At 69.9% G+C, this 454137-nt stretch carries 453 protein-coding genes, 5 tRNA genes and 7 pseudogenes (2 of these 465 running past the window's edge); 222 read left to right on the top strand and 243 right to left on the bottom strand.

What is annotated here, in order from left to right; all coding sequences use genetic code 11:
- Positions 1-73, bottom strand: partial view of a hypothetical protein gene (locus ALI22I_RS40545; RefSeq protein WP_077010852.1) — the start only. The gene continues 809 nt to the left of window position 1, outside the view; only the first 73 of its 882 coding nucleotides appear in the window; its start codon is at positions 71-73; its stop codon lies off the left edge, out of view.
- Positions 74-235: 162 nt separating this feature from the next.
- On the opposite strand from ALI22I_RS40545, the gene ALI22I_RS40540 reads away from it, so the two are divergent.
- Complete coding sequence (locus ALI22I_RS40540) at positions 236-421, top strand: DUF3073 domain-containing protein (protein WP_053714276.1); 186 nt, start codon at positions 236-238, stop codon at positions 419-421.
- A gap of 72 nt (positions 422-493) precedes the next feature.
- On the opposite strand, the gene ALI22I_RS40535 is transcribed toward ALI22I_RS40540, so the two are convergent.
- On the bottom strand, positions 494-1558 hold the full coding sequence (locus tag ALI22I_RS40535) for an NADH:flavin oxidoreductase/NADH oxidase (RefSeq protein WP_077010851.1): 1065 nt from the start codon (positions 1556-1558) through the stop codon (positions 494-496).
- A gap of 346 nt (positions 1559-1904) precedes the next feature.
- Between ALI22I_RS40535 and ALI22I_RS40530 the strand changes: the two genes are divergently transcribed.
- The 3 genes from ALI22I_RS40530 (at position 1905) to ALI22I_RS40520 (ending at position 3885) form a co-directional block, all read left to right on the top strand.
- Entirely contained in the window at positions 1905-2591 is a 687-nt protein-coding gene (locus tag ALI22I_RS40530; RefSeq protein WP_238598796.1) for a Crp/Fnr family transcriptional regulator, read from the top strand.
- Positions 2592-2695: 104 nt separating this feature from the next.
- Positions 2696-3523 carry a hypothetical protein gene (locus tag ALI22I_RS40525; protein WP_077010849.1) on the top strand — a complete coding sequence of 276 codons (828 nt, stop codon included), beginning with the start codon at positions 2696-2698 and terminating at the stop codon, positions 3521-3523.
- Positions 3520-3885, top strand: a complete 366-nt coding sequence (locus ALI22I_RS40520; protein WP_077010848.1) for a hypothetical protein — start codon at positions 3520-3522, stop codon at positions 3883-3885. Before ALI22I_RS40525 ends, ALI22I_RS40520 begins: the two co-directional genes overlap by 4 nt.
- Positions 3886-3962: 77 nt before the next feature.
- Here the strand turns inward: ALI22I_RS40520 and iolD are convergent, their stop codons facing one another.
- A complete protein-coding gene (iolD, locus tag ALI22I_RS40515) occupies positions 3963-5810 on the bottom strand; it encodes a 3D-(3,5/4)-trihydroxycyclohexane-1,2-dione acylhydrolase (decyclizing) (protein WP_077010847.1) in 1848 nt (615 codons plus the stop codon).
- A gap of 110 nt (positions 5811-5920) precedes the next feature.
- On the opposite strand from iolD, the gene ALI22I_RS54145 reads away from it, so the two are divergent.
- A complete protein-coding gene (locus ALI22I_RS54145; protein WP_238598795.1) occupies positions 5921-6322 on the top strand; it encodes an RNA-guided endonuclease InsQ/TnpB family protein in 402 nt (133 codons plus the stop codon).
- Positions 6323-7000: pseudogene (locus ALI22I_RS54140) on the top strand (RNA-guided endonuclease InsQ/TnpB family protein); the annotation flags it as partial.
- A gap of 146 nt (positions 7001-7146) precedes the next feature.
- Here the strand turns inward: ALI22I_RS54140 and iolB are convergent.
- The 8 genes and pseudogenes from iolB to ALI22I_RS40470 form a co-directional block, all read right to left on the bottom strand.
- Positions 7147-8028, bottom strand: a complete 882-nt coding sequence (gene iolB, locus ALI22I_RS40505; protein WP_077010846.1) for a 5-deoxy-glucuronate isomerase — start codon at positions 8026-8028, stop codon at positions 7147-7149.
- Between the two features lie 239 nt (positions 8029-8267).
- Positions 8268-9140, bottom strand: a pseudogene (locus tag ALI22I_RS40500) (Cgl0159 family (beta/alpha)8-fold protein); the annotation flags it as partial.
- Between the two features lie 259 nt (positions 9141-9399).
- Positions 9400-10329, bottom strand: coding sequence for a 5-dehydro-2-deoxygluconokinase (iolC, locus tag ALI22I_RS40495; RefSeq protein ID WP_077010845.1), 930 nt, complete (start codon positions 10327-10329; stop codon positions 9400-9402).
- Positions 10326-11120 carry an ATP-binding cassette domain-containing protein gene (locus ALI22I_RS40490; RefSeq protein WP_077010844.1) on the bottom strand — a complete coding sequence of 265 codons (795 nt, stop codon included), beginning with the start codon at positions 11118-11120 and terminating at the stop codon, positions 10326-10328. Before ALI22I_RS40490 ends, iolC begins: the two co-directional genes overlap by 4 nt.
- Entirely contained in the window at positions 11117-12178 is a 1062-nt protein-coding gene (locus ALI22I_RS40485; RefSeq protein ID WP_077010843.1) for an ABC transporter permease, read from the bottom strand. The genes ALI22I_RS40490 and ALI22I_RS40485 overlap by 4 nt, the downstream gene beginning before the upstream one ends.
- 11 nt (positions 12179-12189) lie before the next feature.
- The gene (locus tag ALI22I_RS40480; RefSeq protein WP_077010842.1) at positions 12190-13179 is read right to left on the bottom strand and encodes a sugar ABC transporter substrate-binding protein; all 990 of its coding nucleotides are present in this window, start codon (positions 13177-13179) and stop codon (positions 12190-12192) included.
- A 38-nt stretch (positions 13180-13217) separates the two neighbouring features.
- Positions 13218-14078, bottom strand: coding sequence for a TIM barrel protein (locus ALI22I_RS40475; protein ID WP_077010841.1), 861 nt, complete (start codon positions 14076-14078; stop codon positions 13218-13220).
- Positions 14075-15088 (bottom strand): annotated as a pseudogene (locus ALI22I_RS40470) (Gfo/Idh/MocA family protein); the annotation flags it as partial. The gene ALI22I_RS40475 and the pseudogene ALI22I_RS40470, both read right to left, overlap by 4 nt.
- Positions 15089-15238: 150 nt before the next feature.
- Between ALI22I_RS40470 and ALI22I_RS40465 the strand changes: the two are divergent.
- Both ALI22I_RS40465 and ALI22I_RS40460 read left to right on the top strand, forming a co-directional pair.
- Complete coding sequence (locus tag ALI22I_RS40465) at positions 15239-16306, top strand: LacI family DNA-binding transcriptional regulator (protein WP_083752355.1); 1068 nt, start codon at positions 15239-15241, stop codon at positions 16304-16306.
- Entirely contained in the window at positions 16303-17793 is a 1491-nt protein-coding gene (locus ALI22I_RS40460) for a CoA-acylating methylmalonate-semialdehyde dehydrogenase (RefSeq protein ID WP_077010839.1), read from the top strand. The genes ALI22I_RS40465 and ALI22I_RS40460 overlap by 4 nt, the downstream gene beginning before the upstream one ends.
- Positions 17794-18105: 312 nt before the next feature.
- Here the strand turns inward: ALI22I_RS40460 and ALI22I_RS40455 are convergent, their stop codons facing one another.
- The 4 genes from ALI22I_RS40455 to ALI22I_RS40440 all read right to left on the bottom strand — a co-directional run bounded on the left by ALI22I_RS40455 (position 18106) and on the right by ALI22I_RS40440 (position 21682).
- Positions 18106-18444 carry a DUF6247 family protein gene (locus ALI22I_RS40455; protein WP_077010838.1) on the bottom strand — a complete coding sequence of 113 codons (339 nt, stop codon included), beginning with the start codon at positions 18442-18444 and terminating at the stop codon, positions 18106-18108.
- A gap of 163 nt (positions 18445-18607) precedes the next feature.
- Complete coding sequence (locus ALI22I_RS40450; protein ID WP_077010837.1) at positions 18608-20140, bottom strand: tripartite tricarboxylate transporter permease; 1533 nt, start codon at positions 20138-20140, stop codon at positions 18608-18610.
- A gap of 1 nt (position 20141) precedes the next feature.
- Positions 20142-20705 carry a tripartite tricarboxylate transporter TctB family protein gene (locus tag ALI22I_RS40445; protein ID WP_083752353.1) on the bottom strand — a complete coding sequence of 188 codons (564 nt, stop codon included), beginning with the start codon at positions 20703-20705 and terminating at the stop codon, positions 20142-20144.
- On the bottom strand, positions 20702-21682 hold the full coding sequence (locus ALI22I_RS40440) for a Bug family tripartite tricarboxylate transporter substrate binding protein (RefSeq protein ID WP_077010836.1): 981 nt from the start codon (positions 21680-21682) through the stop codon (positions 20702-20704). The genes ALI22I_RS40445 and ALI22I_RS40440 overlap by 4 nt, the downstream gene beginning before the upstream one ends.
- A 157-nt stretch (positions 21683-21839) precedes the next feature.
- Here ALI22I_RS40440 and ALI22I_RS40435 point away from each other — a divergent pair, with 157 nt between their 5' ends.
- Both ALI22I_RS40435 and ALI22I_RS40430 read left to right on the top strand, forming a co-directional pair.
- Positions 21840-23423, top strand: a complete 1584-nt coding sequence (locus tag ALI22I_RS40435) for a sensor histidine kinase (protein ID WP_077010835.1) — start codon at positions 21840-21842, stop codon at positions 23421-23423.
- A complete protein-coding gene (locus ALI22I_RS40430) occupies positions 23420-24088 on the top strand; it encodes a response regulator (protein WP_077010834.1) in 669 nt (222 codons plus the stop codon). Before ALI22I_RS40435 ends, ALI22I_RS40430 begins: the two co-directional genes overlap by 4 nt.
- A gap of 26 nt (positions 24089-24114) precedes the next feature.
- Here ALI22I_RS40430 and ALI22I_RS40425 read toward each other — a convergent pair whose 3' ends face one another.
- The 8 genes from ALI22I_RS40425 to ALI22I_RS40390 all read right to left on the bottom strand — a co-directional run bounded on the left by ALI22I_RS40425 (position 24115) and on the right by ALI22I_RS40390 (position 30841).
- Complete coding sequence (locus tag ALI22I_RS40425; RefSeq protein WP_077011194.1) at positions 24115-24726, bottom strand: class I SAM-dependent DNA methyltransferase; 612 nt, start codon at positions 24724-24726, stop codon at positions 24115-24117.
- Positions 24727-24764: 38 nt separating this feature from the next.
- On the bottom strand, positions 24765-25193 hold the full coding sequence (arfB, locus tag ALI22I_RS40420; protein WP_077010833.1) for an alternative ribosome rescue aminoacyl-tRNA hydrolase ArfB: 429 nt from the start codon (positions 25191-25193) through the stop codon (positions 24765-24767).
- Between the two features lie 9 nt (positions 25194-25202).
- Complete coding sequence (locus tag ALI22I_RS40415) at positions 25203-25982, bottom strand: hypothetical protein (RefSeq protein ID WP_077010832.1); 780 nt, start codon at positions 25980-25982, stop codon at positions 25203-25205.
- Positions 25979-26470 (bottom strand): SigE family RNA polymerase sigma factor, encoded by a 492-nt coding sequence (locus tag ALI22I_RS40410; protein ID WP_077010831.1) that lies wholly within the window; start codon positions 26468-26470, stop codon positions 25979-25981. Before ALI22I_RS40410 ends, ALI22I_RS40415 begins: the two co-directional genes overlap by 4 nt.
- Before the next feature lie 84 nt (positions 26471-26554).
- Positions 26555-27616 carry a phosphoribosylformylglycinamidine cyclo-ligase gene (gene purM / locus ALI22I_RS40405; RefSeq protein ID WP_077010830.1) on the bottom strand — a complete coding sequence of 354 codons (1062 nt, stop codon included), beginning with the start codon at positions 27614-27616 and terminating at the stop codon, positions 26555-26557.
- Between the two features lie 81 nt (positions 27617-27697).
- Positions 27698-29230: an amidophosphoribosyltransferase gene (gene purF, locus ALI22I_RS40400; protein ID WP_077010829.1), complete on the bottom strand. Its 1533-nt coding sequence runs from the start codon at positions 29228-29230 to the stop codon at positions 27698-27700.
- 104 nt (positions 29231-29334) lie between these two features.
- A complete protein-coding gene (locus ALI22I_RS40395) occupies positions 29335-30066 on the bottom strand; it encodes a maleylpyruvate isomerase N-terminal domain-containing protein (protein ID WP_077010828.1) in 732 nt (243 codons plus the stop codon).
- A gap of 115 nt (positions 30067-30181) precedes the next feature.
- Positions 30182-30841, bottom strand: a complete 660-nt coding sequence (locus ALI22I_RS40390; RefSeq protein ID WP_077010827.1) for a hypothetical protein — start codon at positions 30839-30841, stop codon at positions 30182-30184.
- Positions 30842-31169: 328 nt separating this feature from the next.
- Here ALI22I_RS40390 and ALI22I_RS40385 point away from each other — a divergent pair, with 328 nt between their 5' ends.
- Positions 31170-31484, top strand: a complete 315-nt coding sequence (locus tag ALI22I_RS40385; RefSeq protein ID WP_077010826.1) for a hypothetical protein — start codon at positions 31170-31172, stop codon at positions 31482-31484.
- Complete coding sequence (locus ALI22I_RS40380; RefSeq protein ID WP_077010825.1) at positions 31481-33463, top strand: alpha/beta hydrolase; 1983 nt, start codon at positions 31481-31483, stop codon at positions 33461-33463. The genes ALI22I_RS40385 and ALI22I_RS40380 overlap by 4 nt, the downstream gene beginning before the upstream one ends.
- On the opposite strand, the gene ALI22I_RS40375 is transcribed toward ALI22I_RS40380, so the two are convergent.
- The 9 genes and pseudogenes from ALI22I_RS40375 to ALI22I_RS40330 all read right to left on the bottom strand — a co-directional run bounded on the left by ALI22I_RS40375 (position 33460) and on the right by ALI22I_RS40330 (position 38866).
- Entirely contained in the window at positions 33460-33828 is a 369-nt protein-coding gene (locus tag ALI22I_RS40375) for a hypothetical protein (protein ID WP_238598793.1), read from the bottom strand. The two genes, ALI22I_RS40380 and ALI22I_RS40375, sit on opposite strands and share 4 nt — an antisense overlap.
- Complete coding sequence (locus ALI22I_RS40370; RefSeq protein ID WP_077010824.1) at positions 33825-34172, bottom strand: hypothetical protein; 348 nt, start codon at positions 34170-34172, stop codon at positions 33825-33827. The genes ALI22I_RS40375 and ALI22I_RS40370 overlap by 4 nt, the downstream gene beginning before the upstream one ends.
- A 14-nt stretch (positions 34173-34186) precedes the next feature.
- Positions 34187-34564 (bottom strand): sterol carrier family protein, encoded by a 378-nt coding sequence (locus tag ALI22I_RS40365; protein ID WP_077010823.1) that lies wholly within the window; start codon positions 34562-34564, stop codon positions 34187-34189.
- Positions 34565-34573: 9 nt separating this feature from the next.
- Positions 34574-34957 (bottom strand): hypothetical protein, encoded by a 384-nt coding sequence (locus ALI22I_RS52585; protein ID WP_202971163.1) that lies wholly within the window; start codon positions 34955-34957, stop codon positions 34574-34576.
- A 178-nt stretch (positions 34958-35135) separates the two neighbouring features.
- Positions 35136-35444: pseudogene (locus tag ALI22I_RS55755) on the bottom strand (glycosyl hydrolase family 28-related protein); the annotation flags it as partial.
- Between the two features lie 42 nt (positions 35445-35486).
- The gene (locus ALI22I_RS40345; RefSeq protein WP_077010819.1) at positions 35487-36293 is read right to left on the bottom strand and encodes an ESX secretion-associated protein EspG; all 807 of its coding nucleotides are present in this window, start codon (positions 36291-36293) and stop codon (positions 35487-35489) included.
- Positions 36294-36379: 86 nt separating this feature from the next.
- Complete coding sequence (locus ALI22I_RS54905) at positions 36380-37729, bottom strand: PPE domain-containing protein (RefSeq protein WP_083752352.1); 1350 nt, start codon at positions 37727-37729, stop codon at positions 36380-36382.
- 35 nt (positions 37730-37764) lie between these two features.
- Positions 37765-38154 carry a transcriptional regulator gene (locus tag ALI22I_RS40335; protein ID WP_143532679.1) on the bottom strand — a complete coding sequence of 130 codons (390 nt, stop codon included), beginning with the start codon at positions 38152-38154 and terminating at the stop codon, positions 37765-37767.
- A gap of 133 nt (positions 38155-38287) precedes the next feature.
- Positions 38288-38866, bottom strand: coding sequence for a DUF3558 domain-containing protein (locus ALI22I_RS40330; RefSeq protein WP_077010816.1), 579 nt, complete (start codon positions 38864-38866; stop codon positions 38288-38290).
- A gap of 156 nt (positions 38867-39022) precedes the next feature.
- Here ALI22I_RS40330 and ALI22I_RS40325 point away from each other — a divergent pair, with 156 nt between their 5' ends.
- Positions 39023-39223, top strand: a complete 201-nt coding sequence (locus tag ALI22I_RS40325; RefSeq protein WP_077010815.1) for a hypothetical protein — start codon at positions 39023-39025, stop codon at positions 39221-39223.
- Positions 39224-39228: 5 nt separating this feature from the next.
- Here ALI22I_RS40325 and ALI22I_RS40320 read toward each other — a convergent pair whose 3' ends face one another.
- Positions 39229-41145 (bottom strand): glycoside hydrolase family 15 protein, encoded by a 1917-nt coding sequence (locus ALI22I_RS40320; protein WP_238598792.1) that lies wholly within the window; start codon positions 41143-41145, stop codon positions 39229-39231.
- A gap of 72 nt (positions 41146-41217) precedes the next feature.
- On the opposite strand from ALI22I_RS40320, the gene ALI22I_RS40315 reads away from it, so the two are divergent.
- Positions 41218-43065 (top strand): glycoside hydrolase family 15 protein, encoded by a 1848-nt coding sequence (locus ALI22I_RS40315; protein WP_077010814.1) that lies wholly within the window; start codon positions 41218-41220, stop codon positions 43063-43065.
- 41 nt (positions 43066-43106) lie between these two features.
- Complete coding sequence (locus tag ALI22I_RS40310) at positions 43107-44084, top strand: alcohol dehydrogenase catalytic domain-containing protein (RefSeq protein ID WP_238598791.1); 978 nt, start codon at positions 43107-43109, stop codon at positions 44082-44084.
- Between the two features lie 53 nt (positions 44085-44137).
- On the opposite strand, the gene ALI22I_RS40305 is transcribed toward ALI22I_RS40310, so the two are convergent.
- Complete coding sequence (locus ALI22I_RS40305; protein ID WP_179118519.1) at positions 44138-46297, bottom strand: putative bifunctional diguanylate cyclase/phosphodiesterase; 2160 nt, start codon at positions 46295-46297, stop codon at positions 44138-44140.
- Positions 46298-46393: 96 nt separating this feature from the next.
- Positions 46394-47215, bottom strand: a complete 822-nt coding sequence (locus ALI22I_RS40300) for an SAM-dependent methyltransferase (RefSeq protein WP_143532677.1) — start codon at positions 47213-47215, stop codon at positions 46394-46396.
- Positions 47216-47359: 144 nt separating this feature from the next.
- On the opposite strand from ALI22I_RS40300, the gene ALI22I_RS40295 reads away from it, so the two are divergent.
- The 5 genes from ALI22I_RS40295 (at position 47360) to ALI22I_RS40275 (ending at position 52271) form a co-directional block, all read left to right on the top strand.
- Positions 47360-48511 (top strand): pentapeptide repeat-containing protein, encoded by a 1152-nt coding sequence (locus ALI22I_RS40295; protein ID WP_077010812.1) that lies wholly within the window; start codon positions 47360-47362, stop codon positions 48509-48511.
- Position 48512: 1 nt separating this feature from the next.
- A complete protein-coding gene (locus ALI22I_RS40290; protein WP_077010811.1) occupies positions 48513-49478 on the top strand; it encodes a pentapeptide repeat-containing protein in 966 nt (321 codons plus the stop codon).
- 243 nt (positions 49479-49721) lie between these two features.
- Positions 49722-50567, top strand: coding sequence for an aldo/keto reductase (locus ALI22I_RS40285; protein WP_077010810.1), 846 nt, complete (start codon positions 49722-49724; stop codon positions 50565-50567).
- Between the two features lie 87 nt (positions 50568-50654).
- Complete coding sequence (locus tag ALI22I_RS40280) at positions 50655-51476, top strand: lysozyme (RefSeq protein WP_077010809.1); 822 nt, start codon at positions 50655-50657, stop codon at positions 51474-51476.
- 36 nt (positions 51477-51512) lie between these two features.
- Complete coding sequence (locus ALI22I_RS40275) at positions 51513-52271, top strand: lysozyme (RefSeq protein WP_443217005.1); 759 nt, start codon at positions 51513-51515, stop codon at positions 52269-52271.
- A gap of 66 nt (positions 52272-52337) precedes the next feature.
- Here ALI22I_RS40275 and purL read toward each other — a convergent pair whose 3' ends face one another.
- The 3 genes from purL to purS are packed head-to-tail and all read right to left on the bottom strand — an operon-like array spanning position 52338 to position 55518.
- Positions 52338-54602 carry a phosphoribosylformylglycinamidine synthase subunit PurL gene (purL, locus tag ALI22I_RS40270; RefSeq protein ID WP_077011188.1) on the bottom strand — a complete coding sequence of 755 codons (2265 nt, stop codon included), beginning with the start codon at positions 54600-54602 and terminating at the stop codon, positions 52338-52340.
- Between the two features lie 8 nt (positions 54603-54610).
- A complete protein-coding gene (gene purQ, locus ALI22I_RS40265; protein ID WP_077010808.1) occupies positions 54611-55282 on the bottom strand; it encodes a phosphoribosylformylglycinamidine synthase subunit PurQ in 672 nt (223 codons plus the stop codon).
- Positions 55279-55518 (bottom strand): phosphoribosylformylglycinamidine synthase subunit PurS, encoded by a 240-nt coding sequence (gene purS, locus ALI22I_RS40260; RefSeq protein ID WP_033428368.1) that lies wholly within the window; start codon positions 55516-55518, stop codon positions 55279-55281. Before purS ends, purQ begins: the two co-directional genes overlap by 4 nt.
- A 300-nt stretch (positions 55519-55818) precedes the next feature.
- Between purS and ALI22I_RS40255 the strand changes: the two genes are divergently transcribed.
- Together ALI22I_RS40255 and ALI22I_RS40250 are read left to right on the top strand one after the other, a co-directional pair.
- Positions 55819-56790, top strand: a complete 972-nt coding sequence (locus ALI22I_RS40255) for an NAD-dependent epimerase/dehydratase family protein (RefSeq protein WP_077011187.1) — start codon at positions 55819-55821, stop codon at positions 56788-56790.
- A gap of 56 nt (positions 56791-56846) precedes the next feature.
- The gene (locus tag ALI22I_RS40250) at positions 56847-57458 is read left to right on the top strand and encodes an MBL fold metallo-hydrolase (protein ID WP_077010807.1); all 612 of its coding nucleotides are present in this window, start codon (positions 56847-56849) and stop codon (positions 57456-57458) included.
- Here ALI22I_RS40250 and ALI22I_RS40245 read toward each other — a convergent pair.
- Both ALI22I_RS40245 and ALI22I_RS40240 read right to left on the bottom strand, forming a co-directional pair.
- Positions 57380-58099 carry a DUF2334 domain-containing protein gene (locus ALI22I_RS40245; RefSeq protein ID WP_077010806.1) on the bottom strand — a complete coding sequence of 240 codons (720 nt, stop codon included), beginning with the start codon at positions 58097-58099 and terminating at the stop codon, positions 57380-57382. The two genes, ALI22I_RS40250 and ALI22I_RS40245, sit on opposite strands and share 79 nt — an antisense overlap.
- Positions 58100-58171: 72 nt before the next feature.
- Positions 58172-59062 carry a phosphoribosylaminoimidazolesuccinocarboxamide synthase gene (locus ALI22I_RS40240; RefSeq protein ID WP_077010805.1) on the bottom strand — a complete coding sequence of 297 codons (891 nt, stop codon included), beginning with the start codon at positions 59060-59062 and terminating at the stop codon, positions 58172-58174.
- 64 nt (positions 59063-59126) lie between these two features.
- Here ALI22I_RS40240 and ALI22I_RS40235 point away from each other — a divergent pair, with 64 nt between their 5' ends.
- From ALI22I_RS40235 to ALI22I_RS40220, 4 genes are read left to right on the top strand one after another with little or no spacing between them, the layout of a single operon-like run.
- A complete protein-coding gene (locus ALI22I_RS40235) occupies positions 59127-59978 on the top strand; it encodes an ABC transporter substrate-binding protein (RefSeq protein ID WP_077010804.1) in 852 nt (283 codons plus the stop codon).
- Positions 59975-60805, top strand: coding sequence for an amino acid ABC transporter permease (locus tag ALI22I_RS40230; RefSeq protein WP_238598790.1), 831 nt, complete (start codon positions 59975-59977; stop codon positions 60803-60805). The genes ALI22I_RS40235 and ALI22I_RS40230 overlap by 4 nt, the downstream gene beginning before the upstream one ends.
- On the top strand, positions 60802-61551 hold the full coding sequence (locus ALI22I_RS40225) for an amino acid ABC transporter ATP-binding protein (protein ID WP_077010802.1): 750 nt from the start codon (positions 60802-60804) through the stop codon (positions 61549-61551). Before ALI22I_RS40230 ends, ALI22I_RS40225 begins: the two co-directional genes overlap by 4 nt.
- A gap of 56 nt (positions 61552-61607) precedes the next feature.
- Positions 61608-62045, top strand: a complete 438-nt coding sequence (locus tag ALI22I_RS40220) for a hypothetical protein (RefSeq protein ID WP_179118518.1) — start codon at positions 61608-61610, stop codon at positions 62043-62045.
- Here the strand turns inward: ALI22I_RS40220 and purB are convergent.
- From purB to ALI22I_RS40190, 6 genes are read right to left on the bottom strand one after another with little or no spacing between them, the layout of a single operon-like run.
- Complete coding sequence (purB, locus tag ALI22I_RS40215; protein WP_077010800.1) at positions 62042-63475, bottom strand: adenylosuccinate lyase; 1434 nt, start codon at positions 63473-63475, stop codon at positions 62042-62044. The genes ALI22I_RS40220 and purB overlap by 4 nt on opposite strands.
- 47 nt (positions 63476-63522) lie before the next feature.
- Positions 63523-64305: a hypothetical protein gene (locus tag ALI22I_RS40210; protein WP_077010799.1), complete on the bottom strand. Its 783-nt coding sequence runs from the start codon at positions 64303-64305 to the stop codon at positions 63523-63525.
- Positions 64302-64832 (bottom strand): RNA polymerase sigma factor, encoded by a 531-nt coding sequence (locus ALI22I_RS40205; protein ID WP_077010798.1) that lies wholly within the window; start codon positions 64830-64832, stop codon positions 64302-64304. Before ALI22I_RS40205 ends, ALI22I_RS40210 begins: the two co-directional genes overlap by 4 nt.
- Before the next feature lie 46 nt (positions 64833-64878).
- Entirely contained in the window at positions 64879-65463 is a 585-nt protein-coding gene (locus ALI22I_RS40200) for a TetR/AcrR family transcriptional regulator (RefSeq protein ID WP_077010797.1), read from the bottom strand.
- 53 nt (positions 65464-65516) lie between these two features.
- A complete protein-coding gene (locus ALI22I_RS40195; protein ID WP_077010796.1) occupies positions 65517-66266 on the bottom strand; it encodes a hypothetical protein in 750 nt (249 codons plus the stop codon).
- A 17-nt stretch (positions 66267-66283) separates the two neighbouring features.
- On the bottom strand, positions 66284-66802 hold the full coding sequence (locus ALI22I_RS40190) for a SigE family RNA polymerase sigma factor (RefSeq protein WP_077010795.1): 519 nt from the start codon (positions 66800-66802) through the stop codon (positions 66284-66286).
- Positions 66803-66955: 153 nt separating this feature from the next.
- On the opposite strand from ALI22I_RS40190, the gene ALI22I_RS40185 reads away from it, so the two are divergent.
- On the top strand, positions 66956-67975 hold the full coding sequence (locus ALI22I_RS40185) for a threonine aldolase family protein (RefSeq protein ID WP_077010794.1): 1020 nt from the start codon (positions 66956-66958) through the stop codon (positions 67973-67975).
- Positions 67976-67991: 16 nt separating this feature from the next.
- Here the strand turns inward: ALI22I_RS40185 and ALI22I_RS40180 are convergent, their stop codons facing one another.
- The 3 genes from ALI22I_RS40180 to ALI22I_RS40175 all read right to left on the bottom strand — a co-directional run bounded on the left by ALI22I_RS40180 (position 67992) and on the right by ALI22I_RS40175 (position 70217).
- A complete protein-coding gene (locus tag ALI22I_RS40180) occupies positions 67992-68756 on the bottom strand; it encodes a potassium channel family protein (RefSeq protein ID WP_077011186.1) in 765 nt (254 codons plus the stop codon).
- 66 nt (positions 68757-68822) lie between these two features.
- Complete coding sequence (locus ALI22I_RS51575) at positions 68823-68996, bottom strand: hypothetical protein (protein ID WP_179118517.1); 174 nt, start codon at positions 68994-68996, stop codon at positions 68823-68825.
- A gap of 66 nt (positions 68997-69062) precedes the next feature.
- Entirely contained in the window at positions 69063-70217 is a 1155-nt protein-coding gene (locus ALI22I_RS40175; RefSeq protein WP_077010793.1) for a pyridoxal phosphate-dependent aminotransferase, read from the bottom strand.
- Positions 70218-70294: 77 nt separating this feature from the next.
- Here ALI22I_RS40175 and ALI22I_RS40170 point away from each other — a divergent pair, with 77 nt between their 5' ends.
- Positions 70295-70675: a VOC family protein gene (locus ALI22I_RS40170; protein ID WP_077010792.1), complete on the top strand. Its 381-nt coding sequence runs from the start codon at positions 70295-70297 to the stop codon at positions 70673-70675.
- A gap of 98 nt (positions 70676-70773) precedes the next feature.
- Here ALI22I_RS40170 and ALI22I_RS40165 read toward each other — a convergent pair whose 3' ends face one another.
- The 8 genes from ALI22I_RS40165 to ALI22I_RS54900 form a co-directional block, all read right to left on the bottom strand.
- Positions 70774-71304: an ESX secretion-associated protein EspG gene (locus ALI22I_RS40165; RefSeq protein ID WP_077010791.1), complete on the bottom strand. Its 531-nt coding sequence runs from the start codon at positions 71302-71304 to the stop codon at positions 70774-70776.
- A 103-nt stretch (positions 71305-71407) separates the two neighbouring features.
- Positions 71408-72175: an ESX secretion-associated protein EspG gene (locus ALI22I_RS40160; protein WP_077010790.1), complete on the bottom strand. Its 768-nt coding sequence runs from the start codon at positions 72173-72175 to the stop codon at positions 71408-71410.
- A 1-nt stretch (position 72176) separates the two neighbouring features.
- Positions 72177-73472 carry a PPE domain-containing protein gene (locus ALI22I_RS40155; RefSeq protein WP_077010789.1) on the bottom strand — a complete coding sequence of 432 codons (1296 nt, stop codon included), beginning with the start codon at positions 73470-73472 and terminating at the stop codon, positions 72177-72179.
- A 10-nt stretch (positions 73473-73482) separates the two neighbouring features.
- Positions 73483-74058, bottom strand: coding sequence for a DUF3558 domain-containing protein (locus tag ALI22I_RS40150; RefSeq protein ID WP_238598789.1), 576 nt, complete (start codon positions 74056-74058; stop codon positions 73483-73485).
- 16 nt (positions 74059-74074) lie between these two features.
- On the bottom strand, positions 74075-74521 hold the full coding sequence (locus ALI22I_RS51570; protein ID WP_077010787.1) for a hypothetical protein: 447 nt from the start codon (positions 74519-74521) through the stop codon (positions 74075-74077).
- 115 nt (positions 74522-74636) lie between these two features.
- Positions 74637-74831 (bottom strand): DUF397 domain-containing protein, encoded by a 195-nt coding sequence (locus ALI22I_RS40140; RefSeq protein ID WP_083752344.1) that lies wholly within the window; start codon positions 74829-74831, stop codon positions 74637-74639.
- Positions 74828-75040 (bottom strand): Scr1 family TA system antitoxin-like transcriptional regulator, encoded by a 213-nt coding sequence (locus ALI22I_RS54130; RefSeq protein WP_274523042.1) that lies wholly within the window; start codon positions 75038-75040, stop codon positions 74828-74830. Before ALI22I_RS54130 ends, ALI22I_RS40140 begins: the two co-directional genes overlap by 4 nt.
- Complete coding sequence (locus ALI22I_RS54900) at positions 74997-75188, bottom strand: Scr1 family TA system antitoxin-like transcriptional regulator (protein ID WP_274523041.1); 192 nt, start codon at positions 75186-75188, stop codon at positions 74997-74999. Before ALI22I_RS54900 ends, ALI22I_RS54130 begins: the two co-directional genes overlap by 44 nt.
- Before the next feature lie 14 nt (positions 75189-75202).
- Here ALI22I_RS54900 and ALI22I_RS52575 point away from each other — a divergent pair, with 14 nt between their 5' ends.
- Positions 75203-75424, top strand: a complete 222-nt coding sequence (locus tag ALI22I_RS52575; RefSeq protein ID WP_202971162.1) for an SEC-C metal-binding domain-containing protein — start codon at positions 75203-75205, stop codon at positions 75422-75424.
- Here the strand turns inward: ALI22I_RS52575 and purD are convergent.
- The 4 genes from purD to ALI22I_RS40110 form a co-directional block, all read right to left on the bottom strand.
- Positions 75421-76677 carry a phosphoribosylamine--glycine ligase gene (gene purD, locus ALI22I_RS40125; protein WP_077010785.1) on the bottom strand — a complete coding sequence of 419 codons (1257 nt, stop codon included), beginning with the start codon at positions 76675-76677 and terminating at the stop codon, positions 75421-75423. The genes ALI22I_RS52575 and purD overlap by 4 nt on opposite strands.
- 28 nt (positions 76678-76705) lie before the next feature.
- Complete coding sequence (locus ALI22I_RS40120) at positions 76706-77698, bottom strand: TAXI family TRAP transporter solute-binding subunit (protein WP_077010784.1); 993 nt, start codon at positions 77696-77698, stop codon at positions 76706-76708.
- Entirely contained in the window at positions 77691-79676 is a 1986-nt protein-coding gene (locus tag ALI22I_RS40115; protein ID WP_083752343.1) for a TRAP transporter permease, read from the bottom strand. The genes ALI22I_RS40120 and ALI22I_RS40115 overlap by 8 nt, the downstream gene beginning before the upstream one ends.
- Before the next feature lie 121 nt (positions 79677-79797).
- A complete protein-coding gene (locus ALI22I_RS40110; RefSeq protein WP_179118515.1) occupies positions 79798-80058 on the bottom strand; it encodes a UBP-type zinc finger domain-containing protein in 261 nt (86 codons plus the stop codon).
- 28 nt (positions 80059-80086) lie between these two features.
- Here ALI22I_RS40110 and ALI22I_RS40105 point away from each other — a divergent pair, with 28 nt between their 5' ends.
- Positions 80087-81640 (top strand): Na+/H+ antiporter, encoded by a 1554-nt coding sequence (locus ALI22I_RS40105; RefSeq protein WP_077011183.1) that lies wholly within the window; start codon positions 80087-80089, stop codon positions 81638-81640.
- A gap of 122 nt (positions 81641-81762) precedes the next feature.
- Positions 81763-82866 carry a glycerophosphodiester phosphodiesterase gene (locus tag ALI22I_RS40100; protein ID WP_143532676.1) on the top strand — a complete coding sequence of 368 codons (1104 nt, stop codon included), beginning with the start codon at positions 81763-81765 and terminating at the stop codon, positions 82864-82866.
- Between the two features lie 130 nt (positions 82867-82996).
- On the opposite strand, the pseudogene ALI22I_RS40095 reads toward ALI22I_RS40100, so the two are convergent.
- Positions 82997-83393, bottom strand: a pseudogene (locus ALI22I_RS40095) (LLM class flavin-dependent oxidoreductase); the annotation flags it as partial.
- 354 nt (positions 83394-83747) lie between these two features.
- Positions 83748-85037, bottom strand: a complete 1290-nt coding sequence (locus ALI22I_RS40090; protein ID WP_077010782.1) for an adenylosuccinate synthase — start codon at positions 85035-85037, stop codon at positions 83748-83750.
- An 89-nt stretch (positions 85038-85126) separates the two neighbouring features.
- Between ALI22I_RS40090 and ALI22I_RS40085 the strand changes: the two genes are divergently transcribed.
- The 3 genes from ALI22I_RS40085 (at position 85127) to ALI22I_RS40075 (ending at position 86811) form a co-directional block, all read left to right on the top strand.
- Positions 85127-85801, top strand: coding sequence for a hypothetical protein (locus tag ALI22I_RS40085; RefSeq protein ID WP_443217018.1), 675 nt, complete (start codon positions 85127-85129; stop codon positions 85799-85801).
- A gap of 113 nt (positions 85802-85914) precedes the next feature.
- Entirely contained in the window at positions 85915-86556 is a 642-nt protein-coding gene (locus ALI22I_RS40080; RefSeq protein WP_077010781.1) for an HNH endonuclease family protein, read from the top strand.
- Positions 86557-86562: 6 nt separating this feature from the next.
- Positions 86563-86811 (top strand): hypothetical protein, encoded by a 249-nt coding sequence (locus ALI22I_RS40075; protein WP_077010780.1) that lies wholly within the window; start codon positions 86563-86565, stop codon positions 86809-86811.
- Positions 86812-86943: 132 nt separating this feature from the next.
- On the opposite strand, the gene ALI22I_RS40070 is transcribed toward ALI22I_RS40075, so the two are convergent.
- Positions 86944-88017: an FUSC family protein gene (locus ALI22I_RS40070; RefSeq protein WP_077010779.1), complete on the bottom strand. Its 1074-nt coding sequence runs from the start codon at positions 88015-88017 to the stop codon at positions 86944-86946.
- Between the two features lie 13 nt (positions 88018-88030).
- Positions 88031-88438, bottom strand: a complete 408-nt coding sequence (locus ALI22I_RS40065; RefSeq protein ID WP_077010778.1) for a DUF3151 domain-containing protein — start codon at positions 88436-88438, stop codon at positions 88031-88033.
- A gap of 288 nt (positions 88439-88726) precedes the next feature.
- On the opposite strand from ALI22I_RS40065, the gene ALI22I_RS40060 reads away from it, so the two are divergent.
- Both ALI22I_RS40060 and ALI22I_RS40055 read left to right on the top strand, forming a co-directional pair.
- On the top strand, positions 88727-89845 hold the full coding sequence (locus ALI22I_RS40060) for a hypothetical protein (protein ID WP_083752341.1): 1119 nt from the start codon (positions 88727-88729) through the stop codon (positions 89843-89845).
- Positions 89846-89911: 66 nt separating this feature from the next.
- Positions 89912-91090 carry a serine hydrolase domain-containing protein gene (locus ALI22I_RS40055; protein ID WP_077010776.1) on the top strand — a complete coding sequence of 393 codons (1179 nt, stop codon included), beginning with the start codon at positions 89912-89914 and terminating at the stop codon, positions 91088-91090.
- 57 nt (positions 91091-91147) lie between these two features.
- Here the strand turns inward: ALI22I_RS40055 and fbaA are convergent, their stop codons facing one another.
- Positions 91148-92182, bottom strand: a complete 1035-nt coding sequence (gene fbaA / locus ALI22I_RS40050) for a class II fructose-bisphosphate aldolase (RefSeq protein ID WP_077010775.1) — start codon at positions 92180-92182, stop codon at positions 91148-91150.
- A 94-nt stretch (positions 92183-92276) separates the two neighbouring features.
- On the opposite strand from fbaA, the gene ALI22I_RS40045 reads away from it, so the two are divergent.
- Positions 92277-92561, top strand: a complete 285-nt coding sequence (locus tag ALI22I_RS40045; RefSeq protein ID WP_077010774.1) for a DUF427 domain-containing protein — start codon at positions 92277-92279, stop codon at positions 92559-92561.
- On the opposite strand, the gene ALI22I_RS40040 is transcribed toward ALI22I_RS40045, so the two are convergent.
- Positions 92562-93386: an LLM class F420-dependent oxidoreductase gene (locus tag ALI22I_RS40040; RefSeq protein ID WP_077010773.1), complete on the bottom strand. Its 825-nt coding sequence runs from the start codon at positions 93384-93386 to the stop codon at positions 92562-92564.
- Between the two features lie 107 nt (positions 93387-93493).
- On the opposite strand from ALI22I_RS40040, the gene ALI22I_RS40035 reads away from it, so the two are divergent.
- Both ALI22I_RS40035 and ALI22I_RS40030 read left to right on the top strand, forming a co-directional pair.
- Positions 93494-94426, top strand: a complete 933-nt coding sequence (locus tag ALI22I_RS40035) for an aldo/keto reductase (protein WP_077010772.1) — start codon at positions 93494-93496, stop codon at positions 94424-94426.
- Between the two features lie 70 nt (positions 94427-94496).
- Positions 94497-95351 (top strand): SDR family oxidoreductase, encoded by an 855-nt coding sequence (locus ALI22I_RS40030; RefSeq protein WP_077010771.1) that lies wholly within the window; start codon positions 94497-94499, stop codon positions 95349-95351.
- Here the strand turns inward: ALI22I_RS40030 and ALI22I_RS40025 are convergent.
- Positions 95348-95626 carry a YciI family protein gene (locus tag ALI22I_RS40025; protein WP_077010770.1) on the bottom strand — a complete coding sequence of 93 codons (279 nt, stop codon included), beginning with the start codon at positions 95624-95626 and terminating at the stop codon, positions 95348-95350. The two genes, ALI22I_RS40030 and ALI22I_RS40025, sit on opposite strands and share 4 nt — an antisense overlap.
- A 65-nt stretch (positions 95627-95691) precedes the next feature.
- On the opposite strand from ALI22I_RS40025, the gene ALI22I_RS40020 reads away from it, so the two are divergent.
- The 5 genes from ALI22I_RS40020 (at position 95692) to ALI22I_RS40000 (ending at position 99836) form a co-directional block, all read left to right on the top strand.
- Positions 95692-96270, top strand: coding sequence for a SigE family RNA polymerase sigma factor (locus ALI22I_RS40020; RefSeq protein ID WP_077010769.1), 579 nt, complete (start codon positions 95692-95694; stop codon positions 96268-96270).
- 479 nt (positions 96271-96749) lie between these two features.
- A complete protein-coding gene (locus tag ALI22I_RS40015; RefSeq protein ID WP_077010768.1) occupies positions 96750-97655 on the top strand; it encodes an ROK family protein in 906 nt (301 codons plus the stop codon).
- Positions 97652-98809: an N-acetylglucosamine-6-phosphate deacetylase gene (gene nagA, locus ALI22I_RS40010; protein ID WP_077010767.1), complete on the top strand. Its 1158-nt coding sequence runs from the start codon at positions 97652-97654 to the stop codon at positions 98807-98809. The genes ALI22I_RS40015 and nagA overlap by 4 nt, the downstream gene beginning before the upstream one ends.
- A gap of 93 nt (positions 98810-98902) precedes the next feature.
- A complete protein-coding gene (locus ALI22I_RS40005; RefSeq protein WP_077010766.1) occupies positions 98903-99088 on the top strand; it encodes a hypothetical protein in 186 nt (61 codons plus the stop codon).
- 19 nt (positions 99089-99107) lie between these two features.
- Positions 99108-99836, top strand: coding sequence for a DedA family protein (locus tag ALI22I_RS40000; RefSeq protein ID WP_077010765.1), 729 nt, complete (start codon positions 99108-99110; stop codon positions 99834-99836).
- Positions 99837-99926: 90 nt separating this feature from the next.
- Here the strand turns inward: ALI22I_RS40000 and ALI22I_RS39995 are convergent, their stop codons facing one another.
- Positions 99927-101303 carry an FAD-binding oxidoreductase gene (locus ALI22I_RS39995; protein ID WP_077010764.1) on the bottom strand — a complete coding sequence of 459 codons (1377 nt, stop codon included), beginning with the start codon at positions 101301-101303 and terminating at the stop codon, positions 99927-99929.
- 243 nt (positions 101304-101546) lie between these two features.
- On the opposite strand from ALI22I_RS39995, the gene ALI22I_RS39990 reads away from it, so the two are divergent.
- Positions 101547-102161: a DedA family protein gene (locus tag ALI22I_RS39990; protein ID WP_083752339.1), complete on the top strand. Its 615-nt coding sequence runs from the start codon at positions 101547-101549 to the stop codon at positions 102159-102161.
- A gap of 35 nt (positions 102162-102196) precedes the next feature.
- On the opposite strand, the gene ALI22I_RS39985 is transcribed toward ALI22I_RS39990, so the two are convergent.
- Positions 102197-102832, bottom strand: a complete 636-nt coding sequence (locus ALI22I_RS39985) for a nucleoside/nucleotide kinase family protein (protein ID WP_238598788.1) — start codon at positions 102830-102832, stop codon at positions 102197-102199.
- Entirely contained in the window at positions 102814-103653 is an 840-nt protein-coding gene (locus ALI22I_RS39980) for a PfkB family carbohydrate kinase (RefSeq protein WP_077010762.1), read from the bottom strand. Before ALI22I_RS39980 ends, ALI22I_RS39985 begins: the two co-directional genes overlap by 19 nt.
- Before the next feature lie 77 nt (positions 103654-103730).
- On the opposite strand from ALI22I_RS39980, the gene ALI22I_RS39975 reads away from it, so the two are divergent.
- Positions 103731-104687 (top strand): LacI family DNA-binding transcriptional regulator, encoded by a 957-nt coding sequence (locus ALI22I_RS39975; protein WP_077010761.1) that lies wholly within the window; start codon positions 103731-103733, stop codon positions 104685-104687.
- Positions 104688-104746: 59 nt separating this feature from the next.
- Complete coding sequence (locus tag ALI22I_RS39970) at positions 104747-105517, top strand: sugar phosphate isomerase/epimerase family protein (RefSeq protein ID WP_077010760.1); 771 nt, start codon at positions 104747-104749, stop codon at positions 105515-105517.
- On the opposite strand, the gene ALI22I_RS39965 is transcribed toward ALI22I_RS39970, so the two are convergent.
- From ALI22I_RS39965 to pyrE, 5 genes are all read right to left on the bottom strand, one after another.
- Complete coding sequence (locus ALI22I_RS39965) at positions 105498-106571, bottom strand: glycoside hydrolase family 76 protein (RefSeq protein WP_077010759.1); 1074 nt, start codon at positions 106569-106571, stop codon at positions 105498-105500. The two genes, ALI22I_RS39970 and ALI22I_RS39965, sit on opposite strands and share 20 nt — an antisense overlap.
- 25 nt (positions 106572-106596) lie before the next feature.
- The gene (locus tag ALI22I_RS39960) at positions 106597-107295 is read right to left on the bottom strand and encodes a TrmH family RNA methyltransferase (protein WP_143532673.1); all 699 of its coding nucleotides are present in this window, start codon (positions 107293-107295) and stop codon (positions 106597-106599) included.
- A 107-nt stretch (positions 107296-107402) separates the two neighbouring features.
- Positions 107403-107789 carry a DUF2784 domain-containing protein gene (locus ALI22I_RS39955; protein ID WP_077010758.1) on the bottom strand — a complete coding sequence of 129 codons (387 nt, stop codon included), beginning with the start codon at positions 107787-107789 and terminating at the stop codon, positions 107403-107405.
- An 89-nt stretch (positions 107790-107878) separates the two neighbouring features.
- A complete protein-coding gene (locus tag ALI22I_RS39950; RefSeq protein ID WP_077010757.1) occupies positions 107879-108568 on the bottom strand; it encodes a hypothetical protein in 690 nt (229 codons plus the stop codon).
- Between the two features lies 1 nt (position 108569).
- Complete coding sequence (pyrE, locus tag ALI22I_RS39945; RefSeq protein WP_077010756.1) at positions 108570-109124, bottom strand: orotate phosphoribosyltransferase; 555 nt, start codon at positions 109122-109124, stop codon at positions 108570-108572.
- A 53-nt stretch (positions 109125-109177) separates the two neighbouring features.
- On the opposite strand from pyrE, the gene ALI22I_RS39940 reads away from it, so the two are divergent.
- Complete coding sequence (locus ALI22I_RS39940) at positions 109178-109747, top strand: hypothetical protein (RefSeq protein WP_077010755.1); 570 nt, start codon at positions 109178-109180, stop codon at positions 109745-109747.
- A 3-nt stretch (positions 109748-109750) separates the two neighbouring features.
- Here the strand turns inward: ALI22I_RS39940 and ALI22I_RS39935 are convergent, their stop codons facing one another.
- The 7 genes from ALI22I_RS39935 to clpB form a co-directional block, all read right to left on the bottom strand.
- Positions 109751-110182 (bottom strand): hypothetical protein, encoded by a 432-nt coding sequence (locus ALI22I_RS39935; RefSeq protein WP_077010754.1) that lies wholly within the window; start codon positions 110180-110182, stop codon positions 109751-109753.
- Positions 110179-111093: a WXG100 family type VII secretion target gene (locus ALI22I_RS39930; protein WP_077010753.1), complete on the bottom strand. Its 915-nt coding sequence runs from the start codon at positions 111091-111093 to the stop codon at positions 110179-110181. Before ALI22I_RS39930 ends, ALI22I_RS39935 begins: the two co-directional genes overlap by 4 nt.
- Positions 111090-111446, bottom strand: a complete 357-nt coding sequence (locus tag ALI22I_RS39925) for a hypothetical protein (protein ID WP_077010752.1) — start codon at positions 111444-111446, stop codon at positions 111090-111092. The genes ALI22I_RS39930 and ALI22I_RS39925 overlap by 4 nt, the downstream gene beginning before the upstream one ends.
- A gap of 67 nt (positions 111447-111513) precedes the next feature.
- Complete coding sequence (locus ALI22I_RS51560) at positions 111514-112293, bottom strand: SDR family NAD(P)-dependent oxidoreductase (protein ID WP_077010751.1); 780 nt, start codon at positions 112291-112293, stop codon at positions 111514-111516.
- Positions 112290-112985 (bottom strand): hypothetical protein, encoded by a 696-nt coding sequence (locus ALI22I_RS51555; RefSeq protein WP_179118513.1) that lies wholly within the window; start codon positions 112983-112985, stop codon positions 112290-112292. Before ALI22I_RS51555 ends, ALI22I_RS51560 begins: the two co-directional genes overlap by 4 nt.
- Before the next feature lie 269 nt (positions 112986-113254).
- Positions 113255-113899 carry a class I SAM-dependent methyltransferase gene (locus ALI22I_RS39910; RefSeq protein ID WP_077011177.1) on the bottom strand — a complete coding sequence of 215 codons (645 nt, stop codon included), beginning with the start codon at positions 113897-113899 and terminating at the stop codon, positions 113255-113257.
- A 106-nt stretch (positions 113900-114005) separates the two neighbouring features.
- Positions 114006-116588, bottom strand: coding sequence for an ATP-dependent chaperone ClpB (clpB, locus tag ALI22I_RS39905; protein WP_077010750.1), 2583 nt, complete (start codon positions 116586-116588; stop codon positions 114006-114008).
- Between the two features lie 187 nt (positions 116589-116775).
- On the opposite strand from clpB, the gene ALI22I_RS39900 reads away from it, so the two are divergent.
- Positions 116776-117156: a VOC family protein gene (locus ALI22I_RS39900; RefSeq protein ID WP_077010749.1), complete on the top strand. Its 381-nt coding sequence runs from the start codon at positions 116776-116778 to the stop codon at positions 117154-117156.
- A 541-nt stretch (positions 117157-117697) separates the two neighbouring features.
- Complete coding sequence (locus tag ALI22I_RS39895) at positions 117698-118801, top strand: FAD-binding oxidoreductase (protein ID WP_077010748.1); 1104 nt, start codon at positions 117698-117700, stop codon at positions 118799-118801.
- Between the two features lie 177 nt (positions 118802-118978).
- Here ALI22I_RS39895 and ALI22I_RS39890 read toward each other — a convergent pair whose 3' ends face one another.
- The 5 genes from ALI22I_RS39890 to dnaK all read right to left on the bottom strand — a co-directional run bounded on the left by ALI22I_RS39890 (position 118979) and on the right by dnaK (position 124186).
- Positions 118979-119641 (bottom strand): alpha/beta fold hydrolase, encoded by a 663-nt coding sequence (locus ALI22I_RS39890; protein ID WP_077010747.1) that lies wholly within the window; start codon positions 119639-119641, stop codon positions 118979-118981.
- Positions 119642-119997: 356 nt separating this feature from the next.
- On the bottom strand, positions 119998-120426 hold the full coding sequence (locus tag ALI22I_RS39885; protein ID WP_077010746.1) for a heat shock protein transcriptional repressor HspR: 429 nt from the start codon (positions 120424-120426) through the stop codon (positions 119998-120000).
- Positions 120423-121598, bottom strand: coding sequence for a molecular chaperone DnaJ (gene dnaJ / locus ALI22I_RS39880; RefSeq protein ID WP_077010745.1), 1176 nt, complete (start codon positions 121596-121598; stop codon positions 120423-120425). The genes ALI22I_RS39885 and dnaJ overlap by 4 nt, the downstream gene beginning before the upstream one ends.
- A gap of 18 nt (positions 121599-121616) precedes the next feature.
- A complete protein-coding gene (gene grpE / locus ALI22I_RS39875; protein WP_077010744.1) occupies positions 121617-122342 on the bottom strand; it encodes a nucleotide exchange factor GrpE in 726 nt (241 codons plus the stop codon).
- Positions 122339-124186: a molecular chaperone DnaK gene (dnaK, locus tag ALI22I_RS39870; RefSeq protein WP_077010743.1), complete on the bottom strand. Its 1848-nt coding sequence runs from the start codon at positions 124184-124186 to the stop codon at positions 122339-122341. The genes grpE (ALI22I_RS39875) and dnaK overlap by 4 nt, the downstream gene beginning before the upstream one ends.
- A 168-nt stretch (positions 124187-124354) precedes the next feature.
- Between dnaK and ALI22I_RS51550 the strand changes: the two genes are divergently transcribed.
- Complete coding sequence (locus ALI22I_RS51550) at positions 124355-124498, top strand: hypothetical protein (protein WP_179118512.1); 144 nt, start codon at positions 124355-124357, stop codon at positions 124496-124498.
- On the opposite strand, the gene ALI22I_RS39865 is transcribed toward ALI22I_RS51550, so the two are convergent.
- The 4 genes from ALI22I_RS39865 to ALI22I_RS39850 all read right to left on the bottom strand — a co-directional run bounded on the left by ALI22I_RS39865 (position 124495) and on the right by ALI22I_RS39850 (position 127074).
- Positions 124495-125280, bottom strand: a complete 786-nt coding sequence (locus ALI22I_RS39865) for a DUF4097 family beta strand repeat-containing protein (protein ID WP_083752337.1) — start codon at positions 125278-125280, stop codon at positions 124495-124497. The genes ALI22I_RS51550 and ALI22I_RS39865 overlap by 4 nt on opposite strands.
- Before the next feature lie 354 nt (positions 125281-125634).
- Positions 125635-126204: a hypothetical protein gene (locus tag ALI22I_RS39860; RefSeq protein ID WP_077011175.1), complete on the bottom strand. Its 570-nt coding sequence runs from the start codon at positions 126202-126204 to the stop codon at positions 125635-125637.
- Positions 126205-126227: 23 nt separating this feature from the next.
- Positions 126228-126761, bottom strand: coding sequence for a TetR/AcrR family transcriptional regulator (locus ALI22I_RS39855; protein ID WP_077010742.1), 534 nt, complete (start codon positions 126759-126761; stop codon positions 126228-126230).
- Entirely contained in the window at positions 126748-127074 is a 327-nt protein-coding gene (locus ALI22I_RS39850) for a DMT family transporter (protein WP_077011174.1), read from the bottom strand. The genes ALI22I_RS39855 and ALI22I_RS39850 overlap by 14 nt, the downstream gene beginning before the upstream one ends.
- A 144-nt stretch (positions 127075-127218) precedes the next feature.
- On the opposite strand from ALI22I_RS39850, the gene ALI22I_RS39845 reads away from it, so the two are divergent.
- Positions 127219-129492, top strand: coding sequence for a (Fe-S)-binding protein (locus ALI22I_RS39845; protein WP_077010741.1), 2274 nt, complete (start codon positions 127219-127221; stop codon positions 129490-129492).
- A gap of 81 nt (positions 129493-129573) precedes the next feature.
- Here ALI22I_RS39845 and ALI22I_RS39840 read toward each other — a convergent pair whose 3' ends face one another.
- Positions 129574-129957, bottom strand: a complete 384-nt coding sequence (locus ALI22I_RS39840) for a phage holin family protein (protein ID WP_077010740.1) — start codon at positions 129955-129957, stop codon at positions 129574-129576.
- Between the two features lie 34 nt (positions 129958-129991).
- Positions 129992-131323 (bottom strand): hypothetical protein, encoded by a 1332-nt coding sequence (locus ALI22I_RS39835; protein WP_077010739.1) that lies wholly within the window; start codon positions 131321-131323, stop codon positions 129992-129994.
- A gap of 100 nt (positions 131324-131423) precedes the next feature.
- Between ALI22I_RS39835 and ALI22I_RS51545 the strand changes: the two genes are divergently transcribed.
- Positions 131424-131594, top strand: coding sequence for a hypothetical protein (locus ALI22I_RS51545; protein ID WP_179118487.1), 171 nt, complete (start codon positions 131424-131426; stop codon positions 131592-131594).
- Here ALI22I_RS51545 and dcd read toward each other — a convergent pair.
- A complete protein-coding gene (gene dcd, locus ALI22I_RS39830) occupies positions 131591-132172 on the bottom strand; it encodes a dCTP deaminase (protein WP_077010738.1) in 582 nt (193 codons plus the stop codon). The two genes, ALI22I_RS51545 and dcd, sit on opposite strands and share 4 nt — an antisense overlap.
- Before the next feature lie 36 nt (positions 132173-132208).
- Here dcd and ALI22I_RS39825 point away from each other — a divergent pair.
- Together ALI22I_RS39825 and ALI22I_RS39820 are read left to right on the top strand one after the other, a co-directional pair.
- Positions 132209-132279, top strand: a tRNA-Gly gene (locus tag ALI22I_RS39825).
- 69 nt (positions 132280-132348) lie between these two features.
- The gene (locus tag ALI22I_RS39820; protein WP_077010737.1) at positions 132349-132735 is read left to right on the top strand and encodes a hypothetical protein; all 387 of its coding nucleotides are present in this window, start codon (positions 132349-132351) and stop codon (positions 132733-132735) included.
- On the opposite strand, the gene ALI22I_RS39815 is transcribed toward ALI22I_RS39820, so the two are convergent.
- The 5 genes from ALI22I_RS39815 to ALI22I_RS39795 all read right to left on the bottom strand — a co-directional run bounded on the left by ALI22I_RS39815 (position 132732) and on the right by ALI22I_RS39795 (position 136812).
- Positions 132732-133682, bottom strand: coding sequence for a phosphotransferase family protein (locus tag ALI22I_RS39815; protein ID WP_077010736.1), 951 nt, complete (start codon positions 133680-133682; stop codon positions 132732-132734). The two genes, ALI22I_RS39820 and ALI22I_RS39815, sit on opposite strands and share 4 nt — an antisense overlap.
- Positions 133683-133714: 32 nt before the next feature.
- On the bottom strand, positions 133715-133960 hold the full coding sequence (locus ALI22I_RS39810; RefSeq protein ID WP_238598787.1) for a DUF5313 family protein: 246 nt from the start codon (positions 133958-133960) through the stop codon (positions 133715-133717).
- 7 nt (positions 133961-133967) lie between these two features.
- A complete protein-coding gene (locus ALI22I_RS39805) occupies positions 133968-134759 on the bottom strand; it encodes a class I SAM-dependent methyltransferase (RefSeq protein ID WP_077010735.1) in 792 nt (263 codons plus the stop codon).
- A gap of 42 nt (positions 134760-134801) precedes the next feature.
- Complete coding sequence (locus tag ALI22I_RS39800) at positions 134802-135188, bottom strand: hypothetical protein (protein WP_077010734.1); 387 nt, start codon at positions 135186-135188, stop codon at positions 134802-134804.
- 106 nt (positions 135189-135294) lie between these two features.
- On the bottom strand, positions 135295-136812 hold the full coding sequence (locus ALI22I_RS39795) for a sodium:solute symporter family protein (RefSeq protein ID WP_077010733.1): 1518 nt from the start codon (positions 136810-136812) through the stop codon (positions 135295-135297).
- A gap of 320 nt (positions 136813-137132) precedes the next feature.
- Between ALI22I_RS39795 and ALI22I_RS39790 the strand changes: the two genes are divergently transcribed.
- Entirely contained in the window at positions 137133-137762 is a 630-nt protein-coding gene (locus ALI22I_RS39790) for a response regulator transcription factor (RefSeq protein WP_238598786.1), read from the top strand.
- A 369-nt stretch (positions 137763-138131) separates the two neighbouring features.
- A complete protein-coding gene (locus ALI22I_RS39785) occupies positions 138132-139970 on the top strand; it encodes an acyl-CoA dehydrogenase (RefSeq protein ID WP_077010731.1) in 1839 nt (612 codons plus the stop codon).
- Between the two features lie 270 nt (positions 139971-140240).
- On the opposite strand, the gene ALI22I_RS39780 is transcribed toward ALI22I_RS39785, so the two are convergent.
- The 7 genes from ALI22I_RS39780 to ALI22I_RS39750 all read right to left on the bottom strand — a co-directional run bounded on the left by ALI22I_RS39780 (position 140241) and on the right by ALI22I_RS39750 (position 148091).
- Positions 140241-141050 carry a DUF1206 domain-containing protein gene (locus ALI22I_RS39780; protein ID WP_238598785.1) on the bottom strand — a complete coding sequence of 270 codons (810 nt, stop codon included), beginning with the start codon at positions 141048-141050 and terminating at the stop codon, positions 140241-140243.
- Positions 141051-141094: 44 nt separating this feature from the next.
- Positions 141095-143386, bottom strand: a complete 2292-nt coding sequence (locus ALI22I_RS39775; RefSeq protein WP_077010729.1) for a VanW family protein — start codon at positions 143384-143386, stop codon at positions 141095-141097.
- Between the two features lie 100 nt (positions 143387-143486).
- Positions 143487-143780, bottom strand: coding sequence for a GroES family chaperonin (locus ALI22I_RS39770; RefSeq protein WP_077011173.1), 294 nt, complete (start codon positions 143778-143780; stop codon positions 143487-143489).
- 36 nt (positions 143781-143816) lie between these two features.
- Positions 143817-145652 (bottom strand): NHL domain-containing thioredoxin family protein, encoded by a 1836-nt coding sequence (locus tag ALI22I_RS39765; RefSeq protein WP_077011172.1) that lies wholly within the window; start codon positions 145650-145652, stop codon positions 143817-143819.
- A gap of 58 nt (positions 145653-145710) precedes the next feature.
- A complete protein-coding gene (locus tag ALI22I_RS39760; protein ID WP_077010728.1) occupies positions 145711-146085 on the bottom strand; it encodes an NTP pyrophosphohydrolase in 375 nt (124 codons plus the stop codon).
- Between the two features lie 416 nt (positions 146086-146501).
- Positions 146502-146648 carry a hypothetical protein gene (locus ALI22I_RS51540; RefSeq protein ID WP_179118511.1) on the bottom strand — a complete coding sequence of 49 codons (147 nt, stop codon included), beginning with the start codon at positions 146646-146648 and terminating at the stop codon, positions 146502-146504.
- A gap of 249 nt (positions 146649-146897) precedes the next feature.
- The gene (locus tag ALI22I_RS39750; protein WP_077010726.1) at positions 146898-148091 is read right to left on the bottom strand and encodes an ATP-binding protein; all 1194 of its coding nucleotides are present in this window, start codon (positions 148089-148091) and stop codon (positions 146898-146900) included.
- 123 nt (positions 148092-148214) lie between these two features.
- On the opposite strand from ALI22I_RS39750, the gene ALI22I_RS39745 reads away from it, so the two are divergent.
- Positions 148215-148838 (top strand): SIMPL domain-containing protein, encoded by a 624-nt coding sequence (locus tag ALI22I_RS39745; protein ID WP_077011171.1) that lies wholly within the window; start codon positions 148215-148217, stop codon positions 148836-148838.
- A gap of 234 nt (positions 148839-149072) precedes the next feature.
- Here the strand turns inward: ALI22I_RS39745 and ALI22I_RS39740 are convergent, their stop codons facing one another.
- The gene (locus tag ALI22I_RS39740; protein ID WP_077011170.1) at positions 149073-150341 is read right to left on the bottom strand and encodes an acetyl-CoA C-acetyltransferase; all 1269 of its coding nucleotides are present in this window, start codon (positions 150339-150341) and stop codon (positions 149073-149075) included.
- An 87-nt stretch (positions 150342-150428) separates the two neighbouring features.
- Here ALI22I_RS39740 and ALI22I_RS39735 point away from each other — a divergent pair, with 87 nt between their 5' ends.
- Together ALI22I_RS39735 and ALI22I_RS39730 are read left to right on the top strand one after the other, a co-directional pair.
- Positions 150429-151736: a 3-oxoacyl-ACP reductase gene (locus tag ALI22I_RS39735; protein WP_077010725.1), complete on the top strand. Its 1308-nt coding sequence runs from the start codon at positions 150429-150431 to the stop codon at positions 151734-151736.
- Complete coding sequence (locus ALI22I_RS39730; protein ID WP_077010724.1) at positions 151736-152536, top strand: MaoC/PaaZ C-terminal domain-containing protein; 801 nt, start codon at positions 151736-151738, stop codon at positions 152534-152536. Before ALI22I_RS39735 ends, ALI22I_RS39730 begins: the two co-directional genes overlap by 1 nt.
- Here the strand turns inward: ALI22I_RS39730 and ALI22I_RS39725 are convergent.
- Positions 152526-152957, bottom strand: coding sequence for a MarR family winged helix-turn-helix transcriptional regulator (locus ALI22I_RS39725; protein ID WP_077010723.1), 432 nt, complete (start codon positions 152955-152957; stop codon positions 152526-152528). The genes ALI22I_RS39730 and ALI22I_RS39725 overlap by 11 nt on opposite strands.
- Positions 152958-153089: 132 nt before the next feature.
- On the opposite strand from ALI22I_RS39725, the gene ALI22I_RS39720 reads away from it, so the two are divergent.
- Positions 153090-154016, top strand: coding sequence for an alpha/beta hydrolase (locus ALI22I_RS39720; protein WP_077010722.1), 927 nt, complete (start codon positions 153090-153092; stop codon positions 154014-154016).
- On the opposite strand, the gene ALI22I_RS39715 is transcribed toward ALI22I_RS39720, so the two are convergent.
- Positions 154013-154696: a TetR/AcrR family transcriptional regulator gene (locus ALI22I_RS39715; protein ID WP_077010721.1), complete on the bottom strand. Its 684-nt coding sequence runs from the start codon at positions 154694-154696 to the stop codon at positions 154013-154015. The two genes, ALI22I_RS39720 and ALI22I_RS39715, sit on opposite strands and share 4 nt — an antisense overlap.
- A gap of 105 nt (positions 154697-154801) precedes the next feature.
- Here ALI22I_RS39715 and ALI22I_RS39710 point away from each other — a divergent pair, with 105 nt between their 5' ends.
- The 4 genes from ALI22I_RS39710 to ALI22I_RS39695 all read left to right on the top strand — a co-directional run bounded on the left by ALI22I_RS39710 (position 154802) and on the right by ALI22I_RS39695 (position 158311).
- Positions 154802-155458: an SCP2 sterol-binding domain-containing protein gene (locus tag ALI22I_RS39710; RefSeq protein WP_077010720.1), complete on the top strand. Its 657-nt coding sequence runs from the start codon at positions 154802-154804 to the stop codon at positions 155456-155458.
- A 7-nt stretch (positions 155459-155465) separates the two neighbouring features.
- Positions 155466-156680: an acyl-CoA dehydrogenase family protein gene (locus ALI22I_RS39705; protein WP_077010719.1), complete on the top strand. Its 1215-nt coding sequence runs from the start codon at positions 155466-155468 to the stop codon at positions 156678-156680.
- A 302-nt stretch (positions 156681-156982) separates the two neighbouring features.
- The gene (locus ALI22I_RS39700) at positions 156983-157777 is read left to right on the top strand and encodes a DUF2382 domain-containing protein (protein ID WP_077010718.1); all 795 of its coding nucleotides are present in this window, start codon (positions 156983-156985) and stop codon (positions 157775-157777) included.
- A 165-nt stretch (positions 157778-157942) separates the two neighbouring features.
- Positions 157943-158311: a VOC family protein gene (locus ALI22I_RS39695; RefSeq protein ID WP_077010717.1), complete on the top strand. Its 369-nt coding sequence runs from the start codon at positions 157943-157945 to the stop codon at positions 158309-158311.
- Between the two features lies 1 nt (position 158312).
- Here the strand turns inward: ALI22I_RS39695 and ALI22I_RS39690 are convergent, their stop codons facing one another.
- From ALI22I_RS39690 to pdhA, 4 genes are all read right to left on the bottom strand, one after another.
- Complete coding sequence (locus ALI22I_RS39690; protein ID WP_077010716.1) at positions 158313-159218, bottom strand: helix-turn-helix domain-containing protein; 906 nt, start codon at positions 159216-159218, stop codon at positions 158313-158315.
- Positions 159219-159360: 142 nt separating this feature from the next.
- Positions 159361-160725, bottom strand: coding sequence for a dihydrolipoamide acetyltransferase family protein (locus ALI22I_RS39685; RefSeq protein ID WP_077010715.1), 1365 nt, complete (start codon positions 160723-160725; stop codon positions 159361-159363).
- 10 nt (positions 160726-160735) lie between these two features.
- Positions 160736-161758 carry an alpha-ketoacid dehydrogenase subunit beta gene (locus ALI22I_RS39680; protein WP_077010714.1) on the bottom strand — a complete coding sequence of 341 codons (1023 nt, stop codon included), beginning with the start codon at positions 161756-161758 and terminating at the stop codon, positions 160736-160738.
- The gene (gene pdhA / locus ALI22I_RS39675) at positions 161758-162951 is read right to left on the bottom strand and encodes a pyruvate dehydrogenase (acetyl-transferring) E1 component subunit alpha (RefSeq protein ID WP_077010713.1); all 1194 of its coding nucleotides are present in this window, start codon (positions 162949-162951) and stop codon (positions 161758-161760) included. The genes ALI22I_RS39680 and pdhA overlap by 1 nt, the downstream gene beginning before the upstream one ends.
- A gap of 476 nt (positions 162952-163427) precedes the next feature.
- Here pdhA and ALI22I_RS39670 point away from each other — a divergent pair, with 476 nt between their 5' ends.
- Positions 163428-164840 (top strand): M20/M25/M40 family metallo-hydrolase, encoded by a 1413-nt coding sequence (locus tag ALI22I_RS39670; protein ID WP_077010712.1) that lies wholly within the window; start codon positions 163428-163430, stop codon positions 164838-164840.
- Here ALI22I_RS39670 and ALI22I_RS39665 read toward each other — a convergent pair.
- Both ALI22I_RS39665 and ALI22I_RS51535 read right to left on the bottom strand, forming a co-directional pair.
- Positions 164837-165313 (bottom strand): hypothetical protein, encoded by a 477-nt coding sequence (locus ALI22I_RS39665; RefSeq protein ID WP_202971161.1) that lies wholly within the window; start codon positions 165311-165313, stop codon positions 164837-164839. The two genes, ALI22I_RS39670 and ALI22I_RS39665, sit on opposite strands and share 4 nt — an antisense overlap.
- On the bottom strand, positions 165310-165450 hold the full coding sequence (locus tag ALI22I_RS51535; protein WP_179118510.1) for a hypothetical protein: 141 nt from the start codon (positions 165448-165450) through the stop codon (positions 165310-165312). Before ALI22I_RS51535 ends, ALI22I_RS39665 begins: the two co-directional genes overlap by 4 nt.
- Positions 165451-165546: 96 nt before the next feature.
- On the opposite strand from ALI22I_RS51535, the gene ALI22I_RS39660 reads away from it, so the two are divergent.
- The 7 genes from ALI22I_RS39660 to ALI22I_RS39630 all read left to right on the top strand — a co-directional run bounded on the left by ALI22I_RS39660 (position 165547) and on the right by ALI22I_RS39630 (position 174378).
- Complete coding sequence (locus ALI22I_RS39660; protein ID WP_238598784.1) at positions 165547-168228, top strand: MGH1-like glycoside hydrolase domain-containing protein; 2682 nt, start codon at positions 165547-165549, stop codon at positions 168226-168228.
- 155 nt (positions 168229-168383) lie between these two features.
- Positions 168384-169202, top strand: a complete 819-nt coding sequence (locus tag ALI22I_RS39655) for a transporter substrate-binding domain-containing protein (protein ID WP_077010709.1) — start codon at positions 168384-168386, stop codon at positions 169200-169202.
- Positions 169203-169276: 74 nt separating this feature from the next.
- The gene (locus tag ALI22I_RS39650; protein ID WP_077010708.1) at positions 169277-170101 is read left to right on the top strand and encodes an amino acid ABC transporter permease; all 825 of its coding nucleotides are present in this window, start codon (positions 169277-169279) and stop codon (positions 170099-170101) included.
- A complete protein-coding gene (locus tag ALI22I_RS39645) occupies positions 170098-170877 on the top strand; it encodes an amino acid ABC transporter ATP-binding protein (RefSeq protein ID WP_077010707.1) in 780 nt (259 codons plus the stop codon). The genes ALI22I_RS39650 and ALI22I_RS39645 overlap by 4 nt, the downstream gene beginning before the upstream one ends.
- A gap of 64 nt (positions 170878-170941) precedes the next feature.
- Positions 170942-173122 (top strand): hypothetical protein, encoded by a 2181-nt coding sequence (locus ALI22I_RS39640; RefSeq protein ID WP_077010706.1) that lies wholly within the window; start codon positions 170942-170944, stop codon positions 173120-173122.
- Between the two features lie 90 nt (positions 173123-173212).
- A complete protein-coding gene (locus ALI22I_RS39635) occupies positions 173213-173458 on the top strand; it encodes a hypothetical protein (RefSeq protein WP_077010705.1) in 246 nt (81 codons plus the stop codon).
- Between the two features lie 14 nt (positions 173459-173472).
- Complete coding sequence (locus tag ALI22I_RS39630) at positions 173473-174378, top strand: ROK family protein (protein WP_077010704.1); 906 nt, start codon at positions 173473-173475, stop codon at positions 174376-174378.
- Positions 174379-174400: 22 nt separating this feature from the next.
- On the opposite strand, the gene mctP is transcribed toward ALI22I_RS39630, so the two are convergent.
- The 3 genes from mctP to ALI22I_RS39615 form a co-directional block, all read right to left on the bottom strand.
- Entirely contained in the window at positions 174401-176035 is a 1635-nt protein-coding gene (gene mctP / locus ALI22I_RS39625) for a monocarboxylate uptake permease MctP (RefSeq protein WP_077010703.1), read from the bottom strand.
- Entirely contained in the window at positions 176035-176301 is a 267-nt protein-coding gene (locus ALI22I_RS39620; RefSeq protein ID WP_077010702.1) for a DUF3311 domain-containing protein, read from the bottom strand. Before ALI22I_RS39620 ends, mctP begins: the two co-directional genes overlap by 1 nt.
- Positions 176302-176430: 129 nt before the next feature.
- The gene (locus tag ALI22I_RS39615; RefSeq protein ID WP_077011169.1) at positions 176431-177129 is read right to left on the bottom strand and encodes a GntR family transcriptional regulator; all 699 of its coding nucleotides are present in this window, start codon (positions 177127-177129) and stop codon (positions 176431-176433) included.
- A gap of 92 nt (positions 177130-177221) precedes the next feature.
- On the opposite strand from ALI22I_RS39615, the gene ALI22I_RS39610 reads away from it, so the two are divergent.
- Positions 177222-177995 (top strand): LamB/YcsF family protein, encoded by a 774-nt coding sequence (locus tag ALI22I_RS39610; protein ID WP_077010701.1) that lies wholly within the window; start codon positions 177222-177224, stop codon positions 177993-177995.
- 2 nt (positions 177996-177997) lie between these two features.
- On the opposite strand, the gene ALI22I_RS39605 is transcribed toward ALI22I_RS39610, so the two are convergent.
- From ALI22I_RS39605 to ALI22I_RS55190, 4 genes are read right to left on the bottom strand one after another with little or no spacing between them, the layout of a single operon-like run.
- On the bottom strand, positions 177998-178813 hold the full coding sequence (locus tag ALI22I_RS39605; protein WP_077010700.1) for a hypothetical protein: 816 nt from the start codon (positions 178811-178813) through the stop codon (positions 177998-178000).
- 2 nt (positions 178814-178815) lie between these two features.
- Positions 178816-179946, bottom strand: coding sequence for a hypothetical protein (locus ALI22I_RS39600; RefSeq protein WP_077010699.1), 1131 nt, complete (start codon positions 179944-179946; stop codon positions 178816-178818).
- A 17-nt stretch (positions 179947-179963) separates the two neighbouring features.
- On the bottom strand, positions 179964-180287 hold the full coding sequence (locus ALI22I_RS39595) for a WXG100 family type VII secretion target (RefSeq protein WP_077010698.1): 324 nt from the start codon (positions 180285-180287) through the stop codon (positions 179964-179966).
- 34 nt (positions 180288-180321) lie between these two features.
- Complete coding sequence (locus ALI22I_RS55190) at positions 180322-181047, bottom strand: YbaB/EbfC family nucleoid-associated protein (RefSeq protein WP_077010697.1); 726 nt, start codon at positions 181045-181047, stop codon at positions 180322-180324.
- A 364-nt stretch (positions 181048-181411) separates the two neighbouring features.
- Between ALI22I_RS55190 and ALI22I_RS50005 the strand changes: the two genes are divergently transcribed.
- Genes ALI22I_RS50005 through ALI22I_RS39575 form a run of 3 tightly spaced genes read left to right on the top strand, consistent with a single transcriptional unit; the run spans position 181412 to position 183382 of the window.
- Positions 181412-182206 carry a hypothetical protein gene (locus ALI22I_RS50005; RefSeq protein WP_077010696.1) on the top strand — a complete coding sequence of 265 codons (795 nt, stop codon included), beginning with the start codon at positions 181412-181414 and terminating at the stop codon, positions 182204-182206.
- A gap of 25 nt (positions 182207-182231) precedes the next feature.
- Positions 182232-182546 carry a hypothetical protein gene (locus ALI22I_RS50000; protein WP_077010695.1) on the top strand — a complete coding sequence of 105 codons (315 nt, stop codon included), beginning with the start codon at positions 182232-182234 and terminating at the stop codon, positions 182544-182546.
- 5 nt (positions 182547-182551) lie between these two features.
- Complete coding sequence (locus ALI22I_RS39575) at positions 182552-183382, top strand: septum formation family protein (RefSeq protein WP_077010694.1); 831 nt, start codon at positions 182552-182554, stop codon at positions 183380-183382.
- A gap of 41 nt (positions 183383-183423) precedes the next feature.
- Here ALI22I_RS39575 and ALI22I_RS39570 read toward each other — a convergent pair whose 3' ends face one another.
- The 10 genes from ALI22I_RS39570 to ALI22I_RS39525 all read right to left on the bottom strand — a co-directional run bounded on the left by ALI22I_RS39570 (position 183424) and on the right by ALI22I_RS39525 (position 194612).
- Entirely contained in the window at positions 183424-184038 is a 615-nt protein-coding gene (locus ALI22I_RS39570; RefSeq protein ID WP_143532672.1) for a hypothetical protein, read from the bottom strand.
- A 52-nt stretch (positions 184039-184090) separates the two neighbouring features.
- The gene (locus tag ALI22I_RS39565) at positions 184091-185902 is read right to left on the bottom strand and encodes a phosphoenolpyruvate carboxykinase (GTP) (protein ID WP_077010692.1); all 1812 of its coding nucleotides are present in this window, start codon (positions 185900-185902) and stop codon (positions 184091-184093) included.
- 604 nt (positions 185903-186506) lie between these two features.
- Positions 186507-187181: a DUF6802 family protein gene (locus ALI22I_RS39560; protein ID WP_077010691.1), complete on the bottom strand. Its 675-nt coding sequence runs from the start codon at positions 187179-187181 to the stop codon at positions 186507-186509.
- A 77-nt stretch (positions 187182-187258) separates the two neighbouring features.
- Positions 187259-187885 carry a cupredoxin domain-containing protein gene (locus ALI22I_RS39555; protein WP_077010690.1) on the bottom strand — a complete coding sequence of 209 codons (627 nt, stop codon included), beginning with the start codon at positions 187883-187885 and terminating at the stop codon, positions 187259-187261.
- Between the two features lie 58 nt (positions 187886-187943).
- A complete protein-coding gene (locus ALI22I_RS39550) occupies positions 187944-188861 on the bottom strand; it encodes a cupredoxin domain-containing protein (protein WP_238598783.1) in 918 nt (305 codons plus the stop codon).
- A 24-nt stretch (positions 188862-188885) separates the two neighbouring features.
- Positions 188886-189776, bottom strand: a complete 891-nt coding sequence (locus tag ALI22I_RS39545) for a copper resistance D family protein (protein WP_077010688.1) — start codon at positions 189774-189776, stop codon at positions 188886-188888.
- Positions 189773-190591: a hypothetical protein gene (locus ALI22I_RS39540; protein WP_077010687.1), complete on the bottom strand. Its 819-nt coding sequence runs from the start codon at positions 190589-190591 to the stop codon at positions 189773-189775. Before ALI22I_RS39540 ends, ALI22I_RS39545 begins: the two co-directional genes overlap by 4 nt.
- A 265-nt stretch (positions 190592-190856) precedes the next feature.
- Positions 190857-192674, bottom strand: a complete 1818-nt coding sequence (locus ALI22I_RS39535; RefSeq protein WP_077010686.1) for a dynamin family protein — start codon at positions 192672-192674, stop codon at positions 190857-190859.
- A gap of 7 nt (positions 192675-192681) precedes the next feature.
- A complete protein-coding gene (gene grpE, locus ALI22I_RS39530) occupies positions 192682-193086 on the bottom strand; it encodes a nucleotide exchange factor GrpE (protein WP_077010685.1) in 405 nt (134 codons plus the stop codon).
- On the bottom strand, positions 193083-194612 hold the full coding sequence (locus tag ALI22I_RS39525) for a dynamin family protein (RefSeq protein ID WP_077010684.1): 1530 nt from the start codon (positions 194610-194612) through the stop codon (positions 193083-193085). Before ALI22I_RS39525 ends, grpE (ALI22I_RS39530) begins: the two co-directional genes overlap by 4 nt.
- 86 nt (positions 194613-194698) lie before the next feature.
- Here ALI22I_RS39525 and ALI22I_RS39520 point away from each other — a divergent pair, with 86 nt between their 5' ends.
- From ALI22I_RS39520 to ALI22I_RS39510, 3 genes are all read left to right on the top strand, one after another.
- Complete coding sequence (locus tag ALI22I_RS39520) at positions 194699-195175, top strand: hypothetical protein (RefSeq protein ID WP_143532671.1); 477 nt, start codon at positions 194699-194701, stop codon at positions 195173-195175.
- A gap of 112 nt (positions 195176-195287) precedes the next feature.
- Complete coding sequence (locus ALI22I_RS39515) at positions 195288-196472, top strand: sensor histidine kinase (RefSeq protein ID WP_443217003.1); 1185 nt, start codon at positions 195288-195290, stop codon at positions 196470-196472.
- Positions 196473-196497: 25 nt separating this feature from the next.
- The gene (locus ALI22I_RS39510) at positions 196498-197154 is read left to right on the top strand and encodes a response regulator (protein WP_077011167.1); all 657 of its coding nucleotides are present in this window, start codon (positions 196498-196500) and stop codon (positions 197152-197154) included.
- Between the two features lie 33 nt (positions 197155-197187).
- On the opposite strand, the gene ALI22I_RS54895 is transcribed toward ALI22I_RS39510, so the two are convergent.
- The 3 genes from ALI22I_RS54895 to ALI22I_RS39500 all read right to left on the bottom strand — a co-directional run bounded on the left by ALI22I_RS54895 (position 197188) and on the right by ALI22I_RS39500 (position 198966).
- Positions 197188-197322 (bottom strand): hypothetical protein, encoded by a 135-nt coding sequence (locus ALI22I_RS54895; protein WP_274523047.1) that lies wholly within the window; start codon positions 197320-197322, stop codon positions 197188-197190.
- Between the two features lie 118 nt (positions 197323-197440).
- On the bottom strand, positions 197441-198400 hold the full coding sequence (locus ALI22I_RS39505) for an SDR family oxidoreductase (protein ID WP_443217002.1): 960 nt from the start codon (positions 198398-198400) through the stop codon (positions 197441-197443).
- The gene (locus ALI22I_RS39500; protein ID WP_077010682.1) at positions 198397-198966 is read right to left on the bottom strand and encodes a TetR/AcrR family transcriptional regulator; all 570 of its coding nucleotides are present in this window, start codon (positions 198964-198966) and stop codon (positions 198397-198399) included. Before ALI22I_RS39500 ends, ALI22I_RS39505 begins: the two co-directional genes overlap by 4 nt.
- Before the next feature lie 50 nt (positions 198967-199016).
- Here ALI22I_RS39500 and ALI22I_RS39495 point away from each other — a divergent pair, with 50 nt between their 5' ends.
- Complete coding sequence (locus ALI22I_RS39495; protein ID WP_077010681.1) at positions 199017-199811, top strand: HAD family hydrolase; 795 nt, start codon at positions 199017-199019, stop codon at positions 199809-199811.
- Positions 199812-199856: 45 nt separating this feature from the next.
- On the opposite strand, the gene ALI22I_RS39490 is transcribed toward ALI22I_RS39495, so the two are convergent.
- The gene (locus tag ALI22I_RS39490) at positions 199857-200123 is read right to left on the bottom strand and encodes a multicopper oxidase domain-containing protein (RefSeq protein WP_238598782.1); all 267 of its coding nucleotides are present in this window, start codon (positions 200121-200123) and stop codon (positions 199857-199859) included.
- Position 200124: 1 nt separating this feature from the next.
- On the opposite strand from ALI22I_RS39490, the pseudogene ALI22I_RS49995 reads away from it, so the two are divergent.
- From ALI22I_RS49995 to ALI22I_RS39475, 4 genes and pseudogenes are all read left to right on the top strand, one after another.
- A pseudogene (locus ALI22I_RS49995) lies at positions 200125-200223 on the top strand (DNA-binding response regulator); the annotation flags it as partial.
- A gap of 214 nt (positions 200224-200437) precedes the next feature.
- Positions 200438-201358: an ABC transporter ATP-binding protein gene (locus ALI22I_RS39485; protein ID WP_077010680.1), complete on the top strand. Its 921-nt coding sequence runs from the start codon at positions 200438-200440 to the stop codon at positions 201356-201358.
- 6 nt (positions 201359-201364) lie between these two features.
- Positions 201365-202126, top strand: a complete 762-nt coding sequence (locus tag ALI22I_RS39480) for a hypothetical protein (RefSeq protein WP_077010679.1) — start codon at positions 201365-201367, stop codon at positions 202124-202126.
- 137 nt (positions 202127-202263) lie between these two features.
- Positions 202264-203223, top strand: coding sequence for an ABC transporter ATP-binding protein (locus tag ALI22I_RS39475; RefSeq protein ID WP_077010678.1), 960 nt, complete (start codon positions 202264-202266; stop codon positions 203221-203223).
- Here the strand turns inward: ALI22I_RS39475 and ALI22I_RS39470 are convergent, their stop codons facing one another.
- Positions 203224-204375, bottom strand: coding sequence for a S8 family serine peptidase (locus tag ALI22I_RS39470; RefSeq protein WP_083752335.1), 1152 nt, complete (start codon positions 204373-204375; stop codon positions 203224-203226). It abuts the gene before it with no gap.
- A 269-nt stretch (positions 204376-204644) separates the two neighbouring features.
- Here ALI22I_RS39470 and ALI22I_RS39465 point away from each other — a divergent pair, with 269 nt between their 5' ends.
- The 4 genes from ALI22I_RS39465 (at position 204645) to ALI22I_RS39450 (ending at position 208681) form a co-directional block, all read left to right on the top strand.
- Positions 204645-205226, top strand: a complete 582-nt coding sequence (locus ALI22I_RS39465; RefSeq protein WP_077010676.1) for a hypothetical protein — start codon at positions 204645-204647, stop codon at positions 205224-205226.
- A 92-nt stretch (positions 205227-205318) separates the two neighbouring features.
- Positions 205319-205960 (top strand): tRNA (guanosine(46)-N7)-methyltransferase TrmB, encoded by a 642-nt coding sequence (gene trmB, locus ALI22I_RS39460; protein ID WP_238598827.1) that lies wholly within the window; start codon positions 205319-205321, stop codon positions 205958-205960.
- 143 nt (positions 205961-206103) lie between these two features.
- The gene (locus tag ALI22I_RS39455) at positions 206104-207225 is read left to right on the top strand and encodes a nitric oxide synthase oxygenase (RefSeq protein ID WP_077010674.1); all 1122 of its coding nucleotides are present in this window, start codon (positions 206104-206106) and stop codon (positions 207223-207225) included.
- A 295-nt stretch (positions 207226-207520) separates the two neighbouring features.
- Positions 207521-208681 carry a sensor histidine kinase gene (locus tag ALI22I_RS39450; protein WP_077010673.1) on the top strand — a complete coding sequence of 387 codons (1161 nt, stop codon included), beginning with the start codon at positions 207521-207523 and terminating at the stop codon, positions 208679-208681.
- Position 208682: 1 nt separating this feature from the next.
- Here ALI22I_RS39450 and ALI22I_RS39445 read toward each other — a convergent pair whose 3' ends face one another.
- Together ALI22I_RS39445 and ALI22I_RS39440 are read right to left on the bottom strand one after the other, a co-directional pair.
- Positions 208683-209081, bottom strand: a complete 399-nt coding sequence (locus ALI22I_RS39445) for a hypothetical protein (protein ID WP_077010672.1) — start codon at positions 209079-209081, stop codon at positions 208683-208685.
- 23 nt (positions 209082-209104) lie between these two features.
- The gene (locus ALI22I_RS39440) at positions 209105-210058 is read right to left on the bottom strand and encodes a hypothetical protein (protein ID WP_143532669.1); all 954 of its coding nucleotides are present in this window, start codon (positions 210056-210058) and stop codon (positions 209105-209107) included.
- 174 nt (positions 210059-210232) lie between these two features.
- On the opposite strand from ALI22I_RS39440, the gene ALI22I_RS39435 reads away from it, so the two are divergent.
- Together ALI22I_RS39435 and ALI22I_RS39430 are read left to right on the top strand one after the other, a co-directional pair.
- Positions 210233-211534 carry an amidohydrolase family protein gene (locus ALI22I_RS39435; RefSeq protein WP_077010670.1) on the top strand — a complete coding sequence of 434 codons (1302 nt, stop codon included), beginning with the start codon at positions 210233-210235 and terminating at the stop codon, positions 211532-211534.
- An 84-nt stretch (positions 211535-211618) separates the two neighbouring features.
- Positions 211619-212206 (top strand): hypothetical protein, encoded by a 588-nt coding sequence (locus tag ALI22I_RS39430; RefSeq protein ID WP_143532668.1) that lies wholly within the window; start codon positions 211619-211621, stop codon positions 212204-212206.
- Here ALI22I_RS39430 and ALI22I_RS39425 read toward each other — a convergent pair.
- The 3 genes from ALI22I_RS39425 to ALI22I_RS39415 all read right to left on the bottom strand — a co-directional run bounded on the left by ALI22I_RS39425 (position 212203) and on the right by ALI22I_RS39415 (position 217363).
- Positions 212203-212892: an SDR family oxidoreductase gene (locus ALI22I_RS39425; RefSeq protein ID WP_077010668.1), complete on the bottom strand. Its 690-nt coding sequence runs from the start codon at positions 212890-212892 to the stop codon at positions 212203-212205. The genes ALI22I_RS39430 and ALI22I_RS39425 overlap by 4 nt on opposite strands.
- Positions 212893-213079: 187 nt before the next feature.
- Positions 213080-215182, bottom strand: coding sequence for a PhoX family protein (locus tag ALI22I_RS39420; protein ID WP_077010667.1), 2103 nt, complete (start codon positions 215180-215182; stop codon positions 213080-213082).
- 201 nt (positions 215183-215383) lie between these two features.
- Positions 215384-217363 (bottom strand): PhoX family protein, encoded by a 1980-nt coding sequence (locus tag ALI22I_RS39415; RefSeq protein WP_077011165.1) that lies wholly within the window; start codon positions 217361-217363, stop codon positions 215384-215386.
- Positions 217364-217514: 151 nt separating this feature from the next.
- Here ALI22I_RS39415 and ALI22I_RS39410 point away from each other — a divergent pair, with 151 nt between their 5' ends.
- Positions 217515-218153, top strand: coding sequence for an HAD family hydrolase (locus ALI22I_RS39410; RefSeq protein ID WP_077010666.1), 639 nt, complete (start codon positions 217515-217517; stop codon positions 218151-218153).
- Positions 218154-218329: 176 nt separating this feature from the next.
- Positions 218330-218479, top strand: coding sequence for a hypothetical protein (locus tag ALI22I_RS51530; protein WP_179118509.1), 150 nt, complete (start codon positions 218330-218332; stop codon positions 218477-218479).
- Between the two features lie 41 nt (positions 218480-218520).
- Here the strand turns inward: ALI22I_RS51530 and ALI22I_RS39405 are convergent, their stop codons facing one another.
- A complete protein-coding gene (locus ALI22I_RS39405) occupies positions 218521-219612 on the bottom strand; it encodes an inositol-3-phosphate synthase (RefSeq protein WP_077010665.1) in 1092 nt (363 codons plus the stop codon).
- A 29-nt stretch (positions 219613-219641) separates the two neighbouring features.
- Positions 219642-220187, bottom strand: a complete 546-nt coding sequence (locus ALI22I_RS39400) for a PadR family transcriptional regulator (protein ID WP_077010664.1) — start codon at positions 220185-220187, stop codon at positions 219642-219644.
- A gap of 168 nt (positions 220188-220355) precedes the next feature.
- On the opposite strand from ALI22I_RS39400, the gene ALI22I_RS39395 reads away from it, so the two are divergent.
- From ALI22I_RS39395 to ALI22I_RS39380, 4 genes are all read left to right on the top strand, one after another.
- A complete protein-coding gene (locus tag ALI22I_RS39395) occupies positions 220356-220760 on the top strand; it encodes a DUF5318 domain-containing protein (protein WP_179118508.1) in 405 nt (134 codons plus the stop codon).
- Between the two features lie 669 nt (positions 220761-221429).
- Positions 221430-223856, top strand: a complete 2427-nt coding sequence (locus tag ALI22I_RS39390) for a transglycosylase domain-containing protein (RefSeq protein WP_238598781.1) — start codon at positions 221430-221432, stop codon at positions 223854-223856.
- Positions 223857-224028: 172 nt separating this feature from the next.
- Complete coding sequence (locus tag ALI22I_RS39385; RefSeq protein WP_077010661.1) at positions 224029-225585, top strand: glycosyltransferase family 87 protein; 1557 nt, start codon at positions 224029-224031, stop codon at positions 225583-225585.
- A 29-nt stretch (positions 225586-225614) separates the two neighbouring features.
- Positions 225615-225950: a hypothetical protein gene (locus ALI22I_RS39380; protein ID WP_077010660.1), complete on the top strand. Its 336-nt coding sequence runs from the start codon at positions 225615-225617 to the stop codon at positions 225948-225950.
- Positions 225951-226164: 214 nt separating this feature from the next.
- On the opposite strand, the gene ALI22I_RS39375 is transcribed toward ALI22I_RS39380, so the two are convergent.
- Together ALI22I_RS39375 and ALI22I_RS39370 are read right to left on the bottom strand one after the other, a co-directional pair.
- On the bottom strand, positions 226165-227574 hold the full coding sequence (locus ALI22I_RS39375) for a glycosyltransferase family 87 protein (RefSeq protein WP_083752334.1): 1410 nt from the start codon (positions 227572-227574) through the stop codon (positions 226165-226167).
- Positions 227571-228341, bottom strand: a complete 771-nt coding sequence (locus ALI22I_RS39370) for a deoxyribonuclease IV (protein ID WP_077010659.1) — start codon at positions 228339-228341, stop codon at positions 227571-227573. The genes ALI22I_RS39375 and ALI22I_RS39370 overlap by 4 nt, the downstream gene beginning before the upstream one ends.
- A 174-nt stretch (positions 228342-228515) precedes the next feature.
- Between ALI22I_RS39370 and ALI22I_RS39365 the strand changes: the two genes are divergently transcribed.
- The 6 genes from ALI22I_RS39365 (at position 228516) to dnaB (ending at position 233117) form a co-directional block, all read left to right on the top strand.
- Positions 228516-229508, top strand: coding sequence for a hypothetical protein (locus tag ALI22I_RS39365; RefSeq protein ID WP_077010658.1), 993 nt, complete (start codon positions 228516-228518; stop codon positions 229506-229508).
- Between the two features lie 196 nt (positions 229509-229704).
- Positions 229705-230058 (top strand): 30S ribosomal protein S6, encoded by a 354-nt coding sequence (gene rpsF, locus ALI22I_RS39360; protein ID WP_077011163.1) that lies wholly within the window; start codon positions 229705-229707, stop codon positions 230056-230058.
- A gap of 13 nt (positions 230059-230071) precedes the next feature.
- The gene (locus tag ALI22I_RS39355; RefSeq protein ID WP_077010657.1) at positions 230072-230578 is read left to right on the top strand and encodes a single-stranded DNA-binding protein; all 507 of its coding nucleotides are present in this window, start codon (positions 230072-230074) and stop codon (positions 230576-230578) included.
- A 52-nt stretch (positions 230579-230630) separates the two neighbouring features.
- A complete protein-coding gene (rpsR, locus tag ALI22I_RS39350) occupies positions 230631-230870 on the top strand; it encodes a 30S ribosomal protein S18 (RefSeq protein ID WP_015805710.1) in 240 nt (79 codons plus the stop codon).
- Positions 230871-230883: 13 nt separating this feature from the next.
- Positions 230884-231342, top strand: coding sequence for a 50S ribosomal protein L9 (rplI, locus tag ALI22I_RS39345; protein WP_077011162.1), 459 nt, complete (start codon positions 230884-230886; stop codon positions 231340-231342).
- Positions 231343-231755: 413 nt separating this feature from the next.
- Positions 231756-233117, top strand: a complete 1362-nt coding sequence (gene dnaB / locus ALI22I_RS39340; protein ID WP_073897890.1) for a replicative DNA helicase — start codon at positions 231756-231758, stop codon at positions 233115-233117.
- 75 nt (positions 233118-233192) lie between these two features.
- On the opposite strand, the gene ALI22I_RS39335 is transcribed toward dnaB, so the two are convergent.
- Positions 233193-233732 (bottom strand): AAA family ATPase, encoded by a 540-nt coding sequence (locus ALI22I_RS39335; protein ID WP_179118507.1) that lies wholly within the window; start codon positions 233730-233732, stop codon positions 233193-233195.
- Positions 233733-233946: 214 nt separating this feature from the next.
- The gene (locus ALI22I_RS39330; RefSeq protein ID WP_077010655.1) at positions 233947-234921 is read right to left on the bottom strand and encodes a helix-turn-helix transcriptional regulator; all 975 of its coding nucleotides are present in this window, start codon (positions 234919-234921) and stop codon (positions 233947-233949) included.
- A 125-nt stretch (positions 234922-235046) separates the two neighbouring features.
- Between ALI22I_RS39330 and ALI22I_RS39325 the strand changes: the two genes are divergently transcribed.
- The 4 genes from ALI22I_RS39325 to ALI22I_RS39310 all read left to right on the top strand — a co-directional run bounded on the left by ALI22I_RS39325 (position 235047) and on the right by ALI22I_RS39310 (position 238065).
- The gene (locus tag ALI22I_RS39325; protein ID WP_077010654.1) at positions 235047-235457 is read left to right on the top strand and encodes a VOC family protein; all 411 of its coding nucleotides are present in this window, start codon (positions 235047-235049) and stop codon (positions 235455-235457) included.
- A gap of 287 nt (positions 235458-235744) precedes the next feature.
- Positions 235745-236302, top strand: coding sequence for a TetR/AcrR family transcriptional regulator (locus ALI22I_RS39320; protein ID WP_077010653.1), 558 nt, complete (start codon positions 235745-235747; stop codon positions 236300-236302).
- Positions 236303-236327: 25 nt separating this feature from the next.
- Complete coding sequence (locus ALI22I_RS39315; protein WP_077010652.1) at positions 236328-237215, top strand: exonuclease domain-containing protein; 888 nt, start codon at positions 236328-236330, stop codon at positions 237213-237215.
- Between the two features lie 67 nt (positions 237216-237282).
- Positions 237283-238065 (top strand): GGDEF domain-containing protein, encoded by a 783-nt coding sequence (locus ALI22I_RS39310; protein WP_077010651.1) that lies wholly within the window; start codon positions 237283-237285, stop codon positions 238063-238065.
- Between the two features lie 69 nt (positions 238066-238134).
- On the opposite strand, the gene ALI22I_RS51525 is transcribed toward ALI22I_RS39310, so the two are convergent.
- The 3 genes from ALI22I_RS51525 to ALI22I_RS39295 form a co-directional block, all read right to left on the bottom strand.
- A complete protein-coding gene (locus tag ALI22I_RS51525) occupies positions 238135-241170 on the bottom strand; it encodes a beta strand repeat-containing protein (RefSeq protein WP_077010650.1) in 3036 nt (1011 codons plus the stop codon).
- Between the two features lie 197 nt (positions 241171-241367).
- Entirely contained in the window at positions 241368-242168 is an 801-nt protein-coding gene (locus ALI22I_RS39300) for a hypothetical protein (RefSeq protein WP_143532665.1), read from the bottom strand.
- A gap of 169 nt (positions 242169-242337) precedes the next feature.
- On the bottom strand, positions 242338-244530 hold the full coding sequence (locus tag ALI22I_RS39295; RefSeq protein ID WP_238598780.1) for a hypothetical protein: 2193 nt from the start codon (positions 244528-244530) through the stop codon (positions 242338-242340).
- Between the two features lie 141 nt (positions 244531-244671).
- Between ALI22I_RS39295 and ALI22I_RS39290 the strand changes: the two genes are divergently transcribed.
- Positions 244672-245892 carry an AI-2E family transporter gene (locus ALI22I_RS39290; protein WP_083752403.1) on the top strand — a complete coding sequence of 407 codons (1221 nt, stop codon included), beginning with the start codon at positions 244672-244674 and terminating at the stop codon, positions 245890-245892.
- Between the two features lies 1 nt (position 245893).
- Here ALI22I_RS39290 and ALI22I_RS39285 read toward each other — a convergent pair whose 3' ends face one another.
- On the bottom strand, positions 245894-247090 hold the full coding sequence (locus tag ALI22I_RS39285) for a GGDEF domain-containing protein (RefSeq protein WP_077010647.1): 1197 nt from the start codon (positions 247088-247090) through the stop codon (positions 245894-245896).
- A gap of 204 nt (positions 247091-247294) precedes the next feature.
- Between ALI22I_RS39285 and macS the strand changes: the two genes are divergently transcribed.
- The 7 genes from macS to ALI22I_RS39250 all read left to right on the top strand — a co-directional run bounded on the left by macS (position 247295) and on the right by ALI22I_RS39250 (position 252863).
- Positions 247295-248401 carry a MacS family sensor histidine kinase gene (gene macS / locus ALI22I_RS39280; protein ID WP_077010646.1) on the top strand — a complete coding sequence of 369 codons (1107 nt, stop codon included), beginning with the start codon at positions 247295-247297 and terminating at the stop codon, positions 248399-248401.
- Positions 248398-249048, top strand: coding sequence for a response regulator (locus ALI22I_RS39275; RefSeq protein ID WP_077010645.1), 651 nt, complete (start codon positions 248398-248400; stop codon positions 249046-249048). The genes macS and ALI22I_RS39275 overlap by 4 nt, the downstream gene beginning before the upstream one ends.
- 3 nt (positions 249049-249051) lie before the next feature.
- Positions 249052-249621: a DUF1707 SHOCT-like domain-containing protein gene (locus ALI22I_RS39270; protein ID WP_077010644.1), complete on the top strand. Its 570-nt coding sequence runs from the start codon at positions 249052-249054 to the stop codon at positions 249619-249621.
- A 71-nt stretch (positions 249622-249692) separates the two neighbouring features.
- Positions 249693-249962, top strand: coding sequence for a type II toxin-antitoxin system TacA family antitoxin (locus ALI22I_RS39265; protein WP_077010643.1), 270 nt, complete (start codon positions 249693-249695; stop codon positions 249960-249962).
- A gap of 131 nt (positions 249963-250093) precedes the next feature.
- The gene (locus tag ALI22I_RS39260; protein WP_083752332.1) at positions 250094-250462 is read left to right on the top strand and encodes a GNAT family N-acetyltransferase; all 369 of its coding nucleotides are present in this window, start codon (positions 250094-250096) and stop codon (positions 250460-250462) included.
- Positions 250463-250650: 188 nt separating this feature from the next.
- Positions 250651-251685 carry an L-threonine 3-dehydrogenase gene (gene tdh, locus ALI22I_RS39255; RefSeq protein ID WP_077010642.1) on the top strand — a complete coding sequence of 345 codons (1035 nt, stop codon included), beginning with the start codon at positions 250651-250653 and terminating at the stop codon, positions 251683-251685.
- Positions 251685-252863 carry a glycine C-acetyltransferase gene (locus ALI22I_RS39250; RefSeq protein ID WP_077010641.1) on the top strand — a complete coding sequence of 393 codons (1179 nt, stop codon included), beginning with the start codon at positions 251685-251687 and terminating at the stop codon, positions 252861-252863. The genes tdh and ALI22I_RS39250 overlap by 1 nt, the downstream gene beginning before the upstream one ends.
- Position 252864: 1 nt before the next feature.
- On the opposite strand, the gene ALI22I_RS39245 is transcribed toward ALI22I_RS39250, so the two are convergent.
- Both ALI22I_RS39245 and ALI22I_RS39240 read right to left on the bottom strand, forming a co-directional pair.
- Positions 252865-253050 carry a hypothetical protein gene (locus tag ALI22I_RS39245; RefSeq protein WP_077010640.1) on the bottom strand — a complete coding sequence of 62 codons (186 nt, stop codon included), beginning with the start codon at positions 253048-253050 and terminating at the stop codon, positions 252865-252867.
- Positions 253051-253141: 91 nt separating this feature from the next.
- Complete coding sequence (locus tag ALI22I_RS39240) at positions 253142-253894, bottom strand: class I SAM-dependent methyltransferase (RefSeq protein ID WP_077010639.1); 753 nt, start codon at positions 253892-253894, stop codon at positions 253142-253144.
- 164 nt (positions 253895-254058) lie between these two features.
- On the opposite strand from ALI22I_RS39240, the gene ALI22I_RS39235 reads away from it, so the two are divergent.
- Positions 254059-254976, top strand: a complete 918-nt coding sequence (locus ALI22I_RS39235; protein ID WP_077011159.1) for a LysR family transcriptional regulator — start codon at positions 254059-254061, stop codon at positions 254974-254976.
- A 96-nt stretch (positions 254977-255072) separates the two neighbouring features.
- On the opposite strand, the gene ptsP is transcribed toward ALI22I_RS39235, so the two are convergent.
- The 3 genes from ptsP to ALI22I_RS39220 all read right to left on the bottom strand — a co-directional run bounded on the left by ptsP (position 255073) and on the right by ALI22I_RS39220 (position 258002).
- Positions 255073-256704: a phosphoenolpyruvate--protein phosphotransferase gene (gene ptsP, locus ALI22I_RS39230; protein WP_077010638.1), complete on the bottom strand. Its 1632-nt coding sequence runs from the start codon at positions 256702-256704 to the stop codon at positions 255073-255075.
- Between the two features lie 92 nt (positions 256705-256796).
- Positions 256797-257036, bottom strand: a complete 240-nt coding sequence (locus ALI22I_RS39225; RefSeq protein WP_077010637.1) for a hypothetical protein — start codon at positions 257034-257036, stop codon at positions 256797-256799.
- A 102-nt stretch (positions 257037-257138) separates the two neighbouring features.
- Entirely contained in the window at positions 257139-258002 is an 864-nt protein-coding gene (locus ALI22I_RS39220; protein WP_077010636.1) for a ribokinase, read from the bottom strand.
- 97 nt (positions 258003-258099) lie between these two features.
- On the opposite strand from ALI22I_RS39220, the gene ALI22I_RS39215 reads away from it, so the two are divergent.
- Together ALI22I_RS39215 and ALI22I_RS39210 are read left to right on the top strand one after the other, a co-directional pair.
- Positions 258100-260226 carry a DUF2339 domain-containing protein gene (locus tag ALI22I_RS39215; RefSeq protein WP_077010635.1) on the top strand — a complete coding sequence of 709 codons (2127 nt, stop codon included), beginning with the start codon at positions 258100-258102 and terminating at the stop codon, positions 260224-260226.
- Positions 260227-260492: 266 nt separating this feature from the next.
- The gene (locus ALI22I_RS39210; RefSeq protein ID WP_077010634.1) at positions 260493-261506 is read left to right on the top strand and encodes a YncE family protein; all 1014 of its coding nucleotides are present in this window, start codon (positions 260493-260495) and stop codon (positions 261504-261506) included.
- Here ALI22I_RS39210 and ALI22I_RS39205 read toward each other — a convergent pair.
- Positions 261503-263602, bottom strand: a complete 2100-nt coding sequence (locus ALI22I_RS39205) for an MMPL family transporter (RefSeq protein WP_077010633.1) — start codon at positions 263600-263602, stop codon at positions 261503-261505. The genes ALI22I_RS39210 and ALI22I_RS39205 overlap by 4 nt on opposite strands.
- 122 nt (positions 263603-263724) lie before the next feature.
- Between ALI22I_RS39205 and ALI22I_RS39200 the strand changes: the two genes are divergently transcribed.
- Together ALI22I_RS39200 and ALI22I_RS39195 are read left to right on the top strand one after the other, a co-directional pair.
- Positions 263725-264471 (top strand): TetR/AcrR family transcriptional regulator, encoded by a 747-nt coding sequence (locus ALI22I_RS39200; RefSeq protein ID WP_077010632.1) that lies wholly within the window; start codon positions 263725-263727, stop codon positions 264469-264471.
- A gap of 169 nt (positions 264472-264640) precedes the next feature.
- The gene (locus ALI22I_RS39195; protein WP_083752331.1) at positions 264641-265243 is read left to right on the top strand and encodes a hypothetical protein; all 603 of its coding nucleotides are present in this window, start codon (positions 264641-264643) and stop codon (positions 265241-265243) included.
- A 15-nt stretch (positions 265244-265258) separates the two neighbouring features.
- Here the strand turns inward: ALI22I_RS39195 and leuS are convergent, their stop codons facing one another.
- Positions 265259-268084, bottom strand: a complete 2826-nt coding sequence (gene leuS, locus ALI22I_RS39190) for a leucine--tRNA ligase (protein WP_077010630.1) — start codon at positions 268082-268084, stop codon at positions 265259-265261.
- 383 nt (positions 268085-268467) lie between these two features.
- Here leuS and ALI22I_RS39185 point away from each other — a divergent pair, with 383 nt between their 5' ends.
- The gene (locus ALI22I_RS39185; RefSeq protein WP_238598779.1) at positions 268468-268875 is read left to right on the top strand and encodes an SdpI family protein; all 408 of its coding nucleotides are present in this window, start codon (positions 268468-268470) and stop codon (positions 268873-268875) included.
- Between the two features lie 92 nt (positions 268876-268967).
- Here ALI22I_RS39185 and ALI22I_RS39180 read toward each other — a convergent pair whose 3' ends face one another.
- A complete protein-coding gene (locus tag ALI22I_RS39180; RefSeq protein WP_077010629.1) occupies positions 268968-269549 on the bottom strand; it encodes a YqgE/AlgH family protein in 582 nt (193 codons plus the stop codon).
- Between the two features lie 256 nt (positions 269550-269805).
- Here ALI22I_RS39180 and ALI22I_RS39175 point away from each other — a divergent pair, with 256 nt between their 5' ends.
- Positions 269806-271113, top strand: coding sequence for an MFS transporter (locus ALI22I_RS39175; protein WP_077010628.1), 1308 nt, complete (start codon positions 269806-269808; stop codon positions 271111-271113).
- Positions 271114-271177: 64 nt separating this feature from the next.
- On the opposite strand, the gene ALI22I_RS39170 is transcribed toward ALI22I_RS39175, so the two are convergent.
- A complete protein-coding gene (locus tag ALI22I_RS39170; protein ID WP_083752330.1) occupies positions 271178-271435 on the bottom strand; it encodes a response regulator transcription factor in 258 nt (85 codons plus the stop codon).
- Positions 271436-271532: 97 nt separating this feature from the next.
- Complete coding sequence (locus ALI22I_RS39165) at positions 271533-272984, bottom strand: CCA tRNA nucleotidyltransferase (RefSeq protein ID WP_077010626.1); 1452 nt, start codon at positions 272982-272984, stop codon at positions 271533-271535.
- A 283-nt stretch (positions 272985-273267) separates the two neighbouring features.
- On the opposite strand from ALI22I_RS39165, the gene ALI22I_RS39160 reads away from it, so the two are divergent.
- From ALI22I_RS39160 to ALI22I_RS39120, 9 genes are all read left to right on the top strand, one after another.
- Positions 273268-273786 (top strand): NUDIX hydrolase, encoded by a 519-nt coding sequence (locus ALI22I_RS39160; RefSeq protein WP_077010625.1) that lies wholly within the window; start codon positions 273268-273270, stop codon positions 273784-273786.
- Positions 273783-276050, top strand: a complete 2268-nt coding sequence (locus tag ALI22I_RS39155) for a DUF6049 family protein (RefSeq protein ID WP_077010624.1) — start codon at positions 273783-273785, stop codon at positions 276048-276050. The genes ALI22I_RS39160 and ALI22I_RS39155 overlap by 4 nt, the downstream gene beginning before the upstream one ends.
- The gene (gene murJ, locus ALI22I_RS39150) at positions 276047-277675 is read left to right on the top strand and encodes a murein biosynthesis integral membrane protein MurJ (RefSeq protein ID WP_077010623.1); all 1629 of its coding nucleotides are present in this window, start codon (positions 276047-276049) and stop codon (positions 277673-277675) included. Before ALI22I_RS39155 ends, murJ begins: the two co-directional genes overlap by 4 nt.
- Positions 277676-277712: 37 nt before the next feature.
- Positions 277713-279242 carry a protein kinase family protein gene (locus ALI22I_RS39145; protein WP_077010622.1) on the top strand — a complete coding sequence of 510 codons (1530 nt, stop codon included), beginning with the start codon at positions 277713-277715 and terminating at the stop codon, positions 279240-279242.
- 201 nt (positions 279243-279443) lie between these two features.
- Positions 279444-280061: an RNA polymerase sigma factor SigM gene (gene sigM, locus ALI22I_RS39140; protein ID WP_077010621.1), complete on the top strand. Its 618-nt coding sequence runs from the start codon at positions 279444-279446 to the stop codon at positions 280059-280061.
- The gene (locus tag ALI22I_RS39135; protein ID WP_077010620.1) at positions 280058-280810 is read left to right on the top strand and encodes a hypothetical protein; all 753 of its coding nucleotides are present in this window, start codon (positions 280058-280060) and stop codon (positions 280808-280810) included. Before sigM ends, ALI22I_RS39135 begins: the two co-directional genes overlap by 4 nt.
- 117 nt (positions 280811-280927) lie before the next feature.
- The gene (trxB, locus tag ALI22I_RS39130) at positions 280928-281920 is read left to right on the top strand and encodes a thioredoxin-disulfide reductase (protein WP_077010619.1); all 993 of its coding nucleotides are present in this window, start codon (positions 280928-280930) and stop codon (positions 281918-281920) included.
- Positions 281921-281953: 33 nt separating this feature from the next.
- On the top strand, positions 281954-282280 hold the full coding sequence (trxA, locus tag ALI22I_RS39125; RefSeq protein WP_077010618.1) for a thioredoxin: 327 nt from the start codon (positions 281954-281956) through the stop codon (positions 282278-282280).
- A 172-nt stretch (positions 282281-282452) separates the two neighbouring features.
- Positions 282453-283595: an N-acetylmuramoyl-L-alanine amidase gene (locus ALI22I_RS39120; RefSeq protein ID WP_077010617.1), complete on the top strand. Its 1143-nt coding sequence runs from the start codon at positions 282453-282455 to the stop codon at positions 283593-283595.
- 177 nt (positions 283596-283772) lie between these two features.
- Here ALI22I_RS39120 and ALI22I_RS39115 read toward each other — a convergent pair whose 3' ends face one another.
- Positions 283773-283997, bottom strand: coding sequence for a hypothetical protein (locus ALI22I_RS39115; protein WP_179118506.1), 225 nt, complete (start codon positions 283995-283997; stop codon positions 283773-283775).
- Positions 283998-284037: 40 nt separating this feature from the next.
- Here ALI22I_RS39115 and ALI22I_RS39110 point away from each other — a divergent pair, with 40 nt between their 5' ends.
- Entirely contained in the window at positions 284038-284457 is a 420-nt protein-coding gene (locus tag ALI22I_RS39110) for a hypothetical protein (protein ID WP_077010615.1), read from the top strand.
- Positions 284458-284461: 4 nt separating this feature from the next.
- Here ALI22I_RS39110 and ALI22I_RS39105 read toward each other — a convergent pair whose 3' ends face one another.
- Positions 284462-285214: an ArsR/SmtB family transcription factor gene (locus ALI22I_RS39105; protein ID WP_143532662.1), complete on the bottom strand. Its 753-nt coding sequence runs from the start codon at positions 285212-285214 to the stop codon at positions 284462-284464.
- Between the two features lie 69 nt (positions 285215-285283).
- Positions 285284-285916, bottom strand: a complete 633-nt coding sequence (locus tag ALI22I_RS39100) for a GNAT family N-acetyltransferase (RefSeq protein WP_143532661.1) — start codon at positions 285914-285916, stop codon at positions 285284-285286.
- 144 nt (positions 285917-286060) lie between these two features.
- Between ALI22I_RS39100 and ALI22I_RS39095 the strand changes: the two genes are divergently transcribed.
- Positions 286061-287377, top strand: coding sequence for an aminotransferase-like domain-containing protein (locus ALI22I_RS39095; RefSeq protein ID WP_179118505.1), 1317 nt, complete (start codon positions 286061-286063; stop codon positions 287375-287377).
- A gap of 14 nt (positions 287378-287391) precedes the next feature.
- A complete protein-coding gene (locus ALI22I_RS39090; protein ID WP_077010612.1) occupies positions 287392-288336 on the top strand; it encodes a D-alanine--D-alanine ligase family protein in 945 nt (314 codons plus the stop codon).
- A gap of 136 nt (positions 288337-288472) precedes the next feature.
- Here ALI22I_RS39090 and ALI22I_RS39085 read toward each other — a convergent pair whose 3' ends face one another.
- The 4 genes from ALI22I_RS39085 to ALI22I_RS39070 all read right to left on the bottom strand — a co-directional run bounded on the left by ALI22I_RS39085 (position 288473) and on the right by ALI22I_RS39070 (position 291786).
- Entirely contained in the window at positions 288473-289453 is a 981-nt protein-coding gene (locus ALI22I_RS39085; RefSeq protein WP_077010611.1) for a ParB/RepB/Spo0J family partition protein, read from the bottom strand.
- Positions 289450-290346: a ParA family protein gene (locus ALI22I_RS39080; protein WP_443217000.1), complete on the bottom strand. Its 897-nt coding sequence runs from the start codon at positions 290344-290346 to the stop codon at positions 289450-289452. Before ALI22I_RS39080 ends, ALI22I_RS39085 begins: the two co-directional genes overlap by 4 nt.
- 128 nt (positions 290347-290474) lie before the next feature.
- Positions 290475-291152 (bottom strand): 16S rRNA (guanine(527)-N(7))-methyltransferase RsmG, encoded by a 678-nt coding sequence (rsmG, locus tag ALI22I_RS39075; protein ID WP_077010610.1) that lies wholly within the window; start codon positions 291150-291152, stop codon positions 290475-290477.
- 175 nt (positions 291153-291327) lie between these two features.
- Positions 291328-291786 (bottom strand): NUDIX domain-containing protein, encoded by a 459-nt coding sequence (locus ALI22I_RS39070; RefSeq protein WP_077010609.1) that lies wholly within the window; start codon positions 291784-291786, stop codon positions 291328-291330.
- 45 nt (positions 291787-291831) lie between these two features.
- Between ALI22I_RS39070 and ALI22I_RS39060 the strand changes: the two genes are divergently transcribed.
- Positions 291832-292821: a methyltransferase domain-containing protein gene (locus ALI22I_RS39060; protein ID WP_179118504.1), complete on the top strand. Its 990-nt coding sequence runs from the start codon at positions 291832-291834 to the stop codon at positions 292819-292821.
- 164 nt (positions 292822-292985) lie between these two features.
- Complete coding sequence (locus tag ALI22I_RS39055; protein ID WP_179118503.1) at positions 292986-293372, top strand: DUF805 domain-containing protein; 387 nt, start codon at positions 292986-292988, stop codon at positions 293370-293372.
- Positions 293373-293431: 59 nt separating this feature from the next.
- Here ALI22I_RS39055 and ALI22I_RS39050 read toward each other — a convergent pair whose 3' ends face one another.
- From ALI22I_RS39050 to rpmH, 5 genes are read right to left on the bottom strand one after another with little or no spacing between them, the layout of a single operon-like run.
- Complete coding sequence (locus ALI22I_RS39050) at positions 293432-293974, bottom strand: Jag family protein (protein WP_077010608.1); 543 nt, start codon at positions 293972-293974, stop codon at positions 293432-293434.
- 18 nt (positions 293975-293992) lie between these two features.
- The gene (gene yidC, locus ALI22I_RS39045) at positions 293993-295036 is read right to left on the bottom strand and encodes a membrane protein insertase YidC (RefSeq protein WP_077010607.1); all 1044 of its coding nucleotides are present in this window, start codon (positions 295034-295036) and stop codon (positions 293993-293995) included.
- 3 nt (positions 295037-295039) lie between these two features.
- Complete coding sequence (gene yidD, locus ALI22I_RS39040) at positions 295040-295312, bottom strand: membrane protein insertion efficiency factor YidD (protein WP_077010606.1); 273 nt, start codon at positions 295310-295312, stop codon at positions 295040-295042.
- A complete protein-coding gene (gene rnpA / locus ALI22I_RS39035; protein WP_077010605.1) occupies positions 295309-295767 on the bottom strand; it encodes a ribonuclease P protein component in 459 nt (152 codons plus the stop codon). The genes yidD and rnpA overlap by 4 nt, the downstream gene beginning before the upstream one ends.
- Before the next feature lie 13 nt (positions 295768-295780).
- Entirely contained in the window at positions 295781-295924 is a 144-nt protein-coding gene (gene rpmH / locus ALI22I_RS39030; RefSeq protein ID WP_077010604.1) for a 50S ribosomal protein L34, read from the bottom strand.
- Between the two features lie 473 nt (positions 295925-296397).
- Between rpmH and dnaA the strand changes: the two genes are divergently transcribed.
- From dnaA to ALI22I_RS38980, 11 genes and pseudogenes are all read left to right on the top strand, one after another.
- On the top strand, positions 296398-297966 hold the full coding sequence (gene dnaA, locus ALI22I_RS39025) for a chromosomal replication initiator protein DnaA (protein WP_077010603.1): 1569 nt from the start codon (positions 296398-296400) through the stop codon (positions 297964-297966).
- A 1078-nt stretch (positions 297967-299044) separates the two neighbouring features.
- On the top strand, positions 299045-300181 hold the full coding sequence (gene dnaN, locus ALI22I_RS39020; RefSeq protein WP_077010602.1) for a DNA polymerase III subunit beta: 1137 nt from the start codon (positions 299045-299047) through the stop codon (positions 300179-300181).
- 45 nt (positions 300182-300226) lie between these two features.
- Positions 300227-301141, top strand: coding sequence for a phosphogluconate dehydrogenase (NAD(+)-dependent, decarboxylating) (gene gnd / locus ALI22I_RS39015; protein WP_077010601.1), 915 nt, complete (start codon positions 300227-300229; stop codon positions 301139-301141).
- Positions 301142-301145: 4 nt separating this feature from the next.
- On the top strand, positions 301146-302261 hold the full coding sequence (gene recF, locus ALI22I_RS39010) for a DNA replication/repair protein RecF (RefSeq protein WP_077010600.1): 1116 nt from the start codon (positions 301146-301148) through the stop codon (positions 302259-302261).
- A 118-nt stretch (positions 302262-302379) separates the two neighbouring features.
- Positions 302380-302880 (top strand): DUF721 domain-containing protein, encoded by a 501-nt coding sequence (locus ALI22I_RS39005; RefSeq protein ID WP_077010599.1) that lies wholly within the window; start codon positions 302380-302382, stop codon positions 302878-302880.
- A gap of 237 nt (positions 302881-303117) precedes the next feature.
- Positions 303118-305088, top strand: coding sequence for a DNA topoisomerase (ATP-hydrolyzing) subunit B (gyrB, locus tag ALI22I_RS39000; RefSeq protein WP_077010598.1), 1971 nt, complete (start codon positions 303118-303120; stop codon positions 305086-305088).
- A 32-nt stretch (positions 305089-305120) separates the two neighbouring features.
- Positions 305121-307682 (top strand): DNA gyrase subunit A, encoded by a 2562-nt coding sequence (gene gyrA, locus ALI22I_RS38995; RefSeq protein WP_077010597.1) that lies wholly within the window; start codon positions 305121-305123, stop codon positions 307680-307682.
- Between the two features lie 62 nt (positions 307683-307744).
- Positions 307745-308632, top strand: coding sequence for a DUF3566 domain-containing protein (locus ALI22I_RS38990; protein WP_238598778.1), 888 nt, complete (start codon positions 307745-307747; stop codon positions 308630-308632).
- Positions 308633-308695: 63 nt separating this feature from the next.
- Positions 308696-308769 (top strand) — tRNA-Ile (locus ALI22I_RS38985).
- A gap of 35 nt (positions 308770-308804) precedes the next feature.
- Positions 308805-308921, top strand: a pseudogene (locus tag ALI22I_RS54115) (DLW-39 family protein); the annotation flags it as partial.
- 36 nt (positions 308922-308957) lie between these two features.
- Positions 308958-309030, top strand: a tRNA-Ala gene (locus ALI22I_RS38980).
- Positions 309031-309294: 264 nt separating this feature from the next.
- On the opposite strand, the gene ALI22I_RS38975 is transcribed toward ALI22I_RS38980, so the two are convergent.
- Complete coding sequence (locus tag ALI22I_RS38975) at positions 309295-309714, bottom strand: DoxX family protein (protein ID WP_077010595.1); 420 nt, start codon at positions 309712-309714, stop codon at positions 309295-309297.
- 125 nt (positions 309715-309839) lie between these two features.
- On the opposite strand from ALI22I_RS38975, the gene ALI22I_RS38970 reads away from it, so the two are divergent.
- On the top strand, positions 309840-310394 hold the full coding sequence (locus ALI22I_RS38970) for a DUF2020 domain-containing protein (protein WP_077010594.1): 555 nt from the start codon (positions 309840-309842) through the stop codon (positions 310392-310394).
- A gap of 54 nt (positions 310395-310448) precedes the next feature.
- On the opposite strand, the gene ALI22I_RS38965 is transcribed toward ALI22I_RS38970, so the two are convergent.
- Positions 310449-311036, bottom strand: coding sequence for a hypothetical protein (locus tag ALI22I_RS38965; protein WP_143532660.1), 588 nt, complete (start codon positions 311034-311036; stop codon positions 310449-310451).
- An 87-nt stretch (positions 311037-311123) separates the two neighbouring features.
- Here ALI22I_RS38965 and ALI22I_RS38960 point away from each other — a divergent pair, with 87 nt between their 5' ends.
- From ALI22I_RS38960 to ALI22I_RS38950, 3 genes are read left to right on the top strand one after another with little or no spacing between them, the layout of a single operon-like run.
- Positions 311124-311681, top strand: coding sequence for a peptidylprolyl isomerase (locus tag ALI22I_RS38960; protein WP_077010592.1), 558 nt, complete (start codon positions 311124-311126; stop codon positions 311679-311681).
- Positions 311682-312566, top strand: a complete 885-nt coding sequence (locus ALI22I_RS38955) for a rhomboid family intramembrane serine protease (RefSeq protein WP_077010591.1) — start codon at positions 311682-311684, stop codon at positions 312564-312566.
- A 2-nt stretch (positions 312567-312568) separates the two neighbouring features.
- The gene (locus ALI22I_RS38950) at positions 312569-313294 is read left to right on the top strand and encodes an MBL fold metallo-hydrolase (protein ID WP_077010590.1); all 726 of its coding nucleotides are present in this window, start codon (positions 312569-312571) and stop codon (positions 313292-313294) included.
- Between the two features lie 18 nt (positions 313295-313312).
- On the opposite strand, the gene ALI22I_RS38945 is transcribed toward ALI22I_RS38950, so the two are convergent.
- Entirely contained in the window at positions 313313-313726 is a 414-nt protein-coding gene (locus ALI22I_RS38945; protein WP_238598777.1) for a PH domain-containing protein, read from the bottom strand.
- A gap of 215 nt (positions 313727-313941) precedes the next feature.
- Positions 313942-314208: a cell division protein CrgA gene (crgA, locus tag ALI22I_RS38940; RefSeq protein ID WP_033436273.1), complete on the bottom strand. Its 267-nt coding sequence runs from the start codon at positions 314206-314208 to the stop codon at positions 313942-313944.
- Between the two features lie 1027 nt (positions 314209-315235).
- Here crgA and ALI22I_RS49980 point away from each other — a divergent pair.
- Entirely contained in the window at positions 315236-316531 is a 1296-nt protein-coding gene (locus ALI22I_RS49980) for a class E sortase (RefSeq protein WP_238598776.1), read from the top strand.
- Positions 316531-316689, top strand: coding sequence for a hypothetical protein (locus tag ALI22I_RS51520; protein WP_179118501.1), 159 nt, complete (start codon positions 316531-316533; stop codon positions 316687-316689). The genes ALI22I_RS49980 and ALI22I_RS51520 overlap by 1 nt, the downstream gene beginning before the upstream one ends.
- Positions 316690-316721: 32 nt before the next feature.
- On the opposite strand, the gene ALI22I_RS38930 is transcribed toward ALI22I_RS51520, so the two are convergent.
- A complete protein-coding gene (locus ALI22I_RS38930) occupies positions 316722-318065 on the bottom strand; it encodes an FAD-dependent oxidoreductase (RefSeq protein ID WP_077010588.1) in 1344 nt (447 codons plus the stop codon).
- Between the two features lie 65 nt (positions 318066-318130).
- Here ALI22I_RS38930 and ALI22I_RS38925 point away from each other — a divergent pair, with 65 nt between their 5' ends.
- Positions 318131-318775 carry an aminodeoxychorismate/anthranilate synthase component II gene (locus tag ALI22I_RS38925; RefSeq protein WP_077010587.1) on the top strand — a complete coding sequence of 215 codons (645 nt, stop codon included), beginning with the start codon at positions 318131-318133 and terminating at the stop codon, positions 318773-318775.
- Positions 318776-318848: 73 nt separating this feature from the next.
- Here ALI22I_RS38925 and pknB read toward each other — a convergent pair whose 3' ends face one another.
- From pknB to ALI22I_RS38890, 7 genes are all read right to left on the bottom strand, one after another.
- The gene (gene pknB, locus ALI22I_RS38920; RefSeq protein ID WP_077010586.1) at positions 318849-320858 is read right to left on the bottom strand and encodes a Stk1 family PASTA domain-containing Ser/Thr kinase; all 2010 of its coding nucleotides are present in this window, start codon (positions 320856-320858) and stop codon (positions 318849-318851) included.
- 72 nt (positions 320859-320930) lie between these two features.
- Positions 320931-322394, bottom strand: a complete 1464-nt coding sequence (locus ALI22I_RS38915; protein ID WP_077010585.1) for a serine/threonine-protein kinase — start codon at positions 322392-322394, stop codon at positions 320931-320933.
- Positions 322394-323863 (bottom strand): peptidoglycan D,D-transpeptidase FtsI family protein, encoded by a 1470-nt coding sequence (locus ALI22I_RS38910; protein WP_077010584.1) that lies wholly within the window; start codon positions 323861-323863, stop codon positions 322394-322396. The genes ALI22I_RS38915 and ALI22I_RS38910 overlap by 1 nt, the downstream gene beginning before the upstream one ends.
- Positions 323860-325323 (bottom strand): FtsW/RodA/SpoVE family cell cycle protein, encoded by a 1464-nt coding sequence (locus tag ALI22I_RS38905; RefSeq protein ID WP_077010583.1) that lies wholly within the window; start codon positions 325321-325323, stop codon positions 323860-323862. The genes ALI22I_RS38910 and ALI22I_RS38905 overlap by 4 nt, the downstream gene beginning before the upstream one ends.
- A 4-nt stretch (positions 325324-325327) precedes the next feature.
- A complete protein-coding gene (locus tag ALI22I_RS38900) occupies positions 325328-326764 on the bottom strand; it encodes a PP2C family protein-serine/threonine phosphatase (RefSeq protein WP_077010582.1) in 1437 nt (478 codons plus the stop codon).
- A complete protein-coding gene (locus ALI22I_RS38895) occupies positions 326761-327222 on the bottom strand; it encodes an FHA domain-containing protein FhaB/FipA (RefSeq protein WP_077010581.1) in 462 nt (153 codons plus the stop codon). Before ALI22I_RS38895 ends, ALI22I_RS38900 begins: the two co-directional genes overlap by 4 nt.
- Before the next feature lie 55 nt (positions 327223-327277).
- On the bottom strand, positions 327278-328474 hold the full coding sequence (locus tag ALI22I_RS38890) for a DUF3662 and FHA domain-containing protein (RefSeq protein ID WP_077010580.1): 1197 nt from the start codon (positions 328472-328474) through the stop codon (positions 327278-327280).
- Positions 328475-328590: 116 nt separating this feature from the next.
- Here ALI22I_RS38890 and ALI22I_RS38885 point away from each other — a divergent pair.
- The 3 genes from ALI22I_RS38885 (at position 328591) to ALI22I_RS38875 (ending at position 330390) form a co-directional block, all read left to right on the top strand.
- A tRNA-Leu gene (locus tag ALI22I_RS38885) sits at positions 328591-328676 on the top strand.
- Between the two features lie 448 nt (positions 328677-329124).
- Entirely contained in the window at positions 329125-329742 is a 618-nt protein-coding gene (locus ALI22I_RS38880; protein ID WP_077010579.1) for a hypothetical protein, read from the top strand.
- Positions 329743-329757: 15 nt separating this feature from the next.
- Complete coding sequence (locus ALI22I_RS38875; protein WP_077010578.1) at positions 329758-330390, top strand: NAD(P)-binding oxidoreductase; 633 nt, start codon at positions 329758-329760, stop codon at positions 330388-330390.
- 79 nt (positions 330391-330469) lie between these two features.
- Here ALI22I_RS38875 and ALI22I_RS38870 read toward each other — a convergent pair whose 3' ends face one another.
- Entirely contained in the window at positions 330470-331747 is a 1278-nt protein-coding gene (locus tag ALI22I_RS38870) for a D-arabinono-1,4-lactone oxidase (protein WP_077011152.1), read from the bottom strand.
- A gap of 72 nt (positions 331748-331819) precedes the next feature.
- Between ALI22I_RS38870 and ALI22I_RS38865 the strand changes: the two genes are divergently transcribed.
- Entirely contained in the window at positions 331820-333007 is a 1188-nt protein-coding gene (locus ALI22I_RS38865) for an amino acid deaminase/aldolase (protein ID WP_077011150.1), read from the top strand.
- Positions 333008-333016: 9 nt separating this feature from the next.
- Here the strand turns inward: ALI22I_RS38865 and ALI22I_RS38860 are convergent, their stop codons facing one another.
- Positions 333017-333631 carry a TetR family transcriptional regulator gene (locus ALI22I_RS38860; protein WP_083752328.1) on the bottom strand — a complete coding sequence of 205 codons (615 nt, stop codon included), beginning with the start codon at positions 333629-333631 and terminating at the stop codon, positions 333017-333019.
- Between the two features lie 120 nt (positions 333632-333751).
- Here ALI22I_RS38860 and ALI22I_RS38855 point away from each other — a divergent pair, with 120 nt between their 5' ends.
- Genes ALI22I_RS38855 through ALI22I_RS38845 form a run of 3 tightly spaced genes read left to right on the top strand, consistent with a single transcriptional unit; the run spans position 333752 to position 337048 of the window.
- Positions 333752-334996, top strand: coding sequence for a glycoside hydrolase family 1 protein (locus tag ALI22I_RS38855; RefSeq protein WP_238598775.1), 1245 nt, complete (start codon positions 333752-333754; stop codon positions 334994-334996).
- A gap of 11 nt (positions 334997-335007) precedes the next feature.
- Positions 335008-336246, top strand: coding sequence for an MFS transporter (locus ALI22I_RS38850; protein ID WP_077010576.1), 1239 nt, complete (start codon positions 335008-335010; stop codon positions 336244-336246).
- Between the two features lie 37 nt (positions 336247-336283).
- Entirely contained in the window at positions 336284-337048 is a 765-nt protein-coding gene (locus ALI22I_RS38845; RefSeq protein WP_238598774.1) for an SDR family NAD(P)-dependent oxidoreductase, read from the top strand.
- Between the two features lie 255 nt (positions 337049-337303).
- On the opposite strand, the gene ALI22I_RS38840 is transcribed toward ALI22I_RS38845, so the two are convergent.
- Both ALI22I_RS38840 and ALI22I_RS38835 read right to left on the bottom strand, forming a co-directional pair.
- Positions 337304-337666 (bottom strand): hypothetical protein, encoded by a 363-nt coding sequence (locus ALI22I_RS38840; RefSeq protein WP_077010574.1) that lies wholly within the window; start codon positions 337664-337666, stop codon positions 337304-337306.
- Positions 337667-337679: 13 nt separating this feature from the next.
- The gene (locus ALI22I_RS38835) at positions 337680-338003 is read right to left on the bottom strand and encodes a hypothetical protein (RefSeq protein ID WP_077010573.1); all 324 of its coding nucleotides are present in this window, start codon (positions 338001-338003) and stop codon (positions 337680-337682) included.
- Positions 338004-338279: 276 nt separating this feature from the next.
- On the opposite strand from ALI22I_RS38835, the gene ALI22I_RS38830 reads away from it, so the two are divergent.
- From ALI22I_RS38830 to ALI22I_RS38820, 3 genes are all read left to right on the top strand, one after another.
- Positions 338280-339602: a helix-turn-helix domain-containing protein gene (locus ALI22I_RS38830; protein ID WP_238598773.1), complete on the top strand. Its 1323-nt coding sequence runs from the start codon at positions 338280-338282 to the stop codon at positions 339600-339602.
- Positions 339603-339621: 19 nt separating this feature from the next.
- A complete protein-coding gene (locus ALI22I_RS38825) occupies positions 339622-340512 on the top strand; it encodes an aminoglycoside phosphotransferase family protein (RefSeq protein WP_077011149.1) in 891 nt (296 codons plus the stop codon).
- A 96-nt stretch (positions 340513-340608) separates the two neighbouring features.
- Positions 340609-340902: a hypothetical protein gene (locus tag ALI22I_RS38820; protein ID WP_238598772.1), complete on the top strand. Its 294-nt coding sequence runs from the start codon at positions 340609-340611 to the stop codon at positions 340900-340902.
- Positions 340903-340996: 94 nt separating this feature from the next.
- Here ALI22I_RS38820 and ALI22I_RS38815 read toward each other — a convergent pair whose 3' ends face one another.
- From ALI22I_RS38815 to ALI22I_RS38795, 5 genes are all read right to left on the bottom strand, one after another.
- Entirely contained in the window at positions 340997-341224 is a 228-nt protein-coding gene (locus ALI22I_RS38815) for a hypothetical protein (protein WP_077010571.1), read from the bottom strand.
- Positions 341225-341428: 204 nt separating this feature from the next.
- A complete protein-coding gene (locus ALI22I_RS38810) occupies positions 341429-342451 on the bottom strand; it encodes a copper resistance D family protein (RefSeq protein ID WP_077010570.1) in 1023 nt (340 codons plus the stop codon).
- A complete protein-coding gene (locus ALI22I_RS38805; protein WP_077010569.1) occupies positions 342448-343002 on the bottom strand; it encodes a copper resistance CopC family protein in 555 nt (184 codons plus the stop codon). Before ALI22I_RS38805 ends, ALI22I_RS38810 begins: the two co-directional genes overlap by 4 nt.
- Positions 342999-343757: a YcnI family copper-binding membrane protein gene (locus ALI22I_RS38800; protein ID WP_077010568.1), complete on the bottom strand. Its 759-nt coding sequence runs from the start codon at positions 343755-343757 to the stop codon at positions 342999-343001. The genes ALI22I_RS38805 and ALI22I_RS38800 overlap by 4 nt, the downstream gene beginning before the upstream one ends.
- A gap of 48 nt (positions 343758-343805) precedes the next feature.
- The gene (locus tag ALI22I_RS38795) at positions 343806-344330 is read right to left on the bottom strand and encodes a hypothetical protein (RefSeq protein ID WP_083752327.1); all 525 of its coding nucleotides are present in this window, start codon (positions 344328-344330) and stop codon (positions 343806-343808) included.
- Between the two features lie 126 nt (positions 344331-344456).
- Between ALI22I_RS38795 and ALI22I_RS38790 the strand changes: the two genes are divergently transcribed.
- The gene (locus ALI22I_RS38790; RefSeq protein WP_443217017.1) at positions 344457-346091 is read left to right on the top strand and encodes a BCCT family transporter; all 1635 of its coding nucleotides are present in this window, start codon (positions 344457-344459) and stop codon (positions 346089-346091) included.
- Here the strand turns inward: ALI22I_RS38790 and ALI22I_RS38785 are convergent.
- Positions 346072-346506: a DUF6474 family protein gene (locus ALI22I_RS38785; RefSeq protein WP_077010566.1), complete on the bottom strand. Its 435-nt coding sequence runs from the start codon at positions 346504-346506 to the stop codon at positions 346072-346074. The genes ALI22I_RS38790 and ALI22I_RS38785 overlap by 20 nt on opposite strands.
- 134 nt (positions 346507-346640) lie before the next feature.
- On the opposite strand from ALI22I_RS38785, the gene ALI22I_RS38780 reads away from it, so the two are divergent.
- Positions 346641-348275: a TM0106 family RecB-like putative nuclease gene (locus tag ALI22I_RS38780; RefSeq protein WP_077010565.1), complete on the top strand. Its 1635-nt coding sequence runs from the start codon at positions 346641-346643 to the stop codon at positions 348273-348275.
- Between the two features lie 63 nt (positions 348276-348338).
- On the opposite strand, the gene ALI22I_RS38775 is transcribed toward ALI22I_RS38780, so the two are convergent.
- Positions 348339-349091, bottom strand: coding sequence for an SDR family NAD(P)-dependent oxidoreductase (locus ALI22I_RS38775; protein ID WP_077010564.1), 753 nt, complete (start codon positions 349089-349091; stop codon positions 348339-348341).
- 282 nt (positions 349092-349373) lie between these two features.
- Between ALI22I_RS38775 and ALI22I_RS38770 the strand changes: the two genes are divergently transcribed.
- Both ALI22I_RS38770 and ALI22I_RS38765 read left to right on the top strand, forming a co-directional pair.
- Positions 349374-350684, top strand: a complete 1311-nt coding sequence (locus ALI22I_RS38770; protein ID WP_077010563.1) for a UDP-glucose dehydrogenase family protein — start codon at positions 349374-349376, stop codon at positions 350682-350684.
- Positions 350685-350769: 85 nt separating this feature from the next.
- Positions 350770-352560 (top strand): gamma-glutamyltransferase family protein, encoded by a 1791-nt coding sequence (locus ALI22I_RS38765; RefSeq protein ID WP_077010562.1) that lies wholly within the window; start codon positions 350770-350772, stop codon positions 352558-352560.
- 96 nt (positions 352561-352656) lie between these two features.
- Here ALI22I_RS38765 and ALI22I_RS38760 read toward each other — a convergent pair whose 3' ends face one another.
- Positions 352657-352983: a hypothetical protein gene (locus ALI22I_RS38760; protein WP_077010561.1), complete on the bottom strand. Its 327-nt coding sequence runs from the start codon at positions 352981-352983 to the stop codon at positions 352657-352659.
- Positions 352984-353310: 327 nt separating this feature from the next.
- Here ALI22I_RS38760 and ALI22I_RS38755 point away from each other — a divergent pair, with 327 nt between their 5' ends.
- Both ALI22I_RS38755 and ALI22I_RS38750 read left to right on the top strand, forming a co-directional pair.
- Positions 353311-354213 (top strand): sensor histidine kinase, encoded by a 903-nt coding sequence (locus ALI22I_RS38755; protein ID WP_077010560.1) that lies wholly within the window; start codon positions 353311-353313, stop codon positions 354211-354213.
- Positions 354110-354769 carry a response regulator transcription factor gene (locus ALI22I_RS38750; protein WP_077010559.1) on the top strand — a complete coding sequence of 220 codons (660 nt, stop codon included), beginning with the start codon at positions 354110-354112 and terminating at the stop codon, positions 354767-354769. Before ALI22I_RS38755 ends, ALI22I_RS38750 begins: the two co-directional genes overlap by 104 nt.
- A 126-nt stretch (positions 354770-354895) precedes the next feature.
- Here ALI22I_RS38750 and ALI22I_RS38745 read toward each other — a convergent pair whose 3' ends face one another.
- The gene (locus ALI22I_RS38745; RefSeq protein ID WP_077010558.1) at positions 354896-355270 is read right to left on the bottom strand and encodes a hypothetical protein; all 375 of its coding nucleotides are present in this window, start codon (positions 355268-355270) and stop codon (positions 354896-354898) included.
- A gap of 365 nt (positions 355271-355635) precedes the next feature.
- On the opposite strand from ALI22I_RS38745, the gene ALI22I_RS38740 reads away from it, so the two are divergent.
- Positions 355636-356937 carry an alginate O-acetyltransferase AlgX-related protein gene (locus ALI22I_RS38740; RefSeq protein WP_083752325.1) on the top strand — a complete coding sequence of 434 codons (1302 nt, stop codon included), beginning with the start codon at positions 355636-355638 and terminating at the stop codon, positions 356935-356937.
- Positions 356938-356961: 24 nt separating this feature from the next.
- Here ALI22I_RS38740 and ALI22I_RS38735 read toward each other — a convergent pair whose 3' ends face one another.
- From ALI22I_RS38735 to ALI22I_RS51510, 3 genes are read right to left on the bottom strand one after another with little or no spacing between them, the layout of a single operon-like run.
- Entirely contained in the window at positions 356962-358689 is a 1728-nt protein-coding gene (locus ALI22I_RS38735) for a methyltransferase domain-containing protein (RefSeq protein ID WP_077010557.1), read from the bottom strand.
- An 11-nt stretch (positions 358690-358700) separates the two neighbouring features.
- A complete protein-coding gene (locus ALI22I_RS51515) occupies positions 358701-359594 on the bottom strand; it encodes a glycosyltransferase (RefSeq protein WP_077010556.1) in 894 nt (297 codons plus the stop codon).
- The gene (locus ALI22I_RS51510) at positions 359591-360757 is read right to left on the bottom strand and encodes an SHOCT domain-containing protein (protein ID WP_077010555.1); all 1167 of its coding nucleotides are present in this window, start codon (positions 360755-360757) and stop codon (positions 359591-359593) included. The genes ALI22I_RS51515 and ALI22I_RS51510 overlap by 4 nt, the downstream gene beginning before the upstream one ends.
- Before the next feature lie 113 nt (positions 360758-360870).
- On the opposite strand from ALI22I_RS51510, the gene ALI22I_RS38720 reads away from it, so the two are divergent.
- The gene (locus tag ALI22I_RS38720; RefSeq protein WP_077010554.1) at positions 360871-362019 is read left to right on the top strand and encodes an acyltransferase family protein; all 1149 of its coding nucleotides are present in this window, start codon (positions 360871-360873) and stop codon (positions 362017-362019) included.
- Here the strand turns inward: ALI22I_RS38720 and ALI22I_RS38715 are convergent.
- Positions 362016-362852 (bottom strand): hypothetical protein, encoded by an 837-nt coding sequence (locus ALI22I_RS38715; protein ID WP_077010553.1) that lies wholly within the window; start codon positions 362850-362852, stop codon positions 362016-362018. The two genes, ALI22I_RS38720 and ALI22I_RS38715, sit on opposite strands and share 4 nt — an antisense overlap.
- Positions 362853-363186: 334 nt before the next feature.
- Between ALI22I_RS38715 and ALI22I_RS38710 the strand changes: the two genes are divergently transcribed.
- The gene (locus ALI22I_RS38710) at positions 363187-363792 is read left to right on the top strand and encodes a sugar O-acetyltransferase (RefSeq protein ID WP_083752322.1); all 606 of its coding nucleotides are present in this window, start codon (positions 363187-363189) and stop codon (positions 363790-363792) included.
- Positions 363793-364058: 266 nt separating this feature from the next.
- Positions 364059-365000 (top strand): glycoside hydrolase family 6 protein, encoded by a 942-nt coding sequence (locus tag ALI22I_RS38705; protein WP_238598771.1) that lies wholly within the window; start codon positions 364059-364061, stop codon positions 364998-365000.
- Between the two features lie 130 nt (positions 365001-365130).
- Here the strand turns inward: ALI22I_RS38705 and ALI22I_RS49970 are convergent, their stop codons facing one another.
- From ALI22I_RS49970 to ALI22I_RS38685, 5 genes are all read right to left on the bottom strand, one after another.
- The gene (locus ALI22I_RS49970; RefSeq protein WP_143532658.1) at positions 365131-365838 is read right to left on the bottom strand and encodes a hypothetical protein; all 708 of its coding nucleotides are present in this window, start codon (positions 365836-365838) and stop codon (positions 365131-365133) included.
- A gap of 45 nt (positions 365839-365883) precedes the next feature.
- The gene (locus ALI22I_RS51505) at positions 365884-366291 is read right to left on the bottom strand and encodes a hypothetical protein (RefSeq protein ID WP_179118499.1); all 408 of its coding nucleotides are present in this window, start codon (positions 366289-366291) and stop codon (positions 365884-365886) included.
- A 109-nt stretch (positions 366292-366400) separates the two neighbouring features.
- Positions 366401-366826, bottom strand: a complete 426-nt coding sequence (locus ALI22I_RS38695; RefSeq protein WP_077010549.1) for an OsmC family peroxiredoxin — start codon at positions 366824-366826, stop codon at positions 366401-366403.
- Between the two features lie 128 nt (positions 366827-366954).
- Positions 366955-367027: transfer RNA gene (locus ALI22I_RS38690), tRNA-Gly, on the bottom strand.
- Between the two features lie 26 nt (positions 367028-367053).
- Positions 367054-367452 (bottom strand): DUF7674 family protein, encoded by a 399-nt coding sequence (locus tag ALI22I_RS38685; RefSeq protein ID WP_077010548.1) that lies wholly within the window; start codon positions 367450-367452, stop codon positions 367054-367056.
- 248 nt (positions 367453-367700) lie between these two features.
- Between ALI22I_RS38685 and ALI22I_RS38680 the strand changes: the two genes are divergently transcribed.
- The 5 genes from ALI22I_RS38680 (at position 367701) to ALI22I_RS38660 (ending at position 372335) form a co-directional block, all read left to right on the top strand.
- A complete protein-coding gene (locus tag ALI22I_RS38680; protein ID WP_077010547.1) occupies positions 367701-369044 on the top strand; it encodes a sigma-70 family RNA polymerase sigma factor in 1344 nt (447 codons plus the stop codon).
- Between the two features lie 85 nt (positions 369045-369129).
- Positions 369130-369564: a DUF983 domain-containing protein gene (locus tag ALI22I_RS38675; RefSeq protein ID WP_077010546.1), complete on the top strand. Its 435-nt coding sequence runs from the start codon at positions 369130-369132 to the stop codon at positions 369562-369564.
- Between the two features lie 27 nt (positions 369565-369591).
- On the top strand, positions 369592-370455 hold the full coding sequence (locus ALI22I_RS38670; RefSeq protein ID WP_077010545.1) for a DNA-formamidopyrimidine glycosylase family protein: 864 nt from the start codon (positions 369592-369594) through the stop codon (positions 370453-370455).
- A gap of 102 nt (positions 370456-370557) precedes the next feature.
- Entirely contained in the window at positions 370558-370875 is a 318-nt protein-coding gene (locus ALI22I_RS38665; protein WP_077010544.1) for a hypothetical protein, read from the top strand.
- A gap of 200 nt (positions 370876-371075) precedes the next feature.
- Complete coding sequence (locus tag ALI22I_RS38660) at positions 371076-372335, top strand: sensor histidine kinase (protein ID WP_077010543.1); 1260 nt, start codon at positions 371076-371078, stop codon at positions 372333-372335.
- Between the two features lie 23 nt (positions 372336-372358).
- Here the strand turns inward: ALI22I_RS38660 and ALI22I_RS51500 are convergent, their stop codons facing one another.
- The gene (locus ALI22I_RS51500) at positions 372359-372526 is read right to left on the bottom strand and encodes a hypothetical protein (RefSeq protein WP_179118498.1); all 168 of its coding nucleotides are present in this window, start codon (positions 372524-372526) and stop codon (positions 372359-372361) included.
- A 72-nt stretch (positions 372527-372598) separates the two neighbouring features.
- Between ALI22I_RS51500 and ALI22I_RS38655 the strand changes: the two genes are divergently transcribed.
- From ALI22I_RS38655 to ALI22I_RS38615, 9 genes are all read left to right on the top strand, one after another.
- On the top strand, positions 372599-373465 hold the full coding sequence (locus tag ALI22I_RS38655; protein ID WP_077010542.1) for a S49 family peptidase: 867 nt from the start codon (positions 372599-372601) through the stop codon (positions 373463-373465).
- Positions 373466-373526: 61 nt separating this feature from the next.
- Positions 373527-374387, top strand: coding sequence for a LytR/AlgR family response regulator transcription factor (locus ALI22I_RS38650; RefSeq protein WP_077010541.1), 861 nt, complete (start codon positions 373527-373529; stop codon positions 374385-374387).
- Entirely contained in the window at positions 374384-374824 is a 441-nt protein-coding gene (locus ALI22I_RS38645; protein WP_077010540.1) for a hypothetical protein, read from the top strand. The genes ALI22I_RS38650 and ALI22I_RS38645 overlap by 4 nt, the downstream gene beginning before the upstream one ends.
- 35 nt (positions 374825-374859) lie before the next feature.
- Positions 374860-376623: a sodium/solute symporter gene (locus ALI22I_RS38640; protein WP_077011145.1), complete on the top strand. Its 1764-nt coding sequence runs from the start codon at positions 374860-374862 to the stop codon at positions 376621-376623.
- Between the two features lie 437 nt (positions 376624-377060).
- The gene (locus tag ALI22I_RS38635) at positions 377061-377411 is read left to right on the top strand and encodes a DUF485 domain-containing protein (protein WP_077010539.1); all 351 of its coding nucleotides are present in this window, start codon (positions 377061-377063) and stop codon (positions 377409-377411) included.
- Entirely contained in the window at positions 377408-378994 is a 1587-nt protein-coding gene (locus ALI22I_RS38630; protein ID WP_077010538.1) for a solute symporter family protein, read from the top strand. Before ALI22I_RS38635 ends, ALI22I_RS38630 begins: the two co-directional genes overlap by 4 nt.
- Positions 378995-379103: 109 nt before the next feature.
- A complete protein-coding gene (locus tag ALI22I_RS38625; RefSeq protein WP_077010537.1) occupies positions 379104-379442 on the top strand; it encodes a rhodanese-like domain-containing protein in 339 nt (112 codons plus the stop codon).
- A gap of 1 nt (position 379443) precedes the next feature.
- The gene (locus ALI22I_RS38620) at positions 379444-380349 is read left to right on the top strand and encodes a DUF4328 domain-containing protein (protein WP_077010536.1); all 906 of its coding nucleotides are present in this window, start codon (positions 379444-379446) and stop codon (positions 380347-380349) included.
- A 236-nt stretch (positions 380350-380585) separates the two neighbouring features.
- Positions 380586-381602 (top strand): glycerophosphodiester phosphodiesterase, encoded by a 1017-nt coding sequence (locus tag ALI22I_RS38615; RefSeq protein WP_077010535.1) that lies wholly within the window; start codon positions 380586-380588, stop codon positions 381600-381602.
- A gap of 10 nt (positions 381603-381612) precedes the next feature.
- Here ALI22I_RS38615 and ALI22I_RS38610 read toward each other — a convergent pair whose 3' ends face one another.
- On the bottom strand, positions 381613-382845 hold the full coding sequence (locus ALI22I_RS38610) for a cytochrome P450 (RefSeq protein ID WP_077010534.1): 1233 nt from the start codon (positions 382843-382845) through the stop codon (positions 381613-381615).
- 92 nt (positions 382846-382937) lie between these two features.
- Between ALI22I_RS38610 and ALI22I_RS38605 the strand changes: the two genes are divergently transcribed.
- From ALI22I_RS38605 to ALI22I_RS38580, 6 genes are all read left to right on the top strand, one after another.
- Positions 382938-383645, top strand: a complete 708-nt coding sequence (locus ALI22I_RS38605; RefSeq protein WP_077010533.1) for a glycerophosphodiester phosphodiesterase family protein — start codon at positions 382938-382940, stop codon at positions 383643-383645.
- Positions 383646-383660: 15 nt separating this feature from the next.
- A complete protein-coding gene (locus tag ALI22I_RS38600) occupies positions 383661-384608 on the top strand; it encodes a DUF5926 family protein (RefSeq protein ID WP_077010532.1) in 948 nt (315 codons plus the stop codon).
- A gap of 74 nt (positions 384609-384682) precedes the next feature.
- On the top strand, positions 384683-385006 hold the full coding sequence (locus ALI22I_RS38595) for a DUF952 domain-containing protein (protein ID WP_077010531.1): 324 nt from the start codon (positions 384683-384685) through the stop codon (positions 385004-385006).
- Between the two features lie 179 nt (positions 385007-385185).
- A complete protein-coding gene (locus ALI22I_RS38590) occupies positions 385186-385629 on the top strand; it encodes a SigE family RNA polymerase sigma factor (RefSeq protein WP_083752398.1) in 444 nt (147 codons plus the stop codon).
- Complete coding sequence (locus tag ALI22I_RS38585) at positions 385626-386297, top strand: hypothetical protein (protein WP_077010530.1); 672 nt, start codon at positions 385626-385628, stop codon at positions 386295-386297. Before ALI22I_RS38590 ends, ALI22I_RS38585 begins: the two co-directional genes overlap by 4 nt.
- A complete protein-coding gene (locus ALI22I_RS38580; protein WP_077010529.1) occupies positions 386294-386797 on the top strand; it encodes a hypothetical protein in 504 nt (167 codons plus the stop codon). The genes ALI22I_RS38585 and ALI22I_RS38580 overlap by 4 nt, the downstream gene beginning before the upstream one ends.
- 77 nt (positions 386798-386874) lie before the next feature.
- On the opposite strand, the gene ALI22I_RS38575 is transcribed toward ALI22I_RS38580, so the two are convergent.
- Positions 386875-387438: a ferritin gene (locus ALI22I_RS38575; protein WP_077010528.1), complete on the bottom strand. Its 564-nt coding sequence runs from the start codon at positions 387436-387438 to the stop codon at positions 386875-386877.
- A gap of 108 nt (positions 387439-387546) precedes the next feature.
- Entirely contained in the window at positions 387547-388794 is a 1248-nt protein-coding gene (locus tag ALI22I_RS38570; protein ID WP_077010527.1) for an arginine deiminase, read from the bottom strand.
- Between the two features lie 199 nt (positions 388795-388993).
- Between ALI22I_RS38570 and ALI22I_RS38565 the strand changes: the two genes are divergently transcribed.
- A complete protein-coding gene (locus tag ALI22I_RS38565; protein WP_077010526.1) occupies positions 388994-389353 on the top strand; it encodes a hypothetical protein in 360 nt (119 codons plus the stop codon).
- 1 nt (position 389354) lies between these two features.
- Complete coding sequence (locus tag ALI22I_RS38560; RefSeq protein ID WP_077010525.1) at positions 389355-391415, top strand: caspase, EACC1-associated type; 2061 nt, start codon at positions 389355-389357, stop codon at positions 391413-391415.
- A gap of 30 nt (positions 391416-391445) precedes the next feature.
- Here the strand turns inward: ALI22I_RS38560 and ALI22I_RS51495 are convergent, their stop codons facing one another.
- The 3 genes from ALI22I_RS51495 to ALI22I_RS38550 form a co-directional block, all read right to left on the bottom strand.
- Positions 391446-391592, bottom strand: a complete 147-nt coding sequence (locus ALI22I_RS51495) for a hypothetical protein (protein ID WP_179118497.1) — start codon at positions 391590-391592, stop codon at positions 391446-391448.
- 382 nt (positions 391593-391974) lie between these two features.
- Entirely contained in the window at positions 391975-392673 is a 699-nt protein-coding gene (locus ALI22I_RS38555; RefSeq protein ID WP_238598822.1) for a CPBP family intramembrane glutamic endopeptidase, read from the bottom strand.
- 93 nt (positions 392674-392766) lie between these two features.
- Positions 392767-393525 carry a DUF2470 domain-containing protein gene (locus tag ALI22I_RS38550; protein ID WP_077010523.1) on the bottom strand — a complete coding sequence of 253 codons (759 nt, stop codon included), beginning with the start codon at positions 393523-393525 and terminating at the stop codon, positions 392767-392769.
- 275 nt (positions 393526-393800) lie between these two features.
- On the opposite strand from ALI22I_RS38550, the gene ALI22I_RS38545 reads away from it, so the two are divergent.
- The gene (locus tag ALI22I_RS38545) at positions 393801-394274 is read left to right on the top strand and encodes a hypothetical protein (protein ID WP_238598770.1); all 474 of its coding nucleotides are present in this window, start codon (positions 393801-393803) and stop codon (positions 394272-394274) included.
- Between the two features lie 60 nt (positions 394275-394334).
- Positions 394335-394799, top strand: coding sequence for a hypothetical protein (locus tag ALI22I_RS38540; RefSeq protein WP_143532655.1), 465 nt, complete (start codon positions 394335-394337; stop codon positions 394797-394799).
- A gap of 12 nt (positions 394800-394811) precedes the next feature.
- On the opposite strand, the gene ALI22I_RS38535 is transcribed toward ALI22I_RS38540, so the two are convergent.
- The 6 genes from ALI22I_RS38535 to ALI22I_RS38510 form a co-directional block, all read right to left on the bottom strand.
- On the bottom strand, positions 394812-395990 hold the full coding sequence (locus ALI22I_RS38535; protein ID WP_143532654.1) for a VWA domain-containing protein: 1179 nt from the start codon (positions 395988-395990) through the stop codon (positions 394812-394814).
- A 138-nt stretch (positions 395991-396128) separates the two neighbouring features.
- Complete coding sequence (locus ALI22I_RS38530) at positions 396129-398336, bottom strand: DUF5682 family protein (protein ID WP_077010520.1); 2208 nt, start codon at positions 398334-398336, stop codon at positions 396129-396131.
- On the bottom strand, positions 398336-399424 hold the full coding sequence (locus ALI22I_RS38525; RefSeq protein WP_077010519.1) for an ATP-binding protein: 1089 nt from the start codon (positions 399422-399424) through the stop codon (positions 398336-398338). The genes ALI22I_RS38530 and ALI22I_RS38525 overlap by 1 nt, the downstream gene beginning before the upstream one ends.
- On the bottom strand, positions 399421-400893 hold the full coding sequence (locus ALI22I_RS38520; protein ID WP_077010518.1) for a DUF5691 domain-containing protein: 1473 nt from the start codon (positions 400891-400893) through the stop codon (positions 399421-399423). The genes ALI22I_RS38525 and ALI22I_RS38520 overlap by 4 nt, the downstream gene beginning before the upstream one ends.
- Before the next feature lie 157 nt (positions 400894-401050).
- Positions 401051-402325 (bottom strand): SWIM zinc finger family protein, encoded by a 1275-nt coding sequence (locus tag ALI22I_RS38515; RefSeq protein WP_077010517.1) that lies wholly within the window; start codon positions 402323-402325, stop codon positions 401051-401053.
- A gap of 39 nt (positions 402326-402364) precedes the next feature.
- Positions 402365-403540 carry a homogentisate 1,2-dioxygenase gene (locus ALI22I_RS38510; protein ID WP_077010516.1) on the bottom strand — a complete coding sequence of 392 codons (1176 nt, stop codon included), beginning with the start codon at positions 403538-403540 and terminating at the stop codon, positions 402365-402367.
- A 68-nt stretch (positions 403541-403608) separates the two neighbouring features.
- Between ALI22I_RS38510 and ALI22I_RS38505 the strand changes: the two genes are divergently transcribed.
- Genes ALI22I_RS38505 through ALI22I_RS38495 form a run of 3 tightly spaced genes read left to right on the top strand, consistent with a single transcriptional unit; the run spans position 403609 to position 406317 of the window.
- On the top strand, positions 403609-404475 hold the full coding sequence (locus ALI22I_RS38505; RefSeq protein WP_274523033.1) for a hypothetical protein: 867 nt from the start codon (positions 403609-403611) through the stop codon (positions 404473-404475).
- Entirely contained in the window at positions 404472-405662 is a 1191-nt protein-coding gene (locus tag ALI22I_RS38500) for a fumarylacetoacetate hydrolase family protein (protein ID WP_077010514.1), read from the top strand. The genes ALI22I_RS38505 and ALI22I_RS38500 overlap by 4 nt, the downstream gene beginning before the upstream one ends.
- Positions 405649-406317, top strand: coding sequence for an IclR family transcriptional regulator (locus ALI22I_RS38495; protein ID WP_077010513.1), 669 nt, complete (start codon positions 405649-405651; stop codon positions 406315-406317). The genes ALI22I_RS38500 and ALI22I_RS38495 overlap by 14 nt, the downstream gene beginning before the upstream one ends.
- A 174-nt stretch (positions 406318-406491) precedes the next feature.
- Here the strand turns inward: ALI22I_RS38495 and ALI22I_RS38490 are convergent, their stop codons facing one another.
- Entirely contained in the window at positions 406492-407091 is a 600-nt protein-coding gene (locus ALI22I_RS38490; protein ID WP_077010512.1) for a TMEM165/GDT1 family protein, read from the bottom strand.
- Between the two features lie 328 nt (positions 407092-407419).
- On the opposite strand from ALI22I_RS38490, the gene ALI22I_RS38485 reads away from it, so the two are divergent.
- The 4 genes from ALI22I_RS38485 to ALI22I_RS38470 are packed head-to-tail and all read left to right on the top strand — an operon-like array spanning position 407420 to position 414130.
- Positions 407420-408907 (top strand): cytochrome ubiquinol oxidase subunit I, encoded by a 1488-nt coding sequence (locus tag ALI22I_RS38485; protein WP_077010511.1) that lies wholly within the window; start codon positions 407420-407422, stop codon positions 408905-408907.
- A gap of 11 nt (positions 408908-408918) precedes the next feature.
- Complete coding sequence (gene cydB / locus ALI22I_RS38480) at positions 408919-409920, top strand: cytochrome d ubiquinol oxidase subunit II (RefSeq protein WP_077010510.1); 1002 nt, start codon at positions 408919-408921, stop codon at positions 409918-409920.
- Positions 409917-413012 carry a thiol reductant ABC exporter subunit CydD gene (gene cydD / locus ALI22I_RS38475; protein ID WP_077010509.1) on the top strand — a complete coding sequence of 1032 codons (3096 nt, stop codon included), beginning with the start codon at positions 409917-409919 and terminating at the stop codon, positions 413010-413012. Before cydB ends, cydD begins: the two co-directional genes overlap by 4 nt.
- Positions 413009-414130: a GAF domain-containing sensor histidine kinase gene (locus tag ALI22I_RS38470; protein ID WP_077010508.1), complete on the top strand. Its 1122-nt coding sequence runs from the start codon at positions 413009-413011 to the stop codon at positions 414128-414130. The genes cydD and ALI22I_RS38470 overlap by 4 nt, the downstream gene beginning before the upstream one ends.
- A 198-nt stretch (positions 414131-414328) precedes the next feature.
- On the opposite strand, the gene ALI22I_RS38465 is transcribed toward ALI22I_RS38470, so the two are convergent.
- A complete protein-coding gene (locus ALI22I_RS38465; protein ID WP_179118496.1) occupies positions 414329-414961 on the bottom strand; it encodes a response regulator in 633 nt (210 codons plus the stop codon).
- A gap of 60 nt (positions 414962-415021) precedes the next feature.
- On the opposite strand from ALI22I_RS38465, the gene ALI22I_RS38460 reads away from it, so the two are divergent.
- The gene (locus tag ALI22I_RS38460) at positions 415022-415504 is read left to right on the top strand and encodes a GNAT family N-acetyltransferase (RefSeq protein WP_077010507.1); all 483 of its coding nucleotides are present in this window, start codon (positions 415022-415024) and stop codon (positions 415502-415504) included.
- Positions 415505-415566: 62 nt separating this feature from the next.
- Here the strand turns inward: ALI22I_RS38460 and ALI22I_RS38455 are convergent, their stop codons facing one another.
- Complete coding sequence (locus ALI22I_RS38455; RefSeq protein ID WP_077010506.1) at positions 415567-416181, bottom strand: macro domain-containing protein; 615 nt, start codon at positions 416179-416181, stop codon at positions 415567-415569.
- A gap of 103 nt (positions 416182-416284) precedes the next feature.
- Here ALI22I_RS38455 and pheA point away from each other — a divergent pair, with 103 nt between their 5' ends.
- A complete protein-coding gene (pheA, locus tag ALI22I_RS38450; protein ID WP_083752319.1) occupies positions 416285-417178 on the top strand; it encodes a prephenate dehydratase in 894 nt (297 codons plus the stop codon).
- Complete coding sequence (locus tag ALI22I_RS38445) at positions 417175-417789, top strand: histidine phosphatase family protein (protein WP_083752318.1); 615 nt, start codon at positions 417175-417177, stop codon at positions 417787-417789. Before pheA ends, ALI22I_RS38445 begins: the two co-directional genes overlap by 4 nt.
- A gap of 20 nt (positions 417790-417809) precedes the next feature.
- Here the strand turns inward: ALI22I_RS38445 and ALI22I_RS38440 are convergent, their stop codons facing one another.
- Together ALI22I_RS38440 and ALI22I_RS38435 are read right to left on the bottom strand one after the other, a co-directional pair.
- Positions 417810-418160 carry a metallopeptidase family protein gene (locus ALI22I_RS38440; protein WP_077010504.1) on the bottom strand — a complete coding sequence of 117 codons (351 nt, stop codon included), beginning with the start codon at positions 418158-418160 and terminating at the stop codon, positions 417810-417812.
- A gap of 4 nt (positions 418161-418164) precedes the next feature.
- Positions 418165-419238: a septum formation family protein gene (locus tag ALI22I_RS38435; protein ID WP_238598769.1), complete on the bottom strand. Its 1074-nt coding sequence runs from the start codon at positions 419236-419238 to the stop codon at positions 418165-418167.
- Positions 419239-419358: 120 nt separating this feature from the next.
- Here ALI22I_RS38435 and ALI22I_RS38430 point away from each other — a divergent pair, with 120 nt between their 5' ends.
- From ALI22I_RS38430 to ALI22I_RS38410, 5 genes are all read left to right on the top strand, one after another.
- On the top strand, positions 419359-420033 hold the full coding sequence (locus tag ALI22I_RS38430; protein WP_083752317.1) for a hypothetical protein: 675 nt from the start codon (positions 419359-419361) through the stop codon (positions 420031-420033).
- Positions 420034-421197, top strand: a complete 1164-nt coding sequence (locus ALI22I_RS38425) for a glutathionylspermidine synthase family protein (RefSeq protein ID WP_077010503.1) — start codon at positions 420034-420036, stop codon at positions 421195-421197. It abuts the gene before it with no gap.
- 76 nt (positions 421198-421273) lie between these two features.
- On the top strand, positions 421274-421726 hold the full coding sequence (locus ALI22I_RS38420) for a DUF350 domain-containing protein (protein WP_077010502.1): 453 nt from the start codon (positions 421274-421276) through the stop codon (positions 421724-421726).
- A 177-nt stretch (positions 421727-421903) separates the two neighbouring features.
- Positions 421904-424570 (top strand): HAD family hydrolase, encoded by a 2667-nt coding sequence (locus ALI22I_RS38415; RefSeq protein WP_238598768.1) that lies wholly within the window; start codon positions 421904-421906, stop codon positions 424568-424570.
- Complete coding sequence (locus ALI22I_RS38410; RefSeq protein WP_077010501.1) at positions 424567-425649, top strand: class I SAM-dependent methyltransferase; 1083 nt, start codon at positions 424567-424569, stop codon at positions 425647-425649. Before ALI22I_RS38415 ends, ALI22I_RS38410 begins: the two co-directional genes overlap by 4 nt.
- A 118-nt stretch (positions 425650-425767) precedes the next feature.
- On the opposite strand, the gene ALI22I_RS38405 is transcribed toward ALI22I_RS38410, so the two are convergent.
- Positions 425768-427303, bottom strand: a complete 1536-nt coding sequence (locus tag ALI22I_RS38405; protein WP_077010500.1) for a DUF2142 domain-containing protein — start codon at positions 427301-427303, stop codon at positions 425768-425770.
- Positions 427304-427592: 289 nt separating this feature from the next.
- Between ALI22I_RS38405 and ALI22I_RS38400 the strand changes: the two genes are divergently transcribed.
- Positions 427593-428189: a class I SAM-dependent methyltransferase gene (locus ALI22I_RS38400; protein ID WP_077010499.1), complete on the top strand. Its 597-nt coding sequence runs from the start codon at positions 427593-427595 to the stop codon at positions 428187-428189.
- Between the two features lie 119 nt (positions 428190-428308).
- On the opposite strand, the gene ALI22I_RS38395 is transcribed toward ALI22I_RS38400, so the two are convergent.
- A complete protein-coding gene (locus ALI22I_RS38395) occupies positions 428309-429565 on the bottom strand; it encodes a lipopolysaccharide biosynthesis protein (protein WP_077010498.1) in 1257 nt (418 codons plus the stop codon).
- Between the two features lie 120 nt (positions 429566-429685).
- Positions 429686-430837: a glycosyltransferase family 4 protein gene (locus ALI22I_RS38390; RefSeq protein ID WP_077010497.1), complete on the bottom strand. Its 1152-nt coding sequence runs from the start codon at positions 430835-430837 to the stop codon at positions 429686-429688.
- Positions 430838-431154: 317 nt separating this feature from the next.
- On the opposite strand from ALI22I_RS38390, the gene serS reads away from it, so the two are divergent.
- The gene (serS, locus tag ALI22I_RS38385; protein ID WP_077010496.1) at positions 431155-432405 is read left to right on the top strand and encodes a serine--tRNA ligase; all 1251 of its coding nucleotides are present in this window, start codon (positions 431155-431157) and stop codon (positions 432403-432405) included.
- A gap of 22 nt (positions 432406-432427) precedes the next feature.
- Here serS and lhgO read toward each other — a convergent pair whose 3' ends face one another.
- From lhgO to ALI22I_RS38360, 5 genes are all read right to left on the bottom strand, one after another.
- On the bottom strand, positions 432428-433615 hold the full coding sequence (gene lhgO, locus ALI22I_RS38380) for an L-2-hydroxyglutarate oxidase (RefSeq protein ID WP_077010495.1): 1188 nt from the start codon (positions 433613-433615) through the stop codon (positions 432428-432430).
- 22 nt (positions 433616-433637) lie between these two features.
- Positions 433638-434549, bottom strand: coding sequence for an NAD-dependent epimerase/dehydratase family protein (locus ALI22I_RS38375; protein WP_077010494.1), 912 nt, complete (start codon positions 434547-434549; stop codon positions 433638-433640).
- A complete protein-coding gene (gene gmd / locus ALI22I_RS38370) occupies positions 434533-435567 on the bottom strand; it encodes a GDP-mannose 4,6-dehydratase (protein ID WP_077010493.1) in 1035 nt (344 codons plus the stop codon). Before gmd ends, ALI22I_RS38375 begins: the two co-directional genes overlap by 17 nt.
- 119 nt (positions 435568-435686) lie before the next feature.
- The gene (locus ALI22I_RS38365) at positions 435687-436781 is read right to left on the bottom strand and encodes a glycosyltransferase family 4 protein (protein WP_077010492.1); all 1095 of its coding nucleotides are present in this window, start codon (positions 436779-436781) and stop codon (positions 435687-435689) included.
- Positions 436782-436863: 82 nt separating this feature from the next.
- A complete protein-coding gene (locus ALI22I_RS38360) occupies positions 436864-437748 on the bottom strand; it encodes an LLM class flavin-dependent oxidoreductase (RefSeq protein ID WP_077010491.1) in 885 nt (294 codons plus the stop codon).
- A gap of 34 nt (positions 437749-437782) precedes the next feature.
- Between ALI22I_RS38360 and ALI22I_RS38355 the strand changes: the two genes are divergently transcribed.
- Together ALI22I_RS38355 and ALI22I_RS38350 are read left to right on the top strand one after the other, a co-directional pair.
- A complete protein-coding gene (locus ALI22I_RS38355; RefSeq protein WP_077010490.1) occupies positions 437783-438607 on the top strand; it encodes an HAD family hydrolase in 825 nt (274 codons plus the stop codon).
- A gap of 101 nt (positions 438608-438708) precedes the next feature.
- The gene (locus tag ALI22I_RS38350; protein WP_077010489.1) at positions 438709-439650 is read left to right on the top strand and encodes an NAD-dependent epimerase/dehydratase family protein; all 942 of its coding nucleotides are present in this window, start codon (positions 438709-438711) and stop codon (positions 439648-439650) included.
- A 200-nt stretch (positions 439651-439850) separates the two neighbouring features.
- Here ALI22I_RS38350 and ALI22I_RS38345 read toward each other — a convergent pair whose 3' ends face one another.
- The 4 genes from ALI22I_RS38345 to ALI22I_RS38330 are packed head-to-tail and all read right to left on the bottom strand — an operon-like array spanning position 439851 to position 443364.
- Positions 439851-440228 (bottom strand): DUF2304 domain-containing protein, encoded by a 378-nt coding sequence (locus tag ALI22I_RS38345; protein ID WP_077010488.1) that lies wholly within the window; start codon positions 440226-440228, stop codon positions 439851-439853.
- 1 nt (position 440229) lies between these two features.
- The gene (locus tag ALI22I_RS38340) at positions 440230-440919 is read right to left on the bottom strand and encodes a glycosyltransferase family 2 protein (protein ID WP_077010487.1); all 690 of its coding nucleotides are present in this window, start codon (positions 440917-440919) and stop codon (positions 440230-440232) included.
- 53 nt (positions 440920-440972) lie between these two features.
- Entirely contained in the window at positions 440973-442109 is a 1137-nt protein-coding gene (locus ALI22I_RS38335; protein WP_143532653.1) for a glycosyltransferase family 4 protein, read from the bottom strand.
- Between the two features lie 10 nt (positions 442110-442119).
- Positions 442120-443364 (bottom strand): hypothetical protein, encoded by a 1245-nt coding sequence (locus tag ALI22I_RS38330; RefSeq protein WP_077010485.1) that lies wholly within the window; start codon positions 443362-443364, stop codon positions 442120-442122.
- A 107-nt stretch (positions 443365-443471) separates the two neighbouring features.
- On the opposite strand from ALI22I_RS38330, the gene ALI22I_RS38325 reads away from it, so the two are divergent.
- The 5 genes from ALI22I_RS38325 to ALI22I_RS38305 all read left to right on the top strand — a co-directional run bounded on the left by ALI22I_RS38325 (position 443472) and on the right by ALI22I_RS38305 (position 451338).
- On the top strand, positions 443472-444242 hold the full coding sequence (locus ALI22I_RS38325; RefSeq protein WP_077010484.1) for a glycosyltransferase family 2 protein: 771 nt from the start codon (positions 443472-443474) through the stop codon (positions 444240-444242).
- A gap of 72 nt (positions 444243-444314) precedes the next feature.
- Positions 444315-446255 carry a DUF6541 family protein gene (locus ALI22I_RS38320; protein ID WP_077010483.1) on the top strand — a complete coding sequence of 647 codons (1941 nt, stop codon included), beginning with the start codon at positions 444315-444317 and terminating at the stop codon, positions 446253-446255.
- 81 nt (positions 446256-446336) lie between these two features.
- Entirely contained in the window at positions 446337-447524 is a 1188-nt protein-coding gene (glf, locus tag ALI22I_RS38315; RefSeq protein WP_077010482.1) for a UDP-galactopyranose mutase, read from the top strand.
- A gap of 7 nt (positions 447525-447531) precedes the next feature.
- Positions 447532-449403 carry a glycosyltransferase gene (locus ALI22I_RS38310; RefSeq protein ID WP_077010481.1) on the top strand — a complete coding sequence of 624 codons (1872 nt, stop codon included), beginning with the start codon at positions 447532-447534 and terminating at the stop codon, positions 449401-449403.
- A gap of 78 nt (positions 449404-449481) precedes the next feature.
- A complete protein-coding gene (locus tag ALI22I_RS38305) occupies positions 449482-451338 on the top strand; it encodes a glycosyltransferase (protein ID WP_077010480.1) in 1857 nt (618 codons plus the stop codon).
- Positions 451339-451687: 349 nt separating this feature from the next.
- Here the strand turns inward: ALI22I_RS38305 and ALI22I_RS38300 are convergent, their stop codons facing one another.
- From ALI22I_RS38300 to wzm, 4 genes are all read right to left on the bottom strand, one after another.
- Positions 451688-451900 carry a hypothetical protein gene (locus ALI22I_RS38300; RefSeq protein WP_077010479.1) on the bottom strand — a complete coding sequence of 71 codons (213 nt, stop codon included), beginning with the start codon at positions 451898-451900 and terminating at the stop codon, positions 451688-451690.
- 86 nt (positions 451901-451986) lie between these two features.
- Positions 451987-452883: a galactofuranosyltransferase GlfT1 gene (gene glfT1 / locus ALI22I_RS38295; protein ID WP_179118495.1), complete on the bottom strand. Its 897-nt coding sequence runs from the start codon at positions 452881-452883 to the stop codon at positions 451987-451989.
- 9 nt (positions 452884-452892) lie between these two features.
- The gene (wzt, locus tag ALI22I_RS38290) at positions 452893-453708 is read right to left on the bottom strand and encodes a galactan export ABC transporter ATP-binding subunit Wzt/RfbE (protein WP_077010477.1); all 816 of its coding nucleotides are present in this window, start codon (positions 453706-453708) and stop codon (positions 452893-452895) included.
- A gap of 15 nt (positions 453709-453723) precedes the next feature.
- A protein-coding gene (gene wzm / locus ALI22I_RS38285) for a galactan export ABC transporter permease subunit Wzm/RfbD (RefSeq protein WP_077010476.1) crosses the window boundary here: on the bottom strand, positions 453724-454137 show its end. It continues 498 nt past the right edge of the window; 414 of the gene's 912 nt are visible here — the last part of the coding sequence; its start codon lies off the right edge, out of view; the stop codon is at positions 453724-453726.

Genomic DNA, 454137 nt, shown 5'->3' with positions numbered 1-454137 from the left:
GATCGGCCAACGGTGCGTCAAGAGCCGACAGCGGTTCGTACACCCTGAGGTAGGCGACGAACGGTTGAGGCACCCGCGCATCCTCCCATGGTGAGATTTGGCGGTACGTGTCACGCCTACCGCGTCGCGGGGAACCCCTTCGACACGGTACGGTAGTTACCAGGAACCAGTTGTCGAGACGAGTGGGGCCGCCGTTCCCCCGGCCGCCCCCGTCCCTGTGCGAGGGGGTCGAGCCATGGGGCGCGGCCGAGCGAAGGCCAAGCAGACCAAGGTGGCGCGGGAGCTCAAATACAGCTCCCACAACATCGACGTCGACGCCTTGCAACGCGAGCTGTCCGGCGGCGAGATCGCTGCTGGCCGACGGAGCGATGAACGCTCCGACGAGCCGTCGGACGATGAATACGACGACTACCGTCGCTGACGTATCCAACACCCGCTGCTGAGGTTGGGCTGCCGGTTCTCTCAACCGGCAGCCCAACCTTTGCGGCGGGCCCTAGAACGCCCTGGCGTACTGCCGTGGCGGGTTGACCTGCACCCCCAGCTGCTGTGCCGCGTGCAACGGCCAGTACGGGTCGCGCAGGAACTCCCGCCCCAGCAGCACCAGGTCGGCCGAGCCATCGGCGAGGACCTGCTCGGCCTGCCGGGCGTCGGTGATCATGCCGACCGCCCCGGTGGGCACGTCGGCCTTCCGTCGAACCGTCTCGGCGAACGGCACCTGGTAGCCGGGGCCGATCGGGATGTCCGCCGTGGGCACGTTGCCGCCGGTGGACACGTCGATCACGTCGGCACCCAGGGCCGCGAGGTCGCGCGCCAGTACGACGCTGTCCTCCGCGGTCCAGCCGCCCTCGACCCAGTCGGTGGCGGAGATGCGCGCGAACACCGGCACCTCCTCGCCCACGGCTTCCCGGACGGCGGCGGTGACCTCGCGCACCAACCGGGTGCGGTTCTCCAGGGAGCCGCCGTAGGCGTCGGTGCGGTGGTTGCTGAGCGGCGACAGGAACTCGTGCAGGAGGTAGCCGTGCGCGGCGTGCACCTCGACCACCCGGAAACCGGCTTCCAGCGCGCGGCGAGCCGCCGCGGCGAAGTCGGCGACGACCTGCGCGATGCCCTCGGCGTCCAGTTCGACGGGCACCCGGTAGCTCTCGTGGAACGGCTCGGCGCTGGGCGCGACGGGCGTCCAGCCGCCGTCGACGTCGGCGACACCGCCCCGTTGCGGCGCGAACGGCGCGTAGGTAGAGCCCTTGCGGCCGGCGTGGGCGAGTTGCACACCGGCGACGGCGCCGTGCGCGTGGATGAAGTCCACGACCGGCCGCCAGGAGGCGATGTGCGCGTCGTCCCAGATGCCGGCGTCCTCGGGCGAGATCCGGCCGATCGCCTGCACCGCGGTCGCCTCGGTGAACACCAGGCCGGCACCGCCGATCGCGCGCGAACCGAGGTGCACGAGGTGCCACTCGTTCGGGTGACCGTCCTGCGAAGAGTATTGACACATGGGGCTGACCGCGATGCGGTTGGGCAACGTGACGGCGCGGAGGGTCAGCGGGCTGAACAGCTGGCTCACATGCGGCTCCTCGGGACGTTCGGGTACGGCGACGAGCCCTTCGGCGCGTCATCGGGTCCAAGGTCCCGGATCGGGCGGCTTGTTCCCGGCGTGACGCCCGTCCCACCTCACGAGAGCTGCGGAATTCCATTCGAATCGGTATTGCGCGTGCATTCGCACGTGATCTTCGAGGAGAGGTCGGCGCGCAAAACGCCGAACAAGAGGACACCAGTTACGCCCATTCGGGTGTACTGTCCGCAGCACGTTCGGGGAGACCATCACTTGCAGCCCGACGCAGGTCGGCCCATTGGAAGTTCCCGCCGGTCACGACAGTAACAGGATCCACATGCTGCCCATGCCGACCACGATGACGCAGGATCCAGGGTGGCCCAGCAACAGCCTCCTGGGTCGACTCCGAGACAACACCCGACAAGAGCTGTTGAACATCGGCACGGTCGTGCGGTACACGGCCGACCGCGAGGTCATCGAACAGGATGCGAAGGATACTCATGTCCTGCTCCTGCTCGACGGCGTGGTCAAGGTGCAGACCACCGACGAAACGGGTGACACTGCGCTGCTCGCGATCCGAGTCGCGGGCGACCTGGTCGGCGAGATGGCGGCGCTGGACCAGAAACCCCGCTCGGCCACCGTCGTCACGTGCGGCGACGTGGTCGCGAAGCTGATCACCAGTGGTGAGCTGATGAGCTTCCTGCACCGGCGCAACGACGTGTTCGTGGAATTGATCGGGATGATCAACGACCGGCTGCGCTGGGCGAACCAGCGCCGGCGGGATTTCCTGTCCCACCCGGCCGCCGAACGGGTGGCGCGGGTACTGGCCGAATTGGTGCAGACCTACGGGCGCGAAGAGGCGCACGGGTGGACCTTGGGAATTCCGTTGACGAAGGTCGAACTCGCCTCGATCGCCGGGATGAAGCCCCGAACGGCCGAGAAGGCGTTCTCCGATCTGCGAAAAGCGGGGGTGGTGGTCAGTCACCTGAGACGTGACGTGCTGGTGCCGGATCTGACCGCACTGCGTAAATTCGCGGGGTTCTGACGCAAGACCGCAATTCTGCGGTATTCGCGCCGATGCGGTACTCCACAGTGACTCTGCGCAGCCGTGTCCGGGCCGTTGTCCGCACCCGTCGAAAGGCCGAACCCATGAGCTTCCAGCGCAGTCTGCTGGTGTGTTGTGACCTGAAGAGCTACGGGTCGGTCGACGACCTGCTCCAACGCGAGTTGCAGGAGCTGCTGGTGCGCAGCCTGGACCGGGCGGGCGAGGCGGCCGGGCTGGACCGCTCGTCGTGGCGGCGTCAGGCCAAGGGTGACGAGGAGTGGGCCGTGCTGCCGGTCTCGACGCCGGAGGGCGACGTCGTGGACCGGTACGTGCGTGCGCTGGACGCCGAACTGGCCACGACCAACCGGTACCGGGTGCCGCACGCCAGGCTGCGGATGCGGATGGCGATCCACTTCGGCACCACGGTCGAGGGCGCCAACGGCTACCCCGGCCAGGACGCGGTGCTGGTCAGCAGGCTGCTCGACAGCAAACCGGCGCACGCGGCGCTGGAGCAGACCGACGCCGACCTCGTCGTGGTGCTGTCCGATGTGATCTACACGTCGCTGGTCGTGCCCCGGCACACCACGCTGCGGCCGGAGATCTTCCGGCGCGTGGAGGTGCGGGTGAAGACCTTCAGCGGCCACGGGTGGATGTGGCTGCCGAGCGGGGACGCGCACGCGTTGGTCCTGGACGACACGCCCGAGGTCACGCCGGGCGACGCGGTCCCGGTCGTGCCGGTCCCGCCCGTCGCCGGTCCGTCCTCGGTCAACCAGAGCGCGGTCGCCACCGGCGGATCGACGGTCATCCAGGCCGGCCGCGACGCGCACGTGCCGACCCAGAAGGCGGACGTGATCCAGAACTTCGACCGCAACGATCAGCGGGGCTCGCACTTCGGCCCGATCTACCGCCGGGACACTGACGAGAGGGCATGATGGCGCGCGAGGAACCGCTGAGACTGCTCGCCGGCGCGGCAGCCGGGGCGCTGGCCACGGTCGTGGACACCGAGCAGTGGCCCGACCTGCGGGCCCGGGTGGCGGCGGTCCTCGCACCCGAACTGTTCGACCTGGTCAGCGCCCGGATGGAAGAGGCGCGGCGCAGGCTCGTCGCGGTGCCGCGGGTGCGGCTGGAACTGGCCCGGGCCGAGTTCACCACCGAGTGGCGCGGTTCGATCCACACCATGCTGTGGGAACGCCCCGAAGCCGCCGGCCCCCTGCGGGCAGTGCTCCACGACGTCAGCCCCGCCTTGCCGCGCACGGCCGAGGACTACGGCACCGGGACCGCCACCCGCCGGTGAGCGGGTCCGCGGCTTCGGCGATCCGGAGTTTGCGAGCCACCGGTTGAGCGGTGGCTCGCGGAACTCGGGCGTTCTCGTCAGAGGTAGCGAATTTGTTTCGCTTTTCCGGTGGCCACTTCCTGGTGGGCCGCGGTGATTTCCGGGCGGTGCGCCACTTCAGGGACGCCGACTTCCCACCACGCGCCCGCTTCCGTCCACGAGGACGGGTGGGTGCGAATCACGACCACGGCCGGGCGGTGTTCGGTCTTGGCCACTTCCCGCGCTTTGCGGTAAGCCTCGGCGAGGTCCTTGATGTCGTCCACCGGGAACGTCGCGCAGCCCATCGAGGCGGCGTGCGCGGCGAAATCGGTGCGCGGCGGTCGGGCGTGCGCGGTGCGGACGTCGTCGTAGAGGTTGTTGAACCCCGCGCCGCCCTGGCCGGTCTGGAGGCGGTGGATGACGGCGTAGCCGTCGTTGTCGCACACCACGGCCACGAAACCGTGCCCGGCGAACGCCGCCGAGAACAGCTCCGAGTTGAGCATCAGGTACGAGCCGTCGCCGAGCAGCGTGGTGACCACGCCGTCCGGTCGGGCGATCGCCGCACCCCACGCGCCGGCCAGCTCGTAGCCCATGCAGGAAAAGCCGTACTCGACGTCCATGCTCGCCTCGCCGATCGCGCGCCAGCCGCCGATCAGCTCGCCCGGCATCCCGCCGGACGCCGTCATCACGTAGTCCTCCGGCGTGGACAGGTCGTTGACCACGCCCACGACCTGCGCGTACGTCGGTGTTGTGGCGGGTGCGCGCAACCCCTCGATGTGCGCATCCCACTTCGCCCGTTCCTGTCCCGCCCGTGCGGCCCAGGTGGCGTCGGCCTGCCAGTCACCCAGTTCGTCGGTGAGCTCGCGCAGTCCTTCGTCCGCGTCGGCCACCAGCGACAGCGCGCCGTGCTTCACCGCGTCGTACCGGGCGGCGTTGAGCGAGACGATTCGGACATCGGGCGCGAAAACGGTCCACGAGGCGGTGGTGAAGTCCTGGAGGCGGGTGCCGACGGCCAGGACCACGTCGGCCTCGGCGGCCAGGACGTTCGCCGAGGTGGAGCCGGTGATGCCGAGCGGTCCGGCGTGCAGCGGGTGGTCGTGCGGGACGAGCGTGCGGCCGGCGGTCGTCTCGGCGATCGGGATGGCGTGTTGTTCGGCGAAACGGATCGCGCGACCGGCCGCGCGGGAGTACCGCACGCCGCCGCCCAGGACCAGCAGCGGCTTGCGGGCTCGGCGCAGTGTTTCGGCTGCTTCGGTGAGGGCTCGGATGTCCGGGCGGGGGCGGGTCGGGCGGTGGACGACCGGGGTGAACAGTGCGTCCGGGAAGTCGAACGACTCCGCCTGCACGTCCTGCGGCAGGGCGAGGGTGACGGGGCCGCAGTCGGCCGGATCGGTCAGGACGCGGGCCACCTGCGGGAGGGTGTTGAGCAGCTGTTCCGGGCGGGTGATCCGGTCGAAGTACCGGCTGACCGCCCGGAACGCGTCGTTGACCGTGGTCGTCGGGTCGCCGTAGTGCTCGACCTGCTGCAACACCGGGTCCGGCGCGCGGCTGGTGAACGTGTCGCCGGGGAGCAGGAGCAGCGGCAGGCGGTTGGCGTGGGCCACGCCGGCGGCGGTGACCATGTTCAGCGCGCCCGGTCCGATGGACGACGTGGCGACGCCGACCTGGCGGCGGTGGGTGGCCTTGCCGATGCCGACCGCGGCCAGGGCCATGCCCTGCTCGTTGTGGCCGCGCCAGACCGGGATCTCGGTCCGGAATTCTTCGAGGGCGTTGCCGAGGCCGAGGACGTTGCCGTGGCCGAAGATCGCGAACACGCCGGGGAACAGCGGGCCCTCGGTGTTGTCGGGGAGCTCGGTGCGTTGCGCCAGGAGCCAGCGGACCAGTGCTTGTGCGGTGGTGAGCCTCATCGAAACTCCAATCGGCGGAGACCCCCGGCTGTAGCCGTGGGGAGGAGCCGATCCCCGCTGGGATCAACCCTTTCCGGGTGTTCACATGCTGGCGCGTTAGTGTGTGAGACGTGTCGAAGACGTTGGTGAAGCGGGCCTACAAGTACCGCTTCGTGCCGACCACGCAGCAGGAGCAGGAGTTGCTGCGCACCTTCGGCTGTGTCCGGCTGGTGTACAACAAGGCACTCGAAGCGAGGACGGCCGCGTGGTGCACCGAGCAGCGGCGCGTGAACTACGCCGAGACTTCCGCGATGCTCACCGGCTGGAAGAAAACCGAGGAGCTCGCGTTCCTCGGTGGCGTCTCGTCGGTGCCGTTGCAGCAGTGCCTGCGGCACCTGCAAGGCGCGTTCGTCAATTTCTGGGAGAAACGCGCGAAGTATCCGCGGTTCAAGTCCCGCAAGCGCGGGAAGGCATCGGCGGAGTACACCCGATCGGCATTCCGCTGGCGCGACGGCCAACTCACCCTGGCGTAGATGGACCAGCCGTTGGCGATCGTGTGGTCGCGTCCGCTGCCTGAGGGCGCGGAGCCGTCCACGGTCACGGTGTCGTGTGATCATGCGGGCCGGTGGCACGTGTCCTTGCTGGTCGAAACCGCCGTTGCCCACCTGGCGTCCACGGATGCCACGGTCGGGGTGGACGCCGGGATCACGAGCCTGGTGACGCTGTCCACCGGGGAGAAGATCACCAACCCGCGGCACGGGAACCGCGACCGTGCCAGGCTCGCTCTCGCCCAGAAAGGCCTGGCACGCAAGCAGAAAGGCAGCAACAACCGGGCCAAGGCCCGACGGAAGGTCGCGCGGGTACACGCCCGGATCACCGATCGCAGGCGGGACTTCCTGCACAAACTGACCACTCGGCTCGTTCGTGAGAACCAAACGATCGTGATCGAGGACCTGAACGTGTCCGGCATGCTGCGCAGCGGCAGCCTGGCGCGTGCCATCTCCGACGCCGCGTGGTCGGAGTTCCGCTCCCAGTTGGAGTACAAAGCGGCCTGGTACGGCCGCGACGTGATCGCCATCGACCGGTGGTTCCCGTCGAGCAAGACCTGCTCGGATTGCGGGCGACTGCTCGACACGCTGCCCTTGGGCGTTCGGGAATGGACCTGCCCCGGTTGCGGGACAGCCCACGACCGGGACGTCAACGCGGCACGCAACATCCTGGCCGCCGGGCTGGCGGTCGCCGCCTGTGGAGGCGGTGTAAGACCAACCCGACAACAGTCGGTGAGGCGATCGCCCATGAAGCAGGAAACCCAACCCGAGAGGGTTGGAATCCCTCGTCTTCAGGCGTGGGGAGGAAGTCAATCCACCCGTCCTTCGGCAGTCGTGACGGGACAGCGCGGGTCGAGTTCCTGGCTCGCCCAGGTGTCCCGGATCCAGGTGTGCGCGGGGTCGTCGCAGAACGCCAGGGACCGCTCGGCGCCCGGTCCGGCCAACACGTTCAGGTAGTACATGGGGTAGCCGGGGGCGGCGACGCACGGACCGTGGTAGCCGCGTGGGATCAGGAAGACGTCGCCGTCGCGGACGACGACGTCCTCGTCGATGTCGCCGTCGTCGGTGTAGGTGCGGTGGAGACCGAAACCTTCACGCGATGGGGTGATCTTGTCCCGGCCGGCGATGCGGAAGTAGTAGATCTCTTCGTTGACGACGTCGCAGGTGTGGTCGTGCTTGTGCGGCGGGTAGGAGGACCAGTTGCCGTCGGGGGTGATCAGTTCGCAGGCGATGAGCTTGTCCGCGTGGTCCCAGACGCCGGGGATGCCGAAGTTCGTGACCTGACGGGTGGCGCTGCCCGCGCCCCGGACCTCCACCGGCACGTCGTCGGCCGGCCCGTACTTGGGCGTGAGCCTGCGCTCGCAACGCGCCATCGGCAGGGCCACTTCGACGCCGTCCGTTGTGGACAATCGCACCCGTGCGTCCCGTGGCACGTAGGCGAAGTCCGTCACCCGGGTGAAGACGGAATCCCGCCCCCGCAACTCGAACCGCTCCCCGTCGACCTCGACCACGCAGCCGCCGGAGAGCGGGAGCACGAACGCTTCGAAATCGCCGGTCTCGAACGTGGTCACCCCACCGGGGTGCAACAACAACACCCGCAACCCGGTGTGATCCCACCCTGCGGTCTCGGGCGTGAGCTCGACAGCGTTCTCGCCATCCGACAACGTGCCCAACGGCCGGTGCAGGCTCATCCGTCCACTCCCCTCGCCGTACCCGACACGTCCGCACCCTGCGCAATCTCGCCTTGCGCAATCTCGCCCTGCACCGCCTCGCCCTGCACCGCCTCGCCCTGTGCCGCCTCGCCCTGTGCCGTCCGGGTCTGCACTACGTCAGCGCCAGGCGCCGTCTCGGCCCGCGCCGTTTCGGCCGGCGCCACGTCAGCGCCCTCCGCCGCACCAGTCCGCACCAGGTCAGCGGCACGCGCCGTCCGCAACACCCCGGCCGCCGCCTCCACCGCACCGGCGACATCGCCGTCGGGCGGGTAGAGCAGCGCGCGCCCCACGACCAGCCCGCGCACGGTCGGGTGACGCAGGGACCGGCCCCACGACGCCAGGTCGTCCTCCGGCCGCGCGGACGGCACGCCGCCCAGCACGAGCGCGGGCAACGTCGTCGCGTCCAGCACCTCGTCCGGCGACGCGGGCAGCTTGAGCCACGTGTACGCCGAGGTCGCACCCAAGCCGGCCGCGACACTCCCGGCGCGCGCCAACGCGGCGGCGTCCTTCTGCAACACCAGATCCCCCGCCGCGTTCCGCGCGTACGGCAGCGGCTCGACCATCGCCATCAGGCCGCGTTCGGCCAGTGCCGACACGGCGGCGGCGCAGCTCTCCAGCGTCGGCACGGTGCCGGGGTCGGAGTCGACCAGGCGCAGCAGCATCTTGCCGCCGTCCAGGCCGTTGGCCGCGATGGCGCCGGGGTCGTAGGCGGTGAAGCGGTCGTCGATCTCCCAGTCCGCGCCGGCCAAGCCGCCGCGGTTCATGGAGCCGATGACCACCTTGTCGTGCAGGCCGTCGAGGAGCAGCAGCTCCTCGATCACGTCCGGCGTGCCGAGCACGCCGTCCACCGCCGGGTTGGTCAGGGCGGTGAGCAGGCGGTCCAGCAGCGAGCGGCGGTCGGCCATCGCCAGTGGGTCGGTGCCCACGCCCAGTGCGCCGCGGGCCGGGTGGTCGGCTGCCACCAGGAACAGGGTGCCCTGGTCGGACAGCAACCGGCGGCGTCGGCGGCGGGTCTGGTAGGCCCTGTGGACGGCGGCGGGGTCCGTCGCCCTTGTGTCCAGCAACCGCCACCACTGTTCGTCCGTGATCACCTGGCACCTCCGGCCGGCCGCTGTTCGTTCCTCATCACCTGGCGCCGCCGGCCGTGTGGGGGGATGGCGGTGAGAGTGAGGGTGGCGGCGGGGGGTGGGCAGGGGTGGTGGTTGTCGGGCGCTCGGTCCTCGTTTAACCGAGGACTGGTAACGCCGTTTCCGTACATTTTGGGGCCATGTTCATCCGATCGTGTGGCCGGGCCGGCGAGGTCGGATTGATCTTGCCACGGGTTCGTGGAGGGCGCCTGTCGAGCGGTTTTCACAGGTGTTCCTCGATCTCGCTCGGTGTCGGCATGGCGTCGGCGCAGGCCAGCCGGCCGGCTACCAGGGCACCGGCGATGTTGGCGTAGCGGGCGATGCGTGGCGGGGCCCAGCCGGACAGCAGGCCGTGGGCCAAGGCGCCGCCGAAGGCATCGCCGGCGCCCAGGCCGCAGACGACGTCCACCGGGTGCGGCGGCACGGTCCACGAGTCGGAGGCGGTGGCGAACAGGACGCCCTCGGCGCCCTTCTTCACCACCGCCAGTTCGACGCCTCGTTCCAAGAGGCGCGCGGCGGCTTTGTCGGGGTCGGCGGTACCGACCGCCACCTCGACCTCGGTCCGGTTGCCCACGGCCACCGTCACGTGGTCGAGCATCCAGTCGATCTCACGGCGTGCGGTCTCCACGTCCGGCCAGAACATCGGTCGGTAGTCGAGGTCCAGCACGGTGTGGGGACGGCGGGCTCGGCGTTCGAGGATCTGCCGTTGGGTCGCACGGGCGGGTGATGCGGACACACCCGTTCCGGTCACCCACAACAACGGCACGGACTCCACCAAGTCCCACGGCACGTCCTCGCCCGTCAGGGACAGGTCCGGCGCGAGAGGCGCGCGGTAGAACAGCAAGGGCGGGTCTTCGGGCGGGTCCAACGCGCAGAACACCACCGGTGTCTGGAGGTCGGCAGCGGTGCCGACGTACTGAGCGGACACACCGAAGGACTCCAGCGCCGAACGCACGTAAGGCCCGAACCCGTCCGGCCCCACCTTCGTCAACACCGCCGTCCGCCGCCCCAACCGCGCGGCCGCCACGGCCACGTTCGTCGCCGTCCCACCGAGGGACTTGGCGAACGTCCGCACCTCCGCCAACGGCACGCCGCTCTGCTCCGGGTAGAGGTCCACCCCGACCCGGCCGACAGTCAGCACCTCGACCGTCATTCGGCGACACCGCGCAGTTCGTGGGCCAGCGCCTCCAGCTCCGCACCGCCCGCCATCTGCCTGGTCAACTCCTCCAGGCTGATCTGCGTCTTCTCGTACGACCCCAGTGCCCGCCCCCGCTTGAGCAGCAGGAACCGGTCACCGACGGGATAGGCGTGGTGCGGGTTGTGCGTGATCAGCACGACCCCCAGCCCGCGATCCCGCGCCTGGGCCACGTACTTCAGCACCACCCCGGCCTGCTTCACCCCGAGCGCGGCCGTCGGCTCGTCCAGGATCAGCACCTTCGCCCCGAAGTGCACGGCCCGCGCGATGGCCACGCACTGCCGTTCACCACCGGACAGCGTGCCGACCGGCTGCTCCACGTCCCGCAGGTCGATGCCCATCTCGGCCAACGCGGTCCGCGTCACCGACCGCCCCTGCTTCCGGTCCAGGAACCGGAACGGCCCGAACCCGACGGTCGGCTCCGACCCGAGGAAGAAGTTCCGCCACACGCTCATCAGCGGCACCACGGCCAGGTCCTGGTAGACGGTGGCGATGCCCTGGTCGAGGGCATCCCGCGGCGAGGAGAACCGCACCGGGGACCCGCCGACCAGGAACTCGCCGGCGTCGTGCTGGTGCACCCCGGCCAGGATCTTGATCAACGTGGACTTGCCCGCGCCGTTGTCGCCGAGCACGCACGTCACCTCGCCCGCGTTGACCACGGTCGAGACGTCCCGCAGCGCGATCACGCTGCCGTAGGTCTTGCCGATCCCCCGGACCTCAAGCTGTGTTTGTTTCTTCGGGAAACTCATCGCCGCACCCTCTCCGCCCGCCGCCGCAGGGCGTTGTTGACCAGCACGGCGGCCAGCAGCATCACGCCGAGGAACAGCTGGAACCAGTCCGAGTTCCAGTTCGCGTAGACGATGCCCTGCCGGGCCATGCCGAAGATCAGGGCTCCGATGGCCGCGCCGACCGCCGAGCCGAACCCGCCGGTCAGCAGGCACCCGCCGATCACCGCGGCGATGATGAACTGGAACTCCAGCCCGATGCCCTGGTTGGCCTGCACGCTGGTGAACCGCAGGATGTTGATCGACCCGACCAGCCACGCCGCGCCCGCCGTGGTCATGAACAGCAGGATCTTGGTGCGCACCACGGGCACGCCGACGGCCCGGGACGACAGCGCGGACCCGCCGACCGCGAAGATCCAGTTACCGAACCGGGTGCGCACCAGCACGGCCCCCGCGATGGCGGTGAACAGGATCCACCAGAGGATCGACACGTAGAACGACGTGCCGCCGATGGTGAACGTCGACGCGAACAGGAGCCCGGCCGACGAGTAGCCGTCGGTGGACCGCATACCGGATACCTGCACCGATCCGGTCACCAGGCGGGTGATGCCGAGGTTGAGGCCCTGCAACGCCAGGAACGTCCCCAGCGTCACGATGAAGCTGGGCAGGCCGGTGCGCATCACCAGCCACCCGTTCAGCGCGCCCACCGCCAGCGCGAACACCAGCGACGCGAACAGCGCGAGCCACACGTTCCAGCCGAGGCGGGTGGCGAGGATCGCCGTGACCAGCGCGGTCGACGCGGTCATCACGCCGGCGGACAGGTCGAACTCGCCGCCGATCATGAGCAGCGCCACCGCGACCGCCATGATGCCGAGCGTGGACGCGTCGTCCAGCCAGGTCGCCACGCCGCCGGTGCTGAGGAACTGCTCGGTCACCACGGAGAAGAACGCGAAGACCAGCAGCGCGCCGAGCAGCGCGCCGATCTCGGGTCGGACGACCAGCCGGTCGAGCAGTCTCGACGAGCCGACGCGTTCGTCGGACGGCGAGGTCGCGGACGGTGAGGTCGCTGGCGCTGAAGTCACGGACGTCCTCCTCAGCGGGTGCCGCGCTCGGCGTATTCGGCCACCTTGTCCACGTTGGACTTGTCGACGAAGCCGGGTCCGGTGAGGACCGGCTTGCCGCCGCCGACGGTGTTGGCGTTGTCGCGGTAGAGCTTGAGCATCACGATCGGCAGGTAGCCCTGCTCGTACTGCTGCTGGTCGACGGCGAACAGCACGTCACCGGCCTTGATCGCGGCGGTGACGTCGGCGTTGAGGTCGAACGTGGCGACCACCGCCTTCGACGACGCGCCCTTGATCGCGCTCACCGAGGACACCGCGACCTGCGGGTTCAGCGCGAGCACCGCGTCGACCGACGGGTCGGTCTGCAGCGCGCCCTTGATCCGGGACTCCACGTCGGTGGGGTTGTTGATGTCGACCTGGAGGTTGGTGACGGTGCCGCCGAAGCCGGTGCGGGCGCCGTCGCAGCGCTGGTTGAGGCCGACGTTGCCGGCTTCGTGGATCACGCACAGCAGCTTGGTCTTGCCGGCTTCCTTGAGCTTGCGGCCCGCTTCCTCGCCGGCCACGCTCTCCTCCTGGCCGACGTGCGCGAGTGCGCCGAACGACGCGCTCTTGTCCGAGCCGGAGTTGATGGTGATGACCGGGATGCCGGCCTTGACCGCGTTCTCGATCGAGGTCTTCAACGCGTCGGGGTTGGCCATCGAGACCACGATGCCGCCGACTCTCTGCGATACCGCGTTGTCGATCAGGGTGGACTGGCGGCCGGGGTCGCCGTCGGAGTTGTAGTCGACCGTCACGCCGAGTTGCTTGCCCGCGTCGGTGGCGCCGTTCTTCACCACGTTCCAGAACGCGTCGCCCGCGGTGCCGTGGGTGACGACGGCGACGCGCAGGTCACCGGTGGGTGCCTGGGCGGCGGCTGTGGTGTTGCCGGCGGTGTTGTCCGCGCCGGGGCCGCTGCACGCGGCCAGCAGTGCGAGTCCGGTGAGGGCGAGGCCCGCACGCAGGGCCTTTCGAGTGGACGTCATCGTCTCTCCTCGCTGGGGGCGGTTCATTCGCCTGGAGGTCAGGCGGTGATGTGGGTGAGGTGCGCGAGGCTGCGCGCGGTGTCCCGCACCGGGGTGTCGAGCGGGCTGTCGTCGCCGAGCGCGGTGTCCTGCTCCAGGACGTACCAGCCGGTGTAGCCCGCGTCCCGGAGGAACGCCACCAGGGCCGCCACGTCCACGTCGCCGTCGCCGAGCGGGACGTACATCCGCTGCTGGACGGCGGCCATGTACCCGAGGTCCCCGTCGCGGACGGTGGCCGCGATGTCGGCCCGCACGTCCTTGAGGTGCACGTGCCCGATCCGCTCGGGGAAGCGGCGGGCCAGGTCGACCGGGTCCGTGCCGCCGATGAGCAGGTGGCCGGTGTCCAGGCAGAGCGGCAGGTCGGAGTCGGCGAGGAACCGCTCGACCTCGGCGGTGCGCTCCACGTGCGTGCCCACGTGCGGGTGCAGCACGGTGCGCAGGCCGTGACCTGCGGCTTTGTCGCTGATCAGGGCGGCGGTGTCGATCAGGGTGCGCCACTGGTCGTCGGTGAGCGCCGGGCGTTCGTCGTAGCCGTCGAGGCCGGTCGCGGCGGCCAGCACCAGGACTTCGGCGCCGCCGGCGGCGAGCAGTGCGGCCACCCGTTCGGCTTCGTCCACTGTGGACTGCTCGCCGGTGTGCAGTGGGACGGCGAGGAAACCGCCGACCAACGACAGGCCGTGCTCGTCCAGCAGTTCGCGCAGCTCGTCGGGATCGGCCGGCAGGTAGTCGGGCGGGCCGAGTTCGGTCGCCCGCAACCCCAGCGAGGCCATCTCTTCCAGCACCGTCTTGGGGTCGAGGACGTTGCCCCAACCGGGCACCTCGCAGACACCCCACGAGATGGGCGCACCGGCGATCTTCACGCGACAACCTCCGTCTGGATCTTCACCGGGGCGCCGGAACGCCGCGACTGCTCACACGCCTCGGCCAGCTGAAGACTGATCAAACTCTCCCGCGCGGGTGACGGATTCGCTACCGCACCCGCCACGACCTGCGTGAACACGGCCATCTCGTTGAGGTAGGCGCGGTGGAAGCGCTCCGCGAAGCCGGGGTACGCGTCGGCCGCGACCTTCGGCCCTTCGGGCTCCAACGACGTCAGCGGCGTGCGCGGGTCGAGGCCGACGGCCAGCGAGTCCCGGCTGCCCAGCACCTCGATGCGGTGGTCGTAGCCGAGCGGGTCGTGCCTGCCACCGGCCAGGGTGGCGTGCGCGCCGCCCGCGAACTTCAGCAGCACCACGGCGTTGTCCACGTCGTCGGCATCGGCGAACGCCTGGTCCACCAGCACCGAGCCAGACGCGTACACCTCCACCACCGGCTCGCCGACCAGCCACGGCACCGCGTCCAGGTCGTGGATGAGCAGGTCGCGGAAGATGCCACCGGAGTGCGGCAGGTAGGAGGAGTCGGGCGGCTGGGCGTCGTTGCCGACCGCGCGGACCAGGTAGACGTTGCCGACCTCGCCGGCCCGGATGCGCTGGTGCAGTTCGAACACGGCCGGGTCGAACCGGCGTTGGAACCCGACCAGCACCTCCACCCCGGACGCCTCGACGTCGGCCACCAACGCGCGCATCTCGTCGAGGTGGCTGGCGATCGGCTTCTCGCACAGCGTCGGCACGCCCGCCGCGATGGCGGCGCGCAGCAACGCGGGGTGCGTGGTCGTGGGCGTGGCCAGCAGGACGCCGTCACTGGCTGTGAGCAATGCGTCGAGGTCGTCGACGCTCTTGGTGCCGGGCAGTCCGGCCGACGCCTGCGCCGCGCGACCGGGCACCGGGTCGAACAGCAGCACCTCGTCGACCTCGTCGAGGGTGGCCAGGTTGGTGGCGTGCATGGTGCCGATCCGACCGACTCCGGCAACTCCGATCCGCATCCCGCTGGTCTCCGTCCTGGTAGAGGAGGTCTTTCATTGGAGCGCTCTATTTGTTGGAGCGCTCTAATGCTGTAGCGTCGGTCACACGGAAGTCAAGAGTGCGTTTCCCGCTCGTGACGTCCGGGACAGCCGCAGGAGGTCGCAGGAGGGGAGTTACCGGTGGCCAGGCCCACAATGGAGGACGTCGCGGCGCGCGCCGGGGTGTCCCGCGCGCTGGTGTCGCTGGTGATGCGGGGATCACCGAAAGTGAGCGATCAACGACGTGCCGCCGTGCTGAAGGCGGCCGAGGAGCTGGGGTACTCGCCGCACGCCATGGCGCGGTCGTTGGCCAGCCGCACGTCGCACGTGCTCGGCGTGATGGTGTCGGACCTGCACAACGCGTTCTTCGCGGAGGTCGTGGACGGGCTCGACGCGGTGGCGACCGAGCAGGGTTTCGACCTGATCATCAACACCGGTGGGCGCAGTCCGGCGCGGGAGCGGCGGGCGTTGCAGAGCCTGTTGTCGTTCCGGCCGGCGGGGTTGGTCCTGCTGTCGCCGGTGGTGCCGTCGGCGGACATCGGTCGGGCGGCGGACCAGACGTCGGTGGTGCTGGTGGCGCGGTCGTCCCGACTGGCCGCTGTGGACACCGTGAACGACGACGGTGAGCGCGGCATCACGTTAGCCGTCGATCACCTGGTTTCGTTGGGGCACAAGCGGATCGCGCACCTCGACGGCGGTGAGGGCACGCAGGCCGCGCCCCGCCGGCGGGGGTACCTGGCCGCGATGGCGTCCCACGGACTCGTGCCGCAGGTGGTGAGCAGCGAGTACACCGACGCGGCCGGTGCGCGTGCCGTGCAGGGGCTGCTGGGCGACATGCCCACCGCGATCATCTCGTGCAACGACTTCAACGCGGTCGGCGCGATCTCCGCCTTGGAGGACGCGGGTTACCGCGTTCCGGAGGACGTCTCGGTGGTCGGTTACGACAACACCTCGCTGGCCGCGTTACGACACATCTCGCTGACCACGATCGACCAGCCGCGCAACGAGTTCGGCCGACTCGCCGCCGAAGCGCTGCTGCAACGCGTGCGGGGTGAGCGCGAGGAGCCCGTGCGCCACCTGCTGCACCCGTCCTTGGTCGTCCGCTCGACCACAGCCTGCCCAGGGGGCCGCGTCGGTAGGTCGACCTCCCCGGCGGCCCCGCCCAACCTGCCGGAGGCAGGTCGATCCAACACAGGAGGAACGTCGTGAGCACCATCCCCCACTGGATCGACGGCGCCCGGACCACCGGGGTGTCCAGCCGCACGTCCGACGTGTTCAACCCCGCCATCGGCGCGGTCGCGTCGCAGGTCACGCTGGCCGAGGAGGCCGACGTGAACCTCGCGGTCGCGTCCGCGGTGAAGGCGGCGGAGGGGTGGGGCGAATCGTCGCTGGCCACCCGCGGCCGGGTGCTGTTCAAGTTCCGCGAGTTGGTCGACCGGCACCGCGACGAGCTGGCCGCGATCATCACCGCCGAGCACGGCAAGGTGCTGTCCGACGCGGCGGGCGAGGTGCAGCGCGGGCTGGAGGTGGTGGAGTTCGCGTGCGGTATCCCGCACCTGCTCAAGGGCGAGCACTCCGAGCAGGTGTCACGGGGTGTGGACGCGTACTCGGTGCGGCAGCCGCTGGGTGTGGTCGCCGGGATCACGCCGTTCAACTTCCCGGTGATGGTGCCGATGTGGATGTTCCCGGTGGCGATCGCGGCCGGGAACGCGTTCGTGCTCAAGCCGTCCGAGCGGGACCCGTCGGCGGCGGTGCGGTTGGCGGAGCTGTTCCAGGAAGCCGGGCTGCCGGACGGTGTGCTGAACGTCCTGCACGGTGACGCGGTCGCGGTGAACGCGCTGCTCGACCACCCGGACGTGGCCGCGGTGTCGTTCGTCGGCTCGACGCCCATCGCCCGGCACGTCTACGCGCGCGGCACGGCGGCGGGCAAGCGGGTGCAGGCGCTGGGCGGCGCGAAGAACCACATGGTGGTGCTGCCGGACGCCGACCTGGACGTGGCCGCGGACGCCGCCGTGTCCGCCGGGTACGGCAGCGCGGGCGAGCGGTGCATGGCGATCTCGGTGGTCGTCGCGGTCGGTGACGCCGGTGACGAACTGGTGGAGAAGATCGCCGAACGCACCCGCAAGCTGGTGACGTTGCCGGGCACCGACCCCGACGCGCAGATGGGCCCGCTGGTCACCGGCGCGCACCGGGACCGGGTGAAGTCCTATGTGGACGCCGGCGTCGGCGAGGGCGCCGCGCTGGTGGTGGACGGGCGTGGTTACGCGCCGCCGAGCGGGCACGAGGAGGGGTTCTGGCTCGCGCCGACCCTGTTCGACCACGTGACGCCGGAGATGTCGATCTACCGCGACGAGATCTTCGGCCCTGTGCTCGGCGTGGTGCGGGTGCCGACGTTCGACGACGCGGTGGCCCTGGTCAACGCCAACCAGTACGGCAACGGCACCGCCGTCTACACCGGCGACGGCTTGGCCGCGCGTGAGTACCAGCGGCGGGTGCGGGTCGGCATGGTCGGCATCAACGTGCCCATCCCGGTGCCGATGGCCTACTACTCGTTCGGCGGCTGGAAGGACTCCCTGTTCGGCGACACCCACGTCCACGGCGCCGAAGGCGTCCGCTTCTACACCCGAGCCAAGGCAATCACCGCCCGCTGGCCGCGCCAACACGGCATCGACCTGGGCTTTCCCACCCACGGCTGAGGTGACGGAGTCCGGCCGGCGGGGGCACGAGCCGCGCTGGGCGTCCGCCTTCGGCCGCTCCACCTGCGGAGACGGCTCGGTAGGGGGTGCGGGCTTGCGGATCGACTACTGCTCCGACCGGGACCTGCCGGTACCGTCGTGGGTGGGATCAGCCGATCCAGAGGACCAGCCGTTCCAGAGGACCAGCCGTTCCACGGCGCGACCTCCAGCATGACGCGAGCTTCTGCGAACAGCGCCAGTGCCTCGGGCGGGAGTGCGTCGATCTGTGGCTGCGAGTGGTCGTCGGTGGTGACGGTGTACAAGAGGCGCCGGTCAGGCCAGTCCCAGCCGGGCCTTGGTGGTGGCCAGCGGCTCGTCTGCTGGGACCTGGTCGCCGGTGAGTTTCGCCGCAGCACGGCGGTAGAGGGCGCGGTGAGCCTCGGCTCCCTGGGCGGCGGTGATCCGGGCGACGAACCGCCACGATTCCAGGGTCTCGAACAGCTCCGTCAGGTCCAGCGACTCGGTGGCGCGGGCCATGACCTCGCGCCACTCCCGGTCGAACTCGGCCGCCTCTTCGGGGATGAGCGCCGCGCGCACTTGGGCGGGCGAGGCGTCGGAGAACGACGGCCCGCCCCGGCCCTGCCGCGGTCCGGGTGTTGCTGCTGCGGTCACACAATCACGATAGCGGCCAGGACCGCGCGGACGGTATCGCCGAGACCCTCGGGGCGATCAGCGACGCGCGTGACCTCGTCGCCGGTGGACGCCGCGTTCACCACCGACGCCCTGCCGGCCGGACTGCGCATCCGGAGTCCGGCCGGCAGGGGCACGAGCCGCGCTAGGCGTCCACCTTCGGCCGCTCCACCTGCGGGGACGGCTCGGTGGGTGGGGCGGGCTTGCGGAACAGGCGGCGGATCAGTGGCCAGAACAGCAGGATTGCCACGATGGCGTAGACGACGAGTGCGAACGGGGTGTTGAACAGGCCGGTCAGTGAGCCGTCCGACAGTTGCAGCGCCCGGCGCATCTGCTGTTCGGCGGCTGGGCCGAGGATGACGGCGATGATCGCGGGCAGCACCGGCAGGCCGTAGCGGCGCATCACGAAGCCGAGCACGCCGATCACGAACATCACCAGCAGGTCGAACACGTCGGCGTTCACGGCGTAGGCACCGACGCTGGCGAAGAACAGGATGCCCGCGTACAGGTACGGCCGGGGGATGCGCAGCAGCTTCGCCCACACCGGCGCCAGCGGCAGGTTGAGCACCAGCAGCAGGCACAGGCCGATGAACAAGGACGCGATCAGGCCCCAGACCAGCGCGGACTCCCGTTCGAACAGCAGCGGCCCCGGCTGGATGCCGTACTGCTGGAACGCCGCCAGCATCACCGCGGCCACCGCCGTGGTCGGCAGGCCGAGGGTCAGCATCGACACCAACGTGCCCGCGGCGGACGCGCTGGCCGTCGCCTCCGGACCGGCGACACCCTCGATGGCACCCTTGCCGAACTCGTCGCGGTGCTTGGAGAGCCGCTTCTCGGTCACGTAGGACAGGAACGTCGGGATCTCCGCGCCACCGGCCGGCACCGCGCCGAACGGGAACCCGATCATCGGACCGCGCAGCCACGGCTTCCACGCCCGCTTGAGGTCCGCCTTGTGCAGCCACGGCCGGCCGACCGGGATCGGCGAAGCGGGCTTGCGCCGCAGGTGAGCGGCCACCCACAGGGACTCGCCCACCGCGAACAGGGCCACCGCGACCACGACCACGTCGATACCGTCGGCCAGGTGCAGCGAGCCGAACGTCAGGCGCTGCTGGCCGGTCATCTCGTCCAGCCCGACCAGGCCGATGGTGAGGCCGATGAGCAGCGAGGCGAACCCGCGCACCCGGGACGCGCCGAGCACGGACGTGACCGCGATGAACGCCAGCACCATGATCGCGAAGAAGTCCGGCGCGCCGATGTCCACGGCGAACTTCGCCACCGTCGGAGCGAGCAGAACCAGAAGAGTGGTGCCGATGATGCCACCGACGAAGTGCCCGATGGCCGCCGCCGCAAGCGCTTGCGCGCCGCGTCCCTTGCGCGCCATCGGATTGCCGTCGATCGCCGCGACCACCGCCGCGCTCTCACCCGGTGTGTTGAGCAGGATCGACGTGGTCGAGCCGCCGAACATGCCGCCGTAGTAGATGCCGGCGAACATGATGAACGCCCCGGTCGGCTCCAGGCCGTAGGTGACGGGCAGCAGCAACGCCACCGCCATGGCCGGGCCGATACCCGGCAGCACGCCGATCGCCGTGCCCAGCAGCACGCCCAACGCGGCCAACGCCAGGTGCGTCGGTGTCAGCGCGGTCGCGAATCCCTCGATGAGGTTGTTGAACGAGTCCACGTCAGAACATCCCAACCAGAGGCCCGCCGGGCAGCGGCACGCCCAGGAGGTTGTTGAACAACAGGAACGTCACCACCGACAGCCCGGCCGCGATCAGCGGATCGCGGACGAAGTTCCGGCTGCCCAGCGCGTAGGCCGCGCCCCAGAACAGGATCGCCCCGGAGATCGGGAAGCCGACCACGCCGATCAGCGCGGCGTTGGCCAGGAACGCCCCGCACAGCAGCAGCACGGTCCGCCAGTCGGCGGGCGCGGTGAGGTCGACGTCCTCGCCGCCCTCCGCCTCACCGCGTCCACCGCGCAGCACGTCCCGCGCGAGCAGCGCGGCGACCACGATCAACCCGACGCCGACCACGATCGGCACGGCCTTCGGTCCGACCGGTCCGCGCTGCGCGAAGTCGGTGTGGATCCGGATCGCGTCGACCAGGACCAGCACGCCCAACCCGACCAGGATCGCGGACACGCCCAGTTCCGAACGCTCCCGCAGCCACGCCCTGCTCAGGGGCTTGTTCCCGGGTTCGTCCACGGGCTCGTTCACGGCTTTGTGCACGCCCAACCCTCCACTCATGCCAACCCCAGGTCCTTGAGCACGGTCGCCACCCGGTCGTTCTCCTCGCGCAGGAACGCGCCGAACTCGTCACCCGGCGCGAACGCGTCCGTCCAGCCGTTGCGGGTCAGCGCCTCCTGCCACTGGGGGGTGCCGTGCAGGTCGGTGAACAGGTCCACCAGCCGGGCCCGGTCGGTGTCGCTGATCCCCGGCGGCGCGACCACACCGCGCCAGTTGTTGAACTCGACGTCCACACCGGCCTCGCGCAGGGTGGGCGCGTCCACACCGGACAGTCGCGCGCCGCTGGTCACCGCCAGCACCCGGATCTGCCCGGCCTCGATCTGGTCGCGGTACTCGCCGACGCCGGAGACGCCGAACGCGACCTTCCCGCCCAGCACCGACGCCAGCAGCTCGCCGCCGCCGTCGAACGGGATGTAGTTGACCGTCCGCGGCTCCAGACCGACCGCCTTGGCGATCAGCATCGGGGCCAGGTGGTCCGGCCCGCCGGGCGAGGAGCCGCCGCCGACCTGCACCGCGCCGGGGTTCGCCTTCCACGCCTGGACCAGCTCGTCCAGCGACCGGTACGGCGAGTCCTTGCCGACCACGACGATGTCGGGTTCCTCGATGAGCTTGGCGATCGGCGTGGTGTCGAGCAGCGATGACGGCGCCTTGTTGGTGTAGACGCTGCCGACCACGCCCAGGCCCATCGACATGACGAGCTTGCCGTTGCCGCGCTCGTTGACCGTCCGGCCGAGGCCGACCGTGCCGCCCGCGCCGGGCAGGTTGAACACCTCGGCGTTGCGGAGCAGGTCCGCGTCCTCCATCGCCTTCGCGGCGGTGCGCGCCGTGACGTCGTACCCGCCGCCCGGCGAGTTCGGCACCAGGACGCGCAGGCTGCGCAACGACGTCGTGTCGCCCGCGCCGGACGTCAGCAGCGGCGGCACGAGGACGACGGCCGCCAGGGCGCCGACGACCGCGAGCCAGTTCGTGATCCGCACTGTGATCCCCGCCTCTCTTCCGCGTGGTTGGACATGTTGCACTCGTGTAAACAGAGAAGTCCCGCTTGCGCGCCTAAGGGTTCTTTTGTTCTTTGTGGTCACAGGGTCACGGCGGTGCCGATCGGCCAGGAGGTCGAGATTGGCCAGGAGGTGGAGATTGGGCAGTCGTGGATCGCTGGCCCGTCAGCTGCTCGTGTGGCAACTCGTCGTGGTCGTGGCGCTGCTCGGCACGGTGGGCGTGCTCTCGGTTGTCCAGGCGGGGAACAACTTCCGCTCGACCGAGGGCAGCAAGATGCTCTCCGTGGCGGAGAACGTGGCCGCGACGGAGGGCATGCGGGTGTCGTTGGCCGACCCGCTGCGGCACTACGCGCTGGCGCCGTTCGCGGAGAGCGCGCGGAGCCTGGCCGGCGCGAGTTACGTGATCATCACCGACCCCGATCGCAAGGTCCTGACCTCGCCGGACCCGAGCCAGGTCGGCGAACCGCTCGACGTCGGCGACAGCACGGCGCTGCGCGGCCGGTCGTGGGTGGGCCAACTGGACGGCGGCACCGTGGCGCACGTACCGGTGATCGGCGACGACGGCACGGTGATCGGCCTGGTCGCCGCAGGGCAGCAGGCGCCGGGATTCTGGGAAGGTGTGCTGGACTCCCCGGACAACGCGCTGCGGTTGCTCGGCGTGGCCCTGGTCATCGGCGTCACCGGTTCGCTGCTGCTCGCGCGGCGGGTGAAGAACCAGACTCTGGGTCTGGAGCCGCACGAGATCACCGCGCTGGTCGAGTACCGGGAGGCACTGCTGCACGGCATCAAGGAAGGCGTGGTCGCCCTCGACCCGCAGCACCGGATCACGCTGGTCAACGACCACGCCCGGGAGCTGCTGGCGTTGCCCCCGGACGCCGTGGGCCGGTCGGTCGCCGACCTGGACCTGGACGAACGGCTGCGTGACGTGCTCACCGGGCGGGCGACCGGCGTGGACCAACTCGCGCTGACCGGCGGCCGGGTGCTGACGCTGAACTACATGCCGCTGGACGTGCACGGCGCCGTGGTCACGCTGCGGGACCGGACCGAACTGATGACGTTGCGCGACGAGCTGGACGCGAACCGGCACGCCACCGACACCCTGCGGGCGCAGGCGCACGAGTTCAGCAACCGCCTGCACACCATCGCCGGACTGGTCGAGCTGGGCGAGTACGACGAGGTGCGCGGGTTCATCAGCCGCATCAACACCGCGCAGGGCGCGTGGCGGGCCGAGGTCGGCTCGAAGATCGCCGACCCGGCGGTGGCGGCACTGCTGATCGCCAAGTCGAGCCTGGCCGCCGAACGCGGCATCGGGTTGCGGATGGCGCCGGACAGCTCGCTCGGCGTGGTGGACGAGGCGTTGTCCACGGACCTGGTCACGGTGATCGGGAACCTGGTGGACAACGCGCTGGACGCGCTGTCGGAACGGGGTTGGATCGAGGTGTCGGTCCGGTCTTCGGATTCGGCCCCGGACCCGGACGTCGACTCCGAGGACTTCGAGGACGTCCTGGTCGTGGTGCGGGATTCCGGACCGGGTGTCGCGGCCGAGCTGGCCGACGAGGTGTTCCGGCACGGGTTCACCACCAAGGCCGCCGAACAGGGCCAGCGCGGGCTCGGGTTGGCGTTGATCCGGCAGACTTGCCTGCGGCGCGGCGGATTCGTGCAGGTGCACAACGAGAACGGTGCGGTGTTCACCGCCCGGCTGCCCGTGGAGGTGCCGGTGTGATCAGGGTTCTGGTGGTGGACGACGACTTCATGGTCGCGAAAGTCCACAGTGGATATGTGGCGCGGACGCCCGGTTTCGAGGTGGTCGGCGTGGCGCACAACGGCGCGGACGCGGTGCGGTTGGTGCGGGAACTGCGGCCGGATCTGGTGCTGCTGGACGTCTACCTGCCCGACGTCGACGGGTTGGGCGTGCTGCGGGAGTTGCGCGGGTTGGCCGACGACGTGGACGTCATCGTGATCACGGCGGCGACGGACGTGGAGACGGTGCGCAGCGCCATGCGCGGCGGGGTGCTGCACTACCTGATCAAGCCGTTCGAGTACGCGGCGCTGCGTGATCAACTCGCTCACTTCGCCGCGTTGGACCGGCGGTTGGACCAACTCGCGTCGGCCGGTCAGGCGGACGTGGACCAGGTCTTCGGGGCACGGCCGCGCAGTGTCCCCGTGCTGCCGAAGGGGTTGAGCACGCAGACCGCCGACCTGGTGGAACGCGTGCTGCGGAACCGGCCGGCCGGGATGTCCGCCAGTGAGTGCGCCGAGGCCACCGAGCTCGCCCGGGTGTCCGCGCGGCGGTACCTGGAGCACTTCGTGAGCACCGGGAAGGCGGAGGTGCGACTCAAGTACGGCGGGACCGGCCGGCCCGAACGCCTCTACGTCTGGCTGAGCTGACCGTTCGGCGCGGCTCTAGCACGGCTCTAGCGCGGCTTGCGCACGATCAGCACGCCCTGCGGCGACTTCTCCTGGCCCTGCGGCTCCCTCTCCAGGCGGAGGTGTGGCTCGAACCCCGCCTCGACCAGCTGCTTGAGCACCTGTTCCGGGTTCATGCGGTAGGCGTCCAGCAAGATGTCGTGCCCGTAGGCGTGCTCCAGCCGCCGGACGATGTCGCCGACGTGGAAGCCCAACATCAACACGCCACCGGGTTTGATGACGCGGTAGAACTCGGCGAACACGGCCGGGTGCAGGTCCCACGGCACGTGGATCACCGAGTACCAGGCGAGCGCGCCGCCGAGTTCCCCGTCCGGCAGGTCGAGGTCGAGCATCGAGCCCTCCTCGAACCGCACGTCCGGGTTTTCACGGCGGGCGACGGCGAGCATCCCGGGCGACAGGTCGATGCCGAACACGTCCACGCCCAGGCCGTGCAGGTGACCGGTGACCAGGCCGGTGCCGCAGCCGATTTCCGCGACCGGGCCGTCCACGAGTTCGGCGAACAGGCCCAACACCGCCCGGTCCACCGGGCTGTTCGCGAAGTGGTCACGCACCAGTTCGGCGTAGTTCTCGGCAACGGTGTTGTAGGCGGTACGGGCCATGGTCAGGAATTCGGGCTCGACGGTCACGCCGCGTCACCCTAGTCCCAACCGCCCCCGCGCCGGCCCTGTTTCGTCTGGGCGCGGCGCTTCTTCTCCGCGATGCGGCGTTCCTGGGAGCCCTTGGTCGGCTTGGTCTTGCGCCGAACCGGTGGTGGGGCGGCTGCCGCGTCACGCAGGATGCCGGTCATCCGCTCCCGGGCCGCCATCCGGTTCTGGAGCTGGGCCCGGTGCTCGCTGGCGGTCACCGTGAGCACGCCGTCGACCAGGCGTTTCTCCAGGCGGGAGAGCATCCGGGTGCGCAGCCACTCGGGCACCGACGGCGAGGCAGCCAGGTCGAAGCTCAGTTCGACCCGGCTGTCCGCCGTGTTCACGCCCTGGCCACCGGGGCCGGAGGACCTGGAGAACCGTTCGCTCAACTCGGCCGCCGGCACCACCAGCGTCCGCGTCACGGTCAAGTCCTCAGCCACCCGTACAGACTAGAAGGTCAGCCCTGGAACGGTCGCGAGCTTTACCACCTCGTCAACGGTCAGCGGCTGCGGCCCTCCGCCCACCACGGGCGTCGTGTTGTAGGGGCCTTTGCTGCGGTCCTCGATGCCCTGGGTCGACACTTCGAGCTTCCGGCCGTCCGGGAGCTTCAAGGTGACCCTGATCAGGTTGCCCGGGACGTCCGGCCCGAGCTCGACCTTGTACTCACGGCCGTCCGCCGTGGTCCGCACCTCGCACGTGCGGTTGGCCGACTGGAAGGTGATCTCCTCACAGCCTTCGTAGGGACGCGCGACCAACGACATCGACACGATGGCACTGCCTCGGGCGTCGAACACCTCCGCGTGGGTGCGGTAGAAGGATCCCCACGCCTCGAACTCCCAGGGGCCGAACTCCGACCCGGGAGGGCTGTGCGTCTGCATGGCCGGGATCGCGCCGGAGTCGCGCAGGATGCCGGTCAACTGCACCGCGCGCTCATCCGACAAGCCCGGGTCCAGGGGCTTGGTCTCGGAGATGACGACCGTGGTGCGCGGGATCGACGTCTGCGACTCCGGCGCGCTCACCTGCCCCACGTCCGGACCGCCACCGCCACCCCCGAGGTTCACCATGGTCGGCACGGCCACCACGACCACCGCGACGAGCACCGCCGCGCCGATGGACGCGTACCGGGTCGCGACCTTGCGCTTGCCCGCCCTGCGGATGGCAGGCTTGTCGATGGTCAGCGGCGGTTCGTCGGTGAACGCCGTGGCCAGGGTCTGCTTGATGTCGGTCATCGCTGCTCCTCCAGGACGTCGTGACCGAGAAGGTCGCGCAGCGCGGCCAAGCCCTTGGCCGCCTGGCTCTTCACGGTGCCTTCCGTTCGACCGAGGAGGCGTGCGGTCTCCGTGACGCTCAGGTCCTCCCAGTAGCGCAGCACCACCACCGTCCGCTGCCCTGCCGGTAACGACGCCAGCGCGCGGCGGACGTCGAGGTCGGACGCGGCGCTGGGGACCGGTGTGTCCGGGACCGCGTCGACCACCGTCTCGCGACGCCGGAACGCGCGCCGCGAGTCGTCGATGGCCGCACGGACGAGCACTTTTCGGGCGTAGGCGTCGGGTGATGCGTCCCGTCTGACCCTGGGCCAGGCGACGTACAGCTTGGTCAGCGCCGTCTGCACCAGGTCTTCGGCGCGGTGCCAGTCGCCGCACAGCAGGTACGCGGTTCTCCGCATCACCAGCGCACGGGCGTCGACGTACTCGTCGAACTCACGATCGCGATCCACTCGGGCCCCTCCTCGGTCGCCGCTTAGTACGGATCGACGACCGGCGGAGGTTGCCGCGAGAGCGATTTCAGGTCTTGGAGGCGGCTAGAAACGCGGGTGGTCGCCGACCATGGCGGCGCCCGGCTGGTCCGAGCGGACCACGTCGCCCAGCACCCACGCGGGCACGTGGCGGGCCGTGAGCACGGCCAGGGCGCGGTCGACGTCCTCGGGGGCGACCACGGCCACCATGCCGACGCCCATGTTGAACGTCTTCTCCATCTCCTCGCGCTCCACCCGACCGCGCTGGGCGATCAGGGCGAACACCGGCGCGGGCGTCCAGGTGCCGCGGTTGAGCTCGGCGCGCAGGCCCTTGGGCAGCACGCGGGCCAGGTTCGCGGCCAGGCCACCGCCGGTGACGTGCGCGAACGTCCGCACCTCGGCCTCGGCGGCCAGCGCCAGGCAGTCCTTGGCGTAGATCCGGGTCGGCTCCAGCATCTCCTCGCCGAGGGTGCGGCCGAACTCCTCGACGTGACCCTCCAGCGGCATCCGGGCGATGTCCAGCAGCACGTGCCGCGCCAAGGAGTACCCGTTCGAGTGCAAGCCGGAGGAGCCCATGGCGATCACCACGTCACCCGCGCGCACCCGGTCCGGGCCGAGCATGGCGGACGCCTCGACCACGCCGACACCCGTGCCGGAGATGTCGTAGTCGTTCGCGCCCATCAGGCCGGGGTGCTCGGCGGTCTCGCCGCCCAGCAGCGCGCAACCCGCCAGCACACAGCCCTCGGAGATGCCCTTGACCAGCGCGGCGATCTTGTCCGGGACGACCTGGCCGATCGCGATGTAGTCCTGCATGAACAGCGGTTCCGCACCGCACACCACGAGGTCGTCCACGACCATCGCGACCAGGTCGATACCGACCGTGTCGTGCTTGTCCAACGCCTGCGCGACCGCGATCTTCGTGCCGACGCCGTCCGTCGAGGACGCCAGCACCGGCTCCTTCCAGCGGTCGAGCTTCAACTGGAACAGCCCCGCGAAACCGCCGATGCCGCCGAGCACTTCGGGACGCTGCGCCTTCGCCGCCCAGGGCTTGAGCTTCTCCACCGCCTCGTCACCGGCGTCGATGCTTACTCCAGCTGCGGCGTAGGTCGCCTTGGCGCTGTCCGTCACGTCTCTGTGCTCCACATTCAGGGCATCTGCTTTTCCGGCATCTGCTTCTCCGGGCAACCACGCGCCCGGCCTACCGGCCCGTCAGGGCCGTTGCAGGGCGTCTTCGGCACCGTACCCGTTCGTCAGGACGGGGGCGGCCGAGCCGGCAACGCCCCGGATTCCTTCGAGCAGGTGCTTGCCGATCAGCGCGTCGTCGGGCAGCGGGATCGGGTAGTCGCCGTCGAAGCAGGCCGTGCACAGCCGCGTCTTGGGCTGCTCGCTGGCCGCGATCAGCTCCTCCAGCGACACGTAACCCAACGAGTCCGCACCGACCGAGCGGCGGATGCCGTCGATGTCCAGACCGTTGGCGATCAACTCGGCCCGGGAGGCGAAGTCGATGCCGTAGAAGCACGGCCACTTGACCGGCGGCGACGCGATCCGCACGTGCACCTCAAGGGCGCCGGACTCGCGCAGCATCCGGACCAGGGCGCGCTGCGTGTTGCCGCGGACGATCGAGTCGTCCACCACGACCAGGCGCTTACCGCGGATCACATCGCGCAGCGGGTTCAGCTTCAGCCGGATGCCCAGCTGGCGGATGGTCTGCGACGGCTGGATGAACGTGCGGCCCACGTAGGCGTTCTTGACCAGGCCCGACCCGTACGGGATGCCGCTGGCCTGGGCGTAACCGATGGCGGCCGGCGTGCCGGACTCGGGCACCGGGATGACCAGGTCGGCCTCGACCGGGTGCTCCACCGCGAGGCGGCGGCCGATCTCCACCCGGGTGGCGTGCACCGAGCGGCCGGCGATCGTGGTGTCCGGGCGGGCCAGGTAGACGTACTCGAAGATGCAGCCCTTGGGCTCCGGGTTGGCGAACCGGCTGGACCGCAGGCCGTTCTCGTCGATCGCGATCAGCTCGCCCGGCTCGACCTCGCGGACGAACGACGCGCCGACGATGTCCAGCGCCGCCGTCTCGCTGGCGACGACCCAACCGCGCTCCAACCGGCCCAGCACCAGCGGGCGCACGCCCTGCGGGTCGCGTGCCGCGTAGAGGGTGGACTCGTCGGAGAACGTGAGGCAGAACGCGCCGCGCAGGGTCGGCAGCAGCTGCAAGGCCGCCTGCTCGATGCCGATGTCGGCGGCCTGGGCGGCGAGGAGCCCGCAGATCAGGTCGGAGTCGGTGGTCGCGCCGTGACTGGTGTCGACGCCGACCTCGCGGGCCCTGGCCATCAGCTCGGCGGTGTTCACCAGGTTGCCGTTGTGGCCCAGCGACAGGCCCGAGCCGGTGGCCGTGGTGCGGAACGTCGGCTGCGCGTTCTCCCACGTGGTGGAGCCGGTGGTGGAGTAGCGGCAGTGGCCGACCGCGACGTGACCGCGCAGGGACTGGAGCACCTGCTCGTCGAACACCTGGCTGACCAGGCCGAGGTCCTTGAAGACCACCACCTGGCTGCCGTCGCCGACGGAGATGCCCGCCGCCTCCTGGCCGCGGTGCTGGAGGGCGTAGAGGCCGAAGTAGGTGAGCTTGGAGACCTCTTCACCGGGTGCCCAGACGCCGAACACACCGCATTCCTCACGGGGTTCGCGTTCTTCTTGTACGTCGGGGTCAGTTCGGCCGGTTGCGGGCTGGTCGGTGACCACCGGGTGCTCCCTAGCGACGAGGGTCGGGCTGCACCACCGAGTGTAAGGCTGATGGGGGTGCAAACACCCCCATCAGCACCCCCGTCGCGTGACCAAACGCACCCTTAATCGAGCTTGAGCGCGTACCAGACCTGGTCGTCACCGGCGTGTTTGAGGGGGAGGCGGCCCCACAGGCCGTAGTAGACGAGCTGCGCCTCACCCGCGATCCGGAGGTCCGTCTCCTCGCCCGGCCACGCTGCCCGCACCTCCGGCACGACGCCGGGCGCGAAGGTGACCACCCACGCCTCGGGGACGTCGGTGAGCTGGATGAGGGCGGTGCCCTTGGTCGTCGGCGGCACGTCGGTGGCGTACTTGGCGGCGAGGAGGGTGGTCAGCGCCTCGTCGATACCGTCCACCGCGAAGTCCGCGTCGCCCACGACCAGCTCGCGGAGGGCGGCTTGGGCGTCCCAACGGCGCAGGTCCAGCTCGTGCGCGATGCGCCGGTGCCAGACCCAGGCCAGGTCGGGGGCGGACGGCGAGAACGTCCAGGCCGTCCGGTTGCCCGGGATGGCGGGGAGCAGTTCGGCCGCCTTGGCGAGCTGGGCGTCCAGGTACTCCAACGGCAGGACGTCGGCGGGCGGCCGGGGCAGGCGCAGCTGGACCGTGCTGCCGGTGCGGAGGTACTCCAGCGACGTCTCCAGGAACCGCCCGACGTGCAGGGTCAGTTCGGTGAACGTCCAGCCGGGGCAGCTGGGCACCTTGGCCGCGGGGTCGGCCTTCCCGACCGCCGCCCGGAACATCGCCGCCTGCGCGGTGAAGACCTCGGTCCACCGCTGCGTGGTCCAACCTCCTGGCACGTCCAGCCCTCCCGCTTGAGTAGATCGGTGCGGCCATCGTGCCGCACCGATCCACCTCACGACGCCGGAAGCCCGAGATTCCCACTCTCCTGCGCCGGCGCGGGCGCAGGCTCGGTCACCAAGGGCGACTGGCGAAGTTGGTGCCGATCTCCGCGTCCAGCCTCGCCGCGGCCTCGTCGTACCACCGGGCGAGATCACCGGGGGTGTACTCGCCGAGGGTGTATTCCCAGTCGGTGGTGTATTCGCCGGGGGTGGCGTCCTCGACAACGGCCTCCAGGACGACGGTCTGCTCGACAAGGGTCTCCAGGACGGCGGTCTCCTCAACGGCCTCCAGGACAGCGGTCTGCTCGACGACGGTGACCAGGACAGCGGATTCCGCGACGGCGGGCTCCGGAACAAGGGGCTCCAGAACAGCGGACTTCACGACGGTGGATTCCGCGAAGGCGGGCTTCACGACGGCGGGCTTCGCGAAGTAGCCGGCGAAACCGGTGTCGGTGTGGTCGGCCCGGAGCTCCGGCTCCGCCGTGGGCCAGTCGATGACAGGTGGCCAGTCGATGGCGAGGTCGGCGGTCGTGGTGCAGGCGGACGGTGGGATCGGCTGGTCGTGCCAGTGGTGGTCATTCGGGCGTACCTCCTCATGGGGTTGGGCCGTTCGGGTTGGTGACTGGAGGGGGCTCGAACCGGGTGTGTCGAGCGGCTCGCGACGGGGTGTCGCGAGTTGGTCCGGATGTCGGACCGGGCGGGTCTGGAGTGTCGTGGTCGCGCAGTAGCTCAAGGCTGATTTGCACCGCTGCCAAAGGATTTGCAGCGCTGACGGCGCGTAGTGACGGGAACGGGAGGGGGCGGGCGCCAGAAGGGTCGCCAGGAGTTCCCGGACTCGGTCCGCCGCGTGACGGACGGCTCCGAGGGCGACGGATTTCGGCGTCGGGATCAGTATTGTCATGCATCAATGGTCGAACTGCTGTTCGACGCCGGCAAGATCACCTTCGGGTGATCACGGCCGGGTGTGTTAATCGACCTTCTTGCCCCGTGGGGCGTGGGAACCGGAGCGGGTGACGGCGCGTCGGACTCCCAGCGGCTAGTGGCACGAAGGGTGGGCAATCGTGTTCGGTGTGCAACCAGAGACGTTGCGCGCGGCGTCCAAGCAGTTCCACGACGGCGCGGACGCGACGGGCGACGGTGCTGAGATGATCTCCATGCTCAGACTGGACGCCGACGCGTTGGGGCAGGTGCCGGCGGCGGCGGAGTTCGTCGACGCGCTGGCCAGGTGGTCCGGCGAGCAGTCCGACGACCTGCGCCGGGGCAGCGCCTGGTACCGCGACGCGGGTGACGGCCTCAACGAGAACGCCGACGCCTACCAGCGCGTGGACGACGACTCGCACGCCTCGTTCCGCGGCATCGAAGGGGGCATGGCGTGAGCTACACCGACCCCGAGGTCCTGTACGGCCAGTTGGCCACCGGTGACGCGGGCCGCGTCGCGGCCGCCGCCGACCCCATCACCGGTGCGATGAGCGCCCTCAGCCGCGCGGGCGGGTCCGTCTCCGCCGGCGGCACCACCGCGACCTCCGCTTGGCGGGGTGAGAGCGCAACCAAGTTCGGCGCCCGCGCCGAACTGTCCACGAAGTCCGCGACCGTGGCGGGTGAACGGCTGGGTGCCGGCGCCGACATCGTCCAGGCGGCATCCCGCGCCTACACCCAGATGCGCGGCAGCGCCGACCAGCTGATCGACTTCTGGCGCGGCCGTTCTCCCGCGTTGGACGAGGCCCAGACCCGTGACCTGGCCAACCGCGTCAACGAACAGCTGAACAACGTCAAGACCAGCTACGAAGGCGTCCTGCGCAACTACGCCGCCGCCCTCACCAAGGTCCGCCCGGGCTTCGAGGAGACGGCGAGCAAGGACGCCGGCTGGAGCACCGCCGTCGCCGCCATGCGCACCACCGCCACCGTGCCCGGCCCCGGCACCGACCCCAAGCAGGTCGCCGCCTGGTGGAAGTCGCTGACCAAGGAGCAGCAGGACGAGCTGCTGCGCACCAAGTTCCAGGAACTGGGCCAACTGCGCGGCCTCCCGTCCGGCGTCCTCGACCAGGCCAACCGCGCTCGGATCCAGGACGACATCCAGCGCTTCGGCACCCAGCGCGACCAGCTCGACGCGCAGATGGCCGAGCGGGCCAAGGAGTTGGGTCTAGACCCGAACAACTCCGACGACATGACCAAGCTCATGAACGACGAGCAGTACGCGTCGCTCAACGAGCAACGACAGGAAGCCGCCACCAAGGCCGAGAACGCGCAGAAGGCCCAGAGCAGCATCGACGACGCCACCGCGCTCTCCCGCAAGGAAGGCTGGCCCGACAGCGACGTCCGGGTGCTGGCCTACGACCCGTACGGCCCGCGTGGTGACGGCGGGATGGCCATCGCGTACGGCGATCCCGACACGGCGAAGAACCTCGCGGTCGCCGTTCCCGGCACCGGCTCGGAACTCGACAGCTTCAGCGTCAGTCAGGCGGGCAACCTGCGTGCGGAGATGGGCGCCGAGGGCAATGCCACCATCCAGTGGCTCGGCTACGACGCACCCGGCTGGGCGCCCGGTGAGGTCGACAACCCAGCGCAGGCCCGTGAGGGTGGCGCGAACCTGGTCGCCGACGTCAACGGCTACCGCGCCGCCGCCGAGGCCGCGGGCAACCGCCAGCACCTCACCGTGATCGGTCACTCGTACGGCTCCACCACGGTCGGCTACGCGGGCATGAACGGCTTGGCCGCCGACGACATCGCCTTCGTCGGCTCGCCGGGTGTCGGCGCGTCCAACGTCAACCAGCTCTCGGTCGGTCCCGGCCACGTCTACGTCGGCGCGACCGAGCACGACCCGGTCGTCCAGGGCACGAGTTCCAGCTGGTTCACCGAGGACGGCTCCTCGATCGGCCCGTACGACGACCGGTTCGGCGCCAAGACCTTCGGCACCTCGGACTCGCCCATGATCAAGGATGCGCACTCGGCCTACTACGACCGCGGCTCGGAGTCGGTGGACAACCTCGCCAAGATCGCGACCGGAAACGGCGCTTCGGTGACCGCGCAGGAGTGGGACGAAAACCCGCTCGGCCCCTCGTTGCCCGGCTCGCACATCCCCGGCGTCGGCCCGGTGATCGACGTCGTCGGCGGCACGGCCGTGGGCGCGGCGGACCTGGCGGCCGACGCCGGCACCGGGCTCTACAACGCCGGTCGCGAGGCCTGGAACGGCAATTGGTCCCAAGCCGGCACCGAACTGGCCAACACGGGCAAGGAAGTGGTGAGCGACACCCTCGACGTGGTGGTCGGCGGCGTCGGTGACGTCGTCGAAGTCGGCCGCGACGCGGTGGAAGGCGCGGGCAAGGTCTGGGACAAGACCGTCGGGTCCTGGTTCTAGGCCATCCGGCAGGGGCCGACGGTCGTCTCCGCTTCGAGGCCGTCGAGGTTGTTCCTCTCGACCTGTCGGATCTTGCAGATCACCACGTCATCGGCCTTGATCCCGTCCGGGAACTGGTCGATGTCGGCTCCTGCCGTGTTCAGCGACACGAGCCCATCGGGATCGTCCTGGTCGAGTGCGAGGACCACGTACGGCGGAGACGTGTGCCCAGGGGTGACCTGGCGTTCGGGAACGATCCGAGTGACCTTGAACTGGACATCTTCCTCCCAGTCGCTGCTGCAACCGACGAGGAGGATTCCGACCGCGAGAACGGCCACACACGCCTTGAGCGCCTTCACGCGGTCGAGCTTGGCCGGCAAGCTCATGACTTCTGGCACGGACCGATTTCCTGCACCGGTTCGGCATCGTCCAGCTTGCTGTCGTCACGCTCGTGCACGGTGCAGGTCAGCGCGTCTCCGACGGCGATGCCGGCCGGGACGTCGGTGAGCTTCGCCGATGCGTTGGTGATCGGTGCGGGTCCGTCGGGCTGCTCCTGGTCCAATTCCAGGAATACCGTGCCCGGCCAGGTAGCTCCGGAGACGAGCTTTTCGTCCGGCTTGATGTCGGTGACCTTGAACTTGACCTGTCCCGACCACTCGCTGCTGCCCCCGCAACCGACGAGGAGGGTTCCGACCGCGAGAACGGCCATACACGCCTTGAGCGCCTTCACGGGGTCGAGCTTAGCTAGAAGCGGAGGACAGGGAGCAGGGTTGAGAGATCGGCCCTGCTCCCGGATGCGGTGACCTTGGCGTTTTGCACCGCTTCCGCCCAGTCGAGTCTGCCCACGGCCAGTTCCAGCCACGTGCGTGGATCGGTTTCGACCACGTTGGGTGGTGTGCCGCGGGTGTGTCGGGGGCCGGCTACGCATTGCACCGCGGCGAACGGTGGGACCCGGACCTCGACGCTGCGACCGGGTGCGATCTGTGCCAGCGTGCGCAGGCTCAGGCGCACCGCCGCGGCCAGGAGCGGGCGTTCCGGCTGGTCCGATTCGCCCGACAGCCAGGGCAGCACGGCCTCGACCGCGGCGCGCAACTCGTGGGGGTCAACGGGCTTCGGCGGCATCCGCCCAGGTTAACGCCGCCCGCGCAGCCGGCGTTGCGCCTGGTGCAGGTTGCGCGGGTGCACGTCGGTCTTGCCGTAGGCCTCGGCGACCGAGTGCAGCGGGCCGGTGAAGTCGGGCTTGTCGATCTGCCCGAACTCGGTCACCTCGCTGATCCCGACCGTGGCGCTGCACGGCGCGACGTGGTCGATCTTCACGCATCCCGCGCGCCCGTTGGCCACCGTCACGTTCCAGTGCGTGAACCTCGCCCCGTACAGCGGCCCGGCGTCCGCCGAACCGCCGTGGGCGCCGTCGTTGAACACCGTCACCTCGGTGCGCACGTTGCCGAACGGCAGCCCGCGGTGGTGTCGAACGTGCCCGCGTCCATCCGCCCGCGCGACCAGACGTTCCCGCACGACAAGCCCTCCACGTTGATGCCGTGGTGACCGGAGCCGGGCGTCGGTGGCTCGGTGAACGCTCCGATGGCGAAGTCCTCCACCAGGTTGTCGTGCGACTGCTCACGGCACGCGTACGAGTGGTGTTGCCCGCGCCCGGAGACGCGAGTGCGTAACAGTGAAATACCCTTGCTGGACACTAAGAGGAAACCGTTGTCACTGTCCACAACAGACACATCATCCGCCCAGCAGTCCCAAGCGCACTGGAACGCCACCCGTTGTACCCCCAGGCCGAGTTCGTGCTGCCGTACCGACTGCGGTTGATGCCGACGATCTCCTCTAACGACCGCGGCGCGAATAACGTGGTCGAACCGCTGCCGGCCCCGCGCAGCACCACGTCGGAGTAGCCGATCCGGACGATGTCCTCGATCAGGTAAGTCCCGGCGGGCACCAGCACGGTGCCGCCGCCGCGCCGGCCGACGTCCTCGATCGCCCGGTTGACGGCCGAGGAGGCGTCCGCCGAAACCCCGAGTGGGTCACGAGCGCCAGATCAGATCTTCGCGGCGCGCACCGCTTCGGCGAGCAGTTCGTCCAGTTGGTGGGCCAGCCTGCGGGAGTCGGTCGGGGTGAACGTGCTCCACGGCACCGACCCGTTCGACGCACGGCGTTGTTGCAGGTAGCGGCCTTCTTCGGTATCGAAGAACGCGACCACCCGGTCCGGTCGGCAGCGCTTGCCGTACTTGTCGCGGGCCGCCGCGCCGAAGTTGCCGGTGTGCACGAGTCCGGTGAACATCTTCACCAGGGTGGCGGCGTCCTCTTGGCGTACGCCGTGTTCGCGCAGCGAGTTCTCCAGGCTCTTGGGCGAGCCGTCTGACTTCTTCACCGCGGCTTCCAGGTCGGTGCTGGGCATGGTCACCGAGTGCCCGGTCCCGGCGGGGTGCGCGGGCAGCGCGCCCAGCACGGCCGACGGCAGGCCGCTGCCCGCCGCGCGCCGGAAGGTCAACCGGTTGTCGGTCAACGTGGCCACCGCGCCGAAGTCACCGTTCGCCACGGCCAGCACCCGCACGCTCTTGCCGATCCACACCCGGCCGTCGACCTCGCGCTCGGGCCGGGAGAACAGCCGCAGCAGGTAGTCCAGCTCCGGGTGCAGCCCGGTCGGACCGCCGAGCCCACGCGCACCGATCCCGTCCCAGACGCGTCGTTCCAGCTCAGCGCGTTCCTGATGGGTCTTGCCCGGTGAGGGCACCTTGATGACCAGCGGCATCTGCCCCAGGTCGAGGCGCTCCCAGAGCACGTCGAACTCCTCGGCGGAGAGCTCGATCGGCTCCCGCTCCGCAGGCCCCCCGAAATACGTCACCGCTATCCCCGTCCCCTGAACAGTCCCGGAAGACCGGAGACGGGCCCGCGCCGAGATCGACGCGAGCCCGTGCACCGGAACATCTCCTACTGCGGTGATTCCCCGATCACCGGCGGCGCGACGAGCCGGTCGTCGCCGAACACGTCGTTCGTCTCGACCAGGTAGTCGGCTGCCTTGTGCTCGATGTCGTCCTCGCCGTCACCGCGCTGCGCGCCGGCCGCCCCACCGGCCATGCCCGCACCACCGGCACCCGGACGACCGCCGGCACCCGGACCACCCGCGCCGGGACCGCCCGCACCGGGACCGAAGCCACCGGGCGCGCCACCGCGACCGGCGATACCGGCCGGGTTACTCGCGCCGGGCATACCCCCGCCAGGCATACCGCCACCGGGCATACCGGGCATACCGCCACGCATGCCACCAGGACCACCCGGGCCACTGGTGCCCGGACCACCGGGCATACCCGGCATCCCGGGCATCCGGCCGGTCGGCACACCCGGACGCACGTTCTGGCTGCCGGGCCCGGTCGGGACCCTCGGCGGGACCTGCGTGCTGCCCGGGGGCTTCGGCGGGGTCCAGTTGGGAGGCGGCATCGGGGGAATGCCGATGGGCGGCCGCACCAGCGTGTTCACCGGCGGAGTGACCTGCGGCGGCGGAGGCGGAGGCGGCGTCGGGGTCGGGGGCGCCCACGAGGTGCGGGTGTCACCGCCCGTGGTGCCGTGCAACTGCGTGACCGGGGCGACCGGGGTGCCGGTAGTCGGCGGTGCCCACGACGTCCGCGTGGTGCCGCTCTCGCTCGGCGGCGTCCACGTCTGCGAGGTGTTGTAGTTCGCGTTCGTGTTGTTGTACTCGCCCGCGCCCGCCGGCGGCGGCGTGTCGATCACGACCTTCGGCGGCGGGACGAACTTGCCCAGCGTGTCGGCGTTCCACTCGCTGCTGGACTGGTAGTTGTTCATCACCTCGACGGCCTTGGCCTCGGCGTTGTCCTGCGCCGCTTCCTGCCGCTCGTGGTCTTCCTGCTGCTTGATGACGTGCATCATGCCGACCGGACCGGTCAGCCCGCCGACGATCTTGTCGCCCAGGGACGGCGCCTCGGTGGTCACCGGGAGCGGCTCGGGCATCTCCTTGCGCGCGTTGGCGATGTAGTCGGCCTGCAACTGGGCCGAGGTCTCCATCGTGGTCGAACCCTGCTGGGCGTCCGCCGCCCACGCCGCCAGCGGCGACAACACGGTCGTCGTCGTGTCGGCGGTCTCGCCCTCCCAGCTCGCGCCGAGCTTGGCCAGACCGTCCTGGATGGAGGTGTCGATCTCGCCCAGTGCCTCGGACAACGACTTCCAGGAGTCCTCCAGCGGACGGGACGCGGCAACGCCCGGTCCATCGTTGATCATGCGGTGCAGATCGGGGTGGGCATACCCGCGCCAGCGGTGGTCACCCATCGTGCTCGCCCCCCTCGGGTGCGTAGGTCAGCAGGTCAGCCGTTGTTGATGCGTCCCCAGGACGCGGTGTTGTCGCCTTCGACTCGCCGGTAGTCGGCCTCGATGGCGGTGAGCTGGTCGACCACGCCCTTGAGCTGGTCGCGGTATGCCTTGAGGGCCGTCAGACCCGCGGAGTCGCCCGCCTCGAAGGTGTCCTGGTTGAACCGGTCGGCGGTCTCCCTGCTCACCGGGTCGGCCGCCCACGGCCGCGCCTCCAGTTCGGCGACCGCCCGCCTCAACTTTTCGTCCAGCCTTTCCAGCGCATCGGAGAACACCTTGCGCGCGTCCGGGATCGCCGAGGGATCGACGCTCAGCTTCCGCTGCGACCCGGCGTAGTCGGGAAGCGTCGTCGGCGACATTCCCCCGCCACCATCCGCGATGAACACGGCACACCCCTCCTCAGTGCTGCACATACCCCAGCGTGTGCATCTGGGACGACTTTAGCTCTGATGTATGACGCGAGTGAGCGGTTCCCTGTGCAAAGGGAGTAGTTCTACTCGTTCTTCCCGACCACTGGGGCTACTTGCTCATGAGGTTGGCCACCACGGCGCCCGCGAGCGGCTGGGCGACCCGGCAGAGGGCTGGCACGTTCGTTTCACCGAGGCTGTGGGCCTGCACGTCGACCAACTGCCCGTCGGAGACGTCGATGATGACCGAACAGGCGAGGCCGAGGGCCGTGGTCGACTCGAGCAGCACCGCGGGGAAGCCGCCTACCTGCAACGTCGTGACGTTGGGCCGGGGCGGGTCGGTGTAGGTCTCGATGCCCTTGGTGCTGTCGAGGTAGATGCCGACGGAGTACGTGCGGTCCTCGCGGCTCATGCTGCACCCGGGCCTGCCCGGCTCGGGGTCCTGCTTCGGCGGGAGGTTCAGGCCGACCTCGGCGCGCTGGGCATCGGTCGCCAGCGTGCACGGGTCCATGCCCTCGATGTTGATCGTCTTCGGGCGCTTGGCCGGTTCCTTCGTGGCCGAGGTCGGCTTGGCCGATCCGGAGGTCTGCTCGGTGGACGTGGATCCGGACCCGCTGGCAGACCCGTTCATGGTCTGCGAGCAGCCCCCGAGCAGGGCCAGAGCGGCAATGAGCGGCACGACACGGCGCATGAGGACCAACGTATCGGATCAACGTCACCCGTAAGACGCATTGCCGAGGAACCGACTTAAAGGAAACCTTCTTTACGAAGGGTCGCCGCCCCGCACCCGTTCCCCGGGGAGGAGCAGGAATGCGCCCACGAGTCGTTCCGCTGGTGGCCGTGCTCGGTGGCGTTCTTCGTGCGGGTTTCCGTGCGGCGGGGCGTCGGTGGGTCGGAGGTGCTGCCGACCGACTGGAGCGACAACTACGTGACGCTGTGGCCTGGCGAAACCGTGACCTTGACGGCCCGGTACCGGGCGTCCGACCTGGGCGGGGTGACGCCGAGCGTGGAGGTGTTCGGGCACAACGCGGCCCGTGTGGTCAGGTGATCGAGTCAGCAGCCGGTGTAGCGGCACGCCACCACGGCGGGCCGCTCCACCGGCCGACCGGCGTCGATCGACCACGCCAACCGCACGTACTGGGCGTGCGTCCAGGCCAACGGCGTCGCCGACGTGGTGCCGCGACCGTTCCACACCTGCTCGGGCAGCATCCGGCCTTCGTTGGCGGTGGAGGCGATGTCCGCCAGCCGCCGGCGGGCGCTCCCGGTGTCACCCGCGAGCAGTTCGTACTCGCCGCGTTCACCGGCGAAGATCGGCCACAGCCTGCCGTAGGTCCGGCCCTGGCCGATGTTCCACGGGCCGCCGTCGGCGCGTTCGCCGTAGCCGTCACCGTTGTAGCGGTGCCAGAACCGGTCCTTGCCCAACTGCTCGTCCACGACCTCGACGGTGTTGCGGACGACCGGGTCGTCGTGCGGGCGGACGCCCAGCCGCACCAGCTCCAGGAAGCTCGGGTCCACGGCGGCGCGCTGGTCGATCTCGATCGGGTGATTGTCGCCCGGGTTGTAGGTGGTGCCCGCGTTCGGTCGGCCGTCCTTGGTGAGCCGCAGGTAGTAGGGATCGGATGAGAACGGGCCGGTGCTGGTGACGGTCCAGCCCTCCAGGCGGCGTTCCCAGTCGTCGGCGATGGCGAGGTACTTGGCGGCACGCGGGTCGCCCGAGCGTTGGAGCAGGTCGGCGAGGCACACCAGACCGGCGATCTCCGCGGCGATCGTGCCCGGTGAGTAGCCGCTCTGGTTCTCCCAGCGCTCCTGCTGGGTGAACGGCGCGTCCGGCTGGGTGATCAGGAACTCGGCGGCCGCGACCAGCGAGTCCACTGTGGATTTGTCGGTGCGGCCGAGCAGCCAGGCCAGCAGCATCGGCGCGGCCTGCTCGTCCTGCTGGATGTTCGTCCAGTACGGCTCGCCGTCCACCCTGGTGTTCTGCGGCAGGTGGCCGTCGGGCTGCTGTTGCACGTCGAGCATGAAGTCGAGTGCGCGGTCGGCCGCCGCCCGGTCGCCGGCCGCGAGCATCGCACTGGCCACCTGGTACAGGTCACGCGGCCACACCAGGGCGTACGAGCCGAACTCCGGGGCGATCGTGCGGTCGAAGCCGAACGCCCAGGGGAAGCTCGGCGAGGCGACGAACGCGCCGGGGTGGCGTTTGTCCTCGGTCGCGGCCATCACCATCAGGGACGTGTCGTAGAGGTCGCGGTCCGCGCTCTTCGGCCGCTCCAAGCCCTTCAGGTAGTCGTCCCAGCCCTGGTCGTAGCGGCGCGAGTGGCGGGGGAAACCCTCGATCAGCGAAGTCTTCGCGGTGGTCAACGCGTCTTCGGTGGTGGCGCCGAAGCCCATCGCCAACGTGGTGCTCCGGTCACGGACGCCGTCCACACCCAACGCGCCGGTCTGGATGACGTTGCCCTCGGTGGCACCCTGCGACGTGATGCCCTCGTCGGTGGTCAGGGCGCTGGCGGACTGATCGTCGTAGGCCAGCAACGCCTCGGGGTGATCGGCGGCCGAGTCGTCATCACCGTCGCGGGAGAGGTTCGGGTCGAAGACCACCTGGACGTCCACCGGCCGGTCGGCGTGTAACCGCAGGTCGGCCAGCACGGTCGGCCGCGACGGGTCGGTGGTGTAGGTGATCTCCGCGCCCCAACCGGCGCCCCGGAACTCCTGCCGGTAGCGCAACCTGCCGACGGGTTCGGTGCGCGCCTCGGCCGTGCGGCCGTCCACGACCAACCGCAGGTCACGTGTCGCCGGAGTGCTCAGATCGGGGTAGAAGACCTCCGTCAGGCCGGTGCGGCCGAGGGTGAACCAGACCGGGCTCGTCGCCTGGCGTGCCGTGCCGAACCCCTGTTTGTCGGCCGGGGCATAAGTGGCCGGAGGACCGGGGACGGTCAACGCGCTCGCCAACAGCACCGCGACTAACGGGGTCACACCCAATGGGGTCATGCCCTTGGGATGAACAACACCGCGCACGGTCAAACGTGGATCCGTAGCCTCGGCGGGGTGGGAGACACCGGACCAGGACGTATCGAGGATTACGCGCTGCTGTCGGATCTGCGGACGGCGGCACTGGTGGGGCGGGACGGGTCGATCGACTGGCTGTGCATGCCGCGGTTCGATTCGCCGTCCTGCTTCTCCCGGCTGCTGGGCACCGAGGACGACGGGCACTGGCGGATCGCGCCGACCGGCGAGGTGGTGTCGGTGCGCCGGTCCTACCGGGACGGCAGCCTGGTGCTGGAGACGGAGTTCGAGACCGTCGACGGCGTGGTGCGGTTGATCGACACCATGCCCCCGGAGCAGGACGACTGGGACGCCGACACGCGCGTGGTGCGGGTGTTGGAGGGCGTGTCCGGGCAGGTCGAGATGGAGTTGCGGTGGGTGTTGCGGTTCGCCTACGCCGACTCGGTGCCGTGGGTGCGACGCGGTGAGCGGGACGGGCAGGAGTGCGTGATCGCCCTGGCCGGGCCGTCCGCCGTCGCGCTGTACGGGGACCGGCTGCCGTACCGGGTGCCGGGCGTGCGCGCGCACGAGGCCGTGTTCACCATCTCCGCCGGTGAGCGGCTGTCGTGGGTGATGGAGTTCGCTTTCTCCCCCGACGAGCCGCCCGCGCCGGTGGACGCGTTGGCCGAGGTGGCGCGGTCCGAGGCGTTCTGGCTGGACTGGTCGTCCGGGATCGACTACGACGGGCCGCACGCGGCGGCCGTGCACCGGTCGCTGATCACGTTGAAGGGCCTGACGTACGCGCCGACCGGCGGGATCGTGGCCGCGCCGACCACGTCGCTGCCGGAGACGTTCGGCGGTGAGCGCAACTGGGACTACCGGTACTGCTGGCTGCGTGACGCGACGTTCACGTTGCTGGCGTTCGACAACTTCGGCTGCGGCGGTGAGGCGGCGGCGTGGCGGAAGTGGCTGCTGCGGGCCGTGGCGGGCGACCCGGCGGACCTGCAGATCATGTACGGGATCGGCGGCGAGCGTCACCTGGTCGAGTGGGAGGTCGATTGGCTGCCGGGGTACCGGGGTGCGCAGCCGGTGCGGATCGGGAACGCGGCCTACCGGCAGTTGCAGCTGGACGTGTACGGCGAGGTGATGGACGCGCTGCACCTGGCACGGGAACGCGGGCTGGGTGAGACGCCGGACTCGTGGTCCATGCAGCGCGGGATGATGCGGCACCTGGAGAAGGTGTGGGAGCAGCCCGACAAAGGGCTGTGGGAGGTGCGTGGGCCGGATCGGCACTTCACCCACTCTCGGGTGATGCTGTGGGTGGCGTTCGACCGGGCGGTGCGGGCGGTGGAGGAATTCGACTTGCCCGGTCCGGTGGAACGGTGGCGCGAGCTGCGCGCGGCCGTTCACGAAGAGGTGCTGGCGAAGGCGTGGAACTCGTCGTTGGGCGCGTTCACCCAGTACTACGGCGGCACGGAGTTGGACGCGGCCACGTTGCTGATCCCGGCGGTCGGCTTCCTGCCCGGCGACGACCCGCGGGTGCTCGGCACTCTGGATGCGATCTCCGCTGTGCTGAAGCGGGGCGACCTGGTGGACCGGTACGAGACGTCCCACGGCGAGTCCGAAGTGGACGGATTGGCCGGTGTCGAGGGAAGCTTTCTGGCGTGCTCGTTCTGGTACGTCGACGCGCTGGCGTTGGCCGGACGACGCGAGGAGGCGCTGGCGATGTACGACCGGCTCGTGGATCTGTGCAACGACGTGGGGTTGTTGGCCGAGGAGTACGACGCGGAGACCGGGCGGATGTGCGGCAACTTCCCGCAGGCGTTCAGCCACCTGGCGCTGGTGAACAGCGCCGCGGTGCTGTTCGGCGGCCACACCCGTGACGAGCGGCACCGGGGCGGTGCGGCGTGAGGGCGGCGGAGGTCGTTCCGGGTAAGCCTTCGGCGTCTCGCGTGGTTGATCGGGAGGATCCCGATCGTCCGGACGAACTGCTGGTCGAGGGCCTGCTGGTCGGCATGTGCGGCACGGACGTGGAGATCATCCGCGACGGTTTCGGCTGGTTGCCGCCGGGGCGGGACAGCATCGTGCCGTTCCACGAGTCCCTGGGCCGGGTCCTCCGCAGTCCCACACCGGATTTCGCGCCCGGTGACCTGGTTTCCGGGGTGGTGCGCCGACCTGATCCGGAGCCGTGCCCGGCGTGCGCCGTGGACGCGTGGGACTTCTGCCGCAACGGGAAGTACACCGAGCGCGGCATCAAGGAAATCGACGGCTACGGCATGCAGCGCTGGACCGTGCCGCCGAAGTTCGCCGTGAAGCTGGACCCGACGTTGGGTGACGCGGGGGTGCTGACGGAACCGGCGTCCGTGGTGGCGAAGGCGTGGGCGCAGGCAGAGGCGGTAGCTGCCCGATCCCACCTGCCGGTGCGCTCGGTGTTGATCACCGGTGCCGGTCCGATCGGTCTGTTGGCGGCGTTGCTGGGCGTGCAGCGGGGCTTGGAGGTGCACGTGGTCGACCGCGTTACCGACGGCCGCAAACCGGACCTGGTCACGACGTTGGGCGCCACCTACTACTCGGACCTCTCCAAGGTCACCGCCGATGTGGACGTGGCCATCGAGTGCACCGGTGTCGCCCAGCTGATCTGGGAGTGCGCACGTCGTGCGTCCGTCACGGTGCTGGCGGGCCTCACCGGCGACCACAACCCCGTACCCCTGGACCCGAGCGTCTTCGACGGGATGGTGCTGGGCAACAAGACGATCGTCGGCACGGTCAACGCGGGCCTACCCGACTACGTCGCGGCAGCCGAGGCCCTGTCCGAAGCCAGCCGCCCCTGGCTCAACGGCCTGATCACCCGGCGCGTGCCGTTGGACCGGTTCACGGACGCGTTGGAGAAGGAGAAGGACGACGTGAAGGTGGTCGTAGACCTGGTGTAGCGGCGCTGGGTCCGTGGCACTGGGGCCGTGGCGCTGAAGTCGGTGGCGCGACTTCAGCGGCGCAGCAGCTCGTCGATCGATTCCGGTTTCATCGGCTTGGCGAAGAACCAGCCCTGGCCGGTGTCGCAGCCGATTCGGTGCAGGCGCTTGGCCTGCGCCGGTGTCTCGACGCCTTCGGCGGTGACACCCAGCTGCAACGCGTGGGCCAGTTGCACCAAAGTCGACACGATCTGGACGTCCACCGCGTCCTCTTCGTCCGCCGCACGCAGCCCTTCCATGAACGAGCCCGCGATCTTCAGCTCGTGCACGGGCAGGTGCTTCAGGTACGCCAGGTTCGAGTAACCGGTGCCGAAGTCGTCGATCGCGATCCGCACGCCCATGTCCGACAACGCCCGCAACGCCTCCAGCGGCTCGTCGGCGGTGCCCATGATGGCGCTCTCGGTCAGCTCCAGCTGGAGGTGGTGCGGCGGCAGCGCGCACTCGTCCAGAATCCGCTTCACGTCCCGCACCAGCTCCGGGTCACGGGACTGGCGCACGGCCAGGTTGACGCTGACGAACGGCGCCGCGTCACCGAACTCCTCCAGCCACCGCCGCGCCTGCTCGCACGCCTTGCGCAGCACCCACCGGCCGAGCGGGACGATCAGGCCGGTCTCCTCGGCCAGCTCGATGAACCGGTCCGGCGCCAGCCGCCCGAACTCGGGGTGCTGCCAGCGCACCAGAGCCTCGACACCGACCACGGTGCTGTCCTCCAGCCGCACCAACGGCTGGTAGTCGACGTAGAACTCGTCGCGCTCCAACGCCGCCGGCATGGTCGCGGACAGCGTGAACCGGGCGACTTCCTTGGCGTTGCGCTCCGGGTTGTACAGCGCCCACCGCGACTTGCCGTCCGCCTTCGCCCAGTACAGCGTGATGTCCGCGTCGCGCATCAGGTCGGCGGCCGTGGTGCCGGACAGCGCCCGTTCCACGATGCCGATCGACGCCGACACGGTCAGCTCGTGCCCGCCGATCCGGATCGGCGACTCCAGCTCCCGCAGCACCCGGTCGGCGACATTGACGATGTCCTGTGTGTCCTGGGAACCCTCCACCAGGATCACGAACTCGTCGCCGCCCATCCGGGCCACCAGCTTGCCCTCGCCGGACACCGAGTGGTCCAGCCGCCGGCCGACCTCGACCAGCAGCTGATCGCCGATGTCGTGACCGAGGCTGTCGTTGATCACCTTGAACCCGTCCAGGTCCAGGTAGCACAGGCCGGCGCGGTGACGTGCCCGGTTGTTGAACACGCGGCCGAGGCGTTCCAGGAACAGCGCGCGGTTGGGCAGACCGGTCAGCGGGTCGTGCAACGCCTGGTAGCGCAGCCGGTTCTGCAACAGGTGGCGGTCGGTGACGTCCTCGATCATCGCCACCTGGTACTGCGGGTCGCCGTGGTCGTCGCGCACCAGCGACAGGGTCAGGTGCGTCCACACCTGCTCGCCGTCAGCGCGGCGGAACCGCTTCTCCGCCCGGTAGTGGTCGCACTCGCCCGCGGTGAGCTGGTCGTACAGCCGCCAGACGCTGCCGCCGTCCTCCGGGTGCATCAGGTCGCGGATGTTGTACTGCCGCATCTCCTCGACGCTGAACCCGAGCATGTCCTGCAACGCCTGGTTCACGTCCAGGATGCGGCCCTCGATATCGGCGATGCCGATACCGATCGCGGCCTCGGTGAACATCGCGCGAAACCGCGCCTCGGACGCGCGCAGCGCGGCTTCGGCCTGATCACGGGCGTCCAGCACGGCCGCGCGGATCGCCTCCTGCTCGGCCAGCGTCCGTTCACGCAGGGCCCGCGCGTACCCGGCGGCCAACGCGCCTTGCAACGCCGCCAGCCGTGACCGCATCAGCTCGTCGGGCTGGATGCCCAGCTCGCCGAGCAGGTCGTCGCCGAGCAGCTGCACGGTGCGGCCCAGCGTGTCGGTACCGGTGAAGTGCGCCTCCACCAGCCGCGCGCCGATCTCGTAGCCGGGCGCGGTGCGGAACGGGCTGGCGTGCAGCGCGTGCACCAGGACCTCGGTCAACGCCTGGAGGTGTGCGGCGACCTCGGCCCTGGTCATCGGGACGTAACTGCTGCCGATCACCGCGGTGGCCCAGGTCCGCGCGAAGGACTCCGCCCCGGCCAGTACGGCGGGGTCGAGGTTCGATCGGCCCGGTGCTGCCACCCGATGGTCAACCTGTTCCGTCATGTCCGCCGGCCTACCGCCACAACGCAGAGGATACGGGCGCTCGCCGGCCGCGGTCGACAATTAGGCCGACTGCGCGGCCCGCGATCCGGCCTGTCATCAGGGCTTCCGCCCGACCGCGCCGAACCCCAGGAAGCGCGCCGAGTTCTCGTCCAGGTCGTCGGGTGACTCGGGCTGCCACAGCGGCAGCCGCGCCACACCCGGCTCGACCAGCTCGAACCCGTCGAACAACGCTCCCACGTCCTGCTTCTTGCGGTACGTCATCTCGCTGACGCCGCGGTTGTAGGTCGTCTTCGCGTCGTCCCACGCCGGGTCCCACTCGCCTTCCTCGTACCCGGCGTGCGAGACGGCCAGGTAGCTGCCGCTCGGGATGGCGTCCCGGTAGTCGGCCACGATCCCGTGCGGGTCGTCGGAATCCGGGACGAAGTGCAGCAGCGCGACCATCAGCACGCCGATCGGCTGGTCGAAGTCCAGCAGGCCCTGCACCTCGGGCGACTTCAGCACCTGCTTGGCGTCCCGCACGTCGGTCTGCAGGACGTTGACCAGCTCGTTGCCGGTGAGGATCGCCCGGCTGTGCGCGACCGCGACGGCGTCGATGTCCACGTAGACCACCCGGGCGCCGGGGTCGGTGGCCTGGGCGATCTCGTGCACGTTGCCCACGGTGGGGATGCCCGAGCCCAGGTCCAGGAACTGCCGGATGCCCTGCGACAACATGAACCGCACCGCCCGCCGCAGGAACGCGCGGTGGTTGAGGATGACGTTCTTGAGGATCGGCACATCGGCCAGGACCTTGTCGCCCACGGCACGGTCGATGGCGAAGTTGTGCGCGCCACCGAGCCAGTAGTCGTAGACCCGCGCGATGCTCGGGCGCCCCAGGTCGATATCGCCCGGTGCCCAGTTCGGCCGCTCCACGGTGTCCACCCGTTCTCTCCTCGACGTGCCGGTGTCCCACTGTTGCGGTGACCCCCACATCATGGGCCAATCCGGTGAGTTAGCACACCGTCGCTTTGCCGCGAGTTCCGAATCACCCACCCCTGACCTGATCACCCGGAAGAATGCCGCCTCGTGGAGTACCTGTGGATCGCGGGCGCGGTCGTGGTGGTGGTCGCGGCCGTGCTGTTGATCGTCCAGCACCGGCGCAAGGGCAGTTTGCTGGCGCCGACGCTGGCCGGGTCCATCGGCGCGTTCCTGCTGGTCGCTGGCTGGTTGTTCGTGGTAGACCCCGGTGCGCCGAAGGGCGAGGCGATCAAGACCGGCGGCCTGGCGGGCGGTGCGCTGGTGGCGCTGTACGCGCTGTGGCTCAACGACCGGCGGCGGCGCACGGACGAGGATCGGCAGAAGATCGAGGTCGCCCGACAGGTATTGGAGGACGCCCGGGCCGAACACGATCGGTCGCGGGTCGCCGATGAGAGGTTCGCCCGATCGGTGGAACTGCTCGGGCACGAGGCCGAGCAGGTGCGGGTGGGCGCGATGCACGCCCTGGCGGGTCTGGCGCGGTCCCGCGTCGAGTACACCCAGACCGTGCTCGACGTGCTCTGCGCATACCTGCGACGGCCGTTCGAAGCGATGTCGAAGCCGGACGGCAACCGGCAGACCGAGAAGAAGCCGGAGATCAAGGACAAGCGTGAGCTGGAGGTCCGGCTCACCGCCCAGCGGTTGATCGCCGACCTGCTGCCCCACGACGACGCGAAGCCGGCGGAGGGCACCGGGATCCCGCACTACGACCTGGACCTGACCAGGGCGTACCTGGAGTACTTCGACATCTCGCACCGCCAGGTCGGCCGGCTGATCATGCGGGCGGCGTACCTCCAGGAGTCGAACTCCTTCCACCACGCGGTCGTACACGGCGGCGCGTGGTTCACCGACGCGACCAGCCCCGGGCGGCTGTACCTGCACGACGTGGTCTTCCAAGGCAAGGCGTGGTTCAGCCGGTTCAAGTGCCAGGGCAAGGCCGACTACACCGGCACGAGGTTCCTCGGCCCGAACAAGTTCGCCGGGGTGGAGTTCACCGGCTCGGTGACGTTCGAGGGCTGCGAGTTCGCCACCCCGATCGACTTCGAGCACGCCAGGTTCAACGGCGGCGTGAACCTGGCGCTGGGGAAACCCGCCGTCGCGCGCACGCACGCCATGTACGTGTCGCTGGAGCACGAGAACGTCCTGCCCGAGGGCTGGGTGGTGGAAAACCGCGAAGGCGGCATCGGACTGGTCAGGAGCTGACGTGCGCGGACGCGGATTTCTGGCGGTGAGCGTGCTCGCCGCGATCTTGGTGACGGTGGCGACGACGGCGATCCTGCTGCTGGTCGACCCCAAGCAACCCAAGGCCGAGGCGATCAAGACCGGTGGGCTGGCCGGTGGCGCGGTCGTCGCGCTGTACGCGCTGTGGCTCAACGACCGGCGGCGGCGCATCGAAGAGGCGCGGCACGAACTGGAGAGCGAGAAGGTCGCCGACGAGCGGTTCGCGCGGGCGGTCGAGCTGCTGGGCAACGAGGCCGACCAGGTCAGGGTGGGTGCGATGCACGTGCTGGCGGTGCTGGCCGGCACCACGCCGAGGTACAAGCAGACCGTGCTGAGCGTCCTGTGCGCCTACCTGCGGCGGCCGTTCGAGCACGCGTCGATCGGGGAAAAGCCGGAGGACCCGGACCAGGCCTTCTTCGACAAGCCCGAACGAGCGGTGACGCCCGAGGAAGACCGGGAAATGACCGTGCGGATGACCGCGCAGCGGCTCATCACGGACATGCTGCCCTGGGGCGACGACCCGGACGAGATCCAGTACCACCTGGACCTGACCGGGGCGAAACTCGTGCACTTCCGGCTGGAGGGCCGCCGGTTCGGCCGGCTCGTCGCCCGACGGACCCAGTTCTACGGGATCAGCGCGTTCCGCGAGATCGTGCTCAGCAAGCCCGCGCTGTTCTCCGGCGCCACGTTCCACGGCCGGGTGGATCTTCGGGGCGGGCGGCTCAACGGCGGCATCTCGTTCCAGGACACCACGTTCAAGCGTGAGCTCAACGTCACCGGCGCGGTCGTCGGCACGTTCCTGCACGTCGCCCCGAAACCACCGGAATCGCAGATCGGCGAGCTCGAAGTACTGGCCGGAACCGCCTTCCGGATCGACCCGACGGGCTGGCGGCTGACCGGCGACGGACAGGCCCCGGCCCGCCTCGACGACCACGTCCAGCAGGACTGAGCTGTGTTGGATTGCCGCTGCTCCGCAGACGGCGGGCGAGGTCGCCTGGAAGTCGCGACCTCGCGCGGTGGTTGCCACCTCGGCTGGTCACTTCCGGGCACGCCGCGCTGTTCATGCGCAGCGCCCACCAGGTTGGACAACCGGTTGGACAGCTCAATACCGACCGCCCAAGCTGGACACCACACCGCGACCTCGCCCGCGACGCCGGAGGCGGCGCAATCCAACACAGGAGGTATTTCAAAGATGCTGACTCGCCGAATCGGAGGGGTCGAGGTCAGCGCCATCGGCTTGGGCGCGATGCCGATGTCGTTGCAAGGCCGCCCAGACCGCGACCGGTCGATCGAGACGATCCGCGCTGCGCTCGACAAGGGCGTGACCCTGATCGACACGGCGGACGCGTACTCGGCCGACGACAGCGACTTCGGGCACAACGAGGAGCTGATCGCCGAGGCGCTGAAGGGCGTCGACGGCGTCATGGTCGCCACCAAGGGCGGCCACACCCGCACGCCCGGCGGTGGCTGGGCGGTCGACGGGCGGCCGGAGTACCTGAAGGCGGCGTGCGAGGCGTCGTTGCGACGGCTGGGCGTGGACGCGATCGACCTGTACCAGTTCCACCGGCCCGACCCGGCGGTGCCGACCGCCGAGTCGGTCGGCGCGCTGGCCGAGTTGCTGGACGCGGGCAAGATCAAGCTCGCGGGCGTGTCCAACTTCGACCCGGCGCAGATCCGGGAGGCCAACGAGGTCCTCGGCGGGCGGCTGGCGAGCGTGCAGAACCAGTTCTCGCCCGCGTTCCGCTCCAGTGAGCCGGAGCTGGACTTGTGCGCCGAGCTGGACATCGCGTTCCTGCCGTGGAGCCCGCTGGGCGGTATGAGCGCGGCCGGCGAGTTGGGCGAGCGGTTCACCGCGTTCGCCGAGGTCGGTCGGGCGCACGGGGTCAGCCCGCAGCAGGTGTGCCTGGCGTGGATGCTCGCCAAGGCGCCTCAGGTCGTGCCGATCCCCGGTTCGTCACGGCCGGCGAGCATCGCCGACTCGGCCGACGCGGTGCACGTCCAGCTGTCCGAGGAGGAGCTGAAGTGCCTGGATGGGTGACATCTCCCCGGATGCGGTGCGGGACGAACGGCCTGACGATCGATCTAGGCCAGAGGTACCAGCACCGCCGACCGAATGGGGGTGTCAATGGCGACGCACACCCGTCTGCGCACCTTGACCGCTCAACTGGGTGCCCTCACGATCACGATGGCGATCACCCAGGTACCCGTCGCCGAAGCGCTGCCCGAGGGTTCCGCGGACCACCACGCGGGCTCGCAGATCGCGAAGCACGAGGGCTGGGGCAACACCACGCGGCCCCCGCCGTTGTCCGCGCCGCGGTACGACGGGGTCCCAGGCATGGACGTCAGCAGCCATCAGGGTGACGTCGACTGGGGCAAGGCCTGGGCCGACGGCGCGCGGTTCGCCTACGTCAAGGCGACCGAGGGCACCGGGTACCGCAACCCGAAGTTCACCCAGCAGTACAACGGGTCGTATGACGTCGGCATGACCCGCGGCGCCTACCACTTCGCGCTGCCCGACCGTTCGGACGGCACGGCGCAGGCCGACTTCTTCGCGTCCAACGGCGGCGGCTGGTCCCGTGACGGCAAGACCCTGCCCGGCGCGTTGGACATGGAGTACAACCCGTACGGCGACACGTGCTACGGCCTGAGCCAGGCCGCGATGGGCGGGTGGGTGCGGGCGTTCAGCGACCGCCTCTTCACGCGGACCGGCCGGCACCCGACCATCTACACGTCCACGAGCTGGTGGAACCGGTGCGTCGGCGAGGCGGCGCGGTTCGGCGACACGAGCCCGCTGTGGGTGGCGCACTACGCCGACGTGCTCGGCCCCCTGCCGCACGGGTGGGACTACCAGACGATCTGGCAGTGGCGGGCGGCCGGGCTGTTCCCCGGTGACCAGAACCTGTTCAACGGCAACCACGAGCAACTGCTCCGGGTCGCACAGGGCTGATCGATGAACAACTTCACACGCTCCGCAGCAGCCCTCATGACCAGCGCCGGTCTGGCCCTGATCGGCTTGGCCGGCACCGCGCAGGCCGCGCCCGTCGTCGAAGACCACGCCATGGGCTCGCAGATGGCCAAGCACGAAGGCGGCGGGCAGCGCATCGTCATCGACACCGACCCCAGCGCCCAGGCCGTCGTGTACGGCATCGACGTCAGCAGTCACCAAGGCAACGTCGACTGGCCGTACTGGTGGGGTCAGGGCAAGCGGTTCGCCTACGTCAAGGCGACCGAGAGCACCACCTACCGCAACCCGTACTTCGCCCAGCAGTACAACGGGTCCTACAACGTCGGCATGATCCGCGGCGCCTACCACTTCGCGCTGCCCGACCGGTCCGCCGGCGCCACCCAGGCCGACTACTTCGTCAACAACGGCGGCGGCTGGTCGCGGGACGGCAAGACCCTGCCCGGCGCGCTGGACATGGAGTACAACCCGTACGGCTCCACCTGCTACGGCCTGTCCAAGGCGGGCATGAACACGTGGATCAAGGCGTTCAGCGACCGCTACCACGCCCGCACCACCCGCTGGCCGGTCATCTACACGTCCACGAGCTGGTGGAGCCAGTGCGTGAGCGGCGACTTCAGCGCCAACAACCCGGTGTGGGTCGCGCGCTACTCGTCCACCGTCGGCACCCTGCCGCACGCCTGGCCGTACTACACGTTCTGGCAGTACTCGTCGTCGCCCATCGACCAGAACCAGTTCAACGGCGCCTACGACCGACTCCAGGCACTGGCCAACGGCTGACACCCCGTCCGTTGGTAGAAGTGGCCGGCCGGGGCTGAAACACCCCGACCGGCCACCACCACGGACTCAGTCGAACAGCGCCGGGAGAGTGCCCTCCCAGGCCTCACGCAGCTCGGCCAGCGGCAGCTGACCCAGGTCCTGGATCTCCAGCGCGTCGGACTCCGGGTCCACCACGCCGACCTTGCGCCACGGCAGGCCGCGCGCGGTGCACATGTCGGTGAACCGCAGTTCCTCCGTGCGCGGCACGGCCACCAGCACGCGGGCCGTCGACTCGCTGAACAGCTCGGTGAACTTCTCGCCTTCGAGGAACACCCGCGCGCCGACCTCGCCGATCAGGCACGTCTCCACCAGCGCCTGGGCCAGACCGCCCTCGGACAGGTCGTGCGCGGCGGACAGCATGCCGTCGCGCGAACCCGCCACCAGCACCTCGCCCAGCAGCTTCTCGCGGGCCAGGTCCACCTTCGGCGGCAGACCGCCCAGGTGGCCGTGCACGACGTGCGCCCACTCCGAGCCGCCGAACTCCTCGCGCGTCTCGCCGAGCAGCAGCAGCGTCTCGCCGGCCTCCGCGCCGATCCCGGTCGGAACCCGGCGGCGGACGTCGTCGATCACGCCCAGCACGCCCACGACCGGCGTCGGCAGGATCGCGGTGGAACCGGTCTGGTTGTAGAAGCTGACGTTGCCGCCGGTCACCGGGATGCCCAGCTCGACGCAGCCGTCCGCGAGACCCTTCACGGCCTGCTCGAACTGCCACATCACCGCCGGGTCCTCCGGCGAGCCGAAGTTCAGGCAGTTGGTCACCGCGACCGGCGTCGCACCCGTCGTCGCCACGTTCCGGTACGCCTCGGCCAACGCCAACTGCGCGCCCGCGTACGGGTCCAGCTTCGTGTAGCGGCCGTTGCAGTCCGTGGACAGCGCCACGCCCCGGTTGGTCGACTCGTCGATGCGGATCATGCCCGAGTCGGCGGGCTGCGCGAGCACCGTGCCACCGCGCACGTACCGGTCGTACTGCTGGGTGACCCACCGCTTCGACGCCAGGTTCGGCGACGCGGCCATGGTCTTGATCAGCGGCAGCAGCTCGTCGTCCGCGGGCTTGGCCAGCGCGTCCGGGGTGTCGGCCTGGAGCGCGTCCTGGTCGGCCGGGCGCTCGATCGGCCGGTTGTACACCGGGCCCTCGTGCGCGACGGTGCGCGGCGGCACGTCCAGCACGACCTCGTCGTGCCAGGTGATGACCAGCCGGTCGCCCTCGGTGACCTCACCGATCTCGGTGGCGATGACGTCCCACTTCGCGCAGACCGCCATGAACGCGTCCAGGTCCTCCGGCCGCACGACCGCGCACATGCGCTCCTGCGACTCGCTGGACAGGATCTCCGCCGGCGTCATGCCCGACGCGCGCAGCGGCACCCGGTCCAGGTAGACGTGCATGCCGCCGTCACCGGCACTGGCCAGCTCCGACGTCGCGCACGCCAGGCCCGCGCCGCCGAGGTCCTGGATGCCGACCACGATGCGCTCGGCGAACAGCTCCAGGCAGCACTCGATCAGCACCTTCTCGGTGAACGGGTCGCCCACCTGCACGCTCGGCAGCTTCTTGCGCTTGCCCGCGGAGTCGTCGAACGTCTCGCTCGCCAGCACGGACACGCCGCCGATACCGTCCAGGCCGGTACGCGCGCCGAACAGGATGACCTTGTTACCGGTGCCCGAGGCGTGCGCCAAGTGCAGGTCCTCGACCCGCATCGCACCCACGCACAGGGCATTGACCAGCGGGTTTCCCGCGTAGGTCGCGTCGAACACAACCTCGCCGCCGATGTTGGGCAGGCCCAGGCAGTTGCCGTAGCCACCGACGCCGGCCACGATGCCCGGCAGCACGCGGCGGGTGTCCGGCGCGTCGGCCGGCCCGAACCGCAGCGGGTCCATCACGGCCAGCGGGCGTGCGCCCATCGCCAGGATGTCGCGCACGATGCCGCCCACACCCGTCGCCGCGCCCTGGTACGGCTCGACGTACGACGGGTGGTTGTGGCTCTCGGCCTTGAACGTGATCGCCCAGCCGTCACCGATGTCGACCACGCCCGCGTTCTCGCCGATGCCCGCGAGCATCTTCGAGCGCATCTCGTCGGTCGTGGTGTCGCTGAAGTACTTCAGGTGCACCTTGGACGACTTGTAGGAGCAGTGCTCGCTCCACATCACCGAGTACATGGCCAGCTCGGCGTCCGTGGGGCGGCGGCCCAGGATGTCCTTGATGCGGGCGTACTCGTCGTCCTTGAGGCCCAGCTCCTTGTAGGGCTGGTCCTGGTCGGGCGTGCTCTCCGCGTTCTTGACGGTGTCGGTTTTGACCATTTCGGCGTTCACGCCGTCACCACCGCGTCGACTAGGGACAGGAACATGCCGAGACCGTCATCGGTCGGTCCGGTGAGGGCGTCGATGGCGTGCTCGGGGTGCGGCATCAGGCCGACGATCCGGCCGTTGGCGCTGGTGATGCCCGCGATGTCGTTGCGCGAGCCGTTCGGGTTCTCGCCGACGTAGCGGAACACGACCCGACCCTCGCCTTCGAGCTCGTCCAAGGTGGACTGGTCGGCCTGGTAGCCACCCTCACCGGACTTGAGCGGGACGAGGATCTCCGCGCCCTGGTCGTACCGGCTGGTCCAGGCGGTCGCGTTGTTCTCGACCTTCAACCACTGGTCGCGGCACACGAAGTGCAGCTTGTGGTTGCGGATCAGCGCGCCGGGCAGCAGGTGGGCCTCGCACAGGATCTGGAAGCCGTTGCAGATGCCGAGGACCGGCATGCCCTTGCGCGCCGCGTCGATCACTTCCTGCATGACCGGGGCGAACCGGGCGATCGCGCCGCAGCGCAGGTAGTCGCCGTAGGAGAACCCACCGGGCACGATGACCGCGTCGACGTCCTTCAGGTCGTGGTCGGCGTGCCAGAGCTTGACCGCTTCCCCACCCGCGTACTGGACCGCGCGGGCCGCGTCGACGTCGTCCAGCGTGCCGGGGAACGTGATGACCCCGACCCTCATGCCTCTACCCGCCTCACGACCCAGTCCTCGATCACCGGGTTGGCGAGGAAGGTCTCGGCGATCTTCGCGAGCGTGGCGTCGTCGACATCGTCGGCGACCTCCAGCTCGAAGTGCTTGCCCTGGCGGACACTGGTGATTCCGTCGAACCCGAGACGGGGCAGCGCGTTGGCCACCGCCTGTCCCTGCGGGTCGAGGATTTCGGGCTTCGGCATGACGTCGACGACGACTCGGGCCACGACAGGCTGCTCCAAGCTAGGAGGACTGCGGTACTCAGAGAGCCTACCTGACCTGGGTGTTCATCAACTTCCCAGGTGGCGGGCAGCACACGTTCACCTAGTACCACCCGATCGAGACAAGGTCATTTCGACCGGTTCCTGATAACCTGAACTCGCCAAGGCCCCGTAGGCCGAGGAAGTGAGCGCGGCACCCGTCCGGACGGTCGGCGACCGTGCTCGCGCCACTTCTTGAGCAAGTCAGGCGTTCGCTGTGGGCGGACGCGGTGGCGGGCCGGTGCTTGGGCACGCAGTGTGGGGATCATGCGCATCCTGGTGCTTGGTGGCACGGTGTTCCTCAGCAAGGCGACGGCCGTTGAGGCAGTGCGGCGCGGGCACGAGGTGGTGTGCGCTGCACGTGGGGAGTCCGGTCAGGTTCCCGAGGGGGCACAGCACGTCGCGGTCGACCGGAACGTCGGGCTCGGGCCGTTGGAGGGCTCGCACTTCGACGCGGTCGTGGACGTGGCGAAGATGTCGGTGACCTGGGTCCGCCAGGCGCTGAGATCGGTGACCACCGACCACTGGACGTTCGTCTCCAGCTGCTCCGTCTACGCCGACCACTCCACGCCCGGCACCACGGCCACCCTCGACCCGCTGGAGGACGACCCCGACGCGCCGCCGTCGCCCGACCGGTACGGCGCGGTCAAGGTGGCCAGTGAGAACGCCGTCCTCGACGCCGTCGGCGACCGGGCCTTCATCCTCCGCGCCGGCCTCATCACCGGCCCCGGCGATCCGAGCGACCGGTTCGGTTACTGGCCCAACCGGCTGTCCCAGGGCGGCCGGGTCGCGGTCCCCGACGCGACCGACCAGCCCGCCCAGCACATCGACGTGCGCGATCTCGCCGCCTGGATCGTGGACGCCGCCGAGCAGCGCACCACCGGCACCTACGACGCCATCGGCCCGGCCAACCCGCTGTTCATGGTCCTCGGCGAGATCGCGGGCGCGGTGGCGCCGCAGGGCACCGAGTTGGTCCGCATCCCCGAGCCCGTCCTCCAGCAGCACGAGGTCGCGCCGTGGGTGGGGCCGCGTTCCCTGCCGCTGTGGCTGCCGTCGACCCACCGGTCGATGATGTTCCGCGACGCCGGCCCCGCGCTCGCCGCCGGGCTCCGGGTCCGCCCCACCTCCGACACGGCACTGGACTCGCTGGAGTACGAACGCGGTCTCGGTCTGGACCGCACCCGGCGCGCGGGCCTGCCGCCGGAGGTCGAGGACGCGCTGCTGAACGCCGTGGGCTGAGCAGCGGAAAGCGAACCGGAGTAGAACGGGTCGAAGCGGAGAGGAGGCCCCACCCCATGCTGATCGTCCACTTCGGACACTCGTGCCTGCTGGTCGACACCGGCGCCGCGCGCCTGCTGTTCGACCCCGGCACGTTCTCGTCGGACTTCGAGCAGGTAGACGGCCTGGACGCGATCCTGATCACGCACGAGCACCGCGACCACGTCGACCCCGGGAAACTGCCCGGCCTGCGCGCGACCAACCCCGGCGCACGCCTGATCGCCCCGTTCGACCTCGACGGCGCGGAGATCGTCAAGCCGGGCGACGCGCTGGAGTTCAACGACACCGTCGTCAACGTCATCGACGCGCCGCACGAGGTGATCCACTCGACGATCGAACTACCGGTGAACGTCGGCTACCTGGTCGACCACGGCGCGTTCTACCACCCCGGCGACTCGCTGACCGTGCCCGAACAACGCGTCGACATCCTCGGCCTGCCCACCGCCGCACCGTGGATGAAGGTCTCCGACGCGGCGGACTTCCTGGCCAAGGTCGGCCCGCGCAAGGCGGTGCCGATCCACGAGGCGATCCTGGCGCAGACCGAGATCTTCTACCGCGTCCTGGTCGGCACCGCGCCCGAAGGCGTGGAAGTCGTCGTGCTGCCCCGGGGTGAGGCGGTCGAGCTGTAGGTCATCGGCGACGCGCCGTGGTGCAAGGCCAGGTCAACGGCCTCCAGCAGCACTTCACGCGGCCCGAGTCGGTCCAGCGACGCGGCGTCCACCCCGATCCGCACCAACCCGCCGCGTCGAGCCGCACGTCCGGTGCCGAGCAGGTAGCTCCAGTGCTCGCTGAGCATCCGCACCCGCCCGGTCCGCACCTCGCCGGTGCGCAGGTCCCGCACGCCCGCCATGTCCGCGCACACCGCGAACCGGTGCCGCTTCAACGCGACCACCGTGCCCGGTGACGCCAGCCAACCGGGCGGCGCGAACAGGTCGGTGGTCAGCCCCAACCGTGCCAACGCGGTCCGTGCGGCGACCAGCCGCAGGCCGGCTTCGTGCGCGGGCAGCGCGGAGAACTCGGCCCGCCGGCGCAGCGACACCGCCCGGTGCGTCGGGTCCGGCTGGTGGTCGAAACCGTGCAGGACCAGCGCGTCACCGGCGGCCACGCGGGTGCGCACCCAGTTCAGCGCCTCACCGGGCACGGCTTTGCGCGGCGCGAGGAGCAGTGACAGCGGCACCCGCCGCCGGTCCAGTTCGTCGGCGAGGTCGGCGCACCGGGCGAGCGTGCTCGGCCCGATGCCGGACAGCGAAACCACGAGGTCGGCGACCATGCCACCCAGTGCGCACCACCGGCGTGTCGCCCGCTCTAAGACCAGGTGACGCCCGGATGGGGATCGCGCGAACTATTCCGGGCTCGGCCAGTCCGCGAACGACCGCCCGGTGATCCGCTCGTAGGCGTCCACGTACCGGGCCCGGGTGGCGGCCACCACGTCGTCCGGCAGCGGTGGGGGCGGGGTGTTGGACGCTCGGTCCCAACCGGAGGCCTCCGAGGTCAGCCAGTCGCGCACGTACTGCTTGTCGAACGACGGCTGCACGCGCCCCGGCTCGTACCCGTCCAGCGGCCAGTACCGCGACGAGTCCGGCGTCAGCACCTCGTCACCGAGCACCAGCGCCCCGGACCGGTCCAGCCCGAACTCGAACTTCGTGTCGGCCAGGATCACGCCACGCGATCGGGCGAATTCGCGCGCCGCCCCGTACACCTCCAGCGTGACGTCCCGCAGCCGACCGGCCAGCGTCGCGCCCACCTGCGCCTCGACGACGGCGAACGACACGTTCTCGTCGTGCGCGCCGATCTCGGCCTTCGTCGCCGGGGTGAAGATCGGCGGCGTCAGCTCGGAGGCCTCCACCAGCCCCGCCGGCAGCTCCACGCCGCACACCGACCCGGTCTGCCGGTACTCCGCCATGCCCGACCCGGTCAGGTAGCCGCGCGCCACGCACTCGACCTGGACCATCTCCAGCCGCCGCACCAGCAGCGCCCGGCCGCGCACCTCGGCGGGGATGCGCGGGTCGTCCCACGCCACCAGGTGGTTGGGCACCAGGTCCGCGAACTTCTCGAACCAGAACACGCTCATCGCGGTGAGCACCCGACCCTTGTCGGGAATCCCGGTGGCCAGCACGTGGTCGAAGGCGGAGATCCGGTCGGACGCCACGAACAGCAGCAGGTCGTCGTCCACCTCGTGGATCTGACGGACCTTGCCTGCGGCGACCTGCCGGTAGTCAGCGAGCTTGGGCACGGCCCGAAGCCTACTTGTCCGAACGTTGTGGGCCGTCCTTCCCACCTGCGGCAAGATTCGTGCCATGCGCGCACCCGGACTGATACTCGCCGTGACCGCCGTCCTCGCTGTCGCCTGCGCCCCCGCGGACCAGACCGCACAGCCGACCAACCAGGTGGACGGCGTGGCCTGCACGAAGGACCAGCTGGCCACGCTCACCCCGGGCAAGATCACGTTCGGTACGGACCAGCCGGTGTACGAGCCGTGGTTCGTGGACGACGACCCGACCAACGGCAAGGGGTTCGAGTCGGCCGTCGCCTACGCGCTCGCCGAGGAACTCGGCTACGCCAAGAGCGACGTGGTGTGGACGCGGGTGCCGTTCAACGCGGCCATCCAGCCCGGCCAGAAGACCTACGACATGGACCTGAACGAGTTCTCCATCACCGAGGAGCGCAAGCAGGCCGTCGACTTCTCCGCGCCGTACTACGACGTGGACCAGGCCGTGATCACGCTGAAGTCGTCCAAGGCCGCCTCGGTGAAGACGCTGGCGGAGCTGAAGGCGGTCAAGATCGGCGCCCAGGTCGGCACCACCAGCTTCGAGGCCGCCCAGCGCCTGCAGCCGGAGCAGGACGTCGCGGTCTACAACACCAACGACGACGCCAAGGCCGCGCTGCGCGCCGGCCAGATCGACGCGCTCGTGGTGGACCTGCCGACCGCGTTCTACATCACCTCCGCCGAACTGGAGGACGGCCTGATCGTCGGCCAGATCCCGTCGGGCGACGGCAAGCCCGAGCAGTTCGGCATCGTGCTCGACAAGGGCAGCGCGCTCACCGCGTGCGTCTCGACGGCGGTGGAGAACCTGCGCGCCGACGGCACGCTGGCCCGGATCGAGCAGGAATGGCTGTCGTCCGCGGGCACCGCACCCGAGCTGAAGTGACGAGCGAGCTGCAGCGGGAGCGCTTGGCCTACAAGCGTTCCCGTTCGCGGCGGTCCACCCTGGTCGCCCTGCTGTCGACCGCCGTGTTCGCCGTCGCCGTCGGGGTCACCATCGCCCGCGCGCCCGGTTGGCCGCGGGTGCGGCAGTCGTTCTTCAACGTGGAGATCGCGTGGCGCTCGCTGCCCGCGATCCTGGAAGGGCTCTGGCTGAACCTGCGCGTGCTGGTGGTGTGCGGCGCGCTGATCCTGGTGCTGGCGCTGGGTGTGGCGACGCTGCGCACCCTGCGCAGCCCGGTGTGGTTCCCGCTGCGCGCGCTGGCCACGGTGTACGTGGACCTGTTCCGCGGCCTGCCGTTGATCATCCTGCTGTACCTGGTCGGGTTCGGCCTGCCCGCGTTGCGGCTGACCGGCGTGCCCAACGACTTCGTCGTGCTCGGCGGCGTGGCGTTGGTTCTCGCGTACACCGCGTACGTGGCCGAGGTGTTCCGCGCCGGGATTGAATCGATTCACCCGTCACAGGTCGCGGCGGCCCGGTCGCTGGGCCTGGGCCCGCGCCAGACCATGCGGCTGGTGGTGCTGCCGCAGGCCGTGCGGCGGGTCATGCCCGCGCTGCTCAACGACTTCGTCGCGCTGCAGAAGGACTGCGGGCTGATCTCCGTGCTGGGCGCGGTGGACGCGGTGCGCGCGGCGCAGATCGAGCAGGCACGGTCGTTCAACTTCACCCCGTACGTGGTGGCGGGGTTGCTGTTCGTGCTGCTCGCGGTGCCCACGGCGCGGTTCGCCGACGCGTTGGGCCGACGGGTGGAACGCCGTCAGGGGGGACGATGACCGAACCGGTGCTCAGCGTGCGCGGTGTGGTGAAGCGCTACGGGGGCAACACGGTGCTGGACGGGGTCAGCCTCGACGTGCGTGAGCACGAGGTGGTCACCGTGATCGGGTCGTCGGGGTCGGGCAAGTCGACCCTGCTGCGGTGCGTGAACCTGCTGGAGGAGTTGGACGACGGCCAGGTGCTGCTCGACGGCGTGGACGTGTCCGACCCGCGGGTGAACGCCGACCTGGCCCGACGTGGCATGGGCATCGTGTTCCAGGCGTTCAACCTGTTCCCGCACATGAGCGTGCTGGACAACGTCACCCTCGCGCCCCGCGTGGTGCACGCCGTGCCGCGGGGCGAGGCCGAGCGGAACGCCCTCGACCTGCTCGAACGGGTCGGGCTCGCGGACCGGGCGGGCAGCTACCCCGAGCAGCTGTCCGGTGGGCAGCAGCAACGGGTGGCGATCGCCCGCGCGCTGGCCTACTCGCCGCGGTTGCTGCTGCTGGACGAGATCACCAGCGCGTTGGACCCGGAGCTCGTCGGCGAGGTGCTGGCGCTGGTCAGGGAGCTGGCGGAGGCGGGCCGGACGATCCTGATGGCGACCCACGAGATGGGGTTCGCACGGCAGGTGGCGGACCGGGTGGTGTTCCTCGACGGCGGTCGGCTGGTCGAGTCCGGACCACCCGATCAGGTGCTCGGCGAGCCGGTGCACCCGCGCACCCGGCAGTTCCTCCGGAGGATCATCGACGCAGGCCGCCTTTAGGCCGCTCGGGAGACGCCACTTGGGGTATCGGACGAGTGACCCCTAGTCTGCTGGGCGTGGGCCATCGGAAGGCATTTGTGGCACCTGTCGCGGCGAGCGGCGGGCTGTTCCTGCTGCTGCTCGTGGGTGCGTGTGGCAAGCCGTCGGCGAGCCCGGAGCCCGTGGTGCTCCCGACGACCTCCAGTTCAGCGCCGGTGACCTCGATCCCGGCGGTGGCCAACATCTCGGTACGGCCGGTGGCCACCACCCCGCCGCCGCCTCCGCCGCCCGTGGCGGAGACCACCGAGCCGCCTCCGCCGCCTCCGGTGCAGGCCCAGCCGCTGCCGGCACCCAAGCCGACGTTCGAGCCGCCGCCGCCCCAGCCCCGGTGGGACGAGGTGGCGCTGGAGGGCTTCCCGTGCGACCAGGAGGGCGACACGGCGGTCGACCCGACAGGTCGGGAGCTGGTGTGCACACCGACCCGCCGGGGCAGACTGGCCTGGGCCGGGGACTAGAGGATCGGTTCGGGCACGTAGCCGGCCGCGGCGGGGAACTTCGCCAGCACGTCCTCGACCTGCCGCACCACGTCCGCGACCTGGTGTTCGGCCACGCCGGTGAACGACAGCCGGTCGGCCAGCAGCCCGTCCAGCGCGGCGCGGTCCAACGGCAGCCGGCCGTCGACCGCGAGACGGTCGAGCAGGTCGTTCCCGGCCAGGCCCTGCTCGCGCATGGCCAGCGCGACCGCGACGGCGTTCTCCTTGATGGCCTCGTGCGCGGTCTCCCGGCCGACGCCCGCCCGGATCGCCGCCATCAGCACCTTCGTGGTGGCCAGGAACGGCAGGTAGCGGTCCAGCTCACGACCGACGACCGCCGGGTAGGCGCCGAACTCGTCCAGCACCGTGAGGAACGTCTCCAGCAGCCCGTCGAACGCGAAGAACGCGTCCGGCAGCGCGACCCGGCGCACCACCGAGCACGACACGTCACCCTCGTTCCACTGGTCGCCCGCCAGCTCGCCGACCATGGACAGGTAGCCGCGCAGGATGACCGCGAACCCGTTGACCCGCTCGCACGACCGGGTGTTCATCTTGTGCGGCATCGCGCTGGAGCCGACCTGACCGGCCTTGAAGCCCTCGGTGACCAGCTCGTGGCCCGCCATCAGCCGGATCGTCTTGGCCAGCGACGACGGTCCCGCGGCCAGCTGCACCAGGGTGGAGACGACGTCGAAGTCCAGCGACCGCGGGTAGACCTGGCCGACGCTGGTCAGCACCTTCTCGAAGCCGAGGTGGCCCGCGACGGTCCGTTCGAGCTCCACCAGCTTGTCCCGGTCGCCGCCGAGCAGGTCGAGCATGTCCTGGGCGGTGCCGACCGGGCCTTTGATGCCGCGCAGCGGGTAGCGGGTGATCAGCTCGTCCAGCCGCTGGAACGCGATCAGCACCTCGTCCGCGGCGGACGCGAAGCGCTTGCCCAGCGTGGTGGCCTGGGCGGCGACGTTGTGCGAGCGGCCCGCCATGACCAGGTCGGTGTGCTCGGCGGCGCGCTGCGCGAGGCGGCCGAGGACGGCGGCCGTCTTGCCCCGCACGTGCTCCAGGGAGCGCAGGATCTGCAACTGCTCGACGTTCTCGGTGAGGTCGCGCGAGGTCATGCCCTTGTGCACGTGCTCGTGGCCGGCGAGCGCGTTGAACTCCTCGATGCGCGCCTTCACGTCGTGCCGGGTGACCCGCTCGCGTTCGGCGATGGACGCCAGGTCGACCTGGTCGACCACCCGCTCGTAGTCCGCGACGGCCTCGGCGGGCACGTCGATGCCGAGGTCGGCCTGCGCCCGCAGCACGGCGAGCCACAGCTGCCGCTCCAGCACGATCTTGTGCTCGGCGGACCACAACGTGGCCAGCTCGGTGGAGGCGTAGCGACCGGCGAGGACATTGGCGATGCGGGGCTTGACCGTCACGTGACCAGCATATTTCGCTCGGGCGAAAGACCGGACGGCGGGGAGTGTCACCACATGGTCAGCTTCGGGTCCGTGGCCAGCCGCACCAACTGGTCGGTGGTCACGGCCACGTCGGCCCGCAGCACGCCCGTCATCGGGTCGTAGTTGTAGGCGCTGACCTCCACCACGGACCCGTCGGCGCGGAAGTGCGCCACCCGGTACGTCATCATCGCCACTCCCGGGTTGGTGACCGTGGCGAACTCCAGGTGGCTGCCGTCGTCCTGGCGCACGGGCTCGTCGCACTTCGCCACGGCGCAGAACTGGTCACGGGTCACCTGCTGCGCCGGCGCGTTGAGCTCCACCACCGCCTCGCTGGGGCCCACCCCGTCGACGAAGCGCACGATCGCGACGAGGTGCGCCGCCTGGTCCTGGCCGAGCACGTCGGCGAAATCGATCTCCACGACCTTCGCGCCCGGCACGACGTCGACGAACTGCTTGGTCAGGACCTCGGAGAGCACTGTCCTGACGCCGGCCGGGACCGTGGTGGGGCGCGTCTCCTTGAGCAAGGACGGCGGCTCCATCGTGGCCGGCTGCTGGGAGGGGGACGGGGACGCCGTGATCGTCAACACCGGCGCCTGCCCCACGTCGATCCCCGGCCGCTGGTCGAACACCCCCGGCAGGGACAGCACCGTCCCGGTGAGGGCGAGCGTCGCCACCGCCACCGCGACCAGGGCACGACGGCGTTTGCGCACGTGCTCGGCCCGCTGGATCAGCTCCTCGGCGTCGAAGTTCAGCGGCGGCTCGTCACCGATCGCGGCCCGCAACCCCTCCCGCAGGTCTGCCTCGCTCATGACGCCACCACCGCCCCTCGCTCCAGTTCTTCGACCGCCGCGCGCAACGCCACGAGCCCGCGTGCGGTCTGGCTCTTGACCGTGCCCTCGGTGCACCCCATGGCGACCGCGACCTCGCTCACCGGCAGGTCCTCGAAGTACCGCAGCACGAGCACGGCCCGCTGCCGCGGCGGCACGCGCAGCAGCCCCGCGTGCACCAGGTCGCGCGCCCACAGCCGCTCGCCCGAACGTTCCGGGTCGGCGGCCGAGTCCGCCACGTCGGGCACCTCGCCGTCGCGCTGCTCCACCCGCCGCCAGGGTCTGCGCTTCTCGTCCAGCCACGTGCGCAGCAGCACCTTGCGGGCGTACCCGGACGCGTTGTCCCGCCACTCGATCCGGTGCCACGCCTGGTACAGCTTGAGCAGGCTGGCCTGCATCAGGTCCTCGGCCATGTGCCAGTCGCCGCAGAACAGGTACGCCGTGCGCCGCAACGAAGCGGCATGGCTCACCGCGAACTCACGGAAGCCCTGCTCTTCGGCCTTGCGCATGTGCGATCCCCTTTCGCGCCCCCATTCCTTCCAACGCGATCAGGGGTCAGCGAGGTTGCATCGACTTCTGCAGCATCCGGCGTGCCGCCGCGCGCGGGTCGGGGCTGATCTCGATCAGCGCGTTGACCACGGCGCCGTCCACCAGGGCGATCAGCTCCTCGACGCGTTCCCGGGTGACCGGCTGACCGGCCCGGGTGAAGATGTCGAAGAGCAGGGAGTGCAGCTCGCCCGACATCCTCCGCATCAACGGCCGCAGGTAGGGCCGCCGGCCGGTCGCGACCAGGCGTTCGTAGCGCAGCAGCACGGCCTCCGCGTCACCGTCGCCGGGCGGGCCGAGCAGCAGGTCGAGCACGAGCTCGATGAACGCGTCGCCGCCGCACTCGCGCGGGTCCAGCTCGTCCAGCCGGGCCTTGCCGTAGGCCAGCTCGGCGTTGCCGTGGAACTCCAGGGCGGCGGTGACCAGCTCGTCCAGCGAGTCGAAGTAGTACGTGGTGGAGGCCAGCGGCAGGCCCGCGCGCTCGGCGACGGCACGGTGCCGGATCGCGTCGAACCCGCCGTCGGCCAACAGGCCCGCGGCGGCTTCGACCAGCGCCTGGCGCCGGCGTTCGCCCTTCGGCGTTGCGGCTGTCATTGCAGGAAAGGTACTAGTGCCCGCCACCGGTCACGTCGAGGCGGGCACCGCGTTCAGAGCCGCGCCGCGAGCCGTTGCGCCATCGACGCCAGCTCACCCGAGAACGGCGCCACCGACGAGCCCTCCTCCGGTCGGCTGAGCAAGTACAGCTCATCGCCGGCGGGGGTCTTCGCGGTCTGGTACTGCACGTTCGACTCCGGCACCAGCGTGCCGGGCGGCGCGATCACGGCCGACACCGTGCCGAAGATGGCGCCGTCACGCACCGGGTAACTCGCGCCACGTGAGCCGATCGGGCAGTCGGCCGCGGCGGGCGCGGCCTGGAAGGTGTTGGCGACCGAGAGCTCGTCGGCGAGGGCGACGGCGAGCTCCCGGTCCACCTCAACGCACCCGCGTTGGGCGCTGCCGACCGACGGGCGGTCGGCACTCCCCGATGGCTCGTCCCCCTGCGTAGACGGGTCGTCGGGGATGCTCTTGGGCGGTATTCCACCGCTGCGGTCCGGTGATGCGTCCTTCGGGATCAGCTCCGGCTGACCGGCGCTGAATGGGGTGACGTTAAGGGACGAACCGTCCTCAGCGGAACCCGCCACGGCGGTATCGCTGGTCGAGTTCTCCAGCAGGCCGCTCGTGACGGCCACTCCACCGAAGACGAGCACGAGGGCCAACGTGGAGCCGAGCGCGATCGCCGACCGCCGTCGCGCGGTCACCCGCGCCGACGCCGACCGCACGCCCGCCACGTCGAAGGACGGGGGCGGCGCGTCACGGGCCGCGTCGCGGAACAGCTCAGCGAGCTTCTGCTCGTCCACCTACCTCCTCCTCCCGCTCACGACGCCGGCCGCAAGTCTTCGATGGTGTCGCCCAACGCCTCGCGCAGGGCTTCCAGACCCCTGGAGGTCTGGCTCTTCACGGTTCCCTCGGAACACCCCAACGCCTCGGCGGTCGCCGCCACGTCCAGGCCCTCCAGGAACCTCAGCACGAGCACCGCCCGCTGCCGTGGGGGTACCCGCCGCAAGCCCGCGACCAGTGCCTCGCGCGTCGCCACCGAGTCCGCGATCTCACCGTCACCCGAGGGCGTCTCCGGGACCTCGTCCACGAAGCGCTCCCGCCGCCACGGCCGGCGCGACTCGTCGATCACCGCGCGCACCAGCGTCCGGCGGACGTAGGCGTCCAGGGCCTGCTTGTCCCGGACCTTGCGCCACCTGCGGTGCAACGCGACGAACGCGGTCTGCGCGAAATCGTCCGCCCGGTGCCAGTCACCACAGAGCAGGAACGCCGTTCGGCGCACGGCCTCCCGGCGAGCCACGAAGTACTCCGCGAACTCCTGCTCGTCGTGCTGATCCACGCGGACTCTCTCCGCTCGTCGTGCTTGCACCTACCGGACGGAATCGGTGGCGCACACGGTTGCACGCCGGTTGTCCGAGACTTGCGTCACCCCCCATCGTGGTACCGCCCGCACGACTGGGTCAGGGCTTGCCCGGTGTGATGTGATCCATTCGTGACCCTGCTCTCACCGCTCGACTTCCGCTCCGACACCGTCACCCGGCCGGACGAGGCCATGAGACTGGCGATGGCCGGCGCCGAGGTCGCCGACGACGTGCTCGACCACGACCCCACGATGCGGTTGCTCGAAGAGCGCGTCGCGGACCTGTTGGGCGTGGAGGCGGCGTTGTGGGTGCCGTCGGGGTCGATGGGCAACCTGATCGCGTTGACCGTGCACCTGCGGCCCGGTGACCAGTTCCTGGCGCCGCGCGGGGCGCACGTGCTGGACAACGAACTGGGGACGGCCGCGTGGATCGCGGGCGGGATGCCTCACCCGTTGGAGTGCGACGCGGGGCCCGGACGGGTGTCACCCGATGCGGTGCGTGCGGCGGCGGGTGCCGCCGGGCCGTACTACACGCTGCGCACGACGCTCTTGTGCCTCGAAAACACCCACAACGCGGCGGGTGGGGCGGTGACGCAGCCCGATGAGCACGCCTTGCTGGTGTCGGCGGCGCGGGAAACCGGGCTGCGGGTGCACCTGGACGGCGCGCGGTTGTGGAACGCGTCCGTGGCGTTGGGCCTGCCGCCCGCGGCTCTGACGGTCGGGGTGGACACCGTGCAGGTGTGCCTGTCCAAGGGGCTCGGCGCGCCGGTGGGGTCGATCGTGGCCGGGACTTCGTCGTTCGTGACCGAGGCGCGGCGGGTGCGCAAGATGCTCGGCGGCGGTGTCCGGCAGGGCGGCGTGCTGGCCGCCGCGGGGCTGGTCGGGCTGGGGCGCATCGACGACCTGGCGCAGGACCACGCGAACGCCCGCGCGTTGGCGCACGGCCTGGCGGAGCTGGACTGGCAGGTGGACGAGCCGGAGACGAACATCGTGCTGGCCGGCGTGCCGGACCTGGAGGTGACGTTGACCGGGCTGCGGCACCTGGGCGTGTTCGCCGGGCCGATGGCGGGCAAGATCCGGTTCGTGCTGCACCGCGACCTGGGCGCCGACGACGTGGCCGAGGCGCTGCGCCGGATCGGGTCGGCGAGCTGACCCGGTCCGGGGGTGCTCAGGTCTCGGTCGCGGTCTTGGTCGCGGTCTTGGTCGCGCGCAGCTCCTCACGCAGTTCGGCCAGCTCCGCCCGGACCAGGCGGAGTTCGGCCAGCGTGCTCTGCTCGGCCTCGGCCACCGATTCCTCGACCCCGCTGAGCCGGCTGACCAGCCAGGAGGCGATCGTGCCGGTGATGACACCGAGCAGGGCGATGCCGCCGATCATGAGCAGTGCGGCGACAAGGCGCCCCTCCCAGGTGACGGGGTAGCGGTCGCCGTAACCGACGGTGGAGATGGTGGTGAGCGTCCACCAGACGGCATCGCCGAATGTGGTGATGGTGGCGTCCGGGTGATGGCGTTCCGCGTCCAGCACGGCCAGCGAGGCGGACAGGCCGACCACGGCGGTGACCCCTGCGGCGTAGATGCCGACGCGTTCCCGGAACCTGTCCTCGAACCGGCGGTTGAGCAGTTTGAAGACGGTGATCAGCCGCAGCACGCGCAGTTGGCGGACCATCGGCAGCAGCACCGTGAGCAGGTCGAACAGGTGGCTGACGAAGAACTTCCGCTTGTCCACGGCGAGTTTGAGGCGGGCGGCGTAGTCCAGCGCGAAGACCAGCCAGGTCAGCCAGAGGACGATCTCCAGCACGACGTGCAGGCCGGGGGTGGAGCGGTCGTCGAGGACCTGCCAGGCGTAGGCCACCAGGAAGAGGATGGCGAGGCCGGTCAGCGGCCACTCGACGCGTCGCTCCCATTGGGCGAGGCGGCGTTCATCGGTCTCGAACACCGACCCATGGTGCGGCTCGGGTCGGTGTTTTGCCAGCTCCGGGTACAACTTCACCTGCCGGCGCTGTCAGGGGCCCTTGATGCCCTTCGGGCGCTTGCCGCTCTTGATCGCGCCGTACGCGGCGGTGCCGAGGAACAGCACGCCACCGATGATCGCGAGCCAGAAGACGCCTTCGATGACGGCGCCGAGCACGGTGATCACGAGCCAGGCCGCGAGCAGCCACAGGATTATTCGGACCATGCCACACGAACGAGTGGCATGGTCCATCAGTTCCCCACCAGCCCATGATCGGGAGTACAAATGTCATCATGATGACGACAACCAAGGACCGAGCCGCCGCAACGCCTCCTCGATGTCGTGGGCGGCCCCGGCGAAGGACATCCGGATGAACTCGTGCCCGCGCACGGGGTCGAAGTCGATGCCCGGCACGATCGCGACCCCCGTGTCGTCCAGGAGGCGGCGGCAGAAGTCCATCGAGTCGTCGGTGAGGTGCGAGACGTCGGCGTAGGTGTAGAAGGCGCCGTCGGCGGGGGCCACCTTGTCGATGCCGAGATCGGCCAGGCCCTTGAGCAGCACGTCCCGGTTGAGGCGGTACCCCTCGACCAGGCGCTCGGTCTGCGCGTACGACTCCGGCTCGAACGCCGCGACGGCCGCGTACTGGGCCAGGGCGGGCGGGCAGAGCGTGAAGTTGCCCGTCAACCGGTCCACCGCCCGGCGCAGGTCGGGCGGCAGCACCATCCACCCCAACCGCCAGCCGGTCATGGCGAACGCCTTGGAGAAGGAGTTGACCACGATGGATTCCCGGGAGGTCTGCCACGCGCAAGCGAGCGGCGTGCCGTAGCTGATGCCGTGGTAGATCTCGTCACTGACCAACCGGACGCCGTGCGCACCGCACCAGCCCGCCACCGCGGCCAACTCGTCCGGCTTGAGCACCGTTCCCGTCGGATTGGCCGGACTGGCCACCACCAGCCCGTCCAGCGGCCCGGCGTCGTCCAACATCGCCACCGTCGGCTGGAACCGCGTCTCCGGCCCGCACGGCAACTCGACCACCTCACACCCCAACGCCCGCAGGATGTTGCGGTAGGCGGGGTAGCCGGGCCGCGCCAACGCGACCCGGTCACCGGCCTCGAAGGAAGCGAGGAACGCCAACAGGAAGGCACCGGACGACCCGGTCGTCACCACCACGTCGTCGGCCGAGATCTCAAGCCCGTACTGCCGGAAGTAGTGCCCGGCCAGGGCCTCCCGCAGCTCCACAATCCCCAACTGCTCGGTGTAGCCCAGCGTCCGCTCGCGCAGGGCGCGTTGAGCGGCCTCCAGCACGGGCGTGGGCGCCGGACTGGACGGCTGCCCGGCCGCCAACGACACCACGTCCCCCACCGTCCGCTGCCGCCGCGCCGCGGCGGACAACACCTCCATCACGTGGAAAGGAGGCACATCCGCACGACTGGCGACACTGAGCATGCAGGTCAGGCTAATAGACCGGGCCCGGCCGACAACCACCGTGAACCGGCGCTGACCACCAACTACCGTTCGACCACATGCATCGAAGCCGTGTCTACGCACTGCTGATCGACACGCCCCGGGAGGAGGCGGCCCAGGCAGCGGCCTTCTGGTCCGCGGCCCTCGGCGCCCCCGCGCGTCCGGTGCCGTCGGAAGAGCAGTTCACCAACCTGCACGAGGCCCTGCCGGGTCTGGTCACCGCCGTCCAGGCGGTCGACGACACGCCTCGCTTCCACCTCGACATCGAGACCGACGATGTCGAAGCCGAAACCGCGAGACTGCTCGGCCTCGGCGCGACGCAGGTGGCGCGGTGGTTGGAGTGCCGGGTGCTCCGCGCCCCCGGAGGGCACCTGATGTGCGTCCTACCCGTGCACAGCGACCCGGACCTCTTCACCGCCCAGGCGAACACCTGGCCGTGACAAGACCTCGAAACCACTAGCACCCTTGGCAGCCGCCATCGCCTCCGGCAGCGGAATCCGTCTGCGAACCGCGTAATCACACCCCGGCTCCCAGCCGGCTATCCGAGGAATTCGTCCAGCAGTGCGGTGACCCTCGCCCGCAGCACGCCGGCATCGGTCAGGCCGTGGAAGTCGACCACGTCCGCCGCCCGCCTCCGGCGCCCGCTCTGGTCGATCGCGGCCGCGCCGAACTGGCCGCGCAACTCCGGCCCGCCGACCCGGCCGTCCGGCAGTTCCGGCAGCAGCCGCACCAACGCGGTGGCGAGGTCGACCTCCACCTCCCGCACGGTGAGCAGGTCCCGGGTCAGCACGGCCAACAACGAGCCCGTGCCGGTGGCAGCGGCCAATGCCCGCACCGCGGATCTGCCGATGCCCAGCCGCAGGTCCGCCGACCGCGGCGGGTAGGCGATGAGCTTGAACGCCGCACCCAGCCACGGGTCGAGTTCGCCGCCGCGGGCCACCCCCTGTGCGGTCAGGTGGCTCCACGGCGCCGGTTCGTCCTGGACGTGCAGGACGATCGGCATGGCGCCGAGGTCGAGGTGTTCCCAGGCGGTGCGGAACGCGGTCGCGGTGAGAGTCGCATTGGTCACCAGACGTCACTCCCGAATGACGGCGGGCATTACTCCGGCCCCCAGGCCCGCCACCGGAACTGACGCCGTGGCGGACGATCGGGTTCCGTTCGGCCCGGGGAACTCAGACCTCTTGCAACAACTCCCACACGCAGCCGGCGAGGCGGGCGTTGTCGATCGGCGTGATGGTGCTCCAGTTCCGACCGTCGGAACTGGGCCGGACCTGGTGCAGGTAACGGCCGGACGGCGTGTCGTGCCACGCGACCACGCGACCGGCCCGCACCGGCGGCCCACCGCGTTGGGCACGTTCGACCCCGAACTGGCCGCGAGTGCTCATCCCGTCGCACATGCCCGCCAGCTCCTGTGCCTCGTGCAACGGCAACCCGTGCCGCTCCAACGCGAGGACCAGCTTCTCCGCGTCCCGCCCGGCCTCGTCGGACGCCGCGCGCAGCAGGTCGTTCGGCAGGCTGATGGACCGCCCGTACCCGGCGGGCATCTCACCGGCGACCGACACAGCCGCCTCGGCCAGCGCACTGGCGCGCGACTCGATCAGCCACACCTCCTCGCCGTCCACCACGGCGAGGATGCCCTCGTCACCGGCCGCCGCCGCAAGACCCTTGATCTTGCGGCGGTCGACCCAGATCCAGAGGTCGATCGACACCTGCGGGTTGGCCAGCAGCGCGAACGCATCGGCCAACTCGGGCGTCAACCGCCGGTTCCCCGCCAACCCGCGCTCGGCCAACGACTGCCAAGCCTGCTCGACGAACACAGCCCGCTCGGTGTGCGTGATGCCCGGACTCGGCACGTCCAACGCGACGTTGCGCCTGGCGAGCCGCTCACCTTCCCACGCCACGTCGAACTCCAGCGTGGAAAGGACAACCGTGCCGCTCACTTCACTTCTTCTCGGGCTCGTCGCCGATGACCGACTGCACGACCATCCGCTCGTCACCGAAGACGTCATCGGAGTCCACGCCGTACTTGCGGACGTGCTCGCCGTCCTCCTCGCCAGGACCACCCTTGGCGGTCGCCGCAGGCTGCAACATCGAGTTACCCGCCCCACCTCGACCCGCAGCCGCACCCGCCGCACCACGACCGGCCACCCGCTCGTCGGGGTCAATGGCACCGATCGTCGCCGAGACACCGGGCTTCCCGGTCAGCGCACCCGGAACACCGGGCACACCACCCTTGCCGGCACCGCCGCCGCCACCACCCGTGCCCTTACCACCGGCCGCCCCCTCAGGCACCTTGCCACCGCCCGGCACAGCCGTAGACGGATTACGCACCACCCGAGCACCACGAGCAGCACCGGCCGCCAGCCCCAACGCCGCCCCGCCGGCCAACCCGAGCCCAAGCCCCAACCCCAGGTTCGACCCACCGGTCTTCCCCAACGCCGCGGGCGGCACCACCGGCGAGACACTCGGCGTCGGACCAGGCAACTGCCCCGTCGACCCACCCGGCAACTGGCCAGGCAACTGACCGGGCAACTGCGGCGGCAACCCAACCGACCCACCAGGCACCTGACCGGGCGAGCCACCGGGCAACCCACCAGGCACACCACCGGTGATCCCCGGCACGCCCCCACCGGGCTGCGCCACCTGCGCGACCGGCGTGCTGACACTGGAAGCCGTGGTCACCTCGAACTGCGGAGGCTTGTTCATACCCTGGTACTGGTTCAGCGCATCCCGACTGGCGTCCGTGTACTGATCCAACCCGCGAATGGCCTGATCGCGCGCAGCCTGGGTCTGTTTGACCTCTTTGGCGTGATCGGTCTCGTACCCGAAGAACCCAACGACGTCGTCCCCGAAATTGGTTTCCGTATCACCGCGCAACTTGTGCGGCTCCGGCATCCCGTTCCGGGTCTGGCTGTAGCTAGCGCCCTGCACCGCCGTGGCCTGGGAGTTCTGCTGGGCGGCTTCGGTCCCGGAGGTCGCCACGTCAGCCGACACGGTGACCGCCTGCCCCGCGTTGTCCCCCGCCGCGCCCTGCCAATCGATACCGAGCTTCTTCAGCTCGGTCCGCAGAGTCTCGTCCACATCGTCGAGAGTTGCCGCCAATTCACGCAGCGCATGTGAGGCGTCGCTGAACTTCTGAGCGGCATCGGATGTCGAGAACTGCTGAACAAGGTTGGCGAGCGCCTGGTTGTCGTAGCCCTCGAACCTGAAGTCGGGAATGTCTCGGTGCCCGGTCATGACGTCCCCCTCACACCAACGTTGGCAAAGTGACGAGCGCCAGCTCGGCCGCCCTCTTGGCGTTATCACACATCTGCTTTTGTGAAGACTCCTGCCCGACGGGGGAGAAGTCCACATAGAGCTGTTGACCATCGGACACATCGACCGCTACGGAACAGTCCAGCGTCGACGTTCCGGTCAGGGTGAGCTGAACAGCGGGATAGCCGCTCACCTCGATCTGCTGCACCTCGACGTTCCCGCCGCCCTGCCAGTACTCAATCCCCTTGGCGGTCACCACAGCAACGCCATAGGTGATGCGCGGCGAACGGTTGTTGGTGTAGTCGCAGGTTGGGACGTCACCAGTCTTCACGATGTCGCTGTCGTTCCGAGCCGACTCGACAACCGCGAGTTGGTTCATCTGATCGGCGGTCAGCACCTGGCAGGGATCAACGCCGTCGAGTTTGAGCTCTTGAGGGCGGGAGGTGTTCGCCGAGGTCGTCGATGTGGAAGTGGACGTAGCCGATGTCTGACCCGCGGGCCCAGGATCCCCGGGCTTCTCGGCTGTGCATCCGACAGTAGTCAGCGCGGCCAAGACAGCTACCGCCACGATTCGCGTAAAACTATTAGGCACTTTTAGCCCCGAACGCCGCGATGACTTCTTCCTCCGTGAACCCGTACTGCTCAGCGGTCTGACGCAACTGTTCGGCGAGGTTGTCGAGACTGGTGATGTATTCGCGGATTCGTTCCGCGTAAGAGTCCTCGTCCTCGACGAGCCGCGAGTTCCAGGCATCGGCCACACCGACGTTCACCGGGTCGGAACCATCGAGCACGACCTTGAGATCGCGCCTGCTCCTTTCCCACTTCCGGGCGAGCGCATCAGCCTGATCGCCGATGATCTTCCCCGCCTGCAGGACGGTCTCCTTGGTGACGTTGAACTGCTGCCCGCCACCCGGACCGGCGGCCATCGTCTCGTTCAGACGCTTCTCGGCCGCGAAGGCTTCGCCGATCGCCCGCCCGATGGTCCCCCCCGCGGCGGCGACGGCTCCTAGTAGGCCGTTCTCCTGTTCCACGACGTCCTACCCCCGTACGGTCGGTAACGGATCGATCCCGGTTCGAGGTTACCAACGACCACGTGAACCAGGTCTGAGGTTGGACGAAGTCCCACGCACTCCGGTTCCGTCCGGCTCAGAGGTCGTAGCGGCCAGCCTTCACGGCCGCGATGAGTCCTGCGAACGCGGCGGCCGAGACGACCACTGCCCCGTTGTGGGGTGCCTTGCTGTCGCGGATGGCTCGATCATCGGCAACGGCCGCGCACTCGACACACTGGTTGCTGCCGCCGCTACGACCGCTCTTCCTCCACCGTGCGAACGAGTCGATCATCGATCCCCCAGCTCTCGTCGGACAGCGCGCAACAGGTCTGCGGTGTCGTGCGGGCTCAGCGCGATCTCGACCAACGACGCGAAGACGACCTGGAACTTCGCCACGTCCGTCGGGTCGTCCATGATCGCCTCACCCCCTGCGTACTCCAGTCCGATGAACGGAGCGTCAAGCGGATCGCTGAAGCGAAGGATATTCACCGCTCCACCCATTGTGGGGGTACTCACCCGCTCCGAAGGAGAGCACTTGGATGGTGATGTTGTCCTGCTGGGCCAACGTCAGCAGGTGATCGATCTGCTCGATCATGACCTCCGCGCCGCCGACGAGTACATCCGGACCGTGAACTGGCCAACCGCGAATTGTCCGAGACGGGCATGACGAAGATCATCATGGTGCCCCTGACCACCGGCGAACTGGTCGAGTACGCCGAGCGGACCGGTGCTGACCCCACCGAGGAGGCCACTCGCATGGCCGTGATGCGGGAAACCGTCGCCGCCGGTGGTGCCATCGCGTGGCCGCCCGGCCGCAACGACCGGTGCTGGTGCGGCTCCGGTGCCAAGTACAAGAAGTGTTGCGGCCGGTCAGGTGGGTTCTAGGGGACGTCGATGTCGCCGTTCGCGGCCCGCAGGGCGATGTCGGTGCGGTGGTGGGAGCCGGTGAGGTGGACGGCTTCCAGGCGGTGGTAGGCGTCGGTTCGGGCTTCGGTGAGGGTGGGGCCTGTGCCTACTACCGACAGGACGCGGCCGCCGGTGGAGACGACGGCGCCGTCTTCGCGGCGGCGGGTGCCGGCGTGGAGGACGCCTTCGGCGTCGGCGCCGGTGATGACGTCGCCGGTGCGGGGGCGGCCGGGGTAGCCCTCGGCGGCGATCACGACGGTGACGGCGTAGCCCTCGGCCCAGTCCAGGGGCGGCGCGGAGGCCAAGGCGCCGGTGGCGGCGGCGTGGAAGAGGCCGGCCAGGGGGGTGCGGAGGAGGGCCACCACGGCCTGGGTCTCGGGGTCGCCGAACCGGCAGTTGAACTCGATGACCTGCGGTCCGGTGGAGGTCAGGGCCAGGCCCGCGTAGAGCAGGCCGGTGAACGGGGTCCCACGGCGGGCCAGTTCGTCGACGACGGGCTGGACGCAGGTGGACACGATCGTGTCCACCAGATCGGGGGACGCCCACGGCAGCGGGGCGTAGGCGCCCATGCCGCCGGTGTTCGGGCCGGAGTCGCCGTCGCCGACGCGCTTGAAGTCCTGCGCGGGCAGCAGCGGCACCACGGTGGAGCCGTCCACCAGGCAGAACAGCGACACCTCCGGCCCGTCCAGGAACGACTCCAGCAGCACCGGGTGGCCGTGGTCGAGCAACGTCATGGCGTGCGCGCGGGCCACGGCGCGGTCGGTGGTGACCACGACGCCCTTGCCGGCGGCCAGGCCGTCGTCCTTCACCACCCACCTCGGGCCGAAGTGGGTCAGCGCGGCGTCGAGCCGGGCCGGGTTGTCGACGATCTCCGACGCCGCGGTGGGCACGCCCGCGGCGGCCATGACGTCCTTCGCGAACGCCTTGGACCCCTCGATCCGGGCCGCCGCGGCCGACGGGCCGAAGCAGGGGATCCCGATGGCGCGCACGGCGTCCGCCGCACCCGCCACCAGGGGCTGCTCCGGCCCGACCACGACCAGGTCGGCGTTCCACTCCTTGGCCAGCGCCGCGACGGCCCCGGCGTCGGTGACGTCGACCCCGTAGGTCTCCGCGACGCCCGCGATACCGGCGTTACCCGGCGCGCAGGCAAGCGCGATCACCGAAGGGTCCCGCGACAACGCGAGGACAAGGGCATGTTCACGGGCGCCAGACCCGATGACCAGGACACGCACGGTGCGGAAGCCTAGATGACTCGGCCGGTCATCCGCCCAGTGCGTCCAGCGAGCCGGGGTGCAGGGGCACCGGATCGGTCATCGCGGCCTTCTCCTGGCGGATGTCCTTGGCCGCCGGGTGCACCGCCTCCAGCTCCGACTTCTTCTCGAAGATGAGCTTGGTCACGGCGCACGCGTCGCCCTCGGGGAAGTCCGACCGCACCAGCAGCACGTTGGGCACCACGACGGTCGGCACGTCGGCCGGCTGCCCGTAGGTGGCGGCCGGGATGACGCCCCGGTCGTACACCTCGTTGACCTTCTTCAACGCGTCCAGCTGCGGCGTGATGTCGATGAACTTGACCGCGTCCTTCAACGACGTGGTGATGTCGGTGATCTGCGCGGTGGGCAGGCCGCCGGACCACACGAGCCCGTCGATGCTGCCGTCTTTCATCCCGTCCGCGGTCTTGGCCAGGTCGAGCCGCTGCGCCTGGACGTCGGTCTCCGGGTTCAGCCCGGCCGCGGTGAGCAACCTCTGAGCGATCACCTCGGTGCCCGATTTGGGCGATCCGGTGGAGATCCGCTTCCCGCGCATGTCGGCCACCGAGTTGATCCCGGAGTCGGCCCGCACGAGCACCTGGGTGAAGTTCGAGTACAGCCTGGTCAGCGCCTGCACCTGCTGCGGCTTGCCGTCGAACGCGCCCTTGCCCGCGACCGCGTCCGCCGCCGTGTCGGCCAGCGAGAACGCCATGTCGTAGTCGCCGGCCACGAGCTGCTGGATGTTCTGCACCGACGCGCCGGTCTCCGCGGCGGTGGCCTTGAGCTTGGTGTTGTCGCTGATCAGCTTCGCCAACCCGCCCCCGACGACGTAGTACACGCCGCCGGAGTTGCCGGTCGCGATGGTGATCCGCCCGTCCGCCGCCTCACAGGCGGCTCCGCCGTTGTTGCCACTCGCGGCGTCGGGGGTTCGTTTGCCACCACATCCGGCGGCGACGAGACCGACCGAGAGCACGCCGACGGCGGCCTTGAGCGCCCAGCTACGCATGCTGTTCCTCTCCCCGTTTGACGATCTTGGGTAGGACGACGTGCACCGCCACCGCGGCCAACAGGAAACCCACGCCAACGGCGATGGTGACGGGTTGCAGGTAGAGCAGAGCCACAGCGGCGGGCGCGCAGAGCGCACGCTCGGGCCACCGCGCGGGACCGAACAGCCACCCGCCCGTGAGCACGGCCAACGCGGCCACGCCCAGCGCGGAGACGGCGAACACCCACAGGGCGTCGAGGAACGACGTGCGCAGCAACAGCCCGGCGCCGTTCTCGGTCAGCACGAACGCCAGCGGCACGAGGAACGCGGGCAGCGTGTACTTCCACGTCCGCCACATCGTCTTCATCACGTCGCCGCCGGTGATGGCGGCGGCGGCCACCGCGGCGAGCGCCGTCGGCGGCGTCACCTCGGACAGCACCGCGTAGTAGAAGATGAACATGGCCGCTTCCTCGGGGGCCACGTCCAAGGCGATCAACGCGGGCCCGATGACGACCCACGAGATGATGAAGGACGCGGTCACCGGCACGGCCAGGCCGAGCAGGCTCACCGCGACCGCCGCCAGCACCACCGTCACGAACAGCACCACGGTCGGGTTGGACGAGATCGACGCGGCGAGGTTCACCAGCGCCGACGCCAGCTTCTGGCCCAGCCCGGTCTTGGTGATGGTGGACGTGATCACGCCGGCCGCCGCGCACACCGCGATCACCGGCAACGCCGACCGCACGCCCGTCGACAGCGAGTCCGCCATCGCCCGCAGCCACTCCCGCACGTCACCGCGCTTGGCCACCAGCGCGAACAGCGCCGCGACACCGGTGGCGTAGACGACGGCGGAGAACACCGGGATGTTCAACGCCAGGAACACCACGATCACCGCGAGGGACAGGAAGTGGTACCCGCCGCGCTTGAGCAGCGCCCACGGGCTCGGCGAATCGATCTCCACCGGCTTGGCGCCGAACTTGCGCGCGTCGATCTCCACGGCCAGCGCGATGCCCAGGTAGTAGAGCAGCGTCGGCAGGATCGCCCAGATCAACACCTGCAGGTACGACGTCTCCAGGTACTCCGCGATGATGAACGCCGCCGCGCCCAGGGTCGGCGGCGAGAGGATCGCCCCGATACCGGAGGCGGCGAGCAGCCCGCCCGCGCTCTCCTTGGGGTAGCCCGCTTTCTTCAACATCGGCCACGTCACCGCGCCCAGCGACACGGTCGTCGCGGTGCCGGACCCGGACACGGTGCCGAGCAGGAACCCCGCCGTGGCCGCGGTGCGACCGGGTGCGGTCCGGGACTTGCGGAACGCGGAGAAGCTGATGTCCACGAAGAACGTCCCGGCGCCGGACGCGTTGAGCACCGAACCGTAGATCGTGAACAGCACGATGTAGGTGGCGGCGACGTCCAGCGGCGTCCCGTAGAACCCGGTGGCGTCGTTGTAGAAGCCGTTGATGATCTGCGGGAAGTCCACGCCCGCGTGCGAGATCTCCCAGGACGGTGGCAGGTAGCCGCCGTAGTAGGCGAACGCGATGAAGGCGACGCAGACGATCGGCAGCACCCAGCCGGTGGTCCGCCGGCACGCCTCCAGGATCAGCACCAGCAGCAGGGACCCGGCGATCACGTCCAGCGTGGTCAGCTGCCCCTGCCGGTCGAGGAAGGCGTCGAACCCGCCGAACAACGGGTACGCGCCCACCACGAACGCCGCGACCGCCGCCACCCAGTCGACGACACCGGGGTCGTCGCCGTCACCGCGCCTGCCGCGCGGCCGGTAGCAGAGGAAGACCAGCGGCAACGTGACCGCCAGGAAGATCACCAGGTAGTACTGGCCGCCCTTGCTGAACGGCCAGAACACCTGTTTGAGCACGAGCAGCGCGATGGCCAGACCGGCCACCCACACGCCCAGCTCCCAGCGCCGCGACAGGGTGCGCGACGGGCGCTCCTCGTCGTACTCGGCGATCAGTTCGTCGACTTCGACCTGTGGTTTGGTCGGCACGCGCACTCCTTCGTGTCGCGCTGCATCCAGCGCTCCCGAAGCTATCTGTGTGCGGTGTCACAGCCATAGACCGACCGTCTAAAGGGACTGTAAAGACGCCGAAACAAACCGAAACACCAAGTCAGACGATCCGGGAGTCCACGTAGCACCAGCGCCAGTCCTCGCCCGGTTCGAAAGACTGCATGACGGGGTGTTCCGAGGCGTGGAAGTGCGCGGTCGCGTGCCGGCGCGGGCTGGAGTCGCAACACGCGACGTGCCCGCAACTGAGGCAAATCCGCAGGTGAGCCCAGTTGTGCTCGCCGATGGCCAGGCAGTCCGCGCAACCCTTGGGCTGATCCGGGGTCACCGCGGGCGGGAGATCTGGGACGTGGGGACAGGTCATGCCGGCCATCATCACGCAAGATTGCGCCATGCACGGACCGGAACTGCTCCTGTTGCTCGTCGGCGCGCTGCTCGTCACAGCGGCGGCCAAACGCCTCAACTGGTCCGCCCCGCTGGTGCTGGTCGGCGTCGGACTCGCGGTGTCGTTCATCCCGGGCCTGCCCGAGTTCGCCCTGGAGCCGGAGCTGATCCTGGTTCTGGTGCTGCCGCCGCTGCTCTACTCGGCCGCGCTGGACAGCTCGTACCACAACATCCGGGCGAACCTGAGGCCGATCGGCCTGCTCGCGGTCGGTCTGGTGCTGGCCACCACGCTCGGCGTGGGCCTGGTCGCGTACCTCGTGCTGCCCGAGTTGTCGCTGCCGGCGGCCCTGGTGCTGGGCGCGGTGGTGGCCCCGCCGGACGCGGTCGCGGCGGTCGCGATCGGACGGCGGCTCAACCTGCCGCGCCGGACGATGACGCTGCTCACCGGCGAGAGCCTGATCAACGACGCGACCGCGTTGACGGTCTACAAGGTCGCCGTGGCCGCTGCCGCCGGCGCCACCGCCACCTGGGTGGACGGCACCCGCACGTTCGTGATCAGCGCGGGTGGCGGTGTGGTCATCGGGTTGGCCATCGGCTGGGGCGTGCGGTGGATCCGGGAGCGCCTCGACGACGGCGTGCTGGAGAGCGCGCTCGGCATGCTGGTGCCGTTCGGCGCGTACATCTTCGCCGAGGAACTCCACGCCTCCGGTGTGCTCGCGGTCGTGATCGCCGGGCTCTACATCGGGCACCACGCGCCGCGCAGCTCGTACTACACGCGCCTCCAGGACACCGCGGTGTGGCGGTCGGTGGACGTGTTGCTGGAGTCGTTCGTGTTCGCGTTGATCGGCTTGCAGCTGAAGAACGTGATCCGGGACGTGGACGTCACCTCCGGGCTGGTGTGGGCGGCGGTGGTCGTGCTGGTGGCGACGATCCTGGTGCGGTTCGTGTGGATGTACCCGGCCGCGTACCTGCCCCGGATGGTGTCGAAGCGGGTCCGGACCCGCGAGGGCGCGCCGGGGTGGCGTGGCGTGACCGTGCTGTCGTGGGCCGGGATGCGCGGCGTGGTGTCGCTGGCCGCGGCGAGCGCGCTGCCGCTGGACCTCCCCGGCCGCGAGGTGATCGTGTTCTGCGCGTTCGTGGTCACCGTCGGCACGCTGCTCCTCCAAGGCCTCACGCTGCCGTTCGTGATCCGCAAGCTCGGGTTCCGGGGCAACGAGGAGCGGACCGACGCGCTGGCCGAGGCGCAGGTGCAGCACGCGGCGGCGGAGGCGGCGGTGCGCAAGCTGGACGAGGTGGTCGGCGGTGACACCGGCGCGCCGGACCACATCGTGGACCGGTTGCGGATCATGGCCGAGCACCGGGGCAACGCGGCGTGGGAGCGGCTGGGCCGGCAGGAGGACGAGAGCCCGGCCGCGTCGTACCGCCGGCTGCGGCGGACGATGCTGGAGGCCGAGCGCCAGGTGTTCGTCCAGGCTCGGGACAGCGGGCAGATCGACGACGAGGTGTTGTTCCGGGTGCTCCGCGAATTGGACCTGGAGGAAGCGGCCATATCCAGGGAGTGACGACCAGCGCCTGATCACCACGCGTTCACCGTGACGTGGCCTGCCCTTCGCCCTACGGTGACCAGGACGTCGCGGTGCGCGACGAGGCTGCCGCGCGTCTGGATTCTCTGAGGAGGTCGGCGATGGTGCGGACGAAGATCATCGGGGTGGCGCTCGCGGCGCTCGCGGTGACGGGGGCGGTGATGCTCCCGGCGGCGTCGGCGAGCGGTGACGCCGAGGTGGCGTCATCCCGCAAGGGCCCGCTGGTGATCGGCCACCGCGGCGCGTCGGGGTACCGGCCCGAGCACACGCTGGCCGCGTACGAGTTGGCCGCGCGGATGGGCGCCGACTACGTCGAGCCCGACCTGGTGGTCACCAAGGACGGCAAGCTGGTCGCGCGGCACGAGAACGAGATCGGCGGCACCACCGACGTCGCCGCGCACCCGGAGTTCGCCGCGCGCAAGACCACCAAGGTCATCGACGGCACGCCGATCACCGGCTGGTTCACCGAGGACTTCACGCTCGCCGAGCTGAAGACCCTGCGGGCCAAGGAGCGCATCCCGGAGGTCCGGCCGCGCAACACGCTCTACGACGGCCGGTTCGAGGTGCCGACGCTGGAGGAGGTCATCGACCTGTCCCGGCGGCTGTCCCGTGAACTGGGGCGCGACATCGGCATCTACCCGGAGACCAAGCACCCGACGTACTTCCAGGAGATCGGCCTCCCGCTGGAGCCGCGCCTGGTCGACGTGCTGACCCGGACGGGCCTCAACCGGCACGGCGCGAAGGTGTACGTGCAGTCGTTCGAGGTGGCGAACCTCAAGCAGCTCAAGTCGAAGCTGCGGGTGCCGCTGGTGCAGCTGATCAACTCGTCGGGCGCGCCGTACGACTTCGTCAAGGCCGGTGACAAGCGCACCTACAGCGACCTGGTGACGCCCGACGGCCTGCGCGAGATCCGCACCTACGCGTCCGGCATCGGCGCGGCGAAGGACCGGATCATCCCGCGTGACGCGGCGGGTTTCCTGCGGGAGCCGACCACCCTGGTGCGTGACGCGCACACCCGCGGCCTGATCGTGCACGCCTGGACGTTCCGCAACGAGAACACGTTCCTCCCGGCCGACTTCCGCACCTCACCCGACCCTGCCGCGTACGGCAAGGCGTTCGGCGAGTACGCGAAGTTCTACGCGACCGGCCTGGACGGCGTCTTCGCCGACAACCCCGACACCGCCGTGGAAGCCCGCAACGGCTGACCTGTCACCGGACTTCGGGGGACGCCCACGCTGAGCCGGGCGTCCCCCGAAGATCAGGACCCCCCGATCGACAGACTGCCAAAGGGGTCCGACAGTTCCCGGCTGTCGGGCACCGAAACCCAGTGCCCGCGAGCAGGCCGCGCTGGGCCAGGATCGGGCGGACGCCCTCGCCGAACCAGCAGGCCTCCTCCAGGTGCGGGTAGCCGGAGAACACGAACTCCCCGATGCCGATGGCGTGGGTACTCCTCGATCAGGTCCGCCACCTCCGCGTGGCCGCCGACCAACGCCGTCCCGGCCCCGCCGCGCACCAGGCCGACGCCGGCCCACAGCCCGGGGTGGATCTCCAACCCCCGCACGCCACGACTCAGGTAACCACCGTGCAGGGCCACCATCCGCTGCTGCCCCACGGACTGCGACGTCCGCAGTTGCTCCTGCGCCCTGGCCACCTGCGCCGGGTCCAACGCCTCCAGCAGCTTCTCCGCCTCACGCCACGCCTCGGCCGACGTGTCCCGGCTCAAGGACACCAGGAACGCGTCCACCAACTGGCCGTCCACGACCAGCTCGTAGCCGGACCGGAACACGGTGACCGGTGAGGCGAGCTTGTCCGGCGGCAGCACGCCGGTGCTGCTCGCCGCCTGCCACAACAGGACCAGCCCGATCGGGCTCAACCACCGCCCGACATCAGGGAACCTTCGACGTTGTTTTACAGCGGGCGCTCGCGGCGGGTAGGCGGATTCCGCACCTACGGATTCAGGACGCGCGACAACACCCGCGGTGGGAATCGACACGGATTTCTCCCTGCGGGAGAAGTCAACGCGTCCCGAATGATGAAAAAACCTCCGACGCCGATTGCTTCGGCATCGGAGGTTTTCACAACGAACTCAGCCGAGCATGTCGTGGCGCACGATCGTCTGGTCGCGGCCCGGCCCGACGCCGATCGCGGACATCCGGGCGCCGGAGATCTGCTCCAAGTGCTCCACGTACGCGCGCGCGTTCGCGGGCAGTTCCTCGAACGTCCGGCAGTGGCTGATGTCCTCGAACCAGCCCGGCAGCTCCTCGTACACCGGCACGGCGTGGTGCACGTCGGTCTGCGACATCGGCATCTCGTCGACCCGCTCGCCGTCGATCGTGTAACCGACGCAGATCGGCACCTTCTCCAGACCCGACAGCACGTCCAGCTTGGTCAGGAAGAAGTCGGTGATGCCGTTGACCCGCGCCGCGTACCGGGCGATCACCGCGTCGAACCAGCCGGTGCGCCGGGAACGCCCGGTCGTCACGCCGAACTCGCCGCCGGTCTTGCGCAGGCGCTCGCCCATCTCGTCGTTCAGCTCGGTCGGGAACGGCCCCGAGCCCACCCGCGTCGTGTACGCCTTGAGGATGCCGATCACCGTGGTGATCCGGGTCGGCCCGATACCGGAACCGGCGCTCGCGCCGCCCGAGGTCGGGTTCGACGACGTGACGAACGGGTAGGTGCCGTGGTCCACGTCGAGCAGCGTGCCCTGCGAGCCCTCCAGCAGCACGGTCTCGCCGCGCTCCAGCGCCTGGTTGAGCAGCAGGCGGGTGTCGGCGATGCGGGAGGTGAACTTGGCGCCGTGCTCCAGCACGCTGTCCACCACCTGCTCGGGGTCCAGCGCCTTGCGGTTGTAGACCTTGACCAGCACCTGGTTCTTGAAGTCCAGCGCGGCTTCCACCTTCTGCCGCAGGATCTTCTCGTCCAGCAGGTCCTGCGCGCGCACGCCGACGCGGGCGATCTTGTCCTGGTAGCACGGGCCGATGCCGCGACCGGTGGTGCCGATCTTGGCCTTGCCCAGGTACCGCTCGGTGACCTTATCGATCGCCACGTGGTACGGCATGATCAAGTGGGCGTCCGCGGAGATGAGCAGCTTGCTGGTGTCGACGCCCTGCTCGTCGAGACCGGCCAGCTCCTCCAGCAGCACGCCGGGGTCGACCACGACACCGTTGCCGATGACGCTGGTCACGCCAGGGGAGAGGATTCCGGAGGGGATCAGGTGCAGGGCGAACTTCTGGCCGGTGGGCAGCACGACGGTGTGCCCGGCGTTGTTGCCGCCCTGGTACCGGACGACCCACTGCACCCGGTCACCGAGCAGGTCCGTTGCCTTGCCCTTACCCTCATCGCCCCACTGGGCACCGATCAGCACGACGGCCGGCATGTGAAACTCCAAGCGGTTGGACGGGTAGAGAGCCGAATGCCTGCGACGGCCGAGCCGTCAGTGGACGGCTGTTGAGGGTAGACCAGGAGATGATGGTGCGCGGAATCGTGCTGGCCTGCGGAAACTCGCAGTTGCCAATGATCACTGACGGTGACCGTTTCGAGGTGCGGCAAATGGCCGCACGCCCGGGAAAGGCCGAGGTAGACGCGATCCTGGCCGAATCGGGTGACAAACGTCTCGTTGTGCACGGTACGGACGCCGACCTCAACGCCGTCGTGCTGCGGCTGCTGCGCACCGAACGACTGGCCGACGTGCCGCTCGGGTACGTGCCGGCCGACCCGCGTTCCGACGTGGCCGGGCTGTGGGGCCTGCCGACCGACCCCGGTCGCGCGTTGGACCTCGCCCTGTCCGGTGACGCCGACCGGGTGCCGCTGGTCCGGGACGACGTCGGCGGCGTGCTCGTCGGCCTCGGCTCGCTCGGCCCCGTGCGCGGCGTCGGCTACGGCGACGACACCGTGGTGCTGCGCGGCCAGGCGAGCCGGCTGGAGGTCACCCCGGACCCGGAGGGCGGGCTGGGGCTTGTCGTGCACGTCATCCACAAGCGGCTGTTCGGCCGCAAGGTGGTCAGCACGTCGGCGCGCGCGTTCCAACTCGGCTGCCTGCCCGTGCAGGTCACCTCGGACGGCATCGCACACCCGAGGCCGATGGGCAAGTGGACCTGGTACCGCCACACGGAGGACCTGCGGTTGGTCCGAGGGTTGTAGTGACTGAGGAATTTTCTCTACCGCCATTCAGGCGTCACTCGAAAGCGTTGTAACCGCCGGGAAATTGACCCAAGGTAATTCCGACAGCTTCCAAACCAGGAAGGTCGGAATTAATGTCAACGGTCAACAAAACCGCGCGATTCTCGATCTTTTCCCTGCTCCTGGCCGGCGTGCTCGCAGTTGCCCTGGTCTCCCCTGCCCAGGCCACACCACCGAACATCCCCAGTCTCACCACCGCCCAGTCGGAATTGAACGCACTGACCGTGGCCGCCGAAGGTTCCACCACGGGCTACTCGCGGGACCTGTTCCCGCACTGGAGCACCGTCTCGGGCAGCTGCAACACCCGGGAGACGGTGCTCAAGCGCGACGGCACGAACGTGGTCACGGACTCCTCCTGCGCGGCCACGTCCGGCCGCTGGTTCAGCCCGTACGACGGCGCGACGTGGACGCTGGCGTCCGACGTCGACATCGACCACGTGGTGGCGCTGGCCGAGGCGTGGCGCTCCGGCGCGTCGTCGTGGACCACGGCCAGGCGGCAGTCGTTCGCCAACGACCTGACCAATCCGCAGCTCATCGCCGTCACCGACAACGTGAACCAGTCCAAGGGCGACCAGGACCCGGCCGAGTGGAAGCCGCCGCTGACCTCGTACTGGTGCACGTACGCCAAGATGTGGATCCACTCGAAGTACCAGTGGGGTTTGCGGGTGGACTCCGCGGAGAAGTCTGCTTTGCAAAGCATGCTCGGAAGGTGCTGATAACCAATGGCTGACCGCTCCTCCCCCTTCGTGGCCGGACCCGGCGGCGTCATGACCGACGAGGTCGGCGTGGTGACCGGAGACCTCGAACTCCGCACCACGCTGGTCGACGGCGTGCTGAAGGCGACGGTGCGCTACGAGGGCGCGGAGGAGTGGTACGCCATCACCGGCGCTTCGTGCCAACTGGCCGACCCCCGTGACCACGACGCCGTGCACGCCGTCCTGCTCGGCGTGCTCAACCGCCCACAGGGTTAACCACCCCGCGAGGTCGCGTCGGTCGTTCGTGACTCATTTTCCGATGATCGAAAAGCGTGATCATCGGAAAATGAGTCACGAACGACCGACTTCCCAGGCGACCGAGCCGCCGTCTGCGGAGCAGCGGCCATGTCACCGCCGCGTCAGGGGCGGCAACGACTCCACGGCTTCCGCCCGCGTCAACCCGGTGGCCTGCAACAGGTCCACCGCCACCGAACGCACCTGGGCCAGCACCACCTTCGTCGAGAAGCCCTCGCCGCCCAACTCGTGCGTCGTCGCCGAGGCCACCGCGTCACGGATCACCGCACGCGCCTTCTTCGGCTCGTCACCACGCCCCAGCTCGGTGCGCAGCACCTCCACCGCCTCCGCGTACTGCCGCAGCACGTCGGGCAGCACGTCCGGCATCCGCTCGCCGTCACGCAACGCCGCCAACGCCCGCCGGGCCAGCACCCTGGTGTTGCGCAGGGCGTAGTCCAGCGGCGCGGCGGCCGTCTCGTACCGGCCCAGGTCGTGCCGGCTGCGCCAGCGGACCGGCGCGATCGTGGCGATCTCACCGCCGGTCTTCAACGCCGACGTGAACTGGTCCACCGCGGCCTGGCTGCCGCGCAGCCGAGCCAGCACCCCGGCGGCCTGCACGGCGTCGTGATCGGCCACCGCCGTCGCCACACCGCGCAACGCCTCGGTCAGCTCGCCCAACACCACCTTCGCGTGCCGGTGCGCCACCGTCAGCGGGTTCGCCGGCAGCAGCGCCGTCACCGCGAGCCCCACCAGACCGCCGACCAGCGCGTCCACCATCCGGTCCAGCCCACCGCCCGTGCTCGGCGGCAACAGGGTCGCGACCAGCACGGCCGACGAGCCGGACTGCAGCGCGATCACCGCGCCACCGTCCAGCAGCACGGCCGCGGACATCGCCAACCCCACCACCAGCGCGATCTGCCACGGCCCCGAGCCGATCAGCGAGATCAGCACGTCGCCGACGCCCACACCCACGGACACGCCGACGACCAGTTCCACGACACGCCGGAACCGCTGCCCCAGCGACACACCGAGGCAGACGACGGCGGCGATCGGCGCGAAGAACGGGTGGGCGTGGCCGACCACCTCGGTGGCCACCAGCCAGGACAAACCGGCGGCGAGCGCGGTCTGCCCGATCGGCAGGGCCGCGCTCCGCCACCGCTTCAGCCTGCGCGCCACCTGGTCGCGCATGGCTCCCACGCGTTCAGCTCAAGCCGAGAGCGGCGGGTGCCGCCGGGTCGCTGTCACCGAGGAACTTCTTGCAGCGCTCGTACTCCTCGGTCTCGCCGATCTCGTCCGCGGCCCGCGCCAGCGCCGCCAGCGCGCGCAGGAAGCCCTGGTTGCCGCGGTGCGACCACGGCACCGGGCCGTGGCCCTTCCAGCCCGAGCGGCGCAGTTGGTCGAGACCACGGTGGTAGCCGGTGCGCGCGTACGCGTAGGCGGCGACCGGGTCGCCGGTCTGCAACGCCCGCTCGGCGAGCAGCGCCCACGCCTCGCTGAAGTCGGGGTAGGCGCGGACGATCTTGGCGGGGTCGGTGCCCGCCTCGGCGGCGGCCTGCGCCTCCGGGCGGTCTGGCAGCAACGTGGGTCCGGGACCGAGCAGGTTATCCATGCGGTCAGCTTAGGAAGACCCGCGCCACCGCAGCGACCAGTGCCAGCACCAGCGCGGTGACGATGACACCGGCCACAATCTTCTTGACCATGAAAGTGCTCCTCGGGTTCTCAGCGAACTCTCAGGGGCGCACCCTGCCCGGCACGGCCATTCAGAGCAACGCAACTCACCCGTTCGTATGAACTAAACCGAAAAGCCCTGGTCACCAACGCCCCTTAAGGGGCGTCCCGGGAAATCCCAGGGCGGGTCACCCTTCCAGCCAATCCAGTCGAGACGCATCATGGGCGGGTGAACACGGGGGTAGGCAATCGCGTCGCGCGTTTCCGCGACCAGTACTGGGAGCGAGGCGAGCCGGGGCGCGAGACGCCACCGGTTCTCGTCGCCGCGCTCTACAAGCTCTGGCTCGCCGGTCTGCTGCTCAAGCTGATCGGGTCGTCGTGGGACGTCGCCTGGCACTTCAAATGGCTGCGCGACGAGCTGGCGCCACCGCACATGGTCAACACCGTGGGCACGGTGATCGTGGTCGGTCTGACGCTGTTCCACACCTACACCGGCTACGGCGTGGACAAGACCGCGCTGCGGCTGATGCAGTGGGGCACCGGACTGTTCCTGATCGCACTGCCCATCGACCTGATCAACCACCGGATCAACGGCCTGGACATCACGTCGTGGAGCGGGTCGCACGCCCTGCTGTACCTGGGCACCGCGATCATGCTCGCGGGCGCCATCCGGGGCTGGATCAAGCTCTACCCGGCCGGCCCCTGGCAGGTGTTCGGCCTGGCCGGACTGTGGTTCTTCTTCCTGGAGAACGTCTGGTTCCCCAACCAGCACCAGGAGTACGGCGTGCTGGAGATCGCCTCCTGGGACCGCGGCGACCCGTACGCCGAACCGATCCTGCTCCAGTTCGCCGCCGACCAGATCGGCCGCCCGGTCGACCGCGAGTCGATCGTCCAGTTCTCGCTGCCCATCCCGGACTGGGTCTACCCCGTCTGGGGCCTGGTCGCGGCGGCCCTCGTCCTGGTGATCGCCCGCCGCACGATCGGCACCCGCTGGGCCGCGACCGCCGTGGCCGGCGGCTACGTCGCCTACCGCCTGCTGATCTGGCCACTGCTCGCCGGCGCCGACTTCCCGCTGTCCGCCGTACCGGTGTTCCTGCTGCTCACCGGCCTAGTCGTGGACGCAGCCCACCTCGGCCGGGTCCCGACCCCCGTCGCCGCACTCCTCGGCTCGGCCGCCGTCACCGGCCTCGGCTACGGCGGCATCTGGATCCAGCAGGCGCTCGACGCCGGCCCCCCGATCTCCTACCCGTCGGCAGCCGCGACGTTCATCGTCCTGGCCGCGCTCTGGATGGCCGCCGACCGGATCAAGGTAGGGCGAACCCCCCGACGATCACTGGTGACCGCCTGATTCAGATCGGCCCCGCTCCCCTCAAGGATTGATCAGATAAGTCCTGATCCCTTGGGGGGAGTTTTCATGCGCCGACTTCTGCGCACCGCCGTGGCAACGACCCTGGCCGCAAGCCTGATCGCCACCACCGCAACCACCGCCACCGCCACCCCGAACCGCCTGGCCAACGTGGTCGAGCAGTCCGTGGCAGCGGGCCTGCCCGGTGTCGTAGTCCGGGTCGACGACGGCCGGGGCAAACCAGTCGAGATCGTCCGACAGGCCCGCTGGACGCTGTCCGACCACCGACTCCGCGCGATCGACGAGTTCCGGATGGCGTCCAACACCAAGACGGTGAGCGCGACCCTCATCCTCCAACTCGTCGCCGAGAACCGGCTGAGCCTGGACGACCCGGTCGAGAAGTGGCTGCCGGGCGTCGTCCCGAACGGCTCCGCCATCACGCTGAAGATGCTGCTCAACCAGACCAGCGGTCTGGCCGACTACCTGGACGACCCGCGCCTGCTCGGTCTGCTGAGCGGCCAGGAGCCACAAGCCTGGCCACCCGCCGACCTGGTCGCCGTCGCCGTCTCCAACCCGCCGCTGTTCGCGCCGGGCGAGCGCTGGGACTACAGCAACACCAACTACACCCTCATCGGCATGGTCCTGGAGAAAGCCACCAACCGGCCGTACGCCGACCTGGTCGAACGCCGGATCATCCGCCCGCTCGGCCTGCGCGACACCTACCTGCCGACCAATGCCACCTTCAGGGGCAGGCACGCCCACGGCTACGAGCCGACCGCCGAACACCTCCCACCCCTGTTCCCGCCCGGCACGCCCATCGGCGACGGCTTCGCCGGCCCGCAGCACCACGACCACGTCAACACCACCGCCATCGACCTCAGCCCCGCCTGGGCCGCCGGCGGCCTGGTGTCCACCGCGAAGGACTGGAACAGGTTCCTGTCCGCCCTCATGTCCGGCCGCCTCCTGCCACCGGCCCAGCTGGCGCAGATGCGCGAAGCGGTCCCCCAGGGCGGCACCAGCGCGAACGGCTACGGCCTGGGCGTCATGGAGGTGCGCACCCCGTGCGGCACGGTCTGGGGCCACTCAGGCGGCTTCCCCGGCTACCGCAGCCACAACTACACCGACGCCACCGGCAAGCGCACCGCCACCGTGCTGATCACCACCACGTACAGCCTCTACGCACCGGCAGCCGCCGCAGTGCAGAAGGAGCTGGTCGACGCGGCCGTCTGCCGCATGTACGGCAAGTAGTACGTGAGACGGCCCCCTCCGAAACCCGGAGGGGGCCGTCTCGCGTACTCGGAAACGTCAGCCGGCGATCATGCGACCGGACGACTTCAGGTGCTCGCACGCCTGGGCGATGCGGGCGGCCATGCCCTGCTCGGCGGCCTTGAGGTAGGAGCGCGGGTCGTAGGCCTTCTTGTTGCCGACCTCGCCGTCCACCTTGAGCACACCGTCGTAGTTGGTGAACATGTGCGCCACGATCGGCCGGGTGAACGCGTACTGCGTGTCCGTGTCGATGTTCATCTTGATCACGCCGTACGTCAGGGCCTCGTGGATCTCCTCCAGCAGCGAGCCGGAGCCACCGTGGAAGACCAGGTCGAACGGCTTGGAGCCGGCCGGCAGGCCCAGCTTCTCGGCCACCACGTCCTGACCCTGCTTGAGGATCTCCGGGCGCAGCTTCACGTTGCCCGGCTTGTACACGCCGTGCACGTTGCCGAACGTCGCCGCGACCAGGTAGCGGCCCTTCTCGCCCGCACCCAGCGACTCGACCGTCTTCAGGTAGTCCTCGGGCGTGGTGTACAGCTTCTCGTTGATCTCGTGCGCGACGCCGTCCTCCTCGCCGCCGACGACACCCACCTCGATCTCAAGGATGATCTTCGCCTTGGCGGTGAGGTCGAGCAGCTCCGAAGCGATCTTCAGGTTCTCGTCCAGCGGCACGGCCGAGCCGTCCCACATGTGCGACTGGAACAGCGGGTTGAGGCCGCGGTCCACCCGCTCCTGGCTGATCGCGACGAGCGGGCGGACGTAGCCGTCCAGCTTGTCCTTCGGGCAGTGGTCGGTGTGCAGCGCGATGTTCACCGGGTACTTCTCGGCGACCACGTGCGCGAACTCCGCCAGCGCAACCGCGCCGGTCACCATGTCTTTGACCTTGGTGCCCGAGGCGAACTCGGCACCACCGGTCGAGACCTGGATGATGCCGTCGCTTTCGGCCTCCGCGAAGCCGCGAAGTGCCGCGTTGAGGGTCTCGGACGAGGTGACGTTGATCGCGGGGTAGGCGAACTCGTTCGCCTTCGCGCGGTCGAGCATCTCGGCGTAGACCTCGGGAGTTGCGATGGGCATCTGTGGGTCCTCCTCGGGTGCCCGGAACGCGGTGTCGGCAGCATCCTACGGCCACTACCCGCCGACGAAAGTCGATCACCGGCATAGTGGTCTCATGGCGATCGCACGGTGGAACGGCGAGATCATCGCCGAGAGCGAGAAGACCGAGACGGTGGAGGGGAATCACTACTTCCCCCTGGAGTCTGTGCACGCCCAGTACCTCAGGCCGTCGGACACCACGACGGTCTGTCCCTGGAAGGGCACGGCGAACTACTACACGCTGCACGTGGACGGCAAGGACAACCCCGACGCCGCGTGGTACTACGCGCAACCCAAGGACGCGGCGGCCAACATCAAGGGCCACGTCGCCTTCTGGCGCGGCGTCGAGGTGACCGACTAGTCAGTCCTGGATCGCGGCCGCGATCTCGCGCAACGCCTGCTGGGCATCGGTGGCGCCGACCACCTGGACGGCCACGTGGTCGGCGCCCGCCTGGTGGTGCTCACGCAGGCGCCGCGCGACCCGTTCGACCGGACCCCACGCCACCAGCGCGTCCACCAACCGATCACTGCCACCGCCCACCAGGTCCTCTTCACCGAACCCGTGCCGCAGCCAGTTCTGGGTGTAGTTCGGCAGCCCCAGGTAGAACTCCAACGCCTTCCGCCCCAGCTCACGGGCCCGCGACGCGTCCTCCTCCAGCACCACGTGCTGTTCCGGCGCCAGCAGCACGCCCGCGCCGACGGTCTCGCGCGCCCGTGCCGTGTACTCGGGCGTCACCAGATAGGGGTGGGCGACACTCGTCCGTGCCGCGGCGAGCCGGAGCACCCGCGGCCCCAGCGCCGCCAACGCCAGCCGGTCACGCGGGACGTCCAGCTCGTCCAGGTAGTGGACCAGCTTCTGGTAAGGACTGTGATACACCTCACCCACGGTCTCGCGATGCCCGGCGCCGATGCCGACCAGGAACCGATCGGTCCAAGCCAGGGCCCGGTAGCCCTCGTTGACCTCCGCGGCGGGAGTGGTCCAGACGTTCATGATGCCGGTGGCCACGGTGATCTTCTCGGTGGCGTCCAGGAGCGCGGAGACCGTGGTCATGACGCTGCCGTCCGGCGATCCGCCCAGCCACAACGCGCCGAAACCAAGCGCTTCCAACTCCGCCGCGTCCTCGCCACGCCCGACCCACTGCGCGGCCGGCCCCCACACGCCGTACCTGCCCAACTCGACGGTCATTTCGTCTCCCCACGAACTAGGTGCTGTCGAGCCCAACCACCCCACGCCACCATTTAGTCCTGACTTCTCCATTCGCCGCGATGCACCACCGCCCGTAGGTTCGCACCATGACGAAACTGGGAACCAGCAGCCTCGACGTCTCGCGCCTGTGCCTGGGCGGCAACGTCTTCGGCTGGACCGCCGACGAGGAGACCTCGTTCGCCGTGCTGGACGGCTACACGAGCGCCGGCGGCAACTTCGTGGACACCGCCGACTCCTACTCCCAGTGGGCCGAGGGCCACACCGGCGGCGAGTCGGAAACGATCATCGGCAAGTGGCTCAAAACCCGCGGCAACCGCGACGCGATCATCATCGCCACCAAGGTCGGCATGCTCAACGGCCTCGACAACCTCAAGCCGGCCACCATCGAACGCGCCGCCGAGGACTCCCTACGCCGCCTGGACGTAGACCACATCGACCTCTACTACGCCCACCAAGACGACGAGAACACCCCACAGGAAGAAACCCTCGCCGCCTTCGACCGCCTGGTCACCTCCGGCAAGGTGCGGTACATCGCCGCCTCCAACTACACCGCCGACCGCCTGACCTCCGCACTCACCGTCTCCGAACGCGAAGGCTTCGCCAAGTTCGTCGCACTACAACAGGAGTACAACCTCGTGAACCGCACCTACGAGGGCGAACTCTCACAGGCAGTCGCCACCCACAACCTCTCCTCCGCCCCGTACTGGGGCCTGGCGAAGGGCTTCCTGACCGGCAAGTACCGCCCCGGCGTCACCGTAGAGAGCGCCCGCGCAGCCGCCGCCTCCAAGTACCTGGACGACCGAGGCCTACGAGTCCTCAAGGCCCTGGACGGCATCGCCGAAACCCACAACACCACCCAAGCCGCCGTCGCCCTCGCCTGGCTGGCCGAGCAGCCCACCGTCGCCGCCCCCATCGCGTCCGCCCGCACCACCGCCCAGCTGGCGGACCTGCTCCCAGCCCTGGACCTCGACCTCAAGGCAGACGAAATCACCGCCCTGACCACCGCCAGCCAAGTTTAACTCCCCAGTAGCTTACCCACAGTAAGTTCCGCTACGGTGACCTCCGAGACACCAGCCTCAGGAGGTCACCGTGGACGTTGCGGGCAAGGTTGTCCTGATCACCGGCGCCGCCAGGGGCATAGGCGCCGACACAGCACGCCGCCTAGCCGCAAAAGGCGCAAAGCTCGCCCTGATCGGCCTGGAAGCCGACCAACTCACCCACGTGGCCAACCAATGCGGCGGCAAGGCATGGGAAGCCGACGTCACCGACTGGGAAGCCCTGCAAACCGCCGTCAACAACGCAGTCGACCACTATGGCGCCATCGACGTCGTAGTAGCCAACGCCGGCATCGCCGCCACCGGCTTCATCCGCTCCATGGACCCGGCAGCCTTCGAACGCGTCATCGAGGTCAACCTGCTGGGCGTCTGGCGAACCGTCCGGACCTGCCTGCCCCACCTCATCGACAGCCGGGGCTACTGCCTGGTGGTCTCATCCCTGGCGGCCATCGTCCACATCCCCGGCAACGCCGCCTACTCCGCCGCCAAAGCAGGCTGCGAAGCATTCGCCGACAGCCTCCGCGCCGAGGTGAAACACCTGGGCGTGGACGTAGGCGTCGCGTACTTCTCCTGGATCTCCACCGACATGGTGAACAGCGCCGACGAACACCCCGTCTTCGGCCCGCTGCGCACCAACATGCCCGGCCTGGCCGGCAAGAAGTACCCGGTCTCCGACGTGGGCAAGGCAGTAGTCCGCGCCATCACCCGCCGCTCCAAGGCCGTGCACGTCCCAGGCTGGGTCGGCGCCCTGAAACTCCTCCGCGCCCTCACACCCGCACTGGTCGACCGCCAGGCCCCCAAGTCCGTCCCCGCCGCCGACCGCGAGATGGCGACCAACGACCTGTCCGGCCTAGTGGGCCCCGGCGGGACCGCCGCGAAGAAGAGCTAGGCCCACAGCCCCATCAGCGTCTGCCACTCGTGCACACGGGTCTCGGCGACCACGCCGGCAGGCGTGTAGGGGTCGGAAGCGAGAATTTCTCGCAACTCTTCCTCGTCCGCCGCCTCGTAGACCAACAGCGCTCCGGTCTGATCGGCCCACGGCCCCGAAACCAGCAGCACACCCCGTTCCACCAGCGACGCCAGGTACTCACGGTGCGCGGGCCGAACCGCCAACCGCGCGTCCTGGTCGTCCCCGAACACCAACTCGACCGCGAACCGAGCCATCGAAAGCCCTCTCCGTTGTGCAACGCCGCGCCGAAGCTACCCGCCAAGGAGGTAACGTCTTTTTCGTGGTCGGTCCGGATCAGAACAGCGGCGGCATCGCGCGTGTGCAGGACACGCTGACGAACCTGCGCATCCAGGACGGCGCGGCCCCGGCACCCACCGGCCCGCTCACCCTGGAAGACCTGTACCGCCAGCACCGCATGCGACTCGTGCGCCTGGCACTCCTGCTGGTCGACGAGCCCGCAACCGCGGAGGACGTGGTCCAGGAGGCGTTCACCGGCCTACACCGGAACTGGACGAACCTCCGGGACGCACAGGCCGCCGTCGGCTACCTGAGGACAGCCGTCGTCAACGGCTCCCGCAGCGTGCTCCGCCGACGCAAGACAGCCAGGGACTACACCCCGCCGCACGTCGCCAACGCGAGGTCGGCGGAAAGCCTCGCCATGCTCACCGCCGAACACCAAGCGGTAGTCGCAGCGCTTTCCCAACTACCACCACGCCAACGCGAAGTACTAGTGCTCCGCTACTACGGCGACCTGTCCGAGGCGGAAATCGCAGACGCCACCGGCATCAGCAAGGGCACCGTCAAGAGCACCGCCAGCCGCGCCCTGGACGCCCTGCAAAAAATCATGGCCGGCAACTAGCCAAACACCCCTGCTCACACGTCACCCCCTTGTGCGCACGCCAAAGCGCCAGCTTAGGGCCCTCACCCTCGTGTTCTCCCGTATGGCCTGGGCGCAGCCCAACCGCGCTTGTCAAGTAGGTCCCGGCGCTTTTCGGGACCTACTTGACAAGTGTGGTTGCCTCAGGCAGGCCATACGGGAGAACACGAGCCCTCTTTGTTTTTACCTCTCTTGGCGGCCTGCCGCGCGGCGAGCGCCCTTTTAGCCTTTACTTCGACTTCTCGGGCATCTTCACCCAGAGGCACCCCCGCCTGAAGGCCCTGTCGACAACTCCCCCCCAACACAGGCCGGTCTCAGGCTGACGAAGACGAGACCGACACCGGACCAACACCGCAGACCGACACCGAGGGCCGACACCGACACCGACACCGGGGTCGACCCTGGCGAATCCGACACTTGGTATAGACCAATGAGGGTCGCATGCCGCACTATCGGTCCTCGTGGCGCGCACAAGACACGTGATAGCCGTCGACGTAGGCGGAACCGAGACCAAGGCCGCTCTGGTCACCGGCACCCCCACCCGGGTGCACCCGGTGAAGCAGCAGCGCCGCCCAACCAGGCGCACCGGCGACGCCGTGGTCGAGGACGTCACCGCCCTGGTCAACGAACTGCGCGCCCTCTCCGACCACCCGATCGACGCGATCGGCGTCGTCGTCCCGGGCATCGTGGACGAAGCCACCGGCACCGGCGTCTACTCGACCAACCTCGGCTGGCAGAACTACCCGTTCAAAACCAACCTCCAAACCCGCACCAACCTCCCCACCGCCTTCGGCCACGACGTCCGAGCCGGCGGCCTGGCCGAACTCCGCCAGGGCAACGCGCGCGACCTCACCAACGCCGTGATCATGCCCATCGGCACCGGCATAGCCGCCGCCCTCGTCCTCGACGGCCGCGTCTGCACCGCACCCGGCGAGATCGGCCACGTCGACGTCGGCCACGGCGACCCCTGCGACTGCGGCCAGACGGGCTGCGTCGAAGCGCGGGCGAGCAGCGCCGCGATCGCCCGCCGCTACACCCGACGCGCCAACCGAGACGTCAACGGCGCCGCGGACGTAGCCCGACTGCTCACAACGGGCGACACCGACGCGGCGGCGGTGTGGCGGGAGGCCGTCGACGCCCTCGCGAGGGGCATCCTGCTGATAGCCGCATTGCTAGGACCTGAAGCCGTAGTGCTGGGCGGAGGCCTGGCGCTGGCGGGCCCGTTGCTGACGGACCCGCTGGGCGAACGACTGGACGAATTGATCGTCTTCCAGCGACGCCCGGAACTGCGGCTGGCGGCGTTGGGCGACGAGGCCGGGTGCCTCGGGGCCGCGCTGCTGGCCATCGACATGCTGGAGGAGAGATGAGCACGTGGGGTGGACCCGTGGACGTGACCCTGACCGGTGGTCGGGTCGTCACGCCCGACGGGGTGCTCGAACAGGGGTGGGTCTCGATCCGCAACGGCCGGATCGCGGCCATCGGCGAGGGGGTGGCGCCGGACGGCCCGACCACGGACGTCAACGGCGGTTGGCTGGTACCGGGCTTCGTGGACATCCACTGCCACGGCGGCGGCGGTGAGGCGTTCACCAGCGCCGACCCGGCCCGCGTGCGCAAGGCGGCGAACGCGCACCGCAGGCACGGCACCACCACGCTGCTCGCCAGCCTGGTGTCGCGTCCGATCCCGGAACTGACCGACCAGGTCAGGGCGCTGACCGAACTCGTGCAGGACAACATCATCGCCGGCATCCACCTGGAAGGCCCGTTCCTGTCCGCCGCACGCTGCGGCGCGCACGACCCCGCCATCCTCTGCCCGCCGGACCGGGCGTCCCTCGACAAGCTCCTCGACGCCGGCAACAACACCGTCCGCATGATCACCATCGCGCCCGAGCTCGAACACGGCGTGGACGCCGTCCGCCACCTGGTCGCCAACAACGTCCTGGCCGCGATCGGCCACACCGACGCCACCGAAGCCCAGATCCGACCGGCCGTAGAGGCCGGCGCGACCGTAGCCACCCACCTCTTCAACGGCATGCGCCCGCTGCACCACCGCGAGCCGGGCCCGATCGGCGCGCTCCTGGACGACGAACGCGTCACCGTCGAGCTGATCTGCGACCTGGTGCACCTGCACCCGACCGCCGTCCGCCTGGCCGCCCGCCACGCGGGCATGCAAAGAACCGTCCTGGTCACCGACGCGATCGCCGCCGCAGGCGTGGGTGACGGCATCTACGACGTGGGCGGCCTGGAAGTCCGAGTAGTAGACGGGGTCCCGACGCTGGCCGGCGGCGCGTCCCTCGCGGGCAGCACGCTCACCATGGACACCGCGTTCCGCAACGCCGTGAACTCCTGCGGCCTCACCATCCAGGAAGCCGTGCACGCCACCTCCACCCGCCCGGCCCACCTCCTCGGCCTCAACGGCGAGACCGGCGAACTCCGCGCGGGCCTGGCCGCCGACATCGTCGTGCTCGACGCCGACCTGAAGCCCCGCGAGGTGATGTCCAGGGGCGCGTGGGTCAAGGATTGAGCGGCTGAACGACTGGACCGAGCAGCCGAACGACCGACCAGCCGGGCGGGACTGACCGATCAGCTTCACCGACACGGGTGAAAGACTGAGCACGTGCCCGAAGATCACGAGAAGCTGGTGGCCGACGCCTTGCGAGCGCAGGCCACCAGCTCCGGCGCGCACCCCCACACGCCCGCCAAGCCGCCCCGCCCGTCCCTGGGCGCGGGCTGGGTCCTGTTGCTCGCCGTACTGCTGGGCCTGGCCGCCGGCACCGTCGTCGCGGTAATCACGCTCAGGTGATGCCTGTACCGTTGTCGCCGTGACGGTCGCGCTCACCTCCACGATTGCCCTCGGCCCTGACTGGCTGGACCCTGAGAAGCTCCTCCAAGGACTCGGGCCCTACATGCTGGTCGGCCTGTGCTTCATCGTCTTCGCGGAGTGCGGCCTCTTGGTGGGCTTCTTCCTGCCCGGCGATTCACTCCTGTTCACCGCAGGCCTGTTCGTGGCCTCAGGGCTGCTGGAGTACCCGCTGTGGCTGGTGTGCCTGCTCCTCACGGTCTGTGCGCTGCTGGGCAACGTGGTCGGCTACTGGATCGGCTACCGGGCCGGACCGGCGCTGTTCAACAAGCCCGAGTCGAAGATCTTCAAGAAGGAGTACGTCGACAAGACGCACGAGTTCTTCGACAAGTACGGCGCCCGCGCGATCGTGATGGCCCGCTTCGTGCCGATCGTCCGCACGTTCATCACCGCCATGGCGGGCGTGGGCCGGATGGACGCGCGCAAGTACTTCACGTACTCCCTGATCGGCGGCGTCGCGTGGGCCGCGGGGCTCACGATCCTGGGCTACTTCCTCGGCCAGGTCCAGTTCGTGCGCGACAACCTCGAAATGGTGCTGATCCTGATCGTGCTGCTCTCGGTCGTCCCGATCATCATCGAGGTGATCAAGGCCAAGCGCGAGAAGAAGGCGCTGCTCACCCAAGAGGCAGTCGACGCCACCCAGATCATCGACCTGGGCGACGAGACCCAGCAGATCAAGCGAATCGACTAGGTAGAAGCCGACCTGATCGCGGCCCTGACAGCGGCCGACCTGATCGCAGCCGACCTGACAGCGCCCGCCACAAGCGGCCGCCCCAAGGCCTCACCCGGCGTCGAACATCGACCCCGGGTTGAACAGATTCCCCGGATCGAGCGCCCGCTTGATCTCCCGGTGCACCCGCATGCCCACCGGCCCGATCTCCCGCGCCAACCACTCGCGCTTGATCTTGCCGACCCCGTGCTCCCCGGTGATCGTCCCCCCGAGCGCCAACCCCAACCCCAGGATCTCGTCGAACGCCCGCTGCGCCCGCGCGAACTCATCACCCGACGACGGGTCGTAGACGATCGTCGGGTGCATGTTGCCGTCACCAGCGTGCCCGACCACCGCGATCCGCAGCCCGACCGACTCGCTGATCCGCTCACACCCCGCGATCAGATCCGCGATCTTCGTCCGCGGCACGCACACGTCATCGGTCAACCAGGCCCCGTAGACCTCCAGCGCCGTGAGCACCGCCCGCCGAGCCGTCAGCAGATCACGCCCTTCACCCACATCCTCCGTCGCGTAGACCAGCTCGGCGCCCGCCGCCACGCACGCCTGCTCGATCGCGGCCAACTCCCGCCGCCCAGCCTCACCACCCGAATCCGACTGGCACAGCAGCAACGCCGCGTCCGCGTTCAGATCCGTCTTCAAGTACTGCTCGACGGCCCTGATCGACGTCCGGTCCATGATCTCCATCAACGACGGCACGATGCCCTCGGTCACCACCCGGCTCACCGCCACACCCGCGTCCGCCGTGCTGCCGAACGCGGCCACCAGCGTCGCCGGGGCCTGCGGCAACGGCCGCAACGCCAGGGTCGCGCGGGTGATGACGCCCAACGTGCCCTCACTGCCGACGAACAGCTTGGTCAGGTCGTACCCGGCCACCCCTTTGACGGTCCGCCGACCGGTCCGCAGCAGCTCACCGTCCGCGAGCACCACGTCCAGCCCCAACACCGAATCCGTGGTCACGCCGTACTTCACGCAGCACAGCCCGCCCGCGTTCGTCGACAGGTTCCCCCCGATCGTGCACCAGTCGTAGCTGGACGGGTCCGGTGGGTAGAACAGCCCGTGCTTCTCCACCGCGCCCCGCAGGTCGAGGTTCACCACCCCCGGCTCCACGACGGCCAACCGGTTATCGGGGTCGATCTCCAGGATGGCGTTCATCTTCGTCATCACCAGCACCACACACCCCGAAACGGCATTCGCCGCCCCCGACAACCCACTACCGGCCCCACGCGGCACGATCGGCACCCGCGCACCAGCACATGCCCGAACCACCGCCTGCACCTGCTCGGCAGACGTAGGCAGCACAACCGCCAACGGCTGCCCGTAGGGCGCCAGCGGCATCATGTCCCGTTGGTAACTCGCAGTGACATCGACATCGGTCAGCACCGCGTCGGCACCGACAGCGGAGCGGAGTTCAGCGAGCAAAGACCCCATCCACCCACGCTAACCCCACACCAGCCGATCACTCCAGCACGTGTTCACCCCAGTACCGTCCGCGCACGGACCCGTGCACGACCCGTGCACATCCGCGCACGATCCGCCTCGACGCCCAGCCTTCGGCAAGGCGTTATCCCCATGTCGCCCAGCCGACACCCCTGTCCCACGTAGGCTGCTCTCGTGGTGCTGTCCGCAACGTCCGATGCTGTCGCGTTCGTCCAGCTTGATTCCGCAGGCCCGATGGCCGTGTGGCTGATCACGCTGAGCTTCATCTTCTTCGAATGCGCGTTCATCTTCGGCTTGTTCCTGCCCGGCGACTCGTTGCTGTTCGCCGCCGGTGTGGTGCTCGCGTCCCATGACGGCGAGTTGTCCGCCTGGTTGCTGTCGCTGGCCGCGCTCGGCGTGGCCGTCGTCGGCAACCAGATCGGCTACTACATCGGCCGGCACACCGGCACGCGTCTGCTCGCCCGCCGCGGCGGCAAGGTGCTCAACAAGGAGAACCTCGCCAAGGCCCGCGACTTCCTCGACCGACGAGGCTTCTGGGCCATCGTGCTCGCCCGCTGGATCCCGTGGGTGCGCACGCTGGCGCCGATGATCGCCGGCGCGGCGCGGATGGACCCGAAGCGGTTCATGCTCGCCACGACCATCGGCGCGATCGCGTGGGTGCCGACGCTGGTGCTGGCCGGCTACTACGGCGCGGGCCTGCTGTCCGCCGTGCCGTGGCTGGAGACGGTCGCGGTGGTCGTCAGCATCGCGTTCTTCGTCGGCGGCACCGGCTACGGCCTCTACCGCTACCGGCAGGAGATGAAGAAGCCGGTCGACGAAGTGGACGAAGAGGCCACCATCGCCCCTTAAGCCTTCTTACCTCGTAACCAAGCCATCACGGAGCGTCACAGCACCTCGGTGATCAGCAGATCCGCGCTGGACTTGGACGCGTTCACCATGAGCGCGTTCACGTGGTCGGTGCCGTGCAGCACGCGTTCACGCGCGTCCTCCACCGACCGCCCGAACCGCACGTGCCGGTCGATCAGCCGCGCCACCCGCAGCTCCTCGTCGATCATCAGGAACCACGCCTCGTCCAGCACGATCCGCACGCGCTTCCACTTGTCGTACTGCAGCAGCAGGTAGTTGCCCTCGGTGACGACCAGCGGCACGGACGGGTCGACCGGCACCGCGCACGCGACCGGCTCCTCGATCTCCCGGCGGAACTCCGGCGCGTACACCACGTCGGGTCCGCACGCCTTCAACCTGCCCAGCAGGTCGACGTACCCCGGGATGTCGAACGTGTCCGGCGCGCCCTTCCGGTCGGCGATGTCCAGGCGTTCCAACTCGCGCTGGGCCAGGTGGAAGCCGTCCATCTCGACCAGCACCGCGTCCTCGCCCAACGCGTCGACCAGCCGGCGCGCCAACGTCGACTTGCCCGAGCCCGGCGCGCCGCCGATGCCGAGCAGCTTGCGCTCACCGGTGTCCACCAGCAGTCGCGCCCGGTCGACCAGCTCGTCGAACTTCACCCGCTGTCCCGCCACCGTCCCAGCTCCTCCACCCAGTCCCACGCGGTGTGGCGCACGCGCACCGCGGCGACCTCGTTCGCCCAGCGGACGGCATCGTCCACCGCTGCCCCGCGGGCGACCGCGACCGCCAGTGCGCCGTGCCACACGTCGCCCGCGCCGTTGGTGTCACGCACCTCGACAACAGGTACCGGTTGCGCGCCGGTGACACCACCGCGCGACCAGGTGACGGGATGCGGACCGTGGGTCCGGATCACCAGCGGCACGCCGCGGGCGTGCACCTCGGACTCGGACAGCTCGAAGGCGGCTGAGCACGCGGCGACGTCCACGAGGGGCAGCAGGTCGTCCAGCACAGGCTTCCAGCTACCCGCGTCCAACACCACAGGCACCCCCGCACGTCTCGCCTCGCGCGCGGCCGCCAGGGCCAACGGTCCGAGGTGACCATCCACCAACACCACATCGGCCGCCTCGACCAACGCCGGATCCACCGGATTCGTGATGTTCGATCCGGCTACCTCGAACTCCACCGCATTGCGCGAGATCACGGTCCGCTCACCGTCACGCTCCCGCACCGCCACCATGCTCAACGCCGGACCGCCCGCCCCGACCGAGTGCACCTCCACCGGGTGCAGCCGGTCCCGCGCGAACCCGCCCAGCTCACCGTCCAACGCGGTCACCAGCACCGCCCGGTGCCCCAGAGCCGCCACCGCGCGTGCCGCGTTCGCCGCCGGACCGCCGGGCGCCAGGTGCACGCCGAGTGACTGCACCTTCTCCCCGGGAAGGGGGAATTCCGTCACCCGTTGGCTGACGTCCACGGTCGTCAGGCCGACACACAGCACAGAAGCCACGAAACGTTTCTCCTACCAGGTAAAGTCCCCACGCAATCGCTTGCGCAAGCCCGAACGGGGACGAGTCCATGGTCACCATGCGGGAGGTCGCCAGTCTCGCCGGCGTCTCCATCACCACGGTCTCACACGTGATCAACGAGACCAGGTCGGTCGCCGACGCCACGAAGGAACGGGTGCTCAAGGCGATCGAGGAGACGGGGTACACCGGCGACGCCATCGCGCGCTCGCTCGTCACGGGCGGCACGAAATCCCTCGGCCTCGCGGTGTCGCTGGTGTCGCACCCGTACTTCGCCGAGCTGATCGCGGCGATCGAGAGCGAGGCGACCAGGGCCGGCTACACGCTGGTGCTGATCGACACCCGGGACACCGCCGAGTCCGAACAGGCCGCGGTGCGGATGCTGCGCTCACGGCGGGTGGACGGTGTGCTGCTCACGCCGACGTCCGCGTCGGCCTCGCTGCCCGAACTGCGCCGGCTCGGCGTGCCGACCGTGCTGGTGGACCGGCTGACCGTGGCGCAGGACGTCGACCAGGTCGGCCCGGAGAACGTGCAGGCCACGTCCACGCTGGTCCGGCACCTGGCGGAGCTGGGGCACCGGCGGATCGGCCTGGTGTCCGGCCCGCCCGGACTGGCCACCACGGACGAACGCGTGCTCGGCTACCGGCTCGGCCTGGGTCGGGCGGGGCTGGCGTGGGACGAGGAGCTGGTGCGGCCGTCGCTGGACCCGCTGCTCGGGCGCGTCTCGGGGGTCGTGGTGAGCGACCACCAGGTGCTGATGGACGTGCTGCACACGGCACGCGCGAAGGGCGTGCGGATCGGGTCGGAGCTGGCGCTCGTCACCTACGACGAGGTCGAGTGGGCCGAGTTGGTCGACCCGCCGTTGACCGCGATGGCGCAGCCGGTGGAGGAGATCGGCCGCACCGCGGTGCGGCTGCTGCTGGCCCGCATCACAGACCCGACCCGACCGCCGGAGACCATCCGCCTGCCGCCGACGCTGCGGCACCGCCAGTCCTGCGGCTGCCACTAGTCCCACACCCCCTCAAACCCGCTCACCAATCCACAGCAGTCCCCAGTAACGTGACCGACGTGCTGCTACCCGGCCTGGTCTCGGTGACCTTCCGCGCGTTGTCCGTCCCCGAAGTGGTGGCCCTCGCGCGCGAGTGCGGCCTCCGTGCCGTCGAGTGGGGCGGCGACATCCACGTGCCCCTGAACGACCTGGCGGCAGCACGCGACGCACGGCAGCGGTGCGCGGACGCGGGCTTGACCATCTCCGCCTACGGCTCGTACTACCGGGCCGGCACGACCGACCCCACCGAGTGGGACGTCGTCCTGGCCACCGCGGTGGAGCTGGGCGCGCCGCAGATCCGGGTGTGGGCGGGCACGACCGGCTCGGCCACGACCTCACCCGCCCAACGTGCGGTCGTCGTCGACGCGATCCGCACGGCAGCCGTCGCGGCCGAAGCGGCAGGCGTCCGGGTCGCGTTGGAGTACCACCCGGACACTTTGACCGACACGCTGGAATCCGCCACCAGCCTCTTCACGGAAATCGGGCACGGATCGGCGGTGCCGTACTGGCAGCCGGGCGGCGCGCAGGACGTGTCGAACGCGATCGACGAAGTCCGGGCGTTGCTGCCGACCCTGACGACCGCGCACGTGTTCTCGTGGGGTCCGGGCGCCTGGTCGGACCGGCTGCCGCTGGCCGCACGCGAAGACCTGTGGCTGCCCGTGCTGCGCGAACTAAACCGCGACGGCGTGGACCGGTACACGTTGCTGGAGTTCGTCGCAGACGACTCACCGGACAAGTTCCGCGCCGACGCGGCGACGTTGCTGGGGTGGCTCAGCTCCCTGACTGCGTGATCCCGTTGCGCTCCAACAAAGCGGCGGCCTCCAGGGCCATCCACCCGCCGAGTTGGACCGACAGATCCCGTTCCGCCCCACGCCCGGACGGCCTGACCGCCGGTTCCGTCCACTCCGGACCGAACAGCGGCCCGCCCACCACCGTGGTCCGGTTCGCCCACACCGCTTCCGCCGAGCAGAACACGAGCTCCGCCGCACGCGCCGCCGCTTCCGGCTGGTCGAGCCGCAGCGCGGCCTGAGCCAGGTATCGGGTGAGGATGCCGCTGAACAGCCCGCCGTCGCCACCACCGTGCCCGCGCAGAACTCCGTCGGTGGCGAGGTGCTTGTCCACCGCGTAGACGATCCGTGCCGCTTTCTCCTTGTACCGAGCGGAATCCAGCTCCACGCACGCCCCGAGCAGCACGCCCTGGCAGTAGGTGTAGAGGTTCTTCTCGATCTCCCGGATCGAACCGTCGGGGTGGACGTGCAGTCCGTCCCACGCCAACCCGGTCTCCCCGTCCACCAGGTTGCCCTCAACCCAGTCCACAATGGACTCAGCCTGGGCGCGTTCACCGAGCCTGGCGAACAGGATCGCGGCCGGACCGTTGGCCGGCACGTTCTTGAAGTCGTCGTTGCGCTTCCACCAGATACCGCCGCCACCGTGGTCGGTCCACCCGCCACGCAGCCGGTCGGCGATCGCGGCGACGGCCTTCGGCTTGGCGATCCCGACTTCCCGTTCGGCGCGGAGCAGGGCCAGCCCGAGCCACGCCACGTCGTCGTAGTAGTCGTTGGTCCAGCCGACCAGGTTCCGCACCCGGATACCGCGCACCAGCCGTTTCACCAGCACCGCCCGCGCTTCCCCCGGTGACCGGAGTTGGGCGTCGAGGACGCAGTCGAGCAGGTGCGCCTGCCACCAGTAGCTGAACCGGACGTGCATCCGACCGGACCAGTCGACCGGCCACCCGACCGTGCCGAGGACCGTGCCCGGCACTCCCCAGACCCGCCGCAGGTGCCGGGACTCGACCGCACGTTCGGCGACATCGGCACGTGCGGCGAGGAGCTTCGGCGTAGTCACCCCACCAGAGTGCCCACTGAACCGTTCAAGAATCCCGTCGGAACAGTTCCCAGTGGTAAAGCCCCATGGCAACAGACGTGGTCAGGTTGTAGCTGGAAACCTTCGGCCGCATCGGCAACGAGACCACCAGATCCGCCCGCTCCCGCACCTCCTCCGACAGCCCGTGCCGTTCCGAGCCGAACGCCAGCACCGCGTCATCCGGAATCCGCACGTCCCGCAGCTCCCGCCCGTCCGCGTCGAAGGCGATCACCATGCCCTCGACCTCTCCCACACCACCCAACCGCCCAACCGGCAACGCGAAGTGCAACCCCGCACTACCGCGCAACACGTTCGGGTGCCACGGATCAACATCACCCAGCGACGCAACCCCACCCGCCCCGAGCCCCGCCGCCACCCGGATCACCGCGCCGAAGTTCCCCAGGTTCCGCGGGTTGTCCAACAAAACCAGCGGCGAATCCCGATCCACGGCCCCAACCTCCACAACAGGCCGTTCGGCAACCCCACCCACCCCCGTCGGGTGCGACCGCCCGATCACCCGCTCGAACTCCGCCCGATCCACCACCTCGACCCGGCCCTCGAACACCTCGACCAGGTCAGGCGCGTGCGACCGAGCCAAAGCCAACGCCTTCTCCCGATCAACCACCACCACCCGCCCGACCTCGGCCTCGAACCTGAGCGCGTGCTTGACCGCGTGAAACCCTTCGAGGACCACTCTGTCGACCACATCTTGTATTCGATCACGCGCGTGGTCTCGCCAAACGAAACCCCGGGTGCCGGAGTGGCATTTCACGCAGTTGTGGTTCCAACAGCCGAACACGACATCAGGCCGGTTCAGCGACAGGCCCCGGTGTGTCCGGGTGAAGTCTGTTCAACGCGGCGTTTGAGGTGGTAGCCGGCCCACGAGGTGAGGACGATGACGCCCACCAGCACCTGCACCAGGCGTGCGGCGGAGTCCGGGTACAGGACGCCGTCGATGTAGGTGTCGATGAACCCGCTCGCCAGTTCTGGCCGGCCGGCGGCGACGCGAAACGTGTTCTCCAGCCAGGTGAGGGGGCAGGCGATCGGGAACAACACGACCAGCAGACCCCACGTGGCCATCGCCAGGTGGAAGTACAGGACCCTCGGCCAGCGCCAAGCCAGGAAGCCCCCCACCACCAGGAACACCAGTACCGCGAAGTGCACCACCATGACCAGCTCGGCTAAAGCGCGCGCGACCATAGCGACCTCCCTGCTGCCAGAGTAGGCCGCTAAGCGATCACACGCCCCCGAAATAGTGCCGATGGACCACTAGGGGGCGATCCAGGGGTTCAGCCGCGTGGCAGTGCCTGCCACGGCACCCGGCCCGCCAGGTCCAGCAGCAGGTCCGCCAGGTGGCCCAGCGGCGCCTGCAACAGCGGCCCCGGCACGGCGGCGGCCAGGGTGTGCTCGTCGAACGCGATCGCCACCCCGTTGGCCCGCGGGTCGTGCAGCAACGCCTGGGGCAGACCGGTGCCGAGCAGCGCCGACGCGAACGCGGGGTTCTTGCGGCGCACCTCGTAGCGGCCGTCGAACACCGGGTCGCCGGTCGTCACGAACTGCTCGAACAGCCCCCACACGGTGTCGTTGCGCGGGCTGATCAGCACCCACGGCCCCGGCATCGGGCGCGGCACCACGACCACCGTGTAGGTGCGGTACTCCGACGTCACCACGTTGTCCGCGCGGAACACCACCTCAACCGCCAGCACGGGCACACCGCGCCAGTGGCCGACGAGCTGGAACTTCACCCGGCTCCGGTCGGCCTCCAGCATCCGCCCGATCTGCGGCACCCGTTCCTGGAAGCCCTGGTCCTCGGCGACGAACCGCCACCCCAGGGACGCCTCCAGCGCCCGCATCTGCTGCTCCCACTGGTTCACGAACTGCTGGTTCGTGAACGGGTTGCGCTTGCGGCGCGACAACCCCACCGCGACCCCGACACCGAGGATCGCCACGATCACCAGGAGCAGGATCAGCGCGACCACGTCAGGCCAAGCCGAGGTCGGCGAGGTCCAACAGGTACCGGTACGGCAGTCCGGCCTCCTCGATGACCTCGCGCGCGCCCGTGCCGCGGTCCACGACGGTCGCCACGCCGATCACCGTGGCGCCGTTCGCGCGCAGGGCCTCGACGGCGGCCAGCACGCTGCCACCGGTGGTGGAGGTGTCCTCGACCGCCAGCACCCGCTGCCCGGCGACCTCGATGCCCTCGATCTGGCGCTGCATGCCGTGCTGCTTGGCCGCCTTGCGCACCACGAACGCGTCCAGCACCTCGCCCGCACCGGCCGCGGCGTGCATCATCGCGCACGCCACCGGGTCGGCGCCCAACGTCAGCCCACCCGCCGCGACGTAGTCCCAGTCGGCGGTGAGCTGCCGCAGCAGCTTGCCGATCAGGGGGGCGGCGGCGTGGTGGAGCGTCGCCCGGCGCAGGTCGATGTAGTAGTCGGCCTCTTTGCCCGAGGACAGCGTGACCTTGCCGTGGACCACGGCCAACTCGCTCACCAGTCGCGCCAGTTCGGCTTTCGCCGCGGCGTCCAGAACCACTTCAGTTCGCACGGGTCCCAAGAGTGTCATACCGGGCCGTACGCTGGCACACCGTGACCCTTCCAGGCACCGACACCTTGATCATCGAGCAGCCCTGGCACATCGGCCGCCACCTGTGGGGCGCCAGCTACCGCACCACGGTGTACGACGAACGCGGCGCGCTGCTGGCGACCGTCACCGAACGCGAAGGCCCGCGGTTGCCGCGGCGGGTCCTGCGCCGTATCGGCTTCGCGGGCCGTTCGAGGTACGACTTGGTGCTGGCGTGGCAGGGGCAACCGCTGCTGGTGGTCCGCAAGGGCATGGGCAAGCCGCCGGCCCAGGTCTTCCGGCCGGACGGCACGCCGATCGGTTCGGTGCGGCGCCAAGGGCGCAACCGCTTCCTGCTCCAGGACCCCACGGGGCAGCAGCTCGGCCTCTTCCACGACGTCGCCTGGTTCAGCTTCGGCGAGGTCACCAAGCGCGACGGGCGACGGGTGCGCCGGGACGTGCTCCGTCTCCCTCCCGGCGCGCCGGAGCCGGTGCGGTCGCTCGCGATCGGGACTGCCGTGGCTTTCGACGTCGTTCGCGGCATCGGGACCGGCGAGACGATCGGCCACTGGAGCGGCTTCGTCCCGAGTTCCTGACCGCTACCAGGCGTCCTCGGTGAACTTGTTCGGCTCGTCGTCGTCATCGCCGCGCCCACTCGGCCGGGGCGTGCCCGCCGAGATGACGTCCTCCGGGTCGTTGCCCTCCTGGATGGCCGTGTAGGCGCGCTGGAGGTCAGGGATACCGGACTGGAGCGCCCGCTGCACGCCCTCGTCGTTCGCCGCACGACCGGACGCGACGTCCTCCCAGGACATCTCGCCCGCGTCGACCCGCCGCGCCAGCTCCTTCAGTTCACGCGGCGCCGCAGAGCTGTTGGCGAATCGGGAGAGCTCCGCGAAGTCGGCCTGGGACAGCCCGCGCGAGCGCGGTTGCACCTGACTCGCCTGTCGGGACACCTTCTCGACGTCGGCCATGCGCGCCTCGACGTCGGCGACGAGCGCGTCGAGCCTCGCCTTGTCGTAGGGGAAGGTCACTGCCCACCACCGCCCGAGCTGTCACCGGCCGGTACGGCCGCCGGTGGCGTCGACCCGCCATCGCTGTTGGCCGGCATCCTGCCCCTCGGGGTTCCCGCCGCCTTGGTCGCGCCGTGCAGCGAGTGCCCGGCCATCGCGAGGTCGATGAGGCCGCCCTTCACCGCCTTCTTGCCGTTGTCGTACTTCTCCTTGCCGTCCTGGTACCCGTCGACCACGTCGAGCAGGTCGCTGACGTCGCGCACGTCCTTCAGCTTGGACAGCGCGGTGCCCATGGCCACGATGCCGTCGATCATGCCCTGGACGCCCTCGATGAGGGTCTGGATGGAAATGATGATCTTGCGGATGGCGTCCACGATCTGGATCGCGTCGTAGACCAGCCACACCGCGCGACCCCAGCCGACGGCCGGGACGCACGCCGCCATCGCGGCTTCCATCAGGTAGCCGACGAGCTTGTCGAGCAGGGTCAGGGCGATGCCGCACGCGGTGCGGCAGGTGTTCGCCACCGAACGGAACTTGTTGCCGATGATCCGCGCGATCTGCGAGTCCGCCTCGATGGCGATGACCCACATGGTCCCCATGCGCGTCTCGAACGCCTTGGCCGCGTCACCGTCCCAGTGCGACGACAGCTGCTCCGCGCCCGCATCGACGTTGTGCCGCACGGAGTCCAGCGCCTTGGCGACCCGGTCCCACGCGTTGGCGTTCTCGTCGATCTTCTCGAAATCGCCGAGCAGCGGCTTGATCAGCGCGTCGAGCAGGTTCTCGCCGGTGACCTTCTCGTAGATCCAGTTGACGCCCTGGATCTTCCAGCCGGCCTTCTCGATCAGCTCCTTGGTCGACTGCCGACCGGGCCGGTTCTCGGCCGCCGCGCTGAGCGCGACCGACGGGTCCTCGACGTCTGCGTACGCGGTCATCGTCCGCCACCTCCGAGCGAGGGCGCCTCGGCCACGTCGTGGAGTTCGGAGAGCACCCGGTCGACGAGGCTCATCACCATCTCCTCGCCCTTCTCGTACATGTCGGCGGCCTTGTTGAGGCCTTCGGCTTCCTTGACCATCATCTGGTTGGCGAAGTCGAGGGTTTCGCCGTACAGGTTGGCGACGCCGGTGACGATGGGCTGCAACAGCGAGAGCAGGCCGGTGAAACCGGAGGTGTCCCCGCCCTTGGTGACGGCGTGGTCCTTGATCGTCATGAAGTGCTGCGCGTTGCGGGTCAGCAACTCGCCGTACCCGCGGAGCTCCGGCGGCTCCACTGAGAACTGTTCGCCCATGGACGGTTCCTCCCTCTTCCAACTAGTGGAGTGGGACGGACCGGACCGGGTTCAGGTTCCCGCCGATTCAGGTGCGACCTCGTCCGCCCGCCGCGCGGGAGGCTATCCGGCGGAGCAGGGCGCGCGGAACGAAACGCGCCAACACCGTGATCGCTTTGTACTGGGCGCCCGGAATGGACAGCGCCTTGCCCGCGCGCAGGTCGGCCAGGCAGTCGTGCACCACGCGGTCCGCGTCGAGGTAGAACAGGTCGGGCGTCTTCGACATGTCGATCTTCGCGCGCTGGTGGAAGTCGGTGCGCACGAACCCGGGGCACAACGCCATCACGCGCACACCGGTGCCCGACGTGGCCATCGCCATACCCTCGGAGAACGCCGTCACCCACGCTTTGTCCGCGCTGTAGGTCGTGCCGCGGCCGGGTAGGAAACCGGCCACACTGGACACGTTGACCACGTCGCCGCGGCCGCGCGCCACCATGCCGGGCAGGACGGCGCGCGTGAGCTGCAGCACGCTGGTCACGTTCACGTCCAGTTGGGACTGGAGTTCGAGCGGGTCGGCGGTGAAGAACTCGTTCGAGAGGGCGAAGCCCGCGTTGTTGACCAGCAGGTCGACCTCGTGCTTGGCCAGGAAGTCGGCGACCGCGGCCCGGCCCTCGCCGCTGGCCAGGTCGGCGCGCAGCACCTCGGCGGTGATGCCGTGCGCGGCGCGCAGCTTGGCCGCGGTCTCCTCCAGCCGGTCCGCCGAGCGGGCGACGAGCACCAGGTCGTGGCCCTCGGCGGCGAGCCTGCGGGCGAACGCGGCGCCGATCCCGGACGTGGCGCCGGTCACCAGGGCGGCCGGCGGGGTCACGGCTTGCGCCCGAACTGCGGGCGGTGGACTTCGCCACCGGTGTCGGAATCGGGGTCCGCCTCGAATGGGTCGATCACGTCGGCAAGCTCTCCCAGGTCGCGCAGCAGTCGTTCCAGGCGGGCGGGGGTGGAGTTGGGCGGCGCGGCGGCCAGCACCCAGTCGTCCTCCAGCCAGACGACGGTGACGTCCGCGCCGATCTCCTCGGCGGCGTCCACCAGGTCGGGGGTGATGAGCTTGCGCGCGGCGGGCAGTTCGCTGACGAACGCGTACCGCGAGCCGACCGGGCCGAGCAGGTCGGGCATCTGGTCGCGCTGGAACGGCACGCTGGGCAGCCACAGCTCGATGACCACGGACAACGCCCGCCGGCAGCGCACGCCGACCAGCACCGAGTTGACCTTGCCGCTGGTCTCGTGGTCGAGCACGTAGACCTGGCGGCGGCCGTCCGCGGTGAAGGTGGAGCCCGCGACCACGTCCTTCGCCACGCCGGCGCCGTAGTAGGCGATCGCGCCGCTCTCCCAGCGTGTGGGCAGCACGTGGTCGGTCTCCTCGAACTGCCACCCGCGCAACGCCGCCCATCGGCGACGTTCGCGGTTCCGTGCGGTTCGTTGCGCCCGGTCGGTCGCGAGCAGGGCGAACCCCGCGACGCCCGCTACCGCGGCGACGGTGAACCAGACCCACGCCGGTATGCCCACGGTGCGAGAGTAGCGGGCGGCGGTGAACAAACGAAGATCACTTGGGGCGTGGTTCGCGCAAACGGATCAAGCTGTTACCCGGATCGCGGGAGGCGAGGCGTGTTCCCCGGTTATCCACAGGCCGAGCGTTTGTCCACAGGCGCGGCCTGATCGCTTCGGAGTGTCGGCCCTGTGCGGCAGAGTTAAGAACAGGGGTCCCCCCGGGCGGGGGACGCCTGCGGAGCAGAGTTCGTTCGACTGCGGCCGCCCGGCCTCGAACCGCGCCGGAGCTAGGGACGGCGGCGCGCGAACAGGATCGCTCCCGGAACTTCCTCGTCCGGGTCGAGAAGCCACTGGGCCTCGACCGTGAACCCGGCGTCGCGCAGCCAGGAAGCCACCTTGTCCGGCTGACGGCGGTGGACGTGGACCTTCATCGGGTGACCTCCGTAGCCCTGTGTCTTCAACCGGGACACGTCGCCGACGTGAAACCCGAGTTGCAGCGGTCCGCCTGGGCGCAACACCCGGTGGAAGTGCGCGAACACGGTCGCCACCTCCTCATCGGGGATGTGGATCAACGACCACCAGGCGAGCAGGCCGGCCACCGAGGCGTCGGGCAGGTCCAGGTCCGTCATCGAGCCCACCTCGAACCGGAGGCCGGGGTGGTCGCGCCGGGCCACGTCGATCATCCCGGGGGAGAGGTCGACGCCGAAGGCGTCGACACCGAGTTCGTGCAGGTGGGCGGTGACGTCTCCGGGGCCGCAGCCGACGTCCGCCACCGGCCCGTCACCGGCGGCCCGCACGCTGTCGGCGAACAACGCCAGAGCCGTGCGGAGGTACTGGTCACCGGCGATAGCGCCGCGCACGTAGTCGGCATAGCTGACCGCGACCGTGTCGTAAGAGGCTCGGGTGTCGGCCAACCAGTCGTCCGTGTCCACGTCCGACACGGTATCCAGGATCACGATCTTCCGGGTCGAGAACAGGGGCCCCCCGGACGGAGGACCCCTGCGCGACACCGCTCAACCGCGGCCGTTCACCACGGCCTCATGCCTTGCCGACGATCAGGCCGGACTGGTCGTCCACCACGTCGACCTTCACCGTGTCGCCGTCCCGCACCTCGCCCGCCAGCAGTTCCCTCGCCAGTTGGTCGCCGATGGACGACTGCACCAGCCGCCGCAACGGCCGGGCCCCGTACACCGGGTCGAAGCCGTTCAACGCCAGCCACTCACGGGCGGCGGGCGTGACGTCCAGGGTCAGGCGCCGCTGGGCGAGGCGCTGGGCGAGCCGTTCGACCTGGATGTCCACGATCGAGGTCAGCTCCTCGGTGGCCAGCGAGTGGAACACCACGACGTCGTCCAGCCGGTTGAGGAACTCCGGCTTGAAGTGGGTGCGGACCACCGACATGACCGCGTCGCTGCGCTGCCGCTCGTCCAGGTTGGCGTCCGCGATGACGTGCGAGCCGAGGTTCGACGTCAGCACCAGGATGGTGTTGCGGAAGTCGACCGTGCGGCCCTGGCCGTCGGTGAGCCTGCCGTCGTCCAACACCTGGAGCAGCACGTCGAACACGTCCGGGTGGGCCTTCTCGACCTCGTCCAGCAGCACGACCGAGTACGGGCGGCGGCGCACCGACTCGGTGAGCTGACCGCCCTGGTCGTAGCCGACGTAGCCGGGAGGCGCCCCGACCAGACGGGCCACCGAGTGCTTCTCGGAGTACTCGCTCATGTCGATCCGGATCATCGCCCGCTCGTCGTCGAACAGGAACTCCGCCAGCGCCTTGGCCAGCTCGGTCTTGCCGACACCGGTCGGGCCGAGGAACAGGAACGAGCCGGTCGGCCGGTCCGGGTCGGCCACGCCCGCACGGGTGCGCCGGACCGCGTCCGACACGACCCGGACCGCCTCGGCCTGGCCGACGACGCGCTTGGTCAGCTCGTCCTCCATGCGCAGCAGCTTCGCCGTCTCGCCTTCGAGCAGCCGACCGGCCGGGATGCCGGTCCACGCGGAGACCACTTCGGCCACGTCGTCCGGGCCGACCTCCTCCTTCAGCATCACGGCGGCGTCCTGGGTGTTGCGGGTGGCCGCCTCCAAGTCCTTCTCCAACGCCGGGATGCGCCCGTACCGCAGCTCCGCGGCCCGGCCCAGGTCACCGTCCCGCTCGGCCCGCTCCGACTCGCCGCGCAGCTGCTCCAGCTGCTCCTTGAGGTCGCGGACCTTCTCGATCGAGCCCTTCTCGTTCTGCCAGCGCGCGGTCAGCCCGGCCAGGTCCTCGCGCTGCTCGGCCAGTTCCGCGCGCAGCGCGGCGAGGCGTTGCACCGAGGCCGGGTCCGACTCCTTGGCCAGCGCCATCTCCTCGATCTCCAGCCGGCGCACCGCGCGTTCGACCTCGTCGATCTCGACCGGCCGGGAGTCGATCTCCATGCGCAACCGGGACGCGGACTCGTCCACCAGGTCGATCGCCTTGTCCGGGAGGAACCGGGCGGTGATGTACCGGTCGGACATGGTGGCGGCGGCGACCAGGGCGGCGTCGGTGATGCGCACGCCGTGGTGCACCTCGTACCGGTCCTTGAGCCCGCGCAGGATGCCGATGGTGTCCTCGACGGACGGCTCGCCGACGAAGACCTGCTGGAAGCGGCGCTCCAGGGCCGGGTCCTTCTCCACGTGCTCGCGGTACTCGTCCAACGTGGTCGCGCCGACCATGCGCAGCTCGCCGCGGGCCAGCATCGGCTTGATCATGTTGCCCGCGTCCATGGCGGACTCGCCGGTCGCGCCCGCGCCGACGATCGTGTGCAGCTCGTCGATGAACGTGATGACCTGGCCGGCCGAGTCGGTGATCTCCTTGAGCACGGCCTTCAGCCGCTCCTCGAACTCGCCGCGGTACTTCGCGCCCGCGACCATCGCGCCGAGATCGAGCGCGACCACCCTCTTGCCGCGCAAGCTCTCCGGCACGTCACCTGCGACGATGCGCTGTGCCAGGCCCTCGACGATGGCGGTCTTGCCCACGCCGGGCTCGCCGATGAGAACCGGGTTGTTCTTCGTCCGGCGGGACAGCACCTGCACGACGCGGCGGATCTCGGTGTTGCGGCCGATCACCGGGTCCAGCTCGCCCTTGCGGGCGCGTTCGGTCAGGTCGACGCCGTACTTCTCCAACGCCTGGTAGGTGCCCTCCGGGTCGGGGCTGGTGACCCGGGCCGAGCCGCGGACCTTGCCGAACGCCTCCTTGAGGGAGTCCGGCGTGGCGCCGTGGCGGCGGAGGAGGTCGGCCACCTGGCCGCCGTGGTGGGCGAGGCCGACCAGCAGGTGTTCGGTGGACACGTACTCGTCACCCATCTCGGTGGCGAGTTCCTGGGCCTTGCCCAGGACGCGGACGGCGTCGCGGGAGAACTGGGGCGCGGACACGGACGACCCGCTGGCCGCGGGCAGGGCCCTGGTCAGCTGTTCCAGCTCCTTGTGCACCTGCTTCGGGTCCGCGCCGACGGCGGACAGCAAGGGCGCGGTCAGGCCGTCGCCCTGGGCCAGGAGGGCGCCGAGGAGGTGGACCGGGCCGACATCGGGGTTGCCACCGATGGTCGCCGCCTGCACGGCGGCGGACACGGCCTGCTGGGTCTTGGTGGTCGGGTTGAAAGCGTCCATTCCTCACCTCGGTCGGGTGTTCGTGCGCAAGGGCCGGCGTTCCGCGCCAGCCATCATCCCGGTCAACGTCAGAAAAGTTGAGTCAGTTCCACTCAACCTAGTGGATGTGGTGTGGTCTGAGCCACGGGGCCCGGCGAGCCGCCGAAACTCGGGTGCGGCCGATCGGCGCGAACATGAGGATCTGCGCATGACCTCCCTCGTGCACCACATCACGTTCGACTGCAAGGACGCCTACGCGCTGGCCCAGTGGTGGAGCCAGGTCACCGGCCGGCCGGTGAGCGACGACGACCAGCCGGGCGACCCCGAAGCGCTCGTCCAGCTGCCGGAAGGGCCGGGATTGCTGTTCATCGAGGTCCCAGAGGGCAAGACGGTGAAGAACCGGGTGCACCTCGACCTCCAAGCCGAGACCACCCGTGACGCCGAGGTCGAGCGGCTGATGGGGATCGGGGCGACCCTGGTCGACGACCAGCGCCGGCCCAACGGTCGCGGGTGGGTCGTGCTGGCCGATCCGGAGGGCAACGAGTTCTGCGTCGAACTCAGCGCAGCGGAGCGTGCCGCACTGTCCTGACGCTGTCACCCACATGTCGTAGCCGGTTGTCCACAGCGGCACCCGAGTTGTCCACAATCCGCAGGTGGGAATCCACAGGCGACTGCGGCCCACGGCACCGGTGCGGTCTGCCGGCCCCCACTGGGGTGAATATGACGAACGTCCCGTCGCCCGTACGGCGGCGGGACGTCTTGACGTCGTGAAGCGGGGGAGTTGTGCACCCCTCCGTGCGAGATCGCGCACGCGACGTGGTCGGGCTTTACACCTCAGAGTGGGCTGCGAGCGGCACATTAGGTATACGTGGAAGGGAATGCCCACCCGTGCGATGGAACGGTGTGTGACCTTCCGTAACCGCACTGCACTCGAACGTGGCATCAAGGAGCCGCGCGGCCAGTTGGCGGGTTAGTGTCCCTTCGTCGGGGATGGAAGCTTGACGAGGTCGTAGCGCCCTTGCTGGCGCCGCCAGAAACGTGGAGACTGCGCCCGGACCATGACTGCGAACGCTGTGTTGAGCCCCATCCCGAGCCCCCCACACCGAGAACCTCCTCCTGGCGTCACCGCTATGGTGCGGATGATCCGGGAGAGCTTCGCGGTGGTGGAGCCGCGCGCCGAAGAGGTAGCGAAGTTCTTCTACGGCATGCTCTTCAGCCTCGCGCCGGCGACCCGTGAGATGTTCCCCGCGAACATGGAGGTCCAGCGCAGCCGACTGCTGCGCGCCCTGGTCCACGTCGTGCAGATGGTGGACAGACCCGACGACCTGATCCCGTTCCTGCGCCAGCTCGGCCGTGACCACCGCAAGTTCGGTGTCATCAACGTGCACTACGAGTCGGTCGGCACGGCGTTGTTGGCGGCGGTGAAGAAGTTCGCCGGGCCCGCGTGGACCCCGAAGGTCGAGATGGCGTGGGCCGAGGCCTACACGATCATGGCCCGCGCCATGCAGGAAGCGGCGGCGGCCGACGACGGGCCGGCCTACTGGCACGCCACCGTGCTGGAGCACCAGCGGGTGAGCTGGGACCTGGCGGTCGTGCGGTTGCAGCCGGATCACCCGGTCGGGTATCGGTCCGGCCAGTACGTGAGCGTCGAGACGCCCCAGCGGGCGCGGCTGTGGCGGTACTTCTCGCCCGCGAACGCGCCCCGCGACGACGGCATCATCGAGTTCCACATCCGCTCGGTCGAGGGCGGGTGGGTGAGCCGGTCGATCGTCGGCCACACGCAGCCCGGTGACGTGTGGCGCATCGGCCCGCCGATGGGTCGGCTGAGCGTCGACCGCAAGTCCGGCCGGGACGTGCTGATGGTCGCCGGCGGCACCGGTGTGGCGCCGATGCACGCGATCATCGACGAGATGGCCCAGTGGGGCGAGAACCCGCGCGTGCACCTGTTCATGGGCGGGCGGACCCGCGAGGACCTGTACGACCTGGACAACCTCCAACGGTTCGCCATGACCAACCCGTGGTTGACCGTCGTGCCGGTGCTGGAATCGGACCCCGGTGCGCGCGGCGTCGAACAGGGCACGCTGGCCGACGTGGTCACGCGCTACGGGGCGTGGGACGACCGGGACGTGCTGGTGTGCGGCTCGCCGTCAATGATCCGGGCGACCGTGTCCCGGATGCTCGTCGCCGGGACACCGCTGGACCGGATCAAGTACGACCCATTCACCCTGGACTGAGCACCAACGCCGACTGGCCTGACCAGGCGAAACCGGCCGACCCGAGCAAGTTTCACATCGGCTCGCGCACACCGGGCCTTGCACGCGGTGCCGTCCACGCCGTGCCGCACACTCGGCGCGTCCACTCGGCGCCGCGCACTCCCTGCCGTTCACGCCGCGCCGTGCATTCAGGGCCGTTCACACCGCACCGAGCACAGCCGCCAACGTCTCGGGCCTGCTGGTCTGCGGGCAGTGCCCGCCGTCAACCTCAATCGCCTCGACCCCGAGCCGTTCACGCGCCGCCCGACGCATCCACGACGGCAACAGCGTGCGATCCTCACGCGGCAGGACGTAGGTCGACGGCAGCTCCGGCAGCTCGTGGACCTCGCGGTACGTCGCAGCGGGGTAGAACAGGCGCAGGGTCTTCAGTCCGGCGCGCACACCCGCCAAATCGCAGTCGTGGAACAGGAAGTACGTCGCCACGACCGGGTCCGCAGTGGGCGGTTCGGTGAGCGACCGCCACTCAGGGTTGAACATCTCACCGGTCTCGACCGCCAACTCGTCGGCCAGACACACCGGACCGGGAATCATCGCGGCGACCCACACCAGGTGGGACGCCCCGACAGCCCGCGCGATGGCGGGCATCAGCAGACCGGCGCCGGAGTGCCCGACCAGCACCGGGGCGAGCAAGTCGCCGATCTGCGCACGGGCGATCGCGGCGTAGTCGACGGCGCGCAGCTCGGGCCGGTCGGTGGGCAAGTCCACGGCGACAGTGCGGTGGCCGCGTCGGCGGAGCAGTTCCTCCACGGGACGCCAGGCCGCCGGCGACTGGGTGGTGCCGTGCACGAAGACGTAGTCCACGGCTCCAGTCTGGCGGGTTCCGGACCGCTGCGGGTTCCGGCCGCCGGTTGGGGCGGCGGCGTGGGACGGCAGCGTGGACAGCGGCAGTGGCGTCGGGCGGCAGCAGCGGCGTCGGGCGGCAGCGTGCGCGTGGGAGGCGGCGGTGTGGGGCGGGAGTTGGGGGCGGGAGTGGGGGTCTGCGTGAGAGTGGGGGTCGGTGGTGGTGTGGGGGTGGGGTTGCGCGGGTTCCTCGTTGTTTCAACCGACGTTTCAGGTTGAAGATAACGGTGTTTCTTGAGGTGGGTTGGTGATGATCACCCGATCGTGCGATGCGGGCGAGCCGCCGTAGGAGCGGCTTGGAGGCGCATCGCTGCTGGTCAGCGCTTGGAGTTCGGCTTCCAGACGACCAGGGCTGTCTCGTGGCGCACCGGCACCAGATCACGGCGGTACGAGGCGTGCACTGACGCGGCGGCGTGCTCGGCGGCGGCCATGGCGGATGCTAGTTGTTCGGTCAGCTCGTTCACCTTGGCGCGCAGCGCGCCCACCTCGTTCTCCAGCTCGATGATCCGCTTGACGCCGGCCAGGTTCACGCCCTCCTCCTGGGAGAGGCGCTGCACCTCCCGCAGCAGCACGATGTCGCGCATCGAGTACCGGCGCCCACCGCCGGAGGTGCGGCCCGGCGAGACCAGACCCAGCCGGTCATAGGCTCGGAGGGTCTGGGCGTGCAGGCCGGACAACTGGGCCGCCACGGAGATGACGAAGAACGGCGTGTCCTCGTCGGTGCCGGGCGGGAACGGGAAGCTCACACCGACCTCTTCTCCAACAGGGCGTTGAGCTCAGCGCGCGGGTCGTGCTTCGCCGTCGCCGACGCGTAGTTCTCCAACGCCTCCCGTGCTTCGGCGTCCATGTTGTTCGGCACCGCCACGTTCAGCGTGATGAGCAGGTCGCCGACCTGGCCGTCGCGCTTGGCGATGCCCTTGCCCTTGGCCCGCAGCACCCGGCCACTGGCCGTGCCCGCGGGCACCTTCAACGTCACCTTGCCCTCAAGCGTCGGCACGGTCAACGTCGTGCCCAGCGCCAGCTCGGGGAAGGTCACCGGAACGGTGACGGTCAGGTCGTTGCCCGATCGGCCGAACAGCGGGTGCGGGTTGACGTGCACGCGCACGAACAGGTCACCGGCCGGCCCGTTGTTGCGCCCCGGCTCACCCTGCCCGGCCAGCCTGATCCGCTGGCCGTCGTCCACGCCCGGTGGGATGCGGATGGTCAGCGTCCGGGTCTTCGTGCTCACGCCGTCGCCGCCGCACTCCGGGCACGGGTCGTCCACGATCCGCCCGGTGCCGCGGCAGTCGGTGCACGGCTCGGAGAACGCGAACGCGCCCTGACTGCGGGTGACCAGGCCGGCGCCGCCGCAGTTCGTGCAGGTCCGCGGCGACGTGCCGGGGCGCGCACCGGAACCCGCGCACGTGCCGCAGCTCGCCGGGCTGGACAGCCGCATGGGCACGGTCGCGCCCTTGACGGCCTCGGTGAAGTCGATCCGGACATCGGTTTCGACGTCCTCGCCCCGCCGCGGCCTGGTCGCCGACGCGGACGTGCCGCCCCGGCGGTTGAACAGGCCGCCGAGCAGGTCGCCGAGCCCGCCCATGCCGCCCGGCTGCTGCGCGCCGGCGCCTTGGCGGCCGAACAGGTCGCCCACGTCGAACCCGCTGCCGGTGCCGAACCCGCCGGGGAACCCGCCGCCTCCGGAGAAGAGGCGGCGGGCCTCGTCGTACTGCTTGCGCTTGGCTGCGTCCGAGAGGACGCCGTAGGCCTCGGACACCGCCTTGAACCGCGACTCGGCCTTGGCGTCACCGGGGTTGGCGTCGGGGTGGAGCTCCCGCGCCAACTTCCGGTACGCCTTCTTGATCTCGTCGGCCGACGCGTCGGAGGTGACGCCCAGCTCGCGGTAGAAGTCCTTCTCGATCCAGTCCCGAGCACTCATCGGACGCCGCCCCCCTTCTCAGTCTTGCTGCTGCTGCTCGTCAACCGGTTCGGAGACGGGCTCGTCCACCGGCGCGGGGGCCGGCTCGTGGTCGGTCACCGCGACCAGCGCGGGCCGCAGCACGCGCTCGCCGAACCGGTAGCCGCGGCGCAGCACGGCGGTGACGGTCGGCCCGCTGACGTCCGGGGAGGTGCCGTGCTGCACGGCCTCGTGGACGGACGGGTCGAACTCCTCACCCTCGTGCCCGAACGGCTCCAGGCCGGTGCCGTGCAACGCGCTGACCAGCTTGTCGGCCACCGCCTTGAACGCGCCGGTGAGGTCGCCGTGCGCGCCGGCCCGCTCGATGTCGTCCAGCACGCCCAGCAGCTCGCCGGTCACCTGCGCCTTCGCGTTGGTGATCACCACTTCCCGGTCGCGCTCGACGCGCTTGCGGTAGTTGGCGTACTCGGCGGTCAACCGCTGCAGGTCGGCGGTCCGCTCGTCCAGCTGGGCCTTCAGCTCGACGCTCGGGTCGTCGGCCACGGCCTGGCTCTCGTCCGGCAGGTCGGGGGCGGCGTGCTTGCCGCCGCCCTCCGAACCGGCCGCGGTGCCGGTAGCACCAGTGCCGGACTCCGGGGCCAGGGCGTCACCCTGCGCCTCGACCGGTGTGTCCTCGTCCGACTGGGTGCGCACCTGACCGGTGTCCGGGTCGATGCGCCTGCGGTCGCGCACCACGACGTGGGGCTGTTCCTCGGGCTGGGTCACTTCTTCTCGTCCTCGTCGACGATCTCCGCGTCCACCACGTCGTCGGCCTTGGGGGCGTCACCGGCAGACGCGCTGCCGGCGGCACCGTCGGCAGTGGGGGCCGCGTTGGCGTACAGGGACTGGCCGATGGCCTGGGACTCCGTGGCCAGCTTCTCCACCGCGGTGCGGATCTTGGCGATGTCCTCGCCCTTGAGCGCCTCGGTGGTCTCCGCGATGGCCGCGTTGACCTTGTCCTTGACCTCGGCCGGGATCTTGTCCTCGTTCTCCTTGAGGACCTTCTCCGTCTGGTAGACCAGCGTCTCGGCCTGGTTGCGGACCTCGGCCTCGTCGCGGCGGCGCTTGTCCTCCTCGGCGTGCGCCTCGGCGTCCTTGATCATCCGGTCGATGTCGTCCTTCGGCAGCGCGGAGCCGCCGGTGATCGTCATCCGCTGCTCCTTGCCCGTGCCCATGTCCTTCGCGGACACGTGCACGATGCCGTTCGCGTCGATGTCGAAGGTGACCTCGATCTGCGGGACGCCGCGCGGCGCCGGCGGCAGGCCGGTCAGCTCGAACATGCCGAGCTTCTTGTTGTCCGCGGCGAAGTCGCGCTCACCCTGGAAGACCTGGATCTGCACGGACGGCTGGTTGTCGTCGGCCGTCGTGAAGATCTCCGAGCGCTTGGTCGGGATCGTCGTGTTCCGCTCGATGAGCTTGGTCATCACGCCGCCCTTGGTCTCGATGCCCAGGGACAGCGGGGTGACGTCGAGCAGCAGGACGTCCTTGACCTCACCCTTCAGCACACCGGCCTGGAGGGCGGCGCCGATCGCGACGACCTCGTCCGGGTTCACGCCCTTGTTCGGCTCACGGCCGCCGGTCAGCTCCTTGACCAGCTCGGCCACCGCGGGCATGCGGGTGGAACCGCCGACCAGCACCACGTGGTCGATGTCGCCGACGCTGATGCCGGCGTCCTTGATCACGTTGTTGAACGGCGCACGGGTGCGCTCCAGCAGGTCGTTGGTGATGCGCTGGAACTCGGCCCGCGACAGCGTCTCGTCCATGAACAGCGGGTTCTTGTCCGCGTCCACGGTGATGTAGGGCAGGTTGATGGAGGCGTTGTTCGAGCTGGACAGCTCGATCTTCGCCTTCTCGGACGCCTCGCGGATCCGCTGCAACGCCATCTTGTCCTTGGTCAGGTCGATGCCGTTGGTCTGCTTGAACCGCTCGACCAGCCAGTCCATGATCCGCTGGTCCCAGTCGTCACCACCGAGGTGGTTGTCACCGGAGGTCGCCTTGACCTCGACCACGCCCTCGGCCAACTCCAGCAGCGAGACGTCGAACGTGCCGCCACCGAGGTCGAAGACCAGGATGGTCTGCTCCTTGTCGCCCTTGTCCAGGCCGTAGGCCAGGGCGGCGGAGGTGGGCTCGTTGACGATGCGCAGCACGTTGAGGCCCGCGATCTGGCCGGCCTCCTTGGTGGCCTGGCGCTGGGCGTCCTCGAAGTAGGCCGGGACGGTGATCACCGCGTCGGTGATCTCCTCGCCCAGGTAGGCCTCGGCGTCGCGCTTGAGCTTCATCAGCACGCGCGCGCTGATCTCCTGCGGCGTGTACTGCTTGCCGTCGATGTCCGGCGTCTTCCAGTCCGTGCCGATGTGGCGCTTGACGGACCGGATGGTCCGGTCGACGTTGGTCACCGCCTGGTTCTTGGCGGGCTGACCGGTGAGCACTTCACCGTTCTTGGCGAAGGCCACGATGGACGGGGTGGTGCGCGACCCCTCGGAGTTGGCGATCACCGTCGGCTCGCCACCTTCGAGAACGGCGACGACGGAGTTGGTCGTCCCAAGGTCGATGCCGACCGCTCGCGCCATTGGATTCCTCCTGGTAGTGCGTTTGTGAGAGCCCCGCGTTGAGCGGTACCGGCTCAAGTTTGCCAGCACCGGCGGACTTGAGTCCACCGGGCTCAATCTTTCTGCCTGTCCAACGGACGGGGTGGTTGCGGTGTTCCCGAGACGGGGTGATCCGGGACACTCGTCCACATGGAGTCACCCGCCGACATGATGTCCCGGTTGACGCCGGGCGGCCCCGGCCAGTCGACGCACGAGGTGTCGCTGGCCGGGGCCGATGAGCTGGACGGCGAGGTGGAGGCGCTGCTGTTGGCGGCGTACGAGCAGAACGCCTAGGTGGCGCGGACCGTCACGTCGCCGCTGCCGGAGGTCAGGACCAGTTCGGCGGTGGCGTTCGGGTCGTTCTCGACGTCGATCGACTTGTCACCGCTGTTCGCGTCCACGTCGACCTTGTAGGCGCCCCTCGGCACGCTGACGGTCAGGTTGCCGCTGCCTGCCTCGGCCCGCACCGAGAGGACGGCGGCCATCCGCACGTCGACGTCACCGGAGCTGTTCTGGATGGTCACCCGGCCGCGCATGTCCGACAGCGTGGTGTTGCCGGAGCCGACCTGGCCGGTGAAGTCGCCGCCGACGTCGGCCACCTCCACCTTGCCCGAGCCGTTGTCGATGCGGACCACGCCGGCCACGTCGCGGACCGACGCGTCGCCGGAGCCGATCTCGACCTCGACGCTGGCAACGCCTTCGAGGCGGACGTTGCCGGAGCTGTTCTGGCCGGTGATCCGGACGTCCTTCGAGGGGACGGTGACCTCGTAGTCCACATGACACCGGCTGCCGCAGCCGTCGAGGACCAGGGTGGAGCCCTCCATGCGGTGGGCGACGCCGCTGGGCTTGTCGGTGTTCCTCGGGTACTCGACGCGGCGGCGGATCTCGGTGTCGCCCGCGCCGACGCGGCTGCGGATGACGACGTCGCCCGAGCCGTTCTGGATTCGAACCTCGGTCACCTGGTCGGACACCGAGTGCGTGTCGTCGAAGCCTTTCTGCACGAGCCGCACGCACGACGTGAGCGCCACCGCCGCGGCCACCGCCACGACGGCCGCCAACGCGATCCGCTTAACCACCGCTGCCCCCTCAGGCGTCAAGGTTGTTGACGTTCAAGTTATGGGCGCGCGGCCGTTCGGCCCACCAGGAAGACCCCCGACCCCATACGGGGGCTGCCCCTACCCCACTACTCCTGTCCTGAACGTTCAACTCACCCGTTCCGAACGCAGGACACGCCCGTTCCGAACGCAGGACACGCGCGAGAGTCGAACGCTCACGCCCCGAGAGTCGTACGTTCGCGCCGCGAGAGTCGAACGCTCAGGTAGGCCGAGTTCAACGCTCAGGTCAGGTCAGGGCGCGTTCTGAGTGTTGAACTCGGGGGGCGTGAACGCAGGACTCACGCGACCTGGGGGTTCGACTCCCGGGGCTGGGGGTCAGGCTAGGGATTCGACGACGGTGCGGAGGGCGGGGGCGGAGCGGGCTGGGTCGCTGAGGAAGCGTTGGGAGGCGATGACGTGGGAGTCGGTCATCCGCTCCCAGACCAGGCCTTGGACCGGGACCTCGGTGATGACCAGGCGGAACGGCCGGACGTAGCGGCCGATCCGGTTCTCCACGCCGCGCACGACCTCGCCGATGGGCAGCGCACCCCGTGACGTCGCGTGCCGTTGGTCGTACTCCGCCGCGGCCGCGCCGAGGGCCAGCACGGCCGCTCGCAACGCGGGCCTGAGCTGCAACGACGGACCGGTCGGGTCGTCCGGCGCGCCGCTGGGCAGCTCGGTGCGGGCGTAGTCGAGCACGTCGGCCCACCAGCCGAGCCACTCCTCGGCCGCCGCCGCGCGGTCGACCCCCGCCGGCACCACGACCGGCACGGACGGGTCTAGTCCGGGCAGTTCGGGCACGGTGTCGACCGAGAGCGCGAGCGTGTCACGGATGAACAGAGCGGTGTTGACCGTCTGATTCGTCCCGTGCGACACCTGCCACGACTCACGACCGGCGAACCTCATGTCACCAGTGTCCCGCGCGAAGGTCATCCGCCAAGCATCAGAAGGGACACAACGGGCTCCAATTCCTCCGCCATTGGGGGGAAATCCGCGATCAAGCCCTGGATCAGCAGCCCGTCGAGGCCCGCCAGGGCCGCCCGCAGCACCACCGGGTCCCACGGACCGGCGACCTCGGCGATGAGCGAGATCCACCGCCGTGCCGCCGGACGCAGTTCCGGCCGACGCGCCGCCAGCAGGTACAGCTCGTACTCGGCCAACGTCCGGCCCCGGTGTTCGCCGACCGCGTCCGCGATGAACCGCGCCACCGCCGCGGGTGTGAGGGGGACCCCGCGGAAACTCGAAGCCAGCTCCTCGGCCGACCACGTGAGGGTGGCGATCAGCAGGTCGTCCAGCGTCGCGTAGTAGTAGGTGGTCGACGTCGTGGGCACGTCCGCCTCACGCGCGACCGACCGGTGACTGACGCCCGCCACGCCGTCCCGTTCGACGACCCGCAGCGTGGCCTCCAGGATCGCCCGCCGCCGCTGGTCGCCGCGCGCCCGCCGGCCGTCAGGCCGCGGCACTGCCGCCCACCTCGATGGCCACCACACCCGCGATCACCAGCAGCAGGCCGACCACCATGGTGGCGTTCAGCGGCTCCTTGAACAGCACGACCCCCACGCCCGCGACGGCGGCGATCCCGAACGCGGCCCAGATCGCGTACGCCGCGCCGATCGGCATGCCGAGTTGGAGCACTCTGCTCAACCCGCCGAACGCGATGGCGTACCCCACCACCACCACGACGACCGGGATCGGCTTGCTGAAGCCGTCGGACAGTTTGAGGGACACCGTGGCGGCGACCTCGGCGATGATCGCCACCGCCAACGTCAGGTACATGAGCACGGCCGCCTCCAACAAGTTGAACGTTTGTTCCACTAGTCTACGCGGGCTATGCGATCGACCACGTACAAGTGGTTACCGATCAGTAATCGGGCGTAGGCTGCCCAGCCAGAAGAACGGACGAGAAAGGCCGCCACCACAATGGGAGCCCTCCAGCTCACCCTCGGCGCCATCGGCGTCGCCGTCAGCGTGTTCGCCTGGGGTCTGTTCATCGCGGGCGTCCTGCGGATGATCAGGATCATCCGGCTCGGCCAGCCGGACTCGACCCGCAACGGGCCGTTCGTGCCCCGCCTGCGCACCCTGGTCGTGGAGTTCGCCGCACACACCCGGATGGCCAAGCTCAAGAAGGTCGCGCCCTGGCACTGGATGGTGATGTGGGGCTTCCTCATCGGCTCCGCGGTGCTGTTCGAGGCCTACGGCGAGGTCTTCTACCCCGGCTTCCACTGGCCGGTCATCGGCACCTGGTCGCTGTGGTCGCTGCTGGTCGAACTGCTCGGCATCGGCACCGTGGCCGGCGGTATCGCGCTGGCGATCATCCGCCAGGTCAACCACCCGCGCCGCGCCGACCGGCTGTCCAGGTTCGCGGGCTCCAGCTTCAAGGCCGCGTACTTCGTCGAAGCCGTCGTGATCATCGAGGGTCTGGGCATCCTCGGCGTGAAGGCGTTCAAGCAGGCCTCCGGGCTGGAAGACCCGCCGCTGTGGTCGTCGTTCGTCACCGCGCCGCTGTCGGAGATCCTGCCGGCGAGCCCGGACTGGGTCTCGATCATGGCGATCACCAAGCTGCTGTCCGGCATGATCTGGCTGATCGTGGTGGCCAAGAACCTGACCATGGGCATCGCCTGGCACCGGTTCAGCGCGTTCTTCAACATCTACTTCAAACGCGAGGACGACGGCGGCGTCGCGCTCGGCGCGTTGAAGCCGATGATGAGCGGCGGCAAGGTCCTGGACCTGGAGGAAGCCGACCCCGACCAGGACGTGTTCGGCGTCGGCAAGGTCGAGGACTTCTCCTGGAAGGGCTGGCTGGACTTCAGCACCTGCACCGAGTGCGGCCGCTGCCAGTCCCAGTGCCCGGCGTGGAACACCGGCAAGCCGCTGTCGCCGAAGCTGGTCATCACCCAGCTCCGCGACCACGCGTTCGCCAAGGCCCCGTACCTGCTGGCCGGCGGCAGCAAGGACATGGCCGGCGACGAGGTCGGCCTGACCGAGGACAAGTACGAGGACTACAAGAAGCGCCTGGAGTCCATCGACGTGCTGGCGATGGCCGAGTCCGAGCGCCCGCTGATCGGCGGCCCGGACGAGCTGGGCGTGATCGACCCCGAGGTGCTGTGGTCGTGCACGACGTGCGGCGCGTGCGTCGAGCAGTGCCCGGTGGACATCGAGCACGTCGACCACATCGTCGACATGCGCCGCTACCAGGTGCTGATCGAGTCGAACTTCCCGTCCGAGCTGGGCGGCATGTTCAAGAACCTGGAGAACAAGGGCAACCCGTGGGGCCAGAACGCCAAGGACCGGCTGGCGTGGACCGAGGGCCTGGACTTCGAGGTGCCGGTGTTCGACGGCGAGCTGGGCGATGCCGAGTACCTGTTCTGGGTCGGCTGCGCGGGCGCGTTCGAGGACCGGGCGAAGAAGACCACGCGGGCCGTGGCCGAGCTGCTGAACACCGCGGGCGTGAAGTACACGGTGCTCGGGCCGGAGGAGACCTGCACCGGCGACCCGGCACGGCGCGCGGGCAACGAGTTCCTGTTCCAGATGCTGGCGCAGCAGAACGTCGAGGTGCTCAACACCGTGTTCGAGGGTCGTGAGGCCGGCCAGCGCAAGATCGTCGTCACGTGCGCGCACTGCTTCAACACCCTGTCCAACGAGTACCCGCAGGTGGGCGGCCAGTTCGAGGTCGTGCACCACACGCAGTTGCTGAACAGGCTGGTGCGCGAGCGGCGGCTGGTGCCGGTGGCGGAGGTCGCGGAGGACGTCACCTACCACGACCCGTGCTACCTGGGCCGGCACAACAAGATCTACGAGGCGCCGCGCGAGCTGGTCGGGGCGTCGGGCGCGAAGCTGCGCGAGATGCCGCGCCACGGCGACCGCTCCATGTGCTGTGGCGCCGGTGGCGCTCGCATGTGGATGGAGGAGCGGATCGGCAAGCGCATCAACGTCGACCGCGTGGACGAGGCCCTGGGCACCGCGCCGTCGAAGATCGCGACCGGCTGCCCGTTCTGCCGGGTGATGTTGACCGACGGTGTGACGGCCCGCCAGAACGAGGGCGCGGCGGCCTCGCACGTGGAGGTCGTGGACGTGGCGCAGCTGCTGCTGACCTCCGTGCGCCGGGGTCTGGAGCTGGAGCGCCAGGACGTGCCGACGGACGTGACCCCCACCGGCACCCCGTTGCCGGACGAGGACAAGGCCACGTCCGGCTAGTCCCTTGTGGACGTAGAACGCCCCTCGGTCCGGTTCGGACCGAGGGGCGTTGTCGTTGGCGATCGTTCGGCGCGCCTGCCTTCAGTCGCGGTCGGTGATGCGGTCGTAGACGATGTTGAGGATCCAGCTGGTGAGGGCGACGATGATGGCGCCGAAGAACGCCGGCCAGAAGCCGCTGACGTCGAACGGCAGGCCGAGCTCGCCGGCCAGCCAACCGGTGAGCCAGAACAGCAGGGCGTTCACCACCAGGCCGATGAGTCCCAGCGTGACCAGGTAGAACAGGCAGCCGAAGAACTTCACCAGCGGTTTGACCACCGCGTTGACCAGACCGAACAGCAGCGCGACGCCGACCAGCGTGCCGATCTTCGCGGGCGTCGACGCGCCCGCCTCCAGGTCGATGCCCGGGATGACCGTGGCGACCCAGACCGCCACCGCCGTCAGCAGTACGTGCACCAAAATGCCCATGCCGCAGGCTAACGGTGGCGGTCGTCCGAATGGGTCAGGCGCGACGACGCCTGCGTGCCGCCAAGAAGGTCAACGCGCCGCCGCCGACCAGCAGCAGCACACCGATCGCCAGGAACGGCAACGGCGTCGCACCCGTGCTCGCCAACCCACTGCCGCCGGCCTGCACCATGGCGACGTTGGTCGTCGTGGTCGTGGCCGTCGTCGTGGAGGTCGGGGCGGTCGTGGTGGTGGTGTCGGTCGGTGGCGTGGTCGTCGGCTCCGCGGGCAGGTACTCCAACAGCACGATCGCGTGGTTGTCCCGCGTGTTGACGTCCCGTCGGTTGAGCACCGACACCGGCCGGGCGAACAGGTGGAACCGGTCGAACTCCGGGTTGTCCAGCCGGTACGTGAGGCTGAACTCGACGGTCTGGCCCACCTCCAGCATGTCGCGCAGCTCGAAGTCCTGGCCGGGGTGACGCACCACGAGGGCGTCACTGGCCGCGACGAAGTGCGGCGTCGAGCCGAACATCACGAACGTCGCCTTGTCCGCCGCCTCGCCCCGGTTCGTGACCGACACGGTCATGGTGACCTCGTCACCGATCCGGTAGGCGTCCTTCGCGGGCTCCACCCGAGGCTCACCGACCACGAAGTCGATGTCCAAGGGGACGTACCGGACGTCCGCGCGCGTCGTCTCGCCCACGCGGACCACCACGCCCTTCCGGCGGGACTCCGGGTCCACGTCGTACTCCGTCAACGGCTGCGCGAGCTTCAGCTCGGGCCTGCGGTCGGCGACGACCAACGACTGCAGGCCGAGCGGCACGTCGTTGAACGCGTACTCGCCGTTCACACCACGCGTGGGCGGGGCCACGTCGACACCATCAACACAGCCGACACCGACGGGATCGTCGACGCAGTCGGTGACCAGGCGCAGCGTCGACGGCGCCGGCACGTCCGACTCGTGCGTCTGCCGCGTGCCGTCCTTGTCGAAGTCGACGAACGAGAAGCCGCGCACGGTGCCGCCGCGGATGCCGAAGTCGAACGTGCCTCCGCCGGTGGGGAAGAACGACGATGTGGTCGTCGCCTCGTAGACGTCGGTGTTGTGGCTGAAGATGGACAGCTGAGTGTTCAGCAGGCCCTCGACCTTGTAGCGGCCGTTCGCGTCGGTGCCGTACTCGCCGATGAACTCCTTGCCGTTGAAAACGCGCACACCCCGACCGCCTGCCAGAGGTGGCTCACCCTCGTCGACGACACCGTTGGCGTTGCGGTCGAACCACACCAGGCCTTCCAGCGTCACGGTGTTCTCTTGTGCCGCCGCGAGTGGACTTGTCAGCGCTGCCGCGCTCACCACCGCGAAAACGGCCATGATGCGACCGATCAGGTTCTTCACCTGAGATTCCCCCAAAATGGAATGTGATACCTCGTCGTCGCAACCAAGATCATGATCGTTTCGTGACGGCGGTCACAGTCGCGCGTTCGCGCTGGAGTCGGTGTCGTGGGCGCAGGCCGCGCGGCAGGTGCGGGGGCAGGCGGTGCGGATCGACGCCGAACTGCGCGCCGCGCACCCCGACCTGGACGAGGTGTTCCTGGAGCCGGTGCCGAGGACCGACCCGGAGCTGCGGTCGCGGGTGCTGGCCCGGTACGGGGAGCTGAAGCTCTAGCGCTTGGTGTCGGTGCGGTGGAAGTTCAGGTACGCGCGCGACGGCGTGGGACCGCGTTGGCCCTGGTAGCGGGAGCCCGCCTGCGCCGAACCGTAGGGGAACTCGGCCGCGCTGCTGAGCCGGAACAGGCACAGCTGGCCGATCTTCATGCCCGGCCAGAGGGTGATGGGCAGGTTGGCGACGTTCGACAGTTCGAGCGTGATGTGACCGGAGAAGCCGGGGTCGATGAAGCCCGCTGTGGAGTGCGTGAGCAGACCGAGGCGGCCGAGCGACGACTTGCCTTCCAGCCGGCCCGCCAGGTCGTCGGGAAGGGTGACCAGCTCGAACGTCGAGCCGAGCACGAACTCCCCGGGGTGCAGCACGAACGGCTCGTCGTCGGCCGGCTCGACCAGCGAGGTCAGGTCGTCCTGCTGCATGGCCGGGTCGATGTGCGTGTACCGGGTGTTGTTGAACACCCGGAAGAACCGGTCCAGCCGCACGTCGATGCTGGACGGCTGCACCATGACGTCGTCGAACGGCTCCAGCACCAACCGGCCGGAGTCGACCTCTTTGCGCAGATCGCGGTCACTTAGCAGCACGGGGACAGCCTATGTGTATGATCGGGCTCGCAACACGCGGGTGTAGTTCATTGGTAGAACGACAGCTTCCCAAGCTGTAGAGGCGGGTTCGATTCCCGTCACCCGCTCAGCAGTGCGAAGGCCCAGGTCACTCGACCTGGGCCTTCGTCGTGTCGGGGTCGGCCAGAATCGGGTGCGTGACGGAGACGGTCTACGTGCGGTTCCAGGGGACGGTTCGGCATGAGCGGGGGTTCTTCCCGGGGGTGTTCTGGCTGGTCAACGGGCTGGCTCGGGAGGGGCGGCTGAGTGTGGAGCAGGAGCGGTTCAGGCGGGAGAACAACGACTGGTTCAACGCGGCCTACACGACGCCGTCGCACGTTGACCCGACCGTGTACGACCGGGAGATCAATCCGGGTGCGGTGGCGTGGTTCAAGTCGTCGGCTCGGCACCTGATCGGGCGGGTTGACGGGTATCTGGAGATCCTGGCCGCGCACGGGGTGGTGTGTGAGCGGGTGCAGTCGTCCGATCCGGGGCAGATCGTTTACGAGGACGAGCACCAGGTGGTCGTGGTGCCGCACGGTTAGCGCAGGCGGTCGGTCCACTCGTTCAGGTGATCGAGGGACGTGCGCAGGTCTGCCAGCAGCTCCAGCGCATGCGTGTGCGCGGCGGCACGTTCGGGTTCGGTGACCGGGCGGTGGCCCAGCGCCCGCCACACCATCCACGCCGCGCCGCCCAGGTAGACGCGGAGCAGGCCCGCGAACGCCGTCGGTGACGCGGGCGGTCGGTGGCCACCTGCCTCCTCGTACGACTTGATCACGGTGTCGAACGCGGTCCGGTCCTCGCCCAATCGGCTGAAGTGCAGCGCCGCACGGGTCAGCTCCCACTCCGCGTAGTCCGGGCCCGCGCCGTCCCAGTCCACCAGCAGCGGACCGGTGGCGGTGTGCAGGACGTTGTCCGGCTTGACGTCCCGGTGCGTGCTCACCGGCGTCAGGTCACCCGTGTCCACCGCCACCGCCCTGGCCTCGGCGATGTCCGGCAGGTACCCGCGAACGGCGTCGGTGAAGTCGTTCGGCGCCTCGTCCAGCCACTCCCGCCACTCCTCGACCGGGTGCGGCTCCCCGTCGGGCGTCCCGCCGGCGGGGAGGGCGTGCAGGGAAGCCAGGGTGGTGCCGACCCACGCGGAGACGTCCGTGGTCAACGGGCCGCCCTCGTGCCACTCGTGCACCAGGTAGCTCTCCACCTCGTCACCGACCCGGACGTCGGCCAGCAGCGGCGCGGCCGGTTCCAGCGGGTGCACCGGGCGCGGCATGGGGAAGTCTCGGGCGTACGCCTCCAACTGGATCTCGGCGGACACCTGGTAGTCGCGCATCCACCAGTCCTCGCGCGACCGGTTCAGCCGCTTGACCGCCCACGTGCCGCGCGACGTGCGCAACCGCCACATCAGATGCGAACGCCCGCCGGAAACCGGTGTCCACGGTCGCAGCACGTCACCAAGCCCGAACGCCGCCGCCACCGCCGCCTGCCGCTCCACGTCGCCAGATGCTAGGCCACCCGGGACCGGACTCAAGACTCCGCCGAACGCCACACCCGCTCGTAACGCTCCTGGTCCCGCCGCGTCCGCTCCTCGCGCACCGCCGCCGCCGCGCCCGCCGGGTAGCCGTACTTCGTCATCCGGTGGTCGGTGCTCTCGATCGCGTACGACACCCCGAAGTACACGCCCACCACCAGCCCCAACGACCCGCACGCGATCGCCAGGGGCCACGGGGAACCCAGGCCGAGCACCAGCGCCAGGGCGATGGCCAACGTCAACGGCAGCTCAGGGCGCGGCTCTCCGCGCCACGGTGATCAGGTGGGCCGACGCGCCCAGCACGGACTCCTCCTGCTCGACCTGCCGCAACGACCACATCAGGTACTCGAACCGGACCGGGTCGGCGTAGATGTCCTCCAGGTCGGCGTTCGGCAGCATCCACGCCGTGCCCTCCAGCGCGAACGTGCCAACCACGTCCAACCCCGCCGCACGCGCCTCCTCCGCCGCCTCCTGAGGACGGTGGAAGTACGCGGTGGTGAACCAGGGCGTGTCCGCCGGCGGCAGGTGCTGTCCGGTCTCCACCGCGTGCGTCACGAACGCCCGGTAGCGGGTGTCGAGCGGGAAGTCCTTGCGCAGCCCGTCGTACAGCGACGCGTACCGCCCGATCACCGCGCCCGCGACCACCCCACCGGGTCTCAGCACGCGCAACGCCTCCCGCCACGCCCGCAGCCGGTCCTCGTACGACATCAGGTGGTAGAGCGGCCCGAACAGCAGCACCACGTCGAACGGCCCGTCCGGCAGGTCACGGGCGTCGCCCACGACGGCGGACACCCCGGGCAGCGCCCCGGCCGACTCCACGTGCGACGGCATCGGGTCCACCACGAGCACGTCGTGCCCGTCCTCCGCCAACCACTCCGCGTGCACCCCGGCCGCTCCGCCGACGTCCAACACCCGGCTGCGCGTGCCGACGAACCGCCGCACGATCTCCTGCGTCCGCAGGAACTCCAGCCGCCCGTTCCCGGCGCGCAACCGTCCCTGCTCGAAGCCCTGCGCGTAGAACTCCCTGATCGTCTCGTCCATCTTTCGAACGTAGAAGGCAGGGCAATCGCTTTACCGCCGGCTTCAGCGGGCTTCCAGCTCCGCCCAACCACCGCCACGCGCCAGCACGGCCCGCACGTCGGCGGCGTGCTCGATCACGCCCGCCAGGTCGCTGTGCAGCAACGCCGCCCGGTCCGCGTCGACCGGCAGCACGTCCTCCCGCCACAGCTCGACGGGCAGGCTCACCACGAACACCACGGAATCGACCAGCCGCAGCACCACCGCCGACCGGTCACCGACATAAGTGCCGCGAATCCGGTCGCACTCGGCCAGGATCTCCCGCAGCCCGCCGACGGCCGCCGCCGGTGTGCCGTCCCACTCGGCCGACGGCCACAGCCGGCAGCTCAGCGCCAGCCACAGCCGCCACCCGGCGGCCGACTCGGCCTCGTCCCGCGGTCGCCAACCGTCCATCACCCCACTGTGCGGGCGCGACCGGGCGCCCGCACAGCGGAGATGACGCGTCACACAGATAACGCAGCCCACACGTGGACATCGCCCACAGATCAACAGATCCGCGTCACGCGCGCGCGGGCACCTTCTCCTCGTCGTCGTCGGACTGCAGCGAGTCGACCAGCGCAGCGCGGTCGGCCGACGGTTCCGGCTTGATGAGGAGCCCGATCACCAGGTACAGCACCAGCGACACCAGCAGCGGCCAGGACACGATCACCGCCGAGGTGACGAACTCGACCTTGCTCTGCTGCATCACGTACAGCACCACCCATGTGCCGAGACCGCCGATCACCGAGGTCGTCGCGGCGGTCGGGCCGACCTTCTTGAACCACGGCAGCAGGCCGAGCATCAACGGGATCGCGATCGGACCCATGGTGGCCGCCACCAGGTCGAGCACGATCTTGAGCACGAACCCCTTGGTGTCCGCGGTCAACGCGACCGTCATGCTCAGCCCGATGAACGCGAACGTGGTGATCCGCGCCAACTGCAACTGCGCGGACTCGCTGAGCCGCGTCACGCCCTTCCACAGCTTGGGCAGCATGTCGCGGGTGATGACCGCGGAGATCACGTTGGCGTCCGAGGACACCATCGCCATGGTGTGCGAGAAGAAGCCCGCGAGGATCAGGCCCACCATGCCCGCGGGCAGCATGAGCTTGCCCATCTCGACGTAGGCCTGCTCGGCGGCGGGGCCCTCCAGGCCGGGCACGATCAGCGGCGCGGCCCACATCGGGAAGAACAGGATCAGCGGCCAGATCAGCCACAACGCGCTCGACAGCAACGCGGAGCGCTTGGCGGCGGCGCCGGACGGCGCGGCCATGTAGCGCTGCGCCAGGTTCCACATGCCGCCGTTGTACTCCAGCGTCTTGATCAGGAACAACGCCATGAAGAACAGCAGTGTGTACTGGCCGTTCAGCGGCTGGGAGTGCGCCTCGGGGAGCTGGTCCCAGATCTCCCACATGAAGCTGATGCCGCCGAAGTGCGCGGCCACCGCGACGAACATGGCGATGCCCGCCGCGCCCTGGATGATGAACTGGCCGAAGTCGGTCAGCGCGTCCGCCCACAGTCCGCCGAGAACGGAGTAGACCATCGTGACGACGCCGACGAGCGTGATGCCGAGCCACACCGGGACGCCCGCGAAGCCTTGGAGCAGCAACGCGACCGCGACCCACTTGGCCGAGATGTCCACGACCTTCAACGTCGCCCCGGCCCACGCCATGATCTGCTGGGTCGGCACGTTGTAGCGGCGGGCCAGGTACTCCAGCGGCGACTTGACGCCGTGCTTGGAGCGCAGCCGGTTCCAGGCGCCCGCCCAGAGGAACGCGCCGATGCCGACACCGATGCCGATCGTCAGCGCCCACCAGATGTAGACGGTGAGGCCGAGGAGATAGGCCTGGGAGGCGAAGGCCACGAACATGACGGCGCTGTAACCGGACATGTGGTGCGAGATGCCGGACAACCACCAGGGCATCTTGCCGCCCGCGGTGAAGAAGTCGGCGATGTTCTTGATCCGCCCGCGTGACCAGTAGCCGATCGCCACCATCACGAAGAAGTACCCACCGACGACGACCCAGTCGAGGGTGTCCATGAGGCCTCCACGAGTGCTCGGCCCACGGGTGGCAGCGCGTGATTCGGCGGCGGCGGTGCGCGGCTTCCCACATGGGTGTGTGACGTAGGTCTTACGAGGCTGTTGCTTCTGACGGAAGGCCACACAAGGTCATTGAGTCACATTCGTGACTGTTATTCACGTATGTGACCGGATCCATCCGCGCTACACGGAAAGAAATTCGCAAAATTCGCGTCATGGCTCGTACCCGGAGCGGTCGCACCGACATGCGAACCGGTGTCAACGCGCGTCCGCTCACACCAGGTGGTGATCGGCGCGCCTCCGGGCCCGGGGTCGCGTTGGTGGACCCCGTGCCCCTGTTCCGCGAAGGGCTGGCGGCCGTGGTGCGGCGCACCCCCGCGATGCACTGGCTGGGCTCCACCGGGCACCTGCACACGGCGGTCCGGATGCACGAACGGTTGCGCCCCGACGTGCTGCTCGTCGACTCCGTGCTCGACCCGCAGGGGCACCTGGCGACGCTGTTGACCGGCAACGACCCGGCCCTGGTGGTGATCTCCCTGGTCCGCGAACCGCACCGGACAGCGAAGTACGTGCGTTCGGCCCTGTCGGCGGGCGTGCGCGGGATGGTGCCGAGAGCCGGGGAGATCGGCGAGGTGCTGCAGGCCATCGCCCGCGGTCACGCAGAGCGGACGTACCTGGACCCCACACTCGCGCCGCTCGCGGCCGGCTTCACGCCGACGGCCGACGCCGGGACACGGCGATCGCTGTCACGCCGGGAGTACGAGGTGTTACAGCTCATCGCGGACGGCCTGGAGAACCAGGCGGTCGCGAACGAGCTGTACGTGTCAGTGGAAACCGTGCGCACGCACGTGAAGAACATCCTCCGCAAACTCCGAGCCAAGGACCGCACCCACGCCGTCTCCCTCGCCTACCAGGCCGGCCTCCTGTCCGGCGGTGTCCCCCGCCCCTGAGCGGTTGCCCACAGCCCGTGCGTTGCCCACAGCCTGGGCGGTTGTCCACAGGCCGAGCGGTTATCCACAAGCCGGGCCTGACCACTGCGAATCGTCGGATCCCGCCGGCAGGATCAAGAACAGGGGGTCCCCCCGGCGGGGACGCCTGCGGAGCACGCACTCGCGCGCCGGCCTGCGTGAGTCGTCTGCTTCGACGCCGCGCGTGGCCTGCTCCGGCACCTCGAACGTTGCGGCCCGTAACCGCGCAGCTCAGGCTCGTCTGATTCGCCACAACCGGGTGCTCGGCCTTGCCGGGGTTACTGACAGGTAATACCCTGTTGTTACCGGTCAGTAGGGGACCGCCCCGACCAGCATGGAGTGAGCGACGAGATGGGTCACTACAAGAGCAACGTCCGAGACCTCGAGTTCAACCTCTTCGAGGTCTTCAACGTGCAGGACCACCTCGGCACGGGGCCGTTCGAGCAGTCCGACGAGGACACCGCGCGCGGCGTGCTTGCCGAGCTCAACAACTTGGCGGTCGGGCCGCTGGCGGAGTCCTTCGCCGACGCCGACCGCAACCCCCCGGTCTTCGACCCGAAGACCCACTCGGCAACGCTGCCGGAATCGTTCAAGAAGTCCTACCAGGCGCTCTGGGACGGCGAGTGGTACCGCCTGTCCCTGCCGAACGAGCTGGGCGGCTTCGGCATCCCGCCGTCGGTGCAGTGGGCGGCTTCCGAGCTGATCCTGGGCGCCAACCCGGCCGTCTACATGTACCTGGCCGGCCCGAACTTCGCCTCGGTCGTCTACCGCAACGGCACCGAGCAGCAGAAGCGCTGGGCCGAGATCATGATCGAACGCGGCTGGGGCGCCACGATGGTGCTCACCGAGCCGGACGCCGGTTCCGACGTGGGCGCGGGCCGCGCGAAGGCCGTGCTCCAGGACGACGGCACCTGGCACATCGACGGCGTGAAGCGGTTCATCACCTCCGCCGACCAGGACATGACCGAGAACATCATGCACCTCGTGCTCGCGCGTCCCGAGGGTCCGGGGATCGAGCCGAAGCCGGGCACCAAGGGTCTGTCGCTGTTCCTCGTGCCCAAGTGGCACTTCGACCCGCAGACCGGCGAGTCGACCGGCGAGCGCAACGGCGCCTTCGTCACCAACGTCGAGCACAAGATGGGCCTCAAGGTCTCCACCACGTGCGAGCTGACGTTCGGCCAGCACGGCGTCCCGGCCAAGGGCTGGCTGCTCGGCGAGGTGCACAACGGCATCGCGCAGATGTTCCAGGTCATCGAGTACGCCCGGATGATGGTCGGCACGAAGGCCATCGGCACCCTGTCCACCGGTTACCTGAACGCCCTGGCCTACGCCAAGGATCGGGTGCAGAGCGCCGACCTGACCCGGATGACGGACAAGACCGCGCCGCGCGTCACCATCACCAACCACCCGGACGTGCGCCGCAGCCTGATGCTCCAGAAGGCGTACGCCGAGGGCATGCGCGCGGTCTACCTGTACACCGCGACGCAGCAGGACAAGATCGCCCTGGGCGGCCCGGACAAGGAGTTGGCGGAGAAGGTCAACGACCTGCTGCTGCCGATCGTCAAGGGCGTCGGCTCGGAGCGCGCGTACGAGCAGCTGGCGCAGTCCCTGCAGACGCTGGGCGGCTCCGGCTTCCTCCAGGAGTACCCGATCGAGCAGTACATCCGGGACTCGAAGATCGACTCGCTGTACGAGGGCACCACAGCCATCCAGTCGCTGGACTTCTTCTTCCGGAAGATCATCCGCGACAAGGGCCAGGCGCTGGGCTACCTGAACGGCGAGATCCAGAAGTTCCTGGACAACGAGTCGGGCAACGGTCGCCTCAAGGAGGAGCGCGCGCTCCTCAAGCAGGGTCTGGAAGACCTCCAGGGCATGCTCGGCGCGCTGGTCGGCTTCCTGACCAGCTCGCAGGAGGACGTCCGGAACCTCTACAAGGTCGGCCAGAACACCGTCCGACTGCTGATGACCGCGGGTGACGTCCTGGTGGGCTGGCTGCTGCTGCGCCAGGCCGACGTGGCGCTGACCAAGCTCGACGGCCAGGTCTCGGCCAAGGACAAGGCGTTCTACGAGGGCAAGGTCGCGGTGGCGTCGTTCTTCGCCAAGTCCGTGCTGCCGGAGCTGACCGCGCGCCGCAAGATCGCCGAGGCCACCGACAACGCCCTCATGGACATCGACGAGGCCTCGTTCTGACCCGGAATTGTCGGACCTTGCGGGCAGAATGAATGCAAGGGTTCCCCTTGGCGGGGACCTCTGCGGGAGCTTGAAGCGGCAGGGCGGCACCCCGAACGTGTGGGGTGCCGCCCTTCGGCTGTCGCGGCGTCGGCGAGCCCGGCGTCCTCACGAGACCCCGCCGTCTGATCGATGTTCTTGCCGCTGTCCGGCACGGCACCGATGGTCCCGCCGATCGAGCCCGGTCGACGCGCAGTGATGCGGCTTTCCGCCAGGAGGAGGAAGCGCGGCTCAGCCCTTGTGGGCCTTGGCGGCGGCGAAGCAGTAGGCGCCGAAGCCGAGGAAGCCGACCGCGATCACGGCGAGCGCGATGAGGCCGTAAGGCTGCGCGGCCAACGTGTGCAGCGCCTTGTCCAGGCCGCCGGACTCGGACGGGTTGGCGTTGATCGCGGCGAGGGCGACCAGGATGCCGATCAGGACGTACGACGCGCCCTTGCCGATCCAGCCGATCCGGCCCAGTCGCTCGACCCAGAGCCGCGTGCCGTCGGGCAGCTCGGACATGTTCAGGTCGTCCTCGAACGACCTCTTCACGCCCTTGCGCGCGACCGCCACCCCGAGTCCCAGCACGAACACCGCCACCGCACCCACGAGGACCTGGCCGAACGGCAACGCGAGCACGCGTGCCGTCCACGTCTGGGACTGCTCGGTGGAGCTGCTCTGCGACGACCCGGTCGCGTAGCCGATCGCCGCGATCCCGATGACCGTGCCGGTGATGGCGCGGCCGACCGAGCCGCACTTGCGGTACACGCGTTTGCGCTTCTTGCTCACCCACCCGTAGCCGGACACGGCCATGATGAGCTGCCAGCCCGCGAAGGCGAACAGACCGATCGCCAGCACCCACAGCAGCACCGGACCGATCGACGTCTGGGCGAGGGTGGAGACCGCGCCCTTCTGGTCGGTCCGCTCCCCGGTGTCACCGAGGACCACTTGCGCCGTCAACGCCGCCAGCAGCACGTGGACGAGCCCGTAACACACCATCCCGGCGCGCCCGAGCACCTGCACGGCCGGATGTCTTCGCACTTCTTGCCCGGTGGTAGCCACGATCGGGTGAATACCCCGTCGTGGCTACCACCAACCACGGGCACTCAGCCGCCGGCCGGCGGCGGCTCGCAGACGATCTTGAACTGCGGGTCGTACCGGACGGTCCGGCTCTCCTGGCGGGACTGGCCGGTGCGGCGGTCGGTGATGGTGCGGGTGTCGGTGACCGAGAACCCGGGCACGCCGTTGCTCGGCTGGCAGTCCGGCTTGTTGACCTTGCGCTCCTGCGGCTGGGTCGGGTTGAAGTCGGCGCTGGTCGAGCTGGTCACGTCGTAGTTCTTGGTGCCCCAGAGCACGATCCTGATCGACGACGGCGTCCAGATCGTCTGGATCGCCACCCCGGTGTCGTCCGGGTTGGTGAACTTGATGTCGATCAGGCTGTTGCCCGCGCCATCCATGAACACCGTGGCTTCGCGTCCCTTCGGGTACCGCGTGATCCAGTAGCTGTGCTCCTTGTGGCCCGCGTCCTTCATGCCCGCGAAGTACGCGGCGTTGTAGAGCGTGGTGGCGAACTGCGAGATACCGCCGCCGACAGCCTTGCCCGGGACGCCGTTCTCGATGATGCCCGCCTCGACGTAGCCCTGCGCGGTGCCACGCGGACCGGTGTGGCCGTTGAGGCTGAACGTCTCGCCCGGCTTCACGATCGCGCCGTTGACCTTCTCGGCCACCACGCGGATGTTGGTGCCGGACGCGGCCACGAAGCCACCGGTCGAGAACTCGCCGATGATCTCCTTGATGCCCATCTTGTTCGCCTGCTCGGTGGTCACCTTGGCGGGCGTGTGCTTGTACTCGGCCTTGATCGCACGGTTGTCGGCGCGCTTGAGCACGTCGAGCGTCGTGGCCAGGGACTTGTCCCAGTCGACGCCGAGGCCGTCCACGGACTCCTTGACCACCGGCCGGCCGCCCTCGAACACGATCTGGGCGTCCTTGCCCTCCTTCTCCGTGTCCTTCAGCTGCGGACCGGCGTGCTCGACGACCTTGGCGTTGTCGACCTTCGCGGTCAGGCTGCCGTCGTCGGTGGGCTCGAACACCAGCACGGTGGCCAGCTGCTCGGGCGTGAGCGTCGCGTCCTTGCCCTCGCCCTGGATGATCAGCGGCGCGGCGGTGGCGGGCTTGGCGACCTCGTCGAGGGCCTTCTGCACGCCCTCCTTGGTCGTCTTGACCGGGGTGGTGGCCACCGGCAGCTCGACCGTGCCGCCGTCCGCCCAGCCGGCGAGCAGCTTGTCCGACGCGCCGGGCACGTCCAGCTTCTGGCCCTGCCTCGGGTCGACCGCGACCGGCGTGGCGCCCTCGAACTTGATGCCGCCCTCGGCCGGTTCGTGGTCGGTGGTGGCCTTCAGGCCCTCCAGCGCGGCGGCCAGCTTGGCCTCGTCGCTGGTGGTGGCGAAGCCGACCTCACGGGAGGTGAAGAACGAGGTGACGCGGGTGAACGGGGACAGCGGCTGGCTGCCCGCGCGCTCCAGCGTGGCGGTCCAGTCCAGCTCCAGGCCGGCCGCCTTCGGGTCGATCTCGGTCTCGACATCGCCCGCGCGTGCCTTGACCGGCGCGGCCAGGCGGGGGCCGATCTCGTCGCGCAGCTTCTGCTCGGCGTCGGTGTGGCTCATGCCGCCGACGTCCACCCCCGCGACCGTGACGCCGCGCGGCACGTCGCCGCCGGAGACGACCATGTCCAGGCCGTAGAGGACGACCATCACGCCGAGCACGGCGGCGGCGATCAGGCCGCCCTTGCGCAGGCGCTTGCGGCGGGCGTCGGCCTCGTCGGTCTCGGTGTCGCGGTCGACCATCACCGGGCCGTAGACGGTGGCCTCGGCGGGCTCCGGCACGGTCACCGGTGCGGCGAAGACCGTGGTGGCCTCCGAGGGCGACGGCGGTCGGCCGAAGCCACCGGGCGGGGTGTTGATCGCGCGGGTCTGCTCGGCGGCGGCAGACGGTCGGCCGAAGCCACCCGGCGGGGTGTTGATCGCGCGGGTCTGCTCGGCGGCGGCAGGCGGCGGCGTGAGGGCTCGGGTCACGTCACCGGACGGCATGATCGCCTGGGTCGCGTCGGCGCCCCTCGGCGGTGCGTCGCGCGGTGGGTTGTGCGTCGGGTGCTGCGTCACGTTGTGAGAGACGCTCGGAGGGGCCGCCGCGTTGTCGGGGCCGCCCGATGGAGGGGTCACGTTACGCACAGTCGCCGTGGCGTCCGGCTCCCCGTCCGGCTCGTCCTGGGGCCACTCGGCCTCCTGGACCGGGCCCGCGGAGAGCTTCGTCGTGCGCTCCGAAGCGGTGCCCGACGGGCGGACCGGCTCCATGGCCGTGGTCCGCTCAGCGTCGTACTCCGGTCGCTGGTTCTCCGGCACCGCTCCCCCTCTTGCTCTCCGCAAGGTTCCCGGGACTGCTTACCCGACCGTCGTCACGTGTTGATCACGGTCGAGCCGCTCACAGGTTTCACAGCAGAATTCACAGGTAAAGCCCGGTCCCGTGCTCCGTCCGCTCCGTCGCGGTGGCGTGCACGTCCCGTTCTCGCATGACCAGGTAGGTCTGGCCCTGCACCTCGACCTCGAACTGGTCGTCCGGGTTGAACAGCACCCGGTCGCCGACCTTGACGTGCCGCACGTTCGTGCCGACCCCGAGCACATCCCCCCAGGCCAGGCGCTTGGCCATCTGGGCGGTCGCCGGGATCACGATGCCACCGCTGCTGCGTCGCTCGCCGTCCTCCGGCGAGATCCGCACCATCACGCGGTCGTGCAGCATCTGGATCTCGAGCTTGACATCGGGCACCGGCAGAGTCTAGATGCTCTCGTCGAGCCCGCCCATCATCAGGGGTAGCCGGTGCGGCCCGTCTTTTACCACGCGGACCGGCACACCCCAGTCCTGGCGGGCCAGTTTGCACACCGGGTGCTCGACGTTGGGGTCGTCCGCGCAGCTCGCGGCCTGGGCGACGACGTGCAGCACGCCTTCGGTGAAACCTTCCGCGATGCGCAGCGTGCGGACCAGGTCGGTGCCGACGCCCGCGCCCGCTTCCAGCAGCTCGGGCGGGGAGCTGGTGATCTCCAGGCGGGTGGACGGGCCGTACCGGTCGTCCAGCTTCTGGCCGGTCGGCGGGGTGAAGACGACGGCGAGTTCCAGGTCGCCGGGCGCGATCTCCGACGGCGGGCGGCGGACCTTGTGGGCGTCGCCGCTGACCAGCTGTACGCCGGGTGCGACCGGGCGTTCCAGGCGGTGCGCGGCGGAAGCGACGACGACCAGTTCGCCGTCCACCAGGACCGCGTCGGACGGTTCGGCGATGTCGGCGGCCAGGGTGGACACCTCTCCGGTCTCCGGGTCGTAGCGGCGGATCGCGCCGTTGTAGGTGTCGGAGATGGCGATCTGGTGGTCGGGCAGGACCGTCACGCCCAGCGGGTGCTGGAGCAGCGCCTGGTCGGCCGGGCCGTCGCGGTGGCCGAAGTCGAACAGACCCTTGCCGATGGCGGTGTGCACGGTGCGGTCGGCGTCGAGCCAGCGCAGCGCGGAGGTTTCCGAGTCGACCAGCCACAGTCGGTCGCCGTCGGCCGCGAGGCCCGAGGTCTGGGCGAAGAACGCCTCCTCGGCCGGACCGTCGTGCAGGCCTTCGACGGTGGTGCCGGCGAGGCGTTCGAGGCGGCGTTCCAGGGGCTTGAACAGGCCGAGGGTGTGGTTGCCGGCGAGGGCGATGGCGACGCCCCGGGCGGGCTCCCACCAGGTGACGTCCCACGGGCTGGTGAGATCGATCACATCGGCCGGGCCGTCGGTGTCGCCGTCGCGCCACTGCTCGCCGGTGCCGGCGATCGTGGTGACCTCGCCGGTGTCCAGGTCGAGGCCGCGCAGGAGGTGGTTGACCGTGTCGGCGACGACGGCGTGGTAGCCGACCCGCGCGGCGACGTCGTCGGGGAGGAGGGCGATGCCGGCGGGCTCGGAGAAGGTGGGGTTCAGGCCGTCCTGGCGGCCGCGTTCGCCGGTGCCGATGCGCCGGATCACGGTCTCGCCGTCGAGGTCCAGCTCCACCAGGCTGTGGTGGGCGGAGTCGCTGACCAGGAGGGTGTTGTCCTTCGTGAGGACGGCCTTCGCCGGGAACCGGAGTTCGGTCGCCCTGGGCGGCGGCGCGACGTAAGGGCCGTCACCGCGGTGGAGGGTGCCCTTGGCGTCGTGCTCGGCGGCGATCTCGGACACGATCTGCCGCAACGCGTCGAGGTGACCCTCGCCGGCGGCGACGTGCACGACGTAGCCCTCGGGGTCGACCAGCACGAGCGTGGGCCACGCCTTCACCGCGTAGTTCTGCCACGTCGTCAGCTCGGGGTCGTCCAGCACGGGGTGCTCCACCTCGTACCGCTCCACGGCCGCTTCCAGCGCCGCCGCCTCGGCTTCGTGCACGAACTTGGGCGAGTGGACACCGACGGTGACCAGGACGTCGGCGAACTCGGCTTCGAGGGGACGCAGCTCGTCGAGCACGTGCAGGCAGTTGATGCAGCAGAAGGACCAGAAGTCGAGCAGCACGATCTTGCCGCGCAGGTCGGCCAACTTGATGTCCCGCCCACCCGTGTTGAGCCACCCGCGACCCACCAGTTCGGGGGCGCGGACACGGGCACGGCGGCGTTGTGCGGTCGTCACGACGGGAGTCAACACGAGTCGCACATCGACCTATTTCCCCGTCCACCGAATGGGACGGCTAGCGGGGGACTGTGCGGGGGCCGAGGACGGCGGCGTTCAGGGCTTGGACGCGGTGGCGGAGGGCGCGGTCGGCGGTGATGACCGTGCAGGGGCGGTCCGGGGTGTTGGTGCGGACCACGTCGACGATGGTGTCGTCGCCTGAGCCGGGGGCGGAGACGACGCGGACGCCGGGGATCGACTCGACGTGCCGGGCCTTGCCCTCGACTACCAGGACGACTTCGAGCGGGCCGGGAAGTGTCGGCAGGCCGTTCTCGGCCACCTCGACGAGGTTGTCCCGCAGGCGGGTGGCGGCGCCGGCGCGGTCGCGCCACCAGCCGTCCGGGACCGAGCCGACGACGTTGGCCGCGTCGACGACCAGGAGCGGAGGCGTCATCGGGTCATGCTCTCAGCAAACGCTCAAGAAACTGTCGTACCCCGGTGGCACGATGGTGTTGTCCGTGGGGGACAGGCAGAACACGCAGGGGGAGATGGTGATGAACAGGCGCGCCCGAAGAAGGGACGACACCTGGAACGGCTCGGCCACGGCCGGATAGCCGGACATGGGAAACCCCGCGGTGCTGCCAGGTCGGGGGTCCGACAGCATCGCGGGGTCATCTGGAACATCGAGACACGATCGTGGACTGTTACATCCCCTACCAGGTGTGACACAGATCACGTTTCGATGTGACGAGACCCTGCCGCGCGGGAGGTGCGGCAGGGCTTCGTCGTTCCCCTCAACCGGAGCGTTAACGACGGGGCACACACCCGGTGTCGATCGGGTGGTCGTCACGCGCGCCGGGAGGTCTTCAGTCAGCGGAGGGTGTTGCCCTGCGCCTGAGCGATCGCCATCAGCTCGTGACGCATGGCCGGGGTGGGCGCCATGTCGATCGCGCGGGCGACAGCCTTGCGGTTGCGAGCCTCGACACGACGAGCGCGGAGCTTCGCAGTGAAGTTCATTGGGGATTCATCCCTCTCAAAGATTCTCGGTGGTGTGCCTCAAGTATGCACCCTTGCACGCGCGAGTGCACCCGATCTTCCGGTGAGGTGCCGCACATGCCGACGAATCATCGGCAGACACCTATTGGGTCCCGACGATTCGTCTGGCGTTCACCTGGCAGGCCGGACGCGCCGAGGACAACTCTCTAGCGTGCACGCTAGATCACCCAATGCGACCGAAGCGACCGAATAACCGCAGGTCAGGACGGGTCAGTCCTCGCGACCGAGCAGGAACCGGCCGAAGTGCGGCACGGTGAACGCGATCTGCCCGCGTTCGGCCGAGTACACCAGCCCCTTCTTGATCAGGCTGTCCCGCGCCGGCGACAACGACGACGGCTTGCGCCCCAGGTGGTCGGCCACCTGCGCGGTGTTCACGCCCGCGTCCTTGCCGTCGGTCAGCTCCGCCATCGCCCGCAGGTACTCCCGCTCGGCCGGCGTCGCCCGCTCGTACCGCGACCCGAAGAACCCGACCGCCAACTCGGAGTCCGCCTCCGGCGCGGCCACCGCCACGTCCATCGCGGTGATCGGGTCGGCGGGCGCCGCGTCCCACGCCGCCTTGCCGTAGGCCTGGATGAAGTACGGGTAGCCGCCGGACGCGTCGAACAGCGCGTCCAACGCCTCCGGCTCGATGCCCGCCTCCTCGCGGTCGACCGGCGCCAACACCGCCCGGTCCGCGTCCTCCCGCGTCAGCCGGTCGATCCGGACGTACCGGAACAGCCGTTCCGAGTACGACTTCGACGCCGACAGCAGGGCGGGCAGGTGCGGCAGCCCGGCGCCGACCACGACCAGCGGCGCGCCGGACTGCGACAGTTCGTGGCAGGCCGCGCACAACGCCGAGATGTCGTCCGCCTGCACGTCCTGCATCTCGTCGATCAGCAGCGCCACCCCGGTGCCGACGTCCTGCGCCAACTCGGCGACCTCGGTGAACAGCTCCACCAGGTCGATCTCGATGTCACCGGAATCCGCCCGGCCGACCGTCGCGGGGACGTCGATGCCCGGCTGCCACCGGTCGCGCAGCTTCGCGTCCTCCGGGTTGGCCCGCAGCGCGAACGCCTTCAGCACCCCGAGCACGGCCTCCACCCGGTCCGGCGCGCGGTGCCGCACGGCCAGGTCGCGGATCGCCCGGTGCAGCGCCGCCGACAGCGGCCGGCGCAACCCCGCCTCGGGCCGTGCCTCGATCTTCCCGGCGCCCCAGCCGCGTTTCACCGCCATCGAGCGCAGCTCGCCCAGCAGCACGGTCTTGCCGACGCCGCGCAGGCCGGTGAGCACGAGGCTGCGTTCCGGCCGGCCGCGCGCGACCCGTTCGAGCACCACCTCGAACGCGCGGAGCTCCTTGTCGCGCCCCGCCAACTCGGGTGGCCGTTGGCCCGCACCGGGGGCGAACGGGTTGCGCACCGGGTCCATCCTCGGACGGTATCGAGGTGTCTACGACCAATCCAATACTCGGACCGTGTCGGTGCGTATTCGGCAATCTAGTCTTGCCGCTATATAGCGCTATCGAGTGGCATGACCGGTAGCGTCGGCGCCATGGCTGAGGTGGTGACGAAGGGCGTCGGCAAGGTCGAGCGGACCGCCGACCGTGCCGAGGTGCAGGTGAGCTTCGAGACGACGGGCTCGACGCGCAACGAGGCGGTGGACGCGCTGACCGCGCGGATCGCCGCGGTGGAGCCCGCGTTCGACCGGCCGGGTGTCGAGGTGCGGTCGCGGCAGCTCAACGTGCACGACAACTGGAACGGCAGGCATCGTTCCGGCAGCCGTGCCGTGCAGAACTACGTGGTGCGGATCAACGACATCACCGGCATCGACGACCTGCTCGCCACCCTGGTGACCGCCGAGCCGACGTGGCTCAACGGGCCGACGTGGCAGCTCACGAACGACGCGGACGCGGTCCGGGAGGCACAGCGCGAGGCCGTGCTGGACGCGCGCCGCCGTGCCGAGGGCTACACGGAAGCCCTCGGCGCACGGCTGGGCCCGCTCCAGCGACTGACCGACGGTGACGCCGAGGTGTGGGCGACCGAGTCGCACCGGGTGATGGCGGCCGGCTACGGCGGCGCCCCCGGCGTTCCGCCGCAGATGGACCAGCTCAACCTGGAGGCACAGCAGATCGTGGTCACCGTCCGCTGCACGGCCTCGTGGACACTCCTCGACTGATCCCACCGACTCGCGCGTTCTGAACGTTCAACTCGCCCGTTCCGAACGTTGGACACGCGCGTTCTGAACGTTGGACACGCGCGAGAGTCGAACCTTCGCGTCGCGAGAGTCGAACGCTCAGCTAGGCCGAGTTCAACGTTCAGGTCGGGGGCACGGGTGTCCTGAGTGTTGAACTCACGGGGCTTGAGCGTTCGACTCTCGCGACCGGAAGGTTCGACTCTCGGGTGTGTGTGGTTAGCGTTCGAGGATTGCGGTGATGCCTTGGCCGCCGGCGGCGCAGATGGAGATGAGGCCTCGGCCGGAGGGTTCTTCGGCTAGGAGTTTGGCGAGGGTGGCGACGATGCGGGCGCCGGTGGCGGCGAAGGGGTGTCCGGCGGCTAGGGATGAGCCGTTGACGTTGAGCTTGGAGCGGTCGATGGGGCCCAGTGGGGCGTCCAGGGCGAGTTTGGTCTTGCAGAAGTCGGGGTCTTCCCAGGCCTTCAACGTCGTGAGGACTTGTGAGGCGAATGCCTCGTGGATCTCGTAGAAGTCGAAGTCCTGCAACGTGAGGCCGGCTCGGGTCAGCATCCGCGGCACGGCGTAGGCGGGTGCCATGAGGAGGCCCTCGGCGCCGTGCACGTAGTCGACGGCGGCGGTCTCGGTGAACGTGAGGTAGGCCAAGACCGGCAGGTTGCGGGCGGCGGCCCACTCCTCGGACGCCAGCAGGACGGTTGAGGCGCCGTCGCTGAGCGGGGTGGAGTTGCCCGCGGTCATGGTCGCGCCCTCGCCGCGGCCGAACACCGGCTTGAGCTTGGCCAGCTTCTCCACCGACGAGTCCGGCCGCAGGTTCTGGTCGCGGGTCAGGCCCCGGAACGGGGTGACGAGGTCGTCGAAGAACCCGCGCTCGTACGCGGCGGCGAGGTTGCGGTGGCTGGCGGCGGCCAGTTCGTCCTGCTCCTCACGCGAGATGCCCCACTCGCGGGCAGTGATCGCGGCGTGCTCACCCATGGACAGGCCGGTGCGCGGCTCGCCGTTGCGCGGCACGTCCGGGATCACGTGCTTCGGGCGCAGTTTCAGCGCGGTGCGCAGCTTGGCGCCGGTGCTGCGAGCCCGGTTGAACTCCAGCAGCACACTGCGCAGGCCCTCGTTCACGCCGATCGGCGCGTCGCTGGTGGTGTCCACGCCGCCCGCGATGCCGACCTCGATCTGCCCCAAAGCGATCTTGTTCGCCACCGCGATCACGGCCTGAAGACCGGTGCCGCAAGCCTGCTGCATGTCGTAACCAGGAGTTTCGGGTGACAGCCTGCTGCCCAGCACGGCCTCGCGGACCAGGTTGAAGTCGCGGCTGTGCTTGAGCACCGCGCCCGCGACGACCTCGCCGAGCCGTTCGCCCTGCAGGCCGAACCGACCGACCAGGCCGTCCAGGGTGGCGGTGAACATGTCCCGGTTCGACGCCGTGGCGTAAGGGCCGTTCGAGCGGGCGAACGGGATGCGGTTGCCGCCGAGGATGGCTACTCGGGCCATGTCGTCCTCCAGGGTGGTGGGCACTTGATGCCCAATGTTACCTACTGGTCAGTAGACTTACTATCAAGTAGGGAGTGTGATGTGGACATGGATCGATACCAGTCGTTCGCCAACTCCGGCCTCGGGCGGTTCGTCGTGGGCAAGCTGGGTCTACCCGACCCGTACCCGTTGCGCCGCCACTCACCCGCACAGCCTCCCCTCGACGGGCCCGCGCTGCTCGGCGGGAGCGGGCGGCTGGTCGACCCGGTCGGCACGGTGGTGAAGGACATCGGGCTCGACGTGGTGTCGGACGCCGATCGGTATGGGGCACTGGTGTTCGACGCGTCCGGGATCGACTCGGTCGAGCGGTTGCGGGAGCTGTACGAGTTCTTCCAGCCGGTGATCCGGTCGCTCGCGCCGTGCGGTCGGGTCGTCGTGCTGGGCACGCCACCCGAGCAGGCCGAGTCGCAGGTGGCGCAGCGCGCGCTGGAGGGGTTCACGCGCAGCGTCGGCAAGGAGCTCAAGCGCGGCGGCACGGCGCAGCTGGTGTACGTCGCGCCCGGTGGTGAGGGTGCGATCGAGTCGACGTTGCGGTTCCTGCTGTCGGGGCGGTCGGCGTACGTGTCGGGACAGGTGATCAGGATCGGACCGGCCGACGTCGAGGCGCCGGAGGACTGGGACCGGCCGCTGGCAGGGAAGGTCGCGCTGGTCACCGGCGCGTCGCGGGGTATCGGTGCGGCGATCGCCGAGGTGCTGGGCCGCGACGGCGCGCACGTCGTGTGCCTGGACGTGCCCGCGCAGGGCGAGGAGCTGTCCGCGGTGGCGAACCGGGTCGGCGGTTCCGCGCTCCAACTGGACATCACCGCGTCGGACGCGCCCGCGCGGATCGTCGAGCACGTCACCCAGCGGCACCAGGGCGTGGACGTCGTGGTGCACAACGCGGGCATCACGCGGGACCGCACGCTCGGGCGGATGGACGTGGACCGGTGGGACGCGGTGATCGCGGTGAACCTGGCGTCGCAGGAACGGGTCAACGAGGCGTTGTTCGCGGCGGACGCGGTGCGGCCCAACGGGCGGATCATCGGCGTGTCGTCCATCGCGGGCATCGCCGGGAACGTCGGCCAGACCAACTACGCCACCACCAAGGCGGGCGTGATCGGCATGGTGGACTCGCTGTCCCGGCAGGTCGCGGGGCGGGCCACGGTGAACGCGGTCGCGCCGGGGTTCATCGAGACCGGGATGACCGCCGCGGTGCCGCTGTTCATCCGCGAGGCGGGGCGGCGGATGAACAGCATGGCGCAGGGCGGGCTGCCGGTGGACGTCGCCGAGACGATCGCGTGGTTCGCGCACCCGGCGTCGGCCGGGGTGAACGGCAACGTCGTGCGGGTGTGCGGGCAGAGCCTGTTGGGGGCGTGATGACGAACCTGACCCTGCTCTACGCGAAGGCCGCGCTGACCGGGTTCACCCGGCGCGGCACCGAACTACCGGAGTCCTCTTTGGACGCCGAGATCACCGTCGACCCGGAGCACTTGGCCCGGTACAACAAGGTGTGCGGGTTCGGCGTGCGCGACGAGCTACCGATCACGTATCCACACGTGCTGGGGTTCGGGTTGCAGATCCGGCTGATGACCGGACGGGAGTTCCCCTTCCCGCTGCCCGGTCTGGTGCACGTGGCCAACCGGATCACGCAGCACCGGCCGTTGCTGGTGCCCGAACCGCTGTCGCTGCACGTGGTGCTGGCGAACCTGCGGCCGCACGCGCGCGGACAGCAGTTCGACGTGGTGACGACGGTGTGCGTGGAGGGTGAAGAAGCGTGGGTCGATGTGTCGACTTATCTCCGGCGCGGCCGTGGGGTGCCCGAGCGCAAGCCCCCGCGTGAGGAGCCGCCCGTGCCGACGGCGACGTGGCGGCTGCCCGGCGACCTCGGCCGGCGGTACGCGGACGTGTCCGGCGACCGGAACCCGATCCACCTGCACGCGTTGACCGCGAAGGCGTTCGGCTTCCCCCGGGCCATCGCGCACGGGATGTGGTCCAAGGCCCGCTGCCTGGCCGCGTTCGAAGGCCGACTACCCGACGCGTACGAGGTCGACGTGCGGTTCAAGGCGCCGATCCCGCTGCCGGGCGAGGTCGATTTCTCGACCTCTCCCACCGGTGACGGCCGGCGGTTCGCGCTGTGGTCGCACCGGCCGCACCTGGAGGGCGTGATCAGCGGCTGACGTTGTCGGCCAACGTGCGCAGGAGGGCGCGCAGCCGGGCGGTGTCCTCCTGGCCGAGGTTCATCGCGTCGCCGATCGCGGGCGGCACGTCCTTGGCGCGTTCGCGCAGCTCGTCACCGTGTCCGGTGAGCACTATCCGGACCGACCGCTCGTCGTCCGGGCGGCGTTCGCGGCGGATCAGACCGGCCGACTCCAGGCGCTTGAGCAGCGGCGAGAGGGTGCCGTAGTCCAGTTGGAGCGCGGCGGCGAGGTCCTTCACCGGGACCGACCCACGCTCCCACAGCACCAGCATCACCAGGTACTGCGGGTAGGTCAGGCCCAGGTCGTCCAGCAGCGGCCGGTACCGCGCGGTGACGGCCCGAGAGGCCGCGTAGAGCGCGAAGCAGAGCTGGTCGTCCAGCTCCAGGGTGAAGTCCCGCATGTCGTCCTACCTCCCTGCGACCCCTATGACTGAGCTCACCATACACCTGCACCCGTTTAGATTGTGCACAACTTAATTGGGCGCTACTGTTCGCTCCTGTCAGGTTCAGCACGACGTCGAAGGAGCCCGAAGATGACCGTCCTGGAGCCGGCCGCCGCCGAGTTCGCCGCCGCCACCGCCAACCCGCCGTACCTGTTCGACCTGGGGCCGGTCGAGGGCCGCAAGGCCGTGGACGGAGTCCAGTCCGGCGAGGTGTTCAAGCCCGAGATCGCCGAGGAGTGGGCAACCGTCGGCGAGGTGCCCGTCCGGATCGTCCGCCCGGTCGGCGCGACCGGCACGCTGCCCGTCGTCCTCTACATCCACGGCGCCGGCTGGGTGTTCGGCAACGCCCACACGCACGACAGACTGGTCCGCGAGCTGGCCGTCGGCGCCGGCGCGGCCGTGGTGTTCCCCGACTACAGCCTCTCGCCCGAGGCGCACTACCCGGTGGCGTTGGAGGAGAGCTACGCCGTCGCGCAGTGGATCGTCACGGAGGGCTCCGACCGCGGGCTGGACGCGTCACGCCTGGCCGTGGCGGGCGACTCGGTCGGCGGGAACATGGCCGCCGCGCTGACCCTGCTGGCCAAGGAACGCGGTGACGTGGCGTTCCGGCAGCAGGTGCTGTTCTACCCGGTGACCGACGCGTCGTTCGACACGCCGTCGTACCACGAGTTCGCCGAGGGCTACTTCCTGCGCCGCGACGCGATGCAGTGGTTCTGGGACCAGTACACGACTTCCGAGAAGGAGCGCGCCGAGATCACCGCCTCGCCGCTGCGGGCGTCACCGGAGCAGCTGACCGGGCTGCCGCCGGCGCTGGTGATCACCGCCGAGGCCGACGTGCTGCGCGATGAGGGCGAGGCCTACGCGAACAAGCTGCGCGAGGCCGGCGTGCCGGTGACCGCGGTCCGCTACCAGGGCGTGATCCACGACTTCGTGATGGTCAACGCGCTGCGCGAGACCCACGCCGCCGAAGCCGCGATCAGCCAGGCCGTGGCCGTGCTGAAGGGCGCGCTGGCTTAGTCCTCGGGGCTGCGCTCGGCCCTCCGTGACGGCGGGTGCCACACGTCACCCGCCACGAGGTCCCCGAAACCCATCCAGACCAGGTTCATGAGCCGGGCGGCGACCACGCCGGCCGGCTCCTGGGGGTTGTCCAGCCACCAGTCGGCCAGCGACTCGCCCGCCCCGACCAGTGCCGCGGCCAGCGACTCGGCCTCCTTGTCGCCCGCCCGCGGCACGTTGCTGAAGTCCGACGAGTGCACCAGCAGCGCCGCCACCAGCCCGATCGCCCGGCCACGCATATCGGCCAGCTCCTCGGCGAACGGCCCGCCCTGCGAGGACGCCTGCCGGTGCAGGACCTGCCAGCTGGCGCGGTTCTCGCCGACGAACCCGAAGAACGCCCGCAGTCCGCTCCACAGCTGGACGTCCGGCGGCTCCTCGGCCTCGACGCCGGTCGCGATCGCCTCCATCATCCGTGTCGCCTCACGGCGGATGCACGTGGCGAAGAGCTCTTCCTTGGAGCCGAGGTAGGCGTACAGCATGGGCTTGGAGATGCCCGCGACCTCGGAGATCTCGTCCATCGACGCGGCGTGGAAACCCAAGCGCGAGAAGACGTCCACCGCGGCGTCCATGATCTGCCGCTCGCGCACCGCGCGCGGCAGTCTCTTGGCCCGACCCGAGCGGACCGGTTGCTCTGCGTGCATCGCACCCCCTGGATGGCTGGGCACAAGATTACTCTGAGCCCCCTTGCCGCCTTACCTACTCACCAGTAGTCTTACCACGGAGTAGGTAGCGGAGGTGCCATCCACATGACTATCGACCTCACCACCGAGGCGATCGCGAAGCTCAGCCCGCAAGAGCTGATCTCAACGCTCCAGCAGGTCGATCCGGGCGCCCCCGCGCTCAGGGACATCGACATCGACGTCATCGCGCGCGGCATCGACCCGAAGCAGCTGGGCCGGGACGAGTTCGCCGACCTGCTGAGCGCGCTCGGCAGGCTGGCCGACGGCGGAGCCGACCTCGACCTGGCGAAGATGGACCCGCAGAACTTCGCGCGGATCATCTCGCGCGCGTCCAAGGACCAGATCGAGTCCGTGACGTCCCGGCCCGGTCTGCGCGAACGCGTGCTCGACGAGGTGTTCCGGCGCATGGAGGTGCACTTCCGCAGCGAACGCGCGGGCGCCACGCGCGCCGTCGTGCACTTCCGGCTGACCCACGACTCCTCGGGCACGCCGGACTCCGACGACGTGTACGAGGTGATCATCGAAGACGCGGCGTGCACGATCAACAAGGGCGAGACCCGTGACTCCAGGGCCACTGTGACGTTGGGACCAGTGGAGTTCCTGAAGCTCGCGACCGGCAACGCGTCGGCGCCGGTGCTGTTCATGACCGGCAAGCTGAAGGTCAAGGGGGACCTCGGCTTCGCGGCGGGGTTCATGAGCCTGTTCAACATTCCGAAGGCGTGAGGGGACCATGGGCGGTTTTTCGCTGGAGCTCAACGAGGACCAGCTTGACCTGCGCGAGTGGGTGCACGGCTTCGCGAAGGACGTGATCCGGCCCGCGGCGTCCGAGTGGGACGAGCGGGAGGAGACCCCGTGGCCGGTGATCCAGGAGGCGGCGAAGATCGGCCTGTACGGGTTCGAGTCGCTGGCCACCTGGTTCGCCGACCCGATCGGGCTGTCGTTGCCGATCGCCACCGAGGAGCTGTTCTGGGGTGACGCGGGGATCGCGTTGGCCCTGATGGGGACCGGGTTGGCGGCGGCGGGGATCTTCGCGTCCGGCTCTCCGGAGCAGTTGGCCGAGTGGGTGCCGGAGTGCTTCGGGACGGAGGACGAGCCGAAGCTGGCCGCGTTCTGCGCGTCCGAGCCGCAGGCCGGGTCGGACGTGGCCGGGTACCGGACGCGGGCGGTGTACGACGAGGCGTCGGACGAGTGGGTGCTCAACGGGCAGAAGGCGTGGGCGACGAACGGCGGGATCGCGAACGTCCACGTCGTGACGGCGGTAGTCGATTCGGCTCTGGGCGCACGGGGCCAGGCCGGTTTCGTCATCCCGCCCGGCACGCCTGGGTTGTCGTCACCGGGGAAGATCAAGAAGCACGGGATGCGGGCTTCGCACACAGCGGACGTGTTCCTCGACGACGTGCGCGTGCCGGGTCGGTGCTTGTTGGGCGGCAAGGAGCGGTTGGACGCACGGCTGGCGCGGGCCCGTGAGGGGCAGAAGGCCGGCGGGCAGGCGGCCATGGCGACGTTCGAGACGACCCGCCCGACCGTTGGCGCGATGGCCGTCGGTGTCGCGCGTGCGGCTTACGAGTACTCGCTGGGGTACGCGAAGGACCGCGAGGCGTTCGGCCGGAAGATCATCGAGAACCAGTCCATCGCCTTCGACCTGGCCAACATGAAGATGGAAATCGACGCCGCCCGCCTCTTGGTCTGGCGTGCGGCGTGGATGGGCCGCAACAACGTCCCGTTCACCGCGGGCGAGGGCTCGATGTCCAAGCTCAAGGCCGGCGAGGTGTCGGTGTGGGCAACAGAACGCGCAATCCACATCCTCGGCGGGGCCGGGTACACCCGCGAGCACCCGGTGGAGCGCATGCACCGTGACGCGAAGATCTTCACCATCTTCGAGGGGACGTCCGAGATCCAGCGATTGGTCGTGGCCAGGGCCATCTCCGGCATGTACATCAAGTGAGCTGATCTCCCAGGCCGTCGTCAGGCCGTCTGGGAAGTGGGCGGGGTCTTCAGGACGCGGAAGACTCCGCCCACTGCTTTCCGGCTTTCTTGCTCTCCGCAGCCGAATTGGCGCCCGAATGGATGTGTCGGCTAGGCCGAAGGGGGTAACCGCCCCCAATGTGAGCGCGTTGTCAGTGCTCGCATCCCCGGTGGGGAGGGCGGTAGCGGCCGCTGTTCCGGTGACACCGGGGGACGCCAGACACGACGAAGTCGGCTCCCGTCGCCCGGCCGCTACCGGTTGCGGGGCAGGAGAGCAGAACGATGACCAGTGGAATCACCGAGGCCATGGCCAACTGGGTCGGCCGCACCGTCTACGACACCGACGGCGAGAAGATCGGCAAGGTCGGTCAGCTCTGGACGGACGAGGACGACGGCCAGGCCAGTTGGGTCACCGTGCGCACCGGGCTGTTCGGCATGAACGAGACGTTCGTGCCCGTCCAGGGGATGCACGCCCGCAGCGACGGCGACTTGGAAACGCCGTTCGCCAAGGCCCAGGTCAAGGACGCCCCGAACATCAGCCCGGACAGCGGGCACATCGACCACGACCAGGAGTCCCGCCTCTACTCGCACTACGGCCTCACCGGTGGCGGGCAGACGCGGGAGGTCGGCAGCCGGCATGAGGCGGTGGGCCGCGAGCCGGTCGGGCGCGACACGTCAGGGCCGACCACGGATGACGCGATGACCCGCTCGGAGGAGCGCCTGCGAGTGGGCACCGAGAAGCGGGAAGCAGGACGTGCCCGGCTGCGCAAGTACGTGGTCACCGACACGGAGCAGGTGTCCGTCCCCGTCACCCGTGAAGAGGTCCACCTCGAACGTGAGCCGATCACCGAGGCCAACCGAGGACGGGCGATGTCGGGCCCCGAGATCTCCGAGGAGGAGCACGAGGTCACCCTGCACGAGGAGCGCCCGGTGGTGGACACCGAGGCGGTTCCGGTGGAACGGGTGCGGCTGGCGAAGGAGCAGGTCACCGACACCGAGACCGTCTCCGGCGAGGTCCGCAAGGAGCGGATCGACGCCGATGACGCCGACGACGGCGGCAGGTCCACCCGGCGCTGACCACCTGCCGGACGCCGGCACGCCCCGCGTGACCGGTGGTCGAAGCCCCGAGGCGCACGAGCCCGGGGCTACGGCCGTGTGGCGGGTCACCAGCCGGGCCGTGACAGCCGGTTCGACCATTCCGCGAGGCGATCGAGCGGTGCGCCATCCCCTAGGCTCGCGCGCATGATCGGGGTGTTGCAGTGCGTTGTCCTTGATTGTCCGGAGCCCAAGGTGTTGGCCGAGTTCTACCAGGGGATTTTCGGTGGTGAGGTCGACCGGCCGGATCGCCGCTGGACGTTGAACGACGAGTGGTCGACGCTGCACACCGACTCGATCGTGCTCGGCTTCCAGCGGGCGGCCGAGTACGTGGCGCCTGAGTGGCCCGATCCGCGGAAGCCGCAGCAGTTCCACTTGGACGTCGGGGTGGAGGACCTCGGCGTGGCCAAGGCCGAGGTCCTCCGGTTGGGCGGGACGTTGTTGGACGACTCCCACGAGGTGTGGTGGGTTTTCGCCGATCCCGTCGGGCACCCGTTCTGCCTGGTGTGGGAGTGAGTCAGCGGGCCGCGTCGGTCAGCCAGCGTCGGGCCGCCGTGGTGTCGGGGACGGGGTTCTCCCAGCCGTTGATCGTCGCGATCAACGCCCAGTAGCGCTCCGCCCTCGGGTCACCGAACTCCTCCAGCCGCTTGGCCAGTTCGGGGCCGACCGGCAGGTCCGCGGCCGCCGACCACCTCTCGTTGACGCGGGCGACGATCGCCTCGGCCTCGGGGGAACGCGGGTCCACACCGGCGTCCAACGCCTCGCGGGCCTGGGCGATCGCGTACTGGAACGCCTCCATCAGCTCCTGCGAAACACCGGACAGGTCGGCGCCCTCGGCCCGCAACTCGTGGTGCCGCTCCGACATCCGCCGGATCGACGTCCGGAAGTCAGGGTCGCGCACCATGTTCGCCAGCTCGATCCACGCCTCCAACTGCTCCGTCGACGGGTCGTCCGGCAATTCCACCCGGACCGACCGCATCATCTGCTCGAAGCCGGGATCCAACTCCAGACCGCCGAACACCTCGTCGAAGAAGTCGTCCAGGATCGCCTGCCGTTCTTCCTCCGACAGCCGCGCCAATTCGTGCACCATCTCCACCTCCCCGTTCCGCGCCACGACCCGCAGCACGGCCCGGCGCAACCGGAGCGTGCGCATCTGCGCGTCGATGGCTTCCGCGTGCGTCCGGGCCACGTCGGCCACGGACACCTCCCGCGCCAACACCCGCTGCGCCGTGGGCAGGTCCACGCCCAGGTCACGCAGGGTCCGCACGAGCTTGAGCCGCGCCAACCCGTCGACGTCGTAGGTGCGGAACCCGCCCGCCGTGCGCCCCGCCACGGGGATCACGCCGGAATCGGAGTAGAACCGGATCGTCCGCGTGGACAGCCCGGTCATCCGCGCCAGTTCGCCGATCGAGTAGTGCGTCACGGGACCACCCTGGACTCTCCAGTCACTGGAACTTCAACCCGATTAACGCATGATCCGGCGATGGCGGGCGGGCGGCAGTGCGGGAAAGAGGAACGCCGGGAGCCGTTGAGGGCTCCCGGCGTTCGACGCGGCACAGGTGGAACTAGTAGGTGATCGCCACGCCGGGGTCGGCGAGGAGGGCGCCTACGTCGGCGAGGAACTGCGAGCCCTGTTGGCCGTCGACCACGCGGTGGTCGAAGCTGAGGGCCAGTTGGCAGACCTTGCGCGGCACGACCTGGCCGTCGACCACCCACGGCATGTCGCGGATGGCGCCGAAGGCCAGGATCGCCGACTCGCCGGGGTTGATGATCGGGGTGCCGGTGTCGACGCCGAAGACTCCGACGTTGGTGATGGTGAACGTGCCGCCCATCATGTCGGCGGGCGTGGTCTTGCCGTCACGGGCGGTTGTGGCGAGGTTGTCCAGGGCGACGGCCAGTTCCCTGAGGGACATGCGGTCGGCGTCTCGGACCTTGGGGACCACCAGGCCGCGTGGGGTCGCGGCGGCGATGCCCAGGTGGACGTAGTCCTTGTAGACGATCTCCTGCGCCTCCGCGTCCCACGTCGCGTTGACGTCGGGGGTGCGGCGGGCGGCCAGGACGACCGCCTTGGCGGCGAACGCCAACGGCGTGAGCTTGACGTCGCGGAACTCGGGCTTGTTCTTCAGGCGCGCCCGCAGCTCCATCATCGGCGTCACGTCCACGGTCAGGAACTCCGTGACGTGCGGCGCGGTGAACGCGCTGTCCACCATTGCCTGCGCGGTCGCCTTGCGGACGCCCTTGATCGGGACGCGGCGTTCCCTGGCCCCACTGTCCACAACGGACGCCGGGGGGGTGGGAGCGGCGGGTGCGACGGCCTGTTCGACGTCCTCCCGCGTTATCACGCCGCCCGGACCCGAGCCGGACAGCGCGTACAGGTCGACGCCCAGTTCCTTGGCCAGCTTGCGCACGGGTGGCTTGGCCAGCGGGACGTAACCACCCGGCGTGACGACCGGTTCCGGCACCACCGGAGCGGGGACAGGGGCGGCGACCGGGGCGGGAGCTGCGGCTACGGGGGCCGGGGCGTCCTTGCGGGGACGGCGCTTGGCCGCACCCGAACGCGGGCCGTAGCCGACCAGGGTGGCGATCCGACCGCCCGGCATCTCCTCGCCGATCTTGCCGTTCGACTCGGCGGGAGCGGGAGCGGCGGCGGCAGCGGGGGCAGGGGCAGCGGGGGCGGCGCCGGACGGGTCCACGTCGATGGTGATGATCGGGACGCCGACCTCGACCGTCTGGCCGACCTCGGCCAACAGCTCGGTCACCACGCCGTCCCACGGGCACGGCAGCTCGACGGCCGCCTTGGCGGTCTCGATCTCCAGGATGATCTGGTTGACCTTCACCGCGTCACCGGGCTTGACGTGCCAGGTGAGGATCTCGGCCTCGGTCAGCCCCTCTGCCGTGTCCGGCATGGAGAACTGCTTGAACTGCGGCACAGCTATCCCCTTACCAGGCCAGCGAGCGGTCGACGGCGTGCAGCACCCGGTCGAGGTCGGGGAGGAACTCCTCCTCCAACTTCGACGGCGGGTACGGGGTGTCGAAACCGGTCACCCGCAGCACCGGCGCCTGCAGGGAGTAGAAGCACTCCTGCTGCACCTTGGCCGCGATCTCGCTGGAGATGGAGGACTCGCCGGGCGCCTCGGTCACCACGACGAGCCGTCCGGTGCGCCGCACCGACTCGTACACCGGCGCGAGGTCGAGCGGCGACAACGTGCGCAGGTCGATGACCTCCAGCGAACGCCCCTCCTCCTCGGCCGCCGCGGCGGCGTCCAGGGACGTGCGCACCATCGGGCCGTACGTCACGACGGTGACGTCACGCCCGGTGCGCAGGGTGCGCGACCGGAACAGCGGTCCGGGCGCGGCGGTCGTGTCGACCTCGCCCTTCTCGTAGTAGCGGCGCTTGGGCTCGAAGAACAGCACCGGGTCGTCGCAGTCGATCGCCTGCTGGATCATCCAGTACGCGTCGGCCGGGTTCGAGCACGTGACGACCCGCAGGCCGGCGGTGTGCGCGAAGTACGACTCGGGCGACTCGGAGTGGTGCTCGACCGCGCCGATGCCGCCGCCGAACGGCACCCGGATCACCATGGGCAGCTTGAGCCGGCCCTGGGTGCGGTAGTGCAGCTTGGCGACCTGGCTGACGATCTGGTCGAAGCCGGGGAAGATGAACCCGTCGAACTGGATCTCGCACACCGGCCGGTAGCCGCGGATCGCGAGGCCGACGGCGGTGCCGATGATGCCGGACTCGGACAGCGGGGTGTCCAGCACGCGCTGCTCGCCGAAGTCCTTCTGCAGGCCGTCGGTGATCCGGAAGACGCCGCCGAGCTTGCCGACGTCCTCACCCATCACGAGGACCTTGCGGTTGGCCTCCATCGACGCGCGCAGGCCGTTGTTCAACGCCTTGGCGATGGTCAGCGTCTGCACCGGGGCGGGTGCGGCGGACGTGGGGCGGTCCATGGTCGGGGCAGCCATCAGTGCTCGCCTCCCGCGAACCCGGCGTGGTAGGCCAGGAATTCGTCGCGCTGCGCGTCGAGAACCGGGTTGGCCTCGGCGTAGACCTCGCTGAAGATCCGCCCGGCCGGTGGGTCGGGCAGGTTGACGCAGTAGTCCCGCAGTTCGATCGCGATCTGCTCGGCATCGGCCTCGACCGAGTCGAAGAACGCCTGGTCGGCCCACTGCTGCTTGACCAGGTGCACCTTGACCCGCTCGATCGGGTCCTTGAGCTTCCACAGCTCCAGTTCGTCGGACAGCCGGTAGCGGGACGGGTCGTCGGAGGTGGTGTGCGCGTCCATCCGGTAGGTGAACGCCTCGATCAGGATCGGGCCGTTGCCCTGCCGGCACTCCTCCAGCGCCCAGCGGGTGACCGCGAGGGTGGCCAGCACGTCGTTGCCGTCGACCCGGATGCCGGGGAAGCCGTAGCCGCGCGCCCGCTGGTAGAGCGGGAGGCGGGACTGGCGCTCGGTGGGCTCGGAGATGGCCCACTGGTTGTTCTGGCAGAAGAACACCAGCGGCGCGTCGTAGACCGCGGCCCACACGAAGCCCTCGTGCACGTCGCCCTGGCTGGTCGCGCCGTCACCGAAGAAGCAGATGGTGGCCTCGCCGTCGGCGTCGCCCACCTTGCCGTCGAACTTCTGGCCCATGGCGTAGCCGGCGGCGTTGAGCACCTGGTTGCCGATGACGATCGTGTACGGGTGGAACCGGGTCGCGACCGGGTCCCAGGTGCCGTTGTCGGTGCCCCGGAAGATGCCGAGCAGCTCGGTGGGCTTGACGCCGCGCGTCCACGCGATGCCGTGCTCGCGGTAGCTGGGGAACGCCATGTCCTCGGGGCGCATGGCCCGGCCGGCGCCGATCTGCGCGGCCTCCTGGCCGAGCAGCGGCACCCAGATGCCGAGCTGGCCCTTGCGCTGCAGGGCGTTGGCCTCGCGGTCGACGCGGCGGACCAAGACCATGTCGCGGTACAGCCCGCGCAGCTCCTCGGCCGTGATGTCGATGTCGAAATCCGGGTGCTGGACGCGCTCACCCTCGGGGGTGAGCAGCTGCACCAGGTCGACGCCGCCCTCGTCTGTCGCTCGCAAACCTGCCATCACCTGTTCCGCCGTCGGTTTGGCAGCAGTGGCCGGCGTCGCATCCGGTCCGGGGTGCGTCCATTTTTCGGGGGACGACATGCGCCTTGTCTCCTCGTCTACGAGGCCGCCCGGTCGCTTGTGGCGACGCTGCGCGGCTGCACCGCCAGTCGCCGTCGCCCCCTGGGTGTCGGGGGTTGGGCAACCGTCGGCGCTGACGGTGTTCCTCATCCACATCCTGACATGGCCTCACTCGACATGGTGAGCCCCATCCCACTTCGTAACACTTCACGCAACGTTCTGACGTGCGGTAACCGTTGGACGGCCAATCTTCGGCAGTCCGAGTAGAGCGTTCGGTAAACGGACGCCGATGTCCCGGTTACCGATCGTTAACACAGTACGTAGGGGTTCGGACACGTCGGGTCGGGGCGGAACACCCACGTCGGCACCCGGTGCTTGGATGGACTACCGACCATCGGCCGGACTGCCCATTTCCACCACGCGAAACCTGCCCGACCCCGGTCGAACGGCCCGCTCGGCGAGGCCGGTGGGAAACCCGGCCGTGACAGGATCGAGGGGTGGACCGTTCAGCGCTGACCCGTACCGTTCGCGGCCTCTGGGACGACGACATCCTCCCGAGCCTGTCCGCCTTGGTCGCGGTACCCGCGATCTCCCCCGTCTTCGACCCCGCGTGGGCCTCGCACGGCCACTTGGCCGCCGCCGTGGACCACGTGCGCGCCTGGCTCGCCGCCCGCGACCTGCCCGGCGCCACCACCGAGGTCGTCCAACTGCCCGACCGGACGCCGTTGCTGCTGGTCGACGTGCCGGGCACGGCTCCGACGTCGGACACCGTGCTGATGTACGGGCACCTGGACAAGCAGCCGCCGGTGGGTGGCTGGGGCGACGGGCTCGGGCCGTGGACGCCGGTCGTGCGCGACGGGCGGCTGTACGGGCGCGGCGCGGCCGACGACGGCTACTCCGGTTACGCCGCGATCGCCGCGATCGAGGGCGTCCGGCAGGCGGGCGGCACGCACTCGCGGTGCGTCGTGCTGCTGGAGACCGGTGAGGAGTCCGGGAGCCCGGACCTGCCCGCGTACCTGGACCACCTGCGGCCGCGGCTGGGTGAGGTGTCGCTGGTCGTGTGCCTGGACTCGGGCGGCAACGACTACGAGCGGATGTGGCTGACCACGTCGCTGCGCGGGTTGGCGCAGGCCACGATGACCGTGCGGGTGCTGGAGAGCGGGCTGCACTCGGGGATGGCGAGCGGGATCGTGCCGTCGTCGTTCCGGATCGCCCGGCAGCTGCTGGACCGGCTGGAGGACGCCGCGACCGGCGAGGTGCTGGTGCGGGAGATGCACGTCGACATCCCGGAGAACCGGGTTCTGGAGGTGCGTGAGGCGGTCGCCAGCACGCCCGGTGTGCTGGTCGGGAGCGTGCCGTGGGCGGCGGGGACGCAGCCGATGGGCACCGATGAGGTCGAACTGGCGCTGAACGCCGGGTGGCGGCCGACGCTGTCGGTCACCGGGGCGGACGGGCTGCCGTCGCCGGACGACGCGGGCAACGTGCTGCGGCCGTTCACCACGCTGGTGCTGAGCTTCCGGCTGCCGCCGACGGCCGATTCGTCGGCCGCGATGGAGGCGGTGCGCCGGGCGTTGACCTCGGATGTGCCTTACGGGGCGTCGGTGGAGTTGTCGCGGATCGAGTTCGCGGACGGGTGGAACGCGCCGGAGTTGGCGCCGTGGCTGCGCGAGACGTTGGACCGGATCGGCAAGGACGTGTTCGACGCGCCGTGGCGGACGGTGTCGTTGGGCGGCTCGATCCCGTTCATGGGGTTGCTGCACGAGGCGTACCCGGAGGCGCAGTTCCTGGTCACGGGCGCGGTCGGGCCGGACTCCAACTGCCACGTGCCCGACGAGTGGCTGCACCTGGCGCACGCGACCCGGATCACCGAGGCCGTGGCCGTGGTGCTGGACGCGCACGCCCGCCGTTAGTCGCTGAGCCGGTCGAGTTCCGCGGTGAGCTCGGCGCGCAGGTCGTCGTGCTGCGGCCCGAGGGCGGTGGTCGGATCCGACCACCGCTCCGGTGGGTAGAGGTAGACGGGGTGGCGCACGACCGGTTCGGGTTCCCAGTGGTAGCGGGCCCGGACGTGGGCGTGCAGGTACGGGTCGGTGTTGCCGAGGATCTCCAGGTTGACCCGACGGAACTGCGGATCACGCCGTGCGCACACCCGTTCCACCGCCTCGGCCAGCAGTTCCATATCGGCGAGGAAGTGCAGCCGGCGGTCGCGGGGCAGGTCGGTGAGGCGCTGGACGTCGGGCGAGTCGGTGAGCAGGACGCAGTAGCCGGGCAGGAACTGCACGTCCCCGATGCACGCGAAGCCGGCACTGAGCCTCCGCAACACCGTCGGGTTCTCGCCACGCAGGGCCGCGCCGACGCGATCGGCCTTCCAGTCTTCTTCGGTCACGTGCCCCATCTTCGGTCGATATCGGTCAGCAGGCCGGACTGCCGTACCCGAGGGCGCTCCAGCGCCTCGGTCGGCACGTGCTCCAGCACCCTCGCGCGGGTGACAGGACCCTGACGCCGCGGCGTCAAAACGTCCACGGAGAGTGATCATGATCGGGTTTGTAAACACCGGGCAGGGCTGTGACCTAACCGGCCAGTAACCGGTTTACTGGATCGATGCCGCACACTGGCCGAGTGAACGAGCAAAGCCGGCAAGCCGAGCGGATGCGTCTGGGGGAGTCGGACTCGCCTACCGCACCGTGGCGTCTCTGGGGCCCCTACCTGGCCGGACGGCAGTGGGGAACGGTTCGGGAGGACTACTCGGCGGGTGGGGACGCGTGGACGTCCTTCCCGTTCGACCACGCCCGGTCCCGTGCCTACCGCTGGGGCGAGGACGGCATCGCGGGCATCTGCGACGTGCACGGTTTCCTCAACCTCGGGGTCGCGCTCTGGAACGGCCGCGACCCGATCCTCAAGGAGCGCTACTTCGGGCTCACCAACAACGAGGGCAACCACGGGGAGGACGTCAAAGAGCACTGGTGGGTGACCGACGGCACGCCGACCCATTCGTGGATGCAGGTCGTCTACCGCTACCCGCAGTGTGAGTTCCCCTACGCCGAACTGCGCGAGATGGCCAAGCGCGCCGGCCGGGCCGAGCGCGAGCCCGAGCTGTCCGACACCGGTGCGCTGGACGAGAACCGGTTCTTCGACGTCCGGGTCAGCTACGCCAAGGCGGGCCCGAAGGACATCTGCGTCGAGCTGACCGCCACCAACCACGGCCCGGACCCGGCGCCGCTGCACCTGCTCCCCCAGTTCTGGTTCCGCAACACGTGGGCGTGGGGTCGGGACGACCGCCGGCCGACGCTCAAGGCCTGCACGAAGGACGGCTGGCGCCGGGTCGTCGCCGAGCACGGCGCGCTGGGCCGCTACACGCTGCACGTCGAGGGCACCCCGACGCTGCTGGTCACCGACAACGAGACCAACGAGGTCGAGCTGTTCGGCACCGCGCGCAACCCGACGAAGTACACCAAGGACGGCATCGACCGGTACGTCATCGGCAAGGACGCGAAGGCGTGCCAGGTCATCGGTCCGGACGACATCAGCGAGCCGGGCACCAAGGTCGCCGCCTGGTACTCGTTCGACCCGGTCGAGCCGGGCGAGTCGGTCACCGTCCGGCTGCGCATGGTGGAGGGCGACGGGCACCTGGACGCGTTCGGACCGAGCTTCTCCGACACCGTCGACCAGCGGAAAGCCGAGGCCGACGAGTTCCACCAGACCGATCTGGACCCGAAGCGCGCCGCCGTCGTGCGGCGCGCGCTCGCCGGCCTGATGTGGACCAAGCAGCACTACCGCTTCCGCACCCGGGAGTGGCTGGACGGCGATCCGGCGCAGCCCGCCGCGCCGACGTCGCGCAAGAACATGCACGCCCGCAACGCGCACTGGCGGCACTTCGACGTGGCCGACGTGATCTCCATGCCGGACGAGTGGGAGTACCCGTGGTTCGCCGCGTGGGACCTCGCGTTCCACACCGTGCCGTTCGCCAAGGTGGACCCGGCGTTCGCCAAGGAACAGCTGCTCCTGCTGTGCCGCGAGTGGCTGATGCACCCCAACGGCCAGCTCCCGGCCTACGAGTGGGAGTTCGGTGACGTCAACCCGCCGGTGCACGCGTGGGCGGCGCTGCAGGTCTACCGGTCCGAGGAGACCAAGGACCGGAAGTTCCTGGCCAAGATCTTCCACAAGCTGCTGCTGAACTTCTCCTGGTGGGTGAACCGCAAGGACGCCGACGGCAGCTACCTGTTCGAGGGCGGCTTCCTCGGCATGGACAACATCGGCCCGGTGAACCGGTCGGAGCCGATGCTGGGCCAGTGGCGGCTGGAGCAGTCCGACGCGACGTCGTGGATGGCGGCCTACAGCCTGCACCTGATGCAGATCGCGCTGGAACTGGCGCGGCACGACGAGTCGTACGAGGACGTGGCCACGAAGTTCGTGGAGCACTTCCTGAGCATCGCCGAGGCGTCCACCCAGTTCGGTTCCGGTGGACGCGGCATCTGGGACGAGACGGACGGCTTCTGCTACGACGTGGTGTCGCGCCGGTTGCCGGACGGTCACGTGGAGTCGCAGCCGGTGCGGGTGCGGTCGATGGTGGGCCTGATCCCGGTGCTGGCCTGCGCGGCGCTGGAGCCGTGGGTGTTCGAGGAGCTGCCCGGCTTCACCCGGCGACTGGAGCACCTGCTGTCCCGGCGGCCGGAGTTGCAGCAGTTCCTGAGCCGCCGCGGCGGCGGGGCCCTGCTCAGCCTGCTGGACGAGCGCAAGCTGCGGCGGGTGCTGAGCCGGATGCTGGACGAGGGCGAGTTCCTGTCGCCGCACGGCATCCGCAGCCTGTCCGCGGCGCACCGCGAGGGCCTGGAGGTGCAGGTCGCGGACCAGGAGCACCGGATGGGCTACGAGCCGGGCGAGTCGCGCACGCCGATGTTCGGCGGCAACTCGAACTGGCGCGGCCCGGTGTGGTTCCCGACCAACGCGCTGCTCGTGGAGGCCCTGCGGACGGTCGAGGAGTTCCACGGTGGGAAGTTCCACGTGGAACTTCCCACTCGCAGCACGCGGAACGTGACGGCCGGTCAGGCGGCCGACGAGCTGGTCAGACGGCTGGTGTCGCTGTTCCTGCCGGATCACGACGGGCGCCGGCCCGCGGACGGCAAGCGGATCGAGTCGACCGATTCACCCTTGTGGCGAGAGCACGTCACCTTCAGCGAATACTTCGACGGCGACACCGGCGAAGGGCTGGGCGCGACTCACCAAACCGGGTGGACGGCGCTGGTCGCGAGCCTGTTGACAGATCGTCGCCAAACGGGCGCTCTGGGTGAATCAATTGTGTGATCAAGACCAAACGGCTGAATAATTTGCTGCCGTACGCGCCATGTGACGCAAGATTCATGCACACCGAAGATCTGTAACACTCACGTGCTGTGCACCACGTCACCCAAGTGGCAGTATGCCGAACACTCGACCGACACAGTTACGAGGAGTGACCCGTGGCCCGTCGTACCAGGCACGCTGCGCTCGCCCTGTTTCCCGTGCTCGCCCTCGCGGCCACGATGACGGCGTGCGCGACCAAGGTCAACACCGGCACCCAGGACAGCGGGACCGGCATCACCCTGGTCAAGAGCGGCAAGCTGGTCACCTGCACCCACCTGTCCTACAAGCCCTTCCAGTTCTCCGAGGGTGACAAGACCGTCGGCTTCGACGTCGACCTGGTCGACCTGGTGGCCAAGGACCTCAACGTCGAGCAGGAAATCTTCGACACGCCGTTCGAGACCATCACTTCCGGTGAGGTCTTCAACACCGGCAAGTGCGACCTCGCGGCCGCCGGCATGACCATCAAGCCGGACCGTGCCGAGGTCATCGACTTCTCCGAGCCCTACTTCGACGCCTCGCAGGCGTTGCTGGTGAAGAAGGACTCGCCGGTCAAGTCCCTGGAAGACCTCCGGGGCAAGAAGATCGGCGTCCAGCTGGAGACCACCGGCGAGATCTACGCCAACGAGAACGCCTCGAAGTACGGCTACACGGTCGTCCAGTTCGAGGACCTGCCGCTGATGGAGACCGCCGTGCGCACCGGCTCGGTGGACGCGGCCATCAACGACAACGGCGTGCTGCTCGACTACGTCAAGGAATTCCCCGACACCGCCGTGGTCGCGGAGTTCGACACGCAGGAGAAGTACGGCATCGGCATGAAGAAGGGCAACACCGCCCTCAAGGCCAAGGTCGACGAGGTCCTGAAGAAGGCCAAGGACAGCGGCGAGTACGACAAGATCTACGAGAAGTGGTTCGGCAAGAAGCCGGAATCGAAGTAAGCGGCTGACCCGCGGGGCCGGTGCTGCCAAGCACCGGCCCCGCGCCTTGTCCCCCCACCCGCGAGGTAATCCACATGGCACTCTCGAAGCGACAGCGGGCCAAGGCGTTCCGCATGAGCCAGTACGCGCTGCTGGTCGTGGTCGCCGTCGTCCTGGCGTTCGTCGCCGACTGGAACGAGATCCAGCGCAGCTTCTTCAACCTCGACATCGCCGCGGAGATGTTCCCCAACGTCATCACGGTGGCGTTGACGAACACCCTGATCTACACCGCGCTCGGTTTCGCGTTCGGCCTGGCCCTCGGCCTGATCCTGGCGCTGATGAAGCTGTCGCCGGTCGCGCCGTACCGGTGGCTGGCCACGATCTACATCGAGTTCTTCCGCGGTGTGCCGGCGCTGCTGGTGTTCATCGCGCTGAGCTTCGGCGTGCCGCTGGCGTTCGGGCTCCAGTTCGACATCTACTCCACCGTGATGCTGGCGCTGGGCATCGTCGGCGCCGCGTACATGGCCGAGACGATCCGCGCGGGCATCCAGGCGGTGCCCAAGGGCCAGATCGAGGCGGCCCGGTCGCTGGGCATGTCGCACGGCCGCACGCTGCTGACGGTGGTGATCCCGCAGGCGTTCCGGATCATCCTGCCGCCGTTGACCAACGAGCTGATCCTGCTCACCAAGGACTCGTCGCTGATCTACATCATCGGCCTGGCCCGCGACCAGTACGAGCTGACCAAGTTCGGCCGCGAGACGCTGAGCCGGTCGCCGTCGCTGACCCCGATCCTGGTGGTCGGCCTGTGCTACCTGATCATCACGCTGCCGCTGGGCCACCTGTCGCGGTACTTGGAGCGGCGCACGGGCGGCAAGAAGATCAGCACGCCGGAATCGACCGGGTTGGGGGTGTCGGCATGAGCGTCGACGTCGACAGCGGCCTCGCGGTGGAGATCACCGGGCTGAAGAAGTCGTTCGGGACCCTGGACGTGCTCAAGGGCATCGACGTCCGGGTCAACCGCGGTGACGTGGTGTGCATCATCGGGCCGTCCGGCTCGGGCAAGTCCACGCTGCTGCGCTGCGTGAACCTGCTGGAGGAGCCGACCGGCGGCAAGATCGTCGTCAACGGGGTCGAGCTGACCGACCCGGACGTGGACATCGACGCCGCGCGCACCCGCATCGGCATGGTGTTCCAGTCGTTCAACCTGTTCTCCCACCTGAACGTGCTGAACAACCTCATGGTGGCGCAGCGCAAGGTGCTCAAGCGGGACGCGAAGCAGGCGCAGGAAGTCGCGTTGCGGAACCTGGCGCGGGTCGGGTTGTCGGACAAGGTGAACGCCATGCCCGGCCAGCTCTCCGGCGGTCAGCAGCAGCGGGTGGCGATCGCGCGGGCGCTGTCGATGGACCCGGACGTGATGCTGTTCGACGAGCCTACGTCGGCGCTGGACCCGGAGCTGGTGGGCGACGTGCTGGGCGTGATGCGGCAGTTGGCCGACGAGGGCATGACGATGCTCGTGGTGACGCACGAGATGCAGTTCGCCCGCGAGGTGGCCGACCGGGTGCTGTTCATGGACGGCGGGTACGTCGTGGAGGAAGGGCCTGCCGAGCAGGTCATCGGCGCGCCGCAGCACGAGCGCACGCAGTCGTTCCTGGCCCGGGTGCTCGACCCGACGCACCAGGGACCGAGCAGCACCTGATGGATCGGCCGGAGCTTGCCAAGGTGCTTGTCAGGTGTTGGCTCAGGCCCCATTGTCTCCTCACATGAGTGAGGCGGGTGCGCGGGGGCTGGACGTGTTCGATCCCAGCCCGCCGCGCTCCGCCCGGATGGCCGCGGCCGAGGTGTTGCGCGGCGTCGGCGAGCCGGACGGGACGTGGCGGTTACCGAGGCGGCGGGCCGGGATGCCGCCGGTGGTGCGGGTGGCGGACCGGTTCCTGACCGGGACGCTGGACCTGCGCGCGGTGGAGTTCCCGTACCTGCTGGAGTTCGTCCGGTGCCGGTTCGAGGAACCGCCGGACCTGCGGCAGGGCAAGCTGGCCGGGATCGAGTTCGCGGACTGCTGGCTGCCCGGCCTGTCGGCCCGCAACCTGAGCAGCGCCAACGAGGTCTCGCTGGCCGGCAGCACGGTCGAGGGCGTGGTGGACCTGGTCGACGCGGACGTGGCCGGGTCGCTGTCGTTGCGGGACAGCTCGTTGCGCGTGCCGGACGCGATCGCGTTCCACGCCGACCGGTTGAAGCTGGCGGGCGGGTTGCTGGCGCAACGGGTGCGGGTCACCGGTGAGCTGCGGATGGCGGGCGCGCACGTCGGCGGGTACTGCAACTTCAGCGGCGGGCTGTTGGACAACCCGCTGGGCCACTCGTTCAACGGCACCGGTCTGCACGTCGGCGGCAACCTGCTGATGAACGGCTGCACGCTGCACGGCACCGTGCTGCTCGCGGGCGCACGCGTCGACTCGGCGTTGACCCTGCGCGGCACGACGGCTGCCGACGGTCGCGCGGACGACGACGTGTTGGACCCGCACTCCGACCCGAACGCCACGCTCGTGTTCGACCGCATCACCGTGGACGGTGACGTGCAGCTGGACCGGGGTTTCCGCAGTGCGGGGACCGTGCGGATGGTCAACGCCACGCTCGGCGGCACGTTGTCGTTGTCCGGCGGCGGGTTCGACGCGATGGGCGAGTTCGACAGCGAGCCGACGGGCTTCGGGCGGGCGCTGGAGACGAGCACCGCCGAACCCACGGGGTACGGGCGCGCGCTGCACCTGGACGGCACGCAGGTCGGCGGCGACATCATCGGCCGCCAGGCGCAGGTGCGCGGCCAGTTCCGGATGGTCGACTTCCAGGCCAAGGGCAGCCTCATCCTCGACGGGTCCACTTTGGACAACCCGCGTGCGGACGCGGTGCTGGGCAACCGGTCCCGCGTCGGCAGCAACTTCACCGCCCGCGAGGTCGAGGTGACCGGCGGGCTGGAGCTGCGCGGCGTGCACGTCGGTGCGAACCTCGACCTGCGCGGCAGCCGGATCACCAAACCCGGCCGCTACCGGCACCAGGCGGCGGGCAAGCCGTCGCTGGACGTCGGCGGCGCGGTCATCGGGCGGGACCTGATCTGCGCGGGCGGTGCCAAGGAGTTCGTCGCGCACGGCGGCGTGCGGGCCAGGCGGGCGCAGATCGGCCGGATGGCCACGTTCGCGGGCGCGGTGCTCGGCGACCGGCTCGACGCGCACGCGTTGAACCTGCTCGGCATGCAGGTGCAGGAACTGGTGGTCACGCCCGTCACGCCGCCGCGCGGTGACGTGACGCTGCGGCAGGTGCGCTGCACGGTGTTGGACGACAACGAGAACTTCTGGAACGCGACCGGCCGGATCGACCTGGAGGAGTTCCGCTACGACTCGCTGCGGCACCCGATCGACCTGCGTGACGACGCCGAGATCGACCGGCGGCTGCGCTGGCTGCGGCAGGCGATGCGGCGCACCTACCGGCCGGGGCCCTACGACCAGTTCGCCGACATGCTGCGGGCCAGCGGCAACGACGAGCACGCGGCCACGGTGTCGGTGGAGAAGCAGCGACTGCGGTACCGGGCCGTCGCCGAGGGCCGCCGCTGGCTCGGGCCGCTGGTGCTGCTGTGGAGCTGGCTGCAACGCGCGATGGTCGGCTACGGCTACCGCCCGGCCCGCGCGTTGGCGTGGCTGGTGGTGACCTGGCTGCTGGGCAGCATCTGGTTCGCCACCGGCCCGGAGTTGCACGAGATCAACGAGCAGGACCACCTGCCGTGGAGCCCGTGGCTGTTCACCATCGACCTGGTGGTGCCGATCGTGGACTTCGGCAACAAGAACCGGTGGCAGACACCGGGTGCGTCGCAGTGGATCGCGTCCGGGCTGATCGTGATGGGCTGGATCCTGGCCACCACGGTCGCGGCCGGCCTCACCCGGATGCTGAAGCGCTGACCCGTCGCCGGCGGCGTCGCGGCCGTCAGCCTGCTGCTCGCCCAGCCCGCGCTGGCGAACTCGTTCACCGAGAGCACGCAGGGTGGCACCGTGTCCTACGCCGACGCTTCGGACTCGCTGTGCGTGCACGCGTACAACAGCGATGGCCGGCGCTGGGTCCGGGCCGTCGTCAAGCCGCTCAACGGTGTCGGCCCGTCGCTGAACATCTACGACGAGAACAACGACTCTGGCAACAACTGCGGCAGCCTCGCCACCGCGTACGAGGACACGAAGTACCGCGCGACCATCACCGCGTACTGGGGCGAGACCGGCACCACGACGACGGGCACCGGCTGACTTACAGTGGCCGCGTGACGGACCTGGTGCTGGCACTGGACGTCGGCGGCACGAAGATCGCCGGTGCGCTGGTGGACCGGAATGGCGTGGTGGCGCGGGCGGTGCGGGTGGCGACGCCGCTCGGGGCCGCGGAGGAGACGTGGGACGCGGTGGCGTCCGTTGTGGACCAGGTGTTGCAGGGTGAGGGCGTGGCGGCGGTCGGCATCGCGTCGGCCGGGCCCGTCGACGTGGACGCGGGGACGGTGAGCCCCATCAACGTCACCGGGTGGCGTGGGTTCCCGTTGCGCGACCGGTTGTCCGCGCTGCTGCCCGGAGTGCGGGTCGAGTTGGCGGGCGACGGGCCGTGCATGGCGCTCGGCGAACACTGGCTCGGCGCGGGTCAGGGCAGCCGGTTCATGGTCGGGCTGGTGGTGAGCACCGGTGTCGGCGGCGGGTTGGTGCTAGGTGGGCGGCCGTTCGGCGGGCGCACCGGGAACGCCGGGCACATCGGGCACGTGGTGGTCGAGCCGGACGACGGCGACCCGTGCACGTGTGGTGGGCGCGGGTGCGCGGAAGTGGTGGCCGGTGGGCCGCGGATGGTGGCGTGGGCCCGCCGTCAGGGCTGGCAGGCGCCGGACGACGCGGACGCGGCGCACCTCGCGGCGGCGGCCGGCACGGGCGAGGAGATCCCGAAGGCCGCGTTCGAGCGGGCCGGGCGCGCGGTCGGGCTGGCGATCGCGGCGACGGCCGCGGTGGTGGACCTGGATCTCGCGGTGGTCGGCGGCGGTGTGGCCCAGGCCGGTGACTTGCTGTTCGACCCGATTCGCCGGACCGTCGCCGACCACTGCGGACTGTCTTATTTGGACGGATTGCGCGTCGAGCCCGCCCGGCTGGGTGGCCAGGCGGGACTCGTCGGCGCCGCTCGCTTGGTGCTCGGCTAGCTAGTGCACGGCTGGTGGACGGTCAGTGGACGGCGACCGGCTTGACCCGGTCGCTGTCCTCGTCCACGTGGTAGTCGTCGGCCTCGGTCTGGTCGGTCCCGTTGAACACCCGGGCCTTCTTCGCGATCAGCGTCACGATGACCGCGACCAGCAGGTTCACCACGATGGCGATCGCGCCGACGTAGATCTGCACGGCGGAGCCGGCGAACGGGTGCCAGCCGAACAGCGACAGCTTGTCCAGCGGCAGCGCGGAACCGGCGAAGTGCGCCTTGCCGACGGCCGGGTTGCCGATGTTGTAGAGCAGCCACATGCCGTAACCCATGCCGGCGATCCAGCCCGCGATCAGGCCCCGCACGTGGAACCACCGGGTGTAGAGCGCGATCGCCACGGCCGGCAGCGTCTGCAGGATCATCACGCCGCCGATGAGCTGCAGGTCGATGGAGAACTGCGGGTCGATGAACACGATGAACGCGACCGCGCCGAACTTCACCACCAGCGACGCCAGCTTGGCCTGCTTGGCCTCCTGCGCGGGCGAGGCGTCCTTCTTCAGGTACTCCTTGTAGATGTTGCGGGTCCACAGGTTCGCCGCCGCGATCGACATGATCGCCGCGGGCACCAAGGCGCCGATCGCGATGGCCGCGAACGCGACACCCGCGAACCAGGCCGGGAACTCCTGGCCGAACAGCACCGGCACGATGGTGTTGGTGTCCGGGCGGCCGGTGGCCTGGTTGGTGATCGGCTTGACGCCCGCGCTGATCGCGACGAAGCCGAGCATCGCCAGCAGGCCCAGCAGCAGCGAGTACGCGGGCAGCGCGACCATGTTCCGCTTGATCACGTTGCGCCCGCGCGAGGCCAGGATGCCGGTCAGCGAGTGCGGGTAGAGGAACAGCGCCAACGCCGAGCCCAGCGCCAGCGTCGCGTACTGGAGCTGGTTGTTGGCGTTGAGGATGATCCCGTCGGCCTTGCTCTCGGACGCGGCGTACTTGGCCTGGGCGGTGTCGAGGATCGCGCCCCAGCCGCCGAACTTGGACGGCAGGTAGATCACCGCGACGATGATCACGATGTAGATCAACGTGTCCTTCACGAACGCGATCAGCGCGGGCGCGCGCAGCCCCGACTGGTACGTGTAGAGCGCGAGGATCACGAACGCGATGAACAGCGGCAGGTGGCCGAGGAGTCCGGAGCCGTTGAGGCCCATCGTGCGCAGCACGGCCTCCAGGCCGACCAGCTGCAACGCGATGTACGGCATGGTGGCGACGATGCCGGTGATCGCGATCAGCAGCGCGAGCCAGTGCGAGCCGTACCGGCCGCGGACGAAGTCCGCCGGCGTCACGTAGCCGTGCACGCGGGAGACGGACCACATGCGCACCAGCGGCAGGAACACGATCGGGTACAGGATCACCGTGTAGGGCAGCGCGAAGAAGCCCATCGCACCGGCACCGAAGACCAGCGCGGGCACGGCCACGAACGTGTAAGCCGTGTAGAGGTCACCGCCGACCAGGAACCAGGTGATCCAGGAGCCGAACTTGCGGCCGCCCAGACCCCACTCGTCCAAGTGGTCGAGGGTGTCACCGGCCTTCCACCGCGCCGCGAAGAAGCCCAGGACGGTGACCAGCAGGAACAGCGCGCTGAACACCACCAACTCGGTCCACTGCATTACTTGGCCCCCTCGTCCAGGTCGTCCACGCTCAGCAGGTCGGGCTTGCCCTTGACCGCGGGTTGGTCCTTGGTCTTGACGTAGACCAGGCCCACGCAGAGCACGCCCACCGGGACCCAGGCGAATTGGTACCAGTAGAAGAACGGCAACCCGAGCAGCCTCGGCTCATCGGCGTTGAACCAGGGCGTGACGAGCATCAGGAGCGGAACGAGCAGGAGCAGGTTCCAATTGCTCCAGCGGAGGCTGGATTTTCGAGCGGACGGCATGTGCCCCTCCGTACGGCGGCCGGGTATCGCGGTGACGCGGTGTCGCGCGATGCTAGGCCGGGGGGAGGACGGTAGTCACCATGTCAGGTGGGTTACCGACGCATGACGTAGTTGGATCGTGACCGTTTGTCACTCACCGCGCAGGCCGGTCACCAAGTGCTTCTCCGCCCGGTCGAAGTAGGTCAGCAGCGCTTCCTCGGCCTGCTGGACCTCGCCCGCGTCGAGGCGGTCCACGATCGACTGGTTGAGCGGCAGGTAGTCCCGGTAGAACTCCTCGTGGTCGCCCATCACGTGGAAGGCGAGGCGCAGTTCGGCGAGCAGGCGCTTGACCTCCTCGTCCAGCCGGGCGCTGCCCGCGAGGGCGGTGATGGCCTGGTGGAACTTCACGTTCGCGGTGCCGACGCCGGTCCAGTCGTCCTTGTCGCGGCAGGCAAGGCCGAGGTCCACGGCGTCGCGGACGGCTTGCCGGGCCTCGTCGGTGACCTTCGGCCAGCGGCGGATCGCGCCGCACTCGATGACCCGGCGGGCGGCGTAGAGATCCACGATGTCGGCCACGTCGGGGCGGCGGACGAACACGCCCTTGCTGTACTCGTGCACGAGCAGGCGTTCGTGGGTGAGCAGCCGGAACGCTTCGCGCAGCGTGTTGCGGGAGACGCGGAGGGCTTCGCCGAGGGCCTTCTCGTTGAGCTGCCGGCCGGGTTTGATGTCGCCGTCGAGGACGCTGGTGCGGAGCTTGTCCGCGACGCGCTCGGCGGTGCTGGACCGGTCGATGTCGCCCCGGTCCTTCGCGAGGGCGTTCAGCCAGCCGTCTGCCTCAGCGGTCGTCATGTTGAACAAGTCTAGTGCCCGACGACTCAAATGGAGTATTGAAGGATCGTTGAACAATCCTTACATTGAACAATACTTGCGAGAGGGGGCTCATGGACCTCAACGCCGACCTGGGTGAGGGCTTCGGCCGCTGGGCGCTCGGGGATGACCGGGCTCTTCTCGACGTGGCGACCAGCGCGAACGTCGCCTGCGGGTTCCACGCGGGTGATCCGGAGACGATGCGGCGGACGTGCGAGCTGGCGGCGGCGCGGGGCGTGGCGGTCGGTGCGCACGTCGGCTACCGGGACTTGAACGGCTTCGGCAGGCGATTTGTCGACGTATCACCCGAGACCTTGACCGCCGAGGTGCTGTACCAGCTGGGTGGGTTGGACGCGTGCGCCCGGTCGGCCGGGACGCGGGTCGATTACGTCAAGCCGCACGGAGCGCTCTACAACGCGCTGGTCACGCACGAGGCGCAGGCCGACGCGGTGGTCGACGCGGTGCGGGCGTACGACCCGACGTTGCCGGTGCTCGGGCTGCCGGGCGCGGTGTGGTTGAAGCGGGCGGAGGTGGCCGGGCTGCCGGTCCGGTACGAGGCGTTCGCGGACCGGGCTTACACGGCGGTGGGGACGCTGGTCGACCGGCGTCGGCCGGGTGCGGTGCTGCACGACGTCGGCGAGATCGCGGCCCGGTGTGTGGGGTTGGCGACGGAGGGACGGGTACGGGCGGTGGACGGGCAGGTGCTGCGGATGCCGGTGGACTCGATCTGCGTGCACGGCGACAGCCCCGGCGCGGTGGCGATCGCACGGGCGGTGCGGTCGGCGTTGACCGACGCGGGTGTGGTGCTGGGTCCCTTCTCCGGTGGGTTGGACCGGATGAGCGCGTGACCTCAGGCCGTCACGGGCGGGTGCGCTGGGGCTACGCCCATCCGGTCGAGTAGCCCGAGGATCACGTCGACCTTCGCCAGGATCTGGTCCGGGTCGATCCGGTGCGGCGAGGTGGTGTAGACGAGCCCCGCCTCGAAGGTCAGCAGGAGAGGCATTGCGCTGATGAAGGGGTTGGAGCCTGCCTGTCCGAGCATCCACTCGACGACCTGGGGGTTGAACGCCCGTGCCACGGCGGACGGGTCGGTGGTGAACACGGTGAACTCCCGGTCCACCGGTTCCGGCAACCTGGTCTGGAGCCACTGCCGCTGCTCCCGCACTGCCGTGAGCGGTGCTTCGCCGGCCGGTCCGACGGCCTGAGCGCGATCCGAGGTCAGTGGCCGGCCTCTGAAGTCCACGTAGATCCGGCGGCTGATCTTCATCGGGGGCAGGATCGAGGTGGCCACCTCGATCCTGTGCTCGTAGGTCGTAGCCGAGCTGCTCGAGTTCGCTTTCTCCATCGACGCCTCGCCCACGCGTACCGCCCAGTTGCCCCGCCGGAAGTCCAGCGCGGTCTCGAAGCGGGGCTGCGACACCGTGCTCAACCAGCCGGAAAGGCCGTCTGTGTCGCTCTTCATCGGTGGCCGGAGTTCGGCCGACCACGCGCGGACGTCGGCGGAACCGGCCACCGTCCCGCCAAGCCTCCCGGCGAGCGCGGCCAGCGCGTCGGCGTACCCGCGCTCCTCCTTCTGATCCTTGCGCCGACGCCACCAGAACAGCAGGCCGAACAAGGCCAAACAGAGGCCTGCGAAGAGCGCGATATCTTGGTAGAAGTCATCCATGATCAGATATCCAGATACCCCTCGGTCTGCTGCTTCGACTGGTCTTGGCCGGTGCCGGCGTACTCGTCCGCCTTCTCCTGGGCGGCCTGGTTCCGCAAGGGCTTGTCGATACCGGCGTTCGCCCCCGTGCCGACACCCAGCTGCGATGCCGCCGCATCAGTGGTCGCGCCCCACATGGACTTGCCGAAACCCTGCTGCACCCGCTCGCCGATCATGCCGTCCTTGCTCCACAGCTTGACCAGCGGCGATTTGCTGCCCGGGAGCCCGGAGGCCTTGAGTGCGTCCGCGGCGACGCTGTTGACCTGCTTGTTGGCCATGGACCGCTGGAAGGCGGTCTTCACGTTCCCGACCCGCTTGCTCAGGTTGCGCAGGAAGTCGAGGATCTTGGTCAGGAACTGGCGCAGCTTGGCGACGATCCGAGCCACCCGGCTGCCGGTGGTGGCGACCCGCACGCCGGTCGCGGCGCCCGCCGCCGCGGTCGACGCGCCGAAGCTGGGCACGGCCGCCGCGAGCGCCGGGATCCAGATCATGATCAGCCAGGTGATCAGCTCGGTGATGATCGCCTTGATGAAGTCCTCGATGATCGTCATGATCATGCTGGAGATCTGGAGCATCTGCGCCAGCTCCCCGGCCTGACCGGCGACGCCGTCGATGCCGTTGGCGAACTCGCCCAGCTTCGTGCTCGCCGCCTCCGACGCGCTGCCGCCCCAGGCCGTCACCGAGCTCTGCAGGTCTTCGTCGAACTTCTGGCGCAGGTCGGCCACGCCCTTGCCGATGGCGTTGAAGTTCTCCGCCGCCTGGGCCAGCGCGGGGCCGTCGCCGCTGACGAAGTGGATCGCGTCCTCCAGCGGCTGCACGACGCTGATCAGGAAGTTCAGCCCCTGCCCGACCAGCCAGCCGATCGGGTCGGTCGCGATCCCCAGCGCGGAGGTGCCGAGTGAGCCGATCAACGCGGTACCTTCGGAGGCCAGGCCGGTCACCTCGGCACCGCCGTTCTCGGCAGCCTTGCCCGACGCTTCTTTGATCTTGAGGTAGTTGCCGTAGAAGGGGGCGGCTTCCGCCATCTTCTGGCTGGTGTCCTTCTCGCCGACGGTGATCTCGACGCCGCCGGCCGTGGTCTTCTCTTCAGCCATCCTGGATTCCCCCGCCCCTACTGGTTGTCGAGCTCGACTTGCAGGCCGTTCAGCAGCTGCTTGACCGCTTCTTCCTGGTCGTCGTAGTCCTGCGCCGCGCCCTTGAACTTGTCCGAACCGGACTGCAGCCCCTCCTGCAGGGCGGTGAACAGGTCGTTGAGGTCGCCCAACATCTGCGTGTAGTTGTCCTTGACGAACAGGCCGACCACGCCCCACGACTTGTCCCCCACGTCCGCCTTGGCCACCAGGCCCGCGATCTCGGCGGCGGTGCTGCGGTGGCCGTCGAGCTTGCCGGCGAACTGTCGCAGTTCCTCGGGATTGACGTCGAAGCCGCCGCTCACCGTGCACTCCTCGTCTGATTGCTCACGGACACCATCACCGGTCCTCGTCGTCGTAGAGGTTGAGGAAACGGCCGTCTTGGTTCTGCGTGGGGCCGGATCGCGGAGGCGGCTTCGGCTGATCGTCGCGGAGGAACTGCTTCTGCGAGAAGTCGTCCGGTTCCTCGGGCGGTGCGGGCCGGCGCGGCGGAACCGGGCGCGGGGCAGGGCCGGGGGGCGGCATCCGGTGTGGTCCCGGGCCGGCCATGGGTGGCGGTGCCATCGGTGGCCGACCGGGAGGCGGGCCGACGGGCGGCGGACTGGCGGGCGGCGGGCCGAGGGGCGGCGGTGCTTGCGGCGGTGCTTGCGGCGGTGCGCCCTGCTCGGTCATGGCGCGCAGTTCCTGCGGTGTGACGCCGAACAGCTGGGCCTGCGTTTCCAGCACCTGGTCGGTGAGGTGCATGTCGTCGCCGAGTGCGTTCTCCACGATCCCCGCTTGGCGGCGCGCGGCCTCGGCCACTGCCTGCCGCAGCGTTGCCATCAGTGCGGCGGCCAGCGCCTGTGGCGGTCGGCGCATGGCCTGGTCGGTCAGCCGGATGTCCTTGATCGCCCCGGATGGACCTGCGACGACCGTCACGGCACGGTCGGGGGAGGTGGCCACCACCTCCAGCGCGGCCAACTCCTGCTGCATCTCCCCGATGCCGGCGAATTGCCCGTCGACCCGCTGGATTTTGGCCTGGAACTGCTCGAATTGGGCGACGAGCTGGTCGAACTCGGCCGACACGACAAGACCTCCACAAGTTTCGACTTCACGGCACGTCCCGGCGCCGGCGTGAGCGGGCCCCATAGTGGCAGCGGGACGGTCCACTACGGGTCGGAACGGTCAAAAGACATATAGGGGCGTTCGGGCAATGGTGGGCGGAATGCAATGAGGCCCACGCCCGGTGAGAGCGATGGGTTTGTACCGGCGCGTGAACCCTGAGGGCCGATCGGCGGGTTCCTCGACCCCAGGGCGGTCAGAGAGTATCTGTGGGTGACCAGATGACTCCAATCGGTGATCCTGCTCGTCCTTGGCCTGTCCCTCCTCACCCTTCCCGGCGTCGCGCGCGCAGCCCGCGCCGTGCTTCGACCAGAGGGCTCCCACCACCGTGGAGGAGCAGCGGCTGGACGACCGGCTCACGCCCACCGGGCCGGAGGTCGGGCCCGAACTCGTGCGGTTGGGCGGGTTCGACGACGACGTCAGCCGGTTCACCACCCGCCTGTGCGAGCCGGTCTCCCGGTCCCAGGCCCTCCAGCTCACCCTCACCAGCGGCACGGAGCTGTGGCGTGCCGCCGTGCAACGTGCCCAGTCGCCGCAGACCTGGGACGCCTTCGACGACCGGCCGTTGCACTGGGCCCGTCTGCACGCGACCAAGGCGCTGCGGCAGTGGCAGCCCCGGGGTTGGCAGCTCACCGCGACCGACCGGGCCAAGCTGGTCGACTCGTTCGACCGCGCCTCCCGAGGCGTCTCGGACCTGAGGTTCTCCGACGGGGTCCGGCGGGTCGCGGTTACCGGGTTCGATCCGTTCCAGCTCAGCGGCACGTCCGTGCGGCGCAGCAACCCGGCCAGTGCGGCGGCGTTGCAGCTCGACGGGGAGGTGATCGACACGCCCGCCGGGGCGGGTCGTGGTGGAGGCGGCCGTGCTGCGGTGCTGTGGGGACGTTCGACCAGGGGATCGTCGAGCGGTTCTACGGCTCGGCGCTCGGCTTCCGGCCGGACGCGCTGGTCACCGCCGGCCAGGGCCGGCCGGGGCGGTTCGACGTCGAGCGGTGGGCCGCGCGGTGGCGGGGCGGGTTCCCGGACAACAACGACGTGTCGGCGCGCGGTGTGGCGCCGGACGCGGCCGGGTGGCCTCAACCGGCGCACGAGTTCATCGAGACCACGTTGCCGCACCAGCGCATGATCGACGCCGGGACCACGCCGTTCCCGTGTTCTACAACCGGTCGTTCTGCGGGTGGCCGGTGGGCACTCCTGGCGCGGGCACGCCGAGCTGCCGTACCGACGAGCCGACGCCGGGTGCGGCGGCGGCGAGCGGCAGCGGCGGCGACTACCTGTCCAACGAGTCGACGTACCGGGCCAACCGGCTGCGGCTGGGGCTGGGCGCCGGCACGACCGCGGGCGGCCACCTGCACACGCCAGTCCTCGGCCAGCCGGTCGACCCGGCCGCGCTCACCGACCCGGCGTTCGAACAGGACCGCCGCGCGATCGCCGGCCAGGTGGTGTCGCTGGTGTCAGTAATCTGATCGACGTGAGGGGCTGGCGGGCGGCGGTCGTGGCACTGTCCGCGCTGTCGCTCGCCGCCTGCACGGCCCCGGTGCCGGGCGTGCCGGACGCCGAGGTCGTCCGGCCTTCCCTCACGCCGACCGCCGACCAGCTGCCCAAGGCCGGCCAGTGCACGGACACCGGCCTCGAAGTCCTCGACTGCAAGACCGAGCACGAGGCCGAGGTGACCGAGGTCGGCCTGCTGGAAGGTCTGGGCGCCGGCTACCCGAGCGACCGCGACCTGCGCCGTGCCGCACTGCCGCCGTGCCGGGCCGCCCTGACCGCGTACCTGGGCAGCGCGGACCACGACGCCACCCGGCTCCAGGCCCACGCGTTCTGGCCGAGCCGCGACGGCTGGGCCAAGGGCGACCGCTGGCGCGTCTGCACGGTGGTCGAGATGAAACCGGACGGCAGCCGGGTGCGGCGCAAGAACAGCGCCAAGGACCTGCTCAAGGCGGCCGGGTTCGGCACCGTCCAGCTGTGTGCGACGGCGTCACCGGGGCAGGCGAAGGACGCCGGGATCACCGCCTGCGACCAACCGCACAAGGCCGAAGCCGTGCCCGGTGTGCTCACGCTGGGCAATCCACAGGACCCCACGCCGTCCCTCGACCAGGTGAACGCCAAGGCGGCCGAGCACTGCGCGAGGGCCGTCACGAACTACGTCGGCGCACCGCGTGCGGACATCTTCGCGTCCTGGCGCGCGTTCGGCAGCCAAGCCTGGTCAGAGGGCTACACGTCGGCGATCTGCTACGCCGAGGCGACCCGCCCGTTCAGCGGCAGGCTGTGGGGCCTCGGCACGAACCCGCTCCCCAACTGACCCACAGGCTGTGCACAGCTCTATCCACAACCTGTGGACAACTACCTTCGTCGCAAGGCCAGCAACACCAGCAGCACGCCGACCAGAACCGGAACGCCGCTCTCGAAGACCGGCCTGAGCACCGGCAAGAACTCGAAAGTCTTCAGTTCGAACAACACCGAAGCAGCCAGCGCACCCAGGCCGGCGATCAGGGGTGCGGCTGGGGACAGTTTCCCGAGACACACCAATCCCATCAACAGTCCCGCGAGTCCCAACGCCACCAGGCCGCGGAGGCGCACCTCGTCCAACTGGTCTAGTCCGTAGCCCCAGAGGACCGCCGCGTTCACGGCACCGAGCGCTCCGAGCAAGAAGCCGGCGACGTGCCACCACGGTGACACGCGCCTCTTCACCCGTGCGGCCGGACGGGCCGCGGGCTCGACCTCGGGCCCGACTGCGGGCTCCACCAAGGGTTCGACCGCGGGTTCCACCGCGGCCTGAGTCGTCGTGCGGTACTGCGAGGCTCTCGGTCTCGGTACCCGTTGCTGCAAGTCGCGCGGGCTGTCGAAGTGCAGCCCGCCGAGGAAATCGTCCGATTGGCTCACAGCTCTGTAGTACCTCTGGAGCAGTCCGACGACACCTGGATCAACCAAAAAGACCCGGTGGACGCCATTGGCCACCGGGTCTCACGCCGAACAAGTTTCAGCTTTACGGGTCAGCTGTGCGAAGAGCTCAGCCGAGGCGGAGCTTCAGCGCCTCCAGCTCGTCGCGCAGCGAGGTCGGCACCTTCTCGCCGATCTTGGCGAACCACTCCTCGATCAGCGGGATCTCGGCACGCCACTCGTCGGCGTCGAACTGCAACGCCGCCTCGATGTCCTCGTGCGACGCGTCCAGCCCGGACAGGTCCAGCTCGTCCGCCGTGGGCACGTGGCCGATGGGCGTCTCGATCGCGGCGGCCTTGCCCTCGATGCGCTCGACGGCCCACTTCAGCACGCGCGAGTTCTCGCCGAACCCGGGCCACAGGAAGCGCTTGTCCTCGCCCCGGCGGAACCAGTTGACGTAGAAGATCTTCGGCAGCTTGTCCGCGTCGGCCGACTTGCCGGTGTCGATCCAGTGCTGGAAGTAGTCACCGGCGTGGTAGCCGATGAACGGCAGCATCGCCATCGGGTCGCGGCGCACGACACCGGTCTTGCCGACGGCCGCGGCGGTCGTCTCGCTGGACAGGGTGGCGCCCATGAACACGCCGTGCTGCCAGTCGCGCGACTCGGTGATCAGCGGGACGGTGGTGGCGCGGCGGCCACCGAAGAAGATCGCCGAGATCGGCACGCCGTTCGGGTCGTCCCACTCGGGCGCCTTGATGTCGCACTGCTCGATCGGCGTGCAGTAGCGCGAGTTCGGGTGCGACGACAGCTCCCCGCTGTCGGGCGTCCAGTCCTTCTTCTTCCACGAGATCGCGTGGGCCGGCGGCTCGCCCATGCCCTCCCACCACACGTCACCGTCGTCGGTCAGCGCGACGTTGGTGAACAGCGAGTTCCCCTTCTCGATGGTGCGCATCGCGTTGGGGTTGGTGTGGTAGTCGGTGCCGGGCGCGACGCCGAAGAAGCCGTTCTCCGGGTTGACCGCGTAGAGCCGGCCGTCCTTGCCGAACCGCATCCAGGCGATGTCGTCGCCCAGGGTCTCGACCTTCCAGCCGGGGATGGTCGGCTCCAGCATGGCGAGGTTGGTCTTGCCGCAGGCGCTGGGGAACGCGGCCGCGATGTAGTACGCCTTCTGCTCCGGCGAGGTGAGCTTGAGGATCAGCATGTGCTCGGCGAGCCAGCCCTCGTCCCGCGCCATCGCCGAGGCGATGCGCAGCGAGTAGCACTTCTTGCCCAGCAACGCGTTGCCGCCGTAGCCGGAGCCGAACGACCAGATGGTCCGCTCTTCGGGGAACTGGGTGATGTACTTGGTCTCGTTGCACGGCCACGGGACGTCGGCCTGGCCCGGCTCCAGCGGCGCGCCGATCGAGTGCAGCGCCTTGACGAAGTCGGCGTCCTCGCGGAATCGGTTCAGCGCCTTGGTGCCCATGCGGGTCATGATGTGCATCGAGACGACGACGTACTCCGAGTCGGTGATCTCGACGCCGAGCATCGGCTTCTCCGCGTCCAGCGGACCCATGCAGAACGGGATCACGTACATCGTGCGACCGCGCATCGAGCCCCGGTAGAGCTCGGTCATGATCGCCTTCATCTCGGCGGGGTCCATCCAGTTGTTCGTGGGGCCCGAGTCCGCCGGGTCCACCGAACAGATGAAGGTGCGCTCTTCGACCCGGGCCACATCCGTGGGATCGGAGGCCGCCCAGAACGAGTTGGGTTTCTTCTTCAGCGGGACGAACGTGCCCGCGTCCACGAGTTTGGCAGTGAGCCGGTTCCACTCGTCCTGGGAACCGTCGGCCCACACGACTTCGTCCGGGCAGGTCAGCTCGGCGACCTCGCGCACCCAGGACAGGAGGCGCGGGTGGTTGGTAGGTGCCTGGTCGAGACCGGGAATGGTCACTGCCGTCATCTCGTCTCGTCTCCTAGCTGAGCGCCAGCCCACGGTGGACGCCGATGTCCGGGTGGGACGTCCTCGGGAATGGCTCCGCCCGCCCGGTGGAGGGCGTGCCGTTTAAGGGGATAGACGGAGGTTAGCCGGGTTAATCCCCGGTAACGCGCATCTGACCTGTCGGCTGGCTCACAAAACCGATTCTGGAATCGATTCAGCACCCGATCACCACAAATCCTCCCTGTGACCTGGGCTTTAGTTCACGGAATGCAAGGGCGTAGCGGTGCGTCGATCACCACACGATCAGGTGTACAACTCATGACCTGTGAGAGCGCTCTCACGTCATGGTGAAAGAATTGTTGGGTCGAAATGCCTGTTTTTCCTGACCGTTTCAGGCTCGACGCATGGGCGAACCGAGCAGCACGGTGAGCGCCGGTTCCACCTCGGCCACAAGGGTCGGGCGGACCGTGGCCAGTCGCCACAGCCCGCCACTTCGGCGCCGTGGCGCAGTGGCCCGCCGAAGGGAATGGGGGAGCGGCCGCAGGGCGATCCCCGGGTCACCAGGGACGACGGCAGCGGCTCGTCGGAGACACCGGAAGGTGAAAACCGAAAAGGTGAGCACCGGTCAGTTCGGGCTGATCCACTGGCCGGTCACGGAGTCGATGCGGACCACGCCGGAGACCGTGACCTTCTCGTTCCCCCACACCTCGTCGTTGTCCGGCGTGTACTTGCCGTCCTCGCCGATGCGGCCGTGCTCGACCTCGGTCCACTCGTCGTCGGCGGTGTGCTTGGAGACGGTGACCTCGCCGTCCTGGGTGATCTCGGTGGCCAGGTCCGCCTTGCCGTCGCCGTCGGCATCGGTGAACAGCCAGGTGTCGCCGTCCTCGTCCTTCACCACCGCCGTGTCGGCGCGGCCGTCGCCGTCGGTGTCCTCGGTGGCGGGGCCGACGTTCTGGTCCTCGCCGTCCTCCACGTCGACCACGATGGCCTTGCCGGCGTTCGTGTTCGCCTGCTGGCCGCGGTCGTCCGACGGGTCCACCGCGATCCACTCGCCGGAGCCCTCGTCGAACTCGGCCTGGCTGGTCAGCTCGCCGTCGGCGTCGAACGTGCTCATCAGGTCGGCTTGGCCGTCACCATCGGTGTCGGTGAACGCCAAGTGCCCACCGTCGTCGGTCTCCACGACCGCGCTGTCCTCGACGCCGTCCTGATCGAGGTCGTAGGTCGCCTCGGCGGTGTACTCCTCGTCGCTGACCGTGACCTTCAGCTCGCCATCGGTCGCGCCTGTCTCGTCGATGTACACCGTGTTCCCACCCTCCTGGCGATCTGTACGGGTAGGACTCACGTTATGCCTGTTCGGTTCCGCCGGGGAACCCCACGTCACCCCTTCTCCGGTCGTGAACCGATGAGGAGCAGGCAGAACGTCGTGACGGCGGCAACCAGACCGGCCAACAGGAGCATCGGATCCAGTCCACCCGAGGACGACTGCGGAACGGCGGCCGTGACCTGGGCCGGTGCGATGGTCGTCGTGAGAGCGGTGGGAGCGGAGGGCGAGGCGGGGTCGCCGGCGGTGGCGGCCGGTGCGGTGGCCTGCGGATCGGCCGGTGGCACGGCGGCGGCCGGGGGCTGTTGCGCGGCCAGCGGCGGGGCCGCGGCGGTGGTCTCCTCGGGCAGGATCGTGATGCTCGCCCGCATGTCCGGGTGCACCGAGCAGTAGTACTGGTAGGTGCCGGGCACGGTGAACGTGAAGCTCCACGACTGCCCCTGCTCCAGCAGCGGCGACTTGAGCACCGCGGGGCCGGAGGTGGTGACCACGTCGTGCGGCGCCGTGTCCTGGTTGATCCAGGTCACCGTCTCGCCGACGCGCATCGTCATCTCGGCGGGCTGGTAGGCGTACTGGGCGATCGGGATCTGGTGGCCTTGAGCGCCGGCAGCGGCCACGGCTTGGGCCGACGCCGGGGGCAACGCCAGGAGCAGGAGGAACGCGGCGGCGAGCAAGGCGCGCATGAGGTGGTCTCCAAGAAGCGGGGGGCGACCAGGACGGCGTTGTCCGGGTCGCCGGTGATCAGCAGGTCGCTTGCGCCAACGCCGGGTCGAGCATCTGCTCCAACATCACGGTGTGGGTCTTGATGTACTGGTCGAACGCCAGCGCCTCGTTCACCTGCTCCTGGGGAGACATCTCCAGGTGAGCCGCCTTGACGTGGGCGACGAACGGCGACAGCACGTCGCCACTCAGGGTGGAGCCGAGCAACGGGTCGAGCACCTGACCCAGCATCACGGTGTGCGACTTGATGTACTGGTCGAACGCCAGCGCGTCGGTCACCTGCTGGAGGGGGGACGTCTCCAGGTGAGCCGCCTTGATGTGCGCGAGCAGCGGTGCCAGTGCTTCCTTCGGGACGCACGACGCCGGCGGCTCACCCGCGGGCGGGGTCGTGGTCGTGGGCGGGGTGGTGGTGGGGTGACCGGGCATCGTCGTGGTCGGCGCGGCGGTCGTGGTGGGCGGAGCCGTGGTCGTGGTGGGCGGAGCCGTGGTCGTGGCGCCACCGGCGACGGTGACCGACGCCTTCATGTCCGGGTGGACCGAGCAGTAGTACTGGTAGCTGCCGGCCTTGGTGAACGTGAACGTGTAGGACTGGCCCTTTTGCAGGGTGGGCGAGGTGAACTTCTCCGGGCCGGAGGTGACCACCACGTTGTGCGGCGCCGTGTCCTGGTTGGTCCAGGTCACGGTGTCACCGACGTTGACGGTCAGCGTCGCCGGGCTGTAGGCGTAGCCGGAGATGCTGACCGACTTGGCGGCCGCGGCCTGCGGGGCCGCCGCGGCTGCCTGGTGGCCCGCTTGGGCGGCCAGGTCGACCTGACCGACGGTTTCGGTCGTCGGCAACGACGAACCGACCATGGTCAGGCTGAGCACCGCCCCGGCCATGCCGAGGACGGCCAGCACGAAGGCGAACTTGCCGCCCCGCCGGGGTTCCGTACTGTCCACAGTGGACTCCTTCTTCATTGGACTTCACCGGCCAGGGCTGGCGGTGACGAGGAAGCCCGCCGCGCCGATGACGACGATCGCGAGCACGGTCTCCAGGGCGACCGAGCGGGCGAAGGGCGCGACGGAGGTAGCGGTGGTGAGGCGGCGGTCGACCCACCTCTTGCTGAACAGGCCCGCGGCGAGCAGCACGCCGAACAGGCCGATCTTGATCAGCAGGATCCGGGCGTAGTCGGTGTCGAAGCGCCAGCCGTTGAGCCGCCAGGCCAGCACCCCTCCGGCGACGACCAGCGCGGACACCGAGCCGAGGGCGAGCTTCGAGTAGCGCGGCACGACCTCGGTGATCGTGTCCAGATCCCGTTTCGGCAGGACCCCGAACAGCAGCAGGGCCAGACCGCCGACCCACAGGCAGATCGCGGCGATGTGCACCAGCACGGCCACCTGCGCCCACCAGCCGAGGTCGGGCGCGTGGCCGGTCATGCCGCTGGTCCGCAGCACCCCGAACGCGACCGCGCCCGCGCCGACCCGCCACGGCAGTGACGTGACGGCCCGCTCGCCGCGGCGCAGCAGGTCGGCGAGCACGACGCCGGCCAGCAGCCACAGCAGGCCGCGGCCCACCCACACCCGGCCGAACGGGATGTCGAGGATCGGGATGACGACGGCGAGGTCCACGTCGGTGGGCGCGACCTGGCCGATCCAGGCGGCTTCCATCAACAGGCCGGCGATGGTGCCCAGCAGGCCGAGCAGCCAGCCGGCGATCAGCAGCCGGGCCGGACGGCGTTCGTTCGCGCCGGACGGCCAGAGGAACGCCAGGAACGCCGCGCCGCCGAAGAACAGGACGGTGCCGGTGTAGTCGACGATCCGGGCCAACGTGAACCAGGACTTCGCGGCCTCGCCCGCGGCCAGCGCGAGGCTCATGGCGTGCTCAGCAATCCGACGATCCGACCGTCCCCGGGCTGGACGAGGAGGCCGCAACCGTTGCCGAGCAGACCGTTGAGCTCGGCGTTGTTGGTGCCGGCGATGGGCAGCGCGCCGGTGGACGTCGCCGTGCCGACCACTCCGGCGAGATCGGGCAGACCGCCGACGCCGCTCACGGCCGTTCCGGGCTGGAGGCTGCCCGTCGCGCCGGTGGGGAGAACACCGGCGAGTGGGCCGGTGAGCGGCGTCGACGTGGCGCCCCCGAGGAGGCCGAGGGCGCCCGTCAGGCTGCCGGTGAGACCACCGACCGCGCCGGTCAGTCCGCCGAGGGTGCCGGTCACCGCGCCCAGCCCGTCACCGCCGAGCAGCGGCAGCGCGCCGGTCAGGTCGGACACCAGCGGCAGACCTTCGACCACCGCGCCGAGTCGGCCGAGCAGGCCGCCGATCGCGTCCACGTCGCACGGCGGCTGTTGGGCGGGCGGCGTGGTGGTCGGCGGGGTGGTGGGGTTCGGGGCCGGGTGACCGCCGCCGGGGTGTGTCGGGTCCGGGTGGACCGGGTTCGGGTGGGTCGGGACGGGCCGCTGCCCGACCACGTTGCGGTTCGGTTGCCCCTGCGACTGGGGCTGTCCAACGTAGACGGTCGGCACCGGTGGCGTCGTGCCCGTCACGTGGTCCGGTGACTGGGGCGGGTGGGTGATCGCCTGCTGGTCCGCGGCGCCGATCGGCACCCGGCCCAGACCCGAGGCGAAACCCAGGACGACGACCACCGTACCCACGAGGCTCGCCGCCACCACCCGGTCCCTGTTCAACGTCATCTCGATTCGCCCCCGCCGTCGGTAATTACCCGAAATCAGCGAATCAGTCGCACGTGAACAGGCATTTCGCAATGGTCAATCGACCGTTAAGTGGAACCCACCACAATGGATCAGAGTAAGGGAGAAGTACGAAACATCGATGTTAATTGCACGCACAACGACCGATCTACCAGCGGAAACCCTATCAACATTAGGCCGTACGGGTGACAGGCCGCATCCAATGAAGAATTGGCTCGTTATCCCCTTAATCCGCCAAAAAATAGTCTCAAACGCGATCGCGAACGGCCCTGATCCGAGCCAACAACTCGTCCACGCGCGCCTTACCGGCCGTGAGTTCGGCCAGTCGACGGGTCACCGCCTGCAACGCCCGCGTGCGTTCGCCGGCTTCCATCCGCAGCGCCTTGTCGACCTCGCGCAGCTCCACCTCGATCGCGTCGACCCGCTTGCCCAGCGCGTCGTCCAACGCCAGCGACAGCTGCTGCTCGGCCTCGATCAACTGCTCAGCCACCAGCTGGTCCACAGTGGACCGGGCGTCCGCGATGGCGTCCGACAGCCACTGCTTGAGGTGCTGCTTGTCGGCCGAGTGCTTGCGCGTGCGGGCCATCCACCAGCCCGCGCCCAAACCGAGGGCGATCGTCACCGGCAGCACGATCGGGTTCAGCGCCGCCACCCCGAGCCCGGCCAACGGCAACGCCGCCAGCCGGCCCGCGCCCAACCCGCCGGACACGCCCATGAACACCAGCAGCTTGTCCTCGGCGGTCGGCGCCCGCTTCTCCGGTGGCCGCAGCACGACCGGCGGCGTCACGCCCCGCGCGAACTGGCCCCGGATCACGGCCAGCTCCTCGGCCGAGAACAGGTCGGCCAAGGCCGAATCGGCGACGCGGGACAGCCGCACGGCCAACCCGGCGCTGATCCGGCCGGACACCATCTGCAACGCCGCGTCCACCTGATGCGGCAACGTCGCCAACTGCTCGCGTGACGCGGAGTCGATGGCCGTGCGGAACCACGTCTGCACGTCCCGCATCTGCCGGCTGACCTCGTGCGCGCCTTCCACCCGAGCGCGCTGCACCTCGCCCCGCAGCCGGACCTGCCAGCTGCGCGTGGACGAACGGCGTTGGGAGTTCAGCTCGTCACGCCGTTCGCGCAACGTCTCGGCTTCCTCTTCACCGGACGACAGCGCGCGCTTGTCCGCCTCGTTGCGCGCGATCAGCTCGTCCAGCACGGTCGCCAGCGCGCGCAGCCCGTTGGCCTCGCCGAGCATCGCCGCCCGACCGACCACCAGCTCCTGCAACGCCTCCTGCAACGCCCCGATCCCGGACCGCTCGCGCAGCATCGCCGCCGCGTCCGGGTTCGGCGCCTTGCCCGCCAGCTCGAACATCCGCGACGACACCGGGTGGAACGTGGCACCGCGGAACCGGGGCGCGTGCTCGGCCAGCAACGCCTGGTCGGCCTCCAGCACCTGCCGCCAACCCCGGTACTGGTCCACCTTCGTCAGCGCGAACACCACGGTCTCGACGCGTTCGCCGACCGTGCGCAGGAACTCCAGCTCACCACGCGTGAACGGGGCCGAGGCGTCGACCACGAACAGCAACGCGGTGGCGGTCGCGGCAGCCTCCGCAGCCAGCTCTCCGTGCACCGAGTCGAGCCCGCCCACCCCTGGGGTGTCCACAACGGACAGACGTTCCAGCAGCGGGATGGGCGCGTCGACCTCCACGTACCGGGGCGGCAGCATGCCCTCGGGCAGCTCGTGCGCCGCGGACACCCAGTTCACCAGCTCGGACCGGTCGAACGGCACCGGCGACATCGACCCGGCGTAACAGGCGCGCGCGGACCACTGTTCGCCGTGCCGGAACACCAGGTACGTCGCGGTCGCCACCTCGGCGTCGACCGGTGACAGGCCCGGCGTGGCCAGCAGCGCGTTGACCAGGGAACTCTTACCGCGGTTCGTCTCGCCGACGACCACCACCGACGCGGGACCGGCCCGGCGCGTCTCCACGAACGACGCCGCCGACGGGTCCAGCGTGCGGACCAGGTTCGTCAGCTTCTCCCTGGTCTGCCGGACCGTCTGCGGGAGGGTGCTCATCTCGTTCTCATCGGGCCGTGTAGACGGTGACGATCGGCGCGCGCAGCGTCCGCCCGCGATCGGCGAAGCCGACCACCTCGGTCTCGGCCACCACACCGTCCAGGGACACGTCCGCCGTCGGCACGGTGCCGCCCGCCTCGTGCCGGGACGGGTCGAACCGCTCGCCGTCCGGCCGCAACGCGGTCACGCCGATGGCCGCCAAACCCTCTTCGAGCCGTTCCACGACCCCGGCGCTGCGGGCCCGGTCCAGCGCGTAGAGGCAGAGCTGCACGAGCGCGCGCCGTTCCGCCAACGCCTGGTCCAGCAGCTCACCGGCGATGGTGGCCTCCAGCGTCGTCTCCAGCGTCGTCTCTACCAGGTGTGTCTCCACAGCGTGATCGGACGCCGCGCCGCCCGGTTCCGTTCCGCTCATCGCCGTCCCCGCAGTTGTTGCCAGATCAGGAAGTACGCCCGGTGCACCACGTGCGCCACCCGGCTCTGCGCGGGCGTGGCCCCGAACGACGCGAAGGAACGCCACCAGCCCGCCCGTTCCAGCGCGTAGGCCATCAGCTCCTGCGGCGGCCGGCCGCGCAGGCCCAGCTGCTCGGACAGGTCCGGTGAGCTGCCGAACCGCAGCACCTCTTCCACCAGGTCGTTCGGCATCGCCACGGCGCCGGACGCGACCAGCGTCAAGGCCTCCAGCAGCCGCAGTTGGTGCGCTTCGGGCTTGGCCAGCAGGACCTCGATGGCGTCGTGCACGCGTTGCCGCTCGTTCGCGTCGCCGGACGCGGCGGCCAGCGACGTCACCGAGGCCAGCGCGGCGGCGGCCTTGATGCCGTCGGCCCGCGACCGGAACACCGCGTTGAGCTTCGCGCGCACACCGTCCAGCCCGGAGGCGTCGAGCAGCTTGCGCCGCAGGGCGCCGGCGGTGATGGCCGGTTCCGCGTCCACGGCTTCCAGCGCTTTGCGGATGCCGTACAGGTCCAGCTTCTCCAGCAGCCGGGTGCGGGTGCCGACCGGGACCTCGCACTCCCAGCTCACGAACAGGTCCGCCGAGAGCAGCATGGTCTCGCGGGTGGCCTCGTCCAGTTCGGCCAGCCGGCGCAGCACGTCCGCGTCGGCCGACGTGAAGCCGCCGGTCTCGGTGGACTCGGCGACCAGGCCGATCACCGGCAGCACGTCCGCGACCCGTGGTTTGAGGGTGAGCGCCTGGCGTTCGGCGAGCAGCACCGCGGCCTGCCACGTGTCGCCGTTCGAGCCCTCGACAGTCTCGGCCGCGATGGTGTCCGCTTTGTTCAACACCGCGATCGCGTTCACCGGGCCGGCCTCACGACTCGCGGTGGCGGCGGTGAACGCGGCCAACGCCTGCTGGTCGTCCGCACGCACGCCCTGCGTGACGACGTACAGCACGGCCTCCGCGCCGGCCACCGCGTTGCGCGACACCGGATCCAGCTCGCCGTCCGACCCCGCGCCGAGCAACGCCTCCGTGCGCGCGACCGACGCCGCGTCGAGCGAGCCCAGACCAGGGGTGTCGATCACGGTGAGGTCCCGCAGCACCGCGTTCGTCAGGTACGCCTCGATGTGCGAGACCTGGTCGATCTCCACGCCGAGATCGGGCGGGATCGAGCCGTTGGCCTCGAACGGCAGCACCTGCTTGCGGCCGTCGGTGAACACGACCTCGATCCGGTCCACCGTGCCGTACTGGAAGCGGGTCACCAGCCGGGTGCACTCGCCCACGTCCGTCGGCGCGACCCGACGCCCGATCAACGCGTTGACCAACGTCGACTTACCGGACTTGATCCTCCCCGCGACGGCCACCTGCAACGGCGCGGACAGCCGCCGCAGCACTTCGCGGAACCCCGCCGCGGTCGCCGGCGACACCTGCGGCTGCAAGCCGACACAGAGGTTCGCGACCGCCGCCGAGAGCGGACCGGCGAGCTGCTGGGCCTGCGTCGTCACGCCCGAGATCGTCCCACGAGAGCCGGCCGTCCGGTTTGCGAACACGGCGACGCGGGTATTTCCGCGATCGACGAGGGAGGTCCGCCATGGAACAGGGATATGCGGTGTTCCTGCTGCTCGGCGTGGTGTTGGTGCTGATCGACGGCCAGCTCATCTACCGCGGCGGCAGGGGGTACATGAGCCGCGCGTACGGCGACCCGGAGGCGGCCAAGTCGATGACCCGCCTCGCGACGGTGCTCTTCCACCTCGTGGTGCTCGGGCTCCTCGCCATCGTGTCGATCATCACCGTCGACACCGGCGACCCGGTCAAGGACGTCGTGGTGAAGCTCGGCGTGATGTTGCTGGTCCTGGCGCTCGTGCACGCGGTGACGATGATGATCCTGGGCCGCATCCGCGACCGGCAGCTCCAGCAGCAGCTGGCCGACGAGATGGCCGAGGAGCACCGGCAGTACGAGCAGCAGCGGGCAGTGCCGCCGCAGACCAGGGTCGAACCGGTGCACGACGCGCCCGCGCCGCGGCTGGAGGAACAGGTCGACCCGACGCAGGTCAAGACCACCCGGTAGGGCAAGTCAGGCAGCGCTGTCGACAGACGTGGGTTCATCCGCCTGGAGGACTAGGCAGGGGTCAACCCGTAGCGCGACGCGCGGCGGTCGGACCGATATCTAACCTGGTCACGTGCGGCGACTGAGCCTGTGGATGCGAGCGCACCCGGTCTTCGGGGATTCCCTGATGGCCGGGTTGCTGCTCGTGTTCGACCTGGGCACGCTGGCGTCCGCCGACGTGGGGGTGCCCGGCTCCACGCTGCTGTTCGTCGGCGTGATGATGATCGTGCCGGTCATGTTCCGCCGGAAGTACCCGCTGGGCTCGTCCTACGTGATCCTGTTCGGCGGGGCGATCCAGCTGTTCACCCACGGCGGCCTGATCGACGGGCTGCCGATCCGGCCGGCCGACTTCGCGATGGCGATCGCGCTGTACACGATGGTCGCGTACGTCGGCAGGCGGCAGGGCCTGCTGTACGCGGTGTGGCTCGCCGTCGGCACGTTCGTGTGGGCCGTGTGGCGCATGAGCGCAACCGCCGAAACCGCGTTGTTCCTGTTCATGATCGCCGTGGTGTTCGGGTTCAGCTGGGCGATGGGCGAGTTCGTCGGCGCGCGCCGGGCCTACCACTCGGAGCTGGAGCAGCGGCTCAAGCTGCTGGAGACCGAACGGGACCAGCAGGCGCGGATCGCGGTGGGCGAGGAGCGGTCGCGGATCGCGCGCGAACTGCACGACGTGGTCGCGCACGCGGTGAGCGTGATGGTGGTGCAGGCCGACGGCGCGGGCTACGCGATCAAGACCAACCCGGACCTGGCCGAGGCCGCGGTGCGGACCATCGCCGACACCGGGCGGCAGGCGTTGACCGAAATGCGGCGGCTGCTCGGCGTGCTGCGGTCCGAGGACCAGTCCGGCACCCAGTGGGCGCCCCAGCCCGACGCCGGTGACCTGCGCGAACTGACCGAGAACTGCCGCGCGGCCGGGTTGCCGGTGCGGCTGGAGACGACGGGCGATCTCCACTCGCTGCCCGCCGGCCTGGGGCTCGGCGTGTACCGGATCGTCCAGGAAGCGCTGACGAACACGTTGAAGCACGCGGGCTCCGGCGCTTCGGCGATCGTTCGTGTCACTCACGCGGATGATCACGTGGAGGTGGAGGTGGCGGACGACGGGTTCGGCACGCCGCACGACCTGGTCGCGGTGTCCGGTGGCAACGGCCTGATCGGCATGCGCGAACGCGCCGGCGTGCTCGGCGGCACGCTGGAGGCGGGCCCCAACCCCGGCGGCGGGTGGCGGGTTCGCGCCGTGCTCCCGCTGGTCCCGTCATAGAGTGCCGGTCTATGAAGGGGACAGTGTGATCCGAGTGCTGCTTGTGGACGACCAGGAGCTCATGCGGATGGGCTTCCGGATGGTGCTCGGCGCTCAAGAGGACGTCGACGTGGTCGGTGAGGCCGCCAACGGGCTCGACGCCGTGCAGATGGCCGACCGGCTGCGGCCCGACGTGGTGCTGATGGACGTGCGGATGCCGGTGCTCGACGGCGTCGAGGCGACCAAGCGGATCGCCGAGGCGGGCACCGCGAAGGTGCTCGTGATGACCACGTTCGACCTGGACGAGTACGCGTTGTCGGCGTTGCGCAACGGCGCCTCCGGGTTCCTGTTGAAGGACACGCCGCCGGGTGACCTGGTGTCGGCGCTGCGTGCGGTGGCCAGCGGTGACGCGGTGGTGTCGCCTTCGGTGACCAAGCGCCTGCTGAGCCGGTTCCTCGGTGACGGCGGCGGTGAGCTGCGGGACGCCTCGGTGCTGGAGGCGTTGACCGAGCGGGAGCGCGAGGTGCTGGTGCTGATCGCCAAGGGGCTGTCGAACACCGAGATCGCGCGGAAGCTGTTCCTGTCGGAGGCGACGGTGAAGACGCACGTGGGGCGGATTCTGTCGAAGCTGGAGCTGCGGGACCGGGTGCAGGCCGTGGTGCTGGCGTACGAGACCGGACTCGTCCGACCCGGCGACGTCTGACGCGGGTTACGTCTGGCCGGGTCGGACTTTCGGCTAGGCCCGCTCGACCCGGTTGCGCCTGATCAGGTTCTTGCCGGGTTCGCGGAGCTGTTCCATCGCGGCGTTGTTCAGCAGCGCGCAACTGCCCGAGACACCGACCACCGCGACGAGTCCGCCGCGATGGTCCACCGCCTCTTGCGACCCTGGTCGGGCATCCTGCGGCTCATCAGGTGACTCCTTTCGTGACCTGATGAGCCCTACGAGCCGGTAATCCCTGGTGGTTCAGCCAACAGGGGTCACCGCACGGTCAGCGGTACTTCGACGCGTCCACCGTCGTGGGGTCGACGCCCGCCTTGAAAACCTCCTCGTACCAACGCCCCCAGTCCGGTTGTGAACCGTCCAGGTCGGTGAAGCCGTACTCACGCATGAGGGTCCACGACGCGAGCGCCTTGCCGGTGAACCGGTGGCGGTCCGGATCGGCGGCCAACGCCGCCACGCCGCGCCCCACGTAGTGCGGCGTCTCCGCCATCGCGTAGTGCGGCTCCTTGGCGATCGCGTCGCGCCAGTTCTCCTCCGTCACACCGAAGTGCTCCAGCATCTGCTCCGACCGCAGGAACCCCGGCGTGACGGCGACCGACGTCCCGCCGAAGGTCTCCAGCTCCTTCGCCATCACCGTGCCGAACCGCCGGATCGCGACCTTCACCGAGTCGTACGCCAGCGACTCGCTGTAGAAGTCGTCGCTGTCGCCGTCGGTCACCTCGACCAGCAACCCGCCCGGCTTGCGCACCAGCAGCGGCAGCAGGCGGTGCAGCGTGACCAGGTGCGCCTGCACGCTGTTGCGCCACATCCGCAACTGCTTGTCCAGGTCCTGCTCCCAGAACACACCGAACTCGGTGTCCAGCTCACCACCCCACACATCGTCCACCAGGACGTCCAGCTGTCCGTCCACTTCGGACTCGATGCGGTCGCGGAACGCGTCCACGTCCTCGCGCACGGTGAAATCGCAGCGCACCGGGATGCCCCGGCCACCCGCCGCCGTGACGAGTTCCGCCGTCTCCTCGATCGTCTCGTCCCGACCGATCGGCGACTTCCGCTCACGCGTCGACCGACCGCCCACGAACACCGTCGCGCCCGCCGCGCCCAACTCGACCGCGATCGCCCGTCCCGCTCCCCGCGTCGCCCCCGTGACCGCCGCGACCTTGCCCGCCAACGGCTTGTCCGCCGACCCCTCGTTCACCGGGCCCTCGCCCGCCAAAACCGACATCATCTCCCCTTCCACGCGTCCAGCACCGCGTCCACGTCCTCCGCCAGCCGGTCGGCCAACGCGCCGCGCGGCCGGACCGACCAGTCCATCGACACCCCGTTGAGCAATCCGGTGAGCACCCGCGCCGCACGTTCCGGTGACGGACCGTGCGCGAGATCCACCCGACGGAGGAGTTCCAGCACGGTCTCCTCGGTCACCGCGAACAGCGCGGCGAGCAGCGCGCGCAGTTCCGGGTCGATCAGGTCCACCCCGAGCTGCGCCAGGTGGTTCTGCGCCTCGACCGGATCCGTCATGTCCTCGAACCACGTGAGCAGCGCCGCCCGCAGCCCTTCGACCGGGTCCGCCACCGCCGCCGCCGCACGCATCCGTTGCGCGATCGCCGTCGTGGTGTCCCTGGTCAGGGCTTGGAGCAGCCCGCTCTTCGAGCCGAACCGCTGCGCCACCGTGCCCACCGAGACACCCGCCTGCGCCGCCACGTCGGCGACGGTGAACCCCGGCCCCTTGCGGCCGATCACCGCCGCCGCGGCGGTCAGCAGTCGTTCGTCCGTGATCGTCTTCGGTCGCGCCACGCCATTATTGAACCATGGTTCATTAACCCTTGCCCAGTAGGGTGACGACAGTGACCTGGAGACCGCGACTCATCGCCCTGGACATCGACGGCACCATCACCCCCGTCGGCCGCGAGGACATCGCACCCGCCGTGCGCGCGGCGATCAACCGGGCCGTCGACCACGGCGCGCACGTGGTCCTCTCCACCGGCCGCAGCCTGGTCGGCACCCTGCCGATCGTCGAAGACCTCGGCCTGCGCGGCACCACCGCGATCTGCTCCAACGGCGCGGTGTGGTGGGACACGAACACCCGCGAGGTGATCCGCAAGGTCGAGTTCCACCCCGGCCCGTCGGTCGAACGGCTGCGCGCCCTGCTGCCCGACGCGGTGTTCGCGGTCGAGCTGACCGGGGTGGGGAACCTGTCGCTCGGCCGGTTCCAGGAGGGTGACCTGTGGGGCGAGGTGCGCGAGGTGTCGTTCGACGAGCTGGTGGCCACGCCGACGTCCAGGCTGGTCATGCGGTGGGTCGGCCGCACGCCCGAGGAACTGGCGTTGCGGATGCTCGACGTGGAGCTGCCCGGTGTGTCGGCGTCGTGCGACCACAACGAGCCGTGGCTGACGCTGGCGCCTCCCGGCGTGACCAAGGGCGCGGCGCTGGAGGACCTGCGGTCCGCGCTCGGGGTGTCCGAAAGGGACACACTGGCCATCGGCGACGGCTCCAACGACGTGGAGATGCTGCGGTGGGCGGCGCACGGCGTCGCCATGGGCCAGGCGCCGGTCTCCGTTCAGGAGGTCGCCGACGCGGTCACCGGCACGATCCTCGACGACGGCGCGGCGGCCGTGCTGGACCGGTACTTCGCCGCCTAGTCGCTCGGTCGCGCTGTCCCGGTGCCGGGCCGGGCCGGTAACCGGCTAGTGGTGGTGGCCCTTGAGGGCGAGCGTGCGCGGGGTCTGGTCCTCGGTGCCCGGCGCGACGATCACGAACTGGCCCATCATGCCCTTGTCCTCGTGCTTGAGGACGTGGCAGTGGTACATGTACGGGGTCGTCGGGTCGACGTGCCTGCCGAACTCGACCGCCAGCCGCACCTTCGTCTTGCCCTCCACGAACACGGTGTCCTCCGGGCCGCGCAGGTGCTCGGGCGGCGTCTCGCCGTCGATGTCGAGCACGGTGAACGCCACCAAGACCCACATCAGCCGCGCACTGGCCAAGCTCGGCGCACGCGACCGGGCCCAACTCGTCGCCCTGGCCTACCAACACGGCCTGGTCCAACCCGGCTGACCCCACCGGCCAACTCACCCGTCCCATCCCTGAGAACGATCGGGGAACGCCTAGGGGACAACTCAGGGTGAACACGGATTACTACAACCGAGGTAGCCGACACGATAAGACTGAAGTCGCACGCACGAGTCAACTACAGACCGATGTGCGAGACCCCGTGGACCGGGCAAGCTTTACCCCGAGTCCGGGGGATGTGTCGTCCAGGGGAGAAATCATGATCGAGGCTATCGGCCTCACCAAGCGCTACGGGAAGACGGTGGCGGTCGACGACCTGTCCTTCACCGTCGAGCCGGGTCGGGTCACCGGCTTCCTCGGTCCCAACGGCGCGGGCAAGTCCACCACCATGCGGATGATCCTCGGCCTGGACCGGCCGAGCGCGGGCAAGGTGCTGATCGACGGCCAGTCGTACGCGCAGCTCGACCGCCCGCTGCGGACCGTCGGCGCGCTGCTGGACGCCAAGTGGGTGCACCCCAACCGGTCAGCCAAGGCGCACCTGCTGTGGCTGGCCAAGTCCAACGGCCTGTCCGCCAAACGGGTGGACGAGGTGCTGGACCTGGTCGGCCTGACCAAGGTGGCCAAGCGCCGCGCCGGTGGCTTCTCCCTGGGCATGTCCCAGCGGCTGGGCATCGCGGGCGCCCTGCTGGGCGACCCGAAGGTGCTGCTGTTCGACGAGCCGGTCAACGGCCTGGACCCGGAGGGCATCCTCTGGATCCGCCAGTTCATGCAGGGCCTGGCCGCCGACGGCCGCACCGTGCTGGTGTCCAGCCACCTGCTGTCGGAGATGGCGGTGACCGCGCAGGACCTGGTGGTCATCGGGCGCGGCAAGCTCATCTCGCAGTCCAGCACCACCGAGTTCGTGGAGCGTTCGACCGAGAACACGGTCCGGGTGCGCAGCCCGCACGCGGACAAGCTGGGCGCGATGCTCGCGGACAAGGGTTTCACCGTCCGTGAGGACGAGGACGGGTCGCTCACCGTGTCGGGTGCGGTCAGTGACGAGATCGGGGACATCGCGGCGGCGGGCGGCGTGGTGCTGCACGAGCTGAGCCCGCAGCGCGGTTCGCTCGAACAGGCATTCATGCAGCTCACCGGCGATTCTGTGGAGTACCACGCCGAACTCGCCGAAACGGGGAAGTGACCACCGATGACTCTGCTCGCCGTTGAACGGATCAAGCTCTTCTCCACCCGCTCGCCGTGGTGGTGCATGCTGCTGGCGCTCGGGTTGACCATCGGTGTCACCGCGATCATCGCGGCCAACTGGGACAACGCGCCGATGCCCGTGCTGGGCGCCGTGTTCACCCACACGTTCGGGCTGTACGTGATCATGGTGATGGCCGCGCTGGCGGTCACCACCGAGTACCGCTTCGGCACCATCAAGTCCACGTTCCAGGCGGTGCCGGACCGGATCTCGCCGATGATCGCCAAGGCGGTCGTCGTGGTGCTGCTGTCCGGCCTGGTCGGTCTGGCCTCCGCGTTCGGCTCGTGGGGCCTGAGCTGGGTGCTCGCGGACGACAACTCCGAGCTGGCGCTGACCACGGCCAACGACTGGCGGCACGTCGCCGGTGTCGGCCTCGTCTTCGCGGCGGGCGCGCTGCTCGCGCTGGGCGTCGGCGCGCTGGTGCGGCAGACCGCGGGCGCGGTGTCGATCATCCTGGTGTTCGCGCTGGTGGTGGAGAGCGTGGTCGGGTTCATCCCGAACATCGGCGACGACATCCAGAAGTGGATGCCGTTCACCGTGGCCAGCAAGTTCATCTTCGGCGACCCGGACCCGAGCGCCATCCCGGAGGGCGCCGGGCCGCCCGCGATCGGCGAGCTGAGCCCGTGGGGTTCGTTCGCGTACTTCGCGGGTATCGCGCTGGTCATCTACGTCATCTCGCTCGTGGTCGTGAAGCGGCGGGACGCGTAGGAGGTGGCCCGCGTGACCGGCATCGGGGGTCGGCGCGCGGGTGCGGGAAAGGGGGAGCTCGGGTCACCTGTCGGGGGGTGGCCCGAGCTCTTTTGCCCTAGGTTTCGCCACAAGCGGTTGATCGGACGGGAGAAGTCATGATCGAAGCGACCGGCCTCACCAAGCACTACGGCAGGACCGTGGCCGTGGACGACCTGTCGTTCAGCGTGGAAGCGGGTCGGGTCACCGGCTTCCTCGGCCCCAACGGCGCGGGCAAGTCCACCACCATGCGGATGATCCTCGGCCTGGACAACCCCACCCGCGGCCGGGTCACCGTGGACGGCAAGGACTACCGGTCGCTGCACAAGCCGCTGCACGTCGTGGGCGCGCTGCTGGACGCCAAGTGGGTGCACCCCAACCGCTCGGCGCGGGCGCACCTGCAGTGGATGGCCCGGTCCAACGACATCCCGGACAAGCGGGTGGACGAGGTGCTGGACCTGGTCGGCCTCACCCAGGTGGCCAAGCGCCGCGCGGGCGGCTTCTCGCTCGGCATGTCCCAGCGCCTCGGCATCGCGGGCGCGCTGCTGGGCGACCCCAAGGTGCTCATGTTCGACGAGCCGGTCAACGGCCTGGACCCGGAGGGCATCCTCTGGATCCGCCAGTTCATGCACCGGCTCGCCGACGACGGGCGCACCGTGTTCGTGTCCAGCCACCTGCTGTCGGAGATGGCCCAGACCGCGCAGGACCTGATCGTCATCGGGCGCGGCAAGCTGATCTCCCAGACCAGCACCGAGCAGTTCATCAAGGACGCCACCGAGGACACCGTCCGCGTCCGCTCGCCCCAGCTGGAACGGCTGCGGGAACTGTTGGACGGACGTGCCCGCGTCGCCGACGCCGCGGCCGCCGACGGCGCGCTCGTCGTGCACGGGGTCGAGCCGTCGTTCATCGGCGAGTTGGCCGCGGCGAACGGCATCACCCTGCACGAGCTGAGCCCGCAACTCGGTTCACTGGAGGAGGCCTTCATGCAACTGACGAAGGAATCCGTGGAATACCACGCCGCCGATGCCGATCAAGCGACTGACGCACGCCCGATCGGCTCACACGAATCGGCCGGATAATCAGAAGCGGTCGTTGCGCCAGAAGTCGTCGGACGGCGGCGGGATTTCGGTGACGACCGGGACGGGCGCCCGTCGGATTCGCCTCCGCCGGGCCAGCAGCAGGCTCACCACCACCACGGCGACCCCGGCCGCGCCGAGGCCGCCGAACACCAGCAGGACCCGACTACCCGCGTCGTCCGGTGGCGCGGGCAGGCTCTCCGCGGACGGCGGCGGCACGGCGGACGACGTGTCCGGCGGCGGGGCCAGCGGGTTCGACGCCACCGGGGGGACGTCGGCGGTCAGCGCGGCGACCGCGTCGACCTGGCCGAACCCCGTCGCGTTGTCCCGGCCCGGCGCCAGCAGGTCGGTCGCGGTGGCGATGAGCCGGTTCACCACGTTGCCCGCGTCCATGTCCGGGTAGCGAGCGCGGACCAGCGCCGCCACGCCGGAGACCAGCGCCGTTGCCGCGCTCGTGCCGTCCACCTCGGCGTAGCCGGTGTCCACGACCTTCAGCGGCACGGCGGTCACGATCCGCTGGGCGGGTGCGGCCAGCACGGTCTCCGGTCCGGTGTTGGACTCCAGCCACGGGCCGTTGCCCTGGATCGTGCCGGAGACCGCGATGACGCCCTTGATGTTGGCCGGCGCGCCCACGTGCTCCTCGCCGTCGTTGCCGGTGCCGGCGACCACCACGGCGTCGTGGTCGAACGCGTAGTTGACCGCGCGCAGCAGGTCCGGGGTGAGCGTCGCCAGCGACGTCAGCGACAGGTTGATCACCTCCGCGCCGTGGTCGACGGCCCAGGTCACGCCCTCGGCGACGGACGTGGTGGTGAACCTGTCGCCGTCCGAGCCGACCGCGATCGGCAGGATCATCGCGTCGGGGGCGACGCCGAGCGCACCGCCGTCCACGGCCCGGCCGGCGATCAACGTGGCCATCGCGGTGCCGTGCCCGTCGTTGTCCTCGGTGCCGTCCGTGCCGCTCGACGAGCCGAACCCGGCGCCCGGCAGCAACGCGCCGGCGAGGTCGGGACGGGTGCCGTCCACCCCCGAATCCACCACCGCGACGACCACGCCCTCCCCGCGCGTGGTGCCGTGCGCGGCCGGGACACCCAGGGCGGCCAGGTGCCACTGCCGTTCCTCGATCGTCTGCGCGCGGGCGACGCCCGGTGCGCACATCGCGATCAAGATCGCGGCGACAACCGCTCTCCCCCTCACGCAATTCCCCCTGTGTCCGGAATCACAAATATTCCATGTCGGTCATGTTTCACAGTTCTGGATTCGGGCAAGCGGAGTAAGGCGTTCGTTAAGACGTCGTGAACTCCGGCACAGCCCCATGACAAGCGCATCTGAACCCGGTCAGATGGAAAGTGCGAATCGTGAGGTGGGAACCTGCCCGCACGCGAATTCGGATACCCCCCGTCAAGGAACCCCCCGGAGGTGAACCCGTGACGGTGCTTGATCCGGACCTGAACGCCGACCACTCGGCAGCCGGGTCGCAGAACCTGGCACGGCAACGCGACCACGCCCTTCGCGTCGAACCGATGCTGGCGCTGGAATGGTCGCACGCGATCGAAGCCGCGGGAGGCGTCGGTGTCGCCGACTCACCCGCACAGACCCGTCGAGCCTGGATCCACAAGGCCGACGAACAGCAAGTGCTCGCCCTGTTCCGCGCCGTGGGCAAGGACGCACCAGCACCTTGGTGGCTCCGCGCCCTCGACCGGGGCAAGATCGCCTCGCGCGCGGCGGCGTTCGCCCTGGAGGACGAGATAACCCGGTTGCTCGGCAGCCGGCCGGGTTGGGTCTTCGTCCCGTGGGCGACCGAGGGCGAGGTCGGTTACTGGGAGTTCGTACCGTCCGAGAGCGGCGTGTACGGGCCCGCGGAGCCGACCACCGTGCAGTTCACCGACCGGCACCCCGGTTTCGTGGACCTGATCCCGGCGCACCGGGGCCCCGGTCAGCGCCAAGCCATCGAGTTCACCCCCGCCGAGCTGCGTGAGCAGATCGAGGACCTGGAGAACATCGCTTAACGCACCACCTAGGCTGTACGCCCGTGACGTCCAGCCACCAGCGACCGCCCCACCACCGATCCGTCGTCAGCTACGTGCAACGCGGCGAACGGATGACCGTGGGGCAGCAGCGCGCATGGGACCGCCACTGGGAGCGCTTGGGCCAAGAGGTCAAGGCGCTCCCGGCCGGTCCCGTGCGCTTCACCGAGTGGTTCGGCCGCGAGGCGCCGGTGGTGCTGGAGATCGGTTCCGGGATGGGCGAGACCACCTCCCAGCTGGTGGCCGCCGCGCCCGAGGTCAACTACGTCGCCGTCGAGGTCTACAAGCCCGGCCTGGCGCAGCTCCTGCTGCGCGCCGAGGCGCTCGGGGTGACCAACCTGCGGGTCCTGCGCGGTGACGCGGTCGACCTGCTCGAAGAACACGTCGAGCCCGGTTCGCTGGCCGGGGTGCGGATCTACTTCCCCGACCCGTGGCCGAAGAAGAAGCACCACAAGCGCCGGCTCGTGCAGCCCGAGTTCGTCCACCTCGTCGCCACGCGCCTCCAGCCGGGCGGCACGCTGCACCTGGCCACCGACTGGGAGCAGTACGCCGAGCAGATGCTGGAGGTGTGCTCGGCCGAGCCGCTGCTGCGCAACCGGCACGACCGGTGGGCGCCGCGGCCGGACTGGCGGCCGGTCACCAAGTTCGAGCAGCGGGCGGTCGAGGAAGATCGGATCAGCCACGATCTGATGTTCGAGCGGAACGAACTCACCTGACCGAGTCATCAAGTCAGGGCGCGGCGGGGGACGGTGCGACTCCCTGTCGTTTCGTCACCGTATCGGGTGGGCTTTATTGATCACCCGTTGTGCCCCGTCTGGCAGTGACGTGTGACACCGTTCCGCAACTACGGTTGCCGCCCGTGACCGTAGTTGACAACGAACCGATAACGTTCGACCTGACCGCGGCGGAGGGTTTCCTCCGCATGTTCCACATCGCCCACCCCGAAGCCGGACCGGTCGGACCACGCCTGAGCCAGGTGCGCGACGAGATCGCCCAGACCGGCACCTACCGCCACACCACCAACGAGCTGGCCTACGGCGCGCGGATCGCGCTGCGCGACTCCGGCTGGTGCACCAGCGGTGTGCCGTGGCGCCGGCTCAAGGTCCGCGACCTGCGCGGCTTCCGCAACGCCGCCGCCGTGGCCGGCGAGTGCGTGGAGCACCTGCGGCTGGCCACCAACGGCGGCGAGATCCGCCCACTGGTCACGGTGTTCGCACCGGACACGCCGACCGCGCCCGGACCGTGCATCTGGAACGAGCAGCTGGTGCGCTACGCGGGCTACGGCGACGGCACCGGGGACCGCCGCTACAGCGCGTTCACCGACGCCGTGCAGGGCATGGGCTGGCGCCCGCCGCCCGCGCCCGGCCGCTTCGACCTGCTGCCGCTGGTGGTGGAGACGGCGCACGAGGGCGTGAAGCTGTTCACCATCCCGCCCGACGTGGTGCACGAGGTCTTGATCGAACACCCGGAGCTGCCGTGGTTCGGCCAACTCGGCCTGCGCTGGCACGCTGTGCCGGTGATCAGCAACATGCGGCTGACCATCGGCGGCATCACCTACCCCGCCGCGCCGTTCAACTCGTGGTTCGTCGGCTCCGAGATCGGCGCCCGCAGCCTGGCTGACGAGAACGCCTACGGCGCGGCACGGCCCGTCGCCGAGGCGCTGGGCCTCGACACGTCCAGCGAGCGCTCCCTGTGGCGCGATCGCGCCGTCGTGGAGCTGAACCGGGCCGTGCTGCACTCGTTCGACCTCGCCGAGGTCACCATCACCGACCACCACACCGAATCGCTGCACCGGCTGTCGTGGCTGCGCTCACGACAACGCCCCTCCGGCAACCGTCCCGCGTTCCGGCTCGACCCGTCGGCCGCCCGCCGCGCCCGTGCCGGCGGCCCCGTCCGCTTCTCCCCCGCACCCGTGGAAACGACCCAACCCCAATCGCCCGGTCGGCTCGCCGAACTCCTCCGGCGGCGCGTCGAGGGCTGAGCCACGATCTTCCCCGAAAGATCCGGAATTACTGCTGGGAATCGATCAACACGCCCGCCAACGCCATCAGGACCAGCACCAGCAGGCCCAGCACCGCGCCCGCCCAAGTAGCGACCACTCCGAACATGGTGTCCTCCCGTTCCCCGACTCGCTCCTCCAGAGTCACCCGCGAGTTCGTCATCCGACATCGGCCACTGGTGTGTTTCCAGGCGCGTTCGGGTCAGCCTTGTGGTGGACGGACCACCCGACCGGGGATGGACGCGCACTCCGCCCCCAGGACCTACCGTGACGTTCCGTGGAGAGCACACACCTCGGGTGGCGGACCCTGACCCGTCGCCAGTGGCCGCTGGCCTGCGCCCTGCTCGTCTTCCTCGTCGGCGAACGGCTCGGCGACGCGAGTTGGTGGCAGTTCCCCGGCTCGGTCGTGGTGTGCGCGCTGGCCGTGCTCGCGCCCCGGCGTCCGTTCGACGCCGCGTTGGCCGCCGCGACGGCGGTGGCGGCCAGTTCGATCGTGCTCCGGGTGCTGGACGTCGCGCCCCAGGCGCCGGTGATCAGCGGTCTGGTGGTCTCCGAGGCCGGGGCGGTGATGGCGATCATCGCCGTGGTGGTGCGGCACGCGCCGCTGGTGCGGGCCGTGACGGGGGTTGCCCTGCTCGTCGTCGTGTCGGCGGGCACGCAGGCTGTGCGGCCGGATTACCGGTCGCGGTACTGGCCGGACGACTTCGACGGGCCCGGGTTCTGGGAGCAGATGACCGGCGGCACGGTGCTGCTGGCGCTGTCGCTCGGCACCGGGTTGTACTTCCGGGCCCGCGACCGGGAACGGTCGACCGCCGTGCGGGCCGAGGTCGCGGCCGCGCAGCACGCCGAGCGGATGGCGTTGGCGCGCGAACTGCACGACGTGATCGCGCACTACGTGACCGGGATGGTGGTGCACGCGCAGGCGGCGCAGGCCGTGCCGTCCGCCGCGCAGGAGGTGTTGCCGACCATCGTGCGCAGCGGCAACGAGGCGTTGACCGAGATGCGCCGGCTGGTGGGGACGCTGCGCGGCACCGACGCCGACGCGCCGACCGCGACCAGCGACCTGGCCGACGACGTGCGCGGGGTGGTGGAGCAGTCCGGCCAGCCGGTGCGGCTGCACGTCGACCTGCCGGAGTCCGTGCCGCCGTCGTTGGGGCGGTCCGTGCTGCGGTTGGTGCAGGAATCGTTGACCAACACCCGCAAGCACGCCGACGGCCTGTCCTCCGTGGACGTCTCGGTGTCGGTGTCCGACGGGGTGGTGCACGTGGTGGTGACCGACGACGGGCGGGCGCAGAAGGTGGCGCCGGTGGGCGGGTCGGGCGGGTACGGGTTGGTGGGGATGCGGGAACGGGTCGAACTGCTGGGCGGGAGGTTCAGCGCGGGCGCACGTCCCGGTGGTGGCTGGGAAGTGCGCGCCGCGCTGCCTGCGGTGGAGTGACCTAGAGGCGGCTCGGACCGCGTGGCGGCCAGTGCTTCAGCCGCACCACCAAGTCGCCGTAGTACTCCTGGGCGGCCCGCTCGTCCGGCAGGTTCAACACGTCGGCCACGGCCTCCCACGAGCCCTTTTGCCGCAGCACCACGCCGATCAGGCTGTGCTCGGACTGGTCGGCGTACCGCCGGTTGCTGTCGCACATGTGCAGCCACCTTTGGATCACGAGGTCCGGCACGGTCGCCCCGGACTCGCGGAACGCCGACCCGTCCACCGACATCGCCATGGCGCTCAGCGGGTGGATGCCGCTGAGGAAGTGCGACTGCTCCTCGTTGAACCGGCTCTGCAGCCACTCGTCGATGACCGGCCCGGTCATCGACGGCGGCTCGACCTCGCGATGTTCCCCCATGAACCGAGTATGCCCACGATCGATCAGCTGGGGGTGTAGCGCGGCGCGGGCAGTTCTGTCGGGAGTGGGTAGGTGAAGGCTTGCGCCGGGTCCTTCACGGCCAGGCGGCGGTCGGTGACGGGCACACGGGGGCGCCGGCGTCGTTCCTGGTCGGGGATGGTCGGGCGGTACTCGCCCAGCCAGGTGGTGACGTCGCCGGACAGCCGGGCGTTCTCCTCGCTCAGATCGTCTACCAGCTGTTCCAGCTCGGCGATCCGCGCTTCGGCCTCGCGGTGGACCCGGACCACCGTCCACAGGAGCTGGTACGCGCTCCACTCCGGGTTCTCGGCGCCGTTCTCGTCGACCCGTGCTTCGGGTGGCTGGAACGTGTGCGGCTCGGGTTCGGACGGCCGGGGTTCGGACGGCTGAGGTTCGGACGGCTCGGGTTCGGCCGACCGGGGTTCGGGTAGCACGGTTCCGGGGTCGGGCAGGCCGTACTTCCGCGCCCAGTCCGGGCCGCCGATCATCGTGGTGGTGATGTTGTCGATGTCCGGGTTCAGCCAGTCCGGGCGGTGGAGCACGGCGTCGTTCGGCTCGCCGGCGGCGAGGCAGTACAGGTAGCGGGCGGTCGCCAGCACTTCCAGCGCCTCCTTCGGGTCCACGGCGTCGTGGATCAGATCCGCGATCCGATCCCACGGCGGCATGCTGTCGGGCCGCGCGTGGACGCCGATCCACCGCGACACGTCGGCCCGCACCGCGCCGATCGACCGGCCGTGGGCCCAGTGCCCCGGCGTGCGACCCGCGCGCTTGAGCACGCGCCGGTACGCGGTGCCCATCCGACCGTGCTGGTCCACCAAGTGGACCAGCATGAACATCGCCAGCCAACGACGTTCCCGGGACAACTCCCGGGAGGAGAAATCGGCCTCCGATCGCAGGACCGCCACCGCGGGCTGCCCCCGACCACGCCATACGCCGGAATCACCACTGTCACGAGCCACTGCCACTCCTTCGCCGGATCAGCGGGACGACCACCTCTCCTAACGTTTCGGAGGCTACGTCCGTGCGGCGGGTGACGGCCGCCCGAAAAGGTCAAACCCACTTTTCGGGTTACCGTTGGACGCCTGCGCGCCCACGTCGTGTGTCGCTCGATCGGGTGCGGCAGGATCGTGGCCATGTCGCTGCGCCTGCACGCCCCCGTGGTCCTGCCCTGCGATCCCGCCTGCACCGTCCTGCGTGACGCCGTGGTCGACGTCGTCGACGGTCGGGTGGCGTACGTCGGTCCGGAGGCCGACGCGCCGGAGTTCGCGGGTGAGGTGCGGCGGTTGAGCGGAATCCTGCTGCCCGGTCTGGTGAACACCCACGCGCACAGCCCGATGGTGCTGCTCCGCGGTATGGGCGGTGACCTGCCGTTGCTGCGCTGGCTGCAAGAGGCGATGTGGCCGGCCGAGGCGAAGATGAAGCCCGAGGACATCCGGGTCGGCATGCTGCTGGGCGCGGTGGAGATGCTGCGCAACGGCGTGACCACCAGCGCCGAGATGTACTTCCACGGCGAGCAGCTGGCGGACGCGGTGCTGGCGGCCGGGTCGCGGGTGCTGTTCGGCGCGGCGATCATGGACCTGCCGGGGATGCCGTGGCGGCCGATGACCGACGAGATCACCCGGTGGATCGACGCGGACGGGCTGCGGTTCGGGCCGGACGAGCGGATCGAGCTGAGCTACGGGCCGCACTCGGCGTACATCCTGACGCCGGAGGCGTTGGGCGAGATCGCCGGTGAGGCGCGGGAGCGCGGGGCGTTGTTGCAGGTCCACGTCGCCGAGTCGGTCGAGGAGGACGTGGCGCAGCGGGCGTCGCACGGCTCGGTGCCGCGGTTGCTGGAGAAGGCGGGGGTGCTCGGCGGGCGGGTGCTGTCCGCGCACTCCGTGCACCTGTCGCCGGAGGATGTGGAGATCTACGCCAAGTACCAGGTCGGGATCGCGCACTGCCCCGGTTCGAACACCAAACTGGCGTCCGGGATCGCGCCGCTGCGGTCGTACATCGACGCGGGGGTGCCGGTGGGGTTGGGCACGGACGGGCCCGCGTCCAACGATGACCTGGACCTGTTCGAGGAGGCCAGGCTGGCGGCGCTGCTGGCGCGGGTGACGTCGGGGGACGCGACGGCGATGCGGGCGGCAGACGCGTTGCTGCTGGCCACCCGGGGTGGGGCGGCGGCGTTGGGTCGGGACGACCTGGGTGCGTTGGAGCCCGGTCGGTGGGCGGACGTCGTGCACGTCGATGTGGACGACCCGGCGTTCGCGACCGGGTTGGACGCGCCGGACGAGCAGGTGCTGGCGAACCTGGTGTGGGCGTCGGGGACGCGGCGGGTCAAGGACGTGTGGGTGGCGGGCAAGCAGGTCGTGGCCGACGGGGAGACCACGAACGTGGACCGGCGTGAGGCGCAGGCCGGGGTGCGCGCCGTGGCGAGCCGGCTGAGGTAGGAAACGCGCCGACCGCGGATGACAACGCATCGCGATCTTCGAGCGTCTCCACAGTGGAATGCACTTCACTGAGGGGGACTCGGGATGATTCGCAGGACGTTGACCGCCGTGCTCGTGTTGGCCGCGTTGGTCGGTTTCGGGGGCGCGGCGGTCGCCGCGCCGTCCGCGCCGTCCGCGCCGTTCACCTGGCCGCCGGCGGACATCACGCCGGTGTACGAGACGGCGGAGCAGTTGACGGCGCGCGTGGCGGGGTTCAGCGCGCGGGAGGTCGAGCTGGTGCCGCAGGTGGTGCGCGGTGCCACCGACGTGCGTCCCGGCGTGTGGGGGCATGAAGCCGCGGGCGTGTTCGACGGTTTGCAGTACGTGGACAACTTCGTCGACTTCACCACCCCGCGTGGTCCGGCGAACTTCTTCATCCAGATCCACGCGCCGGGCTTCTTCACCACCACGCCCGCGCAGATGTGCGAGCTGACGACGTGCACCGGCTCGACCCGGACGGCGAGCGGCGACTTGCTGCTGTTCACCGAGTACACCGCTGGATCGGGTGGGCGCACCGTGTACGACTTCCGCCCGAACGGCGAGGTCGTGTACGTGTCGACCAGCTACGCGACGGTGTCCAACCGGCAGCTCGCGCGGCTGGCGACGGACCGGGCGTTCACCTTCACCAGCTAGCCGTTCGGGCGCGGCCTGGGTCGGACGACGATCTCGGTGACGTGGGCGTCGTCGCTCGCGTGCACGGCGGCGGCGACGGCTCGGGCGACGGAGTCCGCGTGCAGGTAGAGGTGCGGCTGGTAGTCGCCGCTCTCCTGTTCGCGGACACCGCGTTGCATGTCGGTGTCGACGCGTCCGGGGTGGACGGACGTCACGCGGAGGTCTTCCTCCTCGGCGCGCAGGACGTCACCGAAGGCGCGCAGGGCGAACTTGCTGGCGGCGTAGACGCCCCAGTCGGGGTTGGCGCGCAGCCCGGCACCGGAGTTGATCAGGACCACGTGGCCGCGGGTGGCGCGCAGGAGGGGCAGCACGAGCCGGGTCAGTTCGGCGACAGCGACGACGTTGAGGTCGAAGGTGCGGCGCCAGACGTCGGCGGTCGTCTCGGCGAGCGGTCCGAGTTCGGCGATGCCCGCGCTGTGCACCAGGACGTCCAGGCGGGTGAGGCCCTCGGTCGCCGCAGCCAGAGCGTCGGGATCGGTCAGTTCCACCGGCCAGGGACGGGCGGATTCCAGCGACCCGGCCAATTCCGCCAACGCACCCTCGTCCCGACCACCCAACAGCAGGTCATGCGTCGGCGCGAGGACACGCGCAACAGCCGCACCGATGCCGCGCGAAGCACCGGTGACCAGGGCAACGGGTCGAGTCATGACCCGACCCTAACCCGCACCTCCACACCGTTCCGAACGCTCAACTCACCCGTTCCGAACGTTGGACACGCGCGTTCCGAACGTAGGACACGCGCGAGAGTCGAACCTTCGCGTCTCGGGGTCTGGGGGTCGGGTCTTGGGGGTGTGTGGAGGGCTCGGGCGCTGGGCACGAGCCCTCCACCTCGGGTCAGCCGCAGATGCGGCCCTTGTCCTTCTTCCACACCGCGACGACGGACGGGCGCGGCTGGGTGGTGCCGCCGTCCGGCCAGTGCGACAGCGGGTTGGAGGCCGATGCGCCGTCGATCTCACCGGGGTGCTGCACGGCCACCAGGACGAAGTCGTCTTCGATGACCGGGCCGCAGGTCTCGGCACCCTTCGGCACGGTGAGGAACTGCTTCACGCGACCGCGGTAGGGGCCCTCGACCGGCACCGCGAACAGGCCGTCGTTGGACTTCAGGGCGTTGCCGTCGGTGGAGATCCACAGGTTGCCGCGCGCGTCGAACGCCACGTTGTCCGGGCACGAGATCGGCGAGACCTGGGTCTTGTCGTAGCCGCCGAAGTACGTGTCGGGTGACGTCGGGTCGCCGCACACCAGCATCAGCTTCCACGAGAACGTGGTCGCGGTGTTGTCGCCCCGGCGCTCCTCCAGCTCCAGCACGTGACCGTGCCGGTTGTTGAGGCGCGGGTTCGGCTCGGTGGCGCCTTCCTTGCCCGCCTTGCCGCGGTCGGTGTTGTTGGTCAGCGCCGCGTACACCCGGCGGTTGCGCGGGTTCGGCTCGACGTCCTCGGGACGGTCCATCTTGGTCGGGCCGACGGCGTCCGCCGCGAGCCGCGTGAAGACGTAGACCTCCTCGGCGGTGAAACCGGGCACGAACGACCGGTTGCCGGCGGCCAGCGGAATCCACTCGCCGGAGCCGTCGAACTCGCCGTCCGCGGGCAGCTTGCCGGAGCCGTCGATCTCGGCGACCGGGCTGTCGCCGGTGAACTTCGCGACGTACAGCGTGCCCTTGTCCAGCAGCTTCTTGTTGTGCTCACGGGCGTGCTTGCTGTTGCCCGGCTTGAACCGCTCGTCGGAGACGAACTTGTACATGTAGTCGAAGCGCTCGTCGTCACCCATGTACGCGACCACGCGGCCGTCGCGGGCGATGATCACGTTCGCGCCCTCGTGCTTGAAGCGGCCGAGCGCGGTGTGCTTGACCGGGGTCGAGTCCGGTTCGAGCGGGTCGATCTCGACGACCCAGCCGAACCGGTTGACCTCGTTGGGCTCCTGCGCCACGTCGAAGCGCTTGTCGAACCGCTCCCACTTGCGCGTGGACCCCGCGCCGGCCAGGCCGTAACGGGCCAGCCGCGCCTTCGCCACCGGGTCGGTGACCGAGCCCGCGTTGCCGAAGTACTGGTTGAAGTTCTCCTCGCCGGACAGGATCGTGCCCCACGGCGTCACGCCGCCGGCGCAGTTGTTGAGCGTGCCCAACACCTTCGTGCCGGTCGGGTCGGCCGACGTCTTCAGCAACGCCGAACCCGCCGCCGGACCGGTGACCTTGAACTCCGAGGTCGCGGTCAGCCGCCGGTTGTAGCGCCGGTCCAGCTTGGGCACCAGGTTGCCGCTGCGCCGGTCCCGCTCGACCAGCACGATCGAGGCGCCGTGCGCGGCCCACGCGATCTCGGTCTGCTCGCGGGTGGGGTTGGCCGCGTCCCAGTTCTTGAACAGGAATTCTTCGCTGGTGTACTCGTGGTTGGCCACGAGCAGCCACCGGTCGTTCCAGCCGAGGGGCACCAGGCCGAGGAAGTCGCAGTTGTAGCCGAACTGCTTCGCCTGCGCGGCGGGCGTCTGGTGGTCGAAGTCGAACGCGGGCGCGCCGGGCAGCACCGGGTCGCCCCAGCGCAGCACGACACCCTGCTCGTAGCCCTCGGCCGTGACGACGCGGTCCTCGGTGTTGGGCGCGACGGCGGTGAAGTTCAGGCCGTCCTTGCGCCGCCCGCCGCCCAGGTCGGCGTCGATGTCGAAGTCGGGCTGCGCGGTGGCGAAGTCGGGCTGCGCGGTGGCGCTGCCGGCACCGACCAGCCCGACCCCCGCACCCGCGACGGCGAGCACCGCGCCGGCCTTCAGCAGGCCACGTCGGCGCACGACCTCGCCGACGACGTCACCGAAGTAGGCGTTGCCGGACGTGTTGGGCGCCTCGTGCGCGCACGCGTCGCCGCAGCGGTACTTGCAGGTGATCGCCGAACGCCCGAGGGGGTGGTTGGGCAGCAGGGGCAGCAACGGACGGCCCCGATCGGTGGATGAGGACACACGGACCTCCGAGATCGCTCAGTGGGAACTGCGCGACCGTAAGAGTGCAACCCCTCTGGCAGCGGACTTCGAGGTGAACGCCGGGCAAACACCTGGATCTTTAGCAGACCGGAACCGCCTGCTCACAGCGTGTATTGCCGCTGCTCCGCAGACGGCAGGCTCGGTCGCCTGGAAAGTCGACCGTTCGCGACCTCGCGACGGCTATTCGCCGATGCGCCGGCCGTCCCGCCACACGGCGACGACCGACGGGCGCGGTTGCGAGTCGCCGCCGTCCGGCCAGTGCGACACGGGGTTGTCCGCGCTCGCGCCGTCCACCTCGCCGGGGTGCTGGACGCACACCGTGACCACGCGTTCCCCGATCACCGGCCCGCACGTCTCCGCGCCGCGCGGCACGGTGAGGAAAGCCTTGAGGTGACCGCGTTCCGGCCCGGACACCGGCACCGCGTACAGGCCGTCGTTGAACCCGTTGAGCGCGCCTCCCGAGTCGCTGGAGATCCACAGGTTGCCGTGCCGGTCGAACGCCACGTTGTCGGGGCTGGAGATCGGCGAGACGCGGTTCTTGTCGTAGCCCGCGAAATAGGTGTCCGGTGACGCCGGGTCCCCGCACACCAGCATGAGGTTCCAGGAGAACGAGAGCGCGCGCGGGTCGTTGCCGCGTTCGGTGAGCTCCAGCACCTGGCCGTGCTTGTTGTTCACCCGCGGGTTGGGCTCGGTCGCGCCTTCCTTGCCCGCCTTGCCCCGGTCGACGTTGTTGCTCAGGGCGCAGTAGACGACGCCGGTGTGCGGGTGGGTCTGGATGTCCTCGGGGCGGTCCATCTTCGTGGCGCCGACCTTGTCGGCCGCCTGCCGGGTGAAGACGTAGACCTCTTCGGCGGTCATGCCCGGCACGAACGACCGGGTGCCGCTCGCCAGCGGGATCCACTCGCCGGAGCCGTCGAACTCGCCGTCGCCGGGCAGCTTGCCGGAGCCGTCGATCTCGACCGGCGGGCTGTCGCCGGTGAAGCGGGCGACGTAGAGCGTGCCGTGGTCCAGCAGGGTCATGTTGTGCCGGCGGGCGGCTTTGCTGTCGCCCTTGCGGACCTTGCCGTCGGAGATGAACTTGTAGATGTACTCGAACCGCTCGTCGTCACCGGAGTAGGCGACAACTCGGCCGTCGGCGGCGATGCGGACGTTGGCGCACTCGTGCTTGAAGCGGCCCAGGGCGGTGTGCTTGACCGGCGTCGAGTCGGGGTCGTTCGGGTCGAGTTCCACGACCCAGCCGAACCTGTTGGCCTCGTTGGGTTCCCGCGCCAGGTCGAACCGCTGGTCGAACCGCTCCCACTTGCGCGTGGTTTCGGTGCCGGTGATGCCGTAGCGGGTCAGGCGCGGGTCGTCGAGCGTGGCGGCGTTGCCGAAGTACTGGTTGAAGTTCTCCTCGCCGGACAGGATCGTGCCCCACGGCGTCACGCCGCCGGCGCAGTTGTTGAGCGTGCCGAGGACGACGGTCCCGGTCGGGTCGGCCGAGGTCTTGAGCAGGTCGGAACCCGCCGCCGGACCGGTCAGCCGGAACGGCGTGGTGGCCGTGATGCGGCGGTTGTAGTGCGAGAACCGCGTGGTGAGGCGGCCTTCGCGGGACTGGCGGACCTGGACCACCGACAGGCCGTGCGCGGCCCACGCGATCTCGACCTGTTCTCGGGTCGGGTTGGCCGGGTCGTACTTGGAGAACATGAACGATTCGCTGGTGTACTCGTGGTTGGTCACCAGCAGGTTCGTCCGGCCGGTCGGGTCCAACGGCAGCAGCGCGGCGAAATCGCAGTTGTAGCCGAACTGGCGGGCCTGCGCGGCGGCGGTCTGCCGGTCGAAGTCGAACTCCGGCGCGTCGGGGAAGAGCGGGTCGCCCCAGCGGATCACGACTTCCTGGCGGTAGCCCTCCGGGATCACGACGGCGTCGAGCGTGTTCGGTGCGACCGGTTGGAAGTCCAGCCCGGTGGTGCGCGGTTCGGCCGCCGCAACACCCGCACCGGTCGTGGCCGCGACGATCACGGCCGCCTTGATCGCGGTGCGCCGGTTGACCAGGTCGCCGAAGTACGGGTTGCCCGAGGTGTTCGGCACGTCGTGGAAGCACGCGTCACCGCAGCGGTACTCGCAGGTGACCGCCGCACGGCCGGGTGAGTGGTTGGCCAGCAGGGGTAGGTGTCGCACCAACTCGAACGCCTCCAACGATCAGTTCGGGACCAACCGCACCGTAGGCCGGCGTTCACCCTTTGTTAACCCGCTGTCCGACCGGTCCTCCACCGCCGACCGATTTTACTTAGGATGACTAAGCAACTGGTCTCACACTACGGTCTGGGGTGTGGAAGCGGTGGTGTTCGACCTGGACGGCGTGCTGGTGGACTCCGAGCGGATGTGGGACGAGGTGCGCCAAGCCTTCGCCGCTCGACACGGGGGCACGTGGCTGCCCACGTCGACACGCGCGATGCAGGGCATGAGCACACCCGAGTGGGCGACGTACCTGGTGACCGAGGTAGGCGTCCGGCTCACCCCGGCCGAAGTGGCGGCGGGCGTGATCGGCGAGATGGCCGAGCGCTACGCCGAAGGCCCGCCCGTGCTGCCGGGCGCGGTGGAGGTCGTGCGGGCGGTGGCGTCCCGCTACCCGGTGGCCATCGCCAGCTCGTCGCCACCGGTGCTGATCAAGTCGTTCCTGGCCGCGACCGACCTGACCGACGTCGTCCCGGTGGCGCTGTCCAGCGAACAGGCAGGCGCCGGCAAACCCGCACCGGACGTCTACCTGCTGGCCGCGTCCAAGCTCGGCGTGGAACCGACCGCCTGCGCCGCCGTCGAGGACTCGACCAACGGCCTGCGCTCCGCCCTCGCCGCCGGCATGACCGTCTACGCCGTCCCCAACCCCCACTTCCCCCCGGACCCGACCGTGTTGGCCCAGGTCACGGTGTTGCGCTCGCTGTCGGACCTGCCCGCTGCACTGATCGGATGAGCACTTGGCGTTCGGGTCATGAGCGACGGGTCGTGGCAGTCGCTGCGGCTGTCGAAGCGATATCCCGGGGGCATGATCCTGATCACAGAGATCATCCTGGCCGGGTGTGAACGCATCCAACGTCCCACGCGTCTCGCCCACCGACATCGAGAATCCTCGAGGAGAGCGTTACGGGGATGGACGGCACCTGGCTCCGCCGGGTCGTCACGCCGCCGGACACCACCGCGACCCGGGAACTCCAGTGGCCCGCCGGTCCAGTCCTGCTCCAGGACGGCGCCACGCGGCCCGCTACCCACATCGGCCAACTGCTGCCGTTCACGCGGTGAAGCGAACCGGTGGCCCCCGCACGGGGGCCACCGGTCGGACGTCAGCGCTCCACGTCGCCGCGGATGAACGCCTCGACCGCCGCGTGCGCCTCGGAGTCCGAGTACTGCACCGGCGGGGACTTCATGAAGTACGACGACGCGGACAGGATCGGGCCACCGATCCCCCGGTCCAGCGCGATCTTCGCGGCGCGCACCGCGTCGATGATGATGCCCGCCGAGTTCGGCGAGTCCCACACCTCGAGCTTGTACTCCAGGCTCAGCGGCACGTCGCCGAACGCCCGGCCCTCCAGCCGCACGTACGCCCACTTGCGGTCGTCGAGCCACGCCACGTAGTCCGACGGGCCGATGTGCACGTTCCGCTTGCCCATTTCACGGTCGACCTGCGAGGTCACCGCCTGCGTCTTGGAGACCTTCTTGGACTCCAGCCGCTCCAGCTCCTTCATGTTCAGGAAGTCCATGTTCCCGCCCACGTTGAGCTGCATGGTCCGGTCGAGCTGCACACCCCTGTCCTCGAACAGCTTGGCCAGCACGCGGTGCGTGATGGTGGCGCCGACCTGCGACTTGATGTCGTCGCCGACGATCGGCACACCGGCCGCGCGGAACTTCTCCGCCCACTCCGGGTCGGAGGCGATGAACACCGGCAGCGCGTTGACGAACGCCACACCGGCGTCGATGGCGGCCTGCGCGTAGAAGCGGTCCGCCTCCTCCGAGCCGACCGGCAGGTACGACACCAGCACGTCGACCGACGCGTCACGCAGCGCCCGCACGACGTCCACCGGCTGCTCGTCGGACTCCTCGATGGTCTCCCGGTAGAACCGGCCGAGACCGTCGAAGGTGTGCCCGCGCTGCACGGTGACGCCCAGCGGCGGCACGTCGGCGATCTTGATCGTGTTGTTCTCGCTCGCCCCGATGGCCTCTGACAGGTCTGTGCCGACCTTCTTGGCGTCCACGTCGAACGCGGCGACGAACTCGATGTCGCTGACGTGGTACTCGCCGAAGCGGACGTGCATCAGACCGGGCACCCGGGTGCTCGGATCGGCATCGCGGTAGTAGTGGACGCCCTGCACCAGCGACGCCGCGCAGTTGCCGACCCCGACAATGGCCACTCGAACGGTGCGGCGGTTGTCGCCCATGCCGAGTCCTCCTTGTTCTTCCATGAGAGTTATTGGTCCCGCTCGCGCTGTTCGGCCTGCTCGTGGGCGATCAGCTCGTTCAACCACCGCACTTCGCGCTCGGTGCTCTCCAGCCCGAGGCGGTGCAGTTCCCGGGTGTACCGGTCGATGCGCTCACTCGTCGCTGATAACGAGGTGCGCAGCCCCTCGCGGCGCTCTTCGACGCGGCGCCTGCGGCCTTCGAGGATGCGCATCCTGATCTCGGCGGGGGTGCGGGAGAAGAACGCGACGTGGACGCCGAACGAGTCGTCGTCCCACGTCTGAGGACCGGCGTTGGCCAGCAGGTCGGCGAACCTCTCCTTGCCCTCGGCGGTGAGCTTGTAGACCTTGCGCGCCCGGCGGCTCCACCGGGCCGAGTCGTCCACGGGCACTTCCTCGACGATGAGGCCACCACGTTGCAACTTGCGCAGCGTGGGGTACAGCGTTCCGTAGGAGAACGCGCGGAACGCACCCAGCAACTCGTGCAGGCGCTTGCGCAACTCGTAGCCGTGCATCGGCGCTTCGTGCAGCAGGCCGAGGATCGCGAACTCCAGCACGTGGCACCTCCTCGCTCGGGTGAGCGCCGATGGGTGAACCCACTATATCGGTCCGATACATCCACGCATCTTGATGTTGTGTCGCGTGGCACACAGTGATCCCTGCCTTCGGCCCACTGCCCCGAACGGCCCATCGACCGGCTTGGGGCGGCACGTACTCTGGTCGTCGTGTTGACCCAACGACAGGTCGTGGACTACGCCTTGCAGCGCCGTGCGCTGCTGGCGGAGGTCTACGCGGGTCGAGTGGGCACGATGGAGGTCTGTGACGCCAGTCCGTACCTGCTGCGAGCTGCGAAGTTCCACGGTCAGCCGAGTGATGTGACCTGCCCGGTGTGCCGGAAGGAACCGCTCACCCACGTGTCCTGGGTCTACGGCGACGAGCTCAAGCACGCGGCCGGATCCGCGCGCACCGCCGATGAGCTCACCCGCATGGCGAACCTTTTCGAGGAATTCACCGTGTATGTGGTTGAAGTTTGCCGCACATGTAGTTGGAACCACCTGGTGCAGTCATACGTCCTGGGAACGCGTGGCCTGGATTCTCGCAAGCCGCGCAGGAGGACCGCGGCGGAGTGAACCTGCTCCGGCCGCGGGCGCCGCTCCGACGAGGAGCAGTGGCGTACGACCACCGAACCGCGTGCACAGCACGCCGGTCTGGGAGGCCATTTCGTGAACGACCAGCATGACGACAGGCATCGTGGCGCGGAGCCGCAGTGGCCTACCGGGGAAGACCCGGACGGCGGCGGCCACACACCGCGGCACGGAGCCGGGGATCAGCCGGAGCGTCCGAACACCCCGCCAGGTGGTTTCGCGCGCGCTCCGCTCGACGGCCCCGGCCCTCGGCACGGCACGCCACCGGGCGGGTTCTCCCGTCCGGTGACACCGCCGGGCGGCATCCCTCCGGCGGGGGGCACGCCACCTGGCGGCATCCCCCGAGGCGGCCCGCCGCCACGCCGACCGGCGGGTCCGGGCGGACCCGGAGGTCCGGGAGGCCCAGGTGGCCCCGGCCCGAACAGCAGGCACGGCGCCCCCGGTGACGGTCCGGGCAGGTTCGCGGACGGCCCCGGTCGTCCCGGTCCGGCCGGTCCGCGGCCCGGTGGTCCCGGCGTCCCCGACGGCGTGGCGGCCGCGGGCAGCGTCCCCGGTGGCCCGCCCCAGCGCCCGAACACCCCGCCCGGCGGTATGCGCCGACCAGGCGGTCCAGGCGGCCCGGGCGGACCGGTGCCGCCAGGCGGCCGTCCCCCGATGTCCGGTCCCGGCGGTCCACGCCGACCCGGCGGCCCCGGTCCGGACCGGCACCCCGGTGAAGAGGCGACGGACCTGCTGCCGCCCGTGTACCAGAGCACGCCGCGCGAGCCCGAACTCCTCACGCACCGCGAGGACGAGGTCGAGCTCGAACCGTTCTACGACGACGAGTACGACGAGGAGCTGACCGAAGAGGAGGCCCGCGTCGTGCGCAAGAAGAAGATCTGGCGCCGCGTTCGGCGCTCCACGTACATGGCCTTCGGCCTGATGCTCCTCGCCCCGGTCGTCGCGTTCGCCGTCGCCTACCAGGTGGTCTCGGTCCCGGACCCGGAGCAGGTCGCCGCCGAGCAGATCAAGGCGATCAAGATCCTGTACTCCGACGGCAGCGAGATGACCACGATCGCCGCCGGCGAGGCGAACCGCACCCTGGTCAAGTGGGAGGAAATCCCGGACACCATCAAGGAAGCCGTGATGGCGGCCGAGGACCCGACGTTCATGACGAACCGCGGCTTCGACATGCAGGCGATCGCCCGCGCGGCCTGGTACCAGCTCAACGGCGAGAACAGCGGTGGCTCGGGTCTCACCCAGCAGTACGTCAAGGACGCCACCGACGAGGACGCGGCCACGCTGTCCCGCAAGTTCACCGAGGCCGTCACCGCGTACAAGATGTCCGAGCAGCAGGACAAGCCCGCCATCATGACCGCGTACCTGAACACGGTCTACTTCGGCAAGGGCGGCTACGGCATCAAGACCGCCGCGAAGGCGTACTTCAACCTGGACGACCTCAGCAAGCTCACCCACTCGCAGGCCGCCCTGCTGGCGGGCATGATCCAGAGCCCGAGCCGGTCCGAGGAGCCCGCGTACACCCTTGAGCGCTGGAACTACGTGATGGACCAGCTGCTCCGGTTCGGCTGGATCAACGATGCCTACCGGCAGGCGGAGCAGTTCCCGACGCCCGTCGACCAGAGCACCGAGTCCGGCCTGAGCAGCCCGCGCCTGCACATCAAGAACCAGGTCATCGCGGAGATGGAGCGGGTCAAGTGGGGCGTCGAGAAGTCCCAGAAAATGGGCGTCACCGTCCACACCACCATCGACCCCCCGATGCAGCAGGCGGCCGAGGACTCGGTGGCCGAGGTGCTGGGCAACCAGCCCCCTGAGTTGAAGACCTCGCTCAGCGCGATCGACCCGCAGACGGGTGCGGTGAAGGCGTACTACGCGGGCGCGGACGGCACCGGACTGGACTACGCGCGTGGCACGCTCCAGGAGGCGGGCTCGTCGTTCAAGCCGTTCGACCTGGTCGCCGCGTTGCAGAAGGGCAAGGGCCTCAACACGACCTACGACGGCCGGTCGCCGAAGTCCTTCCAGCTCGGCGGCAACGCACCCCTCGTCATTCGCAACGCGTCCGACTCGGGCAACACCTGCGGCGAGAAGTGCCCCGTCAGCAAGGCGATGGCACTGTCGCTGAACACGGTGTTCTACGAGATGGTGATCGAGATCGGCACCCAGCCGGTCGCCGACGCCGCGTACGCGGCGGGAATCCCCAAGACGGTGGACGTGCAGGGCGCGACGCACAACCTCCTGGTCAACGAGAACGGTGGCCCGCCGAACGTCGGTATCGCGATCGGCGGTGGTGAAGCGCAGGTCCGGCCGTTCGACATGGCGGCGGCGTACGCGACCTTCGCCGCGCGCGGCGTCAAGCACGAGCCGTTCTTCATCTCGAAGATCGTCAACGACGAAGGTGTGCCCGTCCACCAGCACATCGACGAGCCCACGCCGGCGTTCGACGCGGACCCGACCAAGAGCCAGGACATCGCCGACAACGTGACCGAGGCGCTCAAGGGCGTCGTGAAGGAGACGAAGTCGATCCAGTGCGCGGGTCGGGAGTGCGCGGGCAAGACCGGCACGCACGAGCTCCCCGACGACGCCGGGCAGAACTCGAAGGCGTGGATGGTCGGGTACACCCCGTCGCTGTCCGCGTCGGTGTGGGTGGGCCGCAACGAGGGCAACGTGGCGTTGAAGGACGCCAAGGGCAACCCGGTCTTCGGTAGCGGTCTGCCGGGTCAGATCTGGAAGAAGTTCATGGACAAGGCCCTCAACGGCACACCGCCCGAGCCGTTCCCGAAGGCCAAGCTCCTGGGCCCGGCCACGGTCGAGAAGCCGACCCCCACCACCACGGTGCCCACCACCACCAGCGACAAGAAGCCCGACAACGACGACAAGACGACGACCACCCAGCAGCCGACGACCACCCAGCAGCCGACGAGGCCGACCACTACGCGTCCGTGCGGCATCGTGGGCTGCCAGACCACCACGCCGACGACCACCCCGGAGACTGATCCGATCGGCGGCGGCAACCCCGGCGGCGGAGGCGGTGGCGGAAGCAGCGGTGGAACAAGCAGCGGCGGAGGCGGTCTGCCAACCGGTTAGCGCAGGTTGACCAAGCACACCTCGAAGGGCCCGACCCCGGCACCACGCCGAGTCGGGCCCTTCGGCGTTCCGAGGTGTCGCGACGTGTCGCGAGGTGTTCGGCGGGTGTCGCGCCGGGCAGATGGCCGGACCTCACGAACGTTGTCGACCGGTGCCCGTAGCATCCGTTCCCGTGGCCAGCCCCTCGCAGCACTCGCAGGCGAACGCCGACGACACCGACTCGCTCGGCCCGGAAGAGCGGGTCAACCCGACCTGGACCGAGCCGTTGGCGCGGACGGCGAGCAAGCCGCTCGGCGGGCCGGTCGGCCGGCACGCGTCGGTCGGGCGGCAGTGGTTCTGGACGCCGTTGCGGGTAGTGCTGCTGTTCGCGGTCGTGACGCTGGCGCTGGCGTGGTTCCAGAAGTCGCCGTGCATCCAGCAGTACGTGGACGACAACGGCGTGGTGCAGCTCGACTGGCGGGGCAGCAAGCAGTTCACCGCGATGTGCTACTCGGACACCGTGCCGCTGTACACGGCGGAGCGGTTGGACAAGCCGGACACGTTCCCCTACAAGACGTTCTGGGTGGACGACGAGGGCAAGCCGACGGCGCACGTGCGGTACATGGAGTACCCGGTGCTGACGGGCATGTTCCAGTTGCTCAACGCGCGCATGGCACAGGGGTGGACGGCGATCGCCGCGTCCGGGTGGCTGCCGAACCCCATGACGGTGATCGTGTACTTCAACATCACCGCGCTGTGGTTGGCGCTGGCGTGGCTGGTGACCGCGTACGCGGTGGCGCAGCTGGCCAGGCGACGGCCGTACGACGCGGTGCTGGTGGCGGTGTCACCGCTGGTCGTGGTGCACGCGTTCACCAACTTCGACACGTTGGCGACGGCGTTCGCGACGGCGGGCATGTTGGCGTGGGCGCGGAAGCAGCCGGTGCTGGCGGGTGTGCTGCTCGGGCTGGGCGGCGCGGCGAAGCTGTACCCGTTGTTCCTGCTCGGGCCGCTGCTGTTGTTGTGCTGGCGGTCGGATCGGCTGCGGGCCGGGTTGACGACGTTGGGTGCGACGCTGGCGACCTGGGCGTTGGTGAACGCGCCGATCGCGTGGCTGTACCCGGACGGGTGGCGCGAGTTCTTCCGGCTGAACACCGAACGCGGGGTCGATCCGGACTCGCTGTACAACGTGGTCGCGCAGTGGACCGGGTGGCCCGGCTTCGACCCGGGGTTGGTGCAGGGTCAGGCGCCGGAGGTGTTGAACACCGTCAGCGCGGTGCTGTTCCTGGTGTGCTGCGCGGCGGTCGGGTTCGTGACGATGTCCGCGCCGCGGCGGCCGAGGTTCGCGCAGCTGGCGTTCCTCGTGGTGGCCGCGTTCCTGCTGACGAACAAGGTGTGGAGCCCGCAGTACTCGCTGTGGCTCGTGCCGCTGGCGGTGCTGGCGTTGCCTCGGTGGAAGCTGCTGCTGGCGTGGATGGCGGTGGACGCGTTCGTGTGGGTGCCGCGGATGTTCTTCTACCTGGGTGAGGACAACAAGGGACTGCCGATCGACTGGTTCCTCGGCGCGGTGGTGGCGCGGGACATCGCGGTGATCGTGCTGTGCGTGTTCATCGTGCGGGAGATCTACCGCCCGGCGTTGGACAAGGTGCGCCAGACCGGGGACGACGACCCGTGCGGCGGTTTCATCGACAACGCGCCGGACCGTTTCGTGCTGCGGTTCCGTCGCCGTGCGAAAGTGGAGCAACCGGCTTAATGTGCGCATGAGCGCATAGGAGGCCGCGGATGACCACGACGATCGAGCACCGCCCGGCAGAGGAACACCGCCACACCCACGGACCCGGGTGCGGACACGAGGGCGTGGTGCACGAGAACCACGTGGACTACCTGCACGACGGCCACCTGCACCACGAGCACGCCACGAAGGACGGCGTGCACTACGACGAGTGCACGCGATGTGCGTGCGAGGGGTGCGGGGACTTCTGCGGGGCGTGCGACTGCGCCGACTGCACGTGCGAGACGTGCAACCACGCCGCCTGCTCGTGCGCGAACTGCTCCGACTCGTGCTCGTCGTGCACCTGCGCGGACTGCACCTGCACGACGTGCACCCACGCGGCCTAGCGGAGACGCGCCAGGAACCTCCGCCGTTCATGCCGTGGTGGCGGGCCCTGAATCCTGCTCGCACAACTTCGCAACCACGAGCCAACGGCCGTGCTTCGCAGGAGTCCCCCGCCAAGGGGAACCCTTGTTTTGATCCTGCCGGCAAGCACCGACATTCCCCAGCGATCAAGCCGCGCCTGTGGACAACTCCGACGTCGGCCTGACGCGGCGTCGATCAGGCGGCAGGTGTGGAGGCGGGGCGTCGGCGGCGGGTGGGTTCTCGGTCGGTGAAGGTGACTTCCGAGCGCAGGAAGACGTAGAACAGGGCCACCAGGAGTGCGGCTCGGCCCCAGACGCCGATGACCACGGCCTGGGCCGAGAAGCCGTCGTAGATGCCGGACGGCTCGCCGAACTCGATCGCGTAGTACCACCGGAAGATGCCGACGCCCATCGCGAAGTCGGCCGCGAAGTACGCCGCCACCCAGCCCCAGTTCACCCGCAGCAGCACGAACATCGGCACCAACCACAGCGTGTACTGCGGCGAGTGCACCTTGTGCAGCAGCAGGAACCCGCACAGCATCGCGGCCGACACCGGCACCCAGGGGTAGGTGCCCTCGCGCTGGTACCGACGCCAGCCGATCCAGCACGCCAGCACGAACGACGCCACGATCCCGACCGGCGACAGCACGCCGACCACCGACTGCATGGTGGCGTCCGACATGAACGGCCGCATCGACCAGAACCAGATCGAGTTCGTGGTGATGTCCACCCGCCGCAGGCCCTGGAACGCGAACGACGCCTTCCAGCCCTCCAACCCGACCACCACGAACGGCAGGTTGATCAGCACCACCGTCACGATGGACGCCAGCGCGACCTTCACCGCGCCCGCGATGTCGTACCGCACCCCACGCGGCAGCGAACGGCCGCCCGACCCACCCGTCAGCACGTAGAAGCACAGCGGCAGCACGAAGATCGCCGGGTAGATCTTGAACGCGAACCCGATGCCCAGCAGCACCGACGCGACCACCGCGCGGTCCACCAACGGCCGCTCGCGCCGTCCCCAACCCCGGTGCACGACGTACACCGCCGCCACCGCGCAGAACACGACCGGCAGGTCCCAGTTGTGGAACGCGTACAGCACCATCGGCGGGCCGAGCGCCCAGATCAGCGCCCGCCACCGGCTCAGCTTGCCCAGCAGCCACCCGGTGGCCAGCCCGAACGGCGCCATCAGCAACGCCGAGAACAGCAGGAACGCCGCGTCGGTCTGCGCGAAGATCGCACCCGCCCAGATCAGCAGCCCGGTCAGCACCGGGTACTCGACCACGCCCCCGACCAGCACGCCCTTGCTGTTGATGCTGCCGTGCACGTAGGGGAAAACGTGCCGGTCGACGTCACGGCCGATCCACAGGTGCTGGATGTCGGAGTAGCAGACCTCGGCCTTGTTGCGCTCCTCGTAGTCCGGCGCGCTGCGGCCCCACTGGTCGAACTCCGGACCGGTGCACCGGTCCTTGTTCAGGAAGCCGACGAACATCGTCAGCCCGCACAGGAGGACGACCGCGGCGAGCGCGACCCGACCGAACCGCGGCAACCGCGACCCGGCGTCCGCGCGCTCGGGCACGGCCACCACCTCCCGTGTCACGCTCATCGGCCCAAGTGCTCGCGGAGGAACGCGATGTCCTCCGCTTGGCCTTCGTCCGGTGTCTCGACCAGGACCGGACAGCCGGCGGTGGCGACCACCGCGACCAACTGTTCGGGGTCGATCGTGCCGGACGCGATGTTGGCGTGCCGATCACGCGAGGAGCCGAACTCGTCGCGGGAGCTGTTGAGGTGGACCAGGTCGATGCGGCCGGTGATGGCCTTCACCCGGTCCACGATGCCGACCAGGTCCTCACCGGAGGCGAACGCGTGGCAGGTGTCCAGGCAGAACCCGGCGTCGAACTCGCCGACCGCGTCCCACAGCCTGCCGAGCATGTCGAACGTCCGGGCCATGGCGTTCTCGCCGCCCGCGGTGTTCTCGATCAGGATCGGCACGGCGAACCCGCCGTTGTCCGCCTGCCGTTCGAACATCTTCCGCCAGTTCGAGATGCCCTCGCCCGGATCTTCGCCCTTGGTCACGTGCCCGCCGTGCACGATCAGGCCCTTGGCTCCGACCTTCGCCGCCGCCTCGGCGTGCTGGAGCACGATCTTGCGAGACGGGATCCGGATCCGGTTGTTGAGCGACGCGACGTTCGCCAGGTACGGCGCGTGCACGAAAACGTCCAGGTCAGAGGCCAGCAACCGGTCGGTCTGAGGGTGTGGCTTCGGCGCCTTCCAGCCCTGCGGGTCGGCCAGGAAGAACTGGACCACTTCGGCGCCGCGTTCGACGGCGGCGCCGAGCGGGTCGTCGTCGCGGACGTGGGCCCCGATGCGCATGAGTGTGCAGGGTAGTCGGGCGGCGCAACGCCCCGCCGACGGCCGCCGATAGCAAAATTGTCATCGAGGGGGATGGCCCACGTCACGATCAGGACCTACGCTCGTTACTTGCAAGTAGGTACGTGCTTGCAAGTGATGGGCATTGCAAGGGCGCGGCACGCCAGGAGGCCAGACATGCGGACCCGGCTCACTCGACTCCTGAGCGCGGGTGCCGTGGTGTTCGCCGTCAGCGCGACCGGTGCCGCCGCGGGTTCCGGATCGGCCGTGGCCGCGGAACCCGTTGTCGTGGGCAATTGCGCGGCCACCGTGCAAGGCGCGCCGGGCACTCCGGTGTTGTTGAGCCCGGCCGCGGTGCTCGACCCGGTGGTGCAGCTGATCCGGGCGATCCCGCTGCTCGGGCCGCCGCTCGCGGACCCGTTCCGGCAGGCGTTCTCGGCCCTGCCGCCCATCCCGATCGGCGCGATCCCCACCGGCACCGGCGTCATCACCGGCGGCGAGATCGCGAACAAGGTCGACGCGGAGCTGGTCAAGCTGCCGCTGCTGGGGCCGATCATCGTCACCCTCTCCACCGGCGTGCGCACCGAGCTGACCAAGCTGTGCGGCGTCACCGTGCAGGGCGTCAACACCGCCGTCGCGCCGGTCCAGGACGGGTCGAAGGCGCTCGCGGACGTCACCGAGGAGGCCACCGGCGTGCTGCCCGGCCTGCCCGGCAGCACGCCCGCGCCGACACAGCCGCCGCAGACCGGCCGGCCGGGCACCAACCCCGGCACCACCGATCCGGGGACCGGCCCGAGCAACCCGAGCCCGTCCAGCCCGGTCGGCGGCGTCGGCGGGCTCGACGTGCCGCTGTACGGCTCGAACCCGTGGGGCGCCAACTTCGGCCGCGTGCCGCTGTTCAGCTACGGCTCCCTGCCGTTCACCATGCCCGGCCAGTACGCGCCGTCACCCGGCGTGCGCTACGGCGGCGGCGTGAACGGCTACCGGCCCGGTTACGGGCTGCCCGGCGACTCGGACGGCGTGCAGACCGCGGGCCGGGCCCAGGCGCTGCCCGGCAGCGGCCGGATGGGCGGGGGCGTGGCGGCACCCGTGCTGCTGGCCGTGCTGCTGCTGTCCTGCGTAACGGGTGCCCTCGTACGGACGTGGGTCCTGCGGCGCGCGCTCGCTTAAGTCTCCATACCGAGGGACCCGGATCACCGGATCGGCCTACGACAACTTCACCAACTGGAAGCTCTGAGCTGCACGAACGGGCCCCTGGGGAAGTGACACCCCGGGGGCCTGTTACTCTTCGTGAGTTGCTGACGCGACGACCCTCCTGCCACGGAACGTCCGTGGCCGCCGAGTCCACAGGAGGTGAGTGGTCTTCATGCGTCATTACGAAGTGATGGTCATCCTCGACCCCAGTCTCGACGAGCGCACGATCGCGCCGTCCCTTGACACGTTCCTCAACGTCATCCGCACCACGGGTGGCAACGTGGAGAAGGTCGAGGTGTGGGGCAAGCGCCGGCTGAGCTTCGAGATCAACAAGAACCCCGAGGGCATCTACGCCGTCCTCGACCTGATCTCGACCCCCGACGCGGTGAAGGAACTGGACCGCCAGCTGGGCCTCCAGGAAACGGTGCTCCGGACGAAGGTCATCCGGCGCGAGCCCGCCAAGGCCGCGAAGGTCGCCGCGCGGATCGCCGCCAAGGCCTCGGCCAAGGCCGCCAAGAAGGCTTAGGAGCCTCTCACACATGGCCGGCGAGACGACGATCACGGTGGTCGGGAACCTGACCGCCGATCCCGAACTCCGCTTCACCCAGTCCGGCGCCGCGGTGGCGAGCTTCACCGTGGCCTCCACCCCTCGCACGTTCGACAAGGCGAGCGGTGAGTGGAAGGACGGCGAAGCGCTGTTCCTGCGGTGCAACGTGTGGCGTCAGGTCGCGGAGAACGTGGCCGAATCGCTCACCCGCGGTTCGCGCGTGCTCGTGACCGGGCGGCTGCGCCAGCGTTCCTTCGAGACGAAGGAAGGCGAAAAGCGCACCGTCATCGAGCTTGAGGTCGACGAGATCGGCCCCTCGCTGCGCTACGCGACCGCGAAGGTCAACAAGGTGAGCCGTGGAGACGGCGGCGGCGGCTTCGGCGGCGGCGGTCAGTCTCGCGGTGGCGGCGGTGGCGGCAACGCTCCGGCAGACGACCCGTGGGGCTCCGCTCCTCCGGCCGGCTCCGGTGGCGGCTTCGCCGACGAGCCCCCCTTCTAGACCCGGCACCGGTCCACTCCACACTTCACTGCGTAATACCAGGAGTTCACACATGGCCAAGCCGCCTGTGCGCAAGCCCAAGAAGAAGGTCTGCGCGTTCTGCAAGGACAAGAACGCCAACCTCATCGACTACAAGGACACCACCCTGCTCCGGAAGTACATCTCGGACCGGGGCAAGATCCGCGCTCGCCGGGTCACCGGCAACTGCTCCCAGCACCAGCGCGACGTCGCGGTCGCCGTCAAGAACGCCCGCGAGATGGCGCTGCTGCCCTACACCTCGACGGCTCGCTGAGAAAGGGGACGGCATCGTGAAGCTCATCCTCACCGCTGACGTGACCGGCCTCGGCGGCCCCGGCGACATCGTCGAGGTCAAGGACGGCTACGGCCGCAACTACCTGCTGCCCCGCGGCCTGGCGATCGTTGCCACCAAGGGCGCGGCCAAGCAGGTGGAGGTCATCCGCCGGGCGCAGGAGACGCGCCGGGTCCGCGACCTGGACCACGCCAAGGAGATCAAGGCCTCGCTCGAAGGCCTGGGCTCCGTGACGCTGAAGGCCAAGGCCGCGTCCGGCTCGAAGAAGCTGTTCGGCTCCGTCACCACGTCCGACGTCGTGTCGGCCGTGCGTGCGGCCGGCGGCCCCACGCTGGACAAGCGGGCCGTCGAGATCGCGGGTCACATCAAGACCCTCGGCAAGCACTCGGTGAACGTCCGGCTCCACCCGGAGGTCACCGTGTCGCTGTCGGTCGAGGTCGCGAACGTGAGCTGAAGTATTTCGGCCGAAGCGCCGTTCGACCAGGTGTTCTGGTCGGGCGGCGCTTTCGCACGTCTGGCTGTGGACAACTCTTGTGACACGTTGGCCGCGACACGCCGTGCCGGCGGTTACACGCGACACGCCGACGTTGTGACCAACTAGTTTTCCACAAAGTTATCCACAGGGTCTGACCTGCTAGAACTTTTGTCTGAGCCCGAGTTGTACCCAAGTTGTCCACAGCTTTCCCCAGCCTTGTGGTCAGCTCGAAGCAACCATCCCCAAGCTGTCCACCGAGTTGTCCACAGGCACGTTTGCCTACGCCATCCAGGTGGCTCTAGCGTCGCTGGATCGCTGGAGTGTGACTCGCGGAAATTGTCGGACCCACGAGGTAGAACATCCGCACGGCAGCAGATTGGGGTGAGCTCACGGTGGCGCTGGTGGACGACCGGGGCATGGCCGAGCCCGGCTTCGAACGGCAGCCGCCGCAGGACCTCGCCGCGGAGCAGTCGGTGCTCGGCGGCATGCTGCTGAGCAAGGACGCGATCGCCGACGTGGTCGAGGTCCTGGCTCCCAACGACTTCTACCGGCCCGCGCACCAGGCCGTGTACGACTGCATCCTCGACCTGTACGGGCGGGGCGAGCCGGCGGACCCGATCACGGTGTCCGCGGAACTCGAACGCCGGGGCGAACTGCTGCGCGTGGGCGGCGCGCCGTACCTGCACACGCTGATCGCCACCGTGCCGACGGCCGCCAACGCGTCCTACTACGCCGAGATCGTGGCCGAGAAGGCCGTGCTGCGGCGGTTGGTGGAGGCCGGGACGAGGATCGTCCAACTCGGCTACAACGGCGCCGAGGGCGCCGACGTGGACGAGGTGGTCGACCGGGCGCAGGCGGCGATCTACGAGGTCACCGAGCGCCGCACCACCGAGGACTACGTGGTGCTGGAGGAACTGCTCCAGCCGACCATGGACGAGATCGACGCCATCGCCTCACGCGGCGGCTCGTCCCTCGGCATCCCCACCGGCTTCGCCGACCTCGACGAGCTGACCAACGGCCTGCACCCCGGCCAGATGATCATCGTCGCGGCGAGGCCGGGTGTGGGCAAGTCGACGCTGGGACTGGACTTCGCGCGGTCGTGTTCGGTGAAGCACGGGTTGACCAGTGCGATCTTCTCGCTGGAAATGTCGCGCACCGAGATCGTGATGCGCATGCTGTCCGCCGAGGCGCGGATTCGGCTCGGTGACATGCGCGGTGGGCGGATGAGTGACGACGACTGGACCAGGCTGGCTCGGCGGATGAGCGAGATCAGCGAGGCGCCGCTGTTCGTGGACGACTCGCCGAACCTGACCATGATGGAGATCCGGGCCAAGGCGAGGCGGTTGAAGCAGCGCCACGACCTGCGGTTGGTCGTGGTCGACTACCTCCAGCTGATGTCGTCCGGCAAGCGCACCGAGTCCCGTCAGCAGGAGGTCTCGGAGTTCTCCCGAAACCTCAAGCTGATCGCCAAGGAACTCGAAGTGCCGGTCATCGCGATCAGCCAGCTCAACCGCGGCCCGGAACAACGAACCGACAAGCGACCGCAGCTGTCCGACCTGCGTGAATCCGGCTCGCTGGAACAGGACGCCGACATGGTGATCCTGATCAACCGCCCGGACGCCTGGGAACGCGACGACCCGCGCGCGGGCGAGGCGGACCTGATCATCGCCAAGCACCGAGCCGGCCCCACCGCCACCATCACCGTCGCCCACCAACTCCACTACAGCCGCTTCGCCGACCTCGCCCAGGGCTGACGAGTGCCTGTAGGGCTCGCCATAGCGGACGTGAGTGTCGAATTCGCAACCTCGCCGTGAGGACGGATTCCCTGATCACTGGGCATCGGCGCAACCGCCCGTCGAGGGCGTACAGCCGGCGGCAGCCAGGATCGCGTCAGCGACCTCCTCCGGAGGCCGTCTGCCGTCGATGATCGTCGCGCCGAGGCGTCGGTAAGTGGACTCGATACCGTCATTGTGTCCGAGTGCCGCCGCCAGTTCCCCCGGGTGCTTGCCGAAGGTGTTCGTCGTGCGGTTCAGCAGACGGTCACGGAGCGTCTCGTTGTCAATCACCACGCAGACCACGAGATTGAAGAGATCCCGGACGTCCACCTCGTTCTCGACAGATCCACAAAGGAACGCGGTCTTGTCGTGCGTCCTCGCCGCAAGAGCCTCGACCTCTGCGCGACTGATCCTCCACGCAAAGCGATCGAGCCAGCCGGCCGGCACCGGATACGGAGGGTCGACAACGACCTGTCCGCACGTCCGGTCCACCCAGTGGTTGTAGCCCTCCCAGTCGGCATCGACCGCCGGCTGTCCCCGGCTCTTCAGGAGCGCGCAGACCGTCGACTTTCCGACCCCCGAGGTGCCGGTCACCCACACCAATGGCACCGACGAAGCATCGCACAGGACCGCGCTGACGCGCCTTGAGCGGACAGCCGAGAAATGCCACGAGTTTGAGACTGATCATGGTGGTATCGCCGTGAGACAACCAAGAAAGCCCCAGGTCGAACAAGATCGACATGTCACGCGCGGTGAGACCCGACATGCCCGTGCAGGGCCTCGATTTCTCAGTGCCGCCCTTCGACGCTCAGGAGGACGCTTCGTAGCGGGTGGCGACCGCGGCGGCGCGGTTGCGCAGGGCGGTGCGCAGCCACTGCGGGGCCAGGGCTTCCGCGTTCGTGCTGAGCTGCCACAGTGCCCATTCGGCGTGTCGTGAATCCTGGAAGGTCACCTCCAGTCGCAGCCGGCCGTCTGGGTCGGCTTCTTCGGCGAGGACGGCCAGCGCGGTGCTCACCAGGTCCTCCCGCCGCGCCGGGGCCACTCGTACCAGCACGGTGACTTGGTCGCCGCCGGCCCGGAACCGCGTGCTGCGTTCCTGCCAGGCCCGGTCCAGATCGACCCGGTCTGGTCGCTGTGCGGGTTCGGCGAGTTCCTCGGCGGCCAGGATCCGGGACAGCCGGTAGGTGCGGTCCGCGCCGGACCTCGTGGCCAGCAAGTAGCCCTGGTCGCGCACGGTGACCAGGCCGATCGGGTCCACCGTGCGCCATTTCGGGGTCTGGTCCACCGCCGCGTAGTGGATGCGCAGCTTGTGCCCGGCGAACACCGCGCGCCGGACCTCGGCCGCTATGGGGTCGGGTACCTCCTCGGCGACCTGCCGACGCGAGAGGAGGTCGGTCTCAGGGTCGATGAGCAATCGCTCGGCCACGCCGGCCGCGGTGTCCCGATGGCTTTCGGGTAGCGCGTCGACCACCTTGAGCATGGCCGAAGCGAGCGCCGAGCCGAGGCCGAATGCCTGCGCGCCGCGCCGTGATCCGGCGACCAGCAGGGCAAGGGCCTCGTCGTGGTTCAGGCCGGTGAGCTCGGTCCGGAAACCGGGCAGCAACGCGAAACCGCCGTGCCGGCCGCGTTCGGCGTAGACCGGGACGCCGGCTGCGGACAGCGCCTCGATGTCGCGCAGCACGGTGCGGGTGGATACATCCAGCTCGCGGGCCAGCGCGGTCGCGGACAGCCGACCGCGCTGGCGCAGCAGCAGAACCAGTGAGACCAACCGGTCGGCGCGCATGCGAAAACTTTAAAGGAATACGTGACACAGGATGTCGTGTTTTGTTGGGAGGCTCAATGGAGTGACCCTCAGACAGCCCTGGCGGTCCTGGCTGTTCGCTGTTCACTCACACGAAGGAGCATTGGATGGGGTCTCGGCTCAACCCGTACATCAGTTACAACGGGAACGCGCGGCAGGCGATGGAGTTCTACCAGGAGGTTTTCGACGGCAAGTTGGAGATGGGCACGGTCGCGGATTTCGGCTCGCCGGACTCGCCCAACGCCGACAAGGTCATGCACGCCCGGCTGGACACCCCGGACGGATACACGCTGATGGCTTGGGACGTACCGGAGGGGGTGCCCCACCACCCGGGCGACAATGTTGCGGTTTACCTCGGCGGCGACGACAGCGAACTCCGCGGCCACTTTGAGAAGTTGTCCGCCGGCGGCACCGTGACGATGCCTCTGGAGAAGCAGGCGTGGGGTGACGAGGCCGGCGCGCTCGTGGACCGGTTCGGGATCACCTGGATGGTCAACATCACCCAGCGGCAAACCTGATCGACGGCTACGTCGTGTAGGCGATCTGCCGGTGGATCGCGAAACAGTACGGCCCTCCGCCGTGACCGGATCGAGTCGCCACCGCCGGCTAACGCGCCCTGTGTGGCGGGGAACAACACTGCGGGGCGGCGGTGGGCCGGCGGGGTCGGCCGCCGTCGGCACGGCAAAGCCGTACTGGAGATCGACTGAGCCCACTGGGGAGTCGTGGATCGGTTCGGTTGCCGGTCGGGCGGTTTGTCCTGTTATGGGTCGTTCCCGCACCGCAGTAGTGCGCATACGATCAAGAGATGCCACCCGACGCGGCGCGGCGCAGCGACCGTTCGAGGCGGGCGATCCTCGTTGCCGCGTTGGAGTTGGTCGAGGCGCTCGGCTACACGAGGTTGACCATCGAGGCGGTGGCGGCTCGGGCGGGCGTGGGCAAGCAGACGATCTACCGGTGGTGGCCGTCCAAGGGGCCGTTGTTGTTCGACGCGTTCGTGGAGCTCGGGCCGGCTGAGCGGGACGCGTTGCCGACCGGGGATCTGGCGGCCGACCTCAAGCGCGAGTTGCGGATCGCGGTGGAGGAGTTGGCCGAGCGGCGGTTCGACCAGGTGTGCCGGGTGTTGGTGCACGAGGCGCGCACGGATCTGGTGACGTTGCTGCTGATGCCGCGCCGCGTGGTGTTGGAGGAGCGGTTGCGGTCGGCTCAGCGGGTGGGGCAAGTGCGGGCCGATGTCGACGTGTCGGCGGCGGCGGAGTTGTTGTTGGGGCCGGTTTACCAGCGGTGGTTGTTGCGGACGGCTCCGTTGACCGGGGACTTCGTCGACGCGGTGGTGGATCTCGTGCTCCGCGCGTTGAGCGGGTGACCATGATCGGTAGGGTTCGCCGATCATGGGGTACGCGGTGGTCGACGTGGAGACGACCGGGTTCGCCGCACGCGGTTCGGACCGGGTCGTCGAAGTGGCCGTGGTCGGGCTGGACTCCGCGGGTCGGGTGACCGACGAGTGGTGCACCCTGCTCAACCCCGGACGTGACCTCGGGCCGCAGCACGTGCACCGCATCCGCGCCGCCGACGTGTGGCACGCGCCGACGTTCGCGCAGGCCGCCGGTGCATTGGCGTCCCGCCTGGCCGGACGGGTGGTCGTCGCGCACAACCTGTCGTTCGACGCCCGGTTCCTGATCGCCGAGTTCGGCCGCATCGGCGTCGACCTGCCGGTGACCGGGCTGTGCACGATGCGGCTCGCTGACCGGTACCTGCCGAACCGGTCCGGGCGGTCGCTGGCCGCCTGCTGCGAGGCGGCCGGGGTGGTGCTCGAATCGGCGCACTCCGCGTTGTACGACGCCCGCGCCACGGCCCGGTTGTTCGCCCACTACCTCGGGTTCGGCGCGCCGGAGGCCGAGCCGGTGCCGCAGCTGTTCCTGGGCGGGGACGTGGCCGAGGTGCGGCGCGGGGCGGCGGCCGCGCAGGTGTCGCGGCGGCCGGAGTTGGTGACGTTGGTGCGGGGCGACCGGGTGGTGTTCACCGGTCAGATGGACTCGCCGCGTGAGGTGTGGATCGACCGGGCCCTCTCGTCCGGGCTGGTCAGCCAGGGGTACGTGACCAAGGCGACCCGCGTGCTCGTCGCCGCCGACCCGTTCACGCTGTCGAGCAAGGCGCAACGGGCGCGGGCGTACCGGGTGCCGATCGTGTCCGAGGGGGACTTCGCCGGGATGCTTGAGCGGCTGGGCGTTACGCCGATGTCCAAAGATCACCGGACCGGGTGGCGTCGGGCCTATTGAAATGCCCGCTACCCGCGGGGAGGCTCTTCACGGACAGGCACTGCGCTCGGCGGAAGGCACGAGTCCTATGAGTACCGTGCAGATCACGGCTTCCCGTGCGGTGTGGGACGAGTTCGTCTCGGAACTACCGGTCGGGGTGCTGCTCCAGGACGAGAACGGTGTGGTGCTCGCGGCGAACCCGATGGCGTCGTCGTTACTCGGTGACGCCCCCGCCTGCGACGACTCCGGGGCGCCGCTGCCCAGCCGCGCCGATCTGGCCGCGCAGGTGCTGCGCACCGGATCTCCGCTGACGTTCCCGATGGTCCTGCCGCACGCCCAGCTGTGGGCCGAGTACTACCCGATCGTCATGCGGGCGCAGGTGTTGGTGCTGCTGAGACCGGTGCAGTCGGACGTGCCGCACAGCGCCGGCCTGCTCGACGCGCTGACCGGGCTGCCCGGCCGGGCGCTGCTGCTCGACCGGCTGGACCAGGCGTTGATCCGGGCCCGGACCCAGGGCACGTTGGCGTCGCTGGTGCTGGCGGACGTGCACCGGATGGCCTCGGTGAACGCGGCGCACGGCTTCAGGCGCGGAGACGAGCTGCTCACCGTGCTGGCCCGGCGCCTGCGGCAGGGTTTACGGGCGGACTACACGGTGGCGCGGTACGGCGGCGACTCGTTCGCCGTGGTCGCGGAACACGCGAACGGCAACGGTGAAGCGGTCGCGGAACGGGTGCGTGAGCTGGCCGGGCAGTCGGTGCGGCTCGGTGGCGAGCGCGTTCGGCCGGGGGTGCGGGTGTGCTGGGTGACCAGCGACGGTGAAGTGCCGCTGCACTCGGTGATCGCGAACGTGGAGGAACGCCTGCGCGGGTAACGCACCCCGGACACAGGGCTGGGCCCCTGGCACGGAGTGCCAGGGGCCCAGTCGCGGGAGGGGGGTGGATCAGATGCGCGGCAGCTGCATGGTGTTTTCCAGCGAGCCGAACAGGGTGCGGGCGTCCAGGCCGGCCAGCGCGGGAGCGGTGCGCTGATGCACGGGCGCGGTCGGCGCGTCGACGACGCCGTTCATCGGGTTGATGTCGAGGCCGCTCAGCGAAGCCGGGGGCACCGACGGGACGGCGGTCCGGGGCTGCGCCAGGCCGGGCGCGGGCACGACGAACGGCAGCGCGGCCGGGGCCGCGACGGGCAGCGTCGGCAGGCTGCGGCCCTGCGCGGGGGCACCCAGCGGCAGACCGTTCAGCGTCGGCACGTTCTGCGCGTTCGGGACGAGGTCGAGGTTGCCGAACAGCGGCAGCGTGCCGGCGAACGAACGCTCGCGCGGCATGGCGGCCAGGACCTCGTCGGAGACCTCCGACGCCTCGGACAGGCTCGGCGAGCCGATCGGCGACCTGGACTCCGGCAACTGGCGCAGGGTGTCCAGGTTGGGCAGCTCGGTGGCGCCCATCAGGCTGTCGACGCCCATCGGGAGCTGGATGCCCCGGGTCGCCTCGACGGCCTCCTTGTCCTTCCCGGTGTCCTCACCGGTCAGCAGCCGGTCGCGGTCCTTCGTGTCGGTGGTCGCGGTACCGAGTACCTCCACCGGCACGCCGAACACGCGGGTGGGGGCCTCGGTCGGTGCCTCGAAATCGTACGCGGTGACCGCGCCGTTACCGGATGTGGTGGTCTTGCCACCGGACTGGCTGTCCGACTTGTTACTGGTCGTGGTGCCCGCGATACCCGCGCCGCTGATGGAGTCGCCGTGCGCGGACGGCTCGACGCCGGCCGGTGCGGTGAGCAGGTTGCCGGACCACGAGGCGTCGTCGGCCGACGTCATGTGCTCGCCGCCGGCGACCAGGTCGGACCTGTTGCCGGTCCGCGAGTCGCCGGTGCCGGCGACGGCGACCGAGTCGCCGAACACCTGGAGCGGAACGGACGACTGCGTGCCGATGCCGTTGCCGGACCCCGAGGCGTCGTCACCGGAGGTGTAGACGTCACCGCCGGAGTACGAGCCGAACTCGTTGCGGCTCTTCGACTCGGCGTTGCCGCCCGCGCCGACCGCGCTGCCGAACACCTGCGGCGACGACGTCTGGGGCACCGACAGCACGTTGCCCGAGAGCGAGCCCTCGTCGCCGGTGGTGACAGCCGAGCCGCCCGAACGGGACTCCAGCGAGTTGGTCGTGTCGGACGAGCCGTTGCCGACGCCGACGACCGAGTCGCCGAACACCTGCGCCGGGTTCGAGGTGGGGATGTGCACGATGTTGCCCGACGCGGACCCGTGCTTGCCGTTGGCCATCGGCGGGTTGGCCAGGTTGATCTTGGTGTCGCTGTCGGTCTTGGAGGACGGGTTGGCGACCGCGCCACCCGAGTTGCCGAACACCTGGCCGCCGAGGGCGGTCGGTGCGGAGACGACGTTGCTGGACGCGGTGCCGTTGTCGTCGATGCTGGTCGCGACTTCACCGGAGCGGACGGTCTTGTCCTCGGTGGCCCGGCCGGACGGGGTGCCCGCCGCGCCGACGCCGTTGCCGAACGCCTCGGCGGGCAGGCCCACCGGGATCTGGCCGACGTTGCCGGAGCCGACCGCGTCGTTGCCGGTGGTGCCGTTGTAGCCGCCGGCGTCCGCGGTGACGTCGTTCTCGCACCCACCGGTGGCGATGCCGCCGGCGGTGACGCCGTTGCCGCACAGGTCGGCCGCGCCCGCCGGGGGGAGGTTGGCCGAGTTCGCCGACAGCACCGAGCGGTCGCCGTTGGTGAACGTGTGGCCACCCGCGGAGGCGTTGGCCTCGTTCGAGTGCCTGGCCGAGGTGATGCCCACGCCCGACACCGCATTGCCCGCGCCGGAGACCGGCAGTGCCACGGGCGCGTCGGCGAAGTTGCCCGACAGCACGGCGTCCTGACCGGAGGTCGCGCTGTTGCCGCCGGCCTGGGCGTCGTTGTGCTCCGAGTTGGCGAGGTGCGAGCTGCCGACGCCGGCGACGGCGTTGTCGCCCGTCGACACGGGGCCGGCCATCGCGGGCTGGACCACGTTGCCCGCGAGCGTGCCGTCGTCGCCCGACGTCATCGCCCACATCTGGGTGCCGTACCGGTCGGGGTGGGTCTCGCCCGCGTCGGCGGACGCCCGGTTCTCGGTGGCCGCCTCCGCGTTCCCGACCGCGCCGATCCCGTTGCCGCTGACCGCGACGACCGGTGCCAGCGGCACGCCGACGACGTTGCCGCCGCCGGTGCTGTTGGTGCCGTCGGTGCGCAGCGAGCCGGTCGCGTCGGCGTCGTTCGACGCCGACGACCTGCTGTGCGAGTTGCCGCCGGCGGCGACGGCGTTGTTGGTCACCTGGACCGGCACGGCGCCCTGCACCGCGGCGATGTTGCCCGACAGCGAGCCGTCCCGGCCGGAGGTCTGGATGTCACCGCCGGCGGTGGCCTGCTGGGCGGAGGCGCTGCGGGACTCGGCGTTGGCACCGACCGCGAACGCGTTGCCGCTGAACTGGGGTGAGATCGCCATGCCACCGTGGGCGACGTTGCCCGCGAGCTGGCCGTACGAGCCGGTGGTCCTGACGTCATCGGTGCTGTCGACCGACTTGACGCAGCTGCCCTCGCTGTAGGCGTCGCCGCCGACCGCGAACGCGTTGCCGCAGGCGTTGACGGGCATGACGACGTCGGCGTCGGCGGAGTTGCCGCGGGTCGCACCGGTGGTGTCGACCACCTTGAGCTGCCCCTGCGCACTGTGGACGAGCGGGTTCGCCGGAGCCGCGATGCGGCCGGCGGGCGTGCTGGACAGGCTCGGCGTGCCGACTTCGCGGTGGAAGGACGGCAGGTCGCGGTTGCCCGCCGGGGTGCCCAGGTTGTTGTGGTCGACGTCGACCGGAACGCGCACCTTCGCGTCGAGCGGGTTCGGCGGCGAGTCCGGGTTGACGTTCTCCTGGGCTGAAGCGATGCCCGTACCGAGCATCAGCAAACCACCCGTGACAAGTGCGGTCTGGAGACCGCGCTTGGCCCAGGTTTGCATGGGTTCTCCTTCTTTCGGTGTCCCTTGCGGGAGGTGAAGGGTGGTCGGACGCGGCTGACCGCGTCGGAGATGACGACCACCCGGATCAGGGGGGTGGGAAGCGCGGCGTCTCGACCGGAGTGGGAGCGCACGCGAACGGCGCCACGGTCGATTACCGGGTCGACTCGTTCAGAGCCGCCGCGGACCGCGCGCTGTGGTCAGTCGGGGGTGATACCGGGCTGCTTGCCCGGCATCACGACGTTCCGCTCGGTGGCGGGGAACAGAGCCCGGGCCACCGCGGAGTCGATGCGGTCGGCGGAGACGGCCGAGAACGGGCCGCTGCCGCCGCCGGAGGAACCGGAACCGTCGCCACCGCAGGAGCATTGGACCGGCGCGCCGAGCGGCGCGAACGGCATCAACGGCAGTCCGGACGGGTCGCCCGGCAGGGACGACCCGGTGTCGCCCGGCAGCTCGGTGATCGGCTGCTGGGAAGCTTCCAGCCACGTCCGGCTGAACGTGTCGAACACCCCTTGCACCACCGGGGTACCGGCGGAAACCGGCACGGCGGTGGCGGCCGGGGTGGTCTCGGTGACGCGCTGCTCCTCGGTGCCGCCGACGACGAGGTCGGTGGGCACCAGTTCGGGCAGGCGCGGCTGGATCCAGCCGCCCACGTGCTCGACGGCGCCGCGGATGTCCTCCGCGACCCGGCCGAGATCGGGCGGGCCGGGCTCGCGCACCGGCTGGGTGCGCAGGGTGGTGTCGAGGTCTTGCACGGCCTCGCCGACCGGGGGCAGACCGACCGGGTTCAACGGGGCCTGCAACCGGCTTTCGGACGCCTCCTGCGCGACCTCGGTGACCACGTCGTGGTCGATCGAGGGCTGCGCGGACGCCGGAGCCGTGGACAGCGCCCAGGCCGCGGCGGAGCCGACCACCGTGCCGCCGACGACCAGCAGGGCGCGGGAGAGCAGCCGCCGAACGCGGCTCGCCCCCGTTCCCACTCGCTGGTCAACGGCCGACATCGCTGGTACCTCCACCGATAAGCACTGGGATTCGCCGGCGATTTGATCCAAGTGATCAACCCGACGACGTGAGAGTGCCAGGAGCCGAGGCGGGTGCGCACTGCTTCGGCGCCTGGTTCGCCGGATCGTGTGACGAACACTCGGTGTTGTCGATCATGACGGTGGGTAATCAGACCCGTTTGAGCACTCGTGCCGCGCCGGCGGCGGCCGTGGACGCCAGAATCCAGCCGACCGCGATCAACGTGCTGGAGATCCACTGCGAGGCGCCGCCGAACCGCCACTTGCCGTCCTGGCCGAGATCCACGATCGGGATCAGCAGGTCCATCGACAGCAGCCACGCGTTCCACGACGGCGACTCGTCGTCGTTGAGCTTCGGCATCTCGTGGCCCAGGAACCACACCGAGCCGAACAGCCAGAACGCGGTCAGCCAGGCGATCGCGAGCCACGGCCGGTAGCCGTAGCCGACCGTCCAGCGCTGGAGGAACCCCCACACCCGGCCCGCGACGCCGAGTTCGGAGTAGCGCCGGTGCTGCTTCTCCAGCTGCACCAGCTGCGCCAACTCCTCCTCGCCACCGTCCCGGTACACCGCGGCCAGCTGCTCGTACGGTCCGGGCGCGAAGTCCGGCTGCACCTCGCGCAGCCACCGCAGCCGGGTGCGCACGTCGACGTGCGGCGTGGACGAGATCGCGCTGAACGTGAAGTCCTCCACGTCCACCCCGCCGGTCGCCGCCCACAGCCCCGGCCCGTCGGTCACGGTCGCCGCGCTCACCCTGGTCAGCACGACCCGGCCGACCGGGATGCGGTCCTCGGACATCCGCAGCACGAGTTGGCTCACCGTGAGGCCGTAGGCGTTCAGCGCGATGTCGCTGCCCGGACCGCCCAGCTGAGCGCCGGCGAACGTGGCCATCTTGCCGACCTCGGCCAGCCGGATCCGCACGCCGCCCGCGGCGGTGAAGCCGTGGCTGCACAGGAAGTCCTTGCCGATGGTGGCCACGCGGGCGTCCAGCGACGGTTTCACCGTGCCGTCCGGGCGGCGGCGCGGCGAGGTCAGCGACGCACCGGAGCAGTCGAGGGTGGAGCCGATCGCGGCGTTCTGCAACCGCAGCGAACCCTGGGCGCGCAGGTCGCGGAGGAACAGCGTGCCGCCGACCCGCAGCCGGTCGGCGAACAGGACGTCGATGCCGGGGCCGTGCAATTGGACGCCGGAGAGAGATGCGCTTCCTCTTACATGCGCGTCCACCAGGCGCACCTGCCCGTAGGCCCGCAGAGCGGAGTCACGTTCGCCGCCGCTCTGGAAGGCGCCGTTGACCGCGCCGCGCGCTTCGAGGTCGCCGCGCACCTGGATGCCGTCCGCGTGCAGGGCCACCGGGATGCGGTGGACGACCTCGCCGGTGTGGTCCGCCAGCTCCTCCACCACGTCACGGCGGCCGATCACCGCGCCGGACAGCCGCAGGTAGCCGCCGATGTCGGCGTTGGGCAGGCGGACCGTGCCGGAGGAGGTGAAGCCGTCGTCCAGCTCCACGTTGCCGTCCACCCGCATGCGGTCGGCGACGAGCGCGGCGGCCTCGTCGGCGGTGCCGCGCGGGATCACCAGCACCGGGCGGTCGGCCACGCTGGCGTGCAGGCGGGCGCCGGAGAACACGACGCTGCCGCCGACGCGCGCGCCATCCAGCAGGATGCGGCCCTCGGCGGTGAACCGGCCGCCTTCGGCGTCGCAGAACAGGTTGCCCGCGATGGTGACACCGGTGGCGTCGAGGGCGTTTTGGCCGGCGTTGAGCAGGCGCGCGCCGCCGAGGTGCACGTTGCCGCCGACGTTCGCGCCGCGCAGCCGCACCTCGCCGCCCGCGCGCAGCGCGATGGCCTGGAGCGAACCCGACAGGCGGATGCGGGCGGCCAGCAGGGCGTGGTCGCCGCCCGTGCCCCGCAGCACCGCGCCGGCCAGCCGGAACGTGCCGTCGACCGAGGCGTCGGTCAGGTCGACCACGCCGTCGCTGGTGAAACCGGCCTCCAGCACCAGGTCGCTGCCGACGCGCAGGTTGCGGCCCCACAGGCCGGGGACCTTGCAGCCGCGCATCCGCAGGCCGACCAGGTGGGCCATGCGGAAGTCCGGCGGGCGTTCGAAGGTGCAGCCGAGGAAGTCGATCACGTGATCGACCCGCGCGCCCTCCACCGCGAACGGGCCGACGACGTTCGCGCCGACCAGCCGCAGGGCGGCGTTGCGCGAGCCGTCGGTGAGCAGGGACGAGAGGAGTTCGCCGCGGACCGTGCGCTCCTTCTTGGGCGTCCTCGGGTCGAACCGCAGCGGACGGCCGGCAGCGAACGCGGCGCGCACGGCGTCCTCGGCGGTCTGCTCGGCGGTCACGTCCCGATCCGATCACCCGCGGCGCGCGTTCCGCCAGGGTTTGGCCTAATCCGGAAACGTGGGGTTCGACATGCCCGAACTGGGAACTCGTGTGGTCCGACCGGCCTACCCGCGGGGTGGTGGCGGACTACCGTGATCGGCGTGACGGGGACGGAGTCGAAGATCAGCGACAGGGTGCCGAAGCTGCTGCTCGTGACCGCGGCGTTGAGCTGGCGTTTCGTGGCGGTGATCGCCGCTCTCTACGTGGTGTTCCACGTGGTCGGGTTCCTGGCCGCGATCGTCATCCCGGCCGGGGTGGCGCTGCTGCTGGCCGCGCTGCTGTCGCCCGCGGTGTCGCAGCTCACCCGGGCGGGCATGCCGCGCGGGCTGTCCACGGGTGTGGTGCTGGTCGCGGGCATCGCGGTCGTCGGCGGCGTGCTCACGTTCGTCATCACCGAGTTCTCCAAGGGCCTGCCGCAGTTGCAGGAACAGATCAGCGCGAGCCTGGACACCATCCGCGACTGGCTCAGGGACGGGCCGCTGCACCTGAGCGAGGTGCAGCTGCAGCAGTACCTGGACCGGGTGGTGGAGACGCTCAAGGAGAACCAGTCCGAGATCACCTCCGGCGCGCTCACCACGGCGGCGACCGTCGGCGAGCTGCTGACCGGGCTGATCCTGGCGCTGTTCACGCTCATCTTCTTCCTGCACGACGGCGACGGGATCTGGCGGTTCATGATCCGGATCGTGCCCAGCGACGTGCGCGGGCGGGCCGATGTGGCGGGACGGCGCGGGTTCGCCTCGCTGGTGTCGTACGTGCGGGCGACCGCGCTGGTGGCCGTGGTGGACGCGGTCGGTGTCGGTGTCGGGCTGTGGATCGTGGACGTGCCGCTGGTCGTGCCGCTGTCGGCGCTGGTGTTCCTCGGCGCGTTCATCCCGATCGTCGGTGCGGTGATCACGGGTGCGGTGGCGGTGTTGGTGGCGTTGGTGGCCAACGGGCCGCTGGAGGCGCTGATCATCCTGGCCGTGCTGATCGGCGTGATGCAGCTGGAGAGCCACGTGCTGCAACCGCTGCTGCTGGGGCGCGCGGTGAAGCTGCACCCGTTGGCCGTGGTGCTGGCGATCACCACCGGGTTGGTCGTCAGCGGTATCGCGGGCGCACTGCTGTCCGTGCCGCTGCTGGCGGTGCTGAACTCGGGGATCCGGTCGTTGCTGTCGGAGTCGGACAAGGCCGTCGAGCCGGATGAGGTCGACGTGCACGAACCGCAGGAGAGCGGTCCGGTGGACACCGGTGGGGAACGGGTTTCCGCCGGCGGAGCCGGCGATCAGACAGAGGACGTCGACGACACCGAGGACCCGACCGCGGAGCACAGCGGGAAGAAGTGAGTCAGGCCATCTCGACCAGGTTGCGGCCGTAGCCCTTGGCGGCGAGCAGGGCGGAGTCGGCGGCCACCAGCAGATCCGGCAGTTCGTAGCCGAACCGCTGGGTGGTGGCCACACCGATGCTCACCGTCAGGCCGGTGAGCAGGTGTTCCCGGCCGTCCGTGGCGACCGTGGGCACGGCCAGGTCGGCCACGGCGTGCCGCACGCGTTGGGCCACCGAACGCGCGATGGCCGGTTCGGCGTCGGGCAGGAGCACGACGAACTCCTCGCCGCCGAAGCGGCCGACCAGGTCACCGCTGCGCACGGTGCTGGTGAGCAGCACGGCCACCGCGCTCAGCGCCGAATCGCCCGCCAGGTGGCCGACCTCGTCGTTGACCCGCTTGAAGTGGTCCAGGTCGAGCAGCATCACGGCCATCGGCCGCTCGCGGACCCGTGCCTTCGACAGCTCGTAGCGCGCCCGGCTGTCCCAGTGCACGGCGTTGGCCAGGCCCGTCTTCGCGTCGCGTTGCGCGGAACGGCGCCACTGCGGCAACTGTGCGGCGCGTTCCAGCAGGGCCAGCGGCGGGCCCGCCATCAGCGCGTGCACCGGGGTGGCCGCGGCGGCGAAACCCATGAGACCACCGATGCTCACCGCGACGATGCCCAGCACGGCGTCGATCGGCTCGCCGACGACCTCCTCACCGGGGGCGTGCGGGCTGCGCAGCTTCAGGCCGAGCGCGATCAGGCCGGCGCGGAGCACCAGTAGCACCGTCGCGCCGAGCACCATGATCCCCAGGTCCGTGCTCGGCTCGGCCCAACCGATGACGTAACGGGTGCCGAACACGGCCAGCGCCGTCGCGGCGAGGGTGAACACCCAGCGGTACGACTCGGGGCGTTTGCCCAGCACACCGTGCAGCGCGGGGCCGAACAGCAACAGGACGAGCAGGTTGCACGGCAGCGCCACCAGGCCCGCGGTCAGGTAGCAGAGGTGGGCCGCCCACGGGTTGCGCTCGGAGTCGCCGATCCGGTGGCTGTAGATCGAACTGCCGATGATCACCGCGCCGGCGGTGCCCGCGATGGCCGCGAACCGGCCGATCTCACCGGGTGCGGGCTGCGGCGACGACACGATCGCGTAGACGACGACGGCCAGCGCGGCGAGGTCCACGAGCAGCCAGTAGGCCAGCGCGGAGCGCTTCAGCGTCCACAGTGGCCAGTGGCGCACGATCGGCCCTCCCTCGCCACAGCAGCCTACGAGAGCGTCTTCCCCCAGAAGATCACACACGGTGACTCCTGCCAGCCTTTCACACATGTCGATGTCGGAACAGACGGCCACCTGGGGGTTAGCTACGCCACTCGGACACGGCAAGATTGGGCGCGAAGGGAGCACACCGTGCACACGAAGCCATCCGATCAGGGGTCATCGGTGATGGAAGACCCGGTCGCGCACCTCTGGCGGGGAACGGTTGCGCTACGCGTAGTGACGTTCCTGTTCGCTTTGGGCAACGCGATCGACCAGCACGACGAGTACGAGCGGCCGTGGCTGGCGTGGGCGACGATCGCGGCGATGGCCCTGTGGTCGGTGTTCACCATCCAGGCCTACAGCCGGGAGAGCGGGCGGCGGCCGTGGATCGTGGTGGCCGACCTCGTGATCACGTGCGGCCTGATGTCCCTGTCACCGCTGATCATGACGGATGCTCAGTTCCTGTTCAACGTTCCGCTGATCACCACGATCTGGGCGGCCGTACCGCCGGTGGCTGCGGGCGCGCTCGGCGGGCAGATCGCGGGCGCGGCGTCCGGGTTCGCGGTCGGGTTGAGCACCTACCTCAACCGCGGTGGGCTCAGCGTCGACCTGGTGCGGGACGTGGTCCTGCTGACCGGCGCCGGGTTCGTGGTCGGCATGGCGTCGTCCACGGCACGCCGTTCGGCGGTGCGGCTGGCGCAGGCGTTGCGGACCGAGGCGGCCACCGCGGAACGCGAGCGGCTGGCACGGTCCATTCACGACGGTGTGCTGCAGGTGCTGGCGCGGGTGCGCAAACGCGGCACGGAACTCGGCGGTGAGGCCGCGGAACTGGCCGAGTTGGCCGGTGAGCAGGAAGTCGCGCTGCGGTCGCTGGTGGCGGCCGCGCCGACGGAGTCCACAGTGGATGGTGACGCGGACCTGCGGCCGGCGCTGCAACTGCTCGCCACGCCGCGGATCCAGGTGTCCACACCGGCGACGCAGGTGATGCTGCCCGCCGCGACGGCGATCGAGCTGACCGCCGTCGTGCGCGAGGCGCTGTCCAACGTGGACAAGCACGCGGGGGCGGACGCGCGGGCGTGGGTACTGCTCGAAGACCTCGGCGAGGAGGTCGTGCTCAGCGTGCGCGACGACGGCCCCGGCATCCCGGAGGGGCGGCTCGCCTCCGCCGAGGCGGAGGGCCGGATGGGTGTCGCCCAGTCCATCCGGGGCCGGGTGGAAGCGCTGCGTGGGACCCTTGAGCTGCAAACGGGGCCGGGGGAGGGCACCGAGTGGGAGGTTCGGGTTTTCAGATGAGCGTGTCCGTGATGGTGGTGGACGACCACCCGCTGTGGCGCGACGGTGTCGCGCGTGACCTGGCCGAACGCGGTTTCGAGGTGGTCGCGACCGCCGGTGACGCCGCGTCGGCGGTGCGGATCGCCCGCGCGGTGCGGCCGGACGTGGTGCTGATGGACCTCAACCTGGGGGAGACGACGGGGGTCGAGGCGACGACGGTGATCACCGGGTCGTTGTCGGGCACCCGGGTGCTGGTGCTGTCGGCGAGCGGCGAGCACAGCGACGTGCTGGAGGCGGTGAAGGCGGGCGCGTCCGGTTACCTGGTGAAATCGGCGTCGGCCGAGGAGCTGGTGGAGGCGGTGAACCGGACCGCCGCCGGCGACGCGGTGTTCACCGCGGGCCTGGCGGGGCTGGTGCTCGGCGAGTACCGGCGGATGGCCGCCACGCCGGACGACGACAAGCCGCAGCTCACCGAGCGGGAGACCGAGGTGCTGCGGCTGGTGGCCAAGGGGCTGACGGCCCGGCAGATCGCGAACCGGCTGGTCATCTCGCACCGGACGGTGGAGAACCACGTGCAGTCCACCCTGCGCAAGCTCCAACTGCACAACCGCGTCGAGCTGGCGCGGTACGCGATCGAGCACGGGCTCGACGTCGAGCCGGAGGGCTGAGCCATGACCGACCCCAAGGACTTCCGGGTGTCCGACGCGGAGCGGGAACACGTCGTCGGGCTCTTGCAGAAGGCGATCGGCCGCGGGCTGATCACGTTGGACGAGTTCACCGAGCGCACCGACACGGCCCTGGCCGCACGCACCCGCGGCCAGCTCAACGCCGTGCTGCTGGACCTGCCGGGCATGGTGCACAACGAGCAGGCCGTGCTCGTGCCGCAGGACCGGCAGGAGCTGAAGGCCACCATGTCGACGATCAACCGCAAGGGCAACTGGACGGTGCCCCGGCAGCTCGTGGTGCACAGCCGGATGGGCTCGACGGAGTTGGACTTCCGCGAGGCCTCCATCGCGCACGAGGTGGTGGACATCGAGCTGGACGTGACGGCCGGGTCGGTGAAGCTGGTGCTGCCGGACGGCGCGACGGTCAACGCCGAGGGCGTAGAGCTGGCCGCGAGCAGCCTGAAGGACAAGGTGGGGTCGGGCGCGAACGGGCGTCCGCACTTCGTGGTGCACGGCGCGGTGCGGGCCGGGTCGGTGGAGATCAAGAAGAAGGCGCGCTGGTTCCGGCACGCGTGACGGCACACCATCGAGTGGTTGATCAGCATTGTCTTCGCTATGTACGGACAAACTGCCGTACAGTCGCGGACATGCCCGCCAAAGACGCTCGCCTCGAACTCCGGCTCGACCCCGCGATCAAAGCGCGGCTGGAGCGGGCCGCGGCGTTGACACGGCAGTCGACCAGCTCCTTTGTGGCGGAGGCGTCGATCGCCGCTGCGGACAAAGTACTGGGGGCGGCTGACGTGACGTTCATGCCGGCTGAGCAGTTCGATGAACTGATGGCGGCCTTGGACGTGCCTGATGAGGCCCCTGAGCTGGCAAGGCTCGCCAAGCGGCCGTCGAGGGTCGTACGCAGGTGATCGACTGGGCATCCTCCGCTCTTGCCCCGCTCCATGACCTGGCCGAGTTCGACTGCGGTGTTCCGGAACTCAATGACTGGCTCAGGGGCCACGCCGCCCATGCGATCGCCCGCGGCACAGGACGCACTTACGTGTGGACGCCCCTGGGCAACGACCGCGTGGTGGCCTATTACGCGATCGTCCCGCACTTGCTCGCCAGAACCGAGCTGACGACGAATCTCGCGGGAGGGCTCAGCACGGCGGTGCCGGGGTATCTGTTGACGAAGCTGGCCCTTGACCAGACCCTGCACGGCGGAGGACTCGGTGCCGAACTCCTTCGCGACGCCATGAGGACGGTGGTCGAGGCCGCCGAGAAGGCGTCCGGACGTCTGCTCGTGGTCGACGCCATCGACGATCATGCGGCGGCGTTCTACCGCAAGCACGAGTTCAAGCCGGTAGTGGACAACCCGCTGCGGCTGGTGGTGAAGGTCGCCACGCTGCGCAAGGCTCTCGACCTGTAGTCCCCAGGTCGCGAGGCGGGCTTCGAGGCCGTCGAGCCGTGTGCCCAGGCCGCGCAGGTTCAGGCCTTCCAGGCCATCTTCGTCGAGCAGTTCGATGGCAGTGCCACAATCCTGTGAAGCTGACCTTACGAGTGAATTCAGAAAGTCCTGATGGACTGCACAAGTCGACCAGGAGCACACTCGCCGGCATGAAGGCACTGGTCAAGGCGACCGCGGGGCCGGGACTGTCGTTGACCGACGTTCCGGACCCCACCCCGGGTCCCGGTGACGTCGTGGTCCGGGTGCTGCGGACCGGTATCTGCGGCACGGACCTGCACATCGACTCGTGGGACGAGTGGGCCGCGCACAACATCCACGCGCCGCTGGTGCTCGGGCACGAGTTCGTCGGCGAGGTCGTGGAGATCGGCGCCTCGGTGACCGGGGTGAAGGTCGGCGACCTGGTCAGCGGCGAGGGCCACCTGGTGTGCGGGACGTGTCGCAACTGCAAGGCAGGCCGGCGGCACCTGTGCGCCAACACACGCGGCCTGGGCGTGCACAACGACGGGGCGTTCGCGCAGTACGTGGTGCTGCCCGAGCAGAACGCCTGGGTGCACCGCGCGCCGGTCGACCTGGACGTGGCGGCGATCTTCGACCCGTTCGGCAACGCCGTGCACACCGCGCTGTCGTTCCCGGTCATCGGCGAGGACGTGCTGATCACCGGCGCGGGCCCGATCGGGATCATGGCGGCGGCCGTGGCCAAGCACGCCGGCGCGCGCAACGTCGCCATCACCGACGTGAGCGAGCACCGGCTGGAGCTGGCCCGCAAGGTCGGCGTGGACCTCGCGTTGAACGTCTCCGAGCGCACCATCTCCGAGGCCCAGTCCGAACTGGGCATGTCCGAGGGCTTCGACATCGGCATGGAGATGTCCGGCAAGCCGATCGCGTTGCAGGAGATGATCGGCAACATGGCCCACGGCGGTCGGATCGCCGTGCTCGGGCTGCCCGCCGAGGAGTTCGCGGTCGACTGGAGCAGCGTCGTGCTGAAGATGCTGCACATCAAGGGCATCTACGGCCGGGAGATGTTCGAGACCTGGTACTCGATGTCGGTGCTGCTGCAACGCGGTCTCGACCTGACGCCGGTGATCACGCACCGGTTCGACTACACCGCCTTCGACCAGGCGTTCGCGACGGCTCGCGAGGGCAAGTGCGGCAAGGTCATCCTCGACTGGACGGGAGCTCACTGATGTACGGCGCGATGCGCGAGGACCTGCGGACCGGCCTGGACGAGATCCGCTCGGCCGGCCTCTACAAGGCGGAACGGGTGATCGGCACGCCGCAGAACGCCGCCGTCCGGGTGGGTTCGGGCGACGAGGTGCTGAACTTCTGCGCCAACAACTACCTGGGCCTGGCCGACCACCCGCGGTTGGTGCAGGCGGCCCACGAGGCGTTGGACCGGTGGGGCTTCGGCATGGCGTCGGTGCGGTTCATCTGCGGGACGCAGGAGCCGCACAAGGAGCTGGAGAAGCGGCTCTCGGAGTTCCTGGGCACCGACGACACGATCCTCTACAGCTCGTGCTTCGACGCCAACGGCGGTCTGTTCGAGACCCTGCTCGGCGCCGACGACGCGATCATCTCCGACGAGCTGAACCACGCGTCGATCATCGACGGCGTGCGGCTGTCGAAGGCGCGCAGGTACCGGTACAAGAACCGGGACATGGACGACCTGGAGCGGCAGCTCAAGGACGCCGCCGACGCCCGGTACCGGCTGATCGCGACCGACGGCGTGTTCTCCATGGACGGCTACCTGGCGCCGTTGGACGAGATCTGCGACCTGGCCGACCGGTACGACGCGCTGGTGATGGTGGACGACTCGCACGCGGTCGGCTTCACCGGGCCGAACGGGCGCGGCACGCCGGAGCTGTTCGGGGTGCAGGACCGGGTGGACATCGTCACCGGCACGCTCGGCAAGGCGCTGGGCGGCGCTTCCGGTGGGTACACGTCCGGGCGGGCGGAGATCGTGGAGATGCTGCGGCAGCGGTCGCGGCCGTACCTGTTCTCCAACTCGCTGGCGCCGTCCATCACGGCCGCCGCGATCGCCGCGTTGGACCTGCTCAGCTCGTCCGGCGAGCTGTTGACCCGGCTGCGCGAGAACACCGCGCTGTTCCGGTCGCGGATGACGGAGGCCGGGTTCGACCTGCTGCCGGGTGAGCACCCGATCATCCCGGTGATGATCGGGGACGCGGCGCTCGCTTCGCGGATGGCTGATCTGCTGCTGGAGCAGGGCATCTACGTGATCGGCTTCTCTTATCCGGTCGTGCCGCACGGCAAGGCGAGGATCCGGACGCAGATGTCGGCGGCGCACTCGACGGACGACGTGAACCGGGCCGTGGACGCTTTCGTGGTGGCACGGGCTCGGATGTGAGCTAGCTCTTGCCCCAGATGCCGAAGAACACGAGCGCGATCGCGGACACCAGGATCGAGAGCAACACGACGGTGCCGTTCACCTCGAACCCGCCGGCTCGGATGCTGGGCACGATGATCCCGAAGACGACCAGGACGAGCAGGCCGAGACCCGCGATGACCGACTCGGTGGTGCGGATCGAACGCATGGTTCTTGGTACCGCACGCACAGTGTGATCGCTTCTCGGGCGGGCGGGCGGGCAGGTCGGTGGGTGGTGGGTGGGTGGTGGGTGGGCACGGTTAGGGCTTCTTCACGGCTTCGATGAGGAATCGCTGGGAGTGCGCCACGAAGGGGCCGTGTCGCTCGATGAAGTCGTGCAGCCGGGACAGGCGGTCGCGGTAGGCGTCCACGGTGAAGTCGGGGACGATCCAGATCACCTTGCGGAGGAAGTGGACCACCGCCGCGATGTCGTAGAACTCCATCCGGAGGGCTTCCTGGCGCAGGTCGACGACCTCCAGCCCGGCCGCTTCCGCCTCGGCCACGACCACCATCGGGCTCCGGCTCGGGTCCACCGGCTGCGGGCCCATCATGGCGTCGGTCAGTTCGCGCACCGAGCCCGCACCGACCTGTTGTGACAGGTAGGTGCCTTGCGGGCGCAGGACTCGGCGTACCTCGTCCCAGCGGGTCAGCACCGGGTGGCGGCTGACGACCAGGTCGAAGTGGTCGGACGGGAACGGCAGTGGTGCCGCGTCGTCGAGCTCGCGCACGTCGGCGTTGAACTTCGCCAGCGTGCGGCGGGCGATGTCGAGGTTCGGCGGCCAGGACTCCGTCGCGGCCAGGACCGGCGGAGCGACTGGGATCGTGGCCAGCACCTCGCCGCCGCCGGTCTGGATGTCGAGCGCCGCCTCGGCCTTCGCCATCCGGTCGGCGAGCAGGCCCGCGTAACCCCACGACGGGCGCTGCTCGGTCGCACGACCGGTGAACCAGGAGAAGTCCCAGCCTTCGGTGGGGACGGCTTCGCCTTCGGCGACGAGGTCTTCGAACGTCGGCATGGGGCGAGGGTGCCAGGGGTTGGTGGTGCTCGCATCGGCATTACGCCGAGGCCGGGACGCGGGACGTGCGCGTCGGGTCAGTCCGTCGATCGCTGGTCACGATCGCTGGTCACGATCCCTGGTACACCGCGCGCGACGGGTTGCTGCTGGGTGAGGATTGGCCGGTGATCGACCCACGACGGCTCCGGGTGCTGCGCGCGCTCGCCGACCACGGGACCGTGACGGCGGCGGCGCGGGCGTTGCACCTCACGCCGTCTGCGGTGTCGCAGCAGTTGGCCGCGTTGGAGTCGGAGGTGGGGCACTCGCTGCTGCGGCGGCGGGGGCGGCGGGTGTCGTTGACGGCGGCCGGTGAGCTGCTGGTCGGGCATGCCAACGCGGTGGCGGCGGAGTTGGAGCGGGCGCAGGCGACGTTGGCCGCGTTCGCGTCGGGGGCCACCGGACGGGTCGAGGTGGGCAGCTTCGCGTCGGCGATCACGCAGGTGGTGGCGCCGGCGTTGGCGGCGTTGCGGGTGTCGGCGCCGGGGGTGACGTTACGGGTGCGGGATGTGGAGGGGCACGCCAGCGTGCCGCTGTTGCTGGACGGTGAGATCGATCTGGCGATCACGGAGGAGTACCGGTTGCGGACCGACGATCGGCGGCTGACCCGGTTTCCGCTCTATACCGAGCCGTTTGACGTGGTGCTGCCGGCGGAGCATCGGCTGGCTGGTCGGTCGGATGTGGACCTGGCGGATCTTGCGGACGACGACTGGGTGGTGACGTTGCCCGGGAATCCGGTGCGGGACGTGGTGCAGTTGGCCTGCGAGCAGGCTGGTTTCGCGCCGCGGATCGTGCACACGTCGGACGACTTCCGGGCGATCGGTGCGTTGGTGCGGGCCGGCGCGGGGGTGGCTTTGGTGCCGCGCAACGCGGTACGGGGTGTGCCGGTGCGGGGTGTGCCGGTACGCGGCACGGCGCCGTTGCGGCGGGTGGTCGCGGCGGTGCGGCGGGGTAGTGAGGAGCATCCCTTGATCAGGCTGGTGCGCGATGCTCTGTGGGTGGCGGCGGGTGAAGTGGGGCCTGGGGTTGAGTCCGGCTCGATTTGACATGGGGCCCTTACGGGCACCGAAGGCTGGCCTCGTGGGCTGGAGGCGGGTCCGTTGTGGGCGCGGTCCCGCTGAAAGCGTCTAGTGAGGCAGGGTCTAGTGAGGGGCGCGGGCGGCTAGTTTTGCTGAGGCTGGGTCGGCGGCGGCTAGGGCGCCTCGGGCGGCTAGTTGGCACAGGTCGAAGCTGGTCGCGGCTAGTTTTGCGCCTACGCCGGCCAACGCTGTGTGGTTCATCGACAGGCTTGTCACGCCCACGCCGATCAGGACGCAGGCGAGTAGTGGGTCGGCTGCGGCCTCGCCGCAGACGCCTACTGGCTTGCCCAGGGCGGTGCCGGCGTCGCCTACCAGCTTGATCAGGCGGAGCAGGGCCGGTTGCCACGGGTCGTTGAGGGCGGCCACTGCGCCGACCTGGCGGTCGGCCGCGAAGACGTACTGGGCCAGGTCGTTGGTGCCGATGGAGACGAAGTCGACTGCGGCGAGGATTTCCCGGGCGACCAGGGCCGCCGCTGGGATCTCGATCATCACGCCCGCGCGTCGCAGGCCTGCGGCACGCGCCCGTTCCACGAACCACGTGGCCTCGGCGGCGGTGGCGACCATGGGTGCCATGACCGATACCTCGGCCTCGGTGTCGACGGCGGCCAGGGCGATTGCTTCGAGTTGGCGTTCCAGCACGTCCGGGCGGTCGAAGGCGACTCGGAGGCCGCGCACGCCCAGTGCGGGGTTGGGTTCGGGCTCGGGGGAGAGGAATGTCAGGGGCTTGTCCGCGCCGGCGTCCAGGGTTCGCACCACCACGGGTTTGCCCGCGAAGGGTGCGAGCACCGCTGCGTACGCCCGGCGCTGCTCGTCCACGGACGGCTCCGACGACGCTGACAGGAAGCAGAACTCGGTTCGGAACAGGCCGACGCCCTCCGCGCCACCAGCGGCGGCGGCTACCGCGTCGGCGGGTGAGCCGACGTTGCCCATGATCTTGACCCGGTACCCGTCGCGCAGTACGCCGACGCCGTTCCACGACGCGCGACCGGCGACGTGTGCGGCGCGGACCGTTCCGTCGGACGCCTGCACTACGCCGGTGTCACCGTCCACGAGCAGCGCCGACACGTCCAGGTCCAGCACGCCGCGGCACGCGACCACGGCCGGGATGCCGAGCGAGCGGGCCAGGATCGCGGTGTGCGAGGTGGGGCCGCCTTCCTCGGTGACCAGGGCCAACACCTTGGTCGGGTCGAGTCCGGCGGTGTCGGCGGGTGCGAGGTCTCGTGCCACCAGAACCGACGGCGAGGTCAACTCGGGCACGCCGGGCGCGGGGACGCCGAGCAGTTCGGCGATCAGGCGGTCCCGCACGTCACGCACGTCGCGGGCGCGTTCGGCCATGTAGCCGCCGGCGGCTTCCAGGGCGGAGATGAAACCGGCGGCGGCCTGGTGCACGGCCCGTGCGGCGGGTAGCGAGTCGGACGTCACCAGCTTCTCTGCCTGGGACAACAGCGCCGGGTCGGCCGCCATCGCGGCGGTCGTCTCCAGGACGTCCTTGGCGTCACCGGTGACCGCGGCGGCGCGGGCGTTCAGCCGGGCCACGACCACCTCGGCGGCGGGCCTGATCCGTGCGGCCTCGGCCGCCGGGTCGGCGGGGGAGGGCACCGCCTGTGGTTCTCCCAGGGGCTCGGCCACCCGGACCACCGGACCGGAAGCCCGACCGGAACTCACCCCGACACCGCTCAGCCGCTCGCTCGACATGGTCTAGACCATACCCTCCAGGTCGTCGGTAGGTAAGAACAAGCCAACGCCACTCCGGCCGAATCCGCTACCCCGAGCGCCGCCACATCGGCTCAGCCGATCCGGTCACGCAACCACCGCAAAGCCGGCACCGCCTGCGCCGCCTGGAACGCCCGCAACGTCGGCAGCTCCGGCGGTGGCGGCAACAGCGACGAGTGCACGAAGTACCCGGCACTCGCGGCGGCGACCGCCGTCACCGCGTCCGGGTCAGCACCGCGCGCCAACGGCGATGACCGCCAGACGTCCTCGGGGGCGGGTCCGCCCTGCATCGCCAGGGACGGCAGCAGGAGCACCAGGTCGACCCAAGGTGCACCCGACCCGGCCTCTCGGTCCAGATCAGCCTGTTGCCGCCGATTCCTTCCGCGGCACGATGGTCCCGGTTTCGCGACGGCGGTTCACCTGGTTTTCCGCACCTGCTCCAGCGTCGGGTACGACGGCTGCGCGCCGGCCGACGTCACCGACAGCGCGGCCACCCGTGCGGCGAACTCGGCCGCATCCACCAGCGACGAGCCGGACGACAGGCCGAACGCCAACGCGCCCGCGAACGCGTCACCGGCGCCCGTGGTGTCCACAACGGACACCTCGGGCGCGGCCACTTCCACCACACCGGACGGCGTGACCACGGCCGCACCGCGTGCGCCCAACGTGACCACGGCGGACCGGGGTCCCAGGTCCAGCAGGCCTTCGAACGACGGGGCCAGCGACGCCGCCTCGTGCTCGTTCACGATCAGCGGGTCCAGCAAGGCCAACGTCTCCGCCGACACCTCGACCACCGGTGACAGGTTCAGCACCGGCCGCACGCCACGGGATGCGGCCGTCCGCACGGCGTGGGCCACTGTCGGCACGGGCACTTCGAGCGAACACACCAGCACCGACACGTCGTCCCAGGTCAGCGCGTCCACATCGGACGGAGCGAGGTCCGAGTTCGCGCCGGGGGCGACGACGATCGAGTTCTCCCCGTCCGGGGTCACGGTGATGTAGGCGAGGCCGGTGGGTCGGGACGAGGTGCGCACGAACTCGGTCCGCACACCCGACGACGACAACGAGCCCAGCAGCAGCTCCCCGTACTGGTCCGCGCCCACCGCGCCGACGAACGCGACCGAAGCGCCGAGCCGGGCGGCGGCAACGGCCGTGTTGGCGCCCTTGCCGCCGGGCAGGACGACCGTGTCACCGCCGAGCACCGTTTCACCGCCGGCGGGGCGACGCGGCACCGACACGACGAGGTCGGCGTTGGCCGAACCGAGCACGAAAACCGTCACGGGGAAACTCTGCCAGGTCGCGGCGTTACCGGTTCGGTACCCGGCCTGAGTAGAGGTACGGATTCCGGATACAGCGGATTCGGGCGACTCTGGTCACATGACCGGGACTGGGCAGGACCCCCTGATAAGGCTGGCAGACGAACTCGGCCACCTCGGCCGCCGCTTGGAGGCGGTGGGACAGGAACTGCACCGAGTGGGTACGGCGGGTGCCGCAGGTACCGCGCAGGCCGTGGCGACCTCGCCGAAACCGACCCCCACCGGTACCGCAGCCACCAGTACGGCGGCCTCGACGGCCGGCTCGACGGCGGCCGGCTCAACAGCAATGAGCACCGCCGGCGGCGCGCCTGGACCGACCGCAGCTCAGCACACCGAGGCCGTCCGGCAAGCCCCACCAGCCCCAGCCCAGTCCGGTGCCACCGCCACCACGTACGCCGCCACCGCCCAGTCAACCGGCCCGATCCCGCAAACCCCAGCCCAACCCGCCGGCTCCACGGCCTACACCGCAGGTCAGCCCACTAGCTCGACCGGACAAACCGCAGCCCAACCGACCGGCTCGACCGCGTACACCGCAGGTCAGGGCACCGGCCTGGGCCCGCAAGCCGCCGCGCACACCGCACCTCAGGGCAGCCCTGGCTGGGGCGCGCCCGCCCCCTACTGGACGCCCGGCCCTCCGCCGCCGCCCCGGCACTCCCTCTTCGACCGCCTCGGCAAGGACGGCGCGGGGAGCAAGTTGCTGGCCTGGGTCGGTGGTGCGGTCACGCTGCTCGGTGTCGTGCTGCTGCTCGTCCTCGCCGTTCAACGCGGTTACCTCGGCCCGTTGCCCCGCGTCATCGGTGGCGCCGCGCTGGGTGGTGTGCTGGTCGGTCTCGGCCTGTGGCTGCACCGCACGCCGGCCGGCCGCACGGGTGCGTTCGCACTCGCCGCCACCGGTATCGCGGTGCTCTACCTGGACGTCATCGCGGCGACCTCGATCTACGAGTACCTGCCTGCGGGTGGCGGGCTCACTGCCGGTCTGGTCATCGCGGGCGGTGGTCTGCTGCTCGCGTTGCGGTGGGATTCGGACATCCTCGCGATCGGGGTGGTGGCCGCGTGTGCCGTGTGCGCTCCCGTCCTCACTCAAGGGTTCACGCCGCTGCTCGTCGCGTTCCTGCTGGTCCTGAAGATCGCGGCGAGTCCGGTGCACCTCAAGCGCGACTGGCCGTGGTTGGCGGTCACCGCGGGCGTTCCGCCGTTGCTGGCCACGATTCTGGTCATCGGGCGCACTGACGACGAATACGTGCTGGCCGGGATCTCGTTGCTGTCCGCCGTGATCGGTGTGGCCGCCGCAGTTCTCACGACGAGGGTTCGGCCGGGTGACGTCACCGCGCTCGCGCTCGCCGTCGGTTCGCCGATGCCGGCTCTGCTCACCACTGCCGTCCTGGAGCGCTACCTCGGTGCCGCTGTCGCCGGTGCGATCGCGGTGATGATGCTGGCGTTGTGGGCGGCCGGGCGGAAGGCGTTGCCGAAGAACTTCAGCGCGGCGGTTGGCGCTGTCGGTGTCTTCGCGTTGTTCCAAGCGACCGCGCTGGGCTTGGACGGCAGCACGCGTGCCGCGGTGGTTTTGGCCGAAGCTTTGTTGTTGGCGTTCCTGGCGAAGGTTCTCGCCTCACGTGGTCCGCTGCTCGGGTCCGCTGTGTTCGGTGGCATCGGTTTCCTGCTCGCGGTCGCTTCCGCGGTGCCGCCGCGATTGTTGCTGGACGCACCGTGGCGCGTGGACACCACCGGGTTCCTGGTGTCCGGGATGCTGACCGCGCTGGTCCTCGGTGTGCTGATGGTCGTGCTGCCGTGGGTGGCGACGAGCCTGCACGTGCTTGGCAGGCACCCGTTCCCGTGGATCGTGGGCGGGGTCATCCTGCTGTACGCGGCGGCCGGTGTGGTGCTGTGCGGAGCGCTGTTGGTGTCGCAGGATGTGACCGGGTTCCTCTTCGGTCACTCGATCGTGACGGTGTCGTGGACGGTCGCCGCACTGGTGCTGCTGGTGCGCGGCATCGACCGGAAATCCCTGCGGGTGGCCGGATTGGTGCTGGTAGGGGCGGCGGTGGCGAAGTTGTTGCTGTTCGACATGGCCGCGTTGGACGGTATCGCGAGGGTCCTCGCGTTCATCGGAGCGGGACTCGTCCTCCTGACGGCGGGTACTCGTTACGCCAAGTTGGTGGCAACTCGACGAATTTCGGCTGATTCGTAGCTCTCGGGATCCAAAACCGCCCGGACTGGTTCAATCTGGTGGTAGTTCTACGTCGTCGGGGTACGACCTCCGGTGCTCTGCACCGGTAGGAGTCCGGCGTCGGTCGTTTCGCCCCCCGAGCGACCGGCGCCGGGCGCACAGCCCCGCTGCCGCCCGTTCCGCCGTCGCGGGCGGCAGCCGGACAACAATCACCCGGTCCGGCACAAACGACACTCGTCCGTAGGACGAAGCTGGACCCGACCGAGCGGCGGTGTTCCCATCCAGCCATGTGGGGACGACGACGCACCGCAGCTCTCGGCACCGCCACGCTCCTCGCCGCCGCCGCACTCTCCACCGCGAGCCAGTCGCGATCGCACGTCATCACGACCGCAGGCACCCCCGCACCCAGGGCGTACGTGATCGCGCACAGCGGCGGCATGCAGGTCCTCGACACGTCCGACGGCGCGGTCGTCTCCACCGCGAACACCGGTGCGTGGACCACGGGCGCGGCGGTCGGTCCGGACGGCCGCCGGGTGTACGTGGTCAACGGCTGGGCGGGCGTCATCACGGCGGTCGAGCCGGCGTCGGGCAAGGTCGTGGGCCGCATCCACGCGGGCGCGCAACTCGCCCAGGCCGTGCTGCGCCCGGACGGCGAACGCCTCTACGTCACCGGCAGCGGCGCGGTGGCCGTGGTGGATCCGGCGACGTTCCGCATGGTCGCGGTGATCCGGACGGGTGGTCAGCCGCAGGGCATCGCGATCACCCCCGACGGGAGTCGCCTGTACGTGGCCAACGCCCAGGACGGCACGGTCAGCGTGCTCAACACCGCGCCCGCCGGCCCGGTGACCGCCATCGACGTCGGCGGCCTGCCGCAGCACGTCACGGTCAGCCCGGACGGCAACGCGGTCTACGTGAGCTCGCTCGACCTGCAAGAGGGCACCGGCACGGTCTCGGTGATCGACCCGCACACCAACCAGGTCCGCTGGTCGGCGCCGGTCGGCAAGGGCGCGGGCAGCATCGCGGTGACCCCGGACGGGCGGCACGTCTACGTCGCCCTCCACCGCAAAGTCGCCGTGCTCGACACGACGACCCGCACCACCAAGACCCTGCCGTTCCGGGCCAAGACCCTGGCCATAGCGCCCGGCGACCGCCGCGTGTTCCTGGCCACCGGCAACACCACGACCGTGCTGGACAGCGCGGACAACGAGGTGCTGACCACGTTCCAGTTGAGCGGCCTGGACGTCGATGGCCGCGGCTTCGCGGCCACGGCCATCGCGTTCGAACCTCCCGATCGGCCCTAGGCGTGTTGCGGCACCTTCTCGTCGTCCGGCGCTTCTTCGTGGATCGCGATCCGCTCCTGGATGCGCCGCAGCGGACCCGGCGCCCACCACGCGGCGTCGCCGAGCATCCTCATCACGGCGGGCACCAGCAGCATCCGCACCACGGTGGCGTCCAGCGCGAGCGCCAGGATCATGCCCACGCCGACGAACCGCATCATCGTGATCTGCGAGAACGCGAACGCGCCGGTCACCACGATCAGCAACAGCGCCGCCGCCGTGATCACCCGTCCGGTTTTCGCCAGACCGGCGGACACCGCTTCCTCCGTCGACGCGCCGCGACCGCGTGCCTCCACCATCCGGGACAGCAGGAACACCTCGTAGTCCGTGGACAGCCCGAACACCACGGCCGCCATCAGCACCACGATCCCGGACTCCAGCGGCGCGGGCGTGACGCCGAGCAGCGACGCGCCGTGGCCGTCCTGGAACACCCACACCAGCACGCCGAACGTGGCGGACAGGCTCAGCGCGCTCATCACGACGGCCTTGATCGGCAGCAGCACCGACCCGAACGCCAGGAACATCAGCACGAACGTCGCGCCGACCAGCAGCAGGATCATCCACGGCAGCATCTCGCCGATGGCGTCGAGGCTGTCGGACACCATCGCCGTGCTGCCGCCGACGAGCACGTCGTCACCGGGTCCGGCCAACGCGCGCACGTCCCGCAGCGCCTGCTTCGACTCGTCGCTCAACGGGTCCTGGTCGAGTCCGGCGTTGATCAGCCAGACGCCGTTGGCGGGTTCGGCCCCGAGCTGCGCGTCGCCGACGCCGGGCACCGCGCTCACCTCGCCGATGAACTCCTGCACGTCGGCCTGCGACGGGTTGCCGGTCACCACGATCTTCAGGCCGGAGTTGGACAGCGCGGCGAAGTCGGAGTTGATCGTCTCGGCGGCGACGCGCGCGGGGTTGCCCTCCGGCAGCACCTTCTCGGTGACCTCGCCGAACTTCACGCCCAGGAACGGCGAGCCGAGCGCGAGCAGGAGCAGCACGATCGGCAGCGCGATCAGCACCGGGCGCTTCATCACCCGGCAGGCCAGCCGGCGCCAGCCGTCTTCGGACAGCGCCTTCTTCTTGCGCCACGGCATGGCGAGCTTGTCCACGCGGTGGCCGAGGATGGCCAGCAGCGCGGGCAGCAGGGTCAGCGACACGACCGCCGCGATCGCCACCGCGGACATGCCGCCGTAGCTGAGGGACTTGAGGAAGCCCTGCGGGAACAGCAGCAGCCCGGCGAGCGCGATCACCAGCATGGTCGCGGAGAACACCACGGTGCGCCCGGCCGACATGACCGTCCGGCGCACGGCGTCAGGCGTGTTGCGGCCCGCGGCCAACTCCTCGCGGAACCGGCCGACCATGAACAGGCCGTAGTCGATCGCCATGCCGAGGCCGAGCAGGCTGGCCACGTTGACGGCGAACGAGTTCACGTCGGCGACCAGCGAGACGGCGTGCAGCACGCCCAGCGAACCCATGATCGCCAGGCCGCCGACGATGACCGGCAGTGACGCCGCGACCAGGCCGCCGAAGATGACGATCAGCAGGATGAGCACGATCGGCAGCGAGACGGCCTCGGCCTTGGTGAGGTCGGAGGCGGACATGTCGGAGATCGCCTTCTGGGTCGGCACCAGGCCGCCGACCTGCGATTCCAGCCCGTCGACCGGCAGTTGGTCGATGAACTGCTCGTACTGCTTGATCTGCGTGTTCGAGTCACCCGAGCGCAGCGTGATCACCACGAGCGACTTGCCGCCCTCGGCCGCGGGGATCGGCGGCGTCACCTTCAGCACGGCGTCGGTCGGCAGACCGGCCAGCTGGTCGGTGATCTTCTGGAGCTCGGTGGGCTCGCTGGTGTTGTAGACGACGAGGACGTCACCGCCCTGCCGGCCGAACGCGTCCTGCGCGACTTCGTTGGCCCGCGCGGCCTCGCTGGTGGGCGCTTCGTACCCGCCCTGGCTGAGGCGGTCGAACACGCCGAGACCCCAGATGCCGCCGACCACCGCCAGGGCCACCGTCGCGATCAACACCACCCACCTGCGGCGGTACGCCAGCGATCCCCACTTCGCGAACACGCGTCCTCCTGAGCTGATGGGTTACCGTTGCGTGAATGGCGTCAACTTCGTAAACACCGTTCACTGACCTGCCCAGAAGTTATACCCCGGTGAACACCGTTTACAACCTGATTGGGTGACATATGACCGAGGCCACCCGCCGAGAACGGCTACGCGCTGAGACCGAGCGTGACATTCGGCGACAGGCCCGCGCCCTGCTCGTGGAGCATGGCCGGGACGCCGTGACTCTGCGTGCGATCGCGCGTGAACTCGGCATCACCGCCCCGGCGCTCTACCGGTACTACGACTCGCGCGAGGACCTGCTCCGCAAGCTCGCCGAGGACATCTGCACCGACCTCGCCGCCGAGTTGAACACCAAGCTCCAGGGCATCGCCGAGGACGACATCAGCGCGCAGGTCTTCGTGGTGTGCCGGGGCTTCCGGCGCTGGGCACTCGCCCACCCGCAGGAGTTCACCCTGGTGTTCGCGTCCACGGAGGACGCCCTCGGGCGGTGCGGCCCGAACGAGGACCACAGCCAGGTCGGCGACCAGTTCGGCCGGGTGTTCCTGGAGGTCGCGGGCCGGTTGATCGTCGGCCACCCGTTGCCGGACGAGATCGGCCAGAACGTGCCGGAGGGCCTGCACGCCGACCTCAAGGCGTTCCAGCGGATCCTGCTCGCCACCGTCAACGCCCGCGGGGTCGAGGTCGACGAACAGGTGCTGACGCTCGGCGCGGTCTACCACATCACGCAGTCGTGGGTGCGCATCTACGGCCACGTGGCCTTGGAGGTGTTCGGCCGTTTCCCGTTCGCGGTGACCAACCCGGAGCCGCTGTTCGACTCCATGCTGGCGGAGATCATGGGCGGGATGGGTCTCTCTCAGCAACCGTGAGATGCGACTTCCGGGCAGACCTGATGGGCCGTTCGAGGGCTTTTCGCCTGCACACCGCAACTACGGCCCCGGGATCGGGGTTGCATGAGTGGTCCGCACGACGAGGACGTCTCGGGGCGGGGGGATGGTGGCACGGAGGACAGGCGGTTCCGACAAGGGATCCGGGGGCGTGGCGTTCGTCGCCGCGGTGCTGGTCGTCCTCGCGGGGGCGGGCGGCGCGGGTGGCGCGGCGCTGAACTCGGGCGCGAGCGGAGGCGGCGGCGCGGCGCCGGTGGAGAGCGTCAGCGTGCGCAAGTGGGACGCCAAGCGCGCGGCGCGCGGTGGTGACACCGAACGCGCGATGACCCATCTGGGTGTCGCGATCACCAAGCAGGCGCTCAAACAGGAACTCGACTGCCTGAACAACTCGTTCGGCCAAGTGCGGGACTTCTTCGCCCAGATGCCGTGCACCTCACTGGACCGCCTGCTGCTGGCCGTCGGCGACAAAGCCGGCAACGCGGCCGTGGTGTCCGTGGTGTGGGTGACGTTCCCGGGACGCAACCAGGCGCGGCAGTTCGACCGGCTGATCAGCATCGACGGCTCCGGCGACGTGAAACCGCTGCCCGGCGGCGTGGTCGGCGTGGCGGACGTCCAGTTCACCGCGCAGCACTACTGGTCGGAGACCAAGGACACCACGATCACCATCGCCGAGTCCGAACGGACAACCGGGCACGTCGAGCCGGAACTGCTCGACGCGGTGACCGAAGTGGCCGCCCAGTTGCCCCGTCCGTGAACTCCGCGAAACCGCTTACAGCACCACGTTGACCAGCCGGCCCGGCACCACGATCACCTTGCGCGGTTTGCCGCCGTTCAGCAGCTCGGCCACCTTCTCGTCGGCCAGCGCCGCGGCCTCGACCTCGTCCGCCGTCGCCGACGCGGGCACCACCACGCGCGCCTTCACCTTGCCGTTGACCTGGATCGGGTACTGCACGGTGTCCTCGACCAGGTACTTCTCGTCCGCCTTCGGGAACGGGCCGTGGGCCAGGGACTCCGTGCGGCCCAGCTTCGACCACAGCTCCTCGGCGACGTGCGGGCTCAACGGCGCCAGCATCAGCACCATCGGCTCGGCCAGCACGCGCGGCGCGCCACCGGGGAAGTGCTTGGTGACGTGGTTGTTCAGCTCGATCAGCTTCGCGCCCGCCGTGTTGTAGCGCAGGTTCGCGTAGTCGTCGTGCACGCCCGCGATCGTCTTGTGCAGCAGCCGCAGCGCTTCCTCACCCGGCTCCACATCGGTGACGCGCAGCTCGCCCGTGGTCTCGTCGACCAGGTTGCGCCACAGCCGCTGCAGGAACCGCTGCGCGCCGACGACGTCCTTCGTCGCCCACGGCCGCGAGACGTCCATCGGACCCATCGACATCTCGTACAGCCGGAACGTGTCCGCGCCGTACTTCTCGCACATGTCGTCCGGCGTGACGACGTTCTTCAGGCTCTTGCCCATCTTGCCGTACTCGCGACGCACCTCTTCGCCCTCGAAGAAGTACTTGCCGTCGCGCTCCTCCACCTGCTCGGCCGGCACGTAGCTGCCGCGCGCGTCGGTGTAGGCGTACGCCTCGATGTAGCCCTGGTTGAACAGCCGCCGGTACGGCTCGTCGGCGGACACGTGCCCCAGGTCGAACAGCACCTTCTGCCAGAACCGCGAGTACAGCAGGTGCAGGACCGCATGTTCCACACCGCCGATGTACAGGTCCACACCGCCGGGGTCGGACGGGCCGTGCTCGGCCGTGCGCGGGCCCAGCCAGTACTGCTCGTTCTCCGGGTTGGCGAACCGCTCGGATTCCGTCGGGTCCACGTACCGCAGCTGGTACCAGCACGAACCCGCCCAGTTGGGCATGGTGTTGGTCTCGCGCCGGTACGTGCGCGGGCCGTCGCCCAGGTCCAGCTCGACGGTGACCCACTCCTGCGCGCGCGACAGCGGCGGCGACGGTTCCGAGTTCGCGTCCTCCGGCTCGAACGTCCGCGGCGAGTAGTCGTCCACGTCGGGCAGCTCGATCGGCAGCATCGACTCCGGCACCGCGATCGGCGTGCCGTCCTCGTCGTAGACGATCGGGAACGGCTCGCCCCAGTACCGCTGCCGGGAGAACAGCCAGTCACGCAGCTTGAACTGCACGGTGCCCTCGCCCCGGCCCTGCTCCTCCAGCCAGGCGATGATCTTCTTCTTGGCCTCGGCGACGTCCAGCCCGTCCAGGAACTGGGAGTTGATCGCCGGGCCGACGCCGGTGAACGCCTCGCCGTCGAAGTCCGCCGGCGGCTGCACGGTCCGGATGATCGGCAGGTCGAACGCCTTGGCGAAGTCCCAGTCCCGCTGGTCCTGGCCCGGCACCGCCATGATCGCGCCGGTGCCGTAGCCCATCAGCACGTAGTCCGCGACGTACACGGGGATCTGCGCGCCGTTCACGGGGTTGGTGGCGTACGCGCCGGTGAAGACGCCGGTCTTCTCCTTGTTCTCCTGCCGGTCCAGTTCGGACTTGCGGGACACCTCGCGCCGGTACGCCGCGATCGCCTCGGCGTGCTCGGCGGACGCGATCACGTCCACCAGCGGGTGCTCGGGCGCCAGCACCATGTACGTCGCGCCGAACAGCGTGTCCGGCCGGGTGGTGAACACCTCGATGTCCACTGCTGTCTGATTGCCGGCTCCGCCGGCGGCGTCCTGCGGAACACCCGCGACCGAGACCGCGAACCTGACCCGCGCGCCGTGCGAGCGCCCGATCCAGTTGCGCTGCATGGCCTTGACCTTCTCCGGCCAGTCCAGCCGATCCAGGTCGTCGATCAGGCGGTCGGAGTACGCGGTGATCCGCATCATCCACTGGCGCAGCGAACGCCGGAACACCGGGAAGTTGCCGCGCTCGCTGCGGCCGTCCGCGGTGACCTCCTCGTTGGCCAGCACGGTGCCCAGACCGGGGCACCAGTTCACCGGCGCCTCGGACAGGTACGCCAGGCGGTACTGGCCCAGCAGCTTCTGCCGCTCCGGGCCGGTCATGTCGGCCCACGGCCGGTCCGGAGCGGACCGCTCACCCGAGGCGAACTGCGCCTCCAGCTCCGCGATCGGCCGGGCCTTGCCCGCCGTCGTGTCGTACCAGGAGTTGAAGATCTGCAGGAAGATCCACTGGGTCCACTTGTAGTAGTCCGGGTCGATGGTGGAGATGCGCCGGCGCTCGTCGTGGCCCAGGCCCAGCCTGCGGATCTGCCGCAGGTAGGTCTGCATGTTGTCCTCGGTGGTCTTGCGCGGGTGCTGGCCGGTCTGCACCGCGTACTGCTCGGCGGGCAGGCCGAACGCGTCGAAGCCCATCGTGTGCAGCACGTTGCGGCCGTTCATCCGGTGGTACCGGGCGAACACGTCCGTGCCGATGAAGCCCAACGGGTGACCGACGTGCAGGCCGGCGCCCGACGGGTACGGGAACATGTCCTGCACGAACAGCTTGTCCTCGGGGACGTCACCCTTGAGCGGCCCGACCGGGTTCGGCGCGTGGAAGGTCCCGTGCTCCTCCCAGTGCTGCTGCCACCGCTGCTCGATCCGGTTCGCCAGTTCGGCGGTGTAGCGGTAGGCGGGCGTGGCGTCCGCCGCGTCGGTGCTCATCGGGATGTCCCTCTCCATCGAAACCTGCCCCTGACATGACGAAACCCCCCAGCCCATCAAGGGGCGTGAGGGGTTGCCGCGCCGACCTGGCTGACGAGGTCTGCGCGGCTAGATAAGGAGCAGGCGGGCCGTGCTCATGGACTCAGGGTACCAGCACGGTCCACCGGGTAGGTGGCGGCGGCGGCCACCTACCCGGACGTCCTCGGTTCAGCCGGCCGGGAGTCTGGTGGTCAGGCCCGGCGACGCCCCCACTTGATCGGGTGGCGTGGTTCGGCGCTTCGGTGACGTTCGACCTGGGAAAACTGCATCACCCGGCATGGTGCGGAGCACATCTGGCCGGGCTGGCTCCGGCCGGCCTGCGAGGCGCGCCTACCCTCGTCCGTGTGAACATCGTGCTGCCTGTGGTACTGGGTCTGATCGGCGTCGCCTTCGGGACGATCGGCTTCTTGGGCGTGCGGGGCCAACTGCACCGCAACCGCTACTTCGGCGTGCGCACCAAGGCCACGCTGCGCGACGACGAGACGTTCGCGCTGGCCAACAAGATCGCCGGCGTGCCGAACGCGGCCGCGGGCGCAATCGCCCTGGTGGCGGCCGGCGCAGCAGCGGTGAACCCGGCGTTGATGCTGGTCATCGGCATCGTCGGGCTGATCGGCAGCGTGGTGGTGGCAGGCGCCGGCGGCGTCCTGGGCCACCGGGCCGCCGAGGCGATGCCCGAGCAGGCACCGGCCGGTTGCGGCGGCTGCGCGTGCTCCGGCTCCGGCGGCGCCTGCGGCGTCCTCACCCGCGCCTGATCGCCCCGCACCCACCCCCACCCCGAACCCGGTCCGCGAGGTCGCGACTTCCCGGCGACCGAGCCGCCGTCTGCGGAGCAGCGGCCATCAACTCAGTTGCGGCGGATGTCGGTCGGGAAGGTCGCCAACAGGGCTGTCGGCATGCCCTGACGGCGCAGCACACGACCCCAGAGGTCGACGTTCGGCGGGGTGAGCACGTCGTCGGGCAGGCCCTTCACCACGATCCAGTCGCCGCGCTCGATCTCGTTGTCCAACTGGCCCTCGCCCCAGCCCGAGTAGCCCGCGAACACGCGCATGCCGCGCACCTTCGCCACCAGGGCGTCCGGGTCCGCGTCCAGGTCGACCAACGCCACCGGACCGTGTACGCCGACCACACCATCGAGTGAAGCCAAATCCTCACCGGTGCGCAGCGCGGCCAGGCACAGCGCCGTCTTCTGCTCCACCGGCCCTCCGATGTAGACGGCCTGCGGCCGGGTCACGTGCGGCCCCCACGCGGGCAGCACGTCGTGGACCGCGACCTCGCTGGGCCGGTTCAACACCACCCCGAGGGTGCCTTCGCCCCGGTGGTCGATGATGTAGACCACCGTGCGGCGGAAGTTGGAGTCGGTCAGGCTCGGTGCCGCTACCAGCAGCGAACCCGGTTCGACATCGGCATCAGGGCGCACAGGAAGCATGATCTCAGAAGACGTCCGTGCTCCAGGCGACACAGCACTTCGGGCGCGGAACATCCGGGCTACCGTGTGCGTTGTAAGGAATGTCAGGCGCCATCGAGTCCCCCGGGCCCACTGAACAGCCTGCGCGGAATACCGTTCGGCTGGAGCCGCGTAGTGCAACCCGCCGAGAGGCGACCGGGCGCCTGGCACCAGGGAGGCCGGACCCATCGGGTCCGGCCTTCGTGGTTGACGGCCCAGGAGGCATAGGCTCGACACCGTGACCACTGCCGGGACCACCGCGGCAAAGCACCACCTCGGTGTCCGGAAGCTCCTCGGGGTGGCGGACTTCCGCAGGTTGCTGGCCACCCGGCTGGCGGCCCAGTGGGGCGACGGCCTGTTCCAGGCCGGTCTCGCGGGCGCGGTCCTGTTCAACCCGGAGCGCCACGCCGACCCGCTCGCCGTCGCGGCCGGGTTCGCCGTGCTGCTGCTCCCGTACTCCGTGGTCGGGCCGTTCGCGGGCGCCCTGCTGGACCGGTGGGACCGCCGCCGGGTGCTGGTGGTGGCGAACCTCACTCGTGCGGTCTTCATCCTCCTCACCGCGGCGGCCGTCGGTCTCGGGCTGGAAGGCGTGCCGCTGTACGCCTCGGCGCTGATCGTCACCGGCGTGAGCCGGTTCGTCGGCTCTGGCCTGTCCGCGTCCCTGCCACACGTGGTCGAGGGCGACCACCTGGTGGAGGCGAACGCGTTCGTCACCACGCTCGGCGCGTTGACCGCCGTTCTCGGCGCGGGTTGCGCGGTGGGGTTGCGGGCGGTGCTCGGCTCGGGGGACGGCGGCTCGGCGTGGACGACGACGTTCGCCGTCGCGGGGTCGCTGGGTGCCGCGTTCCTGGCCGCTCGCTTCACGCGTGGCATCCTCGGACCGGACGAGGTGAACGAGCCCAGCCGGACGGTCACGGCTGTCGCCATGGGCCTGCTGGACGGCGCCCGGGCCGCGTGGCACGCGCCCAGCGTCGCCGCCGCCCTGCTGGCCCTGCTCGCGCACCGGGCCGCGTTCGGGGCGTCGTTGCTGCTCACGTTGCTGCTGATGCGCAACTCGTTCACCGACTACGGGCCGTTCAAGGCCGGTATGGCTGGGCTGGGTGAGGTCGCGGTCGCGGGTGGCGCGGGCATCCTGCTGGCGGGACTGGTGACCGACCGGATCGTGGACGTGCTCGGCCGGCGCGGCACGGTGTGCGGCGCGCTGCTGCTGGCCGCGGCCACCCAACTCGGCCTCGGTCTGCCCATGCTGCTCCCGACCATCCTGGTGGCGTCGTTCCTGCTCACGTTCGCGGGCCAGGTGGTCAAGCTGTGCGTGGACGCGGCCGTACAGGGCGACATCGGCGACGATGTCCGCGGCCGGGTGTTCGCCCTGTACGACACGCTGTTCAACGTCACGCAGGTGGCCGCCGTCACCGTCGCGGCGGCCACCGTCCCACTGGACGGCCGGTCACCCGGTCTGGTGATCGCCGCAACGGTGGCGTACCTGCTCGGTCTGGTCGGCTACCTGCTGCTGGTCAAGCGCTCAGCGACGCCCGGGCACACCTGATCCGCCGCCCGCGAGGTCGCGTCCCCAGGCGACCGAGCCCGCCGTCTGCGGAGCAGCGGCCATGTCACCGCGGCAGCGGTAGTCGGATGATCCCGGTTTCGTGGGCGTAGACCACCGCGGCCATTCGGTCGCGGAGGTTGAGCGCCCGCAGGATCTCGGACACCACCGCCCCCACCTGGTGCTGGCTCAGCGCCAGCACCCGCGCTATCTCGTGGTCGGCCAGCCCCCGGGCCAGGCAGCGGAGCACGGCCCGCTGCCGGTCGGTCAGCTCGTCCAACCCTTGTGCCCGGGTGCCCCCCTCGGACAATCCCCAAGCGTTCATACGACACCACCCCCAGTGCGCGCGTAACGCACACAGTCATGGTGTCGCAACAGGCTGTCACTGGCCAGCCCAAAAGCACGAGATTGGTCACTTGGTGTTAGTCACCGGGGGGCTGGACGCCCTCCGCGCGGGCCCACTCCAGCAGCTCCGCGACCGCCTCGTCGTGGTCGAGCGGACCGCGGTCCAGGCGCAGCTCCTTGAGGAACTTCCACGCCTTGCCGACCATCGGGCCTGGTGGCAGGCCCAGCAGCCGCATGATCTCGTTGCCGTCGAGATCCGGCCGGACCCGCTTGAGGTCCTCCTCGGCGGCGATCCGCTCGATCCGGCGCTCCAGCTCGTCGTACGTGCGCTGCAGCGCGTTGGCCTTGCGCCGGTTGCGGGTGGTGCAGTCGGCGCGGACCAGCTTGTGCAGGCGGGACAGCAGGTGGTCGGCGTCGGTGACGTACCGGCGCACCGCCGAATCGGTCCACTCGCCGCTGCCGTAGCCGTGGAAGCGCAGGTGGAGGTACACGAGCTGGGCGACGTCCTCGACGATCTCCTTGGAGTACTTGAGGGCGCGCAAACGCTTGCGGACCATCTTCGCGCCAACCACCTCGTGGTGGTGGAACGAGACGCCGCCGCCTTCCTCGAACCGCCGGGTGTCCGGCTTGCCGATGTCGTGCAGCAGCGCGGCCAGCCGCAGGACCAGGTCCGGTTCGGGGGTGTCCTCCAGGTCGATGGCCTGGTCGAGGACGACCAGCGAGTGGTGGAACACGTCCTTGTGCTGGTGGTGCTCGTCGATCTCCAGCTTCATCGCGGGCAGCTCGGGCAGCACCACGTCGGCGAGCTTCGCCTCCACCATCAGCTCGACGCCCGCACGCGGGTGCGCGCCGGTGAGCAGCTTGGACAGCTCGACCTGCACGCGTTCGGCGGTGATGCGGGTCAGCTCGCCGGCCATGGCGGCCATCGCCTCGCGGACGCGCGGCGCGACGGTGAAGCCGAGCTGGGACACGAACCGGGCCGCGCGCATCATCCGCAGCGGGTCGTCGGAGAACGACTCCTGCGGGGTCGCGGGGGTGTCGAGGACCTTCGCCTGGAGTGCTTCCCGGCCGCCGGTCGGGTCGATGAGCTCCCGGTTGACCACGTCGTAGGCCATCGCGTTGACGGTGAAGTCGCGGCGGACCAGGTCACCTTCGATGGTGTCACCGAAGGTCACTTCGGGGTTCCGCGTCACGCCGTCGTAGCTGTCCGCGCGGAACGTGGTGATCTCGACGGTGTGCTGGTGCTTGGTCGCGCCGACCGTGCCGAAGGCGATGCCGACGTCCCAGATCGCGTCCGCCCAGCCCTTGAGCAGGGCCACGATCTGCGGCGGCCGGGCGTCGGTGGTGAAGTCGAGGTCGCCGGACAGCCTGCCGATCATGGCGTCCCGCACGCTGCCGCCCACCAGGTAGAGGCGATGACCGGCCGCGGCGAAGCGGGCGGCCAGGTCTTCGGCGACGGGGAGGGAGCTCAGCAGTTCCACCACGGCATTGTCCTGCCCAGCGGCGGTGGAGGTGACGGGTCCGGACACGAAGAGCCAGCCTACTGGTCCTGAGCGTGAGCCCCGAACGAGTTGTCCACAGGGCGCACGCTTGTCCACAGGCGCGGCCTCGGTCGGCCGGCGCTGTCGGTCGTTCCTGGTTGACTTTGAACAAGGGGTTCCCCTTCGCGGGGGACGCCTGGTCGACCGTCGATCGTGGACGCCTGGCCGATCTTCACTCGGGACGCCCGGTCGGTGCGGCGTCGGTTGTCGACCACTGGTCGCCACGAGGCTGTCACGTCACGTGATCACTGGTCGCCACTACCATCAGGGCATGCCCCAGTCGTCCGGTCGCTCCGGCGGTCCCAAGCCGAGGCGCCGGAACCGGCGTCGCGGTCGGCGGCTGAAGACCGTCGACGAGACGTCGGCGGGCGGACTGGTGTTGGACTTCGAGCGGCACACCGCCGCGATCATCGGGCGGCTGGACCGGCGCGGCCGGTTGTTGTGGTCGCTGCCCAAGGGTCACATCGAGGCTGGTGAGACCGCGGAACAGACCGCGGTGCGCGAGGTCGCCGAGGAGACCGGTATTCATAGCAGGGTCTTGCGGCCCCTCGGCTCGATCGACTACTGGTTCGTCGCCGAGGACCGCCGGGTGCACAAGACCGTCCACCACTTCCTCCTGGAAGCGCTGGGCGGCGAGCTTTCCGATGAAGACGTGGAGGTCACCGAGGTGGCGTGGGTGCCCCTTGGCGAGCTGGACGAACGGCTCGCCTACGCGGACGAGCGTCGACTGGTGCGCCGAGCCGCCGAACTGCTCTCCGAGTACCAGACGGACGGAGCGGAGTCGGCGTGAAACGGCTGCTGGCCGCACTAGCGGCGGCGGGGATCCTCATCGTGACGACGGGCTCCGCGGCACCCGCGGCGCCCGGCGACGGTGGGCGGCTGCCCGTCCGACCGGCGCCCGCCACCCAGGTGTGGGCGACCAGGGCGTTGTCCAGCCAACCCGGCCAGCAGTCGCAGGTCTGGCTGCGCCTGGACGTCGAGGAGATGACCCCCCGGGTGATCACCTCGGACGGACCGGACTCGATCACCATCTCCGGCAAGGTGGTCAACATCGGCGACCGGGTGATCGAGGACATCGAGCTGCGCCTGGAGCGCGGTGACCCGCTGAGCAGCGAGGACGACGTCCGCAAGGCGCTGCGCGAGCCGACCGACGCCGAGGTGATCCAGCCGAACTTCACCCCGGTCACCGACCGCCTGGAGCGCAACGAGTCCAAGCCCTTCCGGCTCGTCGTCCCCCTCGGCGGCACGGACCCGACCTCGCTGAAGATCACCGAGCCGGGCATCTACCCGATCCTGGCCAACATCAACGGCGTCCCCGACTTCGGCGGACGGGCCCGGCTGGCCGCGCTGAGCACCCTGCTGCCGGTCCTCGCGATGCCCGGCGGTCCGGGGCCGAACCCGCCCGCGAACCCGGCCAAGATCACCCTGTTGTGGCCGCTGGCCGACCGGCCGCGCATCGTCTCGACCAACCCGACCGTGCTGACCGATGACGACCTGGCGACTTCGCTGGCCATGGGCGGCCGGTTGTGGGGCCTGCTCAAGGCCTACCAGTCCGCCCTGGACGGTCCGCTGGGCGCCGGTGTGTGCGTGGCCGTGGACCCCGACCTGCTGCGCACTGTCGCCGCGATGAGCGCGGGCTACGAGGTGCGCGGGCAGGGCGCGGGCAAGGGCGACGGCGAGGCCGAGCTCTGGCTGTCCCAGTTGCGCCTGCTCGCCGGCGGGCGGTGCGTGATCGCGCTGCCCGACGCGGACGCCGATCTCGTCGCGCTGTCCCGCGCCCGGCTCACCGACCTGGGCGTACTCGCGCTCCAGGGCGCCGAGGTGGTCCGCCAGGTCCTCGGTGTGCAGCCGACCCAGGGCCTGACCTGGCCCGAGGACGGTGTGCTGGACCAGCAGACGCTGTCCGACCTGACCGGCCAGGGCGTCAAGTCGCTCGTGCTCGACCAGTCGGCCGTCGCCGGCACGCCCGGCACCGGACCGGTCCGGTTCGACGTGGCCGAGCGCGAGCCGATCGCGGCGGTGCGCATCGACGGGATGGTGTCCGACGCGTTGCAGGGCGCGGCGGCGACGCGGCCGGTGGCGGGCGTGACCACGCCGAGCGAGACCCGGCCGGTGTCGGTGCAGAACGCGCTGGCCGCGCTCACCTTCCGGGCCGGGTTCCAGAACACCGGCCAGAACGTGGTGATCGCGCCGCCACGCCGGTGGAACGCGCCGACCGGCGAGGTCAACACGCTCCTGCAGATGACGAAGTCGCTGGTCGCCGGTAATTTCGCGACGCCGGTGGGCCTCGATTCCCTGCTGGCGGCCCCGCCGGAGCAGACGGCGGCGTTGAGCTACCCGGTCGAGGCCGGTGCCCGCGAGGTGCCGCCCTCGGTGACCGCGTCGGTGACCGAGTCGTGGCGGCAGCTCCAGCAGCTGGCCGAGTCGATGAGCCAGGAGGACGCCGCGTCCGCCAACCCGATCGACCTGGTCGACCCGCTGAAGCTGGACCTGCTGCGCGCGGTGTCCGGGGCGTGGCGCGGCGACGAGGACGGCGCGCGCGGCGCGTTGGCGATCGGCCGCGCGCGGATCGACGGGTTGCAGGGCCAGGTCTCGGTGACCGAGCCGAACAGCCCGATCCTGCTCGGCTCCGGCGACAGCCCGATCCCGCTGTCCATCAAGAACCGGTTGGACGTGCGGATCACGGTGCGGATCGTGATCGAGGACACGCCGGGCATCGTGGCCAAGCAGTTGCCGGACATCCTGCTGCCCGCGCGCGGTGACCTGCTGGTGCGGGTGCCGGTGGAGGTGCTGCGGTCCGGGCGGTTCCCGGTGCACGTCCGGCTGGTCACGCCGAGCGGCGTGGACCTGGGCGAACGGGCCCGGCTGGAGGTGTCGTCCTCGGCGTACGGGACGATCACCGTCGTCATCACCTGCCTGGCCGGCGCCGCGTTGGTGCTGCTGTCCGCCCGGCGCATCTACCGACGGGTGCGGGCCGCGCGAGTCGCCGCCGCCGCGGCGGTGCCGGACAATGCCAGCGGGGTCACACCGCCGGAGAGGTCGAGCACGAGTTGAGCGGAACAACCACGGTGACCCAGGAGCAGCAAGGCCCGTCACTGGCACGGGCCGGTGGCTCGATGGCCGTCGCCACGATCGTCAGCCGCGCCTCCGGGCTGCTGTCCAAACTGCTGCTGATCACCATCCTCGGCGTGGGCGTGCTGAACGACTCGTACCAGGTCGCCACCACGCTCCCGACGATGATCAACGAGCTGCTCCTCGGCGGCGTGCTGACCAGCGTGGCCATCCCGCTGCTGGTGCGCGCCGAGAAGGAGGACGGCGACGGCGGTGAGGCCTACGCGCAGTGGATGATCACCATGTCCGCGGTGTTGCTGGGCATCGGCACGGTCATCGCGGTCGCCTGCGCGCCGCTGCTGACGGGGCTGTTCATCGACTCGTCGAACGCCAAGCCGGAGCTGGTCACCGCGTTCGCGTACCTGGTGCTGCCGGGCATCGTGTTCTACGGGATGTCCGCGCTGATCGGCGCGATCCTCAACACCCGGCACGTGTTCGGCCTGCCCACGTGGGCGCCGGTGCTGAACAACCTCGTGGTGATCGTGACCCTCTGCGTGTACTGGCTGATGCCGGGGGAGATCTCGATCGACCCGGTGCGGATGGGCGAGCCGAAGCTGCTGGTGCTCGGCCTGGGCACGATGCTGGGCGTGGCGTTGCAGGCGTCGGTGCTGGTGCCGGCGCTGCGGCGGACCGGGTTCAAGTTCCGCTGGCGGTGGGGTTGGGACCGGCGGCTGTCGGAGTTCGGCGGGCTGGCGTTCTGGGTGCTGCTGTACGTCGGCCTCGGTTTCGTCAGCATGGTGGTGCTGACGAAGGTCGCGACGCACGACCAGGGCGCGATCACGACCTACAACATGCAGTGGCTGATCGCCCAGGTGCCCTACGGGGTGCTCGGCGTGTCGCTGCTCACCGCGTTGATGCCGAAGATGAGCCGGGCCGCGGCGGCGGAGGACAAGGACGCGCTGGTCGGCGACCTGTCGTTCGGCAACCGGATGTCGTCGATCCTGCTGATGCCGTTCAGCGCGCTGATGACGGTCGCCGGCGTGTCGATCGGCCTCGCGCTGTTCTCGTTCGGCAACTCCGGCATCGAGGACGGCGAGGCGATCGGCACGGCGCTGGCGCTGTCCGCGTTCGGGCTGGTGCCGTACGCGATCACGCTGCTCCAGCTGCGGGTGTTCTACGCGTTGAAGGACGCCCGGACGCCGACGCTCATCCAGGCGATCATCGTGGCGGTGCGGATCGCGCTGCTGTACGGGTTCCTGGCGGTCTCGCCGCCGGACAAGCTGGCCGTCGGCGTGTCGATCGCGATGTCGCTGAGCTTCGTGGTCGGTGCGCTGGTCGGTCAGCTGTGGCTGCGGATCCGGCTCGGCCGGCTGCGCACCGGCTACACGGCGTGGACGATCTGCCTCACGGTCGTGGCGTCCGCGATCGCGTTCGGGGCAGCCACCGGGTTGGCGTGGCTCGCCGTCCGCGTGTTGGGAATCGAGTCCCGCGTGGTGGGCGCGTGGGTGGAGGTCCTGATCCAGACGATCGTGGGTCTGCCGTTGAGCTTCCTGCTGCTGGCCCTGTTCCGCGTACCCGAGGTGAAGCCCGCGATCGCCAAGATCAGTCGTTTGGTGGGCCGCCGGTGACACCTGCCGCACGACCCGTTCACGTACCCTCGGCCCTGTGAGCAGCGGTCCGATCCAGAACACCTCGCTGGTGCCCGGCGGGGTGATCGGCGACGGCCGGTACCGGCTACTGGCGCAGTCCGGTGTGGACCGCCGGTGCGACGCGCACCTCTGGCGGGCCCGGGACGGGCAGCTCAACCGGGACGTGGCGTTGACCGTCCTGGTGGGCAACCCGGCCGACCACGCCGCGGCCGCGCGGGCCAAGCGGACCGCGGAACGCGCGATGCACGCCTCCAGCTTCACCCACCCCGGCGTCGCCCGGGTAATCGACGTGCTGACCCCCGGTAACGGGATCAAGCTCGACGAGGGCATCCTCGCCGTGGTCGTGGCCGAGTGGACCCAGGGCACCGACCTGCTGGACCTGATCGTCGAAGGTCCGCTGCCCGCGGGTGCGGCGACGCGCCTGCTGGGGCCGTTGGGCGCGGCGATCGAGGGCGCGCACCACGCCGGGCTCGTGCTGGGCGCCGACCACCCGCAGCGCATCCGGGTGACGCCGGACGGCAGGCTGCGGCTGGCGTTCCCCGGCCCCCGGCCGGACGCGATCGCCCGTGACGACGTCAAGGGCCTCGGCGCGATCCTGTACCTGCTGCTCACCGGGAGGTGGGCGCTGCCGGACGGTCCGGACGGCGTGCCCGCCGCTCCCACGGGGCCGGACGGCGCGGTGCTCGCGCCGAGCGCGCTGCACGCGTACGTACCGCACGAGCTGTCGTCGGTGGCCGTGCGGAGCCTGGAGGACACCAGCGTCGGCGGTATCCGGACGAGCGCGGCGATCCTCCAGGTGCTGGACCAGATCGCCCAGTCCGAGGCCCAGACCGCGCTGATCCAGGCGGTCCCGGACGACGGGCCGGACGACGGCGCGGTGTGGACGACCCAGCGGCCGGTGCGCGACAAGGACCGCAAGCGCAAGCTGATGATCAGCGTGGCGGTGCTCGCGGTGGCGACGCTGGCGGTGATCGCCTGGCTGGGCGTGCAGATCGTGAGCTTCTTCAGCGACGAGCCGTCCGGCGGCAGCGGGCCGACGGTCGTGATCGGCCAGTCCAACCCGCCGGGGGTGAGCGGCCAACCCGCGCCGCCCGCGCCCCAGCCCGCGGGTCCCGTGCAGCCGGCGTCGGTCGGCGTGTACGACGTGACCAACCAGCCGGACAACGCCAACCGGGCCAACCGCGCGGTCGACAACAACCCGACCACGGTGTGGCAGACGGAGAACTACTTCCAGCCGTTCCCGGCGTTGAAGCCGGGGATCGGGCTGATGGCGGGCTTCGCCGAGCCGGTGAAGCTGGCGTCGGTCACCATCACCTCGCCCAGCGAGGGCACGGTGGTGGAGATCCGCGTCGCGGGCGCGCCCGACGCGCCGCTGCAGGAGACGAAGGTCATCGCGACCGCGACCCTGTCGCCCGGGCAGACCCAGATCCAGCTCAACGACCACGAGCCGACCCAGCACCTGCTGCTGTGGGTGACGAAGCTCGCCGGCAGCGGCAAGAACAACCGCTCCGAGATCGCCGAACTCGTCTACACCCGCGCCCAGTAGCCGGCGGCGTCGCCGCACCTGGCCGACTGGCGCAACCTCGTCCTGGCCCCGGTCCTGGTCGCCGTCGTGGTGGCGTTCGGTGCGAAGCGGACGCCGTGGTCGGGTGCGCGTCGGTCTTGACGCGGAGTAGCGCCGGGAACAACGGCACTCGCCCGTGCAGGTGATCGAAGCCTGCTTGGCCCAGCCCGATAGGCTGCCGGCGTGACCGCCGCAGCCAGCTCGGACGCAGACCTCATCGCGGCGCACGCCGCGGGTGACCCGCACGCCTTCTCCGAGCTCGTGCGCAGGCACCGAGATCGCATGTGGGCGGTCGCGCTGCGCACGCTGCGCGATCCCGAGGAGGCCGCGGACGCCCTGCAAGAGGCGTTCATCTCGGCTTTCCGCGCGGCGGCGAGCTTCCGCGCCGAGTCCCAGGTGACCACCTGGCTACACCGAATAGTGGTCAACGCCTGCCTCGATCGGATGCGCAGGCGACAGACCAGGCCGACCGTCCCGCTGCCCGAGGCGGGCCCCGGTGAGCCGGTGGCGCCCCGCGACGCGATGGCCGAACGCGAGACCCGGCTGGTCGTCCAGGCCGCCCTCAACGAGCTGCCGGAAGAGCAGCGCGCGCCGATCGTGCTGGTCGACGTGGAGGGCTACTCGGTGGCGGAAACGGCCCAGCTACTGGGTATTGCGGAGGGCACCGTGAAGTCACGATGTGCCCGTGGGCGGGCCAAGCTCGCCAAAGTTCTGGGTCACCTCCGGAACCAAAGTGCAGATGCGAACGTCCCAGTCAACGATGTGCAGGTGCAACAGGGACGTCAGTTGGAGGAACGATGACCGGCAATGCGCGGCGTACCGGGCCGCCGTGGTCCGTCGACCTGCTGGCTGATCTGCACGCGGGGGTTCTGGACCCGCGGACCGAGGCCGAGCTGCGGCCGCTGGTCGAGAACGACCCCGAGGCGCGCGAGATCCTGGCCGCCCTCGACGCGACGCTCGAAGACCTGCACAACCTGCCGCCGATCCCCATGCCGCGCCACGTGGCCGACCGGATCGACGCCGCACTCGCCGAAGAAGCACGCCCGGCCGCACCCGTGATCGACTTCGCCCAGGCCAAAGCGCGCCGCAACAAGCGCCTCGGCTGGGGCGCGGGGTTGCTCGCGGCGGCCGCGGTCGCTGTCGGCGTCGCCGTAGTAGCGCTTCCACAGGACAACACCGCAGGTGACACCGCCGCCCAGTCGGACAAGACGACGACGCCGGTCACCGGCAGCGCCGCGCCGTCCGATGGCGACCGGATGCCCGCGGTGCGCGGCGAGAACTTCGGCCCGGTGTTCGGCGACGTGCTCAAGGCGCAGAACTACGGCCCGCTGGAGAACCAGGACAAGCTGGCCGACTGCCTGCGCGGCGCGAACATCTCGGCGGGCAAGCCGCTCGGTGTCAGCCCCATCACGCTGGACGACAAGCCGGCCGTGATGGCGATCCTGCCCGCGGGCGCGCCCGGCGCGTACCGGATCGTGGTGGTCGACCCCCGGACGTGCGGCCCGGACAACCCGGATGGCGTACTGGCGAACAGCACGATCGAGCCGTAGCCGAACCCGAGTAGCCGAGCTCACCTCGAAGGGGCGGAATTACCACGCCCTACGATCCGTTGTGCGAAGAGCCGGCCCGGGTGATCCCTGGCCGGAAGCGACTAACGGAGGTCGAGGGTGTCGGACGTTCGGAACCTGATCGTCGTGGGATCGGGGCCCGCCGGGTACACCGCGGGGGTCTACGCGGCGCGCGCCCAGCTCGAACCGCTGGTGTTCGAGGGCTCGCAGTACGGCGGTGCGCTGATGACCACGACCGAAGTCGAGAACTACCCCGGTTTCCGCGACGGCATCATGGGCCCCGACCTCATGGAGCAGATGCGGGAGCAGGCCAAGCGCTTCGGCGCCGAGCTGCGCGCGGAGGACGTCGAGGAGCTGGAGCTCGACGGCCCGGTCAAGTACGTCACCGCCAACGGGCAGCGCTACGCCGCCCGCGCGGTCGTGCTGGCCATGGGCGCGGCGGCGCGCTACCTGCACGTTCCCGGTGAGCAGGAGCTGCTGGGGCGCGGTGTGTCGGCCTGCGCCACGTGCGACGGCTTCTTCTTCCGCGACCAGGACATCGCGGTGATCGGCGGCGGCGACTCGGCGATGGAGGAGGCGACGTTCCTCACCAAGTTCGCCCGCAGCGTCACGATCATCCACCGCCGCGAGGAGTTCCGCGCCTCCAAGATCATGCTGGAGCGCGCGCGGAACAACGAGAAGATCAAGTGGCTGCTCAACGCCGAGGTCGTCGAGGTGCTGGGCGAGGGTTCGGTGTCCGGGGTGAAGACCCGCGACACGCGGACCGGTGAGGTGACCGAGCACCCGTTCACCGGCTTCTTCGTCGCCATCGGCCACGACCCGCGCAGCGACCTGGTCAAGGGCCAGGTCGAGCTGGACGGCGAGGGTTACGTCCAGGTCGTGGGCCGGACCACTCACACGAACGTGGACGGTGTGTTCGCCGCGGGCGACCTGGTCGACCACACCTACCGCCAGGCGATCACCGCCGCCGGGTCGGGCTGCGCCGCCGCGATCGACGCGGAGCGCTGGCTGGCCGAGCACGGGACCACGGAGGCCGCGGTCACCGCCGAGCACGTCGGCGGCGGCTACAGCGAGCCCGTCACCACCAGCTGAACCCACTTCTTTTCCGCAGAGGGAGAACACAACATGGCAGGCTCCACCGTGGTCACATCCGCCCAAACGTTCACCGACGACGTTCTGACCAGCGAAAAGCCAGTGCTGGTCGACTTCTGGGCGACCTGGTGCGGCCCGTGCAAGATGGTCGCTCCCGTGCTGGAGGAGATCGCCGCCGAGCACGCCGACAAGATCACCGTCGCCAAGCTCGACATCGACGCCAACCCGTCGATCGCGCGGGACTACCAGATCATGTCGGTGCCGACCATGATCCTGTTCCAGGGTGGCCGCCCGGTGAAGCAGATCGTGGGCGCCAAGCCGAAGTCCGCGCTGCTGAAGGACCTGTCCGACGTGCTCTGAGTGCAACCGACCGGGTGACCCGTCCGCCTTCCAAAGAAGACGGACGGGTCACTCGTTTGTGGACATTTGACCACTGGCAGTAGCCCCGTCCGTGGCATCGGCTGGAGCAAGGCACAATAGGGCGTCAAGTTCAGCGTCGACGGGTGTCGGCGCCTAAGTGAGCGAGGGGTGCATGCTGCTACTCCGCCGCGGGGATTTCGGACCGGACGTCGCCGAGGTCAGGGCAACGCTGACAAAGCTCGGCCTGCTGTCCGATCCGCAGCCGTCCCAGGTGTTCGACCTGCCGGTCGAGCACGCTGTGCGCGCGTTCCAGCAGCAGCGGGGTCTCATCACCGACGGTGTCGTCGGCCCGGCCACCTACCGGGCGCTGCGCGACGCGACCTTCCGACTCGGCGACCGCCCGCTGGCTTTCCTGATGGCGCAGCCGGTGACCGGTGACGACGTGTCCGCGTTGCAAGAGCGCCTGCTGGAACTGGGTTACGACGCCGGACGGGCCAACGGCGAGTTCGGTCAGCAGACCGAACAGGCGTTGCGGAGCTTCCAGCGCGACTACGGCCTGATCGTGGACGGCATGTGCGGTCCCGACACGGTGCGCGCGCTGCGCCAGCTCCAGCCCAAGGTGCGCGGCGGCCGGCCGGTGTTCCTGCGCGAGCAGGAACGGGTCCGCCGAGCCGGGCCGAGGCTGTCCGGCAAGCGCATCATCATCGACCCGGGTCACGGCGGTGACGATCGCGGTATCGTGGTCGACGGCGTGTCCGAGGCCGACGTGATGCTGGACCTGGCCAGGCTGCTTGAGGGCAAGATGGCCGCCACGGGTATGGAAGCCCTGCTCACGCGCGGTCCGAACCACAACCCGGACGAGGGTGAGCGGGCGCGGTTCGCCAACGAGGCGGGCGCCGACCTGATCCTGTCGCTGCACGCCGACGGCAACTCGTCGCCGCTGGCCTCCGGCGTGGCGACGTTCCACTTCGGGACCGGCAACGGCACGTCGTCCACGGTCGGCGAGGCGCTGGCCGGCTTCATCCAGCGCGAGATCATCGCCCGGACCGGGATGCTGGACTGCCGCACGCACCCGAAGACGTGGGACATGCTCCGGATGACCCGCTGCACGGCGGTCCGGGTCGAGGTCGGCTACCTGACCAACGCGGGCGACCGGCAACGGCTGGCGAACCCGTCGTTCCGGGATGTTGTCGCCGAGGGCATCCTGGTCGCGGTCAAGCGGCTGTACCTGCTGGGCCAGAACGACCAGCCGACCGGCACGTTCACGTTGGAAGACCTGATGCGGCACGAGGTGGCCACCGGCAAGATCCGCTAGGCGATTTGTCCACTGGGCAAGATCGAGCCGCGGGTGATCCCTTGTCGGCCCAGACGGCGCGTGGATGGCGGAGCACCGCCGCCATTCACGCGAACCCGGTTTCGCCGACCAGCTCGCCGGCCCGTTGGACGGCGACTTCGGGCCCGTCCCAGCCCCGCCGGGGAGCTGAAACAACCGCTACCAGTCCGTCAGCACGTCGAGCACGTCGACGACCGCGTCTTCCTCGTCCGCACGGTTCTGGGCGCGCAGGTCGAGCATGAGGTCGGTCAGCTCGTCGACCAGGCGGTCGGCTGGGATGCCCTCGGCCTGCCAGGCGTCGAGCAGTGTGCGAATCTCTCGGAAGTCTCGCGATCCCTCGATGATCGCGAGTACCTTGCGCTGGATCTCCACCCCCATGTCCACAAGTCGATCTTATTGGCCGGCGTTGCCCGTGAGGAGCACGATGGAGTTCTACCGCCTCGAACCAGAGGTTGCCGGTGCGTTGGATGAAGGGACCGTCATCGACGCCGCGGCACACCCGCCGCGCATCGAGGCGGTGCACTACGAGATCGGCGACTGGTCGGGTGATGACCTGATCGAGGCGTTCCCGGTCTACCTGGTCACCGACGACCTGGCCGACACGCTCGTCGACAGCGGCCTGGACGCGTTCCGCATCCGCCGCGCGACGGTGACCGTGTCCGAGGAGGCGCAGGAGCTGCTGGAAGGCAAGGAGCTGCCGACCTTCCACTGGCTCGAAGTGACCGGCCAGGCCGGCGTGGACGATCTCGGCGTCACCGATCAGGGGCAGCTCGTGGTCAGCGAGCAGGCGCTGGACCTCATCCAGGGCGGCAAGCTGGAGAACTGCGAGATCGACCGATTCTGAGGCACTAGCCCACCGGCATCTGCCACGGGATGCCCGGCAGCACGTGCCCGGTCTCCAGCAGCGACTTCAGGTTCGACAGCACCGCCGACCAGCCGGCCGCCGCCTGCCCGCGCTCGGCGTCGTCGGCCAGGTCGGTGTGCGTGACGGTCAGCCGCACGATCTCGCCGTAGGCCTCGATGCGGAACGTCACCGTGGACGTCACCGACGGATCGGCCGGGTCGGCCCACGTGGTCACCAGGCGGCGCGGCGGGTCTGCCTCGACGACCTCGCCCACCACGTCGTCGATCTCCGACCCGTCCGCGCGCCGGTGGGACCAGGCCGAACCCACCTGCCAGTCCGAGATGTTGCGGTGGCCCCAGTACTCGGCCGTCACGTCGGCGTCGGTCAGGGCCTCCCACACCCGCTCGGCCGTGCTCTCGATGTAGGTCACGTAGACGAATTCCGGCGTCACGGGTTCCTCCGCTCGTCGTTTCACGTCGCCGAGCATCCGCAACCGCGGCCGCTCGAACTTGTCGATCCACCGCTCCTGCACCTCGTGCAGCGGCACGGGGTTGAGGTAGTGCAGCTTCTCCCGCCCCCGGCGGACGGTGCTGACCAGGTTCGCCGCCTCCAGCACGGCCAGGTGCTGGGTGACCGACTGCCTGGTCATGCCCAGCCGCGCGCACAGTTCGCCGAGCGTCTGCCCGTTCTCCTCGTGCAGCCGGTCGAGCAGGTAGCGGCGGGTTTCGTCGGCCAGGGCTTTGAACACCTTGTCCACACCCCACGATACGCAGGCAATTACCTGCATGTCAACGCGGGCGAACAAACCCGCAGGTCAGAGCGGATTTCACACGGGTCGGAAGCTCGGCTCCGCAGTCGACACGGTCACCGAGTTGAGCAGCCGCTCCAGCGCCGACTCCACGTCTTCCTTCCACGAGGACGCGCTGCGCAGCTCCAGCCGCAACCGCGGCCACCGGGGGTGGGGGCGCAAGGTCTTGAAGCCGACCTGCAACAGGAAGTCGGCCGGCGTGACGCAGCCCGGCCCGTCCTCGTCCGGCCTGGCATCGCCGAACGCCTCGATCGCCCGCACGCCACGACGGGTGAGGTCCTTGGCCACCGTCTGCACCAGCACCCGACCGAGGCCGCCGCCGCGGAACTCCGGCAGCACCTCCAGGCCGGTCATCAGCACCGCGTCGGGGCTGACCGGGGAGGTGGGGAACGCCAGTGACCTGGGCACGGCCGCGGGCGGGGCGTAGAAGACCGAACCGGCGGGGATGCCGTCGTTGTAGATGATCCGGCCGCAGGAACCCCACTCCAGCAGGACGCTGGACACCCAGGCTTCCTTCTCGAACTCGGTGTCCCCGAACTCCTCGGCCTGATCCTTCAGGTGCGGCGCGAGTTCCCAGAACACACAGGTCCGGGTGTGCTTGGAGAGGTGCTCCAGGTTGTCCAAGGTGACGCCCACGACACGACGCGACACCCGGACCTCCAAGCCCCCGAATACATCCCTCACGAGGATAGGCGGATGTGACCCCGCCCGGAAGGCAGATGCCCCGAACGGGACGGCCGTTACACTCGGGCGGGAACAAACCCGCCGGTAACGCCCCACCTACTGGAGTTTCCCGTGAATCAACCCGGACAACCTGCCAAGCAGGGAGCCAGAAGCCTCGATCCCCATCTGCGCAGGTACGCGGCGCGCACGGCGGGCATGACGGCATCGGAGATCCGGGCACTCTTCGCGGTGGCGAGCAGGCCTGAGGTGGTGTCCCTGGCGGGAGGGATGCCCCACCTGGCAGCACTGCCGCTGGACTCGCTCAGCGCCGAGGTGGCCGATGTCATCGCCACCGACGGCCTGGTCGCCCTCCAGTACGGCAGCGCGCACGGCGTCCCCGAGTTGCGCGAGCAGATCTGCGAAGTCATGGCGTTGGAGGGCATCAAGGCCCACCCGGACGACGTGGTGGTGACCGTCGGCTCCCAGATGGGCCTCGACATGGTCACCCGCATCTTCTGCGACCCCGGTGACGTGGTGCTGGCCGAGGGCCCGTCGTACGTGGGCGCGCTCGGGTCGTTCGCCGCCTACCAGGCGCAGGTCGTGCACGTCGGCATGGACGCGGACGGCCTGATGCCGGACGCGTTGCGGGAAGCCATCGCGGCCGTCGAGCGCACCGGGCAGCGGATCAAGTTCCTCTACACGATCCCGAACTTCCACAACCCGGCCGGCGTGACGCTCGCCGTCCAGCGCCGGGCCGAGGTGCTGGAGATCTGCCGCACGCACGGCATCCTCGTGGTCGAGGACAACCCGTACGGCCTGCTCGGCTTCGACGGCATCACCTACCCGGCGCTGCGGTCGACCGACCCGGACAACGTGGTCTACCTCGGCTCGTTCTCCAAGACCTTCGCGGCCGGCCTGCGGGTCGGCTGGGTACTCGCGCCGCACGCGGTGCGGGAGAAGCTGGTGCTGGCCGCCGAGTCGGCCACGCTGTGCCCGCCGACGCTCAACCAGCTGATCGTGTCGCGCTACCTGGCCACGCACGACTGGAAGGGTCAGATCAAGACCTACCGCGAGGCCTACCAGGAACGGCGTGACGCGGCGATCTCGTCGTTGGAGCAGCACATGCCGCTTGGTTCCACGTGGAACAAGCCGAACGGCGGGTTCTACGTGTGGGTGACCGTCCCGGAGGGCGTCGACACCAAGGCGATGCTGCCGCGTGCCATCACCCAACGTGTCGCGTACGCGTCGGGCACCGGTTTCTACGCCGATGGCCTCGGCAGCCGCCAGCTCCGCCTCTCGTACTGCTACCCGACGCCCGAACGCATCCGCGAGGGCGTGCGGCGGCTCGCGAACGTCATCAAGGACGAGATCGAGCTGCACGAGACGTTCGGCCCCACGATCGGCCGCGCGGTCTCCGGTCCGCACAGCCCATCGCCCGACACCGCTTGATCAGGAGTAGAGAGTTGTCGAACCGCTGGGTCGCAGTCCTGTCCGGGGGCCTTTCGCACGAGCGGGAGGTGTCGTTGCGATCCGGTCGCCGACTGTCCGCCGCCCTCCGCTCGGCCGGCCTGGTCGTGGAGGAGTGGGATGCCGACGGCAACCTGCTCACCCGGCTCAAGGAGCACCGGCCGGAAGCCGTCGTGGTGGCGCTGCACGGTGGCGAGGGTGAGAACGGGTCGGTGCAGACGATCCTGGAGCTGATGGACGTGCCGTTCGTCGGCACGGACTCGCGGGCGTGCCGGCGGGCGTGGGACAAGCCGACCGCCAAGGGTGAAGTGGCCCGCGCGGGCCTGGCGACGCCGGAGTGGGCCGTGCTGCCGCACGCGACGTTCCGGGAGCTGGGTGCGCAGCCGGTGCTCGACGCGATGGTCGAACGGCTCGGGCTGCCGTTGATGCTCAAGCCGGACCAGGGTGGGTCGGCGCTGGGTGCCCAGGTGGTGCGTGACGCGGCCGAGCTGCCGACCGCGATGGTCGGCTGCCTGGCGTACGGGAACACGGTGCTCGCCGAGCGGTACGTGCAGGGCGTCGAGGTGGCCGTGACGGTGGTGGACGGGCCGGACGGGCCGTACGCCCTGCCGCCGGTGGAGATCGTGCCGGAGAACGGCGTCTACGACTACACCGCCCGGTACACGGCGGGGTTGACCGACTTCCACGCGCCGGCGCGGCTGGACGAGAAGGCGGCCCAGACGGTCGGCGAGCTGGCGGTGTCGGCGCACCGGCTGCTGGGTCTGCGGGACGTGTCGCGGACCGACGCGATCGTGGCGGCGGACGGCACGGTGTACTTCCTCGAAGTGAACGTGTCGCCCGGTTTGACCGAGACCTCGCTGCTGCCGATGGCGGTCGAGGCGGCGGGGCAGTCGCTCGGCGAGATCTACGCGGGTCTGGTGGAGCGCGCGGTCGCGCGTTAGAGGCTCTCACTTTTACCTGACGGCCCGTGTCCGATTGGACACGGGCCGTCATCGTCACCGTGACATAAGGCCCGTGGGTGATCCCTTGCGGGCAAAACGAATCCCTTTTGTCCGGTTTTTCGGTGAATCCGACGAGCTACTCAGGGGACCGAATTCGCTGCGCCGCTTCGGGTGAAATGAGCTGAACGATGCGCTCAAGGTCGTCCACGGACCCGAACTCGACCACGATCCGGCCCTTGCGCTGACCCAACTCGACCTTCACCCGGGTGTCGAAGTTGTCCGACAACCGCTCCGCCAGCTCCTGCAGACCGGGCGCCTGCATCTGCTTGCGCCGGACCTGCTTCGCCTTGGCGGGCTCGGCGCTCTTGGCGAGCGTCACCGCCTCCTCGGTCGCGCGGACCGACATGCCCTCCGCGACGATCCGGGTCGCCAACTCCTCCTGCACGCCGGGGTCGTCGATCCCGAGCAGCGCACGGGCGTGGCCGGCGGACAGCACGCCCGCCGCGACCCGCCGCTGCACGGGGAGGGGCAGCTTCAGCAGCCGGATGGTGTTGGTGACGACCGGGCGACTGCGGCCGATGCGGTCGGCCAGCTCCTCGTGCGTCACGCCGAACTCCTCCAGCAGCTGCTGGTAGGCCGACGCCTCTTCCAACGGGTTCAGCTGGACGCGGTGGATGTTCTCCAGCAGCGCGTCACGCAGCATCACGTCGTCGGCGGTCTGCCGGACGATCGCCGGGATCGTCTTCAGGCCGGCGAGCTGGGTGGCCCGCCACCGCCGCTCGCCCATGACGAGCTCGTAGGTGTCCGGCCCGCTGGCACGCACCACGATCGGCTGCATGAGGCCGAACTCGCGGATCGAGTGCTCCAGCTCCCGCAGCGCTTCCTCGTCGAAGACCTGACGCGGCTGCTTCGGGTTGGTGCGGATCGCGGTGACCGGCAGCTCCTGGTACACCGCGCCGGCCACCTCCCCGGACACGTCTGGCAGCGCAGGAGTGGACGACGAGCCGTTGGACACAGCCCGGAGCGGCGTCGGTGCCGCCTGTGTGCCCGGCGGTGGGCCGCTCGGGATCAGGGCCGCGAGCCCGCGACCGAGGCCACCCTTGCGCTGTTCCGTCATGCCTGCCCCATCTCCGCGCCGAACTCGGCGATCTCCCGTGCCGCGTCGAGGTAGCTCATCGCGCCCCGTGAGCCGGGATCGTAGGTGAGCACCGTCTGCGCGAATCCTGGTGCCTCGGACACCTTCACGCTGCGCGGGATCACTGTTTTGAGGACCGTGTCGCCGAAGTGGCCGCGCACCTCGCTGGTCACCTGGTCGGCCAGCTTCGTGCGGCCGTCGTACATGGTGAGCAGGATGGTGGACACGTTCAGCGTCGGGTTCAGGTGCGCCTGGACGAGTTCGATGTTGCGCAGCAGCTGCCCCAGACCCTCCAGTGCGTAGTACTCGCACTGGATCGGGATCAGCACCTCCTGCGCGGCGACCATCGCGTTGACGGTCAGCAGACCGAGCGACGGCGGGCAGTCGATGAACACGTAGTCCGGCTTGATCGGATCCAGCGCCTCGGGGCTCAGCGCCTCCTTCAGCCGGGACTCGCGGGCCACCATCGAGACCAGTTCGATCTCGGCGCCCGCGAGGTCGATCGTGGCGGGCACGCAGTAGAGGTTGGGGGACTGGTTGCTGACCTGAGCCGCCTCGGTGACCGACAGCTCACCGATCAGCACCTCGTACACCGACGGGGTGCCCGAGCGGTGCTCGACGGCCAACGCGGTACTCGCGTTGCCCTGCGGGTCGAGGTCGATGACGAGGACCTTGAGCCCGTGGATCGCGAGAGCGGCGGCCAGGTTCACCGTGCTCGTGGTCTTGCCGACGCCACCCTTCTGGTTGGCGACGACCATGATCCGACGACGGTCCGGACGGGGGAGTTGGAGGGAGTCGGGGTGCAGGACGCGGGTGGCGCGTGCCGCTTCTTCCGCGATGGGTGTCCACACGGTGCTGTCTCCTGCCGGTTCCACGTTGTTAGCCAAGTCTGAGTTGCCTACCGGACGGAGCACTTCGCCCGCGCCCACCACACCTTCGGGTTCGGTTTCACGTGAAACACCGGCCGCTTGGAACACCGGTTGCAGGGGGTCGGGGTACACGTTCACCGATCCTTCCTTCTGCGACGCGCGCCTTCACGGCGGCTCGCCTGCTCGTCGCGCTCCACGAGCACGACCGTCGTCGGCAGTTCGAGGACATCGCCACCGCAGGTGATGACGCGCGACCGGACACCTCCGGCCCTGCGCACCACCTCGGCGTCGCGTTCCAGTTCTTCCGCGGCGCTCTCGCCCTTGAGAGCGACCAGACGTCCACCGGGCCGCAGCAGCGGCATGCACCACCGCGTCAGCCGCTCCAGCGGGGCCACCGCGCGGGCCGTCACGACATCGCTGTCGGCCAGCTGGTTGCGCACCGCCGTCTCCTCGGCTCGGCCGCGGATCACGGTGACCTTGAGGTCGAGTGCCTCGACGCACTCGGTCAACCACGCCACCCGACGTGCCATCGGCTCCAGGAGCGTGAGGTCGAGATCCGGCCGCACGATCGCCAGGGGGATGCCCGGCAAGCCCGCGCCCGAGCCTACGTCCACGACCCGTGAACCTTCGGGAAGCAACTCCGCAACGACGGCCGAATTGAGGATGTGACGGTCCCAGAGCCGGTCGACCTCGCGCGGGCCGATGAGCCCGCGCTCGACGCCGTGCTCGGTGAGCAGTGCCGTGAAGGCGACCGCCTTGTCGTAGTGGTCACCGAAGACCTTCTTCGCGCGGTCTTCCACCTCTGCGGCCATGACTCCATCCGGGACGTTTCACGTGAAACCACACACGACGCCGCCGGCGACCGGTGTGGGCGATGGGTTGGGCTTCTCGTCAGTGGGCGGGTGAGGCCCGCGAGATGTGCCGGTGCCCACTATGACGGATCACCCCGGCGACACGCCAAATCGAAGTGACCAGATCGACGGCGTTTCACGTGAAACTTGGGATCCGGCCGTCCTCGGGCAGGGTGCGGAGGAGTTCGAGCGCGTAGTCGACCGACTCGACGTGGTCGAGCTGGGGGATCTCGTCGAGCGGGAACCACGCCGCCTGGTCCGTGCTGCCGTCCACCTCGAAGGTGAGTTCGCCGCCGACGACGTGTGCCTCGTACATGATCCGGATGCGGTGGTAGTCGACCTCGACGCCGTTGCGGAGCATCGGGCCGTAGACGTTCTGGATGCCGAGCAGGCGGTCGACCTCGGCCCGGTAGCCGGTCTCCTCGAACACCTCGCGGATCACCGCGTCGTACGGGTCCTCGCCGTGGCCGAGCCCGCCGCCGGGCAGGATCCACATCGGCCGGTCCGGACCCAACCACCGGGAGAGCAGCAGCCGACCGTCTTCGATGATCACAGCGTAGGCGGCGACACGGAGGTTGCGGATGATCTCAGTCATGCCGCGACCGTTTCACGTGAAACAGGGCGAGGGGAAGGGATTGCGATGTACGCGATCAGACCGGGAGTGCTGAGCACGATGGGACACCCGCACGACCTCCAGCACGTCACCGATCTGGCGGCGGCCGGCGTGGACGTGATCGTGTGCGCGCTGACCGAGACGGAGTTGGCGGAACTGGAGCTGGAAGGGGAGGGGCAGGCGGCACGGGACGCAGGCATGCCGTTCCACTGGGTGCCGATCCCGGACTTCGGCGTGCCCGCTGCCGCGTTGGAGTTGGACGCGGTGGTGGAGGAGATGCGCGCGGGCCGGCACGTCCTGGTGCACTGCTGGGGTGGGATCGGTCGGTCGTCGTTGGTGGCCGGTGCGCTGCTGGTGATGGACGGGGCGTCACCCGAGGCGGCGTGGCAGGCGATCGGTGCGGCGCGCGGGCGGGACGTGCCGGAGACCGACGAGCAGCGGGCGTGGCTGACCACGTTCGCTCAGGCGCGGTTCTGGGACGACCAGGCGGCGACGTTCGACGAGGAACCCGACCACGGGCTGCGCGACCCGGACGTGCGGCGGGCGTGGGCCGACCTGCTCCTGCCGTTGCTGCCGCCCACGCCCGCGTCCGTGGTCGACCTCGGATGCGGCACGGGCAGCCTCACCGCGTTGCTCGCCGAAGCCGGGTACGAGGTGTACGGGCTGGACCTGTCCGCGCGCATGGTCGCCGCGGCACGGGCGAAGGTCGCAGGGGTGGAGTTCCGCCAGGGCGACGCCGCGCGCCCGCCGTACCCCGCCGAGTCGTTCGACGTGGTGCTGGCGCGGCACGTGCTGTGGGCGTTGCCCGACCCGGCCGCCGCGCTCGACCGGTGGCGCGCCCTGCTCAAGCCGGGCGGACGCCTGGTGCTGGTCGAGGGGCGCTGGTCCACCGGCGCCGGGCTCACCGCCGCCGAGTGCGTGGCGCTGCTGGGGGAGGGGGACGTCCGGCCGCTCACCGACCCGTCGCTCTGGGGGCGGGAGATCAGCGACGAGCGGTACCTGGTGCTGGGTCGATGACCAGCCGGCAGCAACAGGTCATCGGCTCGGACCCGCCGTGGTCCCGCTCCTAGCGTGGGCAACCACCGAGCCACGGGGGAGACATGACACACGGACCGCACCACGACGCGTCGCCCGACACCACGCCACCAGGACCAACGGTCGTCCTGCCTCCGGAGCCGCCGATGCCTCCAGAGCCACCCGCGCCCGCCCAGCGTCCGCCACGACCACCGATCACCTTCAACAACACCGTCGGCACCGCGCTGCGCAAGTACTTCCACCTCGACGGCCGCGCGTCACGCCCCGAGTACTGGCTGCTCGTCTTGTTCAACGACGTCCTGTGCCTCGGCCTGCTGGCGCTCGGAGCCGTGTGGAGCGGCTTCGGGGCCCTCGCCGTCGTCAGCTACCTGGGCTTGCTGATCCCGCTCTTCACCGCCGGCATCCGACGCCTGCACGACACGGGACGCTCCGGCCACTGGTACTGGCTGGCCTTCCTGCCGTTCGGCAGTCTCGTCCTCATCGTCTTCTTGGCGGGCCGGAGCCAGCCACACCCGAACCGCTACGGGCCGTGAAACGCGAAACGGCCCCGGCTCCCACCAAGGGGAACCGGGGCCGCTCGACGTGAAGCCACTCAGGGCTTGGGCAGCACCACCACGCGGCGCTGCGGCTCCTCGCCCTCGCTCTCGCTGTGCACGCCCGCCACCGAGGCGACGGCGTCGTGCACGACCTTCCGCTCGAACGGCGTCATCGGGTGCAGCCGCACCTTCTCGCCGGTCGACAGCACCTTCTCCGCGGTCGTCCGGCCGAGGTCGGCGAGTTCGGCACGCCGTCCGGCGCGCCACCCGGCGATGTCCAACATGAGCCGGCTGCGCACACCCGTCTCCTGCTGCACGGCGAGCCGGGTCAACTCCTGCAACGACTCCAGGACCGTGCCGCGGGTACCGACCAGCTTCTCCAGGTCGTCACCGCCGTCGATGCTCACGATCGCCCGACCCGCCTCGACGTCGAGGTCGATGTCGCCGTCGTAGTCGAGCAGGTCCAACAGTCGCTCCAGGTAGTCCCCGGCGATGTCGCCCTCTTGGACGAGCAGGTCCTCCGGACTCCCCGACCGCGCCGGCCGGGCTTCGTCGGCCTCCGGTACGTCCACGTCGGCCGCCTGCAACGTCTCCGACACGATGTCTCCTCTCCAGGGTCAACGACGCTTCTTGTTGCCCTGTTTCTTGCTTGGGGATCGGTCTGGGCTCAGACCGGGAATCTCGGTGGACGGCGTCGCGGTCTCGGTGGACTCGCTCCCATCCGACGGTGTGCCGGCCGGTGCCGGCGTCGCGGCGGCTGCGGGCTGCGTGCCCGCGGGCTTGCGTGGCTGCGGCTTCTGACCGGGCCTCGGCTTGGTGACCGGCTTCGCGCCCGGCTTCGGCGCGAGTGCCTGGCGCTGCGCGGTCGCCTCGACCTTCTTCGCCTCTTCCTCGCGGTCGATGCGGTGGTACACCACGTACTGCTGCCCCAGCGTCCACGCGTTGTTGCTCAGCCAGTAGAGCAGGATCGCGACGGGGAAGAAGAGGCCACCGACCAGCACGCCTACCGGGAAGATGTAGAGCGTCAGCTTGTTCATGATCGCGGTCTGCGGGTTGTCCGTCGCGGCCTGCGTCTGCCGGGCCACCGAGTGGCGCGCGGTGAAGTGCGTGGCGATCGACGCGATGATCATCAGCGGGATCGAGACGAACAGCACCGCGTTGCGGCTGGTGGCGAACTGCGCCAGCTCGTTGGCGGGCATCGTGATGAACGTGGACAGGTTCGCGCCGAACAGCTTGGCGTTGACGAACGACTCCACGCCCTGCGCGTCGAAGTAGTAGACCTCGCCCCAGCCGGGCCGGAACGAGCGCAGCACGTGGAACAGGCCGATGAACACCGGGATCTGCACCAGCATCGGCAGGCAGCCGCCCAGCGGGTTGACGCCGTGCTCCGACTGGAGCTTCTGCATCTCCTGCGCCTGGCGCTGCTTGTCGTTCGCGTACTTCTTCTTGATCTTCTGCAGCTCGGGCGCGAACTCCTGCATCTTGCGCATCGAGCGGACCTGGCCGACGAACGGCTTGAACAGGATCGCGCGCAGCGTGAAGACGAGGAACACCACCGCGAAGGCCCACGCGAACCCGCTTGATTCGCCGAAGACGTGACCGAACACCCAGTGCCAACACCACAGGATGAAGGACACCGGGTAGTAGATGAAGTCGAGCACTAGCTACTCCTCGGCAGAAAGGTCGGGGACCGCGTTTCGCCTCGGCGGAACCGGGTCCAGGCCACCAGGGTGCCAGGGTCCGCAGCGGCCCAGCCGGCGCAGGGTCAGCCAGGAACCGCGCAGCGCACCGTGGACGGTCAACGCCTCCACCGCGTACGCACTGCAACTCGGGTGGAAACGGCAGGTCGGGGGCAGTGCCGGTGAGATGAACTTCCGGTAGAAGCGCACCGGCAGCAGCAACGCCCGAACGACGGGGCTCACCTGGACGGTCGTCATCGCAGCACCTTGTGCAGCGCCGCGTCGAGGTCACGGCCGAGGCTGGCGCTGTCCGCATCGGCTGCCGGTGCCAACGCGCGCACGACCAGCGAAGTTCCGGGCGGCAGCAGGTCGAGCCGATCCCGCACCAGGTGCCGCAGCCTGCGACTCACCCGGTGCCGGACCACGGAGTTGCCCACGGCCTTGCTCACGACGAAGCCCACCTTGGACGGGTCCAAGGTGGGCTGCGCCGAGGTACTCGGTACCGCCGAGGCGCCATTAGACGCCGCCGAGGTACGTAGCTCCGCCGAAGCGCCGTCAGATGCCGCCGAGGTACGTGGTCCCGCCGAGACGGCATCACGTGCCGCCGACGTCAGGACGTGCACCACCAGCCGTGACCGGCCGGCCCGGCGGCCTCGGCGGACCACCAGGCCGAAGTCCTGGCTGCGGGTCAGCCGATGGGCCGCGGGTAGCACGGCGCTGCGGCGATCAGGCGGACAGCTGCTGGCGGCCCTTGCCACGGCGCGCGGCCAGGATGGCGCGACCGGCACGGGTGCGCATGCGCAGCCGGAACCCGTGCGTCTTGGCGCGGCGGCGGTTGTTGGGCTGGAAGGTGCGCTTACCCTTGCTCACGGTCGGACTCCCGGTGCTTAACTGCCAAGCAGGTCTGTGGTTGTCCCCAGCGAACAAGCCTTAGGCGCGCGAAAAGCACCCCACGCAAGCGGGAGACGCTTACGAGAGTACGCAGCCCAGGGGGCGAGGTTCAAATCGGGGTCGCACCCGGGCACGCAGCGCGACCTTCCCCGGGCACGTAACCCACTTGCGGGGTGGGTACGCCTTGTGGCATGGCTCGCACCTTGTTAGCGTGCTGCCTTCGCGGATAGGCGCGGGCCGGGTCCAGAGGTGGGGCCCAGAGATCGGGCAGAGCCGCCGCCACACGGGACCGCAAGTGCTCGGAAGCAACGGGGGGATCCGCTGCGCTCCGAGGCGCGTTCGTGCACAGTTGTGGATAACTCTGTGGATGCCTCTATTCTCCGTGTCCACGTCGTGGAAGTTCCCCGGGGGACTGACCGCGGAGCCGTCACCGAGGGGAGGGGAACGCGGAGGTGTCCAACCACCAGGCCGATCTGGGTCTCGTGTGGGAGCAGGTCGTGCAGGAGCTAGCCGCCAGCACGTTGTCTCCCCAACAGCGCGCTTGGATGCGCGTGACCCGACCGATCGGGCTGCTCGACGGGACCGCGCTGCTCGCCGCGCCGAGCGACTTCGCCAAGGAAGCGATCGAGCGCGCGCTGCGCGAGCCCATCACCGCCGCTCTGTCCCGTCGACTGGGCCGAGCCGTGTCACTGGCAGTGAAGGTCGATTCACCCGATCCCGTGACGGCGCCGATCCCGGTGCCCACCGCGGTGCCCGGCCCCGTGCCGGGACCGGGTCCGGGCGGGCCGATGCCGGTCAACGGCGGGCTCGTGGTCGAGGCGGAGACCGAGGGCGATACCGACGGTGAGGGCGAGGAGGTCGACGAGGAGGTCGAAGCGCTCGCCACCGTGACCGAGATCTGGCCCACGTTCGGCGGTGGTCAGGGTCACGCCGCGCCGAGCGGCATGCCGTACACCCGACCGGCCAACCCGGTCGCCTCGCAGACCAGGCTGAACGAGAAGTACAACTTCGACACCTTCGTGATCGGCGCGTCCAACCGCTTCGCGCACGCCGCCGCGGTGGCCGTCGCCGAAGCGCCGGCCCGTGCGTACAACCCCCTGTTCATCTGGGGCGAGTCCGGGCTCGGCAAGACGCACCTGCTGCACGCCGTCGGGCACTACGCCCAGCGGCTGTTCCCCGGGATGCGCGTGCGGTACGTGTCGACCGAGGAGTTCACCAACGACTTCATCAACTCCCTGCGCGACGACCGCAAGGTCGCCTTCCAGCGCCGGTACCGGGACATCGACGTGCTGCTGGTCGATGACATCCAGTTCCTGGAGGGCAAGGAAGGCACGCAGGAGGAGTTCTTCCACACGTTCAACACGCTGCACAACTCGAACAAGCAGATCGTGGTGTCCTCCGACCGGCCGCCCAAGCGGTTGGAGACGCTGGAGGACCGGCTGCGGACGCGGTTCGAGTGGGGTCTGATCACCGACATCCAGCCGCCCGAGCTGGAGACCCGGATCGCCATCCTGCGCAAGAAGGCGGCCCAGGACCGACTCGCGGCGCCCGCCGAGGTGCTGGAGTTCATCGCGGCGCGGATCGAGCGCAACATCCGCGAGCTCGAAGGGGCCCTGATCCGCGTGACGGCGTTCGCGTCGTTGAACCGGCAGCCGGTGGACGTGCAGCTGGCGGAGATAGTGCTGCGCGACCTCATCCCGGACTCCCACGCGCCCGAGATCACCGCGCCGACGATCATGGCGGTCACGGCGGAGTTCTTCAGCGTGTCCATAGACGATCTGTGCGGGCCCGGTAAGACGAAGGTGCTGGCCCAGGCGAGGCAGATCTCGATGTACCTGTGCCGCGAGTTGACGGACCTCTCGCTGCCGAAGATCGGCCAGACGTTCGGCGGCCGGGACCACACGACGGTCATGCACGCGGACAAGAAGATCCGCAAGGAGATGGCCGAGCGCCGCCGGGTCTACGAGCAGGTGCAGGAACTGACCTCGCGCATCAAGCAGCGCGCCCGCCACACCCCCTGACCGCGCAAACGCTTGCGCCTACCCGCGCCTGACCGAGCGCGCGTACTGGACGACCGCCCAAGACGCCCTCCGTGCACCATCGGGGGGCGTCTTGGCGTTCGGCGTGCGTCCGGCATCGCCCGCGGCTGGAGCACCTCCCTGACCGACCTGGTGGCGTGACACCACGAGCCGGCCGTCCGCACGGCGAGGCAGGCTCTCGGCCCCCACCGCGCCCGGCCCACCGCCCGCCCGGCGCTCCTCGTCCCCGGGTGGCGCCCGCCGCACCCGGGGACGACCCGAGCCGCACCCGGGTGCGCCCGCGATCGACCACCGAATCGCCGACGTCACCCGGGGGCGACGCCAGTTGCGGGGAGCGGTGGACGGCCTGAACCCGGGTGCGGCGGCCCGGTGGGCGGTCGCTTGAGGGCGGGTTCGGGGCCGTTTTGGGCGGATTCGGCGTCGGGACCAGTGGGGGTCAATTGCCGTCGCCCGTGTGGGTTACCTCCGCCCCACCTGGGCCGGACCCCGGGCGCCCGCGGCGGGGATCAGGGGCTCAGCCGCAGGCAGACAGGCAGGTGAACGACCGGCCACGAGTTGTCCACAGCCCCAGAAAAGTGCCCCGTGGGGGGAGATTCGGCCCACCATCACCCTGTGCAGCACCCGGGTACAACTCGGCCCACACCCGGGGATTAACCCGGGGACAACTCGGCCTCCCTGTGGACCGAACGGACCACCGCCGTAGTTCTCCCCGGGTGCGCCGACTTGTCCCCGGGTGACACCCCGTGTTCATCCACACCACCAAGTGGGCGACACGCTGCGGAAACAGACGTTGTCCACACAATCCACAACCCTTACTGCTGTTGCTGTTGTCTTCCCTTGAAGAGATGAACAAAGAAAAAACAGGCGGCGGTCGAGCCCGGGGACGAGCGCTCCGCACCGCTTCGCCCCGGGTGTGGCCCCGAGGTGACGAAGCACGCCCCGACGCTCTACGGTGGGGAGCCTCCGCGCCGAGGGTCGGAAGATCCGGCGAGGGACGCGGCTCCCAACCCCACCGCAACGCAGCTGTTGTCGGTCATGCCGACTTGAGGAAGGACGCCTCATGAAGATCCGCGTCGAGCGCGACGGCCTGGCCGACGCCGTCGCCTGGGTCGCCCGCAGCCTGCCGTCCAGGCCGCCTGTCCCGGTGCTCGGTGGCGTCCTGCTCGACGCCGGGGCGGAGGACGGCTCCGGCGAGGCGCTGACGGTCTCCGGTTTCGACTACGAGGTGTCCGCCCAGTGCGGCGTCCCGGCCACCATCGCCGACGGCGGCAAGGCGCTGGTCTCCGGCCGCCTGCTGGCCGACATCACCAAAGCCCTGCCCAACCACCCGGTCGAGATCGCGGTCGACGGCTCCCGGATGACGATCTCCTGCGGCAGCGCCCGCTTCAGCCTGCCGACCATGCCGGTCGAGGACTACCCGCAGCTGCCGTCCATGCCGCAGCTGGCCGGTGAGCTCCCGGGCGAGATCTTCGGCGAGGCCGTCGCCCAGGTCGCCGTCGCGGCCGGCAAGGACGACACGCTGCCGATGCTGACCGGCGTCCGGCTGGAGATCGGCGAGGGCAAGGTGACCCTCGTCGCGACCGACCGCTTCCGGCTCGCCATGCGCGAGTTCCCGTGGGAGCCGAACGAGTCCCTCGGCGAGGTCGCCGTGCTCGTCCCGGCCAAGACCCTCAACGACTCCGCGAAGACGCTCGGCGCGTCCGGCGCGAAGATCGAGCTCTCGCTGGCCGCCAACGACGGTCTGCTCGGCCTGTCCGGCACGGGCCGCCGCACGACCACCCGGCTGCTCGACGCGGACTTCCCGAAGTACCGCCAGCTGCTGCCCACCGAGCACTCGGCCGCCGCGATCATCGAGGTCGACGCGCTGGTGCAGGCGATCAAGCGGGTGTCGCTGGTCGCCGAACGCGGCACGCAGGTCCGGTTGGAGTTCGTGGACAGCAGCCTGCGCCTGTCCGCGGGCGGCGACGACGAGGGCAGCGCCGAGGAAGAGCTCCCGGTCGACTACACCGGTGACGCGGTGACCATCGCGTTCAACCCGACGTACCTCCTGGAGGGCCTCCAGGCCGTCCGCACGCCGAGGGCACACTTGTCCTTCACCACACCCAGTCGGCCCGCATTGCTCAAGCCGGTGGACGAGGATGGGAACGTGGCGCCGGGCTACCTCTACCTGCTGATGCCCGTGCGCCTGCCCGGCTGATCGACAAAGATCGACGACCACAGACGTCAGGGAAGAGGAACGACCGTGCAGCTCGGACTCGTCGGCCTCGGCAAGATGGGCTTCAACATGCGCGAGCGGATCCGCCGCGCTGGGCACGATGTGGTCGGCTACGACCGCAACCCCGAAGTCACCGATGCCGACTCGCTCGCCGACATGGTCGGCAAGCTGACCGCACCGCGCCTGGTGTGGGTCATGGTGCCCGCCGGTGACATCACCCGGCAGACCATCGCCGATCTCGGCGACCTGCTGGAGCCGGGCGACCTGGTGATCGACGGCGGCAACTCGCGCTTCACCGATGACGAGATCAACGCCAAGGCGTTGGCCGACAAGGGCATCGGCTACATGGACGCCGGCGTGTCCGGTGGCGTGTGGGGCCTGGAGAACGGCTACGGCCTGATGGTCGGCGGCGACGCCGAGCACATCGAGCGCGCCATGCCGATCTTCGACGCGCTGCGCCCGGAGGGTCCGCGCGAGGAGGGCTTCGCGCACGCGGGCTCGACCGGCGCGGGTCACTTCGCGAAGATGGTCCACAACGGCATCGAGTACGGCCTGATGCAGGCCTACGCCGAGGGCTTCGAACTGCTGGAGGCCTCGAAGCTGGTGGAGAACGTGCCGGCCACGATCAAGGCGTGGCAGCGCGGCACCGTGGTCCGCTCGTGGCTGCTGGACCTGCTGGTCCGCGCGCTGGACTCGGACCCGGAGCTGGACGACCTGCGCGGTCACGTCGAGGACTCCGGCGAGGGCCGGTGGACCGTCGAGGAAGCGATCAAGCACGCCGTGCCGGCGCCGGTGATCTCCGCCGCGCTGTTCGCCCGGTTCGCCTCCCGCCAGGACGACTCACCCGCCATGCGGGCGGTCGCGGCGCTGCGCAACCAGTTCGGTGGGCACGCCGTGCAGACCGCGGGTCCTTCGTCCGGTTCCGGCACGACCCAGAGCTGACCCGTTGTACGTGCGGCACCTGCAAGTCACCGACTTCAGGTCGTGGGAGCACGCGGACCTGGTGTTCGAGCCGGGTGTGAGCGTGCTGGTCGGGCGCAACGGCCAGGGCAAGACGAACCTGGTCGAGGCGCTCGGGTACGTGGCCACCCTGGGTTCGCACCGGGTGGCCACGGACGCGCCGCTGATCCGGCACGGCGCGTCCCGCGCGGTGGTCCGCACGGCGGTGGTGAACGAGGGGCGCGAGCTGCTGGTCGAGCTGGAGATCACGCCGGGCAAGGCGAACCGGGCGCGGATCAACCGCGGCCCGGTGCCGCGCCCGCGTGACGTGCTGGGCATCCTGCGCACGGTGCTGTTCGCGCCGGAGGACCTGGCGCTGGTGCGCGGCGACCCCGGCGAGCGGCGGCGGTTGCTGGACGAGTTGCTGACGACGCGCGCTCCGCGTTACGCCGGTGTGCGCAGCGACTACGAACGGGTGCTCAAGCAGCGGGGCGCGTTGCTCAAGAGCGTGCGTGCGTCGCGCAACGCCGACATCAGCACGCTCGACGTGTGGGACGGGCACCTGGCCCGGCACGGCGCGGAGCTGCTGGCCGCGCGGCTGGACCTGGTCGCGGACATCGCGCCGCACGTGGCCGCGGCGTACGCGGAGGTGGCGCCGGAGTCGCGGCCCGCGCGGATCGCGTACCGGTCGAGCCTGGGCGAGGCGTTCCCGGAGGCGCACGACCGGGAGGTGCTGGAGGACGCGTTGCTGGCCGAGCTGCACCGGGTGCGCGGGCAGGAGATCGAACGGGGCGTGTGCCTGGTCGGGCCGCACCGCGACGACCTCGACCTGGCGCTCGGTGACCTGCCCGCGAAGGGCTACGCCAGTCACGGAGAGTCATGGTCCTTCGCCCTGGCCCTTCGTCTGGGCGGGTACGAGTTGCTGCGTGTCGAGGGGGCCGAACCGGTGCTCGTGCTGGACGATGTGTTCGCCGAACTCGACCGCGGCCGACGTCGTCAACTGGCCAAGGTGGCGGCCGGCGCGGAGCAGGTGTTGATCACGGCGGCGGTCGCCGAGGACGTGCCCGAGGAGCTGGACGGGCTGCGTTTCGACGTCCGTGACGGGGAGGTGCGTCGTGTCTGACGAGCTGCGCCAAACGAGTGTGACCGGATCCACATCTGGGGACAACCCTGTGGATGGTGTGGATAACTCGTCCACAGTGCGGGACATATCCACACCTGAAGTCGCTGAACAGGGTGGATTGACGGGGGCGGACCTCGCACGGGCCGCTCTTGCCGCCGCCCGCACCTCGGCCAAGCAACGTGGTGCGCGGGGTGTCCGCAAGGGTGCGCCGGCTGCCACCGGCCGTCGTCGCCGACGTCGTTGGTCGAGCGCCGGACCGGACGACCGGGACCCGCAGCCCCTGGGTCGACTGGCCTCCCGGATCGCCGCCGACCGCGGTTGGACCGAGCGCCTGGCGGGCGGTCAGGTGTTCGGCCGGTGGGCGAAACTGGTCGGCGAGGACGTGGCCGAACACGCGCAGCCGGTTGCGTTCAGTGACGGTGAACTGACCGTGCAGGCCGACTCGACGGCGTGGGCCACCCAGCTCCGGCTGCTCCAGCGGGAGCTGCTCAAGCGCATCGCGGCCGGCGTCGGCGACAACGTGGTGAAGAAGTTGAAGGTGCAGGGGCCAGCGGCCCCCAACTGGCGCTTCGGCCCCAGGCACGCGCCAGGTCGCGGGCCACGTGACACCTACGGGTGACTCGCGCCAGGGCCGCAGCGGCGATTCTGTGGCGCGGTGAGCGCCCACCAGGCGATTTTGACCCCGTGAGCGGCGGTCGGCACCCATCTTCATTCACTTTGGGCCGCCTGTGAGCAAACCAGGGGTGTCCTTGGTGGGTTTCTGGGCCGCTGCCCCGGTAGGATTGAGGGGTAGCGTGACCCCAGCGTCGCCAGGCGACGATCGCAGTCGCTAGAAGTCTGAGGAGACACCGAGCCCGTGGCAGCCAAGAAGAATGAGTACAGCGCGTCTTCGATCACCGTCCTCGAGGGTTTGGAGGCGGTGCGCAAGCGGCCCGGCATGTACATCGGGTCGACCGGCGAGCGCGGTCTGCACCACCTGATCACGGAGGTCGTGGACAACTCGGTCGACGAGGCCATGGCCGGCTACGCGACGGTCGTCGACGTGACGCTGCTGGCCAACGGCGGTGTCCGGGTCATCGACGACGGTCGCGGTATCCCGATCGACATCCACCCCGTCGAGAAGAAGCCGACGCTGGAGGTGGTGCTCACCACCCTCCACGCAGGCGGCAAGTTCGACAGCGACTCCTACGCGGTGTCCGGCGGCCTGCACGGCGTCGGCATCTCCGTGGTGAACGCGCTGTCCACTGCGGTCGACGTCGAGGTCAAGCGCCAGGGTTTCACGTGGAACCAGCGCTACGAGGGCACCAAGCCCGCGCACGAGCTGCGCAAGGGCGAGCCGACCGACGAGACCGGCACGTCCATCACGTTCTGGGCCGACCCGGAGATCTTCGAGACCACCGAGTACAACCTCGAGACGATCTCGCGCCGCCTCCAGGAGATGGCCTTCCTCAACAAGGGCCTCACGATCATCCTGCGCGACGAGCGCGTGCCGGACGAGGACGTCGAAGCCGACGCCGAGGGTCACGTCGTGGCCGTGCGCGAGCGGACGTTCTTCTACCCGGGTGGCCTGGAGGACTTCGTCCGCCACATCAACCACACCCGCGAGCCCGTGCACCAGAAGGTCGTTTCGTTCGAGGCCAAGGGTGAAAACCTCGAGGTCGAGGTGGCGATGCAGTGGAACACCGGCTACACGCCGTCGGTGTACACGTTCGCCAACACGATCAACACCCACGAGGGCGGCACCCACGAAGAGGGCTTCCGCGCCGCGCTGACCCGCGTGGTCAACGAGTACGCGCGCGACAAGAAGCTGCTCAAGGAGAAGGACACCAACCTCACCGGCGACGACATCCGCGAGGGCCTGGCCGCGATCATCTCGGTCAAGCTCAAGGAGCCCCAGTTCGAGGGCCAGACGAAGACCAAGCTGGGCAACAGCGAGGCCAAGTCGTTCGTGCAGAAGTCCACCAACGAGCACCTGGCCGACTGGTTCGAGCGCCACCCGAACGAGGCCAAGATGATCGTCACCAAGTCGGTGTCGTCGGCACAGGCCCGCATCGCCGCCCGCAAGGCCCGCGAGCTGGTCCGCCGCAAGGGCGCGCTCGACATCGGTGGCCTGCCCGGCAAGCTCAAGGACTGCCGCTCCACCAACCCGGAGGAGTGCGAGATCTACGTCGTGGAGGGCGACTCCGCGGGCGGCTCGGCCAAGGAGGGCCGGGACTCCATGTTCCAGGCGATCCTGCCGATCCGGGGCAAGATCATCAACGTGGAGAAGGCGCGCATCGACCGCGTGCTGAAGAACACCGAGGTCCAGTCGCTGATCACGGCGTTCGGCACGGGCATCCACGAGGACTTCGACCTGTCGAAGCTGCGCTACCACAAGATCGTGCTGATGGCCGACGCCGACGTGGACGGCCAGCACATCCGGACCCTGCTGCTGACCCTGCTGTTCCGCTTCATGCGCCCGCTGATCGAGCACGGCCACGTGTACCTCGCGCAGCCGCCGCTGTACAAGATCAAGTGGCAGCGGACGGACCCGGAGTACGCCTACTCCGACCGCGAGCGCGACGGCCTCATCACGGCGGGCCTCGCGGCGGGCAAGAAGATCGGCAAGGAAGACAACATCCAGCGCTACAAGGGCCTCGGCGAGATGAACGCCTCGGAGCTGTGGGAGACCACGATGGACCCGGCCCACCGGGTGTTGTTGCAGGTGACCATGGACGACGCCGCGACGGCCGACGAGCTGTTCAGCGTGCTGATGGGCGAGGACGTGGAAGCCCGTCGGTCGTTCATCACCCGCAACGCCAAGGGCGTGCGGTTCCTCGACGTCTGATCCCTCTCCCCGGCCTTTAAGGAAGTAGAACTGTGAGCGAGACGACGCTGCCCCCGGCCGGTGGAGACCGCACCGAGCCGCGCGACATCCAGCAGGAGATGCAGAACTCGTACATCGACTACGCCATGAGCGTGATCGTCGGACGAGCGCTGCCCGACGTGCGCGACGGCCTCAAGCCGGTGCACGTCCGCGTGCTGTACTCGATGTTCGACTCGGGCTTCCGCCCGGAACGCAGCTACAACAAGTGCGCCCGCGTGGTCGGCGACGTGATGGGCAACTACCACCCGCACGGCGACTCGGCCATCTACGACGCACTCGTCCGCCTCGCCCAGCCGTGGTCGCAGCGGTACCCGCTGATCGACGGCCAGGGCAACTTCGGCTCCCCGGGCAACGATCCGGCAGCCGCGATGCGCTACACCGAGTGCCGGTTGACCCCGTTGGCCATGCAGATGCTGGCCGACATCGAGGAAGAGACGGTCGACTTCCGGGACAACTACGACGGTCGCATCCAGGAGCCGACGGTCCTGCCGTCCCGCGTGCCGAACCTGCTGATCAACGGCAGCTCGGGCATCGCGGTCGGGATGGCGACCAACATCCCGCCGCACAACCTGCGCGAGGTCGCGGAGGGTGTGGTGTGGGCGCTGGACAACTGGGACGCGTCCGACGAGGAAACCCTTGAGGCGATGATCGCCCGGATCAAGGGCCCGGACTTCCCGACGTACGGACAGATCCTGGGCACGGCGGGTATCGAGGACGCGTACCGGACCGGTCGCGGCTCGGTGAAGATGCGTGCGGTCGTGGAGATCGACGAGGACGCCAAGGGGCGGACCATCCTGGTCGTCACCGAACTGCCCTACCAGGTGAACCCGGACAACCTGGTGGAGAACATCGCCACCCTGGTCCGCGACCAGAAGCTCACCGGTATCGCGAACATCGCCGACGAGTCCAACCGGCGCTCCGGTATGCGCATCGTGGTCACGCTGAAGCGTGACGCGGTGGCCAAGGTGGTGCTGAACAACCTCTACAAGCACACCCAGCTGCAGTACTCGTTCGGTGTGAACATGCTGTCGCTGGTCGACGGCGTGCCGCGCACGTTGCGCCTGGACCAGATGATCCGGCACTACGTGAAGCACCAGATCGAGGTCATCGTCCGGCGCACCCGCTTCCGGCTGCGCAAGGCCGAGGAGCGCGCCCACCTGCTGCGCGGTCTGGTCAAGGCGCTCGACCAGCTCGACGCGGTGATCGCGTTGATCCGCCGGTCGGAGACGCCCGACGTGGCGCGCACCGGCCTGATGGAGCTCCTCGACGTCGACGAGATCCAGGCCAACGCGATCCTGGAGATGCAGCTGCGGCGCCTGGCGGCCCTGGAGCGGCAGAAGATCATCGACCAGTTGGCCGAGATCGAGCTGGAGATCGCCGACCTCAAGGACATCCTCGACAAGCCGGAGCGGCAGCGCGCGATCGTGCGCGAAGAGCTGATGGTGATCGTCGACAAGCACGGCGACGACCGGCGCACCAAGATCGTGCCGTTCGACGGCGACGTGTCGATGGAAGACCTGATCGCGGTCGAGGACGTGGTCGTCACCATCACTCGAACGGGTTACGCGAAGCGCACGAAGACCGACCTGTACCGCTCGCAGAAGCGCGGCGGCAAGGGTGTGCAGGGCGCCCAGCTCAAGCAGGACGACATCGTCCAGCACTTCTTCGTGTGCTCCACGCACGACTGGATCCTGTTCTTCACGAACAAAGGTCGGGTGTATCGGGCGAAGGCCTACGAGCTGCCCGAGGCCAACCGCAACGCGCGCGGCCAGCACGTGGCGAACCTCCTGGCGTTCCAGCCGGAGGAGGAGATCGCCCAGGTGATCCAGATCAAGAACTACGACGTCGCCCCTTACCTGGTGCTCGCCACCAAGAAGGGCCTGGTCAAGAAGTCGAAGCTGTCCGATTTCGACTCCAACCGGGCCGGTGGCCTGATCGGCATCAACCTGCGTGACGACGACGAGCTGGTCGGCGCGGTGATGTGCTCCTCGGACGACGACCTGCTGCTGGTGTCGGCGGACGGCCAGTCCATCCGGTTCCACGCGAGTGACGAGGCGTTGCGCCCGATGGGCCGGGCCACCTCGGGTGTGCTGGGCATGCGTTTCAACAGCGGTGACGAGCTGTTGTCGATGGGCGTCGTCCAAGAGGGTTTGTTTGTTTTGGTCGCCACAGATGGCGGGTACGCCAAGCGCACTCCGATCGAGGACTACCCGGTCCAGGGTCGTGGTGGCAAGGGTGTGCTCACCATCCAACACGACCGCCGGCGTGGGAGGCTGGTCGGCGCGCTCATCGTCGACGTCGACGATGAGCTGTACGCGATCACCTCTTCGGGTGGTGTTATCCGGACCAGTGCTCGAGAGGTGCGCAAGGCAGGACGGCAGACGAAGGGCGTCCGGTTGATGAACCTCGGTGAAGGGACCACCCTTATTGCGGTGGCACGCAACGCCGATGAGCCTGCGGACGTCACCACTGTTGACGGGGAGGTCGTGAGCCCTGTCGACGGTGGTCCGATTGTCGACTCCGTCGACGGTGATCAGGCTGAGCCTGCCAACTAGCGCAACGAGAGGTTGAGGGACAGCTCGTGACTCCACCCGAGAAGCCAGAGGATAAGACCGCGGTGATCACCCGGCCAGGTGCCGAGCCGACACCGGCGTCCGGCGCCAAACCGTCCGGCGCCGAGCAGCCGGCGGTCGGCGCCTCGGGGGCGTCCGAGCAGCCCGGGACGCCCCCGGCCGGTGCGAAAGCAGCCGGTGCGAAAGCAGCCGGTGCGAAAGCAGCCGACAAGGCGGACGAGGGCGACAAGACCGAGAAGGTCGACAAGGCGGCCGCCGAGAACGAAGGCCACCACGTCGCCGCGCCGCCACCGTGGCAGCGCGTGACCAGCGACAACCAGTACGGCGAGGCGCAGCAGGTCGGTCCCGCCGACCTGGTGTCCGCGCCGGAACAGCCGACGGGCGAGGCGTCGCAGCCCTCGTACCCGTCCAACGACCCGGACACGGTGGCGGTGGCCCGACCGGTGGCGCCCGGCGCGGCCGCGCCGGCCGCCGCCCAGAGCGCGCCGGGCGGGGGCCGGACGCAGGTGAACCTGGGTGGCGCGACCGGTCGTCCGGCCGCCGCGCCGTCGGCCCGCCGTCCGGGGCGGGGTCCGCGTCGGGCCAGCCTGCAGGTGAAGCGGGTCGATCCGTGGTCGGTGTTGAAGCTCGCGCTCGTGTTGAGCGTCGCGCTGTTCTTCGTGTGGCTGGTGGCGGTCGGCGTGCTGTACGGCGTGCTGAACGGCATGGGCGTGTGGGACAAGATCAACAACACTGCGAACGACCTGCTGCAGGGCAACGAGCCCAGTGGTGACCCGTTGATCAGCGCCGGTCGCGTGTTCGGCGTGGCGGCGATCGTGGGCGCGGTGAACATCGTGTTGTTCACCGCTCTGGCGACCGTCGGATCGTTCGTCTACAACGTTTCCGCTGATCTTGCCGGGGGCCTCGAACTGACCTTGTCCGAGCGGGAGTGATCAAGGACCACCCGATTTGGGGCCGCGACGGGAAGTGCTGTAGTCTTGCCGTCGTTGCCCCGAGGGCCTATAGCTCAGACGGTTAGAGCGCTTCGCTGATAACGAAGAGGTCGGAGGTTCGAGTCCTCCTAGGCCCACCGGAAGTTCACAGGTGTTGCAGAGGGGAATCGCCGTGAAGAAGATCATCGCACTTGTCGCAGTCGCCGGTGCGGTACTGTTCTTCGTCAAGCGCAACCGCTCGGCGAAGGCCGACGCGGACCTGTGGCGCGAGGCCACTGCTCCCACCGACTGACCCGCGAGGGCGGTTCATCTGCCGCCCCCGTGAGGGGACGTAGCTCAATTGGCAGAGCACCGCCTTTGCAAGGCGGGGGTTAGGGGTTCGATTCCCCTCGTCTCCACGAGCTCTGGGCGAGGTGTGTTCGCGGAAAGCGCGAACCGCCTCGCTCGTCGTGTTTTCCGGGGGTGCAACCCCCGGACCCCGCCCGGAGGGCTCTACCCCCGGACCCCGCGTGGTGGTTGAGGGGCGCGAAAGTTTCGTTGGTCGTGTTTTACTGGTGGGGCGATTCCCGGGTTCTTCTCGTGTGAGGTCGCGTTCGCGGTAGGGCAACAAGGTGAGGGCCCGCACCCAATGCCGCTGGGTGCGGGCCCTCGTTTTGCCTCTGCTATGCGTTGACCAGCGCCTGTTCCCGCTTGCGGCCGGCGATCACCTTGTCCACGGCCCAAGCGCCGGGACCGGTGAACGCCAGCAGCAGGAACACCCACGCGTACAGCGCGGCCAGCTCACCCTTGTTCTGGATGGGCAGCAGCCCGGCGGGCTGGTGGACCACGAAGTACGCGTACGCCATCGCACCGGATGCGATCAACGCGGCAACCCTGGTGCCGAGGCCGATGACGATCAACGCGCCACCGACGAGCTCAATCAGCCCGGCCGGACCGGCCGGCCAGGACGTGATCGACACGGCACCGTTCTGAGCACCCAGGATGCCGAACAATTTTTGCGCGCCGTGCATCATGAAGAGCACGCCGACGACGATCCGGAACACAGCGATGGCGTGGTCTCGACCGCGGTCAAAGATGGTCATCTCGACTCAGTCCTCACATTGCAGGGGCGGCCGGCAGGGTAAGGACAACCTAACGGTGATGACGTTGCGTGCCTAGGTCATCACCGTCTCATTCACTGTCTGCTATCTGATTGACTTGCGCCCCTATGAACCGAGTGCTGCTCACCGCCCTGCCCTCCCTGCTGGTCCTCGGTGCGTTGGCCGCGTGCGGCACCGCCGACACGTCCTCGGCGCCCACCGCCGGGACCCCCACCAGCGCAGTGGCGACGACTACGACGACCACGCCCGCCGGGCCACCGCCCGCGCCGGAGCCCACCACCGACGGCCAGTGCCCCTACCTCGCCTCTTCCTTCGTGCAAGAGGCGAACGGGCAGTTGGTGCGAAAGGTTCGGCTGTCCGCAGACCAGCCGAGCCCGGCCTGCTTCTTCTACGCCAACGCCAACGACGTCCAGCTGTCCGTCTGGGTGTTCCAGGGTGACCCGACGACCGCGAAAGCCGTGGTCGACCGGGCCGTGCCGGTGGCCACCTCCAGCCCGGCGACGGCGCCCGCCGGCTGGAACGGCGGTTCGCTGACCACCGAGACCGGCGCGGTCTACGCGGTCGCCAAGGACGGCAACGCGGTGATCGTGACCAGCAACCAGAAGCAGACCATCAAGGCCCGCCGGGTCGTCGAGACCGTGGTCGGCAACCTCGGCTTGTGACACGACTTCGCGCCCGTCCCGGTGCAGGGGACGGGCGCGAAGTGGTTGTTCCGGTCAGCTGCGGCTGTGCTGGTCGGAGACCTGGCCGTTGCGGGCCGCGTGCGGGCGCAGGGACTCGGTGTTCTCCGCGGTCCCGGTGGACTCGGGCGTGGGCTCCACGTCCTCCTCCTGCAAGTGCACCTCTTGCGGGCGCTTGGTCAGCGCGATGTACCCCGCCACCGCGGCGGCGGCGAACACGCCCAACACCCACGGCCAACGGCGGCGCTGGGGCTGCTTGGCCGACGTCAGTTCCCTGCGCGCCTGCTTCGCACGCACCTTGGCCTCCTTGCGCGCCCGCTCGGCGGCCTTCAGCACGTCCTTGCGGACGCCCCGGGCCCTCTTCGCGAGCTGCTTGCGACCGCGCCGGGTGGACTTCTCGACCTCTTCGGCCTTCTCCACCAGCACGCCCGCCTTGTCCGCCACGACGCCCCGGACGTAGTCCTTGGTCAGACCGCGTTCGGCGAGCCTGTCCTCGGCGTTGTGCGCGAGTTGAACAGCCGCGTCCGCACCGACGTGACCAGCGCGGACGGCACCACGGCGAACGGACCGCACTGCCTTGCCGACCGACTCCCCGGCCCGGGTCATGGCGTCTACCTCATCCATATCGCGCTCCAGAAGCTGTCGGTCAGTCACGTTCCAGGCAATACCCATCGTGCCCCTTCCCCAACCACCGCGCCCGGTGATGGCACGATGGTGGGTGTGGCAGACAGCAACGAATCGTTCGTCGGGACCAAGGTGACGGCGACCCTGCACACCTCGCAGGGACCCATCCGCATCAACCTGTTCCCCGACCACGCCCCCAAGACGGTGGCCAACTTCGTCGGCCTGGCCGAGGGCACGAAGGACTACTCCGACCCCAACGCGAAGGGTGAGTCGTCCGGCCCGTTCTACGACGGCTCGATCTTCCACCGCGTGATCGCGGGCTTCATGCTCCAGGGCGGTGACCCGACCGGCACGGGCCGCGGTGGCCCGGGCTACAAGTTCGCCGACGAGTTCCACCCGGAGCTCCAGTTCAACAAGCCCTACCTGCTGGCGATGGCGAACGCCGGGCCCAACAGCAACGGGTCGCAGTTCTTCATCACGGTCGCGCCGACCACGTGGCTGAACTTCAAGCACACGATCTTCGGCGAGGTCGCGGACCAGGACTCGCGCAACGTGGTGGACGCCATCGGCGCCGCGCCGACCGGTGCCGGTGACCGCCCGGTCACCGACGTGGTGATCGAGAAGGTCTCGGTGGAGCGGTCCTGAGTGTCCGACTCACCGATCTCCCCGCCGCCCGGTGAGCCGATCGGGGCGCGTCCGGACCTGCCGGTCTGCGTGCGCCACCCCGATCGGGCCACCGGGCTGCGGTGCGTCCGCTGTGACCGGCCCGCGTGCCCGGAGTGCCTGCGCGAGGCGTCCGTCGGCTACCAGTGCGTCGACTGCGTGAACCAGGGCCGGGCCACGGTGCGCCGGCCGCGCACGTTCGTGGGTGCCGAGTTCTCCCAGCGCACGGTGGTCACACCGGTGCTGATCGCGGTGAACGTGCTGATGTACGCGATCACCGCGGTGCAGGCGGGCAGCCTGATGCGCAACCAGGTGTCGCCGCTGTTCTTCGAGTTCGTGATGTGGACCGGCCAGGTCGCCGGCGCCGGCGAGTGGTGGCGGCTGGTGACGTCCGGGTTCCTGCACTACGGGCCCGTGCACCTGGCGATGAACATGATCGCGCTGTACGTGCTGGGTCGTGACCTGGAGCCGGTGTTCGGCAAGCTGCGGTTCTCCGCGGTGTACCTGGTGTCGATGCTCGGCGGCGGTGTCGCGGTGTACCTGTTCGGCGGGGTCAACACGCTGGTCGCCGGAGCGTCCGGCGCGGTGTACGGCCTGATGGGCGCGATGCTGGTAGCCGTGCTGCGGCTCAAGCTCAACCCCGGCTCGGCGCTGGGTGTGATCGGGTTGAACCTGGTGCTGAGCTTCACCCTGCCGGGTATTTCGCTGCTCGGGCACCTCGGCGGGTTGGTGATTGGCGCGGCGGTGACCGCCGGGCTGGTCTACGCGCCGGCCCAGAAGCGGGACAACTGGCAGACGGCGGCCGTGGCGGGCGCGTTCGTGCTGCTGGTGCTGCTGGCGATCGTGCGGACCGGGCAGCTGGTCTGACGGTGAGGCTGACCGCCCTGGGTGGCGTCGGCGCTTGGCCGACGGCCACTCAGGCGTGCAGCGGTTATCTCGTGGAACACGACGGGTTCACGCTTCTGGTGGACCCGGGGTACGCGACTTTTCCCGCGTTGCAGGCGTTGGTGCCGGCTTCGGAGGTGGACGCGGTCCTGGTGAGCCACGGCCACCCGGACCACTGCGCCGACCTCAACCCGTTGCTGCGGGCTCGCGCGCTCGGGCCTTCGGTTCCCGTGCTGCCGCTGCACGCGCCGGAGGGCGCGTTGGACCGCGTGCTGGCGCTGGACCAGGTGCGGCTCGACTCGGCGTACTCGGTGCACCCGATCGAGCGGTCGTTCGAGGTGGGGCCGTTCCGGGTGGACACCTGGGACCTGCCGCACTTCGTCCCCAACGCCGGCCTGCGCCTGACCGCCGGCGAACGGGTGATCGCCTACACGGGTGACACCGGGCCGAGTCCGGCGCTGGTGGACCTGGCCCGGGACGCCGACGTGTTCGTGGCCGAGGCGACGTTCGCCCGACAGGTGCTGCCGGCGGACAACGCGCCCTACCTGTCCACGGCCGAGCAGGCAGGGGTGAACGCCCATCGAGCCGGAGTGGGTCGGCTGGTGCTGGCACACCTGTGGCCGGGATCGGATCCGGCCGGGCACCTGGAGGCGGCCGACTACCCGGGTGACGTGGATGTCGCCGCGCCCGGGCTGGTCATCGAGCTGTAGCACGGCGGTGCGCTGCCGTTATGGCCGCAGGGCGTGCAGGACGTCGGCCACGTCGCGCGGGTCGGTGCCGAGGTCGATCGGGGTGAACACGAACAGCTGCTCGTCCTCGCCGCGCTGCCAGTCCAGCTCCAGCGTGGCCGTCTCACGACCGAGTCGGCGGGTCTGGGCGAGCCGGACCTTCACCTCGTGCCACGGCAGCTGCCGCGTGCCGGTCAGGGTGCGGACAGTCAGCCCTGAGTCGTCCACCAGCAGCCTGGGGCGCACGAAGGTGCCGTAAGCGCCCAGGCCGAGCAACAGGACGGTGGCGAGGCCCAGGAACAGCCGGCTCGTCGCCTCGGAGCTGAGGATCGTGACAAGCAGTGACACGGCGGACAGACCCCAGACGAGGCCGACCATGCCCGGTTGCGGTGACCACGAACGCGATGGGTTCACGCTGTGAAGTCTGCCGCACTGTGGACAACTAGAGCCCTCGACCGGCGCTTGTGCAAACTGGCGCAAAGTTATCCACAGGAGTTGTCCCCATTGGGGATGACTTACATCTGTGTGCTTCGGTGACGGTCAGGTGAACCAGGTGAACTACCGGGTAACGCGGAACGGCCCGGACGTGGTGCACGTCCGGGCCGTCGGCCACTTGGCGTAGCGCGTGGTCAGCGCCATTTCATGGTCATCAGCAAACCGACGATCATCAGGGCGAATCCGATGCCGAAGTTCCAGGACCCGAGGTCCATCATCACCGGGACTTTCTCGCCCGCGATGTAGTTGACCACCAGCCACGCCAGTCCCAACAGCATCATGCCGAGCATCACCGCGACGTAGACGGGGTGCGACGGCCCCGCTGCCTTGACCTTCACCGGGGTGCGGCGATCGGCAGGCGCCGTGTAGGCGGCCTTCTTGCGGACCTTGGACTTGGGCATGCTGTCCTCGCCTGACGGGTGGATAGGCCTCCAGTGGCACGAGTTCACGTCCACTGCTGGATGAACACGTTAACGTAACCGAGCAGGTCCCTGAAGCACTGTGTAGTTCGGAACGTTCGGCTTGGGAGGTTTTTCGGTGAGCTACGACCCGCCCCCGCCGCAAGGCGGCCCGCCGGGCCGACCGCCACGCCCCAGGCCCCAACCGCCCCAGGCACCGGGCGAACCGCCGCCACCCGGCTACCGCCCACCCACGCCACCTGGTGGTTTCGACCGGCCACCGACCCCTCCGGGTGGTTTCGACCGACCTGTGGGCCGACCCGGTGGCCCGGACCGACCACCCACCCCACCTGGTGGTTTCGACCGGCCACCCACGCCTCCGGGTGGTTTCGACCGACCTGTGGGGCGACCTGGCGGCCCGAGCCGGCCGCCCACCCCACCTGGTGGTTTCGACCGACCGCCCACGCCTCCGGGTGGTTTCGACCGACCTGTGGGGCGACCTGGCGGCCCGGACCGGCCGCCCACACCGCCCGGTGGTTTCGACCGGCCACCCACGCCTCCGGGCGGTTTCGACCGGCCGGTGGCCAGGTCCGGTGACCTGGATCGACCGCCGACTCCTCCCGGTGGTTTCAGCCGTCCGGGCGACTACCGACCGCCTCGGGCTGAGCCGCCGCGGGCCGAGCCGCCGCCGACCGGTCGCCGTGCGCGTCGCGACGACGTCGAGCCGCCCTACGTCGAGCCCTCGCATGTCGAGCCGCCTCGGGCCGAGCCGCCGACCGGTCGTCGCGCCCGTCGTGACGACGTTGAGCCGCCGTACGTCGAGCCCTCGCGTGCCGAGCCTCCGTACGTGGAACCGTCACCGACGGGTCGTCGCGCGCGTCGCGACGACGTGGGACCGCGTGTCGAGCCGCCGTATGTCGAGCCGGCACGTGCTGAGCCGCCGTATGTCGAGCCGCCGCCGACCGGTCGCCGTGCCCGTCGTGACGACGTTGAGCCGCCACCGACCGGGCGCCGTGCGCGTCGCGACGACGTGGGACCGCGTGTCGAGCCGCCGTATGTCGAGCCGGCACGTGCTGAGCCGCCGTATGTCGAGTCCGAGCCGCCGCCGTCCGGCCGTCGTGGGCTGCGGGAGGACGCCGGACCGCGTCCCGAGCCCGTTCCGCCCACCGGTGGCCGTCGCCGTCTGCCCGACGACCCGGCGATCCGGCCCCCGGCACCCGACGTGGCCGCCCGGCTCGGCGGCTCGGCGCCCCCGCCCCCACCGGCCGGTGGCCCGCGTCCCCGGCCCACCTCGCCGCCGGCCGACGCCACCCGCTACACCAACGCGTTCTCCGGCAGCCTCCCGCCGCCTCCTGGTGCCCGCCCGCCGGCGCCGCCGCGCCGCCCTCGTCCGGTGGACCCGCCCACCGAGGTCATCGCACCCGTCGAAGACGACTACGACGACGAGTACTACGAGGACGAGGACGACGACTACTACGACGACGACTACTACGACGACGACTACTACGACGACGAGGACGAGCAGCCCGCCCCGCCGCCGGACAGCACCGCGCGCAAGACCGTCCGGACCGTCGGCGAGCTGCTGATCACCGCGGGCCTGATCATCCTGCTGTTCGTGGTCTACGAGGTGTACGTCACCGACCTCATCTCGGCCGGCAAGCAGGGCGACGCCACCCAGGCGCTGGACGACCAGTGGAACTCGAACACGGTCGAGACCGATCCGCAGCGCCAGGTCCAGTACGACCTGCTGGACGGCCAGGCGTTCGCCAAGATGTACATCCCGGTGTTCGGCCCGGACTACAAGTTCTCCATCGTCGAGGGCACCACCGACAAGGACCTGGAGATCGGCCCCGGCCACTACAAGGGCACCGCGCTGCCGGGCGATCCGGGCAACTTCTCCGTGGCGGGCCACCGGGTCGGCAAGGGCGCCCCGTTCAACGACCTGGACCTGCTGAGCTCGTGCGACGCGATCGTGGTCGAGACGCAGACCCAGTGGTTCGTCTACCGGGTGCTGCCGATGTCCGGCGAGGCGGCCGGCTGGGCGGAGAAGCAGGCGAACCCCAAGTGCGCGAAGGTCACGCCGCTCGGCGCGCCGTACGACAAGACGGTCGGCCAGGAGATCGTGCTGCCCACCCAGGGCGAGGTGATCAGCGAGGTGCCGTACTTCACCGGTGAGGTGGCCGAGGCGCAGCGGGCGGCGTTGATGACGCTGACCACCTGCCACCCGCGGTTCTCCGATCGGCAGCGGCTGATCGTGCACGCGGTGCTGACGATGAGCTACCCGAAGGCCGACGGCTTCGTGCCCGAAGAGATGAAGGAGCAGTGATGTACGGGTGGATCTGGCGGCACCTCCCCGGCCCGCTGCCCGTGCGCATCATGTTGGCGACGGTGCTGGTGACCGGGGTGGTGGCGCTGCTGATGTTCGTGGTGTTCCCGTGGGCGGAGCCGAAGCTGCCGTTCAACAACGTGACCACGCCCCAGTGACCGCCTGGCGGCCACTGGGGCGGTGACCAGCGTTATGACCGGCAGACGTCGGTCATCTCGGCCCGGTCCACGACCTTGACCCGGTCGCGGTCCCGGGCGGCGCCGAGGGCGATCTCGTGCGCGTCCAGCTTCCGCCACCCGTCGACGGTGGTGAACGGCACCGCGCGCTGCTCCAGGAACCGGACCACGGCGTCCGGCTCACGGCTCGGCGCGACCGGCAGCAGCGGCGCGTCGGCGAGCAGGCTGGTGACGGTCTCCAGCGCGTCGCCCTTGGTGTGGCCGATGAGCCCGATCGGGCCGCGCTTGATCCAGCCGGTGACGTAGACGCCGGTCATGGCCTGCTCGTCCAGGTCGAGCACCCGGCCCGCCTGGTGCGGCACGGTGCCCGAGGTGTGGTCGAACGGCAGGTCGACGAGGTGCGTGGACAGGTAGCCGACCGCCCGGTACACCGCCTGCGCGGGCCAGTCGGTGAACTCGCCGGTGCCGCGCACGCCGCCGTCGCCGGTCAGCTCCATGCGCTCGGTGCGCAGCCCGGTCACCTCGGTGGAGCCGAGCACCTCGACGGGCGCTTCGAGGAAGTGCAGGTGCAGTCGGCGAGGCCGTGAGCCGACGTCGCGGATGGCCCACTCCTGCAGCGTCTTGACCACCATCTCGACCTGCTTGTTCGACCGGATCGTGGCCATGCTGGCCTGGTCGAAGTCGATGCCCTCGGGGTGCACGATGACCTCGACGTTCGGCGAGTGGTCGAGTTCGCGCAGCTCAAGGGGGGTGAACTTGGCCTGGGCTGGTCCCCGGCGGCCGAAGACGTGCACGTCGGTGACCGGGCTCGACTTCAGGCCCTCGTAGACGTTGTCCGGGATGTCGGTGCTCAGCAGCTCGTCGGCGGGCTTGGCCAGGATGCGGGCGACGTCGAGCGCGACGTTGCCGACGCCGAGGACGGCGACTTCGCGGGCCCGCAGCGGCCAGGTGCGCGGCACGTCGGGGTGGCCGTCGTACCAGGAGACGAAGTCCGCCGCGCCGTAGGAGCCGTCGAGGTCGATGCCGGGGATGTCCAGCGCCCGGTCCTTCTCCGCGCCGGTGGAGAAGATCACCGCGTCGTAGAAGTGCTTGAGGTCGTCCAGCTTGAGGTCGACGCCGTACTCGACGTTGCCGAAGAACCGGATACCCGGCCGGTCCAGCACGCGCTGGAGGGCGTTGACGATGCCCTTGATGCGCGGGTGGTCCGGCGCGACGCCGTACCTGATCAAGCCGTACGGGGCGGGCATCCGGTCGAACAGGTCGATGCTCACGTCCGCGTCGGACTTGGTCAGGATGTCGGCGGCGTAGATGCCGGCGGGACCGGCGCCGACGACGGCTACGCGCAGGGAACGGGTCATACGTCAAGGTTAGGTTAGGCTAAGATCACTTCTGGCGAGAGGTTCGTCACGGCTAGGCTGGCGGCATGCGCGTGCTCGTGGTCGACAACTACGACAGCTTCGTCTACAACCTCGTCCAGTACCTGGCCCAGCTCGGGGTCGAGTGCGTGGTCCGGCGCAACGACGCCGTCGAGCTCGACGAGATCGGCGAAGTCGGCGGTGTCCTCGTCAGCCCAGGCCCCAGCACGCCGGACAAGGCGGGCAAGAGCATGGACGTCATCCGCCACTGCGCGGACAACGGCGTCCCGGTGTTCGGGGTGTGCCTGGGCCACCAGGCCATCGGCGCGGTGTGGGGCGGCACGGTCGACCTCGCGCCGGAGCTGCTGCACGGCAAGACCAGCGTCGTGCACCACAACGGCACCGGCGTGCTGACCGGCGTGCCGAGCCCGTTCACCGCGACCCGCTACCACTCGCTGACCGTGCTGCCGGACACCATCCCGGCCGAGTTCGAGGTGACCGGCCGCACCGAGTCCGGTGTGGTGATGGCCATGCGCCACCGCGAACTGCCGGTCGAGGGCGTCCAGTTCCACCCCGAGTCCGTGCTCACCGAGGGCGGCCACCGGATGCTGGCGAACTGGCTGGCGGTGTGCGGTTTCGAGGTGCCCGAGGGCACCGTGGCGCAGCTGGAGAACGGCATGCGCGAACTCGCCGCGGCGGCCCACCAGAAGTAGGCGTTCAAGAGCCCGGCCCGACGAAAGAGGCCCCCTCCGCGTGGAGGGGGCCTCTCTCTTCGTGCGTGCTCGCCTATCTGGTCGTGGTGGTCGGTCCGCCGCCGACCTGGAACTCGCCCAGGATCACGTTGATCCGCGCGTTCTTGCCCGCCGGCGCGTTGGGCTTGATCTCCTGGTCCAGGACCTTGTTGTTCTGGCCGATCTCGGAGACCGCCTCCCGGTCGCTGACCACCAGCTCGTTACCCGTCCACCCGGCCTGGCTGAGCCTGGTGCGGGCCTGGTTCTCGGTGAGTCCGCGCAGGTCGGGCATCAGGAACTGGTTGTTCTTCGACACGTTCAACGTCACGACGGTGCCCTTTTCGGCCCGCCCCGGCGCCGGGTTCTGGCCGACGACCTCGTTGAGGTCCTCCGGGCTGTCGACGTCCTTGGTCTGCACCTTGAACCCGTTGCCCTCCAGCGTCGCCCGGGCGTTGTCGAGCGTCTGGCCGACCACGTCCGGCAGCTGCACGGTGTCCGGTGCCCTGCCCAGGGTCACCGTGATCACACTGCCCTTGGCGGCGTTGGTACCGGGGGACGGCGACTGGTCGACCACCTTGCCGACCTGGTTGGCGTCCTCGACCTCGGTGGTCTCGGTGCTCTGCTGGAAGACCCAGCTCTCGGCTTCCAGCTTCCGCTGCGCGTCCTGCGGGGTGAGGCCCCGGACGTCGGGCACCGCGACCTGGTCCGGCGCCGTGCCGATCACCAGCTTGACCGAGCTGCGCTTGTCCACCTCGCGGTTGGCCGGCGGGTCGGTCGAGATCACGTTGCCGATCTGGTCCTTGGTGCACGTGGGCTGGGGGCCCGGCTGGCACGCCATCGTCGAGATCTCGGGGACGAGGCCGGCGGACTCCAGCTCGCCCACCGCCACCTGCTGCGTCTTGCCCGCCAGCGCCGGCACCTTGACCTTGTCCGAGGCCGCGGTGTTCTCTTTGCCGCCCAGCAGCGACGTGGTGATCCACACGGCGAGGGCGAGCACGGCGATGCACAGCAGGACGACCAGGGAGACCATGATCGCCTTCTTGCGCCGGGCGTTGCGCTCCGCCTCTTCCTCGGCCAGCGGGTCGTACTCGTCGGCGGGCTCCTCGCGCTGCGACGACGGCCGGTGCCGGCCACCCGCCGGGGCGACCTCGGTACGCGGCGACGACGTCTGGTTGAGCACCGCGGTGCGGTCCTCGGCCGTCATCACGGCGGGCGCCGAGGGGCGTTGGCCGGACAGCACGCGCACCAGGTCGGCACGCATCTCGGCGGCCGACTGGTAGCGGTTGGCCGGTCCCTTGGCCATCGCCTTGAGCACGATCGAGTCCAGCGCCGGCGTCACCTTCGGGTTCAGCGACGACGGCGGCTTCGGCTCTTCCCGAACGTGCTGGTAGGCCACCGCCACGGGCGAGTCGCCGGTGAACGGCGGCTCCCCGGTCAGCAGTTCGAACAGCACGCAGCCCGACGCGTACACGTCGGAACGCCCGTCCACCGCCTCGCCGCGCGCCTGCTCCGGCGACAGGTACTGAGCGGTCCCTATCACCGCCGCGGTCTGGGTCACGGCGGCCTGGCCGTCGTGCACCGCGCGGGCGATGCCGAAGTCCATCACCTTCACCGCGCCCGACCGGGTGATCATGACGTTGGCGGGCTTCACGTCCCGGTGCACGATGCCGTGCCGGTGGCTGAAGTCCAACGCGGCCGACACGTCGGCCATGACCTCCATCGCCCGCTTGCCCGACAGCGGCCCCTGCGTCTTCACGATGTCGCGAAGCGTGCGGCCGTCGACGAACTCCATCACGATGTAGGGCAGCGGGCCGTACTCGGTCTGCGTCTCACCGGTGTCGTAGACCGCGACGATCGCGGGGTGGTTGAGCGCCGCCGAGTTCTGGGCCTCGCGACGGAACCGTTCCTGGAACTGGGCGTCACGGGCGAGGTCGGCGCGCAGGACTTTGATGGCCACGTCCCGGCCGAGCCGGACGTCCCGCCCCTTGTGCACCTCCGACATGCCACCGTAGCCGAGGGTCTCACCCAGTTCGTAGCGGTTGGAGAGCAGTCGCGGAGTGCTCATCAGTGCTTCGTCCCGCTCCTCGTCAACGGTCTCACCATCAAGCCTTGCGTTCGCTTTAGTACCGTTTCGGCGCTAGGTCGGTACACACGTCACCGTGACCCGTGAGCCGATCGCAACTTCACCGGTCGGTGCCAGGTCCGACACCAGGCACCGCTTCTCGTCCTCCGGCGCCCCTCCGTCATCGGAGTGCGCCTCGGGTTCCAAGCCGTACCCGGAGAGCTTCTTCACGACTTCGTCCACCGGCAGGTCGACGTAGTCCGACTTCGTGATCGTCACCTTCGGTTTGCCGGGGAGCCGATCGGTGGAGTCGTCCAACGGGCGGGCACTCGTGGTGCCCTGCGGGCTCGACCCGTCCGGCGACGCCCCGGACAAGGCGTCGTCCTTCAGCGCCCAGCGCAGGATGAGCACGCCGAGCACCAGCAGCGCGACCACCAGCACAGCGACCATAACCCACAGGACGGCGCGGTTGCGCCCCGGTGGCCTGGGTCCGGGTGGCAACGGACGGAAAGCGCCCGTGTGCGGAGTGTTCATCACCGGTGGCACGGACTGTATCCCCGGGTGGGATCCGAGGTTGGTGACCGCGATGCCGGGGTGGGTGCGCTGCGCCGGTGGTGTCTGCATGTTCGGCGGGGTCATCGGGGGAGCAGGCGTCAGCGGCGGCGCGCCGACGGCCATCGCCAGCCCGGACGGCGCGGGCAGCGGCTGACCGGCCCGCACCGCGCCCACCGCGGAGGCGAACTCGCCGCCGTTGCGGTAGCGCTGGCGCGGGTCCTTGACCAGGGTCGCCTCGATCAACGCCCGCGGCCCCGGCGGCACGTCCGGCGGCAGCGGCGGCGCCATGTCGCGGATGTGCATCATCGCGACCGTCACCGCGTTCTCGGACAGGAACGGCCGGTGCCCGGTCAGGCACTCGTAGCCGCACACGGCCAGCGCGTAGACGTCCGACGCGGGCTCGGCGGCGTGACCGAGGGCCTGCTCGGGCGCGATGTAGTGCGCGGTGCCCATCACCATGCCGCTGTGTGTGACCGGCGCCGCGTCGGCGGCCTTCGCGATGCCGAAGTCGGTGATCTTCACCCGGCCGGTCGGGGTCACCATGATGTTGCCCGGCTTCACGTCCCGGTGCACCAGCCCGCGCTCGTGCGCGGCCTGCAACGCCTGGCCCGCCTGCTCCAGCAGGTCCAGCGTGCGGTCCGCGCCCAGCCTGCCGCGGGCGATGATCGCGGCCAGCGGCTCGCCCTCCACCAGCTCCATCACCAGGTACGCGGTGTCCTCCGGCCCGTCCGGGATCGACGCGGTCTCGCCGTAGTCGTGCACCGCCGCGATACCGGGGTGGTTGAGCGACGCGGTGGTGCGCGCCTCGATGCGGAACCGGTTGAGGAACTCGGCGTCGCCGCTCAGCTCCGCCTTCAGCACCTTCACCGCGACCTTCCGGTCCAGCCTGGTGTCGTCGGCCTCCCAGACCTCGCCCATGCCGCCGACCGCGATCCGCCGGCTCAGGCGGTACCGCTCGGCGAGCAACTGGCCGGAGGTCAGCATCAGCGTCCCCCGAGGTAGGCGCCGATGACCGCGCGGCCGATCGGCGCGGCGACGCGGCCGCCGGTGGCCGACAGACCCTGCTGGCCGCCGTTCTCCACGATCACCGCGATCGCGATCTCCGGCTTCTCGGCGGGCGCGAACGCCACGTACCAGGCGTGCGGTTTGGTCGCGCGCACGTCCTCGCCGTGCTCCGCGGTGCCCGTCTTGGACGCGATGGTCACGTTCCGGAGCTTGCCGCCGCCGCTGGTGTTGTTCTCCGAGGCGATCATCATGTCGCGCAACGCCGTGGCGTGCTCGGGCTCCATGGCCTCGGCGGCCTCGTCCGGCTTGGTCTCGCTGATCGTCTGGAGGTCGGGCGCGAGGATCTTGCCGACCAGGTGCGGCTGCATGCGCACGCCGCCGTTGGCGATGGTCGCCGCGAGGACCGCGTTGGCCAGCGGCGTGACGCGCACGTCCTTCTGGCCGATGCCGGTCTGGTAGAGCGACGGCGTGTCGGAGATCGGGCCCAGCGTGGACGGCACCACCGACAGCGGGATGGTCAGGTCCTGCTCGCCGATGCCGAACTCGGCCGCCTTGTCACGCAGCTTGTCCGCGCCCAGCTCGTTGGCCAGCACCGCGAACGCCGTGTTGCACGACTTGGCCAGCGCCTCCTGGAGCGTGGCGGTGACGCCGTCCCCGCAGGTGGTGTCGTTGAAGTTGGGCAGCGTGGTGTTCGTGCCGGGCAGGGTGATCACCGGTCGGCCGTCGACCGGGCTGTCCTTGGTCTTGCCCTCGGCCAGCGCGGCCGCCGCCACGACCAGCTTGAACGTCGACCCGGGCGGGTAGTTCTCGTGCACCGCGCGGTTCAGCGTCGGCTTGGCCGGGTCGGCTTCGAACGCCGCCCAGGTGTCTTCCTGGACGTCGGCGTCGTGGCTGGCGAGCAGGTTCGGGTCGTAGGACGGGGTGCTGGCCATGGCCAGGATCTCCCCGGTGTCCGGCTTGATCGCGACCACCGTGCCGGTCACGCCCTGGCTCTGGAGCTGGTCGAACGCCGCCTGCTGCAACTTCGCGTCGATGGTCAGCTGGAGGCTGCCGCCCTTGGGGTCGCGACCGGTGATCAGGTCGGACACCCGGCTGGTGAACAGCCGGTCGTCCGAGCCGTTGAGCAGGTCGTCCTCGGCGCGTTCCATCCCGCCGGCGCCGTAGATCCACGAGAAGTAGCCGGTGACCGGCGCGAACACCGGACCGTTGGCGTAGGTGCGCAGGTACTCCAACCGGTCGTCGGTCTTCTGCACCGCGGCCAGCGGGGTGCCGTCGGAGGCGATGATCTGGCCCCGCTCACGCGAGTACTGGTCCAGGATCACCCGGTTGTTGAGCGGGTTCTTGCGGTAGTCGTCGGCCTTGATGACCTGCACGTACGTGGCGTTGCCCAACAGCAGCAGGAACATCGCCATCATGGCGAGGCCGACCCGGCGGAGCGGTGTGTTCATTTCGGACGCTCCACCATGACTGTGAACTGGTCGGCGATGGCCGGCTGCTGCGGTCGGGGCTTGGGCGTGGCCTTCGGCGCGCGCGCCGCGTCGGAAATGCGAAGCAGCAGCGCGGCCAGGATGTAGTTGGCCAACAGCGACGAGCCGCCGTAGGACAGGAACGGCGCGGTGATGCCGGTCATCGGGATCAGCTTGGTCACGCCGCCGACGACGATGAAGATCTGGAACGCCATCGCGAACGCCAGACCGCCGCCGAGCAGCTTGCCGAACGTGTCGCGCACGGCGAGCGCGCTGCGCAGACCCCGCAACGCGAGCACCGTGTAGATCAGCAGCACCGCGGACAGACCGACGAAACCGAGCTCCTCGCCGATCACCGCGGTGATGAAGTCGGTGTTGGCCTCCGGGATCTCGTCCGGCCGGCCGCCGCCCAGGCCCGCGCCGAACAACCCGCCGGTGCCCAGGCCGAACAGCGACTCCAGGATCTGGTGCCCCGTGCCGTACGGGTCGATGAACGGGTCCAGCCAGTTCTGCACGCGGACCTGCACGTGGCGGAACAGCTTCCACGCCGCGAACGCGCCGACGCAGAACATCACCACGCCCAGCACCACCCACGCGGCCCGTTCGGTCGCGACGTACAGCAGCACCAGCACGATGCCGAAGAACAGCAGCGAGCTGCCCAGGTCCTTCTGGAGCACCATGATGCTCACGCCGACCGCCCAGGCGGCGATCAGCGGACCCAGGTCGCGGGCCCGCGGCAGGTCCAGCCCCAGCACCCGGCGGCCCGCGATGGTGAACAGGTCCCGTTTCGACACCAGGAACGCGGCGAAGAAGACCATCAGCAGGATCTTGGCGAACTCACCGGGCTGGATGGAGAACGCGCCGAAGCTCAGCCAGATCTTCGCGCCGTTGATCTCCGGTGCGATGAAGCTCGGCAGCACACCGGGCAGCACCAGCGCGACCAGGCCGAGCAAGCCGAACGTGTACCCGTAGCGGGCCAGCGTGCGGTGGTCGGACAGCACCTTCAGCGCGGTGCAGAACAGCACCAGCGCGATCGCCGTCCACAGCACCTGCTTGGGCGCGGCGGGCGACCACGTGCTGCCGTCGGCGAACTTCACGTCCGCCATGGCCAGGTCGATCCGGTAGATCATGACCAGGCCCAGGCCGTTGAGCAGCGCCACGCACGGCATGATCACCGGGTCGGCGTACGGCGCCCACTTGCGCACCGCGAGGTGCACCACGGTGAGCACGCCCAGGTACGCCAGACCCAGCCACACGATCCGCATGGTGAGTTCCTGCTCCTGGTTGGCCTCCACCAGGATCAGGGCGCTCGTCACCAGCGTGGCGGCGAACGCGAGCATGAACAGTTCCGTTGTGCGTCGCGTGGGCGGCCTCAAACCGGGCGACGTGCTGCTCGCCGCCGCGAGCGGTGTGCCCTCCGCGCCGGGGACCGGCGAACCCATGCGACTACTGACCCTTTCGACAATCCGTGCCCGGCTTCTGCACGGGCGTGGTGAGGGGAGTCCCCTCCACAGTGGTGGACGTGGGTACCTCGGTCGAGGTTGCCGCGCCGTCCACGGTCGTGGTTCCGGCGGCACCCGCGGTCGTGGTTACCGGCGGCGCCGCGGTCGTGGTGGACGTCCCCGTCGTGTTCTCGGTGCTGTCCTTCGGGCAGAACGGCAACGTCTGCTCCGTGCGCAGCCTGCGGATCGCCTCCCGGGCGCCCTCCAGGCCGTCCACGTCGGTGATGCCGTTGCGCACCACGTCCCGGGTGGCGACCTTCAGGTCGTCCACCGTGATCGGCTCACACGCCTGCGCGCCAGGCGGGCACGAGCCCTCCACCTGGTTGTGCAGGTCGAAGCCGAACACGCTGCCGGTGACACCGCGGAACACCGACACCTCGCCGTTGTCCGCCGTGCCGACGTAGTACTGGCGCAGCACGTACCAGCGGGTGCCCAGCCCGGCCGCGACCAGCAGCAGGAGCAGGAACACCACCAGCGCGAGCGCCTTGATCCGGTTGTTGCGCGTCCGCCGGGGGTCCGGCGGCGGCTGCATCGGCTCGACCCGCTGCGGTATCGGCCGGGGCCCGGTGATGGAACTCGCCCGCGAGGCGGGCGAGTCGGGGGGTGGTGGATCGGCACTGCCGTCGCCGGCCGCGCCGCCCACTATCGGGGCATCCTCCCCGAAGTCGACGTCGACCACGTCGGCGATGACGACCGTCACGTTGTCCGGACCGCCGCCCTTGAGCGCCAGCTCGATCATCCGGTCCGCGCACGCCTGCGGATCCGGGATGCGGATCGCCTCGTCCAGCGTCTCCATGCTGACCACGCCGGACAGGCCGTCCGAGCACAGCAGGTAGCGGTCGCCCGGTCGGGCCTCCCGCACCATCAGCCTCGGCTCCACCTCGTGGCCGGTCAGCGCACGCAGCAGCAGCGATCGCTGCGGGTGCGTGGCGGCCTCCTCCTCGGTGATCCGGCCCTCGTCGATCAACGACTGCACGAACGTGTCGTCGTGCGTGATCTGCGAGAACGTGCCGTTGCGGAGCATGTAGGCGCGCGAGTCGCCGATGTGCACCATGCCCAGCCGCGTGCCCGCGAACAGCACGGCGGTGAGCGTGGTGCCCATGCCGTCCAGGTCGGGGTCGCTCTGCACGAGCTCGGAGATCGCGCCGTTGCCGGCGATCACCGCGTCGCGCAACTGACCGAGCAGGTCGTCGCCCGGCTCGTCGTCGTCGAGCGGCGCCAGGGCGGCGATGACCACCTTGCTGGCCACCTCGCCCGCGGCGTGGCCACCCATGCCGTCGGCGAGTGCGAGCAGGCGTGGGCCCGCGTACACGGAGTCCTGGTTGTTCGATCGGACCAGGCCCCGGTCGCTGCGGGCCGCGTATCGGAGGACGAGGGTCATGAGCGCAGCTCGATCACCGTTTTGCCAATTCGGATCGGGGAGCCGAGCGGGACCCGGATAGGGGCCGTGACCTTCGCCCGGTCGAGATAAGTGCCGTTAGTGGAGCCCAGGTCCTCCACGTACCAGTCCGTACCGCGCATCGACAACCGCGCGTGCCTGGTCGACGCGAAGTCGTCGTCCAGCACGAGCGTGGAGTCGTCGGCGCGGCCGATCATGATCGGCCGGCCGTCCAGGGAGATGCGCGTGCCCGCCAGCGCGCCGTGTGTCACGACGAGCTGCCGGGCCGCCTTGTTGCCCCGGGCGGCCTTGCCGGCCCCTCTGCCGAACTTCGGCGTCGGGACACGCAGGCCCGACGCCGCGTACAGATCGGAGCGGACCACTCGAAGCGCAGCCAACACGAACAACCAGAGCAGGACGAGGAAACCCGCTCTGGTCAGCTGCATCACCAGCTCTGGCACCGGTTGTAACCGCTCCTGACTTGAGTGCCGTAACGCCTACGCTCGAATCGACCGCTCAGCCCTGGGTGCGGTAGACCAGCGAGGAGTGGCCGATGCGGACGACGTCGCCTTCCGCAAGTTGCCAAGTCTGCACTGGAGTGCCGTTCACCGTGGTGCCGTTTGTCGAACCGAGATCAGCGAGCATGGCACTGTGCCCGTCCCACGTGATCTCCAGGTGCCTCCTGGAGACCCCGGTGTCGGGAAGTCGGAAGTCCGCTTCCTGTCCGCGGCCGACCACATTGCCGCCCTGCTTGAGGTTGTAGGTGCGGTTTGAACCGTCGTCCAGGTGCAGCGTCGCGTTCAGCTGACGTGGGCCGGACTGGACCGCGGGAGGCGCGTAACCCGCCGCCGGGTCGCCGTACCCCTGCTGGCCGTAACCCTGGTCGTAACCGGCCTGCTGACCGTAGCCGGCCTGCTGGCCGTAACCCTGGTCGTAGCCGGGCTGACCGTAACCCTGGTCATACCCCTGCTGACCGTAACCGGGCTGCTGCTGACCGTAACCCTGGTCGTAGCCGGGCTGGCCGTAACCCTGGTCGTAGCCCGCGGGCTGCTGCGGCTGCTGGCCGTAGCCCTGGTCGTAACCGGGCTGCTGCTGGCCGTATCCCTGCTCATAGCCGGGCTGCTGCGGCTGCTGGCCGTAGCCCTGCTCGTAGCCCGGTTGCTGCTGACCGTAACCCTGCTGGTCGTAGCCCTGCTGCTGCTGGCCGTAGCCGCCCTGTGCATAGGGGTCGTAGGCGGGCTGGCCCTGTCCTTGTCCGTAGCCGGGAGGCTGGCTCATGGATCCGTCTCCAGAAGTGCGAGGTGGTGCTGACCGTCGGCTGGCAACTTTCACGTCGGGGTCGACGGACGAGCTGGTTCGGAACTGTCCGGTGTGCAGCGCGTCGGAGCGCTCCAGGGAGACTACGACGTCACCATAGGTATCCCATCCGCTCTCTTCGAGGTGCTCCCGGATGGAGTCCCCCAGAAGCTGGGTGATGCGTAGTTCATCCTGGCCGTCCCCGGCAAGCCGATCGTGGTCCTGCGGACCCAGCAGGACCTGGAAGTGGTTCGGCGCGAGCAGCCTGCCACCCGCCAACTCGCGGATGTTGCTCTCCGCCTCCCGCTGTAGTGCCTGGGCCACTTCCTGCGGGACGACGTTGCCGCCGAACACACGCGCGAAGGTATTGCCGACGATGCCTTCGAGACGGCGCTCGAAGCGCTGTACGAGGCCCACGGCAACCCTCCGACCCGGTCGACTTCTACTACCGATCGTATCCGGGCTGACGTGCCGGGACACGGGCCAGTTGGTAACCCGTGCGGGGACCATGCTAGTGTTCCCCTCGTCGCTCCGGGCGAGTGGCGGAATGGCAGACGCGCACGGTTCAGGTCCGTGTGTCCGAAAGGACGTGGGGGTTCAACTCCCCCCTCGCCCACCAGAACCATGAAGTCCCACCCACAGTCGTGGGTGGGACTTCTGGTTTTCCGGGGTGTTTGTGCCCTCAGTGAACGCGTGATGTCTGTCACCTGTTCGGTCGCGGCCGTTCGTGGCGACTGGGGGCGGTCGGTCGATTTCACACGGCGAGCGGTCGGCGGTGCGGTGGGCGATGCGGGTCGCGGGCGGGTCGGGCGGTCGTTCCAGGCGAGCAACGCACACGCTGAGCACTCGTTCGGGGGGTCGGCGGGCCACCGGGGTCACCCAGACGGCAGCATCGCCGGGCCGAAGTCCCATTTCCGGTCTGCGACCGGTTACCGACCGCTCGGCGCCGTCGATCGCAGGACGTCCGGCGACCTGGAGATGCGACCGTTCCCAACTGGTACGCCTTATGCAGAGCACGAGTCGAAACACGGCGGACGTCCCGTCGTGGTTGCCGAGGAGGCCCTGGCGTGAGCAGCACACCAGCACGGATCGCGGACACCGATGACACCAGGGCGCTGTCGGCCACCGCTGTTCCGGTTCCCGAACTGCCCGGTTCCGTCGAGGAGCTGGCTGCCGCGGCGGCCATCCGCCTCGGCTGGCACGGCGTGGTGCTGCCCGAGATGGTCCTCATGGGGCGCAAGGTGATCGTGGTGGCGGAACTGCTGGCCGACGCGCACGCCGAGCGGTTGTGCCTGGGCGCGGGTCCCGAGGCGGACCGCACCACCGTGTCCACCTGGGTGTGGCCGGAGATGGACGGCCGCGTGCCGCCCGCCGCGGTCCGGATCGTCGGCGTGCTGGCGGTCGCCCGCCACTGGCGGACCGCGTTGGCCTCGGCGGTGCCGTTCGCCCGCTTCGGCAACGCCGCCGCCGTGCTGCCGTCGTCGGTCGCGTTCACGCACGACTACCTGGCGAACTGCCTGCCGCGGGTGCGCCGCTACGGCGTCTCGGTGCTGCTGGCCGACGAAGAGCTGCAACTGAGCACGGATGTCGCCGGTCGCAACGAGAACGTGCCGGTCGAGGACACCGCGACCACGCGCTGGGTGAACGAACTGGTCTACGAGCAGGTGCTGGCGAGCGCGTCCTGACCTACGGTCGGACGTATGCGTGTAGTGATCGCGGGCGGACACGGAAAGATCGCGTTGTGGGTGCAGCGGCTGTTGGCCGCGCGGGGTGACAGCGCTACGGCGCTGGTGCGCAATCCCGACCACCACGCGGATGTACTGGACGCGGGCGGGGTCCCCGTCCACTGCGACCTGGAGGCGACCGATGTCGCTTCGGTCGCGGAATTCCTGAACGGCGCGGACGCGGCGCTCTTCGCCGCGGGCGCCGGACCCGGCAGCGGGGTGGCGCGCAAGGACACCGTGGACCGGGCCGCGTCGGCGCTGTTGGCGGAAGCCGCCGAACGGGCGGGCGTGCGGCGGTTCATCCAGATCAGCAGCACCGGCATCGGCCGCACCACCGGTGACGAGGTGTTCGACGCCTACCTGGCGGCCAAGGCCGCCGCCGAGGACGACCTGCGTCAACGGGATCTGGACTGGACGATCCTGCGGCCCGGTCGGTTGACCGACGACGAGCCCACCGGCCTGGTGCAACTGTCCGAGACACCCCTACGGGGTTCCGTACCGCGCGCCGACGTGGCCGCCGTCGTAGTGGCCCTCCTCGACCGCCCCGGCACCGTCCGCCGCACCTACGAACTCATCTCCGGCACAACCCCCATCCCCGACGCCTTCTAACCCGCGTGTCCAACACTCGGAACGCGCGTGTCCTACGTTCAGGACGGGTGAGTTGAACGTTCGGGCGTGCGGGCGGGGGTCAGCCGAGGACGCGGTCGAGGTAGTCGTTGGTGAACTTGCCGGTGGGGTCGACGTCGGCGCGGACGCGGCGGAAGTCGTCGAAGCGCGGGTAGCGGTCGCGGAGGGCGTCGGCGGTGAGGCTGTGCATCTTGCCCCAGTGCGGACGCCCGCCGACCGCGCCCGCGATCTTCTCGAACGCGTCGAAGTACCGCCGGTACGGCATCCCCAGGTACTGGTGGATGGCGATGTAGGCGGTGTCGCGGCCGTGCGCGGTGGACAGCCAGATGTCGTCGCCCTGCGCGACCCGCACCTCCACCGGCACGATCACACCGTGGTCGAGCCCGCCGACGGCCGACCGCAGTTCCCGCAGCACGTCGTGCAGCGCCGCCCGCGGCACCGCGTACTCGGTCTCCACGAACCGCACCCGGCGCGGCGTGACGAAAACCCGGTGCGAAACGTCCCGGTAGTCGCGTTCGGAGATCAGCGCCCCGCACACCCGGTTGAGCGTCCTGGTGGTCGACGGCATGGCCTTGGCCAGCTTGCAGACCAGCCCGAACGCCCCGTTCTCCATCACCTCGTACTCGTAGAACTGCCGTAGCCGCGACAGGGGAGCGGCCGGCTCGTCCACCCGGTTGTTCCGCTTCACGATCACCCGATCGGAATGCGGGAACCAGTGGAACTCCACGTGGTCCTCGACCGCGGTGAGGTGGTCGAACTCCTCCAGCACCGCGTCCAGCCGACCGGGGAACTCACGGGCGTGCAGCACGAACGCGGGCACGCACCGCAGGGTGATCGTGCTGATCACGCCCAGCGCGCCGAGCCCGAGCCTGGCCGCGTGGAACAGCTCCGGCCGTTCGTCGGCCGAGCACCGCGCCACCGACCCGTCGGCGAGCACCAGTTCCAGCGCGACGACCTGCGTGGCGAGGCCGCCGAGCTTGGCGCCGGTGCCGTGCGTGCCGGTGGAGATGGCGCCCGCCACGGTCTGCGCGTCGATGTCACCGAGGTTCGCCATGGCCAACCCGAGGACGTCCAGTAACACGTTGAGCTGGTGCAACGTCGTGCCGGACCGGACCGTCACCAGCGTGCCGGACACCTCGACGATGCCGGTCCACGCGTCGAGGTCCATCGCCACGCCCGGCGCCACCGCGATATCGCTGAACGAGTGCCCGCTACCACGAGGGCGCACACTGGAAGCCCCTGTGACCACGGTGGCGATCTGGTCGACGCTCGCCGGGTGTTCCACCCGGTGTGGATTCGCGGACGCGGTGCGCGCCCAGTTCGTCCACGGGGTCCCCATGCGCACCTCCGGTGTCACGTGATCCACGAACCGTAGGTGAAAGCTATTCACCTTTCAAGTACGGTGAGCCTCATGCAGCCCCGCACCCGCCTCGACGCCGCGACCAAGGAGCACGACCCTCCGTTCGCGATCGTCGACCTGGACGCCTTCGACAGCAACGCGGCCGACCTCGCGCGGCGCGCGGGCGGTCGACCGATCCGGGTGGCGAGCAAGTCCGTCCGGGTCCGCGCGCTCCTGGAACGGGTGCTCGCGCGGCCCGGCTACGAGGGCGTCATGTGCTACTCGCTGGCCGAGGCGCTGTGGCTCTCGTCGGTGAACCTCTCCGAAGACCTCCTGGTCGCCTACCCGACCGTGGACCACACGGCGCTCAAGCGGCTCGCCCTGGACGAGCAGGCACGCGGGCGCATCACCCTCATGATCGACTCGACCGCCCACCTCGACCTGATCCGGGCCGCGCTCGGCGTCGACCACCCGGAGATCCGGGTGTGCATGGAGCTGGACGTCTCGTGGCGTCCCCTGCCCGGCCTGCACATCGGCCCACGACGTTCTCCCGTGCACACGTCACGCGAAGCGCGCGCTCTGGCCGAGGCCATCGCCCGTCGTCCGGGGTTCCGGCTGGTCGGCGTGATGGCCTACGAAGGCCAGATCGCGGGCTTGGGCGACCAGCCGCCCGGCAAGCCGCTGCGCGGCGCGGTGCTGCGCTGGATGCAACGCCACTCCGCCGCCGAACTGGTCGAACGCCGCACGACCGCGGTGGCCGCCGTCCGCCGCACCGCCGACCTGGAGTTCGTCAACGGCGGCGGCACCGGGAGCCTGGAGGTCACCGCGGCCGACCCGTCGGTCACCGAACTCGCCGCCGGCTCCGGCCTGATCGGGCCGACCCTGTTCGACGGCTACCGCGGTTTCCAGCCCAAACCCGCGGTGATGTTCGCGCTGCCCGTGGTGCGCAGGCCGAAGCGGCACGTGGCCACCCTGTTCTCCGGTGGTTACATCGCCTCCGGCACCGCGACCGCCGACCGCCAGCCCTCCCCGTACCTGCCGCTCGGGTTGAAGCTGCTGCCGCTGGAAGGCGCGGGCGAAGTGCAAACCCCGGTGGTGGGCCGGGCGGCCGACTCACTCCGCCTCGGCGACCGAGTGTGGATGCGGCACGCCAAGGCGGGCGAGCTGGCCGAGCGGTTCACCCACTACCACGTCGTCCGAGGCGACGTGGTGGAGCGGACCGTGCCCACCTACCGGGGCGAAGGCCACTCGTTCGGTTGATCCTGAAAGCTAGTCCGGGAGCCTGGTCGACAGGTACCCGCGCACCAAAGCCTTCGCCTCGTCCAGAATCCGCTGGTCACCGGCCGGGTCACGGCGGAACGCCAGGTTCAGCACGCCGTCCGCCGCCTCCACCGCGATCGAGATCGGCAGCTGCAACTCGGTGAACGGGATGCCGAACTTGGTCGAGATCATCTCCGCGATCCGGTCCGAGATGACCGTGTTGTTGTCCCGCCGGTCGTCGAGCAGCCGCATGTCGACCACGTCGCCGAAGTGCAGTTTCGAGAACGCGGGCACCTCGCGGTGCATGGAGACGTACACGTCGAAGATCGAGTCGACGGCGTCCCACCAGTGTTCGAGGGTGGTCGAGGTGAACCGGCCGTCCACGGTCTGGATGAACTTCTCCAGGTTGCGCAGGGTCAGCGCCTGCACGACGGCCCGCTTGTCCGGGAAGAACTGGTACAGCGAGCCGACCGCAACGCCCGCGCGTTCCGCGATCAATGTCGTTGTGACTCCGTCGTAGCCGACCTCCTCGATGAGCTGGGCGCAGGCTTCGAGCATCCGCTCGACGCGCTTGGCGCTGCGCTGCTGCACCGGCTGACGGCGCAGCGGGGTCGTACTCGTCACGGCGACTCCTGCTCCGATGGGCTGCGGGACTCCATAGTGCCCGGTTGTGGACCTTTCCACTTCACTTCACGGTGCAACACGCCTACGATCCGAATCACTTTCATGTTCTGGGAGGCTCGTGTGACCACGTCCAACAACTTTCCGGGCGCCGATGACTTCCTCTGGGGTGTGTCGACCTCTGCCTTCCAGATCGAAGGCGCGTTCACCGCCGCCGGCAGGCAACCTTCAGCGTGGGACACGTTCCCCGCGTTCGGGGGTCAGGACGCGTCCGTGGCGTGCGACCACTATCACCGCTACCGCGAGGACGTCGAGCTCATGCGGTCCCTCGGCATCGGCGCCTACCGGTTCTCCGTGTCGTGGCCGCGGGTGCTCGCGGGCGACCTGGCGTTCTACGACCGGCTGGTGGACGAGCTGCTGGAATCCGGCATCGCGCCCGTCGCCACGCTGTACCACTGGGACACGCCCCTGGCGCTGGAGGAAGCGGGCGGGTGGCTCAACCGCGACACCGCCCACCGGTTCGCCGAGTACACCGCCACCGTCGCCGAACGCCTGGCCGACCGGGTCGCGATGTGGATCCCGATCAACGAACCCGCGATGGTGACCCTGCTCGGGTACGCCGTCGGGCAGCACGCACCGGGCAAGGCCCTGCTGTACGACGCGCTGCCGACCGCGCACCACCTCAACCTCGCGCACGGGCTGTCAGTGCAGGCGCTGCGTTCGGCCGGAGCGCGCGCTGTGGGCACGGCGAACAACCACACGCCCGCGTGGCCCGCCGGCCCGTCCGACGTCCAGGCGGCGGAGGCCTACTCCGATCTGCACAACTGGCTCTACGCCGACGCGCAGCTGGCCGGGCGCTACCCGGACTCGCTGGCCGACCGCTTGCCGATCGTGGACGGCGACCTGGCGATCACCTCTGCCCCGCTCGACTTCTACGGCGTCAACTACTACAACCCGACCCGGCTGCGGACGCCGTCCGAGGGCAACCCGCTGCCGTTCGAGATGGTGGACATCGACGAGTACCCCAAGACCGGCTTCGGCTGGCCGGTCGTGCCGTCCGGGCTGTCCGAGATGATCTCTTTGTTGCGAGATCGCTTTGTCGACTTGCCTCCGGTGTACGTGACCGAGAGCGGGTGCAGCTACCCGCACTCGCTCCAGGACACCGAGCGGATCGAGTACCTGGACGGGCACATCGACGAGGCGCTGAAGGCGGACGTCCGCGGGTACTTCGTGTGGTCCCTGATGGACAACTTCGAGTGGGACTCGGGCTACTCGCAGCGGTTCGGCCTGGTCCACGTCGACTACGAGACGCAGGAACGCACCCCCCGCGCCTCCTACGAGTGGTACCGCGATCGGATCAAGCGATGACGGATCAAGCGATGACGGATCAGGCGATGACCGCCGAGGCGCTGGCCGAACCGGTGGTCCCGGTCCGCGGGTCGTGGATGACGTGGCTGTTCCTGGCCAACCTCGGGCTGTGGCTGGCGATCTACGCGCCGATCCAGGTGCTGCTGCCACAGCAGGCCGAGCTGATCGACGCGGCCGGCAAAGAAGCGGTGTTCGGCCTGGTCACGGGCGTGGGCGCGCTGGCGGCGCTGGTGGCGAACCCGTTGATCGGGCTGTCGTCGGACCGCACCACGTCACGGTTCGGCCGACGCCACCCGTGGACGTTGGCCGGTGCGCTGCTCGGTGCCGTCGGACTGCTGGTGCTGTCGGCGGCGACATCGGTCGGCGCGATGGTGATCGGCTGGTGCCTGGTGCAGGCGGGGTTGAACGGGATGCTGGCCAGCCTCACCTCGGCCGTGCCCGACCGGGTGCCCGTGCGACAGCGGGCCAAGGTCGGCGGACTCGTCGGCGTCTCCCAGATGCTCGGCACGGTGCTCGGCGCGATCGTGGTGACGGTGCTGGTCAGCGGCCTGTCGGCGGGGTACGTGGCGTGCGCGGCGCTGGTCGTGGCCGGTGCCCTGGCGTTCGTGCTGATCACCCCGGACGCGCGGTTGCCGCTCGCCGCCCGACCGGCGCTGCGCTGGCGTGAGCTGTGGGTGTCGCCGAAGCAGCACCCGGACTTCGCCTGGGCCTGGGGCGCGCACTTCATGATCAACCTGGGCAACGCGTTCGGCACGCTGTACCTGCTGTACTTCCTCGACGACGTCGTGCGGCACCCGTCACCCGAGGACGGTTTGCTGGTGTTGATGCTGCTCTACGGCGTGGCGCTGGCCATCGGCGCGTTCGCCGTCGGTGCCCATTCGGACCGGACCGGCCGGCGCAAGCCGTACGTGCTGATGTCGGCCGGCGTGATGGCGGTGGCGGCGCTGCTGCTCGTCGCCTGGCCCACGTGGACGGCGGCGTTGATCGCGGCGCCGTTGCTCGGGGTCGGGTTCGGCGGGTACTGGGCGGTGGCGCTGGCGCTGTTGACGCAGGTCCTGCCCGCCGCGTCGGACCGCGCCAAGGATCTCGGGATGCTGAACATCGCCAACGCGCTGCCCCAGGTGCTGGCTCCGTTGCTGACCACGTTCGTGCTGGCGTCGCTCGGCGGGTACCGGGGGTTGTTCGCCGTGTCCGCGATCGCCACGCTGTGCGCGGCGGTGTTGGTGACCAGGGTTCGATCAGTGGCTTAGGGGGAGTTCGTTGCGGTTGGCGGGTAAGACGGTCGTGGTGACCGGTGCGTCCCAGGGCATCGGTGCGGCGACCGCCCTGACGCTCGCGGGGCGTGGTTCGGTTGTCGTGCTCGTGGCACGCAGCGGTGAAGCGCTCGATGAGCAGGTCGAACGGATCACGGCGACCGGCGGGCGTGCGGTGGCCGTACCGGCGGATCTCGCGGACGTCGACCAGATCTACGCGCTCGCCGACAAGGTGGTCGCGGAGGTCGGCGTGCCGGATGTGCTGGTCAACAACGCCGGTGTCGGCCGCTGGTTGTTCCTGGACGACACCCCGACGCCCGAGCTGGCCGGGATGATCGCCCTGCCGTTCACCGCGGCACTGCACCTGACCAGGGAATTCCTGCCCGGTATGCGGGCGCGGGGATCGGGGCGGGTGGTCAACGTGAACTCGCCGGTGTCCCGCCTGCCGATTCCTGGTGCGACCGGGTACGCGGCGGCCCGTTACGCGTTGCGCGGGATGACGGCGGCGTTGCGGATGGACCTGCGTGGCACCGGGGTCGGGGTGAGCGAGGTCGTGCCGGGCAAGGTGAGCAGCCGGTACTTCGTCAACAACCCCGGCGCGGAGGACCGGATCCCGGCCCTGGCCAGGGTCATCCCGACGGTGACGCCGGAGGTGGTGGCGGCGAAGATCGCGTGGGCCGTCGAGCGGGAGCGGGACGAAGTGGTGTTCCCGTGGCAGCTCAAGGCGTTCGAACTCTCCGGTCGGCTGTTCCCCGGACTCACCGGCTACCTGACCTGGCGGACCGGCACACACCGCTGACCACGCGAAACGGCCCCGATATCCGCGCGGGAGGGGCGGACATCGGGGCCGAAGTGGTGCCCGCGGACCAGTGTCGGTCGGGGAGGGAAGGTGTGCACAACACCGGCCCGCGGCTGTCTGTGTGTAGTTGTCGTGCTGGTTAGCTGGCCGGCGGTCCGTTCGTCGCGGTCGGGGGTTCGCACGTCCCGGACCGCCGGCCAGTAGGCGGGTGCTCGACCTCGTCGCGTCGGGGGAACGACAGGTCGGGGCCGCCCGTTAGTGGGCTCGAACCACCATTCCCCGCCGCGTCCGGGTGACAGGAGGGGTCACCGGCGCCGAGCGGAGGTGTCGAGCCGGGCGCGGGGCCAAACCGCCCGCGACCAGGTGTTCGTACGCGGCGCGCCACACCGAGCACGGGCTCTTCTGCTGCCGCCAACGACCGGAGCACTCGGGGCAGTTGCCCTTGTCATCCGGTTCGTGCGCGGCGAGCAGGGCCCGCCAGCCCTCGGTCAACCGAGGGAGCTCGGAACGTGCCACAGACAGGAGGGACGGGGCGTCGGCTTCGTTGGCCAGCTCCGTGAGCAGGTCCAACCGCTCCCACACCGCGTTGCGAAGAACTTGTCCGAGGATCTCGTCCACCGAAACGTCACCGTCACCTTTCCGCCTGCTCGGCGGCCTCACGTAGCGCGGCCTTGAGTTGTACGAGTTGGTCGGCCGAAAGGACCGCCGTCTCACCCGGCGGACCGACCAGGACCACACGGCCCTGGTCGACCAGCACGGTGAGGCAGCGCTCCCGGTCGACCACGTCGCTGCAACGAATACGCCACCAGCGACGGTGCCCGGTCGTGCCGCGCCATCCGGAGCCGAGGTCGGTCGACTCCTGGACGGACTGGGAAGCCGGAGTGGAGGCGGCCGTGGCGACGGCAGGCGCTGCCGGTCCACCAGTGGTGGTCACCGCCCGCTCGATCAGGTCCACAGCCAAGTTCCTCTCCGTGCTCACTCGCTTACCGGAACCTAGATTGCGATGATTCAACCCGGATCGGGACGTCATAGCGCTGGCCGGTGGTCGTTCCACGGTAAGCGGTCAGTGGAGTTCGGCAGGGCCGATCAGCCTCGCCGATCGGTACTTCTCGCAGTCGGGGAAGTGCCCCTACTCTGCCGTTGACGCCCAAAGGACTGTGAGGGGGCGCAATTGAACACCATCGGTTCGCCAAGCTCTCCTGTTACACCAGACGTCTGGGACCAACAGGAGATGCGGGACGCGCTGGCCAGACGAGAGATCAGTGCGGTCTACCGCCTGCTCCGACGGCACGGCGTGTCGCAGCGCCAGATCGCGGCGCTGACGGGCCAATCGCAGTCCGAAGTCTCGGAGATCCTCAAGGGACGCCAGGTCATGGCCTACGACGTCCTCGCGCGGATCGCCGCCGGCTTGGGTGTTCCAAGGGGGTACATGGGCCTCGCTTACGACGAGGCCACGGCAGTGCGGGTGGCCGCCACAGCGGAGGCACCCCATTCTGAGGAGGACGAGTCGGTGAAGCGAAGGAAGTTCCTCGCGCACGCCGCCGCCATCACCGTCGGCGCGGCCGTGTTCGGTACGGACTCCGGGTCTTGGGCTTCGTCGCCCGCGCAGACTCCGGCCCCTGGCCGCATCGGCATGACCGACGTCCGACAGGTCGAAGCGGCCACCAGGGCGTTGCGCACGTTGGACTACCAGTACGGCGGCGGCTCCTGTCGCGACGCGGTCGTGGCACAGCTGTCGTGGGGGCAGCAGATGCTCGGCGCGAACGCCACCGAGCTGGTCAAGGAGCGGCTCTACGTCGCGCTCGCCGACCTGCACAACCTGGCCGGCTGGACCTCGTTCGACACCGGCTTGTACGACTCCGCCCGCAACCACTTCGGCCAGGCCCTGGGGCTGGCCAAGCAGGGGCGCAAGGAAGAGCTCGTGGCCAACATCCTGTACCGGATGGGCCGCGTCTACCTGCACCAGAACGCCCCGGACGACGCGCTGAAGGTGTTCCAGCTCGGCCAGCTGGCCGCGCAGAACTCCGGCTCGGAACTCGCCGTCGGCATCCTGTGCGCCAACGAGGCGTGGGCCTACGCGAAGATGGGCTCCGACGACCAGGCGCTCAAGCTGCTCGGCCGCGCGCGCGACGAGTTCGCCCGCGCGAACATCGGCGAGGCGCCGGCCTGGGCGAAGTTCTTCGACGCCAACGACCTGTCCGCGATGATCGGCACGGTGCACACCGAGCTGGCGCAGACCGTGGACGTGAAGTACACGCGCACCGCGGTGCCCGCGCTGACCAAGGCCATCGGCGGCTACGGCGAGGACATGACCCGCAGCCGGTCGTTCAACCTCACCTCGTTGTCGATCAACCACCTGCTGGACGGCGACATCGACCACGGCGCCCGTCTCGGCCGCCAGGCGATCGAGCTGTCCGAGGGCCTGAAGTCGGTCCGCACCAAGGACCGGATGAAGCCGCTGCAGCACGAGGCGGAGCGCCGCCGCAACAACCCCGACGCACGTGAGCTCGCGGAACGCCTTGCCAAGTTCACCGGTAACGACAGCGCGGCCTGAGCCGCGGGGGGTCGCGCTCCTGGACGGCAGGTTCACCCCCACCGCGTTGACCGCCGTGCTGCAACGGCTGTGCGCACAGCTGGGGTTGGCGCACCACGGCGCGCGGCTCGTGAAGTTCACCAGCAACGCCGTGTTCGACCTGCCCGTCGACCGGGTCGTGGTCCGGATCGTCGGTTCGATGAAGCTGCGCCACCGGGCGCACAAGGTGGTCGAGGTCGCGCGGTGGCTGGCCTCGCACGACGTGCCCGCGGTCCGGCTGGTCGAGGACGTGCCCCAGCCGTTGGTCGTCGGCGAACACCTGGCCACCTTGTGGCACACCGTGCCGTCCTGCGGCAGGCCCGTCGACGGCCGTGACCTGGGCCGGGTGTTGCGCCAAGTGCACGCGCTGCCCGTGCCGGAGTTCGAGTTGCCGCGGTGGACGCCGTTGGACGACGTGCGGCGGCGGATCGCGGACGCCGAGGAGCTGTCCGCACCGGACCGCCGGTTCCTGGAGTACCGGTGCGCCGAGGTGGAGCAGGGCCTGGCCGGCCTGCGGACCGTGCTGCCGCAGGGCGTGGTGCACGGCGACGCGCACCTCGGGAACCTGATCCCCAGCCCGGACGGCCCGGTGATCTGCGATTTCGACTCCACCAGCCTCGGTCCGCGGGAGTGGGACCTGAGCACCCTGCCGGTCGGCGTGGCCCGCTTCGGCCACCCCGTCGAGTGGTACCGGCAGCTGGCCGACGAGTACGGCTTCGACGTCACGCGGTGGGCCGGCTTCGCGGTGTTGCGCGAGGTCCGGGAGCTGAAGCTGACCACGAGCGTGCTGCCGATCATGCGCAGCCACCCCGACGTGCGCGACGAGCTGCACAGCCGGCTCAAGGCGCTGCGCGCGAACGACACCAAGACCCGCTGGACCCCCTACCGCTGAATCCAGGGGTATGGGGGAACGAACCGGTAACACTCCTCGCGCGTCTTACGACTGAGGCATCGACGGGATGCGTGACGTGGGTCGGGCGAGGTGCACGTGGTCGGGAACCTGCTGGGTGTGAAGCGGCGGCGCGTCAGGCGTGCCATGGACGCCGCCCGGATGTTGGACGAGGTCGTGGACACGCAGCTGCCGTTGCTGGCGTCGTTCGACGAGCAGCGCCGCCGCCGTTCCGCGAACTACCTGGCCGAACTGGTGAAGCTGGCCCAGGACTACCGGTACTTCGCCAACGGGTGGATCGACGCCAAGGAGCTCGAACGGCGGGGCAAGGACGCGATGTCCGAGCTGATCCGCCTCCGCGAGGACCCTTCCGCCCGACTGGTCAGCGACTAGGACGTTCGGCGCAGCTCGTCGCACCGAACGGACCACTCGCCGATGACCGTCCGTGCCAGAGGGGAGTCGACGCCCTCGCCGACTCCCCTGGCGCTCACTTGGTGATGTCGACCCGCTGCAGGCCCTTGCAGGCGACTTCATCCGCGTAGTTGACCAGGCAGGTCGGCGAGACCAGCTTGTGGGAGAAGATCATCTTGTGGCTCTTCTTGCCGTTCGAGTAGGTGTCCTCGCGCCACATCTCGTGGTTCGGCATCTTGTCGTGGCTGCCGACCACCTCGGTCCGGCCGTCCCGGCCACTGCGAACGCGGCGAACACCAGCCATGTCTTGGCCGGGTTCTCGTGCGACGGCGTTTCCTCCGTCGGGTGTGCACGCGGCGGCGCGGTGCGGCGGCAGGGGATTTGTCGGCGTGGCATCGGATGCCCCTTCTGATCGGAATCTCTCGACCAGAGGCAAGCTGTCCGAACAGGGGGCCGACAAGGGCTGGGGGTGTGCGGGACAGTCCCGCACACCCCGTTCGATCACACGTCAGGAGACCGGCGCGCGGGAGAGGATGACTGCCAATCCGAATGCGATACCCATGATGGCGAGCTCCACCGCGGCCCACGTGACGATCGCCGTCGTCTTGTGCTGGGCGATGTGGGGCAGCAGGCGCCAGCGGATGTTCGCGCCGAGGGCGGCCAGGAGTCCGGCGCACACGATTTTGCCGATCAGGACCAAGCCGTACGACGTGGTGAAAAGGGAAGCCGGCAGGGCGACGACCGGGTTCAGCGCCAACTCCAGCAGACCGTTGAACAAACCGGTCGCGGACACCAGGATCAGGGCGATCGTCGCCAGTTTCGAGAACTTCGGCAGAGCGTCCGCCAGCAATCCGCGCCGGTGTGCCACCAGCACGATCAACGCCGCCAAACCGCCGGTCCACGCGGCCGCACCGAGAACGTGCAGCTCCATCGAGATCATCGAGTAGTCGTGGTACTTCCAGTTCGACGCGTGACCCGTCACCGGCAGCGGCAACAACCCGAACATGGCGATCAGGATGCGCAACTCCGCCGGCACGGATTCACCTCGGCGTACCGCCATCGCGCCGACCCACAGGTACGCGATGGCGCACACCGCGCTGAACAAAAGCCCTTGGCCCGCGCCCACGCGTTGGACGTAATCCACGACCATCGGCATGGTCAGGTTCGCGTCCGGTCGGGTTTCGTACGCGCGGATGACGATGGACAGCAGTGCGGTGAACGCCCACACCGCCGCGGCGATCACCGCGGCCGGTCTGGCGATGCGCATCACCGGTTCGGTGAGGGTCGGGCGGCTGAAGCCGAGCAGTTTGGGCAGCAGCGACAGGCCCACGACGATCGTCGCGGCCAGGTCCAGCAGCGTCCGCACCAACGGGTGGGCGAACCGGACCACCACCCCGGGCTCGGCCACGCCCACCGCTTCCGGTGTGCTGGACAGGCCCAGTCCCAGGAACACGCCGAAGGCTCCGCCTGCCAGCAGGCCGCCGACGATCCAGTACCTGTTCGTGGCGGTGGTGGTCCGGTTCACCGTCATCGCTTGGTGCTCTCCTTCGGCCCCCCGCGCTGGGCGAGGTACGCGCCGCCGCCCAGCAGCACGACCGCGCCCGCGATCCACACCCAGATGGGCACGCCGCCCGCACCGGACGACGTGGACCCGGAGTCAGGGGTGGCCGCCGCCGCGGCGGGCGCGGGCGTGCCGTCGCCCGCCTTGGTCAGGGCGAACTTGAGCGAACCCGTCACCGGGTGTCCGTCCGCCGAGAGGATCCGGTAGCCGATCGTGTACTCGGCGGCCGGTCCCAGCGGGCGGACCGGGAACACGACGCTGTTGTTCGTCACCGTCGGCTCGCCCTCCGCTTCCCAGCGCGTGCCCTCGGGGCCGGTGACGGTGATCGTGTTGAACTTCTCCCCGGCCTGCACCGGCTGGTCGAAGGTCAGCGTGATCGCCGTCGGTCCGGCCTCCAGCTGCGACCCGTCCTTGGGGTCGCTGCTGACCAGCGAGTTGTGCGCGAACGCCGGTGTGGCCGTGCCGAGCACGACCGCGCCCGCGACCAGGCCGGTCAGCAGGAGCGAGACGACGCGCCTCATGCCGTCGGCTTGCCCGCGCGACGGGACCGCAGCACGGCGCCCGCACCCAAGCCGAGACCCAGCGCGCCGACCGCCAGACCGGCGCCACCCAGCCAGCGGGCGGTGTCGTCGGTCGAAGCCGCCGCCGCCGCGCTGTGGCCGGTGTCCGCCGTGGCGACCGCCGTGGCGGTGCCGTGGGCGTCACCCTCCGTCGAAGCGACGAGCTTCAGCACGGGCGCGGGGCGTTCCGGCTCCTCGGCGCCTTCGGCGGGCGGCGGGGCGTTCCAGTCGACGACCTCACCGCTGTCGTAGGTCTGCTTGGTCGGCAGGACCAGCTGTTCGGTGTTGTCCGGCAGCGGCCCGACGGACAGGTCGAACTCGTTGAACTGGCCCGGCTCGATGCGGGTGCCCGGCTCCGCCGTCCACGTGACCGTCCGCACGGCCTCGGTGACGTCGCGGCCGTGGCTCTTGACCGGCGTGGCCAGCTTCTCCTTCACCGCCTCGACCTTCCAGCCGGGCGTCGGCTTGGTGCTCACCGACGCCAGCGGGTACTCGGCGGGCAGGGTCAGCTCCAGCTTCACCGTGCCCGCGTCGGCGCGTTCGTTGGGCACGCGCAGCGTGACCTTGGTGTACCCACCTTGCACGGCGTCCTTCGGCGTGGACGCGGTGACGTGCGCGGACGCGAGTCCGGCGGTGGTCAGCGAGAGGATCGCGGCGGTCGCGAGCACGGCGCCGCCCTTGGCGAGCGTGCGCACGCCAAATCGATTTGTCGACATGAAGTTGGGGCTCCTGAAACCTGAGGGTGTGTGCTGGGACTCGGGTGATCAGGAGCTAGGAGGACCACGGCGGCCGTGCACCCGCCGCAACAACACCGCGACCAGCGTGTTCGCGGATGGCGCCGGCGTGAGCGACCACAGCACCCCGACCGGCACGACCGGGGTGAGGGGTCGCGGCAGCAGCCGGGAGACGGCCGTGACCAGCGCGTGCAGCGTGGCGTCGGCCCTGGCCAGCAGCAGGCCGGTGAGGAGCGCGGCGACCACGTGCGCGGCGGTCATGGCGGTCGGGCTGAACCCGAGGCCGGGGCCGTCGGCGGTGTGGTGGCCGAGGTTGAGCAGCGCGTGCTGCCCGAGTTGGGCGGCGCCGAGCGTGGCCAGGGTCGTCCACGGGCGGCGTCCGCGTTCGGCGACCGCCGTGCCCGCGAACGCGATGAGCACCGTCAACGGCAGCGCGGGCGCGAACTCGGTGACCGAACCGCCGGCGGCGCCGTGCGCGGTGACGCTGAGTGCGGCGGACGTGACAGCCAACAGCACCGCCCGCGCGAAGCGGGTGGAGGCGGGCTGACCGGTCACAGGGCAGAGAGTAGGAGGTCGCAGCTCACGCGTGGGAGTCCCCACGGTTAAGTATGAGTTTGCCGTACTCCGTTCGGGGGTAAGGAGATACCCGTGACGACCGAGAGTAAACCTGTCAACCAACCTTTGCCCGGTGATCCCCGGGCCGACCGACCCGGGCGTACGGACCGGGTCGTGTTCGGTGTGGCAGCCGCTGTCACGCTCGCGTTCGTCGGTTGGGGCATTTTCGGCACCCAGTCCCTCGCGACCACGTCCGGAACAGCCCTGAACTGGGTCATCGGCAACCTGGGCTGGGCGTTCGTGCTCACCGCGTCCGGGTTCGTGGTGTTCGCCCTGTGGCTGGCGGTGAGCCGCTACGGCCGCATCCCGCTCGGCCGCGACGACGAGCCGCCGGAGTTCCGGACCGTCTCGTGGGTGGCGATGATGTTCAGCGCCGGCATGGGCATCGGCCTGATGTTCTACGGCGTGAACGAGCCGCTGTCGCACTTCGTGACCCCACCGCCCGGCACCGTCGACGGCGGCACCGACCAGGCCGTGCAGACCGCGATGGCCACCACCCTGTTCCACTGGACGCTGCACCCGTGGGCGATCTACGCGGTCGTCGGCCTGGCCATCGCCTACGGCAGCTTCCGGCGCGGGCGCAGCCAGCTGATCAGCGCCGCGTTCGCACCACTGCTCGGGCAGCGCCGGGTGGAAGGCGCGGCCGGGCGGGCGATCGACGTGCTGGCGATCTTCGCCACCCTGTTCGGGTCGGCCACCTCGCTCGGCCTCGGCGCGTTGCAGATCGGCAGCGGCCTGGAGGTGGCCGGCTGGCTGGGCGAGGTCGGCAACGGCGTGCTGGTGGGCGTCATCGCCGTGCTGACCATGGCGTTCGTCGCGTCGGCGGTGTCCGGTGTGGCCAAGGGCATCCAGTGGCTGTCGAACACGAACATGGTGCTGGCCCTGGTGCTCGCCGCGTTCGTGTTCGTGGTCGGGCCGACGGTGTTCGTGCTCAACCTGGTGCCCACCGCGATCGGCGACTACTTCCGCGAACTGGCCGACATGGCCGGCCGCACCGCCGCGTCCGGTGGCGACGCGACCGAGACGTGGCTGTCCGGCTGGACGATCTTCTACTGGGCCTGGTGGATCTCGTGGACGCCGTTCGTCGGCATGTTCATCGCCCGGATCAGCCGCGGCCGCACGATCCGGCAGTTCGTCGCGGGCGTGATCGGCGTGCCCAGCCTGGTCAGCCTGGGGTGGTTCTGCGTGTTCGGCGGCACGGCGATCTTCGTGCAACGGTCCGGCACCGATCTCGCGGGCGCGTCCTCACCGGAGAGCCAGCTGTTCGCGCTGCTCGACCAGTTCCCGCTGGCCGCGGTCGCCGGAGTGGTGGTGATGGTGCTGGTGGCGATCTTCTTCGTGTCCGGCGCGGACGCCGCTTCCGTCGTGATGGGCACGTTGTCGCAGCGCGGCTCGATCCGGCCGACGAAGGGCGTGGTCGTGTTCTGGGGCGTGCTCACCGGCGTCGTCGCGGCGGTGATGCTGCTGGTCGGCGGTTCGAGCGGGCTGACCGGGTTGCAGAACCTGACGATCATCGCCGCGCTGCCGTTCATGGTCGTCATGGTGGGGCTGTGCGTGTCGCTGGCCCGTGACCTGCGCAGCGACCCGCTGATCCGGCGCGAGGAACGGGTCGCCGAGGTGATGGAAGAGGTCACCGCGCAGCTCGGCCCCGAGGAGACCGCCTACCGGGCGGTGGAGCAGCTCACACGCCGAGGCGTTTGAGCAGGTCCGCTTCCAACGCGTCCAGGTCGGTCGCGACGGCGCGGTGAGCGGCCCTGCGCCGCGGTGCGGGCATGCGTTCCGACGCCCGCACCGCGGCCAGCAGCTGCGCCAGGCGCTTCTCGGTGGTCTCGACGTAGCTGCGCTCGGTGTCCCGCAACTGGTCGAGCGCTTCGCTGAACCCGGCGATCCGGGCGTGCAGGCTCGCGCCCCGGCCCGAGTACCGGGTCAGCTGGTCGACCGGCACACCGAGCCGTCCGGCCCGGTAGTGGTCGTAGCGGTCGCTCAGCAGTGCGGCGGCACGGGCCGCGATCGGCGCCACCACCGGGATCAACGCCGGCGCCAGCACCTTGGCCACGCCCACGAGGTTCTTCGCCCTGCCCGGGGTGAACCCCTTGCTGCTCTTCTCACGCGCCATGGCCGCACCTCAGTCCGATCGCCGGGCTCCGCCGGGGTCTCAACCGCAGACCCTAGAGCCGTCGGGGCAAAAGATCGACTCGACTCCGCGAGGTTGCCGGTACAAGCACGCACCCGGCGTCATACCCTGCACTGGTGACTTCCCAGGTGCAGCTCGACGCCGGTGTGGTCACTCGTTGCCGGCGGCGGGTGCACCTCGAACACGATCCGACCATGCGCGAAGTGCCCAAACTGCCCCCGGATCCCACCGGTCAGCAGCGCAAGGCCGACGCGACCGAACACCGGCGCGCGGTCGCCACCGCGTTGGGCCGGGTCGTCGGGTCGGACCTGATGGAGATCCCGCAGGACGTCCCGTCGGCCGACCGCGAACGCGTGACGGCCGCCGCGATGCAGGCCGGTATCCCGTTCATCTGGGGCGCCGCCCTGCCGCGCGACCCGCTGGGCGGCCGACGCGGCGGCATCGACCTGCTGGTGAAGGAGGCCACCGGGTACGTGCCGGTGCTGGTGGTCCGGCACAAGGTCAGCGACCCCGGCCAGGGCGCGCGCACGTCACCGCTGTCCTACCCGCTGCCGGGCAACGCGCGCGTCGACCCGCTGCGCAAGGTCCGGCCGCAGCCGCGCGACCAGCTCCGGTTGGCGCACGCACAACGCCAGCTCCAAGCCGCCGGGTTCGCCATGCGCGGCCGTGCGACCGGCGGCGTGATCGGCATGGACGCCGACGTCGTCGTGTGGCACGACCTGGAAGCGCCGACGTGGCCGGGCGGCAGGACCGCGCTGGCCGAGTACGACACCCGGTTCTCCGACCGGCTGGCCGTGGCGTCGGCCGCCAGCACCGGCGCCGACCCGCTGGCCCGCGCCTCCCGGATCGTGGAGTGCCGCAGCTGCCCGTGGTGGCCGGTGTGCGAGACCGACCTGAAGGCCGCACGGGACGTCAGCCTCGTCGTGCGCGGTGAGGACGCCGTGGCGCTGCGCAAGGTCGGCGTCGGCACGGTCGACGACCTGGCCCGGCTCGACCCGGACGAGCAGGTCATCCCGCTGGTCGGGATGCTGTACTCGGACGCGGTGATCCTGGCCCGCGCCTGGCTGCGCGACCTCGCCGTGGTGCGGCGGGTGTCGAGGATGGACGTGCCGCGCGCCGACGTCGAGGTCGACGTGGACATGGAGAGCTTCGGCGACCTCGGCGCGTACATGTGGGGCTGCTGGCTGTCCGGGCAGGACGTCGGCGAGGAGTACGGCTACCGGGCGTTCGCCACCTGGGACCCGCTGCCCTGCGCGGACGAGGCCCGGTCGTTCGCCGAGTTCTGGGGCTGGCTCACCGGGGTGCGGCTGCGCGCCCGTGCGCGCGGCCTGTCGTTCAAGGCGTACTGCTACAACGAACTCGCGGAGAACCGCTGGCTGCTCGGGTCGGCCGAGCGGTTCAAGGGGCAGCCCGGCATCCCGACCGTGGCGCAGGTGCGGGAGTTCATCACGTCCGACTCGTGGGTGGACCTGTTCGGCATCGTGCAGGAGCAGTTCCTGTGCGCCCACGGCAAGGGTCTGAAGACGATCGCCCCCGTCGCCGGGTTCCGCTGGCGCGACCCGGAAGCCGGCGGCGAGAACTCGATGCGCTGGTACCGCGACGCCGTCGGCATGGACGGCCAACCGTCGAACCCCGCCCAACGCCGACGACTGCTGGAGTACAACGAGGACGACGTCCGCGCCACCCACACGCTGAGGGAGTGGATGACGTCGGACGCCATGGACGACCTCCCCTTCGCCGGCGATCTCTAACACCTCAACGCGAGGTCGCGACTTCCAGGCGACCGAGCCGCCGTCTGCGGAGCAGCGGCCATGTCACCGCGGCGCCATCCGCAAGGCGCCGTCCATGCGGATGACCTCGCCGTTCAGGTAGTCGTGTTCGACGATCGAGATGGCCAGCTGCGCGTACTCCGCCGGCTGCGCCAGTCGCTTCGGGAACGGCACGCCCGCCGCGAGACCGGCCCGGAACTCGTCCGACACGGTGGCCAGCATCGGCGTGTCCACGATGCCCGGCGCGATGGTCATGACCCGCACCCCGACCGATGACAGGTCACGCGCGGCGGGCAGCGTCATCCCGACCACCGCGGCCTTCGACGCCGCGTACGCCACCTGCCCGACCTGCCCGTCGAACGCCGCGATCGACGCCGTGTTGATCACGACGCCCCGCTGGCCGTGCTCCAACGCCTCGGTCTTGCCCATCGCCGCCGCCGCCAGCCGCAGCACGTTGAACGTGCCGACCAGGTTGACGTCGATGACCTTCCGGTACAGGTCGAGCGGGTGCGGGCCGGACTTGCCGACCGTCCGCGTGGACGGACCGATCCCCGCGCAGTTCACCACGATCCGCAGCGGCGAACCGGAACCGGCGGCCGTGTCGACGGCGGCCTGGACATCCTGCTCCGAGGTCACGTCCGCCGCGAGGTAGGTGACGCCCTCGACTTCCGGGGCGTTCTCGATCGAGAGGTCCAACGCGAACACGGTCGCACCACGTGCCGCCAGAGCCCGCGCGGTCGCGTTGCCCAGACCGGACGCGCCGCCGGTGACGATCGCCGCGGTACCCGAGATCTCCATTACATCCTCCTGTCCTGGGGACAGGAGGTTAACGGTCGTTCAGCCCCCGGCGCTCGGAGAAGTGCAGCAATGCGACCAACGGCACGGCCGCCACCAGCGCCAGCCCCACGAACAGCAGCGAGAACACGACGAGTTCCATACCCATGACCTTGCCCTGGTCACGGCGAATCCGCGTCCGCCGCGAGAGGTGTTTCCGTGTACACCCAGGGGACTACCCACCTCACTCTCCGCATACAGCTGGTGTTTGACCCGCGGCAAACTTCAGCTGACACCGTCACCGGCATGTTCGTCCGACGGATCGCGGTCGTGGGAACCGGTTACGTGGGCCTGACGACGGGGGCGTGCCTCGCCTCCCTCGGGCATCGGGTCGTGTGCGCCGACGTGGACGCGCTGAAGGTCGCCAGGCTGCGCGCCGGGCAGGTCGACATCCTCGAACCCGGTCTCGCCGACCTGGTCGTGGAAGGCCAGTCCGCCGGCCGGCTGGAGTTCGTGGAAGGCGCGCGGCACGCCGTGGTCGACGCCGAGGTGGTGTTCCTGTGCCTGCCGACGCCCATGGGTGCGGGTGGTGCGGCGGACCTCAGTGCGGTGGAGGCGGTGGCTCAGGAGATCCGTGACGTCCTTCCTTATGGCGCGGTCGTCGTGTGCAAGTCGACCGTGCCGGTCGGGACGTCGATCAAGGTCGCCGAGCTGCTCGGGCGGGAGGACGTCGCCGTCGTCTCCAACCCGGAGTTCCTGCGCGAGGGCAGCGCCGCGCGCGACTTCCTGCACCCCGACCGCATCGTGGTCGGGTCGGACTCGCCGCAGGCCGCCGAACGCGTCGGGGCCCTGTTCACCAAGCTCGGCGCGCCCACCGTGCTGATGGACGCGGCCAGTGCGGAGATGGTCAAGTACGCGGCCAACTGCTTCCTGGCGATGAAGCTGTCCTACGTCAACGCGGTCGCGGAGCTGTGCGAACTGGTCGGCGCGGACGTCACGTCGGTGACCGAGGGCATGGGCTACGACAAGCGCATCGGCCAGTCGTTCCTGAAGCCCGGACCGGGCTGGGGCGGGTCGTGCCTGCCCAAGGACACGCACGCCATGGTGCGGATCGCGGACGCCGTCGGCGTCGACTTCTCGCTGATCAAGGCCACCATCGAGACGAACGCCCGGCAGCAGCAGCGGGTCGTGGAGAAGGTCCGGCGGGTGGTCGGGTCGTTGGCCGGTGCCCGGATCGGGGTGCTCGGGCTGGCGTTCAAGGCGGGGACCAACGACCTGCGCGACTCGCCCGCGTTGGCGGTGGCGGAGCTGCTGGCGTTCGAGGGGGCGGAGCTGATCGCGTACGACCCCGAGATCACGCGGCCGTTGGTGGGGATGACCGTGGTCGACTCGCCTTATGCGGCGGTGCGTGGTGCGGACGCCGTGGTGTTGCTGACCGAGTGGCCGGAGTTCCGGACGTTGGACTGGGCGCTGGCGGCGTCGCTGATGTCCGGTTCGACGGTGTTGGACACGCGCAACCACCTCGATCCGGACGCGTTGGCTCGGGCCGGGCTGGTGCTGCACGGGCTGGGACGCGACTTCCGGGTGGCCGACCGGGTGCCCGACCAGGCAATGTGAAGGTGATTCGGGTTCAGCTGTTCTTCAGGACACGGTCTCGTTAGCAGGGGTAACAAAACCGGGTTGGTGCACGTAGGTTGGCGAAATGTTCACCACCCGCCCTGAACTAGTCGGCACGCACGGAATGGTCGCCTCCACGCACTGGCTCGCGTCCAGTGCCGGCATGGCGATCTTGGAGGACGGCGGCAACGCGTTCGACGCCGCGGTCACCGTCGGCTTCGTGCTGCAAGTGGTGGAACCCCACCTCAACGGGCCTGGTGGCGAGGTGCCCGTGGTGTTCGCCGCGGCCGGCGAGTCGGTGCCGCGGGTGCTGTGCGGGCAGGGCGTGGCACCGGCCGGCGCGACCGTGGCGCACTACCGGTCCCTCGGGTTGGACCTCGTGCCGGGCAGCGGGCTGCTGGCCACGACCGTGCCGGGTGCGTGGGACGGCTGGCTGACCTTGCTGCGCGACTACGGCACCAAGAGCCTGCGCGATGTCCTCGGTTATGCGATCGGGTACGCGCGGGACGGGTTCCCGCTGCTGGAGCGGACGGCGTTCACCATTTCGACGGTCGCGGACCTGTTCCGGGACCACTGGACGTCGTCGGCGGCGCTGTGGTTGCCCGGTGGGCAGCCGCCGGAGGCCGGGGCGCGGTTCCGCAACGTCAAGCTGGCCGACACGTTCGAGTGGCTGCTCGCGGCGGCCGAGGCGGCGGGGTCGTCCCGTGAGGCGCAGATCGAGGCCGGGCGGCGGGCGTGGTCGCAGGGGTTCGTGGCGGCGCAGGTGGACGAGTTCTTCCGGATCGCGCACCGGGACGACTCGGGCGCCGATCACGCGGGTGTGCTGACCGGCGAGGACATGGCGTCGTGGGAGGCGACCTACGAGGACGCCGTGTCGGTGGACTTCGGGTCGTGGAGCGTGGTGAAGCCCGGGGCGTGGACGCAGGGGCCGGTGCTGTTGCAGCAACTGCTGCTGATGGAGGGGTTCGCGGACCGCTTGTCCTATGTGGACGGCGTGCCGTCGGCGGAGACCGTGCACCTGGCGGTGGAGTCCGCGAAGCTGGCGTTCGCCGACCGTGAGGCCTGGTACGGGGACAGCGGCGAAGTGCCGTTGGACGTGCTTCTTTCCAGGGAGTACACGGCGGAGCGGCGGCAACTCGTTGCCGATCACGCTTCACTCGAACTGCGACCCGGTTCACCCTGTCGCGCGGATGTCAAGCTCCCCGCGCACGTCTTGCGCGGTCCGCACGTTGCGAGCCGAAAAGATGGCGGCGGAGCGCTCGGCGAACCCACGGTCTCCAGCGCCGGCGCGGTCCGGGGCGACACGGTCCACGTGGACGTGGTCGACCGCTGGGGCAACATCGTGTCGGCGACCCCGTCCGGTGGCTGGTTGCAGTCGTCGCCGACCATCCCGTCCCTGGGCTTCTGCCTGGGCAGCCGGGCGCAGATGTTCTGGCTGGACGAAGGCCTGCCGAACTCCCTGGCCCCCGGCAAGCGCCCCCGGATCACCCTGTCGCCCACCCTGGCCCTGCACGACGGCCTGCCCGCGATGGCCTTCGGCACCCCCGGCGGCGACCAGCAGGACCAGTGGCAGCTCGGCTTCTGGCTCGCCCACACCGTCGGCGGCATGAACCTCCAGGCCGCGATCGATTCGCCGATGTGGCACACCAACGCGTTCCCGAGCTCGTTCTACCCACGATCGTGGACGCCGGGCGAGGTAGTGATCGAGTCCCGGTTCGACGGCATGGACGAACTGCGCGAACGCGGCCACACCGTCGTGGACGCCGGCCCTTGGACCCTCGGCCGGATGTCCGCCGTCGCACGGGACTCCCGCGACGGCCTCCTCCGCGCCGCCGCCAACCCACGCGGCGCCCAGGGCTACGCCGTAGGCCGATAGCCGAGTGCTCGGGCGTTTCTCGCGGGTGGATCGGGGTTGGAACGGCCCCGGCCCGAGGGGGAGGGGGCCGGGACCGTTCCGGCTTGGATGGGCTCGTCAGGAGCCCGGACCGAGTTCCAGGTTCGCCGGATCCTCGGTGTTGTCGTAGCCGAGGAGGCTGGGAACGACCTGGCCGTCGAGGTTCTGCACCAACGCGGTGGCGCTGGGGTCCTGGAAGTTCAGGGCCTGGAGCTTGCCGCCCGGGTCCTTCGTGTCGAGCCGGGCGAGGTCACCGATCGACCCGACCTTGCCCAACTCGGAGTCGAGGTCCGGCCTCGTCTGCGCGCCGGCGTCGGCAGCGTGCGCCGTGCCGCCCAGGCCGAGCATGACAGCGGTGCCGCCGAGGCCGACCGCAGCACCCGCGATGGTCCTCCTGAGGTTCATGGGCCGGAAAGTTTCGCAATCAGGGTGCCTAGTACAAGCTCGCTAACTCGGGTGGGTGGAATAGTTCACCCAGTCCAGCGGCGTCCCACCGTGCAGACCCGGCGACGGGTTCCCGATGAAGGGGGAGCGGTCGGTGTCGAAGTCGCGCCGGCGGGTCACTCGGTGCGGGGGCGTGACTTGAGAACCCGGCCGGCCCAACCGTGGCGCTCCCGAACTGGGCGGGCTTCCTGACGGCGGCCAAGAACGGTGCGTACGACGGCTGACGTACGGCGGTGAAACGCTTTTGAGCGGACGCTGACCTGCGTCGGTCTCCCGTACCGTCGTCCCGTGGCGTGGTTGGCGTGGGTCTGGTTCGCGGCGACGTTCGTGCCGCTGATCTGGCGCAAGCGCTTCCCGGTCGCCGTCATCGCGGTGACCGGCGGTTCCACGTGGCTCTACTACGTCACCGGCCACTGGGGTCCGCTGATCGCCGCACCCGCCATCGCCGTGTTCTCCCTGCGCCGCACCCGGGTCGTCGAACAGCGGAGTCGCCAGGTGGAAGAAGAACGGTTGCGGATCGCGCGTGAGGTTCACGATGTCGTCGCGCACAGCCTCGCCATGATCAACGTCCAGGCGGGCGTCGCCGCGCACGTGGCCGACCGGCGCCCCGAAGAGGCCGTCAAAGCGCTCAAGGCGATCAAAGAAGCCAGCGGCCACGCGTTGGACGACCTGCGGGCGACGCTCGGCGTGCTGCGAACCGGAGAGGGCACCACGCCGGTGCCCAGCCTGGACCGGCTCGACGAGCTGGTGAAACCAGTGCCGCACGCCAAGGTCGTCGGCACTCCCGGCACGCTCCCCGCCCCGGTCGACGCCGCCGCGTACCGGGTGGTGCAGGAGGCGCTGACCAACGCGATGCGGTACGCGCCGAACGCGTCCGAGATCGTCATCTCGTTCGAGCACACCGAGGACGCCCTGGTCCTCACCATCACCGACGACGGCACCGACGACGGCGATCAACCGCCGCAGGGCGCGGGCATCGGCATCCGGGGTATGCGGGAACGGGTGGAAGCGCTCGGCGGCACGCTGGAAGCGGGACCGTCGAACCAGGGCTTCGCAATCAGGGCAGTCCTACCGTGGGAGGTTCGTGGTGATCAGGGTGGTGCTGGCCGACGACCAGGCGTTGGTGCGCGCGGGTTTCCGCCTGCTGCTCGACACCGAGGACGGGTTCGAGGTCGTCGGCGAGGCCGGTGACGGCGCGGAGGCCGTGCGGCAGGCCCACGAGCACCGGCCGGACGTCGTCGTGATGGACATCCGCATGCCCGGTACCGACGGTCTGGTCGCCACCCGGCAGATCTGCGCCGAGCTGCCGGACGTGAAGGTGCTCGTCCTGACGACCTTCAACGTGGACGAGTACGTGTTCGAGGCGTTGCGCAGCGGTGCGTCGGGCTTCCTGCTCAAGGACACCGATCCGGTGGAGCTGCTCCGTGCCCTCACCGTGGTCGCGGAGGGTGAGGCGCTCCTCGCACCGAGTGTCACCCGGAAGTTGATCGAGGAGTTCGCGAACCGACCGGAGCACCGCCGTCCCGACCCGAAGGCCCTCCGAGAGCTCACCGCGCGGGAGCGGGAAATCCTCGCGCTCGTCGCCGCGGGAATGTCCAACGAGGAGATCGCCGAGCACTTGGTGATCAGCCCGGCGACGTCGCGCACTCACGTCAGCCGCGTCATGACCAAGCTGGGCGCGCGGGACCGGGCGCAACTCGTGGTGCTCGCCTACGAATCAGGATTGGTCTCGCCCCGGCGAGGGTGAATATTCCTGGTTAACCGGACATTGCCGCGTCGAAACTTTACGAAAATCAACAAATATTACGGACAGTGACCGAAACGCCAAAGCCCGCCGCATTTGTGTGCGGCGGGTGACGTTAACGAAAGATGTCTAGGCGATCGCGCCGGGCGGGATCTTCAGCTTGAACGGCAGCGTCGTCACGACCGCGAGGTCCGACGCCGTCCGCTTCATCAGCGAGGGCGCGTTGCGCGTGCCCGGCTCCGGCAGGTCCAACAGCCGGTCCACGGCCTCGACCAGCGGTCCCTCGTAAATCCACACCGCCTGGGCGGCCCGCTGACTGTCCCGAACAGCCGGCAACCGGCCCGCGCGGGCCTCGGTCTCGGACCAGAACAGGATCGAGTCGATGAACCCTCTGCGCTGCTTGAACGCCATGATGCGATCGAGCTGTCCGTCCTCGTCCCGGAGGTGGAGGAACTGGAAGCCGCTTTCGCGCAGCTCGATGACCTTGCTCAGTGCGAGATCCATGACGCACCTACCTCTTGCTCTGAGGTCCCCTAGCAGGCACAGGCCCGTACGACCCGAAATGATCGTACGGCAAGCGGACAATCCGCCATAGGGACTAGACCGGTGGGGCGGTCTCAATACGGGGTTCGCCACCATCGGATTTCGATACGGATCGCAGGACCCGAACGGTTCGCACTAAAAACGCCAGTGCCCCCAAAGTGACCAGGCTCACAGTGAGCCACATCTGGTTCCTCCGGTGCTCGGGTGTTCGTGTCACCCGAAGAGACGCCCACCATGCGTGCCGGGTTGCACGACCGGAGCCGCGTCAATCCCCACCTTCCGGTGAACACCCACGGGTGACTCGTCCGCCGGCTACGCTGTTCGCCGTGAGCACCGACCCGCGCGCCGGCCGTCCGACCGGTCTGCCGCCGTTGCCGGAGTCGATGCTCCCCAAAGAGCACGCCTTCTACCGACCACGGCACAGCGGGCACCAACGCGCGGCGGGCGTCACGGCGCTGGTCTTCTTCGTGACCCCGCTGCTGTTGTTCGTGGTCGGCGTGCGGCCACCCTCGATCGAGAACCGCGAACCCGCCAAGTTCCCGTCGGTCACCGACGGCTGGGGTTTCTTCACCGGCCTGTCCAAGTGGGCCGACGACAACCTCCCGTTGCGCGACGTCGCCGTGCGCGCGTCCGACGGCATCAGCCGGGGCCTGTTCGGCGAACCGCCGCCACTGGGTCAGCGGCACGACACCCAGCCCGTCCAGGCGGCCGTGCCGAACCCCGGTGACGAGGACCGCGAGAAGCTGCGCGCCGCGGGCTTCCCCAAGGTCATCGAGGGCACCGACGGATGGCTCTACCTCGGCTACGACGTGCTCGGCGCGTGCCTGCCCGAACGCCCGATGGACGACGTCATCGGCGCGATGAAGGAGCTGCGGGCGGCCGTCGAGTCGTCCGGGCGGGAGTTCGTGCTGGTGGTCGCGCCCGACAAGACGACGATGGTGCCCGAGCACCTGCCCGCCGAGTTCGTCGGCGCGAAGTGCTTGAAGGACGCCCACGACACGTTCTGGCGCCGGGCCGTCGAGGAGGGGGAGGCGCTGGACATCCGGCCCGCGCTCCGGGTCGCGGCGGACCGCCGTGGCGCGCCGGTCTACCCCAGCACCGACACCCACTGGACCTACGAGGGCGGTCTGGCGATGACCCGGGCGCTCGCCGAGGAGGTCGAGCCGGGCGTCACCGCGTCGTGGAAGGCCACCCCGGCGACGGTCGTGCGGCGCGACGCCGACCTGCCGCCGCTGCTCGGCAAGACCGGCGACAACCCGTTGCAGACCTACGACCTCGCGCCCGACGGCAAGACCGTGCAGAGCCGGACCGTCGACAAGGCGTTCCGGGAACCGCTGCGGCTCACCGGGGCCACCGGCAAGGGCGTGGTGAAGGCGAAGGTCGGCATGGTCGCCGACTCGTTCACGCTGTTCGCCACCCAGTACCTGACCGGCGGGTTCGCCGACCTGACCGTCGTGCACAGCGATACCGCGGGCACCAGCGTCGCGGAGGTGGCGGACGTGCTGGTCGACAGCGACGTGGTGGTGATCCAGGCCGCCGAACGCAGCCTCGTGTCCGGCATCAACCCGGTGCTGTCCCGCACGGCGCTCGACGCGCTCAAGTCCGAGCTGGCCAAGCACCCCCGCTAAGGCGGCTAAGGCGAGCTAAAGCAGCTAAGGCCGCTTGCCACGCAGCCGACGTGCCACCGCACCGGCCACCCGGACCGGCGCACCGACCTTCCACGACGTGGAGCTGCGCAGCTCGTCCAGTGCGTAGTGCGCGTTCGCCGACACCTGCTCGGTGTGCGCGAGGAGAGCCCGCACCGAGGCGATCTCGGCCTCCAACGCCTGGATCCGGTGCTGCGCCAGTTCGTGCTGCTCCAGCGCCCGGTCCAGGTCGCGGACACTGCCCGGCGGCAGCAGCAGCGGGCGTTCGTCCAGCGCCACGTGCACCACCGACCGCATCACCGTCCACTCGTCGGACGCGACCGCGTGCGACGACGTCCGCTGCGACCACCTGTTGTAGACGCTGGTCATCTGCTCGGTGTCGTGCACACCGCAGAACGACGCCGCGCGCACCAGGAACTCCCAGTCCTCGCACACCGTCAACGCCTCGTCGAACTCGAAGCCCAACTCCACCAGCACCCGCGGGAACGAGAAGCAGTGGAACGGCGTCTCGTTCTGCCGGAGGTGCCGCGGCAGGTCGAACATCGTCGCGTACTGCGGGGTGAGCGGGCCGGTCGCGGTGTGCACGGCCAGCGCGCCCTCGTCGTGCCAGGTGCGGTGCTGCTCGGCGGCCCACCACCGGATCACCTTGCCGGGCGCGGTCCGCGCGCCCTCCCGGATGTTCTCCACCCAGTTCGCGGTGATGAAATCGTCGTCGTCCAGGAAGACGACGTACTCGCCGGCCGCGGCACGCAGGCCGACGTTGGCCGGACGGCTGCGCGTGCCGCCGTCGCAACCCACCACCCGCACCCGGTGGGACAGGTTGCCCTCGAACAGGTCGACCAGCTCGCGGACGTCGCGCGTCCGGGCCGAGTCGTGCACCACCAGCACCACCTCGAAGTCGAGGTCGGTCTGGGCACCCAGGCAGCACAGCACGTCCATCAGCGAGTCCGGCCGCTTGCCCTGGGTGCGCAGCACCACGCTCAGGAACGGCGCCTCGGCGTCGACCTCCACCGGACGCCGGGCCGCGCCGCGGTGGTAGCGGCGGACGAACTGGTTGACCTCGCCGTGCGGGTCCATGCCGTCGCGGATCTGGCGCACGAACATGCCGAGCGTCGCCTTCGGCTCGAACAGCGGGTGTCCGGGCCGGTGCTGGTCGGACCGCTCCAGCCGGAAGTCCTCGCGCGCGGCCTCGTACCACCCGGTCGACGTCATGAGCTCGGTCAACGTGCGCTCGGTGAAGAACCGCAGGTGCGTGCGGTCCAGCAGGCCCGAGTCGGTGGTGTCCCACCGGCCGGACAGCAGCTGCCGGGCCAGGTCCACGTGGGCGACGTTGGGGATGCTCACCACCAGCTCGGCGGCCGGGTGCGCGTTGGTCAACGCGGTCAGCTGCTCCAGCACCTCCCGCGGGTCCGGCACGTGCTCCAGCACGTCCAGGCACAGGACGGCGGCCAGCTCCCGCCCGTCGAGGATCTTGTCCAGCACCTGCTCCAGACCCGGCTGCACCAAGTCGACCACGTGGCTCTCGAAGCCCCGGTCGGCCAGCTTGCGCACCGACTCCTCGTCGATGTCGACACCCACGTACGTGGTGCCGCGGCTGCGCAGGGGCTCGGCCACCGGTGCGGCGCCGCAGCCGATGTCGAGCACCACGCGGCCGTCCGGATCGGTGTCGGAGAGCAGGCGGACGGCCGCCCCGTAGGGGCCGTTCTCGTTGAAGGTGAACTCGTAGTTGCTCACGTGCCCGTTCCTCAGAATCGGCGTCGGCCGTACTCGCCGGCGATGAACTCCGCCACCCCGTCGGCCGGCACCGGGACGGGCAGGCGGTCGGCCGCGCGCCTGCGCTCGAACTCCTCCAACGCCCGCCGCTGCTCTTCGCTGCCGTGCACGCGCATCACGTCGACGGTCTCGGTGACGATGTCCGGCCTGCCGTACCTGGTCGCCAGCATCAGCCTGCCCAGGATGCCCTCGTACGGTTCGATCGCGGTGGTGCGCACCTGCGCCGAGGCGTCCAGGCGCTTGTCGTGGAACAGCACCGCGCGCGGCTGGTGCACCACGCGGGCGCCGCGCAGCCGGATGCGCCAACTCAGGTCCACGTCGTTGACGTAGGAGGGGAACCATTCGGCGTCGAACCCGCCGACCGCGTGGAACGCGGGCGTCCGCACCAGCAGGCACGCGCCGCTGGCCCAGCTCTGGTCGCCGCTGCGCGGGTCGAAGTGCTTCGGGTGCTCGCACGGGATCTGCCGGGCGTCCGCCGCCGCGACCGCGGGATCGCGCAACGAGTCCAGCAGGTGCCGCAGCAGCGTCGGCGCCACGTAGCTGTCCGGGTTCAGGAACAGCACGGCGTCCTCGGCCGCGTCCTCGGCCAGCGCGTTGCTGCCCGCGCTGTGCCCGAGGTTGACGCCGAACCACCGGTAGTCCAGCGACACGCCCTCGCCCACGCTCGACTGCAGGTTCCGCACTTCGGTGTCGCTGATGAGCGGCGCGTCCGAGCAGTCGCCGATCGCGATCGCCACCGACTCCAGGCCGGTGTCGGCGATCGCGATCTCCGCGGCGCGGTTCAGCGCGCGGACGCAACGCCAGATCTCGGCGAGCGGGTTGTGGTACAGCACGATCGCGACGCGCAGCGTCCGGGGAACCGTCACTTCTTCGGCGCCTGGTGTTCGAGCTGCTCGGCCAGCACCGCGTCGAAGCGCTCCTTCGCGGAGGCCTCGTCGGCGGCGAACACCTCGACCCGGATCACCTCGTCGTCGGTGACGTAGTGCGTGCGGAACACGGTGATGGTCTTGCTGCCGCTGGTCTGCGTCGACTTGTAGACCGGGACAGCCGCGGTGCCCGTGGTGTCCTCGATGAAGCCGAACCGCTTCTGGTCCGTGGTCAGCGAGGTGAGCAGGGCCGACGGGTCGGCGGACTTGAACGCCCACATGCTGGTGGTGACCTCGTTCTCCACCACGATCACCGAGCGCGCCTCGGTCGTGCCCGCCTGCTTGAGCACCACGAGGTCCGGCGTCGGGAGCGGCTTGACGGTCGCCAGCTGTTCGGCGTCGTAGGTCTTCGGACCGGACGTGCGGCCCTCGGGCACGATCAGCGTGCCGAACGGGTCGGGCTTCTTCTTGGTGGTCGTCGTGGGGGCCGCCGCCGACGACGTGTTGGTGGCCACCGTGCCGCCGGACCCCGGCTTGAGCACGAAGAAGTACAGGCCCGCCGCGACCAGCAGCACGACCACGACCGCCGCCACGGCGATGATCTTGCCCTTGCCGGACTTGCCGGACTCGTCGAAGACCTCTGGGCCCTGGGTGTTGAAACCGCTCCACTGCCCGGCCTGGAAGTCCGAGTCACCGCCCCACGGCGGCGAGTAGGCGTCCTGGCCCTGCGACCAGCCACCCTGCTGCGGACCCTGTGGACCCTGCGGACCCTGCGGCCACTGCTGGCCCGGCTGCTGACCCTGCTGGGGGCCGACGACCTGGGTGCGGTCGGCGTTCGGCACGACCTGGGTGCGGTCGGCCTGGGGGCCGGCGTTGGGCACCACCTGGGTGCGGTCCGCCTCACCGGGCGGGGTGGCGGGCCGGATGAACTGGGTCGACTCCGACGTAGGCTGCTGCTGCGGCTGTCCCGACGGGCGCTGCGCGCTCCACTTGAACGGCGCCGGGAACGGGTCCGAGTTCGGCCCCGCCTGGGGCGCCTGGGCGGCGCCGCCGCTCTGCGCGTTGGACAACAGCTCGTCGCGTTGACGTCGGTAGTCTTCCGCGGAGATCTTGCCCGCGGCAAGCGCTGCGTCGAGCTGTTGGAGCTGCTCCTGCCAGGTCACCGCAGTCCTCCCTCTTGATCGTTTCCGCCCGTGCGCACGGAAGAACCCCGGCGACCCTCGCGGTTCGCTTATCCTACGGTCCGCCGACCGCGGGTCGGCCGGAGGAGGTAGCGGTGTCCATCTGGGGGCGTTGGCGTTCTGGGCCGATTGCGCCGAACGGACGCAAGAAGGCCGTCGACGGATTCGGCACCGTTCGTCTGATCGCTGCCTTCTTCGTCATCATCGATCACGCCGCGCCGCTGACCAAGTCCGGCGGGAGCATTCTCCCGACTCGATTCGGTGTCGATTTGGGTGCGGTGACGGTATCCGCGTTCATGGCGATGAGCGGGTTCCTGGTGATCCGCAGCTGGGAACGCGATCCGCACCTGTGGCGGTTCGCGGTCAAGCGCGCGTTGCGGATCATGCCGGGCCTGGTGGTCGTGGTGTGCCTGAGCGCGTTGGTCCTCGGGCCGGTGGTGACCACGCTGTCGACCGGCGCGTACTTCGACCACCCCAACACGTGGACCTTCATCACCAGGAACCTCCAGGTCTTCCCGCAGCAGTACGTGCTGCCGGGCGTGTTCGCCGACAACCCGTACCCCAACGCGGTCAACGGCTCCCTGTGGAGCCTGCCGGTCGAGGTGCTGGGCTATGTGCTGATCGCGGTGTTCGGGCTGCTCGGGGCGGTCAAGCGGCGGTGGATGGTGCTGGCCGCGGCGTTCGCGCTGGCCGTGGTGTTCCAGCGGCTGCTGACCAAGCAGCTCGTGCTGCCCAAGGTGCTGCTGATGGTGCCGACCGTGCCCCTGGTGCAGTACCTGGCGGTGTACTGCGTCGGCATGCTGGCCTACCTGTACCGCGACAAGATCCGCTACAGCTGGTTCGGCGTGGTGGTGTGCGTCGCGGTCGAGTACGTGATGCACGCCTCGGCCATGACCGAGGTCACTCGACTGGTGACGGTCCCCTACATCGTGTTGGCGATCGGCACGCTGTTGCCGCGGAAGCTGTGGCTGCCGTCCGCGCTGACCATGTCGAGCTACGGCGTGTACCTGTACGGGTTCCCGACCGAGCAATTCGTGGTGCACCTGGGTGTCGACTCGAAATGGCTCGTCGCGCTGTTCTCGGTGCCCATCGCGTTCGTGCTCGGGATGCTGTCGTGGCACCTGGTGGAATCGCCCGGGATGAAGCTGCGGAAGGTCCTGCTGCGGCGGCGCCCGCCCAAGCGGGAGGAGCCGCCGCCCGCGGTCGAGGAGCCGGTGCCGGCGGGGGCGCGTCAGACCCCCTAGTTCTCGGGGAACGCCTCGCGGATCGTCTTCAGCGCCTGGTCCAGGTCCGCGGTCGGCGCTTCGCCGCCCGCCTGCGCCGCGCCGACGCGGACCACCGCGTCGCCCGACCGGTAGACCACGCGCAGCACGGTGTTCTGCGGGGACGTTTTCGTGAGGTGGTGCTCGGGGGTCTCGGTGTAGCCGGCCGCGACCAGGTACGCGACGAGACCGTCGGCGACCCGGTCGGCCACCTCTGCCGACGGGGTGCGCGCGACCACGACGGCGAACGACGTGCGGGCCGCGGTGGCGCTGGAGAACAGGATCTCGGTCACCCCGTTGCCCTTGAGGATGTCCGCCTCGTCCTTGGCGAGCAGCTTCGACTGAACGGCCTCGTCCACGCCGAGGACCGGACCCTGCGTGCCCTTCGTGCCGGGCAGTTGGGGGATCGTCGGCTGGGCTCGGGTGGTGGTCGTCGTGGGCGGGGACGCGGCGTCCCCGGTGCGGCCCATTCCGGCGGCGAACCACCAGACACCCCCGGCCGTCAGGGCGAGCACGACCAGGACCACCAGGGCCGACCTCTTGCGGCGGGGTTTGCGGGCGGTGGCGAACACGGCGACGCCGTCCAGCGACGGCGGGCGCTGCTGGGGCTCCCACTGGGGGTGCCGCGGCGGCGCGACGTGGATGACCTGGGTCGCGTCGGGGTCCTCCGACCGGGCGGACCGACCGGACGCCGCCTCGGCGAGCACCTGATCCCGCCGCTTGGTGTGCTCGGCGGGCGAGATCCGGCCCGACGCCAACTCGGCGTCCAGGCGTCTCAACGTGTCCTGCCAGTCCATCGCGACCTCGTCCCTCACTCGACCGGGTGATGCAATCCTGGTGTATCGCAACCCGGATCGACCCCACCGCCCCCGGAAGACTGACGTCGTGGGCTGGTCACCGAGGTCTTCGGCCTGGCCGCCTCGCGGTTTGTCACCCGCGGACGTCCCACCATCGCCGGTCGGAGCATCCCGCTCGCGCGGCGTTCGAAATCCACGCCCTTCGCGGGCCGGTGCTTCTTCCTGGCCGCCTCTTTTTCGGCATTCGTATCCCCCGGACAAACTCTGTCGAGGGCGGGCGGTGCGTATGCTCGGCGTCTGAACCGGGTCCCCAGTCGGGTCGGGTCCGATTGAGCGGAGGGGGAGCGCTGACGTGCCGGGGAGTGACGAGCAAGATGTCTTGGACCGAATTCGGCGAGGGCTCGTCTACACCGAGTCCGAGGCAGCGTTCCAGGCTCCGCGGCGACGAACCGATCTCATCTTCGAGTACAACCGCACCCCGCCGAGCGACGCTGACACGCGCAGGTCGCTGCTTGTCGCGATCCTGGGGTCGGTTGGCGAGCGCACCGTGCTGCATTCGCCGTTCAGCGCCGGCTTCGGCAGCAACGTCCACATCGGCAATGACTTCTTCGGGAACGTCAACCTGGCATTCGTCGACGATGTCGATATCCGCATCGGGGATGACGTCATGATCGCCCCCAACGTGACGCTCACGACGACGGGGCACCCGGTCCACCCGGCGCGTCGCGTCGACTTCGCGCGGTTCTCGGAACCGATCGTCATCGAGGACAAGGTGTGGATCGGCAGCAACGTCGTCGTCCTACCGGGAGTCCGTATCGGCTACGGATCGGTCATCGGCGCCGGCAGCGTCGTCAGCAGGGATATCCCGCCCATGGTGGTCGCGGTCGGGACGCCCTGCCGAGCGGTCCGCCCCATCACGGACGACGATCTGACCACTCGAACAATCGCCGTCGACTAGCACTCCGGCGGCGGCTTCGGGCTTCCGCGAGGAGAGCAACGGGACGCTTTCGGGCGACTTATTGTTCGTCCGCGCGGCGGTAGCAGGCCTGGTCTGAACGGTCGTGCGTGAAGCCGTGGCGATACTGAAGGGGCTTGGGAGTTGTTTGCGCAACCGTCCCGTAATGCCTGGTGGCGCGCTTCTCGGTGAACTTTTGACGCAACTGGTTTATGTTGAGTTGCACGTTCTCGTCGTCCTGTTCTCATCAGGAACTGGGAGGATCGTCAATGCGCTTGACCGCAACAGTGCTAGCCCTGCTCGCGGCACTGGTCGTCCCGGGGCAGGCAAATGCCGCCAGCCCCATCGGGATGACCAGCGGTTTCTACGTGGACCCGAACTCGAACCCCGCCGTGTGGGTGCGCGAACACCCCACCGACGGCCGCATGCCCGACATCCGGGCGTCCATCTCCACCAAGCCGATGGCGAGATGGTTCGGCAGTTGGAGCGGTGACATCGGCTCGGCCGTCGGCGGCTATGTCGGCGCCGCCGACGCGGCCGACAAGTTGCCCGTCCTGGTGGCGTACAACATCCCCGGCCGGGACGCCTGTGGTGGGCATTCCGGTGGCGGTGCGGGATCGCCCGAGGCCTACCGGACCTGGATCTCGAACTTCGCCGGCGCCATCGGCACCCGGCCCGCCGTCGTGGTCATCGAGCCCGACTCGCTCGCCGACTTCAACTGCATGACGCCCGAAGCGGTCACCGCGCGCAACGCGATGATCCGCTATGCCACCGAGCAGTTCCGCGACCGCGCGCCCAACACGTGGGCCTACCTGGACGCCGGAAACGCCCGTTGGGTGGCGGCGAACACCATGGCGAGCCGGTTGAACGCGGCGGGTGTGCAGAACGTCCGCGGGTTCGCGATCAACGTCTCCAACTACCACACGACCGCGGAGACGGTGACGTACGGCAACGCCGTGAACGGGTCCCTGCCCGGTTACTCGAAGACGTTCGTCATCGACACGAGCCGCAACGGCAACGGCTCCAACGGCGAGTGGTGCAACCCCGGCCAGCGCAAGCTCGGCACGACCGCCCAGACCGGTGGCGGCGCCGAGATGCTGCTGTGGGTGAAGGTCCCCGGTGACTCCGACGGCAACTGCGGCACGGCGCCGAACACGCCCGCCGGCCAGTTCGACCCGGAGATCGCCTTCCGGTTGGTGTTCGGCTACTGAGTTACTGGGTTACTGGGTGACGGATGTGCTGAGTTACTGACGTATTGGGGTGCTTTGACTCACCGGGGTGCTGAAGTAACTGATGTGTTGACGGCCGGGCGGGTGTCCTTGACACCCGCCCGGCCGGCCGTCAGCCCCTCTTGGTGAGCAGCGTGGGCCCGACGATGCGGCGTGCGATGCGCTTGAGCCGACTGCGCGGCGCGGCCTCCGGCGTCGGCTTGGCCGCCGTGGGAGCGGGGGGAGCGGCGGCGTCGGTCGGCTGCCCAACGGGCGCCGGAGCTGCGGGAGCGGCGGCAACAGGTGCAACGGGTGCCGTGGGGGCGCCGGCTGCGGGAACGGTGGCTGCGGGTGCGGCGGTCGTCGCGGGAGCGGGCTGGCCGGGGGCCGTGGGGATACCGGCCGTGGAAGCGCCGTTCCGGGGCGGGAGCTGACCGGGAGTAGTGGCCGCGCCGTTGAGTGCACCGTTAAGCGCGCCGTTGACCGAGCCGTTGGCTGTGCCGTTGAGCGCGCTGCTGATCGAGCCGTTCGAGGCGGCGGCCGTGCCGTTGGGTGCACCGTTGGCCGTGCCGTTCAGCGTGCCGTTCGCTGCGCCGTTGACCGCCCCGTTGACTGCGCCGTTCGAAGAACCGGCGGGTGCTCCGGGCGGGAGCTGGCCGTTGGGCGGCGGGGACACCGGCTCGAACTTCGTGGTGACCGCCGCGACCGGCGTGAGGTTGGTCGCGGTCATCGGTTCGGTGGTGGGCCAACCGGGGTCGGGCGTGGCGGCGACGGGCTGGATGCGGACCGTGGGGGTGTCGTTGCTTCGCTGGGGCTGGGTGGGCACCTGGCTGGACGTCACGCCTCGATCTTGCCAAAGCACGCTGGGTGATCCAGTGCCGGGGAATCAGCAGAAGATGAGCCCGCACTGCTTGCGGGTCGTCGTCGTGGTCGTGACCACCGTGGTGGTGGGTCGCGGGACGGTAGTGGTGGTGGTCGGCCGCGCGGTGGTGGTCGTCGTCACGGCCGCCGTGGTGGTGGTCGTGGCCGTCGTCGTTGTGGTGGTCGTGGAGGACGACGTCGTCGTCGCTGTCGTGGCGGCGGAGCTGGTGCTCAACGCCGTCGTGCCGGTCGCGGTGATCGTCCGGCTCGGCTGTTCGCTGCCCTTGACGACCACGATGTCACCGCCGTCCGTCGGGTACCGGCCCTGCTGCGGCCTGGTGATGGCCCCTTGTGACGCCAGGAGTGCGGCCACCGCCGCGCCGACGAGGGCGCCGAAGGCAAGTCTGCCGGAACCACCCCACGCCGTGCGCATGCCCAACGACTACCGGCCTCACTCGTTTGGGTCAAATCTTTCCGGACATCTGGTACCGGCCTGACACTTTGGGGTATCAGACCGGCACCGGAGTCATCCCATCAGTGGATCAGCCCAGGGTTGCCGTGAGCGTGATCGGCGTGGCCGCCAACGCCTGGCTGACCGGGCAGTTCGCCTTGGCGTTCTCGGCAGCCGCCGCGAAGCCCTCGGCGTCCAGACCCGGCACGATCGCGGTGACGGTCAGGTGGATGCCGGTGATACCGGTACCGGGCTGGAACGTCACCTCGGCCGAGGTGTCGACCTGCTGCGGCGGGGTGCCCGCCTGCGCGAGGCCGTGCGACAGCGCCATCGAGTAGCACGACGAGTGCGCGGCGGCGATCAGCTCTTCCGGGCTGGTCTTGCCGTTCGCCTGCTCGGCCCGGGACGGCCAGCTCACGTCGAACGTGCCGATGCCCGACGACTCCAGCGCGACGGCGCCCTTGCCCTCCAGCAGGTTGCCTTCCCAGTGCGTGGTCGCCTTGCGAGTGGTGGCCATGTAGCAACTCCGTCTTCGACGAGGAAAACCTTCGCCGTCAACCTATCGGGCCGGTCCGGGGACCGCCTTGGCCAGTGACCCAGAACGTGCAAAAGGCCCCCGGCGCGAACACCGGGGGCCTTGCGGAGAGCGGATGACGAGACTCGAACTCGCGACCCTCACCTTGGCAAGGTGATGCGCTACCAACTGCGCTACATCCGCCTGTTGGGTAGAACTATAGCCGACCGTCAAACCGCGTTTCGACCCGGGGGTCCGGTCTCGGCCAACAGCTGGTCGACCTCGGCCAACCGCTCCTTCGACCAGCGCCACTCCCACAGGGGTCTGACCCGGTCGACCACCTCGGCGGGCAGCCACGGCGCGACCTCGTCGCGCAGCTCCCACTCGTCGAACACGTGCTCGTAGAAGCTGACCACGGACGCGTCGGACAGGAACCGCTCCGGCTGCCGGAAGCACCAGTGCGCGAACCCGTACACGCGGCCGAGCACTTCTCGGTCGCCGTCGCGGTGCGCCTCCAGTGCGAGTTGCCACAACTCGGACAGGAACACGTGACAGGACCAGGACTCGCGCTCGACAACGGCGCTCAGCTCGGGGAGGAGGGCGGAAGCCCTTGTGCGCCAATCGACCACGCGGCAGGAGACTACTCGTCACCGGCCGGACTGCCGCCCGGTCGCCCACCACCTGACGCCTTCCCGTGACCGGCTCGTCACCGACCGCGAGTGGCCTTGATCGGATGCGCAGGTGCCCTGATTAGGCCGAACGGCCCGCGTCGTCCGATGGGTCTTCGGTATCGGCTCGCTATCACTTCGGGCGACAACCAGCCGACTGTGGCATCTTGACCACTGGACCACGGGCAGGGCGGGAGGTGCCGGGCGGGATGGCCGGAGATGCCGATTTCGACCGGGAACTGCTCGCCAGGGTCAGGGCGGGTGACGATGGCGCGTTCGGGGAGCTGTTCACCCGTCACGCCGACGCCGTTCGTCGGTTCGCCCTGCGGCACGTGCGTGAACACGCCGAGGCCGACGACCTGACCGCGGAGGCGTTCTTCCGGGTGCTCCAGGCGATCCGCCGGGGCACCGGTCCGACCGACCACGTCCGCACCTACCTGCTGACCGTCGCACGCCGCGTGGCGTGGGAGTGGAGCGGGCGGCGGCGGGACGTGCCGGTGGAGGACGAGGAGCTGAGCCGGCGGGTCGAGCCGCTGCCGGACGTCACCGCGCGGCGGCCGGAGCACACGTTGATCTCCCGCGCGTTCACCAGCCTGCCGGAGCGGTGGCGCACGGTGCTGTGGCAGGTCGAGGTGGAGGGCGAGCGGCCCGCGGCGGTCGCGGCCGGCTACGGCCTGAGCCCGAACGCGATGGCGGCACTGGCCCGTCGGGCCCGCGAGGGGCTGCGCGCGGCGTACCTGCAGGCGCACCTGGCCGAGGACACCGGTCCGCGCGCGTGCAGCTCGGTGGTGGCGAAGCTGGGCGTCTACACGGCGGGCGGTTCGCAGGGCTCGGAGCAGAAGCGCATCCGCAAGCACCTCCAGACGTGTTCCTCCTGCAACGCGCTGCACGCCGAGCTGGCCGAGGTGTGCTCGACGCTGCGGGCGCACGCGGCCAGCATCGCCGTGCCGGTGACCGCGGCCGCGTTCCTCGCGCCCGCCGTGCTCGGCCCGGTGGTGGTCGGCAAGGCCGCGTGGCTGACCGGACGGGTGAAGCTGGTGCTCGCGTCCGCCGCCTCGGTCGCGGCCGTGGGGCTGCTCGGGGTGCTGGCCGGGACGTTCACCGGCGCGCCCGGTCCGGCGCTGGTGCAGCCCGGCCCGAACGGCGCGCCCAGCGAGCACGTGCTGGCGCTGGGCTCGACGACCTCGACCGCGACCGGCACGGCGACCAGCGCGACGTCACCGGCCGCCGAGGCCCGGCACGTCGTGCACACGAAGACGATGCAGGTGGAGCGGTCCGCACCGGCGCCGACCACGTCCGCCGACGTCCCGGCCGCGCCGCCGGAGGTGACGACGACCGGCTCCACCCTCCCTGCCGAACCGCGCACCCTGCCGAGCGGCAAGACGTCGGCGCCGGTCACCACGACGGACTCCGGCTCGGCGCTGCTGTCCACCACGACCACCGCGAACGAGCCGCCCAACATCGCCGTGACCTCCACCGAGGTGGCGAAGCCGGTCCTCACGCCGACGACGGTGACCGTCTACCCGTCGCCGGGCCGCCTCGCGCCCCGGTAACTGCGGGTTTCACCCACGAGGTGCAAGACTTTGCCGGTAGCGTGGGAAACGCTGAGTGATCGCTCGACGTCTTGAGGAGACGGTGATGACGCGGCTGGTGCGCGGCGCTGACGGTCGGATGTGGACGGTTCGCAGTCAGATCGAGTGGCGCAACCCCTCGGCCGACGCCGACTTCGAGCACGACGTGAGCGGCGGTCACGGTCCGGGCGTGATGATGCTCGGGCTGGTGATCGTGATGGGCGTCGTGCTGGTGGCGTGGACGCCGGTGGAGGTGGTCGTGCCGGCGTGGCTGATCGTGGCGCTGATCCTGGTGTTCCTGTTCTTCCCGGTGCGCTGGGCGGTGCGGCGGCCGTGGCTGGTGGCGGCCGAGTCGAAGAAGACCGAGGAGCTGCCGCCGGAGCGGTGGATCGGCTCGGTGCGCGGCTTCCTGACCGTGCGCAACGAGGTCGCCAACGTGGCCCGCAAGATCGAGATGTACTCGCTGCCCGATCTGGACGGTCCGCTGCAACCGGTCGACTGATCGCGTCGCGCGGGTGACACTGTTGCGGTGCCGGAACTCCCCGAGGTCGAGGCGCTCGCCCACCACCTGCGCGAAAACGCCGTCGGACGGCGCGTGCACCGGGTGGACGTCGCGTCGTTGCAGGTGTTGAAGACGTTCACGCCGCCGTGGACCGATCTCCAGGGTCGCGAGGTGACCGGCGCGGGCCGGTTCGGCAAGCACCTGGACGTGGACTGCGACGGGCTGCACCTGGTGGTGCACCTGGCGCGGGCCGGGTGGCTGCGCTGGTCGGAGCACCTGTCGGCGGCGCCGCTCAAGCCGGGCAAGGGACCGTTGGCGCTGCGCGTGCACCTGGGTCCGCCGGGGGAGGGGCCGGGGTTCGACCTGACCGAGGCGGGCACCAAGAAGGGCCTGGCCGCGTGGGTCGTGCACGACCCGGCGGACGTGCCGGGCATCGCCCGGCTGGGGCCGGACGCGCTGTCGGTGACGCGGACCCAGCTGGAGGACCTGTTCGCGGGCCGCACCGAGCGGCTGAAGACCGCGTTGACCGATCAGACGCTGATGGCGGGCGTCGGCAACGCGTACTCCGACGAGATCATGCACACCGCCCGGCTGTCGCCGTACGCGACGGCGGGCAAGCTGCCCGCGGAGGCGTTGGACCGGCTGCACGAGGCGCTGGTCGGCGTGCTGACGGACGCGGTGGCGCGGTCCGTGGGCCAGGCCGCGGCGACCCTGAAGGGTGAAAAGCGGTCCGGGCTGAGGGTGCACGCGCGGACCGGTCTGCCGTGCCCGGTGTGCGGTGACACGGTGCGCGAGGTGTCGTTCGCGGACAAGGCGTTCCAGTACTGCCCGACCTGCCAGACCGGCGGCAAGCCGCTGGCCGACCGGCGGATGTCGCGGCTGCTGAAGTAGCTCATCTCCCTCCTTGAGCACTCACACATCCGGATGGGCTTCGGCTGAAGTCCACGCTGTGAGGAATTCCCTGGTGTGTCCGAACGACTACCAGGAGGAGCCATGAGGACCCGAATCGCCGCGGCACTGGCCGGACTCACCCTCGCCGCCGGCACGCTCGTCGGCAACGCTGTCGCCGTGCCCGACAAGGTCGCCGTGCCCGAGAAGAACGACGACCCCAACGCCGCCGTGTCGGAGGCCAGGTTCGGCGACGTGATCTGCCGCATCCTGGACAAGCTGGACCTGCTGGACGATCCGGAGTTGGCGGACTTGGTCGAGCTGTTGGAGTGCAAGGACTCGGACGACCCGACGAAGACGACGGCGAAGACAACGACCACGACACCGTACGAGGCGGGCCCGCCCGCCCGCGGTCGGCGCTGACGCGGGTGAGCGCCGACCCGGTGACCGCCGAGGCCGTGGGGTGCGACTCGCCGAATGATCGGGTCGCACCCACTCTCCGTGATCGACACCCGTTCTCGTAATCCGATTGGGTAAGCGCTCTGCCACGGTTGTCGCCAATTCATCGGATGTGAGCGTTTCGCGCGTCCGATCCCTTGCCTATACCGCCCCCGCAGCACAGCATGGACGCCGTGCAGGACCTCCTCACCGAGCGCGCTGTGCTCGGACTCATCGCGACCCTGGCCGTTCTGGGCCTCTTCGTGATGCTGTGCCGTGCCCGCCGGGTCAGCACGTCGGTCGAAGACGCCGTCATGGACATGCTGCACCGCATGTCGAAGGCGTCGGCAGACCTGCGTGAAGGGCTGACCGAGGACGCGGCGAACAAGGCCACCCCGCACCTGCGGGAGATGCTGCGGTGCGTCGCGGTCGGCATCACCGACCACGAGGGCACGCTGCTGTCGTGGGACGGCGGGGCCAACGACCACTACGAGTTCCTGCGCACCTACATCGAGCGCGCCATCGGCGAGGGCCACAAGGAGCACGTCGAGCACCGCAAGCTGGACTGCGAGCTGCCCGGCCCGTGTTCGCTGCACAGCGCCGTGATCGTGCCGCTGGTGGTGGAGAGCGAGGTCGCCGGCACGTTGATCGTGGTCAGCGGCGTGGCGAACAAGCGGCAGATCCGGATGGCCGAGGAGACCGCGCGGTTCGTCTCCACCCAGCTGGAGCTGGAAGTGCTGCAGAAGTCCCGGCAGGCGTTGGCGCAGGCCGAGGTCAGGGCGCTGCGGGCGCAGATCTCGCCGCACTTCGTCTACAACGCGCTGAACACGATCTCGTCGCTGATCCGCACCGACCCGGCGCACGCGCGGGAGCTGTTGCAGGAGTTCGCCGAGTTCACCCGCTACTCGTTCCGCACCGAGGGTTTCTTCACCACGCTGTCCGACGAGCTGACCAACATCCACCGCTACCTGACCATCGAGCAGGCGCGGTACGGGCCGAGGCTGAACGTGCGGCTGAAGATCGCGCCCGAGGTGTTGCAGGTCGTGCTGCCGTTCCTGGTGTTGCAGCCGCTGGTGGAGAACGCCGTCCGGCACGGGCTGGCGAAGAAGCCCGGCGGCGGACTGCTCACGATCATCGCCGAGGACAACGGCGCGGAAGCGCTCATCTCGGTCGAGGACGACGGCGTGGGCATGGACCCGGACCGGCTGTTCGATGACCTGAAGGACGCCCACCAGACCGGGGCGCACGTCGGCCTGGGCAACATCAACCACCGGATGCGGGCGGTGTTCGGCGACGACTACGCGCTGGTCGTGGAGACCGCGCCGGACGCCGGCATGAAGATCATCCTGAAGATCCCGAAGTACAGCCGGGGCGTGCGCACGAACCTGCCGCTGGTGCCGCCGCGGCTGGAGGACACCACTGAGCAGCCCGCCATCCGCGCCTGACGCTGCTCGCGACGCGGTGAAGATCAGGCCGCGGCGACGGCCAGGACCGTGACCATCATGACCGCGCACACGCTCCACGCGATCCACATCCAGTAGACGTGCATGGCGGTCGGGCCGTCCGCGTTCTGCCGGCCCCGGTCGTCCCACCACTCGACGTAGCGTTCGAGCCACCGGATCGGGTTGAACGTCACCGCTCGATATTAGCCGTGTTCGCGGGTGTTCCAGGACGCACCGGACCTCCGGTCACACGTAAGGTCGGGGGCATGAGCGTCACGGACAAGATCGCGGCCCGGCTGCCGAGGATCGTCAGTGAGCGGACCGAGCGCGGACCCGTGGTGGCCGCCGTCCGCCTGCACGGCGTGATCACGCCGACGCCTACGCCGATGGCCCGCAACACCATCAACATGCAGAACGTGGAGAGCGCGCTGACCCGCGCGTTCGACCACGACCGGTTGGTCGCGGTCGCGCTGCTGATCAACTCGCCCGGTGGCGCGCCGACCCAGTCCGCGCTGGTCGCCGAACGGGTCCGCGAGCTGGCCGCGAAGAAGAAGGTGCCGGTCCTGGCGTTCTGCGAGGACCTGGCGGCTTCCGGTGGCTACTGGCTGGCCTGCGCCGGCGACGAGATCTACGCGCACGGCACGTCCCTGGTGGGCTCGATCGGCGTGGTCAGCGCGGGTTTCGGCCTCGACGGTCTGATCGAGCGCTACGGCGTCCAGCGGCGTGTCTACGCGGCCGGTGAGAACAAGGTCCGGCTCGACCCGTTCAGCCCGGAGAAGCCGGACGACGTCGTGTGGCTCAAGGGCCTGCAGGCGCAGCTGCACGAGCAGTTCGCCGACTGGGTGAAGGAACGCCGCGGCGCCAAGCTCAAGGCCACCGACGACGAGCTGTTCAACGGCGAGGTGTGGACCGGGGCCAAGGCGCTCGAACTCGGCTTGGTGGACGGCATCGGCACGCTGCGCGGCGTCGTGGCCAAGCGCTACCCGGACGCGGACATCGCCATCGCGGAACCGCGCCGACCCCTGCTCGCCCGCCTCGGACTCGCCGGCGCGACCACCCGATCGGGCGACTTCCTGGTGGAGGGGTTGGCGGCTCTGGAGGAGCGGGCGCGCTGGTCGCGATTCGGCTTGTGAGGTCACGGCCACGCGGCCGTCCGGCAACCGGCGTAGACAGCGACCCCGCCGGGTCGGCAAGATGCGCGGCACAGTGAGTACCCCAGTGAACAATCGCACGGACAACACCGGCCTCCTCGTTCTTGCGGTGGACGACGAGGCACCCGGTCTGAGCGAGATCAAGTACCTGCTCGAAAGCAGCCCGCACATTCGACGCGTGCTCACGGCCTTCGACGCGGCCGAGGCACTGCGCATCCTCCGGGGTGACTACGACGTCGAAGTGATGGACCGCACACGGGCAGGGCTACCGCCGGTCGATGCCGTGTTCGCCGACATCAACATGCCCGGCCTGAGCGGCACGGACCTCGCGCGCGTGCTCGGCGCGTTCCGCGCGCCACCGGCGTTGGTGTTCGTCACGGGAGTCGAGCACTCGGAGGCCGTGGTGGCGTTCGAGGTGGGCGCGTTGGACTTCGTGACCAAGCCGATCAACGAGGACCGGATCAACAAGGCGATCTCGCGGGTCGTCGACCGGGTCGCCGCGGCACCGGCGGTCACCCCCGAGCCCGCCGCGGCGGAAACGCAGGACGACGAGGTGATCCCGGTCGAGTTGGGTGGCACGATCAAGCTCGTGCCCCGGGCCACCGTCCGCTACGTCGAAGCGCAGGGCGACTACGCGCGCCTGCACACCAGCGACGGCGCGAGCCACCTGGTGCGCATCCCGTTGGCGCAGCTCGAAGAGCGCTGGGAGAACGCCGGGTTCGTGCGCATCCACCGCTCGTTCCTGGTGGCGCTGCCGCTGGTGACCGAGCTGCGGATGACGTCGAACGGGTACGCGGTGGTGATCGGCTCCGGTGAGGACGCGAAGGAGCTGCCGGTCAGCCGGCGGCACACGCGTGAGCTGAAGGAGCGGATCGTGCGTCCCCCCAAGAGCAGTTGGGGATGACCAAGCACTCCGGCCCCCCCGGCCAACCAGACCAGCCGCAGCCGGCCGAACGCGACGCATGGCCGTCTGCGCCGGCGCGCAAGAACCGCCGTCGGCGGGTGGTGCTGGCGGACCCGCGTGGCCGCAGTCGGGTGCTGCGCACGATCATCGAGCTGGAGGAGCAGACCAGCGTCGGCGAGAAGCTGATCCGCGAGCTGATCAAGACGCAGTTCCGCACCGGTCTGGCGTTGGGCGGCGGCACGCTGGTGTTCCTGGCGCTGCTGCCGGTGACGTTCTACCTGCTGCCGTGGCTGTCGGAGGTGCAGCTGGTGGGTGTGCGGCTGCCGTGGCTGCTGCTGGGCCTGCTGCCGTTCCCGCTCTGCTACGGCGTGGGCTACGCGTACCGCAGACTCGCCGAGAGGCATGAGCACGATTTCGTGAGTTCGGTGGACCGGTGATCCAGACCCCCTGGAGCCTGGTGCTCGTCGGCGTCATGGCGGCGTTGACGTTCCTGCTGGGCTACGTGGGTTCCCGCCGCGCGAACACGACACCGGATTTCCTGGTGGCCCGCCGTGCCGTCCCGGCCACCCGCAACGCCGCCGCGATCTCCGGCGAGTACCTGTCCGCCGCGTCGTTCCTGGGTGTGGCGGGGCTCGTGCTCAAGGACGGCATCGACGCGCTGTGGTACCCGATCGGGTTCACGGCGGGGTATCTGGCGATGATGCTGTTCGTGGCCGCGCCGCTGCGGCGGTCCGGCGCGTACACGTTGCCGGACTTCGCCGAGGCGCGGCTGGGGTCGTCGAACCTGCGCAAGTTCTGCACGTTCTTCGTGATCTGCATCGGCGTGCTGTACCTGGTGCCGCAGTTGCAGTCGGCCGGGTTGACGTTGAACACGATCACCGGCCTGCCCGCGTGGCTGGGCGGCGCGGTGGTGACCGTGATCGTGGTGGTGAACGTCCTCGGCGGCGGGATGCGCGCGATCACGCTGGTGCAGGCGTTCCAGTACTGGGGCAAGCTCTTCGCGATCGCCGCGCCGACGTTCGTGCTGTTCACGATCTTCCTCGCCGGGCCGGGCAACGGCGCGCAGCCGGTGGACGCCGACGGTGTGCTGCGGTTCCCCGAGGACGTGGAAGTGACGACGGTGGACCCGGTGTGGGTGCGCGTCGACGTGGCGATGGAGCTGTCCGCGACCGGGCGGGTGAACGGGGCGCCCGCCAACGGCGCGATGTACCTGACGCCCGGCCTGTACGAGGTGGGCGCGGAGACCGAGTTGCGGTTCGAGGCGGGGTCGCCGGTGCCGGTGGTCGAGGGCTCGCCGACGTCGAACCACGACTGGCTGCGGCCCCAGACCGACGGGCTGACCGGGCTGTTCGAGACGTACTCGCTGATCTTCGCCACGTTCCTGGGGACCATGGGGCTGCCGCACGTGCTGGTGCGGTTCTACACCAACCCGGACGGGCGGGCGGCTCGGCGCACGGCGTTGCACGTGCTGTACCTGCTGGGGTTGTTCTACCTGTTCCCCACCGTGCTGGGGGTGATCTCGCGCCAGTACCTGCCGCAGTTGCTGGTGACGGGGAAGACGGACACGGCGGTGCTGCTGCTGCCGAGCACGATGCAGCCGAACCTGCTGGGGCAGGTGCTGGGCGCGGTCGTGGCGGCGGGCGCGTTCGCGGCGTTCCTGTCCACGTCGTCGGGGCTGCTGGTGTCGGTGGCCGGGGTGGTGTCGACGGACATCCTGCCGGGCAAGGTGCGCGATTTCCGGTGGGCGACGGTGTTGATCGGCGCGTTGGCGATCGGGTTGGCGCTGCTGCTGCCGACGTCGGACGCGTCGTTGACGGTGGCGATGTCGTTCGCGCTGGCGGCGTCGACGTTCTGCCCGTTGCTGCTGCTGGGGATCTGGTGGCGCGGGCTGACGTGGGTCGGCGCGATGGCCGGGCTGGTGGTCGGCGGCGGGCTGGTGATCGGGGCGCAGGTGGTCACCGTGGTCAGCTCGTACACCGGGCAGTGGGCGCCGTCGGTGTTCTCGCAGCCGGCGCTGGTGACCGTGCCGGTGGCGTTCCTGACCATGGTGATGATCAGCAAGTTGACCGCGCGGCGCGGGCCCGAGGACGTGAACCGGATACTGCTGCGGCTGCACGCGCCGGATCCGCTGGGGTTCATGCGGGACCGGGACGTGCAGCGGTTCGGGACGGCCGAGGAGAAGGCGCGGCTGGAGGACGGCAAGTACCGCGACGACTCGCCGCCGCCTGCGTCCTGAGGTCCGCCCGTCCGGCTATCGGTCCGCTGTGGGTTCGCTGTTGGTCCGAGTGGCCCTACATTTGTGAATTCGCTCACGTAATGTTGAGCTTTCCGGCGTAGGTCCAGACCGCTGATCGGTCCTGCTACCACTCGTCACCCCGTGTTGACCTGCTGGTACCCGTTCCGCCCTGGCGCTTGGTAGCTGTGGGTTGGCATAGGTCTCAAACGGGTGAAGATAAAGACACCGATCCGGTTACCGGTGATTTCGATCACCCGAGTGGCAGCTCGTCTCAGCATTCCTACCGCTCATCGCATCACTCGACTGTTGAGCGCAGAGTCACGCGAAAGGTCTTTCAGGCGTGAGCCAGGTCTCCCTACGGTGCTCCGCGTATCAGGAACGCACCAGGAGGACTTACGTGCCGTTCACACCGTCGTCAAGTACGCGAGGAGGGGACCGTGAGCACCTCTGAGCAGCACACCCCAGCCGAAACCCACGGCGAACACAACTGGGTAGAAGTGCAGAACAGCCCTGACTTCGTCGAGCTCCGTCGGCGGCTGCGCAGTTTCGTGTTCCCCATGGCCGGCCTCTTCCTGGCCTGGTACCTGATGTACGTACTCCTCGCGGACTACGCGCACGGGTTCATGTCGTACAAGGTCATCGGAAACATCAACGTCGGCCTGATCCTCGGCCTGCTCCAGTTCGTCTCGACGTTCGCCATCACCACGCTGTACGTGCGGCACGCGAACAAGAACCTCGACCCCAAGGCGGAGAAGCTCCGCAACGAGCTCGAAGGGGGTCAAGCGTGAACGGCAACGCCCTGCTCAACATCGGCATCTTCGGCATCTTCGTCGCGGCAACCCTGGTCGTCGTCATCCGGGCCAGCCGCAACACCAAGACGGCCGCCGACTACCTCGCCGCGGGCCGCGCGTTCACCGGGCCCCAGAACGGCATCGCGATCGCGGGCGACTACCTGTCCGCCGCGTCGTTCCTAGGCATCGCGGGTGCCATCGCGGTCAACGGCTACGACGGCTTCCTGTACTCCATCGGCTTCCTGGTGGCGTGGCTGGTCGCGTTGCTGCTGGTCGCCGAACTGCTGCGCAACACCGGCAAGTACACGATGGGTGACGTGCTCGCGTTCCGGATGCGGCAGCGCCCCGTCCGCGCGGCGGCGGCCACGTCGACGATGGCCGTGTCGTTCTTCTACCTGCTGGCCCAGATGGCGGGCGCCGGCGGTCTCGTCGCGCTCCTGCTGGGCATCACCGGCAAGGGCGGCCAGGCCGTCGTGATCGTCGTGGTCGGCGCGCTGATGATCGCCTACGTGCTCATCGGCGGCATGAAGGGCACCACCTGGGTGCAGATCATCAAGGCGGTCCTGCTGATCGTCGGCGCGGGCGTGATGACGGTTTGGGTGCTCGCCAAGTACGGCCTGAACCTGTCCACCCTGCTCGGCGCGGCCGTGGACAACGCGCCCAAGGCCGGCGAGAAGCTGCTCGGTCCGGGTTTGCAGTACGGCGCGACCGGCACGTCGAAGCTGGACTTCCTGTCGCTGGCCCTCGCGCTGGTGCTGGGCACGGCCGGTCTGCCGCACATCCTGATGCGCTTCTACACCGTGCCGACCGCCAAGGAAGCACGTCGCTCGGTGGTCTGGGCGATCTGGTTGATCGGCCTGTTCTACCTGTTCACGCTGGTGCTCGGGTACGGCGCGGCGGCGCTCGTCGGCCCCGACAAGATCAACGCGGCACCCGGCAAGGCGAACTCGGCGGCTCCGCTGCTCGCCGAGGCCCTTGGCGGACCGTTGCTGCTCGGCCTGATCGCGGCGGTCGCGTTCGCCACGATCCTCGCCGTGGTGGCCGGTCTGACGATCACCGCGTCGGCGTCGTTCGCGCACGACATCTACGCCAACATCATCAAGAAGGGTGCGGCGGAGGACAAGGACGCCGAGGTCAAGGTCGCCCGGCGGACCGCGATCGTGATCGGCATCGTGTCGATCGTCGGCGGCATCGCGGCCAACGGCCAGAACATCGCGTTCCTGGTGGCCCTCGCGTTCGCGGTGGCGGCGTCGGCGAACCTGCCGACCATCCTGTACTCGCTGTTCTGGAAGCGGTTCAACACCTCCGGCGCGCTGTGGAGCATCTACGGCGGTCTCGCGGTGACGATCACGCTGATCGTGCTGTCGCCCGCGGTGTCCGGCAAGGCGACGTCGATGTTCCCGACCGCGGACTTCGACCTGTTCCCGCTGTCCAACCCGGGCATCGTGTCGATCCCGGTGGCGTTCCTGCTGGGTTACATCGGCACGGTCATGTCGAAGGAAGACGACAAGGAGAAGTACGCGGAGATGGAGGTGCGGGCGCTCACGGGCGTCGGCGCCGAGAAGGCTACCGCCCACTAGGGCCGCCAGTCCGATCCGCTGGGACCGCGCCGGCCGTCACTCCCGTTCCGGGAGGGCGGCCGGCGTGCTCCTTATCCCCGGTTCATAGCTCGCGTGGCAGCATGGACACGTGACCGTTCCCAGCGTTGAAGTGTCCGAGGTGCCGGTGGACCTGCCGGCGGGCAAAGTGCTGCTCGACGTCCGTGAGGCGGACGAGTGGGCGGCGGGCCACGCCCCGGGCGCCCTGCACATCCCGATGAGCGAGTTGGCGGGCAGGCTCGGCGACCTGCCGGGCGACAGCGAGTTCTACGTCGTGTGCCGCGCCGGCGGCCGTTCCGCGCGGGTCACGCAGTACCTCAACGCCAACGGCTGGGACGCGACGAACGTCGACGGCGGCATGCAGGTGTGGGCAGCGACCGGTCGTCCGCTGGTCGGTGAGGTCGACGGCGCGGAGCCCGAGGTCATCTGACATGGCGCTGCGACCGATGCGCGTGGACTGGGTGGCGACCCCGCCACCCGGCGCCTACCCGCACCGTCGCCTCGGTGCGCCGAGGCGGGGTTACACCGGCCCGCCGTCGTACCCGGTGCCACCACGCTGGGGCTTCCCGCTGCTGGCGTGGCGCTGGCCCACGTCCGTGGCCATGGACGACGACCAGCCCGCCGACACGGTCGACCAGGCCCAACGCCTGGCCCGGACCGCGTCCCACGCCCTGGGGCTGGCCGCGTTGACGGCGGTGTGGGCGGCGGGTAGCGAGATCTGGCGCTACGTGTTGCTGCTGCTCAGCCGCTACGGCGCGCTCTCCTCGACCACGGTGGGCGTGTCGGACGCCATGGTCGTGGCCTCGTCGGTGGTGACTTTCGTGGCGTCCGCGACGGCCTTCGTGTTCACCCTGCTGTGGCTGCGCCGCGCCAGGAACGCCGCCGCCGCCGAAGCCGGCTACGGCCCGTCGAGGTCGGACCGCGAGGTCCTGATCAGCCTGGTCATCCCCGGCGTGAACCTGGTGGTCCCGGGCTCGGTGCTGGCCGAACTCGAACACGCCGCCCTGCGCGAACCCGCCACCACCCGCCCCACCCCCTCCAAAATGATCCGCTGGTGGTGGGCCCTGTGGGCGTTCACCAGCGCGTTCGTGCTGTTCACGATCGTGTGGTCGTTCGACTCCAGCGTCCAGGCCCTGGCCGACGGCGTCCTCTTCCACGCCATCGCAGACCTCCTGGCCGCCGCCGTGGCAATCCTGACCGCAGTGGTGGTCCGCCGCATCACCACGTTGCTGCTCCCCGTGGACGCGGGCACGATCCGCCGCATGAGGGTCGTGGACGTGAAAGACGCCCCACCGCCCACCCTGCGCCCCGTCCGCTCCTCAGGCTCCCCGCGCTGACCCCGCTCGGCAAGCACGCGGGAATTGATCATCATCTCGCCGAGGCGGGTGGGAACTCGAGGATTACGCGGCTGACCGGACCGGTAAGCGCAATCGTGGGTTCGCGGAAGATTATCCACGATGACAGGATGACTCGAAGAACCCCGATGCCGCAACGCTCGCGTTTCCCGCTGTTCAATGGTCGTTCTTCTTGCGGCAGTTGGGCTCCTGACGACTGCGTGCCAACGTGAAACCCCATGCGGGCACTTGCGGCAGCTTTGGTTCTTTCTGTCCTGCTCCCAGGCGTGGCGAATGCGCACGGCGGTGACAAGAAGTTCGACCTCCAGGCCCACCGGGGTGGGATCGGGCTGACGGTCGAGAGCACGTTGGCGGCGTTCGTCAAGGCCCTCGAACTGGGTGTCACGACCCTCGAACTGGACGTCCAGATCACCAAGGACGGCCGCGAAGTCGTCACCCACGACCGCAAGACGAACCCCGCCAAGTGCGCCGACACGGCACCCGCCGTCCCCGGCGACCCGGCGTTCCCCTACGCGGGCAAGTACGTGAAGGACCTGACGTTCGCCCAGGTCAGGACCCTGGACTGCGGTTCGCAGCGTTGGTCGCAGTACCCGAACCAGGAACTCTCGCCGGGCGCGAAGATGCCGACCCTGGCCGAGGTGTTCTCCCTGGCCCGCCGTTACCGCGCGTTCAACGTCAAGTTCAACATCGAGACCAAGGTCGAAGCCGCCGCTCCCCACGAGACCGCCCCACGCGAGCAGTTCGTGGAGGTCACCGCCCGCGAGATCCGCAAGTCCGGCTTCCACCGCAACGTCACCATCCAGTCGTTCGACTGGGGCACGCTGATGCTGTGGCGCAAGGCCGAACCGCGCCTCCCGCTGGTCGCCCTCACCCAGCCCGAATTCCTCCGCCCCGGCTCCCCGTGGACGGGCGGCCTGAACCTGGCCGATTTCGGCGGCAGCGTGGTCAAGGCCGTGAAGAGCTTCGGCGCCTCCGCCCTCTCCCCGGTCCACGGCAACCCGCAGAACGGCAAGGTCGGCGACCCGAACTACGTCCCCTTCACCACGAAAGCCCTGGTGGACGAGGCGCACACGCACGGTCTGAAGGTCGTCCCGTGGACCATCAACGACCCCGCCACCATGCACAAGCTCATCGACGACGGCGTGGACGGCATCATCACCGACTACCCGGACCGCCTCCGCACCGTGATGGCCGAACGCGGGTTCAAGCTGCCGAAGAAGTACACGATCAAGTGATAGTCAGGGACTACGCGCTCGTGAGCGGTAGGTCGTGGAGGCCTCGGATGACGAACTCGGCTCGGCGGCGGGGTTCGGCGGCCAGTTCCGCGGCCGGCAGCTTGCGGGCCAGGGAGGACAGGGCTGCCTCGACCTCGATGCGGGCCAGCGGGGCGCCCAGGCAGTAGTGGATGCCCATGCCGAAGCCCAGGTGGGGGTTGGGGTTGCGGCTGATGTCGAAGGTGTCCGGGTCGGTGAATACCTCGGGGTCGCGGGCTGCTGCGCCCAGCAACGCCGCGATCTTCTGGCCTGGCTGGACGGTGTGGCCGGCGATGGTGACGGGCTCGGTGGCGGTGCGTTCGAACAGTTGTAGCGGGGAGTCGTAGCGGATCAGTTCCTCCACTGCCGTGGGCAGGAGGGTGTGATCGGCGACGAGTCGTTGCCACTCGGACGGGTGTTTCATCAACGCCTGCACGCCGTTGCCGATGACGTTGACCGTGGCCTCGTGGCCGGCCATCAGCAGCAACACGGCGGTCGCGACGAGTTCGTCCTCGGTCAGCTTCGCGCCGTCCGTGTCCGTCACCACGACCAGGTCGGACACCAGGTCGTTGCCCGGTGACGTCCGGCGCAGCGCGATCAAGTCCCGCAAATACGCCACGAACTCCGTTGCCGCGTGCTCGGCCGCCGCCTGCTTCTCCTCGGCCAGGCCGTACTCGTACATCTTCACGATCGCGTTCGACCACGGCTGGAGCAGCGCCCGGTCCGCCGCGGGCACGCCCAGCAGTTCGGCGATCACCTCGACCGGCAGCGGGGCGGCCACGTGGGACAGCAGGTCGGCCTGCCCTTCCGATGAGATCTTGGCCACCAACTCGTCCACCAGCCGGTCCGCCAGGTCCGCGATCCACGGCCGCAACCGCTCCACGTGACCCCGGCCGAACGCGGCGGCGACGAGCCTGCGCAGCCGGCTGTGCGTGGGCGGCTCGTTCTCCAGCAGCGAGTTGCGGTGCAGCAGGTTGAACGACGTGAACCGCTCGATCGGCTTGGCATCGGTCCAGATCCGGCCGAGCGACCGGTGCCTGAGCACCGCCGACGCCGCCGCGTGCGATACCGCCAGCGCGACGCCCATCTCCTCGTGCCAGTGCACCTCGCCTTGCGCGCGCATCGCGGCGAACGCGGGGTACGGATCGGCGATGAAAGCCGAATCGTGCTGGTCGAAAGAGGCCACGATCACGGACGGTAGGTCTTGCGCCTCGCTCGCGTCCATCCGAGTGTGGTTGATGTTGCAAATTTACTGCGGACCGTGACCAATTGTAGTCGAGTTGACCCGGTCGGTACTCCACCAGCAGCATCGCAGTCGTGTCGCCTGAAGTCGTCGCCCACCGCGGCGCGTCCACCCGCCGTCCCGAGCACACCCTCGCCGCGTACGAGCTGGCTCTGCGGCAGGGTGCCGACGGGCTGGAGTGCGACGTGCGGCTCACCAAGGACGGGCACCTCGTGTGCCTGCACGACCGCACGATCGACCGCACCAGCACCGGATCGGGCGCGGTCAGCGCGATGACGCTGGACGAACTGCGCCGGCACGACTTCGGCAGCTGGCACGGCGGCGAGCCCGCCGAGGTACTGACGCTGGACGCGCTGCTCGGGCTGGCGGCCGACCACGGCACGCGGTTGTTCATCGAGACCAAGCACCCCGTGCGGTACGGGAGCCGGGTCGAACGCACGCTCGCCGATCAGCTGAAGCGGTATCGGCTCGATGTGGTGATGATGTCGTTCTCCGTGTTCGCCGTGCACCGGTTCAAGAAGCTCCGGCCGGAAGTGCCGACGGTGCTGCTCTACGACCGGTTGTGGCCCCAGACCCGGCCGCGCTTCGTCGACTACGCCGGACCGGGAGTTCACCTGCTCAGGCGTCACCCGGACCGGGGGCACGGTGTCTACACGTGGACCGCGGACGATCCGGCTGACATAGCGTTGTGCCGTGAACGCGGTGTGAGGTTCCTCGCCACCAACAACCCGGACGAAACGCGTGCGCACCTTGCGGATAACTTGACGCCCGACCAGCCCTGAGACCGAGGAGGCGCGGTGGCGAAGCGGACAGCCGTGAAGGACAAGCCGGCGGACGGCGTCAACCCGCGGCAGCCGTGCCCGTGCGGCTCCGGCAAGCGTTACAAGGCGTGCCACGGCGCGGCCGGCGGTGCGGCGGACGTGATCGTCTCCCGCCCGTTCGAAGGCCTGGCCGCCGAGGCCGAGCTCATCGCGCTGCGCGAGTTCGTCCCGTCGGCCACGGTGAAGCTGCCGCTCAAGGACGGCACCGCCCGCGAGGTCGTGCTGGCCACCGTGCTGCCGATGGCCGCCGCGGGCCTGATCCGCGCGGACGGCACCGCGTTCGTCGGCCTCCAGGTGCAGACCCGCTCCGGCGACCTCAGCCGCGACCTGGCCCGCGCCGTGCAGTGGGCGCTGACCGCGGCGACCGGTGACGCCCTACCGGTCGTCGGCCCGGACCAGGGTGAGAACCCCGGCCGGCTCCAGGACCTGCTCGACCCCGAGGCCACGTTGAGCCCCGAGCTGCACCCCGACTTCGCGTGGTGGCTGCCGCCGGACAACGAGCCCACCGGCGACGTCGCTCTGTCCCTGGAACGCGCCAACGCCGCCATCCTGCCCACCGAACGCGTCGAAGCGCCCGGTGTCGAAGCCGCCTACTGGGTCGACGCGGGCGACAAGGCGCACCTGCGCTGGGTCCGCCCCGAGCCGGAGGAGACGCTGCTCGCGGCGCTCGCCCGGTTGTCCGTGCGCGGCGAACTGGACCTCGGCGAGGGCTCCCGGTACGCGGGCTCGTTCCGCGCGCACGGTCTGCTCGTGCCGGTCTGGGACCTGGACCGCGAACTGCACTCCAGCGAGTGGGCGCCCGGCGCCGAGGCGTTGAGCAAGCGTTTGCAGGACGCTCTGACCAGCCTCGACGCCGAACCGCTCACCGAGCCGGAACGGCGTTCGCGGGACGGGTTGCGCGGCCGGCAGATCACCCTGCGCTGAAGCTGTCCACAGGTATCCCCCACGTTGTCCACAGGTCCTGTGGACAACTCGCCGGCCGCAACCGTGGAGGCGCAGTGATCCTGCGGATCAGCCCGAAGGCCGAGTGGACGCGTGCCCGCGAGGACGGCGCGATCCCGCTCGACCTGGACGGTTTCGTGCACTGCTCGGACCCCGGCACGGTGCACCTGCCCGCCAACCGCCTGTACCCGAACCGGCACGACCTGGTGCTGCTGGTGATCGACCCGGAAGGCCTGCCCGTGCTGTGGGAGCCGGGGGAGACCGAGGACGGCCCGTGGTTCCCGCACGTCTACGGGCCGATCCCGGCCGACGCCGTGGTGGCCGTGCACGAGTTCACGCCGGACTCCGACGGCGCGTTCCGGCCGTTGCCGGTTTTGTGACCTAGCCGATTTGTGACCTTCCGGATGACAACGGGTCGCACCCTTCGCGCGTGAACACCTCGACGGCGGTCGGGAGGTCGCCGGAAGGGGGCAACGAGGTGACGGCGGTCCTGCCGGTCGAATGGGTGGATGTGGACGTTGACGTCGACGTCCGGACGGATTTCGGGGAGTTCGTCCGGATGTCGCTGCCCAGCCTGTTGCGGTACGGCCACGCGTTGACCGGCAACCCGCACGATGCGTCCGATCTGGTGCAGACCGTGCTGGAGAAGCTGGGCGCGCGCTGGGCGTCGCTGACGCGCAAGGGGTTCGAGCCGCTGGCGTACGCGCGGCGGTCGATGGCGAACACGCACATCAGCTGGTGGCGGAGACACCGCCGGGAGAAGCTTGTCCCCGACCTACCGGACGCCATCGGCGAATCGGGTATCGACCGGCTGGAGCACGAGCCGCTGTGGCAGGCCCTGCGGACTCTGCCGCCCCGCCAACGGGCGGTGGTCGTGCTGAGGTTCTACGAGGGCCTGTCGGAACTGGAGATCGCGGCCACCCTCGGCATCTCGCCGGGGACCGTGAAGAGCCAGAACAGCCGTGCGATGGCCACGTTGCGCAAGAGGCTGGAGGAGGGGTGACGGTGGAACTGGACGACCGGCTGCGCGAGTTGTTCGCCGACGAACGCCTCGACCTGCCCGCCCCGCCGGACGCGGCCGACGACATCGTGGCGGGTGCGCGCCGCCGACGGCGCTCACGGATCGCGGTGGCGGCGACGTTCTCGCTGACCGTGCTGCTGGCGGGCGGGATCGCGGTGAGCGGGATCGGGAACCTGGTCAACGACCCGGCGGCCCCCGCGAGGTCCACCGTGGTCGAGACGGCGACGGTGACCGTGCCCCGGCCAGTGGTGGAGCCCAGCGGCTACTCCACCTACAGGCTGGGCATGTCCGTCGATGAGCTGCTGGCATCGAATCCCCGGCTGACCTACCTCCGGACCGGGAACGACAGGTGCACGGTCTACGTGTTGGACACCGTGCCGGGTGAGGCCGTCGTGGTGTCCCCGCGCCACGTCGTCGTGTGGATCAGGCTGCCCTTGGGGGCCGTGACGCCGTCCGGGGTGGGTGCGGGATCGTCGGTGGACGACGTGCTGGCCCGGTACCCGGAGGCTGAGCGGCACGGCGACCGCCTGACCGTGCGGATGACCGGCACGCCCGAGTGGCAGTACACGTTCCCGCTGGACGACGCCGGCAAGGTGTCGGCCGTGCGGATGGAGTCCAACGCGACCGAGTGCGACCTGGGGGACCAATGAAACGGGTGGTGATCGCGGCGCTGTTCCTGCTGACCGCGTGCGACCCGACCCCTCGGCCGACCGCGCCCACCACGATCACGGTCAGCGAGACCGTCGAGGTGGACGACACGCCGGTGCTCGACTCCCGCGGCGTCGGTGCGGTGCGGCTGGGCATGACGTTGGAGCAGCTTCGGGCCACCGGTGAGATCGGCGAGGAGGCGGGCGGGCCGGAGTTCTCGTGCCCGGTCTACGCGTTGAAGGTCGTGCGCGGCTGGATCGGCGTCGAGGGCGGCGTCGCGGTGGAGATCCGGGTCGAGGCGAGCGTCCGCACACCGGAGAACCTGCGCATCGGTGACTCGCGGGCGCGCATGCACGAGGTCTACCCGGACGTGGAGCAGTACCCGCACGGCTTCATCCGCGCGCTGGACGGCGAGACCCAGTACAAGTTCTTCTTCGAGAACGCGGGCGACACGCTCACCGGCATGGGGCTGACCAGGGTCGACCGGGCCTGCCTGACCTGACCTGCCGGACTTGGACGGCCGGAACGCCCGTCTCGCGCCGACGGGCGTTCCGGTTTCGCGCTCGGTGCGGGACCGCGTTACAGGGTGCCGCCAGCAGCCCTGGGCGCGGTCGGGTCGGCGCCCTCCTCGCCCACGTGCTCGCGAACGAGGAAGTTCTCCACGTAGAACAGGTTGCCGTCGGCCCGGTCCACGACGGTGAGCAGCGTGTTCATCGACGCGACCTCCTCCACCTGCTCCTTGAGGAACCACTGGAGGAACTGCTCGCCGAGGTAGTCGCCCTCGTCGCGGGCGGCCTTGGCCAGCGCCACGATCTGCTCGGTGACCTTGTTCTCCTGCTCCAGCGCCAGCGCGATCGGCTCGCGCGGTCCGGCGAACTCGTTGCGCACGTCGTCCACGCCGGGAACGGCCGCCGGCAGGCCGGTGTCCAGCAGGTACCGCACGATCATCATCGCGTGGTTGCGCTCTTCCAGAGCCTGCTTGTAGAAGTGCGAGGCCAAGCGGGGCAGGTCGTTGGCGTCGTACCAGACCGCGATGGCCACGTACTGCTGCGAGGCCGTGAACTCGTTGCGGACCTGCTGCTGGAGCAGGCCGTGGAACTTCGAAACACGTGCTGGTGAAATCTTCTTCAGGTTGACCGCCATGGCTCAGACAATAACCGAATGTGCGGTTTAATGCATTTCAGGTAAGGCTATTGAAAGGTGAGGAAAGGGTTACCGAAGAAAGCTTAGGCAACCCTTTCGCGACGTATTTCACACCAGTGGCGCGCGATCGATCGGGCAGGACATGCAGCGCGGCCCGCCGCGGCCGGAACCCAGTTCGGAGCCGCTGATCCGGATCACCTCGACGCCCGCGTCCTCCAGGCGCGCGTTGGTCTCCACGTTGCGCTCGTAGGCCACGACGAGGCCCGGCCCGACGGCCAGCGTGTTGTTGCCGTCGTCCCACTGCTCGCGTTCCGCGGTCACCGGGTCCAGCCCGGTGTCGATCACGCGCAGCTTCTCGATGCCCATCGCGTCGGCCGCCGCCTCCAGGAACGGGCGCCGGTCCTCGACCACGACGCCGCCCGCGCCGTCCGAACGGACCGGGAAGGCGAACAGGTTGTCCCGCACGGCCGGGTACATCACCACGGCGTCCCGGTCGACCATCGTGCACACCGTGTCCAGGTGCATGGTCGCCCGCTCCTGCGTGATCGGCACCGCCAGCACGGTGTGCGCCAGGCCGTCGGCCAGCGCGGACCGGGCGAACGACTCGGCGCCCGCCGGCGTGGTCCGCTCGCCGACGCCGATCGCCAGCACGCCCGGCGCGAGGAGCAGCACGTCACCGCCCTCGACCGGCGCGGAGTGCGCCCCGTACGCGCGGCCCGTCTTGCGGAACCGCGGGTGGTAGGCGTAGATGAGGTCGGTCAGCGCGGTCTCCCGGTCACGCGCGGGCAGCGCCAGCGACGTGATCGCGACCCGGTCGCCCACCCACACCGACGAGTCGCGGGTGAACAGCAGGTTCGGCAGCGGGTCGACCGCGAAGTCGATCGGGTGGTGCATCTTGCGGACCAGCGACGCGCCCTCGGCCGCCGGCAGCTCCTCGAACGTCATGCCGGTCATCAGTGCGGCGGCCAGCTGGTCCGGGCTGATCGACGCGAGGTGCGAGCGCAACGCGTCGGCCAGGTCGATGCCCAGTCGCCGTTCGTTGACCGCGCTGTGGATGCCCGCGATCCGGGCCCGGTCGTCGTGCAGCGCGTCGACCAGCAGGTCCGACAGCAACAGCACCTCGACGCCCCGGCCGCGCAGGAGTTCGGCGAACGCGTCGTGCTCCTCCTGGGCGCGGTCCACCCACGGCACCCCGTCGAACAGCAGCTGGTCGTTGTTGCGCGGGGTGAGCCGCTTGAGCTCGGCGCCGGGACGGTGCAGCAGCACCGTGCGCAGCGGACCGACCTCGCTGTCGACTCGGGGCGCCGGTGCCGGCACGCCGTCGGTGGACTCGGTCTGGGCGATGTGCGCAGTCACGGGGTCGAGAGTAACCCTAGATCGGCTGGATCAGCAGCTCTGAGTGGCCTATTCCGGTGAAACTCGATCGTATGAAGGCTTGATAATAGCGATTCATTGCGTAAGTGACGTAGTTGGCCATTGAAACGTTGCGTTGTCGCATGGACCGCCGGTCCGTCCACGTGGTTGCGGGATGATCGTGTTCTACAGGGGAGGATCAGTGGCGGACTTCCGCTTGTTCATCGACGCGCCGGGCCAGGCCGCCCCGGCGACGAACCAGCTGCTCCAAGAGCTGGTCAGGGCCGCCAAGGTCGACGCACGACCCGCGCCCGCCCAGGCGCCGAGCGGCTCGAAGAGCGGCGCGGGCGCCACCGTCGCCGAACTCGTCCTCAACGGCGCGCTGCCCGCCGCCGTGGCCGCCGCCGTCGCGTCCGTGGTCACGTCGTTCGTGCAGCGCGGCAGCGCGCGCAAGGTGACGATCAAGACCGGTGACGACGAGATCACCGTCGAGGGCGTCGACGCGCGGTCGCAGAAGGCCCTGCTGGAGACGTGGCTGCGCGAGCACGAGAGCGAGGGGTGAGGTGGGGCGTTACGCCCTGCTGGTCGCGACCGGCGAGTACGAGGACGTCCGGCTGAGCCGGCTGCGCGCGCCCGAGCAGGACGTGGAACGGCTCGCCGCCGTGCTGGAGGACCCGGATGTCGGCGGGTTCACCTCGGTCGAGGTGCTGCGCGACAAGACCGACTACGAGATCCGCCGCGCGGTCGAGGAGGTGCTCGCCGCGCGTGAGGCCGAAGACCTGGTGCTGCTGTACTTCTCGTGCCACGGCCTCACCACGCCCGCGCGTCGGCTGTACTTCGCCGCGTCCAACACCGTGCAGGACCGGCCCGCCGGTACCGCGATCCCGCGATCGTTCCTCAACGAGCAGCTGGAGGACTGCCGCGCGTCCGGGCGGCTGCTGCTGCTCGACTGCTGCTTCAGCGGCGCGTTCGTCGAGGGCTTCAAGGCGGGTGAGACGACCGTGCTGGACGACGTCGGCACCGGCTATGTGGTGATGACCGCGTCCAACGCCTACGAGTACGCGTTCGAGCAGGACTCGCTGTCGTTGGACGCGCCGCAGGCGTCGTTGTTCACCGATGTCCTGATCGAGGGGCTGGCCAGCGGGAACGCCGACCTCGACGGTGACGGGTGGGTCGACGTCGACGAGCTGTTCAAGTACACGCAGGGCGAGGTGCGCGTTCGGCGGCCCGACCAGACGCCGCAGTTCTTCGCGCACGGCTCGTCGCAGCCGCTGCGGATCGCGCGGGCCGGTGGCGCGCCGGGCAGGCAGCTGCGGCGCACGGCGTCCTACACGTCCGGGCAACTGCTGGTGTCACGCGGTTTCCGGGCCGCCGCCGAACCGGTGTGCCGAACGTTGGGGCCGATGGGTCGGCGGGCCGTGGTGTTCGTGGACCGGAGGCCGGTGGAGCTGTCGGACGCGTCGGCGATCGTGGCCGCGTTCCAGCCTGATGATCCGCGTGACTCGCTCGGTGCGGGGTACGTGCGGGACCTGGTGCAGGAGGTGCGGCGGGACGCCGGTGACGGTGCGGCGTCGGCGGTGGCCGTGGCGCGCGGGGCGATCGGCGGGCTGGTCGAGGCCATGCGGGACGGCCACAACCCGGTACGGCTGATGCGCGGCGTGACAGCGGCTGCCGAGCGGGCGGGCGAACTGATCCGCGAGGCCGCGGAACCGCTGGAGATGCCGGATGTGCCCGCGTTGGCCACGGCCGCGGCGGGTGACGTCGAGATCGGCAAGCTGATCGGGCACGTGGTCGCGGCGACCGGGCGGCGCGGGCCGATCTTGGTCGAGGAGAGCAAGGGTTTCGGGCTGGAGTACGAGATCGGTCGCGGTATGCGGCTCGACCGGGGATACGCGTCGAGCATGTTCGTGACCGACACCGCCCGTCGTGAGGCCGTCCTGGTCGACTCGCGGGTCTTGCTGAAGACCGGCCCCCTCCCCAGAGGCCTCAAGACTGTGTTCGGGAACGTCGGTGCAGATCAGAGCGTGCTCGTGGTGTGCGAGGAGTTGCCGCGCGCGACGTTGGCCGAGTTGGTGCGGATCGGGATGAAGCGGCCTGTCGTCGCGGTCGTCGCCGACCCCGACCACCTGAACCGACTCCAAGGGGTGGTGGGCGGCTCGGTACTCGACGGGAACCTGCCGGGTGGGTCGGAAATCCTGCGGTCGCTGGGGCGCGCGGTGAAAGTCGTGGTGACGGAACGGGACACGGTGATGTTCGCCGGGCGCGCGTCGGCCGGTGATGACGCCGCCGGTCTCATCTGGGCTGGTGCTGAGGACGTGGGCAAGGTGGAGCGCGCTGTACGTGCCGTGCACAGTGCGGCGCACGAGGGCGTGTTGCGCGGTGGTGGGGTGGGATTGGCCGAGGTGGGCGCCCGTCTTGCCGCGGACGCGGTCGGCACAGCCGAGGAGATCGCGGGCTGGCAGGCGTTCGCCGCCGCGTTCGCCGAACCGGCGCGGCGCATCGCGGAGAACGCGGCGATCACCGTCGAGGACCTGGACCCGTCGCTGCTCGACTCGGCGGGCGTGGCACGCGTCGTGGTCAACGCTGCCGCCCGCACCGCCTCCCGCTTCCTGCTGGTCGGCTAGCCGCACTGCCCGGACCCTGTGCGGCGGTGCTCAGGCGCGGACCAGGCGGTCGGCCAGCGTGGACATCGTGTACGTGCCGATGCCCAGCACCACCTCCAGCGCGTTGCGGGTGGTGAAGCCGGCGTTCAGGAACTCGGTCAGTTCGTCGTCCGGCACCTCGCCGGAGGTGGCGAGCACCCGGAGGGTGAACTGCCGCAGTGCCTCCAGCCGGGGGTCGTCCAGCGGCTTTCCCGACCGGAGGGCCGTGATCAGCGCTGAGTCGCATTGAGCCGGATTCCCGGTCGACGTGCCCGGCTGGTTCGGCTGACAGACCGGGTTGAACCGCGGCCGTCCCTGAACCGCGGCCGTCCCGGACCACGAGGACCTTGAACGCGGCCGTTCGGGACCCCGGGGAACCTTGAATCAGGCGTACCCCCGCTCAGGGGAACCCCTATGTTCAATCGAGGTCGTCCATGACCCCAGCTAGGTTCAGGCGATGAACCGGACATCTGCGCGCGGACGTCCGCACGCGTCCGTCCGACGGATGAGCGGCGACTACCTCGCGAGAACTACTTACCGCTCACGGCAACCAGGACACGTGACCGCGCAACGCCGTGTAGCCGACGAACGCGACCACGTCGAGCAGCGCGTGCGCGATGATCAGCACCCACAGCCGGTTCGTCCGCTGCCACACCTTGCCGAACACCAGCCCCATCACCACGTTCCCGATGAACCCGCCGAACCCCTGGTACAGGTGGTACGAGCCGCGCAGCACCGCGCTGGCCAGCAACGCCGTGTTGTCGCGCCAGCCGAGCTGCTTGAGCCGGGTGATGAAGTAGCCGACGACCAGCACCTCTTCCGCCCACGCGTTGCCCACGGCGGAGAGGACCAGCACGACACTGCGCCACCACGACTGGTCCAGAGTGGACGGCAGCACGGCCAGGTTCAGCCCCAGGTTCCACGCGACCAGGTAGAAGATCAGCCCGGGGATGCCGATCACGGCGGCCAGGCCGAGGCTGCCCAACGCGTCCGGGCCGATCCGGGTGCGGTCCAGCCCCAGCGCCTTCAGCCTGATCCCGCCGCGCCACAGCAGGTACAGACCGAGCCCGCCCCACGCGGCCAGCTGCACCACGCTGAGCAGCTGCGCGATCAGGTCCAGCAGGTCGAACCGCGCCTGCGGGACGTTGATCGCGACCTTCTGCTCGTTGAGCGGCACCGGGTCGAGCAGGCTGTCCAGCAGCCGCACCAGGCTCCGCACCCCGGACAGCCCGAGCGTCATGGCGAAGACGAGCAGCAGTTCCAGCTGGTAGCCGCGGCGAGACGGGGCGTCGAGGTCCTGGGCTGCGATCACACCCATACGTTAACTACGCCGTCAGCGGCGTTGTGCCAGGAAGGGGCAGCCCATCAGCTGACGCAGCTCCACGGCCAACTCCTGCGACGTGCTCACCGGGTGGGAGAACGCGATGCGCACGTCGTGGTCCTCGTCCGACATCTCCACCCGCAGCCGCAGACCGAACCGGTCCAGGCCGAGCGGGCGGACGTGACCGCCCTTCAGGTTGTCCGGCAGGTGCTGCGCGAGGAGCCCGACCACGTCCCGGTGCGACAGCTCCAGGTGACGCAGCCAGTGGTCCTCGTGCGCGGCGAACGGGTCCGGCTCCGCCTGCGCGAACAGCTCGGGGCGCAGCGACGTGGTGCCCTCGGCGTCGGCCACCACCAGCGACGCCGGGCTCAGCCGCAGCACGGACGCGCCGTGCCCGATGTCGAGCAGTCGTGGGTCCGGGCGCGCGTCGGCGACCTGGAGGCTCGCCTCGCGGGCTTCCACGGGGTCGAGCGTGCGCAGCCAGCCGGTGATCCAGAGCAGGCCGCGGACCGGCTCGCGCAGCTGGACGGGCGCCTGGTCGGCGACTTCCAGCATGGCGGTCAGCTCGGTCCGGAGGGCGGCTTCCACCAGCGGGTGCTCGTCCGGCAGCACGATCGTCACGTCACCGTGCGGGTGGACGTGGTGCAGCACCGGCGTGATCCGGTTCTCCGTGCCGTCGGACGGCAACAGGGCCGCTCGGCCACCCCGGGCGGCGATGGTGCGAGCCCGCTCCGCCGCGTGCGGTGCCGGCGGTCGACGTGTCTCGTTCATCCGCTCACCTCCCAACTTAGGGTAGCCTAACTTGATGGAGTCCGGCGACGGTAGTCCCGCGACCTGTCCATCCGGTCACGATCGGCGTAAAGCCGAATCGTTGCCGTCGTTGCCGATCGTTGTCGCAGGTTAGGTGGTTGGCAAACGGCACGCCGAGCGGGGTCGCCGGGTGAGGTGACGCCGGAGGCGGTCGGGAGTCCGCGGAACGGGCCGGTTGGCCGTTTCGGCGCGGCGCGCATTCGTCGTAATCTGGGCTCGCCTGGCGGAGGTGGCTCGTGGTCGTGCCGAACAAGCCGTCCACCGAAGGTGCGGCTCTCGATGACCTGTGGACGCAGTACTGCCTGGAGATCGCCGGCCGACGGGCGTTCGGCTGGGTCGTCCTGGGCGCGATCGCCTTTGTGCTGCAACTCGCGCTGGTCTTCGTGTTCGCGGTGTCGTCCGCCCTGCCGCTCGTGCTGCTGCTGTTCTCGGTGTTGGTCCTCGGGTTCGGGCTCACCCGGCGGCAGCCGTTCACCCGGGTCATGGGGGATCACGCGTGGGTCTACGTGCGCATCCACTGGCGCGGGGGACGACTCGTCGTGCACGGCACCCGGCCGCTCGTGCTGGATGTGAGCGCCGGTCCCATGGCGCGCGGTCGGATCAGCCGGCACCGCCGGGCGTGGTTCGTGGCGCCCGACCGTGGCGGGAACACCGTGGTTACGTTCCGTGGTGTGCCGAAACTCTTTCCGGCGAAGGTCGTGCGCAGCTGAGTTTGCTGATCATCTTCCTGGCTACCCCAGGACCGGACTTCTGGTTTGCTGGGAGCAGTGGTGGGTGAGGCTTGGGTGCGCAGATGCCTGACCAGTGCGGATCGCCGTGCGGTCGGGTTCATCGGGCTTGCGCTGCTGGCGTTTCTGGTGCTGTGGCTGGTGTCGGCGTGGATCGGGTCGCGGTGGGTGTTCGTGCTGACGCCGCTGTGCATCGAGTTCGCCGTGCCGGGGTTGCGGCACTTCTGTTCTCGGCGCAGCCTGCGGCGGCTGCTCGCGACGTACCCGCGGCACGCGGTGTCGGTGCACTTCGTGCCGGGGCGGACGCGTGTCGGGCGGCAGACATACCTGGAGACGGCCGGCTCGGACCGCACCTTCCTGCGGCTGTCCGAGATACCTGAGCGGGTGCGCGAGAACATCCGGCGAGGTGGGCAGGTGTGGCTGGCCGGGCCCGACCCGCACGGCCGCACGGCGGTGCTGACCCGCGGCGCGCCGTTCCTGACCCTCGGACGGGTGGTCATCCGGTGAGCCCGCCGTCGTTCACCGTCCCACCGGGATGCCACTCTGCTCAGCCCAGGCCGCGACGTCCTCGCGCCGCAACGCCGTCGCCAGCAGGTCGGGGAACCGGTCCGGCGTGCAGGCGAACGCGGGCGCGCCCAACTCGGACAACCTGGCCGCCAACTCGTGGTCGTAGGCGGGCGTGCCGCTGTCGGACAACGCCAGCAGGACGACGACCGTCACCCCGCTCTGCACCAACTCCCGCACCCGACGTTGCAGCTCACGCGCCACACCGCCCTCGTACAGGTCGCTGATCAGCACCATCACCGTGTCCGTCGGCCGGCGGACCAACGACTGTCCGTAGGCAACGGCCCGGTTGATATCCGTGCCGCCACCCAGTTGGGTGGAGAACAACAGGTCGACCGGGTCCTTCAGCTGCTCGGTCAGGTCGACCACCTCGGTGTCGAACACGACCAGCTTCGTGTCGACGGCTTTCAACGAAGCGAGCGACGCCCCCAACACCGCCGAGTACACGACGGACTCCGCCATCGACCCGGACTGGTCGACGAGCAGGATCACGTCCCGCAGCGAGGCCTGCCGACTGCGCCGACTGTTGCCGACCAGGTCCTGCACGACGACCGTGCGCTGGTCGGGCTGGTAGTGCCGGAGGTTCTTCCGGATCGTCCGATTCCAGTCCACATCGGACAGCCGAGGGCGGCTGGTGCGCCGAGACCGGTCGATCGCACCGTGCACCGCGGCCAGCAGCCGGTCGGCAAGCCTGCGCTCGATGTCCTCGACCACCTTCCGCACCACCGCCCGTGCGGTCTCGCGGGTCCGTTCCGGAATCGCCCGCGACAACGAGACCAACGTGCCGACAAGACTCACGTCCGGCTCGACACTGGACAGCAGTTCCGGTTCCAACAGCAGCTGACGCAACCCCAACCGCTCAACGGCGTCCCGCTGCATCACCTGCACAACCGAACTGGGGAAGTACGTCCGAACGTCCCCCAACCACCGGTGCAACACCGGCGACGACCCACCAAGCCCAGCACTCCGCTTACCCCCACCGGACGGCGCCTCATCCCCACCACCGCCGTACAACCCGGTCAGCGCAGAGTCCCGCCGCTGGTCGTCCTCCCCCAGCGCCCCCAAATCCCCGGCCGCCCCACCGAGCAACAACCTCCACCGCCGCTGCCGTTCTGCCGCGCTATCGCGAGTCACCCGGACACCCACCCTTCCCAGCCGCCGTGCCGAGGATGGCGTCGAACGTCGCGGACTCGCCGTTCGTCGCGGTAAAATCGCAGGTCAGTGGCCCGGCGCTGGGCTTGGGTTCGCCCGCCGTCGGGCGGTCGGGCCGCGTCATGTGGCGGCTCCGAGGAGGGCGCGCACGTGGCCGGCCAGGCGTGCTGCCAAGTCCTCGTCCCAGTCGCTCGAAGCCGCCGTGCCGCCTGCCGTGCCCTTGACCCGGTCGCCGAGCATTCGGCGCTCGGCCGGGCTGAAATCGCCCACTGCGCGTCGCAGGAGGGGGAGGGCGGCGGCGAAATCCGGGCCGGAGAGGCCGGTCAGCCATTCGTCCACGACGCTGAACAGGCGTGGGTCCGCGGTGAGCAGGGCTGCTGATCCGCGTAGGAAGCCGGCTACGAACGCGGTCGCGCCGGCTGCCAGCGATACCGCGCGGTGCAGGCGGGCGGCTACTTCGGTGGAGTCCAGGGCGCCGGTTTCCCACAGGAGTCGGGTTGCGCGGCCGGTTGGCAGGCCGTGTGCGTCGGGCATCGCCACCAGCGATTTCAGGGCGCGTTGCCAGGTGTCGCGGTGTTCGTCGTCGGCGGCCAGGCGGACTGCGTCGTCGGCGCCCTCCACTGCCTTGACCGCGCGTTCGGCGGTGTCCTCGTCGACGCCTCGGCACGCGAGTGGCAAGCCGACGGCACCGCGTGCCAGAAGGCCGTGCAGTGCCACGCGCAGGAGCTCCGGGTCGGTGCCGCGCACTGAGCCGTAACGGACGGTGGTTGCCAGGTCGGGGAGGGCTGCCAGTAGTTCCAGGGCGTCTGTCGCGGCGGCCGCGCAGCGGTCCAGCGCTTGGCGTGCCGCGGCTACCGCCTCTGGGATTTCGCAGCCGACGGATTGGCTCAGGGCCTCGGCGGCGTTGACTACTCGGGTGGCCTCGGCGGCACGGGTGACCAGGACCGTTTGGGCCGCGGCTTCGACCGTGGTGCCGTGCCGGGCGGCTACGGCCAGGGCGACCTCGAACTCCGGTTTCCAGTGCAGCTGCCAGGCCTCGGCGAACGTGCCCAGCGTGCGGGTCGTGTCGGGCGTGCCCCAAGGCACGTCCAGCACCTCCAGGCGCCGCAGCAGCTTCGACCGCTCGCGATCGGTGTCCTTGCGCAGGTCCAGGCGTATCGGCTTGATCGACGCGCTCGCGGGCAACCGCAGTCGTTTGCGCAACCGCGCCAGGTCCGCGGCCAGCGGTGACGTCGGCACGTCGTCGCCGACCTCGCCCAACCGCTCGCCGACCACCAACTGCTCGTGCACGAGCCGCAGCGGGGTCGTGTCGCCGCCGCACAACACCGCCAGCGACGCCTCCATCACCTCCGACAAGCCCGGTGACGGTCGGCCGCGCATCGCCGCCAGCGTGTCCGCCAGCCGCACCGCCTCCACCGCGCTCGCCGTGGACGCGGGCAGGTCCTCCGCGCGCAGCACCCCGCACGCCTTCGCGAACCAGCGCGGTACGGCGTCGCCGCGTTCCGCGCACTCCCACAGGTGCGCGTACCAGCCCGGCGAGTCGACGCCCGCGCCGTAGCCGGACGACGACGCCAGCCGACCGTGGCTCCACGGCACCCACGTGCCGGAAACCTTCTTGCGCGGCAGGCCTTTCAGGGCGGCGGCATCGACCGACGCGGGCGGCAGGGTGCGCAGCGCGGGCACGTGCCACGCGCCGGCCACCACCGCGATCGGGCCCTCGACGTCCTTCAACGCCTGCCGCACGTTCTGCCGCATCGCGGCCTCCCGCAGCAGCGTCCGGGCGTCCACCTGGTCGGCGAACTCCTCGCGCAACGCGCCCATCGCCTCCGCGACCGCCTCGGCCAGGTCCTCCGGGTCGGTGTGGTGCTCGACCACGTCCTCCCACCAGCGTTCCGGGTCGTCGAACCCGGCCGCCTCGGCGAGCGTGCCCAGTGGGTCGAGGGCGGCACGAGGTTTGTCGTCAGGTGAGTCCGCGGGTGTGTCCTCGGGTGAGGCGCCCAGGGACGCGGCGGCGGGCAGGTCGAAGAACCGCACCGGCACACCGTTGGCGTGGGCCCACTTCATCGCCCGCCACTCCGGCGAGAACTCGGCGAACGGCCAGAACGCGGCCCGCGACGGCTCCGCCTCGTCGTGCAGCAACAACGCCACCGGCGGGGTCAGGTTCGGCACGTGCGGCAGCAGCGCGTCACCCTCCGGCGGCCCTTCGATCAGCACCACCTCCGGCCGCACGGCCGCCAGCGCCGCCGCGACCATGCGCGCCGAGCCGGGACCGTGGTGCCGGATGCCGAGCAGCGTCACCCGCTCGGGCAAGGGCTGTTCGCGCGTCATCAGCCCACCGCGTCCTGGCACGCCCGGTACAGGTCGCGCCACTCGGCCCGCTCCTTGACCACCGCTTCCAGGTACTCCCGCCACGCCGCCGTGTCCGACACCCGGTCCTTCACCACCGCGCCGAGCAGGCCGGACGCCAGCTCGTCGGCGGTGATCGTGCCGTCGCCGAAGTGCCCGGCCAACGCCATGCCGCTGGTCACCACCGAGATCGCCTCGGCCGTGGACAGGCTGCCGCTCGGCTTCTTCAACTGCGTGCGGCCGTCCACAGTGGACCCGTTGCGCAGCTCGCGGAAGATCCGCACCACCCGGCGCACCTCCGCCAACGCCGGCGGCTCGGCGGGCAGTTGCAACGCACGACCCAGCTGCGCCGCGCGAGCCAGGACGATCTCCACCTCGGCGTCCTCGGTCGCGGGCGGCGGCAGCACGACCGTGTTGAAGCGGCGGGCCAGCGCGGACGACATCTGGTTCACGCCCCGGTCGCGGTCGTTCGCCGTCGCGATCACCGTGAAACCGGGCACGGCCTGCACCTGGATGCCCAGCTCCGGCACCGGCAGCGTCTTCTCGGACAGGATCGTGATGAACGAGTCCTGCACCTCGGCGGGCATCCGGGTCAGCTCCTCGATGCGCGCCACCGCACCGGTGCGCATCGCCGTCATCACCGGGCTGGCCACCAACGCCGCCTCGGACGGACCCTCGGCGATCAGCCGGGCGTAGTTCCAGCCGTAGCGGACCTGGTCCTCACCCGTGCCCGCGGTGCCCTGGACGGTCAGCATCGAGTTGCCGCTCACCGCCGCCGCGATGTGCTCCGACAGCCACGACTTGGCCGTGCCCGGCACGCCGACCAGCAGCAACGCCCGGTCGGTGACGAGCGTGCCGACGGCGACTTCGACCAGCCGCCGGTCGCCGACGTACTTCGGGGTGATCACCGTGCCGTCGGCGAGCCTGCCGCCGAGCACGTAGGTGACCACCGCCTGCGGCGACATCCGCCACCGCGGCGGTCGCGGTCGGTCGTCCGCCGCCGCCAGGGCCGCGAGTTCCGCGGCGTACTGCTGTTCCGCGGCGGGCCGCAGCACGGATTCGGTGGTCACTGGCTTTCCTCCGGTCGGTTGAACGCCTGTTGGTCGGACGCCTCGCGGTCGGACGCCTCGCGGTTGAACGCCTCGCGCAGCTGCATGCGCAGGCGCAGGACGTCGAGTTCGACGGTGTGCTCGGGCCAGCGCTCGGTGATGCGGGCCCAGTTCGCGCCGAGCACTTCCGCGTCGCCCCTGGCCAGCAGCACCGCTGGCGGCCGCCCGGCGCGCCACCTCGGATCGCGCATCACGGCGTAGCGGTCGAGCAGGTCGGCGGTGGCCTGCGCGCTCCACGGCCCCGGCAGCTGCGAGCAGGCGTGGTCGAGCAGGTCGTAGTTCCACTGCCGGGACACCTCGACCACGGTGCGCGCGGCCAGCTCGGCGGGCAGCCCGCCCAGCATCTCCAGCTGCTCCATGCCCGTCAGCGAACGGGTCGCCGCGACCGCCCACGGCCGGGCGTCGTCGGCGAGCTTGAGGTTCTGCGCCACGCCGCGCAGCAGCGCGCTCGCCCACGGGCCGCGGGCGAGTTCGGCGGCGGCGCCTTCGTCGTCGGTGTCGAGGCGGCTGGTCCAGTGCTGTGGCGGCACGCTCGCCGCCGCGCCCCGAATCCGGCCCGCGACACCAGCCTCCGAACCATCTTTCAGCAGGTCACGAGCCTCATCCGGTGAAGGCGAGGGTTCGGCCCACAGCTCGTCGCCGTCCACGTCGAACCCGTCGGCGGTGAGCCACAGGCCGCGGTGCAGGCGTTCGGCGGCTCGTTCGGCCAGGCCCGACCCCGCAAGGGTGCGCAGCAGGCGCAAAGCCTCGTCGTGGACGCCGATCGCGCGGTCGTCGAGGGCGCGTTCGAGGAGCGGTTCGTCGTCCGGGCCGAGGTTCGCTTCCAGGGCGCTGACCAGCACTTGGCGGTCGGTCGCCCGGCGCTGGACCTCGAACTGGGCGGCCAGGAACTCGCGGGTTTTCGCCGGATCGTGGTTGCGGGCGCGGCGCAGCGCGGCGAGGCGGGACGTGCCGGGCAGGTCGAGGGCCTCGTCGAGGTCGACCTCTTCGGTCACGGCGCCGGTCGCGGCCCAGGACCAGGCGGGCCGGATGCTCGCCAGCCACCGGCCGCGGGCGCCGAGGACGGCGGTGACGGCCGGGCGCAGGCCGGGGTGCGCGGTGCCCAGGCCCAGCAGGGCGGGCAGCTCGCGGTGGTCGGCGACGACGTGCGCGGCCTTGGCCATGCCGCACCACTCCGTGAGCAGGATCTGGTCGTCCAAGGCCAGGATCTGGGCCAGCACGGACCTGGCCATCGGGTGGGCCCGCACGTCCTCGGACTCGGGAGCGGCGGCCAGCAGCGGCGTGTCGACGGTCGGCGGGAGCGGCGCGCCGTGCGCGGCGACACCCAGGGCGGCGACGCGGTCCAGCAGGGCGGTCGGCGTGGTGCCCGCCCGGTGCGCGCCCACCAGCGCCGCCTGCACGGCCTCGTCCCACTCGCTGTGCAGGGTCATCGCAGGCCCTCCGGAGCTATGGCTGCGCCGGCCTCGCGGGTGTCGGCGTCGGCACGGGCGTCACGCGCGTGCGGGGTGGCGCCGGCGTCGCGGGTCTCGGCGGGCAGATCGTGTGTCGGGAGCCGGTGCCCGGGCCGCGGGCTTGTCCGCTGCATGATCATCCCACCACCTCCGGTGCCCGGCCGGGCTCGGCCACCGCGCCCAGGCGCAGCTCACGGCCGTTCCACAGCCCCCACGCGTCGAACGCCCCACCGCCGGTCAGCGCCAACGCCTGGTCCAGCGCCAAATCCGCCCGGACCCGCACCCCGCGGCCCGTCGCGTCGACCAACTGCCCGGTGTCCTCGGTGATCCGCACCGACGCACACCCCAACGGGTGCAGGCGCTGCCACGGATCGGCCGTCAAGGGCTCCTCCAACCCCGCCAACGCCGCACGCCACGACTCCGGCGCGGGCACCGGCTCCGCCGGCCGCTCCGCCAGCAGCTCACCCACCGCCACCCGGTGCGGCGGCACGCCCGGGTACGGGTGCAACACCCCCTGCACCTGCACCCCGTGCGTCAACGGCGGCACGGGACGCGCGCCGCCCGCCGCGTGCCGCATCGCCACCACCCACCCGTGCGAGCGCCCCCACGCCCACTGCCGCACGGTCCGCACCAGACCGTCGTCGGATTCCAGCCGCAGCAGCGGCACCCAGTGGTCCGACCAGCCCGGACCGCCGCGCACCTCCTCCTCCGCCACGGAGAACCCCAACCGCCGCCGCACCACCGCGTCGGGCGACTCCGCCAGCCGCGCCAGCAGGTGCAACCCGCCCAGCCGGTCCGCCGCGTCGTGCGCCCAGTGCGGCCCGCCACCGGCCACGATGCCGCGGATCTCGTCCACCGCCGACGCCAGCCCCTTGGCCTGCGCGTCGACCATCCGGGCCTGGATCGAGTGCCACCACGCCGCGTCGCGCGCGGGCAACCCCGCGATACCCGCGCCCGCCACGTCGGCCAGCCAGTCGGTCAGCCCCGCCACCCCGGCCCGCACGGCGTTCTGCCTGGCCAGGGCCGTCTTCTCCTTGGCCTTGGCGCGCCGCTCCACCGCCTCCGGCGAGTCGTCCGCGGCGGTGGCGGGGGCGGTGCGGTTGCGGCGGGACAGCCACTCCTCGACCCAATCGGGTGTCGGAGCGACCGGCAGCGGTTCACGCGCGTCGCGCAGCTGCAACGCCAACCCGTGCTTGCACGGGAACTTGCGGGACGGGCAGGAGCACTTCGTCGCGCGGTCGCCCAGGTCGACGCACACCTGGTACGGGTTCTTGCCGCTGCCCTTGCACAGGCCCCACAGGGCGGTGTCGCTGCGACCCGTCCCCTGCCAGCCGGAGGACCCCGCCAGCCGGGTGGCGCTGCTCGCCACCTGGCCGTCCGGGGCCTGCTCCAGAACCGCTTGTGCGTCCATGTCGGCAGACGTTAGAGGCCGGCACCGACAAAAAGTGGATCAAGCCAGGTCAGGGCCGCGACGGGCCCAGGACCAGGCGTACTTCGGGTCCTCGGACGCCAGCGCCGCCTCGCCCAGGTCGAGCGGCCGGAAGGTGTCCACCATGACCGCGGTCTCGTCGAAGTAGTCCACGCCCAGCGACGCCTCGACCGCCCCCGGCTGCGGTCCGTGGGTGCAGCCCGCCGGGTGCAGCGACAGCGAGCCGAGGCCGATGCCCGAGCCCTTGCGCGCCTCGTAGTCGCCGCCGACGTAGAACATCAGCTCGTCGGAGTCCACGTTGGCGTGGTTGTAGGGCACCGGGATGGACAACGGGTGGTAGTCGACCTTGCGGGGCACGAACGAGCACACCACGAAGTTCGGCCCCTCGAACGTCTGGTGCACCGGCGGCGGCTGGTGCACGCGGCCCGTGATCGGCTCGAAGTCGCGGATGTTGAACACCCAGGGGTACAGGCAGCCATCCCAGCCGACTACGTCGAACGGGTGGTTGGCGTAAGTGAACCGGGTGAGGCCGGCCCGGTGCCGCACGAGCACCTCCACGTCCTCGCCGTCGAGCAGCAACGGCTCCAGCGGCCCGCGGATGTCCCGCTCGCAGTACGGGGAGTGCTCCAGGAACTGGCCCTTGGCCGACAGGTACCGCTTCGGCGGCCCGATGTGACCGGTGGCTTCGAGCACCAGGATGTTCATCGGCTCACCCGGCACCACGCGGTAGGTGCACGACGTCGGCAGCACCACGTAGTCGCCCTCGGCGACCGGCAGCGCGCCGTAAATGGTCTCCACGACCCCCTCGCCGGACTGCACGTACAGCAGCTCGTCGCCGGCCGCGTTGCGGTACAGCGGGCTGGGCGCGGTGGCGGTCACGAACCCGATGACCACGTCGGAGTTGCCGAACAGCGTGCGGCGCCCGGTGACCGCGTCAACGTCGTCGTCCCAGGTCAGAGCCGGTGTCTTGAAGTGCCTCGGCTTGAGCGGGAGGTTCGGCTGAAGAGTGCCGCGCGCCTCCTCGACGGTGACCGCGTCGACGATCGCGGTGGGCAGGTGGCGGTGGTAGAGCAGTGCCGAATCGGCCGAAAAGCCCTCCACCCCCATGAGCTCTTCCGCGTACAGCCCGCCGTCCGGTGTGCGGAACTGCGTGTGGCGCTTTCGGGGTATCTCACCCACCTGGCGGTAGTACGCCATGGTTCACTCCGGGCGTTCGATAGTCGGACATCTTTGTTCATTGACCGGTCGCCACTAGCGTGTCAGCCGTGTCAAGCGCCTTCGAACTCCGTGCGCCCGGTCCACGCGGCACTCCGCCCCTGCTCGCGCGGCTTGTCGACGACGCCGCACTGTTCCCGCCGGGCAACGCATCAATGCCCGACGCGATCCGCGGCCACCTCGACGCACGTGCCGGGGAATGGGCGGGTGCCGTGGGGTTGTTCCTGTGCCCCGCGTCGCGACTGGCCGAGCTCATCACCGAGTTGATCAAGGTCAAACCGGTGAAGCCGATCGCCCTGTCGCTGGTCATCGACACGGGTCTGGGAGGTGTGCCCAAGGCCGTGTCGATCGTCGAATCCCGCAGTGAGCTGTTGGCGCTGCGGATGGTCGAGATGCCGGCCCCGTCCGACGTGGACGAGGTGTGGCTCGAACGCGTCTCGGAGTTCGTGCCCGAGGACGTCATCAGGGTCGTCGAGCCGCGGCGGGGCGGTGCCGAGTGGCTGGACGGCGTGCGCCGCGTCATCGAGCACGGCAGCTGGCCCAAGCTGAGGTGTGGCGGGGTCAGCAAGGAGAACTTCCCCAGCGTCGACGAGGTGGCCGACTTCCTGGCGGTGGTGAGCGGCGGCGGCGTGGCCTTCAAGGCGACGGCCGGCCTGCACCACGCCGTCCGGCACACCGACAGCGAAACCGGGTTCACCCACCACGGGTTCCTCAACCTGCTCGTCGCCACCGCGCGGTCCCTGTCCGGTGGTGACGTGCGCGAAGCGCTGGCCAGCACGGATGCGGTCGCGCTCGGCGAGGAGGCCAACGGGTTGTCCGACCAGGCCGCGCACGCCGTCCGCGGTGTGTTCGCCTCCTACGGGTCGTGCTCGCTGGACGAGCCGATCAACGACCTGGAGGAGCTGGGTCTGCTGTGAGCTGGATCGACGACCCAGCGTTCACCGCCGACGCGCCGTTCGGGCCGCAGACGCTGCCCTACGGCGTGCTGCCCGGCGGTGTCGCGGTGCGGGTGGGCAACCAGGCCCTGCTGCTGCGCGGGCTGGCCCTGGGCGAACGGTTGGCGCCCCTGGTGGCCACGGGGTCCCTGGACGCCCTGCTGGCAGCCGGACGGCCCGTGTGGAGCGAACTGCGGGCGCGGCTGGTCGAGATCGTCTCGTCCGCGTCCGCGCCCCGCGGTGCGGAGCTGGTGGCGTTGGACGGAGCCGTGCTGCCGTTCACCGTGGCCGACTACGTGGACTTCTACTCGTCGCGGCACCACGCGGAGAACGTCGGCCGGATCTTCCGGCCCGACGGCGAGGCGCTGGTGCCGAACTGGACGCACATGCCCATCGGCTACCACGGCCGGGCGGGGACGGTCGTCGTCTCCGGCACGCCGATCGTGCGGCCGCACGGACAGCGGCGGTCGTCGTCCGGTCCGGTCTTCGGGCCCACCGGGCGGCTGGACATCGAGGCCGAGGTCGGGTTCGTGTGCGGCGGGCCGGTCGCGTCGCGGCTGACCCCGTCGCAGGCGGCCGACCACGTGTTCGGCGTGGCGCTGGTCAACGACTGGTCCGCGCGGGACATCCAGGCCTGGGAGTACCAGCCGCTCGGGCCGTTCCTGGGCAAGTCGTTCGGCACGTCGATCTCGGCGTGGATCACGCCGCTGGAGGCGTTCGCGGTGGCCCGCGTCTCGCCGCCGCCGTTGGGCAACGACGTGCTGCCGTACCTGGTCGAGGAACGGTCGTGGGGTCTGGACATCGACATCGAGGTCGAGTGGAACGGCACGGTGGTGTCCCGGCCGCCGTTCCGCGAGATGTCGTGGACGTTCGCGCAACAGCTCGCGCACCTGTCGGTGAACGGCGCTACCGTTCGGCCGGGCGACTTGATCGCGTCGGGCACCGTGTCCGGCCCGGCCCGCGACGAGCGCGGCTCCTTCCTGGAGCTGAGCTGGGGCGGGAAGGAGCCGGTGGCGCTCGGCGGCGGCGAGCGGACGTTCCTGGAGGACGGCGACACGGTGCGGATCACCGCGACGGCCCCGGGTGAGGGCGGTTCGGTCGTCGGTCTGGCCGAGGTGGTCGGCACGATCGCGCCCGCCGACGAGAGGTTGGGCGTTGGTCAGACCTGATCCCCGCGGCCGGTTGCCGGCACCCGCTTCGAAGGAGAGCTCGCTGACCCTGGAGCGGGGCCTGGCCCTGCTCCAGGCGGTGGCCGACGCCGAGTCCGAGGCGCCGTCGATCAGCGAGCTGGCGGCGGCCATCGGCGCTTCGCGGGCGGCGGTGTACCGGCTGCTGGTGCCGTTGCAGTCGCGCGGGCTGGTGCGGCGCGAGGGGTCGAAGGTGCGGCTCGGGCTGGGGGTGCTGCGGCTGGCGTCGAACGTGCTGCCGCAGCTCCGGCTGGCCGCGCAGCCCGCGCTGCGGACGTTGGCGGAGACCGTGGGCGCGACCGCGCACCTGACCGTGGCCGACGGCAGCGAGGCGCAGGCGGTGGCGGTGGTCGAGCCGTCGTGGACGGCGTACCACGTGGCGTACCGGGTCGGGTCGCGCCACCCCGTGCACCGGGGTGCGGCGGGCAAGGCCATCGGGCTGTCGCCGGAAGGACGCCAGTGGGTGCACTCGACGGGCGAGCTGCAGCCGGGGGCGTTCGGTGTGGCGGCGCCGGTGCGCGGAGTGCCCGGATTACGGGCCAGTGTGGGCGTGGTGGCCTTGGAACGGCTGGACGGCGACGTAGTGGGGCCGCAGGTGGTGCGGGCGGCTCAGGAGGTCGCTGACGCGTTGCGCTGAGGTTCGGCGGGCGGACTTCGTCCAGGGCGGACTTCGTCCAGGGTGGACTTTCTCCGGGGTGGACTTCGAGGCCGCCGTCTTCGTCGAGGACGATCCGGCGGCCCCGGTAGGTGCGTTGGGCGATCTCCACGTCACGCTCGTCGAAGTCGCGGTGGAACACCGGGATGCCGCGCATCAGCTTGAGACCGTCTGCCAAGCCGCGACCAGGGCGAACGCGGTGAAGATGAAGCCGCTCACCCGTTGGATCAGGTGGGTCGGGATGCGGGTGGCGATCTTGCGGCCTACCAGGACCGCGATGGCGGCGACGGTGGCCAGGGCCAGGAACGCGCCCAGGCCGACGAACACCGGGGTGCCGTAGCGGGCGGAGAGGGCGGCGGTGGCGAGTTGGGAGGCGTCGCCCCACTCGGCGGCGAACAGCACGCCGAACGACGTGAGCGCGGCTCGCCAGAACGTCACCTGTCCGGGGCCACCGCGAGTGGCGTCCGCCTCGTTGTCGTCCTTGGAGAAACCTTCCTTCAGCAGCAGGAACGCGCCCACGCCGAAGAGCACCGCCACGACGCCTGTGACCACCCGATCGGGTAGCAGCGTGAGCACTCCGCCGAAGGTCGCGGCCATCACGCACTGGATCGCGAACGCCGCCGTGACGCCCGCGAAGACCGGCCACGGTCGGTACCGGGTGGTGAGGACCAGGGTGGCGACCATGGTCTTGTCCGGCAGCTCGGCCAGGAAGATGATCGCGAAAGCCGTCGCGAGGGCGACGAGTTCGGGTGCCATGGGAACCTCCGACGTCCGATACGAACCCGGACGGAGGCAGCACGACCCCGACCGGGCGTGGTGCACTGCCCGGCCGGAGGTCTCGTTCGCCCGCTCGTGAACAGCGGGTGAGGGACCGGATCCGCGCTAAGGCGCTAGGCGGATCAGTATGTCGATCCTCTCGCCCCGGTCGTGGTGACCCGGGGGAACTACTCCCCTCTGGCGTTCACATCGTACCTCGCGCAGGCGTTCGACCAGGACGTGACGGTGCACACCGGGACCTTGGTCCCGGCCCACGGGGGACCCTCGTACCTGATCGCGACCCCTCGCCGGGTCTACGTTCGATCACGTGGACGTCCTAGACCTGGCGCGGTGGCAGTTCGGCATCACCACCGTCTACCACTTCCTGATGGTGCCGCTGACCATCGGGCTCTCCCTGCTGGTGGCGGGGATGCAGACCGCGTGGGTGCGCACGGGTGATCGCAAGTACCTGGCGATGACCAAGTTCTGGGGCAAGCTGCTGCTGATCAACTTCGCCATGGGCGTGGTCACCGGCATCGTGCAGGAGTTCCAGTTCGGCATGACCTGGAGCGCCTACTCGCGGTTCGTCGGCGACGTGTTCGGCGCGCCGCTGGCGATGGAGGGCCTGGTCGCGTTCTTCGTCGAGTCGACGTTCCTCGGCCTGTGGATCTTCGGCTGGGACCGGCTGCCGAAGAAGGTGCACCTGGCGTGCGTGTGGGCGTTCTCGCTGGCCACGATCGCCTCGGCGTACTTCATCCTGGCCGCGAACTCGTGGATGCAGCACCCCGTCGGCGTCGAGTTGGTGGACGGGCGGGCCCGGCTCACGTCGATCTGGGCCGTGCTGGGCAACAACACCGTGCTGGCCGCGTTCCCGCACACGATCTTCGGCGCGTTCGCCGTCGCCGGGACGTTCCTGGTGGGTGTCGCGGCGTGGCACCTGTGGCGGCGCAGCGACGACGGGCCGGTGTGGCGCGCGTCGGTCAAGTTCGGCACGTGGGTGGGTGTTGTCGCGTTCACCGGGCTCGCGATCACCGGTGACGTGCAGGGCAAGCTGATGTTCGAGCAGCAGCCGATGAAGATGGCGGCGGCCGAGGCGTTGTGCCACACCGAGTCGCCCGCCTCGTTCTCGGTGTTCGCGCTCGGCGACGTGTCGCGGCCGGACTGCGAGAACGTCAAGAGCGTCACGGTGCCCGCGCTGCTGTCGTTCCTGGCGCACAACGACTTCACCACCGAGGTCAAGGGCATCGAGGACCTGGTGCCGATGTACCAGGAGAAGTACGGCGCCAACTACCCGGTGGACCCCAAGCTGGGCGAGCTGTCGGGCAAGCCGATCGACTACGTGCCCAACCTGCCCGTGACGTACTGGGGCTTCCGGCTGATGATCGGGTTCGGTGCCATCGCGGTCGGCGCGGGGCTGCTGATGCTGTGGCTGACCAGGGGCGGCAGGGTGCCGCGCGGGCGGTGGTTCGCGTGGCTGGCGCTGGGCAGCATCGCGACGCCGTTCCTGGCCAACAGCTTCGGCTGGATCTTCACCGAGATGGGGCGGCAGCCGTTCGTGGTGGTGCCGAACCCGAGCGGGGTGGACGGGGTGTGGATGTTCACCGCGCGTGCTGTGTCGTCGTCGACACCGGGGGAGGTGTTGACGTCGCTCATCGCCTTGACGCTGGTCTACGGGGTGCTGGCCTGCGTCGAGGTGTTCCTGATCCGGCGGTACGTCCGCGCGGGGGTCGCGGGCGTACTGCCGGGTCCCGAACCTGATGACGACAAGCCCGATGACGGCACCAAGTCCGACGACGTCCTGACGTTCGCTTACTGAGAGGGGGAGCCGTGGAGACGTTCTGGTTCTGCGTGATCGCCCTGCTGTGGCTGGGCTACCTGTTCCTGGAGGGGTTCGACTTCGGCGTCGGCATGCTGCTGCCCGTGCTCGGGCGGTCGGAGACCGAACGGCGGGTGCTGATCAACACCATCGGGCCGGTGTGGGACGGCAACGAGGTGTGGCTGCTGGTCGCGGTCGGCGCCACGTTCGCCGCGTTCCCGGCCTGGTACGCCGCGCTGCTCAGCTCGGTCTACCTGCCGGTGACGTTGTTCCTGCTGGCCCTGATCGGACGCGGGGTGGCGTTCGAGTACCGGGGCAAGGTGAACTCGGCGCGGTGGCGGCGGGTGTGGGACGTGGTGATCGTCGCCGGGTCGTGGACGGCCGCGCTCGGGGTCGGGCTGCTGCTGTCGGCCACCGTGTTCGGGATGCCGCTGGACGCCGCCGGTGACCGCGTCGGGTCGCCGTTCGCGGCGATCCGGTTGGAGACGCTGCTCGGTGCGGTGGCGGTGGCCGGGTACGCGTTGGTGCACGGCGCGGTGTTCCTGTCCCTCAAGACCGAGGGTGAGGTGCGGGAACGGGCCCGTGCGCTGGCGTTGAAGATCGCGCCGTTCGCGTTGCTGCCGTTGCTGGTGCTGCTGCTGATCGTGCAACTGCGGTTCGGGTCGGTGTGGACGTGGGGTGCGTCGATCGTGGTGGCGATGGCCGCGCTCGGTGCCTACGGGCGGTTGCTGCTGCGGCGTGAGGGGCAGGCGTTCGCGTTGATGGGCGTGGTGGTGGCCGCGACGGTGGCGGCGTTGTTCGGCGCGCTGTACCCGGACGTGCTGCCGTCCACTTTGGACCCGGCGTGGTCGTTGACGGTGGCCGGCGCCGCGTCGAGTCCGTACACGTTGACCGTGATCACCTGGGTGGCGGCGTTCGGCACGCCCGCGGTGCTCGTCTACCAGGGGTGGACCTACTGGGTGTTCCGCAAGCGGATCGGTGTCAAGCACATCCCGGAGGTGCACGTCCCGTGAACTTCCCCGGAGCCCCTTCCGCCAAGAAGCCGGGGAACGGCCCGCTCGGCGCGCTGCCTGCGCTTTCGCGCTCGGCGCGCCGGGCGTTGGCCCTGTGCGCGGTGCTGGCCGCGCTGACGGCGGGCGCGTTGGTGTGGCAGGCCGTGGCGTTGGCGTCGGCGCTGGTGACCGGCGGGTCGTTGTGGGTGCTGGCGGGCGCGGTCGTGGTGCGGGCCGTGCTGGCCTGGGTGACCGAGTCGGTGGCGGCGCGGGCGGCGGCGGGTGCGAAGGAGGAACTGCGGGCGGCGGTGCTGGACCGGGCGTTGGGGCTGGGGCCGTCGTGGATCGTGTCGCGCGGGCCGGCGTCGCTGGCGGTGTTGGCCACCAAGGGGTTGGACGCGCTGGACGCGTACTTCACCCGCTACCTGCCCGCCTTGGTGACGACGGCCGTGGTGCCGGTGGCGGTCGGGGTGTGGATCTTCTTCGCCGACCCGACGTCGGCGGTGCTGATCGCGGTGACGCTGCCGTTGATCCCGGTGTTCGCGATCCTGATCGGTCGGTTCACGTCGGCGCGGGTGGCCGAGGCGGCGTCGGCGCTGGAGCGGTTGTCGGGGCGGTTGGCCGAACTGGTGCGCGCGCTGCCGGTGTTGACGGCGTTCGGGCGTGCGGCGGCTCAGGCGTCGGCGGTGCGTGAGGTGGGGGAGCGGTACCGGCGGGCGACGATGGGGACGTTGCGGGTGGCGTTCCTGTCGGCGTTGGTGTTGGAGATCGTGGCTTCGCTGTCGGTGGCGTTGATCGCGGTGGGGATCGGGCTGCGGCTGGTGTCGGGGGAGATGACGCTGGTCACGGGCCTGGTGGTGTTGATCCTGGCGCCGGAGTGCTACCTGCCGCTGCGTGCGGCCGGGGCGGCTCACCACGCGTCGGAGGACGGTGTGGAGGCGGTGCGGCGGGTCGCGGAGATTCCCTCCACCACGACCTCGGTTGCTGCTGTCGCGCCGGTTGCCGGGGTGGAGGTCCGTGACCTTCGGGTGCAGCGGCGGGGGCGGTTTGCGCCGGATGGGGTCGGTCTTCGGGTCCGGCCGGGCGAGGTCTACCGGTTGGATTCGCCCAGTGGGGCCGGTAAGTCGACGCTGTTCGGGGTGTTGTTGGGGTTTGTGGCGGCCGATGGCGGGTCCGTTTCGGTCGATCGGTCGGCTATCGCCTGGGTGCCGCAGCGGCCCGCGTTCGCCGGTCGGACCGTGGCTGACGAGTTGGAGTTGACCACCGGTCGGGTCGATCACGACGTGCTGGCGTCGGTGGCGGCCGAGCACCTGGTGGCGCGGCCGATCGCGGAGTTGTCGACCGGTGAACGGCAGCGTGTCGCGGTGGCCCGTGCGTTGACGCGGGTTCGGGACGGCGCGACGGTGTTGTTGCTGGACGAGCCCACGGCGCACCTCGATCCGGCGACGGCCGCCAAGGTGATGAGCGCGGTGCACCAGGCCGCTGCCTCGGGGGCGGCGGTGCTGCTTGCTACTCATCGGCTGGTCGGCGGGCAGGCTTCGGATGTCACGGCGGCTCGTGAGGTCGAGGTGCGGGCCGACCGGTCGGCTGCTTCACGGTCACCGCGTCCTACCGGACGGGTGTTGGCGGGTGCACTGTTGGGCACGGCGGCGTCGTTGAGCGGTGTGGCGTTGACGGCGGTGGCGGCTTACCTGATCGCCAAGGCGGCGACGCAGCCGCCGATCCTGACGCTGTCCGTGCTGGTGGTGGGCGTGCGGACGTTCGCGCTGGCCAAGGGCGTGCTGCGGTACCTGGAGCGGTTGGTCTCGCACGACGCCGCGTTCCGGTACGCCGAGTCGTTGCGGGTCCGGTTGTGGCGCGGCCTCCGGCCGGGGCAGGCCGAGTTGACCAGGCTGGTGGACGACGTCGACACGGTCCGGGATCTCGTCCCGCGAGTGCTCCAACCGCCGCTGGTGGCGGTGGGTGTGTCGGTCGCGGCGGTGGTGTTGTTCGCGTTCATCCAGCCGATGGCGGGCCTCGCCCTGGCGGTGGCGCTGGTGGTGGGTGGGACGTTGGCGCCGGTGGTCGCGGTGCTCACCGAACGTCGTGCCACGGCGGTGCTCGCCAGGGGGCGGCGGTACGTGTCGGAGCAGGTGTTGACGCTGCTCACCGCCGCGCCGGACCTGATCGCGTTCGGCGCGGACCGCAAGGTGCGCGCCGAGTTGGCCGTTCAGGACGCCGAACTGGCCCGGCTGGCCCGCCGACAGGCGCTCGGCGCGGGCGCGGCGATCGGGATCGTGCACCTGACGACCGGGTTGGCCTCGGCGGTCTGCATCGGCCTCGCAGGTGGTGTCGACCCGCTGCTGGTGCCCGTGCTCGGCTTGGTGCCGCTCGCGTTGGCCGAGGTGTTGAGCGCGCTGCCCACGGCCGCCCAGCACCGGGCCGCGCTGCGCGAGTCCTACGGACGGATTGTCGAACAATCGCTTGTTCACGTTGAGCCGTCGGCGCGGGTGGAGCAGGTGGCGGTCGGTGGGGCGGTCGGGCTTGAGGGGGTGACGGTGCGGTGGCCGGGGAGTGCGGAGCCCGTGCTGGAGCGGGTGTGCGTGGACCTGCCGGCCGGCGCCAAGGTGGCCGTGGTCGGGCCGTCGGGGGCCGGTAAGTCGAGTCTGTTCGCGTTGCTGCTGGGGTTCCTCGAACCGGAACGCGGGCTGGTGTGGCGGCCGGAACGGGTGGCCTGGTGTCCGCAGGAGCCGATGCTGGTCTCGACCACGGTCCGCGAGAACCTTCGACTGGGCGACCCCCGAGCGGATGACGACCGGCTGCTGTGGGCACTCGACGTCGCGGGCGTCCGGGTCGGTCTCGACACCATGATCGGCCCCACGCTGCTGTCCGGCGGGGAGGCCCAGCGGGTCGCGTTGGCCCGCGCGCTGCTCTACGACGCCGATCTCGTGCTCCTCGACGAGCCGACCGCCCACCTGGACGAACCGACCGCTCAAGCGCTGCTCGCACGACTGGACGACGTCCTCCGCGACAAGACCGTCATCCACATCACCCACCGACCGGAGGAAGCCGACCGCGCCGACGTGGTGCTGGAAGTCGCCGAGGGGCGGATGCGGACCAGGGCCTACCGTTGACCACCGTGGACCCCGCCCGCGTGCTCGCCGCGTCGACCGAGATCACCTCGGCCGCCCTCGCGGGTGACGACCCGGACGCCGTGCTGCCGCTCGTGGTGCGCAGCGCCGTCGAACTCGCCGGGGCGGACCTCGGGCTGGCCATGGTCACGGCGGACGACGGCACGCTGACCGTCGAGGCGTCCTCCGGTGACGACGACCCGGTCGGGATCGTGCTGTCCAGCCGTTCGTCGGCCGCACGGGCGGCGCGGACCGGTGTGCCGGTGGTCGCCGACGACTTCACCACCGACCCGCGCACGGCGCCGTTCGTGCCCAAGGCGCTGCGCGGCTACGGGCCGTTCGCGGTGGCGCCCTTCGGCACCAGGGAACGCAAGATCGGCGCGCTGGCCGTGTACCGGCGCAAGGGCGCGCAACCGTTCAGCCCGGACACCGTCGAAGTGCTCGCCGCGTTCGCCGCGCAGGCCGGTCTGGCGGTGGTGCTGGCCGAGGGTTCGACGGCGCGCCAGCGGGTGGCGGTCTACCAGGAGCGCGAGCGCATCGCGCGCGACCTGCACGACGTGATCATCCAGCGCCTGTACGCGACCGGCGTGCAACTGGACCTGCTCGACCGGCGGCTCAAGCTCGAAGGGCGGGAGGCCAAGCGCCTCGCGGACGCCGTCGACCAGCTCGACCAGACCATGGCCGAAGTCCGTGCGACCGTCCGTGCGTTGCGCAGCGCCGACCCCGGCAAACCCGCCGACGTCGACCTCAAGCGATCCGTGCTGGCGGAGGCCCGGACCGCCGGCGAGCTGCTGGGTTTCGAACCGGAGGTGCGGACCGAGGGCGATGTGGCCGACGTGCCCGCCGACCTGGCCGACCACGCCCGGGCGGCACTGCGGGAGGCGTTGTCGAACGTCGTGCGGCACTCAGGCGCCCGGCACGTGGGAATCGCGCTGCGCAGGACCCCCGATCGACTGGACCTGGAAGTCACCGACGACGGCTGCGGCATTCCGCGCGGAGTCGCCAAACGGGGTCTGCGACACCTGGAGGAACGCGCCCTGGCCGCCGGCGGCGGGTGCGAGATCACCTCGTCACCCCGCACCGGCACGACGATCACGTGGCACGTGCCGTTGACCGGCTGACCCACCGCCCGGCTCCCTGGCGGAGTTGTCCACAGGCGACGCCGGAGCGCCCGGAATTGTCGGTCCGTTGTGGCAGGGTAAAGCAGGGGTCCCCTTGGCGGGGACGTCTGCGTAGCCGGTGCGTGGTAGCCGGTGCGTGCGGCGTGCCGGTGGCCGGGTGCGGCAAGTCCGGGTGCGGCAGTCCGGTGGTCGGTCGGGTCAGCGGGAGCGGCGGGCTACCCACGCGGCGGCTTGGGTGCGGCGTTCCATGCCGAGCTTGGACAGCACCGCGGTGACGTAGTTCTTCACCGTCTTCTCCGCGAGGAACAGGCGTTCGGCGATCTGCCGGTTCGTCAGCCCTTCCCCGATCAGGTCCAGCACCCGCCGTTCCTGCTCGGTCAACGCGTCCAGCACGTCCACCTCGACCGGCCGTCGCATTCGGTCGAGTACGCGGGCCGTGGTCTGCGGGTCCAGGAGTGATCGGCCGGCGGCGACCTCGCGCACCGCCGTCACCAGGTCCTGTCCACGCACCTGCTTCAACAGGTACCCCGACGCGCCGGCCATGATCGCGCCGACCAGCGCTTCCTCGTCGTCGAACGCGGTCAGCACCAGGCACCTCGGCCCGTCCGGCAGGGCGCGCAGGCGTCGGCACAGTTCGACGCCGCCGCCGCCGTCGGGCAGCCGCACGTCCACCACGGCCACGTCGGGCCGTGTCACCCCCGCCCGGACCAGGGCCTCGTCCACCCCGCCCGCCTCGGCGACCACCGAGATGTCGTCCTCGTCCTCCAGCAGTTCGCGCAGCCCTCTGCGCACCACCTCGTGGTCGTCTACGAGCAACACTCGCACCGGCACGAAACAACCATAGGGCGAATGCCGGTACCCACCGCGCTCGGTCGCCAAGACAGTGCAGGGATGCTCGTACGCGCGATCGAGGAAGCCGACCGGATCGTCGTCGGCAGACTGGTGTTGGAGCTGTGGGGCGCGCACACCGCCGTCGCCCACGGCCAGGTGTTCTTCCCGGCCAGCCTGCCCGGCTTCCTGGTCGAACAGCAGGAGCAGGTCGTCGGACTGCTCACCTACGCCGCCACCGACGGCCACCTGGAGATCGTCACCATCGACGCGCTGCGAAGAGGCAGGGGCGTCGGCAGCTCGCTGGTCGACGCCGCGGTGCGCCGCGCCCGGCAGCTCGGCTGCTCCCGGGTCCGGCTCACCACGACCAACGACAACCTCGACGCCCTGCGCTTCTACCAACGCCGCGGCTTCCGGCTCACCGCGCTGCGCCCGGACGCGGTTCGCGAGGCACGTCGGCTCAAGCCGGAGATCCCCAGCGTCGGCGATTACGGCATCCCCAAGACCGACGAGCTGGACCTGGAGCGTTGGGTCGCTCCACGCTAGTTGTCCACAGGTTCCAGGCAGGCTGTCCACAAGTTGTGCACAACCCCGCGCGACCACCGGTCCTATCGACTGGGCAGCGGGCTGAACACCTCGTCCCACGCCGCCGCGACCTGGCGGGCGCAGGTGGCGGGTGCGACCCCGCCGATCCCGGTGCCCAGCCCGGGCATGGCGATCGTGCGGATCACGGCGCGCATCGGGCGGCCGTCGTCGAGCCGCCCGCCCAGCCACAGCCGCAGCACGGCGCGCGCGGCCAGGTACGGGTGCACGGTGTCCTCGGGCAGCAGCTCACCGGGCAGCCGCATGGTCGGCGCGCTGATCAGCCACTCGGGTTCCGGCTCGCCGGTCGGCACCACCTGCGCCTCGCCCACCGGCAGCTCACCGCCGTGCAGACCCAGCACGGCACTGCGCACGTTGCCCTCGACCTGGGGGAACGCCCGCGCGTACACCGCGTCGATGCCCCCGCGCATCCAGCCGGAGGAATTGGCGGGGCTCACCACGGCCTCGGCGAGGATGTCGAGCACCGAGCCCCGGTGCACCTCCACGCCGGTCCGGCCGTCGGCCACCGCGCGCCAGGCACGGGCCAGCGGTTCGTCGACGGCGCACAACACCAGGCGGGGAACTGCTACCGGAGCGTTGATCTCACCCTCCGTATCGGCGGCGGACACAGCTCCCAGCATTCCAGGAGAACCCGTTGCTGCGGAACGGGGGCAGGCACCCGTCAGGCGGGTGATCCTCGCCTCAACCACGGCCACCGGACGTGCTGCTCGTATCGTTTGCGCCGTGCTCGCCTATCTCGGACCGCTGGGAACGTTCACTGAGCAAGCCGCGCGCGGCTTCGCCTCTCCGCAGCAGGAGTTGGTGCCGTTCGACACGGTGCTCGCCGCCCTCACAGCCACCCGCCGGGGGGACACCCAGTCGTCGTGCGTGCCGGTGGAGAACTCCGTCGAGGGCGCGGTGCCAGCGACGATGGACGCGTTGGCGGAGGGTGAGCCGCTGATCGCGGTGGCCGAGGCGGTGCTGCCGGTGCGGTTCAGCGTGCTGGTCCGGCCCGGCGGTGGCCCGGTGCGCACGGTTGCCAGCCACCCGCATGCGTTGTCGCAGGTCCGGCACTGGATCGCCGAGCACCTGCCGGCCGCCGAGGTGGTCGCCACGACGTCCACGGCCGTCGCGGCGCGCTCTGTGTCGCAAGGTGAGTTCGACGCCGCCGTGTGCGCGCCGGTGGCCGCCCAGCACTACCCGCTGGAGGCGCTGGCCACCGACGTGGCCGACGTGCGGGACGCCAAGACCCGGTTCCTGCTGGTCCGCCCGCCCGGCCCGCTGCCGGAGCCGACCGGCCACGACCGGACGTCCGTGGTGTGCACGGTGTCGGACCGGATCGGCGCGCTGTCGGAGCTGCTGACCGAACTGGCGTTGCGCGGCATCAACCTGACCCGGATCGAGTCGCGGCCCACCAAGGGCAGGCTCGGCGAGTACCGGTTCTACATCGACTTCGACGGGCACGTGGCCGAGCCGCGGGTGGGCGACGCGCTGGCCGCGCTGCACCGGCACTGCCCGAGGACGAGGTTCCTCGGCTCGTACCCGAAAGCCGAGCCGGCCGGCCGGGTGGCGGGCAACGAGGAGTTCGTGGCAGCCGCCCAATGGGTGGAGACAGTGCGGAGGGGGCAGGGCGCATGAGGTTGATCCTGGTCAGACACGGCGAGACGGCGTCGAACCTGAAGATGGCGCTGGACTCGCTGCCGCCGGGGCCGCCGCTGACCCAGGCCGGGGTGGCGCAGGCCGCCGCGCTGGCGGAGGCGTTGGCCGACGAGTCGGTGGTGGCCGTCTACGCCAGCACGGCGGTCCGCGCGCAGCAGACCGCCGAGCCGGTCGCGTCGGCCCACGGTCTGCAGGTCGAGGTCGTGGACGGCGTGCAGGAGATCTTCTGCGGTGACCTCGAAGGACGGCACGACCGGGAGGCGTTCGAGATCTTCATCGCCACCCTGACGCAGTGGGCCGAGGGTGACCTGGACGTGCCGCTGCCCGGCGGCGAGAGCGGCCGCCAGGTGCTCGACCGCTACCTGGCCGCGGTGGACAAGATCACCGCGAAGCACCCGGACGACGACACGGTCGTGCTGGTCAGCCACGGCGGGTCGCTGCGGATGGCGGCGCTGGCGCTGGCCGTCAACGTGACGCCCGCGCTGGCCGAAGCGGGCCTGCTGCCCAACACCGGCCGCGTGGTGCTCGAACGCGCCGCGAACGGCTGGCGCTGCACGTCGTGGACCGGCGTGGACGTGATCGACGGCTGACCCGCTGACCCTCTGACCCGCTAACCCCAGCCCAGTTCGTGCAGCTTGGCGTCGTCGATGCCGAAGTGGTGCGCGATCTCGTGCACCACGGTGACGACGACCTCCTCGACCACGTCGTCCTCGTCGCGGCAGATGTCCAGGATCGCCTCGCGGTAGATGGAGATGCGGTCCGGCAGGACGCCGCCGTAGTCGCTGGTCCGGCTGGTCAGGGCGATGCCCTGGTAGAGGCCGAGCAGGCTCGGCTCGTGCTCGTTGCGGTCCTCGACGAGCACCACCACGTTGCTCATCGCCGCCGCGAAGTCCGGCGGGATGAGGTCCAGGGCCTCGCCGACCAGTTCCTCGAACCGCTGACGGGTCATCTCCACCGGCACGTCGTCACCTCGATGGCGTGGTCGTGGTCGTGGCGGTCGTCGTCTCGCTCTCGTCCGGCTTCGAGGGCTTCGTGCCGGACGAGGACGGTGCGGCCGAGCTGGTGTTGGACTCGGAGTGCAGCGGCGCGCCGGTCGCGTCCGCCTGCTGCACGGCCGTCGTCTGCGGCGGGTTCGACGTGGTCAGCGGCGGCGCGTTGGGGTTGCGCACGCTGCCCTGCCACGCGGTCAGACCGCCGTCCGTCGGTGTCGCGCCGACCTTGCAGTTGGCCAGCCGCGAGCCGGCCGCCCAGCTCTCCGGCGCCCTGGTGTCCCAGGTGAAGATGAGGCCTTGGGCCCTGATGTCGACGCCGCCGGTGTACTCGGCGGTGATCCGGGCGCACTCGCCGGCCATGAAGTCGTCCTGCGCCTCCGCCGCTGGGAACTCGCCCGGCGGCAGCGCCACCACGCCGGTGATCTCGAACGTGTGCGGCTGCACGCACTCCACCGGGTCGGCCACCGATCTGGTCTCGGTGATGCCCAGGCACACGCCCGGGTCGTACACGTCGGACTGGTCCTGGGTGCGCGCGGTGCCGTAGGCCGGGAGCAGCCCGCCCGCCGGACCGGCCACCTGCAGGCCGCAGCGCAGCGTGCGCTGCCCCTCGCCCCACAGCCGTTCACCGGGGTTGAGCGGACCGACCGTGTACTTGCCGAACGGGTCGAACTTGCCGCCCAGGTAGTCCAGCGACATCTTGGCGCACTGCTCCTGGCTGATCTGCTGCCACTGCGCGTCGTCCGGGAACGGCGCCTGCGGCCCGTGCGCGGCGGAGATGTCGGCCACCCCGGTCACCTCGAACAGGTGCTGGCTGGCGCAGTCGACCTTCGCGACGTCCGCCAGGTCCTTCCTGGTCCAGTTCAGGCAGTCACCCGCCTGAGCTGCCATGACGGGGTTCACCGTGGTCGCGCCCGCGCCGGCGAGACCGCCCGCGCCCACCGGCCAGGAGGTGAAAGTGCTCAGGGCGAGCAGTAAAAACGCGCCCGCAGACGCGCCGAGCATGACCAAGTGGTCACCACGACGAAACCAGCGCGCGGTCACGGACATCTACTCCATGATGCCTGTGTCGGCCGACGAACCCTTCGGGCGGGTGGAGTGTGTTGCTTTTAGGCCACTCGTCACCCAATCGGCGGCCGATCTCTGTACCGTCCCCGCCGGGAGTGGCTGATGACTGAGAACGACAACACCGGGAACGCCGCGTCGCCCGGCCAGGGTGGGAACAGCGGACCGAACGGACCGGGTGGACCGGGGCCGCAGGGCGGTGGCGCGACGCCGCCGCCGTACGTGCCGCCGACACCGCAAGGACCGCAGACACCGCCGGGTGGACGCGGCCAGATCCGCAACCAGGAGCCGGGCGTGACCAAGCCCCGGCCGCCGTCGGTGGCCGAGCAGCGTGCGCGCGCCCAGGCGATCGAGCAGCAGCGTGAGCAGCAGCTCGCCCTCGAAGCCGAGGAGAAGCGCAAGAAGAAGCTGCGCAAGCGGCTGCTCGTCGGCGGTGGCGTGGCTGTCGGCGTGGTGGGCGTGGTGGCCATCTGGTACGCCGTGTCCAGCCCCGACGACGTCGAGGCGCAGTGCACGCAGGACGACGTCGTGGTCGAGGACCAGTACTGCGACGAGAACTACGCGCGTTCCCATGGCGGGTACGTGAGCAGCGGCTTCATCTACATCGGTGGCAGCTCCTACCGCTACCACTACGGCGGTGCCAGCACCCCGATCGGCCAGAAGGTCAGCGGCGGCAGCTACACCGTGCCCAAGGGCGCGAACGTGGTCACGAAGTCCGGCACCACCGTCCAGCGCGGCGGTTTCGGCGTGTCCGGCGGCAGCAAGAGCGGGGGCAGCTGAGTGCGCCGGGAGTCCTCCACGCCCCGGCCGAACTGGCAGCGCACCGTCGCCGACCAGGGGCTCGTGTTCGGCGCGCCGGCCAAGGCCGCGGACGGCAGCCCCCGCCCGTACTGGGACGAGTCGGCGCACTACGTCTTCGAGATGAGCGACGTGCTGTCGCTGGAGGCGGACGTCGAGCTGCTGCACAGCATGTGCCTGGAAGCCGTGGACAACGTCGTGCTCACCGAGCGCTACCGGGACTTCGGCATCAACGAGTGGCTGTGGCCGGCGATCGGCGAGTCGTGGAAGCGCCGCGACCCGCACGTCTACGGGCGGTTCGACCTGCGCTACGACGCCCGTGGCCCGGCCAAGCTGCTGGAGTACAACGCGGACACGCCCACGTCGCTGCTGGAGGCGTCGGTCGTCCAGTGGAACTGGAAGACCGACGTGTTCCCCGACGACGACCAGTGGAACTCCATCCACGAGAAGCTGGTCGAGCGCTGGGCCGAGATCGGCGACCGGCTGCCGTCCAACGAGCTGCACTTCACCTGGTCCGGCGCGGACCCCTCCGGTGAGGACCACGTCACCGTGGCCTACCTCCAGGAGACCGCGGCCGAGGCGGGCATGAACACCGTCGGCCTGGCCATCGAGGAGATCGGCTGGGACTCGCTGCTCAAGCGGTTCGTCGACCTCGAAGACGCCCCCATGGGCACGGTGGTGAAGCTCTACCCGTGGGAATGGGTGGTGGACGAGCAGTTCGGCCGCTTCGCGGTGGAGAGCCTGCCCGGCACCCTGTGGGTCGAGCCGCTGTGGAAGATGCTGCTGTCCAACAAGGCACTGCTGGCCGTGCTGTGGGAGATGTACCCCGGCCACCCGAACCTCCTGCCCGCGTTCCTGGACGAGCCAGGCCTCCTCACGGAGTACGTGCGAAAGCCGCGTCTGGGTCGGGAAGGCGCGAACATCCAGATCGTCGCCCCCGGCTACGAGACCCAGACCGGCGGGGTCTACGGCAAGGAGGGCTTCGTCTACCAGCTGTTCGACCCACTGCCCGAGTTCGACGGCTACCGGCCGGCGCTGGGCGCGTGGATCGTCGGCGACACCGCGGCCGGCCTCGGCATCCGGGAGACAGTCGGCCTGGTCACCGACGACGGCGCGGCCTTCGTACCGCACAGGATCGCCGGATGAGACTCCCCGCACGCACGTCGTCACCGGCTCCTTCACCGGCGGCACAACCGATCAATTCGCACACCATGGAGGGTCAGTGATCTCCCCACTCGCGTTGGACTCCGGCTTCGGCGCCGCCATCGGCCAGGGCGTCGGCGCGATCGCGCTGTACGCCGTCGTCGGCCTGGTGCTGATGGTCGTCGGCTTCTACGCCATCGACTGGACCACCCCGGGCAAGCTCAGCGTGCTCGTCCGCGGCGGCGCGCCGAACGCGGTCATCGTGACCTCGGCGGGCCTGGTGAGCATGGCGCTGATCGTGGTCGTGGCGATCTACAGCTCGGCGGGCAAGCTGGACGAGGGCCTGCTCTCGGCCCTGATCTTCGGCTTCGTCGGGATCATCGTGCAGGTGCTCGCGGTGCGGCTGCTGGAGTGGGTGACCAGGCTCGACATCGGTTCGCTGATCGAGTCCGAGCGGTTCGCCCCGGCCAGCGTCGTGGTCGCCGCGGCACACGTCGCGCTCGGTCTCGTGGTCGCCGTCGCCATCTCCTGAGCTCTGCCGAGCGGACCTTTGGCGGAGCCGGTACCCTGTCCGGCCCGCGGGGTGCCCGTGGCGTCACCGGTATGGGCGTCACCGGTATGGTGGGCGCCCAGGTCGGCAGGACACACGCCGCGGGCGTTCGCGACGCGGCGCCGCCCCGGTTTTCGCCGTGGAGCACGGAACTAACAGATGGGGGTCGCCGCGATGACCGAGGCCGCGGGCAAGCGCACACACGCGCTGCTGGAGGACGTGCACCGGATAGTCGCGGACCGGTCGTGCGCGGTGCTGTCGTTCGACGTCTTCGACACGATCCTGTGGCGGAGGGTGCCCCGTCCGGCGGACGTGTTCGGCATCCTCGGGTCCCGGCTGCGCTCGGCCGGGCTGGCGCCGTCGTGGATGACGGACGCGACGTTCCGGAAGATGCGGATCGCGGCCGAGGCCAAGGCCCGTGACGACCGCGGCGACCTGGGCCCCGAGGTGTCGCTGTTCGACATCTGGCGCGCCATGCCGACCGGCACGTTCGACGGCTCGCTGCTGGACAAGCTGGTCAAGGCCGAGGTCGAGGTGGAACGCGAGTTCACCGTGGTCGACCTCGACATGGCCGAGGTGATCCGCGAGGCGGACCGCAACGAAGTGCCGATCGTGCTGGTCTCGGACACGTACTTCACCGAGGAGCAGCTGACCTACCTGCTGGACCGGCCGGAACTGGACGGGCTGCGCAAGGCGCGGGTGTTCCGCTCGCACCAGCACGGCACGGACAAGACCAACGGCCTGTTCGAGATCGTGTTCAACGAGCTCAACCTCAGCCCCGAGCAGATCGTGCACATCGGGGACAACGAGATCGCCGACATCGAGGTCCCGGCCGAGCTGGGCGTGCGGGTGGTGCACTACCGCCGCGTCGACCAGCCGCTGGCCGTCGTGCTGGAGCGCGAGGGCGAGCCGGAGCACCCGTTCGGCCCGTACGCGCCGCACCTGGACGAGAACAACGGCGACTTCGGCATCACCAGCCTGCGGGCCAAGGTGCTGCAGGCGTCCGGCGCGGACAGCGAGTCCGGCCGCGACACCGCGTGGCGGTACGGCGCCGCCGTCCTCGGCCCCGTGATGACCGGCTTCGCCGAGTGGGTCGCGTGGCGTGCGCACGAGTCCGGCACCCGGGTGCTGTGGTGCCCGATGCGCGAGGGCGACCTGCTGTCCACGCTGGTCAACAACGCCGCCAAGGAACGCGGGTGGGACGTCGAGGCCAGGCCGATCTGGCTGTCCCGGCACGTCACCTCGCTGGCCGCGCTGGACCGCTTCGACGTGGACTCGGTGCACGAGTTCATCCGCCGCAGCTACAAGCTTTCGATCCGCGAACTGCTGTCCGTGCTGCACCTGCGCGCGGGCGAGGTGCCGAGCCTGGCCAACGAGCTGGACTCGGTGGTGGACAACGGCGACATCGCCGAGCGCGTCGCCATCGCGCTCACCGAGTCGCCGCACCTGCAGAACCGGCTCAAGGCCACCGTCACCGCGGCCCGCGAGCGGATGGTCCGGTACCTGCGCTCGACCGGCGCGCTGGACAGCCCCTACCTCACCCTGGTCGACCTCGGCTGGGGCGGCACCATCCAGCGCCAGCTCGCCCAGGCGTTGAAGGTCGCCGACATCGACATCAAGCCCGCCGGGCTGTACCTGGCCACCGACGACCGGTCGGTGCGCGCCTACCTGGCCGGTCTGCGCGCCGAGGGCTACCTGGCGCAGGCGGGCCACCCAGTCGACATCGCGGCCACCATCGTGCGCAGCCCCGAGGTGCTGGAGCAGTGCGTCAACGCGCTGTGCGGCTCGCTGGTGGGCTTCACCGAGGACGGCGCGCCCGTGCTGGGTCGCGTCACCGAGTCGAGCACGCAGAACGCCGAGCGGCTGGCCGCGCAGGAGGGCATGCTGGCGTTCCAGCGCATCTGGAACAGCTACGTCAGCGCGTCCGGTGGCACGTGGTCCGACCTGGCCCGCCCGCAGGCGGCGAAGGACCGGCTGGCGAACATCCTGGTGTCCGCGCTGCGGGCGCCGACGCCCGGTGAGGCCGCCGTGTTCGGCAGCTGGGCGCACGAGGACAACTTCGGCTCCACCATGGTCACCAAGGTGGTCCCGGACGACCTGGTGGCGGCCCTGCCGTACCTGTCGCCGCTGGACCTCGAAGACCTGGGCATGCGCGACTCGTTCTGGCCCGCGCTGCTCGCCGCCTCCGACACCGGGCTGGCCGCCGCGAGCAAGGCGCTGACCGCCGGGCTCGTCGACCCCGACGTGTTCGAGCCGACCGGCGAGCCGTTCGAGACCGCGCTGCACTACCGCACCGGCGCGGACGAGTGGGAGAGCGGCGGTCGGCGACGCGTGCGGATCAACCGCAACGGCCTGTCGTTCGCCCGGCTCGACTTCGAGCACCACGACGTCATCGACCTGTCGCTGGCCATCCCCGGCCGGCCCGCGATCGTGCGGGTCGACTGGATCGAGGTCCGGGGCAACGCGGGCCGCCGCCCGCTGCCCGAGCCGCTGCGCTGGGAGACGCCGGAGGACTTCGCCGGCATGAGCTACACCGGCTGCCGCTGGCTCGGCGGGAACATGATCGAGTTCGGCGGCGAGAAGTCGGCGCTCGTGCTGCGAGTCGCCGGGCGCGCCGGCGCGCCCATGTCGTCCGGGCAGGTCACCGTGGCGTTCGCGGTGCTGCCGCAGTCGTTGTCGAACCTGTCCGCCCGTCCGCCGTCGACCGCATCGCGGGTCGCGCGGATCAGCGGCAGGCTGCGTGAGGAGTACCGGGCCCGCGGGGCCACGGGTGTGGCCGCGGGCGCCGCACGGGTGGCGATCCGCAAGCTTGGAGGCGCTTCGTGAACCAAGGTGTTGACGTCATCGGCAGCAGGGAAGACCCCCACGCCCAGATCAGGATGGCGCGCGCGCTCCCGGTGATGTTGCACTCCCTGTCGGCGTTGCGCGAGCAGTTCGCGATCATCTTCGCCAACCGGAAGATCGACACGGTGGTGGAGGTCGGCGTCGAGTCCGGCCAGGTCAGCTCCATCTACACCGAGCTGGGCGCCTCGGCCGTGCACTGCGTGGACCCGTTCCCCTCGGACGAGCTGCGCGCCACGCTGGCCAAGAACCCGCTGTTGCACCTGGTCGAGGGCCACTCGCCCGCGGTGCTCGCCGAACTGCCGATCGCGGACCTGTACGTGCTCGACGGCGACCACAACTACGCGGTGGTCCACGCCGAGGTCACGTGGATCATGCAGAACGCGCCGGACGCCGTCGTCGTGCTCAACGACGTGCTGTGGCCGTGCGCGCGGCGGGACCTGTACTACGAGCCCTCGCCGTTGACCGGTGACGACAAGCACGAGTCGTCGTCCGACGGGCCCACCGTGTGGCACGACGAGCTGACGCCCGCGGGCCTGGTCGGGCTCGGCGCGTTCACCTGGGCGGTGCAGGCCGGCGGTGAGCGCAACGGTGTGCTCACGGCCGTCGAGGACGCGGTGACCGAGGCCGGCGCCGCCGACTGGCTGCTCGAAGTGGTGCCCGCGGTGTTCGGCATCGGGTTCCTGATGCGCAAGGCCGCTCCGGGCACGAAGAAGATCATGGACCAGTTGCGGCCGTTCACGTCGTCGAAGCTGTTGGCGACGATGGAGGGCAACCGGATCGCGCTCTACACCCGGGTGCTCCAGATGCAGTTCGAGGCGGTCGCGCACGCCGACGACGCCGACCGGCTCGCCGAGACGGTCGCGACGCAGCGGCACGAGATCGAGCACCTGCGGGCCGAGCTGGAGAAGCGCGAGAACCAGGTCCACGAGCTGAGACGGGCGAACCAACTGCTGGAACAGCAGCTCCGCGACCCCCTCTCCGTCGCCCCACCGGATCTGGGCTCCGCCGTCAACCACCTGGGCCGAGCCGCCGCCGCCCGCATCCGCAAGTCCCGCCGCTAACCCCCGCCTCACCAAAGAGGCCCGGCCACCCGGCCGGGCCTCTTTTCTCGCACCCACTCCCGAGAGTCCAACGTTCAGAACGCGCGTGTCCAACGTTCAGAACAGGCGAGTTGAACGCTCAGGAACGGCCTACGCCTGCCGGAACGGGCTCCGCCGCGACCTCGGAGCCGGACTCCGCCTCCGGCGTGTCCTGCGCGGGCTGGGGTACGCGGGAAGCCACCCAGTACATGGCCACCAGCACGATCACGCCCGCCGCGCCGAGCACGAGCGGTAGCACCGAGCCGCCGTACGGCGGGTGCCAGCTGCCCTTCAGCGGGTTCATGATGGCCAGACCCGACTGCCACCGGATCATCGTGTACGCCAGGCACACGAAGTGGATCGGCAGCAGCAGGAACGCCAGCAGCCGCGTCATCGACCTAAAGTGCTCCGCGGTCAACGCCCGGTGCGCCAGGACGTGCGCGGCCAACAGCGGGATGCCCACGGCGCCCGGCAGGAAGTACCGGCCCTGGTTGAACCAGCTGGTCTCGTTGATCAGCAGGATCTCCATGCCGACGTACGGGACGAACGTGCCGATGAAGTAGGCCGTCAACCGCCACCGCTGCGACCGCTTGCCGACCACCAGCGCGCCCAGGACCAGCAGCCCGAGCGCGGCGAACCAGGCGACGTAGACCAGGCGCGGCATGAGCGTCTCGGCCCAGCCCATCACGCCGACCATCTGGTTGGCGATGTTCGGCCACATGTCCAGGAACGCCAACTTCAGCACGTCCTTCATGGCGTACCCGAAATCACGGTCCGCGAGCTCGGCGGTGCCGGCGAGCACCGTCCACAGCCCCGAGGCGACCGTGGCCAGCACGACCACCCCGGTCCAGATCCGCACCACCCGCTGCTTGAGCAGGTACTTCAGCCGTTGCCACGACACCGGCACCAGCATCACGCCGACGATCACGACGAGCCACATGACACCGCTGAACCGGGGCGTCACCAGCACGCTCGCCGACACACCCGCCAACGCCACGGCGGCCCGGTTCACGTCTTCCCGCTTCTCGTGCAGCAGGGCGATCAACGCGATCGCCAACGTGACGCCGGAGGTGATCTCGATGCCGTTCGGGTTGATCGCGCCGCCCAGGTGCGCCGTCATCGGCGTCACCGCCGCGACCAGGCCCGCGAGGGCCGCCCGGTGCCTCGTCCAGCGGACCGCCGCCACCACCGCGAACGCCAGCATCGCGGCCATCAGCGCGCTGTTGATCAGGCGCGCGAGCATGATGCCCTTCCACTCCGGCCAGATGGCGATCGGCCAGCCGACCGTCGCGTAGTAGACCGGGTTGTAAAGGGCCGCGGACACGAACGCGAGCACCGGCGTGGAGTCACCGCCCGGCTGCTGCGCGCAGCTCGCCGGCACCGTGACCTGCATCGGGAAGCAGCTCTGGTGCTTGCCGTCCGGGGCGTTGTTCTTGTCCAGGCTCCGCGGCACGGGGTACACGCGGGCCGGCCCCACCAAGAGGTCGCCCTGCATGACGCCCACGGCACGCAGCGCGTGCGACTCCTCGTCCGGAGGACCGTCGAAGGGAGCGGCGAAGGACCAAGCCGCGTGCAGGAGCCAAAAGCCGATAAAGGCGACCAGCCAAAGCCGTGCACCCGAACGTCGGTTCGTCACGGCCGCGTATCCTATGCGACTGTGGTGGACCCTCTTGATTCAGTCCGGTCTCGAGCCGGCCGGAGCACTACCGGGGTCGAGTGGTCCACCGAATCCCACACGTCAGGCCCGGTCGAGGGAGCATGCGCGGCATGGCGGTGCCGAACCGTTCGCGCAGACCGCGGCTCTGATGATCAGCACCAGTTCCACACCCCCAGTCCTCACCGGAATCGGCGAGGACTGAACCTCTCTCCCTTCCCCGAGAGCTCCCCGTCCCCACCCTACGGCCGAAAGTCGGTTGAACCTTTCGATGGGTTACCACGAGTGGCACGCCAAGCCCGGCACTTACAACGACGTCGTCCGGCACTTCGCGCCGGGCTCGCGCATCCTCGACGTGGGGTGCGGCACGGCCTGGGTTTCCGAGTTCTTCCCCGACTACGTCGGGCTGGACAACTTCGAGTCGACCGTGCTCAAGGCCAAGGAGCAGGGCATCGACGTCCGCCTGGCCGACCTGGAGCGGGAACTCCCCGTCGGTGACGCCGAGTTCGACGGCGTGATCCTGAAGGACGTCTTGGAGCACCTGCTCGACCCGGTCTCGCTGATGCAGCAGGTCTTCCGCGCGGTCAAGCCGGGCGGCCGGGTGTTCGCCTCCTCGCCGGACGCGCAGCGCTGGGTGTGGAACGACTACACGCACCGCCGGCCGTGGACCCGTGCGTCGATGCGCCGGCTGTTGGAGGACCAGGGCTTCGAGGTCAGGACGGTGTCCTACGAGTCCGTCATGCCGGGCACCGGCATCGTGTCCGGCATGCTGCCGGGCAAGCGCCGTCCCGCGGTGCTCCAGGCGGCCGCGTGGCTGCCCGGCTGGCGCCGCAACGTGTGGGCGTTGGCGCTGCGACCGAAGGCCTGACGTCCAAGGGGCCGCGTGCCGGCCACCACGCCGATCGGGCACAACGACGTGCTCGACGCCGGACTGCGCTCTGCCGTCGACCGGTGCCCCCGCCGAACGCCAACGGCGGGGGCACCGGGTCAGCTGACGCCGGCCTGCTGGGACTTCGAGGCGCGCAGGAGCATCCGGACCGCGCCTGACCTGGAACCGGCCTCCACGACCACCATGGCCACGCCGACCGCGGTACCCGAGGCCAGGATGATCTGCCACGGCGAGCCGTGCAGCAGGGCCAGCAGCACCCAGTGCCCGACCGCGATGCCGACCAGGCCCACGACCATCCGCGTGCTCTTGCGTGCGATGGCGAACGTCAGGTGCACCCACAGCACCGCCGCACCCGTCATGACCAGCGCGAGTGCCGGCAGCAGCGGCTTGGACGCGCCGTAGGCCGGGCCGAACGTCACGGTCAGCACCCACGTCGGCATCAGCCACAGGACCAGCGTCACGGCGAGCCCGCCGGCCGCCGTCAGGGCCAACGTCTTGAGCACCGCGCGATCGGCCGACTCACCGCGTTCCAACGCCGCCGCCGCCCGCGGCAGCAGCACCATGGCCAACGCGGCGGGCGCGAACAGCGCCACCTTGCCCAGCAGCACCGCGCCCGCGTACACGGCCCGGTCGGCTTCGGCCAGCATCGCCTGCCCGACCAGCACGTCCACGTTCGTCAACGACGAGAACGCGAGCAGCCCGATCATCGTGACCAGCGTGTTCGTCGCGACGGGTGGTGTCGTCGGGGTCGGCTTCGCGGCCCGGGCCACCGGCGGGAACATCACCGCGAGACCGATGACGGTCGCGAGCATCATCGCCCACATGCTGCCCGACATGCCCGCGGCCAGCAGGCACAGCGGCAGCAGCAGGGGCCGCAGCGCGCCCAGCGGCCCGGCCAGCGAGAACGCCACGTAGCCGAACCGCTCCAGGCCCTGGGTGGCGCCGACGAGGACGAGCAGCATGCACGTCATCCCGATCCACAGCGCCGCCAGGACCACCGGCTGGGGCGAGCCGAGGTGCAGCCGATCGGCCAGCACCGGGCTCAAGCCCGCGATCGCCGCGGCGATGAGCAGGCACGCGATGCCCATCCGGCGGCCTTGTTGGCGCAGGTAGGCGGACAGCTCACCGGGCGTGCCGGAGGTGCGCAGGACCGCCACGTTCCGCGTCACGGACATCTGCACGCCGTTCACCGGCATCCACGTGATGGTGCCGAACGCGATCAGCGCCGATATCGCGGCGAATTCAGGCGGCGTCACCATGCGCGCGGCGACGACGTAGAACAGGTAGTTGCCGCCGTGCCCGGCGAAACTCGCGATCAGCACCAGCAGCCCAGCGCGCTTGCCGTTGTCACTCATCGTGGGTCTTCGAGGTCGCGGTGCGCGTCCGCGCCGGCGTTCGGCGGCGGCCACGCTCGTCCGCGTGTTTGCTCCTGGTGGAGGCCACCGGTTCGACAGCGATGTGGGTCGGCACGCCGCTCATCGTAGGGCGGTGGCTTGAGCCAGTCGGTCGAGGATCTGCATGGCACTCGCCGGGACGGTGTTGGTCTTGCTCACCCGGGTGTACCAGTCGTGGGTCGACTTGCGCAGCGCCTCGCCCTTCGAGATGACGTCCACGATCGCCGCGCCGAGGCCCGCGGTCGTCTTGGCCACCTGCCCGTTGACACCCGGCTCGATCAGTTCGACGGCCGCGTTGTCGTCGCCCTCAACCAGGACGACCGGCGTGCCGACCGCGCACGACTCGACCACGACCAGGCCGTAGCCCTCCCGCTGCGACGGGTTGACCAGCACCGCGGCCGTGCGGATGCCCTCGTCCAGTTCCTCCTGGCTGACGAAACCGGGGGTGCTGATGACGTCACGCAGGCCGAGGCGTTCGATCTCGGCGATCACGGCGGCCCGGGACTGGCCCTCACCGAAGATCGTGGCGGTGAGGTCGGGGATCTGCTCGCGGGCCTCCGCGATGGCCGCCGGCAGCGTCTCGACCCGCTTGTCCGCGATGTGCCTGCCGACGTAGACGACCCGCGGCGGTGACGTGACGGACGTGTTCGGTTCCACATCGTCCCGCGGCTCGATCAGACCGCGGCTGACGACCGCGTCACCGCGCAGGCCACTGGCCTGCAGCCGGCGGGCGTGCAGCTGCGAGTGGCACGAGGCGATCGGGCTGAGCTTCGCGGCGATCCACTGCAGCGCGCCGGCCACCCGGCCGATGACCGGACCGGAGTACGCGCGCCACTGGTCCGGCCGCCACACCTCCAGCCAGTCGACGTCGATCGCGACCTTCGAGCCGAGCAGCGCGGCGCGCACGGCCAGCACGTTCGTGCTCGGCACGGCGGACACCAGCACGGCGTCGTACTTGTGCCGGTTCGCGCGCAGGTGCTTCGCCAAGCCATAGGAGTAACGCAGGGCGGGACCGAGGGTGCGCACGCCGTTCGCGTCGTAGAGGTTGCGGTCCTTGCTCACCGCCTTGATGGTGATCCCCTCGATCACCGGCTCCTCGTCCCACTGCACGCGGGTCAGGTAGGTGACCTCGTGGCCGGCGGCGGCGTACGCCTCGGCGAAGCCCCGGTACAGGCGTTCGCCACCGCCTTTGGTCCAGGGGAACAGGCAGTCGAAGGCAATGGCGATGCGCACTAGCGCTCCTCTGTCTGACACTCGGAGTGTTGGCAATGGTATCGGCCGGCCGTTCGACGGCGAGGCCGGGGAATCGCCCGGTTGCGGCACCTTACACAGCCGCTGTAACGCCTGTGGGTCCGCGCAGTTGTCCGTAGTAACGATCTTGACTGCTGAAGATTGTCGGTCCTTGCCGGCAGAATCAAATCAAGGGTTCCCCTTGGCGGGGACCTCAGCGTGAGCGTGGCGGCGGAGATGTCTGCCCTGGGTGCGGTGGTGGTGGGTTCAGGCGCGCACCACCACGAAAAGGCCTGGGTGAGGGGTACTACCCTGATGTTGTGATTGACCTCAAGGCACTGCGCGAAAACCCGGAAGCCGTCCGTGCGTCGCAACGCGCACGTGGCGAGGACGAGACCGTGGTCGACGCGCTGCTGTCCGCCGACGAGCGCCGCCGGGGTGCCATCGCCCGCGCCGACGCGCTGCGCGGCGAGCAGAAGACGTTCGGCAAGCAGGTCGGCCGGGCCAAGGGCGAGGAGCGGGACGCGCTGCTGGCCAAGGGCAAGGAGCTGGCCGCCGAGGTCAAGGCCGCCGAGGCCGAGCAGTCCGCCGCCGAGGCCGAGCTGGCCGAACTGCACCGCGCCATGCCGAACGTGGTCCACCCGGACGCGCCCGCCGGCGGCGAGGACGACTACGTGGTGGTCAAGCACGTCGGTGAGAAGCGCGAATTCGACTTCGAGCCGCTGGACCACCTCGACCTGGGCATCAAGCTCGGCGCGATCGACATGGAACGCGGCGCGAAGGTGTCCGGGTCGCGGTTCTACTTCCTCACCGGCGTCGGCGCCCAGCTGGAACTGGCCCTGCTGAACATGGCCGTCGCCCAGGCCACCGCGGCCGGCTTCAAGCTGATGATCACGCCGACCCTGGTCCGGCCGGAGATCATGGCGGGCACCGGTTTCCTCGGCGCGCACGCGAGCGAGATCTACCGCCTGGAAGCCGACGACCTGTACCTGGTCGGCACGTCGGAGGTGCCCCTCGCGGGCTACCACGCGGACGAGATCCTGGACGGCCCGAAGCGCTACGCGGGCTGGTCGTCGTGCTACCGCCGCGAAGCCGGCTCGTACGGCAAGGACACCCGCGGCATCATCCGGGTGCACCAGTTCAACAAGGTCGAGATGTTCTCCTACGTCAAGCCCGAGGACGCCGAGGCCGAGCACGCCAGGCTGCTGACCTGGGAAGAGGAGATGCTGGCCAAGATCGACGTCCCGTACCGGGTCATCGACACGGCCGCGGGCGACCTGGGCACGTCCGCCGCGCGCAAGTTCGACTGCGAGGCGTGGATCCCGACCCAGCAGGCGTACCGGGAGCTGACCTCCACCTCGAACTGCACCACGTTCCAGGCCCGCCGGCTGAACGTGCGCTACCGCGACGAGAACGGCAAGCCGCAGATCGCCGCCACGCTCAACGGCACCCTGGCCACCACCCGCTGGATCGTGGCCATCCTGGAGAACCACCAGCAGGCCGACGGCTCGGTCGTCGTCCCCGAGGCGCTGCGCCCGTTCCTGGGCATGGACGTGCTCAAGCCCGGCTGAGTGCGCAAGCCCAGCTGAGCGGTCAGGACCAGCTGAGTTCGACCTCGCCGGCCACGTGCCGGCCGATCTCCAACGCCGACGTCGCGGCGGGTGAAGGTGCGTTGAGCACGTGCACCTGCCGCGGCGCGGTGTCGATCAGGAAGTCGTCCACCAGCGAGCCGTCGGCGCGCATCGCCTGCGCCCGCACGCCCGCCGAAGCGCGCACCAGGTCGTCCTCCCGCACCGCGGGCACCAGCCGGGCCAGGCTCGCCGCGAACCGCTTGCGCGACAACGACCGCAGCACCTCCTCCGCACCGGTCCGGGCGAACCGGCGGGCCAGCCGCCACGTGCCGGGGAACCGCGCCACGTCGAACACGTCCGACGCCGAGAAGTCACGCCACCGGTAGCCCTCACGGCGCAGCGCGAGTACCGCGTTCGGGCCCGCGTGCACGCTGCCGTCCAACATCCGGGTCAGGTGCACGCCCAGGAACGGCAGCGTCGGGTCGGGCACCGGGTAGATCAGCCCGCGCACCAGGTGCCGCCGGTCGTGCCGCAGCTCGTAGTACTCACCCCGGAACGGCACGATCGCCGCCGACGGCGTCACGCCCGCCAGCCGCGCCACCCGGTCGCTGTGCAGGCCCGCGCAGTTCACCAGCGCGTCCGCCCGCACCACACCGCTCGGCGTGGCCACCTCCACGCCACCGCCGCTGAGCGCGCGCCGGATCGCCAACGCGGGCGTGTGCAACCGCAGGTCATGGCCGTTCAGCTCACGCACCAGGGCCGCGCACACGGCCGGGAAGTCGATGATCCCGGTGCTCTCCACCCGCAACGCGGCCACCGCCGCCACCTCGGGCTCGTGCGCACGCGCCTCGTCGACACCGATCCGCCGCGCCGGCACCCCGTTCGCCTCGGCCCGCTGCGCCAACGCGTCCAGCCTCGGCAACTCGTCGGGCGAGGTGGCGACGACGAGCTTGCCGCACACGTCCACCGGCACGCCGTGCTCACGCGCGTACGCGACGATCGAGGCGTTGCCCGCCACCGACATCCGCGCCTTCAACGACCCCGGCTTGTAGTACAGGCCGGCGTGCACGACGTTGCTGTTGTGCCCGGTCTGGTGGGCCGCCCACTGCGTCTCTTTCTCCAGCACCACCACGTCGTGGCCGCGTCGCGCCAACTCCCGCGCGGTCGCCAGGCCGACGATCCCGCCACCGATCACCACGACTCGTCGCACAACCGCAGAGACTAGTGCCGGCTCACGCCGAGTACATCCACTCCAAGGTCTTCTCGAACGGGATCAGCGGCTCGTCACCGAGGGTGTCGACGAGCCGTTCACGGCTGCCGACCAGGCGGACGACCTCGTTCGCCCGGACGAAGGCCGGGTTCACCTCGACCTCGATCTCGTACCCGGCGATGGCCGCCATCATGTCCAGCACCTCGGACAGCGAGTGCGCGACCCCCGAGCACAGGTTGAGGGTGCTGCCGGCCGGGGCGATCTCGACCAGCCTGCGGTAGTAGCGGGCCACGGTCCGGACGTCGCCGAAATCGCGCCAGACCCCGGTGTTGCCCAGTTCGATCTTCCGCTCGCCGCGGCGGAAGTGGTCCACGATCTTCGGGATCAGGAACCGCGCGTCCTGGCCCGCGCCCGTGTAGTTGAACGGCCGGGTGATCGCGATCGGCAGGCGGTCCGCCCACAGCTTCGCCATGTACTCCATGGCGAGCTTGCTGACCGCGTAGTCGTTCACCGGATCGGGCGCGACGTCCTCGTCGATGGGCTCGACGGTCGCGTTGCCGTAGATGTTCGCGCTGCTCGCCAACGCCACGATGCGCGGACGGCGCGGCGCGTCGCTCAGCGCGGCGAGCAGGTTGCGGGTGCCGACCACGTTCGCCCGGTAAAGCTCGTCCGCGTCACCGTGCGCGACGAACGAGATGGCCGCCAAGTGCACGACGGCGTCCGGCTCGACCTCGGCGACCACGGACCGCAGGCTCTCGCGGTCGAGCAGGTCGGCCCGGTGAACCTCGACCCCGGGCACCGGGGTGCCCGGCGAGGCGTGCGCCAGACCGACCACCTCGTGGCCCGCACCGATCAGCTCGGCGGCGACGTGCCGCCCGGTGAAGCCGGAGACGCCGGTGACCAGGACCCGCGTCGGTTCAGAAGGAGAACCCACGCTCGTTCCTCTCGATGTCCGCCTCCACCATCATCCGGGCCAGCTCTTCGAGGGTGGTCTTCGCTTCCCAGCCGAGCACGTCCTTGGCCTTGGACGCGTCGCCGATCAGCAGGTCGACCTCGGCCGGGCGGTAGAACTTGGGGTTGACCCGGACCAGTTCGCGACCGGTCTCGGTGTCCAGGCCGCGCTCGGACTCGCCGGAGCCCTCCCACCGCAGCTCGATGCCGGCGGCGGCGAACGACAGCGTCACGAAGTCGCGGACGGTCACCGTGCGGTTGGTGGACAGCACGAACGTGTCCGGCTCGTCGGCCTGGAGCATCCGCCACATGCCGTCGACGTACTCCTTGGCGTAACCCCAGTCGCGCTTGGCGTCGAGGTTGCCCAGCTCCAGCACGTCGAGCTTGCCCAGCTTGATCTTCGCGACCGAGTCGGTGACCTTGCGCGTCACGAACTCCTGGCCGCGCAGCGGCGACTCGTGGTTGAACAGGATGCCGCTGGAGCCGAACAGGTTGTACGACTCGCGGTAGTTCACCGTCGTCCAGTGCGCGAACAGCTTCGCCACGCCGTACGGGCTGCGCGGGTAGAACGAGGTCTCCTCGGTCTGCGGCACCGCCTGCACCTTGCCGAACATCTCGGAGGTGGACGCCTGGTAGAACCGCGCGTTCGGGCTCACCGTGCGCATCGCTTCCAGCAGGTTCAGCGCGCCGACGCCGGTGATCTGCGCGGTCGTCGTCGGCTGGTCGAACGAGACGCTGACGAAGCTCTGCGCGGCCAGGTTGTAGATCTCGTCCGCGCCGGTGGAATCCAGCAGCCGGATGCTGTTGCCCAGGTCGGTGAGGTCGTATTCGACCAGGTGCAGGTTCGGGTGCTCCTGGATGCCGAGCTCGGCGATCCGCCAGAAGTTGATGGAGCTCGTGCGCCGATAAGCGCCGTAGACCTGGTAGTCCTTCTCCAGCAGCAGCTGCGCGAGATAGGCGCCGTCCTGACCGGAAATGCCGGTGACGAGTGCGGTTCGCATGACCGTGGGTGACTCCTTGTTCTCTAATGCATCAGGCGACGCACAAATGTCTTGGGCGGACTTCCCGCTCGCGCGAGTCTAATGCGGACTTGCCGCGGCCTTCGGCCGGGCGTTGCCGTTCATCGCGCGCTTGCCATGGCGCGGTAGATCTCGGCGGTCGCGTCCGCGGCGCGCTGCCAGGTGAAGGTCTCGGCGCGCTTGCGGCCGGCGGCGGCCATCGCGGTCTGCGTGTCCGGGTCGTTCACGACCTTGCGGATCGCGGTGGCGATCGCGGCCGGGTCGCGCGGGTCGAAGTAGGCCATGTCGTCGCCGCCGACCTCGTGCAGCACCGGGATGTCCGAGCCGATCACCGGGCAGCCGCGCGCCATCGCTTCGAGCACCGGCAGCCCGAAACCCTCGAACAGGGTCGGGAACGCGTACGCGCTCGCCTGGTCGTAGAGGGTGGCCAGCTCGTCGGCGGACACCCATTCGCGCAGCTCGACATCGTCGGTCAGCCCGAGGCGTTCCACCACCGGTCGCAGCGGGTCGTCGCCGTGGCTGCCGGTGATGACCAGCTTCGGGCGCTCGGCGGCCGGGATGAACGTCCACGCTTCGAGCAGCCCGTCGAAGTTCTTGTGCGGCATCCGGTTACCGCCCGCCAGCACGTACGGCCGCCCGACCGACTCGCCGGTGCGCGCCAGGACGTCGACCGGCTTGACGCCGAGGTGGATCACGTCGATGTCGGCCATCGGCCTGCCGAGCAGCTCGTGCACGTCGGTGGCCGAGGCCTGGCTGTCGGTGATGATCCGGCCGGCCGCCCGCACGGTCGCCTTGGTCAACGCCTGCACCCCGCGCGACAGTCCCCCCTGCACCCACTCGGGATGCCGGATGGCCAGGATGTCGTGCACCGTGACCACGGTCGGCAGCAACCGGACGGCCGGCCCGAAGTTCGACGGGCAGTGCAGGATGTCCGCACCGATGGCGAGGGCTCGCGGCCCGACGGCGAGCGCAACCGCCGCCGCCCACGCCACGCGGTTCTCGCCGGACACCGGCAGCGACACGATCTCGCCGGGGAACCAGGCCGGTGGCTGCTCGGCGAGCTCGCGGTTGCCGATGCCGACGAACCTGAGGTCGTCGTGCGCGGCGAGGGCCGGGAACAGCCCGCGCGCGTAACTCTCCGTGCCGCCCTTGCGCCCCGTGTAGAAGACCAGGTCGACCGCGATGCGAAGAGGCACGGCGCTCATCGTAGGCCGGCCGCCGATTCCGGCCCGACGGCCTCCCCCGGCCGCGCGCCCCGTGGATGGCGCCTCGCCGGCGTCACCCGGACGTGCTGCGGGCGAACTCCGGCAGCACGTCCGCCACGACCCGCTCCAACACCGCCTCGCTGCCCGCGTACACGCCGTCCGCACGCGGCCAGTGCACGACCAGGTCGGTGAAACCGAGCGCCCGCGCCCGGCCCGCCACGTCCCGGAAGTGCTCCACGCTGGTCAGCGAGTACACCGGGGACGAATCGGCGTTCAGGTGGAAGTCGATGGACTCCTTGGCCCGACCGATCCGCGCCAACGCCTCGCCGAACTGCTCGGTCATCCGGGCGACGCCACGCCACCACGTGGTCTCGTCGTCGGTCTCCGGCCCGGTGGTGACCCAGCCCGTGCCGTACTTCGCGGCGACTGCCATCGCCTTGGGCCCGTTCGCCGCCACCACGAACGGCAGCCGCGGCCGTTGCACGCAGCCGGGCGCGCTCCGGGCGTCACGGATCTCGTAGTACTCCCCGCTGAACGTGGTGCGCTCCTGGGCCAAGAGCATGTCCAAAGTGGCGACGAACTCCTCGAACCGCCCCTGCCGGCTGCGCGGCGGCGTGGTGCCCATCACCTCCGTGTCGTACCCCACACCGCCGGCGCCGACGCCGAGCGTGAAGCGGCCGTCGGAGAGGTCGTCCAGGGCCAGCAGTTCGCGTGAGAACGGCACCGGGTGGCGGAAGTTCGGGGACGCGACCAGCGTGCCGAGCCGAATCCGCTCGGTCACCGCGGCCGCCGCTGCCAGCGTCGGAACGGCGCCGAACCACGGTCCGTCGACCAGTGAGCGCCAGCCCATGTGGTCGTAGGTCCACGCGTGGTGGAAGCCGTACTCCTCGGCTGCCTTCCACTTGTGTTCGGCCATCCACCAGCGGTGTTCGGGCAGGATCACAATCCCAGTGCGCACCCGGCGACGGTATCCGACGGGGCACCATGGGCATGTGCAGAGACCTTCCCTTGTGGCATCCGACGTCGACGGCACCCTGCTCACCCCGTTGGGACGGGTCAGCCCGCGCACGGCGGGCATGGTCGGCCGGGTCCTGGCCGCCGACGTCCCGTTCGTGCTGGCCACCGGCCGCCCGCCGCGCTGGGTGCCGGAGGTCGCCGACGCGGCCGGCCTCACCGGCTACGCGGTGTGCTCCAACGGGGCGGTGATCTACGACATCGGCGCGGACCGCGTCGTCTCGGCGGAGCTGCTGTCCCCGGTGCAGCTCACCGACCTGGCCTCCGTGCTCGACAAGGCGTTGCCGGGCTGCTCGATGGCCTCGGAACGGGTGGGGGAGACCGCCCGGGACGGCGGTTCGATGAACGCCGACTTCGTCGCCGACGAGTTCTACAACCACCCGTGGGACGAGGGCGCCCAGCCGCTGCCCGGCCACGCGCGGGCCCACGTGCTCAGCCGGCCGTCGGTGAAACTGCTGGTCAGGCACCCGCGCATGGCGTCGCAGGACATGGCCGCGGCGGTCGGGCCGCTGGTCGAGGGGCTGGTCGCGATGACCTTCTCGACCAACGCGGGCCTGCTGGAGTTCGCCGCGCCCGGCGTGACCAAGGCGACCGGGTTGGCCACCGTCGCGCAACTGCTCGATGTGCCCGCGAGCGGTGTGCTGGCGTTCGGCGACATGCCCAACGACGTGCCGATGCTGCGGTGGGCCGGCCACGGCGTGGCCATGGCGAACGCGCACGAGGTCGCGCTGGAGGCGGCCGACGAGGTCACCGCGGCCAACTCGGAGGACGGGGTCGCGCTGGTCCTGGAGCGCTGGTTCTAGCGCGTTGGATCTAGGCTGCCCGGTGACCGCCCGTTGTCGTTGATCGTTCGTCGTCAGCCGTCGTTGTCGTTCGTCGTTGTCGTTGTGAGGAGAAGGCTCTCGTGCGCGCACTAGTGACCGGCGGCGCCGGTTTCATCGGCTCAACCCTGGTCGACCGGCTGCTGAGGGACGGGCACGAGGTGCACGTCGTGGACGACCTGAGCCGCGGCAAGCGGACCGCGCCGGTCGACCCGGCCACCGCGGACCGGTACTCGTTCTCGCAGGTGGACATCACCTCACCGGAGCTGGCCGACGTGGTCGCCGCGTTCGCGCCCGAGGTGGTGTTCCACCTGGCCGCGCAGATCGACGTGCGGGTGTCGGTGGCCGAGCCGCTGCTCGACGCCACGAAGAACGTGCTGGGCACGGTGAACCTGGCCGAGGCCGCCCGTCGGGCCGGGGTGCGCAAGGTCGTGTTCGCGTCGTCCGGCGGGTCGATCTACGGCACACCGGAGGTCCTGCCGGTGGCGGAGACGGTGCCGATCAACCCCAAGTCGCCGTACGCGGCGTCCAAGGTGTCCGGCGAGGTGTACCTGAACACGTACCGGCAGCTGTACGGGCTGGAGTGCACCCACCTGGCGTTGGCGAACGTGTACGGGCCCCGGCAGGACCCGCACGGCGAGGCGGGCGTGGTGGCCATCTTCGCGTCCGCGCTGCTGGCAGGGCGTCCCACGAAGGTGTTCGGCGACGGTGGCAACACCCGTGACTACGTGTTCGTGGAGGACGTGGTGTCCGCTTTCGTGGCCGCGTCCGGCGAGGCGGGCGGTGGCCGCCGGTACAACATCGGCACGGCCCACCAGGTCTCGGACCGCGAACTGCACACCCTCGTCGCCCAAGCCGCCGGGGTGCCCGACAACCCGGAGTTCGCCCCGGCCCGTCTCGGTGACCTGCGGGCGTCGGCCATCGACGCCTCGCTGGCGCAGTCCGAGCTGGGCTGGAAGCCGGAAGTGGACATCGCCACCGGCGTCCGCCTGACCGTCGACTACTTCCGCACGATCCAGGCCTGACCCGACCCCGCACCGCCGACCCGCACCCCGAACCGGGGGTCCCCGCCCAGGGGACCCCCGGTTTTGATCATGCCAGGGGGACCGACGGTCCGCAGTGGTGGAAGGGCCGCCTGTGGATAACCGCGACGCCTGTGGACAACTGCGGTGCCGGTGGGTTCAGGCGCCGTGCCGGTGGAGGTTCAGGCGTTGTGCTGGTGGAGTCAGGCGCTGCGCGCCGGGTCCTCCGCGTCCACGTTCAAGTCCTCGTGCTTGGGCGCCTCGGCGTTGCGCAGCGCGATCGCCCGGGCGAGCCGCGCGTACCGCAGCTCCAACTCCTTGAACCGCAGGTAGGTGTTGATGGTGGCGAACCCGAACGCCACCACGAGCGCGTACAGCAGCAGGTCGGTACCACGCCCGACACCCACGAACTCGGCCAGCTTGGACACGTCCGCGGGCCGCAGCACGGCCACCGCCGCCAGCACCATGAACAGCGCGAAGCCGATCTTCACGCCGGCCGCGGTCTTCGTGGTGCCGTGGTGGCGCAGGAAGAACACCAGCAGGACGATGACCGTGCCGATGAGCAGGAACTGGATCAGCATGTCAGCGCTTGGACCCCGTCTTGAGAGCCGTGTCGAACAGGATGTTCACGCCGTTGATGAGCGACTGGCCCTTGGACATCGAGTACTCCGTGTACAGGATCTCGACCTGTTCCTCGGTGACCCGCCAACCCCGCTGCGAGATCTGGTCGACGATCTGCGACGCGTGGCCCATGCCGTTCAGCGTGATGCGGAGCTCGTCCGCCACCTTCTTGTTGAACACCCGCAGCCCGTTGTGGGCGTCGGACAGCTTCAGCTTCCGCAGCCGCGGGCTGACCGCGACCACGGTCTTGAGCACCACGCGCTTGATCAGCGGGATGTGGGAGGCGTCGCCCTTGAACCGGGTGCCGACGATGATGTCGACCGGCTCGGCGCGCAGCCGCTCCAGCATCCGCAGCACGTCCGCGACCTGGTGCTGGCCGTCGGCGTCGAAGGTCACGAAGTACTCCGCGCCGGGCTGCGACCGGGCGTACTCGACGCCCGTCTGGATCGCCGCGCCCTGACCCAGGTTGACCGGGTGTTGCACCAGGTGGGCCCCGGACCCGCGAATCGCTTCGGCTGAGCCGTCCCGGCTACCGTCGTCGACGCACACGATGTTCGGGAACGTCTCCAGCGCGTTGCGCACGACGTCGGCGATCACCTGTGCCTCGTTGTAGACGGGCACGACCAGCCACACGTCAGACTGGTCCGCCACAGCGGCCTCCTCGCCGAGCTTGCCGAGTGAATTGGGGTGTCTGCCTGATAAGGCTAGCGTGCCCGCCGGCCCGGGTCGTGGCCGACCAACATGGTGGCGAACGCGGCGACGCTGCGGTCCCACGAGAAGCGTTCCCGGGTGACCTCGCCGAGCTTGTGCGCACGCGCCTCGCGCTCGGGGTCGGTGACGGCGGCTTGGAGGGCCGCGGCCAGCGCTCCGGGGTCCCGAGCGGGCACGAGGTGGCCGGTCACGCCGTCGTCGATGATCTCCGCGGTGCCGCCGACGTCGGTGGCCACGACCGCGCGGCCGATGGCCGCCGCCTCCAGCACCGTCGTGGGCAGCCCCTCGGTCCAACTGGGGTTCACGAACACCGTGCACGCGGCCATCTCGCGCAACGCCGTGTCGTGGTCCACCGCGCCCAGGAACTCGACGTGGTCGGCCAGCCCCAGCCGCGTCACCTGCGCCCGCAGCCCGGCCGCCGCCGGTCCGTCGCCGCACAGCCGCAACCGCAGCGGCACACCGCGCCGGTGCAGCTCCGCCGTGGCGGTGAGCAGGTCCGCCACGCCCTTGCCGTTGATCAACCGGCCGACGTAGCAGGCCACCGGCGCACCGGCGGGGACCGACGCCACCACCCCGAAGGGCAGTTCGATACCCCGGTACAACACCCGCGCCTCGCGTCCGGCCAGGTCGCGGACGAACCGCGCGGCCGACCGGGACACCGCCACCACGTCGTCCGCCCAGCGCAGCACCGGCTGGCTGGTGAGGCGGTCGACGATGTCGGCGACGAACCGGACGAACCGGTTGCCGCTCTGCACCGGGCTCGACCCGTGCTCCACGTGCAGCCTGCGCACCCGCGCCCGCTTGGCGAACAGCGACGCCCACAGGTGCGGCCAGTAGAACCGGGTGTGCGTCATCAGCACCGTGTCCGGGCCGCACAACGCGCGCAGCTTCCGGGTGAAACCGGGGTACGGCACGGGGTAGTGCGAGATCACCTCACGGCCGGGCCACCGCACCACCGTCCACCGCTCGCCCAGTCGCTGCACGCCCGCCGGCGCGCCGACCGCCGAGGTGAACACGGTGATCCGCAGCTCGGGGTCGGCTTCCAGCATGCGCCGGTGCAGTTCGTGCGCGTACGCCTCGACTCCGCCCTTGTGCGGCGGGTAGTAGACCGGCATGTCGACCAAGTGCACGGCGGAGAATCTAGGGCCTGGCCCGCTGCCCCAGCAGGCCGCCCCAGGCCAGCACCGCGGCGGTCAGCCATGCCAGGGCCATGCCAAACGCGACGCCCATCACGCCCAACCACAGGCCCAGCGCCGCGACCAGGGCGATCTCGGTGACGAATTGCACGGTGCGCACCCTCGGTCCGAGCCACGCCCGGCCGCTGGCCTTGCCGGCGACCAGCGCCGTCTGCGCCGTGGCCAGCAGGAACGCGTACGCCAAGAGCACCAGCACGACCGGCCGCAGGCCCTCCCACGGCGTGCCGAGCGCGGTCGTGAGCAGGTCCGCCGGCGCGATCAGGGTCAGGCCCGCGAACACCAGGCTGACCACGGCCGCGAGTCCGGACACGAGCATCGGCGCCCGCACCACCTCGCGGGCCGACCGGCCCGCCAGGTGCGCTAGCAGCGCGTTGCTGATGCCGATGAACAGCACGGTCAGCGCGGTCACCGGGACGAGCGCCTTGCGCAGCACGCCGAGCCCGTCGAGGCCGACGATCCACGCGGTCACGCCGAACGTGGCCCACGTGCCCGCGGTCAGGTAGACGGCGTCGATGAGGAAACCGGGCAGCAGCTCCCGCCGGTCCCGCAGCCACCCGCGCACCGCGCCGACCGCGAACGGCCCGCCGGTCAGCCACGCGCACGCCACCGCCACCGGCACCGCGGTCAACGCCCACAACAAGTAAGTGGACGACGCGTCCAGTTCACCCACGAGCACGGTCACGCCGACCGCGCCCAGGAACAGCACCAGCCACGACCCGTCCAGCAGCAACGCCCGGAACGGCTTCTGCCGCGCGTACGAGACGTACCGGCCGTGGTCCAGTACCGCGGTGAACGGCGAGGCCAACGCCTGGATCAGCAGCAACGTCCGCGCCGGACCGTCCACCAGCAGCCCGACGACCAGGCACACCAGCCCGATCGCCACGCCCAGCAGCAACGACGTCGCCGCCGCGCCCCGCACCCCGCGCGCGTCGCCGTTCGCCACCGCCTTGGACACCAGCAGCGGTTCGGCCGCGACCGCCCTGCCCAGGTACCACTGGCCGATCTGCACGATCGCGACCAGCGAGAACACCCCGAACTCGGCGTCGGTCGACACCGGCGCCGCGACCAGCTGCACGGTGAAGGTGATGGCGCTGAAGACCAGCTGGTCGATCGTGACCGCCGACTGGCGCACGGCCGTGCCGGCCAACGCGCGCAGACCGTCGAGCCGTGATCCGTTCGCCACCGTCACGGATGTCCTCTTCTTGGGAGCGTTCTTCGGGGGGAGCGTTCCGGGGAGCGCGAGAGAGGGCCTTACTGTACGGCGTCGGCCGATTCCTCTCGCGGCAGGAGAACCCCATGCCATCGCCGGTGTCCGTGGTGATCCCGTGCGCGCCGAAGGCGGAATTCCTCGCCGAGACGCTGCGCTCGGTCGCCGAGCAGACCCACCAGGACTGGGAAGTCGTGCTGGTCCTCGACGGCGAGTGCGAGCAGAACCGGGCCGCCGCCCGCACCCTCCCCGACGACCGCGTGCAGGTGCACCTGACGCCCGCGCCGCGCAGCGGTCCCGCCGTGGGCCGCAACATCGGGTTGGAGGCGGCCAAGCACGACCTGGTCGCGTTCCTCGACGCCGACGACCTGTGCCTGCCGGACCGGCTCGCGCACCAGGTCGCCGTGCTGGAGCAGCGTCCCGGCCTCGGCATGGTCGGCTCGTGGGCGCGCAAGATCGACCCGTCCGGGCAGGTCGTCGGCGAGATGCACTCGGCCATCGGTCCCGAGGTCGCGCGCACCATGCTGCTGTTCAACTGCCTGATCACGTCCACCGTGGTGGTGCGCAAGGAGTTGGCGGCCGAGGCGGGCGGGTTCGACCCGCGCTGCGTGCGGCTGGAGGACTACGACCTGTGGCTGCGCGTCATGGCCCGCGCCGACGGCGACGTGCTGCCGGAGGAACTGGTCGGCTACCGCGTGCACCCCGATCAGTACAGCCGGGGCGCGTTGATGGGGCCGCAGACCAAGTTGTTGCGCCGCAGCAAGCAGGCGCTGGCCAAGCGGATCGGCGTGAGCGGCCTCGGGGTCGCGGCCCGGCACGCGGCGTGGCTCGGCGTGCAGGTCGCGCACCGGCGCTGGTGACGCGCGAGTAGTCTCGCCGCCGCGGCGGCAAGGGGAACCGCTTTCGAGACAAAGTGACGGGTTGCTAACGCGATGAGTGCTGCACTGCTGGTGCTGTTGCTGCTCTGGGTCCCGGGTCTGATCTTCGGCGCGGCCATCAGACTGCGCGGCTGGGTACTCGCCGCCGCCGCGCCGGCCCTGACCTACGGCCTGGTCTCCCTCGGCGGCCTGCTGCTCGGCAAGCTGGGCTTCTCCTGGACGCTGGTCGCGTTCGGCGTCTGGACGCTGCTCGCGTCGGCGGTGTTGCTGCTGGTCACCACCCTGATCCAGCGCCGTTGGCCGGTGCTGCCGGACCCCGACGACAAGATTTCGCGCAACGGTCACCTGGTCGTCGCCGCGGGCCTGACCATCGGCCTCGCGGTCGGCGCGATCACGTTCCTGCGCGGCATCGGCACGATGAACCGGCTGGCCCAGGACTGGGACGCGCCGCACCACGGCAACCTGGTCCGCTGGCTCGCCGAGCACCAGACCTCGCTGGTGTCGACCGCGGGCACCATCAGCAACCAGCCGGAGAACACGAGCTACTTCTACCCCAGCACGTACCACGAGCTGCTCGCGCTGCTGCTGGACAAGGTCGGCATCACGCTGCCGGAAGTCCTCAACGCCGGCGCGCTGAGCACCGTGCTGGTGTGGCCGGTCGGCATCGCCGCGATGGGCCTGGCGTGGAAGCTGCCCGCCCGCGTGGTGGCGTTCGCCGCCGCCGTGTCCACCTGGTTCTCGCCGTTCCCGTACGACTCGCTGTGGCGCGGCCCGCTGTGGCCGTACGTCGCGGGCATCGCGCTGCTGCCCGCCGTCCTCGCGCTGGCCGCCTACCTGGTCCGGCCGCGCGGCATCACCGGCCCGGTGGCGTTCGCGCTGGCCGTCGCGGCGGTGGTCGGCCTGCAACCGAGCCTGGCGTTCATCGTCGCCGGGCTGGTCGGCATCATCTTCCTGGCCTGCGTGTTCCGCCTGGTCCCGATCGACTGGAAGCGCGCCTGGCCGTCGCTGGTCGGGGTGGTCGTGCTGGGCGGGCTCGTCGCCGTGCCGCTCATGCTGCCGTCGATGGGCGCGGCGAGCGGCGTGGCCGCCATGGTGTGGCCGTCGGAGGCCACCCCTGCGGGCGCGTTCGGGCAGATGCTGACGTTCTCCGGCGTGGCCGCGTTCCCCCAGTGGTGGATCGGCCTGCCCGCGCTGCTCGGCATGATCGTGATGATCAAGCGCGGGCAGATGCTGTGGATGGTCGGCGTGTGGCTGGCGTTCGGCGGCCTGTACGCGGCGACGGTGTCGCTGGAGGGCCGGGTCATCCAGAAGCTGACCGGCGTGTTCTACAACGACCACTGGCGGCTGGCCGTGCTGCTGCCGCTGCCCGGCGCGATCGGGTTCGGCGTGGCCGTGGTCGCGGTCGGCACGTGGCTGGTCAACCGGTACCGCGACCGGGTGCCCGCCCTGGCCCGCACGCCGTGGGCGCCCGTCGCCGTGAGCGTGGTGGTCTTCCTGCTCATCAGCCTGGTCAGCGGCGCGTACATCGGCCGCAACAGCGCCCGGCTCGGGCAGGCGTACAACGACGGCCCGGTGGTCAGCGAAGCCGAGATCGCCGCGTACCGGTGGCTCGGCGAACGCGTGCGGCCCGGTGAGCGGGTGCTCAACGACGTGTTCGACGGCAGCGCGTGGCTGTACGCGGTGGCCGAGGTCGAGCCGGTCGAGTGGACTTTCTACGGCACCCCCGAGGGCAGCCCGAACAACTACCTCGTGCGCAACCTCAACAAGATCAACACCGACCCCGAGGTGCGCGAGGACCTGAACGAGCTGAAGGTCCGCTACGTGATCATCGGCAAGGGGTACGTGCGGGTGGAGAAGCAGCTCACGCCCGGTCTGGCGAACCTCGACGCGATCCGCGGCTTCCGCCAGGTGTTCAAGAACGACGGCGCCACGATCTACGAGATCGAGGGCCAGGAGAACGTGGTGGACCTCGCCGAGACCACCGCGGACCGCTGAGCTTATCCACTCGGTCGGGTCTTGTATCCACCCACAGGGTGTGGACGGTCACGCCTGGTCACTGCCGTACCCTCGGGTGCTGTGAGCTTCGCTGGATTTGACCTGATCGTCGTCGGTTCCGGGTTCTTCGGTCTGACGGTCGCCGAACGCACCGCCTCCCAGCTCGGCAAGCGCGTGCTGGTCCTGGAACGGCGCGAGCACCTCGGCGGCAACGCCTACTCCGAGCCGGAACCCGAGACGGGCATCGAGGTCCACCGCTACGGCGCGCACCTGTTCCACACGTCCAACAAGCGGGTGTGGGACTACGTCAACCAGTTCACCGCGTTCACCGGCTACCAGCACCGGGTGTTCGCGATGCACGCCGGCCAGGCCTACCAGTTCCCCATGGGCCTCGGCCTGATCTCGCAGTTCGTTGGCCGCTACCTGAGCCCGGAAGAGGCCCGGGCGTGGGTCGCCGAGCAGGCCGCCGAGATCGACTCCAAGGACGCGCAGAACCTGGAGGAGAAGGCGATCTCGCTGATCGGCCGCCCGCTGTACGAGGCGTTCGTCCGCGACTACACCGCCAAGCAGTGGCAGACCGACCCGAAGGAGCTGCCCGCGGCGGTCATCAGCCGCCTGCCGGTGCGCTACACCTTCGACAACCGCTACTTCAACGACACCTACGAGGGCCTGCCCGTCGACGGGTACACCGCGTGGCTGGAGAAGATGGCCGACCACCCCGACATCGAGGTGCGGCTGGGCACGGACTTCTTCGACGTCCGCCACGAGATCCCGGCCGGCACCCCGATCGTCTACACCGGACCGGTGGACCGCTACTTCGACTACAGCGAGGGCTGGCTCGGCTGGCGCACGCTGGACTTCGAGCAGGAAGTCCTGCCCGTGGGCGACTTCCAGGGCACGCCGGTGATGAACTACAACGACGCGGACGTGCCGTACACCCGCATCCACGAGTTCCGGCACTTCCACCCGGAACGGGAGTACCCGTCGGACAAGACGGTCATCGTGCGTGAGTTCTCCCGCGCGGCCGAGAAGAACGACGAGCCGTACTACCCGATCAACACCGCCGAGGACCGGGCGAAGCTGGAGCGGTACCGCGAGTTGGCGCGGCAGGAAGCCGCCGAGCGCAATGTCCTCTTCGGTGGTCGACTGGGCACGTACAAGTACCTGGACATGCACATGGCCATCGGTTCGGCGCTGAGCGTGTTCGACAACAAGATCGCTCCGCACCTGACCACCGGTCGGGCGCTGGACGGTTCGCTGGAGGACTGAGTCGGATATGTCGGGCAACTCCACCCCCGTCGAGCAAGAAGCGCCGGGGAAGCTGCTGACCCAGCGCGGCCTGTTCGCTGGACCGTCGCCGATCGTGTCGGAGGACCTCTACGCCGAGGTCTCCCGCGGTATCGCCGACCGCGAACGGCACCGCCTCGTGGTGCACCCGCACGCGACGGTCACGATGAACACCTACTTCGGGCGCTTCCCCGCCACCTACTGGCAGCGGTGGTGCGTGAGCCCGGAGGTCGAACTCAGCGTCGAGCTGACCGGCTCCGGCCAGGTGTCGATCGTCGCGTCGGACGCCGACGGTGAGACCCGGATGGTCGCCGCCAAGTCCGTCACCGAGGCGAAGTCGCAGGTCGTCAGCCTCTCCGCGAAGATCGACAAGTTCACCGACGGCGGCGGCCTCTGGTTCGACGTCGTCACCGGCGACCAGCAGCTGGTGGTCGAACGGGCCCGCTGGACCGTCGCGCCGCCGCAGCGGGTCAAGCCCACCGCCGTGGTCATCTGCACGTTCAACCGGGTGGAGGACTGCCTCAACACGCTCGCCTCGCTCGCCTCCGACGCGGAGCCGTTGAGCCTGGTCGACGCGATCTACGTGGTGGACCAGGGCAGCGACCCGGTCGAGTCGCGGCCCCGGTTCGCCGAGATCGCCGACCGGTTGGGCGACAAGCTGCGCTACATCCGCCAGCCGAACCTCGGCGGCGCGGGCGGCTTCACCCGCGGCCTGTACGAGGTGTTCGGGGACGGCGACACCGAGCACGCCAACGTCCTGTTCATGGACGACGACGTGCTGTGCGAGCCGGAGATCGTGGTCCGGATGACCGCGTTCGCGAACCGCACCGCGCAACCGGTCATCGTCGGCGGCCAGATGCTGTACCTGCTGCACCCCAACCACCTGCACGTGGGCGCGGAGTTCGCGAACCTCGACACGCTGGCCCCCGGCCAGGTGGTGGACGGCGCCCTGCACGACGCCGACCTCACCGGGTACGACGAGGAGACCGGCAAGAAGAACATGCAGGAACGCCGGGTCGACGCGGGCTACAACGGCTGGTGGTCGTGCCTCATCCCGTCGGAGATCGTGAAGGCCGTCGGCTACCCGTTGCCGATGTTCTTCCAGTGGGACGACATCGAGTACGGCTACCGCGCGCGGGCCAACGGGTTCGCCACGGTGACCCTGCCCGGCGCCGGCGTGTGGCACGCCGACTTCCACTGGAAGGACTGGGACGACTGGCACCGGTACTTCAACCTGCGCAACGCCCTGATCACCTCGGCGCTGCACGGCCGGTTCGACCCCAAGCGCATCTGCCGCTCCATGGCGGGCCAGCTGGCCACCTACCTCGTCGGCATGCAGTACGGCCTGGCCGCGACCCAGCTCAAGGCCATCGAGGACTTCCTCAAGGGCCCGCAGGTGCTGCGTGACGGCGGTGTCCAGGCGGCGGCCGAGATCCGCAAGCTGCGCGCCGAGTTCCCGGAGACCGTCAAGCACCCGGCGTCCGAGGTGCCCGGCATCTCGTCCGGCGACCTGCCGATGATCCCCGCGCCACCCCCGCCGGCGAAGTTCGCGCCGGTGCTCGCCAAGCGCATGGTCAACCAGTTGCTCGGCCGCACCGCGCACGACGTGGGCGCGGTGCCCGCGGGCGACTCGCAGTGGTGGCACGTGGCGAACTTCAACACCGCCGTGGTGACCGACGCGTCCCAGGAGGGCGTGCGGGTGCGGCGGCGCGACCGCGAACTGGCCATCCGGCTCGGCAAGCAGGGCACCAAGCTGATCAAGGAGCTGTACCAGCGTGCTCCCGAGGTGCAGCGCGCCTACCGCGAGGCGATGGACGAGCTGACCAGCCGGGACAACTGGCAGCGGTTGTACGACGTGTGATCTGCGCGGGGCGGCCGTTCGCGGTCGCCCCGTTTCCTCACCGCTTCCTCACCGCGCTTCTCACCGGAGGGACCCCTCGTGGACGCAGTGCACCGGATCATCCTGCCGAGAGACGACGACCCGCTCGACGTCCGGCCGATGTACCTGGACGAGCCGTCGAACGTGCACTGCCAGGTCGGGTCCCGTCGGTGGCTCACCGTGCCCGAGCACGCCAAGGTGTCGTTCGCGACGTACTTCAACGCGTTCCCGGCCAGCTACTGGAAGCGGTGGACGGTCGTCGACGAGGTCGTGCTCCGGATGCGGGTGCGCGGCTCCGGCAGGGTGGACGTGTACCGGTCCAAGCCGAGCGGCGACATCGTGCACCTGGAGGGCTCCTTCGTCCGGGACGCGGCGGAGTGGACGTCGCTGGAGTTCCCGGTGTCGCTCAAGCCGTTCGAGGACGGCGGGCTGATCTGGTTCGACGCGTTCACCCACGAGGCCGTGCTGGAGATCCAGGACGCCGAGTGGGCGGTGCGCGAGCCGTTGCCGGCGCAGAAGGTCGCGGTCAGCATCACCACCATGCGCCCGCACGACGCGGTGGAGGCGCTGCGCGCGTTGGGCAGCGACCCGGCCGTGCTCGACGTGGTGAGCAAGGTGTTCGTCGCCGACCAGGGCGCGGTGAAGGTGCGTTCCGTCGCCGGCTTCGCGGAGGCCGCGGCCGGTCTCGGCGCCCGGCTGGAAGTCATCGAGCAGGACAACCTCGGCGGTTCCGGCGGGTTCACCCGGGGCATGTTCGAGGCGGTCGAGCACACCGACGCCGACCAGATCATGCTCATGGACGACGACATCCGGCTGGAGCCGGAAGCGGTGCTGCGGTCCAACGCGTTCGCGCGGGCGGCGGCATCACCGGTGATCGTCGGCAGCCACATGCTCAACCTCCAGGCCAGGACCCGCCTGCACAGCTCGGCGGAGATCGTGGACCTCAACACGTGCTTCTGGCGGGCCGCGCCCGGTGCGGTCGCCGACCACGACTTCGGTGCGTCGTCGCTGCGCGAGACGCCCGCGCTGCACCCGCGCGTCGACGCCACCTACAACGGCTGGTGGATGTGCCTGTTCCCGCGCGAGATCGTGCAGCGGACCGGCTACCCGCTGCCGCTGTTCATCAAGTGGGACGACGCCGAGTACTCGCTGCGGGCGTTGGAGCACGGCTATCCGACGGTGTCACTGCCCGGTTCGGCGGTGTGGCACATGCCGTGGACGGACAAGAACGACTCGACCGACTGGCAGGCCTACTTCCACACCCGCAACCGGCTGATCCTGGCCGCGCTGCACAGCCCGTACGACGTGCGGTCGGGGATCGTGAAGCACGGGCTGAAGCTGTCGCTGCGGCACCTGCTGTCGATGGAGTACTCCACGGTGGCGTTGCAGCAGAAGGCCATCGAGGACTTCCTGGACGGGCCGGCCGGCCTGTTCGACTCGCTGCGCACGGCGCTGCCGATGGTGCGCGAGCTGCGCGCCGAGTACAGCGACGCCCAGCGCCTGGAGTCGGCCCGCGAGTTCCCGCCGCCGACGTTCGACATGGTGCGGGCGGAGGCGCTGCTGCAGCCGTCGAAGAGCAAGGCGACCATCGCGGTGCGGGCGGCGAAGTCGGTGCTGCACAACCTGCGCCCCCCGCAGTCCTCCGCCGGCGACCGGCCGCAGCTCAACGTGCCCGCGCTGAACGCCCGCTGGTTCCTGCTGGGCAACCTGGACAGCGCCACCGTGTCCACGGCCGACGGCACCGGCGTCGCGTTCTACAAGCGCGACCCCGAGCAGTTCCGCACCCTGATGACCAGGGCGATCCGCAACTACCGGCGGCTCGGCCGGGAATGGCCCAGGCTGCGCAAGCTGTACCGGGACGCCCTGCCCGAGCTCACGTCCGCCGAGCAGTGGCGCAAGGTCTTCGAAAACCGCTGACCGGCCGACGGCACCCGCTCGACCCCCGAACGGGTGCCCCTCGAACGAGGGCCGACGCTTTACTCGCGAATACCGGAGGGTCATACTCCAATCGGACTACCATGCGCTCGTGGTGTCGCGAGCGCTATTGCTCCGAAAGGAGTCGTCATGCGACTTCCGCGGTTCCGGGTCTTGACGTGGCTCACCCGCGCAAGGCTCCGAACCCGTGATTGCCCGGCTTGTGGCCGTGTGGTCGGACGTGACACGCCGGTGTGCGAGGGGTGCGGGTACAACTTCGCGCTCGCCGCCGCGCACGACGCGCGTGCGCACCACTTCCCCACGAATCCGGGGATCAAACCTTAGTTCCGGCTCACTCGAAGTGCGCGGCCACCACGTGGCTGAAGTTCACCACGAACTCCTTGCCGTCGGCGGTCTGGATCGCCTGCGTGTGGCCGTTGCGCACCACCTGGATCAACCGCGTCCCCAGATCGGCGACGGTCTCCGCGGACACCCTGATGGAGATCGGGTTGGAATTCGCCGCCAGGTGCAGCACCAGGGACGTCTTACGCGCTTCAGAAGTCATGACGCACAGCCCACCAGCACCGGCCTGAGCAGGCAAGGAGGGTTCGCCGTCAGCGATTCCGCGTGAAGCTGAACATCAAACCCGGCTCACTTGCGGAAGAAACGCTCCCGCTGCCCCAACCGCACCAGCTTCAGCCACTCCAGGAACGCCTTCGGGTCCCGCCGCACCCCGATGAAGTACAGCCCGAACCGGAACGCCTCCAGCAGCCCCAGCTTGCGCATCCCCGGCTGCGAGAGCAGGTACCCGCGGTTGCGGTAGGTGTAGTACCGCTTGATCGCGTTCTCCGGGTCCTGCGCGTGGAACCGCCCGCCGAGCATCGGCTTGAACTCGTCCGACCCGTCCGGGTGCAGGTAGGCGACCTTCAGCGACGTCCCGAACGGCAACCCGGTGCGCACCAGCCGACGGTGGATCTCCACCTCGTCACCGCGGAAGAACAGCCGGTAGTCCGGCACGCCGATGACGTCCACCGTGGAGGCCTTGAACAGCGCCCCGTTGAACAGCGACGCGATCCCCGGCAGGAAGTCGGTGCCCAGCTCCGCCGCGTTCCGCTTCCACGTCAACCCGCGACGCAGCGGGAACGCCAGCTTCTCCGGCCGCTCGATGTTCGTCACCACCGGCGAGATCGCGGCCAGCTTGCGCCGCTGCGCCTCCTCCAGCAGCACCGCCAGCACGGTCTCGTCCGCGGGACGCCCGTCGTCGTCGGCCAGCCACAGCCACTCCGCGCCCAGCGAGAGAGCGTGCAGCATCCCCAACGCGAACCCGCCCGCGCCACCGAGGTTGCGGTGCGACGGCAGGTAGGTCGTCGGGATGGGGCACTGCGCGACCAGGTCGTCCACCGGCTGGTCGGGCCCGTTGTCCACGACCACCAGGTGGTCCAGCGGCCGGGTCTGCGACGCCAGCACCTTCAACGAGTCGGCCAGCAACTCGCGTCGGTGCCGGGTCACCACGACCCCGACCACGGAGCCCTGCGGCAGTGCGCTCACCACGCTCACCTACTCGCCACCGTTCCCGCTCAGCACCCTCGGCTGCCCGATCCGCTCCAACGTCTCCGCGCTGAGGAACTCGTACGGGTCACGCCCCTTGTAGGAGGTGACCACTTCGCGCAGCGAGCCCTGCATCTTGACCTGGCCCTCGTCCATCCAGATGGCGGTGTTGCACAGCTCCACCAGGAAGTCGTCCGAGTGCGAGGCGAACACCAGGATGCCCGACCGCTTGACCAGGTCGTTCAGCCGGTCGCGCGCCTTCTCCAGGAACGCCGCGTCGACCGCGCCGATGCCCTCGTCCAGGAGCAGGATCTCCGGGTTGATCGACGTCACCACGCCCAGCGCCAGCCGCACCCGCATACCCGTCGAGTACGTCCGCAGCGGCATGGAGAGGTAGTCGCCCAGTTCGGTGAACTCGGCGATGTCGTCGACCCGCTTCTCCATCTCCTTGCGGCCCATGCCGAGGAACAGGCCGCGGATCATGATGTTCTCGTACCCGGAGATCTCCGGGTCCATGCCGACACCCAGGTCGAACACCGGCGCCACCTTGCCGACGATGCGCGAACTGCCCCGCGTGGGCTCGTAGATGCCCGCGAGCAGCCGCAGCAGCGTGGACTTGCCCGCGCCGTTGTGGCCGACCAGACCGACCCGGTCACCGTGCCGCAGCGAGATGTTGATGTCGTGCAGCGCTTCGATTATCGGGACACGGCCCTCTGAGCCGATCTTGCCGCCGACCTTGCCCAGCGCGAGCTTCTTCAGCGATCTCGACTTGGCGTCGAAGATCGGGAAGTCGACCGAGGCGTTCCAAACGTCGATGCTGACCATGTGTTGCGGCCTCACTCAGACCCAGTAGGAGACGCGGGCACGGTAGTTGCGCATGGCGATCATCGCCAGTGCCCAGCCCACGACGGTGAACGCGCCGACGACGACCCAGTGGTGCCAGTCCTGGGTCTGCCCCAGCAGAGGCGCCCGGACGATTTCCACGAAGTGGTAGAGCGGGTTGAGCTCGGCGATGAGCACTCGCCAGCCGCCGTCGCCGTCGGTGACCTTGTTGAGGATACCGACGTGCCAGACGATCGGAGTCATGAAGAAGATCAGGTTGATGAAGCTGTGGATGACCGGGGGGATGTCCCGGAACCGGGTGCTGATGATGCCGAACAGCAGCGCCACCCACACCGCGTTGATCACGACCAGCGCGAAGCCGGGGATCGCCATCAGCGCCGACCACGACACGCCCGGGTGCTGGACGATGTC

The organism is Saccharothrix sp. ALI-22-I (assembly GCF_001984175.1).
Taxonomy (GTDB): Bacteria; Actinomycetota; Actinomycetes; order Mycobacteriales; family Pseudonocardiaceae; genus Actinosynnema.
The sequence above is the reverse complement of the archived record's forward strand: the minus strand, read 5'-3'. Positions and strand labels throughout refer to the sequence as shown.

Bases quoted from the DNA above. Each gene is read 5' to 3' on its own strand.
- ALI22I_RS40540 (WP_053714276.1), top strand. From the start codon at position 236: ATGGGGCGCGGCCGAGCGAAGGCCAAGCAGACCAAGGTGGCGCGGGAG.
- ALI22I_RS40530 (WP_238598796.1), top strand. From the start codon at position 1,905: ATGACGCAGGATCCAGGGTGGCCCAGCAACAGCCTCCTGGGTCGACTC.
- ALI22I_RS40525 (WP_077010849.1), top strand. From the start codon at position 2,696: ATGAGCTTCCAGCGCAGTCTGCTGGTGTGTTGTGACCTGAAGAGCTAC.
- ALI22I_RS40520 (WP_077010848.1), top strand. From the start codon at position 3,520: ATGATGGCGCGCGAGGAACCGCTGAGACTGCTCGCCGGCGCGGCAGCC.
- iolD (WP_077010847.1), bottom strand. From the start codon at position 5,810: ATGAGGCTCACCACCGCACAAGCACTGGTCCGCTGGCTCCTGGCGCAA.
- iolB (WP_077010846.1), bottom strand. From the start codon at position 8,028: ATGAGCCTGCACCGGCCGTTGGGCACGTTGTCGGATGGCGAGAACGCT.
- iolC (WP_077010845.1), bottom strand. From the start codon at position 10,329: ATGACGGTCGAGGTGCTGACTGTCGGCCGGGTCGGGGTGGACCTCTAC.
- ALI22I_RS40490 (WP_077010844.1), bottom strand. From the start codon at position 11,120: ATGAGTTTCCCGAAGAAACAAACACAGCTTGAGGTCCGGGGGATCGGC.
- ALI22I_RS40480 (WP_077010842.1), bottom strand. From the start codon at position 13,179: ATGACGTCCACTCGAAAGGCCCTGCGTGCGGGCCTCGCCCTCACCGGA.
- ALI22I_RS40445 (WP_083752353.1), bottom strand. From the start codon at position 20,705: ATGAGTGGAGGGTTGGGCGTGCACAAAGCCGTGAACGAGCCCGTGGAC.
- ALI22I_RS40425 (WP_077011194.1), bottom strand. From the start codon at position 24,726: ATGGCCCGTACCGCCTACAACACCGTTGCCGAGAACTACGCCGAACTG.
- ALI22I_RS40415 (WP_077010832.1), bottom strand. From the start codon at position 25,982: ATGACCGACATCAAGCAGACCCTGGCCACGGCGTTCACCGACGAACCG.
- ALI22I_RS40375 (WP_238598793.1), bottom strand. From the start codon at position 33,828: ATGAGCTTGCCGGCCAAGCTCGACCGCGTGAAGGCGCTCAAGGCGTGT.
- ALI22I_RS40365 (WP_077010823.1), bottom strand. From the start codon at position 34,564: ATGCCGCCGAAGCCCGTTGACCCCCACGAGTTGCGCGCCGCGGTCGAG.
- ALI22I_RS54905 (WP_083752352.1), bottom strand. From the start codon at position 37,729: ATGGGTGACCACCGCTGGCGCGGGTATGCCCACCCCGATCTGCACCGC.
- ALI22I_RS40330 (WP_077010816.1), bottom strand. From the start codon at position 38,866: ATGCGCCGTGTCGTGCCGCTCATTGCCGCTCTGGCCCTGCTCGGGGGC.
- ALI22I_RS40305 (WP_179118519.1), bottom strand. From the start codon at position 46,297: ATGACGGAACAGGTTGACCATCGGGTGGCAGCACCGGGCCGATCGAAC.
- ALI22I_RS40285 (WP_077010810.1), top strand. From the start codon at position 49,722: ATGCTGACTCGCCGAATCGGAGGGGTCGAGGTCAGCGCCATCGGCTTG.
- ALI22I_RS40280 (WP_077010809.1), top strand. From the start codon at position 50,655: ATGGCGACGCACACCCGTCTGCGCACCTTGACCGCTCAACTGGGTGCC.
- ALI22I_RS40275 (WP_443217005.1), top strand. From the start codon at position 51,513: ATGACCAGCGCCGGTCTGGCCCTGATCGGCTTGGCCGGCACCGCGCAG.
- purL (WP_077011188.1), bottom strand. From the start codon at position 54,602: ATGGTCAAAACCGACACCGTCAAGAACGCGGAGAGCACGCCCGACCAG.
- purQ (WP_077010808.1), bottom strand. From the start codon at position 55,282: ATGAGGGTCGGGGTCATCACGTTCCCCGGCACGCTGGACGACGTCGAC.
- ALI22I_RS40255 (WP_077011187.1), top strand. From the start codon at position 55,819: ATGCGCATCCTGGTGCTTGGTGGCACGGTGTTCCTCAGCAAGGCGACG.
- ALI22I_RS40250 (WP_077010807.1), top strand. From the start codon at position 56,847: ATGCTGATCGTCCACTTCGGACACTCGTGCCTGCTGGTCGACACCGGC.
- ALI22I_RS40245 (WP_077010806.1), bottom strand. From the start codon at position 58,099: ATGGTCGCCGACCTCGTGGTTTCGCTGTCCGGCATCGGGCCGAGCACG.
- ALI22I_RS40235 (WP_077010804.1), top strand. From the start codon at position 59,127: ATGCGCGCACCCGGACTGATACTCGCCGTGACCGCCGTCCTCGCTGTC.
- ALI22I_RS40225 (WP_077010802.1), top strand. From the start codon at position 60,802: ATGACCGAACCGGTGCTCAGCGTGCGCGGTGTGGTGAAGCGCTACGGG.
- ALI22I_RS40210 (WP_077010799.1), bottom strand. From the start codon at position 64,305: ATGAGCGAGGCAGACCTGCGGGAGGGGTTGCGGGCCGCGATCGGTGAC.
- ALI22I_RS40205 (WP_077010798.1), bottom strand. From the start codon at position 64,832: ATGCGCAAGGCCGAAGAGCAGGGCTTCCGTGAGTTCGCGGTGAGCCAT.
- ALI22I_RS40200 (WP_077010797.1), bottom strand. From the start codon at position 65,463: ATGACAGCCGCAACGCCGAAGGGCGAACGCCGGCGCCAGGCGCTGGTC.
- ALI22I_RS51575 (WP_179118517.1), bottom strand. From the start codon at position 68,996: ATGGTCCGAATAATCCTGTGGCTGCTCGCGGCCTGGCTCGTGATCACC.
- ALI22I_RS40175 (WP_077010793.1), bottom strand. From the start codon at position 70,217: ATGCTCAGTGTCGCCAGTCGTGCGGATGTGCCTCCTTTCCACGTGATG.
- ALI22I_RS40170 (WP_077010792.1), top strand. From the start codon at position 70,295: ATGCATCGAAGCCGTGTCTACGCACTGCTGATCGACACGCCCCGGGAG.
- ALI22I_RS40155 (WP_077010789.1), bottom strand. From the start codon at position 73,472: ATGACCGGGCACCGAGACATTCCCGACTTCAGGTTCGAGGGCTACGAC.
- ALI22I_RS40140 (WP_083752344.1), bottom strand. From the start codon at position 74,831: ATGATCGACTCGTTCGCACGGTGGAGGAAGAGCGGTCGTAGCGGCGGC.
- ALI22I_RS54130 (WP_274523042.1), bottom strand. From the start codon at position 75,040: ATGGGTGGAGCGGTGAATATCCTTCGCTTCAGCGATCCGCTTGACGCT.
- ALI22I_RS52575 (WP_202971162.1), top strand. From the start codon at position 75,203: ATGACGAAGATCATCATGGTGCCCCTGACCACCGGCGAACTGGTCGAG.
- ALI22I_RS40120 (WP_077010784.1), bottom strand. From the start codon at position 77,698: ATGCGTAGCTGGGCGCTCAAGGCCGCCGTCGGCGTGCTCTCGGTCGGT.
- ALI22I_RS40110 (WP_179118515.1), bottom strand. From the start codon at position 80,058: ATGACCTGTCCCCACGTCCCAGATCTCCCGCCCGCGGTGACCCCGGAT.
- ALI22I_RS40105 (WP_077011183.1), top strand. From the start codon at position 80,087: ATGCACGGACCGGAACTGCTCCTGTTGCTCGTCGGCGCGCTGCTCGTC.
- ALI22I_RS40100 (WP_143532676.1), top strand. From the start codon at position 81,763: ATGGTGCGGACGAAGATCATCGGGGTGGCGCTCGCGGCGCTCGCGGTG.
- ALI22I_RS40090 (WP_077010782.1), bottom strand. From the start codon at position 85,037: ATGCCGGCCGTCGTGCTGATCGGTGCCCAGTGGGGCGATGAGGGTAAG.
- ALI22I_RS40085 (WP_443217018.1), top strand. From the start codon at position 85,127: ATGATGGTGCGCGGAATCGTGCTGGCCTGCGGAAACTCGCAGTTGCCA.
- ALI22I_RS40080 (WP_077010781.1), top strand. From the start codon at position 85,915: ATGTCAACGGTCAACAAAACCGCGCGATTCTCGATCTTTTCCCTGCTC.
- ALI22I_RS40075 (WP_077010780.1), top strand. From the start codon at position 86,563: ATGGCTGACCGCTCCTCCCCCTTCGTGGCCGGACCCGGCGGCGTCATG.
- ALI22I_RS40070 (WP_077010779.1), bottom strand. From the start codon at position 88,017: ATGCGCGACCAGGTGGCGCGCAGGCTGAAGCGGTGGCGGAGCGCGGCC.
- ALI22I_RS40065 (WP_077010778.1), bottom strand. From the start codon at position 88,438: ATGGATAACCTGCTCGGTCCCGGACCCACGTTGCTGCCAGACCGCCCG.
- ALI22I_RS40055 (WP_077010776.1), top strand. From the start codon at position 89,912: ATGCGCCGACTTCTGCGCACCGCCGTGGCAACGACCCTGGCCGCAAGC.
- fbaA (WP_077010775.1), bottom strand. From the start codon at position 92,182: ATGCCCATCGCAACTCCCGAGGTCTACGCCGAGATGCTCGACCGCGCG.
- ALI22I_RS40045 (WP_077010774.1), top strand. From the start codon at position 92,277: ATGGCGATCGCACGGTGGAACGGCGAGATCATCGCCGAGAGCGAGAAG.
- ALI22I_RS40040 (WP_077010773.1), bottom strand. From the start codon at position 93,386: ATGACCGTCGAGTTGGGCAGGTACGGCGTGTGGGGGCCGGCCGCGCAG.
- ALI22I_RS40035 (WP_077010772.1), top strand. From the start codon at position 93,494: ATGACGAAACTGGGAACCAGCAGCCTCGACGTCTCGCGCCTGTGCCTG.
- ALI22I_RS40025 (WP_077010770.1), bottom strand. From the start codon at position 95,626: ATGGCTCGGTTCGCGGTCGAGTTGGTGTTCGGGGACGACCAGGACGCG.
- nagA (WP_077010767.1), top strand. From the start codon at position 97,652: ATGAGCACGTGGGGTGGACCCGTGGACGTGACCCTGACCGGTGGTCGG.
- ALI22I_RS39995 (WP_077010764.1), bottom strand. From the start codon at position 101,303: ATGGGGTCTTTGCTCGCTGAACTCCGCTCCGCTGTCGGTGCCGACGCG.
- ALI22I_RS39990 (WP_083752339.1), top strand. From the start codon at position 101,547: ATGGCCGTGTGGCTGATCACGCTGAGCTTCATCTTCTTCGAATGCGCG.
- ALI22I_RS39975 (WP_077010761.1), top strand. From the start codon at position 103,731: ATGGTCACCATGCGGGAGGTCGCCAGTCTCGCCGGCGTCTCCATCACC.
- ALI22I_RS39955 (WP_077010758.1), bottom strand. From the start codon at position 107,789: ATGGTCGCGCGCGCTTTAGCCGAGCTGGTCATGGTGGTGCACTTCGCG.
- ALI22I_RS39930 (WP_077010753.1), bottom strand. From the start codon at position 111,093: ATGACCGCGTACGCAGACGTCGAGGACCCGTCGGTCGCGCTCAGCGCG.
- ALI22I_RS39925 (WP_077010752.1), bottom strand. From the start codon at position 111,446: ATGGGCGAACAGTTCTCAGTGGAGCCGCCGGAGCTCCGCGGGTACGGC.
- clpB (WP_077010750.1), bottom strand. From the start codon at position 116,588: ATGGACGCTTTCAACCCGACCACCAAGACCCAGCAGGCCGTGTCCGCC.
- ALI22I_RS39900 (WP_077010749.1), top strand. From the start codon at position 116,776: ATGACCTCCCTCGTGCACCACATCACGTTCGACTGCAAGGACGCCTAC.
- ALI22I_RS39895 (WP_077010748.1), top strand. From the start codon at position 117,698: ATGGTGCGGATGATCCGGGAGAGCTTCGCGGTGGTGGAGCCGCGCGCC.
- dnaJ (WP_077010745.1), bottom strand. From the start codon at position 121,598: ATGAGTGCTCGGGACTGGATCGAGAAGGACTTCTACCGCGAGCTGGGC.
- dnaK (WP_077010743.1), bottom strand. From the start codon at position 124,186: ATGGCGCGAGCGGTCGGCATCGACCTTGGGACGACCAACTCCGTCGTC.
- ALI22I_RS51550 (WP_179118512.1), top strand. From the start codon at position 124,355: ATGGAGTCACCCGCCGACATGATGTCCCGGTTGACGCCGGGCGGCCCC.
- ALI22I_RS39860 (WP_077011175.1), bottom strand. From the start codon at position 126,204: ATGAGGTTCGCCGGTCGTGAGTCGTGGCAGGTGTCGCACGGGACGAAT.
- ALI22I_RS39850 (WP_077011174.1), bottom strand. From the start codon at position 127,074: ATGTACCTGACGTTGGCGGTGGCGATCATCGCCGAGGTCGCCGCCACG.
- ALI22I_RS39845 (WP_077010741.1), top strand. From the start codon at position 127,219: ATGGGAGCCCTCCAGCTCACCCTCGGCGCCATCGGCGTCGCCGTCAGC.
- ALI22I_RS39840 (WP_077010740.1), bottom strand. From the start codon at position 129,957: ATGGGCATTTTGGTGCACGTACTGCTGACGGCGGTGGCGGTCTGGGTC.
- ALI22I_RS39805 (WP_077010735.1), bottom strand. From the start codon at position 134,759: ATGGACGAGACGATCAGGGAGTTCTACGCGCAGGGCTTCGAGCAGGGA.
- ALI22I_RS39800 (WP_077010734.1), bottom strand. From the start codon at position 135,188: ATGGACGGTTGGCGACCGCGGGACGAGGCCGAGTCGGCCGCCGGGTGG.
- ALI22I_RS39795 (WP_077010733.1), bottom strand. From the start codon at position 136,812: ATGGACACCCTCGACTGGGTCGTCGTCGGTGGGTACTTCTTCGTGATG.
- ALI22I_RS39785 (WP_077010731.1), top strand. From the start codon at position 138,132: ATGGGTCACTACAAGAGCAACGTCCGAGACCTCGAGTTCAACCTCTTC.
- ALI22I_RS39770 (WP_077011173.1), bottom strand. From the start codon at position 143,780: ATGCTGCACGACCGCGTGATGGTGCGGATCTCGCCGGAGGACGGCGAG.
- ALI22I_RS39760 (WP_077010728.1), bottom strand. From the start codon at position 146,085: ATGACGCCTCCGCTCCTGGTCGTCGACGCGGCCAACGTCGTCGGCTCG.
- ALI22I_RS51540 (WP_179118511.1), bottom strand. From the start codon at position 146,648: ATGAACTTCACTGCGAAGCTCCGCGCTCGTCGTGTCGAGGCTCGCAAC.
- ALI22I_RS39750 (WP_077010726.1), bottom strand. From the start codon at position 148,091: ATGGACCCGGTGCGCAACCCGTTCGCCCCCGGTGCGGGCCAACGGCCA.
- ALI22I_RS39745 (WP_077011171.1), top strand. From the start codon at position 148,215: ATGGCTGAGGTGGTGACGAAGGGCGTCGGCAAGGTCGAGCGGACCGCC.
- ALI22I_RS39740 (WP_077011170.1), bottom strand. From the start codon at position 150,341: ATGGCCCGAGTAGCCATCCTCGGCGGCAACCGCATCCCGTTCGCCCGC.
- ALI22I_RS39735 (WP_077010725.1), top strand. From the start codon at position 150,429: ATGGATCGATACCAGTCGTTCGCCAACTCCGGCCTCGGGCGGTTCGTC.
- ALI22I_RS39730 (WP_077010724.1), top strand. From the start codon at position 151,736: ATGACGAACCTGACCCTGCTCTACGCGAAGGCCGCGCTGACCGGGTTC.
- ALI22I_RS39725 (WP_077010723.1), bottom strand. From the start codon at position 152,957: ATGCGGGACTTCACCCTGGAGCTGGACGACCAGCTCTGCTTCGCGCTC.
- ALI22I_RS39720 (WP_077010722.1), top strand. From the start codon at position 153,090: ATGACCGTCCTGGAGCCGGCCGCCGCCGAGTTCGCCGCCGCCACCGCC.
- ALI22I_RS39715 (WP_077010721.1), bottom strand. From the start codon at position 154,696: ATGCACGCAGAGCAACCGGTCCGCTCGGGTCGGGCCAAGAGACTGCCG.
- ALI22I_RS39710 (WP_077010720.1), top strand. From the start codon at position 154,802: ATGACTATCGACCTCACCACCGAGGCGATCGCGAAGCTCAGCCCGCAA.
- ALI22I_RS39705 (WP_077010719.1), top strand. From the start codon at position 155,466: ATGGGCGGTTTTTCGCTGGAGCTCAACGAGGACCAGCTTGACCTGCGC.
- ALI22I_RS39700 (WP_077010718.1), top strand. From the start codon at position 156,983: ATGACCAGTGGAATCACCGAGGCCATGGCCAACTGGGTCGGCCGCACC.
- ALI22I_RS39695 (WP_077010717.1), top strand. From the start codon at position 157,943: ATGATCGGGGTGTTGCAGTGCGTTGTCCTTGATTGTCCGGAGCCCAAG.
- ALI22I_RS39680 (WP_077010714.1), bottom strand. From the start codon at position 161,758: ATGGCTGCCCCGACCATGGACCGCCCCACGTCCGCCGCACCCGCCCCG.
- pdhA (WP_077010713.1), bottom strand. From the start codon at position 162,951: ATGTCGTCCCCCGAAAAATGGACGCACCCCGGACCGGATGCGACGCCG.
- ALI22I_RS39650 (WP_077010708.1), top strand. From the start codon at position 169,277: ATGGCACTCTCGAAGCGACAGCGGGCCAAGGCGTTCCGCATGAGCCAG.
- ALI22I_RS39645 (WP_077010707.1), top strand. From the start codon at position 170,098: ATGAGCGTCGACGTCGACAGCGGCCTCGCGGTGGAGATCACCGGGCTG.
- ALI22I_RS39640 (WP_077010706.1), top strand. From the start codon at position 170,942: ATGAGTGAGGCGGGTGCGCGGGGGCTGGACGTGTTCGATCCCAGCCCG.
- mctP (WP_077010703.1), bottom strand. From the start codon at position 176,035: ATGCAGTGGACCGAGTTGGTGGTGTTCAGCGCGCTGTTCCTGCTGGTC.
- ALI22I_RS39620 (WP_077010702.1), bottom strand. From the start codon at position 176,301: ATGCCGTCCGCTCGAAAATCCAGCCTCCGCTGGAGCAATTGGAACCTG.
- ALI22I_RS39615 (WP_077011169.1), bottom strand. From the start codon at position 177,129: ATGACGACCGCTGAGGCAGACGGCTGGCTGAACGCCCTCGCGAAGGAC.
- ALI22I_RS39610 (WP_077010701.1), top strand. From the start codon at position 177,222: ATGGACCTCAACGCCGACCTGGGTGAGGGCTTCGGCCGCTGGGCGCTC.
- ALI22I_RS39605 (WP_077010700.1), bottom strand. From the start codon at position 178,813: ATGGATGACTTCTACCAAGATATCGCGCTCTTCGCAGGCCTCTGTTTG.
- ALI22I_RS39600 (WP_077010699.1), bottom strand. From the start codon at position 179,946: ATGGCTGAAGAGAAGACCACGGCCGGCGGCGTCGAGATCACCGTCGGC.
- ALI22I_RS39565 (WP_077010692.1), bottom strand. From the start codon at position 185,902: ATGACGGCAGTGACCATTCCCGGTCTCGACCAGGCACCTACCAACCAC.
- ALI22I_RS39555 (WP_077010690.1), bottom strand. From the start codon at position 187,885: ATGCGCGCCTTGCTCGCCGCCGCGTTCCTCCTGCTCCTGGCGTTGCCC.
- ALI22I_RS39545 (WP_077010688.1), bottom strand. From the start codon at position 189,776: ATGAGCCTCGCGCTGGCCGCGGGCGAGGCCGCGAAGTCCTGGTTCACG.
- ALI22I_RS39540 (WP_077010687.1), bottom strand. From the start codon at position 190,591: ATGACGTTGAACAGGGACCGGGTGGTGGCGGCGAGCCTCGTGGGTACG.
- ALI22I_RS39535 (WP_077010686.1), bottom strand. From the start codon at position 192,674: ATGAGCACCCTCCCGCAGACGGTCCGGCAGACCAGGGAGAAGCTGACG.
- grpE (WP_077010685.1), bottom strand. From the start codon at position 193,086: ATGAGCGGAACGGAACCGGGCGGCGCGGCGTCCGATCACGCTGTGGAG.
- ALI22I_RS39520 (WP_143532671.1), top strand. From the start codon at position 194,699: ATGGAACAGGGATATGCGGTGTTCCTGCTGCTCGGCGTGGTGTTGGTG.
- ALI22I_RS39505 (WP_443217002.1), bottom strand. From the start codon at position 198,400: ATGATGTCGGTTTTGGCGGGCGAGGGCCCGGTGAACGAGGGGTCGGCG.
- ALI22I_RS39485 (WP_077010680.1), top strand. From the start codon at position 200,438: ATGATCGAGGCTATCGGCCTCACCAAGCGCTACGGGAAGACGGTGGCG.
- ALI22I_RS39480 (WP_077010679.1), top strand. From the start codon at position 201,365: ATGACTCTGCTCGCCGTTGAACGGATCAAGCTCTTCTCCACCCGCTCG.
- ALI22I_RS39475 (WP_077010678.1), top strand. From the start codon at position 202,264: ATGATCGAAGCGACCGGCCTCACCAAGCACTACGGCAGGACCGTGGCC.
- ALI22I_RS39470 (WP_083752335.1), bottom strand. From the start codon at position 204,375: ATGTGCGCACCGGGCGTCGCCCGCGCGCAGACGATCGAGGAACGGCAG.
- trmB (WP_238598827.1), top strand. From the start codon at position 205,319: ATGACCGTGGGGCAGCAGCGCGCATGGGACCGCCACTGGGAGCGCTTG.
- ALI22I_RS39445 (WP_077010672.1), bottom strand. From the start codon at position 209,081: ATGGGGGAACATCGCGAGGTCGAGCCGCCGTCGATGACCGGGCCGGTC.
- ALI22I_RS39435 (WP_077010670.1), top strand. From the start codon at position 210,233: ATGTCGCTGCGCCTGCACGCCCCCGTGGTCCTGCCCTGCGATCCCGCC.
- ALI22I_RS39430 (WP_143532668.1), top strand. From the start codon at position 211,619: ATGATTCGCAGGACGTTGACCGCCGTGCTCGTGTTGGCCGCGTTGGTC.
- ALI22I_RS39425 (WP_077010668.1), bottom strand. From the start codon at position 212,892: ATGACTCGACCCGTTGCCCTGGTCACCGGTGCTTCGCGCGGCATCGGT.
- ALI22I_RS51530 (WP_179118509.1), top strand. From the start codon at position 218,330: ATGGACGGCACCTGGCTCCGCCGGGTCGTCACGCCGCCGGACACCACC.
- ALI22I_RS39405 (WP_077010665.1), bottom strand. From the start codon at position 219,612: ATGGGCGACAACCGCCGCACCGTTCGAGTGGCCATTGTCGGGGTCGGC.
- ALI22I_RS39390 (WP_238598781.1), top strand. From the start codon at position 221,430: ATGTCCGGTCCCGGCGGTCCACGCCGACCCGGCGGCCCCGGTCCGGAC.
- ALI22I_RS39380 (WP_077010660.1), top strand. From the start codon at position 225,615: ATGACCACGACGATCGAGCACCGCCCGGCAGAGGAACACCGCCACACC.
- ALI22I_RS39375 (WP_083752334.1), bottom strand. From the start codon at position 227,574: ATGAGCGTGACACGGGAGGTGGTGGCCGTGCCCGAGCGCGCGGACGCC.
- ALI22I_RS39370 (WP_077010659.1), bottom strand. From the start codon at position 228,341: ATGCGCATCGGGGCCCACGTCCGCGACGACGACCCGCTCGGCGCCGCC.
- ALI22I_RS39365 (WP_077010658.1), top strand. From the start codon at position 228,516: ATGCGGACCCGGCTCACTCGACTCCTGAGCGCGGGTGCCGTGGTGTTC.
- rpsF (WP_077011163.1), top strand. From the start codon at position 229,705: ATGCGTCATTACGAAGTGATGGTCATCCTCGACCCCAGTCTCGACGAG.
- ALI22I_RS39355 (WP_077010657.1), top strand. From the start codon at position 230,072: ATGGCCGGCGAGACGACGATCACGGTGGTCGGGAACCTGACCGCCGAT.
- rpsR (WP_015805710.1), top strand. From the start codon at position 230,631: ATGGCCAAGCCGCCTGTGCGCAAGCCCAAGAAGAAGGTCTGCGCGTTC.
- ALI22I_RS39330 (WP_077010655.1), bottom strand. From the start codon at position 234,921: ATGCGCGCCGACCGGTTGGTCTCACTGGTTCTGCTGCTGCGCCAGCGC.
- ALI22I_RS39325 (WP_077010654.1), top strand. From the start codon at position 235,047: ATGGGGTCTCGGCTCAACCCGTACATCAGTTACAACGGGAACGCGCGG.
- ALI22I_RS39320 (WP_077010653.1), top strand. From the start codon at position 235,745: ATGCCACCCGACGCGGCGCGGCGCAGCGACCGTTCGAGGCGGGCGATC.
- ALI22I_RS39315 (WP_077010652.1), top strand. From the start codon at position 236,328: ATGGGGTACGCGGTGGTCGACGTGGAGACGACCGGGTTCGCCGCACGC.
- ALI22I_RS39310 (WP_077010651.1), top strand. From the start codon at position 237,283: ATGAGTACCGTGCAGATCACGGCTTCCCGTGCGGTGTGGGACGAGTTC.
- ALI22I_RS51525 (WP_077010650.1), bottom strand. From the start codon at position 241,170: ATGCAAACCTGGGCCAAGCGCGGTCTCCAGACCGCACTTGTCACGGGT.
- ALI22I_RS39300 (WP_143532665.1), bottom strand. From the start codon at position 242,168: ATGTCGGCCGTTGACCAGCGAGTGGGAACGGGGGCGAGCCGCGTTCGG.
- macS (WP_077010646.1), top strand. From the start codon at position 247,295: ATGGAAGACCCGGTCGCGCACCTCTGGCGGGGAACGGTTGCGCTACGC.
- ALI22I_RS39275 (WP_077010645.1), top strand. From the start codon at position 248,398: ATGAGCGTGTCCGTGATGGTGGTGGACGACCACCCGCTGTGGCGCGAC.
- ALI22I_RS39270 (WP_077010644.1), top strand. From the start codon at position 249,052: ATGACCGACCCCAAGGACTTCCGGGTGTCCGACGCGGAGCGGGAACAC.
- ALI22I_RS39265 (WP_077010643.1), top strand. From the start codon at position 249,693: ATGCCCGCCAAAGACGCTCGCCTCGAACTCCGGCTCGACCCCGCGATC.
- tdh (WP_077010642.1), top strand. From the start codon at position 250,651: ATGAAGGCACTGGTCAAGGCGACCGCGGGGCCGGGACTGTCGTTGACC.
- ALI22I_RS39250 (WP_077010641.1), top strand. From the start codon at position 251,685: ATGTACGGCGCGATGCGCGAGGACCTGCGGACCGGCCTGGACGAGATC.
- ALI22I_RS39245 (WP_077010640.1), bottom strand. From the start codon at position 253,050: ATGCGTTCGATCCGCACCACCGAGTCGGTCATCGCGGGTCTCGGCCTG.
- ALI22I_RS39240 (WP_077010639.1), bottom strand. From the start codon at position 253,894: ATGCCGACGTTCGAAGACCTCGTCGCCGAAGGCGAAGCCGTCCCCACC.
- ptsP (WP_077010638.1), bottom strand. From the start codon at position 256,704: ATGTCGAGCGAGCGGCTGAGCGGTGTCGGGGTGAGTTCCGGTCGGGCT.
- ALI22I_RS39215 (WP_077010635.1), top strand. From the start codon at position 258,100: ATGACCGGGACTGGGCAGGACCCCCTGATAAGGCTGGCAGACGAACTC.
- ALI22I_RS39210 (WP_077010634.1), top strand. From the start codon at position 260,493: ATGTGGGGACGACGACGCACCGCAGCTCTCGGCACCGCCACGCTCCTC.
- ALI22I_RS39200 (WP_077010632.1), top strand. From the start codon at position 263,725: ATGACCGAGGCCACCCGCCGAGAACGGCTACGCGCTGAGACCGAGCGT.
- leuS (WP_077010630.1), bottom strand. From the start codon at position 268,084: ATGAGCACCGACGCGGCGGACGCCACGCCCGCCTACCGCTACACCGCC.
- ALI22I_RS39180 (WP_077010629.1), bottom strand. From the start codon at position 269,549: ATGCTTCCTGTGCGCCCTGATGCCGATGTCGAACCGGGTTCGCTGCTG.
- ALI22I_RS39170 (WP_083752330.1), bottom strand. From the start codon at position 271,435: ATGAACGCTTGGGGATTGTCCGAGGGGGGCACCCGGGCACAAGGGTTG.
- ALI22I_RS39160 (WP_077010625.1), top strand. From the start codon at position 273,268: ATGCCCCAGTCGTCCGGTCGCTCCGGCGGTCCCAAGCCGAGGCGCCGG.
- ALI22I_RS39135 (WP_077010620.1), top strand. From the start codon at position 280,058: ATGACCGGCAATGCGCGGCGTACCGGGCCGCCGTGGTCCGTCGACCTG.
- trxA (WP_077010618.1), top strand. From the start codon at position 281,954: ATGGCAGGCTCCACCGTGGTCACATCCGCCCAAACGTTCACCGACGAC.
- ALI22I_RS39120 (WP_077010617.1), top strand. From the start codon at position 282,453: ATGCTGCTACTCCGCCGCGGGGATTTCGGACCGGACGTCGCCGAGGTC.
- ALI22I_RS39110 (WP_077010615.1), top strand. From the start codon at position 284,038: ATGGAGTTCTACCGCCTCGAACCAGAGGTTGCCGGTGCGTTGGATGAA.
- ALI22I_RS39085 (WP_077010611.1), bottom strand. From the start codon at position 289,453: ATGACGGAACAGCGCAAGGGTGGCCTCGGTCGCGGGCTCGCGGCCCTG.
- rsmG (WP_077010610.1), bottom strand. From the start codon at position 291,152: ATGGCCGCAGAGGTGGAAGACCGCGCGAAGAAGGTCTTCGGTGACCAC.
- ALI22I_RS39070 (WP_077010609.1), bottom strand. From the start codon at position 291,786: ATGACTGAGATCATCCGCAACCTCCGTGTCGCCGCCTACGCTGTGATC.
- ALI22I_RS39060 (WP_179118504.1), top strand. From the start codon at position 291,832: ATGTACGCGATCAGACCGGGAGTGCTGAGCACGATGGGACACCCGCAC.
- ALI22I_RS39055 (WP_179118503.1), top strand. From the start codon at position 292,986: ATGCCTCCAGAGCCACCCGCGCCCGCCCAGCGTCCGCCACGACCACCG.
- yidD (WP_077010606.1), bottom strand. From the start codon at position 295,312: ATGACGACCGTCCAGGTGAGCCCCGTCGTTCGGGCGTTGCTGCTGCCG.
- dnaN (WP_077010602.1), top strand. From the start codon at position 299,045: ATGAAGATCCGCGTCGAGCGCGACGGCCTGGCCGACGCCGTCGCCTGG.
- ALI22I_RS38975 (WP_077010595.1), bottom strand. From the start codon at position 309,714: ATGACCATCTTTGACCGCGGTCGAGACCACGCCATCGCTGTGTTCCGG.
- ALI22I_RS38970 (WP_077010594.1), top strand. From the start codon at position 309,840: ATGAACCGAGTGCTGCTCACCGCCCTGCCCTCCCTGCTGGTCCTCGGT.
- ALI22I_RS38965 (WP_143532660.1), bottom strand. From the start codon at position 311,036: ATGGATGAGGTAGACGCCATGACCCGGGCCGGGGAGTCGGTCGGCAAG.
- ALI22I_RS38960 (WP_077010592.1), top strand. From the start codon at position 311,124: ATGGTGGGTGTGGCAGACAGCAACGAATCGTTCGTCGGGACCAAGGTG.
- crgA (WP_033436273.1), bottom strand. From the start codon at position 314,208: ATGCCCAAGTCCAAGGTCCGCAAGAAGGCCGCCTACACGGCGCCTGCC.
- ALI22I_RS51520 (WP_179118501.1), top strand. From the start codon at position 316,531: ATGTACGGGTGGATCTGGCGGCACCTCCCCGGCCCGCTGCCCGTGCGC.
- ALI22I_RS38930 (WP_077010588.1), bottom strand. From the start codon at position 318,065: ATGACCCGTTCCCTGCGCGTAGCCGTCGTCGGCGCCGGTCCCGCCGGC.
- ALI22I_RS38925 (WP_077010587.1), top strand. From the start codon at position 318,131: ATGCGCGTGCTCGTGGTCGACAACTACGACAGCTTCGTCTACAACCTC.
- pknB (WP_077010586.1), bottom strand. From the start codon at position 320,858: ATGAGCACTCCGCGACTGCTCTCCAACCGCTACGAACTGGGTGAGACC.
- ALI22I_RS38915 (WP_077010585.1), bottom strand. From the start codon at position 322,394: ATGCTGACCTCCGGCCAGTTGCTCGCCGAGCGGTACCGCCTGAGCCGG.
- ALI22I_RS38910 (WP_077010584.1), bottom strand. From the start codon at position 323,863: ATGAACACACCGCTCCGCCGGGTCGGCCTCGCCATGATGGCGATGTTC.
- ALI22I_RS38905 (WP_077010583.1), bottom strand. From the start codon at position 325,323: ATGGGTTCGCCGGTCCCCGGCGCGGAGGGCACACCGCTCGCGGCGGCG.
- ALI22I_RS38900 (WP_077010582.1), bottom strand. From the start codon at position 326,764: ATGACCCTCGTCCTCCGATACGCGGCCCGCAGCGACCGGGGCCTGGTC.
- ALI22I_RS38875 (WP_077010578.1), top strand. From the start codon at position 329,758: ATGCGTGTAGTGATCGCGGGCGGACACGGAAAGATCGCGTTGTGGGTG.
- ALI22I_RS38870 (WP_077011152.1), bottom strand. From the start codon at position 331,747: ATGGGGACCCCGTGGACGAACTGGGCGCGCACCGCGTCCGCGAATCCA.
- ALI22I_RS38865 (WP_077011150.1), top strand. From the start codon at position 331,820: ATGCAGCCCCGCACCCGCCTCGACGCCGCGACCAAGGAGCACGACCCT.
- ALI22I_RS38850 (WP_077010576.1), top strand. From the start codon at position 335,008: ATGACGGATCAGGCGATGACCGCCGAGGCGCTGGCCGAACCGGTGGTC.
- ALI22I_RS38830 (WP_238598773.1), top strand. From the start codon at position 338,280: ATGCGGGACGCGCTGGCCAGACGAGAGATCAGTGCGGTCTACCGCCTG.
- ALI22I_RS38815 (WP_077010571.1), bottom strand. From the start codon at position 341,224: ATGGCTGGTGTTCGCCGCGTTCGCAGTGGCCGGGACGGCCGGACCGAG.
- ALI22I_RS38810 (WP_077010570.1), bottom strand. From the start codon at position 342,451: ATGACGGTGAACCGGACCACCACCGCCACGAACAGGTACTGGATCGTC.
- ALI22I_RS38805 (WP_077010569.1), bottom strand. From the start codon at position 343,002: ATGAGGCGCGTCGTCTCGCTCCTGCTGACCGGCCTGGTCGCGGGCGCG.
- ALI22I_RS38800 (WP_077010568.1), bottom strand. From the start codon at position 343,757: ATGTCGACAAATCGATTTGGCGTGCGCACGCTCGCCAAGGGCGGCGCC.
- ALI22I_RS38785 (WP_077010566.1), bottom strand. From the start codon at position 346,506: ATGGCGCGTGAGAAGAGCAGCAAGGGGTTCACCCCGGGCAGGGCGAAG.
- ALI22I_RS38775 (WP_077010564.1), bottom strand. From the start codon at position 349,091: ATGGAGATCTCGGGTACCGCGGCGATCGTCACCGGCGGCGCGTCCGGT.
- ALI22I_RS38770 (WP_077010563.1), top strand. From the start codon at position 349,374: ATGTTCGTCCGACGGATCGCGGTCGTGGGAACCGGTTACGTGGGCCTG.
- ALI22I_RS38765 (WP_077010562.1), top strand. From the start codon at position 350,770: ATGTTCACCACCCGCCCTGAACTAGTCGGCACGCACGGAATGGTCGCC.
- ALI22I_RS38760 (WP_077010561.1), bottom strand. From the start codon at position 352,983: ATGAACCTCAGGAGGACCATCGCGGGTGCTGCGGTCGGCCTCGGCGGC.
- ALI22I_RS38745 (WP_077010558.1), bottom strand. From the start codon at position 355,270: ATGGATCTCGCACTGAGCAAGGTCATCGAGCTGCGCGAAAGCGGCTTC.
- ALI22I_RS38705 (WP_238598771.1), top strand. From the start codon at position 364,059: ATGCGCTTGACCGCAACAGTGCTAGCCCTGCTCGCGGCACTGGTCGTC.
- ALI22I_RS51505 (WP_179118499.1), bottom strand. From the start codon at position 366,291: ATGCGCACGGCGTGGGGTGGTTCCGGCAGACTTGCCTTCGGCGCCCTC.
- ALI22I_RS38695 (WP_077010549.1), bottom strand. From the start codon at position 366,826: ATGGCCACCACTCGCAAGGCGACCACGCACTGGGAAGGCAACCTGCTG.
- ALI22I_RS38680 (WP_077010547.1), top strand. From the start codon at position 367,701: ATGGCCGGAGATGCCGATTTCGACCGGGAACTGCTCGCCAGGGTCAGG.
- ALI22I_RS38675 (WP_077010546.1), top strand. From the start codon at position 369,130: ATGACGCGGCTGGTGCGCGGCGCTGACGGTCGGATGTGGACGGTTCGC.
- ALI22I_RS38665 (WP_077010544.1), top strand. From the start codon at position 370,558: ATGAGGACCCGAATCGCCGCGGCACTGGCCGGACTCACCCTCGCCGCC.
- ALI22I_RS38660 (WP_077010543.1), top strand. From the start codon at position 371,076: ATGGACGCCGTGCAGGACCTCCTCACCGAGCGCGCTGTGCTCGGACTC.
- ALI22I_RS38655 (WP_077010542.1), top strand. From the start codon at position 372,599: ATGAGCGTCACGGACAAGATCGCGGCCCGGCTGCCGAGGATCGTCAGT.
- ALI22I_RS38650 (WP_077010541.1), top strand. From the start codon at position 373,527: ATGCGCGGCACAGTGAGTACCCCAGTGAACAATCGCACGGACAACACC.
- ALI22I_RS38645 (WP_077010540.1), top strand. From the start codon at position 374,384: ATGACCAAGCACTCCGGCCCCCCCGGCCAACCAGACCAGCCGCAGCCG.
- ALI22I_RS38640 (WP_077011145.1), top strand. From the start codon at position 374,860: ATGGCGGCGTTGACGTTCCTGCTGGGCTACGTGGGTTCCCGCCGCGCG.
- ALI22I_RS38620 (WP_077010536.1), top strand. From the start codon at position 379,444: ATGGCGCTGCGACCGATGCGCGTGGACTGGGTGGCGACCCCGCCACCC.
- ALI22I_RS38615 (WP_077010535.1), top strand. From the start codon at position 380,586: ATGCGGGCACTTGCGGCAGCTTTGGTTCTTTCTGTCCTGCTCCCAGGC.
- ALI22I_RS38610 (WP_077010534.1), bottom strand. From the start codon at position 382,845: ATGGACGCGAGCGAGGCGCAAGACCTACCGTCCGTGATCGTGGCCTCT.
- ALI22I_RS38590 (WP_083752398.1), top strand. From the start codon at position 385,186: ATGTCGCTGCCCAGCCTGTTGCGGTACGGCCACGCGTTGACCGGCAAC.
- ALI22I_RS38580 (WP_077010529.1), top strand. From the start codon at position 386,294: ATGAAACGGGTGGTGATCGCGGCGCTGTTCCTGCTGACCGCGTGCGAC.
- ALI22I_RS38575 (WP_077010528.1), bottom strand. From the start codon at position 387,438: ATGGCGGTCAACCTGAAGAAGATTTCACCAGCACGTGTTTCGAAGTTC.
- ALI22I_RS38555 (WP_238598822.1), bottom strand. From the start codon at position 392,673: ATGACGCTCGGGCTGTCCGGGGTGCGGAGCCTGGTGCGGCTGCTGGAC.
- ALI22I_RS38550 (WP_077010523.1), bottom strand. From the start codon at position 393,525: ATGAACGAGACACGTCGACCGCCGGCACCGCACGCGGCGGAGCGGGCT.
- ALI22I_RS38530 (WP_077010520.1), bottom strand. From the start codon at position 398,336: ATGACGCGCGAACAGCCCTTGCCCGAGCGGGTGACGCTGCTCGGCATC.
- ALI22I_RS38520 (WP_077010518.1), bottom strand. From the start codon at position 400,893: ATGACCCTGCACAGCGAGTGGGACGAGGCCGTGCAGGCGGCGCTGGTG.
- ALI22I_RS38515 (WP_077010517.1), bottom strand. From the start codon at position 402,325: ATGGACGCACAAGCGGTTCTGGAGCAGGCCCCGGACGGCCAGGTGGCG.
- ALI22I_RS38510 (WP_077010516.1), bottom strand. From the start codon at position 403,540: ATGGCGTACTACCGCCAGGTGGGTGAGATACCCCGAAAGCGCCACACG.
- ALI22I_RS38490 (WP_077010512.1), bottom strand. From the start codon at position 407,091: ATGGCACCCGAACTCGTCGCCCTCGCGACGGCTTTCGCGATCATCTTC.
- ALI22I_RS38460 (WP_077010507.1), top strand. From the start codon at position 415,022: ATGCTCGTACGCGCGATCGAGGAAGCCGACCGGATCGTCGTCGGCAGA.
- ALI22I_RS38455 (WP_077010506.1), bottom strand. From the start codon at position 416,181: ATGCTGGGAGCTGTGTCCGCCGCCGATACGGAGGGTGAGATCAACGCT.
- ALI22I_RS38445 (WP_083752318.1), top strand. From the start codon at position 417,175: ATGAGGTTGATCCTGGTCAGACACGGCGAGACGGCGTCGAACCTGAAG.
- ALI22I_RS38435 (WP_238598769.1), bottom strand. From the start codon at position 419,238: ATGTCCGTGACCGCGCGCTGGTTTCGTCGTGGTGACCACTTGGTCATG.
- ALI22I_RS38430 (WP_083752317.1), top strand. From the start codon at position 419,359: ATGACTGAGAACGACAACACCGGGAACGCCGCGTCGCCCGGCCAGGGT.
- ALI22I_RS38415 (WP_238598768.1), top strand. From the start codon at position 421,904: ATGGGGGTCGCCGCGATGACCGAGGCCGCGGGCAAGCGCACACACGCG.
- ALI22I_RS38400 (WP_077010499.1), top strand. From the start codon at position 427,593: ATGGGTTACCACGAGTGGCACGCCAAGCCCGGCACTTACAACGACGTC.
- ALI22I_RS38395 (WP_077010498.1), bottom strand. From the start codon at position 429,565: ATGAGTGACAACGGCAAGCGCGCTGGGCTGCTGGTGCTGATCGCGAGT.
- gmd (WP_077010493.1), bottom strand. From the start codon at position 435,567: ATGCGAACCGCACTCGTCACCGGCATTTCCGGTCAGGACGGCGCCTAT.
- ALI22I_RS38345 (WP_077010488.1), bottom strand. From the start codon at position 440,228: ATGCTGATCCAGTTCCTGCTCATCGGCACGGTCATCGTCCTGCTGGTG.
- ALI22I_RS38325 (WP_077010484.1), top strand. From the start codon at position 443,472: ATGCCATCGCCGGTGTCCGTGGTGATCCCGTGCGCGCCGAAGGCGGAA.
- ALI22I_RS38320 (WP_077010483.1), top strand. From the start codon at position 444,315: ATGAGTGCTGCACTGCTGGTGCTGTTGCTGCTCTGGGTCCCGGGTCTG.
- ALI22I_RS38310 (WP_077010481.1), top strand. From the start codon at position 447,532: ATGTCGGGCAACTCCACCCCCGTCGAGCAAGAAGCGCCGGGGAAGCTG.
- ALI22I_RS38300 (WP_077010479.1), bottom strand. From the start codon at position 451,900: ATGACTTCTGAAGCGCGTAAGACGTCCCTGGTGCTGCACCTGGCGGCG.
- wzt (WP_077010477.1), bottom strand. From the start codon at position 453,708: ATGGTCAGCATCGACGTTTGGAACGCCTCGGTCGACTTCCCGATCTTC.